We start from the raw sequence: 440,774 nt of genomic DNA, 5'->3' as shown, positions 1-440,774 counted from the left end.
CAGGCGAACTGCATTTCAGGCACGTGGTCCGGCACGATCAGCTTGCCGGCGGTCTTGCTGACGATTTCCTCGACGCTGACCCCGGGGGCGCGCTCCTTGAGGATGAAGGCGCCGTTCTCGATCTCCAGGTACGCAAGGTCGGTGAGCACGCGCTTGATGCACTGGGCGCCGGTCAGCGGCAGGCTGCAACGGCTGAGCAATTTGGATTCGCCGTCTTTCGAGGCGTGGGTCATGGTGACGATGATGTTCTCGGCACCGGCCACCAGGTCCATGGCGCCGCCCATGCCCTTGACCAGCTTGCCGGGGATCATCCAGGAGGCGATGTTGCCCTGCACGTCCACTTCGAAGGCGCCGAGCACGGTCAGGTCGATATGGCCGCCGCGGATCATCGCGAAGGATTCGGCGGACGAGAAGATCGAGGCGCCGATGCGCGCGGTCACCGTCTGTTTGCCGGCGTTGATCATGTCGGCGTCGACTTCGTCCTCGGTGGGGAAGGCGCCCATGCCCAAGAGGCCGTTTTCCGATTGCAGCATGACTTCCATGCCGTCGGGGATGTAGTTGGCCACCAGGGTCGGGATGCCGATGCCGAGGTTGACGTAGAAGCCGTCCTGCAGTTCGCGGGCGACGCGCTGAGCCATTTGTTCGCGGGTAAGAGCCATGTTTGTTGTCCTTTTAGTCGGGCTGGGGAAGGGCGATCACTTGCGCACGGTGCGCTGTTCGATGCGCTTCTCGAAGGTGCCGCAGATGACCCGGTCGACGTAGATGCCGGGGGTGTGGATCTGCGTCGGGTCCAGCTCGCCCGGTTCGACGATTTCTTCCACTTCGACCACGGTGATCTTGCCGGCGGTGGCCGCCAGGGGGTTGAAGTTCTGTGCGGTGTGGCGGTAGACCACGTTGCCGAAGTGGTCGGCCTTCCAGCCCTTGACGATGGCGAAGTCACCGGTGATGGACTCTTCCATCAGGTAGGTGCGGCCCTTGAATTCGCGGGTCTCCTTGCCGTCGGCCACCGGGGTGCCGACGCCGGTGGCGGTGAAGAAGGCCGGGATCCCGGCGCCGCCGGCGCGCATTTTTTCCGCCAGGGTGCCCTGTGGGGTCAGTACCACTTCGATCTCGCCGCTGAGCAACTGCTTCTCGAACAGGGCGTTTTCACCCACGTAGGAAGCGATCACCTTGCTGATCTGGCGGTCTTCCAGGAGCACGCCCAGGCCGAAACCGTCGACCCCGCAGTTGTTGGACACCACGGTCAGGTCGCGGGTACCGCGGCGCTTGATCTCGGCGATCAGGTTTTCGGGGATACCGCACAGGCCGAAGCCGCCGGCGATCACGGTCATGCCGTCTTGCAGACCTTCCAGGGCTTCCTCGTAGGACGCCACGCGCTTGTCGAAACCTGCCATTTGCACCTTCCTCTTTCTTGTTCGTTGGCGGCTGGCCAGCCGTTTGCGGGCCAGTGTTGCGCCGCGGGATTGATTTGTTAAGTTGATTTTTAAGGTTGATTGATTGGAAAAGCAGCATAATCCAGGGCGGCATACACCCAAGAGAATGGCAGATGACGGTTAAACAGATACGGGCATTTCTGGCCGTGGCCCACAGTTTGAGCTTTGCCCTGGCCTGCGAACGGCTGCACCTGTCGCAGTCGGCCCTGAGCCTGACGATCAAGGCGCTGGAGGAAGGCCTGGGTGGGCGCCTGTTCACGCGCAATACGCGCAATGTGGCCCTGACCCCGGAAGGCGAGGCCCTGCTGCCCCTGGCGCGGCGTCTGATCGCCGACTGGGACAACGCCGAGGACGAACTGCGCCAGCGTTTCACCCTGCAGCGAGGCCGGGTGACCCTGGCGGCGATGCCGTCCTTTGCCGGCAACCTGCTGCCGCCGATCCTCAAGCACTTTCGGGCCCGCTATCCCCAGGTCAACGTCACGGTCAACGACGTGGTCAACGAGCAGGTGCTGGAGATGGTCCGTGATCGCGAGGTGGAGCTGGGGGTGGCGTTCGAGCCCCAGGACAGCACCTCGCTGGTGTTCACCCCGCTGTACATCGACCGCTTTGTCGCCGTGGTGCCCCGGGATTCGCCCCTGGCCCGGCGCAGCGAGATCGACTGGCAGGCGCTGTTGCAGGAGCCCTTCATCACCTTGCAGCGGCCGTCCACGGTGCGGGTGATGCTCGAAGATCACCTGCGGGCACGGGGCGTGCAACTGCCGGTGGAGTTTGAAAGCCACCAGTTGGCGACCGTGGGGCGCATGGTCGCCAGCGGCCTGGGGGTGAGTGCGGTGCCGGCGCTGTGCGCCCAGCAGATGCGCGAGCTGGGCGGGCACTGCCTGACCCTGCACGATCCGGTGGTGGAGCGGGCCATTGGTGTACTGACCAAGCCGGGGGACGAGCTGTCCACCGCGGCCCAGGCGCTGTTCGACATCCTGCGCGAGGAAAACCTCGGCCAGCGCCTGGCGCTACTCTGAGGCTCAACGCAGCAGGCGTTCGGCCAACTGGGGCAGCAACAGGTCACAGGGCTCGCTGAGCTTGAGGTCCAGCAGCTCGTCGGCGCGGGTCCTGCCGAAGTTGATGGCCAGCAGCGGCTTGCCTTGCTCGGCCACGGCGCGGCACAGGCGGAACGCCGAATAGGCCATCAGCGACGAACCCACCACCAGCAGGCCTGCGGCTTCGTGCACGGCGCTCAAGGCCCGGGCCGCGGTGGCCGCGGCCACGTTCTCGCCGAAGAACACCACATCGGGTTTCAATCGCGAGCCATTGCAGTAGGGGCAGTGGGGCACCTGGAAGCGTTCCTCGAAGGCCGGGTCCAGCAGGGTGTCGCCGTCCGGCGCCTGCACCGCGTCAACGCCGGCCAGGTAAGGGTTGTGCGCCTCCAGTTGCTGCTGGATGGCCTCCCGCTGGCTGCGCTGGCCGCAGTCCAGGCACAAGACCCGCTGCAGGCTGCCGTGGAGCTCGATGACCTCCAGGCTGCCGGCCTCGTCGTGCAGGGCATCGACATTCTGAGTGATCACCCCGGCGATCCGGCCTGCGGCCTGCAATTGCGCCAACGCCTGGTGCGCGGCATTCGGTCGGGCCTGGCGAATGCGCGGCCAGCCGAGCATGGCTCGGGCCCAGTAGCGGCGACGGGCGTTGGCCTCGCTGACGAACTCCTGGTACATCATTGGCTGCTTGCCGCGGCGCACGCCTTCGCTGTCGCGATAGTCGGGGATCCCCGACGGGGTGCTGATACCGGCGCCGGTGAGGACCATGAAAGGCTTGTCGTGCATGGCGGTGGCGAGTTGTTCGAACGGAGGGGCAGTAGGGCGGTCGATCATGGGCTGCACTCGTTTCCAGTGGCCAGGGACGCCTACCAGAAATAGACGCAAAGCCCTCGCGGCGCCAGTGTTTTACCCAAGGTTCAGCGCCGGGGGCCGAACACCGACTTGGGTGGCTTGCCATAGAACCGGGTAAAGGCCGCACTGAAATTGCCGGGAAAGCGGTAGCCCACCTGATAGGCCGCCTGGGCCACCTGGCACCCGCCCTCCAGCAGGCGGTGGGCATGACCCATGCGGATTTCCAGGAGCATGCGCTGCGGTGTGGTGTTGTAGTGCTCGCGCAGGCCCTGCTTGAGCTTGAACTCGTTGAGACCCACAGCGGCGCACAGGTAGGCCACGCTCAAGGGCTGGTGCATCTGCTCGAACATCAGGTCGCGCACCCGCTGCAGCCGTTCAAGATCGGCGGCCTTCAGGTGCCGGCCCGGGACGAGAGGGGCGGGTGCCAGGGCCTGCAATTGCAAGGACAGCAGGCTCAGGGCGTGGATATGCAGCTCCAGCGTCGGTGGCTGCTGCAGGCCCAAGGGTTGGGCCAGTGCACTGAGATGGCCGGCACTGGCCCGGGAAGTGGGCCCGCAGGCCAACAGCTGCAAGGCGTCCTGGCCCAGCAACTGGTGAGCCCGGGCGGGGCCCAGGTACTGCTGGAGCAGGGCTTCGCCCACCAGCAGGCGCAGTTGCGCCACCGTTTCATTGGCGCCATAACGGCGTTCGCCTCGGCTGGCCTGGAAGGCGGTGACGGTGGTGTGTCCGGCGCGAAACGCCAGGCTCGAACCCTTGGCATCCAGGTAGCCCGAAGTACCTTGCAGGGCGCAGGTGATCACCAGCAAGCGGCCTGCGTGGCAACTGCTGGCCTCCTCGATCAAGGGGCGATTGGGGTGATAGCGCGAGCGCACCAGGGTCAGGCCCTGAGCCAAGGGCAGGCTCTCGAAATGGCAATCGCCCAGAATCTCGGGCAACTGCTGGCGTGACCCGCCGCCCGGGGCCTGGCTGTGCTCGCGTGGTGCGTGGCACGGCAAGCGATAGGACTGGGAAGAGCCGGGTGCAACGGCCATGTTCGCGCTCCTGCAATGGATGTTCTGCGTTTGCCATGGGAATGGATCCGTTTCCCATATGAACACGCATGATAAGCATTCTCGCTAAAAAGTAAGCTGTTTCCCAAGCAGGGGCGAGCCTCGCAATCTTGCGGTGCCCCACCTGCAAAGGAGTAAGCAATGAACCCGCAGAACTTGAAAACCGCCGGTCCCCGGGGGCTCTGGCTGCGCACGGTGCTGGTGTGTGCCATGGGCCTGCCGATGCTGATCTTCTACGCCATCGGCACCCTCGGGCCCTTGCTGATCGCTGATCTTGGGGTGGCGCCCCACTGGCTGGGCTGGCTGGTGATGAGCGCTTTTGGCCTGGCGGCATTGCTGTCCCTGTGGGCGGGGCCGCTGGTGAACCGGCTCGGCACTCGGCGGGCCCTGGCCTTGCTGTTCTGGGCGACCCTGGCGGGGTATGGCCTGCTGGTCAGCCTGCCGGGATTTGCCGGGGTGCTGCTGGCCCTGGCGATCTGCGGAGTGGCTCAGGCCCTGGCAAACCCGGTGACCAATCTGCTGGTGGCCGAGTGTGTCGAGGCTCGTAGCAAGGCCGCGGTGGTGGGGCTGAAACAGTCTGGGGTGCAGCTGTCCGCGCTGATCGCCGGCCTGTTGCTGCCGCCTCTGGCCGGGTCTCTGGGTTGGCGCGCGGCTCTGGCCTGCCTGCTCCTGCCGACCTTGCTGCTGGCCCTGTGGGGGCCAAAGGTGGCGCCGGGCAGCGCAGCGGGCAAGACCATGAGCTTGAAGATTCCCCGGCCGAATTCACGGCTGACGCTGCTGCTGAGCGTGCAGTTGTGTGTCGGCCTGGTGCTTTCGTCCTTCGTGACCTTTCTTGGGGTATTCGCGGCTCGCCAAGGGATGGCGGTCGGCGAGACCGGAGCCATGGTCGCCGGGTTCGGGGTCATGGGCATCCTGGCCCGGACCTTGTTGACGCCATTGGCGGCACGTATGGCCGAGGAATCCTGGCTGCTGCTGACGTTATTGCTCCTGGCCAGCCTGGCCCTGGCGGTGACCGCCCAGGCCACGGCCCAGGCGCACTGGCCCTTGTGGTTCGGCGCCCTGGGCATGGGCCTCACGGCGGTGGCCACCAATGCCATCGCCATGAGCATGCTGCTGCGCGATCCGGCCTTTGGCGGCCCGGCCGCGGCCTCGGGCCTGCTCTCGGCAGGCTTCTTCGCCGGGTTCGCCCTCGGGCCGGTGCTGTTCGGTGCCGTGCAACAAGGCGCGGCGGGTTTTGCCAACGCCTGGCTGATGCTGATCACGGTCTTGCTGCTGGGGGCGGGGCTGAGCCTGATGCTGGTGCGTGCACGGCGCCTTCAGCCGGGCAGTGCTGACGCCAGCCCTAGAGCCTGAACACGTTCACCTGCTGCTCCAGGTTCTGCGCCAGTTGTTGCAGGGAGCGGGCCGTCTCGGTGGTTTCTTCCACGGCCTGGCTGTTCTGCTGGGACATCTGGGCGATGCGTTCGACGTTGCGCGCCACATCCTGGCTGGCGGCAGTCTGTTCCCGCAGGGCCAGGGAGATCTGGTCCACCACCCGCACCACATTGCCGGACGAGGTGCGGATGTTGACGATGGCCTCGCCGGCCTGCTGGGCCAGTTCGACGCCGCTTTTCACCTGATTGACCCCGACGTCCATGCTGCTCACCGCTTCTCGGGTGCCCAGTTGGATCTTGTCGACCATCTCGGTGATCTCCTGGGTCGAATTGGCCGTGCGCTGGGCCAGCAGGCGCACTTCATCGGCGACCACGGCAAAACCACGGCCCTGCTCGCCGGCCCGGGCAGCTTCGATGGCCGCGTTGAGGGCCAGCAGGTTGGTCTGTTCGGCAATGCCCTTGATCACGCTGACAATGCTGGAGATCTGCTCGGCGTGCTGACCCAGTTCGCCGATCTGAGTGGCCGAAGCCTGCACGGTCTCGGCGATCAGGCGCATGCTGCCCAGGGTGTCCTGGATCACGCTGCCGCCTTCCTCGGACTGGCGCCCGGACTCGCTGGACAGGGCGTGGGCATCCCCGGCGTTGTCTGCCACATGGTTGATGCTCACGGTCAGCTCTTCCACCGTGGCGGCCATGGAGGAGGCCGAGTGGGACTGTTCCTGGGCCGAGGCCGAAAGCTGCAACGAGGCGCTGGAAATGCTCTGGGAGGCGCTGACCAACTGGTCGGCCCCCAGTTTGATCTGACTGATCATGGTCCGCAGGCGCTCCTGCATGGCGGCGAAGGCTTGCAGCAGATTGCTCACCTCATCACGGCCGGTGACGCTGATGCTGCTGTCGAGACGGCCGGCGGCGATGGCCTTGGCCACCTCCACGGCCTGGCGGATACGGCCCACCAGATTGCTGGACAGCGACCAGGCAACGAGCATGGCCAGCACCGCCGCCAGCAAGCCGCCGCCGATCAGGATCGCCAGGGCTGAAGACTTGGCAGCGTCCATGGCCTGGCTGCGGGCGTCCTGCAGGCTTTTTTCCGCTTCGCGCAACTCACTGGTGAGCTGGCGCATGGCGTCCATCTTGGCTTTGTCGCGGCCGGCGCTGATCTGCGCCGCCATGGCTTCGGCAGGCCGGCTTCCGGCATTGATCGCCCGGCGCAGGGCCAGGTTGCCCTGGACGTCGTCTTGCAGCCACTGGTCGTGAAGGGCCTTGAGTCGCTCCAGGCGCGCCTGCTGTTCGGGGTTGTCAGCGGTGCTGCTCTTGATCCGGGCGTAGTAGTCGGTAAAGGCTTTTTCGCCTTGCTCCAGAGGTTCGAGGAAGCTGTCGCGGCCGGTCAGGGCATAACCGCGCATGCCGGTCTCGATATTGATCAGGCTGCGCAAGAGGGCGTCGGACTGGCTGAGTACTTCGTAACTGTGGATGTTGCTTTTGACACTGCTGCTGACCTGATCGAAACCGCGCAGGGCCGCCAGCACCAGCAGCAGGAGGATCAGCAGGACGACGCCGAAACCGGCATAGAGCTTTTGCGAAATGCTCAGATTGGAAAACATAGGAAGGACCGCTCCTAAACCGTTGACTGAATGCTTCACAGGGCTGTGTCTAGATGAGGCAGCGTGATAGCTCAATGATGTTCAAATGACATCAACGGTCCGACTTTTCCTGTACAAAAAAAGTTTCATGTACAGGAAAATATTTTTGCGGGGCATGCAGAAGGGCGCGCCGAGCATCGCCCCAAGGGGGCGGCTCGGCGTGCGGCAGGGGTCAGCTGGAGTGGGCGTTGCTGTCTTCTTCGGGGTCGTCGCTTTCGGTCTGCCCCGGCAACTCGGTGATCACGCTGAAGTCGCTGACTTCCACTGCCCCCAGGCCATAGCCCAGCAGGTGGAAGGAGAAGGCCTTGCGGGTTTCCGGGTTGTCGAAGCTGAAGTCCATCTGCAACGGCTGGTCGGGTGTGACCAGCATTTCTTCCGGCAGGCCCAGGGGCACGTCCTGTTCCAGTTCCTTGCCCTTGAGCAGGATGTAGGCATTTTGCTGCGGGTCGGCGGAGCGCACGGTGAAGCGCACCCGGGTCTGGGAGCCCTTGGGCATTTCTAGGTACTGGGCGCCGATCAGGTTGTCGGCCCAGTCGTCCTTGATCTGTGCCTGCAGCGGGATGATCGCCGGGCTGCCGAACTGGTAGTGCTGGTTCAGCGGCGATTGCAGCAGGCTGCGGTCCAGGTTCGCCGCACGCGCGCTGATCTGCCGGGCCCGCAGGCCGCCGTACTGGCCTTGCAGGCTGGCGCTGTCGGCGATGAAACCGGGGCTGGCGTAGTAGCGGCAGCGCTGTTGGAAGTCGCACTCGGTGAAGGTGCCCTGGCCATCGTGGTAGCGCAGCTTGCCGTTGGTGTAGGACATGATTTCCCGGCCCTGGGCATAGTCGCGCAACAGCGAGCGGCCGCTGAGGCTGGCGGGCACCGGCAGGCCGAAGTAGTCCAGCACCGAGGCGCTGAGGTCGACGTGGCCGTAGGTGCCGGACTTGAGATGGGGCAGCAGGTCCTGGTCCGGGGCGAGCATCAGGTTGAAGCCCCAGGACGAAGCCAGGCGCACGCCGTCGATGCCGTGGGACTCATCGGAGGTAATGATCACCAGGGTGTCCTTGAGCACGCCCTTGCGCTCCAGGCCCGTGAGGAACTGGTCGATGGCGTCGTCCAGGTAGCCCACGGCGGCCTGCTTCGGCGTCTCATAGCGCTCCAGGTAGTCCTCGGGCGCCGAGTAGGGCTGGTGGGTGCCGACGGTCAGCAGGGTGAGCATCCACGGCTTCTTGTTCTTCTTCAGCTGGTCGACGTAGCCCAGGGCGCCTTCGAAGAAGGCCTTGTCGTCCTTGCCCCAGGGGAACTCCAGGTAGTTGTCGTTCTTGAACCACTCCAGGCCATGGGTCGAATCGAAGCCGATGTGCGGCATGATCTTGTCCTTGGCCATGAAGCGCAGGCCGGCGCCCTGCAGGTAGTGGGTGTTGAAGCCGAACTTGTGCATCTGTGCCGGCAGGCAGGCCTGGTTGCGCTGGCTCTGGGTGAGCATCTCGACGCCCTTGGGGGTGCCGTTGTCGAGCTTGTCGTAGTCGCCGCAGAGCATGGCGTACAGGCCGCGGATGGTCTGGTGGCTGTGCAGCACGTAGTCCGGGGTGTTCATGCCGCGCTCGGCCCAGGCGCTGAGCTTGGGCATCAGGTCTTCCTGGTAGCGGCTGTTCAGGGCTTCGCGGTTGGTGCGGATATAGGCACCGGGAATGCCTTCGAGGGTGATCAGCAGCACGTTGCGCGCGCGGCCTGCGCTGGGCAGCAGCGGCTGGCCTTCCAGGTCCAGGCGGGTGAGCCCGGCCATGGGCGGTGGGACATCGGCGACGTCGCCTTGCAGCCAGTCCTCCACCTGCATCTGCGCCTGGCCGGTGGCGGTGGCCAGGGCCTGGTGGGGCAGGTTGAACAGTTGCCACTGGTCGGCTTCGCTGGGCTTGAGGTACTGGATGCCGCCGTGGGCCACCAGCAACAGCACCGGCAGGCTCCAGCTATGGCGCGGCAGTGCCGGGGGGCGCACCCCGCGGTGGGCGCGCTGGACCACCAGCCACAGCACCAGCCCCAGCAACAGCGCCAGGCCCAGGTCCGGGTGGGTCAGGCCGCCGCCGGTGGAGTTGCCGACAAACTGCGGATCCACCAGGTAGTGCAGGTCGGCGAGGTTGGGCATGCGCCCCACGGCGCTTACCAGCTCGGCGCTGACCAGGGTCAGCAGGGCCCAGACCAGCAGAACCGGCAGCGCCAGCCACCAGGGCCGGCGGTACAGGAGTACGGTCAGCAGGCTGGCGCTGGCCAGGTCCGACAGATAGCCCAGCGGGTTGGACCAGCCCAGGGCCAGGCGCGCGCCCATGGGCAGCAGCAACAGCAGGCCGAACAGGGCGCACAGGGGTGCAAGAGGGTGTTGTAGGCAACGACGGATCAACTTCACAAATAACCTGCCTGTCATCAAATCTTCACGCAAATGTGCGCGATCTTAACAAGAGCTGACGGCAAGACGTTTCTTAATCGTCAAGGAAAGACCTGGGGTCAGGCTTTGCGAATCGCCCCCAAGAGGCTGTGGAGTCCGTGCAAAGCCCCAGCCTGGAAGGCTGGCGGCGAGCAGGGGCAGGTTTCACACCGCTTGGATTTACTATTTCAGGTTGTTAAAAAAATGTGCCTTGGGTGCTGATGCCGATCAATCAAGGGCAAGCACTGTAAGGGGGGCAGGGGAGCTTGCTCCGGCACCTATCGCGACCACTTGATGATCAGCCGGGCGAAAAACGCGCCGCTGACAATCACCGCGAACAGGCGCAGGGTCTGCATCGCCAGCACCAGGCCGACATCCGAATGGGTGTCCACCGCGATGATCGCCATGGCGTCCAGGCCGCCGGGGCTGGTGGCCAGGTAGACCGAGAGAAAGTCCTTGCCCATCCACAGGGCCAGCCCCCAGGCAGAGAGGGCACAGAGGGCGATCAGCAGCAGGGCGCCGCCGATCATCGCCGGCAGGTGGCCGAACACATAGCTCAGGGTCGGGCGGTCGAAGCGCAGGCCGATATAGCCGCCGATGGCGCCGTAGGCGCAGGCCAGCAGCCAGGACGGCAGGCTGATCTGCAACAGCCCGCTGACCTGCAGCGCGCCGCCCAGCAGCAGCGGCACCAGCAGGGCCCCGGCAGGCACCCACGAACCCAGGAGCACACCGCAGACGATCGCCACGATGCTCAGGCCAACATTCGGCAGGCTCATGCCGTGCAGGGCCATCTGGCTGGCGTGGGCCTCGCTGCCGCTGGCCGGAGCGCCGATCCAGTGGCTGACCAGGGCCCCGACCATCACCACGCACACCACCCGCACGTACTGCATGGTGGCCACCACCCGTGAGTCGGCGCCGAACTCGTCGGCCATCGACACCATGGCCGAGGCCGCACCGGGCGCCGTGCCCCAGGCCGCGGTGCTGGCGGCAATCGCGCCGAAGCGCACCAGCACCAGGCCCACCAGGGCGCTGAGGCTGACGGTGAGCAGGGTGGCCACCAGCATCACGTGCCAGGACTGGAGCATGGCCGTGAGCACGGCGAGGGTCATGGAGTGGGCGGCGAGCATACCCACCGAGCCCTGGCCCAGGCGAAACGCCAGGCGCGGCACGCGGATGCTGGCACCGCACACGCCAAACAGGATCGCCGTGAGCATCGGCCCGAGAAACTGCCCGGCGGGAATCTCCAGGTACTTGAGCAACTGGCCGCTGATGCCGGCCAGCAACAGCCAGGCCGGCCATTGCAGCGCCTGGGGCCAGGTATTCAGGGATAGACGAAGCGATGGCGACAAGGGACGACTCTCCAAGACGCTGGCCACTCCTGTTGCGGGAGCGGTAAAACCTGCGCCGGAGCAAATTATTGATAGCGCGATTGATCAAGTCCAGTTTCTAATTGTGATCAACTCATAACTATTGTTGATCGATCATGGACCTGCGCGACCTGACCTATTTCGACACCATCGCCGAGCTCGGCCACCTGGGCCGGGCGGCGCAGAAGCTCAACCGCAGCCAGCCGGCGCTGACCAAGAGCATCCAGCGCCTGGAGGAGTCCTTCGGCACCAAGCTGTTCGAGCGTGAAGGCCGCGGCATCAAGCTCACCGCCGTGGGTGAGTTGCTGCAGCGGCGCAGCCGGCAACTGCAGCAGAACATCGCCGAGACCCACCGCGAGGTGCGGGACTTCGCCAGCGGCGTGCTCGGCAACATCCGCCTGGGCTGCGCCGCCAGCATGGCCGAACACCTGCTGCCGCAGATGACCGCCACCTTGCTGGAGCGGGCCCCGGACATCACCTTGAACCTGGTGATCGGCCAGGACGACCTGTTGCGCGAGTCCCTGCGCTCCGGGCGCCTGGACATGGTCATCTGCCCGATGTTCGAAGGCGACCCGCACCTGAGCCACCACACCCTGTTCGAAGACCGGGCGGTGGTGGTGGCCAGCCGCGACCACCCGATATTCGCCACGCCCATGCGCCTGCGCGACTTGTGCGCCTACCGCTGGGTGCTGCCGGGCACCCGGGTGTCGGCGCGACGCTGGATCGACAACGTGTTCCAGAGCCATGAACTGCCGCTGCCCTCGGTGCAGATAGAGACCAACACCATCTCCCTGTTGCCGCGGCTGATCGCCAAGACCGGGCTGCTGAGTTTTCTGGCCCGGGAAACCCTGGACGACTTCAAGGGCATCGCCCACCTGCGGGAAGTGCCCCTGGCGCAAACCTGCATGCGCCGCAGCATCGTGGTGCTGGTACGCGCCGAAGGCTACCTGTCGCCCGCAGCCCAGGCCCTGTTGGATCTGCTCAAGAGCGATGGGCGGCAATTCTTCACGGCGGGTGACGCCCTGTGAGCCAGGGCGGCGCAGGGCATGGGGTCATTCGCCGCGGATGTACTGCTCCAGCTGGCGGATCAGGTCGGCCTGTTCGGCGATTGCTTCCTTGACCAGGTCGCCGATGGACAGCAGGCCCAGCAACTGGCCGTTTTCCACCACCGGCAGGTGGCGCAGGTGGCTGTCGGTCATGATGTTCATGCAGGTGTCCACGCTCTGGTGCGAGTCCACGGTGATTACCGGCGAGCTCATGATCGCGCTGACCGGGGTGCCCACCGAGGAGCGCCCGTGGAGCACCAGCTTGCGCGCGTAGTCGCGCTCGCTGATGACCCCGACCACCACGCCATTCTCCAGCACCGGCAAGGCGCCGACGTTTTTCTCGGCCATCACCATCAGCGCCTCCAGGACCATCTGGTGCGGGGCGATGGTGTGCACTTGCTGGTTGTGCTTGGCCTTGAGTTTCAGCAGTTCTGCGACGCTCTTCATGGGGCGCTCCGGTTGTTCTACGTGGGGCGGCGATGCGCCGCCCTGAGGGGTTTCTAAAGAATCGTAGAGACTCGGCCAACCAGCAAGGCTGAAAACGGCAGATAAACGGCGAAAAACGTCACCCCGAGGATTTTTTTTCACCACGGCCCCGATAAAGGGGCCGTTGCCGTCAGTTGAAGCGGTGCAGGGAGAAACTTTCCAGGTCGATTTCGCTGCAGCCGTCCACGTGCTGCTCGGCCAGGGCTTCGCCAATCGCCGCCGAATGCTTGAAGCCATGGCCGGAACAGGCGCTGACCACGGTGACATTGGCCAGGCGCGGGTGGCGGTCGATGATGAACCCCGAATCCGGGGTCACGGTGTAGGCACAGACACTGGCCTTCACCAACTCGGGGGCCAACCCGGCGATATGGGGTGCGATCAGCTTGTGGAACAGGCGCTGGGCGTCGGCGCTGCTGGGCTGGCGGTCGAGGCTGCCCGGCTGGCTGCTGGCGCTGTACTGCTCGGTGGCGATCTTCACGCTGCCTTCGCCGGGAATCGGCGGGAAGCCGTAGCAGGCGTCCACGTCATCGGCGCTGTGGAGAATGAAGCTCGGGGAGCGGGCCGGGTAGCGCTCGGGCTCATCCAGACGGAACCAGTACAGCTGCTGGCGGCACACCTGCAACAGCGAATCGAAGGGCGCCCCCAGCAACTGCGCCGACCACATGCCGGCGCTGACGATGACCTGTCGGGCAAACAGCCGCGAGCCGTCGCTGATGATGTGCACCCCGTCATCCTGGGCGTCCAGCTCCAGCACTGTCTGGCCGGTGATCAGGGTTGCCCCCAGTTGCCGGGCCCGGGTCAGTTGCGCATCGATGCAGCGTTCCGGGCGGACAAAGCCGCCGCCGGGTTCGAAGTAGCCCCGGGCGCTGTCATCCAGCGGGGCGAACTGCGGGAAGCGCCGGCGGATCTCGGCGGCGTCCAGCTCCTGGTGCTCGATGCCATAGCGCCGGGCCAGCTCGATGCTGTTGTCGGTGAAGTCCCGGGCCTCTGCCGGGCGCTGCGGGTCGGTGCTGGCGGTCATCACCAGCACCCCGCATTGCTCGAACAACTGCACATCCAGCTCCGCCTCCAGTTCGCGCCAGATCTGCTGCGAACGGATCGCCAGGGGCACATAGGCCGCCCCTTCGCCCACCGCCTGGCGGGTGATGCGGGTGTCGCCGTGGCTGGAACCCAGGTCGTGGGGCGGGGCGAAGCGGTCGATGCCCGCCACCCTTACCCCGCGCTTGGCCAGTTGATAGAGGGTGGCGGCGCCCATGGCGCCCAGGCCTACGACTACAACATCGAAATCCGGTGTGTGCACGGCAAGATCCTTGGGATAGAAGGCTCAGCAGTTATTGATAGTGGCCAGGGTCATGGGCGCGATGATCCGGTGGAACGGCGCCACCGGCAGCATGTACAGGCGCCCCAGGCGGTTGTGCGGGTGGACCACGGTGGACAGCACCACCGGGCGCCGGCCCTCGGCGTCCAGCGGCAGGCGGTTGAGCGACAGGTGCACGTCCAGGTGCTTGTCGCGGTCCACCACCAGCACCTCGTCGGGGCTCTGGGAAATCAGGGTGAAGATACCCACCCGGTCGCCGGGCTGGTAATCCTCGTCGGGGCGCGACAGGTCGATGCGGGTCAGGCGCCCCAGGTCCTTGAGGCCGAACAGCTGCACCACGCGGTTGCGCAGGCCCATCAGGCGGTCGATCCAGGCCGGGGTCTGGCTCATCAGGCACAGCAGGTGACGCATGGCGCTGCGTTCGGGGTCCTCGGCCAGGGTGCGGCGGCAGTCGATGAAGGTGGCACCCGGGGCCAGGGCCGCGATGCTGGAGTCATGGGGCAACGGGCAAGGGTGTACGGCAGACTTCATCGGTGCAGCTCCCTGAAAGTTGGCGGCCGTGGCTTCATGCCGATCAGTCACGCCAGAAGTCGCAAAAAATACCACTTCCTGAGGCGAGGAACCTGCTGTTGTGTAGCGGCCAGTTGCCGCTGGGCAATGGCCGCGCCGGGATTCGGCTGCTATCAGCCCGAAGGGGGCCGGTGCGAGCAGGAACCCTCGGGACCCGCCGGGCTGCTCAGTCCTGGTCCGCGCTCCTGTGTTCCAGCCAGCCAATGCTCTGCTTGCCATAGCCGGTGCTGTCCAGCAGGCGCCGGGCATCGAACCATTGCTGGCCCTCGTGGTTCTGCCATTGCTCGCCCCAGCTGTTGAGCACCTTGAGCCCTTCCTGGCACTGGCCCTGGGGCGTACACAGACGGGCATGTGCGTAGGCCACCAGGCTGTGCCGGTACTGCTCGGGGCATTTTTTCTGCTTGGCGCCGCGATACAGGCAGACGTTGGCAATGATCACCGGGTTGTCGGTATTGATTGCCTGTTTCAGCGCCGGGTACAGGCCGGCGAAGTTGTTCTGCGCGGCCGTTTCCGGCAGGGCGCGGATCTGCAGCTTGTCCTGGAGTTCGAAGAGTGCCCGGCGGCTCAGGCGCCGGCATTCGGGGGGGATGATGATGGCCGAGAAAAAACCGCCGAAGTGCGGCTTGCCCAGGGCCTGGGCGATGCCCCGGGGATCGCGGGTGGTGGCGTAGATGGCCTGGAGTTCGGCCACCTGCGTCGCGCTGGCGACACACTCGGCACAGGGGGCCTTGAGCCGGTTCTGCTGATAGAAGTCCTCCAGCGCTTTGAGTACAGCGCGCTGGGCCTTGACGTCCTCGGCGCTGATGGCGCCGCTGGGCACGAACTTGTCCTTGAACAGTTTCTCTTCGGAAAAGCACGCCTGGGACACCACGGAGCCCACCATCAGGGCCGCGGTTTCCAGGGTGTAGAGCGGGTCACCGCCCTCGTCGATGTCCTCGTAGGAGGCGACGCTGTCTACCTCGCCCGTGGGTTTGCGGCCAAAGCGCGCCATGTCCAGGGGCGCCGCCAGCTGGTTCTTGTCGATGCGGGTGCAGTCTTCCTTGGCCGCCTGGCACTGGTAGTAGTTGAATACCGCCGCCGCGCTGTGGCTGAAGCACAGGCCCAGGCCCTGTTGCGAGGTCGCCAGCGGCATGTTGCCGATGGAGTGTTCGCTGCCCGGCGCCGGCTTGGCCGTAGAGGGCAGGGCCACCAGCGCCAGCACCGGTGGTGCGGCGCTGGCGTACAGCGGTAACAAGGCAGAAGCCAGCAAGAGCGCACGTAAGGTTGCATGCATGTCGAAGGACCTATGCCGGTCATTGAACGAAGTGGGAGGGGAGCCGTGTCGGCTGAATCTAGCCAAAGTAATGGCTGTCTGCCAGCTGTAGCCGCTGCCGAGCGTTAGCGAGGCTGCGAAAGGGGCCGCAGGACTCTCTGTTGCCGGGATCGCCTATGTCGCTCCAGCCATTCGCGCCTGCGCCAGCGGCTGCAGGGAACGCAAAAAAGGCGCCCGAAGGCGCCAAGGATTCACCCCAACCGAGGGAGCCGGGTGAAGCCGTTCGCAGGAGTGTCGCGGTGGTAAGGCGCGACGTGAACGGAAAAAGGCGAGCGGTGCCCGCCAGCGGCGGGCAGCTTGAGTCATTTGCCCAGCTTGATCCTGGTCCAGCCGCGGTTCATCACGCGCTGGATGGCGATCGGCTGGTCCGGTACTGCGTAGAGGGTGGCCAGTACGGCCTGGGGCGGGTAGGACGCCGGGTCGTTGCGGATCGCTTCGTCCACCAGCGGCGTGGCCGCCGCGTTGGCGTTGCTGTAGCCCAGGCTGTTGGTGACCTCGGCGATGATGTCCGCGCGCATCAGGAAATTCATGAACAGGTAGGCGTTGTCGACGTTGGTGGCGTCCTTGGGGATGGCCATCATGTCGTAGAAGCTGCCGGCGCCTTCCTTGGGAATGCTGAACGCGACCTTCTCCTTGTTGCCGGCCTCTTCGGCGCGGGAACGGGCCTGCAGCACGTCGCCGGAATAACCCACGGCCACGCAGATGTTGCCGTTGGCCAGGTCCGAGATGTATTTGGAGGAGTGGAAGTAGGTCACCGAAGGACGGATCTTCATGAACAGGGCTTCGGCTTCGAGGATCTGCGCTTTGTCCTTGCTGGTCACCGGGTAGCCCAGGTAGTGCAGGGCGGCGGGGAGCATCTCGGTGGGCGAGTCGAGGAAGCTGATGCCGCAGGCCTTGAGCTTCTCGGCGTTCTCCGGCTTGAACAGCAGGTCCCAGGAGTTGGTCGGGGCATCAGTGCCCAGGGCCGCCTTGACCTTGTCCGGGTTGTAGCCGATGCCGATCGAACCCCACATGTAGGGAAAGGCATGGGCGTTGTCCGGGTCGCTGGCGGAGGCGTTTTTCAGCAGCACCGGGTTGAGGTTCTTCCAGTTGGGCAAGCGGGACTTGTCCAGTTCCTGGTAGACCCCGGCCTTGATCTGCTTGGCCAGGAAGCTGTTGGACGGCACCACGATGTCGTAGCCGGACTTGCCGGTGAGCAGGCGCGCTTCCAGGGTTTCGTTGCTGTCGAAGACGTCGTAGGTGACGTGGATACCCGTCTCGGCCTCGAACTTCTTCAGGGTGTCCGGGGCGATGTAGTCCGACCAGTTGTAGACGCGCAGCACTTTGTCGTTGGCTTGAGCGCCGGTAACCATTGCGCCCATCAAGGACAGTGAGAGCAGAGTCCTGCCAAGCATTTTCATCACTACAACTCCATTTCTTATTGTGCAGATTGCTGCGTGTGCAACTCGGGGGTTCGGGGTGAGCCTTTTTCGCCAGCAAGCTGGCTCCTACAGGTTTGGGTTATCCGTAGGAGCCAGCTTGCTGGCGAAGAGGCGGTTAGGCCGTCGCAGGTGTTCGTACCGCAGGTTTTTTCGCTGCCGGTGGCTGCCAGGATTCGTTGGCGGTGAAGTCCATGGCCTCCTGGATCGCCCGCTTGCGGGCGGCCTCGGCGCGGCGGCCAAAGTACCAGACCAGGAATGTCACCAGGGACACCGCCAGCAGAATCAGGCTGGCCACGGCGTTGATCTCGGGCTTGACCCCCAGGCGCACCGCCGAGAACACTTCCATCGGCAAGGTGGTGGAACCCGGTCCGGAGACGAAGCTCGCCAGCACCAGGTCATCCAGGGACAGGGCAAAGGACATCATGCCGCCGGCCGCCAGTGACGGCGCGATCATCGGGATGGTGATCAGGAAGAACACCTTGAACGGTCGCGCTCCCAGGTCCATGGCCGCTTCTTCGATGGACAGGTCCAGCTCCCGCAGGCGCGCGGAGACTACCACGGCTACATAGGCTGCGCAGAATGTGGTGTGGGCGATCCAGATGGTGACGATGCCGCGCTCCATGGGCCAGCCGATCAATTGCGCCATGGCCACGAACAGCAGCAGCAAGGACAGGCCGGTGATCACTTCCGGCATCACCAGCGGCGCGGTGACCAGGCCGCCGAACAGCGTGCGGCCCTTGAAACGGGTGACCCGGGTCAGCACGAAGGCCGCCAGGGTGCCCAGGGCCACCGCGGCAATGGCGGTGTAGCAGGCGATCTCCAGGGAGCGCATTACCGAGCCCATCAGTTGCTGGTTGTCCAGCAGGCCGACGTACCACTTGATCGACCAGCCGCCCCACACTGTCACCAGCTTGGAGGCGTTGAACGAGTAGATCACCAGGATCAGCATCGGCAGGTAGATGAACAGCAGGCCCAGCACCAGCATCAGTTTGGAAAATTCGAAGCGTTTCATGCCCGTGCCTCCATCTCTTTGGCCTGGCTGCGGTTGAACAGCAAGATCGGGATAATCAGGATCGCCAGCATCACCACCGCCAGGGCGGAGGCCACCGGCCAGTCACGGTTGTTGAAGAATTCCTGCCACAGTACGCGACCGATCATCAGGGTTTCCGGGCCGCCCAAGAGTTCCGGAATCACGAACTCGCCCACCACCGGAATGAACACCAGCATGCAGCCGGCAATGATGCCGTTCTTGGCCAGGGGCACGGTGATCTTCCAGAAGTTGTTGAAGTTGCTCGAACCCAGGTCCGACGCGGCTTCCAGCAGGCTCTGGTCATGCTTGACCAGGTTGGCGTACAGCGGCAGCACCATGAACGGCAGGTAGGCGTAGACCACGCCGATATAGACGGCGGTGTTGGTGTTGAGGATTTCCAGCGGCTGGCTGATCAGCCCGGTCCACATCAGGAAACTGTTGAGCAGGCCGTTGTTGCTGAGGATGCCCATCCAGGCGTAGACGCGGATCAGGATCGCGGTCCAGGTCGGCATCATGATCAGCAGCAGCAAGACGTTCTGCGCCTCCTTGCTGGCCTTGGAGATGGCATAGGCCATGGGGAAACCCACCACCAGGCACATCAGGGTGCTCAGCAGCGCCACCTTCAGCGAACCCAGGTAGGCCGAGAAATACAGCTCGTCGCCGGCCAGCATGGCGTAGTTGCCGAGGTTCAGCAGCAGCTGGAATTTCTGTTCGGCGTAGCTGTAGATCTCCGAGTAGGGCGGAATCGCCAGGGCCGCTTCCGAGAAGCTGATCTTCATCACCAGGAAGAACGGCAGCATGAAGAACAGGAACAGCCAGAGGAAAGGAATGCCGATCACCAGCTTGCGACCGCTGGGCAGCATACGGAACAGCTTCTGATTGAAAGTGCTCATGGTCGATGTACTCATGCTCGCAGTACCACGCCGCTGTCGTCTTCCCACCAGACGTAGACTTCGTCATCCCAGGTTGGCCGCGCGCCACGGCGCTCGGCGTTGGCCATGAACGACTGGACAATCTTGCCGCCAGGCAGCTCGACGTAGAACACCGAGTGGCCGCCCAGGTAGGCGATGTCATGCACCTTGCCCTTGGACCAGTTGTAGCGGGCATCGGGCTTGAGGGTGGTGACCAGCATCTTTTCCGGGCGGATGGCGTAGGTCACCGACTTGTCCTGCACCGAGGTGCTGACCCCGTGGCCGACGTAGATCTGCTGCTCGAGGTCCGCGCAGTCGATGATGGCGTAGCCTTCCAGGTCTTCGGTAACGGTGCCGTCGAAGGCGTTGACGTTGCCGATGAATTCGCACACCAGGCGGCTCACCGGCGCTTCGTAGATGTCCACCGGGCTGCCGGTCTGGGCGATCCAGCCCAGGTGCATGATGGCGATGCGCTGGGCCATGGTCATGGCCTCTTCCTGGTCGTGGGTCACCATCACGCAGGTCACGCCCACGCGCTCGATGATCTCCACCAGTTCCAGTTGCATCTGCGAGCGCAGCTTCTTGTCCAGGGCGCCCATGGGTTCGTCCAGCAAGAGCAGCTTGGGGCGCTTGGCCAGGGAGCGGGCCAGGGCCACGCGCTGGCGCTGGCCACCGGAGAGCTGGTGCGGCTTGCGCTTGGCGTACTGGGTCATGTGCACCAGCTTGAGCATTTCCTCGACCCGGGCGTCGATCTCGCTGGCCGGCAGGCGGTCCTGCTTGAGGCCGAAGGCGATGTTCTGGGCCACGGTCATGTGGGGGAACAGGGCGTAGGACTGGAACATCATGTTGATCGGCCGCTCGTAGGGCGGCATGTCGGTGATGTCCACGCCATCCAGCAGGATGCGGCCTTCGGTGGGGCGTTCGAAGCCGGCGAGCATGCGCAGCAGGGTGGATTTGCCGGAGCCGGAACCGCCCAGCAGGGCAAAGATCTCGCCTTGGTGGATCTCCAGGGACACATCGTCCACGGCCACGGTTTCATCGAACTTCTTGGTCACGCGGTCGATCTTGACCAGGACCTTCTGCGGGCTCGGAGTGCCTTCGAGGGCCTTGCGGTAAGTGCTGGAGGCGTTTGCCATGTGAAACTCCCAACAGGTGTCAGCAGCCCGATCAATTCGGCCGGGCCTAAAGGTTGATTGCCAGCCCGCAGGGGGTGCGGGCTGATTCGGCGCTGCCTCCCTGGCGGCCTGACGCTATTTGTTGTTGTGGTCTTGCCGTGTGTTGCTCACGCTGGACGACGGGCGCGCACAGGCGCGCTCGCCGCGGGGCAGGGCGTGATGAATCGTCTGGGTTGTGGCCGCGGCCGGTGGTTCAGCGCCGTTGTGCGGCCCGTTGCCGGCAGGCGTCGCCAAAGGCCTGGAAGATCCGCAGGTAGGCCGGGTTCGACAGCACCTGCCATTCCGGGTGCCACTGCACGCCGAAGGCGAAGGCCTTGCTGTGTTCCACCGACACCGCCTCGATCAGGCCGTCCGGGGCCACGGCCTCGACCCGCAGGCCGGGGGCCAGGCGGTCGACGCCCTGGCTGTGGATCGAGTTGACCTGGATCTCGCCGCCCAGGCCCATGGCCTCGAACACACCGCCGGGCTGGATCGCCACCGGGTGCGCCGGGGCGTACTGCACTTCGATGCGCGGATCGTCGGCTTCGCGGTGGTCCATGTAGCCCGGCAGTTCATGCACCTTCTGGTGCAGGCTGCCGCCGAAGGCCACGTTCATTTCCTGGAAGCCGCGGCAGATGCCGAGCACCGGCACGCCGGCGGCAATCGCCGCGCGCAGCAGGGGCAGGGTGGTGGCATCGCGCTGCGGGTCGTGGGCGGTGCCCGGCTCGCTGGGAGTGCCCTGGTAATGGAAGGGTTCGACATTGGATGGCGAGCCGGTAAACAGCAGCCCATCCACTTGCCGCAGCAGATCGTCGATGTCGATCAGATCCGCCAGGGAAGGAATGATCAGGGGCAGGCCCTCGGCCGCGACGCTGACAGCACGCAAGTACTTGTCGCCGCTGACGTGGTAGGGGTGCAGGCCGATCTCTTTGACGCACGCAGTAACGCCGATCAATGGCTTGAATGCCATTTTTATCACCTCGAAATTCACGCTGGAACGAGTTTTTCCAGAGCTTATCCTCGTTGATTTTAATTAACAACTTCCATGTAAAAAATTCTAAACATTATCTGCTTGAAACCCGCAGGCGGCGCGGATTGCGCGGCGTATCGACCTTTGGTGAGGCAAAATAATTGACGAATGGTGGCTGCTGTTGGCTATTGACTCCGGTTTTTCTTTCGGGTTGACTGCTGGCGTGTCACAGCAGTGAACATAATAATTAACACAATAGGTGCATCATGTCGGTCCCCCCGCGTGCCATTCAACTCAATGAAGCCAATGCCTTCCTGAAAAAACACCCCGAGGTTCTCTACGTCGATCTGCTGATTGCAGACATGAACGGTGTGGTGCGCGGCAAGCGCATCGAGCGCACCGCGCTGCACAAGGTCTATGAGAAGGGCATCAACCTGCCCGCCTCGCTGTTTGCCCTGGATATCAACGGTTCCACGGTGGAAAGCACCGGCCTGGGCCTGGACATCGGTGATGCCGACCGCATCTGCTACCCGATCCCCGGCACCCTGAGCGTCGAGCCCTGGCAGAAGCGCCCCACCGCGCAACTGCTGATGACCATGCACGAGATCGAAGGCCAGCCGTTCTTCGCCGACCCTCGCGAAGTGCTGCGCCAGGTGGTGAGCAAGTTCGATGAGATGGGCCTGACCATCTGCGCCGCCTTCGAGCTGGAGTTCTACCTGATCGACCAGGACAACGTGAACGGCCGTCCGCAGTCGCCCCGTTCGCCGATCTCCGGCAAGCGTCCGCATTCCACCCAGGTCTACCTGATCGACGACCTCGACGAGTACGTCGACTGCCTGCAAGACATCCTCGAAGGCGCGAAAGAGCAGGGCATTCCGGCCGACGCCATCGTCAAGGAAAGCGCCCCGGCGCAGTTCGAAGTCAACCTGCACCACGTCAGCGACCCGATCAAGGCCTGTGACTACGCAGTACTGCTCAAGCGCCTGGTGAAGAACATCGCCTACGACCATGAAATGGACACCACCTTCATGGCCAAGCCTTATCCGGGCCAGGCGGGCAATGGCCTGCATGTGCACATCTCGATCCTCGACAAACAGGGCAACAACATCTTCGCCAGCGAAGACCCAGAGACCAACGAAGCCCTGCGTCACGCCATCGGCGGCGTGCTCGACACCCTGCCGCAGCAGATGGCCTTCCTGTGCCCCAACGTCAACTCGTACCGCCGCTTCGGTGCGCAGTTCTACGTGCCGAACTCGCCGACCTGGGGCATCGACAACCGCACCGTGGCCGTGCGCGTACCCACCGGTTCTGCCGATGCGGTGCGGATCGAGCACCGGGTGGCCGGCGCCGACGCCAACCCTTACCTGCTGATGGCTTCGGTGCTGGCGGGCATTCACCACGGCCTGACCAACAAGATCGACCCGGGCGCGCCGGTTGAAGGCAACTCCTACGAGCAGAACGAACAAAGCCTGCCCACCAACCTGCGGGACGCCCTGCGTGTACTGGACGACAGCGAAGTGATGGCCAAGTACATCGACCCGATGTACATCGACGTGTTCGTGGCCTGTAAGGAAAGCGAGTTGGCGGAGTTCGAAAACTCCATCTCCGACCTGGAATACAACTGGTACCTGCACACGGTCTGATGACCGTGTCACTTCCTGCGTTGAGTATTTGCCATGACTAAATCCCGCAGCGACTGGGAGCAGCACTTCCAGTCCCTCAGCCTCGAAGGCCGTGCCTTTATCGACGGCCAGTACTGCGCCGCCGCCAGCGGTGCCACCTTTGAATGCCTGAGCCCGGTGGACGGGCGCTTCCTGGCCAACGTTGCCAGCACCGATCAGGCCGATGCCGATCGTGCGGTGGCGGTGGCGCGCCAGGCGTTCAACAGTGGCGTCTGGTCGGGCAAGGCACCGGCCGAGCGCAAGCGCATCCTCACGCGCTTTGCCGAACTGATCCTTGAGCACCAGGAAGAACTGGCGCTCCTGGAAACCCTGGACATGGGCAAGCCGATTGGCGACTCCATGGCCATCGACATTCCGGCCACGGCCAACGCCATCCGCTGGATCGCCGAAGCCATCGACAAGCTCTACGACGAAGTGGCGGCCACGCCCCACGACCAGCTGGGCCTGGTGACCCGGGAACCGGCAGGCGTGGTAGCGGCCATCGTGCCGTGGAATTTCCCGCTGATCATGGCCAGCTGGAAATTCGCCCCGGCCCTGGCGGCGGGCAACTCGTTCATTCTCAAGCCGTCGGAAAAGTCGCCGTTGACCGCGATCCGCATCGCCCAGCTGGCCCTGGACGCCGGCATCCCCAAGGGCGTGTTCAACGTCCTGCCGGGTTACGGCCACACCGTCGGCAAGGCCCTGGCCCTGCACATGGATGTGGACGTGCTGGCCTTCACCGGCTCCACCGCCGTGGGCAAGCAACTGCTGGTGTACTCCGGCGAAAGCAACATGAAGCGGGTGTGGCTGGAAGCCGGTGGCAAGAGCCCCAACGTGGTGTTTGCCGATGCCCCGGACCTGCGCGAAGCCGCCGAGGCGGCGGCCGCAGCCATCGCCTTCAACCAGGGCGAAGTCTGCACCGCCGGCTCGCGCCTGCTGGTGCAGCGCTCGATCCGCGAGCAGTTCATCCCGCTGCTGGTGGAGGCCCTCAAGGGCTGGAAACCGGGCCACGCCCTCGCCCCCGAGACCCGGGTCGGCGCGGTAGTGGACCAGCGCCAGCTGGAGAACGTGCTGCGCTACATCGACATCGGCAAGGAGCAGGGCGGCCAACTGTTGGCCGGCGGTGTCCGCACCCTGGAAAGCACTGGCGGCCTGTATGTCGAGCCGACGATCTTCGACGGCGTGACCAACGCCATGACCATCGCCCGGGAAGAGATCTTCGGCCCGGTGCTGTCGGTCATCAGTTTCGATACCGAAGAAGAAGCGCTGCAGATCGCCAACGACAGCATCTTCGGCCTGGCGGCCGGGGTCTGGACCGCCAACCTCAGCCGCGCCCACCGTTTTGCCCGTGGCCTGCGGGCCGGCAGTGTGTGGGTCAACCAGTACGACGGCGGCGACATGACCGCGCCGTTCGGCGGCTTCAAGCAGTCTGGCAATGGCCGCGACAAGTCGTTGCACGCCTTCGACAAATACACCGAGCTCAAAGCGACCTGGATCAAGCTCTAACTCTTATAACAACAGCGGCGGCGGGCCTGGGCCCGTACCCGCTGGGGAATTTCTCATGCAAACCTACGTGAACAGCTACTACGCGGCGACCCGCAACCAGACCACCGACTACCCGCAACTCGAAGAGTTGGTGGAGTGCGACGTCTGCGTGATCGGCGCCGGCTACACCGGCCTGTCCTCGGCCTTGTTCCTGGCGGAAGCCGGCTACAGCGTCACCGTGCTGGAAGCGGCCAAGGTCGGCTTCGGCGCCAGCGGGCGCAACGGCGGGCAACTGGTCAACTCCTACAGCCGCGACGTGGACGTGATCGAAGAACGCTACGGCGAAAAAAGCGCCGAAGTGCTCGGCAGCATGATCTTCGAAGGCGCCGACATCATCCGCCAGCGCATCCAGCACTACGACATCCAGTGCGACTACCGCCCCGGTGGCATCTTCGCCGCCCTGAACAACAAGCAGCTCAATGGCCTGGCGGAACAGAAGCGCAACTGGGAGCGCCTGGGCAATAACAACCTGAAGATGCTCGACAAGGCGCAGATCGACCGCGAAGTCGGCACCAAGAACTACATCGGCGGCCTGCTGGACATGCAGGGCGGCCACATCCACCCGCTGAACCTGGCCCTGGGCGAAGCCAGCGCCATCATCGGCCTGGGCGGCAAGATCTTCGAACAGTCGGCGGCGGTGGAAATCACCTACGGCGAACCCAACGTGGTGCGCACCGCCAAGGGCGTGGTCCGCGCCAAATACCTGCTGATCGCCGGCAACGCCTACCTGCAGCAAGACCTCGACCCCCGCGTCACCCGCAAGAGCATGCCCTGCGGTTCGCAGATCGTGGTTACCGAGCAGTTGCCGGAACAACTGGCCCGCAGCCTGATCGCCAACAACTACTGCGTGGAAGACTGCAACTACCTGCTGGACTACTTCCGCCTGACCGGCGACAACCGCCTGCTGTACGGCGGTGGCGTGGTCTACGGCGCCCGGGAACCGGACGACATCGAGCAACTGATCCGGCCGAAGATCCTCAAGACCTTCCCCCAGCTCAAGGACGTGAAGATCGACTACCGCTGGACCGGCAATTTCCTGCTGACCATGTCGCGCATGCCGCAGTTTGGCCGTATCGAAAAGAACGCCTACTACATGCAGGGCTACAGCGGCCACGGTGTTACCTGTTCACACCTGGCGGGCAAGCTGATTGCCGAAATGATCCGCGGCGACGCCGAGCGCTTCAACGCCTTCGCCTCCCTGCCGCACATGCCGATGATCGGCGGGCGCACCTTCCAGGCCCCGTTGACCGCCATGGGCGCCGCGTACTACGCCCTGCGCGACCGCTTCGGCATCTGACGCCACCTCGCTCCTACAGCCCCCACTCCTGTAGGAGCGAGCTTGCTCGCGAAGCTCCGGCCCTTGACCCACTCCAGGAAAAGCCCCGCAAAGCCCCAGAAAACCGGCACTCCATCACCCGGCCTTCACGCCCATCGCCAGTCTTTACAGCTTGCCTGTCAAACATGTTTAAATAGCCGCCTTTTCAGGCTCCAGGGCAGCCAAATCGCGACGTTCGCGACCCAACCGCCGCAAAAATACCCTTAAGTACTTCTCACATAAGGCTGTTATGGACACGGGCACCCGACTCAAACTCGTTCGCGAAAGCTACAAACTCTCCCAGCGTGAGCTGGCCCGTCGTAGCGGCGTCACCAATGCCACCATCTCCCTGATCGAACAGAACCGCGTCAGCCCCTCCGTCAGCTCCCTGAAAAAGCTGCTGGAAGGCATCCCCATGTCCCTGGCCGACTTCTTCACCTTCGACCAGCCGCCCCGTGAGCACCAGTACGTGTTCCGCGCCAACGAACAGCCCGACCTGGGCCGCGACGGCCTGCGCCTGTTGATGATCGGCGCCCCGGTGGCCAACCGGCAGATGCGCTTTCTGCGCGAGCAATACGCCCCCGGCGCCAGCTCCGGCGAAGAAGCCATCGTGCATGCCGAAGGCGAGGAGTGCGGCCTGGTGACCCGCGGCACCGTGGAGTTGACCGTGGACGGGCAAGTCAGCGTGCTCAACCCGGGGGATGGCTATTACTTCCCCACCACCTTGCCCCACAGCTTCCGCAACATTGGCCAGGATGAGGCGGAAATCATCAGCGCCAACACCCCGGCGAACTTCTAAGGGGCCGGGTAACTGATCCGGCTCGACCTGTTGCAACCCTATCCAGCCTGCGCCTTGTGTCGCGGGCTTTGTTTTTTGGACCGGTGACTGCGCGTTGCCGCGCTTGCCGGCAACGCCTGGAGCGGGCGCCGTTCAGACAAGGAAGACCCATGATCAAGGACAGACGACAAGCATTCCTCAGCGCAGCGCGCCTTGCGAACTTCTTCAGCAACTACCAGCACAGCGTGGAGTTCTTTGCCGAAAACACCTTTGAGTCCGACTCCGAAGCCCAGGAAAAGTCCCTCAGGGCCCGGCATTTCCAGAAGTGGATCTTCAAGGAAATCCTCATCCGCTACACCGCCGGCCACAGCATCGACCTGCTGATTCCCCTGCTGGAAACCCTGGTGGACAGTTACGAACACCTGCAAAGACAACTGGCCCAGTACAACCAGATTTCGAACATCACCCCCTTGGCGATCGACGACTGGCTCGACCAGTACCAAGAGTGCGTCCAGGTGTTCAGCCTGTGCATCCTGCTGCACCGCACCGACCTGCTCCAACGCTTCGTGGCCCTGATCGACCCCGCAGGCTACGCCGGGGACGACACCCTCTACGAAGACCTGCTGAGCAAACTGCTGCCCGACCGATATGACGTCGATGACTGGTACCACGACGTCTACACACCGCTGATACAAGCCATCTACGCCGACGATCCGACCGAGGCCAGCGACCTTCTGCAGCAGTACTGTGACGACTGGTACCCCGCGTTCGAACAGGCACCCTGGCACGACAGCCACCTGCAAGGGGACGAGGGCAGCTACTGCGGGTATTGGGCGTTCGAGGCGGCAGCCATCGCCTTTCTGTATGGCATCGATGACAGCGGGGTCGAGCATAGGGTCTATCCCAAGGATCTGGTGGCCTATGCGAGGAACCTTCGGCCGAGCCACCCGAAACGTGTAGCGCCGGTGGTGGCGGGGGAGACCTGTAGTAAGGCCGGTTATTGGTTTACCCCGGCGGCGCCGGAGTCGCGGCGCTACTTTGCGCAGGGGGAAGTGATGCCGGCGTTTGAGGGGGGAGCGGTTTGGTATTGGGGCGCGCAGGGGTAGAGGGGAGGCGGGGCAGTCATCCGTTGTAGCGTTTTCCAACGCTAGTTTCTGATCGAGTGCAGAAGGGGCTGCTATCGACTCAACGGCATCCTGAGAGAAATCTCGGCCATCCGAGTAAGGCTTCAAATCGCAGGACAAAGAGCCTGCGGGCGGTTCAACTGCTGCTCGGCCATTCGACGCTGGAGAGCACCGTTCGATATCTGGGTATTGAGACCGAAGACGCCCTGGAGAGGGCGAAGCAGACTGAGGTTTGACCATGCATAGCGACGGCCGAAGACGGGCCGTCGCTAACCGGTACCGATCAGTTATTTAATGAAACTTTGAAGAGACTCGGACTGTGAAACTCAAGAAAACGACAGCTGGTGACATCGTATTGATCCCTGTAGAAGGAGGATTTAAGCCAGCCAAGGTTTTGTATGTATCAGAGCGACACAAAGACACCATTTTGCTTGGAATATATAAATTTTTTTCTACTGAACAAAGACTTCCGGACGAGTTACCTGACAGATTTGATCTCCTGCTTTACACATCAAAAGCACCTATTCAAAAAAAACGCTGGCACTACGTTGGGCACGAGGATTTAAGAAGCACTCAGACAGACCTAGATCTTAGAGTTGTAGCTGGGGAGCTGTGGAAAGGTGATGTTCATATCGGCGCTGCATCAGACGAAGATAGAAAAAGCTTGCCTGAAATGCTGGTAGTGGGAGCTGGGCTAGTTGAAAAAAAGGCCACTGCATTGAACTGAAGAACGCAAAAGGATCTACAGGCCGCGGTTCTACTGAACCGCCTCTTGATACTCAATGACTGCATTTGGCCGATTTCTACCGTTCGTGACAGGCCGCAATCGGCCAGGATCGGACATTTGGAGCGGGGAGATAATATCGTCGCATTTCTTCCCGACTTGGCAATTCGTCGACGCGCTTTTACACACTCAGATCTGGGAAACTAGGGTTTAAAAATCAACTAGCCTCTTTTTTCTAAGTAGGTGCCAATGGTTACTCCCCACGATCTTCAGAGCTTTGATGTTGGATGGATCGCCACTGATGCCATCGGGCAGGTTGCGCTTTTCACTACGGCTGGTCCGGGGCCGATTCCTGACTCCGCAATTCCCTCCGTCGAGCACTCCGAAGAATGGGTCTGTTCATTGCCGGAGGTGTCCGATGTAAGTCTGGTCACCTCCATGTCTAGCGCAAACGCTTTCGTTGCCTTTGCCAAACGTGGATTGTTTGCATACGACTGGTCGGACGTTCATCGCGATGCACACCAAGCCTTGAACGGATATGAGCTGCAATACCGTCCACTGAATCCATTAAGACTTTACGACTTGCCTGCCCCTTTGCGGGCATTGGCTGAGCTTACCCGGCTATCTAGCGTAACGTTCGGAGTATCTATCGTAGTGATAGGTGATCAGATTTCTTAGCCATTGTTCGACGGTTAACGCTGTTTTGTGCCGATTGCTATCGGCTAGAGCAGAGAAAGTCAATCTGCCCCTCTGTTCCAGTGCCTTTTTCTAAAAGTTGAAACGTTGGTCAAACACGGTCTGCTCGCCCACTGTCACGCTGCATTGGCGGGCCACTTCAACCGGCATCACCTTGCCCAGCATCGGCGCCAGCGACTTGTAGAACGCCTTGTCGCAGGCGTCGTCTTTGCTGAAGGCTTGGGAGTTGCCGGCCGCGTCTGCCGTAATCCGGCAGCCTGCCACCAATTCGGTGGGCAACTCGCTCAATGGCACTGTCTTCGAGCCGGAGCCCTGCAACTCGATCAGCTCCTTGCATGTGCCCTTGGCCGGACCTTCCTTGATGGTTTTGGCGAAGGCGACGCGTTGGTAGTCAGTACCGGTGAACAGCACCTGGTCGTTAACAGTGACTCGGTATTGTGAGGGTTTGAAGGCGATGGTCTTGATGCAGAACTGCGTAGTGACCGGTTTCCCATTGACCTCAGAGGTGGCCGCTTTGCAACCTGGGGTGGCCTGGGTGAAGGAGGTATCGGGCGAGCTGGCACAACCGGCCAGTGAAAGCAGACACACACCCAACAGCATTCTTTTCATGGGACTTCCTGTGCTCAAACACACCGCCTCCAGCAGGCGGCTCCGGACGCGGATCATACCAGCGACCTGTTGGCCAAAGGCGCAGAAAGGCAAGGAGGCCCTTTAACTCGGCTACCGAATCCCATCTCGACAGTTGTCTGCTTCCGGCCCAGGCGGTGTGAAGAGCCCAAGTAAAAATCGAAACCCGCGTTTCTACATGAAAGCTGAACTGGAGTGGTCGCCCCAAGAAACACGGACAGATTTGTTTCTCTACCCTAAACGTCCGCTATTGGCTGTTTTTAATTATGAGCGTGTCTCTTTATGTGGGTAAGCGCTGCAATCAGTCGTTCTTGAACCCCGGCAGCCCCTGGGCTTTCCGCCATTCCTTCACTGTCTTAGTAACACCCTCGGCGGAGTTATCCGCACCGGGTTCAGGGTGGAAAATCAGGTCATAGCCATCTGGATGGCCTGAGAGTTTGCTGAACTTTTCAAGCAACTCACCCAGCTCATCGTCCGTCCCGCCCTTGTTGACCACCCGTATGTTTCTGACGAAGGAAATGAATTCGGTTTCGGTAAAATCAGAAGTATCTTCCACGTTGTGCCTATTTTTTCTTGTGAAGATTAATGTGATTTTGTGGGTTTTTAACCCTCAAGCTTTCTGCGTCTTATACCGCCTCAACGTCCACAATGCGCTCGAGATGGTGTCTGAATGGCTCTCACTTTGTAGATTCTTTGATTGACCGCTTCTGGCTGCGGATGCAACCGGTCGATGCAACTTGCCTAGCGATGGCTGCAATCTGCTGCACGCCTTGGGTGAGAGAACCATGGGGCATGGCTGATCCTGCGTACACCCCGGTTGAGTTCTGAAAATACGAAAAAGGCGACGCAATGCGTCGCCTTTTTACTGGAGGGGGCAGGCCTTTGCCGAGGTCTCAACGACTTACCACCAGTCCGTAACCAAATCCCAGATGCTACTGACCACATAGGCCGCGCCTACTGCGACGGCTGCTGTTGCCACCGCCGGGGCAAGGGCTGTGCCTCCGACGATACCGACTGTGCTCAATCCCACAGCCGTCATGCTGGAAACTCCACCCGTAGCCGCGAAACCGGCAACGGTGCTGACTGCACCCTTGGCCAGGGCCTGTCCAGCCAATGATCGTGCTACGTGATTGGCTGCGGTCTTGGTTACCTGGCCGGCCAGTATTTTGCCTGCGGCCGAGGTCCCCGCTTTAGTGAGTAGAACCTTGGTCGTTTGTTCGGCCGTTTGCTTTGCTACTTGGCGCATCAGCAGATGGGTTACGAGGTTGCTACTCAGGCGTTCGGTCGCGGCGTTGATCTGTTCGCTGGAGTGCCGGTCGGTGGCGCACCAGGTGGCGAAGTGTTCGCAATTGTTGAACAGAAGATTGTATTCATCCTCGCCCAGCCTGGAGCGCGCCCGACGACAGATTTCGGGCCCGCGGAAGTAGACCTTTTTGTAGGTCTTGATTCGCGCTTTCTTGTTTTGCAGGAAGGCTTCAAGAGAGGTCGACTCGATACATCCCTTATGAAGACCCGAGCCCATACCGGAATAGTGGATCACGCGATTTCTGCCGACAAAAATCCCGTGGTGGGTATAGAGACCTCGACCAACAATCAGATGAGTTCCAGTGGGGTACATGTCCAATCAGGCTCCAGTGATGTGCTTTTGAAGGCGGCACTCGCAAGCGTTCCGGTGATATCGAGGGGCTTGATCCGTGTCGCAATCTTCATGCAGGCATTTCCAGCTGTTCATGGGCGTATCGCCAAGATTGTCGCCCCGAGCATAGGTTGCATCATAAACATCGGGCCCCAGTGGTTGCCATCAAAATGCCGCTATTTACGTTGCGTCTTTTCGCGGGCTGGGCGCTTCGGGTATCACTGCGGTATGTGCGCTCGAAAGCACGGGTATTGGGTAGCGCAGGAGTAGGGCGTCCTAACCCTTGTCGCCATGCACCAATATCCGGCCGTCATACCCACAGCTGATCCAGCCACCGGAGCGGGTGGGGAGCACATCGGTTGCAAAGTTGTCGTGTGAGCCGATGCTCACCCCTTGCCGTGAGGGCAGGTTCCAGCGCTTGACGAATCCGTCCTCGCCGCAGGTCAGCAGCATGTGTCGCGCCTCGAAGCGCACGCGCCGCACAGGCCCGTCATGAGCGGCAAGGCAATCCAGGAGCGCGAGCATCGGTTCGGTCGCTAGCAGGTGCACCGCGCCGTCGAGATCACCAACGGCCAAGGTGACGCTGCCATTGGCGTCGATCCAGCTCGCCAGCGTTCTCAGGGGGCGGCCCAGATCGAGCACTTGTACGCAGTCCCGCTCCTCGGGTTGCCACAGCCTGACGGTTCCGTCCTCCGATGCGGTGGCGAAACCACCGTTGGCCATAGGCGCGATCGCCCAGACCCAGCAGGCGTGGGCCTGACGCTTGTCCGTGGCACCTGTCGCCAGGTTCCAGACTGTCACGCGACCGTCAGCAGCCCCGGTTACGAAGAGGCCAGCGCCTAACTTTGCCGAGGACAGGACGGCCGAGTCCGATGTGCCGATCAACCTTGACTTGCCGGTCGCCAAGGACCAATGCCGGACTGTTCGATCCCGCGAGTGAGAAACAAGCTCGCCAGGCGCCACGCCCACCAGACCCAGAATGGATTGTGTATGTCCGTCAAGCTGGCCCAGGCACCGGCCCTCGCGATCCCACAGCCGGATGGTTGCGTCACGCCCGGCGCTTGCAAAGCCCCTGTCGCCAAGGTCGGCAAGCGCCCATACGTAACCGCGGTGGCCCGGCTGGAAGGGGCCGTCGACGTGCAAGGATTGCTGTGGCTCGTACATCAGGTCACTGCGCATGACGTATTTTTGGCCAGCGTCCACTAAGGCGCCGGCGTGCCAGAGAGAGTGATCGAATACGATCAGGCTGCCCTTTCGGGGGCGCAGCCTGAGCGTGGAATCCCGGTTCGACATGGCTGCGGACCGTCCCTCGAAAAACACGGTCTCTCCGCCGCTGAATGCATCGTCGTTAAGATAAATCATGAAGGTCAGGCGTGACTGTTGGTGCTGGCGGTGGTGTACACCATCCTGATGGGCGCGGAACTGGGTTCCGGGCCGGTAGCGGCAGAAGCGCAGCCGCTCATTGATGCCGACCAGACGCCAGCCGTCCTCATCGATCACCGTCCCGAGCCTCGGCATCCGCGAGGCGCAGTGCTTCAAACGTTCAAATAGTCGTCCGGCCAGAGCTGGGTCGTCTGCCACGATCCGGTCATTATCGCGGTAGGAGGACGGGTAGTCCGACCCTGCGCTGGCGAACCCGCGCTGCTCCGTGGCTTCTATCAATGCCTCGCACTCGCTGGCCGAAAGAAACTCGTGGACCAGGACACACCGCACCTTGTCACCCAGCGGTAGCTCGACCGAGGCCGACGGAGCAGTGGCCCCGGCCACCAGTTTTTCAGCGAAGGAATTCATCATGATCTCCAAAGTTGGTCTGATAACCAATATTTGGAAAGCTAGGGTGTGGCGAGGTCGATGTCAATGCTAAGCTGGTCGCGCAACCAACATTGGAAAGGTGACATGGCACGGCGCTCGAACACTGATGAAAGACGCGGTCAGATCGTGGCGGCACTCCAGGCCGTCATGGCCAAGGCCGGCTACGCTGGCGCAACCGTAGCGGCCATCGCCCGGCATGCGGAGCTAGCGCCTGGCCTCGTGCACTACCACTTCAAGGACAAGCGCGAGATCTTGGTGGCACTGGTCGACTCACTGGCCGGCTACGCCCATCAGCGCTACGAGTCCCGGGCCGCTGAGGCCCAGACCGCCGAGCAAAGGCTTCAGGCCTACATTGCAGCACACCTTGCCTACGGTTCGGACGCGCAGCCCGATGCGGTGGCGGCATGGGTGATGATCGGCGAGCAGTCGGCCCACGACCCAGACGTGCGTGAGGTCTATCAGGCCGTGCTAGCGGCGCAGATGAAGCTCCTCAAGGGCCTGCTCCGGCAGCGGTTCGCCGAACGCGGACGCCGCGTCCGAGGGCTCGACGCGCTGGTGGCGGGCATTACATGCTTTATCCAGGGGGCGTTCACGCTGTCCACCACGGCGCGGCCGCTGCTGCCGACGGCCTTCGCCGCACCGACGTTGATCGCCTGGGTCGAGCGTTACATTGATGGGGAGGAGGAGCGATGAGGGGAACGCCAGAAGGGCGCAACCTCTTTCCGGCCGGCGCGCACGGCGCCCCCGAGGTGCCTGATGGTGTGGATTTCGCCGCCTGGGCTCGCCTCTGGGCGGAGCTTGGCGTCGGATGCCCGCCGCGAGAAACCTACGAAGAGCTCCTTCGACGCTACCGCGAGCCCCATCGTGCGTATCACAACTGCCAGCATTTGCAGGAATGCCTCCAGGTGCGCCGGCTCATCAACGCTGCCTGCCATGCCCCCGCTGAAGTCGACCTCGCACTCTGGTTTCATGACGCCATATACGACCCCCTTCGCAGCGACAACGAGCTGCGCAGTGCGCAATGGCTGGACGACGTGGCACGCGATAGCGGCCTGGGGGATGAAATCCGACGCAGGCTTTACGGCCTGATCATGGTGACGCGACACGACGGCGCTCCAGCGTCGGCAGACGAGGCCGTGTTGGTGGACACGGATCTGGCGATCCTTGGGGCATCGGCTGCGCGGTTTGAGGAGTACGACCGCCAAGTCCGTCGCGAGTACCGATATGTGCCGCTGTTTGTCTACCGCCGAAAGCGGCGCCAGGTCCTGGAGGGCTTCCTGGCACGCGGACGCATCTATACGACCGGCCCATTCTTCGATGCATTCGAACAGCAAGCGCGCGCTAATCTTGCACGCGCCATCAACCGCCTCGACTGAGGAGCGCTCCCAGGTTGCCTTGGTGAGCGGCGGCAATCGGCCACCAGCGGTCAATCCAAGAGTCTACGAAATTGGGGGCTATCCGGACGCACTGTCGAGGCGGCGGCGTCCGACGCATAAACATTCAGGGTTAACACCCCGCGAAATCACAATGACCTTCACAAGGAAAAATAAGCACAGCATGGAAGATATCTCTGATTTTACCGAGGCCGAATTCATTTCCTTCGTCAAAGACATCCGGGTCGTCAACAAGGGCGGGACGGCAGATGAGCTAGGTGAGTTGCTTGAAAGGTTCAGTAATCTCGCAGGCCATCCAGATGGCTACGACCTGATTTTCCACCCTGAGCCCGGTGCGGATCATTCCGCCGAGGGTGTTACTGAGACAGTGAAGCAGTGGCGCAAAGCCCAGGGACTGCCGGGATTCAAGAACGACTGATTGAGGCGCCAGTGATATCAATCTAAGGCTTGGCTCGATCCCACCGACAGGCTGCCAACCGGCTGATATTCGTTGCACTTGTCTGACCTTGGTCGATGTCGCCGTCGGCGTTCAGGTAGATATCGGTAGTGGGCCATTGCGGGCTGATGCTGATGCAATGATTACGCCTGGTGATTTTGCTCCACCACGAAAACTCCATAAAGAACTCCTCGTCCGGGAACAGTGCGCCATGATCGGTTGCGCCGCCTCCGGGAAGCATTCCTCCTTTATCAATCCGATCCTGGACATTCCAGATGTACCTGAGCGCGTCCTGGCCTGAGGGCGAGTAGTGGACATTCACCCTTGGCAACGCGAAGTCCCAATGAGTAGCCAGCCACAACAGTAGCGCTATCCAGAGCAACGTTACGTACCAGGGCCGGCGCGTGCCTGCGTGGCGGGGCAAGAATTTCATCTCCATCCCTTGGGCGTTTTTTTGGGGAGGGGGGGCGGGTTGAGAGTGGAGACGGTAGTGTCGCAGCCGGTCGTTGTCCACTTCCGGCTGCTGTGTGGCGTCTTGTGCTGACTGTCAGCACAAGACGCTTTGAGCCCGGTGCCGATGGTGACCGCGCTGACCTGCACTTTTTCAAAGGCCTTGTGACGCGGCCAGTGGCTTGAAACACTTAACAAAACACCGATCGCCAGAGTAATCAGAGACCCAGAGCAGCTCATTCGGCCGACGCGACTGATGCTTTGCTGCCCAAGCGAATCAGTTCATTGGAGAAACACAGGCCGAGGATGATCAGTGCCGCTCCTGCATACAGGCTTTCACGGGGAACTTCATTGAGCGCCACAAACGCCAGCAGCGCGGCGAACAGCGGCTCGGTCAGCTCCAGGGCTTGCACTTGGGATGGCTTGAGATATTCGATGGCCTTGGTAGTGCAGAAGAAGCCCAGGATTGTCGGCAGCGTGGCCAGCGCCAGCAGGGCGGCGATCGCCAGCGGCGACAGCTCGCCCATTGTGAATCCATCGGCTGCCGCTGGCAGCAGCAGGTACAGGCCGCCGAAGAACAACAATTGGCGAGTGAAATGCAGTCCTCCCGACACCCCCATGCGCTTCATGGCAACCGAAAAGGCCCCATAGCCGCAGCCGGCCATGGCGGCAAGCGCCGCACCTTGCAGGGTAAAACCCTGCTGCAGGTCGCCGCCGAAGATCACTGAGATCCCGGCGATGGCCAGTGCGGCGCCAACGGTGGCGTTCGCGGTGATGGGATCCTTGAGGAAAATGCGCCCCAGAATGATCGAGGAAATGGAAGCGCTGGCCATCAGGACCACCACCACACCTGCTGCCGCGTAGTGTCGATAGGCGGAGGTTTCGAAGTGGAACAGCACAAAGATGCCAAGAAATGCGCAGATAGCTGCCTGGATCCATTGGCTCGATTTCTCCGGGCGCTTGAGGAAAAACAGCAAGATTGATAGCAGCACGCAACCCAGTAGGGTCTTGATGACAGCGACACTGCTCGCGGTGAAATCATTATTCATGAGGACTTTGCTGAGTACACCGATCGTTGCGTTCAGTGCCGCAGCGCACAGTGCAAATATGACGCCTTTGCTGAAAGTGGATGGCATCGATGACGATCCCTGTCGCTGAATGGTTGTTCGATAGAATGCCGCTCTACATCGGCGGCGCACAGTTTGAGTGGACGAAACTCCCGGCACTCCCGGTGGTGATGGGGGGGTAAGTGAGTTCGTCCGGCAGGACACTGCCGACCTTGAAGGGAGAGGTCAGCCGGCCTGACCCTTGGCCATGCAATGAGCGTTGACGAAGGTTGCAGTGTGCTGCAACGACTGACGTATATCCGGTTTGGCTATGCCATGCCTGCTAGCAAATTGCTCGACGGCCGCGGTATCAAAACGAGTGGTCTGGATGAAGTCCAAGGCTTCGGGTTGGGTATTCATGAATCGCGCGACGGGAGGAATGCTCAGTAGCCACTTCAGCAGTCGGAGCGAAACGTGATGCTTGGGAGACTTCAAGCCCAAAGGTTGTGCCACCTGCACCAACATTTCTCGCAAGTTGGGCGTTTGCGCATCCAGCGCCAGCAGTTCCTGGCCCGCCATGGCCGGATCAAAAGCACTCGCCGTCATCAGCTCCACCAGGTAGTCCACGGTGACCAGTGGCAGCCAGTGCCTGGCGGTACCGGGCACGGCCGTGAGCTTTCCCTGCACCAGGTTGCGTATCAGCGCCACCAGCGGCTGGCCGTCGAGGATATGCCCCGTGCGGCTGTGGCCACACACTGTCGCGGGGTGGACAACGGTCAGCTCTCCGCCCTTGGCGGACATGGTCTCCAGGGTCACAAAATGCGCTTCCAGCTTGCTCGCCTCGTAACCACCGACATGCCGGTAAAGCGCAGGCCAATCGGTCCGCTGCGGATGGTGAGGATCGATGCCGATGCGTCGCAGGTGTTCATGATTTTGCAGCATGTAGCCGCCGATCATCACCAACCGGCTGTTTTGCTCAGCCGCCAGCAGCGCCACGCGCTTGGCTCCTTCCACGTTCACCGCACGAGACTGTTCCAAGGTAAGCCCCCAGGCGAAGTGGGCACCCAGGTGGAAGACGACTCTGGCGTGCCTCAACGCTTCTCGGTCGGCAGGACTCAGCCCGAGCTGATCCCGTTCCAGATCGCCGGCCACGGCCAATACCCGGGAGGCGCAGCCGCCCAAATGGTCGACTTGCTCCCGCAGTGCCGCGAGTCGCTCCGGGCGACGCATCAGCACCCGAACGGTGTGACCTTTTGCACTCAGGTGTGCCAGCAAATGTTGACCGATGAAGCCGGTACCCCCGGTGACAAAGCACTCCACGCTCATTTCCCTGTTCCTTGTTGAAGGTGAGAAACCAAGCGTAAACTATCGACCCAACTCTATGGTCAAGTGGTGTTTTCATGAAAATTGGTGAAATCGAGGCCCGCAGCGGCGCCAGCCGTCATACGCTGCGTTACTACGAGCAAATCGGCCTGATCTCATCGCAGCGGCGAACGAACAACTATCGTGTTTACAACGCACAAACTCTGCAGGATCTTGACTTCATCCAGCGCGCGCAAAGCATGGGGTTTTCCCTGGGGGAAATAGGCGAGATTCTCGATGCGCAGCGCAACAAGCTGATCGACTGCGCCGAGGGCGCCAAGCTCATTGAAAAAAAGATGGCAGAAATCAAACAGAAAATCGCCAACTTCCAAAGCATTTATCGGTATCTGGATGAAGAGCGTGCAAAGCTCGAAGCCAGTGCTGCCGAGCAACTTGAGCTGCAGCGGCTGAACAACGCTTCCATCTGAACGCTCAGCGACTGAAGAAGGGAAACCATCGAGTCCGCGGCCCGCTGTTTGAGGCTGAAGTTCAAAGAACCAGTGGCGAGCATGAACTCAGAATCAGGCTCGGCAGGGCTTGTTGGCGTTCAGCGCGCATTCAATCAGGTGAGTTGATTGCCCCGCGCAGGCAGTTGCCAGGAGTCGACTGCTATCACTACAGGAAAGCACTTTTACATGTCATACCGACTTGTCATTTTCGACTTTGACGGCACGCTCGCTGATTCCTTTCCGTTCTTTGTTTCAGTGTTTAACCAGGTTGCTGACAGGCACGCATTCAGTCGGATTCACCCACAAGAGTTGGACTGTCTGCGCAAGCTAGGGGCGCGCGAGATCATGGCCCATCCGGGAATGCCCCGCTGGAAGTTGCCCATGGTGGCGCGAACCTTCATGGGCCTGATGAAGAAGCATCAAAGCGCGATCCCACTGTTTGACAACATTGCCCAGACCCTGAGTCATCTTGATGAGAAGGGACTGATTCTGGCGGTGGTGTCTTCCAACTCGCGAGAGAACATCACGCACATCTTGGGCGCCAGTTGTCGACATATCCGGGCCCTCGAGTGCGGCGTCTCCATTTTCGGCAAGGCGTCTCGCTTGCGCCGTGTCATGCGCCGGTTCGATGTCGAGCGAGAACAGGTTATCTACATCGGCGACCAGCCTATGGATGGTGAAGCCGCGGCGACTGCCGGTATCGCCTTTGGCGCGGTGGCCTGGGGATATGGAGCATACGATGCATTCCACCGTCTTCAGCCCCAAGAGTGGTTCGCCGATGTGAGCGAGTTCGGCGGCTATGCGCGAAATAGGCTGGGAGGCGGCTGTGCGGCGCGTGGTCTATGTCAGCTCCGTCGCCTCGGTTGGGTGCAAGGGTCAGCGCCTGGATGAAAGCAGTTGGAGCCGCGATCAGCAAACCCCGTACTGCCGCTCGAAAATCCTCTCTGAGCGCGCCGCCTGGCGCAACAGCACCTTCGACTAGCGCGCACAACTCATCTAGGCGTGCAAATGCTTTTTCAAGAACGACCGGGTTCGTTCGTGAGTCGGGTTCTGCAGGATCTCTTGTGGCGCGCCTTCCTCGACCACCACGCCACCGTCCATGAAGATGATCCGGTCCGCCACTTCGCCGGCAAAGCGCATTTCATGGGTGACGATCAACATGGTCATGTGTTCGGCGGCGAGTTGCTTCATGACCTGGTTGACCTCTTCCACCAGCTCGGGGTCCAGCGCCGAGGTGGCTTCATCGAACAGCATGACCTTGGGGCGCATCGCCAGGGCCCTGGCAATGGCCACGCGCTGTTTCTGCCCGCCGGACAGGCGAGAAGGGTACTCGTCGAACTTGTTGGCCAGGCCGACCTTCGACAGGTACTCCATGGCCAGCTCGTGAGCGGCTGGCCTGGTCAGCCCTTTGAGCTTGACCGGGCCGAGGGCGATGTTTTCATGCACGGTCAGGTGCGGGAACAGGTTGAAGTGCTGGAACACCATGCCCATCTGCTGGCGCACGCTATTGATGTGCTGTTCAAAGGCTCGACCTTTCAAGGGTCGGTTGACGTGTTCGCCTTCCAGCCAGATCTCCCCCTCGTTCAGCACTTCCAGGTGGTTGATCGAGCGCAGCAGGGTGCTTTTGCCCGAACCACTGGGGCCGATGATGGCGATGATCTGCCCGCGCGAGACAGACAGATCGATGCCTTTGAGCACTTCAAGTGCGCCATACGCCTTGCGCGCGCCCTTGACTTCAACCATGAGCTTTTCGGTGGTCATCGTGACATCTCTACCTTATTTTCAAGAAGGTGCAGGCCAGCTTCCAGGACAAGATTGACCGCGTAATAAATCACCGCGACGGCCAGATAGAACTCGAACGGGCTGTAGGTTTCGCTCACGGCGCGCTGGGCGCTGTAGACCAGTTCGGCGATGCCGATGATCGACACCAGGGAGGTGTCCTTGAGCAGGACGATCAGGTTGTTGCCCAGGGGCGCCAGGGTACTGCGCAGGGCTTGCGGCACAATCACGTAGCGCTGAGCCTGGCTGCGGCTCAGGCCAATGGAGCGCGCGCCTTCAATCTGCCCCGGATCGACCGACAGGACCCCGGCACGAATGACGTCGGCGTTGTAGACGGCGAAGTGCAGGCTCAGGCCGATGATGCCAGCCATCAATGCCGGGATATCGATCCCCACTTGCACCAGGCCGTAATAGATCAGGTACAGCTGAAGCAGCAGGGGCGTGCCCATCAGCAGCCAGGTCATGAAGCGTATGGGAAGGGATACCAGTTTGGGGGTGTAGAGCACGATAAGGGCGAAGGCTATGCCCGCCATCAGGCTCAATACGCTGGAGCAGAGAAACAAGACGATGGTCCACCAGAGTCCGGTTGCCAGCAGCTCGGAATAGGGGGTGAGGATACTGAGATCGAGGCTTTGCATTGACGCGTCTCACTTTGCCGCGAAGCGTTTGTCGAGGTGGTCAACCAGCAATCTGACCGTGTAGACCATGGCGATATACAAAATGGCCGACACCATGAAGATCTCGAATGGCTTGTAGGTGGAGCTGATAAAGCGCTGCGCTGTATAGGAGAGTTCCACCACCGAGATGGTCGACACCAGGGCCGAGCCCTTGATCAGCGCGACCGCATTGACCCCCAGTGGCCTGATCATCAGCTTGGCGGTTTGCGGCAGGGTGATCAGCCACAGGGTCTGGCCCTTGCCGAAACCGATTGAGCGGGCCGCTTCGACCTGGCCGGGATCGACGTTGCTGATGGCGCCGCGAATGGATTCAGCCATGTAGGCCGCGATGTTCAGGCCCAGGCCGATGACGCCAGCGGAAAACGGCTCCAGCTCAAGGCCGATCTGCGGGCCGCCAAAGTAGAGGAGGAAGAGTTGGACCAGGCAGGGCGTGCCGCGAAAAACGCTGATGTAGACCCTGGCCAGGCAGCGAAGCAGGAAAAAGCCGGACAGCCGGGCCGCCACCAGCACGATGGCAACCAGCAGGCCCAGCAGCAGTGCCAGTAGCGAAACGTGCACCGTGACCCAGGCCGCCTCCAGAAAAAACGGCAGGGTGCGCTGTATGAGTGTCAGATCCATGGGCAGGCTCGAAAAGGTCAGGTTGACTGGCCCGACCCCAGGTCGAGCCAGGCTGAAGAGGAGTCAGCGAATGTCCTTGCCGATCCACTTCATCGAGATCTTTTCGTAGCTGCCATCGGCGAGCATCTCGTTCAGTGCCTGCTGCATCGCCGCCTTGAGCTCGGGGTTGTTCTTGCGCAGCGCAATGCCCATGCCTTCAACCCCACCGTCACTGTCGGGTGGCGTGATGATGCGCACTTTCTGCCCGGTTTCCTTGACGGCCACCAGTACCGGAACACTGTCCATCACCAGCGCGTCGAGGCGCCCGGCTTCCAGGTCGACCAGCATCTCGGGAAGCCCTTTGTAGGTCTTGACCTTCAGGTTGCCGCGCGCCCTGGCCCATTTGTCGTGGGCATCGCCGAGGGTGACGCCCACCGTCACATCCTTCAGGTCAGCCAGGCTGTTGATCGGCGAGTCTTCCTTCACCACGATGGTGCGGCCGGCGTGGTAGTAGGGGCCGACGAAATCCACGGCCCTCAGGCGTTCAGGGGTAATGGTCATGGAGGCGATGATGGCGTCGTATTTCTTGGCCAGGAGCCCGGCAATGATCCCGTCGAAGGGCGTGGTGACAATGCTGACCTTCACCCCAAGCCGCTGGGCCAGGGCTTCGCTGATGGAGGCGTCGAAGCCGACGATCTGGTTCTGCTCGTTGGCAAAGCTGAAGGGCGAGTATTGCCCGCTCATGGCGATGCGGATTTCTCTGGATTCCCGGATCGATTGCAAGTCATCAGCCTGAGCGGCTGCGGGGCAGAGGAGCGCCGCGGCGGCGACGGTGGATGCGGCAAGCAGACCCTTGAGCGTTCTGGTTAGCATGGGATGGCACCTTTGAAGAATTATTATTTTTTGTTGTGGGCTCTTCACCCTGGCCTCGGGAAAAGCTTTGCACAGGTCATTGCGCAAAGCACCCGGCAAGGTGTCCGCGTGCCGGACACATTGCCGGAGTTGGCCGACACTATGTCGGCCAGCCCGGTTTGGGGCGCTGCGGCCTCGATCCTTATGCTCTAGCGCAGTGCCGCCTTGAAGCTTTCGTCCAGGACCTCAAGCAGGAAGTCGGCGTTCTTCTGGCTGAAAATCATCGAGGGGCGCATTTTCAGTACGTTGTCGTAGGGGCCTTCGGTGCCGATCAGAATCCCGCGCTCCCGGGCACCATCGGCGACCTTTCTGGCCAGTTGCGTAGCGGGAGCCTTGCTCTTGCGATCGGTGACCAGTTCAATCCCGAGGAACAGCCCCAGGCCGCGTACGTCGCCAATGGCATCGTAGCGCTGCTGCAGCGTGCGAAAGCCATCGAGCAAATAGTTGCCCACCGTCAGTGCGTTGAGTTTCAGGTTGTCGCGTTCAATCACATCGAGAACGCTGAGCCCCACGGCACAGGAAACCGGGTTGCCGGCGAAGGTGTTGAAGTACTCCATGCCATTGTTGAAGCTGTCGGCGATTTCGCGGGTGGTCACCACTGCCGACATCGGGTGCCCGTTGCCAATGGGTTTGCCCATGGACACCGCATCGGGCACCACGCCCTGGGTTTCAAAGGCCCACCAGTGGCTGCCCACTCGACCAAAGCCGACCTGGACTTCATCGGCCAGGCACAGGCCGCCCTCGGCACGCACCATTGCATAGACTTCCTGCAAGTAGTTTTCCGGGAAAAACAGTTGCCCGGCGACGCTGGGAATGGACTCCGCGAGAAAGAACGCCGGGGCCCGGCCCTGCTTGCGCATGCTATCGATCTGCTCGGCGACACTTTGCGCGAAACGCTTGCCCAGCTCCTCGACCGGCCAGTGATCCGCAGCGCGGTAGGCATCCGGCACCGCCGCCTCGAATACGTGTTCTGCACGGCCTTTGCCGGCCTTGCGCTTGTACTTGTAGGGGCTGAGGTCGATCAGCTCCTGGGTGGTGCCGTGGTAGGCCCAGTCCAGCACGATGGCATCGTTGCGCCCGGTGTGATTGCGCGCCATGCGCAGCATCAGGCTATTGGCTTCGCTGCCTGAACAGCCGAAGGAGGCCACCGCCAGGCCTTCGGGCAAAGTCGCGGTGAGCCGCTCGGCGTACTCCACGATGCTGTCGTGAAGGTAGCGGGTGTTGGTGTTCAGGCGTGAAGCCTGGCGCGCCAGGGCCTGCACCACGTCGGGATGGGAGTGGCCCAGGTGGCAGACGTTGTTGAAGCAGTCCAGGTAGGCCCGGCCAAAGTTGTCTATCAACCAGACCCCATCACCGCGTACGAACTTGATCGGGTCCGAGTAGGAAATCGACAAGTTGGGCAGCAGCAGTTGTTTACGCTTGGCCACGATCTCTGCTTTGCTTCTGCCTTCCTGGCTGTAGGTTTCCGCAGGGATTCCGGCCAGGGTCGATGCATCCGGGAACAGGTCGGCCCACACCTCAAGGTAGGCGCGCTCACCGACGCCGATGAACTCGCTCGCTTGCAACTGGGTGTCGGTGGACATCTGGAAATGCACATGGGGCAGCCAGCCGCCGTTTTCCGTGTCTGCGCCCATGTGGCCCACCAGGGCGCCCGCCTCAAGACGGTCCCCGGGCTTGAGGCGGGTCAGCGCTTCGTGGGCCATGTGCCCCCACAGGGTCAGGAACGGCGGGCAGCCCTCAGGCGAATGCTCAAGCATGATCAAGCCGCCATAGCCCAGCGGTTCACGCTCGACCTCGACGCTGCGCACTACGCCGGCAAGCGGTGTGTACAGCGGCGTTCCGGCCGGCATGATCAAGTCGACGCCCAGGTGAATGATCCGACGTTGCCCTGCAATGAAGCGCGATTCAAATGCCGCATCGGTGTAGATGGTCCGTTCTTCGCCCCAGGGGCCGATGCCCAGTGGCACTTGATGTTCAGCCGCAAAATCGTTCCACCATTTCGCCGCCTCTGCCGGACGCTGCTCGGCGGAGGCGACCGTCAGCACATGGGCGGCATCGGCGAACGGCACAATGGCCTTGTTCAGGGTCGCCGCCGCCGGATGCACGATGTCCGCGAAGGCGTGGCGGTTTTCATCCACCCAGCGGCGAACCGCCCCGGCACCTTCTATCGCGTCATAGCCGCAGGCCTTGCGCAGGATCGCCGTCGCCAGGCGCGGGTTCATGCGGTCCATTTTTTCCAGCAGGCGCCAGGCCGGGGCTTCGCTGATGGCCAGGTAAGGATTGTCCTGGGTCTGCTCGTGGCGCGAGGCCGACAAGGTGACGCTGATGACCAGGCGCATGGCGATCAGGTTGAACAGCACGTCCAGTTCTTGCGGCTGAAGCGGGTAGCGCTCGTGGAAGCCGGCGGTGAGGGCGGCGGCCGCGCCGATGGGGTCCTCCATGTCGAGAATGGAGTAGGCGCAGGTGATGGCGACTTCGGCAATCAGCACCGTATGCACGGCATCGCCAAAGTCGATGATGCCCGAGACCTGCTGATGAGTCTGCGGGTCGACGAGGATGTTCCAGTCATTGCCGTCATTGTGAATGACCTGCGTGCGCAACCGCGCAAGCCTGGGTTGCACGGTGTTTTCGAACGCGGAAATGAAGCGCTCCAGAATGGCTCGTCGGCCAGGGTCCTTGACGAAATGCAGGCGCGATCTGGAGCGCGCGGCGTGCCGCAGGTCCCAGTCCAGGTCGCGCACCGCACCGGGATGCATGAAGCCCTGCAACGCACGATCCATGTCGGCGAACGATTGGCCCAGGCTGCGCATGAGGGCGAAGGTGCGCTTGACCTCGGCCAGGGGAGTGCCGTGCAGCCAGCTCACCAGGCGCACCGCATGGGTTTCACCGGAGGGCGCCACGGCCGAGGCGAGGAAGCCACCGGCAAGGCTCTTCTTCAGCTGCGGCACGGCAAGCTCGGGGTTGTAGCTGGCGAGGTGGCTGAGGATGGCCGTCTGCAGCTCGCTTTCAGTTCGCGGTTCACTCGAATTGACCACCTTCAGAATCCACCCCGCATCGCTTGCAGTGTTCAACCGGTAGTTGCAGTCGCGCTCGCCATCCAGGGGCGAGGCCGTGGCGACGACATTGAAAAGCTGCTCGGCCAGTTGTTCGGCATCGCGGGGCGAGAACTGCGGGGCGGGATGGGAAAGGTTGGTCATGGTAATGGTTTTCCAAGTTATTGTTTTCAGTTAGCTTGGCATGCGAAATCCTTGACGGCAGTAGGTATGCGGTCGGCGTTGGCCTGCATATTGTCGGAATCGACCGGCACAAATTCGGTAGTCAAAGTGAGGAGTCTTGATGCGCGACCTGGACGTGAAAGATCGCGAAATACTGGACATTCTGTCTAAAGAAGCGCGGATTGCCCTGAAGGCCCTGGCCGCGAGAATCGGACTGTCCAGAAGCGCCACCAGCGAGCGTGTCCTCAACCTTGAGCGCAATGGCGTGATCAGGGGCTACCGGGCGGATATTGGCGAAATCGACGCCAACGTGATTCGCGCCATGTTTCTGGTGTGCCTGAAACGCACGCCGGCCATCAGCCTGCTGGACATGCTGGCCCAGCACTCCCAGGTGCGACGCATCTCTTCGGTCAGTGGCCAGCTCGACCTGGTGATCGAGATCGAATCCCGCACCATTGATGATCTGAACCGAGTCCGGGATGCCGTAGCCAGTCACGAGTCCGTTGAGGACATCACCACGGCTGTGGTTCTTCGCCGCGATATCGATCGACAGACATCCTGATTCGCCGCTGTACAACTCCCGCACTGAAACAATAAAATGAGAAGCATTATCATTAATGCGAATCTCCCATGCACAACCACAGCCTCTCTTCGCCCGTCGCCCAGTTGTATGCGAACCATCACGGCTGGCTGCGGGGCTGGCTGCACCGGCGCCTGGGGCACAGTGCCGATGCCGAGGACCTGGCCCATGACACCTTTATCCGGGTGCTGCGCTCCCAGGAGGATGTGCGTGAGTTGCGCCAGCCCATGGCCTTTCTGGCCACCATTGCCAACGGCCTGCTGATCAATCGCTGGCGCCGCCAGGCGATCGAGCGGGCTTATCTGGAAGCCCTGGCGGCGCGGCCGGTGGGGGAGGAGCCTTCGCCGGAGGAGCGGCATCTGATGATCGAGACCCTGTTGCAGCTGGATTCGCTGCTGGTGGGGTTGTCGTCGCGGGTGCGGCAGATTTTCTTTCTGTCCCAGCTCGATGGCCTGACCTATCCGCAGATCGCTGCGCAGTTGGGCTTGACCGTGGCCCAGGTGCAGCGGGCCATGGGCAAGGCCTTCAGTGTCTGTTACGCGAGCCGTTTTGAATGAGTGGCGCTGCGGTCGATCCCCGAGTGCGGGACAACGCCATCGACTGGCTGGTGCGGATGCAGTCCGGGCTGATGAGCGCCGCGGACCATCAGGCCCTGCAGCAGTGGCGGCAAGCCAGCGTCGAGCATGAATACGCGTGGCAGCGGGTCAGCAGCCTGCCGCTGATGTTGCAGCCAGGGGCCAATCTGTTGGCCGATGCCACGGCGCGCCGGGCATTGCAAGCGGCGGGCGCCGATCCGCAGCGACGGCGACAGGTGCTCAAGTGCCTGCTGGCCCTGGGGCTGTTGGGGGGCATTTCCTGGCAGGGGGCGGATTCCACCCTGGTGCGCTCAGCCCTGGCCAGTTATCGCACCGGCGTCGGCGAGCGACGCCATTGGGCCCTGGCCGACGGTGGCTCGCTATGGCTGAACACCGCCAGTGCGGTGAACCTGGACCTGAGCGCCCGGCAGCGCAGCCTGCAATTGATCGAGGGCGAACTGGCCCTGGACACCCCGGCGGGCTCTGCATCCCTGCAACTGTCGACCCCGGATGCGGTGCTCTATAGCCGTGGTGCCAACCTGCTGGTGCGTCACGATCGCCTGGGCACCCAGGTGACGGTGTTGCGCGGGCTGGTGCAGGTGAGCGCACGGCAGCACCCAGCACCGCTGGCGTTGCAGGCCGGCTGGCAAACCCGAGTCGATGGCCGGGGAGCAGGGCGGCCAAGCCCCATCGATACGTTTCTGGCCCAGGCCTGGATGCGCGGCATCCTGCCCGCCGAGCGCATGCGCCTGGATCAGTTGCTGGCAGAGCTGTCGCGCTATCGCCCGGGCTTCTTGCGTTGCAGCGAAGCCGTGGCGGGCCTGCGCGTAACCGGCAGTTTCCAGTTGGACGACACCGATGCCGCCCTGGCCCTGGTAGCCAATACCTTGCCGGTGCGCATCGAGCGAAGAACCCGTTACTGGGTGACCGTGGTGCCGGCCTGAAACTTTTTTTTCACCGGCGCGATAGTTTTTTCGATCTGGCTTGGCCTTCAGGTATTACCCACCGGCACAGGTGGGTTTCGATCCCTAGGAGCCCTGCATGATTTTCCCTGCTCGTGTCTTGCGTACCCATACCTTCGGCCTGCTGTTGCTCGGTTTGCAGCCGCTCTGTAGTGAAGTGGTGTTGGCTGCCGGCGAGCACCACTACAGCATCGGCGCCGGTCCCCTGGACCAGGTGCTGTCGCGCTTTGGCGCCGAGGCGGGCATCAGCATGGCCGGCAGTGCGCTGCTCACCGCAGGCAAGACCAGCCAGGGCCTGCAAGGGGATTTCAATACCGAGGCGGGCTTGAACCAGCTGCTGGCGGGCACCGGCCTGGGCTACGTGCGCCAGGCCGACGGCGGCTATGCCTTGCGCCTGCGCCTTGATGCGGTGTCGCTGCCGACCCAGAAGGTCAAGGGCGAAAATCCTGACGAGGAAGAGGTGTACCGGGCACCGCGTTCATCGGTGTACATCTCTGCCGACGACATGCAGCGCTTTGGCGTGGTGTCGGTGGGCGACATGCTCAAGGGCCAGCCCGGGGTCCAGGTCGGTGACAGCCGCAATGGCGGCGGCCTGGATGTGAACATCCGCGGCATCCAGGGCCAGAGCCGGGTGGCGGTGACGGTGGACGGTTCGCAGCAGGCGCTGGATGTCTATCGCGGTTATGCCGGGACCCAGCAACGCAGCTACATCGACCCGGACATGATCAGCGACATCGCCATCGACAAGGGCCCGAGCCTGACCTCCAGTGCCATAGGCGGCACGGTGAAGATGCGCACCCTCGGGGTCGGCGACATCCTCAAGGACGGTCAGAATATCGGCCTGCGCCTCAAGGGTGATGTCTGGAACAACGGTGTGGCCCCGGCCTCCCGCGATCCGCACTCCAAGACCCAGGACCTGTACTCCGAGCCGCATCAGAGCCGCGGCGGGCTGTTCGGCTCGGAGGCCGAGGCCGGCAGTGCCGCGTTCGCCTATTCCCATGAATTCTTCGATGTGGTGGCGGCCTACGCCCATCGCAATCAGGGCAACTATTTCGCCGGCAAGAAGGGCCAGGATCGCTACCGCACCTATGACCGTTACGGCGATGAAGAGACCAGCGTCGCCACCACCTACAACGCCGGGGAAGAGGTGCTGAACTCCTCGTCGAAGACCGAATCCTGGCTGCTCAAGACCACCCTGCGCCCGGCGGACGGCCACACCTTCGACCTGGGCTACCGGCGCTACGACGGACGCATCGGCGAGATCATGCCCTCGGACATCTTCCGTTTCGGTACTGGCGGCATCTACCAGTACCCCCTGGGCCACACCCAGATCGACACCTACACCGCGCGCTACAACTACCTGCCTGCAGGCAACCCGCTGGTGGACCTGAGCGCCGACCTGTGGATGACCGATGCGCAGACCAGCCAGTTGACCGCCGTCTCGGCGCCGGCATCCCAGGCCTACCGTTCGGACCGCAACTGGAGCCGCCAGGCCGATCGCCGGGTGGGCGGTGGCCTGGCCAATACCTCGCGTTTCGAGACCGGCTACGGCGACTTGAAGCTGGACCTGGGCAGCTCGTTCCAGCTGGAGGAACTGCGCCCGCAGAAAAGCGTGGCCACCACCCAGGACGATATCAACGCCAACCGCATGCTGCGCGAAGGTTCGCGGCAGGAGTTCAGTTTCAACGGCAAGCTGGAGTACAAGCCGGTGGACAGCCTCACCCTGTGGGGCGGCGGGCGCTACACCCACTATCGCAGCAAGGATCACGTGCCCACGGCCACGGCGCGTCGCGAGGAACGTGACCTGCGCTACCTGCGGGTTTCCAACGGCGACAATTCCGGCAACATGATGTGGTTCCCCGACCAGAACGGCCAGTACACCGACGCCACCGACCCGCGCCTGAACAACGGCATCGTCTTCCAGAACACCAACTTCCCCTTCGAGGGCGTGCGCTACAACGACTTTGGCGCCACCGACTCCACGGTCTATCCGTCCCAGGTCGGCGAGGTGGTCACCGGCTACAACTACTCCGGCAAGAACAGCAACAGCGGTGGCGCCTTTGCCCCGGCCTTCGGTATCAATATCGAAGTGCTGCCGGACACCTTCGTGTACGCCTCGTACACCCAGGGCTTTCGCATGCCGTCGCTGTTCGAAACCAGCCAGGGCGTACAGCAGACGATGCCCGGCAAGGGCCTCAAGCCCGAGCGTTCGAGCAACTGGGAGATCGGCGCCAGCACCCTGCAAAAGGGCCTGTTGGTGGATGACGACTCGGCGGCGTTCAAGCTGGCCTACTTCAACAACACCATCAAGAACTACATCACCCGCTACTACGACCCGAGCCCGGGCCTGTGGGGCCTGATGCGCTTCAGCAACACCGACAGCTACAAAACCAGCGGCCTGGAACTGCAGACCCGCTACGATGCCGGGCGGGTGTTTGCCGACCTGTCGTCCACCTACTACCTGAAGACCGAAACCTGCGACGCGGCTTTCGCGGCCACCCTGCGCGCCACCAGCAACCCCTACCAGAAAACCGCCGACACTCCGGACTGCACCCCGGGCAGCTTCATGGGCTCCTACACCAACACCCAGAACCCGCCACGCTTTGCCGGCAACCTGACCACTGGCCTGCGCTTCTTCGACCAGAGCCTGACCCTCGGTACGCGCATCACCTACACCTCCGGCCCCACGGTTACCGCCGACAAGCCCTGGCAGACCGGCGCCACCACGCCGCAACTTAACTACCGCGAAGTGGCGCTGTTCGATCTGTTCCTCAACTACAAACTGAAGGAAGACGCCAGCCTCAACGTGTCGCTGCAGAACCTCACCGACCGCTACTACCTGGACCCGCTGGCGCAGAGCTTCATGCCGGCACCGGGGCGCACGCTGCGGGTGGGGATGCAGGCGAAGTTCTAGGATGCGGGCGGCCTTCTCCGGACCAGGCAGCAAGGTGCGGCCTTGCCGCACCGGCCTTTTACTGCGGCGGGTCGACGCAGTAAAGTAGGCCGCTTTCGCCCCCATTGGCCGGCACTCGCCCCTGACCTGAGCGGTATTGCCAAAGGGATCTGGCCCTCGCTGCGTTACAGATAAGGATATCCAATGAAGACCCTGGTAAAGCGTCTCCGCCCCCTGGCTGTTCTGGTTTCAGTCACGCTCTTGAGTGCCTGTGCCCCGCTGGGCAGTTCCGACCTCAATGGCAGCGCCACGCAGAACCCGACCAACCAGCTCCTGGAAACCATCGATGGCGCGACCCGGGACGGTATGTCCGTGGTGCTGGTGCCGGCGCTCATGCCCAACAAGAGCGTGACCGACCTCTCCAGCTATTCCCATCGCGTGATCTTCAGCAACAAGGACCAGCCGGGCCAGGGCTACATGCAGTCCTTCGCCAATAACGACCTGGAGAAAATCAAGGAAACCGTATTTCTCTGGGACTTCCTTGAAGTGCACATCGTCCCGCCGGGAACCTACCTGATGTCCGGCGGCATTGATTACAGGATCGACAGCAGCCTGGCCCAGGTAGGCGCCGCAAAGGGCCAGCCGGCCAGCAGTGCCCGTGGTTCGGTGGACATGTCTGCGGTGCTGTATCGCCAGTTCGTCAAGGAACAATACTGGCGCGACGCTTCCTACGCGGATACCACCCACACCCAGAATGTCTGCAGTACCGTGCATGTCGCCTCCGGTCAGTGCGTGGCCTGGCAAGAGCAGCAATACAACACGCGCCGGCAGGTGTCGGAAGGCGGCTGGACCGAAGGCACCAAGATCCGTGATGTCCAGTCCGTCAAGTTGAAGGCACAGATCCCCGACGCCTACGCGCCCCTGGCCTTCAGTATCCAGCCCGGCCAGATACTGCTCAGCGACCGCTTCCACCTGAAAACCCCGGCCGTGAGCTACGACAAGAAGACTTGCAAGGCTATCGACCCGCAGAACATCAAATGCGCACTGCGGGATATCCAGGTCTACGTGAGGCCGGCCCCCGTGGAACTGGTCAAGAAGTTCAGCGACAAGGAGCTGGCGAATGTCAACGACACAGGACGCCGGGTGCTGGCGCGTATCGAACCGATGAAAACCCGCCTGCAAGGGGACACCGGCATGGAAGACCTGGTGTGGGGCATCCCGGTTTCCCTGAAGAAAACCGCCAGGTAAGGGGGCTTGCCTTGGGGCGCGGAGAACAGCGCGCAGCGCCACGGGCCATTGCTAGTTGAAGGAGCTGCGCAAGGCTTTGATGACCTGTTCGATGGAGGGCCCTTGAATGGCCGGCGGTTGCGGGTTTTCGCCGAATTCGCGCCAGATGAACAGGGTCAGTTCCGCCCCGTCAGTCAGTGACAGGGCGTTTTCCTCATGGGCGAAAGTTTCAAGCAGCCGGTAGCGCTGATCACTCCAGAACAGCTCCTCGACCCAGGGGTACACCGGAATAAAGTGGAAATGGATGGGGTAGCCGGGGGCATGGCCGAACCGGCTGACGTACAGCCACTTGGGTTTGAGCTGCAGCTCCAGGTTTTTCTGCACCCTGGCGAGCAGGCCGCCCAACTCCGTCAGGGCACTCTCGGGCAGCTCGGCCAGTGAATTGACCCGGGATCGCGAGCCCAGCATCAGGTAGCCGGGCAGGGCGGACGACAGGTGATGATTGAGCACCCAATGGTCGGTTTGCAGAATGATGAACTCGGGGGCTATGCCCACCTGCTGGGCGGTGTTCAAGGCATGGACTCCTGTTCGGGAAGGTCGCTCTTGTATTCGCCCCACTGCATGTACGCGTAGTACCGGGTCATTGCTTCGAAGTGGCTGGGGGCTTCCACTTCCCACACAAGCCGGGCGTCGGGGTGAAGCAGTTTGCGTGCGGTGTTTCCCTGTGGGCCGCTCAGACAGAAGGTCTGGCAGTCATCCGGTTCCATCCAGAGTTGGTAGTTCATCTCTTGCGCTTCTGAGTGTGGGGGAGGCTATCGTCGTTGTGGCTCGAGCAACCTAGATCGAGCCGACCGAACGCAGGTATTTCCGTGCCTGAGGGCTGGAGATCTTTTCGGGTTCAAGCACATACAGCGAGCTCCAGAGCGGCGGTAAACCCAGTTCCTCCATGTAGGACGTGAAGCTGTTGAAAGGCTCGGTGCCAATGACCTCGGCGCTGAGCCAGAGCAACTCGCACTCCTGGCAAAGGTGCAGGATTTCCTGCGTTGCCCGCACTTGAACCTGGGTTACTTCGCCTTGTTCACATTCCGGACACAGCATTTTTTCACCTCCCAAATGGGCGCGCAGTCTATCACTGACCAGGTTGCACGCGGCCAGCAACGAAGGTCTGCCTGCGCTCAGAAACCCGCCATGGAGGACGCTGCTTTCGACCCTGTCCGGAGCGGGCCTTTGCGGCACCCGCATCCCCGGCCCCGGTCGCATAAATTTGAAATGCCTGGCATTGCTCGCCAGAATCGCCCCCCGATCCGGCACAAGGTGCCGGACCTTGGTGGTGAAAAGGGGCAGCAGTTGAATCAGCAGACATTGTCCATGCGCCTGGCGCGCGTGGCGGCGCATGTACCAACCGGCGCACGCCTGGCCGATATCGGTTCGGATCACGGCTATCTGCCGGTGGCCTTGCTGCTGCGCGGCAGCATCAGCGCGGCGGTGGCCGGAGAGGTGGCGTTGACGCCGTTCCACGCGGCCCGGCGCACGGTGCGCGACAACGGCCTGGAGCAGCAGGTCAGCGTGCGCCTGGCCGATGGCCTGGCGGCGATCGAACCGGGCGACGCCATCAGCGCCATCAGCCTGTGCGGCATGGGTGGCGAGACCATCCGCGACCTGCTGCAAGCCGGCAAGGCGCGCCTCAATGGCCAGGAGCGGTTGATCCTGCAGCCCAACGGGGGCGAGCAGCCCCTGCGCCAGTGGCTGATGGACAACGGCTACCGCATCCTGTGCGAAGAGGTGCTGCGGGAAAACCGTTTCGACTACGAAATCATCGTCGCCGAGCGCACAGGGCCGGTGAGCTACAGCCCCCGGGAGCTGTACTTCGGCCCTCTGCAACTGCAGGCCCGCAGCCCGGCGTTCCTGGCCAAATGGCAGCGCCTGCTGCGCCTGAAACAGCGCACCCTGGAAAACTTCAGCCGGGCACAGGCGGTGCCCGAAGAGAAGGTGCAGGACATGGCCCGGCAGGTGCGCTGGATCAGCGAGTTGCTGGGCTGAGTGCGCCAGGCGGCCGTTTGCCTGGGCCCGGTGCCAATCACCGCCGGCCCGTACGACACGCTACCGAGCCGCGCAATGTCCCACGCTCAGCGCGTTGCCGGCTCCAGGCCTTATGCCTGGGGCTGGATGGCCGGCGGCGTCGAGACCTGGTGCAGGAACCGTTCGATCAGCCATCGCGCCGCCGGGCCCGGCGCCGGTCAGGTTGGCATCGCTGGCAGCCAGGGGATGATCCGGCGCGGCCACCGGAATCAGCTTGACACTGCCCACACCGATTCTTTCGATCCCGTCGATGCTTTCGTTCATCGGCCCACTGATGCCGACGACTGCGCCGCGCTCGATCACTTGCCAGCGGGGGCCGGTTCCCTCGCGGCAGCCGCGGGTGGCCAGTTGGCGAGGGCTTACCGGCGTGCCTGATGCCGAAGGGGCCGTTGCAGTCAGCCCTGCACTGTCCAGAGCATGGTCTGCACCTGGATGTGGGGGTGGCTTTGCAGAGGCTCCCACTCATCAATGAACGCGAACCCCTGGCGCAGATAGAAACTCGCGGCCCTGGCATTGGCGGGGGAGACGTCGAGGAACACCCGCTCATGGCCTTGTTCCCGTGCGCGCGACTTCACCGCTTCCACCAGCCGGGCCGCCACGCCGGAGCCACGGGCCGCGGGTGCGACCCACATGCCGATCAGGTTGTAGCGGTTTGCCTCACTGACTGCGGCGCCGATCATTCCCAGGGGCTGGCCATCCTCGATGGCCAGCCAGAATGCGCTGGCCGCGCCCGAGGCACGTTCCTGCCACTGCTGGTCACTGTACCGGGCGGCACTCTGGTAGCTGACCCCGAACGCGGTCGGGGCGTCCTGCAGCGCGGCGAGACGAACTTGCTTCAACAGCCTCCAGTCCTTGGTTTGCGTCGGTCGAATATCCATGGTGGTCTTCAGGTCGAGTGAGGCAGCAACCTCTCACAAGGCTGGCGCAGGAACAAGCGCGCCTTGCCCGGTGCTGCGCTTGCCGGCGGCCTGCGCTTGCCATTTGCCAGCATCTTGTCGCTGATGAAACGCTGGCTATATGATCGCGCGTCATGCCATTGGCCACTTGCGTGGCCGGCGTTTCCTCATCGGTTCTACAGGGATGTTCCAGGGATGAAAATCAAGAGCAATACAGGTCTGCACAAGGAAGGCCGGCTGGCTGCACGACTGGCCGGCTGGTTGCTGGCGCCGTGCATGCTGGCGGCTTCGATGCTGGCCCAGGCCGGTGCGCCGATCCCTCCCGGCGCAGTGCTGGCGGTGATGCAGAACGTCGAGGTGCCGGACCAGGATGAAGAGGTGGAGCTGGAAGACGGCGTTACCGCCACCTTCTGGTACGGCCAGGAGCTGGACTTCGACGGCAAGCACTACTACGCCACCTTTGTCTGGCACACCCGGGACCGCGCCGCCCGCGAGGGCGAGGATTTTGCCGCGCCGGAGGTTCAGGTACGGCTGGCCGATGCCACCTTCGAACTCACCAACCCGGGCCAGAAGCAGGCCTATTCCATTCGCAGCATCGAACGCAAGATCGGCTTCTTCGGCGGCGGCGAGAAGCCCGAGGAAGTGGACACCAAGCGCAAGGCCGTTGAGCACCGTACCGCTGACGGCCGCCTACTGCTGGCGGTGCCCACGGCCACTTTCGACAATGGGGTGATCACCAGGGGCTACACCATGCTGGTGTTCAATCCGAACAAGAAACCCGAAGACGATGGCTGGGTCTGGTCCTACGTTGGCCAGGTGCGCACCGGCGAGGACAACTCCGCGGCCTGCGACGACGGCGCGGTCATGCCCTGCATCGGCAGCGACGGTGAGCTGAGCTTCGTCGCCGGCCAGGAGCCGCTGCCGCAGGTGCAGGTCAAGGTCAGCGGCACTACCTTCGAGGGCCCGGGAAAGGTCCGTTCGCTGGCGGCCGCAGACAACCTCACCTATGTCTACGACAGCAAGACCGAGCAGTACGTCAGCCGCTAGTTGCGGCAGCGACGGCCAGGTAGCGCAGCCTTGCCAAACCCACGATCCTCCAGGGAGGATCGTGGGGCGCTTTCACCCCGGTCCGGCACAGCCATCATCCAAGGAAACGGTGAATGAGTACGCGTATCGACATGCTGATGAACCCGGGGCCGGAGGTGCGCGCTGCGATCCTCGAGCCCTTGCGGGCCCACAACCGGGCCCAGGCGGGCGATCCCAAGCCCGAGGCCATCGCCCTGGTGGTTCGCGACGAGCACAGCGGTGAGATTCTCGGTGGCCTGCAGGCGGAGATTTTCTATCGCTGGATGTTCATCGAGCTGCTGGCGGTCCCCGAGCAGACACGGGGCCAGGGCACGGGCTCGCAATTGCTGAACATGGCCGAGGAGCTGGCCCGGGAAAAGGGCTGTATCGGCATCTGGCTCGATACCTTCGACTTTCAGGCGCCGCAGTTCTATCAGCGGCATGGCTTCAGCGAATTCGGCCGGTTGGAGGATTTCCCGCCGCAGCACCGGCGTTTCTTCCTGCACAAACGCCTGGTCTGAACCCTCGAGCCCTGGCTGGCGAACCCGCATGCAGCGCGTTCCCGCAGCCTGGGCCGCGGCTACTCAGGCGTGGGCATCGACGCCGATCCGCGCCAGTAGCCAGTCCTGATAGAGCGCGGGGCTGTCGGTGGTCTGGCCGCCGTTTTTGGCAACGACCGTCTTGCCGTCCAGGCGCCCGATTTCCATCAGGTATTGCAGGCCCTTGAGCACATGGGTGGCGTCGTCCTTGCCCAGGGACTGCACATCGGGCAGTTGGACGGAGTTGCTCTTGTCGTCGAATGTCGCCCAGGTGGGGTTGGCTCTGTATTGGGCTATCAGTTTGGCGTCCGAGATTTGCGATTCATGAAAACTGGCGTCGATCTTCGCCTGCATTTGCGGCGTTGCATTCTCTACCTGGATTTTCATGGACTTCAGCGTGCCATTCTCCAGCGCCCTGGTGATTCCCTTGAGGCCCATGGCTACGAGGGATGTCGAGTTTGAGATGCTTCCTGTCATGAGACTGCTCCTGGGTGGGTTCTGGCCAAGCAGAGCAAAACCCGGGCCATGAGCCATGAACATGATGCGGCTCGGCGTTGGCAGCGGCGCCAGCAGCGATGGCGGGCAGAAGTTGGCCGTAGTGGGCAAGGGATTGCCATTGGATCGCCTGCTTTTGCCAGCCACTACTGCCCCGAGGCGGATATCGACCCGTGTCCGCCGCCCTGGTGGCCGTGAAGAAAAACTCGATCTGCATGGCCAATCGGCGCACAGTGGCCGCCTGTACTGTTGCCACTTCCGATTGCCCGCACATGACCCAGCCCCGAACCCCCACCGCACTCGCGGCCCTGATTGCCCGGCACACCCCGCACTCCGGCGACTTTCCCAGCGCCGTGCCCAACCTGACCTTGCACCGCCGTTCCACGCCGACCTCGGCCATTCCCTGCATCTACAGCCTGGGCCTGGGGGTGATTGCCCAGGGCGGCAAGCAGGTGCTGCTGCAGGAGGCGGTGATCAATTACCGGGCCGGGCAGGGCATGCTGACCAGCATCGACCAGCCGGTGGTGGCCCGGGTGACCCAGGGCTCGGCGGCCGAACCTTTCCTGGGCATGATGCTGACCCTGGACATGCACCAGATCCTGCAAACCGCCGCGCAGATGCAGCCGCCACCGCCTTCGCGGGCCAGCGATTATCGGACGGTGGTGGTGGATGAACTGGAGCCGGGGCTGGCCAGCGCTCTGGAGCGGCTGGTGGGCTTGCTCGACGAGCCGGCGCTGATTCCCCAGCTGGCGCCATTGATCCAGCAGGAAATCATCGTCCGGCTGTTGGCCGGGCCTTACAGCCTGGCGTTGCAGCAGCTGCTGGCGGTGGGTTCGCCGACCCAGCAGATCTTCAAGACCGTGGCCTGGCTCAAACAGAACTTCACCCAGCCGTTGCGCGTCGATGATCTGGCGCAGCGCGCCCATATGAGCCCGTCCACCTTCCGCCAGCATTTTCGCGCCATCATCGGTGTCAGCCCGCTGCAGTTCCACAAGCAGTTGCGCCTGCAGGAAGCCCGGCAGTTGATGCTCAGCCAGAACATCGATGCCGGGCGCGCCGCGGGGCTGGTGGGCTATGAAAGTGCTTCGCAGTTCAGCCGGGAATACAGCCGGGTGTTCGGCGCGCCGCCGCAGCGGGATATCCGCAGGATGCGCGAGGCCGGGTAAGGGCCAGGTTGCAGTGCAGGGTTCAGCGAAATAGGCAAACAGACTGTGGCGCGGCTCTGGGCGCCTAACCATTCGATCCGCCACGGATAGGCGTGTTTCTAGCTGTTTGTGTTGCAGCGAAACGCCCTTCGGGGTGAGCCGGCAGAATCCGCAAAACAAGCAAACTTGCCGTCAGAATAGGCAAGGTTTCGCCGCGAGCCATTTCTATACTGGTGCCCGACGACGCAGCAGCCCCAAGGCCTGCCGTGTCCCGGGCGCTTTCGGTAACGCCCGACTCCGCACTCCCGCACACGGGAGCGAGCGGTCCGCCTATCGATCCAGACGAGCCTGCCCAGGGCGGCTCAAGGAGTACGGTCATGAGCAACAGCATCGAACACGTCAGCTTCCCCAACTTCGGCTGGAATAACGCCGCGGACATCTATCTGCCGGCGGATTTCGACCCGGGCAAGCGCTACCCGGCGATCGTCAGCACCCATCCCATCGGCAGTTGCAAGGAGCAGACCTCCGGCAACATCTACGCCGCCGGGCTGGCCCGGGCCGGGTTTGTGGTCATCGCCTTCGACGCCAGTTTCCAGGGCGCCAGCGGCGGCCAGCCACGCTTTATCGAAGACCCGGCCATTCGCGTGTCGGACATCCGTTTCGCCATCGACTACCTGGTGACCCTGCCTTATGTCGACCCCGAGCGCATCGGTGCCATCGGTGTCTGTGGTGGCGGTGGCTACACCATCCAGGCGGCAATGACCGACTACCGGATCAAGGCCCTGGCCTCCATTACCGGGGTCAACTTCGGCCGCCTGATCCGCGAAGGTTTCAGCAACTTCGATCCGGTCAGCGCCTTGCACGCCATGGCGAAGCAGCGCACCGCCGAGGCCCGGGGCGAGGCGCGTCATGTGATCGACTACCTGCCAGCATCGGTAGCCGAGGCGCAGCAGAACGGCATCAGCGACATCGACGTACTGGAAGCCACCGAGTACTACAAGACCGCCCGGGGCCAGCAGCCAAACGGCGCCACCAGCGGTCTGTTTTCCTTCAATAGCGCGGCCTTTGGCTGGGATGCCTTCCTGCAGGCCGAGGTGCTGCTGACCCAGCCACTGATGGTGGTGGTCGGCGACAAGCCCGGCGGCTTCGGTGCCTACCGCGACGGCCTGGAAATCCATGGCCGCGCGGCCTCCCGGGACAAGCATCTGGTGGTCGCTGAGGGCGGGTCCCACTACGACCTGTACGACCGCGCCGAAACGGTGGCGCTGGCCATGGCGCAATTGGTGCCGTTCTTCCAGCAGCACCTGTAAGGGGTGAGGCAGCCGCCGCTGTCGCCTGGCCGGCGACGGCGGCTTTGTCGCGCCCGGGCGCCAAACCGCTCCCCCGGCAGGCCGCCGGTGAGCAGCAGGCTGGCGAAGCTCAGGGGGTAGGCATTGATGACTCATTGCAGGGCCGTGATGCCGGCATCCCGGTCCCGGGCGATGGATTCCAGGGCGACATTGACGATCGAGGTGTCGAGGATCACCACCCCATAGCTCCGGCAGGGGGCGATCAGTACCTGGCGTCGCAGGCGGTGCTTGAGGTCCATGGGGGCGTATTTCCTTTGCCGCAGTGCGGTGCGACTATACGAACCTTTTTGCACACACTGCTTCGGGCTGGATCGAAGTGTGCGGCGAAACCTTTGCCGAGCCGGTGCGGGGGGCATGCTCATCATCCTGTCCGATGGCAGCTCGCTGTCCGCCAGCGCCCTGGCCGAAGCGGCGGGGATGTCACCGCAGACCGCCAGTTCGCATCTGGCCAAGCTGCTGGAGAGCTTTTGCAAGCTGGGCTGGGAGCAGTTGCAGCGCCAGCCGGGTGTCCAGCCGCTGGCCTGAAGCCCTTGTGGCCAGCCAGCGAAAGCCCCTTCAAGCCATCACCCCAAGGAATGACGAATGAGCCGCCTGCCCCTGCAACACATCGACCTGAGCCAGGTGACTAGCACCGCTGAACTGCACCTGGTGCTGCGCGATGCCCTGGGTTTTCCCCATTGGTACGGCTGTAACTGGGACGCCTTCTGGGACGCCATTACCGGGCTGGTGGAAATGCCCGAACAGTTGCATATCAGCGGCTTGCCAGCATTGTCCCGGCGCCTGCCCCGGGACGCGCAACTGCTGCTGCAATGCCTGGAGCGGATGAAGGTCCAATACCCGACGCTGGCTGCGGACCTGCTGTTGGAGCCAGCCAAGCCTTAGTCCTGCCTATCGCCGGACGCGCAATTGAGCCACGACGCCGCCTGGCAACGGTTTATTCTTTCCCGAGGCAGTGAACAGCCACCCATGGAGACGCCTGTGAGCATCAAAGACCATCCCGAGGATTACCAGGACCTCAAGCGCGCCGTCGGCTTGCTGGAGTCGCCTTCACTGACGGCGCGCCTGTCCGGGCTGCTGGGTTCACCCATCGAAAGTGCGGTCAAGGCGCTGCCGGCGGTGGTGGCGAAAAAGATCAACGGCGCGGTGGTGGCGGCCCTGCACAGCTCCGCCGATGCGGCGCTGTGGAGCCTGGACAACGCGCCCAAAAAACCGGCATCGACCTTGCTGCACAAGATGTACGCGGCCACTTCCGGCGCTGTGGGCGGGGCCTTCGGTTTTGCCGCGCTGTTTGTCGAGTTGCCCATTTCCACCACCATCATGATGCGCTCGGTGGCCGATGTGGCCCGCAGCGAAGGCTTCGATCTGGCGGATTTTGCCACCAAGCAGGCCTGCATCGAAGTGTTCGCCATGGGCGGCAACAGCCAGGCCGACGACGCCACGGAAACCGGCTACTACATCACCCGCAGCTTCACCACCCAGGCCATGCAGCAACTGTCCAAGGAGCTGGCGGCCATTGCCGCCAAGCGCGGTGCCGGGGCGGTGGGCAGCTTGTCGCCGGGGCAGGTGGGCAAGTGGCTGGCACTGCTGATCGAGAAAGTCGCCAGCCGTTACGGCGTGACCATCTCCAGCAAGTTCGCGGCCCAGGCGGTGCCGGTGATCGGCGCTTTTACCGGCGCCACCATCAATGCGCTGTTCACCGACTTCTACCAGGACATGGCCCGTGGGCACTTCACCGTCAAGCGCCTGGAGCACAAGTACGGCTTTGAGCAGGTCAAGGACGAGTATGCGCAGATCCTGCGCAAGCAGCTGGCAGGCTAGGGCGGTATCCCCATGAGCGACTTTCCCGTTATCCGCACCCCGCGCCTGATCCTCAGGGAACTGTGCCCGGCCGATGTCCCGGCACTGTTCGCGATCCACAGCGACGCCGATGCCATGCAGTGGTTCGGCACCGACCCCATCACCGACTACCCGCAGGCCGAGCAACTGCTGGCGCTGTTTGCCAGCTGGCGCAGCCTGCCCAACCCGGGGACGCGCTGGGCCATCGAACGCCACAACCAACCGGGCCTGCTGGGCACCTGCGGCCTGTTCAAATGGAACCGGCAGTGGCGCAGCTGCGCCGTCGGCTTCGAACTGGCGAAGTCGGCGCAAGGGCAGGGGCTGATGGGGGAGGCATTGCAAGCCATTGTTGGCTGGGGGTTTGAATACATGGCATTGAACCGCATCGAGGCCCAGGTACACCCGCAGAACCTGGCGTCGCTCCGGTTACTGGAGCGGGCAGGGTTTGTCCGCGAAGGGGTTTCACGGCAAGCGGGTTACTGGCTGGGCGCCCATCATGATCTGGTTCAGTACGCGCTGCTGCGGGCAGAGTTTACAGCGCGATGAGCCTCCCCAATCGCCCGTGTACTTGATCCAGACCGTGCACCCTTCATAAAACTCAGGCGTTGCGCAGGATCGCGGCGGCCTGCTTGACCTTGTTGTCTTGAACCAGTTGAAACAGACCACGTTCCACATCGGCGACGCGAGCCTCTGGCAGGTAGCTCCGAGCTATGTCAGCCAGGCGTTCGCACCAGCCCTCGTAAGCGTTCGAATTGGCTTTACTGATACGGATCCGGGTCGGGTCCTGTTTGATTGCCGCCAGGACGGTGTCGCTGTGGACCTGCTGGATTTTCATGATCTGCAGGTCCAGGGTGGCCGACTGGAGCGGGTCGAGAAACATGCGGATCTTGCTGACAAACGACACACTGGAAAACTGCGGCATCTTCAGGCTGGCGATCTCGTAAAGTGCCGGGCGCGGTTGCTCCTTGAACAGCGCCGAGGCCTGTGCGATCTGCAAGTCTTTGACCCCGGAGCGGAAGCGGCCAACACGGACATTGGCCAAGCCACCCATTTGAGTGAACCCCCAATAGAGAACATTCGATAGCCCGTCCTTGACGGTGTTCAGCGAGTCGCTAAGGAGTTGTTGGCGAATCCGGGTTTCCAGTTCGGACATGGACAGCCGCACAACGGGCGTCTGGCGGGCAAAGTCAAAATGCGCAGTGGGGAAGGCATAGCCTGCTACCGCATCGGCCAATGTTTTCGCTTGCTCAGGACTCAGTGGCATTACGTGTTCCTTGTGTCGTTATAGGGGGGATGGCGGGCGACCTTTCAGCTGTTGCCCGGCTCCGGCACATCGCTGTCCGCGACGGGCTCCAAGTCGTGATAGGAAGGAAAAACCTTCCTGTTAGTGATCTTCAAGGCGGTTGGTTGCTCGAGCCCGTGGGTTTTACTGGAGTTCCAGGTGCGCCGTTCGCCGCAGTAGGTATGCACCACCTCCGAGTTGTCCCAGAACAGGCGCTCCAGCAGGGCTTCGTACTCGGCCAGCCACGAATCATCGAAGATGTAACTGCCTTTGGGGTAGGTGGCGAAGTGCACCATATGCCCGAAGTAGCAGTGCCCCCGGCTGTTTGGCAGCACGCTGAAAAGCGCCCTGGTGATCTGCGCCCCCGTCACTGGCAGGCTTTGCAGCACCGCACGATTGTGCGCTTCGGCAGCCGGCGAAGGGTCAAAGCAATGGATGTATCCATACAGGTTGCCGCTCATGGGGTCAGTTGCCTCTGTTATGGGTTGATTGGCGGCATCCGTTGTTGCGGGCCAGTCGATCGATCGCTTGCACGCCGGCGCGCATTTTTTCCACGGCGCTGGCATTGGCCGAGTGGATGTGAATACGCGGCGGATGAAAACCATTGAGGGCCACGGCCTCTTCGATCCACAGGATCACGTCGTAACCGGTGCCGCGCTGATCATCTCCGAGGTCGTGGTCGAGGCTGATGTTCTCGACGCCACCGGCTTTTAGCAGCGCGATCACTTCGTCCGGCCAGTAGGCGCGAACCCAGCCTTGCGGGGTTTGGCGTTCGTCGTCGAGGTAGATTTTCATGGGCCTGTTTACTCTTTCAGATGCAGTTCAAGCATCGGCGTCGTTCGCGATGACATGCAGCACAAGGCTTAGCGAGTCGTCGGTGAGCAGCGGTGGGTGATCCTGTTGCAGCTTGTCGATGAAAAAAAGCGCACCCGGCGCTGTTTCAGCGGGCATGGAGAGGCAAGGGTAGAGTCGGTTTTTACTGGCCTCGGCATACTGGATATGAACCTCGCTGTGCTCAATCCAGATCCTGCTCGATTGACCGGAGCAACTCAGGAACACGGTGCTTAAACTTGATTGCTCCTGCTCCAGCGGCATTGATTGAGAGTCGCCGTGCCGGCCTTTGCGAATGGCTCGTGCCATGGCATTGAATGCTTTGGGTGTGCCAAAGAAATGCAGTTCCTGCCCGTTCAGTCTTGCCAGCACGTCAAGTTTCCTTTCGTATCGCGTCGGTCAACGCTGGGTCATTGCAACCTGCGCCGGAGCGCTGACAGGACCGAGTCAGCGTGGCAGAGTGGCCTGTCCAGAGGAATGGCGCCGGCTGTTTCAGGTGCCAAGGTGATCGTGCTGGGCACGCCCTGGTCGCAGAGCTGCTGTTGAGCTTGCAACAGGACTCGGCGGCTGCCTGTAAGCCAATGCTTGTTCTGCTCTGACAGCAGTGCAGCGACTTGCGGTGGGTGGTCTTTTACGGTGGATGTTTGGATGAATTTTCGCCCAGCTGTATACCCCGATATTGAGCAATAAGCCATTGCCGGGCTCAAGGTTGCATTGTTTCTCCGGCACTGGATTAGTCCGCCGCACTTGTGTAGAAACGCTCCTTCCTTCAACCCGGCACCCGTTGCCACCCCAGGTAGAACCCCATGCGGCCCAACGCCGAACTGCGATTGTTTGCACTGCCCCTGTGCGCTGGCCTGGTCTACGCCGTGATCAAGGGCCTGATCAAGGGCTGGAATGGCACGGAGCTGTTTTCCGGGTTTCTGTTTGGCAGTGTGATCGCCATGGTCCTGGGCATTCCCCTGTTGCTGTGGACTGAGCGGCGCTGCCCGCAGGCCAGGGCGCGCTACCTGTGGATCAGCCTGATCCTGAGCCTGGTGGCCACGGTGCTGGTGCGTACTTCATGGATGCAGCTGTTGCTGCTGCTGCCGCTGGCGGGCGGGCTGGCCCTGGCTGGCCTGTACAGCCTGCTGAGCCGTGGGATTGATCAGCTGTCGGTGCCGCCCCATGGGCGAGGGCAGGGCTTGCGGCGGCTGCTGGCGGTGCCGCTGTCGGGGGCGCTGACCCTGGGGGGCGTCGCGGTAACGCTCTATCCCAAGGGCGCGGAAAGCCTGCCGGTATTCTTGCTGGGGGCCATGATCGGTGCCTGGATCAGCATGCTGGTCAGTTGGCCGGTGCTGTGGCTGGTGGAGCGCTTTCTCGCCACTGGCTGGCGCTATGTGATCGGCGGTGGCCTCAGTGGCGTGCTGATCTGGCTGCTGTCCGGCGCCCCGGGGTTGTTCGCCGGGTCCCTGAAGGGGGCTTCGGGGCTGGACTACTGGATCCCCTTGCTCAACCGTGGGATCTTTCCGTTCCTGCTGCTGGGGCTGCTGGGCGGTGGGCTGTTCACGGTGCTCCACGGCATCGGCCCGCGCCGCCGTCCGGCCGCTTACGACTGAATTAGATTGCCCAAAGGTCCTGCCTGATGAACCTCAGCCCCATCACCCACGTCGCCTTCGAGGATGAAATGCTCTGCCTGAGTTGGGCCGACGGCTTGCGGCTGCGCCAGCCCCTGAGCCGTTACAGCCGGCTGCGGGAGGCCACGCCCGAGCAGCGGGCGGATTTTGCCATCGCACCTCGGGGTTGGTCCGTGTCCTGGCCGCACCTGGGCGAGCCGGTGCTCAGTCTCAACGCCATCGACTGGATCTGGGAATGCCTGTGCGATGAGTCCATGGCTCGCCTGAAGGCCCTGGACTGGCAACTGCAGCAACTGCCGGCGGACGACCAGGCCATCGTCGCGCTGTGGCGGCTGGAGGCGGACGGCTACAACGGCGGCTTCCTGCAGTTCTTCTGCAACTGGGGGCAGCAGACCTGCGAGCTGGCGCTCAGCACCCTGGCCGCGATCGGCGCGCGCAACACTCGGGCCCTGGTCAGCCGCCAGCGCCAGCTGATCGCGCACCTGGAAGGCCACCCGCAACTGGAGCAACTGTGGGACATTCCCGGGCTGCTGAGCGACGAGGAACATGAGCTGATCAGTGGCGAACTGGACGAGCAACTGTGGTCGGCGATGGAGGAGGTCCCGGCCTTGGCGGTGAAGTATTTTTACGTTGGCTGAGGGGCTTGGCGCCGTGGTCTAATGCCGCGCCTCGTCTCGGCAAATGGACTTCATCCCATGTCTGAACCCCGCATCCGCGCGCTCGCGCTGTGCATCTTCCATCACCAGGGCAAGATCCTGGTCAATCAGTTCTTTGATGCCGACAAGCAACAGATGCTGTTCCGCCCCCTGGGTGGCGGCATCGACTTTGGCGAGCACAGTGCCCAGGCAATCGTTCGGGAAATACAGGAAGAGCTGGGGCTGTCGATCAACAGCCTGCGCCTGATCGGCACCCTGGAAAGCCTGTTCACCTATGCCGGCAAGCCCGGCCATGAGTTCGTCCAGGTCTACGACGCCCGCTTCGACGACCCGAGTGTCTACCAGCGTGCCCAGCTCGATGCCCGGGAAAGCGATGGCGCGCCCTTCGTGGCCCGCTGGCAGGGCAGCGCCAGCTTCACCGAGCAGACGCCGCTGGTTCCCGCGGGCTTGACGGACCTGCTCAAGCAGGCGGGCCTGCTTGGCTGACGGGCACTGATGCTGCTTGGTGCCCTGCCGGGTGGGGTGGCCCGGTAGGGCCGCCGGCTCAGAAGTCCCAGCGGGTGCTGAGCATAAAGTTGCGGGGTTCGCCGTAGGCCGCCGAGTTATAGAAACCGACGTTGGTGTAGTAGGACTTGTCGAAGATGTTGTTGACGTTGAGGGTCGCCGACAGGTTCTTGGTGATCTGGTAGCGGGTCATCAGGTCCACCAGCCAGTAGGCCTCCTGGGAAATGTCTTCGTTGATCTTGCGCGGTGCGTTGTAGACCGAATACCAGCCCTCGCTCTGCCAGCGCAGGCCGCCACCGACGGTCAGCTTGTCCAGGTCGCCCTTGAGCTTGTAGCTGGTGTAGAGGTTGACCTGGTCCTGCGGCTCGAAGGTGGAGATCTTGTCGCCCTCGTCATCACGCACGATCTTGTGGGTGTAGCCGGCCTGCACTTGCCAGCCCGGGCTCAGTTCGCCGGAAATCTCCAGTTCGTACCCCTTGGTCACGGCCTTGGCGCCCTTGAAGGCGTAGTTGTCGGGGGTGGGCGACTGGTTGTTGTAGGCATCGTCCGGCACCGAGCGGTTGGTCTCGTGCACTTCGAAGTAGGCCAGGCTGCTGTTGAGGCGGCCTTCGAAGAACTCGCCCTTGAGCCCCAGCTCGTAGTTCTGGCCTTCGTCCGGGTTGAGCAGCTTGCTGTCCTTGTCCTTGTTCCAGCTTTCCTGGGGCATGAAGATATCGGTGTAGCTGGCGTAGACCGAGAAGTGGTCGTCGAGGTCGTAGACCGCGCCGACGTAGGGCACGAAGCGTCCGCTTTCCTTGTAGGACGGGGTCAGGCCAGTGAGGTGATAGTTGACCACGCGCCCGCCCAGAAACAGGTTCAGGTCGTCCATCAGGTTGAGGCGGGTGGTCATGTAGGTGCCGGTCTGGCGCACGGTGTCGTCGGTACGCTGGGCCGGCAGCCCCCAGATGGGCCGTTCGATCTTGCCGTGCCAGTTGTAGAAGTCCACCACGTTACCCTTGCCCCCGGGGAAGTCCGGGGACCAGTAGCCCTTGCCGGTCCAGCGCGAGTTGGCAATGGAGCCGCCCAGCACCAGTTCATGCTCGCGGCCGAACAGATTGAAGGGGCCGCTCAGGTACAGGTCGGCGGAATCGCTGGTGGTGTCGCCGGTGTACTTCTGTGCGTTGACCTTGGCCGTGCCATCGGTCTGCGGCTCGTCGAACTGGATCGAGCCGAGTTCGGCGTGGTAGCTGTTGATCTTGTGGTCCAGTTGCAGCTTGGCGACCCAGCCATCCCCCAGGTCGTGTTCGAGCATGGCAAAAGCGGTGCGGGTGTATTGCTCCCAGCCGCTCCAGGTCGCGCCGTTGTTGTAGGAGCGCGACATGCTGTTGTGCCCGCCGGTGGCGTTGATCAGCGGGAAGGTGCCGGACCAGCTGGAGCCCTTGGGGATGTTGTCCTGGTAGTCGCCGCCCACGGTCAGCAGGGTGTCGGGGGACAGGTCGAATTCGAGGATGCCGTAGTAGGTCGAGGTCTTGCGCGAATAGTGGTCGAGGAACGACTGCTTGTCCTGGTAGGCCGCCACTGCGCGGCCGCGAACATTGCCGGTTTCGGTCAGCGGCCCGCTGACGTCCAGTTCGCTGCGGTAGTTGTCCCAGGAGCCCATGCCCAGGGAGGCGTGGCCCTGGAACTGGGCGGTGGGCTTCTTGCGCACCAGGTTGATGGTGGCGCCCAGGGAGCCGGCGCCGGTCAGCAGGCCGGTGGCACCCTTGAGCACTTCCACCCGGTCGTAGATGGCCATGTCGCTGAGGGTGTTGCCAGCCGAATAGGCGACGTTGCGCACGGTGGAGGGAATGCCGTCGTACTGGAAGTTGTTGATCGAGAAACCGCGGGCGTAGTAGTTGGTGCGGTCGGTGTCGTAGGCCGAGACGGTGATGCCCGGGGTGTGGCGCATCACGTCGTCGACGTTGTTGAGGCCGAAATCTTCCATGTGCTGCCGGGTGACCACGGTGATCGACTGCGGTGTCTGCCGCGGGGTCAGCACCATGCGAGTCGCCGTGGCGATGGTGCCTGGGGTGTAGGAGCCGCTGCCTTCGGTGACGGTGCCCAACTGGTTGCTGACGATCTGGGTGGCCTCCAGCTCCACGGCCTGGCTGCTCTGGGGCAGGCGCGTCAGCAGCACCGCGTTGGCGCCGTTGCGTTCAAAACCCAGGCCGGTGCCTGCCAGCAGCTTGCCCAGTGCCTGTTCCGCGCTCATGCGCCCGCTGACCCCCGCCGACTCGATCCCCTGGGCCAGTGCCGCGGAGTAGGCGATCTGCAAACCGCTCTGGGTACTCAGTTGGTCCAGGGCATTGGCCAGGGACTGGCGGGCGATGGCAAAACTGTAGGTGGCGGTTGCCTGGTTGCCGGTAGCGGTGGTGGGCTCGACCGCCATCACGGGGTTGCAGGCCAGGCAGATGGCCAGCGCGAGGATGCTGCGGGCCGGGGTGAGTGTTGGAAGGTGCATGGAAGTCCCGTACGAAATAGGAATGATTTGCATAAGCAAACACCCTGACGGGTTGGCCTCGGCAAAGCCGTAAAACTTTTTTCAGTCCCCCCGGGCAGTGTTTCAGCGCAGTACCAGGATGCCGCCCGGCAGGCGGGTGAGCTCGGTGGCGGTGACTTTGCTCAGGGCCCGGACAATGGCCTGCGGGTCATCGAGCTGGTAGTTGCCGCTGACTTTCTGCTGCGCCGCGTCGGCGTTGAACAGCAGGATCGGTGCGCGATGGTAACGCCGCAGCTCTTGCAGAACCTGGGCCAGGGGCGCGTCCTGGAAGGACAGGCGGCCGTTGATCCAGGCCAGTTGCCGTTCACTGCCCTCGGGGTTCAGGGGCAGCAACTGGTGGCCCTGCAACTGTTGCCAGTTGCCGGCTTGCAGCAGGCTCTGCTGGCCGTTTTCGTCGGCCAGGCGTACCCGGCCTTCACGTACGGCCACGGTCACCCCGTCGGCCTGGCGGCTGACGCTGAAGCGGGTGCCGACCACGGTCACCGTGGCGCTGCCGGCCTCGATGGTCAGCGGCCGGGACGGGTCGTGGAAGGCCTCGACATAGAGCTCGCCGCGCAGCAGCTGGATGCGCCGCCGGGCGTTGCTGAAGTCGCTGCTGATGGCGCTGTCGCTGCCCAGCACGATGTGCGAACCATCGGCCAGGTCGAAGCGCTGGAGCTCGCCGACCGCGCTCAGGTGATCGGCCTGCAGACGCAGCGGCAGGTCGCCGAACCAGCCGGCACCGAGCATCACCAGCACCGTGGCCGCAGCGGCCAGCCAGCGAGTGCGGTGGCGTTTTCTGCGCGGCGTGGCGGGGGCCGGGGCGGCCGGCAGGTCCAGGCCCAGCGCCAGCTGTTCCAGGGCCTGTTCGAAGGCGCTGGCCTGCCACAGGTCTTCCAGGGCGCGGTAGGCCTCGGCGTGCTGCGCATGGCTGTTGCGCCACTGTTCAAAGCGCTGGCGCAGCGGCAGGTTGTGGGTCATGGCCTCACGCTGGGTGAACCAGTAGCTCGCCTGCTCGCGAATGGCGTCGCCGGGGAGGGCGCTGAGGTGTTCAGTCATCGGGGTTCTGCCGGTCGGTGGCTTTGATGCAGGCATTGAGTGCATGGCGCAGGTCCTTTTCCACCGTGCTCAGGGAAACCTGCAAGCGCTGGGCAATCTGGCTTTGCGAAAGATCGTGCAGTTTATGCAAAACCAGGATTTGTTGCTGGCGTTTGGGCAGGGTGGCCAGTACCTGTTGCAGCAAGCGCAACTGCTGCTGGCCCTGGACATGGCTTTCCGGCCCGGGGGCAGCGGTGGGCACCTCGCTGAGCTGGCTGGCGTCGGTGGGCTGGTACTCGAAGCGGCGTTTGCTGCGCTGGCTGCGCAGGTGATCGAAGGCCAGGTACTGGGCGGTCTGATAGAGGAACGGCTGCAAGTGCTCGATGGGGCGGGCGTTGAGCGCCTTGGCCACCCGCAGGTAGGTCTCCTGGGCCAGGTCCTCGGCCAGGTTGGCGCACCCCACCACCCGCGCAAGCATGCGGATCAGCCCCCCGCGCTGTGCAATGAACAGTGCGCTGAGTTGTTGCTGGTCGTCTCCGGTTTCCATCGCCCACTGCCCCCACTACCTGATACGGCTCAGCGTGAATGGCTGGGCATTCTAATGAGAATTCTTATCATTACCAGCGAATTTCCACGGAAGCCTTGTCCTGGGCTTTGTGCAGGGCTTGCGGCACCAGGGAATGATTCGCGCGGCCCATGGTCGATTCAACATGGCCCCCGGTGACCCGTTCGCTCCCCCTCGACGCGCCATCGTGCCGGCCACGCTGCAACCGGTTGCGCCGCTCTGCCGCCAGGTACGTTCAGGGGCGGCGCTGGCAGGGGGTAAAGGTTTTTCGGGAAGGATCGATCATGCGCTGGATTGTCAGGACCCTGTGTTTTGCCTTGTTGTTGCCCGCAGCCCAGCTCTGGGCCGCTGACCCGCAGCCGGCGGTCCAGGCCGCTGCCCAGGACAAGGCCCAGGCGCTGGAGCAGAAAGCCGCGGACAAGGAAAGCCCGAAGGTCGAGCCCCAGGCCGCACCCATCACCAAGAACGAAGTGCAGGCCGTGGACCCGGCCGGCCAGGCCCCGGTGGACGACGCCATCACGTGCCTGTCGCGGACCATCTACTGGGAAGCCAAGGGCGGTGAAAGCGCCGATATGGAGGCCGTGGCCAATGTGGTTCTGAACCGCCTGGGCCATGAGGGTTTTCCCGGGACGGTGTGCGAAGTGGTCAAGCAGGGTTCGGAAAAAAGCCCCTGCCAGTTCTCCTGGTGGTGCGATGGTCGGCCCGACCAGGTGGAAGAAGAGGGCCGCTATACCATCGCCAAGGAAATTGCCCGCAAGGCGCTGAACCAGCAGCTCAAGGACCGTACCGGCGGCGCTCTGTTCTTTCACGACCGCAGTGTTTCGCCGGACTGGTCCCGGGCCTATATCAAGACCACCGAGATCGGCAGCTTCAGCTTCTACAAACCCAAGGACGTCGCGGCGCGCTAGTGGCGTGGGTTTGAGTCGTGGGTACGGGCCTGGTCGTCCTGGCGCAGCCAGCGTTTGCCGAGGCTGGTCAGCCGATGGCGGATGGGCTGGCTGAACATTTTTTGCGAGACCTGGTGCAGCAGGCTTTCGCACGGCTCGCGATCCAGCGGGAAGCCGGCTTCCAGCCATGCCACAGCACAGTGCTCCCAGTGTTCGGAGCCGGACCCCAGGGCGCTCAGCAGCAACTGGCGCAGGCACAGCAGTTCACCCGGCGGGGGCTCTATCCTGAGCCCGGCGAGGGCGCCAGGCAGGTCGGCCGCGACCGATTCGTAGGGGCGTTCAAGCAACGGCAGGAGCCAGACGTAGCTGAAGTGCCGGGTCATGACAGGGGCATTCCTCTGGGTGCGGCGTGGCTTATTGCACTTGGTCGAACTGATCGGTGATTGCATACCAGTCGGCCTTCATGGCTACGCAGTAATGCTGTTGCCTGGGGGCTGCGAAGGGCGTGTCCAGGGTGGCAATGGCGATGGAAATCCACTGGCGATATTCGCCCTGGGTGTCCTGCCAGAACAACGAAGAGCCGCAGTGGCAGCAGAACTGGCGCAGCACGCCAGGGGAGGATTCGTACACCTTGAGCGCCGATCTCTGGTCGCGGATTTCCAGATTCGCACGCGGCGTACTGGCGTAGGAAGCAAAGGCCGCGCCGTGGCCCTTCTGGCACTTGTGGCAATGGCAGTGGGTGACGGCTTTCAGCGCGCCGCACACTTGGTAAGTCACCGCGCCGCACAGGCAACTGCCTTGATGCTGGTTTTGCATGGTCAGGGTTTCCGAAGTTTCAGGGCCAGCATTGCCGCGAGTGGGTGAACCCTTTATAAAACGCCGGCTGCTGATCGCAGCAGCTGCCCAGGAACCCGACCCGCAAGGAGCGACATAGTGAGTCAATCGCCTCACCCCCTCAACACCTGCATAGGGCGCGTGCGCCTGCCGGGTCTCGCCGGCCTGTTGCTGGCGCTGGCCGGCTGCGGCGCCCTGACCGATGTGCGGTCCTTTTCCACGCCCTATTCCACGCCGCCGGGTGGCGAAACCGTGCGCCTGCGGGTGATCAGCGACGGCATGGTGCGCGGTGTGCCCAGGTCCGACTGCGTGGATTTCCGCCTGCCCGGTGCCGGGGTCGTGGTGGCTGCCCGGGACGGCTACGCCAACCGTAACGGTGAAAGCCTGGGCATGGCGGCGCCGCAGACTCCCGCAGTGCCCGGTACCCGGACCGAAGTGCTGGTGCCGGCCGGGCAGCCCATGGCGTTCCACTACCTGGGCAACCAGTGCTACAACCTGTTCAGCTTCGTGCCCAAGGCAGGCATGGACTACCAGCTGGAAGCCTCGGGGATGTACAAGTGCGCGGTGATGCTCAAGCAGGCGCCGCTTGGCTCGAAGGAATATGCCGCGGCCCCGTTGAAAGACAGCAAGCTGTGCCGGGTGACGGACAACCTGTAACGCCCCGGGCCTGAACCCGGGCAGAGGAGAGAGGCACCATGCAGGCCTTGGAAAACCGCATTCCACCCCCCCTTGTCGCGGCCCTGTTCGCCGTGTTGATGGGGCTGCTTGCGCGCAGCTTGCCGGGCCTGGATCCGGGCTTGGGCACACGCCTGTTGCTGGCGCTGCCGCTGGTGATGGCCGGGCTGCTGTTTGTCCTGGCCGGAGGGCTTGCCTTTCGCCGGGCCAAGACCACGGTCAACCCGCTGAAACCTGCCAGCGCCTCGGCCCTGGTCACCTCGGGGATCTACCAGTACACACGCAACCCGATGTATGTCGGCTTTGCCCTGTGGCTGCTGGCCTGGGGGCTGTACCTGGCCTCGCCCCTGGTGCTGCTCGGCGTGCTGGGGTTCGTCCTGTACATGAACCGCTTTCAGATCTACCCCGAAGAACGGGCGCTCGGGCAGTTGTTCGGGGCTGATTTTGCGGCGTATCGCCAGCGTGTGCGGCGCTGGCTTTAGGCGGTACGGCTGTTCAAGCCGCCACTTGCGCCTGCAGTTGCAACTGGCCATCCACTTCGCGGGTCAGGCCGCTGGCAACGAACAGCGGTACCAGCAATTTGTGCAGTTGGGGGTCGACGAATTCCTTGACCGTTGCCAGGTCCAGATCGCCGCTCGCCGGCAGCTCGGCCTTGGTGAAGGACAGCCAGGCTTTCTTCAGGGCCTGCAGCACATCGCTGCCGGCGGTGGAGGCGAAGCGCCGGTTGGCCACCCGGCCGGCGAAGTTGAAGGTGTGCTGGTAGTCGTAGCCGCTCTCGTCACCCTGGCTGGCGACGCAGCGACCACAGGAGCAGGGGCCATCGGCGAAGGCCGCGCGCAGGTAACTGTTGAAATCGACGATGGGCTTGAGGGCCAGGCGCTTGTCGACTTCGAACAGGTCCCCGGTCATTTTTGCTTCACTGCTCAAGGTCATTTTCCTCACTGTCAGGCGGTGTATTTCTCAAGGGGCGCACCATACCAGCCGCATCGGCCCAGGGGTACTTTTCTGGCATTGTTCGCGGCTTGAGAGAGGGGGGACATCTGCTAGGATCCATCGGCTTTTATGGCGGGGCGACGGGCAGCACCCGGCCCCTGTGTCTTGATCTCATCGAGGAACACCCATGTCGATCTACGCAATCACCGTTCCCTGTTTTGCCCAGATGCTGCGCGCCCTGGAGGGCTTTCTCGCCAAGGGCGAAGAGCAGGCCCGGGAGCGGGGGTTCGAACCCCAGGTGCTGCTGCAGTCGCGGCTGGCACCGGACATGTATGACCTGGCGGCCCAGGTGCGTTTTGCCTGCACCCAGGCCCGGGAAGCGGTACAGCGCCTGAGCGGGCTGCCTGTGACTGCATTGCAGGCGCCGGCCGGTATGGCCGAGGCCAGGGCACTGATCGAAGACACCCTGGCGTTCCTGGCGGCGGCGGACCGCGAGCTGATCGACAGCAGTGGCCAGAGGGCCATCGCCATCGAGCTGCACAACGGTATTGCCTTCGACATGAACGGCGAGGAGTTCGCGCGCAACTGGGCGACGCCGCAGTTCTATTTCCATCTGGTCACGGCCTACAACATCCTGCGGCACAACGGTGTGCCCCTGGGCAAGGCCGATTATGCCCAGCACATGTTCGCCTACCTGCGCCAACCGCAAGAAGCCTAGCCGCGCTGGCCGCAGACTCCCCGGCCAGCGTCAGGTCAACGCCGATGGCCGCATCACCCGGCGTTCCAGGTCCTACAGCGCCGGCCGCGGCAACTGCACCCATTCCTGCACTGCCGGCCGTTGCCACTGGCGCCGGGCATAGTCCACCAGGTTCGCCGGCACCGGGTCACCGTTGAGGATCAGCCGGTTGAGCATCAGCGCCAGGTCGACATCGGCGATCGACCACTGGCCGCACAGGTAGTCGCGGCCATCCGCCAATAGCTCCTGCGCGGCCTCCACCAGGGTGTTAGCCGCCGCTTGGGCCTGGGGCGACAGCGGTTCGCCCTTGCAGCCGTAGAACACCACCAGGGTCGTGCGCTCCTGGCGGATCGGCAGCAGGTCGCTGCGCAGCCAGGCCTGGACCTGGCGGGCCTTGGCACGCTGGCGCAGGTCCTGGGGATAGACCGGGTTGTGCGGGAATAGCTGTTCCAGGTATTCAGCGATGGCCGAGGATTCGGACAGGGCAAAATCGTCCAGCACCAGGGTCGGCACGCGCTGGGTCAGGGACAGGCGGGTGTAGGCCGGCTCGCGGTTCTGCGCGGCGTCCAGGTCCAGGGGCAGCAGGTCGAAGTCGATACCCTTTTCCCGCAGCACCACGAACACGGACAGGGCATAGGGGCTGGTGAACTGGGCATCGACGTACAGGCGCGGGCGGGAAGCGGTCACGGCGGTCTCTCCAAGGGGGGAGCGCCCACGCTAGGAGATCCTGGTCGATAAATAAAATGCAGGTTTTTTATCCGTGCATTCCTCGTAGGAATACTGGCGTTTCGGCCTCCGTGCGCGATGCAGCCGTGGCGATGCGGTTCTGGAGTCGCGGGCGGGCGTCGGAGGTGGACCGGGGCGTGCAGCAGTGGCTAGCGTCGGTTATCGAGTCGGCCCACGGTGGGCCCTCCCGGGGTGCGGAAAAAACCGGCTTCAGCGTGTTGCAGTTGATCGACTGGCGTCAGCGGCGGGTGCGCCTGTGCCGCGCGAGTGGCCAGCATTGGCAGGCACATTGCCTTGATCGAGAAGGCAAAGTACTGGCCCCGGGCAGTCTGAAGTGTCGCCAAAATCACTTTATTTTCAGGTGGTTAGGTGACCGCAAAATGCGCCATGTGTTGATTACGCTGACTTCGTTTGCCCTGTTGGGCGGGGCTTCTGCGGCCCAGGCCCGGGAGCTGGCGGCCAATGACCGGTATGTCTGCAGCTGGGGGGCGGGCACTGCCGCCAGGGCCCAGGAATTGAAGTTGTCCGGGGTGTCGCTGTATGCGGCGCGGCAGAAGATCCAGACCTACAAGTTCAGCAAGGGCTGGATGCGCATGATGGCCCTGGGCATCACCGAGCAGACCTACGACAGCCCCTCGCGGATCAAGCCCGAGGCACTGCGCAAAAGCTTTAACGAGGATTGCCTGAGGTATAAGTTGGCTCGCCGCTGAGGGGGCGCAGATCTGCACCGGGTCGCAGGCCTGTAGCTGGCCCGGGCCGCCCCGGGCAGGAGCCTGAAGGGCGCGCGGCCTCCTGCGGCAGTGTCTGATCTGCCTGTTTGATCATGAATGGAACTTGTGATCATCGCGATTAAAATGAGTTTGTCTCACTAAGTGCCGAGTGCCGACAATGGCTCCCATCAAACACAGGGGAGTTGCATGTCATGGCTTTGGCCCATTCTCTAGGATTTCCGCGCATTGGCCGCGACCGTGAACTGAAGAAAGCGCAAGAGGCGTTCTGGAAGGGCGAACTCGACGAAGCCGGCCTGCGCGCCGTGGGCCGTGATCTGCGCAAGACTCACTGGGAGCTGCAGAAAAACGCCGGTATCGACCTGCTGCCCGTGGGCGATTTCGCCTGGTACGACCAGGTTCTGACCCATTCCCTGATGTTCGGCGTGATCCCCCAGCGTTTCCGTCCGCAGAATGGCCCAGCCACCCTGCAGACCCTGTTCGGCATGGCGCGTGGCGTCAGCGACGGCTGCTGCGGCGGTGCCCACGCCCAGGAAATGACCAAGTGGTTCGACACCAACTACCACTACCTGGTGCCTGAATTCGGCGCCGACCAGCAATTCCAGCTGGGCTGGGAGCAGCTCTTCGAAGAGGTCGAGGAGGCCCGGGCCCTGGGGCACGCCGTCAAGCCGCTGCTGATCGGCCCGCTGACCTACCTGTGGCTGGGCAAGGCCAAGGGCGCCGAGTTCGACAAGCTGGAGCTGTTGGACCGCCTGCTGCCGCTGTACGGTCAGATCTTCCAGCGCCTGGCGGCCCAGGGTGTGGAGTGGGTGCAGATCGACGAGCCGATCCTGGTGCTGGACTTGCCCCAGGATTGGAAAAACGCGTTCGAACGTGCCTACAACCAGATCCAGCGCGAGCCGCTGAAAAAACTCCTGGCGACCTATTTCGGTGGCCTGGAAGAGAATCTCGGCCTGGCCGCGAACCTGCCGGTGGATGGCCTGCACATCGACCTGGTGCGTGCTCCCGAGCAGTACCCGACCATCCTCGATCGCCTGCCGGCCTACAAGGTGCTGTCACTGGGCCTGGTCAATGGGCGTAACGTCTGGCGCTGCGACCTGGAAAAAGCCCTGGCCACCCTGCAGCACGCCCATGAGCGCCTGGGTGAGCGCCTGTGGGTGGCGCCTTCCTGCTCGCTGTTGCACAGCCCAGTGGACCTGGGCCGTGAAGACCAGCTGGACGCCGAGCTCAAGAGCTGGCTGGCCTTCGCCGTGCAGAAATGCCAGGAAGTGGCGGTACTGGCCCAGGCGGTGAACCAGCCGCAGGCCCAGGCGGTGCTCAAGGCACTGGCGCAGAGCCGCGCCGTACAGGCCAGCCGCGCGGCCTCGCCGCGCATCCACAAACCGGCGGTACAGGCTCGGGTGGAGGCCATCACCACCAAGGACAGCCAGCGGCGCTCAGCCTTCACCCAGCGCATCGCCAAGCAGCGCGCCGGCCTCGACCTGCCGCTGTTCCCCACCACCACCATCGGTTCGTTTCCGCAGACCGCCTCGATCCGCCTGGCGCGCCAGTCGTTCAAGCAGGGCAAGCTGAGCGTGGCCGAATACACCGAAGCCATGCACAGCGAAATCCGCCACGCGGTGCTGGTGCAGGAACGCCTGGGCCTGGACGTGCTGGTGCACGGCGAGGCCGAGCGCAACGACATGGTCGAGTATTTCGCCGAGCAGTTGGACGGCTATGTGTTCACTCGTTTCGGCTGGGTGCAGAGTTACGGTTCCCGGTGCGTCAAGCCGGCGGTGATCTTCGGTGACCTGAGCCGCCCCAAATCCATGACCGTGGAATGGATCCGCTACGCCCAGGGCCTGACCGACAAGGTGATGAAGGGCATGCTCACCGGCCCGGTGACCATGCTGATGTGGTCTTTTCCGCGCGAAGATGTGAGCCGCGAAGTACAGGCCCGGCAACTGGCCCTGGCGATCCGCGACGAAGTGCTGGACCTGGAAGCCGCCGGCATCAGGATCGTGCAGATCGACGAAGCCGCGTTCCGTGAAGGCTTGCCGCTGCGCCGGGCGCAGTGGCAGCACTACCTGGACTGGGCCACCGAAGTGTTCCGCCTGTGCGCCTCTGGCGTGCGTGATGAAACCCAGATCCACACCCACATGTGCTACAGCGAATTCAACGATGTGATCGAGTCCATCGCCGCCATGGATGCGGACGTCATCACCATCGAGACCTCGCGTTCGGACATGGAACTGCTGGACGCCTTCAAAGCCTTCGCCTACCCGAACGAGATCGGCCCGGGCGTCTATGACATCCACTCGCCACGGGTGCCGGATGCCTCGGAAATGGCCAACCTGCTGCGCAAGGCCGCCCAGCGCATTCCTGCCGAGCGCCTGTGGGTCAACCCGGACTGCGGCCTGAAGACCCGCGGCTGGCCGGAAACCGAAGCAGCCCTGGTGCACATGGTCACCGCGGCCCGTCAGTTGCGTAAAGAACTGGCCTGATCGGTCAACCCCGCCACCGGAGCACGTCGGCGTGCTCCGGTTTTCTGCTTCCAGCATGGCATCGGGGGCAAGTGGTGCGAGGGCGAGCAAGCAGGTAGCGGAGGCCGGCGCGGCGCATCTGATCCGTATTTTTCTTGCGCATCTGCGTCTGTTATCAGAACAGCCATGGTTTGAAAATGGCGCGCCCGGCCGGCTTTACGGCTGGAGACCGGGCCCGCTGCACCGCATACCTACTGTTCAGGAGGCCTGATGACTAAGATGGCGTTTTTCTTGTTTGGATTTTTAGCCTTGACCATCGCGCTCGGTGCGCTCGCGACTATCTCTCCGACCTGACCCCCGAGCCCTTTGCGGCTCTTGCTTCATATCCCCGCGCAATCAGTGGCAGCCCGGCAAGCGCTGCCACTGCCTTGTACTTATTTGGAACACTTTCGTGCCCCGACCACGCAGAGGATCACCGCCACGGTGACCCCGAGCATGCGCAGGCTGACGTGCTCGTGGAGCAGGCCGGCGGCCAGGGCCAGGCCGAAAAAGGGTTGCAGCAACTGCAACTGGCCGACGGCGGCGATCCCGCCCTGGGCCAGCCCGCGGTACCAGAAGACAAAACCGATCAGCATGCTGAACAGCGATACGTAGCCCAGGCTGACCCAGGCCGGCAGGCTGATGCCACTAAAGGAGGCGGGCATGCTGAACAGGGTCAGTGCGGCCATCAGTGGCAGCGACAGCACCAGGGCCCAGGAGATCACCTGCCAGCCGCCCAGGGTGCGCGACAGCTTGGCGCCTTCGGCATAACCCAGGCCGCATACCAGCACGGCCAGGAGCATGAGCAGGTCACCCTCGGGCGAAGCCGTGAGGCCCTGGGACAGGGCATAGCCCACCACCAACAGGCTGCCGAGCACCGAGAACAGCCAGAACACAGGGCGCGGCCGCTCGCCGCCGCGCAGCACGCCGAACACCGCGGTGGCCAGGGGCAACAGGCCAAGGAACACAATGGAATGGGCCGAGGTCACGTACTGCAGGGCCAGGGCCGTGAGCAGCGGAAAGCCCAGCACCACGCCCAGGGCAACGATGGTCAGGGGCAGGAGCTGAGCGCGGCTCGGACGGCGCTGCTTGAACAGCAGCAGGATGCACAACGCCAGGAGCCCGGCGATGGTGGCCCGGGCCACGGTGAGGAATAGCGGGTCGAACTCCAGCACCGCGACCCGGGTGGCCGGCAGTGAGCCGCTGAAGATCAGCACGCCGATAAAGCCGTTGAGCCAGCCACTGGCGGTTTTTTCCAGGGCTGGGGATTGCAGGGTCGATGTCCGTTCCATTCGGGGAGTGCTCAAGAAGTGGGGGCCGCAGCGGCGGGGCTTGTGTCGAGCCCATCCTAGGATTGAAAATCAGCACAATCAAAAAATTGTCATGGATACAGCGCCTATGGCCCGTGCCCGCTACAAACAACTGGTGGACACCTTTGCCGCCGATATCCGTACCGGCATCCTTGCCCCCGGCACCCGCCTGCCCACCCATCGCGAGCTGGCGGCGCGGGAAGGGCTGGCCCTGGTCACTGCATCGCGGGTCTATGCCGAGCTGGAAGCCATGGGCCTGGTCAGCGGTGAAACCGGGCGTGGGACCTATGTCCGGGAAACCGCCTTGCCGCCAGGGCAGGGCGTGGACCAGCCCACCACGGCACCGGGCACCCTGGACCTGAACTTCAACTACCCGGCGTTGCCCGGCCAGGCCGAACTGCTGCGTAGCGCCTTGCGCCAGTTGGCGGCGACCGGCGACCTGGAAGCCTTGCTGCGCTACCAGCCCCACGCCGGGCGCAGTCATGAGCGGGCCACGGTGGCGCGCTACCTGGCAGGCCATGGGCTGGTGGTGGAGGGCGAGCAGGTGCTGCTGGTCAGCGGCGCCCAGCACGGCCTGTCGACCACCCTGATGGCGTTGCTCAGGCCCGGTGATGTGGTGGCGGTGGATGCCTTGACCTACCCCGGGTTCAAGGTGGTGGCCGAGGCCCACGGGCTGGAACTGCTGGCCATTCCCCTGAGCGAGCAGGGGCCGGACCTGGAGGCCTTCGAGCGCTTGTGCCAACGGCGGCAGGTGCGCGCGGTATACGCCATGCCGACCCTGCACAACCCCATGGGCTGGGTGCTGGATCTGGCCTGGCGCCAGCGCCTGGTGGCGATTGCCCGGGCCCACGGGCTGCTGATCATCGAAGACGCCGCCTACGCCTTCCTGGCCCTGGATCCTCCCGCGCCGCTGGCTGCCCTGGCACCAGAGATCACGGTCTACATCTCGGGGTTCTCGAAGAATGTGGCCACCGGCCTGCGGGTCGGTTATGTGGTGGCGCCACCGGCCTGGGTGGCGCTGATCGAGCGTGCGATCCGCACCAGCACCTGGAACACTCCGGGGGTGATGACCGCCATGGCCTGTGCCTGGATCGAGGACGGCACGGTGGCGCGCCTGGAGCACCAGAAGCGCGAGGATGCCCAGGCCCGCCAGGCCCTGGCCCGGGAAGCCCTGGCCGGGCTGGCCTATGTCAGCCATCCGAACTCCTACTTCCTCTGGCTGCCCTTGCCCGAGGAAGTCCGGGCCGATCAGGTGGCCATGGCGCTGCTGCGGGAGAAGGTCTCGGTGTCCACCGCCGAGCCCTTTGTCGGCGCCGGCCCGGTGCCCCACGCCATTCGCCTGGCGTTGGGCTCGGTGGCCATGGCCGATCTGGGCGTGGCGCTAGCCAGGGTCCGGCAGGTGATCGGCCGCTACGCCTTCTGAAGCGGCAAGCGTCAAAGCTTGAACTGGGTCACCAGGGCATTGAGGTCCACCGCCAGGCGTGACAGCTCCTGGCTGGCGGCATTGCTCTGGTTGGCCCCGGCCGAGGTCTGGGTCGACAGGTCGCGGATATTGATCAGGTTGCGGTCTACCTCGCGGGCGACCTGGGCCTGTTCCTCGCTGGCGCTGGCGATCACCAGGTTGCGCTCGTTGATGGTGGTGATGGCCTGGGTGATCTGGTCCAGGGCCAGCCCCGAAGCGCGGGCGGCTTCCAGGGTCAGGTGGGCGCGCTCGTTGCTGTTGCGCATGGCACTGACCGCACCTTCGGTGCCTTCCTCGATGGTGTTGATCATGCTTTCGATTTCCTGGGTCGACTGCTGGGTGCGATGGGCCAGGGCCCGCACTTCGTCGGCGACCACGGCGAAGCCGCGTCCGGCGTCCCCGGCCCGCGCGGCCTCGATGGCGGCATTGAGCGCCAGCAGGTTGGTCTGTTCGGCAATCGAGCGGATCACTTCCAGCACCTGGCCGATATTGCGCACGTCCACCGCCAGGTTTTCCACCCGCTGGCAGGTCTGGGTCACGTCTTCGGCCAGTTGGCCGATGGAGTCGACGGTGTGCTGTACCTGCTCGCGGCCGTGATGGGCCGTGCGGTCGGTTTCCTGGGAGGCTTCGGAGGTGCTCACCGCATTGCGCGCCACTTCCTCCACGGCGACGGTCATTTCATTGACCGCGGTGGCCGCCTGCTCCACTTCATTGCTTTGCTGGTGCAGGGTCTGGCTGGAATGCTCGGTGACCGCGTGCAGTTCCTCGGCGGCGGAGGCCAGCTGGTTGGACGAATCGGCGATCCGCTGCAGGGTGCCGCGCAGGCTGGCCTGCATGGTCTGCAGGGCGTGCAGCAGGCGCGCCGGTTCGTCCTTGCCGCTGACTGCGATGCTCTGGCCGAGATCACCGCGGGCGATGGTTTCCGCTACCTCCACGGCCTGGCCCAGGGGGCGCACGATGCTGCGGGTCAGGAACAGGGCCAGGACCACGGTCAGGGCCACCACGACCAGCATGATCAGCAGGACCATGCCCACCGCACCTTTGAACACCTGGTTGCTTTGCGCCGCCGCGGCGATACCGCCCCGGGTGTTGACGTCGATGATGGTCAGCAATTCCTTGAGCATGGCGTCGGCATTGGCCAGGAACGGGCCGCCGTCGACGATGTCGATCGCCGCTTCCTTTTGGCCCTGGCGCATCAGGTCGGTGATCCGGTGCTGGTCCTTGAGGTACAGCGCCTCGGCTTCGACAAAACGCTCGTAGGCGGCGCGTTCGTCGTCGACGTTGATCAGTTTTTCATAGGCCTGCTGTTGCCGATCCTGCTGTTGCTCCAGTTCGTTGAGGCGCGACAGCAAGGCCTGCACGTCACCGCTGTCGCGCACCACCAGCATGCGCAGGGTCAGGGTTCGGATCTGGGTGCTGGTCAGGGCCAGGGCATTGGCGGCAACGATGGATGGCTGCCAGTTCTGGTCGACCTCAAGGGATTGCTGGTTCATGCGTTGCATTTCCAGCAGGGAGAAACCTCCCAGGGCCAGGGCCAGCAGGGCGATCAGGGCGAAGCTGAACCCTGCGCGGCGGGAAATGTTCATCGTTCTCAAGAGCATGACTGTGTTCCTTGTGGCGGCAAAAAGTACAACCGGCGAGGCGAGTCGCGGTTTGCATCGGTGCGGTGCGCGGTGGGGCCAGGCCCCACGGCACCGTCGGCTTTTTGCACACAAGGCAGGCGGCAGGCGCATCTGATCGGCGCCTTTGTCCAGTGCTTTCCAGGATCGACAGGTTGCACGGCCTGCCTGGAAAACCCGCCAATGATAGCACGGTGACATCTGTCGCGGGCGCCTGGCCCGCGGCTTTCACCGGCCTTCGGTCTGGAGAAAGCCCTGGATGGAGCGGGCGCTGGTGGCCGGGTCGACCTGCATGAAGCAGTGCTGGCCATCGATCACCTGAGTGCTCAGGTGCCGGTTGATGGCCGCCCAGCGCTTGATCGAGCGAGCCACGTAGGGGTAGCTGTCGCGGCCATGGATCACCAGGCTTGGGGTCTTCACCTGGCGCAGCGAGCGCCACAGGCGGCGGGGAAAGGAGCTGTAGATATCCACTTCGCGCTCGGGGGCGCATTTGAGGGCCACGCCTTGTTCGTCGTCCTTCAGGCCGTGTTCGACATAGGCGGCCAGGGCCGCGTCGCTCCAGCCCTTGAAGATGCCCCGGTTGGCCAGCGCGGCCTTGGCGGCGGCGCGGTCCGGCCAGCGCCGGCGGCGGGCGGCGGCCTTGCGCGCGAGGCTGTGGCGGCGGTTCAGGCCCAGGGCCGACAGCACGCCCAGGGAACCGATCATGGAGGGGGTGAAGATCACCGGGTCCAGCATCACCGCCTTGCGAAACAGTTGCGGGCGTTCGGCGACGATCAGGCAGGTGAGCACCCCGCCAAAACTGTGGCCCAACGCATAGCGCGGTACCTCGCCATAGACATCGAGCCCGGCTTCGAAGGCCTCGGCTGCCAGTTCGGCGGTGCGGTTCCAGCCCAGGAACGGGCCGCCATGGTCGGTATCGCCGTGGCCCTGGACGTCACTGAGCCACAGGTCGAAGGACTCGGCCAGCAGCGCCAGCATCGGCTGATAGGCCATGGAGCAGAAACCGTTGCCGTGCAGGAAGTGCAGCAGCGGCTTGCCCGAAGGCGCGGAGCGCAGGCCGCGCAGGGTGAAGCCTTCGGGACAGGGGTACGACCAGGGAAGCAACTGCATGGGGCCTCGGGGCAAACGCTGAATACAGCCGGGCATTGTCGATGGCCCGGCCCTTGAGTCAAGGGCCGATCCTGACCGAGTCCAGCACTACCCGGTCTTGAGCTGGCGAAACGACAGGCTGATGCGCTCGCCGGCGTCCGGCGCCTTGGGGATCGCGTGCAGCCAGTGTTTCTGCAGTTCGTCCGACATGTGCAGCAGCGAGCCGCTGGCCAGGCTGTAGTCGAAGGTGGCGCCGCTTTCCTTGTGGCGAAAGACCATGGCCCGGGCGTGGCCCAGGGAGACGATCACCACCCCGGTGCCTGTCACCAACTGTTCATTGGCGTCGGAATGAAAGCCCATGGAGGATTGGCCGTCGGGGTAGCAGTTGAGCAGGCAGTTGTTGGGGCGAAAGCCCAGCAGTTGCTCGATGGGCCCGCACAACTGCTCCAGCGCTTCGGGCATCGGCACGGCGGGGTAGGTGATCTGCGAGTAGTCGTAGGGCGCGCCGAAACTGGCGGTCTTGCGCGCACGCATGCGCTCGTCCCACAGCACGGAGTCCTTGAGGTGGTTGAACAGCCGATGCGGGTCGGCGATGAAGTCGGGGAAAAAGTCGATTTCGGGTGGAGTCATGGGAGTACTGCCTGTCGTGAAGGACAGCGCCTGCGGGGGGCAGGGCGTGATCCTTATCGGTCCTTGATGGGGGCCTGGAGTGTGCCGCCTGCCACCGACTGGATAAACTGTGCGGCCTTTTGCCCCAGGTCCGCCTGGGAAGCGCGGATCAGCAGGACCAGGGGCGCCAGGGACAGTGGCTCGATGTCCAGCCGTTGCTGGCTGGAATTGCGCAGTATCAGGGTCAGCTCGGTCCACTGGTCATCGTCGGTGGTCCGGCTGTCGCCATCGGAATCCACATTGCAGCCAGCGCCCCACAGGTGTTCGGCCATCCGGTAGAACGCCGGGCGTGGTCCGGGCTGTTGCAGAAGCAGGGCATGTGGCGAAGGCATGGCGTGGAGCTCGGGCGAGGTGGCGTTCCAGGTCGGTAACGGTATCTCGCCGCCGGCGTGCGGCGCAACTGCGAAGAGGGCAGGCGCCGAGCATCCGGCCGGCTTGCTCAGCCGCCGTTGGCGCTGAGGATGCTCGCCACCTGGCGTGGCTGGCAGTTGAGGTAGGGCGAGGTTTTCAACCAGCGCTGGTCCGGGTACCAGGAGAACATGAACTGGCCATCCTTGAGCTTGTCTATCACCTGGCGCGCTACTTGCGGGCGCACCGCGGGGCAGCCCTGGCTACGGCCGATGCGGCCCTGGCGCTGGCTCCACAAGGGGTTCACGTAGTCGGCGGCATGGATCACGATGTCGCGGTCCCGGGCCCGGTCGTTGAAGCCCGGTTCCAGGCCGTCCATGCGCAGCGAGTAGCCATGGCTGCCTTCGTAGCTTTCCTGGGTGCGGAACAGGCCCAGGCTGGATTGGTAGCTGCCCAGGCGATTGGAGAACTGGGTAGCGAAGTTTTCCCCGGATTTCTGCCCGTGGGCCACCAGGTCGCGCAGCACCAGTTTTTTGGTCCGCAGGTCGAAGATCCACAGGCGCCGTTCGGTGGAGGGCTGCGAGTAGTCGATCACCGCCAGGTGGCGGGCTTGTCGGGCGCCGCTGTCTACCGCGCATTGCATGGCGTTCAGGGCACTTTTCAGGGCCTGGGGATTGAGTTGCGGGGCGGCGTGGGCGAGGCTGGCGTACAGCGTGGGGCTGGCGACGGGCTGGACTTTGCTGGCGGCGAAGGACGAAATGGAAAAGGCGCCCAGGGCAATGGCCACCAGGCAGAACCGGCACGAGAAATTCAACATGTATAGAGCGTCCCCATGGTCACTTTGGCTCCTGACGTCCTGTCGTTCCCCCGGCAGTCTGGTCTATATGTTTAATGCCCAGGCCCGATTGTTTTCCGCATCTGCCGTAATGGTTGGCCGCCCGTTGGGCGCCCACGGATTGGAGTAAAGCAGTTGTTCAAAAAACCCGCATGTTACTTGACCCTGTGCCTGCTCGCTGCGCCATTGGTCGCGCTGGCCGATGAGCTGCCACAGCTGTCGGCGAGCCCGATGCAAACGGCGCTGACGCAACTGGCCGTGGCCTGCCCGGCCCTGGCGCCGCGGCTCAATACCCCGGCCCAGCAGCTGTTGCAGGGCTTCTACCAGCAACAGGGCGAACAGCAGGTGTGGTCCGTGGCGGGCCGCCTGGCCAGCTTGCAGGCGCAGTTGGCGCAACTGGTGGACGACGGGCTGGACCCGGGCCACTACCGCCTGCCGCAGGCGAGCCCGGCGGGAGATGGCCTGTGCAGCGATATCGATATCACCCATCAGTACCTGCAAGCCCTGCAGGACCTGCATTACGGTCGCCTGGCGCAAAGCCGCTTCGAGCCTATGTGGCGGGCCCAGCCGCTGCCGGACGATCGCCAGAGCGCGCTGCTGGCGATTGCCGTGCCGGGCATCGCCCACATCGCCACGGCCTTCGAGCAGGCGCGCCCCAGCCTCGCGCAATACCGCAACCTGCGCCAGGCCTATGCCCATGAGCGCCAGCAACCCTTGCCCCAGTGGCAGGCCGTGGCCGGCGGCCCGTTGCTGCGCCCGGACATGCAGGACAAGCGGGTGCCGGACCTGGCCCTGCGCCTGTACCACGGCGGCTACCTGCAAAGCCCGGAGGTCAACCCGGACAACGCCTACAGCGGCGAGCTGGTCAGCGCGGTGAAGAACTTCCAGCTTGGCCATTCGCTGCAGGCCGACGGAGTGGTCGGCGCGGGTACCCTGAAAGAGATGAACATCAGCCCGGCCGAGCGCCGCGAACAGCTGCGCATCAACCTCGAACGCCTGCGCTGGCTGGCCCAGGATTACGAGCCGAACCTGGTGCTGGTGAACGTCGCCGCCGCCCAGCTGACCTTCTATCAGCACGACGCGGTGGTCTGGCAGACCCGCACCCAGGTCGGCCGCGCGGAGCGCCAGACGCCCTTGCTCAAATCCCAGGTCACCCGGCTGACCCTGAACCCCACCTGGACCGTGCCGCCGACCATCCTCAAGGAAGACAAGCTGCCGGAAATCCGCCGCGACCAGGGTTTCCTCAACCGCCAGAACCTGCAGGTGCTGGATGCCAACGGCCAGCCCCTGGCGGCCGAGGACATCGACTGGGACCGCCCCGGCAACATCCTCCTGCGCCAGGGCGCCGGCCCGCGCAACCCCTTGGGGCGCATCGCCATCCGCTTCCCCAACCCGTTCTCGGTGTACCTGCACGACACCCCGAGCCAGGCGCTGTTCAGCAAGGGGCCGCGGGCCTTCAGCTCCGGCTGCGTGCGGGTCGAGCAGGCCCTGCAACTGCGCGACTGGCTGCTCAGCCCGGCGGAGCGGTTGCGCACCAACGAGCTGTTGGCCACCGGCCTGACCCACGAGTTCCGCCTGGCCAAGCCGGTGCCGATCCTGCTCAGCTACTGGACGGTGCAGGCCGACAGCCACGGGCAACTGCTGTATGCCCCGGACATCTACGGGCATGATCAGGTGCTGTCGACTGCGCTGGGCAGCAAGATCTGATGTGGCTGTGTGGGTGAAGGCAAACCCTGGCCAGGGAGCTTGCTCCCTGGGGGGCGTAGCCGCCCCGAGGCCTTCATGGCGCTCTAGCGGACGCAGGCTCTCTCGCCACCGTCGCCTTAGCGCGAGCAGAAAAAACGCCGCGGTGCCTGGATGGGCGTCGCGGCGTTTTCCATAGCAGGTTTCAAGGCTGCACAGGCGCCAGCCGGTCGTAGATCACATCCAGGGCCGGGCCCAGGTCGCCGTCGCCCTGGGCCACGGCCCTGATGCCCTGGGGTACCGGCAATGACGGATCGCCATGCATCCCGAACGGCGGCGGCAAGCTTGCCACCTTTGCCGGACGCTCATAGATCACCCGGCCTTCCTTGACGGTCTTGAGCACTTGGATCTCGCTCAGGGTCTCGGGTTTGACGGTCAGCGGGTTGGCCGAGAGCACCGCGAAATCCGCCAGCTTGCCCGGGGTGATGGAGCCTTTGCGGTCTTCTTCGAAATGCTGGTAGGCCGACCACAGGGTCATGGCCTTCAGCGCCTGCAAGGGCGTCACCCGCTGGTCCGGGCCGAGTACGTAGGCGCTGCGGGTGGTGCGGTTGACCGTGGCTGCCAGCACTCGCATGGAGTCCGGCAGGGCCACCGGTGCATCGTGGTGGGTGGTGAATTTCATCCCGGCCTGGAGCACCCACTGGGTCGGCGAGATGTTTTCCGCGCGTTCGGGCCCCAGCACCGACTGGCGATGCCAGTCGCCCCAGTAGTAGGTGTGCATGGGGAACAGGGAAGGGAAGATCTTCAGTTGCTTGAGTTCGGCCACCTGGTCCTTGCGCAGGGTCTGGCCGTGGATCATTACCGGCCGCACATCGACCCCGGGGTAGGCCTGTTCCGCGGCACGCATGGAACCGAGCAACTGGTCGATGGCGCGGTCGCCGTTGGTGTGGGAAAGGATCTGCCAGCGGTTGGCCAGGGCCTCTTTATAGATGGCCAGGGCGTCGGCGTCCTTGACCACGCCGTAGCCGGCATAGCTGGCGTCCTGGCCCTGGGGCGGCTTGAAGTAGGGCTGGCTCAGCCAGGCCGTCTTGCCCTGGGGCGAGCCGTCCAGGGTCAGCTTGACCCCACCGATGCGAAAGTGCTGGTTGTACACCACCGGCTGGTTGCTCGGGTGATACCAGGGGGCGACCATCAGTTGCTTGACGCCGGGGGTGAGGATATCCGGGTAGGAGACGATGTCCGCCAGCAACTTTCCATCGCCCGCGGCCTTGATCGCGGTCTTGACCTGGTCCGGGGAAGAGCGGCCGTCCTGGATCGTGGTGTAGCCATAGCTGACATACAGCTTCTGCCCGGCGCTGAGCATGTCCACCGCCTGGTCGGCGGTGAGCTTGGGGAAGATCTTGATCAGGGCGTTGAAGAAGGCGTTTTCCTCCAGCACTCCGTTGGGTTCCTGGCTGCCGTCGACGCGGCGGATCACCCCGCCTTCCGGGTTGGGGGTCGACGCGTCGATCCCCGCCAGTTCCAGCGCCTTGCTGTTGAGCACCCCCAGGTGCGAGGACTGGTGGACGATGGCGATGGGCAGGTCGCGGGTCACGGTGTCCAGATCGGCCTTGGTGGGGTGGCGCTGTTCCTGCAACTGGGAATCGTCATAGCCAAAGCCGAACAGCACGCCGAACTGCTTGGGGATCGGCGACTGCTGTTCAAAGCGGCGCAGGGTTTCCTGGAGCCCGGGGATGCTGTTGTTGGTTCCATCCGGTGGCGGCAGCAGGTTGGCGCTGGCAGCCTGGAAACCCACCATCGACACATGGCCGTGGGGGTCGACGAAGCCCGGTAGCAGGGTCGCGCCCTTGAGGTCGAGCATCTGTGTGGCCGGGCCCTTGTTCTTGAGTACCTGTTGCCGGTCACCCACGGCGAGGATCTTGCCGTCCTTCACCGCCACTGCCTGGGCCTTGGGGTGCTGGTCATCGATGGTGATGATCGGGCCGTTGAACCAGATGGCGTCGGCCACCGGCGGCGTGGCCGCCAGGGCGCTGGCACTGGCGAGCTGGAGCGCTGCCACGAGCAGCGCGAAGGAGGTCTTTTGCATGTGCGTTCTTCCTTGAAGCGGGCAGGAGCGCACTAGCCTAGCCGCAAAGCGCCGCCGCGGGCGAGTGGCTTGAGGTATGGTGTGCGGCCTTTTAGCTGCGACTCAAGGCTTGTCATGCCATTCAACAAACGCCAGCAGGCGGCCGCGGAGCGCCTGCTGGCCGCCACCCTGACCGAAGCCTGCGAAGCCGCCAAGGCCGAAATCGTCGGTTTTTCCTGGCTGACCCACGAAGTGGACTACGCCGCCTTCGCGGCGAGCCTGGTGGTGGTCTGGGTCTTCGACACCCAGGCCCACAAGGAGCAGGCCCTGACGGCCGGGCAGGGCGCGCGGATGCTCGAACTGACGGCCCGGGCCCTGGAAGAGGCCGATGTTCACCTCGACGCCCTGGAAGCCCGTGTGTTCTTCGACAGCGAAGAGCAATGCCGGCGGATCAATGGTGGCGATTGGGCGCAACGCCTGAAGCGCCTGCGCCCGGGCCGGGGTTGAGCCATGGCCAAGGAAATCGACAACCCCTGCATCGCCCTGTGCCAGCTCAGTGGCGACCTGTGCCTGAGTTGCGGGCGCAGCAAGGACGACATCCGCAAATGGAAGCGCATGAAGCGCCCGGAAAAAATGGCCGCCGTGCAGCGGGCCGGCATCCGGCTCAAGGCCTTGCAGAAAAAGAAGGGCTGATCAGGTATCGCTCTGGAATTGGCCGGCGCCCAGGCGCCGCACGCTCAGCCAGAAGTCTTCCCCAGGTTCGTACTCGGCCAGAGACAGGCGGTGCACCTGTCCCTGCTCGTCCTCCACCGTCAGGCTGGTCTCCCAGTCGAAACCCGGGTTCTGGGAAATGGTGTAGGACGGGTAAGGGCTGTTGATCTCGAAATGAATCGAGTAGACCTCCAGTGGCGGGCACGACAGCAGGCCTTGTGCGTACAGCTGCCAGACCTTGCGCATGCCGGGCACGCACAGGCGCTCGGCAAAGGCCAGGGCCTGGGGGATGTCGTCCCAGGCGGCCTGCACCCCTTGCTGCGCGGTCGCGAGCCGGCGCTGGGGCGGTTCGTTGCTGGGGTGCTGGACGTAGACCAGGCGGCTGCCGAACTGCAATTCGCATTGCAGCACGCCGGCAGTGGTTTCCCAGTGGCCCAGCAGCGATTCCTTGAGCAGGTCTATTTGCATCGCGCCTGAGGGCTCAGGCCGTTTGCCGGCGCATGGCCAGGATGGTGGTGCCGAAGAAGATAAAGGTGGAACCCACCACCCGGTTGACCCACTTGGACAGGGCCGGCCGGGTCAGCACGCCCTTGGCCCGGGAGGCCAGCACCGCGTAGACGCTGAGGGAGGTCAGGGACAGCGCCATGAAGATCAGGGTCAGGATGAAGAACTGCGGCAGCAGCGCGGCGTGCTGGTCGATGAACTGGGGGAACAGGGCGGTGAAGAAGATGGTCGCCTTGGGGTTGGTGGCGGCGGTCAGGAAGGCCGACTTGAACAGCTTCAGGCGCGGCGGCTTGCCGACCTTGGTGCTGTCTGCGCTGGCTTCGCTCAGCAGTTGGCTCTTGCTGAACAGCTGCTTGGCACCCAGGTAGAACAGGTAGCCGGCACCGACGATCTTCACCGCGTTGAAAATCCATTCGGAACTGGCGATCAGTGCCCCGAGGCCGAGCATGGCCGCGGCAGACATGCAGAACAGCCCGCTGACATTGCCCAACGATGACCAGATAGTGGACTTGGCGCCGTAGGCCACGCTGTTGTGCAGCGCCACCAGGGTAGCGGGGCCGGGGCTGGCGATGGCGATGGCTGCCACCAGGGTGTAGGTCAGTATCGAGTGAGCATCCATGGTCCGGACTCGTCTTGCAGAAAAAGGGGGCTTGATTCTATCGGGGCCAGGGCGAGCTGTATGCCAGAAATTGACGGCTTTATCGAAGGGCGCGAGCGGCGCAGGCCACCGCCTTCGAGGCGCATCGGTGCCCATTGTCAACCATTGCTGCAATCGATAGTTATCATCAAAAAGTGCAGGTTCCGTTTTTCCGGCAAAGGAGGAAGATAGCGCTTACACCGTGCTTGCTGCAGAAGGAAACACCCGATGAGAATCTCGACTCTAGTGACCCTCGTGGTGCTTTTGATCGCGGGAACCGGGGCTTCTGCGGCCACCCTCGCCACTGACGACGCCTCCTGCCACTTCCTGCCCATGGCCGACAGCAGCACCGACCTGCAGCACGCGCAGTCGGTAGGCGTGCTGTACAGCGAAAACACCATCAGCACCCTGCAATACCTGGAGCACTACCATGCGGTAGCGCTCAACGGGGCGAAGAATGCCGGCCTCGATCCGCGCATCAGCCAAGCCTTCGTCAACAGCTCGGACCCGAAACGGGCAATCGACTGGCTGATGGCTTCGCTGCAGAAGCATTTCGGTTCGGTGACCGTCTATGACAGCCTTGACGCGGTGGTCCAGGCCCACCCCGATGTGGTGGTGATGCTCGATACCTACAACCAGCTGGTGACCAAGCGCAACAGCAAGGTCGAGGCGCGCTTCATCGCCAAGTTCTATGACGCCAACCTGCAGTACATCGGCCAGGCAGCCGGGATCCAGGCCAAGGAACTGCCGTCGGTCTGGGTACGGGGCAAGGCGGCGCCGGAGATCGCTGCGCAGATCAACCAGCAGACCGAGTTGCAGGTCGATGCCCTGAAGCAGTTCGACGCATCGCTCAAGGCCCTGGTGAGCCAGGGCGAAGCGGGGCAGATGGCGGCCAACAAATGAATTGCAGGCAGGCCTGATGAAAAAAAGCCCCGAATGTTCGGGGCTTTTGCTTTGTGCCTGGCCGGGGGCAGCCTGTGGCGCGGTGCCTAGGCCGAGGCCAGAACCCCCGCGACCAGCAGCGCTATGCCCAGGTACCAGCCCCAGAGAAAGGGCCGGGCTTGCGGGTCTTTCCTGGCGTAGACGTACACATAGAAGGGAATGAACAGGCTGAGGATGGCATTGCCCAAAGAATTCTTCAGGGCCACGCAGAAAATCGCGAACTGCATCGCCACCGTAAGTGCCAGCCCTGACAGGATCAGGAACATAACCATTGAATCGTCTCGCTATCGAATGAAAGTCGGTCACCCCCTCTGGTGCGTCGCGGCCCGGATGCGGGCAGCGGCGCGCCAGAGGGAGCGGTGTGACGGGTTATCGACACGGCGGTGCAAAGCAATAGGCAAGGGTGCCGTCATCGACCCTTCATTCACTTGCGAGCGTTCACTGCTGGTGCCAGGCCGGGTTTCAGGCGCCGCTGCCCAGGGACGCCATGTCGATCACGAAGCGGTAGCGCACATCGGCCCGTTCCATGCGTTCGAAGGCCTGGTTGATGTCCTGCATGGCGATCATTTCGCAGTCCGGGAGGATGTTCTTGCGCGCGCAGAAGTCGAGCATTTCCTGGGTCTGGGCGATGCCGCCGATGGGTGAACCGGCCAGCCGGCGCCGGCCCAGGAGCATGGGCAGGGTCAGTTGTTCGTCGATCGGCCCGACCTGGCCGACGATCACCAGGGTGCAGTCGATGTCCAGCAGGGGCATGTAGGGCGAGACGTCGTGGCGCACCGGAATGGTGTCGATGATCAGGTCGAAGCTCGACTGGGCGCGGGCCATGGCCTGCGGGTCGCTGGACACCAGCAGTGCATCGGCGCCCAGGGCCAGGGCGTCGGCGCGCTTGTCGGCGCTGCGGCTCAGGACCGTGACCTTGGCTCCCATGCCCACCGCCAGCTTGACCGCCATGTGCCCCAGGCCACCGAGGCCGATGACCCCGACCCGGCTGCCGGGCCCGACATTCCAGGTGCGCAGCGGCGAATAGGTGGTGATGCCGGCGCATAGCAGCGGCGCGGCCTTGGCCAGGTCCAGGCCTTCGGGCACCCGCAGGACGAATTCTTCGCGCACCACCAGGTGCTTGGAGTAGCCGCCGTAGGTCACCTCGCGGGTGATGCGGTCCAGGCCGTTGTAGGTCTGGGTATTGTGCTCGCGGCACATCTGTTCTTCGCCCTTGCGGCACTGGTCGCACACCTGGCAGGAGTCCACCATGCAGCCGACGGCGACGCTGTCGCCGACCTTGTACTGCTTGACCTCGGGGCCGACGGCGGTGACCCGGCCGACGATCTCGTGGCCCGGGACCATGGGGTAGCGGCTGGCGCCCCAGTCGTTGCGCGCCTGGTGCAGGTCGGAGTGGCAGACCCCGCAATAGAGGATTTCCATCGCCACATCGTTGGCGCGCAGGGCGCGACGCTGGAAGGTGAAAGGCGCCAGGGGAACCCCGGCGGACTGCGCTGCGTAACCGAAGGTTTGCATGATCAGCGTTCCTGTGTGAGGGAGAGCGAATGATCCGAAGGCAGGGCTACAAGCATAGAAGCCCCGGGCGCACCGTGAGGACGGCCGACCGATGGTTGTGCGGGCCAACCGGCCGCGCACCGCGCAGGCCGGGGTGAGTGAGTGTCGCTCCTTCGTTGTCCTGGGGGCCTGGTTGCTGCTTCAGGGTGTAGCAGCCACGCCCAGGCACTGGGCTCAGGGCGCGCCGAACATCGCGGTCCAGTAAATGCCGGCATCGCTTTTCGGGTCCACCGCGTAGGCCGCGCCCAGCTCGCTGTAGGCCGGGTTCATCAGGTTGGCGCAATGCCCGGGGCTGGCCAGCCAGCCGTCCACCACCTTGCGCACCGTGTCCTGGCCGGCGGCGATATTCTCGCCCACCTGCTGGCCGGCATAGCCTGCCAGTTCCGCGCGGTCACCCGGGGTGCGGCCGTCATGGTCCTTGTGGTCGAAGTAGTTCTGGTTGGCCATGGCCCGGCTGTGTTCCTCGGCGGTGGTGCCCAGGGTGGCGTTCCAGGCCAGGGGCGCGGTGGCGGCAAAACCCTGGCCACCGCATTGCCGGGGCTGGCCGCGGGCACTGTTGATCTGCGCGAGCAGTTGCTGGCCCTCGGCCTGCCAGTCCCCCAGGCGCGCGGACAGCAGCGGTCGCGCGAGCACGATGCGCCACTGGTTGGCCTGGCGATTGACACCGATATCGACGAACTGCGGGTCCAGCACCACCTGGCAGAAGCTCTCGCGTACCGCCTGCATCGCCGCCTGGGCATCCCGGGGGCCGGACAGGCTGATGGCCTGCACGTTGACCATGGGGTAGGCCGCCCGGGCCAGGGCCTGCTGCAGGTCACCGACGTTGTCCACCGGCAGGGTCAGCCGTGGGTCGCCGGTCAGCGGCGGCAGCTCCGAGGAGGCCTGGTTGGCGCAGCGTTGCGGCTGGCTGCGGTAGGCGTTGATCGATTCGATCAGTTGCGACTGGTCGTCGGCGGCGGCGCCGGTGGCCGCCAGCAAGCCCAGGGCAAGGGCTGCGGCGGGCAAGAACAGTGAGCGCATGGGCATGCAAGTCTCCTGGGAAATGGACAGCGCCCATGATGCACCCGGCGCCGGGGCATTTCATCCGCCGGTGGATGAAATCGGTGTTAGCCGCTGCGCCTCAATAGAAGTCGTAGTACAGCGCCCATTCGCCGCTGCCGGGATGCTTCCAGAACATCAGGCTGCCGCCGTGCACCACGTTGAGGTTGATCTTGGCGTCGGAGGAAATCTGCATCACGAATTCGAAGCCGTCCCCGACATCGATTCCCGACTGGCAGAACGAGGGGTAGCCCCCGAGCTTGTGCTGGTAGCAATGGTTCACCAGGTCGTAGTAGCACTCGATCTGCCCGGAGTTTTCCAGTTCGAGGATTTCCCGCTCCAGGTCCTCTGGCACGCCACCGCCGTCCCACAGCGGAAAGTCTGCGGGCACTGCCTCGGGCTTGAGCGGGAAGGGCTTGAGAAAGGCCCCGGGGGCAGTCAGGTCCTTGCGCACCAGCACATCCTCGGCACGGTATTCACGGATCAGCCAGCGCTCGCCCATGGGTTCCAGGGGCTCGGGAAAGGGGTTGGCGACGAACACCGTGAGCACCCGCACGCCTTCCAGCAGCGGGCTATGGAAGGGCAGCGCCGGCAGATAGAACTGGGCGAACGGCAGCAGGGTTTCCCCGGCGCTGTTGCGCGGCAGCTCTTCATCCTCGCGAAATAGAAAAACCTGGCCCAGCCAGCTTTCCTCGTCGCTGCCGGAGGGGCGAAAACCGCCGGGAATCAATTGCAGCGCCGGCTTGGCCAGGCGGCGCTGGATTTCCTGAATGTCCATGGTCAGGGCAGGTGTCCTGTTCGAAAGAAAGGGAGCGGCAATGTATCAAAAGTCCTCTTGCCTGGGGACCGTGGTGGGCTCAGCGCAATTGCCTCGGAGTGGCGTTGAGCAACTTGCGCATCAGCCGGCGCAGGGCCGTGGCGTCCTGGTATCCCACCTGTTCGGCCACGCGCTCCACCGAATATTTGCTGCTTTGCAACAGAGCCCTCGCCCGGTTCAGTTGCACATTCTGGATCAGGCGCAAGCTGCTGTGGCCGGTGACCTTGCGTATCTGGCGACCCAGGGTCCGTTCGGACATGCTGAACTGTGCAGCCAGTTCGCCGACGCTGGGCAGGTTTGGCAAGCCGGCTTCGATATGGGCGGTAAGCCGGCTGATCAGGGTGTTGCCCTGGGCCATCATTGCCGGTACCCGAAACGGTGCCTGCAATTGCCGCCGATCAATCAGCAGCGTCTGCCCCACCGCGTCTGCCAAGCTCGTGCCGAAACGGCTGCGCAGCAGATGCAGCATCAAATCCGATTGGCCAAATGCTGCTCCGGCGGTGGTTAGCGGAGGGTCGACCACAACCATCTGGTCCGGATCCACCTTGGTGTCGACGGCCCACTCTTGCAGCAGCGGCGCCAACCACCAGGAGGTCGTAACCCGGCGCCCGGGCAGGAGCCCGGCGGCCTGCAACAGGAAAACGGCGGAACAGGATGCCGCCACTTCGCCTCCGAGTTCCAGATGATCGCGCAGTGCATCCAGCAACGGGGCAATGTCTGCTTGCAGCAGGCGCTGGGCGATGGCCTCGGGGGTGTCAATGCCCAGCCCCGGCACTATCCAGCAGGACCGATCATCGTCCCTGGCATCCAGGGCCTCGACCTCGAGCAGCAGGCCCTGGCCCAGGGCTACCTGGCCAGCCTGCAAGGCACAAACCCGCCAGCGCGGAGCCCCGAGCCCCAGGCGTGGGGCCAGCAGCGCGGCGCTGGAAAGCATGTCCAGGGTCAGGGCGACGCTGGAGGCAAAGGAACCGGGTAGGAGCAAGACGGTGAAATCGTTCATTGGCGGATTATGCATGAAAGATGTCGAATCGGTCGCTGTTGGCCAGGGATGAGCACAGGCTCAATAGCCGCTCCTTTTCTGTGTAAGTGGTGATGCCGATGCCTAATATTCTGATCAAGATCCCCCAGGGCGCTTTCGATGCCCGGCAGCGTGCCAAGGTCTTGCAAGAGGTTACCCAAGTGGCCCTGACGGTGGAGCAAATAGGTGATGACCCCCGTCAGCGGGCGTTGTGCTGGGTACTGCTGGAAGAGCTGGCGCCGGGCTTCTGGAGTTGTGGAGGTGCCGACTCCAGTGCCCAGGCGGTTCCTTGCATGGTCCGGGTCAAGGTCCCGGCGGGCGTGCTCGATGCTGCCCAGCGCCAGGCCTATGTCGAGGGCTTGCATCAGGCGCTGGCCGCCTGTCTGGCAGAGGACGATCCGCGAATGCTGATGACCTCGATCCTGCTGGATGACGTGGCTGATGGCACCTGGGGGGCCAACGGTTCGTTGTGGCGGCTGGCGGATTTTGCCCGAGCGGCGGGCTATGGGCACCTGTCCCACCTGCATGGGCGATAGTTCCGGCCGCCTTCCCAGGCCCTCGGCTCAGGCGTCTCTACCGTGAGCCGCTGCCGCGAGCTGGCTGGTATCGACCCGCACGAAGACCGAATCGCCAATGGCGGTCAGCACATCGCCGGCATACACCTCGCAGATCACCTGGCTCTTGCGGCCTACTTCACCCTCGACCCTGGCGCGCAGGGTCAGGGGCACGCCCATGGGGGTGGGCTTGATGAACTTGATGCCCAGGTTGCCGGTGACGCAGTCGATGCGTGGCAGGCTGCCGGGCTCGCGCTGTTCGTTGCGGTAGTGGTAGGCCATGGCGGTCCAGTTGGAGTGGCAGTCCACCAGCATGGCGATCAGGCCGCCGTAGACCAGGTCCGGCCAGCCGCAGTACTTGGCGTCGGGCAGGTGCTCGGCCACCACGTGCACACCGTCCTCGTGCCAGTGGCTCTTGATGTGCAGGCCGTGATGGTTGCTGCTGCCGCAGCCGAAGCACACGCCTTCGGGGGCGGTGGTGTCTTGCAGTGAGGTCGGGTGCATGGTTGTTCCTTGTTGTTCTTGGGGGCGCGGCGCCGGGTGCTTTCCCGGCGTTGCAGCGCAGCATCCTATCCAATTTGCCTGAACGATCGAAGGCCGGATTGCAGCTAGCTGGGGTAGTGCATGGTCAGCACGGCCCAGCGCAGGTTCTCGACCCCGGGTACTTCGCCAATATCGCGGGAGGCGTGTTCGACCCAGCCGGTGTATTCCTCGACCGCCTCCAGATGCTTTGTCCATTTATCCTCTGTGAAGCCGACGCCGAAGATGATCACGCTGCCGCTGGCGACCTTTTCTTCCTTGGCCTTCAGGCGTGTCATGTACCAGTAGTCGTCCGATGCCGAGATGAACAACTTGCCTTGGTTGGCGTTGGCAAAGGGCGCCTTGAGTTCGATGAAGTGGAAGCGCTGCTTGTCTGCGTCGCGGATCCACAGGTCACATTGCTTATGGTGAATGTCCATGTCGGACCAGCGCTGGTCCAGGGCGACCTTGTATTCCACGCCCACGTCGCCGAGCCAGCCGTCGCGTGGCCCGGCCAACCCCCGGTGCTGGATCAGCCAGAAATAGAATTCGAACTTCAGCCAGCCCTCGAAACCATTGCCGAGCACGCTGAGGGCCGAGGGAAGGTGCGGGCGCTCCTGTTCCCAGGACTTCAGGAACGCGCGGAACTCTGTTGCAACACTGTCGATACCTGGCATGGCCGTCCTTTGCAGTAAATGGGTGAAGGTGGTGTTGTGGCGCGGTGCCATCATGCATCAAGGTCGCCTCTTGGCGAAGGCGCATTTGCCGCTTTGAATGAGGGGCGGCCAGCGTCGTTGTGACGCATTGATTGCGGCAGGTGTCGTACAGCGTCGAGGTTTTCCCGGGCGGGCGGCTCGTGGCTCCGGCCAAGACAGGCTGATGCCGTAATGATATTCTTGCGCTGAATCGGTTCATCGTTTGTGCAGAAATACCTTACCCGTGCTTAGCTTCAAGTGGCCTGTTCGGGTCCCTTGCAAGGCTGTGGGAGTGTCTGCACGACCCCGCCGAATGTAATGCCAGGCAGTGTTCGTTTACCTCTTTGGTTGAACCCGACCCCTAATTTCCTGTTGGCCCCCGCAGTTGCGGGCGTCATTCTTGTTCGTCCGGCAGTTTGCGGCGCGCAAGGTCGGGCAGGGGGAAACTGCCTGTTGGTTGCGTCCCGTGACGTGCCCTGAGAAACACTGTCACTCAAGTAGCTGAAGCCAAGAACGACAAGAAGTCAGCGCCGGAGCGATATAAAACTGAGGTCGAGCCTGTCTCGTCGGCCTTGTGTGCCCACCCTCCAGTTCTTTTGAATGTGTTGGTCCAGGACCTGCGAAATGACTGTTTCGCAATCACCGGAGTACGCAGGATCGAGGATGGGGCGGCGGATGGCGTTCTATCGTAGGTACTCAGAATGTTTAAGAAAGTGAACACGGCCCTGATCGGGCTGGCGATGTCGATAGGCCTCACGACCGCGCACGCGGCTGAGCCGAAGAAAGTGGATGTGCTGCTGATCGGTGGCGGCATCATGAGTTCGACCCTGGGGGTCTGGCTCAATGAGCTGCAGCCGGATTGGTCGATGGAGATGGTCGAGCGCCTGGACGGCGTCGCAGAAGAAAGCTCCAACGGCTGGAACAACGCCGGTACCGGCCACTCCGCTTTGGCCGAGCTGAACTACACGCCGGAAGGCAAGGACGGCAAGATCGAGATCGCCAAGGCCATCGAGATCAACGAAGCGTTCCAGATTTCCCGGCAGTTCTGGTCCTGGCAGGTCAAGAACGGCGTCCTGAAGAACCCGCGTTCGTTCATCAACTCCACCCCGCACATGAGCTTCGTCTGGGGCGATGACAACATCAAGTTCCTCAAGGCCCGCTACGAGGCCCTGCAGGCCAGCCCGCTGTTCAGCGGCATGCAGTACTCCGAAGACGCCGAGCAGATCAAGAAGTGGGTTCCACTGATGATGGAAGGTCGTGACCCGGCGCAGAAGATCGCTGCGACCTGGACCCCGATCGGCACCGACGTCAACTTCGGCGAGATCACTCGCCAGTTCGTTGCCCACCTGCAAGCCCAGCCCAACTTCGCGCTGAAACTGTCCAGCGAAGTGCAGGAAATCGAGCGCAATAAAGACGGCTCGTGGCGCGTGACCTACAAGAACCTCAAGGACGGTTCGAAAACCGAGACTGACGCCAAGTTCGTGTTCATCGGCGCCGGCGGCGGTGCCCTGCACCTGCTGCAGAAGTCGGGCATTCCTGAAGCCAACGAATACGCCGGCTTCCCGGTGGGTGGCTCGTTCCTGGTGACCGACAACGCCAGCGTGGCCGAGCAGCACCTGGCCAAGGCCTACGGCAAGGCTTCGGTCGGCGCGCCACCGATGTCGGTTCCGCACCTGGACACTCGTGTGCTGGACGGCAAGCGGGTGATCCTGTTTGGCCCATTCGCTACCTTCTCCACCAAGTTCCTCAAGGAAGGTTCGTACTTCGACCTGCTGACCAGCACCACCACCCACAACTTCTGGCCGATGACCAAGGTGGGCATCGAGCAGTACCCGCTGGTGGAATACCTGGCCGGCCAGCTGATGCTGTCGGATGACGACCGCTTCGCCGCGCTGAAGGAATACTTCCCCAACGCCAAGCAGGAAGACTGGCGCCTGTGGCAGGCCGGCCAGCGCGTGCAGATCATCAAGCGTGACGAAGAGAAGGGCGGCGTGCTGAAACTGGGCACCGAGATCGTGGCCTCCGAAGACGGCAGCATCGCCGGCCTGCTGGGCGCATCCCCAGGTGCTTCGACCGCCGCGCCGATCATGCTCAGCGTGCTGCAGAAAGTCTTCAAGGACCAGGTCGCGACCCCGGCCTGGCAGGAGAAGCTCAAGCAGATCGTGCCGAGCTACGGTACTGCGCTGAACGACAGCCCTGAGCGTGTGGCCAAAGAATGGGCCTACACCGCTGAAGTGCTGCAACTGACCCCGCCACCGCCGGTCAAGGGCGCGGCGCCTCAGGCTCCGGCCAGCCTGGCCAAGCCAGAGAGCAACCCAGCGGCCGACATGGCGCTGTAAGCCCTCGGCCCCGCCCGCGTTCGTCGGGCGGGGCACCGCGGATGCCCCGGTGCATCCGTATCCTGTGCCGGTTGCGGCCATGGCCCCGCCATAGCCGCAGCCAGCCAGTCTCTTGCTCCCGATCCCATTCGCGCTTTTTCGCCGATGCACGCACCCGATGCGCTGCCCGGTTGTGCGCCTGTGTCACCCGCGCCGGGTTATCATGGCGCGCCCGCCGTAGCCGGGCATGCCCCAACCCTCGGAGTCACCGCCTCGATGTCCAGCATCACCCTGTTCCAAGCCCCGCCGCCCGAAGCCATCCAGAGCCAGATCCAGCAGATGGTGGTGGACTACATCACCGACGTCAGCGCGGTGGCCATCGCCCCGAGCAACCCGCTGTACAACCTGTACCAGTACGGCGTCGGCTATGAGGTGCACCTGTACCTGCAGGCCATGGACGGTTCCCGGGGGATCGCGGTGGAGCTGGTGGTGGCCACCGACCCACAGGCCCCGGACCAGGTGCTGGGTTTCACCCTGTACCTGCCGGTCAAGGACGATCCCCAGGCCTGCGCCGTGGCGTATATGGCGGTGCGGCAAGGCCACCGGCGCCAGGGCATTGCCCGGCAGATGCTGCAAGCCATGCTGGCGCGTTACCCCCATGCGGAACTTACCTGCAACGTGGCCAAGGTGGGGTGTTTCGAGGCCCTGGGCTTCCAGCTGCTGGGCGCCCGCGGCCCGCAGGTGCTGATGAACACCCGGGACCATGGCAGCAACGGCCTGCTGGCGGTGCTGGATGTGGCACCGATCTACCAGTCGGTGGAAGTGCGGCAGATCCACACCTACCTGCTGGCCCAGCACGGGCGCAAGGCCATGCTGGAAGCGGAGAAAAAGCGCGACCGGCAGTTGGACCAGATGACCCGCCAGGCCCAGGCGCTGGTGCGCGAGCGCCTCGGGGAAGCGGCCTTGTACCGCTCACGGGCGCCGCAGCTGATCAACTGATCGGGTTGCTTGTTTTTGCCCGAGTGTCTGTGTAGCTTGGCGAAAACACGCAATAACGGGCATAAACATGCAAGGTCAACACGCGCCAGCCGAGCTGCCATCCTTGCGTCGGCAAAAAATCCTTCTGCTGCTGGAGCGCGACGGCAAGGTCATGGCCGCCGAACTGAGCCGGCATTTCGCGGTGTCCGAAGACACCATCCGCCGCGACCTGGCGGAGCTGGATGCCGGCGGCCTGGTGCAGCGGGTCCATGGTGGCGCGCTGCCGCGGCCCAAGGACAGCGGCAAGGACTATTTCACCCGGGTCGGCGAAACCAATGAGGCGAAACTGCGCCTGGCGCAATATGCCGTGCAATGGGTGCAGGACGGCCAGACGGTGCTGTTCGATTCCGGCTCCACCACCCTGCACATCGCCCAGTCGCTGCCGGCGGGCATCAGCCTGACCGCGGTCACCGCCTCGCCGATGATTGCCGTGGCCCTGGCCGAGTACCCCAAGGTCAGGGTGATTCTCGCCGGTGGCCAGCTCAACCCGGCAACCCTGTCCGCCAGCGGCCATGAAGCACTGCGCATGATCCAAGGGATCAAGGCCGACCTGATGTTCACCGGCGTCTGCGCGATCCACCCGGAGATCGGCATCAGCTCCCTGCATTTCGACGAGGTGCCGATCAAGCAGGCAATGTTCGACAGTGCCAGCGAGGTCATCGCCGTGACCACCGCCGACAAGCTCGGCGCCATGGAACCCTTCGTGGTGGTGCCATGCAACCGCTTGCACCGGCTGATTACCGAGCAGGAGGTGATCACCGGGGATATCGAGGATTACCGTCGGCAGGGAGTCGAGGTGCTGCAGATCTGAATGTCAGGCACCAGTCTCGGAGAGTGCAGGAGGTCTGTGGGGCCCGCAGGCTCTCCTTGAACGCGGCATTTCAGTTCAAGACGAAGCCGTTGCAATCCAATTCATCGTTCCACTGATGGATGCCTGTAAGGCGCAGAATTTCTTCGAGCAGTTGCGGGTTTTCATCATTCAACTTCTCGTAGCTGCGTAGCAGCGCCCAGACACAAGCAGGCTCTTGCAACGGGTGGATCATGAAGAGAATGCCTTTGATATTTTCGAACTCGCGCAAGATTCCTTCTTTGTCCAGTTTGCCGAGTACAAAGGGCTTGCCTTCGAATTCAGAATGGCCTTGTACAAGCATTTCGGGGTGTCCGAAAGCGAGCGCCCAGAGTTGACCGGTGACTGAAGTGGGGTATTGGCCATCGAGATCAGGATAGGAGGGGCGCAGTATCCGGGGGTGGCTTTCGATCGGGTGCAGCATGCAAAGATTCAGTACGAGGAATGTATTTGGATTGGCGAACTGATCTGTCTTGAAGTTTTGTCGAGCCTTTTCAATCAGCACCCGTGTGGCGTGCAATAAGTCTGGGCAGCCATGATCCTGTTCCCCATAGGATGCGATCTCGGTTGTTGCGCAAGCGACTCTCTTGCCTGCATGCAACTGCCTTTCCAGATCGAGTTGAGTCAGCAGAGAGTCGGCAATGGTTTTGGCCACTCCTAGGTCGCCTGTCGCGACAGAAAGCGTCTTGACTTCAAAAAAAGCTTCGCCGGGATGTGAGCACAATTCGAAGTCTGGGGTTCTTTTGCCGTTCTGTTCGCAGACGCGCTTGAGGTTCAGCTCTGCCTGAGTGCAGAGCAACCAGAAATGTGCCTCACCCAATAGTTGTGCAAATTTGTTGGTGAGGTGCGGTTCCAGCTCGAAATGAGGCTTGGACAGGAGTTCGTCCAGTTGCATGACATATTCAGTGAGTGCTGGATTGCCTTGGTAGGCCTGATCAAGTTCTGCCAAGGCTGGTTGTAGTTGTTCTAGATAGTGATTGTCTGCAATACCCTTCGAGCTCTTTAGTGCATTGATCAATTTTTGGGATAGCACTTTTGATTCTCCTTGTGATTGCCAATAAGGGGCTTGCCATGCCTTCAGCTGGAGTTTTGCAAGACAGGTGCCGAAGCCTTCAGGGCCGCATTATCCCTCTGTCAGGCCAGTGTCTTGGTGAGCTGAAGCAGTAGTTAACTAAATTGCAGAGTCTGGGAAGGCTTGTAGAGCCATCCACTGTGCGATGTTCCGTAAGCGCGTGGTGAAACCGTCACAGGCTAATGTCTTTGCTTCGGCTATTTGCCGAAACTCGCCGATGGGCCCTCGCATCTCGGGATGGCGCTGCACAAACAGCCACACATGCTCATCCAGGCTCTGGGGCCAGCTCGGCTCCTGCTCCTGGCGCAGCAGGTTGGTGGCGCGAACGAGTTTGCGCGAGGCCTGCCGTTGCAGCCGGAGGACTTCGGCGGGCATCTGTTCGCGGTCGATGCGCTCGGCGTAGTCGTCCAGCACTGCGAGAAAGTCACCGTTCACCGCCAGGGCAATCTCCCGGCTGGGCCTGAAAGGTGCAAAGCGCGAGCGCAGGTCTTCGCCCCACAGGCAGCGGCAATGGTGCTTGAGCCAATAGCCCCAGCTGTCGAGGTTCCGCGTTTCCAGCACCTGGTTGAGGTCGCCGATATCGAAATCGATCTTCGACACCAGCGGGTGGCGCGCTTGCAGGGCCTGGCGCAGGTTTTCCAGATGCTGGCACGCGACCGGGTCGGCGGGATCTTGCAGGATCAGGCACAGGTCCAGGTCGGAAGCTCCAGGCCAGGCTGTGCCACGGGCGACGCTGCCGTACAGGTACAGGCTATGCAGCGGCGGGCTGGCGGGAGCGGTGAGGGCGGCGCACAGCTCGTCGAGCAGGGCTCGGTACTCGGGCTGCAGGGGTGGTTCGGCAGGAAGGGCGATCAAGCCGTCGGCATCGACGCCGAATGCGCTATCGGGTGACATGGGGTGGCCTGTAATGCGGGTTCAGCGGCCACCTTAGCAAAGTCTGCCCGGGCCGTTGGAGCGGCCCGGGCAGGGTTGGGTCCAGCCTCAGTTCTTGAAGGCCGAGTGCTTGCGGCCCTGGTCGAGGAAGGCGAACACCACCACCAGCACCGCGGCGACGGCGAGAATGATCACCACGCCGTCGGTGGAGTGGGTGGCCGAGGCCGTCACCAGGGACAGAGCGCCCAGCGGCGCCAGGCCACCGGCGATGGCGGTGCCGATCTCGCGCCCGGTGCCGAAGCCCGAAGAGCGGGTCGCGGTGGGGAACTGGCGGCTGAGGAAGGAGCCCTGTGGGGCGAACATCATCGGCGCCAGAATGCCGGTGCCGACGCCGATGGCGATGTAGATCATCAGGCTCTCACCGGTGTTGAGCAGGGCCAGGAAGGGGTAGGCGAACAGCACCGAGAACAGCCCGCCGAGGATCAGCACGGTCTTGCTGCTCCACTTGTCGCAGAGCCAGCCGAAGAACGGCACGGCGACGATGGCGATCAGGCTGGCGATGGTCACCGACAGCGAAGTGACGTGCACATCGACGTTCTTGTACTGGGTCAGGTAGGCCAGGGAGAAGGTCTTGAAGATGTAGCTCAGGGCGTTGTAGCCCACCGCCACGAAGAACACCACGGCCAGGCCCTTGAGGTCGTTCTTGAACAGCGCCTTGAGCGGCGAGGCCTTGGCTTTCTGGCTTTCCTTGCTCAGTTCCTTGAACTCCGGGGTTTCCGGAATGCTGTTGCGCACCCACAGGCCGACGGCCACCAGGACGATGCTGCAGACGAACGGAATGCGCCAGCCGCCGGCCAGCAGGAAGTCGTTGCCGTTGATGGTCAGCAGGTAGATGGTCAGCGACGACAGCAGCAGGCCCAGGTTCAGCCCCAGCGCCGGCCAGGCGCCCTGGCTGCCGCGCTTGCCCTCGCTGGCGTGTTCATAGGAGGTGACCGCCGCGCCGGACAGTTCGGCGCCGGCGCCCAGGCCCTGGATGATGCGGATTGCCACCAGCAGGATCGGCGCCCAGATGCCGATCGATGCGTAGCTGGGGATCAGGCCGATCAGCGCGGTGCACACGCCCATCAGGCAGAAGGTCAGCACCAGTACCTGCTTGCGGCCGAACTTGTCCCCCAGGTAGCCGAACAGGATGCCGCCGAAGGGGCGGGCGATAAAGCCGATGGCAAAGGTCGAGAAGGCCATCAGGGTGGCGCTTTTCGGGTTGCTGTTATCGAAGAAGATTTTCGAGAAGACGATGGCCGCCATGGTGGCGTAGAGGTAGAAGTCATACCACTCCAGCATCGAGCCGAAGATGGTGGCCGCTGCGACCTTGCGCAGGCGTTTCTTGGTTTGCTGTGGGGTTTCCGCTGCAGTACTGCTGGTTTCAACTGCGGTCATATCCGTACATCCTCATGAATCATTGTAGTTATTGTCGAGTTGACGCGAGCCTTGCGCGACGCGCCCTAAAGGGCGGCCAAGGGGTATTGCGGCGACACGCGGCCCGCTTGGCAGTGCCGGGGCACTGCGCTGCAAGGTGATGGCGCGGGGTGTTTCAGGCGGCCTGGAAAATCCGGTCGGCAATCATCGAGCCAATGGGAATCGCCGAGGTGGCGGCGGGCGAGGGCGCGTTGCACACGTGCAACATGCGCGGGGTTTCGGCGAACAGGAAATCGTGCACCAGGCTGCCGTCGCGCATCACCGCCTGGGCGCGGATCCCCGCCTCATAAGGCAGCAGGTCTTCCACTTGCAGGGAAGGGCAGTACTTGCGGCACTGCTCCAGGTAGCCGGACTTGAACAGCGAGTTCTTCATCTCGGTGGTGCCGGAGCCGAGGTTCTGCCAGATGGTTTTCCAGAAACCGGGGAAGCTGGCGTACTGCGCCACGTCGCGCCAGTTGATGGAGAACTTCCTGTAGTTCTCCCGGCCCAGGCCCAGTACCGCGTTGGGGCCGACGGTAACGCTGCCGTCGATCATGCGGGTCAGGTGCACCCCGAGGAACGGCAGCTCCGGATCGGGGATCGGGTAGATCAAGTGATTGACGATGTTGTTCTTCGACGCCGGCAGGCGGAAGTATTCGCCGCGGAAGGGGATGATCTGGTGGTCGATCTTCACCCCGGCCATCACCGCCAGGCGATCCGATTGCAGGCCGGCGCAGGCCACCAGCTTCTTCGCCCGCCAGCTGCCGCCATGGCTGCTGACGGTGACGCTGTCGGCGCTTTCCTGGATCGCGGTGACGGTCTGGCTCAGGCAGATCTCGCCGCCCTCGCGGCGGATCACCCGGGCCATGGTGTCGCAGACTTCGCGGTAGTCGACGATGCCGGTGGCGTCGAGGAACAGCCCGCCAAGGCCGACGATATTCGGTTCGCGCAGGCGCAGTTGCTCGGCGTCCAGGCGCTCCACCTTCAGGCCGTTCTGTTGCGAGCGCTGGTACAGGGCCTCCATGCGCTGCACTTCCAGGGCGTTGGACGCCACCAGCACCTTGCCGCAGACCTCGAACTTGATCCCGTGCTCGCTGCAGAACTGCTTGGTGGCCTCGGCGCCACGCTTGCACAGGTCGGCCTTGAGGCTGCCCGGAGCGTAGTAGATGCCGGCGTGGATCACCCCGCTGTTGTGCCCGGTCTGGTGCTTGGCCAGGACGTTTTCCTTTTCCAGGATGACCAGCGAAGCGTCGGGCTGGCGCTTGAGGATCTCCATCGCCGTAGCCAGGCCGACGATGCCGCCGCCGATGATGCAAAAGTCATAAATCATTGTTCTTAGGTACCTTGGATCCAATGCGTTTCGGTCTGGTTATCAGGTTGTCAGACTAACTAATCCGACAAAAAACCGCAGGCCGTGGCATGCGGCTCGAAGCGTGAAGCTGGGGTCAATCGATAGTCGGCAGCTCCAGGCCCAGGCGCTTGGCCGAAGCCCGCAAGTGGGCGTCGGCGCAACCGGCGGCGGCCTGGCGGTCGCCAGCGGCAATCGCCTGGTACAGCGCCTGGTGTTCCTGGGTGGCATCGGCGGAACCGCCCACCATGCGCAGCGCCGAGTTCTCCCAGGCGGCCTTGCGGGCGCTGGTCAGCTGGCTGCGCAGAAAATCATGGAAGGCCACGAAATAGTCGTTCTTGCTGGCCTCGGCGATGGCCCGGTGGAACTCCACGTCGGCCAGCCCCGCGGCTTCGAAATCACTGCGCTTGTCGTGCATTTCCTGCAACGCGCCCTGCATCCGTTGCAGGTCGGCGGCGTCGCGGCGCTGGGCGGCGATCGACGCGGCCTGGGTTTCGATCCACAAACGCATCTCGAACATCTGCGCCAGGTCCGGCAGGCGGCCATCGCCCTGGGGGAAACGGAACACGGTGCCGGCGGGGGTCTTGGAAATGTACGAACCCAGGCCACGCCGGGCGATCAATACGCCGTCGGCCTTGAGCTGGGCGATGGCCTCGCGAATCACCGAGCGGCTGACGTTCAACTGCTCGGCCAGTTGCTGCTCGGTCGGCAGGCGCGATTCGGGGGCCAGGCGGCCGGAGTCGATCTCGGTGCGGATCGCATTGACCACGCGCACAACGAGAGAGTCGGGTCGCTGGAGTTCAAGCATGGGTGGGTAAAACCTTGGTAGTCAGGTTGTCAGACAATAGCCGTTGGGAATTTTCGCTGTCAAGAAAAACCCACGCCAGGCAGGCGTAGGCGGGGTCGCGCAAACCCGCACTCAGGCCGTCAGGGGGCAGCTGAAAATCAGGTCGTCGAAGTCTTCGCCACCCCTGCGGAAGGCCCCTTCGTCACGTTGCTGGAAGACGAAACCGCATCGCTCCAGAACCTGGCAGGACGCTGCATTGCCGTCGGTGACCGTGGCCACCAGGCGCTTGATGCCCAGGCTGTGGCGGGCGTACTGCATCAGCGTGCGCAGGGATTCCGTGGCCAGGCCCTTGCCTTGATGACCGGGGGCCAGCAGGTAGCCGACCTCGGCTTCGGCGCTGGAGCGGTCGCTGACTCGCAGGCCGGTGAAGCCCAGCTCCTCGCCGCTGTGGCGATCGCGGATCACCAGGCACAGCCAGTGGTCGCAATCCATGTCCCAATGGGGCAGGCGCGAGGTGAAACGCTCCTCGATCTGCATCCGGGAGAGCGGATCGCAGACATAGCGCAGGTTTTCCGGGTCGCTGTGCAGGGCCAGGAACAGCTCCCAGTCATGGGCGTTCAGGGGGCGCAGGTTAAGGCGGGGGGTGTGCAGTTCCAGCATGGGGGCTCCCGATCCGTGGGCAGGAAAGATTTTGGGCACTTTACAGGAGAAAAGTCTGACCGCTGCGCTGCTTATTTCGCATAAGATCCCGGGCCTGGGTTTTCAGGGATAGGGCAGGTAAGCGTGAACTGGGACGATCTGCGGTTTTTCATTGCCGTCGCCAATGCCAGCAACATCACCGACGCCGGGCAGGCGCTGAAGGTGTCGGCCTCGACGGTCTCGCGCAAGATCCTGGTGCTGGAGCAGGCCTTGAGCAGCGTGCTGTTCCTCAAGACCACCCAGGGCTATTTCCTCACCGAAGCCGGCCAGGCCCTGCTGCCCATGGCCCTGGAGATCGAGGAGCGCTTGCGCCTGATGGAACGCCAGTTGTCCCGCCCGGGCGCGCGTATGGCCGGGGTGGTGCGCATCGAATGCCCGGAGTTGATGGGCAGCCACCTGATCATTCCCGCACTGGCGCAGTTTCGCTTGCAGCATCCGCAGATCAGCTTCGATTTCGTCAATGCGGCGCGCTCGGTCAAGCTCACCCAGAGCCACAGCGACCTGCTGCTGCGCCTGCAACGGCCGGAAGCCGGCAACTTCACCCTGCGCCGGGTCGGCGAGTTGACCCAGGCGCTGTTCTGTTCCCCAGGTTATGCCGCAGCCCATGGCTGCCCCGAGAAGCCTTCGGAGCTGCGCCAGCATTCGCTGATCGGCTGGAACCAGACCCTGGCCCATATGCCCCTGGCCCGCTGGCTGGACCAGCTCAGCGGTAATCAGCCGTTGTGGATGCGCACCGGCAACCTGGAGGCGCAGCTCAAGGCGGTGCAGGCGGGCCTGGGGATTGCCGCCTTGCCGGCCTATATCGCAGAACCCCTGGGCCTGCACCGGGTGTTGCCCCAGGCTCCGGCTCACCGCGCGGATATCTGGCTGCTGCGCAACCTGGCGACCCAGGGCCTGGAGCGGGTCGAGCGGGTGGCGGAATTTCTCTGCGATCTGCTGGCGCGCCAGGGCTTGCAGGGTGAGGGCAAGGCCGGCTGACGCGCTAGGCGCCACGCAGCAATAGCCACCCGGCCACCGCCATCAGCAGCAAGCCGAACAGCGCATTCTGCGCCAGCAGCAGGCGCGGGCGGTCGCGCATCAGCCGCTGCAGGCTTGAGCCCAGGCTGGCCCACAGCAGGTGGCCGAACAGGTTCACCGCGATCAGCGCGGCGCTGAGCGCCAGCACCACGGCAGTGCCCGCATCGGCGCCCGGGCTGAAGGTGGAGAACATGACCAGCAGCATCACCAGACCCTGCACATTGCCCAGTTGCAGCATCACGCCATCACGAAACTGCAGGGCTTCACTCTGCTCGCCAGGCTTGCGCAACGGCCGCAGCAGCAGGCGCAGGCCCAGCCAGAAAATGTACAGGCTGCCCGCTATCCGTAGCCCCCAGAGCAACCCTGGGTACGCCGCCAGGCTGTGATACAGCCCCAGCCCCACCAGTAGCGCCAGGAGCAGGTAGGTCAGGTCCAGCCCGCAGATGAAGCGCAGGGAACGCCGCACGCCGCTGCGGGCGCCGGAGCTGGCCACCATCAGATTGCCGGGGCCGGCGCTCAGGGCCATGGGCAGCATGGTGGACAGCCACAGCGGCCAGTTGATGTCGTGGATCGGGGGCACGGGCGGCTCCTGGAAGGCAGTGCGGATTGCACTGGCGCCAGCTTAAGTCGCCGCCACGCGTGGGGTTAGGGGCAGGAATGGAAAGCGGTTTTGCATCGCTCCAGTCCTTGCCGGGCGGGCGCCTCAAGCTTCGGCCGAACCCTGCAGCGCAGCCTGTAGCCACTGCGAGAAACTGCGGGTCAGCGGGCTGCTTTCACTGTCGCGGTGAATCAGCCAGGCCCAGGTCGGGCCGCGCACGCTCTGTTCGCACAAAGGGCTCAGCAAGCCCTGGCTCCGGGCCTGCTGGCTCAGAAGCTGGCTGACCAGGGCAATGCCGTGGCCGGCGCAGGCGGCGTCCAGCAGCAGGCCCGGGTCGGAAAAGTTCAGGCCGTTGCTGCGTTGACCAATGTCGCTGCCGCCTTCCACCAGCCAGTGGCTCCAGTCCATTTCCCGCTCGCCATGCAAGGTGGTGCGCAGTGCTTCGGGTTGCGCCAGCACGCTGGGGTGGCAGGCAGGGTAGAGGCGGTCGCTGTACAGCTCCAGGTAGCTGCATTCGGCCTGGGCGCTGAGGTCGTCGCGCAAGGTCAGGTCGATGGTCTGGGTGCTCATGTCCGGTGGCTCGAAGCTGGTGAACAGCCACAGGTCCACCTCCGGGTGCAGGCGATGGAATTCCCCCAGCCGCGGCAGCAGCCAGTGGCGGGCAAAGGCCGGGCTGGTATTGACCACCAGCTGGTTGGGCTTGCGGTACTGCTCCAGGCGGCGGATGCCCACCGCCAGTTGTTGCAATAGCGACTGGGTGGTACTGCGCAGGTCGTGCCCTGCGTCGGTGAGGGTCACGCTGCGGCCGCTGCGATGGAACAGCGGCTGTTCGAGGAAGGTTTCCAGGCTGCGGATCTGCTGGCTGATGGCCGATTGGGTGAGGTGCAGTTCCTGCGCCGCCTGGTGAAAACTGCCCAGGCGCGCGGCGGCTTCGAAGCCTCGCAGGGCATTCAGGGGTGGCCAGTGTTTGAGCATGATTGATAAGCCTGGCTGATCAGATGTGCGCTAAATCTATCGTTTGTTGGCGGTTTTTCAAAGCCATAGCATGGGCGCTGTGTTTCAACCTTGTTGGTTGATTGATAACAAAACCTTACTTGAGAGGTGCAGGGCCCATGCAAGGCAATGACAGGCAGGACAGTGGCTGGCGGATGCCCGCCGAGTGGGCGCCCCACGCGGCGACCTGGATGGTCTGGCCCCACAACCGGGGGTTGTGGGAATCGGTATGGGGCGTGACCCTGGCCGAGGTGCAGGCAGACTTCGCCCGGGTGGCCAATGCCATCGCCGGTTTCGAACCGGTGAAACTGGTGGTCGACCCCTCTGCCCTGGACAGTGCCCGACGCCTGTGTGGCGCCAATGTCGAGCTGGTCCCCCAGGCGGTGGACGACAGCTGGTGCCGGGATTCCGGCCCGAGTTTCATCTGCCATCCGCAGCTGGGGCTGGCCGGGGTCAGTTGGCGCTTCAACGCCTGGGGCGGCAAGTCCGAGCACAGCCTGGACCGCAGCCTGGCCCGGCGCCTGCTGGACCAGTTGGGGCTGCCTTGCTTCGGCACGCCCCTGGCCAACGAAGGCGGGGCCATCCATGTGGACGGCGAGGGCACCCTGATCACCACCGAATCGGTGCTGCTCAACCCCAACCGCAATCCGGGCCTGGGCAAGGCCGAGGTCGAGGCGATCTTCCAGCGCCTGCTGGGTGTGCAGAAGATCATCTGGCTGCCGGGGGACCCGGACCACGTGACCGGGGACATGACCGACGGCCATGTCGACGGGGTCTGCGCCTTTGCCCGCCCCGGGGTGCTGCTGGTGGATGCCACCCATGACCGGTGCTCGGTGTACGCCGAAGTGGTGCGCGAGAACCGTCGTGCCCTGGAGCTGGCGCGGGATGCCCGCGGGCGCGCCTTCGAGCTGATCGAGCTGTTCGAGGCCAGCGCCGCGGTGGACCACCGGGCCGAGGTGTTCTGCGCCTCCTACACCAACTTCTACCTGGCCAATGGCGCGGTGATCATGCCGGCCTACGGCATCGCCGCCGACCAGCAAGCGGCCCAGGTGCTGGCCCGGGCCTTCCCTGACCGGCAGGTGGTGCCGGTGCGGATCAACCATCTGGCCCACGGCGGCGGTGGCGTGCATTGCATCACCCAGCAGCAACCCCAATGGCCAACGAGGGCCCAGGCATGAACCCATTGACCGTCGCGACCACCCAGATGCCCTGCACCTGGGACCTGCCGGGCAACCTCGAGCGCGCCGAACAGCTGGTGCGCGAAGCGGCAGCCCGGGGCGCCCAGGTGATCCTCCTGCAAGAGCTGTTCGCCACCCCGTACTTCTGCATCGAACAGCAGCACCGGCACCTGGCCCTGGCCGAGGAGTACCCCGCGAGCCGGGTGCTCCAGCGTTTCGCCGCCCTGGCCCGGGAGCTGGGTGTGGTGCTGCCCCTGAGCTGGTTCGAAAGGGCCGGTACGGCCTATTTCAATTCCCTGAGCGTCGCCGATGCCGACGGCCGCTTGCTGGGGGTGTACCGCAAGACCCACATTCCCAACGCCGTGGGTTATCAGGAGAAGGAGTACTTCAGCCCCGGCGATACCGGTTTCAAGGTCTGGGACAGCGCTTTCGGCCGCCTGGGCATCGGCATCTGCTGGGACCAGTGGTTCCCCGAGACCGCCCGCTGCCTGGCGCTGCAAGGCGCCGAGGTCTTGCTGTTTCCCACCGCCATCGGCAGCGAACCGGGCAGCGCCGGGCTGGATTCCCGGGATCACTGGCAGATGACCATGCGCGGGCACGCGGCGGCCAACCTGCTGCCGGTAGTGGCGGCCAACAGGGTCGGCCGTGAAGTGGCTACCGGTGACCCGGCGTTGCACATGGATTTCTACGGCTCATCGTTCATCTGCGACCACAAGGGCCGGCTGCTGGCCGAGGCCGATCGTGACAGCACAGGGGTCTTGCTGCAGCGCCTGGACCTGGCCGCCATGGCCGAGGAGCGTCGCACCTGGGGCATCTTCCGCGACCGTCGCCCGGAGATGTACGGGCCGCTGCTGAGCCTGGACGGCCACCACCTTCACCCACGCTGGAACCCCCGGGAGGCATGACATGCAGACCACAGGCAAACGCTGGAAACGCCGCTGCGCGGGCATGCTGGCCCTGACCCTGGTAGCGCTCCAGGCCCAGGCCGAACCCGAGGACAAGACCCTGCGCCTGTACAACTGGGCCGACTACTTCGCCGCCGATACCCTGGCGCGCTTCACCGCCGAAACCGGGATCAGGGTGATCTACGACGTGATGGAGGGCAGCGAAGTGCTGGAAGCCAAGCTGATGACCGGCGGCAGCGGCTACGACCTGATCTTTCCCGGTGACACCGTGGCCGAGCGCCTGATGCGCGCCGGCAGCCTGCAGACCCTGGATCCGGCCCGGCTGACCGGCCAGGACGACATCGAGCCCGGCCTGCAGAAGCTGCGCGCCCAGTACCCCGGGGCCCGCCAGGCCACGGTGCCCTACACCTGGGGCACCATCGGCCTGACCTACAACGCCCGGCAGATTGCCGAGCGCCTGCCCGACGCCCCGGTCAACAGCCTGGACCTGCTGTTCAAGCCGGAGCTGGCGGCGCGCTTCGCCGATTGCGGAATTTCCCTGATCGACTCGCCGGATGAGGTGCTGGCGGTGGCGCTCCACTACCTGGGGCGCGACCCGCGCAGCGCCCGGCCCGAGGATCTGCGGGCCGCCGGCGAGCTGCTGGGCAAGCTGCGGCCCTATATCCGCAAGTTCCAGTCGCAGCCGGTGACCGACCTGGTCAATGGCAACCTGTGCCTGTCCCTGGGCTACAGCGGTGACATGACCCAGGCCCAGCGCGCCGCCGACGCCGCAGGCAAAGCGGTCGAGTTCCAGTACCGCATTCCACGGGAAGGCACCACGGTGTGGATGGACACCATGGCGATCCCCAAGGATGCGCGGCACCCGGAATACGCCTATGCCTTCATCAACTTCGTGACCCGACCAGAGAACATGGCGGCCATCAGTAACTTCACCGGCTACCCCACGGCCAATGCCCGGGCGCGGCCAAGTGTCGACCCGCAGATGGGCAACAACCCGGATATCTACCCGGATGCCGCCACCTTCGAACGCTTGATTCCCGGCCGCGACATTCCCCAGGCCGATATGCGGGCTCGAATGCGCACCTGGACCCAGTTCAAGACGGCCACCGCTGCCCGCCACTGACCGGGCGCCATGCGGTTCGCCGGCAAACCGGCTCCTACACTCCCGGGTAGGAGCCGGCGTGTCGGCGAGGGCCCGCGCCGCACCCCCGAACCTTTTCATGCAATACCTTCGACAAGAGAACCGTCCAATGCCCACCCGACGTCAACTGATCAAACAGGCCTCGTTGCTGGCCGCTGTCGCCGCCATGCCGGCCCTCGGCCTGGGATCGCGCAGTGCCCGGGCCGGGGAGCAGGGCCACTGGTACCTGCCCGATGAAGGCGACCACCAGCAGCGGGCCTTCATGGCCTTTGGTGCCCAGGAGGCCATCTGGGAAGACTTTACCGGCGACGTGCAACAGGCCCAGGGGCGGATCGCCCGGGCAATTGCCGCCTATCAACCCCTGACCCTGTTCTGCCGGGCAGAGGAGCGCGGCCTGGCCGAGCAGCTGTGCGGCTCGCACAACATCACTTTTGTCAGCACCGAACTGGACGACATCTGGATGCGCGACATCGGTGCCAACTTTGTCGTCGATGGGGAAGGCGGATTGGGCGCGGTGGACTTCAACTTCAATGGCTGGGGCAACAAACAGCGCCACGCCAGGGACGCCCGGCTGGCGCGGCAGATGGCCGACGCTGCAGGCGCCCGTTATCTGCGCAGCGAACTGGTGGGCGAGGGCGGCGGCATCGAGGTGGACGGCCACGGCACCGGGATCATGACCCAAAGCAGCTGGATCAACGGCAACCGCAACCCGGGCTGGAGCCAGGCCGAGGTCGAAGAGGAACTCAAGGCTTGCCTCGGCCTGCGCAAGATTATCTGGCTACCGGGGATCAAGGGCCGGGACATCACCGATGCCCATGTCGACTTCTATGCGCGTTTCGTCAGGCCGGGGGTGGTGGTGGCCAACCTCGACAACGATCCCGACTCCTATGACCACTCGGTAACCCTCGAGCACCTGGAGATCCTGCGAGCCGCCAGTGACGCCGATGGTCGCAAGCTGCAGGTGCATACCCTGTCGCCGCCGATGAATCCCCGGCAGAACCGCTTCAGCCGGGGCAACCCGGACTTCGCCGCCGGCTACATCAACTATTTCGTGATCAATGGGGCGGTGATCTCACCGCAGTTCGGTGACCGGCAGGCCGACGCCAAGGCCCATAGCCTGCTGGCCAGCCTGTATCCCGGGCGGCAGGTGATCCAGCTGGATATCGACGCTATCGCCGCAGGGGGCGGCGGCATTCACTGCGTGACCCATCAGCAGCCCGGGCTGTGAGGGGTTGGGAAAAGTGGTCTGTTACAGATGGCAGAATTGGCCTGATAAAATCCGCCACTCACGCACTAACCTGCGCACTCTTCAATAACCGGGGCTGATCCCGGTGTGGATGATCAAGAGGAGCGCGCAATGAGCGATCAACAACCTGCGGTGACGGTACGGGCGATTCAGCCTGGGGATTACCAGCAATGGCTGCCGCTGTGGCTGGCCTATCAGGATTTCTATCAGGTGACGCTGAGCGAAGAGGTCAGTCGCCGCACGTTCGAGCGTTTCCTCGATTCGCGGGAACCGATGTATTCGGCGGTGGCGGTGCAGGACGATGAAGTCATCGGCTTCGTCAACCTGGTGTTGCACCGTTCGACCTGGGCCGTCGGCGACTTCTGCTATCTGGAAGACCTGTACGTGGCCCCGTCGATTCGCGGCAGCGGGGCGGGGAAACTGTTGATCGAGTGGGTGCAGGCCTTTGCCCGGCAACACCAGTGCGCTCGTTTGTACTGGCATACCCAGGAGAGCAACAAGCGGGCGCAACGGTTGTATGACTGGCTGGCGCACAAGCCGGGGGTGATCGAGTATCGGATGGAGTTGTAAGGGCCTGGCTGGATGCCCGTTGCTGCAGCAACGGCTATCCAGCCAGGATCAAGGCCTATGCCCCATGCCGAAATACCAGTGCCTTGAGCCCGCACTGCGGATCCGCATCCGGAAACTCCGGCGGGTTCTCCAGCCGCTGTTCAAAGCGCAACCCCGGCGCCGCTTCGGCCATCCCCTCCAGAAGAAAATCCACGCTAAACGCCGGATCATTCATGCACGCCAGGACGCAACCATCGGCCGTGAGCAACTCCGGCAGACGCCGCAGCACCCGCGCATAGTCCTTGCCGAGGACAAAGCTGCCTTTCTGGAACGACGGCGGGTCGATGATCACCAGGTCATAGGGCCCGCCCTGCTTGACCTTGCTCCAGGACTTGAACAGGTCATGGCCGAGGAAGCTCACCCGGCTGGTGTCGTGGCCGTTGAGCCGGTGGTTGTCGCGGCCGCGGCTCAAGGCCGCCCGGGACATGTCGAGGTTGACCACCCGCTCGGCGCCGCCGGCAATCGCCGCCACCGAGAAGCCGCAGGTATAGGCAAACAGGTTCAGGACATTCTTGCCCCGGGCATTGGCCCGCACCCAGTTGCGCCCGTAGCGCATGTCGAGGAACAGCCCGTTGTTCTGCTTGCTGCCCAGGTCCACCTGGTAGCGCAGGCCTTCCTCGGTGATGGTGCAACTGTCGATGGCCTCGCCCAGCAGCCACTCGCCACGGCTGTCGGGCAGGTAGCGGTGTTGCAGCATCAGGCTGCGGGCGCCGCTGGCCACCCATTGCGGGGTCGAGCCCAGGTCCGCCAGCAACTGCTGCAGGGCTTCGAGTTGCCCGCCTTCGGGTTCCTTGAACAAGGACACCAGCACTACCCCCTGCAGCCAGTCCACGGTCAGCTGTTCCAGCCCAGGCCAGCAGCGGCCGCGGCCATGGAACAGGCGCCGGGTTTCGCCGGGCGCGGCGGCCAGGGCGGTCAACAGGTGCTGGTTGAGGGTGGCGAGGGCGAGAGGGGTCATCAGCGGGGCCGGTCATTTTTTCGGGGCGGCATTTAACCACGGGCAGCAGCCCGCCCGCCAACCAGCAATTGCTGCTGGCTGGCGGCCGCCTGCTGTCGGGCCAGGGGCTTGTCGGCACGTGTTTCAACGCGGATCTGGACAGCGGTGGTGATGGCGGGCGACTGCACGCCAAGGGCGACGGGCTCGAACCGTGCCGCACGTCGAGCAGGCTGCGCCCGTTCGCTCTTGCCCCTTGCCCCCGCTAGAGAATGGCGTTTGCCCATTTCTGGGTGCCGGCCAGGCGGCGCTTGACGCTGTCGATGCGCCATTGGCCGGCAACCCGCTTGACCACAAAGCGATGCTCGTAGCAAAGGGCCCGGGACGCCGGGTCGCGCACCAGCACTTCGGCCTGGGCGGGCTTGAGCAACTGGCAGCCCAGTAGTTCGTCGGCCTCGGCGTGGGTCGTGGGGTAACCATAGGAGGCTCGCGGATAGGCCCGCGGTCGCAGGGTACAAAAACGTTCGAGCAACTGTTGCGGTTCGGCCCAGAAGGCGGCGTCGAGCGCGTCGTGGCCCAGGGCATTGCCGCGCTGTTCCCAGGCGTACAAAGCCAGGGTATAGGCCCGCACCTGGGTGACCGGATCTGCGCTGCTGTCAGTGCCAGGCACCAGCGGCGGCCAGGGCAGGGAAGGGGCCGGTGCAGGTGCTGGCGGTGCCCCGGCACCGGCCTGCTCCAGCTGTTGCATGACCTGGGCATGGCCATTTTCTTCGGCCAGGGACCAGGCGTTGCGTTGTTGGAAATCCACGGGCGAGGGGTTGGCGCCGGCCTCGAGCAGCAAGGCCACCATTGCCTCGTGGCCAGCCTGGGCGGCGTTCATCAGGGCGGTGCGTTGCAGTTCGGGGCTGGCCTGTTCGAGCGCTGCGCCATGGGCGATCAGCAACTCGGCCAGGGCGGTGTCGCCGTGGCTGGCGGCCCAGGCCAGGGGGCTGTAGCCCAGGGCCTTGCACGGCTGCAGGACATTCGCGCCGCGCGCCAGCAGCAGCGCCACGGCCGGCCGGTGCCCGGCGATAGTGGCGGCCAGCAAGGCCGTGCGGCCGGTGCCCTTGTGCTGCCATTCAAGGTCCGCACCCGCATCCAGCAGGCGCTCGAGAGCAGCAAGGTCGCCGCGCGCGGCGGCTTTTTCCAGGAGATGGGACAAGGTCGGAAATCCGTTCGGTCAGGGGGCAGATGCCGCCGCATGGTAGCGCTCTGGGGCCAGGTTCTGCCACGCCCGGGCTACTCCACGCCCCGGTTCCGGCAGGCCGGGCGCGCCGGGCTGTACTGCGATACGCGACGCCGGCGTGGGCAGTGGGCTGTTTCGAGCGTCGCGGGTGGGGAGGGGGGAGGCTCATGGACGCCTTGCAGAGGCTTGCGTAGGATGGCGCGTTCGCGCTCTACGCCGTTGCAGCCAGCGCTGCAGCCTCCCTTGCCAACAGGAGTCCATGATGTTCAAGGCCATTGTGATCGACAAAGACACTGCAGGTTATCGCGCCCATCTGCGCGAGCTGGAGGAGGCGCAACTGCCTGAGGGCGATGTCACGGTGCGGGTGGCCTACAGCACCCTGAACTACAAGGACGGCCTGGCAATCACCGGCAAGAGCCCGGTGGTGCGGCAGTTTCCCATGGTCCCTGGTATCGACTTGGCAGGCACCGTCGAAGCCAGCAGCCATCCGCGCTTTCGCCCGGGTGAACAGGTGCTGCTCAATGGCTGGGGCGTGGGCGAGAGCCACTGGGGCGGGCTGGCGCAGAAGGCCCGGTTGCAGGGCGACTGGCTGATCCACCTGCCTGAAGCCTTCAGCGCGCGCCAGGCCATGGCCATCGGCACCGCCGGCTACACCGCCATGCTCTGCCTGATCGCCCTGGAGCGCAGCGGCCTGACCCCCGAACACGGCGAGGTGCTGGTCACCGGTGCCAGCGGCGGGGTCGGCAGTTTTGCCATCAGCCTGCTGTCGCGCCTGGGCTACTCGGTGATCGCCGCCACCGGGCGTCCGGAGGAGGCCGACTACCTCAAGGCGCTGGGCGCCAGCCGCATCATCGAGCGCGCCGAGCTGTCCCAGCCGGGGCGTCCGCTGGCCAAGGAACGCTGGGCGGCGGCCATCGACTCGGTGGGCAGCCACACGCTGGCCAACGTCTGTGCCGGCACCGCCGCCGATGGCCTGGTGGCCGCCTGCGGGTTGGCCCAGGGCATGGATTTCCCGGCCTCGGTGGCGCCCTTCATCCTGCGTGGGGTGAGCCTCTTGGGGATCAACAGCGTGACCCGTCCCTATCACGAGCGGGTGCATGCCTGGGAACGCCTGGCCGCCGAGGTGGACCAGCAGCACCTGCAGCGGATCACCCGCGAAGTGGGCCTGGAAGAGGCCCTGACCGTCGCCCACGAGTTGTTTGAAGGCAAGGTTCGCGGGCGGGTGGTGGTCGACGTCAACCACTGATATAAACCCCGGGCCGCGCTGTCGGAACGCCGTGCGCGGCCTGGGTTGTTACATGTTTCAGGTCCGACGCGAGCCCCGTGCCATGGGGCTTCTTCGCGGCCCTTCGTCCTCTTGATCCGAGGTTGCCTGTTTTCATGTCCATTTCCCCTCAGCGCCCCCTCTGGCAGGTGTACCTGGTCTTCCTGCTGCCCATGGTGCTGTCGAATTTCCTGCAGTCGTTTTCCGGCACCCTCAACGGTATCTACATTGGCCAGTTGCTGGGCACCCAGGCGTTGGCGGCGGTGTCGGGGATGTTCCCCATCGTGTTCTTCTTCATTGCCCTGGTGATCGGCCTGGGGGCCGGTGCCTCGGTGCTGATCGGCCAGGCCTGGGGTGCCCGGGAGCTGGATGCGGTGAAGTCGGTGGCCGGCAGTACCCTGATGCTGGGGGCCTTGATCGGCCTGCTGGGGGCGGTGCTGGGCATGCTGTTCGCCCGCCCGGCCCTGCAGGGCCTGGGCACACCGGCGGATGTACTGGACGACGCAGTGGGCTATGCCCGGGTGATGATGCTGATCATGCCGCTGCTGCTGGTGTTCGTGCTCTACACCCAGTTGCTGCGGGGTGTCAGCGATACCCTGTCGCCCCTGCTGGCCTTGATGGTCTCGACCCTGGCGGGGCTGCTGCTGACCCCGGCGTTGATCCGTGGCTGGCTGGGCCTGCCGCCCATGGGTATCCAGAGTGCGGCCTTCGCCGGGCTGGCGGGAAATATCCTGGCCATGGGGTTTCTGGTCTGGCGCCTGAGTGGCCGCGACCACCCCCTGGCCCCGGACCGGGCGCTGTTAGCGGCGCTGCGGCTGAACCGGGCGATTCTCGGCAAGGTGCTGCGCATCGGCCTGCCCACCGGGGTGCAGATGGTGGTCATCTCGCTTTCCGAACTGGTGATCCTGGCCCTGGTCAACCGCCACGGTTCCCAGGCCACGGCGGCCTATGGCGCGGTGACCCAGATCGTCAACTACGTGCAGTTCCCGGCGCTGTCGATCGCTATCACCGCCTCGATCCTCGGCGCCCAGGCCATCGGCGCCGGGCGCCTGGAGCGCATCACCCCGATCCTGCGTACCGGGCTTGCGATCAACCTGTGCCTCACCGGCGCCCTGGTGCTGCTCGGCTACCTGATTTCCCACCGGCTGCTGGGCCTGTTCATCATCGACCCGGCAGCCCTGGTGCAGGCCCAGCACCTGCTGCACATCATGCTCTGGAGCATCCTGGTGTTCGGTTTCCAGGCGGTGGTCGGCGGCATCATGCGCGCCAGCGGCACGGTGCTGGTGCCGGTGGCGATCTCGATCTTCTGCATCCTCGGGGTGCAGGTGCCGGCGGCCTATGTGCTGGACGCGCATTTCGGCCTGCAAGGGGTGTGGATGGCGTTCCCGGTGGCCTACCTGACCATGCTGGTGCTGCAGGTCTGCTACTTCAAGCTGGTGTGGCGCCACAAGGAGATCCAGCGCCTGATCTGAAGCCCGCGCTCAAGCGCCGCCGGCCAGTGGCTGCCGGGGCGGGCGCAGGTCGCGAACCACCAGGTACAGCAAGGGCCCGATGGAGACGAAGACCGCCGTCAGCAGCAGATAGGGCAGCACCGAACGCCAGGAGCGCCCACGGGCGCGGGCGTCTCCCAGCATCCACGCAGCCGCCAGCAGCGCCATCAGGTACAGGTCGATCACCACTTGTGCGGTGTCCGGGCGCGACAGCAGTTGCAGGCCGAATTGCAGCAGCGACTGTTCGGCCTGGAACAGGCAGTACAGGGTGTAGGCACTGAAGCCCAGTAGAGCCAGCAGGGCGGGGTAAGGGTGGCGCATGGCGCAGTCCTCGATCAGGGATGGGCAGGGTGTACGGCGCGGCGGTTGCGGGTGGCCAGGCCCAGCAGCAGATACAGCAGGCCGGCTGCGCCACAGCCAAAGATCAGGCTTTGCGACAGCAGGGAGTCGAACAGGTACAGCGGGTCGTCGCGCAGGCGTTGATGTAATCCGGCATGCAGCAGGGCGAGCGCCGCCAGCCACTGGCGGGCAAGCTCGCGCACGCGACGGCGCCGATGGCCGCACAGCTGGACCAGCCCGGCACACAGGGGGACGTGCAGGGCAATGAACAGGTGCTGCCCGAGCATGGGGTCGAGGTTGCGCAGGCCATACAGCAGGCGCCATTCACGCTGCGCCACGGCATCCAGCTCATGGCCGACGAACAGCCCGATGCAGAGTCGCCAGAGTGTGTTTTTCACGGTGAAAATCCTTGAACAAGCGGGAGCGAACAGGCTAAGTGGCAAGCCTGTTGTCACTCAATGACCCCCCAGGTCATAGACAGCGGGGCGCTTCAGGCTGTCAGCTGGGGCGGTGCGACTTTCACTTTCAAGGATTGAACAGCGATGACTTCCAACCAGCAGGCTCCCGGCGCAGGCCGGGTGATCCGCGTGGCCGGGCCCGATGATGTGCCGGCCATGCTCGAGTGCGACACCTATGCCCAGGCCCACGCCAGCCGGGGCGATGCCGTACGCGTGGCGGTGGGCCGTGGCCAGGGTTGGGTGGAGGTGGCGGCCGGCCGGGTCGTCGGCTACCTGCTGCTGAACCATGACTTCTTCGACCATGGCTTCGTGTCCCTGGTGGTGGTGGCTCCGGGGCAGCAACGCCAGGGCGTGGCCCGGCGCTTGCTCGACGCCGCCGAGCAGGCCTGTCGCACGCCCCGGCTGTTCATCTCCACCAACCAGTCGAACCTGGCGGCCCGGGGCCTGATTGCCAAGGCCGGTTTCCAGCCCAGTGGGGTGATCGAGAACCTCGACGGGCAGGACCCCGAACTGATCTTCTGCAAGCGTGTGGGCTGAGCCGGGATGCCTGTGCCCGACAGCGGTCGCGCCGCCATGCCCTGCACCCTTGAAGCTCCCCGCGCCGGGCCCTTGCCGGTGGGCGCACAGTTGCGCCAGTTACGGCGCCAGGCGCGCTTGAGCCAGTTAGACCTGGCGTTGCAGGCGGGGATTTCCCAGCGCCACCTGAGCTGCGTCGAGACCGGCCGCGCCCAGCCCAGCCCGGCCTTGCTGGATGCGCTGCTGACCACCCTGGACACCCCCTTGCCCCAGCGCAACCGGGTGTTCCTCGCCGCGGGCTATGCGCCGCGCTACGCCGCCTTGCCCCTGGCCGACCCCGGCCTGGCGCCGGTGCGCGCAGCGCTGATGCACCTGCTCAAGGCCAACAACCCGGCGCCAGCCATCGTCATCGACAGTGGCTGGCAAGTGCTGGCGGCCAATCAGGCTACCGCGGCGCTGTTCCAACTGCTGGGGTTGTCGCAACACGCCATGGAACAGGGCTTCAACCTGTTGACGGCCCTGCTGGAGCCCGGTGGTTTCGGTGACTGCCTGATCAATGCCGAGGAGGTGCGCCAGGTGGCCTGGCAGCGGGCCTCCCGAGAGGCCATGGGCGACCCCGGCTTGGCGGCGCTGCTGGCCGGCCTGCCGTTCCCCGGAGAGTCGCCGGCTACCCCGAGCCCGGCCGAGCCGTTGCTGCTGACCCGGGTGCGCGGGCCCGGGGGCGAGCTGCGTTTTCTGTCCACCTTCACCACCTTCGGCATGCCCCAGGACATTACCGTGGCGTCGCTGCGCATCGAACACCTGATTCCCGCTGACGAGCCGACCTGGCAGGCCCTGACCCTGGCTTGCGAACGCCTGGGCGAACTCGAACCGGGTTAGATCGCCAGGGCCCGGGCCGGTAGCCCCTGGGCGCTCGCCAGCGCCGGCAGTGCCCCGGCCAGCACCATGCGGGTCAGGGTGGCCGCGACGCTCTGGAAGTCCCTGCTGGAGGGCTGGGCTACGCCGCTCATCAGGGCGATCTGCCAGCCCAGGGTGGGGTAGGTCTGGGTCGCCGCTCCTATGAACAGCAGCAGGTGCTCCGGGGCAATGGCGCGGATCAGGCCGCGTTCGGCCCAATTGCGCAGGCAAGCGATTTCACTGCGGTTCTGCGCCTCCAGGCTTTCACGCCAGGCCTCTGGCAACTGCTGCGCGCCGTGCAGCAACTCGCTGCAGAGAATCTTCGAACGCAGGGGGAAATCCTCGACGATCTGCATCCGCGCCTCGATGTAGGCCTGCAACGCCTGCGCCGGATCGGCCTCCGGGTGCAGCAGCCGCGACGCCTGGTGCAAGGGTTCCAGCAGGGGCTGCAGGACTTCGGCGTAGAGGTTTTCCTTGGTGTGGAAGTAGTAGTACAGGTTGGCCTTGGGCACCCCGGCGCACAGCGCGATATCCAGGGTCTGGCAGGCACTGAAGCCCTTGGCGGCGAACTCGTTGCGGGCGGCATCGAGGATCAGTTGCCGATGCCGCAGGCGCGAGCGGCGTTCCTGGCGGGCTGGCGCTGGCACCCGGGGCGCTGCCGAGTCGGCCTCAAGCGCCTGCGAGGGCAGGCAAAACGGGGTGGATGAGGGGCAGTGCATGGGCAAATCTCGGGGGTGTGAAATCGCAATATACAAAAGTATATAGCGAAACACCTGCCTCAGGCGTCGGCGCTGCTGTCTCGGCTGTTTCATAGAGGGGCGAACAGAGGAGGCAAGGCCGGAACGGTGCGCCGTTCCGGCTGGCGGCAGGCTCAGGCGCGGCGCTTGCGCAGCCAGCGTCGGGCCAGGTAGCCGTAGACCCAGAGGTTGATCAGCAGCACCAGGCTGCCCAGCCACAGCTGAATGCCCGGGGTCAGCCCGGCGGGGTAGATCAGCGGGATCAGGTAATGCTCGATGAAGCCGGCGCCGTAGCCGTCCTGGCCGGCGGCGTGGCGCAGCAGGTTTTCCCAGCGGGTCAGCGGGCACTCCAGGTGCAGCACTTCCACTGCCACGCCCCAGGCCGCGGCGGGCAGGTGCAGCAGCATCAGCCGCGGGTGGCGCAGCACCAGCAGGCCGCCCAGCAGCACGAAGACGATAAAGGACAGGTGAAACAGCACCAGGCTGTCGGCGGCAATACGGTAGAGCATGGGGGTTCCTTGTAGGGGGCAGATCCGTGGCGCAGGCGCCGGGGCGCAATATACCGAGGGCCGGTAGGCGGTGGCAGTGTTTCTTCGTGGTGCAGGAAAAAAGCCCGGCTCGCAATCGATCGGGCCCGCCTTTGCGCTACCTATACTGCTGGAACGCCAGGGCGACCTGTCGAGCCTGGCGCGGCCTTTGCGGGAGGTACATGCCTTGCGGCCAACGATGCTCTGCTGCCGCCACGGGGTCCTGGTGCTGATGCTGGTGCTCGCCGGCTGCGCCCATCGGGTCCCCGAGCCGGTGGCCGCGATGCCGGTCAGCCCGGCCACCTGGCGCCAGGTCAACCATGAACTGCTGGAAGCCTCCCGCAGCGCCACTGAACAGGCCGAGGTCTATGCCCAGGGCTCCATGGAGCACTGGCGGACCCGGGTCTACCAGCAGACCGAGGAAAACTTCATTCCCTGGTTCAGCGGCTACTGGACCCAGGAATGGCTGTCGCTCAAGGTCGGCTGGTATTCCCTGAACGATAAAGGCGACGCCGGGCAAGCTTCCCGGCGCCTGGCGGCCTACTTGCAGGAGCAGTACCAGGAACGGGTGCTGGCACCGGTGGCGCTGGAAGTCGATGCCGATGCGATCACCGGCGAGGCCATGGAGTTCTATGTGCAGTTGCTGCGCCAGCAACTGGCGCAGATCCGCAGCCGTTACCCACTGCCGGCACCGCAACTGGAACTCCATCTGGACCAGGTGCTGGCCATCGACCTGGGGCCGGCCCCCGAGCAGCGCGCCTCCTTGAACCAATTGATACGGGCCGAGCCCATTGCCCGCTTGCCCGCCTATGGGCCCTTGCTGCAGCAGATCCATGGCACCCCGACCGGCGAACAGGGAGCGCCGGCCCCGGGGGTGTCCCAGGTGGCGCAGGTGACCAGTGACAAGCTCCAGGCCCAGTTCGCCAGCCGCAGTGTGGCCGGTGCGGTGGCTGCGGCGGTGGGGCGGGTGGCCGGCGCGCTGATTTCCGTGGGAGTGGCCGGGGTCCGGGCGCTGGTCCAGGACCATGACCGGGAAGACCTGCAGGCCCAGACCCGACGGGACCTGGGCGCGGCCTTCGATCAGGCCTGGGCCAGGCAGTTGCATGACCCCGAGCATGGGGTCATGGCCGGGGTGTATTACCTCGGCCAGCAGCTCGAACGCCAGTTGCAGGCGCCGCTGGTCAATGAGGACGCCGGCGATGGCCGGGGCCCCTGAGCCCGTCCTGGCGGCTCAGCCCCGGGTGGCCTCGGCACCAGGATCCAGCGGCACTTCGTAGTCACTGACCCCAGCCGCATGGCGCCCGGCGATGTAGCCGAAGGTCATGGCCGGCCCCAGGTTGATACCGCCGGAGGGATAAAAGCCGCCCATCACGCTGGCCATGTCGGTGCCTGCGGCATACAGCCCGGGGATCGCCGTGCCGTGCGAATCCAGCACCTGGGCCTGGGCGTTGGTCTTGAGCCCGGCAAAGGTGCCGAAGCTGCCGGGCAGCACTTTCACCGCGTAGAAAGGCCCCTGTTCGATGGGCGCCACGCAGGGGTTGGGCCCGGGATACAGGGCGTCGCCCTGCTTGCGATTGTAGGGCGTCGAGCCGCGGCCGAACTCGGGGTCCTGGCCGTTGCGGGCATGCTGGTTGAATGCCTGCACCGTGGCCGCAAGGTCCTGGGGGTCGATGCCGCACTGGCTGGCCAGGGCCTGGATGGAGTCGGCCCGTACCAGGTAGCCGCTGCGCACCAGCGGCCCCACCGGCAGGGGGAAGGGCCGGGCATAACCCAGGCCGTAACGGCGCTGGAAGCGGTGGTCGCAGATCAGCCAGGACGCCACTTCCTCGCCCGCGGGAACCGCCTCCAGCATGGCCGCGGTGTAGTCGTAGTAGCCGTCCGCCTCGTTGACGAAACGCTTGCCGTTGGCCAGCACGCCGATCAGCCCGGGTTTGGCCCGGTCGATGATGTGGGGAAAGAGGCCGATGCTGCCGTCGGCATGCCGCACCCGAGAGACGGGGGCCCAGGCCACCGGGCTGGCAAGGTCCGTGGCCAGCACGGCACCGGCCTGTTCGCCGAGGCGGATGCCGTCGCCGCAGCAACTGCGCGGCGGCAGGGCCAGGTGCTCGTCCGGCCCCTGGGCACGGGGAAACAACGCCTGGCGGCGGGGCAGGTCATTGGCGAAGCCGCCGGCGGCCAGCAGCACTCCACGCCGGGCGCGGATTTCCCGCGGCCCCTCAGGCGTGTCCACCAGGGCGCCCTGCACGCCCTGGCTATTGCGCAGCAGCGAGCGGGCCGGGGTGGACTCCAGCAGGTTGACCCCCAGGTCCTCGGCGGACTTGCCCAGCCGGCCGATCAGCGCCACGCCGTTGACCAGGTGCATGGCCCGTCCGTGTAGCGCCAGGTCCCGCAGGTGGCGGGCAAAGCGCCCGGCCACATGCAGCAGCGACCTGAAGGAACGGGTCATGCTGAGAAAGGCCCCCAGGTCGGCCCCGGCCATGATCGGCATGCCCAGGAACGAGGTTTCCCGCAGGGTCTTGCGCAGCCGTTTGAGCAGTGGGCCGATGGCCCGGGCGTCATACGGCGCGGCGATCACCTGATGGCCCTCGATCCCGGCCCCGGGCACCTGGCCGTGGATATCCGGGATGCCATTGCCGTCGACGAATTGCAGGGCCGTGTGTTGTTCGAAGAAGGCCACCATCTGCGGCCCGTTATCCAGAAAGGCGTCGATGCGTGCGGCATCGTAGCGCTCCCCCAGCTCATGCTTGAGGTAGGTGCGCGGTTGCTGCGGGTTTTCATGGATGCCGGCGCGGCGTGCCAGGGGATTGCCCGGCACCCACATCCAGCCGCCGGACCAAGCGCTGGCACCGCCAAAAGTGGAATCCTTTTCCACAACTATCACCTTCAAGCCATGCCACGCGGCGGTCACCGCACAGGCCAGGCCGGCGGCGCCGGAGCCGATCACCAGCAAATCACAATCCAGGGGCGGGAGGGTTGCAGCGGGAGCGTCGCTCACAATGACAGGGCCTTTTTCGATCAGTGAGATAAAATGGAACTCTGTTCCATTATTATGGAAAACTATTCCACACTGCTCAGGACGCTGTCAAACCGCCCCAGAGTTTCAGGCTACGGTTCTCAGGACGGCATCGAGCGCAGCCACGCCAGAACCCGATGGGCGCCATGGGCCAGGGCGATTTGCCAGCAATCGGCGCCTTCGCGATCCTGGCGCTGTGGCTCGCCGCCGGCCGCGAGCATGGCCTTGAACAGCTCCAACTGGTCGTCTTCGGCCGCCAGCATCAGTGGGGTCCGGCCGGCGCAGGGGTAGTCGTGGACAGCGTTGGGGTCGGCACCGTGATGCAGCAGCAGGTGCGCGATATGCATCAGTTGCCCGGGGTCGCAGCGTTCACTCTGCAGTTCCAGGAGCATTTCTAGCACCTGTTGATACAGCGGGTGCCCGGGTGGTATGGGCATCCGTTGCCCGAAGGTTCCGGCGCTGCTGCCCAGGGTCCGGCGCAGGACTTCGCGGCTGACCGGGTCCTGTTGCCCGATCCTTTCGAGTACCAACTCCAGTGTCTTGTCCGGGCGTTGCACCTGGCACAGCTTTCCGAGGCAGTGATACAGCGGGGTCAGCAGCGGATACAGCCCTCGCGCGTCGGCCGAGGCGCCCATCTGCAGAAGTCGGGCCACCAGTTCGGCATCCCCCATGTCGATGGCCTGTATCAGGGGCGTCAGTTGTTTTCTGTGGGTGCGGCGGTCGAGGGTAGCGACGGCATGAGGCCGGGCCAGGAGCAGGTCGAGGGCGCCGCGCTGGTTTCTATCGTGGGCGTATTGCAGGGCGCATAGCAGCGCCGAGCCAGCGGCCTCGTCGCCCGGGTTGACGTCGGCGCCGGCCTGCAACAGCGCACTCACCGCATCGGCCTGACCTTCGGAGGCGAACCACAGCAATTGCGGATAGCGACGCTTCTGGCCGTCCAGGGCATGCACGGTGATCACCCGGTCGGGGCGCTTCAGGTCCACCTTGATCCGGGCGATCTCGGCAGGGTCGAAAGCCAGGAAGGGCCGCTCCACCTGCAGTTCCTGGCGCTCGGCCTGGGGGAACAAACCCTGCGGCGGGAACAGCCGTGCGAAGACCTGTTTCAACTGAATGATTTCCCAGTCACTGATCACCGGGCCCTGCTCCATGCCCAGGGTGCTGAACAGTCCCAGCACCACGGCCTGATGTTTCATGCGCTTGAGCAGGATCTTGTCCTCCAGCGCCGCCGCCAGGCTCAGGGCTTCCTCCAGCAGGCCGAGCTGCAAGGGCCCGGCGCGATACAGGGCCGCGTCCAGGGCCTTGGCGTAATGCCGCAGGGCGGCAGGGGAGTGGCCCGAGAGCAACTGCCAGCGGCCCTCGTACCAGGCACTGAGATAGCCGGTGCGGTGATCTTCGTCATAACGGGTTTGCAGGGTGATGAAGTCGTCCAGCATCTGCCGGGTTCGGGCCTGGCAGGTACTGTCCTTGTCTCGGCTCGGGTCAAGGTGTTCGCTCAGCCATCGGGCCCCGGGTTTGAGGATATTCAGGCGCTGGCCGGCCGCCAGATTCAGGCGCCGCAGCGCCTGCCGGCCGCTGTCCGGGGTGGGCATCAGCAACAGGGCCTGCAATACCGGCTGGCGAAAAGCTCCGCGCCCGGCGCCGAGCAGCTGTTGATCGAGGTAGCCAAGGGCCCGGCCGATCACCAGCCAGCGCCCCAGGTTGCGCACCAGAAGGGGCGGGCTGGCGGCCTGTTCCAGGGTCTTGAGCAGGACCTTGAGGCTCGACAGGTCGGCCAGCCGTGTGCCGTTGTGCCAGCGGGCCAGTTGGTCACGGGCATCCTTGCTCTCGGGATACAGGCGCTGGGCCAGTTGCTGGAGCGAGTCGCCACTGTGCTGCTGATACCACTGCAAGACCTGCCCGAAGGCCGTCTGGTCCGGGTCCAGCAGTTGCCCCAGGTTCGGGCCGCCGAAGCGTTGCTGCAGTTGCTGGAGGAAGCCGCCGACCAGGCCGGCATAGTGTTCGACCAGTACCGGTAATGCCTGCTCGCGGCTCAGGCTATCGAGTTCCACGTTCTTGATCAGATCCAGGTAGTGCGCCTGCAGATAATCGATGAAGGCTTCCACGTACTGGGCGAACTCGCAGTCCAGCTGGGCCAGGGGTTCGATCAGCAGGTCACGCTTGATCGCGGGAAACAGGCTCCAGTCGTGATCGCTGTCTGCCAGCCTGGCCAGTTGCTTGCGCCGCGTTGGGTCGCTGGCCTTGGTATCGAACGCGGCGGTCAGCAGTTGGTAGCACTCACCCAGGCTGGGAAAGGGGGAGCGGGCTATCGGCATTCGAGCCTCCGCAGCATCAGTTTGAAGTTTTGCAGTGCCCGGCAGTCGCTGGGTGTGCAGGGCACAGGGATCGAGCCCTTGCCTGGGGCAGTGAGCTTCCCATGGCATTTGCCATGATGGAACAGCCAGCCCAGACGTAATTGCTGGCGGACCAGCCGGGCGATGTCCTTGTCATTGCTGTAATGGGTCGTGTCGGCCTCCTGGCCTGACCCCACCGGCGAAGGCCGGTGGGGCGCGAGAGGATCAAGGATTGGCGTTTTTTGCCGCGGCGCGTGCGGCCCGGGCAGCGAAGCTGTCCGCCGCCACCTGGCCGTTGCCGGCCTTGGCGGTGGTGCTGGCGATGCGCGAAGCTGCCGGCTGGTTCATCGGCGAGGGCTTGGCAGAAGGGGCTTTTTTAGCCATGTGAGTCATCTCCTTTAGGTACCGCCGGAAGTGGCAGTGAGGCGATAGTACTCAGGCAGTGGATGATGGGCGGCGGCGCCGGTGGCGCAAAAAAAACGAAAAATACTTACCCCCAGGCACGGCCCGCCAGAGGGGCGTTGCAGTGGCATGGAGCAGGACCGGACGCGTGGCGAACGGTACCGGCCGGGCAAAAAAACGCCGCGTTCCCAGGCAGCGAACGCGGCGTTGTTCAAGGCAGCAGGGCAGGGCTCAGTTGACCACGCGGTAGCACGGTACGTAGGCGGCGCCGCCGGGCAGCTTCATGCGGTGCTGCTCGACGAAGGCTTTGAGCAGTTGGTCCAGGGGCTGCATGATCGCCGGGTCGCCGTGGATGCTGTACGGGCCTTTCTGCTCGATCAGGCGGATGCCCTGGTCCTTGACGTTGCCGGCGACGATGCCGGAGAACGCACGACGCAGGTTGGCCGCCAGTTCGTGGGGCGCCAGGGCATGGCTCAGTTGCAGGTTGGCCATGTTCTCGTGGGTCGGATCGAAGGGACGTTGCAGGCTCTCGTCGATCTTCAGCAGCCAGTTGAAGTGGAAGGCGTCGTTGCGTTCGCGGCGGAACTGCTTGACGGTCTTGAGCCCCTCGGTCATCTGCCGCGCCACTTCCGGCGGGTTGTCGATGATGATCTGGTAGTGCTGGCGCGCCGCTTCGCCCAGGGTTGCCAGGACGAAGGCGTTGAGCTGCTCCAGGTAGGGCGCCGCGCTCTTGGGGCCGGTGAGGATCACCGGGAAGGGCAGGTCGCGGTTGTCCGGGTGCATCAGGATGCCCAGCAGGTAGAGGAACTCCTCCGCGGTGCCGGCGCCGCCGGGGAAGATGATGATGCCGTGGCCGACGCGGACGAAGGCTTCCAGGCGCTTCTCGATGTCCGGCAGGATCACCAGCTCGTTGACGATGGGGTTCGGTGCTTCGGCGGCGATGATCCCCGGCTCGGTCAGGCCCAGGTAGCGGCCGCCGCTCATGCGCTGTTTGGCGTGGGCGATGGTCGCGCCTTTCATCGGGCCCTTCATCACGCCCGGGCCGCAGCCGGTGCAGATGTCCAGCTTGCGCAGGCCCAGTTCGTGGCCGACCTTCTTGGTGTATTTGTATTCTTCGGTATTGATCGAGTGGCCGCCCCAGCACACCACCATCTTGGGCTCCACGCCGGGGCGCAGGGTGCGGGCGTTGCGCAGCAGGTGGAAGACGTAGTCGGTGATGCCCTGGGAGCTGTCCAGGTCAATGCGCTGGCTGTCCAGTTCGTTCTCGGTGTAGACGATGTCGCGCAGGGCGCTGAAGAGCATTTCCCGGGTGCTGGCGATCATCTCGCCATCAACGAAGGCGTCGGCCGGTGCGTTCAACAACTCCAGGCGCACGCCACGGTCCTGCTGGTGAATGCGCACTTCGAAATCGTGGTAGGCGTCGAGGATGGTCTTGGCGTTGTCGACGTGGGCGCCAGTATTGAGGATGGCCAGGGCGCACTGGCGGAACAGGGTATAGATGCTGCCGGAACCGGCGGCGCTGAGCTGTTGCACTTCACGTTGCGAGAGGGTCTCCAGGCTGCCTTTCGGGCTCACCGAAGCATTGATCACTTGTCTTTGCGGCATTCATCCATTTCCTGAAAGCGTCGCCACCGCACCATGCGCGGCCAGTGGCGAAAAAATAGCGGGGCAGTGAACAGAGCCACCGGTACGGGGCTTGGTTTCCAGCGGCAGGGCAAGAAAGCAAACGTCGTCGCGAGATTGTTCGCTGCTTGAATCTACCTCATGCGGGCCTGGCGTGGCGGGAAAAATGACGATCCGCCCTGGTCGTGGCGGATTTTTCACCGGCCTTCAGCACAGGCTGGCTCGGGTCGGGTCCAGCACCGGCGCTGCCCCGGCCAGGGCCAGGCGCTCCATCAGGGCCGGGTAGCCCTCGGACTGGCCCCAGGCGTGTTCGGCCAGGGTCAGGCCGATGATCTGCAGAAATCCGAAGCGCCCGCTCAGCAGTTGCCGGGGGCCGGCAAAACCCGGCGCGGGGATGAACAGCAGTGCCTGCAACAGGCTGTCGCCGCCATTGATCGGCTCGCCGGTACGCATGCGGTCCCATTCGCCCAACGGCGGCTGCTCGCCAAAACGGCCGGCGGCCAGCAGCAATTGGTAGGCGCAGAAATTGCGTAACAGGCGCAGGGCCCAGGGTGACTGTTCGCGGGTTTCCAGCAGCAGTTCGTGGCCCATGCCGGATTCGCCATCGGCATCGGGCCGGGCATCTTCCCAGGCATTGGACAGGCCCGAAGTGACGTATAGCCAACTGCTGCGACCGGCATTGGGCGGTGACTCGAAGACCCCGTGGGTGAGCCAGCGCGGATCGACGTCGTGCTGGCCAAAGACCTGGCTGAACAGCGCCATGTCCAGGGGATAGATGCCCGGGCCCAGTGCGCCGAACAGCGCCGGGTAGATCTGTTCTTCACGTTGCGCCCAGGCGGCTTCGAGCCATGAAGAGTCGGGGGATTGCGGCATGTGAAAGCGTCCTTGAACAGAAGCGGCGGCCCGGCTTGAGCCACCAGGGAATCAGGCAAAGGCCTGGCGCAATAGTTCCGGCAGCAACTGCCCGGCCTTGCCCTTCAGGCTGTATTCCTCGGCGCCGGTGCAAGCCTGGGGCTGGGGGTTGATATGCACCACGCAGGCACCGTGCTGCAGCGCCAGTTGGGGAATTCGCGCCGCCGGCTGGACCAGCCCGGAGGTGCCCACCGACAGCAGCAGGTCGCATTCTTCGGCGGCGTTGAAGGCGGCCTTGAGGGTCGCCTGGGGCAGGGGTTCGCCGAACCACACCACCCCGGGGCGGATCTTGCCGTTGCAACCGGTGCAGCGCGGCGGCTCCAGGCTGGCGCCCTGTTCCGGCAAGTCCGGCAAGGGCAGTTGGCCCTTGAACGGGCGGTTGCAGGCAAAGCACTTGGGGGTGTGCAGGCTGCCGTGCAAGTGCAGCACCGAGGGGCTGCCGGCGCGTTCGTGCAGGTCGTCGACGTTCTGGGTGATCAGGGTCAGGCGCGGCACCCGCCGGGCCAGTTCGGCCAGGGCCAGATGGGCTGGATTGGGCTGGGCCTGGAGCACTTTCTGGCGTCGCCATTCATACCAGCCCCAGACCAGCGCCGGGTCTTCGCGAAAGGCTTGCACGGTGGCCAGGCGCGCCGGGTCGAAGTGTTCCCACAGGCCGGTCAGGGCGTCACGAAAGGTCGGGATGCCGCTTTGCGCCGAGACCCCGGCACCGCTGAATACCACCACATGCCGGGCCTGGGCCAGGCGCTTGGGATCGAACTGCATGGTTGAAGATGTTCCTGCCGTGGGTGAAAGAACGGGGCGCCCGCTTCCGCGTGCGGATCGGACCGGTACTAAAAACGCGCCGGCCTTGCAGCGTAAATGAATTTATCGTCAAGGCGCCGCTCATAACTCTTGTCAGCGGTCCTGTGTGTAGCCGCCTCAATCCGTCAGGGAGTGTCACCCTCATGAACCCAGCCACGCCAGTCAATCCCGGCGCCCAATCCCGTTTGATCCTGGTGGTGGAGGATGAGCCGACGGTGCTGGAGTTTCTCTGCGAGATCCTGCAGGACGAAGGGTTTGCCACCCAGGCGATGGACAGCGCGGATCGGGCCTGGGAATTCCTGCAGGAACAGGCCGCGGACGTGGCCCTGCTGCTGACCGATATCACCATGCCCGGCACCCTCAATGGCGCGAGCCTGAGCAATTTGTGCGGCGAGCGCTGGCCGCAGTTGCCGATCGTGGTCATGTCGGGTTTCGAGACCCCCGAGAGTTCCGGGGTGCGTTATCCGGTGTCCTTCATCCGCAAGCCCTGGACCATCGGGCAGATCCTCGACTGCGTGGAAGGCGCGCTGAAATCGGCCCAGGGTTGAGGCGTGGCGCCTCACCCCGGCCAATCGCCGGTGTTACTCCTTGACGCTCATGAACTCCTTGGCCCAGACGATGTATTCCTCGGGCTGGGTGTAGGTGTGGGCCAGTTCGGTGGCGCTCAGGTCCGACGCCTGGGTGAAGATCTGCCGCTGCTCGCGCAGGCAGTCGTAGGTGGCCTTGATCGCGGCGAAGTAGGCGGCATGACCGTCCACGGCGATCTTCACGCCCAGCTCGGCCAGGCGCGCATCGTCCCGTAGCGCCGGGTTGCCGTAGGTCACCAGCATCAGCGGCACGCTCAGGTGCTCGGAGATCTGTTCCAGCTGTTCGAAATCACGGATGCCCACCATGCAGATGGCGTCGGCGCCGGCACGCTCGTACTGCTGGGTACGGCTGATGATTTCCTGCACCGGAAGGATGCCGGCGTTGGTCCGGGCGATGATCGCCAGTTCCGGATCAACCCGGGCTTCCAGGGCGGCGCGGATCTTGCCGACGCCTTCGGCCACCGAGATGAGGTCGGTGGATTTGCGCCCGAACTGGGCCGGCAGCAGGGTGTCTTCGATGGTCAGCGCGGCAATGCCGGCGCGTTCCAGTTCGACCACGGTGCGCATCACGTTCAGCGCGTTGCCATAGCCGTGGTCGGCGTCGGCGATGACCGGCAACTGCGCCACGCGGCCGATGCGGGTGGCCTGTTCGGCGAATTCACTGAGGGTGATCAGGGCGAAGTCGGGGGCCGCCAGTACTTGCAGCGAGGCCACCGAGCCGCCGAGGATGCCCACTTCGAAACCCAGGTCGGCGGCGATACGGGCAGACATCGGGTCGAATACGGAAGCGGTGTGGTAGCAGGAGTTGGAAGCGATCAGTTCACGGAAACCGCGGCGCAAATCTTGATGGGAAAGCCTGGACATAACAGCTCCGAGATAGGATCGAGAGATCGACCTTGAGGTCGAGTCAAATTTTGCAATCAGTTCCCTTGGCGAGCCGGGGAAAGAGCGGCTCACAGCGAAACGTTAGTTGGGCAGATGAAGATGAAACAAGGTGGGTAGCAAGGCGTCTTTATCCCGTTCGGTTGCGCGAACCGACGGGTTTATTATGCGAGGCCGACATAGCAGGACGAGGCTATCACGCTCCAGGGCCGTAGATGATGATGATTTTGCATAGCATTATGCCGGACCGGCATTGGCATTTTTTTTCTAACTGAATATTACAGGCACTTGCCAGGGGCGTTTCGGGGGCATGTCGAAGGTTGGCGGGGGGCTTGTCGAGCGCTGGCAAATCCACCAAGCTGCCGCGCCTCGAATGGCAGCGTTCACGCTGCGCAACGGCTTAGTTCAAGGATGCAGGCAATGGCGCTCAGGGTGTTGGTGGTGGGTGGTTATGGCAATTTCGGCAGCATCGTCTGCCGCTATCTGATCCATACCCCTGGGGTGCATCTGCTGATTTCGGGGCGCGACCCGCACAAGCTCGCGGCCAAGGTTCAGGCCTTGCAGGCTGAAGGCGGGCAGCCCTGCGAAGGCTGGTGCGGCGATGCCATGGGGCCGCAATGGGTGCCGGCGCTCAAGGCCCTTAAGGTGCACTGGGTGATCCATACCGGCGGGCCGTTCCAGGGCCAGTCCTACGCGGTGGCCCGGGGCTGCATCGAGGCCGGGGTCAACTACTGCGACCTGGCCGACTGTCGTCAGTTCGTGCGCGGCATTGGCACTCTGGATGAGGCCGCCCGGGCCGCCGGGGTGACGCTGCTCAGCGGCTGCAGCTCGGTGCCGACCCTGTCGGCGGCGATGATCGATGAGCACCGTGAGCGTTTTTCCCGCATCGAGCGCATCGAGCACGGCATTTCCTCCTCGGCGAAGATGCCCGGCCTGTCCACCATCCAGGGCGTGCTGGCCTATGCCGGCAAACCCATCCTGCAACTCAAGGACGGCCGGCCGCACCCGGTGATCGGCTGGCAGGGCCTGACCCTGCGCAAGCTGCCCAGGCTGGGCACGCGGCTGGTGGCCAATGTCGATGTGCCGGACCTGGATCTGTTCGCCGAGCGCTACGGTGCCCACACCCTGAGCTTCCAGGCCGGCGCCGGGCTGAAGATCGCCGGGCTGGCCAATGCGCTGCTGGCCCAGGCGGTGAAGCTCGGCCTGGTGGGCGACCCGGCGCCCTGGGCGGCGCGCCTGCATCGCTGCGGCACCTGGTTCGAAGGTTTCGGAGATGGGCTCAGTGCCCTGTACATCGACGTGCACGGCCTGGGCCAGGACGGCCAGCCACTGTCGATGAGCGTGCAGCTCACCGCAACCCATGACCACGGGCCGGAGATTCCCAGCTGCGCGGCGGTGGCGGTGGTGCACAAGCTGCTCGCCGGCCATGTGCCGGCCCCGGGGGCCCGGTCCAGTGCCGGCGAGGTCAGCGTGGAGGAGTACCTGCGGGCGATCGACGATCCGGATCACCTGCAACTGCAAGTGAGTTTCTCGCGCCCGCCGGTTTAACCCCCGGTCACCACAGCAGCGGCTTGGCGAAGTCTTTCCAGAACAGCCAGCGCTGCACTTCAAGGTGCTCGCCGGTGCCGATCTGCCAGTCCGGGCGCCCGGCGTCCAGGTCAAGCTTGACGATGATCCCGGCATAGGTGGCGGCCACCAGGGTCTTGCCATCGGGGCTGATGTCCATGGCGGTGAGGGTCGAGCCGATATAGTGCTGCCAGCGTTCCTCGCCGTTTTCGCTGAAGGCCCGCAGGTAGCCGTAGGCGTCGCCGATGATGAACTCGTCGCCCCGTGACGCCGCGGCATACACCCGGGCGCCTTCCTGCAGCACCGGGGTGCGCGCATCGTCACTGTAGAAATCGGTGGACAGCCCTGGCAGGTCGGCCACCGCCACTCCCACGCTGGCACCGCCATAGAAGTGGCAGGCATTGAGCAGCAGGCGATCGCCGCGCTGGTTGAAATGGGCGAAATGCGGGTACTCGCTGGCGGGGCCGATCTGCGCTACCCGTTGCAACCTTGCATCGAACACCAGGTGCGAGCTGCTTTGCTCGCCCACGGCGATCCACTGGCCATCGGGCGACACCGCGCCATGCTCCATGCTCAGGCCGATGCCCAGGTCCTCGGGGGCGACGCCATCGGCCAGCTCTTGCTGCAGGTCTTCCAGGCTCGGCAGCAGGCGCGTGGCGCCCTCGGCCTGCAGGACGAAGATGCCGTCGGAGCTCACCAGCAGTACCCGGCGCCCGTCGGGGAAGGGAATCAGGCTGCTGGGGCTAGGGCGCCCGGTGTCTTCAAGCGCCACCCCCGCCGGCAGGTTCGCGTGGGGATCGGGCCAGGCAAAACTTGCCACCTCTGGCCCGTTCCAGCCGTCGGTGAGCTGGATGCCGTCAGCCCGGGCCCAAGCGAAATAGCGCCGCTGGGGGCACATGCCGAAGCCTTCCACCTGCTCCAGGGTCTGGATCCTTGCGTCGTCGATATGCACCACCTCGCCAGCCTCGTAAGGTGCGCCGATGCGCGCCAGCAGGCTGCCGTCCGGCAACAGGGCCAGGGTCGGAATCATCCGTCCCTGGCTTTCCAGGCGTGGCGACAATGGGAAGTGCGCCGGCGGCCACTCCTGGCGGAATGCCTGGCGCCGGGCTGCGTCGTAGGGCTCCTGGTTGCTCGCTTCCAGGGCCGCCTGCCAGTCTGGCAGCAGGTGCTCGGTATCGGGCAAGTGCGGTTCCTTCAAGCCCTTCCAGCCGTCGCGGTTGCCGGTCTCGACATAGCGATTGATGTCGCGGGCATAGGTCAGCACGGCTTGCTGCCATTGCTCTTGCGGGGAGTGGTTCGAATTCGACTGGGACATGCGCGCAGGACTCCTTGTGGCGCTGGGAAAGGCGTAGCAGACCGGGGGATGGACCGGAAAAGCGCGCAGTTTATCCCTCGGGAGCGAGTTTTTTTCAGGTTTTTCCAGTGCTGCCGTTCAAGGCGCGTAGGTACTGACCCGGTTGCGCCCGGCGCGCTTGGAGGCGTACAGCGCCTGGTCGGCCCACTCGATCAGGCAGCGATGATCCCGGGCCGGACGGTCGAGGCAGGCGATGCCCAGGCTGATGGTGAAGGCGATGGCCTGGCCGTTGTGGATCACCTCCTGCTCTTCCACCGACTGGCGCAAGCGCTCGGCCAGGGTGCGGGCCCCGGCAAGGTCGGTGTGGGGCAGGAGAATGGCGAACTCCTCGCCGCCATAGCGCCCGGCCACGTCGCTGTCGCGCACATGCTGGTGGATCAGCTCGGAGACGCGCTTGATCACTGCATCGCCGGCCTGGTGCCCATGGCGGTCGTTGATCGACTTGAAGTGATCGATGTCCAGCATCAGCAGGGCGATGCTGCTGCCGTGGCGGCTGTATTCGAACTGCAGGCGCTGTTCCCAGTGGCCGCGGTTGTAGAGCTGGGTCAGGTGGTCGGTGCGCGACAGGTGCTGCAACTGCTGGTTGGCCTTCTGCAAGGCCAGGCTGTTGATTGCCACGTCGGTCAGGTCGTAGATCACCAGGCAGACGTGGTGGATCTCGCTGTTGGAGGAACGCAGCGGCAGCAGGGTGGTGTTCTGGTACATGAACTCGCCCTGGCCGGTGATCGGCTGGTAGTTGTTGAAATGCACCAGGTACGGCCGCTGCTTCCAGATGGTGAAGGCCGGCGTGCCGAGGGCCACCACGCGCCCCACCTTGCGGGTGAACCAGGGTCGCTCGACCTCGGGGAACAGCTCGAAGAACGACTGGTCGATGGCCTGCTTGGAGGGCACTCCGGAGCGGTTCTCCATGAAGCTGTTCCACACCTGGACCCGGCACTCCAGGTCGAGCACGACGATACCCACGTCGATGCTCTGGACCACCGCCAGCAACCAGTGCAATTCACTGAAATCCATTCTCTTGGGCATGGCTCAACTCATCAGGTAGGCGAGCTTCTGTTCCAGCAAGGCCATGGAGCCTTCGGTGAACAACAGCAACAGGTCGAAGTGGATGTTCTGTTCTTCCAGGCTGTAGCTGATCTCCACCGCCTGGGTCTTTTTCCAGCGCTGCTGGTTGAGCACGATCAGCTCGTCGATGGTGGTGTGTTCCCCCAGTACCTGGGGATGGCCCACGGAAAAGAACACGTCCAGCTGGTCGGCGATGCTGCTCAGGCAGGCGCCGATCAGCACGCTGGAGAGGTCGATCAGCACTTCCATTTCCTGGTAGGGGTCGGTGCCTTGCTCTATCAACTGGGCGATGTCGGCCACTTCGGAGTCGTAGAACATCAGCAAGGCTTCGCCGGCGATGCCGCTGCCGATGTAGCTCTGGCAGATGGCGGTCAGTTGCCGGGCGCGGTTGGCATCGGCCAGCAGCATCTGCAACTCGCCGGCTTCCAGCACATTGACGTGGGGAATCGGCAGGTGCACGAAGACATCCAGGACCTTGGCGATCAGCGCCGCGGCGTAGCCCATGGAAACGTTGACGGTTTCCCGGAAGGCGTCGCGAAAGGTCACCACCGGTGCTGGCGAAGGGGCTGCCAGTGGCTTGGCGTCAGTGCTGTCCAGCAGTTGCAGTTCGTTGAGCAGGGCGCGCAGTTGCTGCGGGTCGAAGGGCTTCTTGAGGAAGGCCCGGGCGCCCAGCTCGCGGGTGCGGCGCACGGCTTCCTCTTGAATATCGCCGGAGATGACAATGATCTGCGCCTCGATGCCTTCTTCCTGCACCGCACTCAAGACCTGGTAGCCGTCCATCACGGGCATGGTCAGGTCCAGCAGCGCCACCTTGCCCAGCCCGCGGCGCAGGGCTTCCAGGCCTTCGCGCCCGTTGCAGGCCTGGGTCACGGACACCCGCCACTCGCTGGGCAAGGTCCGCAGCACCTGCTTGCGGGCCATGCTCGAGTCATCGCAGATGAGGAGGGGGATCATCGGTATCGGACGCTCATTCGAAAAACCCCGTAAGGGATAGTGTTCGGTAATAGGGCGAGTTGCCGCTTTATAGTTGTGCCGTATCGGGCTGTCCGTGCCGCGCCGCACTATAGTTCCCTCGGCAATAAAAGAACAAGTAGTGATGGCTTCGGTTATTTGCTCCAGATCATTGTCTGCTGCAATTCAAGCAGGCCTGGGCATGTAACTTAGAGTTGTTGCAGGGCAGCAGTTAAAAGGCCGCGGCGGCCCGTGGCGTGGGCTGTGGAAAAAATCTGAGAGGCCTCTGTAAGCCTTGATATAGACCGATTTTCTATCGAGGTAGAGGGTGTGCGCCTGTTTTCTGACGTTTGAAAAATGACACTTTAGGTATAAGTTTCAAACTTTCGGAATCTTCTTGTTGATTGTTGCCGAAGGTTCTGCGAGTGGTTCGTTTCAATGGTTGTTAAGAGCGCTGGAATTGTGTGGGTTGAATGTGTCGTGCAGCGGTTCTTATAAACAACCCAGGGCCGCCGTTGTATTGATTCGAATATTAAAGAACGGGCGCAAGGCTGTTGGCGCGAGTGCTGCAGGGGCGTAATTGTCGGGCTGCATATGCAACAAAACCTTACCGCGAACCTGGTTGTGCCGACCGCTGGAAGGGCGCGAGCCCCGGTCGTGCGCGGCCTGTGGCAAGCCGAAGACCAGCGCTGCGCCGTGGGCAAAAAAATGTCAGATTTTGAGTCCCGGCCTGGACCTTTTCCCGCAATGCGCAATCATTACTGCGTGGAAAACATAAGGAGAGACGCATGTTCATTCGGTCATTGACCTTCGCTACTCTGCTCGCTGTTGCCGGCCCTGTCCTGGCGGCCGACAACGACGGCCCATTGACCCAGGACCTGGGCAAGTCACGGCCACTGATCGTGATTGCCCCCAGCACCGTGGACCCGACCCTGGTGAGCCTGAAGAAGTCCCTGGAAGAGCCGGCCACCCGTCAAGCCTTCAACGAACGCAACATGGTCCTGTACACGGTGATCAACACCATCGGCCAGCGCGATGGCAAGGACATCGACCCGCAATCCACCATGGCCCTGATCCGCAGCCTCAAGCTGGGCGCCGGGGCGCAGACCAAGGTGATCCTGGTGGGCAAGGACGGCGAGAAGAAGCTGGAGCACTCCGGGGCCATCGAGCTCAAGGAAGTCTTCAGTGCCGTCGACCAGTTGCCGGCGGCGGAGAAACAGGCCGCAGCGCCGGCTCCGGCCCCCGAGCCGGAGGCCAAGCCGGCCAATGCCAAGGCCGGCAAGGCGGCCAAGCCCGCCGCAGCGCCCAAGGCGCTGGACGACTGAAGCCCATGGGCGGAGGCCGGGGCAGGCGCTGACCGCCCCGGTGCCTGCCGACTGCATTGCCCCGCCTCGCCCAGGCTAGAGCGCCTCCAGGGTCTGACGCAGCCCATCGACGATCATCTCCACTTCCTGCCCATCGATCACCAAGGGTGGCAGCAGGCGGATGGTGGTGCCCCGGGTGACATTGATCAGCAGCCCGTGGTCACGGGCGGCGACCTGCACCAGCTCTCGGGCCGGCTGCCGCAGTTCGATACCCACCATCAGCCCCAGTCCGCGAATCTCCCGCACCGCCGGATGCACCGCCAGTTCCTCGCGCAGCCGCCGCAGCAGTTGGGCACCGCGCTGTTCGGCGTTGGCCAGCAACTGCTGGTCCTCGATGACGTCCAGTACGGTGCAGGCCGCGCGGCAGGCCAGGGGGTTGCCGCCGAAAGTGCTGCCGTGGCTGCCCGGGGTAAACAGCTGGGCAGCCTTGCCCCGGGCCAGGCAGGCGCCGATGGGAATGCCGTTGCCCAGGCCCTTGGCCAGGGTCATCACATCCGGCACCACGTCTTCGTGCTGGCAGGCAAACCAGCGCCCGGTGCGGCCGATACCGCTCTGGATCTCGTCGAGCATCAACAGCCAGTTGCGCCGGGTGCACAGCTCGCGCACGGCCTTGAGGTAGCCGGGTGGGGCCAGCTGGATGCCGCTTTCCCCCTGGATCGGCTCCATCAATACGGCACAGATGCGTGGAGCATGCTCGACGACGGCCGATTCCAGGGCGGCCAGATCGCCGAAGCGCACCTTGAGAAAACCGCCTGGCAACTGGCCGTAGCCCAGGCGCACTGCCGGGCCGTCGCTGGCGGCCAGGGTGGCCAGGGTCCGGCCATGAAAGGCGTTTTCCATGACCACCACCAGGGGCTGCTCGATGCCTTTGTGCCAGGCGTGCAGGCGTGCCAGCTTGAGGGCGGTCTCGTTGGCCTCGGCCCCGGAATTGTTGAAGAACGCCCGGTCCATGCCGCTCAATCGGGTCAGCTTGGCGGCCAGTTGCTGCTGCCAGTGGATGTCGTAGAGGTTGGAGCTGTGCAGCAGCAGGCCGGCCTGTTCGCTGATGGCGCCGACCAGCCGTGGGTGGCTGTGGCCGATGCCGGTCACCGCGACCCCGGCGATGGCGTCCAGGTATTCTCGCCCGGCCTGGTCCCAGAGACGGCTGCCCAGGCCTTTGCAGAAGCTCAGCGCGAGGGGTTGGTAGGTGCTCATCAGGCAGGCGGCGGTCATGGCGGGTAGCTCCATCTTGGGGGTGTGCTATCAGTATCGTTAGCCACCCAGGCTAGATAAACTCGCTATTTCTTTAATCATCTTGAAGTCAGGGTTGATAATGGATCTGTTCCAGGCAATGTCGGTGTACGTCAAGGTGGTGGAGGCGGGGAACATGACCGCCGCGGCCCGGGAGTGCGGCATGTCCACCACCATGGTGGGCAATCACCTGCGGGCCCTGGAGCAGCGCCTCGGGGTGCGTCTGCTCAACCGCACGACACGGCGCCAGCGGCTGACCGATTTTGGCCGTGATTACTACCAGCGCTGCCTGGCGGTGCTGGGGCTGGTGGCGGATTCCGAGCGCCTGGCGGAGCAGGCCCAGGGCGAACCCACCGGCACCTTGCGCATCACCGCACCCCTGACCTTCGGCACCGAACGCCTGGCGCCAGCGCTGGACGAGTTCCGCCAGCGCTGCCCCCAGGTCAAGGTCGAGCTGACCCTGGCCAACCAGCGCTTCGACCTGACCGATGGCACCTTCGATGTGGCGGTGCGCCTGGGCAACCTGGACAACGCCTCGCTGATTGCCCGGCGCCTGCAGGACTACACCCTGACGATCTGCGCTGCGCCGGAGTATCTGGAACGCTGCGGCACGCCCCAGGTCCCCGAGGACCTGCAGCGGCACAACTGTCTGGCATTCGCCTATCCGGCCGGTGATGAGTGGAGCGCCACCGCCACCCTGTGGCCGTTGCGCGGGCCTGAAGGCGATGTGCAGGTTCCGGTGTCGGGGTCATTGCTGGCCAACACCTCGTCGGGCCTGCATCGTGCGGCGCGGGGTGGCCTGGGGCTGGTGATGATGCCCGATGCGCTGGTGGAGGAAGACCTGCAGCAGGGCCGGCTGGTGCCGGTGCTGCAGGACTATCAGTTGCCCTTTCGGACGATGCACCTGCTCTATGCCCAGGACCGCTATCGCCTGCCCAAGCTGCGCAGCTTTGTCGACTTTGCCCTGGAGAAGTGGGGGCGTCAGGCCGACTCGCTGGCCAGCAGCATCATCGCCGCCGACAGCGTGTGACCATCGGTGATCTGGCCGGCGGCGATCATTGCCAGCAACTCCTGGCGGCTGGCCCACAGCACATGGTCCACTTCGCCATCGGTGGCGGCGGCCTGCTGCTCGGCGATCTGCACCTGGCACACCGCCACGGCGCTGGCGATCAGCGAGGTGTTGCTGTGCAGCAGCCCCAGCTGGCGTACCTCTGAGGCTTGCCAGCCGGTTTCCTCCAGCAGTTCCCGGGCCGCCGCGTCGCAGGCGCTTTCCCCGGCATCGATGGCGCCCCGGGGAAACTCGATGGACTGGCCGCCGATGGCCCGGCGCCGCAGGTTGACCAGCATCAGTCGGCCATCGGCCAGGGTCGGCACGGCCACGACGCCGTTCACCGCCTGGGCTTCCTTGATGATGAAGTAGCCGTTTTCACGAACCACCTTGAAGTACGGGGTTTCCAGCAGGCACTGGGTGTCGGGGGTGGAACTCATGGGGGCTATCACTCCAGGAAACAACGATCGAACAAATACAGCTCGGCGGGCTTGAGCTGCTCCACGGTGGCCTGGGGCCGGCCGCCGTCGCCGCTCTTCTTGCGCCCGGTGTCGCGCAGGTAGCCGGCCTCGCTCATCTTCAGCAGGCGCTGGCGGATGCTGGTCTTGAGCACCGGACGCTGCAGCACCAGGGAGAAGATGCTCACCGCCTCGGGGGCGCTGAACTCGTTGCCGAGAAACATCAGCGGCAGGCTGCTGTACAGGGATTTGGAAAACAGCCGCTCGTGCACCTGGGCTACCAAGGCGTTGTGGTCGAAGGGCAGCTTGAAGGCACCGCTGGCCACCTCGCCGAGGGCGAAGAAGCCCTGTTGCGCGGCGGGCTCCACCGGCTCGCTGAGGATCCCCAGGTAGAAGGTCGAGGACGACCAGCAGCGCGGGTCGCGAAAGGCGTCGCCCACCGTGCCCACCTGTTCCAGCCAGGCCAGGGGCATGTCCACCTTGCTCGAACGGCGCAGGCGTTCCACCGCGTCATTCAGGCTGCGGTCTTCGACGTCGCCGTTGACCACGATGCCCGGCAGCGCCCAGTGCCCGGCGAAGGGCTCGGCATCCCGTTGATGGAGGAGGATCTGCAGCTCGCCGCGTTCGCGGTGATAGCGCAGCAGGCACAGGTCGATGGTGTGCAGGTAGGCGCTGGGGAGGGTGGTGCGGTCGTGCATATCAACTTCCGTGGACGGCGTAGAGGCCGTAGTTTAGCGGATTCATTCCCGGGGCCAGCCATTGCCTGGGCGGCGTTTCGCCACGGGCCAGGCATTGGCGCAACACGCTGCTGCGCACCCCGGGCTGCTCTTCGATGCAGAGGATGGAAAAGCGCCGCAGCAGTTCCTCGCCGCGATGGAACCTGGGCAACTGGCGCGCCACGTCTTCGCCCACCACCAGGGCGATGCGTTTGCCGTCCAGGGCCAGGTCGTCGGCCAGGCGTTGCAACAGGGTGAAGCTGTAGACCGGGCCCGGGTCTGCCAGGGCCAGTTGCCGTTCCAGGCGGCTGACCGCCAGCTCGGCGTCGCACTCTGGCTGCAGGTGCGCGGTGATTGCCTGCAACCAGCCGGCGCGCTGCTCGAAGTCGGCCATGCGCTTGCCGTCCGGGTGGCGGAAGCTGGGCACTACCAGTACCCGGCGGGCATGGCGGGCGGCTTCGAGCATCACCTGGGCGTGCCCGGCGTGGGGCGGGTTGAAGGCGCCGCCATAGAGGGCCAGTTCAAACATCTGCTTTTCCTCGTTTGGTACATGACGTGTACCTTAGCATCGCTTTTGTCAGTGGGAAATAATCTTCTGCACCTTATTTGTGCGTGGTTATTGAATTTGGTTCGAGAAAAATAAAACCTGCAGGGTCTTGCTATGAAAGTACATGACATGTACTTTGTGCTCCATGCAGAGGAGAGACCCAGCATGAACAGCCAAACGATGAAGACCGCTTCCTTCGATGTCGATGCACAAAAGAGCTTTACCCCGCTGTGCCCGGACGAGTTGCCCGTGACCGAAGGCGATCGCATCGGCGGCGAGCTGAATTTCATGGCGACCCTGGCCAGCCTGCGCATCGGCAGCAAGGACGCCCACAGTCCCCGGGCTCCCTGGGTGGTGGCCGGGCACGACCAGATGCTCCAGCCCACGGGCCTTGAACATGCCGATCTGACCTGGGTCAGCCACTGCGTTCCGGGCACTAAAGGCTTCACCCTTTTGGACGAACTGCCTGCGCCCTATGACTACGACTACTTCGTGTGGAAGGGCGTGGAGCCTGACCTGCACCCCTATGGCGCCTGCTACCACGACCTGCACGGCAAGCTGTCGACCGGGGTCATCGAGTACCTCAAGGGCCAGGGCGTACAGCAAGTCATAGTCGGCGGCCTGGCGTTGGATTTCTGCGTCAAGACCACTGCCCTGCAACTGGCCGCTGCCGGTTTCAAGGTGCTCATTCACCTGCCGGCGTGCCGGGCCATCAGCGTCGAGGGCGCTACCCAGGCCATCGCCGACATGCAACAAGCGGGCATCACGGTTGCCGCGACCCGCGAAGAAACCGCCAGATTGGCCAAGGTTTGAGGAGTCACCATGGAAAGTGCATTTGACCGCAACAACGGCGTGATCCAGAGCCTGCTGGATACCGACTACTACACCTTCACCATGATGCAGGCGGTGTTGCACCAGCACCCCAATGTGGACGTGGAATACCAGTTCATCGTTCGCTCCAAAGAGTCCCTGGTGCACCTGATCCCCGAGATCCGCCAGGAACTGGAAAAGCTCGCCGGCCTGCAGATGCGCGAAGGCGAACAGCGCTTTTTGTTCAACAAGCGCTTTCGTGAATACCTGACCCCTGACTTCGAACAGTTCCTCGGTCTGTTCCGCTTCAACCTGCGTTACATCCACGTGGCGGCGGTCGACGGCCAACTGAGCATCCGCGTCCGCGGCCCGATGCTGCACTGCATCATGTTCGAGCAGCCGGTGCTGGCCATGGTCAGCGAGTTGCGCAACCGCGATAAGTACCCCGAGGTGGAGCTTGAGGATGTCACTCGCCGGCTCTATCAGAAGTTCGAATGGCTGGAGAAAAACGCCAGCCGCGACGAGCTTGCCGAGTTCCGCGTTTCGGATTTTTCCACCCGCCGGCGCCTGTCGTTCAAGGCCCAGCGCGAAGTGGTGAAGATCATGCGCAGCGATTTCCCCGGGGTCTTCGTCGGCACCAGCAATGCGCACCTGGCCTATGAGTTCGACCTGCCACTGATCGGCACCATGGCCCACCAATGGCTGATGGTGCACCAGCAACTGGGGCGGCTGCGCGAGAGCCAGAATGCGGCCCTGGAGAACTGGGTGCACGAGTACCGCGGGCGCCTGGGCATTGCCCTGACCGACTGCATCAGCACCGATTTCTTCCTCAAGGACTTCGACCTGTATTTCGCCAAGCTCTACGACGGCCTGCGCCAGGATTCCGGGGACCCGATCCTCTGGGCCGACAAGGTCCTGGCCCGCTACCGGGAACTGGGCATCGACCCGCGGACCAAGGACTTGATGTTTTCCGATGGCCTGAACTTCGAGAAATGCCTGCCGATCCTGCGCCACGTGCGTGGCCAGGCCCGCTTCGGTTTCGGCATGGGCACCAGCCTGGCCTGCGATGTGGAGGGCGTGGAGCCGCTGAGCATCGTGATGAAGCTGGTGCGGGTGCATGGCGAACCGGTGGTGAAGTTCTCCGACGACCCGATCAAGAACGTCTGCGAAGATCCGTCGTTCCTCCGGTACGCGGCCCAGGTGTTCAACGTCGATCTTGCCCACTCGCCCCTGGAGGCCTGACATGAGCAATTCAACCCAAGCACGCATTGCCCGGGGACTGGGCATCGACCGGCAACTGGTTCGCGGTGGCGAGGCCGCCGAGATCGCCCGGCGTGTGGCCTTTATCCAGCAGGTACTGCGCGAGTCCGGCTGCAGCACCCTGGTACTGGGCATCAGTGGTGGGGTGGATTCCCTGACCGCCGGCCGCCTGTGCCAGTTGGCGGTGGAGCAGATGCGCGCCGCGGGGCAGGAGGCCCGTTTCATCGCCATGCGCCTGCCTTATCGGCAACAGGCGGATGAAAGTGATGCCCAGGCTTGCCTGGACCTCATTGGCCCGGACGCGGTGAGCACTTGCAACATTGCCGACAGCGTCGAGGGCCTGATGAACCAGGTGCGGATCGACGGCCTGCAGCCTTCGCCGGCCCTCACGGACTTCGTCAAGGGCAACGTCAAGGCCCGGGCGCGGATGCTGGCCCAGTACGCGGTGGCCAACTTCAGCAACGGCCTGGTGGTGGGCACCGACCACGGCGCCGAGGCCCTGATGGGTTTCTTCACCAAGTACGGCGACGGCGCCTGCGACCTGGCCCCGCTGTCGGGGCTGACCAAGACCCAGGTGCGGCTGCTGGCCGAGGCCCTCGGCGCGCCAAGGCATCTGGTGTACAAGGCGCCCACCGCGGACCTGGAGGAACTGGCGCCGGGCAAGCTGGATGAAACAGCTTACGGTTGCAGCTACGCAGAAATTGACGCCTACCTGATGGGCGAGCCCGTTACCGACGCGGTGCGCCAGTTGATCGAGCGTGCCTACCTGCGCACTGCCCACAAACGCGCCTTGCCCCACACCCCGGCGATAGCTGGCCTGTAGCAACGGACTTGTGTGGTCCGCCGAATCGCCTTCGCCGGCAAGCCGGCTCCTACAGGCAGCGCTGCACCCAATACCGTAGGAGCCAGCTTGCTGGCGAAGGGGCCCGGAGCAGCACCGTCACCCTTTGAGCGTTCAATCCGGCCATCTGCGCAACGCCTCACGGCAATCCTCGGTCAGCTCCGGCATATGCTCCCGTACCTGCGACCAACCCAATATCTCCAGCGCCTCGCGGGCGCCTTCTCGCAGCGGTCGCCATTGCGGGTGTTCGAAGCCGTTGTCTTCCAGGGTCAGGCCGTAAGCCTCCCGGCACAGTACTTCACAGCCGCTTAACAGTGCTTGCAAGCGCGGCAGCAAGTGCGGCGCCAGATGCAGCGGAAACTGCTTCACAAAACCAGCGAGATAGTCCAGATAGCCAGACCACAGATTGCACTCGGCACAGCAACCGACCTCCACCCGTTGTCGCTTGGCGTCCAGGGCGAGAAATTCCAGGGCCAGGCCCAGTTCTCCCAACAGGATGATCCTTCGGTATTCGTCCTGGCCGTACCAGGTCCAGACGTTCGAGGCGAGGGGGGAGGTGCAGCGCGACGGTGCTTCACTCATGCTGTCCGCCTTTATCCTGCGTTGTCGGTGCGGGCTGCCAGCCCTCGGGCCAGCGGTCGCTGAACGAATGGCTGTGCGGCATCAGGGCCGGGTCGCGGTTGTCATCGAAGCAGCCCAGGAGCAAGGCAATGGTCGGCTGATCATCGATGGCCCCCAAGGAGCTGCCGCAAGCCCGGCAAAAGGCCCGGCTCGAATAGTCCGACGACCTGAAGGTCGCCGGTGCGCCGCCAGGGCCGGTCCAGGTCACCCGCTCTCGGGGGAATTCGACCCACGCCAGCGTCAGCGCGCCGCTGTGGCGCTGGCACAGTTTGCACGAGCAGGTATGGGGATTGGCGGCAGGCCCCCGGGCCTCGAAGCGAATCTGCCCGCACAGGCAGCCGCCCTGGTACAGGCTGGCAGTCATCAGCGTGGGTTCTCCTGAGGAATCAAACGGTCCTTTTCCAAATCGCGCAGCAGTTCATCGAGCATCTCTCTGCGGCTTTCGATCTGCACCGGCGGTACATACCAGGCCGCCACACTATAGCCTTCACGACGGTAGTCGTAGGTCTTGAGCAGTTGGCCGTCCTTGAGCAGGCTGCCGCGCAAGTTGCTCTGGTAGGAGTAGGGCATGGGGAAGGTCAGCAGGGTGATGGCATTCAACGCGCCAAGCAGTCCCGCACTCTTGCCTCCAGGCTCGCTGATCAGGAGGCTGTAGCCGCTGCGACTGTAGCCACCATCGAGAAAGGAGAAGGCTCCGGTTTGACGCAGGGCGGCGATGGTTTCCCGTTGCTCCTGTTCGTCGAAGCGACTTTTCACCGGGCCCAGGTCCAGGGTCAGCGGTACATAGGGATGTTGACTGCGGTAGTCCAGCGGCGCCATTCGGGTGCCACAACCGGTGATGATCAGTGCGCTGCACAGCAGGGCGGTCAAACCTATGGGGTTCATTGGGCCTGACTCGCGGTTGGCAACAGTTGATCCTGACGCAGATCGCCAGCAAAGGCGCGGGCGATGCGCTGGATATTCTGCTCTTGCATTTCACCGCCTTGATCCAGCAGCCAGGTGTATTTATGCGTCAGGTTGCGATAGCTGTAGCGCTTGAGGAGCTTGCCCTCGTGCAGCAGGCTGATGTCGGTGTGGGTGTCGATGCCATTGGAGAGCGGCATCAGGAACAGAGTGGCGGCACTGAGGAAGATCAACGGCATTGGCGGCATGTCCCGCTCGGACTTGAATTGAATGCGGGCGCTGTAGTCGCCAGCTTGTCCGGCGCCGGTCTGGACATCTTCGAACACCCCGGTGGCACGCAAGGCGTTACGTAACTCAGCGGCGCGCAATGGGTCATCGACCATCACATGCAGGGGCATCAAATAGGCTTGGCCATCCGTCAGCGGACGGTCCGGCAAGGTGTCGGTTGCCGTGCAGCCCGCGAGCAGCACAAGGGCGCAAAGGGTCAAGCAGGATTTCATGGATGATTCTCCGCAGTGGCGTTGGCTGGGCTGGTTTGCTTGTCGACGGGAAGGATGAAGGGCTTGGCCTTGTCCAGATCCAGCGGCATCCATTGCAGGTCCGGCAGCCCCGGCACCTGGCGCTGGGCAATCACGGCGTCACGGGGCATTTGATTGCTCCAGGCAAAGAAGCACTGGGTCACTTGGCTGCAGACCGAGCGAAACTCGCCGATGTAATACGCCTTGCCGGCCTCCAGGCGCAGCGGCAGTACGAACTCTTCGCGCGCTTCCTGGGATTGCAGGCGTGAGCCGAGCCCCGGGGTGTAGACCATGGACCAGAACTGGAAGTTGTAGAACTCGTAATCACCCGGTTTGAGCGGCATGACAAATACACTGCCGGCGGCGCGGGGTTCATGGATGTCCTCAGGCGTTGGTCGTGGGTCGCCCTCCCAGAGTGCCGCGGCGCCATTGATTGAGCCGCGCTTGCGAATCAGCAGGCGCAGGTTGGTGGCGGCACCGCCGCCGCCCAGGTACTGCGGGCCAATAGCGCCCACCAGATAGGTCGTGGGTTCGTTGGCTGCGGGTTGCAGAGGGGCGCTGACGATGGCGGCGGGTTGGCTGATGCAGCCAGAAACTATGCTGGTGGCCAGCAGCAAGGACGAAGCCTTGATTACGCGGAACATGGGGAACCCTGAAAGTGACTTTGGACAAGGCGCAGGCAGGGAGGCAGGAGTGTCTGTACATGGCCTTCCCTGGCGCCGCTCGTGAGCGGCGCGATGGTACGAGAACCTTAGGGCTTTGTGTAGCGCGTTACCCGGAATGACCTGCCCGGCGGCGCTATTGACCGAACCCCGGCGCTGCCTCTTCGACCTTTCTTTTGTACTGCACCTTGGCCTGGTCGGGGTTGCAGGACAGCAGGGCATCGACCTGGACAAAACCCTTGGACAGCACCTGCCTTTCTCGCCACAGGTTGCCGCACGCGCCGAATACCCCGGCGCTGAGCAGCCAGCCCAGGGCGAACCCGTGGTGGCCGGCGCCTGTATCAGGGATCAGCAGGATCAGGCCCAGGGCAGCCAGGGTGAGGCCGGTCACCCAGTACAGGCTGACGCAGTACGACCAGAGTACGGTGAGAAAGCAGGCGGCAAAATTGAAGCCGATGGCCACGGCTTCCAGTTCGCCCTGGGGGTTGCGATAGAGGCGGTAGAGGCGTTTGTGTTGTTCCTCTAGGTCCTGGTTGATCCGCTTCTCACGCTCGGCGATCTGGATTTTCTCCGCAGCGCTGAGGTCGCTGTCATCGAAGATTTCCTTGAAGGTTTCTTCCAGAAGGTAATAGCCGGTGTAGGCGCTGGAATGGCCTGTGAGGTACAGGGCGTCGACGCGATAGCGGCGGTTGAGCTTCAACTGGGTGTCGCCACTGAAGAAGCTGCAGGCCGAGGTCTGGATGTGCAACCAATGCTTGCCAAAGCTGTATTCGATATAGGGCTTGCCGCCGCTCCGAACCCAGCGGCGGTCGAAGTAGCCTTCCAGTTGCTCCACCTTTACGCCCGTGATGTCGGTCCTGGGTTGCGCCTGGGCGTTGAGCCACTTGGCGGTGCACCAGCCACCGATCATCAGGCAGAGGAAGGTGCACAGGATGACTTTGGCGAACAGCGGGCCATCCAGCAGGCAGATGAGGATGAGGCAGGGGAGCAGCAGGATGCCCGAGAGGACGCAGGTGGTTTCAACATCAGCCTTCCAGGCGCGGGTCAGGTCTTGATTGATGCGGTCGATTCTTTCCTGGTCGAGGACTCGGATAACGGCGGTCTCGCTGGGCCCAAGCCTCAGGCTTGGGCGGGTCTTTACAAGACGAAGCACAGGGACCGCCCGCGGGTTCGGGGCGGTCCATGCCTTCGAGGGGCGGGCAGCCTACTGAACAGGGGGCGGTTCAGCAAGCCGGTTCAGCGGCCCGCGGATGCTTGCCCGGCCCTCAGCGCAGTTTCTCCAGCATCTGGTAGTACCACATGCCCGCCGCCAGCATCGGGTTGCCCAACTGGTCGCCGAAGGGTACGCGGATGTGCTGGCAGGCGGCGAAGGTGTCGTAGTGGCCGAGGTGGCCGGTCAGGGCCTGGGCCATGATCTCGCCCATGATGTGGGTGGTGGCCACGCCGTGCCCGGAGTAGCCCTGGCAGTACCAGACGTTGTCCGAGAGCTTGCCCAGTTGCGGGATGCGGTTGATCACGATGCCCATGGCGCAGCTCCACTGGAAATCGATGCCTACGCCCTTGAGCGCGGGGAAGGTGCGTTCGATGCACGGGCGCAGTTCGCCGGCGATGTCCCGCGAGTCCTTGCCGCTGTAGTTGGCACCGCCGCCGAACAGCAGGCGGCCGTCGGCGGTCATGCGGTAGTAGTCGAGCACGAAGCGGCAGTCGTAGACCGCCAGGTCCTCGGGGTTGAGGCGCTTGGCCAGGTCGCCCAGGGGCTCGGTGGTGACGATGCCGCCCATGGCGGGGAAGATCTTGCCCTTGAGTTGCTTCGGTTCCAGCTTGTGGTACACATCGCCCGCCAGCAGCACTTGCCGGGCGTCGATGCGGCCCTGGGCGGTGACCACCGCCGGGCGCTCGCCGTGGATGATCTCCAGCACTTCGCTGTGTTCGAAAATCAGCGCCCCCAGGCTTTCGGCGGCCCGGGCTTCGCCGATGCACAGGTTCAACGGATGCAGGTGCAGGTTGCGGGTGTTCTTGATGGCGCCGTGGTAGAGCTCGCTTTCCAGCAGTTCGCGGACCTGGGCCCGGTCCAGCAGGCTGACCTCGTCGCCCATGCCGCGGCGCACCGCTTCTTCGTAGTCGGCGCGCAGGCCCGGCAGGTGGCTGGGCTTGTAGGCCGCGTGCAGGTGGCCGTGCTTGAGGTCGCAGGCAATGGCGTATTTTTCCACTCGCTGCTGGATGATCTGGTGCCCGCGCCAGCGCAGGTGCCAGATGAAATCGTCCACTTCTTCGCCCAGTTTGCGGCGCATCTGCTTGCGCATGGCTTCATCGCCGGAGAGGCTGCCGGTGACCTGGCCGCCATTGCGCCCGGTGGCGCCCCAGCCGATCTTGTGGCTTTCGACGATGGCGACTTTCAGGCCGCGCTCGGCCAGTTCCACCGCGCTGGCGACGCCGGTGAAGCCGCCGCCGATGATCACCACATCCACTTGATGAGTGCCTTGCAGGGTCGGGTAGTGGGTTTCCTGGTTCAGGGTGGCGCTGTAGTAGCTGGGGCAGCGCTCGGCTGCCGGGGTCCGCGGATCGAAGGCGGCTGTCATGGATAGAACCTCGCAAAAAAGTGAGCCGGGCCGCTGCGGGCAGGCAGCGGCCAGGGCTTTGAAATCGGTCGATGGGCCGGCGGGTCCGGCATGCAATGGATGCGCCTGAGCCCTGCGCGGCAGATCGGCAACGGACCTCAGGCCTGGGTCAGGTACCAGCGCCAGTCCTGCTCGCCGACTTCGGCCATGAACTGGCGGTACTCGGCACGCTTGACCGCCAGGTACACACCGAGGAATTCGGAGCCCAGGGCATCCCGTGCCCAGGCCGATTGCTCCAGGGCCACCAGCGAGGTCAGCCAGTCGGTGGGCAGCAGTTCGGTGGCCTGGGCGTAGCCATTGCCCTGTACCGGCTCGCCGGGGTCGAGGTTTTCCCGCAGGCCGCGATGGATGCCGGCGAGAATCGCCGCCGCTGCCAGGTAGGGGTTGGCATCGGCACCGCAGATGCGGTGCTCAATGTGCCGGCTATTGGCCGGGCCGCCGGGCACCCGCAGGCTCACGGTGCGGTTGTCGACGCCCCAGGTGGGGGCCAGGGGCGCGTAGCTGTTGCTCTGGAAACGCCGGTAGGAGTTGGCGTTGGGGCAGAACAGCAGCAGCGACTCCAGCAGGGACGCGAGCATGCCGCCCACCGCCTGGCGCAACAGCGGGGTGCCGGCCGGGTCTTGGCTGGCGAACAGGTTGCGGCCCGCGGCGTCGGCGATGCTCACGTGCATGTGCATGCCGGTGCCGGCCAGGTGATCGAAAGGCTTGGCCATGAAGGTGGCCTGCATCCCGTGCTTGTGGGCCACGGCCTTGACCAGGCGCTTGTAGCGCACGGCCTGGTCCATGGCTTCCAGGGCGTCGCCGTGTTCCAGGGTGATCTCCACTTGCCCGGGGGCGTATTCGGAGATCGCCGTGCGCGCCGGAATGCCTTGCAGCTTGCAGGCGGCGTAGAGGTCGGCGAGGAACGGTTCGATCTGCTCCAGCTCGCGCAGGCCGTAGACCTGGGTGCTGCGCGGGCGACCGCCATCGGCGTCCAGCGCCGGTTGCGGCCGGCCATTGCCGTCGCGCTTGGCGTCCAGCAGGTAGAACTCCAGCTCGCAGGCCATCACCGGGTGGTAACCCTCGGCCTTGAGGCCGTCGATCACCTTGATCAGCAGGTGGCGCGGGTCGGCGATGCTGGCGGGCAGGCCCTCCTGCGGGTGCATGCTGACCTGCACCGCGGCGGTGGGAATCTGCCGCCAGGGCAGGCGCACCAGACTGCCGGCCAGGGGGTAGGCACGGCAGTCGATATCGCCCACATCCCAGACCAGGCCGGAGTTTTCCACGTCGTCGCCGTTGAGGGTCAGGCCGAGGATGGTGCTGGGCAGGGGGCGGCCGCTTTCATACACCGCCAGCAGTTCTTCGCGGTGCAACAGCTTGCCCCGGGGCACGCCGTTGGCGTCGAGAATGAACAGCTCGATCATGTCGATATCGGGGTTGGCGGCCAGGAAGGCACGGGCTTCATCGAGGGCGGCAAATTTCATCGGGATTCTCGCTTGCGCCATTGGGGGCGCGCAGGTTTTCAGGTCCTGCAACGACGCCGCGCACGGGCCGGTTGCAAGGGCAGAAATCAGGTCTGGAAGGGACCACGCAGAAGCGCGATCAGGCCAGCGGCGAGTGATCCGGAGGGCGTGAGGAATGGCGCAGGCGGGAACGGCACAGGGCCATGGGCAGGTTGACCAGAAGCTTCATGGGCAGGGCCTGTCCAGGAAGAGAAAACCGATGACGCCAGCGCGCACCTCATGCACCTCACGAGGGCGTTGGGCAGGGTGCAGCGGGGAGTGGCAGGGCAGTGCGATACGAGCGTCGACAAGCGTACCACCGCCAAGGCGCGGGGCCGTGGAGCGGGTGCAGGCCAATCCGTGGAACGGGCTCTGGGGATGCATCTGCCGGGTGATCTCGCTGTCGAGTTCGGGGTGATTATTCTTGGTTTACACCGGGCGCTGGAGGATGCGAACTGCTGCGGCGAGCCTCCAGGGCGGATCAATACTGCAAGAAAGCGCAGGCCAATGTAAGGGGGGTAAAGGGCGCAAGCCCCTTGGCATGGGGCTTTCGCTCATAGTGAAAACCGCGTGCTAGAGCGGCGCGTCCCGGCTGCCAGGCGTGTCTGATTTTTTTTACAGAGCCTTAGTAGAGGCCCGGCAGCAGGCGCCAGCTGCGGGCGCGATAGGCCTCGTATTCCTCGCCGAAATGCTTGAGCAACAAGGCCTCCTCGGCATGAATCCGCGCAATCAGCGGGACCAGGGTCAGTGCTGCCAGCAACAACCCCAGCCCCGAGCGAAACGCCAGGGCCCAACCCAGGGCATTCACCAGCAGGCCCAGGTAGCTGGGGTTGCGCAGGTGGCGGTAGAGGCCGTCCACCACCAGGCGGTGGTTGGGCTGGATCGCCACCAGCCCGCTGAAGCGCCGGCCGAGGATGAATACCGGCCACAGCCGCAGCCCGCCGCCGAGGATGAACAGCAAGGCCCCGAGCCAGCGCAGGCCTTCGCCGCCGAAGGTGCAGAAATCGATGCGGTCGCTGTAGGCCGGGACGAAGCCGCTCAACAGGCCGATCACCCCGAACACCGGCAGCACCCAGCGGTTGCCCTGGTCTTCCTGCTCGCCGCTGCTCAGGTTGACTTCGCTGTACAGCGCGACGACCACCATCAGCAGGGTGGCGATGGCGATCAGGGTCAACTGTGGATGGCCGAAGAAGGCGGAGAAACCGCCCATGCCCCAGATCGCCAGGCCCAGGTAGGCGATGGCACCGAGGATGCTGGAAACGGCCAGCCTGAGGGAGATTTTCATGATGCGCTGCGCCAGTAGCGGGAACCTGTGTGGAGTGTAGGAGCCCGCCTGCGGGTGAAGGCGTACGTTCGTCCGCTGCAAGGTTCAGCCCGCGGTTTTCTGGGTCAGGTGCCCCGCCAGAAAGTCGATGAAGGCCCGGGTCTTCTGCGGCACCCGCCGCGCCGAGGGGTAGACCACGTTGATGCTGATGGGCGGCGCCTGCCATTTGCGGAGCACCGGCACCAGGCGCCCGGCCGCCAGGGCGTCCTCGACGATGAAATCCGGCAGCAGGGCGATGCCCATGCCGGCCTCGGCGGCCTGAGCCAGCAGGTCGCCGTTGTTGGCGTGCAGCGGTCCGGTGACATGCACCCGCTGCACGTCACTGCCGTTGCTCAATTGCAGGCTGACGCCGCTTTGCAGGTAGCCGTAGTTCAGGCACTGGTGGCTGCTCAGGTCCTTGGGCTGGCGCGGGATGCCGGCCCGGGCCAGGTAGGTGGGGGAGGCCACCATGATCCGCGGTGCCGGTGCCAGCTGGCGGGCCACCATGGACGAGTCCGGCAGGCTGGCAATGCGCAGGGTGACATCGAAGCCGCCGCGCAGCGGGTCCACCTGCTGGTCGCTGAGCACCAGTTGCAACTCGATCAGCGGATGCTGTTCGTGGAACAGCGGCACCAGCGGCCCCAGCCGACGCAGACCGAAGGACATCGGTGCATTGACTCGCAGCACTCCGCGCAACTCGGCGATGCCATCGCGCGCGCGCTGTTCGGCCTCGTCCACCGCGGCCAGCACTTCCCGAACGCTTTCGTAGTACTCGGCACCGGCTTCGGTCAGGCGCAGGCTGCGGGTGGTGCGTTGCAGCAGTTGCACGCCGATGGCCTCTTCCAGCGCCTGGATCTGTTTGCTGACCTTGGAACGGGGCACGTCCATGGCGCGGGCGGCTGCGGCAAAGCCGTTTTCGTCGACGGTGACGACGAAGGCGCGCATGCATTCGATACGGTCCATGATTGTCCCTGTTTTAGAATCAATGATTCTCGATTTTAGGTAATTGTTCCTTTTTCGGCCAGGCCCTAGATTAGCCACCAAGCCGGACGCCACGGGGCGCAAGCAGCGCCATCAGCCGGTCATGTTCGACCCTCACTCTCTGACTGCAAAAGGAACGCGCCATGTCCATTCGTGAATTGCTCAACCCGACCAACTCCGCCCTGATCCTCATCGACCACCAGCCGCAGATGGCCTTCGGCGTGCAATCGATCGATCGCCAGACCCTGAAGAACAACACCGTGGCCCTGGCCAAGGCGGCCAGGATCTTCAACGTGCCGAGCATCCTCACCTCGGTGGAGACCGAAAGCTTCAGCGGCTACATCTGGCCGGAACTGCTGGCGGTGTTTCCCGGCCAGCAGCCCATCGAGCGCACGTCGATGAACTCCTGGGAAGACCGCAAGCTGGTGGACGCGGTGAAGGCCACCGGGCGCAAGAAACTGGTGATGGCGGCGCTGTGGACCGAGGTTTGCCTGACCTTCCCGGCGCTGGAGGCCATGGCCGAAGGTTACGAGGTGTACATAGTCACCGACGCTTCTGGCGGCACCAGCCAGGAGGCCCACGACATGGCCGTGCAGCGGATGATCCAGGCCGGCGCGGTGCCGGTGACCTGGCAGCAGGTGCTGCTGGAGTACCAGCGCGACTGGGCGCACAAGGACAGCTACGACGCGGTCATGGGCCTGGTACTGGAACACAGCGGTGCCTATGGCATGGGCGTGGACTACGCCTACAGCATGGTGCACAAGGCCCCGCAACGTCAGCTGTAGGCGCCGCCTGGCCGGCGAATGCGATCGCACCGACCGCTTCGCTGGCAAGCCACCGCTTACGGGCCTTAACTGTGATGCGCAAATGCATCTCCTAGCAGACACTGGAGCCTTCTGATGAACATCGAACTCACCGACGGTGTCGTGACCCTGCTGGTCCGTCACCGGATCAAGCAGGGCCAGGATCAGGCCTATGAAACCTGGCTGCGGCAGATCATCGCCAAGGCTCGCAGCTATCCGGGGCACCTGGGCATCGACGTGGTGCGTGGCCACAGCGGCGGCCTCGGGTTGTTCACCAGCGTGCTGCGCTTTGCCAGCACCGAACAGTTGCAGCACTGGCTGGATTCCGCCGACCGCCGCGAGCTGGTGCAACAGGCCCAGCACCTGCTGGCCGACGGTGACCAGACCGAAATCAACGCCGATCGCGAATTCTGGTTCACCCCCCAGGACGGCGGTGCACCGACCCCGCCACCGCGCTGGAAACAGGCGTGTGTGACCTTCCTGGTGATCCTGCCGCTGAGCTTCCTGGTGCCGCAATTGTGGAAGCCGCTGTTCGCCCAACTGCCCTGGCTTGGCGGCTACGTGCCGGCCACGGTGCTGATCACCCTGAGCATCGTGCTGCTGGTGGTCTACGTCTTCATGCCCCGGGTCACGCGCCTGTTCAGCCGCTGGCTGCAGCCGCGCAATGCGGCCTGATTCCTTCCCGACCTTCGTTTGGAGCAATGCCATGAAACCCGATGCAATTGCCGATCTGATTCTGTTCAACGGCCGCCTGCACACCGTGGACCGGGCCAAACCCCGGGCCAGCGCGGTGGCGATCAAGGACGGGCGCTTCATCGCCGTGGGCAATGATGCCCAGGCCATGGCCCTGCGCGGCGCCGGCACCCAGGTCATCGACCTCATGGGGCGCACGGTGATCCCCGGGCTCAATGACTCGCACCTGCACCTGATCCGCGGCGGCCTGAACTACAACCTGGAGCTGCGCTGGGAGGGCGTGCCGTCCCTGGCCGATGCCCTGCGCCTGCTCAAGGAACAGGCCCTGCGCACCCCGGCGCCGCAGTGGGTACGGGTGGTGGGCGGCTGGAACGAATTCCAGTTTGCCGAGAAACGCATGCCGACCCTGGAAGAACTGAACCAGGCGGCGCCGGATACCCCGGTGTTCGTCCTGCACCTGTATGACCGCGCCTTGCTCAACCGCGCCGCGCTGCGGGTGGTGGGCTACGACCGCAACACGCCGAACCCGCCGGGGGGCGAGATCGTCCGCGATGGCAACGGCAACCCCACCGGCATGCTGATCGCCCGGCCCAACGCGATGATTCTGTATGCGACCCTGGCCAAGGGCCCCAAGCTGCCGTTGGAGTACCAGGTCAACTCCACCCGCCAGTTCATGCGCGAGCTCAACCGCCTGGGGGTCACCAGCGCCATCGATGCCGGTGGCGGCTTCCAGAACTACCCCGACGACTATCAGGTGATCAACCAGCTGGCGGCCCAGCAGCAACTGACCGTGCGCATCGCCTACAACCTGTTTACCCAGAAGCCCAAGGAAGAACTGGCGGACTTCAAGCACTGGACCTCCAGCGTCACCTACGGCCAGGGCGACGACTTCCTGCGGCACAACGGGGCAGGGGAGATGCTGGTGTTTTCCGCTGCGGATTTCGAGGACTTCCTCGAACCGCGTCCCGACCTGCCGCAGAGCATGGAGCAGGAGCTGGAACCGGTGGTGCGCCACCTGGTGGAGCAGCGCTGGCCGTTCCGCCTGCACGCCACCTACGATGAATCCATCTCGCGGATGCTCGATGTGTTCGAAAAGGTCGACCGCGACATTCCCTTCAACGGCCTGCCGTGGTTCTTCGATCATGCGGAAACCATCAGCCCGAAGAACATCGAACGGGTGAGGGCCCTGGGCGGCGGCATCGCGATCCAGGACCGCATGGCCTTCCAGGGCGAGTACTTCGTCGAGCGCTACGGCGCCAAGGCCGCCGAAATGACCCCGCCGATCCAGCGCATGCTCGCCGAAGGCATTCCGGTGGGCGCCGGCACCGACGCCACCCGAGTCTCCAGCTACAACCCCTGGACCTCGCTGTACTGGATGGTCAGCGGCCGGACTGTCGGCGGGCTGGAGCTGTACCCCCAGGGCCTGAGCCGCGATACCGCGCTGGAGCTCTACACCCACGGCAGCGCCTGGTTCTCCTCGGAACAGGGCAAGAAGGGCCAGATCAAGGTCGGGCAACTGGCGGACCTGGTGGCCCTGTCGGCGGACTACTTCAGCGTCGAGGAAGAGGCGATCAAGTGGATCGAATCCTTGCTCACCGTGGTGGATGGCAAGGTGGTGCATGCCGCCGGTGACTTCGAAAAACTGGCCCCACCGAGCCTGCCGGTGACCCCGGACTGGTCGCCGGTGGCCAAGGTGCCTGGGCATTGGAAGCCCAATGCACCGTTGCAGAACCAGGTGCACCAGTGCAGCGGCCCGTGCGCGGTGCATGCCCACGGGCACCAGAAAGCGCGCATGTCCAATGTGCCGGTGAGTGACTTCCAGGGGTTCTGGGGGGCGTTTGGGTGTTCGTGTTTTGCGTTCTGAGCTGTAGGAGCTGGCTTGCCAGCGAAGGCGGTTTCAAGGCTAACACCGCTTTCGCCGGCAAGCCGGATCCTACGGGTTTGAAATTGGCTTCAATAAAAATGGGCGCTCATGAAGAGCGCCCATTCAATTGTTTAAACAACTAGTTGGTGATTAACGAATTGATCGTGTTACTTAGCAGAACCGATCAATAACCCGAACTTCCGATTTATCCCGCAGCGATTGCCATTCGGCTTTCAGGGTCTCAAGGACCCGGCCGATGAAGTCCTTGTCGGCGGCGGCTTTCTTGCCGACGTAGCCCTGGCCGCGGCGGTACATCTTCAGGCGGGCCGCGAGGTCCCGGTTGTTCTGGTCGAACTCTGCTTCATGGCTATGGGGCGACAGGCAGTCGATATGCACTTGGCCCGACTTGGCGATCCACAGGATGTGGCTGTCGTGGCTGTCTTTCTGTGCGGCGAACATACGTGCCAATTCATCAATAGTGGGTTGATTATTAAGATTCATTTGTAGCCCCCTTGACCATTTATCGATCTATCTAAGTTGATTCGCTAATTCATCTTGCTACGTCGGTAAGTTGAACCCTGATACCGGAAACAGGGCGACAGAGGGTGTCTGTCGGATACAGATAAGGCCCAGAGCCTGATGCGTGTAGTTGCCTTGATTAACTGCTACGCAATAGCGTCACAACGAAGAGAAGCAGCGTAAACCTGGATGAAGCTGCCGACATTCCCACCATCGGCCACAAGCATCTTGAAGAGTTTTCGCCGGCTTCCCGTCGTGGTACTGGACGGTCAATGCCAGGTCAGTTTCATCAATCTGCCTTGTGGGCAGTACACATCCGGGTCACAGCTCGGCGGTCAGACGAGCTTGCTCATAACACCTTTGCCTCGTCCCCCGATCGGGGAGACGTCTGCATCATGCAAGGCCGAAATCCTCTCGTCAACGGTTTTGTAGTGAAAATTTTCAGGCACTACATATTGTCTGACAAAAGCCGAAAAGCCATCATCCGGCCCCCCCAACGCAGGGCTGGGCAGGTAGAATCGGCGCCTTGAAATGTTCTGAGGTTGCAGCGGTGGATGTACAACAAGGCTTCGTCCTGACTCGGCACTGGCGCGATACGCCGGCGGGCACGCAAGTCGATTTCTGGCTGGCCACCGACCGGGGGCCGCGCCAGATCCGCTTGCCGTTGCAGACCTCCGTGGCCTTCGTCCCGGCGGCGCAGCGGGCCCAGGCCGAGCGCTTGCTGACCGACGACCCGGATGTGCAACTGCGCCCATTGCAGTTGCGTGACTTCCACCAGCGCCCGGTGCTGGGCCTGTACTGCCCGCAGCACAATCAGCTGATGCGCCTGGAGAAGACCCTGCGGCGCTCTGGGGTCGAGGTATTCGAAGCCGATGTGCGGCCGCCCGAGCGCTACCTGATGGAGCGCTTCATCACCGCGCCGGTGTCCTTCGGCGGCCAGCCCGGCCCCGATGGCTTGTTGCTGGAGGCGCAGATGAAGCCGGCGCCAAACTACCGGCCGAGCCTCAAGCTGGTGTCCCTGGACATCGAGACCAGCGAGCGCGGCGAGTTGTATTCCATTGCCCTGGAAGGTTGCGGCCAGCGCCAGGTGTACATGCTCGGCAAGGCCCGGGACGACGACAGTGCGGTGGATTTTGACCTGGAGTTCTGCGCCAGCCGCGAGCAGTTGCTGGAGAGGCTCAACCAGTGGCTGGCCGAGCATGACCCCGACGCGATCATCGGCTGGAACCTGGTGCAGTTCGACCTGCGCGTACTCCACGAACATGCCCGGCGCCTGGCGGTGCCGCTGCGCCTGGGGCGTGGTGGCGAGGAAATGCAGTGGCGCGAGCACGGCAGCCGTACCCACTATTTCGCCTCGGCTGCCGGCCGCCTGATCATCGATGGCATCGAGGCATTGCGTTCGGCGACCTGGAGCTTCCCTTCCTTCAGCCTGGAAAACGTCGCCCAGACCCTGCTGGGGGAGGGCAAGTCGATCGACAACCCCTACCAGCGCATGGACGAGATCAACCGCATGTTCGCCGAGGACAAGCCGGCCCTGGCCCGCTACAACCTCAAGGACTGCGAGCTGGTGACGCGGATCTTCGCTAAGACCGAGCTGCTGACCTTTCTTCTGGAACGGGCCACGGTCACCGGCCTGCCCGCCGACCGCAGCGGCGGTTCGGTGGCGGCCTTTACCCACCTGTACATGCCGCTGATGCATCGCCAGGGCTTTGTCGCCCCCAACCTGGGCGAGCTGCCGCCCCAGGCCAGCCCCGGCGGTTTCGTCATGGATTCGCGGCCCGGGCTCTACGAGTCGGTGCTGGTGCTGGACTACAAGAGCCTGTACCCGTCGATCATCCGCAGCTTCCTGATCGACCCGGTGGGGCTGGTGGAAGGCCTGCGCCAACCGGACGAGCAGCATTCGGTAGCGGGCTTTCGCGGCGCGCGCTTCTCCCGCACCCGGCATTGCCTGCCATCGATCGTGACCCGGGTCGCCGAGGGCCGGGAAGTGGCCAAGCGCGAGCACAATGCGCCGCTGTCCCAGGCGTTGAAGATCATCATGAACGCCTTCTACGGCGTGCTGGGTTCCAGCGGTTGTCGCTTCTTCGACCCGCGCCTGGCGTCCTCCATCACCCTGCGTGGCCACGAGATCATGGCCCGCACCCGGCAACTGATCGAGGCCCAGGGGCATCAGGTGATCTACGGCGACACCGATTCCACCTTCGTCTGGCTCGGCGGCCTGCATGGCGAGGAGCAGGCAGCCCTGATCGGCCGTGCCCTGGTGGCCCACGTCAACCAGTGGTGGCGTGATCACCTGCAGCAGCAATACGGCCTGGAAAGCGCCCTGGAGTTGCAGTTCGAAACCCACTACAAACGCTTTCTGATGCCCACCATCCGTGGCGCCGAGGAGGGCAGCAAGAAGCGCTACGCCGGCCTGGTGCAGCGCGCCGATGGCAGCCAGGAGATGGTCTACAAGGGCCTGGAGACGGTGCGCACCGACTGGTCGCCCCTGGCCCGGGAATTCCAGCAGGAGCTGTACCAGCGCATCTTCCACCGCCAGCCCTACCAGGACTATGTGCGCGACTACGTGCAACGCACCCTGGCCGGGCAACTGGATGACCTGTTGATCTACCGCAAGCGCCTGCGCCGGCCCCTGGACGACTACGAGCGCAACGTGCCGCCCCATGTCCGCGCGGCGCGCCTGGCGGACGAATACAACCGCGAGCAGGGCCGCCCGCTGCAGTACCAGAACGGCGGCTGGATCAGCTACGTCATCACCCTGGCCGGCCCCGAGCCCCTGGAAAACCGCCGCGCGGCCATCGACTACGAGCACTACCTGACCCGCCAGTTGCAACCGGTGGCCGACGCCATCCTGCCGTTCGTGCAGGACGATTTCAGCACCCTGGTGGGTGGGCAGATGGGCCTGTTCTGAAGCGCTTCAATCCACCACGAACAGCTTGGCCCCCACGGCGGTGAAGGAGCGGTGCGGCTCGGCGTTGTCCGCCACCTGGTAGCTCATGCCCGGGGTCAGGACGAACCGCCGGCCGTCCTCCAGCTCGGTGTGCAGCTCGCCTTCCAGGCACAACAGGATGTGGCCCTTGGAGCACCAGTGGTCGGCCAGGTAGCCGGGGCTGTACTCCACCATGCGCACGCGAATTTCACCGAACTGCCGGGTGCGCCAGAAGGCGCTGCCGGTTTCGCCGCGATGCTCGGTGGGTTCGATGTTCGACCAGTCGGTGGTGGCGAAGGGAATTGCGCTGATGTGCATGCACGGCTCTTGAGGTTGTGAGGCAAAAGGGGAGAGGGCTCAGTCGTCCACGGCTTCGCAGAGACCACTGGCGCCATGCTTGTCGGTGTACTTGACGGTCACCGATTCGTCGTCCTCGACGCTGATGGACAGGCTGATTTCTGCCGTCTTGACCTGGAAATGCCGGTCATCCACGGCGCTGTTCTTGACTGCTTTGCCGTTGATGTAAACCGGGCCGCCCTGGTCGGCGCTGACTGCCAGATTGCCCGGGCAGGAGACGTTGAACAGTGGAATGCCTTCGGCGTGGGCCGAGCCGGCAAGGATCAGCAAGGTGCCCAGAAACAGGATTTTGCGCATCACAGACTCCTATCCAAAGAGGGCCGCGGGGCCCCGGTGCGGTGTCTAGCCTATCCCTTGGCGCCCCCTCGTGCGAGTGGAAAATTTACCCCGTGCCAGAGCGTTCCGGGAGCTTTGTAGGACAAAAAAAACCGTGGACTCACGGCTGACGGATATGTCAGGTTTCCAGCGCCTCAATGGGCGAGTGATAGGACGATCTCGCAGGCGGGGTCGCAGCTGTCCTATCGGATTTTTTGTCTGGAACAAGGACGTAGCAATGTCAAAAGCACTCTCGGAAGCAGTCGGCAACGGCATCGATTCGGCCGCTCAGGCCAGCCATGCCTACCAGCAAGTTCTGGCCTTCAGCCACCTGTATGACCGTGGCGGCAGCGAGCTGGTGAACGGCAAGCCATCCTTCACCGCCGACCAGGCGGCGGATTCGATCCTGCGCAAAGGCCTGTCCTGGCACGACCAGAACGGCGACGGCAAGATCGACCTGAGCTACAGCTTCCTCACCGAAAAACCGGCCAACTACAACCCCGCCCTGGGCAGCTTCAGCGAGTTCAGCGCACTGCAAAAAGCCCAGGCGCTGCTGGCTCTGCAATCCTGGGCGGACGTGGCCAACGTGACCTTCACTGAAGCGGCCAAGGGTGGCGACGGCCACATGAGCTTCGGCAACTACAACGTCAGCACCGGCGGCGCGGCCTTTGCCTACCTGCCGTCCGGCAGCAGCTACGACGGCCAGTCCTGGTACCTGATCAACGACCAGTACCGGGTCAACGAAACCCCGGGCAACGGCAACTACGGCCGCCAGACCCTGACCCACGAAATTGGCCACAGCCTGGGCCTGTCCCACCCGGGCGTGTACAACGCCGGCAGCGGCAGCCCTACCTACAACGACGTGACCTACGCCCAGGACACCCGCGGCTACAGCCTGATGAGCTACTGGAGTGAGAGCAACACCGGGCAGGACTTCAGCAAGGACGGCGGCGGTGCCTACGCCTCGGCGCCGTTGCTGGACGATATCGTTGCGGTGCAGAAGCTCTATGGCGCCAACCTGGAAACCCGTGCCGACGACACTGTCTACGGCTTCAACTCCAACACCGGTCGGGACTTCTACAGCGCCCACAGCGCTTCGGACAAGCTGGTGTTCGCGGTCTGGGACGGCGGCGGCAACGATACCCTGGATTTCTCGGGTTTCACCCAGAACCAGAAGATCAATCTCAATGAAGGGGGCTTCTCCGATGTCGGCGGCCTGGTGGGCAACGTGTCCATCGCCCATGGCGTGACGGTGGAAAACGCCATCGGCGGCTCGGGCAATGACCTGCTGATCGGCAACGCCGCGGCGAACATCCTCGAAGGCGGTGCCGGCAACGACATCATCTATGGCGGTGGCGGTGGCGACACCCTGTGGGGTGGGGCAGGGGCTGATACCTTCGTCTACGGCGCGGCCGCGGATTCGACCTTCGACGCCCCGGACTGGATCATGGATTTCGTCAGTGGCGAGGACAAGATCGACCTCACCGGGATCCCGCAATTCGCCTCCGGTGGTGCCACCCTGAACTTCGTCAGCGGCTTCACCGGGCATGCCGGCGACGCGATCCTCACCTACTACGCCGAAACCAACCAGACCAGCCTGATGATCGACCTGACCGGTCATGGCGCGGTGGACTTCGCCGTGGGTACCGTGGGCCAGGCGGCGGTCACCGACATCATCGCCTGATCGACCCTGGGTAACGGGAGCGGCGCCTCAAGGTGCCGCTCTTTGGCGAATTTCAGTCACCGCCCCCGCCGCCACAACCTCCGCCCCCGCAGCCACTGCTGTCGCCCCCACCCCCATCGCTGCCGCCACTGTCGCCATCACCGCCGAAACGCGAGCTGTCGCTGTCGCTGCTGCTGCCGGAAGAGTCGCTGTCCAGGGAGCTGCTGTGCAGCTCGCTGCCGCAGTGCACCAAGGTGGCGCTGCCGCCGTTGTCGGTCAGGCGGCGCAGGGACTGGCAGTCGGCGACGTAGTGAAAGCCCCCGGCGATCTTCAGCTTGGTGTCCAGGGCGAACAGCAGTGGCAGGCGGCTGGGCTGGGCCGGGTTGATGTTTTCTTCCAGGCAGGCCTGGCGCCAGACCCGGCGCAGGCCGTTGTCGCTTTGTTGCGCGGCGTTCTGGCCGAGCACCGCCGCCGGGGTGTGGTGGAGGAACTGGCCGAAGGCCTGGTTGCAGAACTGCTGGTAGTCCCGGGTATGCAAGATGAATTCGTGCCACAGGTCGTCCACCACCTGGGACGGCATCGACACGTAGCGCTGGCCGCTCTTGAGGTAGGCGAGAAAGAACTGGCGCAAGCCCTGGGCCACCAGCTGGCAGTCCTTGAGGTTCAGGTGCGGGTGCTGGGTGCGCAGGGGCTCGAACAAGCGCGGCGGCAGGGTGAAGTTGCGGATGTGGGCTTCCCGACGCAAGGCCGTGAGGGCTTTCTGACGGCGCCAGAACACCAGGATCAGGGCCAGGGCCACCACTGCGGGCAAGATCAACAGCATGTTCGGTCTCCGCCGGAAAAAGTGCCGAGACAGTGGCGCAATGCGGCGTTTTATTCAAGCCATCGCCGTGCGCCTGCTGCCGGTGGTGGGGATCGGGGACACAGGCCGGGAAAAGTCCATCAGGGCCAACCAGCACTTCTATCTTCTGCTTATTGCCGGACCACGACTTGGCTGGCCAGGGTTTACACACCACACGGAAGTCACCCCATGAAAGCACGCAGAACCCCCATTGCCGTTGCCATCGGCCTCGCCGGCCTGTGCCTGTTGCCCACGGTGCAGGCCGACCAGGGCAGCGACACGGTGGCCCGCCTCAACCAGTTGTACAACGACACCCGCCAGGATTGCGGCGGCCCGTCGAAACCGGCATTCCTGTGTTCCGGGGTGCTGTTTCGCGCCACCTGGCCGTCCACCGACTACCAGTTCTACAGCATCAGCCCGAAAAGCCAGGCCAGCGGCGGCGTATCGGCGTCCTACCTGCGCAAGGATTCGAAGTTCCGCAAGCTGGCCTACGGACTGCAGAGCGGCTTCATCTTCGACACCATCTTCGGCAACCCCAAGGATCACCAGGACTATGCGGTGCTCTGTTCCTTCCCCATCGACGCTGCCACCGACGACCGCGGGCAGCAGGGCTGCACCGACTCGCGGCGCACCCCGGGCAATGTCGAGAAGTACTGCCACGAGATCGGTGTGACCACCGCCGAGCAATGGGGCGCCAACTACCGACAGAACCGTGGCGACCACTCGCGCCAGTGTTCCTTCGATGTACGTGACGAACGCAACAGCGCCGCCGGCCCGGCGTTCTACCAGAGCATCCGCTCCATGGCGCAGATCGCCGCAGAATCCTTCGGCACTCAGAATGAGCTGCGCCTGGCCAAGTGGGAGGAAAAACCGCCGCAATCGCCCTCGATCCTGGCCCTGTTCTACACCGAGGATGGCGGCCTGGAAGGTGCGCGGCTGAACCAGATCCAGTGGTACAAGGCCGTGCAGCAGTACCTGCCGGTGATCAACATGAAGCTGCCGCAGACGCCGGCGCAGGACGCGAGTTTCGTCTACGACAACAAGAAGCAGGTGATCTACCCGATCACCGAGAAGAACAGCTGCGATCGCTATGTGCAGAGTGCGGTGTGGATCGAACGTGATGACCCGGGCTTCGGCAAGAAAGTCATGACCCTGGAAGTCACGCCCACCGATTGCGGGCGCAACGTCAAGGACAACCAGACCAACAACTTCTTCAACGAACTGGCCAGCGACCACTACCTGGATGCCCAGTGGAAGAACAACCCGGACAACCGCGACAGCAGCGTGGGCAGCATGCGCCGGCAACTGGTCTGCCACTTCAATATTGCGCGCAACAAGCCGGAGTGGAACCTGGAGCCTTCACGGCCCTACACCTCCAACGAAGACTCCATCGCCAAGGGCTGCAACAACACCTGAGGCCCGCCAGACCGCCTTCGCCGGCAAGCCGGCTCCTACGGCCCCCGCACTATCACCGGCCACCGTAGGAGCTGGCTTGCCAGCGAAGAGGCCCGCAAGACCGCCCCCGCCGGCAAGCCCGAGCACGCTGCTCAGTTGTGGTTGATGTCGACGTCCCGGGTTTCCCGCAGGCACAACAACCCCACCACCAGGCTGACCCCGGTAATCAGCACCGGGTACCACAGGCCATAGAAGATATCGCCGGTGTAGACCACCAGGGCAAAGGACACGGTCGGCAGGAAACCGCCGAACCAGCCGTTGCCGATGTGGTAGGGCAGGGACATGGAGGTGTAGCGGATACGGGTCGGGAACAGCTCCACCATCAGCGCCGCCAGCGGGCCGTAGCACATGGCGGCAATCAGGATCAGCGCGACGATCAGCACCACCACCATGGTCTTGTTGACGTTCTGGCTGTCGGCCTGCTGCGGATAACCGGCCAGGGTCACTGCGCCGCGCAGGGCGGCCTCGTCGAAGCCGTTGATCTTCACATCACCGACGCTGACCTGCACCGGGCTGCCGGCGGGGGCGGCGATGCTGCTGTAGGGCAGGCCCTGCTTCACCAGGAAGGTCTTGACCTTGTCGCAGGGGCTGTCGAAGCGCGCCTTGCCCACCGGGTCGAACTGGAAGGTGCAGGTGGCCGGGTCGGCGGTGACGCTGATGGGCGCCTGGCGGCTGGCCTGGTCGATGGCCGGGTTGGCGTAGTGGGCCAGGGCCTTGAAGATCGGGAAGTACAGCAGCGTGGCCAGCAGCAGGCCGAGCATCAGCACCGGCTTGCGGCCGATCTTGTCCGAGAGCCAGCCAAAGAAGATGAACATCGGCGCGCCGATCACCACGCTGATGATCAGCAGGCTGTTGGCCAGGGCCGGGTCCATCTTGAGGAACTGGGTGAGAAAGAACAAAACGTAGAACTGCGCGGCATAGAAGGTCACCGCCTGCCCGGCATTGATGCTGAACAGGGCGATCAGCACCACCTTGAGGTTTTCCCACTTGCCGAAGGATTCGCGGATCGGCGCCTTGCTGGCGCGGCCTTCCTCTTTCATTTTCAGGAAGGCCGGCGACTCGTGCAGGCTCATGCGGATCCAGGTGGAGATGCCCAGCAGCACGATGGACAGCAGGAACGGCAGGCGCCAGCCCCAGACCTCGAACTGGTCGCCGGTGAAGTAACGGCAGGCCAGCACCACCAGCAGCGACAGCAGCAGGCCCAGGGTCGCGGTGGACTGGATCCAGCTGGTGTGCAAGCCGCGCTTGCCCTGGGGCGCGTGCTCGGCCACGTAGGTGGCGGCGCCGCCGTACTCGCCGCCCAGGGCCAGGCCCTGGAGCATGCGCAGGGCCACCAGGATGATCGGCGCGGCGATGCCGATGCTGGCGTAGTTGGGCAACAGGCCCACGGCGAAGGTCGCAACGCCCATGAGGATGATGGTGGCAAGGAAGGTGTACTTGCGCCCGATCATGTCCCCCAGGCGGCCGAACACCAGGGCGCCGAAGGGGCGCACCACGAAGCCGGCGGCAAAGGCCATCAGGGCGAAGATGAAGGCCGTGGTGTCGTTGACCCCGGCGAAGAACTGCTTGCTGATCACCGCCGCCAGGGCGCCGTAGAGGAAAAAGTCGTACCACTCGAACACCGTGCCGAGGGACGACGCGAAGATGACCTTCTGGCTGCCCTTGGCAGTGGAGTCCTGCAGGGGCGCGTTCAGGGGCTGTGCGTGTTCTGACATAGGGGGCTTCCTTACAGTGATTATTGTTGTTGTTCCACTGCCGACGCCGTTTCCGGCGCCGCTGTTGCAGATTCACCGCGACCGCACGATGAACCCTCGTTTCCCTCATCCGTAGGAGCTGGCTTGCCAGCGAGGAGGCCCGTGAGCCAGGTGCCGGCCTTGGAGGCGCCTTCGCCGGCAAGCCGGCTCCTACATCAGGTGCATCTGTTCCTGCTGTCCCGTAGGAGCTGGCTTGCCAGCGAAGAGGCCCGTAAGCCGGGCGCCGGCCTTGGGGGTTACTTCGCCGGCAAGCCGGCTCCTGCGCTCATGCCGGGGTGGCGGGCTCCTTGTGCTGGACGGTGCTCCTGGGGACGCTGGCAAGGATCAGTTCAGCGGCCTTTTCAGCGATCATCAAGGTCGGTGAGCAGGTATTGCCCGAGGTGATGCGCGGCATGATCGAGGCATCGGCGATGCGCAGCCCCGCAATGCCGTGCACCCGCAGTTGTGCGTCCACCACCGCCTGGGCATCGCTGCCCATGCGGCAGGTGCCCACCGGATGGAAGATGGTGGTGCCGATGCGGGCCGCGGCCTCGTGCAGTTGCTCGGTGCTTTGCAGCTCGGGGCCGGGCAGGTATTCGCTGGGCTTGAAGGGTTGCAGGGCCGGGGCGCCGACGATGCGTCGGGTCAGGCGGATGGCGTCGGCGGCGACCCGCAGGTCCTCGGGGTGGCTCAGGTAGTTGGGCTGGATCAGCGGCGCATCGCCGGCCTCCACGGAACGGATCTCGACCCGGCCACGGCTCTGCGGGCGCAGGTCGCAGACCGAGGCGGTAAAGGCCGGGAAGGCGTGCAGCGGTTCGCCGAAACGCTCCAGGGACAGCGGCTGCACGTGGTACTCCAGGTTGGCCCGGGTCTGTTCCGGGCCCGAGCGGGCAAAGGCGCCAAGCTGGCTGGGGGCCATGGACAGCGGGCCGCTGCGGTCATACAGGTAGCGCAGGCCCATGCCCATCTTGCCCCACAGGCTGCCCGCGATCTGGTTCAGGGTGCGGGCGTTCTCCAGTTTGTAGATCAGGCGCAGTTGCAGGTGGTCCTGCAGGTTGCCGCCCACCCCGGGCAGGGCATGGCTGACGCCGATCCCCAAGCGTTGCAGGAGCGGCGCCGGGCCGATCCCCGAGCGCTGCAGGATGCTCGGCGAGCCGACGGAGCCGGCGCAGAGGATGATCTCGCGGCGCGCCTTGAAGTTCTCCAGGCGCCCCTGGCAACTGGCCCGCACCGCTGTGGCGCGGCCGTCCTCGAGGATCAGCCGCTGCACCTCGATGCCGGTCAGCACCACCAGGTTCGGGCGCTGGGCGATGGGTTTGAGAAAGGCCTTGGCGGCGTTCCAGCGCACCCCGGCCTTCTGGTTGACCTGGAAGTAGCCGCACCCTTCGTTGTCGCCGCCGTTGAAGTCGTCGATGTTGCGAATGCCGCTCTGCTCGGCAGCGCTGCGAAAGGCATCGAGGATCGGCCACGACAGGCGCTGGCGCTCGACCCGCCATTCACCGGCGGCGCCGTGCAGTTCGCTGCCGCCGGCAAAGTGGTTCTCGCTTTTCTTGAACAGCGGCAGCACCTGGTCCCAGCCCCAGCCCGGGTTGCCTTCAGCGGCCCAGCTGTCGTAGTCGGCAGCCTGCCCACGCATGTAGATCATGCCGTTGATCGACGAGCAGCCTCCCAGCACCTTGCCCCGCGGGTAGCTCAGGCTGCGGCCCTGCAGGCCGGGCTCGGCCTCGGTCTTGAAGCACCAGTCGGTGCGCGGGTTGCCGATGCAGAACAGGTAGCCCACGGGGATGTGGATCCAGGGATAGTTGTCGCGGCCACCGGCTTCCAGCAGCAGCACACGGTGCTGGGGATTGGCCGACAGGCGATTGGCCAGAAGACAGCCGGCGGGGCCGGCGCCGACCACGATGTAGTCGTAGGCGTCAAAGGCAGGGAGCATCCTTAACCTCGTTTTTCGTTCTTATTGGGAGCCATCCTAGTTGTTAGCTTTCGTTAAAAGAATGTTAGTTTTTACCCACCCGCTGTGAGTTTTCTAACAGCGTTGGCCTTCGACTCCGGCAAGGAAACCCCATGTTCGACTGGAATGACCTGCGCTTCTTTCTTGAGCTGCAACGCAGCGGCCGCCTGCTGACCGCCGCGCGACGGCTGAACACCACCCACGCCACGGTGGCCCGGCACATCGAGGCGGTGGAGAAGGCCCTGGGCACCGCACTGTTCGTCCAGCACGCCCAGGGCTACGAACTGACCCCGGCCGGCGAAGCGCTGCTCAAGCACGCCGAGGCCATGGAAAACGTCGCCTTGCTGGTGCAGGAAGAGATCACCCAGTCCAGCGCGCCTTTGGGCAAGATCCGTGTCGGGGTCACCGAGGGCCTGGGGGTGAAGTTTCTCGCCAGCCGCATGGTTGGGCTGTTCGAGCGGTATCCAGGGCTGGAAGTGGAACTGGTGGCGGTGCCGCGCTTTGTCAGCATTCTCAACCGCGAGGCGGAGATCAGCATCCACCTGGAGCGCCCCAGCGCCGACATGCTGGTGACCCGCAAGCTCACCGACTACCGCCTGGCGCTGTACGCCAGCCAGGCCTACCTGGACCGCGCGCCGCCCTTGCGCAGCCGCGAGGACCTGGGCCGGCATGCCTGGATCGGCTACGTCGATGATCTCTTGTTCAGCCAGGAGCTGATGTTCCTCAACAGCTTCTGCCGCAACCCCCAGGTGGTGTTCCACAGCACCAGTGTCATTGCCCAGCAGGAAGCGGCCCGTTCCGGCCTGGGGATCGCCGTGCTGCCGTGCTACATGGCCGCCGCCGATCCGCAACTGGTGCCGCTGCTGCCGGCGGAAAGCATCCAGCGCGCCTACTGGATCAGCACCCGCCGCGAACTGCACAAATCGGTGCGGCTGCGGGTGGTCTGGGATTACCTGGTGGAGCAGTGTGCGGCGCAGCAGCAGGTGTTGCTAGGGCCTGAGATCTAGCCTGGTTCAGAGGATCGGCCCGCAATGGACCGAGCTGCGGATCGGTGCCCCGGGCGTGATATCGACGAAGCGCGAGCCGTAGGACACTGGGTTCAGCGGGCCACCGTCCAGGCCCATGCCCAGGCCTCCGGCGCTGCGGGTTTCGCCTTCCTGCATCAGTGGATCAAGGCATGCGCGCCAGTCCAGCAGGCGCAGGGTCACAGCCTGGCGGCGTTCCAGGTCGCCGGCCAGCAAGGGGCTGGAGCGGTGCCACAGGTACTTGCTGAACAGCAGGGCGTCGCCGGGTTCGAACGAGTCTTCGATGCGCTGTGCTTCGAAGCTGTCGGTGAGCATCCCGGGCGTGCAGTAGGTCTGGTGCAGGTGCGCGGAAAATTCGGCCACCGACTCGCCCCGTGCCAGTTTGCCTGCCAGCAGGCGCGAGAACTGAAAATTCTCCTGGGCCGAGAATTGCGACAGGGGCACCCAGGCCATGCCGCCACCTTGCACTTCGGGGCGGATCGGCTGCAACGGCATCCACAGGCTGAAGGCCGGGTCCTGGGGGCGGATGTAGCGAAAGTTCAGCGAGTCGTAGTGCCAGGCAAAGCCCGAGCGCCCCACCCCCAGCTCGAAACTCTGGGCCTCGCTCATGATCAGGCGGCAGCCGCTGAGGCGGGTCAGCACCTGGGCGAAGGCCGGTTGCCGGTAGAGGCGTTCGAGGATGCCGACTTGGGTCACCCGGTGGGTCAGGCGACTGAAACCGTCGCCATGGGCCGAGGTACCCGAGGGGGCAGGACGCAGTTGGCTGTTGGCCAGCTCCCGCAGTTGCAGGATGGCCGCAGGCGTCAACAACCCCCGCAGCTTGATGAAGCCACGCTCCTTGAAATGCCGTAGATCGTCCTGGTCCAGGCGTAGCGGGTTGACCAGGGCAGGGGCGGTGTCAGGCAGGACCGGTGGCAGGTTCACGGGGGTATTCCATTACCAGGGGACAAGGCCCTTGAGTATGGACAGTGCGCGCTGGGGCGGCAGGCTGGATTCGACCTTGAGCAACGCCTTTGCGACATCGGGCAGGGAGGACGGCGCCTTAGTCGTCAGGCCGGATGTAGCGGTCCCGGGCCTGGAGGGTCGGTGCCACCACGGCGCTTGTCAACGAGCCGGCCTGGTGCCGGGGCTGCCGGCAGGCTCGCGGACCGCTTGCTGGCGAGTTCCCAGCAACAGCCCCATGGCCAGCAGGCTGGCGCAACCGGCCAGGGCCATGGCCAGGCGAAAACCGCTGGTCATGGCGGCGCCATAGAGGTCGGCGAACAGCGGGTCGTGCAGCGGCAGGCGGTGTTCGGTCACCGCTTGCCGGGCCAGTTCGGCGGCGCCGTCGAACCCGGCCGCGGCGCCGGATTCGCTGAGCACTTGCACTGCCCGGGTGCTCATCAGGCTGCCGAGCAGGGCGATGCCGACGCTCATGCCGGTCTGGCGCAGGGCGTTCATGCTGGCCGAGGCGATGCCGGCGCGCTCTGCCGGTGCGCAGGCCATCACCACCAGCCCGGTGGCCGGCACCGCCAGGCCCATGCCCAGCCCCAGCAGACCGAACAGCGAACCCACCCGCCAGTAGGGCGTGTGGGCATCGAAGCCGGCCATGGCGCTCATGGCCAGGCCTACCAGGCCATAGCCGCCAACCATCAGCCAGGGCAGGGGGATGCGCCGGTGCAAGCGGCCAAAGAGCATCGATACAACACCTGTGACCACGAACTGCGGAAGCATGCGCAGGCCGGTGTCGGCGGCGGACCAGCCCTGGATCTGCTGCAGGAAGATCGAGAAGAAGAACAGGCTGCTGTAGCAGGAAAACCCGAGGATGAACGAGGCCAGGTTGGCCACCGCAAAGGGCCGCTGGCGAAACAGGGTGACGGGCACCAGGGGCCGCTGCACTCGACGCTCGACCTGGATCAGGGCCAGCAGCGCCAGCGTCGCCAGCAGCAATGAGGTGAGCGCCTCGCGGCTGCCGAAACCGTCCTCGCCAGCGACGATCAGGCCGTAGGTCAGGGCCCCCAGGCAGAGCACGCTGAGGATCTGGCCCAGGGGGTCGAGCGCGGCGTGCTGGGGGTACTTGCGCTCGCTGATGCCCCAGCCGCCCAGGGCCAGGGCCAGCAGGCCGATGGGCAGGTTGATCAGGAAAATGCTCTGCCAGCCCAGGTGCTCCAGCAACAGGCCACCCAGCAGCGGGCCGAGGATCAGGGCCAGGGCGCTGAAGGCCGACCAGCCGCCGATCACGTGGGCCCGTTGCCGAGGCTCGGGAAAGGCGTGGCTGAGGATCGGCATCGCTCCGGGAATCAGCAGGGCCCCGGCCAGCCCCTGCACTGCGCGCCCGGCCAGCAGCAGCGAAAGCTCCTGGGCCAGCGCGCACAGCGCCGAGCCGAGGCAGAACAGCAGCACACCGATCAGCCAGCAGCGTTTGTGACCAAAGCGATCCCCCAGGGGGCCTGCCGAGAGCATGAACGCCGAGAGGCAGATGGCGTAGGCATTGACCACCCATTGCAGACCGCCCAGGTCGGTGGCCAGGGCCTGCTGCAAGGTTGGCAGGGCGACGTTGACGATGCTGATGTCGAGGGACGCCAGGAAGGTCCCGAGGTAGGCGGCGGCGACCAGGGCCGGGCGACGATAGCGCTGCATGGTGTATCTCCCGCAAGGTCTGGAATGGGCTTGCAGGGCGAGCATAGTATTTCGACTGACCGTCGGTCAATGGAGAATGAAAAAGATTCTCAACTCTCTTTTCCCCCACAAATCCCCTAGAATGGCGACCTTTGTCGAACAGCCCGGATTCGTTCATGAGTGTCAAAACCTCCCCGGTTGCCAAGCGCGCTGCCCAGCCGCGGCCGCGCACCAAACCGGCCGAAGTACGCCTGGAAGAGCTGATGGCCGCCGCCCAAGACCTGTTCCTCAGCCAGGGCGTGGAAGCCACCACCATCAGCGAGATCGTCGAGCGCGCCGAGGTGGCCAAGGGCACCTTCTATCACTACTTCCAATCCAAGAACGACATGCTGGTGGCCCTGGGGCAACGCTATACCCAGCACTACCTGCAGCGCCTGGAGCAGGCGGTGGCGGCCTGCCCCGAGGACGACTGGGTGGCGCAGCTCAGCAGCTGGATCCGCACCAGCGTGCAGGCCTACCTCGACACCTACCGCCTGCACGACATCGTCTACCCCAACCACCATCATCACGACCGCGGCAACCCGGAAAAGAACGCGATCCTCGAGCAGTTGCTGGGCCTTCTCGAAGGCGGCCAGCGCGCCGGCTGCTGGTCCCTGGCCCAGCCAGGGGTGATTGCTTCGCTGATCTACGCCGGGGTGCATGGCGCCACCGACGATGTGATCGCCGCCGGCGAGGACGATGGCCGGGCCCTGGCCGAGGCCATTGTCCAGGCGTGCCTGCGCATGCTGGGCCTGCCTCCTTCTTGATGTTTCCACGGGTAAAAGGAACGACCCTGCAATGAAAAAGATCAACCTCATTCTCGGCGCCGCGCTGGCGCTGTACCTGGCGTACCAGGCCTATGGCTCGTTCTACTACGGCACGCCGTATCAGGGCCGCGACTACAGCGCCGACCAGGCCTTCTACTACCAGAAGTACCGCTTGTTCAGCTGGCGCACCTGGATTCCCACCATGACCATGCCCGGCGATGGCGACAGCTCGCGCTACAGCGTTGGCGGCTACCTGCGGGTGTTCAAGGCCGACGGCACGCTGGTAGGGCAGTCCTATGACGGCTGCATCGCGGTGGTGGAAGTGTTCTGGTACGACGACGCAGTGGGTGGCTTCGGCTGCAGCGAGCACTTGATCGCGCTGCCCACGAAGGCCACGACGGGCTGAGCGCCCAGTCGCGGTTTGCGGGCCCTGTCGATCGCTTCAGGCCCCGGCCTTCCACAAGCCGAACTTGCCCGCCAGATCCAGCTTGGGATCACGCACCCGGGTCAGGTTGATCGCGGCGCCGGACCAGCCGCCCTCCATCTCTTCAGTCAGGTGGTACTTCAACAGGTTGTACTGGATCGCCGTCCCCCCCAGTTGCTGGTAGCCGATGCGTGAGGTCACCGCCTCCAGCAAGCTGGAAATCAGGTATTGCAGCGGCGTTTCGTAGGCCTTGATGGCGATGCCGTAGTCGAAGCTCTCAGCGTTGCTTTCGCGAAAGCAACCGAAGAATTCCTGCTTGCTCATGCTGCTGGACATGGCCGTGTTGTAGCTCTGGCGACAGGCCTCCAGGTCGGCGGCGCCGGGCCGGGGCAGGGCCAGGTGGTTGTTGAGGTTCTTCAGGGTCACACAGCCCTGGGTGGCAATGACCTCGGGCATCAGGGTCACGTCCAGTTCACCGGCACGGTCGGGGATGTTGTGCCAGGCGTTCAGGCTGTTGCGCAAAAGCTCCAGGCTGCTGCCGGGGTAGCCTCGATACCCGTACACATAGGCTGGCGGCAACACCAGGCCCATGACCGAATTCATCTGCGACACCGTCAGGTTCTGATAGTCGCGTCCATAGATGCGGGCGCTGTACTCGTCCAGGGAGTGGCGCAGCACCGAGGGCTTGAGGTTGCGCACCGACTTGCCGTTCTCCAGCGCCTCGAACAGGCTCTTCTCGTTGAGTTGGGACTTGACCTCCACGGTGGCGATCACCCCTTCGATCAGGTACACGTCCGCCGAGCCGAAGGTACGCAGCGTGGGGAAGTCGTTGCGGTAGATGATCAGGTCGATCTGCTTGGAGATGCTCCCTTCGGAGTCGATGATCTGCCCGGCACCGATGCTGATGTTGCTCGGCAGAAAGCGCTTGAGGACGTCACGGATGAAACTCTCCCGGGCGTCACCGAGGACGCCGGAGTGGCTGGCGATGGTGCTGCTGACGCTGAAGCTGCTTTCCAGGACCCGGGCGATGGATTTCGCCCATTTGCTGATGATTGCCATGGGGCTTCCTTGGGGATCAGGGGACGAGCAAGTCGAAATGGCCTGTGGCCAGGGGGTCGCCGTTGACCAGCAATCGCACGCCGTGGCGCCCCGGATAGTGGCGGCGGGTGGTCAGTTCGCGGATCTGCTGGCTGCGGCCAAGCTCCACCTGGGCCAGGCCTTGCAGGGTGAAGGTCTTGAGCTTGAACACCTTGCTCGCGGTGGCGCCGGAGGCCTTGACGTAGTCGATGGCGTAATCCACCACCAGGCGCTGTTCGTGCGAGCAGGTGGAGACCAGGGTCAGGGACAGGTTGAGGCTGTCCCCCAGGCGCAATTGCCCGGGGGCCACCTGGAAGCGGCAAACCTGGACCTCGGCCCGGGCCCCGGCGCCGATCAGCGCCAGGGCCCGGCGGTCGCCCTGCTTGATCAGGCTGCGCAAGGCATGACGGGCAATCCAGGCACTGTGCGGCTGCTCCAGGGGCCAGCCTTCAAGACGTTCCAGGACCCACTGCGGGTGCTCTTTGGTGATGTCGTTGAGGTGGTTGGCCACCGACTTGCGCACGTACAGGCTGGGGTCATTGCGCAGGTGTTCGAGGATCGGCGCCGCCAGTTGCGGGTCGGCCTGCAACTGCTCCAGGCGGAACGACCAGGGCAGGCGCGGGCGGCTGCCTTCGCTGGCCAGGCGGCGTACGTGTTCATCGCTGTCCGTGGCCCACTCGTGCATCACGGCCAGCGTGCGCTGGCAGTCCTGGCGCAAGAAGTGGCGCACGGCGAATTCCGATGAGCCGAAGCCGGTGAAATACTTCAGCGCCGCCATGGACAGCTCGAAGTCATGCAGGCCGTAGCTGGCCACGTAGTGGGGCAGGAAGATGCACACGAAGCGGCTGTTCAGGCGCGGCGCCAGGGCTTGCAGCAGCTCCAGGCTGCTGGGGTAGTCCAGGCCCAGTACCTGGTGCAGGCTCTCGCTGACCCGGGCCAGGCGCTGCATCAGCGACAGCTCGGCGAGGCCGTGGCCGGCCCGTTGCAGGAACCCCTGGCGGTCGAAGGCCGGGTGCACCGCGTGCATGGCGTCGGCGATATGCATCAGGCGCTGCTGGTTGAAGATTTCCTTGAGGGCCGGGGCGTTCTCTGGGGTCGAGCTCATCGGGCGTATCCATTCAAAGGCGAGGCGGCGCTCACTTTACACAAGCGCTCCTGACAGAACCTGACGGTAGTCGCTCAAGTGCACCGCGAGATTCAAAGCACTTTCCGGCGCCCTCACGACCGCCTTCGCCGGCAAGCCGGCTCCTACGGTGAAATGTGGTGTTTGGGCCACCGTAGGAGCTGGCTTGCCAGCGAAGGCGTCGGCCGGGGCGATGCATGACTTACGGGCCCCTTCGCCGGCAAGCCGGCTCCTACAGCGAAATGCGGTGTTTGGGCCTCCGTAGGAGCTGGCTCGCCAGCGAAGGGTACACCACGGCCCTCAGATCATTCCCCGGCGTCCTTGAGACCGCCTTCACCGGCAAGCCGACTCCTGCGAGGTGGCGCAGGGCCTGGCGCCTCAGCGCATCGGCGGCAGCGGGCTTTCGATCTGTTCGTCCTGTTCGTCGGCTTCGAACAGCCGGGCCAGTTCGGCGCGGGCTTCCTGGGCGCTTTGCAGGACCTTGGCGGCGTCGTCGTAGACGGCATGCTGGGCCGCCAGCAGTTGTTCGTCGTGCTGGGTGAAACGCTGGATCCGCGAATCGGCCTGGGCCTGGCTCAAGCCCAGCCCCACCAAGGTGCGGCGGCTCATTTCCAGGCTGGAATAGTAGGTCTCCCGCACCGCCTGGGCCCCCAGGTCCACCAGCCGGTGCACGTGCTGGCGGTTGCGCGCCCGGGCGATGATCTTCAGGTGCGGGTAGAGCCGGCTGACCTGCTCGGCGGTCTTGATATTGGTTTCCGGGTCGTCGGTGGCAATGACGAAGTACTCCGCTTCGCCGACCTTGGCCGCGCTGAGGATCTCCGGGCGCAACGGGTCGCCGTAAAACACCGGCATGCCGCCGAAACTGCGGATCAGTTCGATGGTTTCCACCGAAGTGTCCAGGGCCACGAAGGGCACTTTCTGTGCCCGCAGGATCCGCGCCACGATCTGCCCCATGCGGCCCATGCCGGCAATCACCACCCGCGGCCCGTCGGAATCGATCCGGCGATACTCGGCGGGCATTTCCACCGGCTTGGCCTTGGGTTTCAGCCAGCGGGTGCAGGCCAGCAACAGCAGTGGGGTGAGGGCCATGGACAGGGTGATGGTCAGCACCAGCAGGTCATACAGGCGGGGCTCGAACAGGCCCTGGTCGCGGCCGATCTTGAACACCACGAAAGCGAACTCGCCGCCCGCCGCCAGCACCACCCCGAGGCGCACCGCACTCTCGCGTCCCAGGCCACCGGCCAGGCGCCCGACCACGAACAGCAGCGGCAGCTTGAGGGCGATCAGCAGCAGGGTCAGGCCCAGCACCGCGATGGGCGCGCTGAGCAGCAGGCTGATATTGGCGCCCATGCCGACGCTGATGAAGAACAGCCCCAGCAGCAGGCCCTTGAAGGGTTCGATCTGCGCTTCCAGCTCGTGGCGGTATTCCGAGTCCGCCAGCAGCAGGCCGGCGAGGAAGGCGCCCAGGGCCATGGACACGCCCACCAGGTCCATCAGCCAGGCGGTGCCGATCACCACCAGCAAGGCAGTGGCGGTGGAGACTTCCGGCAAGCGAGTCTTGGCCACGATGCGAAACACCGGGCGCAGCAGGTAACGCCCGCCCACCACCACCACGGCGATGCTGCCCAGCACTTGCAGGCCGTGGCGCAGGTCCTCGGCGCTGCTGGTGTGGTGATCGCCACCGGCCAGCACCGGGACCATGGCGATCAGTGGAATGGCGGCGATGTCCTGGAACAGCAGGATGGCGAAGGCCATGCGCCCATGAGGGCTGTTCAGCTCCTTGCGTTCGGCCAGGCTTTGCAGGCCCAGGGCGGTGGACGACAGGGCCAGGCCCAGGCCCAGGACAATGGCACTGTTGAGCGACTGGCCGAACAGAAACAGCGCCACCACGCCGATCAGCATCCCGGTCAGCAGCACCTGTGCCAGGCCGACGCCGAACACCGCCTTGCGCATCACCCACAGGCGCTTGGGCGACAGCTCCAGGCCGATGATGAACAACAGCAGCACCACCCCCAGTTCGGAGATATGGCTGACGCTCTGGGGGTTGCCCACCAGGCCCAGCACCGAGGGGCCGATCAGCACCCCGGCCAGCAGGTAGCCGAGCACGGCCCCCAGTTGCAGGCGCTTGGCCAGGGGCACGATGAGCACGGCGGCGCAGAGGAACACGACGGCGGCTTGTAGCAGGTTGCCTTCATGGGGCATCGGGGGGACTCCAGGGAGAACGGGGCGCAGGTGATGATAAAGGCTCGTCGGTGACGATGAGCGGATGGGTATTGCCAGTCTGCGCCCGGATAAAAACGGCGTGGATGTTCTGAGACTGGCGGTGCGCCCTGCAAGGCACGTCGGAGTATGGGAGAGCAGGAGGGGCGGGCGGGTCAGTGCGGCCACTGCTCCAGCAGAATCGAGACAAATTTTTCCGCGGCCGGCGATAGCGACGCGCCGCGCCGGGACACCAGCCCCAGGGTGCGATTGACCACGGGCTCGGTCAGCGGAACGCTGACCAGGGTCGGGTGATCGGCGGCCGGCATGGCCAGGCTCGGCATCGCCGAAACCCCGAGCCCGGCCTCCACCATGCCCAGTGACGTGGACAGGTGCTGCACCTCGTAGAACCACTGGGGACGCCAGCTCAAGCCGGACAGGGCATGGTCCAGCAACATGCGGTTGCCGCTCAGGCGACCGACGCCGATCAAGCGATAATCGCTGAGTTCCGACCAGGTCACCGAGCTGCGCTCGGCCAGTTCATGGTCGCGCCGGCAGGCCAGGACAAAGGGTTCGTTGACCAGGGGCACGAACTCGATGTCCGGGTGTTGGCCGCTCATCATGTTGATGCCGAAGTCCGCTTCGCCGCGCAGCACCGCTTCAAGGCCCTCGTTGGCGCTGAGGTCGAGCAGGCGGATGCGGATTTTCGGATAGCGCAGGTTATACAGGCGGATCACTGACGGCAGGAAGTAGAAGGCCGCCGTGGGGATGCAGGCCAGGGTCACCTGACCGATCTGCCGTTCTGCCAGCTCACGGATGTTGAGGATCGAGTCGTCGAAGTCGTCCAGCAGTCGTCGGGCCTTGGGCAGGAAGTCGCGACCGACGCTGGTCAGGCTGACCTTGCGCGTGGTGCGGTCGAGGAGCGCGGTGCCCAGGCCCTCTTCGAGCTTTTTCATACGTCGGCTCAGGGCGGGCTGGGACAGGTGCAAAGCGTCGGCGGCTTCGTGGAAACTCCCCAGTTCGGCGATTTTCACGAAAGATCTGATGTCCTGGAGCTCATATTCCATGCTGGTTTCTCAAGGCGGGCGTCGGGTGTGGCGGTGCCGGACACGATATTTAATTCATGCTCGTAACGCAATAATCTCTCTGATCTTTGCATTGGAAACACTTTTTAATCCCTGCCACTCTTGTGTCCAGAACATCAATTACCTCGATTGATCAACAAGAGTCAGTGTTCATGCAACGAATTCCTTGTGTGTTGATGCGCGGCGGCACCTCCAAAGGGCCGTTTTTTCTGGCCTGGGATCTGCCGGTGGCGGTGTCCGAACGTGATGAGCTGTTGCTCAACCTGATGGGCTCCGGCCATGAGCTGGAAATCGACGGCATCGGCGGTGGCAGCCCGCAAACCAGCAAGGTGGCGATCGTCAGTCCGTCGCTGCACCCGGACGCGGATGTCGATTACCTGTTCGTCCAGGTCATGGTGTCGCAGCGGCGGGTCGATACCGCGCCCAACTGCGGCAACATGCTATGCGCCGTCGGGCCTTTCGCGATCGAGCAGGGGCTGGTCAAGGCCACGGGGGCACAGACCCAGGTGCGGATTCGCAACCTCAACACCGGCACCCTGGTCAATGCCCAGGTCCAGACCCCCGATGGCAAGGTCAGCTACGAAGGCGACACCACCATTGACGGCGTGCCGGGCAGCGCGGCGCCGGTGGCCCTGACCTTTCTCGATGCCGCCGGCAGCAAGACCGGCCAGTTGTTTCCCACCGGCCGGCCTCGGGACCTGATCGACGGCATTGTCGTGACCTGCATCGACATGGCCATGCCCATGGTGCTGGTACAGGCGGCCTGCCTGGGCAAGCGCGGCGATGAAACCCCTGCCGAACTGGATGCCGATGCGGACTTTCTCCAGCGCCTGGAGAGCCTGCGGCTCAAGGCCGGCCTGGCCATGGGCCTGGGGGATGTCAGTGACAAAGTGATTCCCAAGCCGGTGCTGGTGTCCCGAGCCCGGGCCGGGGGCACCCTGGCGGTGCGCTATTTCATGCCCCACAACTGCCATCGGGCCCTGGCCATCACCGGCTCCATCGGCCTGGCTACCGCCAGTGTCACCGCCGGCAGCGTGGTGGCCGAGATGCTGGGCGGGGTCAGTGAACCGCGTCTGCACCAGGTTCGTATCGAACACCCCAGCGGGGCGATAGATGTCGTATTGTCCTACAGCGGAACCAGCCCCGAGACCATCCGCGCCTCGGTGGTCCGCACCGCTCGCCGATTGTTTTCCGGGTATGTCTACGCGCCGGCTTCACAGCGCCTGGCCGGTTAGTCGTTGCTGTCGACCCGCGTTGCATCAACACAATTCTAAAAATGGGTGATGCCATGAAAGTTGTTAAATCGCTCTATTTCCAGATCCTCTGCGCCGTGTTCCTCGGGGTCCTGGTGGGGCACTTCTGGGCCGCGCAAGCCATTGCCCTGAAGCCTCTGGGAGATGCCTTCATCAAGCTGATCAAGATGATGATCGCCCCCGTGGTGTTCTGCACCATCGTCACCGGCATCGCCGGCATGAGCGACAAGCGTTCCCTGGGGCGCCTGCTGAGCAAGACCATGCTGCTGTTCCTGGGCCTGACCCTGATCAGCCTGTTCATCGGCCTGGCGGCGGTCTACCTGTTCCAGCCCGGCGCGGGAATGAACATCGACCCCACCCGGTTGAACACCCAGGGGCTGTCCCAGTACACCGATTCGGCAGCCAAGCTGGGGGTGGTGGAGTTCTTCATGCACATCATTCCCGAGACCTTTGTCGGTGCCTTCAACAAGGGCGAGGTGCTGCCGGTGCTGTTTATCGCGGTGCTGTGCGGGTTTGCCCTGTCGTCCCTGGGCGAGCGCGGCAAGCCGGTGCTGGTGGTGCTGGAGTCGGCCTCGCAGATGGTGTTCAAGATCTTCTCCTACCTGATGCGTTTTGCCCCCGTCGGCGCCTTCGGGGCCCTGGCCTTTACGGTGGGCCAGTACGGCATCACCTCCCTGGGCGCCCTGGCCAAACTGATCATGACCCTCTATGTCGCCTGCGGCTTCTTTGTCTGCGTCGTGCTGGGCGGCATTTGCCGGGCCAACGGCTTCAGCCTCTGGAAGCTGCTGCGCTACCTGCGTGAAGAGTTCCTGGTGGTGCTCGGCACTTCGTCCACAGAACCGGTGATGCCGCGCATGCTGGAAAAACTCCAGGCCCTGGGCTGCAAGAAGAGCGTGGTAGGGCTGGTGCTGCCCACCGGCTATTCGTTCAACCTCGACGGCACGGCGATCTACCTGTCACTGGCGGCGATCTTCATTGCCCAGGCGTGCAATATCGAGCTGAGTGCCGGGCAGGTGGTCACCATGCTGGCGATCATGCTGCTGTCGTCCAAGGGCGCCGCCGGGGTGACCGGCAGCGGTTTCGTGGCCCTGGCCTCGACCCTGACGGTGATTCATGACATTCCCCTGGCAGGCCTGGCATTGCTGATCGGTATCGATCGCTTCATGTCCGAGGCCCGGGCCTTGACCAGCCTGGCCAGCAACGCAGTGGCAACCGTGGTGATCGCCCTTTCGGAGCAGGCCTGCGACCGCCAGGTGCTGTTGCGCACGCTCGATGGCCAGCCGCTTGCGGCCCAGGCTGCTGCCGCCGATGACAGCCCAGCCGCCGCTCTGGCGAGCAAGCTCGGCTAGACCCGCCAAGCACCAGCGCTTTACCCCAAGTACCGACTCAACACCTGTGCCGGGCGCCCCTGAGGGGCGCCCGGTGCCCGGGTGGCCGCGCCTGCGTGCCGGTCACGCTCACCATAAAAACAAGAGAATCGACTTATGCTCGCCTTACTCGGCCTCGCCATGGTGGTGGTCTTCACCTTCCTGATCATGACCAAGCGCCTGTCGCCCATTGTGGCGTTGACCCTGGTGCCGATCGTTTTCGCGGTGCTCGGCGGGTTTGCCGGCAGCACCGGCAAGATGATGCTCGACGGCCTGAAAATGGTCGCGCCGTCGGCGGCGCTGTTGCTGTTCGCCATTCTGTTCTTCGGCTTGATGATCGATTCGGGGCTGTTCGATCCGCTGATCCGCAAGATTCTCAAACGGGTCAATGGCGATCCGACCAAGATCGCCATCGGCACCGCGTTGCTGTCGCTGGTGGTCGCCCTGGACGGCGACGGCACCACCACCTACATGATTACCTGCGCGGCCATGCTGCCGCTGTACAAGCGCATCGGCATGAACCCCATGATCCTCGCCACCATTTCCATGCTGTCCTTAAGCATCATGAGCGGCATGACCCCCTGGGGCGGGCCGGCCACGCGCGCCATCGCCGCCCTGGGCCTGGATGCCGGCGAGTACTTCGTGCCGCTGCTGCCGACCATGATCGGCGGCGCCGCCTGGGTGGTGTTTACCGCCTACCTGCTGGGCCGGGCCGAACGCAAGCGCATCGGCAATACCCAACTGCAAAGCGGCGGTGGCGACTGCTACATCAAGGCGATTCTCGAAGACACCCCTCACAAACGGCCCAAGCTGGCCTACGTCAATCTGCTGCTGGTGATGGCGGTGATGACCGCGCTGGTGCTGGGGCTGATGCACTCGGCGGTGCTGTTCCTGATCGGTTTTGTCCTGGCCTTGATGATCAACTACCCACAGCTGGATATTCAGAAGGAGCGCATTCTCGCCCACTCGGGTAACGCCATGACCGTGGTGCTGCTGGTGTTCGCCGCGGGGATCTTCGCCGGGATTTTCTCCGGCACCAAGATGGTCGACGCCCTGGCGCAGACCCTGGTGGACTGGATTCCGCCGTCCTGGGGTCACCTGTTCCCGCTGGTGGTGGCGCTGACCAGCATGCCGCTGACCTTCGTCCTGTCCAACGATGCCTACTACTTCGGCGTGGTGCCGATCCTGGCCAACGCGGCGGCGGCCTATGGCATTTCCCCCCTGGAAATCGCCCGGGCCTCGATCCTCGGCCAGCCGGTGCACCTGATGAGCCCGCTGGTGGCCTCGACCCTGCTGCTGGTGGGCATGGTGGACCGTGACATTGGCGACTTCCAGAAAGCCACGGTGAAGTGGGCCGTGCTGACCTCTCTGGTGATTACCGCCCTGGCCTTGCTGACCGGCGCCCTGACCCTGTTCGTCTGATTCGTTCGAAACCCTCTTTGGTGGCCCGGCGCGCTTGTTTCAGGGGCGCCAGGGACAACTGCGCCTTGAATAACAATAACGAGAACTACCTCATGAGCTATTGGCACACTCGCACCTTGATTCTGTCCAGCCTGAGCCTGCTGCCCCTGGCGGCGGCCCAGGGCGCTGGCTTCATCGATGACAGCAGCCTCAAGCTGCAACTGCGCAACGTCTATTTCAACGAGAACTTCCGCGACGAACACGGGCTCAGCGCCAAGGCCGCGCGCACGGCCAAGAGCGAGCGCACTGAATGGGCCCAGGGTTTCCTGCTCGATTATCAGTCCGGATTCACCCCGGGCACCCTGGGGTTCGGGGTCGATGCCCTGGGACTGCTGGGGGTTCGGCTCGATTCCGGCAAGGGCCGCAGTGGAACGGGGCTGCTGCCGGTGCACGACGACGGTCGCGCCGCGAGCGAATTTGCCAGTGCCGGCGCCACGGCCAAGTTGCGGCTGGCCAAGACCACCCTCAAGTACGGCACCCTGCTGCCCAAGACCCCGGTGCTGGTCTACAACGATGCCCGTCTGTTGCCGCAGACCTATCAGGGCACCCAGCTCACCAGCACGGATATCGACGGCCTGAGCTTGACCGGCGGCTATCTGCAGCGCTTCAAACTGCGCGATTCCACCGACAGCGTGGGGCTGGCCCCCGACGGCTACAGCGGCGGCCAGTCCGGGGACTTCCGCTACGGCGGGGCCGAATACAAATGGAGCAAGACCCTGCGCCTGAGCTATTTCCATGGCGAGCTTGAGAACTTCTATCGGCAGGACTTCGTCGGCCTCCAGCATGACCTGGCGCTGGGGCAGGGCACGTTGACCAGCGACCTGCGCTACTTTCGCAGCGCCGATTCAGGCGCGGCGTTTGACGGCAAGATCGACAACCGCATGCTCAGCGGCCAACTGACCTACGCGATCGCCGGGCATTCCCTTGGCGGCGGCTATCAGCGCCTCAGTGGCGATGCCGGCTTGCCCTATATCAGCGGCGCCACGGTCTACTCCTTCAGCAACGCCGGCATCGGCAAGTTCATCGAGGAGGGCGAGAAGACCTGGATGCTCGGCTACGGCTACAACTTCGCCGGCCTCGGTGTCCCCGGCCTGACCTTCAGTTCCCGCTACCTGAGTGGCAATGACGGCAAGTCCAATACCCGGGTCGATGAGTGGGAGCGCGACAGCGAACTGGCCTACGTCCTCCAGCAGGGCTCGTTCAAGGGGCTGGGGGTGAAGCTGCGCAATTATGTGTATCGCTCCGACTACGCCCGTGGACGCGACAGCAACCGCCTCTACATCACTTACGACATTGCCCTCTGGTAGCGCAGTTACAGTGGCTTGAAGCGTCCATCCCACTGCGGGTCCAGGCGCTGGATGCGCGCAGCCAGCGGTGGGTGGGTGGCCATCAGGCGGCCCAGGCGCAGTTTCACCCCCTGGTGAAAATACAGGTGGCTGTACTGCGCGGCGGCGAAGGCGCGCAGGCGTGAGCCGGCGCTGCTGCCGCCGATCTTTTTCAGGGCCCCGGCAATGCCCTGAGGGTTGCGGGTGAACTGCACCGCCGAGGCATCGGCGAGAAACTCGCGCTGGCGGCAGATGGCGGCCTTGATCAGGTTGCCCAGCAGGCTGCCCAGGGAACCGAAGATCAGCAGGGCCAGGCCCAGCACGGCGAACACGATCTGCCAGAAGAAGCGGTGGCGGTCACTGCCCAGGTGCTGCTTTTCAGCCTGGCGCAGCACCGCGATGCCGGCGAGGCTGAACACCAGCAGGCCGTGGATCACCGCCAGCAAGCGGGTGTTGAGGCGCATGTCGCCGTTGTGAATGTGGCTGAACTCATGGGCGACCAAGCCCTGCAATTCGTCGCGGTCCAGATGGACGAGAGCTCCGCGGGTGATGCCGAGCACGGCCTGCTGCGGGGTCAGCCCGGCGGCGAAGGCATTGATCGCGTCTTCCGGCAGCACATACACCGCAGGCATGGTGGCGCCCGAGGCCAGGGCCATTTCCTCGACGATATTGAGCAGTCGCTGTTCCTCGCTGCCCCGCGGCGAATCGTTGATCAGGCGTCCGCCCAAGTGCTCGGCGATCACCTTGCCGCCGGCCCGCAGGCGCCAGGTCTTGTACCAACTGCCCAGCAGCACCACCAGCAGCATGAGCAGTGCCACGACTGCGACGACGATCCAGTTCAGCACCTTGGGCTGGCCGTACTCCTGGCTCAGCTCGCGCCATAACAGGCCCAGCCCCAGGCTGCTGAGGCTGACCAGGGTGGTCACCGCCAGGGTCATCAACAACAGCAGTTTGAGGGTGTGGCGCCGGGCACGGGCCTGGTGTTGAAAGAACTTCATGCAGGTTTCCGGGGGCAGGTGCAGTTACTGGAAGGAGACTTTGCTGGCGTCTTGAATGCGCGCGCTGTCGGCAAATTGCAGCAGGGCGGCATCGGCCCGGTGGCCGAACAGCCCGGCGAAAAACAGCGCCGGCACCCGCTGCTTGCACAGGTTGTAGTCGGTCACTGCATCGTTGAAGGCCTGGCGCGCATAGGCGACCTTGTTCTCGGTGCTGATCAGTTCTTCGCTGAGTTGCGCCATGTTCTGCGAGGCCTTGAGTTCCGGGTAGGCCTCCAGGCTCAGGTGCAGGCGGTCGAGGACCTGGTCCAGGGCACCCTGGTCCTGGCCCAGGCGGGCGATGCGTGCGCTGTCGCCGGGTTGCGCGGCGGCGGCTTGCAGGCTATCCCGGGCACTGTTGCGGGCCTCGGCCAGGGCGGTCAGGGTCTGGCGCTCGTGCTGCAGGTAGCCCTTGACGGTTTCCAGCAGGTTGGGGATCAGGTCGTAGCGGCGCTTGAGTTGCACCTCGATCTGGGCGAAGGCATTGCGCAGACGGGTACGCCGGGTGGTCAGGCGGTTGTAGAGGCTGACCAGGTACAGCGCCAGAGCGGCGAGCAGCACCAGGGCGACGATATCGGCGGTGGCCATGGGATGTCCTTATCGAGTGAGGCGTGGGGGCGGCAATGGTAACGGAATCTTCCTGTTCGGTGACACACCTTCGCCGGCGACCCGTCAATGATTGCCAAGGGCCGGCAATTCTGCGAAAAAGCGCTCGGCTTGCGCGGGGGCCGAAAGGCACCGCTGCCTATTATTCAATGAACCAGGGACAGGTGATGGACAAGATCATGCTCAGGTTGACGGTGGTGGACGACTATCCGCCGGTGGCCAGCGAAGGGGTCTGGGCCGAACGCCAGCCCGATGGCCTGTACCGTATCGCCAACCTTCCGTTCTACTCCCAGGATGCCTGTTACGAGGACGACGTCGAAGTCCAGGTGGAGGCCGATGGCCTGAAGTGGTTCAGGCGGGTCGGGCGCAGCAGTGGCAACAGCACGTTGCGCCTGGTGTTCTTTGACGCCGGCAGGGCCCGGACCCCCGAGGTGCTGGCGCGGATCAACGCCCTGGGCTGCAGCTGGGAGGGCATGAGCAAGGCGTTCCTTGCTGTCAATGTGCCTGCCTCGGTGTCGCTGGACAGCGTGCTGGAGTACCTGCAGGAGTGCTTTGAGCAGGATTGGCTGGATTATGAAAGCGGGCTGTTGCGCCAGTGACCGCGAATAAGGAGCAAGGAGCGATGAGTTTGAAATTTCATGCCACTGGCTACAGTGCCTGCACTGAAGACGAGGTGCAGATCCTGGGCTTTGCCGACGACGGGCAGCCGCCCGGGCACTACCTGCTGTTGCAGCGCGCCGAATGCTTTGACGAGCAGGACCGGCAGTTGGGCATGGACACTTACCATGTCGAACTGGGCGGCCAGGCAGTGTCCGGCTATGGCGGCATCCGCCAGGTGCTGCTGGCCCCGGGCCGCCTGACCCTGCATTTTGGCGATTCCCAGGCCTGGTGCCGGGGCTTGCCCAGCCTTGAGATCAGCTGGAAGCCGGGGCTCGCCAGCGTCGAGGAGGTCGCGATGGCGCTGGGGGCGATCTTTCTCGATACCGATACCCTGATCGAGGTGGCGCCACAGTGATTGCCAAGCCGGGGCAATTCTGCGAAAAAGCGCGCCGCAGTCCCGTGACGGGGCAATGCTTGAACGGGAGTGAACCATGAGCGACGAATTGCAGGTCATCGATATCCAGCCGGGCGACGGCAAGGCTGTGGTCAAGGGCGCCTTGATCACCACCCAGTACCGGGGCTTTCTGGAGGACGGCAGCAGCTTCGACTCCTCCTATGATCGTGGCAAGCCGTTCCAGTGCGTGATCGGCACCGGCCGGGTGATCAAGGGCTGGGACCAGGGCCTGATGGGCATGCAGGTGGGCGGCAAGCGCAAGCTGCTGGTGCCGGCGCACCTGGGTTATGGCGAGCGTTCCATGGGCGCCATCCCGCCCAATTCCAACCTGATCTTCGAGATCGAGTTGCTGGAAGTGCTGACCCGGGACGATTGAAGGCTTGAGGAGCGAGGGGCCGATGCGTGCCAATAAAGCCTGCCCGGTGGTGCTGCGCCATTCCACCGAGCTGGAGATCCTGGCTTTCCGCCATCCGCTGGCCGGCCTGCAACTGGTCAAGGGCACGGTGGAGGCGGGGGAGTCCACGGCTACTGCAGCCGTTCGCGAGCTGGCGGAAGAGGCCGGTGTCCAGGCCGGGGAAAGCGGTTTCCTGGGGCTCTGGCATTCGGGTTTCTGCGGCCAGGTGTGGGCCTTCCATGAATGCCGGGTGCCAGCGCCGTTGCCGGAAAGCTGGAGCCATTTCACCGCGGATGACGGCGGCCATCGGTTCGAGTTTTTCTGGCAGCCCCTGGCCAGCTTGCCGTCGGAGCAATGGCACCCGCTGTTCCAGGGCGCCCTGGGATTCCTGCGCCAACGCCTGCTGGGCGAAGGCGCCGAGGCCTAGGCAGCGGCTTATTGCCCGAGACGGTAGTGGTTGTTGCCGCTGCGCCGGGCCTCGTACATCGCCTGGAAGCCGAACATGCCGTAGATCGCCTCCGACCAGTACAGGCGCTGGGTATCGACCTCCCAGTCCCAGGTGTCGATCCGCGCAAAATATTGGCTGCGCTTGAACCGTTCGGCATCGTCGGGCCGGCTTGCGTTGTCGAGGGCAGGGGAGCAAGATGCGCTCTATATAGGTATAGGGGGTATAGGTATGTCACACACTCATGCGCAGAAAGATGAGCTGCTCAAGCGGGTCCGGCGCATTCTCGGCCAGGTCCAGGCTGTGGAGCGAGCCCTGGAAAGCGGGGCCGACTGCGGCAAGACCCTGCACCTGGTGGCCGCCACTCGGGGCGCCATCAGCGGCCTGATGGGCGAGATCATCGAAGCCCATGCTCTGGAGCACGTGGCCAACCCCGAGCTCAGCGATGCCGAGCGGGCCCGGGGCGTGGATGAACTGCTTGAAGCCATCCGCCGTTATTCCAAGTAGGAGCCGCTCATGAACCTGTCTCAGCAGGCTGCACACCTGGCCCACGATCATCAGTTTCTCGGTGCTGATCACGACGACAACGCCCGCCGCACGCTGTGGGTGGTGCTGTTGACGGTGGTGATGATGGCGGGAGAGATCGTCGCCGGTTACCTCACCGGTTCCATGGCCCTGCTGGCCGATGGGCTGCACATGGCCACCCACGCCGGGGCCCTGGGCATCGCGGCGGCGGCCTATGGTTTTGCCCGGCGCAATGCCGGCAACCGGCGTTTCAGTTTCGGCACCGGCAAGGTCGGCGACCTGGCGGGCTTTGCCTCGGCCATCATTCTCGGCCTGGTGGCGCTGGGCATTGCCGGCGAATCCCTGGTGCGGCTGTTCCAGCCCACTCGCGTGGCCTTTGGCGAAGCCACGCTGATCGCCGTGGCGGGGTTGCTGGTGAACATTCTCAGCGCCTGGCTGCTGGGCGGGGGGCACGACCATCATGGCCATTCCCACGGCCACTCTCATGATCACGAGCATCACGAGCATCACGAGCATCACGAGCATCACGAGCATCACCAGTCGAACCGGGCCGGGGGCGACAACAACCTGCGTTCGGTCTATGTGCATGTTTTGGCCGATGCCCTGACGTCGGTGCTGGCCATTGCCGCGCTGCTGGCCGGGCGCTACCTGGGTTGGGTCTGGCTCGACCCTGCGATGGGCATTGTCGGCGCGCTGGTGATTGCCCGCTGGTCCTATGCCCTGATCAAGTCCAGCGCCGCGGTGCTGCTCGATGCCAGCGATGAGCAGGTGGCCGGGCAGATCCGCGCATCGGTGGAAGGGCCGGGGGATGCCAGTATCGTCGACCTGCACGTGTGGCAGGTGGGCCCCGGGGCCCGGGCGGCGATTGTCAGTGTGGTGGCCCGGGCCTCGCTCAGTGCCGAGACCGTGCGTGCGCGCCTGGCCGCGCTGCCCGGGCTGTCGCACCTGACCCTGGAATTGCGCAGCGTCTGAAGCCGGGCGCCTCAGGTGGCGCCCGGGCGGTAAAGTTCCAGCAGCGAATAGGCCAGCCCCACCACGGCCACTGCCAGCAGCACCAGGCTCGACACCCCCGTCACCAGGCGCTTGTACTTCAGCGAGAAGCCCTGGCGTGCCACCAGGATATAGGCCCCCAGCACCGCCAGGTCGATCAGTACCCAGACCAGGGTCAGCAGCAGGGCGCTGTGTTCGAAGGTACGGCCGACCTGGATGAACTGGGGGAAGAACGAGATAAAGAAGATGATGTCCTTGGGGTTGCCGATGCCCACCACAAAGCCGGTGGCCAGGCCCCTGCCGCGTCCGGCCAGGTTTTTTTCCGGTGCTTGCGCAGCGGGTTGGGCGGCCGCCTCGCGCAACCCCTGCACGGCCAGCCAGGCAATGAAGCAGCAGCCCAGCACGCTGATCCAGTGGATCAGCCGTGGATCCAGGGCCAGCCCGCCGGAGAGCATCAGCACCGCCAGCAGGGCCAGCAGCAACGACGCCGCGTTGGTGCCCAGGGCGGTCAGCAGCGCCTGGCGCGGGCCGGCGTTCATGCTGGTGCTGACGATCAGCGCCACCACCGGCCCCGGGGTCGCTACCAGCATCAGCACGCTCAGGGTATAGGCCAGCAATAACGACATGTTCACATCCACCCGGCAACTCCTCGATCATTGGCAAAGGCCCTAGCCTGAAGGCTTGAGCCTGCGTTGAAAAACGCAAAAAGCTGTGACCTACTATGATTTTTAATCATGCTGAGTGCTTGCCGATGGTCGAGTCCCTGCCGCCGCTCTATGCCTTGCGCGCCTTTGAAGTGGCGGCCCGTTCCAGCTCCTTCACCCGGGCCGAAGAGGAGCTGTCCCTGACCCAAAGCGCCATCAGCCGGCATATCCGCACCCTGGAAAGCCAGTTCGGCTGCCGCCTGTTCGAGCGCCACGGCCCCAGGTTGGTACTCACTGACGTCGGGCAGCGCCTGGCCCGGGAGCTCAAGGCGGGGTTCCGGATCATCGAGGACGCCTGTCTGCCGCTGCGCAGCGGCAGTGGCCAATTACGCCTCAAGGCCCCTTCGACACTGACCATGCGTTGGCTGCTGCGGGCCCTGGACCAGCTCAAGCACCAGCAGCCGTCGCTGGCGGTGCAACTGGCCAGCGTGTGGATGGATTTCGATCATGTGGATTTTCATGCCGAGCCCTATGACTGCGCGATTCTGCTGGGCAACGGGCAGTTCGGCGCCGGGGTCGAGGCCTGCAAGTTGTTCGATGAGTGGCTGATTCCCATCGGCCCTGCGGAGGCTGTGGATGCGCCGCCCTGGACCCTGGAACGGCTCAGGGAGGCGCCACTGATCCACCCTTCGGCGGACCGCCGCGACTGGCGGCGCTGGCTACAGGCCCAGGGCCTGCTGGGGCAGGTACGGCTGGACCGGGGCAACGTCTTCGACACACTGGACCAGGCGATCTGCGCGGCCATGCGTGGCCACGGGCTGTCCATCGCCGACCTGTACCTGGTGGCCGAGGACATCCGCCAGGGCCTGGTCAGCCTGCCGTTTCCCCGTGCGCTGGCCTCGGGGGACGGCTATTACCTGGTGTGGCTGCGGGACAGCCCGCGCCGGGAACAGATCGACGGCCTGCGCGCCTTTCTGCTGGAGCAAGTGGTATCCATCGATGACCTTGAACTGGCTGACCTGACGCCTGGCGCGGGCTGATGGCGGGGCCGCTTCAACGGCGCAGCATGACCCAGTCGCGGTGCAGGTCGGCGCCGCAGGGGAACAGGGTTTCGCCGACCCTCACAAAGCCGTTGCGCTGGTAGAAACGGATCGCCCGGGCATTGTGTTCGTTGACGGTCAGGCGCAGGGGGCCGGGCTGTTGTGCCAGGGTCTGTGCCAGCAGGAACTGGGCGGCGCCACTGCCATGGTGGGCGGCATCCAGGTAGCAACGGGTCAGCTCGGCGATGCCGTCGGCACTGGCCACCCCGAGGTCCTGCGGGTGCAGGTTGACCAGGCTGTAGCCGATGATCCGGTTGTCATCGAGCAGCCCCCGCAACTGTTTGCCGGGGGCTTCCAGCAGTGCGCTGAAATGTTCGGGCAGCAGGTTTTCCTGGATAAAGGCCTCGATCTCCGTTGCCGGGGTGTCCGGCGGGCAGGCGAGGGCAAAGGTCTGGCGGGCGATCTGGCTCAGGCGCTGGGTGTCGTCTTGCTGTGCGTTGCGCAAACATAGCGGCATGGCTCTGCTCCCTGAAGAAAAACGCCAGCATAGCCGGCCTGCGCGCGCTTCACTGGCCTGTCAGCCGGTTGCTACAGGATCACACCGCCCCTGTAGGAGCTGGCTTGCCAGCGAAAGGGCCTGCAAGACCGCCTTCGCCGGCCAGCCGGCGGCTACAGGATGATGTAGTCGTTGTGCTGCACGATGCCCTGGTGAGGGCCCTTCACCAGGTGCACGTAGCGGCCGTCCGCCAGGTCGATGGGCAGGCAGTCGTCGACGTCCAGCAGGGCATCGGTGTGGGATTTGTGCCAGTGGGCAAGCATCTGCTGCTTGCCTTTGGCCTTGGCCTGCGCCTTGTCCCGGGCCACCACCAGCAGGTAACGGTGGGCTTCGCCGAAGGTCGCTGCTTCATAGCCGCCCAGGTTGATGAAGTACAGGCGCGGCGCATCCGCCGCCGGGGCCAGGGCGCTGAGTTCGAGCCTGTAGTCTTCGATACCGTCCACCCGCATCCATGAGTCGATGTGCAACCCCGCCGGGCTTCCGAACCAGTCTTCGCGCAGTTGCGGGTAGGCCGCTTCGAGGCTGTCGGCGACCACGAATTGCACATCATGGACTTCGATTTTCGCTCTGGGGTGCTTGCCCCCCAGCATCACCACAAACAGCATGCAGGCTCCTTGTTCCGGGCTAGGTGGTGGCGCGTGCCGCCACCGCGGGCGCACGTTTTACCTCAAGCCGGGCGCCGGGCCAAGGCCGACGGTTTCAGCGGCCATGCAACCGGCGGCTGTCCGCAGGGGCCTGGCAACGCTCTTGCAGTCCATAGTCGCGCAGCACCGTCGCCACCCGCAGCCGGTAGTCGGCAAATACCTCACCGCGGCCCCGGGCCTGCGCCTGGCGGTGGCATTCCAGGTTGCGCCACTGGGCCACGGCCTGCTCGTCACGCCAGAACGACAGGGACAGCAGTTTTTCCGGCTGGGCCAGGCTCTGGAAGCGTTCGATGGAGATGAAACCGTCAATCTCCTCCAGCTGGTTTTTCAGCCCGGCCGCCAGCTCCAGGTAGGCGTCGCGTTGGCCCGAAGCTGGCAGCACTTCGAAGATCACCGCGATCATTGTTCGGCCTCCCCGCGGTCGCTGAACAGCGGAATACGGCCGTTGACCGAGGCCTGGTACTGCCAGTCCAGGGCCAGTGCATCCAGGCCGGGGCCCTGCAGCAGGGCGTGCAACAGGCATTGGACTATGCCCAAGGCCAGCTCCCGGCCCGGGCAGCGGTGGGTTCCGGCGCCGAAGCTGAAGCCCTGATGCGCCGGGTTGCTGCCGGTAATGGCGGCTAGCGCCGGGTCCTGGTTGGCCGCGGCCAGCAGCACCAGAATGGTTTCGCCGGCTTGCAGTTCCACGCCGTGCACGGTGCAGGGCGCGGTGACGAAGCGCCGGGTGTTCTGCACCGGCGGGTCCAGGCGCTGGCGCTCCAGCAGCCAGTCGCCCAGCAGGCTCGGTTCCTGGCGCAGGCGCTGCCGCATGGCCGGTGCAGCCAGCAGGGCGACCAGGCTGTTGCCGACCAGGCCGGCGCAGGCGTCATGGGTCTGCGCCAGCAAGCCCGCCAGATTGGCCCGCAGGTCCGCTGGAGCAAGCTCACCACTGCGGTCGAGAATCTGCCGCAGCAGCGGGCTGTGTTGCGGGGCCTGCACCAGGGCCTGCATTTGCGCGTCCAGCTCCAGTGCTGCCCGGTCGGCGGCCTGCAATCGGGGTTGATCGCTCAGGGGCGAGAAGCAGGCGACGAATTCCCCGGTGCGCCGGGCGAGTGTTTCGCACTGTCCGGCGGGGACGCCAAGCAGGCTGGCCAGCAGCGCCACCGGCAGTACGAACTGCCAGCGTTGCAGGTCGCCAGCGCAGGCCGGAGCCACAAGGGCCGGTTGCCACCGGGCCAGATGGGTCTCCAGCCCGGCGGTACAGAGGCCCTGCAAGGCCGGTTCGATGGCCGCACGCGGGCAACGCTGGCGCGGGCCATCGTTCATCCGCATCAGGCGGCCGAACAACTGCCCGGCCGGCCTTCCGGCAATGGCCTGGGGTACCGGCTCGGTACTGGGACGCACCTGGCAGGCAGGGTGGTCGAGCACCGCTGCCACCGCCGCGGCGCTGCTGGCGACCCATAGCCTGAGGGCGCAATCGTAGGTCAGGCCGCCCCGGGCGCGGAGGCGGGTGTAGTAGAAGTACGGGTCTGAGTGAGTAGCAGCGCTGATCGCGTCCATGATTTATCTCTTTGTTCGGCAGATATCCAGGCTGCTACTATCCTGACCCTTTCGAAGACACGATTCGTCAGGGAGCGAAATATGAATGTAGTGCAGAACGACGTCGGGGTATCCCAAGTGGCGGCGGCCATCGCCGAGCCGGCGCGCACCCGCATGCTCTGTGCGCTGATGGACGGCCACGCACGCACCAGTACCGAGCTGGCGGCGATTGCCGAGGTCAGCACCTCCACCGCCAGTGCCCATCTGGCCAAGCTCAAGGAGGCGGGGCTATTGCGGGTGCAGGTCCAGGGCCGGCACCGTTACTACTGCCTCGGCGACCCGCTGGTGGCCCAGGCCCTTGAGGCGCTGATGGTGATTGGCCAGGGCCGCGCACCCAGCTTCACCCCGCGCACCCCGGACCGCCTGCAGTTCGCCCGTACCTGCTACGACCACCTGGCGGGCACCCTGGGGGTGCAGTTGCACGACCGGATGTTCGAGGCCGGCTGGCTGGTGGCGGCCGAGGAGGGCGGGGAGGGCGAGGCCTACCGGGTCAGCGACAGCGGCGAAGAATTTTTCCGCAGCCTGGGGATCGAGGTGGCCGGGCTCAAGGCCTTGCGTCGACGCTTTGCCTGCCCGTGCCTGGACTGGAGCATGCGCCGTCCGCACCTGGGGGGCGCCCTGGGGGCGGCGCTGTTGCAGGCCTTGCTGGAGCGCAAATGGCTGATCCAGGACCTGGACAGTCGCGCCCTGAGCCTGACCGGCACCGGCGGTCGCTACATCAGCAAGCGCTTTGGCATGGCCCTGATCCAGCCGGCCCGGCCGCTGTCGTCCTCGGCCGTCATTGAATTGCAACGCCTCGGCGGCTGACGTCTGCAAGCTTCTGTTCCAGGGCCTGGGCCACTTGTTGGCGAACGGGGCATGTCGGGCAGTGGTTGGGCGTCCCTGACTCTGGCCCAGATGAAGCTGGTGCTGGATAGGTGGTGGCACCGCTAGAGCGTCAGAGGCTGATCGAAGTGCGGGGGCCGGCTCAGGGCTAATGGCAGGCCCGTCCTCAAGCCCGGGGCTGGACGCCTGTGGCAATAGTGGTAAAGCTGTGCGTCCTTCAACGTAGGCAGGGCCTTGCATGCTCATCGTTTTCAGCGGCTTGCCGGGCACCGGCAAGACCACCATCGCCCGTACCCTGGCGCCACACCTGGCGGCCACCTACCTGCGCATCGACAGCATCGAACAGGGCCTGCGTGACGCTGGCCTGGCGCAGGTGGGCAAGGGCGGCTACCAGATTGCCCTGCAACTGGCGGAGGCCAACCTGGCCCTGGGCAATCGGGTACTGGCCGACTGCGTCAATCCGGTGCAGGAAAGCCGCCAGGCCTGGCAGGCCCTGGCCAGCAGACAGGGGGTGAGGCTGCTGGAGATCGAGGTGGTGTGCTCCGATCTTGCGGAGCATCGGCGCCGGGTCGAGACCCGCCAGTTGGACGTGCCGGGCCTGCGCCCGCCCAGCTGGAAATCGGTGCTCGAGCATGACTATCAGCCCTGGGCGAGCTCGCCGCTGCGCCTGGACACCGCGCAGCTCTCACCGCAGCAGGCGCTGGCCGTGATTCTGGCGTGCCTGCCGGGCGCCTGAGGTTGCCGGGGGCAGCGGCGCCAAGTCTTTGAACCTTGATGGTGCGCTGATGGTCAGTGCTCAGGGCCCCGCGATGGCGCCTCAAGGCCGCGCTGTGGGGCGGCATTGGCCGGAAAACTCCCGATAACGGGGCAAAACATTCAGCGCGGGGGCTTTGTGCACCGATTCTGTTCGCGCAGGGCCGCGAGCGGCGCCGGCTACGCTGCTGGGGCTTTGCTGCTGGGTGTTCTCCAGCTTTCTTTGTGTCTCTTTTTTGAATCTATTTGTCGCTAATCGGTCATTTTTGCCACGGGCCACCTCCGGGGCGGCGCACCGTGCATTTGCGGCATAGCGATTGCTATCACTCTTTCAGGGGGGCTGGGCCCCTCACGCTCGAAGCCGGGTCACGCACACACAGGGTTCAAATAAAAAGCCGTTCACGTCACGGCAAGGAGTTGGCTATGTCCCGCGCTTTCTTTGATGAAATGTATGCTGCCGATGGCGTCTGCCGGCCTCACTACCAGGGGTTTGCCCGCTGGCTGGCGGACACTCCTCTGGAACTTTTGGACCAGCGCCGGCGCGAAGCCGACCTGCTGTTCCACCGCGCCGGTATCACCTTCACCCTGTACGGCGACGAGCAGGGCACCGAGCGCCTGATTCCCTTCGACATCATTCCCCGCAGCATCAAGGCCAGCGAATGGCGCACCGTGGAGCGCGGCTGCATCCAGCGGGTGCAGGCGCTGAACCTGTTCCTCGCCGACCTCTATCACGGCCAGCGGATTCTCAAGGAAGGCATCATCCCCGCCGAACAGGTGCTGGCCAACGAGGGCTACCAGGTGGCGATGCAGGGCCTGGACCTGCACCGCGGCATCTATGCCCATATCGCCGGGGTCGACCTGGTGCGCGATGGCGACGGCAGCTACTACGTGCTCGAAGACAACCTGCGCACCCCCAGCGGTGTCAGCTACATGCTCGAAGACCGCAAGATGATGATGCGCCTGTTCCCCGAACTGTTCGCCGCCCAGCGCATCGCGCCCATCGACCATTACCCGAACCTGCTGCTGGACACCCTGAAAAGCTCCAGCCCCCTGGATAACCCGACCGTGGTGGTGCTGACCCCGGGGCGCTTCAACAGTGCCTATTTCGAACATGCGTTTCTGGCCCGGGAGATGGGCGTGGAACTGGTGGAAGGCGCCGACCTGTTCGTGCGTGACGACCGGGTGTACATGCGCACCACCGCCGGTGCCCAGGCGGTGGACGTGATCTACCGACGCCTGGATGACGCCTACCTGGACCCGCTGTCGTTCAACCCCGATTCCATGCTCGGGGTGCCCGGGCTGATCGCCGCCTACCGCTGCGGCAACGTGGTGCTGGCCAATGCCGTGGGCACCGGGGTGGCCGACGACAAGTCGATCTACCCCTATGTGGACGAGATGATCCGCTTTTACCTCAGCGAGGAACCGATCCTCAAGAACGTGCCCACCTGGCAGTGCCGCAAGCCCGCCGAACTGTCCCACGTGCTGGCCAACCTGGCGCAGTTGGTGGTCAAGGAAACCCAGGGTTCCGGCGGCTACGGCATGCTGGTGGGGCCGGCGGCCACGGCGGCGCAGATCGAGGAATTCCGCGTGCGGATCAAGGCCCGGCCCGAGGCCTATATCGCCCAGCCGACCCTGTCGCTGTCCACCTGCCCGACCTTTGTCGAAAGCGGCATCGCGCCGCGGCATATCGACCTGCGGCCGTTCGTGCTTTCGGGCCGGGAAACCCGCCTGGTGCCCGGCGGCCTGACCCGAGTCGCGTTGCGCGAGGGCTCGCTGGTGGTCAACTCGTCCCAGGGCGGCGGCACCAAAGACACCTGGGTGGTGGAGGACTGAACCATGCTTTCAAGAACCGCAGCCGATCTGTACTGGATGTCCCGCTACCTGGAGCGTGCCGAGAACCTGGCACGCATGCTCGAAGTCAGTTATTCGCTGTCGCTGATGCCCCAGGCCGGGCGCGGCGACGGCCAGGCCGAACTGGCCATGTCGCTGCTGGCCGCCGGCACCCTGGACGATTACCACCAGCGCCACGGCGAACTCAACAGCGAGCGCATGCTGCATTTCTTCGCCCTCGACGAGAGCAACCCGGGCAGCATCTACTGCTGCCTGCGCGCGGCACGCAGCAACGCCCACGCGGTGCGCGGGCGGATCACCGCCGACATGTGGGAAAACATCAACGCCACCTGGCTGGAGATGCGCAACATCGCCCGCAACGGCCTGGGGCGCTATGGCATCAGCCAGTTCTGCGAGTGGGTCAAGGAGCGTTCGCACCTGTTCCGCGGCGCTACCGCCGGCACCATCATGCGCAACGATGCCTATCGCTTCATCCGCCTGGGGACCTTTATCGAGCGCGCCGACAACACCCTGCGCCTGCTGGATGCGCGCTATGAAATGTTCGGCGAGGAGTCCGAGGAGGTCAGCGACGATTCGGCCCGCGGCTACTACCAGTGGAGCGCCTTGCTTCGCGCCTTGTCCTCCTTCGAGGCGTTCAACGAGATCTACCGCAACGCCCCGGGGGCCGAGCAGGTGTCCGAAATGCTGCTGCTGCGCGCCGATGTGCCGCGCTCGCTGCACGCCTGCGTCGAGGAGCTGGACCAGATCCTCGCCGCCCTGCCGGGGGACAACGGCCGCCCGGCACAGCGCCTGGCCGCCGAGCTGAATGCGCGGCTGCGCTACACCGGGATCAACGAGATTCTCGACTCCGGGCTGCACCAGTGGCTGACCGACTGCATCGCTCAGATCCGCCACCTGGGGCAAACCGTGCACGAGTCCTATCTGGAGGTGGTATGAAACTGTCCATTCGTCACGACACGACCTACAGCTACACCGATGAAGTCTGCACCAGCATCCAGTTCCTGCGCCTGACGCCCCAGAACAGCCTGCGCCAGCAGATCCTCCAATGGCACCTGGAGCTGCCGCGGCGGGTGCGTGCCCAGCGCGATCCCTACGGCAACATCCTCCACGTCATGACCCTGGACGAGCCCCACGGCGCGATCGTCCTCAGCGCTTTCGGCGAAGTGCAGATCGACCCGCTGCGCGAAGTGGAGGGCGACAGCCAGTCGCCGCTGCCGTTCCTGCGCAGCAGCCACCTGAGCAAGGCCGACCCGGCCCTGAGCGACTTTGCCCGACAGCATTGTGGCGAGCGCCGCGATCGCGCCGCGCTGATCGAGCTGATGCAGGCCCTGGCCGAGCACATGCCCTACAGCCCTGGCGCCACCGGGGTCGGCAGCACCGGCGCGCAAGCCTTTGCCGGCGGTGCCGGCGTCTGCCAGGACCACACCCATGCGTTCCTGGCCTGCGCCCGCAGCCTGGGCATACCGGCGCGCTACGTGTCCGGCTACCTGTGCACCGAGGACCAGAGCCACCTGGCCAGCCATGCCTGGGCCGAAGCCTGGCTGGATGACGGCTGGTACAGCTTCGACGTGACCAACCGCCTGGACCGCCCCGAGCGCCACCTGAAACTGGCGGTGGGCCTGGATTATCTGGACGCCTGCCCGGTACGCGGCATGCGTCGCGGTGGCGGGGCGGAGCAGATGCACGCGCAGGTGCAGGTCAGTTCCATGATGCAGGTCCAGCATCAATAGGCGCGCCGGGCTCAGTCGCGGCCCATGGCTTGGCGGCGGTATTCATCCGGGGTGGTGCCCATCATCCGCCGGAACATGCTGATAAAGGCCGAGGCGCTGCTGTAGCCCAGGTCCAGGCCGATGCTTTCCACGGTCCGTCCCTGTTCCAGCAGGGCCAGGGCCTGCACCACCTTCAGGCGCTGGCGCCATTCCACCAGTGACATGCCCAGCTCGCGCTGGCTGCGCCGCATCAGCGTGCGTTCGCTGGTGTTGGCGGCATGGGCCAGTTGCGGCAGCGAGCGCGGGTCGCCTGGGTTGGCCTTGAGGGTGCGCAGCACCGGGCCCAGCAGCGGGTCGTCGGAAGAGGGCAGGTAGCTGCCGGCGCAGGAGGCATGCCCCAGCTTGTCCACCAGCACCTGCAGCAGGCGCTGTTGCTCGTCGCTCTGGGGCAGGCCCGGTGGCGCCTGGCGCAAGTCGTCCAGGAGCGCCAGGACCAGCGGGCTGAGGCTCAGGGCGCAGTGCCGGGCGGGCAGGGCGGTGCACAGCTCGGGCGCCAGGTACAGCGAGCAGTGGCAGGCTTCGTGGCGGTTGAAGCCCATGTGCTCCACATTCGGCGGCAGCCAGATGCCGTACTGCGGCGGCGCCAGGTAATGGTGGTCGCCCAGCTCGATTTCCATCACCCCGCTGTAGGCATAGACGAACTCGCCCCACGGATGGCGGTGGCGCGGGTAGGTGGCGTGGGCCGGCAGGTTGGCCGCGCGAAAGAAGATCGGCGCCGGCAGGGCTTCGCTGAAAGGTGGCAGGTGCAACTGTTGCGCGGCTTTGTTCACGGCGGGCACCGGTTGGCGGATAAGTGCTATGGGCTGGCGGATTAAAACTATATCTAGGAAAACTGTCAGGCGGACAATCCTTCATCACTTTTTCTCGATGAAGGATCTGCCATGGCCACTCGCCAACCCCTGGATGCCACCGCCTGCAGCCTGATGGTCGGCCTGTGCGCGATCTGGGGCCTGCAGCAGGTGGCGCTCAAGGCCACCGCATCGGACATCGCCCCTGTGCTGCAGATTGCCCTGCGCTCCGGCGGCGCGGCGCTGCTGGTGGGGCTGCTGATGTGCTGGCGCGGCGAGCGCCTGGGGCTGAGCGACGGCCATTGGCGCCCGGGCCTGCTGGTGGGCGGGCTGTTCGCCCTGGAGTTTTTGCTGGTGGGTGAAGGGCTGCGCTACACCACGGCCTCGCACATGGCGATCTTTCTCTATACCGCGCCGATCTTCGCCGCCCTGGGGCTGCACTGGCTGATGCCGGCCGAGCGGTTGAAACCCGCGCAGTGGCTGGGTATCGGTGTGGCCTTTGGCGGCATAGTCGTGGCCTTTAGCGGCCCCGCCGCGGCCGGGCACGGCGGTGGCAGCCATGTGCTGCAGGGGGATTTTCTCGGGGTGCTGGGCGGGGTCGCCTGGGGCGCGACCACCGTGGTGGTGCGCTGTTCGCGGCTAGCCTCCAGCCCCACCACCCGGACCCTGCAGTATCAACTGCTGGGGGCCTTTGTCTGGCTCGGGCTGGCGGCGCTGCTGACCGATCAGACCAGCATCCATTTCACTCCGTTGGTGGTCGCCAGCCTGGGCTTCCAGGTGTTGGTGGTGTCGTTCGCCAGCTTCCTGATCTGGTTCACCCTGCTGCGCCGCTACCCGGCCTCGCGGTTGGGCGTGCTGTCGTTCATGACCCCGCTGTTCGGCATCGGTTTCGGGGTCTGGCTGCTGCATGAGCCGCTGGAGCCGAACTTCATTTTCGGCGCGTTGCTGGTGCTGGCGGGGATTGTCATGGTCAGCGGCTACGAGTGGCTGCGCCAGCGTTTCAAGCGCAATCGCGAAAGCCCGGTGGCGCCGCGCAGTTCTTGAAAGCCCGGGCGCTGGCAAGTCGGCTCCTGCCAGCGAAACCGTTCCCGGGACGATTCAGCGTTTCGCCGCCTCAAGGGCGTTGCGAATGTCTTCCTGCAACTGGCGGGCACCGCTGCAGGCAGGGTCGGCGGGGCCGTGCTTGCAGGATTTATCCAGCACCTTCAGCGCCAGATCGGCGTCGGGCGCTACGCCTATGCCCCGGCTCAGGTGGAAGCCGTACATGGTGCAGGCCCAGGGGTCATCCAGCTCACAGGCCTTGTTGAAGGTCTGCACTGCACAGTGCCGGGTGCCCTGGCTGTCGGCGTCGGCCGTGAGCATGCCGGCGGCGCGGTTGGTGCAGCCGGAGACCAGGCCCAGGCTGCAAGCGCGCTGGTACAGCGGTTCATAGCCTTCGGCCGGCCCTTTGGCCTGTTGCAGGGTGGTTGCCAGCCAGTAGCAATCGTTGCCGTCGCCGGTCTCGCAGCGCTGCAGGCAGGCCCCCAGCTGCTCCGGGATTTCGCAGCGGTTGGCCTGCGTGGCCCGTATCGCGGCCCTGGCCGGCATGTTGTCGCCGGGGCATTGCCTGGCCTGGGCCTGCCAGTCCTGCCGGGCCTGGACTTTGGCGTACAGGGCAGCGATCAGTTCCTGGTCGGTGGGCGCGGCGCTGGCGGCAATGCTCGACAGCAAGGCCATGCCGAACAGGCAGAAACGGTAGAGGCGATGCATGGGGCAGAGTCCTTTCCAGGGGGCGTGGGCGCGGGGGGGTATCTTAAGGATTTTCGCCAATAGCTCCAGGCCGCCGACGGGGTGGCGAGACGTTTTTTTTCAATTTGCCCCGGCAGCTCTCTTGTGGTCCCGGGGTTTTACTCTGTACTGTATATAAAAACAGTATCCGGGCCCGACCATGCAACTGATCGACAAGCTGAGCATCCTCGCCGACGCCGCCAAGTACGACGCTTCCTGCGCCAGCAGCGGCGCGCCCAAGCGCAGTTCCGAAGGCAAGAGCGGGCTGGGTTCGAGCAATGGCATGGGCATCTGCCACAGCTATACGCCGGACGGGCGCTGCGTCTCGCTGCTCAAGGTGCTGCTGACCAATTTCTGCCTCTACGACTGCCAGTACTGCGTCAATCGCCGTTCCAGCGACGTACCCCGGGCACGCTTCAGCCCCGAGGAAGTCGTGCGCCTGACCCTGGATTTCTACCGGCGCAATTGCGTCAGCGGGCTGTTCCTCAGCTCGGGGATCATCCGCTCGGCGGACTACACCATGGAGCAACTGGTGCAGGTGGCCAGGCTGCTGCGCGAAGAGCACGAGTTCCGTGGCTACATCCACCTCAAGACCATCCCCGACGCCGACCCGTTGCTGATCGAGCAGGCCGGGCGCTACGCCGACCGCCTCAGCGTCAACGTCGAGCTGCCCACCGACCAGGGCCTCAAGGCCCTGGCCCCGGAAAAGCACCTGGGTTCGATCAAGCAGGCCATGGGCACCATCTATACCGGCGAGCAGACGGTGCTCAACGAGCCCCGGGCGCCGCGCTTCGCCCCGGCCGGGCAGAGCACCCAGATGATCGTCGGCGCCGATGACACCGACGACAGCACCATCCTCCACAGCGCCGAGGCGCTGTACGGCAACTTCCGCCTGCGCCGGGTCTATTACTCGGCCTTCAGCCCGATTCCCAACAGCCCGAAAAGCGTACCCCTGGCCGCGCCACCGCTGATGCGCGAGCACCGCCTGTACCAGGCCGACTTCCTGCTGCGCGGCTATGGCTTCAGCGCCAACGAACTGTTCCAGGGGCCGGGGCACCTGGCCCTGGACATGGACCCCAAGCTGGCCTGGGCCCTGGACAACCGCAGCGTGTTTCCCCTGGACCTGAACCGTGCCGAACCGGCGCTGATCTCGCGCATTCCGGGGATCGGCCTGCGCACTACCCAGCGCCTGGTGGAACTGCGCCGCGAGCGGCGTATCCGCTACGAGGACCTGGCGCGCATGCGCTGTGTGCTGAGCAAGGCCAGGCCGTTCTTTATCACCAGCGACTATCACCCGCAGCAGGCGGAGACCAGCAGCGCGCTGCTCTACCAGCAACTGCGGGAACGCCCGCAACCGCAGCAGATGGGGCTTTGGGGATGATCAGCCTGGACTGTGACGACCTGTTCGACACCTGGCGCCAGCAGGCGCGCTGGCTGCTCAGCCATTCCATCGACCCGAGCCGGGTCAGTTGGTCCGGGACGCAGGAGGCCGATCTGTTCGCCAGCGATGAGGCTTGCCCTGAGCAGCCCGGTCCGTTTCGTGCGCGGATTCCCCTGGCCCTGCTGGAGCTGCTGGAACGGGCCGCCTGCTATCGCGGCGAGCAGCGCTGGAGCCTGTTGTACGAGGTGCTGTGGCGGGTCAGCCATGGCGACCGCACGGCCATGCTCAGCGGCGATCAACTGGGCAGCGAGTTGCAGCGGCGAATCAAGCAAGTCGACCGCGAGGCCCATCACCTGCATGCCTTCGTGCGCTTCGTCAGCTTGCCCGCGGGCCGCTCACAGCTGGCCGAGCAGCCTGAATACGTGGTCTGGCACGAGCCGGCCCACGACATCCTGGCCCAGGCCAGCCGGCATTTCATCGGGCGCATGGGGCGCCACCGCTGGATGATCGCCACGCCCCGGGACGGGGTGTATTTCGACGGTACGCAACTGCACCACCACAGGCGCTGCCCCAGCGCCTGGCGGCAACTGGCCCAGGCCGGTGAAGACCCTGGGGGCGAGCTGTGGCTGGCCTACTACAGCCATATCTTCAATCCGGCGCGGCTCAACCCCCGGGTGATGCAGGGGCATTTGCCGGCGCGCTTCTGGAAGCACCTGCCGGAGGGGCCGCTGATTCCGGCACTGATCAACCAGGCTCGCCACGGCAAGCAGCGCGACGGCCAGGCCAGCCAGGTGGCAGCACGGCCAGGCAAGCGGATCGGCCAGCCGCGCGGCGATAGCGCTGGGCAGGCCCCAGGGCCTTCCCTGACAATGGGCGGCTTTGAACAATGAGGCAGGCAGCCAATGGATGACGGCGTGGATGACGGCAAGGGCATTACCGAGGAATTCTGGTCGAAGGGAGTGACTGACGACGCGAAGATGATGTGGCGGGTGGGCAGCCGCGGCGTGACCTTCCTGGCGGCGCTGCTGCTGCCCAAGACCGGGTTCAAGGTCGTGGACATCGCGGTTGGAGTGCTGACCATGCTGATCCCCTTGCTGGTGATCGAGACCCAGAGGGCCTATTCGAAGTTTTCCCCCGGGTTTCTCGCCTGGGTGATCCGCATCAGTGTCTTTGCCAGCGGTGTGGCCATGGCCAGCCTGGGGCTGGTGGTCTACTTCGGGGTCGTGATGCCTTTGGTTTCAGCGGTGGGCATGCATTTTTTTCAACAGAGCGCCAGCCTCCAGTCCCAGGGGCAGAGCGGGGTGGAACTGGTCGGTTTCTGGTGGATGGCGGCTGTCACCGGCTTTGCCGTGATGTATGCAGTGTTCAAGAATTTTCGCGAGACCAAGGTGTTCGAGATCGTCTATCACCTGCCACGCAACGGCGTGAGGCAACTCATGCAGGAGCGGCCGCTGCGCGCCAGCAACTGGCCGATGTTCGTCTGGTTCGAGCTCTGCGTGTTGATCGCGAGCTTTTTCTACACCTTGATGGCATCCCAGGCCGCGCTGCTGGTGGTGGATGGAACGCAACAGGTGCTGATGTTGTTCGGTATCAGCCTCTGAGGGGAGCCCCGCCTTCGGCTGGCATTCTGCAGGCTCCAGGCATGAAAAAGCCCGCCCCTGGCAAGCAGGGGCGGGCTCGGCTGAAGCAGGGGGGATCAGACCTTGACGATCCAGCCCGCTGGCGCTTCAACATCGCCGGTCTGCACGCCGGTCAGCTCTTTGTAGAGCTTCTGGGTGATCGGGCCGACGTCTTTTTCGCTGTAGAACACGTGCAGCTTGTCCTGGTACTGGATGCCGCCGATCGGCGTGATCACCGCGGCGGTGCCGCAGGCGCCGGCTTCCTTGAAGTCCGAGAGCTTGTCGATGAACACGTCGCCTTCGACCACTTCCAGGCCCAGGCGGGTCTTGGCCAGCTCGATCAGCGACAGGCGGGTGATACCCGGCAGCACCGACGGCGAGTTGGGGGTGACGAATTTGTCATCGTGGGTGATGCCGAAGAAGTTGGCCGAACCGACTTCCTCGATCTTGCTGTGGGTCAGCGGGTCGAGGTAGATGCAGTCGGCGAAGCTGGCTTTCTTGGCCTGGGAGCCGGGCATCAGGCTGGCGGCGTAGTTGCCACCGACCTTGGCCGCGCCGGTGCCTTGCGGGGCCGCGCGGTCGTAGCTGGAGATCAGGAAGTTGTGCGGGGTCAGGCCGCCCTTGAAGTAGGCGCCGACCGGGATGGCGAAGATCGAGAAGATGAACTCCGGCGCGGTGCGCACGCCGATGTTGTCGCCGACGCCGATCACGAACGGGCGCAGGTACAGCGCGCCGCCGGTGCCGTAGGGCGGGATGAAGCGTTCGTTGGCCTTGACCACGGCCTTGCAGGCTTCGATGAACTGTTCGGTGGAGACCTGCGGCATCAGCAGGCGGGCGCAGCTGCGCTGCATGCGTGCGGCGTTCTGGTCCGGACGGAACAGGTTGATCGAACCGTCCTTGCAGCGGTAGGCCTTGAGGCCTTCGAAACATTGCTGGCCATAGTGCAGGGCGGTGGAGCCCTCGCTGATGTGCAGCACATTGTCTTCAGTCAGGGTGCCTGCGTCCCACTCGCCGTTACGCCAGTGCGACAGATAGCGCTTGTCTGTCTTGATGTAGTCAAAACCCAGCTTGTCCCAATTGATGCTTTCGTTACCCATGACACCCTCTATCGCTTAACAACCGTCGGAACGGCTCAAGGCTTCTGACGTTTTTTTGGATGGGCACAACAATACTGCATTCCGGGGGCGTGCCGCATCCCGGACGATGGGAGGGGGCGCAAAAAAACTTAGCCTGCTTATGAAGCTTCCCCCCTAACAGCCCCATACCCCTGTAGGAGCGAGCTTGCTCGCGAAGGCCCCGGCGCGAACGCTTGGCTATCCCCGTCAGCCCTTTCGCGAGCAAGCTCGCTCCTACCTGGGCACTGTCCTGTGTGCCCCTTGAATGGTTACAGATGCAGGGCGTGGCCCAGTGCCCGCAGCGCTGCTTCCTGGACCGCTTCACCCAGGGTCGGGTGGGCGTGGATGGTGCCGCCGATGTCTTCCAGGCGCGCGCCCATTTCCAGGGATTGGCCGAACGCCGTGGACAACTCGGAGACTCCGACTCCCACTGCCTGCCAGCCGACAATCAGGTGATTGTCACTTCGGGCCACCACCCGCACGAAACCGCTTTTCGATTCCAGGGTCATGGCCCGGCCATTGGCCGCGAACGGGAAGCTGCTGACGATGCAATCCAGGCCGGCAGCGCGGGCCTCGTCCGGGGTCTTGCCCACCACCACCAGTTCCGGGTCGGTGAAGCACACCGCGGGGATCGCTGCCGGGTTGAATTCCCGGTGCTTGCCGGCGATCAGCTCGGCGACCATCTCGCCCTGGGCCATGGCCCGGTGCGCGAGCATCGGCTCACCGCTCAGGTCGCCGATGGCCCAGACGTTGCGCATGCTGGTCTGGCACCGGTGGTCGATCTTGATGGCCGCGCCGTTCATGTCCAGGTTCAGGCTTTCCAGGTTCCAGCCCTGGGTGTTGGGCTTGCGGCCCACCGCCACCAGTACCTGGTCGGTGGCCAGGTTCAGGGTGTCGCCATTGGGTTCGCGTACCTGCAGGCTGCTGCTGGCGGCATCGAAGCCCAGCACGCTGTGCTTGAGGTAGAGCTTGATCCCCAACTGCTTCACCGAGTCCAGCACCGGCTGGGTCAGTTCGCCGTCGTAGGCGGGCAGGATGCGTTCCTGGGCCTCCACCACGCTGACCTCGACCCCGAGCTTGCGGTAGGCGATGCCCAGTTCCAGGCCGATGTAGCCGCCGCCGACCACGGTCAGGCGCTTGGGCAGGGTCTTGGGCGCCAGGGCCTCGGTGGAGGAAATGATCGGCCCGCCGATGGGCAGCATCGGCAGGTTGACGCTTTTCGAACCGGTGGCCAGCAGCAGGTGCTCGCACTGGATGCGGGTATCGGCGCCTTCGATCTCCACGGTCTTGCCGTCGATGACCCTGGCCCAGCCCTGGATCACCTGGACCTTGTTTTTCTTCAGCAGCGCGGCGACCCCGGTGGTCAGGCGGTCGACGATGCCGTCCTTCCATTCCACGCTCTTGCCGATGTTCAGGGTTGGCGCCGCCACTTCGATGCCCAGGGCCGAGCCCTGGCTGTGGTGGCGGGTCTGGTGAAACTGCTCGGCGACATGGATCAGCGCCTTGGACGGGATGCAACCGATGTTCAGGCAGGTGCCGCCCAGGGACTGGCCCTCCACCAGAATGGTGGAGATGCCCAGCTGGCCGGCGCGGATGGCCGCCACATAACCGCCAGGGCCGCCGCCGATGATCAACAGTTGGGTATTGAGAGTCTGTTGCATGTCTTACTCCACAAACAGCGTGGCGGGTTGTTCGAGCAGGCCGCGAATGGCCTGGATGAATTGCGCAGCGTCCATGCCGTCGACCACCCGATGATCGAAGGAGCTGGAGAGGTTCATCATCTTGCGGATCACGATCTGGCCCTTGATCACCATGGGCCGCTCGACGATGCGGTTGACCCCGACAATCGCCACTTCCGGCAGGTTCAGCACCGGCGTGCTGACGATCCCGCCCAGCGCGCCGAGGCTGGTGAGGGTGATGGTGGAACCGGAGAGTTCATCCCGGGCGGCCTTGCCGCTGCGAGCGGCCTGGGCCAGGCGCGCGATTTCCTCGGCGTTGCCCCACAGGCTGCGGGCTTCGGCGTGGCGCACCACCGGTACCATCAGGCCGACGTCGCTCTGGGTGGCGACCCCGACATGCACCGCGCCGTGGCGGGTGATGACCTGGGCTTCGTCGTCATAGCGGGCGTTGATCTGCGGGAAGTCGCGCAGGGCCACTACCATGGCCCGCACCAGGAACGGCAGCAGGGTCAGCTTGCCGCGGGTGGCGCCGTGCTTTTCATTGAGGTGGATGCGCAGCTCTTCCAGGGCGGTGACGTCCACTTCCTCGACATAGCTGAAGTGCGCGGCGCGATGCTTGGACTCCTGCATGCGCTGGGCGATCTTGCGGCGCATGCCAATGACCTGGATCTGCTCTTCATCATGGCGCTCGGCATAGCCGGCCCCTGGCGCCGAGTAACCCTTGAGCGGCTGGCTGTCCTGGGCCAGGTAGGCGTCCAGGTCTTCGTGCAGGATGCGCCCGGCCGGGCCGCTGCCTTGCACCAGGCGCAGCTGGATGCCCAGGTCCAGGGCATGCTTGCGCACCGCCGGCGAGGCCAGCGGACGCTCGTCGGCTTCCCGGGCCACCGGTGCCTGGGGCGCTGGGCGGCAGGCTGCTGCTGGACTGGCGACGGGTTTTTCCGCTTTGGGGGCTTGGGCCACTGGCGCGGCGGCCACGGGCTTATTAATAGCTGCCGGCTCTTTTGCCGCCGGTGCGGCTGCCTGGGCGGATTCCTTGAGGTTGCCCGCGCCTTCGACCTCGATGCTGATGAGGATGCTGCCCACCGCCATCACTTCACCGGGCTCGCCGCCCAGGGAGATGACCTTGCCGTGCACCGGGGAGGGGATGTCGACCATCGCCTTGTCGGTCATCACGTCTGCCAGAACCTGATCTTCCACTACCTGATCGCCGACCTTGACGTGCCACTGCGCCAGTTCAACTTCCGCGATGCCTTCGCCGATGTCCGGCATCTTGATAACGTGCGTGCCCATTCAGACCTCCATGACCCGTTGCAGCGCCGCGCCCACTCGGGACGGCCCTGGGAAATATGCCCACTCCTGCGCGTGGGGATACGGCGTATCCCAACCGGTGACGCGCTCGATCGGGGCTTCCAGGTGGTGGAAGCAGTGTTCCTGCACCAGCGACACCAGTTCGGCGCCGAAACCGCAGGTACGGGTAGCTTCATGCACCACCACGCAACGGCCGGTCTTTTTCACCGACTTGACGATGGTGTCCAGGTCCAGGGGCCACAGGCTGCGCAGGTCGATGACCTCGGCGTCGATGCCGCTTTCCTCGGCCGCCACTTGCGACACGTAGACGGTGGTGCCGTAGGTGAGGATGGTCACGTCCTTGCCCGGGCGGGCGATGGCCGCCACGTCCAGGGGGACCTTGTAGTAGCCGTCCGGCACCTGGGCCGCCGGGTGTTTCGACCAGGGGGTTACCGGGCGATCGTGGTGGCCGTCGAAGGGGCCGTTATACAGGCGCTTGGGTTCGAGGAAGATCACCGGGTCATCGTTCTCGATGGAGGCGATCAACAGGCCCTTGGCGTCGTAGGGGTTGGACGGCATCACGGTGCGCAGGCCGCAGACCTGGGTAAACATCGCCTCGATGCTCTGGCTATGGGTCTGCCCGCCGTAGATGCCGCCGCCGCAAGGCATGCGCAGGGTCATGGGCGCGGTGAACTGGCCGGCGGAGCGATAGCGCAGGCGCGCGGCTTCGGAAATGATCTGGTCCGAGGCCGGGTAGACGTAGTCGGCGAACTGGATTTCCGCCACCGGGCGCAGGCCGTAGGCGCCCATGCCGATGGCCGCGCCGACGATGCCGCTTTCCGAGATCGGCGCGTCGAACACCCGCGAGGTGCCGTATTTGGCCTGCAGGCCTTCGGTGCAGCGGAACACGCCGCCGAAGTAGCCCACGTCCTGGCCGAACACCACGACGTTGTCGTCACGCTCGAGCATCACATCCATGGCCGAGCGCAGGGCCTGGATCATGGTCATGGTGGTGGTGGTCATGGCGGTGTCCAGCTGGATATTGTTGTTGTGATCGTTCATTTCAGATCCCCAGTTCCTGGCGTTGGCGTTTCAGGTGCTCGGGCATGTCCTTGTAGACATCCTCGAACATGGTCGCGGCGCTGGGGATCTGGCCGCCGGCGAGGGTGCCGTACTGCTCGGCTTCCTTCTGGGCGGCGATGACCTGGGCTTCCAGCTCGGCACTGACCGCGGCGTGTTCCTCTTCGGACCACTGGCCGATCTTGATCAGGTGCTGCTTGAGGCGGGCAATCGGATCGCCCAGGGGGAAGTGGCTCCAGTCGTCGGCCGGGCGGTACTTGGACGGGTCGTCGGAGGTGGAGTGCGGGCCGGCGCGGTAGGTGACCCACTCGATCAGGGTCGGGCCAAGGTTGCGGCGGGCACGTTCGGCGGCCCAGCGCGAGGCGGTGTAGACGGCGATGAAATCGTTGCCGTCGACCCGCAGGGAAGCGATGCCGCAGCCCACGCCGCGTCCGGCGAAGGTGGTGGCTTCACCGCCGGCGATGGCCTGGAAGGTGGAGATCGCCCACTGGTTGTTGACCACGTTGAGGATCACCGGTGCGCGGTAGACGTGGGCGAAGGTCAGGGCGGTGTGGAAGTCCGACTCGGCGGTGGCGCCGTCGCCGATCCAGGCCGAGGCGATCTTGGTATCGCCCTTGATCGCCGAGGCCATGCCCCAGCCCACGCCCTGCACGAACTGGGTCGCCAGGTTGCCGGAGATAGTAAAGAACCCGGATTCCTTCACCGAGTACATGATCGGCAGCTGGCGCCCCTTGAGCGGATCGCGCTCGTTGGACAGCAGTTGGCAGATCATTTCCACCAGCGGCACTTCCCGGGCCATCAGGATGCTTTGCTGGCGGTAGGTGGGGAAGCACATGTCGTCGATGTTCAACGCCAGGGCCTGGGCACTGCCGATGGCTTCCTCGCCCAGGCTCTGCATATAGAAGGACATCTTCTTCTGTCGTTGGGCGACCACCATGCGGTTGTCGAAGATCCGCGTCTTGAGCATGGCGCGCATGCCCTGGCGGAGGATCTCCACAGGCACGTCCGCGGCCCAGTCGCCCAGGGCGTTGCCCTGATCGTCGAGCACGCGGATCAGGCCACGGGCCAGGTCGGCGCAGTCGGCAGGTTCGATATCGATAGGAGGTTTGCGGGCCAGGCCGGCATCGTTCAGACGCAGGTAGGTGAAGTCGGTCTTGCAGCCGGGACGCCCCGAGGGCTCGGGAACGTGCAGGCGTAGCGGTGCATACGCTGGGGTCATGGCTTTCTACGCTCGATCTTGTGGATTTCTTGTAATTGGGCGCGCTAGCTGACAGTCATTCCCTGGGTAAGAGAAATCTTGTCCTACAAACATCATAGGCCGGGCGTAGAAGAATATTTATCTCTGTTTCATTGCGCTGGACGGTATTTGCAGATAAAAAATCTGCATAAACATAAAAAACAGGTTGTTTTGTCTCATGCGCAAACTGGACCGTACCGATATCGGCATTCTCAACAGTCTTCAGGAGAATGCCCGCATCACCAACGCTGACCTCGCCCGCTCGGTGAATCTTTCTCCCACCCCGTGCTTCAACCGGGTCAAGGCCATGGAGGAGCTGGGGCTGATCCGCGAGCAGGTGACCCTGCTGGATGCCGACCTGTTGGGGTTGCACGTCAATGTGTTCATCCACGTCAGCCTGGAGAAGCAGGTGGAAGAGGCCTTGCAGCACTTCGAGGAGGCCATCGCCGACCGCCCGGAGGTGATGGAGTGCTACCTGATGGCCGGTGATCCGGACTATCTGATCCGGGTGCTGGTGCCCAGCATCCAGTCCCTGGAACGCTTCATGATGGACTTCCTGACCAAGGTCCCCGGGGTGGCCAATATCCGTTCCAGCTTCGCCCTCAAGCAGGTGCGCTACAAGACCGCGCTGCCCTTGCCGGCCAACGGCCTGACCCTGGGCACCTGAGGTTCAGGCCGGGACTTCGCTCCACAGCTGTTGCAGTTGCTTGAAGTCCCAGGCCTCTTGCGCTTCCCGGGCGACGATGTGTTCCTCGCCCTGCAGCCGTGAAAGGTCCAGCACCCGTTGCGGCAGGGGCATCTTCGAGCGTGTGGAAAAGAACACCTTGACCTTGGGCAGCAGCAGCGACTCGCTGTTCTGCTCCAGGACCACAGCCAGCTTGCCGCTGTTCAGGCGCACCAGGGAACCCACCGGGTAGATGCCCACGCACTTGACCAGGGCCTGCAACACCCGCGGGCCGAAATGCCCGGTCCAGCCGGACATGCGCTGCAAGGCTTCGGCCGGGTCCCAGCCCCGGTTGTAGGGGCGGGTCGAGGTCACGGCGTCATACACGTCGCAGACCGCGCCCATCTGTGCGAACAGACTGATCTGCTCCCCCGCCAGGTGGTGCGGGTAGCCGCTGCCGTCGATCTTTTCGTGATGGTGCAGGCACACATCCAGCACCAGCGCGTCCAGCTGCGGGTTCTGGCGCAGGATGGCACCACCGGCGGCAGGGTGCAGCTTGATCCGCTCGAACTCGTCGGCGGAGAGTTTTTCCGGTTTGTTGAGGATGCTGTCGGGGATGGTCAGCTTGCCGATGTCATGCAGCAGCCCGGCGACTCCGGCCTGGTGCACCTGCTCCACCGGCAGCTCCAGTTGCCGGGCCACCGCCACCATCAGCGCGCAGACCGCCACCGAGTGCATGTAGGTGTAGTCGTCGGCGGTCTTGAGCCGGGCCAGGCTGATCAGCACGTCGGGGTGGCGCAGCAGCGAGCTGGAGATGTTGTGCACCAGCTCGTCCACCTGGACCAGCTCGATGGCCTGGCCCATGCGCACCTCCTGGAACATCTGCATCACCGCCTTCTTGGAGTGGGCGCAGATCTTCAGCGCACGCTGGATTTCCTCGGCCCGCTCGACCCGCAGCGGGGCCTCGCCCTTGAGCGGCGGCTGGGCGGGCGGCGCGCTGGGATGCGGGTTCGCCGGCAGGTCCAGGCCCTTGTCCGAGTCGATCCACAGGCTGCTGACATTGGACTGGCGCAGGCGCTGCAGGTCGGCGTGGCTATTGAGCACGAAGCCGGCTTTCCAGAACGAATGGTCCAGCCACGAACCGCAGAACTGGTGGATATACATGCCCATCTGCAACTGCTGCACGGAAATGAGTTTGAGCACGGTCGAGCCCCCCACCTGATTCAGACCGGCCCGGGCGCCAAGAGGCGGCCCGGGCTGGCTGATCGATAACGCTCCTTGCCGTTACTTATCCTGAACCGCTTGACCGGTCGCGCCCGGTCAGAGGGAGAAGCGTGCCACCAGTTTGTTCAGACTGACCGCCAGTGACGACAGTTCACTGCTGGCGATGGAAGTCTGGCTGGCGGCGGACGAGCTTTGCAGCGACAGGTCGCGGATGCTCATCAGGTTCTGGTCCACCGAGCGTGCCACCTGGGCCTGTTCCTCCGAGGCGGTGGCGATCATCAGGTTGCGTTCGTTGATTTCGCTGATGGCCTGGGTGATATGACCGATGGCGGCGCCGGCCTCGTGGGCGATGGCCAGGGTCTGGCTGGCGTCCTCGCTGCTTTGCTGCATAGACAGCATAGCCTTGCTCGAACCGCTCTGGATGCCCTGGATCATCTGCTCGATCTCCTGGGTCGAGAGCTGGGTGCGGTGGGCGAGGGCGCGCACTTCATCGGCCACCACGGCGAAGCCGCGGCCCTGTTCCCCGGCCCGGGCGGCCTCGATCGCGGCGTTCAGGGCCAGCAGGTTGGTCTGCTCGGCAATGGCGCGGATTACATCCAGGACCTTGGTGATGTCCTGGGCCTGCTGGGCCAGGCCGGCCATTTCCAGCCGGGTGTGTTCCACGGTGCCGGTGAGTTTCTCGATGGAGTGGATGGTCTGCTCGACCCGCTCCTTGCCCAGCCCGGCCGAGCGCTCGGAGGCCTGGGTGGATTGCGAGGCGGACACCGCGTTGCGTGCCACTTCCTCCACCGCAGCGGTCATTTCATTGACCGCGGTGGCGGCCTGGTCGGTCTCCATGCTCTGTTGCTGGATGCCGGCGTTGGACTCGCGGGTGATGGCGCTCATTTCCTCGGCCGCGGAAGCCAGTTGGGTGGACGAATCGGCGATGTGGCGGATGGTGGATTTCAGGCTGTCGAGCATGGCCTGGGTGGATTTCTGCAGGTCGGTCAGCTCGTCCTGGCCGCTGACGTCCACCTGGGCCCGCAAGTCGCCCTCGGCGATCTTCTGGGTGGTGGCCAGCAGCGACAGCACCGGGCGGATGATGCTGCGGGTGAACAGGGTGGCGATGAGGATCGTCAGGACAATCGCCAGGACGATGATCACCGAGGTCAGGGTCAGGCCGGTGTCGAACTGTTGGCCTGCCTGGTTGGCGGAGTGCTCGGCGCCGTTTTCGTTGATGGCGATCAGTGCCTCGATGGCGGACTGCAGTGTATTGGCCAGGGGCACGGTGACCTGGTTGATGTAGTCGCTGGTCTGTTGCGCAGTGTTGGTCTTGCTGCTCTCGATCAGCACCGCCAGCTTGTCCAGGTAGTCCTGGGCGCCGCGCTTGACCTGATCAAAGGCGGTTTTTTCCTCGGCGCTGGAAACCAGCGGTTCGTAATCCTTGATGGCCTGGGCCAGGCTGGCCTTCAGGGTGCCCAGCTTGTCCAGGGAAGCGGCTTTCTGGGCATCGTTCTCAGTGGCGTAGTGCAGTGCTTCCAGGCGCACGCGCAAGGTGCCGGATTCGATTTTCGTGGCTTGCCTGACGCTGGGCAGCCAGTTGGTTTGCAGATCCAGTGCCGCGTCGTGAATCTGTCCCATTTTCCACAGTGCCAGCCCTCCCAGACCAATCAGCAGTACACAGATAGCGCCGAAACTCAGTAGCGCCCTGGAAGTCAGTTTCATGTTTCTTGTCACCATAAAGGCACCTTGCAGGTTGGAGTGATACCGCCAATTTTTTTCGACTCCTTGTCGCCTTGATAGCACTGTGACTCCAAAGAGATGAAAAATCTGTAGAGATGTAAAAAAATATTTCTCTGCGTGCATGGGGCTTCCATCCAGCGGCAGAGCCAAGGCAGGCAGCCGGGTAGCTTGACCTTCATCAACGCGCTTTTGGCGGTTTTGTAGCAAGCTGGGCGCCTCTCCAATTGCAAAGGAAAAGGCCCATGACTACGCCTCTGACAACGGCGCCCACGGCCAAGGCTGTATTACCGATTGGATTGCTGATCGCCGTGCTGGCAATGGTTGCCGTGCTGCTGTTGCCACTGCCCGCCGACCTGCCGGTGGCGGGGCACCGGATGCTGGCGATCCTGGCCTTTGCCGTGGTGGTGTGGATCAGCGAGGCGGTGTCCTACGAGGCCAGCGCGATCATGATCACCGCCTTGATGGCCTTCCTCATCGGCACCGCGCCGACCCTGCAGGACCCGAGCCAGCTCTATGGCAGCTCGGCGGCCATCGGCCTGGCCCTCACCGGGTTTTCCAATTCGGCCCTGGCCCTGGTGGCCGGTGCCTTGTTCATCGCCGCGGCCATGACCCACACCGGCCTCGACCGGCGCATCGCCCTGGTGACCCTGACCCGGGTCGGCACCAGCACCCGGCGCATCCTCATCGGCGCTATTGCCGTGACCATCCTCCTCAGCCTGCTGGTGCCCAGCGCCACGGCCCGCAGTGCCTGTGTGGTGCCGATCATGATGGGGGTGATTGCCGCCTTCGGCGTCGACAAGCGCTCGAACATCGCCGCCGGGTTGATGATAGTCGTGGCCCAGGGCACCAGCATCTGGAACGTCGGCATCCAGACCGCCGCGGCGCAGAACCTGCTGACCGTGGGCTTCATGGACAAGATGCTCGGCCAGCGCGTGGCCTGGCTCGACTGGCTGATCGCCGGCGCGCCCTGGGCGGTGATCATGTCCCTGGTGCTGCTGTGGCTGGTGCTGAAACTGCTGCCGCCGGAAACCGACAGCATTCCCGGTGGCAAGGAAGCGGTGGCCCAGTCCCTGGCGGACATCGGCCCCATGACCGGGCCGCAGAAGCGCCTGCTGGCGGTGTCGGTGCTGCTGCTTCTGGCCTGGTCCACCGAAGGCAAGCTGCACCCCTTCGACACCACGACCACCACCTACGCCGGGCTGGTGATCCTGCTGCTGCCACGGATCGGCATCATGACCTGGAAGGATGTGCAGTCGCGCATTCCCTGGGGCACGGTGATCGTCTTCGGGGTCGGCATCAGCCTGGGGTCGGCGCTGCTCAGTACCCAGGCCGGGCAGTGGCTGGGGAGCCAGGTGGTGGCCCATACCGGCCTGGACCAAGTCGGACCTTTGGCGGTGTTCGCGATTCTCGCGGCGTTCCTGATCCTCATCCACCTGGGGTTCGCCAGCGCCACGGCGCTGACCTCGGCCTTGCTGCCGATCCTGATCGCCGTGCTGCAGACCCTGCCGGGTGAGTTCAGCCGCCTGGGCATGACCATGCTCCTGGGCTTTGTGGTCAGCTACGGCTTCATCCTGCCGATCAACGCGCCGCAGAACATGGTCTGCCTGGGTACCGAGACCTTCAATGCCCGGCAGTTCGCCAAGGTCGGGCTGCTGGTGACGCTGATCGGCTACCTGCTGATGCTGGTGTTCGCCATGACCTGGTGGAAATGGCTGGGCTGGATGTAGGAAAAGTAAATCCCTTCACAGTGACCCGCTGAACACCCGGGTCACGCTGCCGGCCAGGCGCACCTTGCCCTGGCCGTCCCAGCTCACCGTCACCGGCCCGCCATCGCACAGCACCCGCACCGGGCTGTCCAGCAGGCCGCGGCGGATGCCGTTGACTGCCGCTGCGCAGGAGCAGGAGCCGGAACCCAGGGGGATGGCGCCATTGCGCTCCCAGATGCGCAGACGGATGGTCTGGCGGTCGATCACCTGAATGAAATGCACATTGGTCTTGTGCGGAAACAGCGGGTCGCTCTCGATCTGTGGGCCCAGCGTGGCAATGTCCAGCTGTTCCAGATCGTCGACGAAAAAACTGCAATGGGGGTTGCCCATGCTGCACGCCGCCGGTGTTCCCGGCAGTGGCAGGTGCAGGCTGTCCAGCTCTCGGGCCAGGGGGATGGCCTGCCAGTCGAACGAAGGCAGGCCCATTTCCACGGACACCGACCGATCCTCAAGGCGCAGGCATTGCTGCAGGCCGCGGGCGGTTTTCACCTGCACCGAGGTGACGCCGCTTTCCTGCATCAGCAGGTCGGCGGCGCCCCGGGTGGCACTGCCGCAGGTGTCCAGGCTGGAACCATCGGCGTTGAAGAAGGTCAGTTGCGCCGCGCTGTCGCTGCAATCGCCGAGCACCACCAACTGATTGAAACCGATGCCACGCCGGCGGTCCCCCAGGGCCCTGGCCAGCTCGCGGGTGATCGGGTTGGTGCGGCCACGGGCATCGATCAGCACGAAGTCGTCACCATTGGCGTGCATCTTCACAAAGTTCAGGGGCATTCGGGCTCCAACAGGCGAGGGCAGGGAAGGGCGGGGGGCAGCGCATGCAGGATTCCGAAAAAAAGCCACCGACGCCAGCGCCTTAAAATAAAATTCATCCTGCAAGCCCGGGCATTGCCTGGGCGGCGGGATTTTCCGGCACACTGCCGGACCACCGGGAATATCGCCGACCGCCGCAACAGCGGCCGGCACAGCACAAGGTCATGGCATGGATCACTACGCCCCGCGCAACTGGCAGCCCCACGAAAAGCCCAGCTTGCCCGGCTCCCCCTCGACCCCGTTGCACCCTACCCACAAGCGCCTGGCCTACGCGCTGGTGGGCTTGCTGGTGGCCATCACCGGTGGCCTGGGCAACTCGTTGGTGATCGCCAACCTGCCGTACCTGCAGGGGGCGCTGGGGGCGACCACCGCGGAAATGGCCTGGCTGCCGGCCGCCTACGTGATGACCAACGTGTCGATGAACCTGTTGCTGGTGAAGTTTCGCCAGCAGTTCGGCCTGCGCGCCTTCACCGAAGTGTTCCTGGTGCTCTACGCCCTGGTGACCTTCGGCCACCTGTTCGTCAACGACCTGAGCTCGGCCATCGCCGTGCGCGCGGCCCACGGCATGGTCGGCGCGGCGCTGAGCTCCCTGGGCCTGTACTACATGGTCCAGGCCTTCCCGGCGAAGTGGCGGCTCAAGGCCCTGGTGCTGGGGCTGGGCGCCTCGCAACTGGCCTTGCCCCTGGCCCGGCTGTTTTCCGAGGACCTGCTGCAGATCGCCGAATGGCGCGGCCTGTACCTGTTCGAACTGGGCCTGGCGCTGACCTCCCTGGGCTGCGTGTTCATGCTCAAGCTGCCGCCGGGGGACCGCTTCCGTACCTTCGAGAAGCTCGATTTCCTGACCTTTGCCCTATTGGCCACTGGCGTGGCCCTGCTGTGCGCGGTGCTGTCCCTGGGGCGCATCGACTGGTGGCTGGAGGCGCCGTGGATCGGCTACGCCAGCGCCGCCTCGATCCTGCTGATCATGGCCGGGCTGTGCATCGAACATAACCGCAGCAACCCGATGCTGATGACCCGCTGGCTGGGCAGCGGGGCGATAATCCGCCTGGCCCTGGCAGTGATACTGATTCGCATGGTGCTGTCGGAACAGTCCACCGGCGCCGTAGGCTTTCTCCAGGCGCTGAACATGAGCAGCCAGCAGATGCGCATGCTCTACGGGGTGATGCTGCTGGGCAGCATTGCCGGGCTGGCCACCAGCGCCCTGACCATCAACCCGGCGCACCTGCTGATGCCACTGGTCATTTCCCTGGCGCTGATGGCCCTTGGGTCGGTAATGGACAGCTTTTCGAGCAACCTCACGCGCCCGGCCAACATGTACTTCAGCCAGTTCCTGCTGGCCTTCGGCGGTACGTTCTTTCTTGGCCCGACCATGGTCCTGGGCACCCGCAACGTGCTGACCAACCCGCGCAACCTGGTGAGCTTCTCGGTGCTGTTCGGCATCTGCCAGAACCTTGGCGGGCTGATCGGCTCGGCCCTGCTCGGGACCTTCCAGATCGTGCGCGAGAAGTACCATTCCAGCCATATCGTCGAGCAGTTGACCCTGCTCGATCCCCAGGTCCTGGCCCGGGTACAGAGCGGCGGGGCGGCCTACGGCAAGGTCATCGCCGACCCGGACCTGCGCACCCTGCAAGGCATACGCAGCCTGGCCACCGCGGCCACGCGCGAAGCCAACGTACTGGCCTATAACGATGTATTCATGCTGATCGCGGTGATTGCGGTACTGACCATGATCTGGATATTCATTCGCAGCCTGTGGCTGATGAGCACGACCCAAGCGATCGCGCCCGCCGCCCCGGCTCCCGTTCAACAAAGTGGTGCCTCTTCTTCATGAGCGAAACCGTCAACCCCACCACCAACGCCATTGCCTCGACTCCCGAGCCCAGCGGCCCGCCGACCATGCCGGCCACCGAGCCACGGCCGCTGGCGGTGCGCATCATCTCGTCCCTGGGCTTTGCCGCCATCGCCATCGTTGGTGTGCTGATCGTGCTCTACGCCTGGCAACTGCCACCGTTCTCCAGCGCCATCGAAAGCACCGAGAACGCCCTGGTGCGGGGGCAGGTGACCATCATCGGCCCGCAGCTCAGTGGCTACGTGTTCGAGGTGCCGGTGCAGGACTTCCAGCAGGTCAAGGCCGGCGACCTGCTGGTGCGCCTTGACGACCGCATCTACCAGCAGCGCCTGGACCAGTCCCTGGCGCAACTGGCGGTGCAGAAGGCGGCCCTGGCCAATGCCCTGCAACAGCGCAACAGCGCCGAAGCCACCATCAAGCTGCGCCAGGCGGCCCTGGCCGACAGCCAGGCCCAGGCGCGCAAGAGCGCAGCCGACCTGCAACGCAACGAAGCACTGATTGCCGACGGCTCGGTGTCCCGGCGTGAACTGGACGTGACCCGCGCGGCCAATGCCCAGACCGTGGCCGCCGTGGCCCAGGCCCAGGCGCAACTGGAAATAGCCCGCCAGGACCTGCAGACCGTGATCGTCAACCGCGGCTCCCTGGAAGCGGCGGTGGCCAGCGCCGAAGCCGCGGTGGAACTGGCGCGGATCGACCTGTCCAACACCCGCATCCTCGCCCCGCGGGACGGCCAGCTGGGGCAGATCGGCGTGCGCCTGGGGGCCTACGTCAACTCCGGCGCCCAGCTCATGGCCCTGGTGCCAAACCAGCTGTGGGTGATTGCCAACATGAAGGAAACCCAAATGGACAACGTCCGGGTCGGGCAGCCGGTGAGCTTTACCGTGGACGCCCTGAACCACCGCAAATTCACCGGCAAGGTGCAGCGGATCTCCCCGGCCACCGGTTCCGAGTTCGCCTTGCTGCAGGCCGACAATGCCACCGGTAACTTCGTCAAGATTGCCCAGCGGGTGCCGGTGCGGATCACCGTCGACCCGGACCAGCCGGAGCTTGAACGCCTGCGCCCGGGGTTGTCGGTGGTGGTCAGCATTGATACCAGCCAATAGCCGACACAGCACCTCACGTAGGAGCCGGCTTGCCGGCGAAGAGGCCGGCAAGATTTGCACCGATGCTGCAAACGCTTTCGCTGGCAAGCCAGCGCCTACAAGGGCTGGGTTTTCCCAAGGCTCGATGCTTTGCGTAGGAGCCGGCTTGCCGGCGAAGCGGTCCGCAAGACTTGCGCCGATGTTGCGGGCGCTTTCGTTGGCAAGCCAGCGCCTACAAGGGCTGGGTTTTCCCAAGGCTCGATGCTTTGCGTAGGAGCCGGCTTGCCGGCGAAGCGGTCCGTAAGATTTGCAGCGATGCTGCCGACGCTTTCGCTGGCAAGCCAGCTCCTACAGGCTGAGGTTTAGACCGCCTGCATCGGCGGCAAGGTGCCCAGCAACGAGACCGCCGCCACTGCGGCCACTCCCAGCAGCCATTCCACCTGCACGCTGTTGCGCAGGCTGGCAAGGCGCTGGTCGCAACCGCGGATTCGCAGGCGGTTGAACAGCGCCAGCCCCAGCATCCCCGCCACCAGCAGCACCTTGATCAGCAGGATCAGGGCAAAACCATTGAACAATGGAGTCGGCCACCATTGCCCGGTGAGCACCCGCACGTTGATCAGGCCGGTTAGCAGCAAGCCGGTTACCAGCCCATAACCCACGCCGCTGAAGCGCTTTAACAAGGGCTCGACAGACAGCCCAGCGGGTTGCCGCAACACCAGCAACAACACCAGCAAGCCCCCCAACCAGATGGCGACGCAGCTTAAATGCACGATCTGATTGAGGATCAGCAACTGCCCCGCCAACCCATCGAGCATGGCACCGTGGCCCACCGGAGCCAGGGTTGCCAGGAGCAGGGCACCCAGCCCCAGTTGCAGTGGCAGGCGCGGGCCCAGCGGGGTCAGCAGCAGGCCCAGCAACAGCAGGTTGAGCGACAGGTGCCAGCTCCACACCTGGCCGAAGAAGGTCTTGCCCAGCACCAATTGCACGGTTGTCGGGTCCAGCGCCGCCGACCAGGAGCCGGCCATGCTGGCGGTGATCAGCAGCAGCCAGCACAGGCCGCTGCCCAGGCCGATCAGCGTCAACCAGCGGCTGAGCCGATCGAGCTGTCGATGCACGGCGCCATGGCCGCTCTGCGCGGAATCTCGGCCCAGCAACAGCGGGCGAAACACCCAGGCGCCCACCAGGGTGAGCACCACCGCAAAGTGCACGAAGCGGCACAGCACCAGCCATGACGCCATGGATTACTGGCTCACCTTGAAGCTGTAGCTGCCTTCGCTCTTGTGGGTATCCACCGACACGGCGTGCCATTGCACCTTGTACTCGCCGGCGCGCAGCGGCGTGGCGGCCGGGGTGACCACCAGGGTCTTCTTGTCCGCGCCTTCGGTGGCGACGCTTTTGACCTCCACCGGGGCGCCGTCCTTGCTCAGCTTGACCTGGGTGAAGGCCGCTTCCACGCCTTCGGTGAATACAAGACGCAGCTCGCTGGGCGCGCTGACACTGCCTTGGGCCGCCGGGGTCGAGCTTTTCAGGTGGGCGTGGGCGAACACTGAACTGGCGGCCAGCAGGGAGGACAGCAGGGCGGTGGTGGTGAAGAGGTTTTTCAGGGACATGGCAGGTTTACCTTTAAAGAGAATGGGGCTCATTGGTCTTGCAACTGCATGTGAATGATCGGAAACGGCCGGCCTTCACCGTCGGTTTCCGAACGACCGCAGTCGACGAAGCCGTAGCGACGGTAGAAACCATGGGCCTGGGGGTTCTGTTCATTGACGTCGACCTTGAGGCCGGGACGGCGTACGTGATCCAGGAGCTTTCGACCGATGCCCTGGCCCCGTTGGGCCGGTTCGATGAACAGCATTTGTACCGTGTCGTCGCTGGTGGCGATAAAACCACCGGGGCTGGCGTCGGGGTTCTCCCAGACCCAGGCCTCAAGGGCCGGCAGGTAGCTGTCGCGTACCAGCGGGTACAGGCGCTGGATATCGTCTTCAGCGATAAAGTCATGGGTGGCGCGGACCGAACGCTCCCAGAGCGCGGTCAGCAGGGCGTCGTCCGCAGCGACGCGAGGGCGAATCTTCATGAGCATGTTCCATCGGTAACAGGACAGATGGCCGGCGATGGTGCAGGGCCGGCATTCGGGCAGAGACCTGTATGCCCGTGTCGCGAATTAACGCCTGGACGGAGCACCGCAGTGGCTGCTGCAAATGAGCGGGAGGCCGATCCTACCCAATATGGCCGGGTGGTGAAAGACCGACGCAGGCCGGCGATGTCGCAGGCTTGACACCTCCCCGCAGCGGGCGGGCGGATGCTAGTCTTGCCCCAGACTGTTTTCGTAGGAGCCCACATGGGCAATCACAAGATCGAGATTCGTCGCAGCAACGTGGAAAAGATCCTCCTGGGTGCCGAGAAAATCTTCGCTGAAAAAGGCTATGCCGGCACCGCCATGGCCGACATCGCCGAAGAAGTGCAACTGCCGCGCTCCAACCTGCATTACTACTTCAGCACCAAGAACGAGCTGTACAGCGCCGTGCTCATGGACCTGCTGGACGTGTGGAAGCAGGACGCCCTGTGCTTCGAGATGTTCGACGACCCGCGCGTGGTGCTCAGCAGCTACATCCGCGCCAAGATGCAGCATTCGCGCAGCCGGCCTTATGGCTCCAAGGTCTGGGCCAACGAAATCATCCATGGCGCGCCGACCCTGGGCGAGGCATTGGATGCCAGCCTGTACGACTGGGCGAAGATGAAGGAAGCGAAGATCCGCCAATGGGTCGAGGACGGGCGGATCCTGCCGGTGGAGCCGTCGAGCCTGCTGTACATGATCTGGGCCTCGACCCAGCATTACGCTGACTTCGATCATCAAGTGATGATCCTCAACGACCATCAACCTTTATCGGATTTGCAATTTGAACGGGCGGTGCAGACCGTCACCAGCGTCATCCTGCGCGGCATCGGCCTGGAACCCTGAACCTGCATCGCCGCTTCCCGTAGGAGCTGGCTTGCCAGCGAAGGGGCCCGCAAGACCGCCTTCGCCGGCAAGCCGGCTCCTACAGAACCTCCCGCGATATTCCTGCCAGCCGTAGGAGCTGGCTGCCAGCGAAGAGGCCCGCAAGACCACCTTCGCCGGCAAGCCGGCTCCTACAGAACCTCCCGCGATATTTCTGCCAGCCGTAGGAGCTGGCTTGCCAGCGAAGAGGCCCGCAAGACCACCTTCGCCGGCAAGAGCAGGCCTCTCTCTCAAACAGCTTCGCGGTAGGGGTTGCGCGGGTCGTGCAGCCAGTCGAGGAACGGTTTGCCCGTGTCCTGGGGCACCATCTCGATGCAGTCCTGCACCGGGCAGGTGATCTGGCACAGGTTGCAGCCCACGCATTCGTCGTCGATCACTTCATATACATGGCTGCCGTCGGCTTGCCGGAGGCTGGCAATCGCCTGGTGCGAGGTGTCTTCGCAGGCGATATGGCAGCGGCCGCAGCCAATGCAGGCCTGCTGGTCGATCCTGGCGATCACCTGGTAGTTGATGTCCAGGTACTTCCAGTCGGTGGTGTTGCCCACCGCGCGCCCGGAGAAGTCCTGCAGGCTGCGATAGCCCTGGCTGTCCATCCACCGCGACAGCCCATCCTTCATTTCCTCGACGATGCGAAAGCCATGCAGCATCGCCGCCGTGCACACCTGCACGGCGCCGCAGCCCAGGGCCACGAACTCGGCGGCGTCGCGCCAGTTGCCAATGCCGCCGATGCCGCAGATCGGCAGGCCGCGGGTCTGCGGATCGCGGGCAATTTCCGCGACCATGTTCAGGGCGATCGGCTTGACCGCCGAGCCGCAATAACCGCCGTGGGTGCTCTGGCTGCCCACCATCGGGTGGGCCACCATGCGCTCCAGGTCGACGCTGGTGATGGAGTTGATGGTGTTGATCAGCGACACCGCGTCCGCCCCGCCACGATGGGCGGCGCGGGCGGCCATGCGAATGTCGGTGATGTTCGGCGTCAGCTTGACGATCACCGGCAGCGAGCAGTAGGTCTTGCACCAGCGGGTCACCTGCTCGACATACTCCGGCACCTGGCCCACCGCCGCGCCCATGCCCCGTTCCGGCATGCCATGGGGGCAACCGAAGTTCAGTTCGATGCCGTCGCAACCGGTGGCTTCCACCAGGGGCAGGATGGCTTTCCACGACTCTTCGACACAGGGCACCATCAGCGACACGATCAAGGCGCGGTCCGGCCAGTCCTTCTTCACCTGGGTGATTTCCTTGAGGTTGATCTCCAGGGAGCGGTCGGTGATCAGCTCGATGTTGTTGATCCCCATGACCTCGCGGTTGGGCCCGAAGTGCGCGGAGTAGCGCGACGACACGTTGACCGCCGCCGGGTCTTCACCCAGGGTTTTCCAGACCACGCCGCCCCAGCCGGCCTCGAACGCGCGGACCACGTTGTAGGCCTTGTCGGTGGGCGGCGCGGAGGCCAGCCAGAACGGGTTGGGGGCTTTGATACCGGCGAAGACAATCGACAGATCGGCCATTTACGCAGCCTCCACATTGAGCATGAGTTGGGCATGCATGGCCTCTGCGGCCAGCTTGCCGTGTTGCACCGCCTGCACGGTGAGGTCCTGGCCGAGGCTGACGCAGTCGCCGCCGGCATAGACTCCGGGAATGCTGGTGCGCAGGTGTTCGTCCACCTGGATACGTTCGCCGCTGCGTTGCAGCTCCCGGGCCAGCGGGTCGCTCAGGGCTGTAGCGTCGAAGCTCTGGCCGATGGCCTTGAAGATCGCATCGGCGGCCAGCTCGAAGGTTTCGCCGGTGTTCTGCAAACGTCCCTCCAGCATTCGGGTGCGAGCGAAGCGCATGCCGCGTACCCGGCCCCGGTCATCCAGCAGCACTTCTTGCGGTGCGGCCCAGGTCAGCAGGCGCACCTGATTGGCCTTGGCGATGTCCTGCTCGTGCCCGGTGGCACCCATGTCCTCGACGCCCCGGCGGTACACCAGATTGACGTCGCGGGCGCCGAGGCGGGCCATTTGCACCGCCATGTCGATGGCGGTATTGCCAGCGCCGAGAACGATGCAGCGCTCGGCCAGGGGCAGTTGGCTGAGGTCGTCGGCCTGGCGCAATTCGCGAATGTAGTCGGTGGCGGCCAGCAGTCCGGGGGCGTCTTCATGCTCCAGCCCCAGTTGCTTGCTGGCGGCCAGCCCGAGGCCGAGGAACACCGCGTCGAACTGCTGGTGCAGCTCGGTCAGGCTCAGGTTGGCGCCCAGCTTGTGCCCGTGGCGAATCTCGATGCCGCCAACGCCCAGTAGAAACTCCAGCTCCTGCTGGGCGAAGTCATCCACCAGCTTGTACTTGGCGATCCCGTATTCGTTGAGGCCGCCAGCCTTGTCCCGGGCTTCGAAAATCACCACCTCATGGCCGTGCAGGGCGCAGCGGTGGGCGCAGGACAAGCCCGCCGGGCCGGCGCCGACCACGGCAATGCGCTTGCCGGTGGGCGCGGCGCGCTGGAACGGGTGCTGGGTGAAGTGCGCGTTGTCCAGGGCGTAGCGCTGCAACAGGCCGATCAGCACCGGCGCGCATTCCTGGGCGTTGTTGCGCACGCAGGCCTGCTGGCAGAGGATTTCCGTGGGGCAGACCCGGGCGCAACTGCCGCCGAGGATATTGGCCGAGAGAATCTTCTGCGCCGCGCCCTGGACGTTGTCAGTGTGGATATTGCGGATGAACGAAGGAATGTCGATCTCGCTGGGGCAGGCGTTGACGCAGGGCGCGTCGTAGCAGTACAGGCAGCGCGAAGCTTCAAGATGGGCCTGGCGGGCGTTGAGCGGTGGCGCCAGGTCGCTGAAGTGGCCGGCCAGGGTGGCGCCGTCCTGGGTCGGGTGGGGCAAGTGGTTCAAGGTCTTGATCACGGTATTGGCCTCACGGTTTTTTTTAGCGGCTGCCTCTGATGGGCATGTTTTCCAACTCCACGTAGGAGCCGGCTTGCCGGCAAACGGGGCCTTGGGCCTGGTGGTGCCCTTGAGGACGCCTTCGCTGGCAAGCCAGCTCCTACACAAGCCAGCTCCTGCGATGGGGGAGGAGTGGGGTCAGCGTTTCACCGCGGTCGGCTTGTGCCGCTCGGCGCGCTTGCTCAAGAGGTCGAACACCGCCGGGTAGGCCGGGCGTTCGATGTAGCGCCCGGCGCCGCGCTCGGCCCGCAGGTCGCCGTCGGCCCACACCAGCTTGCCCTGGCTGATGGTGTGGCTGGGCACGCCGCGCACGGTCTTGCCTTCGAAGATGTTGAAGTCCACTTGCTGGTGGTGGGTCTTGGCAGAGATGGTGCGGCTGCCTTGTGGGTCCCAGAGCACCAGGTCGGCGTCGGCGCCGACGCGGATCGCGCCCTTGCGCGGGTAGAGGTTGAAGATCTTCGCGGTGTTGGTGGAGGTCAGGGCGACGAATTCCTGCATCGACAGGCGCCCGCTGTTCACCCCTTCATCCCACAGCACCGCCATGCGGTCCTCGATGCCGGCGGTGCCGTTGGGGATCTTGCTGAAGTCGTCGCGGCCGGCGGCTTTCTGTTCGGCGCAGAAGCAGCAGTGGTCGGTGGCGGTGGTGTGCAGGTTGCCCGATTGCAGGCCGCGCCACAGGGCCTCCTGATGGCCACGGGGGCGGAAGGGCGGGCTCATCACGTAGCCGGCGGCGGTTTGCCAATCCGGATCGCGGTACACGCTGTCGTCCAGCAGCAGGTGCCCGGCCAGCACTTCACCGTAGACCGGCTGGCCCTTGCCCCGGGCGTAGCTGATTTCGTCCAGGGCTTCCTGGGTCGAGACGTGCACCAGGTACAGCGGTGTGCCCAGGGTTTCGGCGATGCGGATCGCCCGGCTGGCGGCTTCGCCTTCCACTTGCGAAGGCCGCGACAGCGGATGGGCTTCCGGGCCGGTGATGCCTTGGGCGAGCAGCTTGCGTTGCAGGTGATACACCAGCTCGCCGTTTTCCGCATGCACCGTGGGCACCGCGCCCAGTTCCAGGCAGCGCTCGAAGCTGGCCACCAGGGTGTCGTCGGCGGCCATGATGGCGTTCTTGTAGGCCATGAAGTGCTTGAAACTGTTGATGCCGTGGTGCTGCACCAGCTCGGCCATTTCCTCGCGCACCTGCTCGCTCCACCAGGTGATGGCCACGTGGAAGCCGTAGTCGCTGGCGGATTTTTCCGCCCAGCCGCGCCACTGCTGGAAGGCTTCCAGCAACGACTGCTGGGGGTTGGGAATCACGAAGTCGATGATCGAGGTGGTGCCCCCCGCCAGGCCCGCCGCCGTGCCGCTGAAAAAGTCTTCGCTGGCCACGGTGCCCATGAAGGGCAGTTGCATGTGGGTATGGGGGTCGATGCCGCCGGGCATCAAGTATTGGCCGCTGCCATCGAGCACTTCGCAACCGACGGGAATATCCAGATTGTTGCCGATGGCGCGAATTAGACCGTCTGCGCAGAGCACATCGGCTTTATAACTTTCATCATGGGTAATAACGGTGGCGCCACGGATCAACAGAGACATTCCGAGTTCCTCGCAGGCATGACCGACTGCTGTCGGTTCTAACTTTTTTATTGAACGCACTGATAACTTAAACAATCCTGTCATCGGTGACAGGATTAGAAGCTAGTCGCACTTCAAAGAAACATCAAGAATATTTTTTATAAGCTTATATTCAATATAACTTGTTGAAATATAACGATTAAAAGTTCAAATCTGCAAAATGGTGCAGCCTCTCACCATTTTGACGCACTTGACAGGATCAAAAAATAGTCGAGATTTCCTATGTCAAATCAGCTGCTTGAGGAGGCGCTGGGAAGGCCGGGAAATAACTAGGAAAATAACCGTGCACTGCTTTGGGTCCTGATCGAATGGACAACTTGCCAAACACCCGGCCTGAGTGGATTGGCAACTAACCAGGGGCTTGAAAGTTGCTTGCATAAAACCCAATGACATCAGTTGTTTACATGGATTCCGCCAGCCGTGCAGCAACGACCGCGCAAGTACTTGGCATCTTTATTGAGTGCCGCCGCAGGTCGATGTGCCGGAGGGTGGAAGTCGTAAGTTCTCCGGCCATCGTCCGGCGCGCTGTCCCTTGGTGCGCCGGCCTGATGAGCAAAATAATCAGAACAACAGTGGAGCGGCCATGCAACAGATCAGATCCCAGGTGACCGAGCGCGCCGGCTTGTACGAGCTGGACGCCGGCAGCGACGTACTCGACAGCCCCCGTTACAACCACGACATCGCACCGACCAAGGTCCAGGAACGCACCTGGAACAAATGGCACATCACCGCACTGTGGATCGGCATGTCGATCTGCGTGCCCACCTACACCCTGGGCGGGGTGCTCACCGCCTACTTCGGCCTCAGTGTCGGCGAGGCGCTGCTGGCGATCCTGCTGGCCAATATCGTGGTGCTGGTGCCCCTGACCCTCAACGCCTTTGCCGGCACCAAGTACGGCATTCCGTTCCCAGTGCTGCTGCGCTCCTCGTTCGGCATCATCGGCTCCAACGTGCCGTGCCTGATCCGCGCCCTGGTGGCCTGCGGCTGGTTCGGCATCCAGACCATGTTCGGCGGGCTGGCGATCCACCTGTTCCTGGGCTCGATCTTCGAGGGCTGGAAGGCCCTGGGCGGCACCGGCGAGGTGATCGGCTTCATGATTTTCTGGACCCTCAACCTGTGGGTGGTGCTGCGCGGCGCCGAGTCGATCAAGTGGCTGGAAACCCTGTCCGCGCCGCTGCTGGTGGCGGTGGGCATCGGCCTGCTGGTATGGGCCTTGCCCAGCGTGTCGCTGACTGAGCTGTTGGCGATCCCGCCCAAGCGTCCCGAGGGCGCCAGTGTCACCGGTTACTTCATGGCCGGGCTCACGGCGATGGTGGGTTTCTGGGCCACCTTGTCGCTGAACATTCCCGACTTCAGCCGCTACGCGAAAAGCCAGAAGGACCAGATCCTCGGACAGATCTTCGGCCTGCCGCTGACCATGTTCCTGTTCGCCGCCCTGGGGGTGGTGATGACCGCCGCCTCGGTGAAACTGGTGGGGGTCACGGTGTCCGACCCGGTGAGCCTGATCGGCCACATCCAGAGCCCGGGCTGGGTGGCCCTGGCCATGGCGCTGATCATCATCGCCACCTTGTCCACCAACACTGCGGCCAACATCGTCTCGCCCACCAACGACTTCCAGAACCTGGCGCCCAAGCTGATCGGCCGCACCACCGCGGTGATCCTCACCGGCCTGGTGGGGCTGGCGCTGATGGGCCACGAGTTGCTGAAAAAACTCGGCCTGCTGATTTCCGATGTCAGCCTGGAGACCGTGTATTCCAACTGGCTACTGGGTTACTCCAGCCTGCTGGGGCCGATTGCCGGGATCATGGTGGTGGACTACTTCATCATCAAGAAACAGCGCCTGGACCTGGCCGGCCTGTACCGCGACGATGTCTACCCGGCGTGGAACTGGCACGGTTTCATCGCCTTCGGCGTACCGGTGGCCCTGACCCTGATGTCCCTGGGCAGCAGCGCCTTCAACTGGTTCTACAGCTACGGCTGGTTCACCGGCTCGGCCCTGGGCGGGATGATCTACTACGGCCTGTGCAGCCTGCGCAGCCCCCAGGTGGCCACCGCCAAGACCCCAACATGAACACCCAACCAGCGTGCTCGCGGGCACCACCCCCGTCCCGTAGGAGCTGGCTTGCCAGCGAAGGCGTCGGCACGGGCGATGCACCTCTTGCGGGCTCCTTCGCCGGCAAGCGGTACGCCGCCCGGCCGGCTCCTACCGATTGTTGCTAGGCCGTTATCCCGGGCGATTGCGCCACGCATCCCCCGACAAAATTAGAAGAAACGCCTGAGGAGATCACCATGAACGCTGCCGTCGAGGTTCTGCAATCCAGCCATCAGCACATCAACCGCGACCGCCTGTGGCAGTCGCTCATGGCGCTGGCCAAGCTCGGCGCCACGGTCAAGGGCGGGGTCTGTCGCCTGGCCCTGACCGACCTCGACCGCCAGGCCCGCGACCTGTTCGTGAAGTGGTGCGAGGAGGCCGGTTGCACCGTCACAGTGGACGGCATCGGCAACATCTTCGCCCGCCGCCCCGGGCGCAATCCGCACCTGCCGCCGGTGATGACCGGCAGCCATATCGACACCCAGCCTACCGGCGGCAAGTTCGACGGCTGTTTCGGCGTATTGGCCGGGCTGGAAGTGCTGCGCACCCTCAACGACCTCAAGCTGGAAACCGAAGCGCCCCTGGAAGTGGTGGTGTGGACCAACGAAGAGGGCTCGCGTTTTCCGCCGTGCATGATGGGCTCCGGGGTGTTCGCCGAAAAATTCACCCTGCAAGACACCCTGGCCAAGACCGACGTCGATGGCATCAGCGTCGGCGAGGCCCTGAACGCCATCGGCTACGCCGGCACGCGCCCGGTCAGCGGGCATCCGGTGGGCGCCTATTTCGAGGCGCACATCGAGCAAGGCCCGATCCTGGAAGATGAGCGCAAGACCATAGGCGTGGTGCTCGGTGCCCTGGGGCAGAAGTGGTTCGACCTCAAGCTGCGGGGTGTCGAAGCCCACGCCGGCCCGACCCCGATGCACCTGCGCAAGGATGCCCTGGTGGGCGCCGCCGCCGTGGTCGCGGCGGTCAACCGCGCGGCCCTCGGTCACCAGCCTCACGCCTGCGGCACCGTCGGCTGCCTGCAGGCCTACCCGGGCTCGCGCAACGTGATTCCGGGCGAGGTGCGCATGACCCTGGACTTCCGCCACCTGGAGCCGGCGCGCCTGGATTCGATGATTGCCGAAGTGCGCCAGGTGATCGACAACACTTGCGAAGAACACGGCCTGAGCTACGAACTGACCCCCACCGCGGACTTCCCGCCGCTGTACTTCGACCCGGTGTGCGTCGATGCGGTGCGCGGCGCCGCGCAGGGTTTGGGGTTGTCCCACATGGACATCGTCAGCGGTGCCGGGCATGACGCGATCTTCGTCGCCGAGCTGGGCCCGGCGGGGATGATCTTCGTGCCTTGCGAAGATGGCATCAGCCACAACGAAATCGAGAATGCCGACCCCGACGACCTCGCCGCCGGCTGCGCGGTGCTGCTGCGCGCCATGCTCGCCGCCTCCCAGGCCATCGCCCAGCGCCAAGCGTAGGAGCCGGCTTGCCGGCGAAGAGGCCCGCCAGATGTGCACCGCCCATGCCGACGCCTTCGCTGGCAAGCCAGCTCCTACAGGGGGCTTGTGGTGTTTCCACGAATCTGCCCACACCACCATTCCCGTAGGAGCCGGCTTGCCGGCGAAGAGGCCCGCCAGATGTGCATCGCCGGTGCCGACGCCTTCGCTGGCAAGCCAGCTCCTACAGGGGGCTTGTGGTGTTTCCACGAATCCGCCCACACCGTCATTCTCGTAGGAGCCGGCTTGCCGGCGAAGAGGCCCGCAAGACATGTATCGCCCGTGCCGGCGCCTTCGCTGGCAAGCCAGCTCCTGCAAGGGGCCTCATGGTGGGCTTTGCCTGGCGTACACTGGCGAACTTTTCCCATGGGATGCCGAATATGCACAGGATGGTGCTCTGTCTGGCCTTGGCTCTGAGCCTGGGCGGTTGTATCGATTACAAATGGGGCCACGACTGGAAGGCCGACAGTCCGGGCGGCTGGCAAGACGCAAGCGTTGTCGGTTTCGACAAAGGCACGGCGTTCCAACTGGCCTGCGGGGGCAGCCCACTCTATGTGAACGTGGAGACCCACGCCTCCCATCAACTTTTATCGCTGTTCTTCATCCCGTTGTTTTCCGCGTCGGACGATGACGGCCATGTATGGATCAGGGCCAGTCACCCCAGCCTGATGGCATGTGCTTCGCCTGCGCAAAACCCTCTGCTGCTGAAGCTGGACAACCGGCCCATTCAGGCAGTTGGCTTCTCGCGGCGTAGCGGCGAAGGCCTGTGCATCATCGACCTGGGCCCGCGCGAGTTGCAGGGCGAACAGCTGTCGATCGAGGTCAACCAGGCCTTGCTGCCCTGCGCAGTGGCGCCGATGACCCTGAAAAAGGACAGTTTCTTCTGCCTGCGGGCTACAAAGTTCGGCGGTTCGACACCGTGCGGTCGGTAGCCAAGAAGCAAGGCCCTGCGTACCGAACGCGGCCCGACCTTTCGCAGCCTCGCGGGCTCGGCAGCGGCTACAGGGTCTGTGGTGAGCTGGGTTTTTGTAGCCGCTGCCGCAGGCTGCGCACGCCCGGCACGGGCGTAGGGGGCAGGGCCGAGATAGAGCTGCCAGCCGAACCTAAGCTAATTCCTAAAAAGTATTTATTTTAGATTTGTTAGATCGATTAGCTTTTAGCGACTTTCCTGTCTCCCAGAAGGTTCGCCCCCATGCGCCTGCCCTTTGCTTTGCGTCGTAGCTTGTCGATCACCGCCCTGGCCGGCCTGGCGCTGGGCATGGCCCTCAATGCCCAGGCCGATACCGACCTGCGCATCGGCTACCAGAAATCCTCGACCCTGCTGGCCTTGCTCAAGGCCCAGGGCACCCTGGAAAAACAGCTGGCGGGGCAGGGCGTCAACATCACCTGGCACGAGTTCACCAGTGGCCTGCCGTTGGCGGAATCGCTGAACGTGGGCAATGTCGACATCAGCGCCGATGTCGCCGACACGGTGCCGGTCTTCGCCCAGGCCGCTGGGGCCAAGCTGACCTATTTCGCCACTGAAACCCCGTCGCCCGCCGCTCAGTCCATCGTCATTCCCAAGGATTCGCCGCTCAAGTCCCTGGCTGACCTCAAGGGCAAGCGCATCGCCGTAACCAAGGCTGCTGGTAGCCATTACCTGCTGATCGCCGCCTTGCGCGAAGCGGGCTTGAGCTTTGCCGATATCCAACCGGTGTACCTGACCCCGGCCGATGGCCGCGCGGCGCTGGAAACCGCCAAGGTCGATGCCTGGGTCACCTGGGAACCCTTTGTCGCCAGCGCCCAGCGCCAGCAGGGCGCGCGGGTGCTGCACGACGGCCAGGGGCTGGCCAGTTATCGCCGTTACTACCTGGCTTCCAACGACTACGCCAAGGCCCATCCCGAGGTGCTGAAGCAAGTGTTCGCCGAGCTGCAGAAGACCGGCACCTGGGTCAAGGCGCACCCGGCCGAGGCGGCAAAACTGCTGGGCCCGCTGTGGGGCAACCTGGATGTGCCGACGGTGGAACTGGCCAACAGCCGCCGCACCTACAAGGTAGAAGCGGTCAAGCCCGACGCCCTGGGCGAGCAGCAGAAAATCGCCGATGCCTTCTACCAGGAAAAGCTGTTGCCCAAGCCAGTGGATGCCCGGGCCGTGCAGTTGTGGAGCCCCAAATCCTTGTAGTGGGTCGTTAGGTCGCTTTCGCTTGTAGGAGCCGGCTTGCCGGCGAACAGGCCCCCCTTTTTCTTGTTCACCGCCGGTTACGCCATCCCGCGCCCGGCGTCAGGAGTTCCCGTGTCTGCCGTTCACCCCCAAGAGGCCTTTGCCGTCCCTGCCTCGTCCAGCCCGCCTGCGGTTAACGCCGACGTGGTGCTGGAATTGCGCCACCTGACCAAGCACTACGCCCGCCGCCGTGGCCAGTCCGCTCCGCCTGCGGTTGAGCAGGTCAGCCTCAAGGTGCGCCGTGGCGAAGTGCTGTGCCTGATGGGCACCTCCGGCAGCGGCAAGTCCACCTTGCTGCGCCATATCAACCGGTTGATCGAGCCCAGCAGCGGCGAGGTGCTGATCGACGGTTCGGCCATCAGCCAGCTTTCGGCCAGGGAACTGCGCACCCTGCGTTCGCGGCGCATCGGCATGGTGTTCCAGCACTTCGGCCTGCTGCCCCATCGCAGCGTGCGCGACAACGTCGCCTTGCCCCTGGAACTGCGCGGCGAGCCTGAGGCCCTGCGCCATGCCGCAGCCGACGTGCAACTGCAGGCCATGGGCCTGGAAGGCTGGGGCGAGCACTATCCCCATGAGCTGTCCGGCGGCATGCAGCAGCGGGTCGGCCTGGCCCGGGCCCTGGTCAGCGAGCCGGACATCCTGCTGATGGACGAACCCTTCAGCGCCCTGGACCCGACCATCCGCCGCGACCTGCAAAGCCACTTTCTGCAGGTGGTGCGCGAGCGCGGTATCACCACCTTGCTGGTGACCCACGACCCGGCGGAAGCCCTGCGCCTGGCGGACCGCATCGCCGTGCTGCGCCACGGCCAGCTGATTCAGGTCGGCACGCCCGAGGAATTGCTGAAGCAGCCGGCGGATGCCGAAGTGGCGGACTTCTTCCAGGAACACGGCGCCCGCAGCGCCACGCCGGTGGCGACGATTGCCCCGCGCAAGAGCGCGACGACCCCGGCGCCGGTCAGCCCCGGACTGTCCTTTGCCCAGGCCCTGCTGCTGGGGCCCGCCGCCCTGGCCGCCAGCGGTCGCGGTGGCCTGTACTGGCTGGGCTTCGCCCTGGAACTGGGGGCGGCCGCAGCCTTGGGGCAAGGGCTGGCCACGGCCAGTTTCGCCTGGGCCGCCCTGGCGCTCATCGGCTTGCTGCTCAGCCGCCTGTTGAGCCTGGCCCTGGCCCGCCGCCCCAGCCGCCTGGGGCGTTCGGACTGGCGTCTGCCGTGGCTGGTGTTGCTGCTGTCCCAGGCCCTGGTGCTGTGGCGGGTGTTGGCCACCGATGCCTCTGGCCCCTGGCTGCAATTTCCCGCCGACCGGCAAGTGCTGCTGGGCACCGCCGCGGCCATCGATCAACTGATTGCCTGGTCCCAGGTGACGTTCGAAAGCACCTTCGTCGGCGTGATAGTCGCCGTGCGCACGGTGATCGAAAGCATCGAAAGCCTGCTGGGCTGGTTGCCCTGGCCGGTGCCGGCCCTGGCCCTGGTGCTGCTGGCCTGGCGCAGCGCCGGCGCCGCCCTGGCCCTGACCAGTGCCGCGGCCTTGCTCTACATCGGCCTGTTCGGTTTCTGGGAACGGACCATCGCCACCCTGGCCCTGGTGGGCTCCTCGGTGCTGATCTCGCTGTTGATCGGCGTACCCGCCGGCATCCTCCTGGCCAAGCGCGCCCTGGCCCGGCGCCTGATCACTCCGCTCCTGGACGTGATGCAGACCTTGCCCACCTTCGTGTACCTGATCCCGGCGGTGGCGTTCTTCTCGGTGGGCAAGACCCCGGCGGTGATCGCCACGGTGATCTTCGCCCTGGCGCCGATGATCCGCCTCACCGCCCTGGGGATTCAGGAAGTGCCCAAGACCGCCGTCGAAGCGGCCCTGGCCCACGGCGCCACGCCGTGGCAGATCCTGACCAAGGTCGAACTGCCCCTGGCTGCGGGCTCCTTGCTGCTGGGGATCAACCAGACCCTGGTGATGAGCCTGTCGATGGTGGTAGTGGCGGCGCTGATCGGCGCCGGTGGCCTGGGCTACGACGTGATGACCGCGCTGCGCAACATCAAGGGCGGTGAGGGTATGTTGGCCGGCGCCGCGATCGTGTTCTGCGCGCTGATTCCCGACCGCATCATTCAAGCGACCCTGCGCCAGCGGGATCGCACATTGCATCAATCATGAGGTGTCCCTTGAACAAGTCGTTTACCCGTACCCTTGGCGCTGCCGCGCTGCTGTTGGGGTTGTCCCTGCCGGTGCTGGCCAAGGACAAGATCGTCATTGGCGAGCAGAACTGGACCGGCGCCATCGCCATCCAGAACATCCTTGGCGAAGTGATCAAGAGCCGCCTCGACGGCGAGGTTTCCTACCTCGCCGGTGACGTGCCGGTGCTGTTCGCTGCCGCCGCCAAGGGCGATGGCTCGGTGGACGTGCTGACCGATATCTGGCTGCCCAACCAGTCCGCCGCCTGGGCCAAATACGTCACCGGCGGCACCCGCTCCCTGGTGCCCAACAAGCAGCCGTACCTGGGGGTGCAGGGCTTCTACATCCCCGGCTACCTGCAAGACAAATACGGCGTGAAGTCGGTCTACGACCTGCAAAAGCCCGAGGTGGCGAAACTCTTCGAACCCCTGGGCGGCGGCAAGGCGCAACTGCTGGTGGGCCCGGCGGGTTGGGAATCGACCTACATCGGCGAGATCAAGGCCAAGGATTTCGGCTTTGCCGAAAAATTCGAATCGGTGTCCACCGAAGCCTCGGTGACCTACGCCAAGCTCGCCGCGGCCTACAAGGCCCAACGCGGCGTGGTGTTCTACGCCTACACCCCGGACTGGATCTTCTCCGCCTTCGACCTGCGCCGCCTGGATGAACCGGCGTTCGACGGCTACGCCCAGGACAACAAGAAGGGCGACCCGCTGTACAAGGCCGACGGCTGCTGGAAATTCATCAGCCCCACGGTGGATGCCGACTGGCTGAGCAAGAGCAAGATCACTTGCGCCTACCCGGATGCCCGGGTGTATGTCCTGGCGTCCACCGCCCTGCAAAAACGCACACCGCGAATTGCCGCGTTCCTGGAGAACTTCAGCATCGAACCTCAGGCCCTGAACGACCTGATTCTCAAGATCGAAAAGGAACAGCAACCGGCGGCGCAGGCGGCCAAGGAATGGGTCGCGGCCCATCCGCAGATCGTTGATGGCTGGCTGGGTGCCAGCGGCGAGAAAGTGGGAGTGGCGCAATGAGTGGGGCGCCGGTGAACAGCCTCGAACAGGCGACCTTCGGCGCCGGGTGTTTCTGGGGGGCGGAAGCCGCGTTCCGGGCGCTGCCGGGGGTCGTGGACAGCCGCGTCGGCTACGCCGTGGAAGCGGCGGACGAAGCCTTGCAGATTGAAGTGGTGCAGGTGGATTTCGACCCGCAGGTGCTGGCGTATACCCGCCTGATTGAACACTTCTGGGATCTGCATGATCCGACCTCGGTGGATCGCCAGGGCGAGCATGGCGGTGTGAAATATCGCTCGGCGATCTTCCACACCAACGCCGCGCAAGCCGAACAGGCGAGGGCGGCCAAGACCGCCCTGCAAGACTCCGGACGCCTCAACAAACCCGTGGCCACGGTGATCGTGCCCCTGGGTCGCTTCGACCTGGCGGATGAAGCGCACCAGCGTTACCTGGAGAAGAACGGCCTGAGCAGTTGCCATATCTGATCGTTTGCAGGTACGCAGGCTTTTGTAGGGGCTGGCCAGGTCGCTCAAGGGGGCTTCGGTGTCGAGGTAGAACACCGGGTGTTCGGTGTGGTGGGTGTGGTTGGGTTTTGATAGGGGACATATCCGTTGCTGCGGGTGTGGCCACTTATGGTTTCGCCCTTACGGCGAGTCCCTTTTTACAAACGCCTAAAAAGGAACCAAAAACGCTTGCCCCTCCATGGGCCCCTCGCTAAGGCTCGGGGTTCCCTCACTTCGGCATTGCTCCGGGGGCCGCCGCCAACCGGCCATCCCTGGCCGGGTGGCGGCTAGCTCGGCATCCCTGCCGAGCTGCCCCCTACGCAACGCCTACGCTCGGCCGGCTGGGAAGGGGCCTGAAGATCAAGATCAAGATCAAAAGCAAAAGCCAAGCGCGTTTTACGCGCTTTTCGTAGGAGCCGGCTTGCCGGCGAAGAGGCCCGTGAGTCATGCAGCGTCTGGGCGGACGCCTTCGCTGGCAAGCCAGCTCCTACACGGGGGGCGCTACACGCCGCTCCAGCTCCAGCTCCAGCTCCAGGCCGGCCGGCAGGCCGCCGTCGCGCTCTTGATTTTGATCTTGATCTGAACGCCCCGTTAACCACGATGGCCGAACGCAGGCATTGAGCCGTGGGTAACCCGGCAGGGATGCCGGGTTAGCCGCCCCAGGCCATGGATGGCCTGTGGCGGCGGCCCACGGATCAATGCCGGAGTGAGGGCATGCCGAGCCTAGGCGAGGCACCGAGTGGAGGGGCAGAGCGTTTTGCTTACTTTTGCGCTTTTCAAAAGTGAGCCGCTGTAAGAGCGGAACCAATATCCGCCACACCCGCAGCAACGGATATGTACACCCTCCTCAAAAACTCACCCGTTCCACCCCCCACCCAACGCCACCACCAACCCTACACTGGCCTGCAGCTCCCTTGTCTGCACCGCCTGCAACCCCCGTTGCGCCTGCAAGGCTGCGGTCTGCGCCGTCACCACATCCAGGTAGCTCACTGCTCCGGCCTGATAGCTGTTCATCGCCAAGGTCTGGGTGTGCTGGGCAGCATTCACCGCCGCCTGTTGGTCCAGCGCTTCCTGGCGCAAATCCCGCAGTTGCCCCAGGTTATCCTCCACCTCGCGCACCGCCCGCAGCACTTGCCCACGGTAATGGGCGGCAGCCTCTTCGAACTCGGCGTGGGCCTGGCGCTCATTGGCGCTCAGCCGCCCGCCGTCAAAAATCGGCAGGTTCACCAACGGCCCCAGGGCCCAATAACGATTGCCCGCGGCCAACAGATTGCCCACGCCCTGGGTCTGGCCACCGAGCATGCCGGTCAGGCTGAAATCCGGGTACCAGGCGGCGCGGGCGATGCCGATGCCGGCATTGGCGGCGTACACACGGCGTTCGGCGGCGGCAATGTCCGGCCTTCGTTGCAGCAGGGTGCTGGGCAGTTGCCGGGGAATGCTCGGCAGGCTCAAGAGTTGCGCAGAGGGCGTCAGGTGGAATTGGCTGGCCGGCTCGCCCACCAGTTCGCCGATGGCGTGTTCGGTGAGGTTGCGTTGGGCGCGCACTTCGTCCAGTTCGGCTTCGGCGCTGGCCAGTTGGCTCTGGGCCCGGGTCAGGTCCAGTTCCGAGGCGATCTGCCCCTGGTAGCGGTCGCGGGTCAGTTGCAGGGCCTGGGCGTAATCCTCCAGGGAGTGGCTGAGGATGCGGCTCTGGGCGTCCAGGCCATTGAGTTGCACATACAGGCTCGCCAGCTGTTTTTGCAGGCTCAGGCGCGCGGCTGCCAAGTCGTCGCCGGAGGCTTGGGCCTGGGCATCTCCGGCAGCCGCTTGATTGCGAATCCGCCCCCAGAGGTCGAGGTCCAAGCCCAGGGCAAAACCGGCGGTGTTGCTGTTGTATACCGAAGGCTGGGTGCTGCCGCGCAGCGGGCGGCTGTCCGACTGACGCTGGCGCAGCGGTTGGGCGCTGGCGCTGATCTGCGGGAACAGCCCGGCATGCAGTTGGCTGGCGTAGGCCTGGGCAGCGTCGTAGTGGGCCAGGGCCGCCGCCAGATCCGGGTTGGCTCGGAGCAGGCGTTGTTGCAGGTCATCCAACTGTGGGTCCTGGTACAGCCGCCACCATTGTTCGGCGAGCACCTGGGGCGCGGCGGCCGGGTGCCAGGGGCCGTCGGCGCTCTGTTCGCGATAGTGCGCGGGCAGGTCGATAGGCGGCACCTGGTAGTGGGGCGCCAGGGAGCAGCCGTGCAGGGCCAGCAACAGCAGGGCGGCGAGGGGCTTAAGCCTTGGGCGCATGTTCGCCTCCCGCGTCCGCCAGTTGCACCAGGTCACCTTCGCGCAGGGCGTCCGGCGGGTTGTCGATGACCTGGTCGGTCGCTTGCAGGCCCTGGTCGATCACCAGCCGCTCGCCCAGGTCCAGGCCGATATGAATGCTGCGCAGGTGCACGTGGCGGGAACCGTCGATCACCGCCACCTGGGTGCCCTGGGCGCGGAAGATCAGGGCGCTGGCGGGGATGCTCACACCGTGGGTGTCGGCAGGGATGGCCAGTGTGGCTTCGGCATAGTCGCCGGGCATCAGCGCGCCGTCCGGGTTGGCGGCGACGAACTGTGCCAGCAGGGTGCCGGAGCGTGGGTCGATGGCGGTGGAGTCGCCCAGCAGTTGCGCGCTGAAGTGCTGGCCAGGGTGCTCGGGCACGGTCAGCTGCGCTTGCAGACCAGGGTGGATCACGCTGGCGTAGTTCTGCGGAATCGGCACGTAGAGCCGCAGTTTGTGGGTGTCCGCCAGGTCGAACAGCTCCGGGTCGCTGTCGTTGTCGGCCTTGATCAACTGGCCGATATCGGTGTGGCGGGTGGTGATGGTGCCGGCGAACGGCGCACGAATGGTCTTGTAGTCCTCCAGCGCCGAGAGCCGCGCATAGTCGGCGGCGGCCGCCTCGGCATTGGCTTTGGCGGCGGCTGCGTTGGAGGTCTTTTCATCGGCTTCCTGGCGCGATACCGAGTGGCTGGCCAAGAGGTTCTGCCAGCGCTCGGCGGTGGTCTGGGCCAGCCGGGCATTGGCTTGCTGCTGGGTCATCCGCGCCCGGGCCTGGGCCACTTGCTGGTCCAGGTCGGGGCTGTCGATATGGGCCAGTACCTGCCCGGCGGCCACGTGGGTGCCTATGTCCTGGGTCCAGTCCTTGAGGTAGCCGCTGACCCGGGCATGGATCGGCGCCTTGCTCCAGGCTTCCAGGTGCGCCGGCAGGCGCAGGGTGTCGCCCAGCACGTTGTGCTGCGGCTGGAACACCAGCACTTGCGGCACGGCGGCGGATTCGGTCCAGGCAACGACGGCCCGTTCATGCCGGGTGCGCGCGGCCAGGCCGCTGGCCACCAGCAGGGCAGCCAGGCTCAGGCCGCCGATGCCCAGCAGCATCAGGCGTTTGCGCGAAGGGGTGTGATCAGGCGACATGGGTGTTTTCTCCAGCAACAGCGGATTGGGGACGGCGGCCGTGGACCAGGCTGAAGACCACGGGGACAAAGATCAGGGTGGCCACGGTGGCGAGGATCAGCCCGCCGATTACCGCGCGGCCCAGTGGGGCGTTCTGTTCCTCGGACAGGGCCAGGGGCAGCATGCCGATGATCATCGCCAGGGCGGTCATGCACACCGGGCGAAAGCGCGTGTAGCCGGCTTCCAGCGCGGCCTTGAGGGCATCGCCGTGTTCCGCCAGGCGCTCGCGGCAAAAACTCACCACCAGGATCGAGTTGGCGGTGGCCACCCCCATGCACAGGATGGCCCCGGTCAGCGCCGGCACCGACAGCGAGGTGCCACTCAAGAACAGCATCCACACGATCCCGGCCAGGGCTGCCGGCAGCGCGGTGATGATCACGAACGGATCGACCCAGGACTGGAAGTTGACCACGATCAGCAGGTAGATCAGCACCACCGCTCCCAGCAGGCCCAGGCTCAGGCCGCTGAAGGCTTCGTGCAGGGCGTCGATCTGCCCGTGCAGGCTGACCGTGGCGCCCTTGGGTCGCAGGGCCGCAGCGTCGTCCAGAACCTTTTGCATGTCGTGGGCCACGGCGCCCAGGTCGCGGCCCTGCACGTTGGCGTACAGGTCCAGTGTGGGCTGGATGTTGTAGTGGCTGACCACCGCCGGGCTCTCGACCCGGGAGATGTCCGCCAGGCCGCCGAGGATCTGCGACTGGCCGTTGCTGCCGGTGACCGGCAGCGCCTCCAGGGCCGGCAGGCTGTCCAGGCGGTATTGCGGGGTGGCGGCGACGATGGAATAGGACACGCCGTTCTTCGGGTTGAGCCAGAAGGTCGGCGCCACCTGGGAGCTGCCGGCCAGCGACGCCACCATGCTGTTGGTCACGTCGCGCTCGGTGATGCCCAGGCCATTGGCCCGCAGGCGATCGACCTTGACCTGCAAGGACGGGTAGCCGGTGGACTGCTGGATCCGCAGGTCGGCAATGCCCGGCACATGTTGCAGGCGCCGTTGCAGTTCCAGGGCGTAGGCGCGGTTGGCCGCGGCGTCGGGCCCTGAGATTTTCACGTCCAGGGGGGCCGGGGCGCCGAAGTTGAGGATCTGGCTGCTGATGTCTGCCGGCAGGAAGGCGAACTGGCTGCCGGGGAAGCTTTCCGGCAAGGTTTCACGCAGCTGTTTTACATAGTCGGCGCTGGGGGCGTGGCCGGGTTTGAGGGTGACCTGGATATCACCGTCCTGGGGGCCGATGGTGCCGCTGTTGCTGTAGGCCATGTCGATGCCGCTCAAGGGGATGCCGATGTTGTCGATGATGCTGTCCAGTTGCTCGGCCGGAATCACTTCGCGAATCCGCGCTTCGATGCGGTCGAAGGCCGCCGCGCTTTCCTCGATCCGCGTGCCCAGGGGCAGCCGCACGTGCAGGGCCAGGGCCCCGGCGTCGGTGGCGGGGAAGAAGTCCTGGCCCAGGCTCGGCAGCAGGGCGAAGGAGGCCAGCACGCAGGCAAGAAAGCCGAGGATGAAGGTCTTGCGCCGGCCCAGGGCCAGGTGCAGCAGGCCGTGGTAGGTGTCGCGCACGCTGGAGAAACGCGCCTCGAAACCCTGTTGAAAGGCCAATAGCCCGCGCACCAGGGCATTGCGCGGCTTGGCATGCTGTTCGCCTTCGTGATGGTTGATGAAGGCATCTTCCGGGTGATGCCCCGGACCTGCTTCCGGCGTATGGGGCTTGAGCAGGTACATGGCCAGTGTGGGCACCAGGGTCCGCGAGAGGATGAACGAGCTGGCCATGGCGAAGATCACCGCCAGGGCCATGGGCCGGAACAGGTAGCCGGCGATGCCCTGCAACAGGAACATCGGCACGAAGACGATGCAGATGCACAGCAGCGAGACGAAGGCCGGGCCGACGATCTGCTTGGCGCCGTCAAGGATCGCCACCTTCACCGCCTTGCCCTGTTCCAGGTGCCAGTTGATGTTCTCGATGGTCACGGTGGCGTCGTCCACCAGGATCCCCACCGCCAGGGCCAGGCCGCCCAGGGTCATGACGTTGAGGGTCTGGCCGCTGAGCGCCAGCAGGGCAATGGCCGAGAGCACCGCCAGGGGAATCGAGGCGGCGATGATCAGTGTGGAGCGCCAGCTGCCGAGGAACAGCAGGATCATCGCGCTGGTCAGCAGGGCGGCGATGATGCCTTCCTGGGCCACGCTGCCCACCGACTGCTTGACGAACACCGAGGCGTCCCCCAGCAGTGAGGTCTTCAGCGCTGGCGGCAGGGTCTCATTGATGCGCGGCAGCATCTGGCGGATGCCGTCGACGATCGACAGGGTGGAGATATTGCCGTTCTTCAGGGCCGGCATCAGCACCGCGCGGCGTCCGTCGACCCGCACGATGTTGGTCTGCGGCGGCGAGCCGTCGCGCACGTGGGCCACCTGGCCGATGGTGATCAGCGCGCCGTCCACGGTCTTGATCGGCAGGTCGTTGAGCTCCTCGATGGCGGTCGGGCTGTTGTTCAGCAGCACCGTGTATTCATCGCTGCCCAGCTTGGCGGTGCCCACCGGGATGATCTGGTTCTGCGCCGCCAGGGCATTGCCCACGTCCTGGGCCGACAGGCCCTTGGCGGCCAGGGCTTGCGGGTCCAGGTCGAGGGTGATCTGGCGCTGCTTGCCGCCCATGGGGGTGGGCATGGCCAGGCCGGGCAGGGAGCTCAGGGGCAGGCGGATGTTGTTCTGCACCAGGTCGCGGATCTTCGCCTCCGACAGGGTCGGGCTGGAAAACGCCATCTGCAGGATCGGCACCGTCGAGGCGCTGTAGTTGAGGATCAGCGGCGGGGTGATGCCCGGCGGCATCTGCTTGAGCACGGTTTGTGACACCGCGGTCACCTGGGCGTTGGCCGTGCGGATATCGACCCCGGGCTGGAAGAAGATCTTGACGATGCCCATGCCCGGCAGCGACTGCGACTCGATGTGCTCGATGTCGTTGACCGTGGTGCTCAGGGAGCGCTCGTAGGTGTAGATCACCCGCCCGGCCATGGCGTCCGGCGACAGGCCGTTGTACTGCCAGACCACCGCCACCACCGGGATGCCGATATCCGGGAACACGTCGGTGGGGGTACGCAGGGCCGCCAGGGGCCCGATGATGCAGATGAATATCGCCAGCACGATGAACGTGTAGGGCTTGAGCAGTGCGGTCTTGACCAGCCCGAGCATGCCGAAAACCTCCGAGGGAGTGGGGTTGCAAACCTCGGCAGCCTGCAGCGACCCACCTAACACGCGGCTTTCAGCCAGGTGAAGGAAGTTTTAGGTAAGGCCTGTATTTCCTTTCATGTGGATTCATTTGTTCTCGCACCGGGGCCTCGACAAGCTTGGTGGCCATCGGCGCAGGGGATTTTTCCGGGCTTGCGCCGCACTCATTACTGTCATTTGCGAGGTTTCGTCCATGTCCCTCAAACCCTTGTTGCTGCTGCCGGGCCTGGGCCTGGTGTGCCTGCTTTCGGCCTGTGCCGGGCCGCTGCCCAAGGCCGATCCGCAGCAGGCCTGGATCGATCTTGCTCCGGAGTCGCCGAACGACTTGCTGGCCGACAGCGTCGATGGCAAGCGCCTGAACGATGGCCGCTACTTCCAGGTCAGCCCCGGCCAGCACCGCTTGCAGATGGCTTTGCTGCAAGGGGCCAACGGCAACTCGGCGCAACCCGACTGCCTGGGGCGCCTGGACTATGCCGGGTTCCAGGCGGGGGGCCATTACCGACTGGTGGAGTCCAGCCAGGGCCAGGACGTCAGCGCCGAGCTGCTGGACGCCCAGGGCCGGCAGGTGGCCCAGAGCCGGCCGTTCAGTTGCCTGTAGGGCTTCTTTTTTCCATTGCCAAGGTAGATTTTCATGACACTCAAACCGCTGCTGCTGATACCCGTCCTGGGCCTCGCGTGCCTGCTCGGCGCTTGCGCCGGGCCCGTGCCCCGGCCTGATCCCAGCGAGGCCTGGATCGGCCTGCAGGAAGAGGCGCCCAACGACCTGATGGCCGAACGGGTGGACGGGCAGAAGACCGACGATGGTCGCTATTTCCAGGTCAAGCCCGGTGCTCACCGCCTGGACGTGACCCTGTTTGAAGAGAACGTCGGCGACTCCAACCAGCAAGACTGCGACGGCCACATCAGCTACGGCGGCTTCAAGGCCGGGGAGCATTACACACTGGTGGAGTCGAGCCTGGGGAACGAGGTGTCGGCGCGCCTGTATGACGCCAAGGGCAAGCAGGTAGCCAGTACCCACGACTTCAATTGCATGCCCGGCTGACGGGGTTGTTTACCGCGCTCAAACAAGGACATTTCGCTCACCACAAAGAGACGGGCCTGACTTCAGGCTCATGGCGAGCCACGGGATGATAGGGGCCTGTCTCCCAGCAAGCGGGCGTGCGTCATGAAGCAAGAGGCTGAAGCGGCGATCTCTTCCACCGAAGTGGCATTTGGCGAAGTGGCGCAAATGATCACCGCCGCGCGGCAGCGGGCAGTGCGCGCGGTGAATACTGAACTGGTGGAGCTGTATTGGCAGGTCGGTGCCTATATCAGCCGCAAGATCGAGGCGGCGGAGTGGGGTGATGGCGTGGTCCGGCAATTGGCTGATTACCTGGCGCGGCAGCAGCCGGGCCTGCGGGGTTTTACCCGACGTAACCTGTTCCGCATGCGGCAATTCTATGAGGTCTATCGAGGGGAAGAGAAAGTGTCAGCAGTGCTGACACAATTACCCTGGACCCAGAACCTGATCATTCTTGCGCAAGGCAAGTGCGCGCAAGAGCGCGAGTTTTATCTGCGCATGGCCATTCAGGAGCAGTGGTCAACCCGAGAGTTGGAACGGCAGATCAAATCCGCGCTGTTCGAACGCACGCTGACCCGCCCGGCCAATGCCTCGGCAACCTTGAAGCAGGCCCGTCCCGAGGCCCTGAAGGTCTTCAAGGATGCCTACATGGTGGAGTTTCTCGGCCTGGCCCAGGGGCATGATGAAGCCGACCTGCACCAGGGGCTGGTGCGCCAACTCAAGGATTTCCTGATCGAGATGGGGCGCGACTTCTGCTTTGTCGCTTCAGGCTATCCGCTGCAGGTCGGCGGGCGCGATTTCGCCCTGGACCTGCTGCTGTTCCATCGCGGGTTGAATTGCCTGGTGGCCGTTGAACTCAAGGTCGGGCGCTTCGAGCCGGAGTACCTGGGCAAGCTGGACTTCTACCTGGAGGCCCTGGATCGCCAGGTGCGCAAGCCCCACGAGAACCCTGCCCTGGGCGTGTTGCTCTGTGCCAGCAAGGAGGACGAGGTGGTGGAATATGCCCTCAACCGTTCCCTGTCACCGGCGCTGATCGCCGAGTACCGGACCCAACTGCCGGACAAGCAACTGCTGCAGGCCAAGTTGCAGGAGTTCTATGCCCTGGACACCCAGGCGCGGTGAGTCGGGTGGCCATGGTGTCGGGGGCGCTGCACTGCCTTGGTGAGTCGAATGCCCAGCCTGGCGCCGACCTCTGGCTCATTCCGACTCGCTGCCGAACCAGTCGGCCAGGCGTGCGCTGGCTTGCTCCTTGACCTCGGCGTTGATATGCGCAGCCACGGCCAGCACTGAACTGGTCAGCAGTCCAAGGTCATCCACGTACCCGGCCCCGGGGATCAGGTCCGGGATGATGTCCACTGGCAGTATGAAGTAACCCAGGGCGGCGTAAATGGTGGTCTTGGCCCAGATCGGGGTTTGCGGCCGTTGCGCGGCGTAGTAGAGCCATAGGGCTTTCTGGATCAAGGCCCGGCCGATGCGCGAGGCGTAGCGGCCGATCTTGCGCCAGAAACAGAGTTCAAGGGACTGGGCGGTGGACATGGCGCACTCCTGGGGGACATGGGTCCAGGTCATGGTCGCCACCCGAGCGCTGGACCGGCAGAGGCCAATATTTCCCCGGTCGTTCTCAGCGTAGGAGCCGGCTTGCCGGCGAAAGGGCCGGACCAGGCGCCGTGAATCTTGCGTCAGGACAGGGGCGCCTGTGAGTACGCCTTCGCTGGCAAGCCAGCTCCTACGGGGGGGCGTACACGGTGCTGCAGGAGCCGGCTGGCGAAGGGGTCAAGGGGCAATCAGCCCCAGGGCGCCGCCGGCCAGCAGCAGGGCAGCGAGGATCCCGGTGATGGCGAACAGCTGTTGCAACCGCGGGCCGGCCAGGTGGCTGGCTACCTGGCGTCCCAGCACCAGCCCCAGGACCGCCCCCAGGGCAAAGGGCGCGCCCACCGCCCAGTGCATGATCCCGCTGAGGCTGGCGGTGACCACGCTGCCCAGGGAGACCAGGGCGATCACCGCCAGTGAGGTGGCGACGATGCTCTTGCTGTCCAGGTTGGTGTAGCGGCTCAGGGCCGGGATGATGACGAAGCCGCCACCCACCCCCAGCAGCCCGGAAAGCAGCCCCGAGAGCATCCCGGTGAAGGTCAGCGCCCGGGCGCAGGGCAGGGTCCAGCGCAGGCGGCCCTGGGCCGGGTTGAGCACGCAGGGCATGAAGGCCGGGCGCGGCGCCGGCTTGCCCTGTTTCAGTTCCAGGCTGGCCTTGCGCAGGATGCGCCCGCAGGCGTACAGCAGCACCAGGGAGAACAGCAGCGCCAGCGGCAGGTTGGGCAGGCGGTGGGCCAGCCACAGGCCCAGCGGCGCCATGAGGATGCCGATGCCGGCCACGAACCCCGCCGCGCGGTAGCGCACGATGCCCTGGCGCAAGCCCAGCACCGCGCCGACGCTGGCTGCCAGGCCCACCGCCAGCAGGCCGATGGGCGCGGCCTCGACCATGCTCAGGCCCAGGCCGAAGACCAGGAGCGGCACGGCGAGGATGCCGCCACCGGCCCCGGTCAGGGCCAGGATCGCACCAATGATCGCCCCCAGCCCGGCGCCCAGAAGACTGTGTTCGCTCATGCTTTCGGGGCGTCCGTGGCCAGGGTCGGATGGGCCAGCCATTCGTGGCCCTTGAGCATGCCGCGCCAGTACAGCGGTGGCAGGATCCGTTCCTTCAGCCACCAGGCGCGACGGGTTGGCTGGCGCCCGTCCAGCAGCCAGCGCGGGAAACTCGGTGCCAGCTTGCCGCCATAGGTGAATTCGGCGAGGACGATCTTGCCCCGTTCCACGGTCAGCGGGCAGGAACCGTAGCCGTCGTATTCGGCCAGGCGGGTCAGGCGCTTGAGGGCCACCAGCACATTGTTGGCCACCACCGGTGCCTGTTTGCGCGCCGCGGCGGCGGTCTTGGCATTGCTGGTATTGGTGGCGTCCCCCAGGCCGTGGATGTTCACGTAGCGCTTGTGGCGCAGGCTGCCCGGGTCGACGTCGATCCAGCCGGCGGCGTCCGCCAGGGGGCTCTGGCGGATGAAGTCCGGGGCGCACTGGGGAGGCACCACGTGCAGCATATCGAAGGCCCGTTCCAATGTTTCCTGGCGGCCATCGGCCAGGGTGCGGACAAAGGTCGCGCGTTTGGCCGGGCCGTTCACCGCCACCAGGTTATGGCCGAAATCCAGTTCGATGGCGTATTTCTTCACGTATTCCATCAGCGCCGGCACGTAGTCGGCGACGCCGAACAGCACACCGCCGGCATTCAGGAAGCGCGGCTTGATCTGCCCCAGGCGGCCGTGGCGCAGCCAGTGGTCGCAGGACAGGTACATGGCCTTTTGTGGCGCTCCGGCGCACTTGATCGGCATCGGCGGCTGGCTGAACAGCGCCTCGCCCTGCTGCAGTTGCTGCACCAGTTGCCAGGTGTAGGGCGCCAGGTCGTAGCGGTAGTTGGAGGTCACGCCGTGGTTGCCCAGGGCCTGGGGCAGGCCGTCGATGGCGGCCCAGTCGAGCTTGAGCCCGGGGCAGACGATCAGTTGGTCATAGGCCAGCACCCGGCCGTCCTCCAGTACGAGGGCGTTGTGTTCCGGGTCGAAGCGGCTGACCGCGTCCTGGATCCACTTGACCCCCTGGGGCATCAGCTCGGCCATGGCGCGCTCGGTGGACTGGGCGCTGAATACTCCGGCGCCCACCAGGGTCCAGCCGGGTTGGTAATAGTGGTGCCGGGCAGGGTCGATGAGTGCCACGTCCAGGTGTGGATCGCGGGTCAAGAGGCTGGCAGCAACGGCGATGCCGGCGGCACCGCCACCGACGATCAGCACCTGGTGGCTGCCGTCGACAGTGGGCAGGGCCGGGTTGAAGGGGCGCATGGCAAGGTCTCCGTGTGGAGTAGGTAATAGTTATAGGGTGTTCAGGGGAATCTTCAGGTAGCTCACGCCGTTGTCCTCGGGCTCGGGGAAGTGCCCGCTGCGCATGTTGACCTGCACCGAAGGCAGGATCAGCACCGGCATGTCCAGGGTCGCGTCGCGGGCTTCGCGCATGGCCACGAAGCTGTCTTCGTCGACCCCCTGGTGAATGTGGATGTTGTTGGCGCGCTGCTCGGCGACGGTGGTCATGTACTGCAGCTCGCGGCCGTTGGGCAGGTAGTCGTGGCACATGAACAGCCGGGTGCTGGGGGGCAGGGCGAGGATCTTGCCGATCGAGCGGTACAGGGTCCGCGCGTCGGCCCCGGGGAAGTCGCAGCGGGCGGTGCCGTAGTCGGGCATGAACAGGGTGTCGCCGACAAAGGCCAGGGTTTCGTCGCCGACCTGTACCAGGTAGGTCATGCAGGCCGGGGTATGCCCCGGGGTGTGCATGGCCCGCGCGGTGAGGCCGCCGATGGCGAATTCGGCGCCGTCTTCGAGCAGCACGTCGAACTGGCTGCCGTCCCGGGCAAAGGCCGGGGCTTCGTTGAACAGCGCGCCGAAGGTCTTCTGCACCCGGGTGATCTGGTTGCCGATGGCCACCTGGGCCCCGAGCTGCGCCTTGAGGTAGGCGGCGGCCGACAGGTGGTCGGCATGCACATGGGTTTCCAGGATCCAGTCGACCCGGGCGTCCAGCTCTTTCACCCGGGCGATCAGGCGGTCGGCGGACTCGGTGTGGGTGCGGCCGGATTTCGGGTCGTAGTCCAGCACGCTGTCGATCAATGCGCAGTGGCGGCTGGCCAGGTCCATCACCAGGTAGCTGATGGTCCAGGTATGGCTGTCGAAAAAGGCTTCTACACGCAGCGTGTCGCTGATGATCATGGGGCACTCCAGGCAATGAAGGTGAGGGCAGTCTGCGCTGACGCTCGTTTCTTGAAGTGTCAATAAGCGTGCCAACCCGAAACGGCGTCGTTTGGCGCCTGTTCATTGGTTTAGACGCTTTTTCAACCCCTTGGTGATGTGTTGTCGCCAGGACTGTCATCCGGGCTTGGCAGTCATTTGGCAGTTGCTGGCAGAAAATGGCAGTGATGGCGCCCATGCTTTAAGCTGCCGCCTCTGCCCCGGAGTTGCCCATGTCCCTGATTGCCACCGACCTAGTCCCGCCACCGATGTCCGCCCTGGTGTCCTACCTCGAACACGACCCGCAGCCCACCATAGTGCTGGACACCGACTACAACATCATCGCCGCCAACACCGCCTACCAGCGTCAGTTCGGCGTGGCCGGCAAGCCCCACGTGGGCGCCAAGTGCTACCGGGTGTCCCACCAGTTCGCCGTGCCCTGCGACCAGGCCGGCGAGCATTGCCCGATGCGCAAGGCCCATGACAGCCGCGTACCGGAACGCATGCTGCACATCCACCACACGCCCCGGGGGCCGGAGCATGTGGACGTGGAGCTGCGGCCGATCATTGGCCAAGACGGCACGGTGGTGGCCTATGTCGAGCGCCTGAGTTCGGTGGCCGTGGCCTCGGTACAACCCCAGCAGAAGGGCCTGGTGGGGCGCTCGCCGGCCTTCAACGAAGCCTTGGGCGCCTTGCAGCGGGCGGCGCCGGCGCCGATCCCGGTATTGCTCCAGGGTGAATCCGGCACCGGCAAGGAGCTGTTCGCCCGTGCCCTGCACGACGGCAGCCCCCGGGCCAGCGGGCCGCTGGTGGTGGTGGACTGCACCGGGCTTACCGAAAGCCTGCTGGAAAGCGAATTGTTCGGTTATGAAAAGGGCGCCTTCACCGGTGCCCTGCAGCGCAAGATCGGCCTGGCCGAAGCCGCCCATGGCGGCACCCTGTTTCTCGACGAGATCGGCGAAGTGCCCCTGGCCATGCAGGTCAAACTGCTGCGCCTGATCGAGTCCGGCAGCTTTCGCCCGGTGGGCAGCCTGCGCACCGTGCACTCGGATTTCCGCCTGGTGGCGGCGACCCACAAGCCGCTCAAGGAAATGGTCGCCGCCGGCACCTTCCGCCAGGACCTGTACTACCGCATCAGCGCCTTCCCGATCCGCCTGCCTGCTTTGCGCGAACGCAGCGACGACCTGCCACTGCTGATCGACAGCCTGCTGCGCCGGCTTGACCCCGGGGTAGTGCCGCGGGTCGATCCCCAGGCCCTGGCCCAACTGAGCCTGTACACCTACCCGGGCAATATCCGCGAGCTGCGCAACATCCTCGAGCGGGCGCGGCTGTTCAGCGACGACGGGGTGATCCGCCTGGCGGACCTGCCGCCGGAGCTGCGCAGCACGCCGGCAGCAGCGCCGCCGGGCCGCCGCCGCGGCAACAAGGACCTGGAGCAACTGGCCCATGCCCTGGAGGTGTTCGAGGGTTCGCGCAGTGAGCTGGCCAGGGCCCTGGGCCTGAGCGAGCGGACCCTGTACCGGCGGCTCAAGGCCCTGGGTCTCTGAGTGCCGCAACTGATCAGGGGGCGGCGGTTTCGAGGAACTTGCTTTGCAGCCGCGAGCGAAACGCGGCATCGACCCCCAGCCCCTCGCGCAGGTAGTTCTCCACCGAGCCGTAGTCTTCGCGCATGGCCATGAACGCCGCTTGCAGGTAGCGCGCCTCGACGCCTAGCAAGGGCTGTAGCAGGGCAGGATCGGTACGGCCTTTTGACGCGAGCCGGACTTGTTCGGCGATCCGGCGGTTTTTTTCCCCGAGGAAGCGGTTGGACGCCAGATAGTCCTCCATCACCGTAGCTTCCGGCACCCCCAAGGCCAGCAACACCATGGCCGAAGCGAAGCCGGTGCGATCCTTGCCCGCGGTGCAGTGGTAGAGAACCGGGGTGCCCTGGTCATCGAGCAGGCCATGCAGCCAGGCTCGGAAGAGCGGGCTCTGCTCGCGGACGAATTGGATGTTGGCCCGAACCAGCACATCGTCCAGGTGCAGCTCGGCGGTGTCGCCACTGTTGATGCGCCGAGTCAGCTCGCGGATGTCGATGTTGCCGGCACTGATCGGCATCTCGATCCGCCGCTCCATCAGCGCCGGCGGCAGGCGGTCGGGGGCGTCGGCGATTTCCTCGCGGCTGCGCAGGTCCACCACACGCTGCAGTTGCAGACGTTGCAGCCTGCGTTGATCTTCGGCACTGAGTGTGTCCAGGGCTCCACCGCGATACAGCAGGCCCCACTTCACGCTACGTCCGTCGGCCGTGCGGTAGCCACCCAGGTCGCGCAGGTTGGGTGCGCTTGCCAGGTCCAGGGCGCGCAGCGCCTGGCGTTCGCTGGCGGGCAGTTCTTGCGGGGGCGCTGGCTGCTCGGCAGGGGCCGCATTGGCTGTGGCGATGGTGCACAGCAGGGCGGCCCCGAGGGCCAGGTCGAATCGGGTCATGTTGTGCTCTCCGTGAGTCTTCATTTGGCGCGCTTGCGCACGGCGGCGGGGGTGAAATCGCTGGCATCGTGGGCCAGGTCCGTCAGGCGGATCGGGCCGTGCTCATTGGTCAGGCGATCCACCAGATAGGCCCCGGACATCAGGTCGTGATACACCGATGGGCCCGCCTGATAGCTCTGGGTGTCATAGGCGTAGAAGGTGGTCTGCAGGTTGGTGCGCCAGAGGAGGTTGCGGGCGTCATAGCTGTCGGCCATGACCGCGCCCCAGGTGTCTTCGTCGATGTAGAAGCGGCGTTTGGCATACACATGACGGTTGCCGGGCTTGAGGCTGGCCTCCAGTACCCATACCCGGTGCAATTCGTAGCGCAGTGCTTCGGGGTTGGGGTGGCCAATGGTTTCGGTGAGCTTGGCCAGGGTGGTCGCGGGGTCGCTGATTGCATAGTTGTGATAGGGGATGAACAGCTCGCGCTTGCCGATGATCGTCCACTGGTAGCGGTCGGTGCCGCCATTGAACATGCGGCTGTCATCGTTGACCCGCAGGCCGCCGCTGGCGCCACTGGAAGGGTTGTCGTAGCCGACGTTGGGCGCGCGCCGCACCCGTCGGCTGCCCGGGTCGTATTGCCAGCTCTGCTGGGCGTTGGCCACCGGATCGACGAAGCCGTGGCCGAAGGTGATCTTGCCCAGCTCCCGGGCCGGTTCCAGGGTCCGGTACATGAAGTGGCTGTTGATGGCGTCGCGGTCGTCTTGCCGGGGGCTGTCCGGGTTGGTCCAGATATTGAGCGTCTGGTGATGCTGGACCTGACGTGCCTGCTTGCCGTTGGCCAGGGTGACGACCAGGCTGTAGACGCCTTCCTCGCCGGGCCCCCGCCCTTGTAGGGCGTGGTTCCAGATCAGTTCGTTGCCGTTTTTCGGGATCGGGAACGGCGACGCCCCCCAGGCCCCGGTGACGCCGTTGCCATCCTCGGTGAGTCGAGCGGTGCGCCCGTTTTCGCGAATTTGCTCTTCGATTTTCGCACTCGGGCGCATGTCGCGATGACTGGGATAGATGTCCATCCAGTAGCTGCGTGGATAGCGCTTGAACAGGGCGATCTGGCCGTCACTGAGGCGGTTCTGGTACTGCTCCAGGTTCTGCGCGGTAATCCTGAACAACGGGCGCTCTTTGGCGTACGGATCGGGGTACAGCGAGCCGCTGCCGGCGAACTGCACATGGGGCGGAGTGCCGCGCCACTGGCCGGACCAGCCAGGAATGCTGCCGTCGGCGTTACCGGCACGCTCCGCACCGACGGGCGTGAGATCTTGATCGAGGCGAGCCAGCTCGGCCTCGCTGAGCGCGGCCTGGGCCAGGGGGCACAGGCCAAGCAGGCCGGCGAGCACAAAGGCAGGGAATTGCGTTTGGCAGGACATGGAATGTTCTCCGGTTGTCTGGGCGAGGGTCAGAAGCTGTACTTGGCGTTCAGGGCGATGTGGTCGCGATCGCTCTGGTTGTTGTACCGGGGGCTGCCCAGGTAGGCGTTGTAGACGGCCTCCAGGGAGAGGTTCCCGAGGTACTCCAGGGTGCCGCCCAGGGACAGCCGATTCCTGCCCTGGTTGTAGCTGCCCAGAGAGGAGTTGCCGTTCACCCCCTGGTTGAAGGACAGCGGAATGGTCAGGTCCCAGCCGGGCATGATCTCGATGTAGCGCGAACTGGCGCGCATGGTGTAACCCCAGGCAGAACGGTCGTTCCAGAGCTTGTCACTGGGGTTGCGCTGGGGCAGGTAGGCACTGTCGTTGCTCAAGACGCGGTTGTAGCCGACCTCGCCATTGAGGGTGAAATTGTCGGAAAAGGGCGTCTGGCCGAAGCCGTGGGTCATCGACAGCAGTACCTGGCCGGTCCTGCCGCGGGCAGTGTGGCGGGCGCCGCCGAGGTCGATCGCCAGGGGCAGGCGATCCTGGATGCTGATCTCGCCGTTGATGTTGGTGTCGACCACGACCGTGGCGAAGCTTGCGCCATACAGTTCGATGCCTTCGAAGTAGCGCGCCTGGTAGCTGCCGCGGCGGCTTAGGTTGTCCACCACCGGTGTCTTGCTGTGATAGCGCAGGCGGTAGAGGCCGAACTCGGTGTTGTTCAGGCTCTGGGCGACATAGCGCAGGGCCAGGCCGAACTGCCCGCTGTCGCGGGGTTCGTCATCTTTCAAGCGGACCAGTTGACCGGTGGAGTTGCTGTAGCCGCCCCTGTCGAGGAGGTCGGTGGTGGAAAAGTAGCTGCCGACCGCGTTGAGTCGGCTCTTCTTCCACTCGTACTGGTAGTAGAACTGCAGGTCGAGCGCGTCGGTGAGGCTGTAGGAGGCGAACAGCTGGCCGGTCGGCAGGGTACGCTCCTTGATCTCGACCCCGGGCACGTTGGATTTGCTGGCATCAAACGGGCTCATGGTCGAGGCAATGCCGTTGCCGTTGTAGACGCTCTCGCCCCAGTAGACCACCTGGCGCCCGAGGCGCAGGTTGAAGGGCCTGTCAGCGACCTGCCAACTGCCATACAGGTAGTTGTCGAGCATTTCCACGGCACCGCCGTGAGCGTCGCGGGTGGGCCTGGAAAACTGGTCGGGGCGCGAGCATTGCCCGGCGGCATAGCAGTTCGAGGTGCCGGTGTGGTTGTCATTGCGGCGATGGTAGACATTGTCGTAGTAGGCGCTGGCGCGCACGAACAGGCCGAAGTCACGGCGAAAGTTGAAGTCGGCGTCGCTGACCAGGCCCAGGCGATGGGTGATTAGGCTGCCCCGGTCGAAAGCGTTGTTGCCGTCGTTGCCGTTGGCATTGTTGCGCCCGCCAAGGGCATGGGCCGGCTTTGCCGTGCGCCAGGCCAGGCCATAGGAGACGACGTTGCTGTTCTGCACTTTGAGGTCGTCGCCGATTTCGAAGACCAGGGCGGCCAGCGGGGAACTGAACAGGAGCAAGGAACCGGGAACTGCGAGCAAGGTGGAGAAAGCGTAAGGCGTTGTTGTTTTTTTCATTGCTGCCTCTGAATGTCTGTTTTTGCGTCGAGGTACCGTAGGGTTGTGGAGGGGGGGAAGGGACTATCGGAAATGCAGCGGGGGCTGGACATCGTCTATTCGGACTAGTCGCTTTGTTGCGGGCGCCGCACGTTCAGGCCGCCGGAAGGGCTGAACGTGCGGGGTTCTGGAGGGAGGAGGGGACGGAGCAGGCGCTGCCCCCGGACGGGATCTTGAGCCTCAGGCCGTGCGTTCGCCGGTGCGCGGAAGGTCGCAGGCCATCACCCACATGCCGATCTGTTCCAGGTCGGTGCTGAACGGCACCTCGTCGACCTGCCGCAGGCCGGCGCTTTCATAGAAGCGCCGGGCGCCGCTATTGCTCTTGAGCACGTCCAGCCACAGGCAGGGCTCACCGGCAGCGCTGGCCCGTTGCAGCACATGCTCCAGCAACCGGCGGCCATAGCCCTTGCCGGCCTCGGACTTGAGCAGGTAGATCTTCTGCAGTTCGGCCCCGCGCCGGGCTCCATCGGGCAGTGGCCGGTTCCAGTTGAGCTTGGCAAAACCGATGGGCTGCTGCTGCGGATCCAGGGCCAGCAGCCACAGGTGCAGGTGCTTGTCGGCCAGGGACTGTTCCAGGGGGGCGGGGGCGAAGTCCTGGGCCAGGAACTGCTGCATGCCTTCGGTGCTCCAGATCGCGGCGAAGTGCTCGCGGTAGGTGGCGCAGCCAATGGCCTGGAGGGTGTCGATATCGCGGCTGTCGGCTTCACGGATGGTGATCATGCGTCATTCCTCGAGGGGCGGCTGGCCGGTGTCGCCGGGCTGGCGGCTGGCCCGCAATCCGGACGGGGCAGCTTACTCCGTTGCCCAAAGGGGCTCCAGCGCTCGGGCCGGGGCACGATGGCGGCGCGCCGTGGTCGTAGTTGCAGCCCCCTTTTTTCCGGCGTGCGGGATGTTTGGCGCAGCGTCGGGTTCTTCCGGAGATGCCATGAGCCAGGCCGTACTTGCCACCGAAACCAACCGCCGCCAATTGCAGCAGATCATCTCCGGCCTGTCCGACGGGGTGATCCTGATCGAGACCGACAAGCCCCGTACCCTGCTCTGGGCCAATGAAGCGGCCCTGGCCATGCACGGCGTCAGCACGGTCGAGCAGTTGGGCGGCAATCTGCGCGAATACGCCCGGCGCTATGCCTTGCGCTACCGCAACAACCATCCACTGGGCCTGGACAGCTACCCCATCAACCGGGTGGCTGCCGGAGAGACCTTCAGCGACGTGGTGGTGGAGGTCCAGGCCGAGATCGATGGCGAACCCCGGCACTGGGTGCACCGGGTGCGCAGCATGATCCTCGAGGACCGCAATGGCGCGCCGGAGTCCCTGGTGCTGATCCTCAGTGACGCCACCGACTGGGCCAGCGCCGAGCAGCGCTTCGAGAAGACCTTCAACGCCAACCCGGCGCCGGCGGTGATCTGCCGCCTGGGGGATTTGCGCTACATCAAGGTCAACCAGGGCTTCCTGGAGATGACCGGCTATGCCCGGGACCAGGTGATCGGCCGTTCGGTGTACGAGCTGGACGTGCTGGAAGACGCCGAGCACAAGGAACTGGCCGTCGAACGCCTGGGGCAGGGCGCGACCATCCCGCAGATGCAGGCCGAGCTGCGCCTGCCCGAGGGCGGCAGCAAGCTGGTGATCGTCGCCGGCCAGCCGCTGGACATCAACGACGAGGACTGCATGCTGTTTTCCTTCATGGACCTGGAGCCGCGGCGCAAGGCCGAGATCGCCCTGCGCCAGAGCGAGGAGCGTTTCGCCAAGTCGTTCCGCCTGACCCCGGTGCCGACCCTGGTGTGCAGCGCCGAGCAGCAGATCGTCGATGTCAACGAAGCCTTTCTCGACACCTGCGGCTACAGCAGCGAAGAGCTGCTGGGCAAGACCGTGCAGGACATCGGTTTTATCGCCGAGCCCCAGGCCGCCGAGCAGTTGTTCGGCCGCTTGGAGAAAAGCGGCAACGTCATGGGCCTGGACCTCAAGGTGCGCAAGAAGGGCGCCGAGCAGGTGGACTGCGTGGCCTACGCCGATACCGTGCTGATCCAGGACAGCCCCTGCTACCTGCTGGTGCTGATGGACATCAGCGAGCGCAAGCGCTCGGAGCTGGAGCTGGTGGGCGCCATCGAGGAGGTGATGCGTGATGCCTCCTGGTTCAGCCAGACCCTGATCGAAAAACTCGCCAATGTGCGCAACACCCGCAGCGCGCAAGCCCCGGCGGTAACCTCTGCCGAGCTCACCACCCGCGAGCGCGAGGTCCTGGGGCTGATCTACCAGGGGCTGGCGGACAAGGAAATTGCCGCGCAACTGCAGTTGGCCCCCAACACCGTGCGCAATCACGTGGCCACCCTGTACTCCAAGCTCGATGTGCACAGCCGTGGCGAGGCCATTGTCTGGGCCCGGGAGCGCGGGCTGTTTGCCGGCAGTGCCGGCTGACCCGGTGCAAATGCACCAGTGCAACCAGTGCAAATGCGCCTTTTGCCCAGGGGCGGGCCTTTCTATCCTGTGATTCTGCGCAGGGCTCTGTATCGGGCCTCTGCCATTCATGAACCGCAGTAGAAGGAGCGCCAGCATGGCTAGCGAACAGATCAAGGGCACAGTGGGCAAGGTGGCCGGCAAGGCCGAGGCCGTGGTGGGTGAGTGGCTGGATGATGAGCAACTGCAAGCCCGCGGCATGGCCCGGGAAGCCGCCGGGCAATTGCAGGAAAAGTACGGCCAGGCCCTGGACCAGGGCGCTCGCTGGGTACGGGACAAACCGCTGTTGAGCGTGGCCCTGCTGGCCGGCGTCGGCCTGTTGGCGGGCCTGCTGCTGCGGCGCCGCTGAAATGCCGGCGGCCATCACCCTGGCGCAGTTGCGCGCTTGTATCGAGCAGCGCCTGGCGCCCCTGGCCTGCAGCTTCAGCAACGCCGGTGACGGCACCCTGACCCTGCGGGTGTTCGAGCCGGCCAGCGGCCGGGTCGACCTGGTGGTGACCGGGCTCAGCGCCCGGGCGCTGCAGAGCGAGGCCGATGTGCAGAAGATCATCGACGAACTGCTCTATGAGCTGGGCAGCAACTCCCTGGGCCAGCTCGATCTGGCGCCCTGATCCCGGCCTTGCACCGGGGCCGGTCGATGGCGACAGCCCACGGCCTGAACTATAAGCAAAGGGTCGACGGTCGGGTTCCCGGCCGTCATCTCCAGCCTTTTGCAGGTGCCCGGGCATGCCTTCAACCCTGTTGCCGCGCCGTATTTTCCTGATCACCTCGCTTTTCTGGATGGGCCCATGAACGCCCGGGCCCAGGGCTTGCCCCGGCGCCTGGAAAACATCGTGCTGGTGGCGGATCTGGCGGGCACTGCGGTGTTTGCCGTGGAGGGTGCGATCAGCGCCATGCGCGCCCAACTGGACCTGCTGGGGGTGATGGTGATCGCCTTTATCGTCGCCCTTGGCGGAGGGGTGACCCGTGACCTGCTGATTGGCGCCACGCCGCCCAAGGCCGTGGCCGACTGGCGGTACCCGGCGCTGGCGCTGCTGATGGGCGGGCTGGCCTTCGTGGCACGGGACTGGGTGCTGGGGTGGTCCGGGCCGCTGCTGATTCTGCTGGACGCCGCGGGGCTGGGGCTGTTTGCCGTGGCGGGCACGCAGAAGGCGCAGAACTTCGGCATCTCGCCCTTTGTCTCGATGCTCATGGGCACGGTGACCGGGGTGGGGGGCGGGGTGATTCGCGACATTGTCCTGGCCCGCATTCCCCTGGTGCTGCAGGTCGACCTGTATGCCAGCTCGGCCTTTGTCGGCGCGGCCAGCCTGGTCATCGCCCGGCGCCTGGGCGTGCCGCCTTTATGGTCGGCCTGGCTGGCGGGTACCGTCTGTTTCGCCCTGCGCATGCTCTCGGTGCGCTACGGCTGGCAACTGCCCAAGGCCTTGTAGCCGCTGATGCAGGCTGTGAACGGCTTGGGCGGCATTGCGACGCAGAAGACACCGGGAGCGTGAGAGCGCGGAAGGTTTGGCGCAAGATCGTCAAGCAAGGCCCTGCGTACCGAACGCGGCCCGGCCTTTCGCAGCTTCGCAGGCTCAGCAGCGGCTACAGGATCACAGGGTCACAGGCACCGGATCACAGGGGTGTGGAGGCCGGAATCAATTGTCGGCAATCAGGCTCGGCCGGCAGTCCAGGCTCAGGCGCGCGCCGCCGCGTTCGCTGCTGCCCACCTCAAGCTTGAAACCGTGCAGGCTGACAATCGCCGCGACGATCGACAGGCCAAGGCCAAACCCGCCCTGGGCATTGTTTTCATCCACCCGGTAAAAGCGCCGGAACACCGCCGCCCGTTCCGCTGCGGGTATTCCGGGGCCTGAGTCGAGCACTTCCAGGCGCGGGCTGCCGTCGTCGTCGATCCCCCGCAGGATCACTTCGCCCCCCGGTGGGGTGAACTTGATGGAGTTGCTCAGCAGGTTGGCCAGGGCCTCGAACAACAGGGCGCGGTCACCGGTGAGGCTGGGCAGGCTCGCCGGTACATCCAGCACCAGGGTCAACTGGCCTTCCTCGGCCAGGGGCAGGTAGAAGTCATAGAGCTCGTGCAGCAGGGGCAGGGGGTCGAGCACCAGGAAGCCCGAGCGCCGCTGCTGGTCCTCCAGTTCGGAAATCCGCAGCAACCCGCGAAAGCGCGCCATCAGGGTGTCGGCCTCGGCCAGCAACTGGTCCATCTGCAGGGCCTGGGGCGAGCCTTCCTCGGCCTGTTGCTGCAGGCGATAGAGCTGGGCCCGCAGGCGGGTCAGCGGGGTGCGCAGGTCGTGGGCGATGTTGTCGCACACGCCCTTGACCTCATGCATCAGCCGTTCGATGCGTTCGAGCATGGCGTTGACGATGGCCGCCAGCATGTCCAGCTCGTCGCGCCGGTCCGACAGTGGCAGGCGCCGGGTCAGGTCGCCGGCGACTATGGCTTCGGCGCTGGCCTGGATCTGGCGGATGCGCCGCAACGGCCGGCGGCGCAGCAGGTGCCAGCCGGCGGCGCCGGGAATGATGGTCAGGGAAATGCCCCAGAGCAGGGCGTGGAGAATGATCCGGGTCACCGCGAACAGCGAGCCGTTGTCGCGCACCAGCACCAGCCAGCGGCCATCCCGGGTGTGGGTGGCCACGGCGTCGCAGCTGTCGCGGGGCAGGCTCGGGTCGTCGGAGTCGATGCAGTTCTTCAGTTCGTGGATCTTGCCGTCCAGGGGCAGGTCGTCGGGTATCTGCCGGATCGGCCCGCTCAGGGGCCGGCGCTGCTCATCGAACAGGCCGTAGGCGTCGATGGCGCGCATGTCGAAAGTCATGCTGGTGGTCAGGGCTTCCACCAGCTGGTCGCCCTCGAAGCGCGCGAACAGGTGCTGGCGCTGCATCAGCGAGTGCTTGGCCAGGCTGTCCAGGTAGGTGGAGACCTCGTAGTACAGCACCCCCATGAGGATGCAGCTCCAGGCCACGAACAGCGTGCTGTAGAGCGCCAGCAGGCGGCTGCTGGAGGAACGCCAGCCTTTAGAGGGGTTCAGCAATGACATAACCCGAGCCTCGCACGGTGCGGATCAACGGGGTCATGCCGGGCGGGTCGATCTTCTTGCGCAGGCGGCCGATGTGCACGTCGATCAGGTTGGTACCGGGGTCGAAGTGATAGCCCCAGACCTCCTCGAAGATCATCATCCGCGAGAGGATCTGGCCGGTGTTGCGCATGAGGAATTCCAGCAGCTTGTATTCGGTGGGCAACAGGCTCAGCAACTGGTCGGCGCGGGTTGCCTCGCGGCTGATCAGGTTCAGTTCCAGGTCCGCCACCCGCAGGCTGGTGTCGAAATCCTTGACCGTGTTCTTGCGCCGCAGCAGCACTTCGACCCGGGCCGCCATCTCGTCGGAGGCGAAGGGCTTGGTCAGGTAGTCGTCGCCCCCGGCCCGCAGGCCGCGCACCCGTTCATCGACGTCGGAGAGGGCGCTGATCATCAGGATCGGTGTCGACACACCGATGGTGCGCAGGGTGGTGACGATGGCCAGGCCGTCCAGTTCCGGCAACATGCGGTCCAGGGTGATCAGGTCGTAGTCGCCGCTCACGGCGCGCACCAGGCCCTCGCGGCCATTGTCCACCCAATCCACGTCGAGGCCGTGGCTGCTCAGTTCGGCGACGATTTCCCGGGCGGTCACGGCGTCGTCTTCGATGGTCAGAATGCGGGTCATAGGCGTTACCTGTTTGGCGGTTCGTGACACAAGCGGGCATTTTGCCAAGAAACGGCGGCCGCAATTCTAAAAAAACTTTCATCTGCGCCTCCAGGCCTCTGTCCAGACCTTGAACAAGCCCCTGCCAGAGGCCGCGCTGCCTGATATTATCGCGCCACTTTTATGGCCAGGAGGCACATCCATGACGGGCCTGCCCCGGGTTGGCTGGAAGCCAATGTCCTTTCTCTGCCTGATGGTGCTGTGCAGCAGCGCGGTGCTGGCGGCCAACCAGCCCTGTTCCGGGCGCAAGGGCGGCATCGCCCGTTGCGACGGCGAGCTGTTCCTGTGCAACGACGGCTCCATCAGCGCGTCGAAAAAGAACTGCGCCCTGATGTCCGGCCAACGCTCCACTACCCCGCGGGCCGAGCCCCTGCTGCGCGACGCCCAGGGATGCAGCTGTGGCAGCGGCAGTTTCTGCACCGGGCCCCGGGGCGGGGTGTACTGCCTGACCCCCAGTGGCAACAAGAGCTACAAGCGGCATTGAAAACCCGATTGACCTTCTGTGTATCAAGGTGTTGTGCAATGAACTACGCATCACGTTTCAAAGGACTGCTGTGGCTGCTGCTGGCCAGCCTGCTGTTGAGCCTCGCCGTGGATCTGGCGCTGCACCTGCCGGGTTACCTGGAGGCCTATGCTGCCGACCCTCGCTATGCGCGCTGGATGCTGGCGTATCGCGGCCTGGACGTCCTGGTCATCGCCCTGATGGCGGTGGCCGTGCCGGCAATCATGCGGCTGCTGGATTTTCGTCGTTCGGCCTGGCTGGCATTGCCGCTCTTTACCTTGTGGGGGCAGGGTATCGGGCAATTGGCCCTGGTGGGCAACCTGCTGCTGGCCCTGTGGGTCCTGGTACTGGTGGTGCACCTGTGCTGGACCCGCGGCCGGGAGCTCTACCGGAGCCGGCAGGCCTGAGCACCGGGCGGGCCGTGCAGAACGCCCGCCCGAAAACTCCCGGGCCGGTAAATTGCACGATCCGGGATTGTCTGCTTATCGCAAGTCATTGAAATAAAAGAGCTTATAAAGTTCGTGCAACTGGCACGGTGGCTGCACTTGTCCCTTCGAGACGTGTAACACCATTTTTCATGCCTGGAGCTGAACAACAATGAACAGACCCTCTGAACACCTGCTGGCCACCGCAGATGCCTCGAGTCATCACTCGGGCGTGTCCTGGGCGGCGATCTTCGCCGGCGCCGCGGCGGCCGCCGCTCTTTCGCTGATCCTCCTGTTGCTGGGCTTCGGCCTGGGCTTTTCCGCGGTTTCGCCCTGGGCCGGCAGCGGCATCAGCGCCAAGGGGCTGGGCATTTCCAGCATTGTCTGGCTGGCCGTGACGCAGATCATCGCTGCCGGCCTGGGCGGTTACATCGCCGGGCGCCTGCGGGTGAAGTGGGCCAACCTGCATGGCGATGAAGTGTATTTCCGCGACACCGCCCATGGCTTCCTGGCCTGGGCCGTGGCCACCCTGGTCACCGCGACTTTGGTGGTGGGGTCGGTCAGCAGCGTCATCAGCGGCGGCGTGCATGCCGGCGCCCAGGTGGCTTCCGGCGCCGCCGGTGCCATGACCCAGGTGGCCGGCCATGCTGCCGCCCAGGGTTCCCAGGATGACTACGGCTACTTCGTCGACAGCCTGTTCCGCGACGATCGCCCGGCGGCGGTCAGCGATGACGCGGCCCGTGGCACGGTATCGCGGATTTTCGTGCGCACCCTGAGCAACGACGGCCAGTTGGCCCCTGAGGACCGCAGCTACCTGGCGCAACTGGTGGCCCAGCGTACCAACCTCAGCCAGGCCGATGCCGAGCGTCGGGTCGATGAAGTCTTCGCCAAGACCCGTCAGGCCGTGGAAGAAGCCAAGCAGGCCGCCAAGGAAGCTGCCGACACCGCAGCCAAGGTGGCTGCCTGGTCGTCGCTGTGGATGTTTATCGCGCTGTTGTGCGGGGCCTTCTTCGCCAGCCTCGCGGCGACCTTTGGCGGTCGTCGTCGGGACGCCGTGGTCTGGCTTGAAAGCGATGTCCAGCCGCGCACCGTAGCCCCCACCCCCGTTCACTGATCCAGGAGATTTCCCATGCGCTCATTACTCTTGTGGTTCCTCGGTGTGCCGATCCCGGTGATTATCCTGATCGCCCTGTTCATGCACTGATTCAAGCTATAAAGCCCGGCCCGGACGGGCCCGGGCCTTCCCGAACGCCGCTGCCGGCCATTGCCGCCAGCGGCGTTTTTGTGCGCGGTATCGCAGTTTTGCAAGGGCTGGCCACCGCCCCGTGCGAGGCAGCCGTTTGCTTGGCCCAGATCAATATCCGTGTCCGACAAACCGACTAGATTGGCCCGCGCTCGGTTCTGACAAACAGCTTGGGACCGGGACGTTGCCCGGTCCCGACCGCAGCAGCATGGACGGCGGGACGCCGGCAACCCCATTCATTTTTCACGGATGAACCCACAATGCGTCAGATAGACCGCAACTTCGATATTCAGCCGCTGCAGCATGCGGACATGACCATCAGCCTCAATGGCCAGCCAGTCACTGCCGCCCTGGGTGAAACCGTCCTCAGCGTGATCCAGGCCACCGGCCTGCGCCAGGTGGCGCGCAACGATCACGGGCAACTGGTCGGCGCCTACTGCGGCATGGGCGTGTGCCATTGCTGCCTGGTGCAGATCGACGGCCGGCACAAGCGCCGAGCCTGCCAGACCCTGGTCAAGCCGGGGATGCAGGTGCAGACCCTGAGCAACCGCATCACTGAAACGGAGCCCACGTTATGAGCCTGAACCCGGTGATCGTCGGCGGTGGGCCGGCGGGCATGGCGGCCGCCATCGAACTGGCCGAGCACGGCGTGCGCAGCACCCTGATCGAAGAGGCCTCGCGCCTGGGGGGCGTGGTCTACCGCGGGCCGTTGCGCGACGGCGTGCAGCTGGATTACCTGGGGCCGCGCTACTGCGAAATGCTGGCCAAGCTGCACGGCGATTTCGCCGACCACGAACAGATGATCGACGTGCGCCTCAACAGCCGGGTAGTGGGCGCCGAGGGCACCCAGAGCCTGGTGCTGCTCGATGGCGAAGAGCAGGTGCAGCAGGTCAGCTACGAGCAGTTGATACTGGCCGCCGGCTGCCATGAGCGCAGTGTGCCGTTCCCCGGCTGGACCCTGCCCGGGGTCAAGCTGCTGGGTGGCCTGCAATTGCAGATCAAGAGCGGGGTGGTCAAGCCCCAGAGCCCGGTGGTGATCGCCGGTACCGGCCCCTTGCTGCCCCTGGTGGCGTGCCAGCTGCATGCTTCCGGCGTGCGCGTGGCGGGGGTCTACGAGGCTTGTGCCCTGGGCAAGATCGCCAAGCAGAGCCTGGCCATGCTCAACAAGCCGCAACTGTTTCTCGACGGCCTGAGCATGCTCGCCTACCTCAAGCTGCACGGCATTGCCCTGCGCTATGGCTGGGGCGTGGTCGAAGCCCAGGGCCAGGACGCCCTGAGCGTGGTCACCGTGGCGCCGTACTCCAGCGACTGGCAGCCGGACATGGCCAAGGCCCAGCGCATTGCTGCCCAGACCCTGGCGGTGGGCTACGGCTTCATCCCGCGCACCCAGTTGAGCCAGCAGATGGGCCTGGAACACAACTTCAGCGACGACGGCTACCTGCGCGCCAGCGCCAACGCCTGGCAGCAGAGCAGCGAGCCCCACGTGCACCTGGCCGGCGACATGGGCGGCATCCGCGGCGGCGAGGCGGCCATGCTCAGCGGGCGTATCGCCGCGCTGTCGATCCTCATGCAGCGTGGCGTACTGAGCAACGAAGCGGCCCTGCAACGGCGCCAGGGTTACGAGCGCAAGCTGGCCTCGATCCTGCGTTTTCGTGGTGCGGTGGACCGCTATACCGCGCGTGGCGCCGGGCAGGTAGAGCTGCCCAAGGGCGACACCGTGATCTGCCGTTGCGAACACACCACCCGCAACGACATCGAGCGTGCCCTGAGCCAGGGCGTGCAGGACATGGCCAGCCTGAAAATGCGCACCCGGGTGAGCATGGGCGACTGCCAGGGGCGGATGTGCGTGGGCTATTGCAGCGACCGCCTGCGCCAGGCCACCGGGCGCAAGGACGTGGGCTGGATCCGCCCGCGCTTCCCCCTGGACCCGATTCCGTTTTCCGCGTTCCCGCCGTCTGACCAGGAGGTCTCCCAGCATGATTAAGCATTACGACGTGGTCATTGCCGGTGGCGGCGTGATCGGCGCTTCCTGCGCCTACCAGTTGTCCAAGCGCAAGGACCTGAAGGTGGCGCTGATCGACGCCAAGCGCCCGGGCAACGCCAGCCGCGCTTCGGCCGGCGGCCTGTGGGCCATCGGCGAGTCGGTGGGGCTGGGCTGCGGGGTGATCTTCTTTCGCATGATGTCGGCCAACCGCAAGCGCGAGGCCCAGGGTTCGGCGGTGGTGGTGGATTCCAGCACTCCGCACATCCTGCCGCAGTCGTTCTTCGACTTCGCCCTGCAGTCCAACGAGTTGTACCCACGCCTGCACCGCGAGCTGATGGGCCTGCACAACATGGATTTCAAGTTCGAGCAGACCGGGCTCAAGTTCGTCATCTATGACGAGGAAGACCGGCTGTACGCCGAGCACATCGTCGGTTGCATCCCGCACCTGAGCGACCAGGTGCGCTGGCTCGACCAGGCGGCCCTGCGCGCCTCGGAACCCAATGTCAGCCATGAAGCCCAGGGCGCCCTGGAGTTCCTCTGCGACCACCAGGTCAACCCGTTCCGCCTCACCGACGCCTACACCGAAGGCGCACGCCAGAATGGCGTGGATGTGTACTTCAACACCAACGTCACCGGGGTCCTGCACCAGGGCAATCGGGTCAGCGGGGTGAAAACCGACGTTGCCGGATTGTTCCGCTGCACGACCCTGATCAACGCTGCCGGCGCCTGGGCCGCCGAGCTGAGCCTGCAGGCCACCGGCATCGAGATTCCGGTGAAGCCGGTGAAGGGCCAGATCCTTCTCACCGAGCGCATGCCCAAGCTGCTCAACGGCTGCCTCACCACCAGCGACTGCTACATGGCGCAGAAGGACAACGGCGAGATCCTGATCGGCAGTACCACCGAGGACAAGGGCTTCGACGTCACCACCACCTACCCGGAGATCAACGGCCTGGTGCAGGGCGCAGTGCGCTGCGTACCGGAGCTGGCCCATGTCAACCTCAAGCGCTGCTGGGCGGGGTTGCGCCCGGGTTCGCCGGATGAGCTGCCGATCCTCGGGCCGATGGATGGGGTCGAAGGCTACCTCAATGCCTGTGGGCACTTCCGCACCGGCATCCTGACCTCGGCCATCACCGGCGTGTTGCTGGACAAACTGGTGAACGAAGAAGCCCTGCCGCTGGACATCACCCCCTTCCTGGCCCGGCGCTTCGCCACTGCCCCCGTGAAGAAACAGCCCGAACCGGCCTGACCGCTGCTGTAGGAGCTGGCTTGCCAGCGAAGGCGTCTTCGAAGGCGCTGCAAGGCTTGCAGGCCTCTTCGCCGGCAAGCCGGCTCCTACGGGGAGGGTGTGGCTCAGGTGGCGGGGGTGGCGAGGAACACCGGCAATTGTTCGGCGTACTCGGCAAAGCCGCGTACTGCCGGGAATTGTCCGGGGTTGAACTGGTCCGCCACCATCATCTGGCTGAAACTCCAGGCCACCGCCAAGCTGATGCCGGCCTGGCCCAGGGAACCGTCCCGGGGCAGGGGCTGTTTCTGCAACTCCTGCTCCAGCTCGCCATAGGCGGCCTGCAACTGGCCGCCAACCCGCTCCAGCCAGGGGCCGTGCTGTTTCTCCGCAGGGCGCAGGTTGCGCTCGTAAACGATCTGTACCGACTTCTCGCAGGCCGCCAGGGCCAGGCCGACCAGCCGCAGCTCACGCAGGCGCTGGGGCAGGGCGGTGGGCATCAGGCTGCGTTGCGGGCCGGCCAGGGTTTCCAGGTAGTCGATGATCAGGCTCGAATCCATCAGCACTTCACCGCCCTCGCAGACCAGGGTCGGGGCCTTGACCACGGGGTTGATCGCCTTGAACTGCTCGAAGGTGCTGAACACCGAAAGCGAGTGATGCTCGAAGGGCAGGCCCAGGCTCTTGAGGCTGATGGCGACGCGGCGCACGTAGGGTGAATCGAGCATTCCAATAAGCTTCATCACGTATTTCCTTGTCTTGAACGGCACAACGGATGGGAAAGGCGCGGTCAATTTAGCGGTATTGAAGCAACCTTGCACAGTGCAAACCTGTAGCCGCTGCCGCAGGCTGCGAAGAAGACGCGGGAGGCTTGAGGGCGCCCGAGGTTCGGCAGGAGGCCGCCAAGCAAGGCCCCGCGTACCGAACGCGGCCCGGCCTTTCGCAGCTTTGTAGGCTCAGCAGCGGCTACAGGGGTGCAGGAAGGCGTTCTGAGCCGGCGCCTACCGCCGCCGTGGCCGCAGGCACCACCAGGCCAGCCCCAGGGCCAGGCTGAACAGGCCGGTCAGGGCCTGCAGCGAGCCCGCCGGGCTGTCCGCCAGCAGGCTGGCCAACAGCCCGCAGCCGGCGGTCATGGCCATCTGGATAAAGAAGAACAGCCCCGAGGCGGTGCCGGCCACCGCCGCATAGGGCTGCAGAATCGCCAGCTGGCAGGCGGGAATCGCCAGGCCCACCGAGAGCATCAGCGCCAGCATCGGCAGCACGATGGCCCACAGGCTGTCGGGCCACAGGCTGCGGGTGAGCAGCAACAGGCCGGCGCCGGCCAGGTTCAACAGGCAGGCCGCGGTGATCAGGCGGTCGGCACTGTGGCGTACCCCCAGGCGCTGGAACAGACGCGACCCCATCAGGTAGCCGGCCACGGTGGCGGCGAACACCAGGGCGTAGGCCGTGGGCGACAGCCCCAGCTGGCGCTGCAACAGGGCCGGCGATTGCACAATGAACGGGAAGTAGGTGCAGTACAGGCAGCCGATGGCCAGGGAATAGCGCATGAAGTAGGCCTCGCCCAGCAGGCGCAGGTACAGGCGCGGCAGGCTTTTCACGGCCACTGGCGCGAGCTGCGGCGGGCGGGTTTCGGCCAGCCGCTTGAACATCAGCAGCCAGGCCGTCGCGGCCACCAGGCTCAGGCACAGGAACAGGCCACGCCAGCCCAGCAACTGGTCGATCAGGCTGCCCAGGGGCGGTGCCAGCATTGGCGACAGGGCAATGCCCATGGACAACAGCCCCAGCAGCCGCGGCTGCTCCTCGGGCGGGCAGCGGTCGCGGACCATGACCCGGCCCACCAGGGTGCCGCAGCAACCGCCCAGGGCCTGCAGCAGGCGGGCGGCCATCAGTACTTCGACACTGGCGGCCAGCATGCAGGCCAGGCTGGCCGCGAGAAACAGCGCTGTGCCCGTCAGCAGTACCGGGCGCCGGCCATAGCGGTCGCACAGCGGGCCACCCAGCAGCATCGACAGGGCATAGCCGAGCATGTACAGGCTCAGGGTCAGTTGCAGCTGGGCGTCGCTGGCCCCCAGTTGGTCGGCCATGGCCGGCAGCGCCGGCAGGTACAGGTCGATGCTGATCCGCGGCAGGCAGACCACCACCAGCAGCAACAGGGTCCAGAGCCAGGGGGCGAGGGGGCGTTCAACAGTGATGGAGCGGGTGGTGATGGGGCTGGCGGGCGGCATGGCAGGCTCGGGGCAGAGGGCGATGGCGCTGAAATTAAGGGGTTTGTGGTTTAATGCCGAGCACCATTTAGACCGCTTTTGACTGGACCACTATGAGCCGTGGAAAACACCCCGTGCCCCTCGACCTGCCGCTGCCCCAGCACTGCGATGAAGCCCCGGGCAAACAGGACAGCGCCTACAGTGCCCTGCGCCAGGCGATCCTGGAAAAACGCCTGCCGGCCGGCTGCCGCTTGCCCTCGACCCGCACCCTGGCCCAGCGCTGGGGCCTGTCCCGGGGCACCCTGGAAGTGGTCTTCGACCGCTTGCGCAGCGAAGGTTATGTGAGCCGGGCCAGCGGTTCGGGGACCCGGGTCTGCGCGGTGGTGCCGGACCTGTACCTGAGCGCCCCGGCACGGGCGGCGGCACCCATCGTCAGCGAGAGCGAGCCGCCGTACCCGCCGCTCAGCGTGCGGGCCGGCCAGCCCTTTGTCGCCCGGCTGGCCGACCCGGCGCTGTTTCCCCTGCAACGCTGGACCCGCTCCCTGACCCGGGCACTGGGCAATGCCTCGGCGCAGTCGCTGTGGGACGCCGACCCTGGCGGCCTGCCGGCCCTGCGCCAGCAGATCGCCCAGTACCTGGGGCAGCACCGGGGCATCGCCTGCGAGCCGCAGCAGGTGATGATCACCACCGGCATCCGCCATGGCCTCGACCTGCTGGCCCGCAGCCTGCTGCAAGCGGGCGACAAGGTGTGCCTCGAAGACCCCGGCTACCTGTCGGCCCGGAGCCTGTTCGCCCTGGCCGGAGCGCGGCTGGTGCCGATTCCGGTGGAGGAGGACGGGATCGATGTACAGCAGCTGCAACACCATCAGGATGCCCGCATGGTCTATGTCACCCCGGCCCATCAGGCGCCCCTGGGCATGACCATGCCGGTGTCCCGGCGCCTGGCCCTGCTGGAGTGGGCCCGGCACAGCGAGGCCTGGGTGGTGGAGGACGACTACGACAGCGAATTCAACTACCAGAGCGCGCCCCTGGCGGCCCTCAAGTCCCTGGACCGGGACGACCGCGTCATCTACTGCGGCAGCTTCAACAAGACCCTGTTCGCCGGCCTGCGGGTGGGCTTCATGCTGCTGCCCGAGCGCCTGCGCCCGCGGTTGCTGGCCACCTTGCAGGACACCGGGCGCTCGGTGGGGGTGATCGAGCAACTGGCCCTGGCCGACTACATCGCCAGCGGCGCCTTCCTGCGCAATCTGCGGGCGGCGCGCCAGGCCTATCAGGAACGCCGCGACCTGCTGCTGGCGATCCTCGCCAGTGAAGCACCGGGCTGCTACAGCATCAGCGGCCAGCAGGCCGGGCTGCACCTGCTGCTGACGTTGCCGCCGGGCAGCGATGAGGCGCGCTTTCGCCAGCGCGCGGCCCAGCAGGGCCTGCTGTTGCAGGGCCTGGCCGAGCACTGCCAGCAGGTGCGCCGGCCGGCGGCGGTGATCGTCGGCTACGCGGCCCTGAGCCTGGCGCAGATCCGCTTCAGCGGCTCGCGGCTTGCGGCGCTGCTGGTGGCCGAGGCAGGGCCTGTAGAGGGCCGCTGACTGTCATCTGGCTGTCATGTGGCTCAGGCACCCTCGGCGCCCCGGCCTCTGGCCTTTGTGGATTACAGGGACGTCATGATCATTGTCACCGCCGGCGCGGCCTATTTGGATATCGACGCCTACGCCGGCTGCATTGCCTATGCCGAATGGCTCAACCTCAGCGGCCGCCCGGCCCGGGCCCTGAGCAGCGCGCCGCTCAACGAGAGCATCCCGGGCACTTTCCGCCAGCGTCTCAAGGGGCTGGACGCCCATGTTCCGCAAGGGACCGAGCAGTTCGTGCTGGTGGACATTTCCAACCACCTGCACCTGGACCCGCTGGTGGACCTGGACCGGGTGGTGGAGGTCATCGACCATCACCCGGGTTTCGAGGCCTTCTGGAACGAGCGCCTGGGCCAGCACGCGGATATCCGCCAGATCGGTGCCGCCTGTACCCAGGTCTACCAGCGCTGGCGCGACTCCGGGTTGCTGCCCAGGATCAGCCGCGACAGCGCGCAACTGCTGGCGGCGGGCATTCTCGACAACACCCTGAACTTCACCGACCAGGGGTGCACCGCGGCGGACCGCCAGGCCTACGCCGACCTGGCCGCGCTGGCCGGCCTGGGCCCCGACTGGCCCGAAGACTATTTCAAGCAGTGCCAGCAGCAGATCGAAGCGCAACTGCCCGAGGCCCTGCTCAAGGACCTGAAAGTGTTCGAAGCGTCCAGCAACCTGCCGCGGCGTTTCGCCCAACTGACCCTGTGGCATGCCCAGGGCCTGCTGGTGCGCCAGCGCAGCCTGATCGAGCAGGTGCTGGGGCAGTGGGGCGATGACTGGCTGCTGAACCTGATCAGCCTCGGCGAAGGCACGAGCTACCTGCTGACCGGCAGCCCGGGCAGTGCCCGCAAGCTGGAACGGCTGCTAGAGTGCAGCACCCTGGACGGCGTGCATTGCCCGGGCCGGCCGATCCTGCGCAAGGAACTGCTGCGCAAGGGCCTGGCGCTCCAGGCAACGTCCTGACCCCGGAGAGCCCCAATGGACCTTGAACAATGCTTGCAGCAGGTGCATGACGAGCAGAGCTTCCTCGACTTCGTCCAGGCGCTGATTGCCGACCGCCGCCAGGCGCAGCGCATGGCCCAGGCCGGCGAGGCCGACAGTTGGCAGAACCATTGCATCGAGGATTTTCTCGACGGCGCCCACGCCTGGGCCGAGGCCACCGGCATCGGTGCCACCCAGGGGCTGGTGGAGGCTTCGCCCTGGCAGCGCTTCGCGGTGTTCCTGTACTGCGGCAAGATCTACGAATAGCGCCGCGCCAGCCGAAGGGCTAGTCGTCGAAGCCGCCCTGTTCGTGAATCTCGTCCATCTTCAATTCCAGGCGGTAGGCCACGGCAATGAACAGCGCCTGGCACAGGCACAGGGTGGCGCTCAGTGAGCGGAAGGCGAAGGAGCTGCCCTCGTTGACCAGCAGCACGCTGTTGGCGCGCTTGGCCAGGGGCGACAGGGTGCTGTCGGTGATGATCAGGGTCTTGGCCTGGTTGTGCTGAGCAATGCGCAGGCAGTGCTGGGTTTCCTTGGCGTAGGGGGTGAAGCTGATGGCGATCACCAGGTCGTTGGGGCGGATACTGCGCATCTGCTCGCGGTAGCTGCCCCCCAGCCCCGACACCAGGTGGATGCGCTTGTTGGTGTGCTGCAGGTTGTACACCAGGTAGTCGGCCACGGCGAAGGAGCGGCGCACCCCCACCACATAGATATTGTCGGTGTTGACCACCAGGTCCACGGCCTGCTCGAAGGCCGCGTCGTCCAGCTCCAGGCCCAGGCGCTCGATCCCCGACAGGGTGGCGCTGATGCAGTCGCGCGCCAGGTCGCCGTCGCTGGCCTTCTGCGACTTGTTGGCGATCAGGCTGCGGATGCGCTGCTGGTAGTTCTGCACCGGCGTGGCCTTGTGGGTGTAGGCCTGGCGGAACAGCGCCTGCATTTCACTGAAGCCGCTGAAGCCGAAACGCTGGGAAAAACGCACGATGGCCGAAGGGTGCACCTCGCACTCGCGGGCGATGTCGCTGATCCGGTCGACCATGATCCGGTCGCTCTGCTGGCTCATGTAGCTGGCGATGCGCTTGAGCTGGCGCGGCAGGCTCTCGTACTCCTCGGTGATCAACTGCAGCAGCCGCTCGGCATTGGCCGGAGGGCTGGCAAGGTCGCTCTCGGGCGTGCGATCGGACAGGGCCGGCTGATCGGTGCGGGACATAACGGATCCTTCTGAGGGTACTGATGGGAGCGACCGCGGGCGTCGCCCCCTGACAATAAATGGGCTGCGGGCAGTCTACAGGGTCGGCGCCGGGAAAATCTTGAGGGGCCCGGCCCCGGGCGCCTTGCTGAAACGATGCACGGCGCAGCCTTGGGCATTGCAGAAAAGTTTAATGGAAAAAATATTCCACGTAAAAAATTTATAGAATAAATATTGATTGGTGCCGGGAGACGTTCTAGTCTGCATCCACCAAGTAGGCCTGCCGGGGCAGTGCGCGACGGCAGGCAGCGGCTGATAAAAATAACAGGAGCCAGCATGGGCCAGACTCGTTTTGCCAGTGGGCGTCAATTGGATCTGATCTGCCTCGGACGCCTGGGCGTCGACCTCTACGCGCAGCAAGTGGGGGCCCGGCTGGAGGATGTCGCAAGCTTTGCCAAATACCTCGGCGGCTCGTCGGCGAACATTGCCTTTGGCACTGCGCGGCTGGGCCTCAAGTCGGCGATGCTGAGCCGGGTCGGTGACGACCACATGGGGCGCTTCCTGCTGGAGTCGCTGGTGCGCGAAGGCTGCGACGTCAGCGCCGTCAAGGTCGACCCGCAGCGCCTCACCGCCCTGGTCCTGCTGGGCCTCAAGGACCGCGAAACCTTCCCCCTGGTGTTCTACCGCGAGAACTGCGCGGACATGGCGCTGTGCGCCGCCGACATCGACGAAGCCTTCATCGCCTCCAGCAAGGCCCTGCTGATCACCGGCACCCATTTCTCCACCGATGGCGTCTACCGGGCCAGCCTGCAGGCCCTGGACTACGCGCAAAAGCACGGGGTCAAGCGGGTCCTGGACATCGACTACCGGCCGGTGCTCTGGGGCCTGGCGGGCAAGGCCGACGGCCAGACCCGGTTCGTGGCCGACCCGCAGGTCAGCCAGCATGTGCAGGGCATCCTGCCGCGCTTCGACCTGATCGTCGGCACCGAAGAGGAATTCCTGATTGCCGGTGGCAGCGACGACCTGCTGACGGCCTTGCGCACCGTGCGCTCCCTGAGCGCCGCTACCCTGGTGGTCAAGCTTGGCCCGCAAGGGTGCACGGTGATCCACGGCGAGATTCCGGAGCGCCTGGAAGACGGGGCGATCTACCCCGGCGTGCGGGTGGAGGTGCTCAACGTGCTGGGCGCCGGCGATGCCTTCATGTCCGGCTTCCTCAGTGGCTGGCTGGAAGAGGCCAGTGATGAGCGCTGCTGCCAGTTGGCCAACGCCTGCGGCGGCCTGGTGGTGTCGCGCCACGCCTGCGCCCCGGCGATGCCGACCCGGGCCGAACTGGACTATCTGTTCAGCAGCCCGGTGCCCATCACCCGTCCCGACCAGGACCCGGTCCTGCAACGCCTGCATCAGGTCAGCGTGCCGCGCAAGGCCTGGAAGCCCCTGTTCGTCTTTGCCTTCGACCACCGTGGGCAACTGGTGGAGCTGGCCCAACAAGCCGGTCGCGAGCTCAAGGCCATCGGTCAGCTCAAGCAACTCTTCATAGAAGCGGTGCAGCGGGTCGAAGCCGACCTGCGGCGCCGGGGCATCGAGGCCGATGTCGGCCTGCTGGCCGACCAGCGCTTCGGCCAGGAGGCGCTGAACGCCGCCACCGGGCGCGGCTGGTGGGTGGCGCGCCCGGTGGAAGTGCAGGGCTCGCGGCCCCTGGCGTTCGAGCACGGGCGCTCGGTGGGCAGCAACCTGATCGCCTGGCCCCAGGAACAGATCATCAAGTGCCTGGTGCAATTTCACCCGGACGACGACCCCCTGCTGCGCCTGGAACAGGAAGCGCAGATCCGTGGCCTGTACCAGGCGTCCCAGGTCAGCGGGCATGAACTGCTGCTGGAAATCATCCCGCCCAGGGACCTGCCCGGCGCTCATCCCGAGGTGCTCTACCGCAGCCTCAAGCGCCTGTACAACCTGGGCATCTACCCCGCGTGGTGGAAGATCGAGGCGCAGTCGGCCGAGGAATGGAAAAAGCTCGATGAGCTGATCCAGGAGCGCGACCCCTATTGCCGTGGCGTGGTGCTGCTGGGCCTGAATGCCTCGGCCGAAGCCCTAGCCGAGGGCTTCCGGCAAGCGGCTGACAGCCGCACCTGCCGGGGGTTTGCCGTGGGCCGCACGATTTTCCAGGAGCCCAGCCGAGCGTGGCTGGCGGGGGAGATCGACGACGACACCCTGATCCGGCAAGTGCAGGGCACCTTCGAGCAACTGATCAACGCCTGGCGCAGCGCCCGCCCTGTGTAGGAGCCGGCTTGCCGGCGAAGAGGGTCTTGAGCCTGGTGCCAGGCTCGCCGGTGCCTTCGCTGGCAAGCTAGTTCCTGCGAGTGCAAGGCCGTTCTCCACGCTTTCATGAATAACAACAAAAGGTGCAGCCATGCCCGCGATCCGAATTGGCATCAACCCGATCTCCTGGAGCAACGACGACCTGCCGGCCCTGGGCGGTGAAACGCCCTTGAGCACCGCCCTCAGCGAAGGCCGCGAGATCGGTTACCAAGGCTTCGAACTCAACGGCAAGTTCCCCAAGGATGCCAAGGGCGTGGGCGACGTGTTGCGCCCTTATGACCTGGCGCTGGTCTCGGGCTGGTACTCCAGCCGCCTGGCTCGGCGTTCGGTGGCCGAGGAAATCGACGCCATTGCCAGCCACGTCGAACTGCTCAAACGCAACGGCGCCTCGGTGCTGGTCTACGGCGAAGTGGCCGACTCGATCCAGGGCTTGCCGGTGCGGCTGATCGAGCGCCCGCGCTTCCACAGTGCACAGGCCTGGCAGGATTACGCCGACAAACTCACGGAGCTGGCGCGTTTCACCCTGTCCCAGGGCGTGCGCCTGGCCTATCACCACCACATGGGCGCCTACGTCGAGTCCCCGGCGGACATCGACACGCTGATGCGCCTGACCGGCGAGGAAGTCGGCCTGCTGTTCGATTCGGGCCATTGCTACATGGGCGGCGGCGAACCCCTGGAGGTGCTGCGCCGGCATATCGGGCGGGTGTGCCATGTGCATTTCAAGGACGTGCGCAAGCCGGTGGTGCAACTGGCGCGCAACAACCTGTGGAGCTTCCCGGACTGCATCGTCAACGGCACCTTCACCGTGCCCGGCGATGGCGACATTGACTTCGCCGCCTTGCTCGATGTGCTGCTGGACGCTGGCTACCAGGGCTGGCTGGTGGTGGAGGCCGAGCAGGACCCGGCGGTGGCGCCGAGCTACGTCTACGCGAAAAAAGGTTACGACACCCTGCGGGCCCTGCTGGACTCCGCGCTGCAACGCAGGAGGGCTACCCAATGAGCCTGCTGGTTAAAAGCGCTGCAAAGGGCCGGACCATGGTCCAGCTGCAAGAGGGCGCCCTGGAATACGTGGGGTTCAGTGCCTACCGCCTGGGCCTGGGGGAAAGCCTGCCGGTCAGCGCCGGCGACAAGGAGCTGTGCCTGGTGCTGCTCAGCGGCCGTATCGATGTGCAGGGCGAAGCGCCCCAGGGCGCCTTCCAGTGGCCCAACCTGGGTGACCGGCAATCGGTGTTCGAAGACAAATCCCCCTTTGCTGCCTACCTGCCGCCGGGCAGCCGGGCCCGTGTCACCGCCTTGAGCGATGTGCAGATCGCTGTGTGTGCCGCCCCGGGGGCAGTCGATAACGACCTCGGCCCTCGGCTGATCCGCCCGGAACAGTGCAGGCGCAGCGTGCGCGGCAAGGGCGCCAATACTCGCTACGTCTGCGACATCCTGCCCGACAGCGAGCCGGCCCATTCCCTGCTGGTGGTGGAGGTGCGCACGCCGTCCGGGCATTCCTCCAGCTACCCGCCGCACAAGCACGACACCGACGACCTGCCGCACCAGAGCTTTCTGGAAGAGACCTATTACCACCAGCTCAACCCGCCCCAGGGCTTCGTCTTCCAGCGGGTCTACACCGACGACCGCAGCCTGGACGAGGCCATGGCGGTGGAGCACCACGACCTGGTGGTGGTGCCCAGGGGGTACCACCCGGTCAGCGTGCCCTATGGCTACGAGTCCTATTACCTGAACGTGATGGCCGGGCCGAAGCGGGTCTGGCAGTTCCATAACGACCCCCGGCACAGCTGGCTGCTGGATCTGTGAACGACGCACCTTTGCCGATTTTCGGGGAGCTGGAAGATGACTCAGCCTTTGCGTTTTGCCTTGAACCGAATGGTCGCACCGCACCTGCCTCTGGCGGATTTTCTTGACCTGGCACTGGCCTTGAAGATCGATGCAGTGGAGCTGCGCAATGACCTCAAGGGTGTGGAGATCGAGGATGGCACGCCCCCCGAGCAGGTCCGCGAGCTGTGTGAGCAGCGTGGCATCCGGCTGCTGTCGATCAATGCCCTGTACCCCTTCGACCTGTGGGATGAACAGCGCCGCCAGCAGTTGCTGCACCTGGCCGGTTATGCCCGCACCTGCGGTGCCGAGGGCCTGGTGTTGTGCCCGCTGAACGACCCCGGCGACCGGCGCGGCGCGGGCCAGCGGGCCCAGGGGCTGGCGGCCGCCCTGGCCCGGATCGCGGAGGTTCTTCGCCAGCATGGCCTGCGCGGTTTTGTCGAACCCCTGGGGTTTGCCGAGTGTGCCCTGCGTGACAAGCGCAGCGCCGTGGACGCGATCCGCGCCGTTGGCGCGTTGGATGTGCTGAGCCTGGTGCACGACACCTTCCACCACACACTGGCCGGCGAACCCCAGCTGTTCGCCGAGCTCACCGGGCTGGTGCACCTCTCCGGTGTCGAGGGGCCGCCACTGCCTCTGGCAGCGCTGCGGGACGGTCATCGGGTGCTGGTGGGCGCGGCGGACCGGCTGGGCAACACGACGCAGATCGCCGCGTTGCTGGCGGGTGGTTACCGCGGCTACTTGTCCTTCGAGCCCTTTGCCGCGAGCGTTCACGATCGACCGGACCTGCAGCAGGCTCTGGAGCGCAGTATCCAGCACCTGCGCCAGGCCCTGGCCTGACCCCCCTTGTAGGCGCCGGCAAGCCGGCTTCCGCACAAAGAACAGTGAGAGTGCTGTATGGCCATTGAAGGAACACAGATGAGCACGATTCGACTGACCATGGCCCAGGCCCTGGTGAAATTCCTCGATAACCAGTACGTCGAGGTGGACGGGCAGCAGAGCCGGTTCATTGCCGGGGTCTTTACGATCTTCGGCCACGGCAATGTGCTGGGCATCGGCCAGGCGCTGCAGCAGGACCCGGGCCAATTGCGGGTGCACCAGGGCCGCAACGAGCAGGGCATGGCCCATGCCGCCATCGGGTTTGCCAAGCAGCACCTGCGGCGCAAGGTCTATGCCTGCACCGCTTCGGTGGGCCCCGGCGCGGCCAATATGCTGACCGCCGCGGCCACCGCCACGGCCAACCGCATTCCCTTGCTGCTGTTGCCCGGCGACGTGTTCGCCAGCCGCCAGCCGGACCCGGTGCTGCAACAGATCGAGCAGTTCCATGACCTGGGCATCAGCACCAACGATGCCTTCAAGGCGGTGAGCAAATACTGGGACCGGATCAACCGCCCGGAGCAGTTGATGAGCGCGGCGCTGCAGGCGATGCGGGTGCTGGCCGACCCGGCCCAGACCGGCGCGGTGACCCTGGCGCTGCCCCAGGATGTGCAGGCCGAGGCCTACGATTACCCGCTGAGCTTCTTCGCCCGACGGGTGCATCGCATCGACCGGCGGCCACCCACCGAAGCGATGCTGGCGGACGCCGTGGCGCTGCTGCGGGGCAAGCGCAAGCCATTGCTGATCTGCGGTGGCGGGGTCAAGTACGCCGCGGCCAACCAGGCCCTGCAGGCCTTTGCCGAGCGCTTCGCGATCCCGGTGGCCGAGACTCAGGCCGGCAAGAGCGCGCTGCTGTCCAGCCATCCATTGAACGTGGGCGGCATCGGTGAAACCGGCTGCCTGGCGGCCAACCTGCTGGCCCGGGAGGCCGACCTGATCATTGGCGTCGGTACCCGCTACAGCGATTTCACCACCTCGTCCAAGTGGCTGTTCCAGCACCCCCAGGTGCAGTTTCTCAACCTCAATATCAACCCCGGCGATGCCGTGAAGCTCGATGGCGTGCAACTGCTGGCCGATGCCCGCGCCGGCTTGCAAGCACTGGGCGAGGCCCTGGCCGGCAGCGCCTACCGCGCCGGCTGGGGCACTCGGGTGGCCGAGGCCAGGGCGCAGCTGGATGCCGAGCTGGAGCGGGTCCACGGCGTGCATTATCAGGGCGAGGATTTTGTGCCGGAGGTCAAGGACGCGCTGGACCCGGCGGTGCTGCGCGAGTTCATCGAGCTGACCGGCTCCTGCCTGACCCAGAGCCAGGTGCTGGGGGTGCTCAACCAGACCCTGGCCGACGATGCGGTGATTGTCGCCGCTGCCGGCAGTTTGCCCGGGGACCTGCAACGCAGCTGGCGCAGCAAGGGGCTCAACACCTACCACGTGGAATATGGCTATTCGTGCATGGGTTATGAAATTGCCGCGGCCCTGGGGGTCAAGCTCGCCGCCCCCGAGCGCGAGGTCTATGCCCTGGTGGGCGACGGCTCCTACCTGATGCTGCATTCGGAGCTGCTGACCTCGATCCAGGAGCAACGCAAGATCAACGTGGTGCTGCTGGACAACATGGCCTTCGGCTGCATCAACAACCTGCAGCTGGGCCAGGGCCTGGACAGCTTCGCCACCGAGTTCCGCTACCGCAACCCAGACAGCGACCAGCTCGACGGCGGCCTGATCCCGGTGGACTACGCCATGAGCGCCGCGGCCTACGGCTGCAAGACCTACAAGGTGAGGAACCTGGAGCAGCTCCACGCCGCCCTGGCGGACGCCCGGCTGCAGCGGGTCTCGACCCTGATCGATATCAAGGTGCTGCCCAAGACCATGCTCCACGGCTACCTGTCCTGGTGGCATGTGGCGGTGGCCGAGGTCAGCGGCAGTGAGAGGGTGGCCGCCGCGGCCGCCGCCATCGATCAGCAGTTGGCCAAGGCGCGCCAGTACTGAAACTCCCCAACCGAGCAACTACAGGAGTACACCCATGTCTTTGCAGCTAGGCGTTATCGGCACTGGTGCCATAGGTCAGGATCACATTCGGCGTTGCAGCCAGACCCTGCAGGGCTGCCGGGTGGTGGCGGTAACCGACATCGACCCGCAGCAGGCGGCCCGGGTGCTGGCCGGGCTCACGCTTGAGGCCGAGGTCTACCCCGACGGCCATGCCCTGATCCAGGCGCCGGAGGTCCAGGCGCTGCTGGTGACGTCCTGGGGCCCGAGCCACGAAGAGTTCGTGCTGGCGGCCATCGCCGCCGGCAAGCCGGTGTTCTGCGAAAAGCCCCTGGCGGTGACCGCCGCCGGCTGCCGGCGCATCGTCGAGGCCGAGATTGCCCACGGCCGGCGCCTGGTGCAGGTGGGGTTCATGCGCCCCTACGACGCCGGCTACCAGGCGCTCAAGGCGGTGGTGGACAGTGGGCGCATCGGTGAGCCGCTGATGCTGCACTGCGCTCACCGCAACCCGCGGGTGGGGGAGAACTACAAGACCGACATGGCCATCACCGACACCCTGATCCACGAGCTGGATGTGCTGCGCTGGCTGCTGGCGGACGACTATGTGTCGGTGCAGGTGCTGTTCCCGCGCAAGACCGGCAAGGCCCACGCCCAACTGCGCGACCCGCAGATCGTGCTGCTGGAAACCGCCCGGGGCACGCGGATCGACGTGGAGATCTTCGTCAACTGCCAGTACGGCTACGACATCCAGTGCGAAGTGGTGGGCGAGAGCGGCATCGCCCGCCTGCCGGAGCCGCCCCAGGTCCAGCTGCGCAGCGCGGCCAGCCTGTCCAGCGCGATCCTGATGGACTGGAAGGAGCGCTTCATCGCCGCCTATGACGTCGAGCTGCAGGCCTTTGTCGATGGCGTGCGCGCTGGCCGGGTGGGTGGGCCCTCGGCCTGGGACGGCCTGGCCGCGGCGGTGGCGGCCGACGCCTGCATCGAGGCCCAGCAGAGCGGGGCGATCGTCCCCATCAGCCTGCCCCAGCGCCCGGCGCTCTACGCCTGAACCCCGGGATTTCTGTAGGCGCTGGCTTGCCAGCGAAGGTGTTTTCCAGGGCGCTGCAAGGCGTGCGGGCCCCTTCGCCGGCAAGCCGTCTCCTGCGGGAAGCGAGGGATCGGGCTGCTGGAAATGCAATTGCAGTAAAATTCTAAAATGAGTTGATATAGAAATTATTTTCCAATAAAGTCGTTTCCAGGTAGCCGACCCTACAAGGTTCCCATGGCCTTCAAGCCCCGCTTGAGCCCTGGAGAACCCACCAACAAGAACAAACAGGTGCCGTCGATGAAAACCTTCCGCTCTGCTCTGCAATGGCTGTCCCGTACCCGGGGCGCCGCCTCCCGCGATCTGCCCGTCACTCCCTGGTCCTCTCGTTTATTGACCCTGCTCAGCGGCCTGTGTGTCGAACACCAGGGCGCGCTGCTGGGCTGCATGCCCGGGGCCCCGGTTCTGTATTCGCCGGCCTGAGCACGGCCACCCACCAACAAGCATGTGGAGAACGACTCTTAATGAACATTCAGAACCGAGTGGCGTGTCTTGCCCTGTCGCTGATGCTGTTCAGTGGCGCGGCGCTGGCCCAGGTGCGCATCGGCGTGAGCATGTCGCAGTTCGACGACACCTGGCTGACCTACCTGCGCGAGTCCATGGACCAGAAGGCCAGGTCCATGCCCGAAGGCGTGCAGTTGCAGTTCGAGGACGCCCGCAGTGATGTGGTCAAGCAACTGAGCCAGGTGGAAAGCTTCATCAGCCAGAAGGTGGACGCCATCGTGGTCAACCCGGTGGATACCGCCGCCACTCGCAAGATCACCGAGGCGGCGGTCAAGGCCGGGATTCCCCTGGTCTACGTCAACCGTCGCCCGGACGACCTGAACCTGCCCAAGGGCGTGGTCACCGTGGCCTCCGACGACCTGGAGGCAGGCAAGATGCAGATGCAGTACCTGGCCGAGAAAATGGGCGGCAAGGGCAGCATCGTGATCCTTCTCGGCGACCTGGCGAACAACTCCACCACCAATCGCACCAAGGGGGTCAAGGAGGTGCTGGCCCGGTACCCCGGGATCAAGGTCGACCAGGAACAGACAGGCGTCTGGCTGCGGGACAAGGGCATGACCCTGGTCAACGACTGGCTGACCCAGGGCCGCGAGTTCAATGCGGTGGTGGCCAACAACGACGAGATGGCCATCGGTGCGGCCATGGCCCTGAACCAGGCCGGGGTGGCCAAGGGCAGCGTGCTGATCGCCGGGGTCGACGGCACCCCCGACGGGCTGCGCGCGGTGCAGCGCGGCGAGCTGGCGGTGTCGGTGTTCCAGGACGCCAAGGGCCAGGCCGACGGCTCGGTGGAAACCGCGGTGAAGATGGCCAACAAGCAGCCGGTGGACGCCGCGGTGTGGATTCCCTACCGCCTGATCACCCCGGAAACGGTCGCCCAGTTCAAGTAGGCGCCGGCCCTTCAATCACACGCGGGCCGGGCGGCGCTGGCTGCCCGGCCGCTGGAGTAGCTGATCATGAACGCTTGTGCTACTGCTTCGAGCCTGCACTCCCTGAGCCCGGCCGTGGCGCCCCAGGAGCCCTACCTGCTGGAAGTGCTGAATGTCAGCAAGGGCTTTCCCGGGGTGGTGGCCCTGGCCAACGTGCAACTGCGGGTACGCCCCGGCACGGTCCTGGCGCTGATGGGCGAAAACGGTGCCGGCAAGTCGACCCTGATGAAGATCATCGCGGGCATCTATCAGCCCGACTCCGGCGAACTGCGCCTCAAGGGCCGGCCGGTGACCTTCGCCACGCCGCTGGCGGCGCTGCAGGCGGGGATCGCCATGATCCACCAGGAACTCAACCTGATGCCGCACATGAGCATCGCCGAGAACATCTGGATCGGCCGCGAGCAACAGAACCGCCTGGGCCTGATCGACCACCGGGAAATGCACCGCTGCACTGCCGCCTTGCTGGCGCGCCTGCGCATCGAACTGGACCCCGAGGAGCAGGTGGGCAACCTGAGCATCGCCGAGCGCCAGATGGTGGAGATTGCCAAGGCGGTGTCCTATGACTCCGACGTGCTGATCATGGACGAACCGACCTCGGCCATCACCGACAAGGAGGTGGCGCACCTGTTCTCGATCATTGCCGACCTCAAGGCCCAGGGTAAGGGCATCGTCTATATCACCCACAAGATGAACGAAGTGTTCGCCATCGCCGATGAGGTGGCGGTGTTTCGCGATGGCGCCTACATCGGCCTGCAACGGGCCGACAGCCTGGACGGCGACAGCCTGATCTCGATGATGGTGGGGCGCGAGCTGAGCCAGCTGTTTCCCCAGCGCGAGAAGCCTATCGGCGAGCTGCTGCTCAAGGTCCGCGACTTGCGCCTGGACGGGGTGTTCAAGGGCGTGTCCTTCGATCTGCATGCCGGGGAGATCCTCGGCATTGCCGGGCTGATGGGCTCGGGGCGGACCAATGTCGCCGAAACCCTGTTCGGCATCACCCCAAGCGATGGCGGCGAGATTGTCCTCGACGGCCAGCCCCTGCGCATCGGCGACCCGCACCGGGCGATCGAGAAGGGCCTTGCCCTGCTGACCGAGGATCGCAAGCTCAGTGGCCTGTTCCCCTGCCTGTCGGTCCTGGAAAACATGGAAGTGGCGGTACTGCCGCACTACGCCGGCGGCGGTTTTGTCCAGCAGAAGGCCTTGCGCGCCTTGTGCGAGGACATGTGCAGGAAGCTGCGGGTCAAGACCCCGTCCCTGGAGCAATGCATCGACACCCTGTCCGGGGGCAATCAGCAGAAGGCTCTGCTGGCGCGCTGGCTGATGACCCAGCCGCGGATCCTGATTCTCGACGAGCCGACCCGGGGCATTGACGTGGGGGCCAAGGCCGAGATCTACCGCCTGATCGCCAGTCTGGCCGGTGAGGGCATGGCTGTGATCATGATTTCCTCGGAACTGCCCGAGGTGCTGGGCATGAGCGACCGGGTCATGGTCATGCACGAAGGGCAACTGATGGGCACCCTGGACCGCAACGAGGCGACCCAGGAACGGGTCATGCAACTGGCTTCGGGCCTGAACTAGACGACATTCAACCCAAGGGTGGTGGCTGGCAATGAACGCGATAATCGACAACAAACCCGCGGCGGTGGCAGTCAAGCCCCGGCGACGACTGCCCACCGAGCTGAGCATCTTCCTGGTGCTGATCGGTATCGGCCTGGTGTTCGAGCTGTTTGGCTGGATCGTCCGCGACCAGAGTTTCCTGCTCAATTCCCAGCGCCTGGTGCTGATGATTCTCCAGGTCTCGGTGATCGGCCTGCTGGCCATCGGCGTGACCCAGGTGATCATCACCACCGGTATCGACCTGTCTTCCGGTTCGGTGCTGGCCCTGTCGGCGATGATTGCCGCCAGCCTGGCCCAGACCTCGGACTTCACCCGGGCGGTGTTTCCCTCGCTGACCGACCTGCCGGTGTGGATCCCGGTGCTCGCCGGGCTCGGGGTCGGCCTCCTGGCGGGGGCGATCAACGGCAGTGTGATTGCCCTGACCGGCATTCCTCCCTTTATTGCCACCCTGGGGATGATGGTCTCGGCCCGGGGGCTGGCGCGTTACTACACCCAGGGCCAGCCGGTGAGCATGCTCTCCGATTCCTACACCGCCATCGGCCACGGGGCGATGCCGGTGGTGATCTTCCTGGTGGTGGCGCTGATCTTTCATATCGCCCTGCGCTACACCAAGTACGGCAAGTACACCTATGCCATCGGCGGCAACATGCAGGCGGCGCGGACTTCGGGGATCAACGTCAAGCGCCACCTGGTGATTGTCTACAGCATTGCCGGGCTGCTGGCGGGGCTGGCCGGGGTGGTGGCCTCGGCGCGGGCCGCCACCGGGCAGGCGGGGATGGGCATGTCCTACGAGCTGGACGCGATTGCCGCGGCAGTGATCGGCGGCACCAGCCTGGCCGGCGGGGTGGGGCGCATCACCGGCACCGTGATCGGCGCGCTGATCCTCGGGGTCATGGCCAGTGGCTTCACCTTTGTCGGGGTCGATGCCTACATCCAGGACATCATCAAGGGCCTGATCATCGTGGTGGCGGTGGTCATCGACCAGTACCGCAACAAGCGCAAGCTCAAGCGCTGAGCAGGGGAGAGGCGCCGGCTGGTGCAGGAGCCGGCGTGCCAGCGAACACGCCCCCGAGCCCTGGCCCGCTTCAACGGTCTCTTCGCCGGCCGGTGCCCCTGGAAATCGTTGAAAACGGCCAGAATCCGCCGTCCGGCACTGCCGTTTGTCTTCTAACAGACCCATGGCTATGGAATTTTTTGTTATAAACGCACTCCAATAAACGCCACCAAAGCCCGCATTTGCGGGCTTTGTGCGGTTTGTCGGACAGATTCGCTGTCATTTCAGTTGCTGCGCCCTCAAACCGGCCTTAGACTGCCGCCCCTCGTAAATTGAGTGCCGGGTGGCGCTTGGAAGGTATGGCGCCTTTCTGATGACCTGACGGGTCAACCGGAAACAGTTTGAATTCGCCTTAATGCACGTATTTTTTATAGAGAAATCAATGACCAAGGAAAAGTTGCTGGCCATGCCGGCGGATGACTACATGAATGCCGAGCAGCACGCTTTTTTCAGCGACCTGTTGCAAGCCATGAAGGTGGAAACCCACGAGCGCATCGAACAGAACCGGATCGCCATTGAAAGCCTGGACACCCCGGCTGACCCGGCCGACGCCGCTTCCGTCGAAGAAGAGCGCACCTGGTTGGTCAACGCCATTGATCGCGACCAGCGCATGCTGCCGCAACTGGAACAGGCCCTGGGCCGGATCAGCGACGACAGCTTCGGCTGGTGCGACGACAGCGGCGAGCCGATCGGCCTCAAGCGCCTGCTGATCAGCCCCACCACCAAGTACTGCATCGAGGCCCAAGAGCGCCACGAGCAGATCGACAAGCATCAGCGTCAAGCCTGATCGCCAGCCCCCGCCACAGCGGGGGCTCTGTTTTTTTGGGCAGTGCCCGCCCGCACATTCTCTTGATCTGCTGCAAACCCGCGACTAAGGGACCATGGATAATGGCCCTCTAGTGGCGTCTAATGCCGCAAACAATTAGAACGATGTGGGGTGACACAGATGTCAAGAGATGGATCTCTAGCGGCGCCGGTCGCGCAGCCGCTGGCAACACCCGAAACCGCCGCCCGCTGGTGGACGCCGTCCTTGCAGAGCGCGGCGCTGATGGCGCTGTTCGCCGGCCAGGCCCTGGGCGGCTGGTCGCTGTACCTGTGCCTGCCCGTGGCGGTGCTGGTGATCTGGCTGCCGCGGTTGCGCGGGCGCGGGCGGCCCCTGGTGGCGAACGCGACGGCTGACGATCAGTTGTCGGCGCTGACCCGCGACCTGTCCTACGGCACCACCTATAACGCACTGTCCGCGGCGGGCGTGGCCTACTCGGTGACCCAGCTGGCAGGCAAGCTGCAATCCCAGCTCGACGCCGCCGCGCGCATCGTCGGCAACGCCGAAGTGATGATCAAGACCGAGCAGGTCACCTCCCAACTCAGCCAGCAGGCCCTGGGCGCCGCCAGCGAGGCCCACGCCAGCAGCGCCGAAGGGCGCACGGTGCTGGGGGAATCCATCAGCCGCATGCACCTGCTCAGCCAGCGCGCCAATGGCAGCCGTGAGCTGATCGAGGCCCTGAGCCAGCGCAGCGAGGAGATCCAGCGGGTGACCCTGGTGATCCAGTCCATCGCCAGCCAGACCAACCTGCTGGCGCTGAATGCGGCCATCGAGGCGGCCCGGGCCGGGGAACACGGGCGCGGTTTCGCGGTGGTGGCCGATGAGGTGCGCGGGCTGGCCGGGCGCACCGCCGCGGCCACCGACGAGGTCGGGGTGATGGTGGCAGATATCCAGCAGCGCACCAGCGACGTGGTGGAGCAGATCCGCCAGCTGGCCGACGACCTCAACCTGGGGGTCGAGCAGGTGGAGCACACCGGTCGTCACCTGGACAACATCGCGCGCCTGGCGGCCGGGGTGGAAGGGCAGGTCAGCGAGATCGCCCGGGGCGCCGAGACCAACCGCGAGCAACTGGACAGCCTGTTTCATGCCGTGGAGCAGATGCGCAGCGACCTGGCGGTCAGCGACCAGCAGACCCGCAGCCTGGCGCAGGCCGCGGTGCAGATGGAAGGGCAGGCGGAAACCATCAGCGAACGCCTGGCGGCGGTGGGCCTGGATGACTATCACCAGCGCATCTACGACCTGGCCCGCGAAGGCGCGCGGCGCATTGCCGAGCAGTTCGAGGCCGACCTGGAGCAGAACCGCATCAGCCTCGACGATCTGTTCGATCGTCACTACCAGTTGATCGCCAACACCGACCCGGCCAAATACCAGACCCGCTTCGACCGCTACACCGATCAGGTGCTGCCGCCGATCCAGGAATCCCTGCTGCCGCGCCACGATGGCCTGGTGTTCGCCATCGCCTGTACCCAGGAAGGCTACGTGCCGACCCACAACAAGGTTTTTTCCCAGCCGCTGACCGGCGACCCCGAGGTGGACAACCTGCATAACCGCAGCAAGCGCAAGTTCGCCGACCGCACGGGGATCCGCTGTGGCAGCCACCAGCAACCGCTGCTTCTGCAGACCTATACCCGGGATACCGGTGAGCTGATGCACGACCTTTCGGTGCCGATCATGGTCCGCGGCCGGCACTGGGGCGGGCTGCGCCTGGGTTACAAACCCGAGCAGGCGCCAGGCTCGGGCAAGGGCTGAGGCCTCCATTGTTACGCTATCGGTAATGCTGCAATGCAGGAACAGGCTGTTCCAGGGGCCGGCAAGTTAGTTAGTATGCCAACATCGTTAGGCAGCTAACTAATTTTCTGGAGGTAGCGCCATGTACAGCAAAGTCGATGTAGCGGTGATGATTGGCAGCGGCGTGCCAGCCAGCCTGCGGGCCGAGGGCCGTCGTGCGTGCTGGGTGGTTCTGGTCAATGGCGAACAGCGCGGCACGGCCTTTGCCAGCCGCGCCGAGGCCGAGGAGTGCCGGCTGGCCTGGCAGCAGCAGCTGCAGGTGCTGCTGCCCGGCGGCCGGCACCTGCGGCATTCGGCTTAACCGGCCTGGTGCAGGCGCAGGTTGAGCTCGTCCACCACGGGCGCCCAGTCGGCGTCTTCGCGCAGTTGCTGTTTGAGAAAGGCCGCTTGCTGGGGCGTCCAGAAGGGGGCGTCGATCATTTTCAGGTCTTCGTCCAGGGGCGAGTGCCGGGCGATGAAACCATCGATGGCGGCGGGGCTGGAATCCAGGCCCAACTGGTCGAACAGCCCTTCGAGGTTATGGGTGGGCGCTTCCATGGTGATCTCCTTGGGTGACGGGCAGCACCGGCGCTGCCTCAGTGCATCTGAGGCATGGCGGGCGCGCAAGTTCGATCCAAGGGTTCAGGCCAGGGTGCCGCTCTCGGCCTGGAACAACGCCGTCTGGGCCATGGACAGGGCAGTGCTGTAGGCCATGACCTGGGCCCGGGCGGACGACAGGGCCATGGCCCGGCCGGTGTCGGAGCCGGAACTGGCGCCCTTGACCGTGGCCAGGCGGGCCTTGGCCCGTTGCAGTTTCTGTTGCAGCAGCTCGATCTGCTTTTTCAGTTGGCGGATGCGTTTTTTCTTCGCCAGCAACAGCGCCTCTTCCGGGGTTTGCGCGCTGGAGCGGCTCAGGACCAGGGTCTCGCCGTCGTCCGAGGCTTCCAGTACCGCAGTGCTTGGATCCGGCTTGAGGAAGTCGGCCAGGCGAGATGGGGGTTTCAAGTCGATCATCATGATGCTCTTAAACGGATCTCGCCTTTGTATCGGTCGCGCTGTCGGATCCTTGACTGGCGCTGTCTGTCAGGCGTTCAGGGCGCCCTGGTCGATGGCCTGCTTGAGGGCCTTGGCCGACGCTCTGGCTGCCGCGGCAGCGTCTTCCGAGGTCTTGAACCAGCGATCGCGTTCCACCTGGTGGAAGGTGACCTGGGTCAGTGGGGGTTTGGCGCGCATGGCAATCACGGCCTGGAACTCGCCTTCGACTTCTCTGCACTCGCCACGAATGAAAAACTCGCCAATATCTAGTTCGGTCACTTCTAGCCTTCCCTTGGAGATGAGTGAGTGCTTGAACGCCCCCCAAGAGGGGGGCATTCAATCAATGGCGGAGTATGGCAGTTGTTGGGTGATGGCGGGCTGAGTTATATCATTTGGATTCTAGGTGGCGATTATTCTGATGATCTAATCTGAAACTTCCTGCTTCTGTTGCTGGGTAATATTACCGGCTGTGCGTCAACTCCGGCTTTTGCTGAAGTGGGTGCGCGCGAAGCCGGTGTGCGCTTTAAATAGTCGAAATGCACAAAGTTGCTCTAGAATTGCCTCTGCAACCCGAAGTGGCTGCCGACCGGGGGAATCGTGACCCGGGTGCATCCGGCCAGCAGGCCTGTTCCAGCACCCACCCCCGACGACGCGCCGCCACGCTTTGCGGGTCAGAGCTCACTCCTCACGCCTTCGACATGTGCCTGATGCATCGGCGAAATGCCCCTTGCCCAGTGCCGCCGCCAGCGTCGTGGCCAGGAGTGCCAGCTGCACTTGTGTGTATTGGGTAACCGATTGGGGTGACTACGCCGTCATGGCGGTTTTTTCGTGCCGTCCGTTTTTTTCCGGGCGACATCATTTTGAGTATCGGGGAGTGTTCCTTGGCAGTAAGTAATCTTGAAATGCATGCATTGTTCGTGTTGGGTGATTTGCGCGCAAAGCTGGTCAAGCAGTTCCAATCTCGTTTTGTCTACCTCACCGAACAGTCCGCCGAAGGCATCTACGTCGCCGAGATCGACACCGAGACGGCCCTGGTGGTGGACGACAAGCCGCGCCTTGAACTCAAGGTCGGCGATCATTTTCGCGCCGCCGTGCTGCCCAGCCGTGAAGGCGGCAAGATGGAGATCCGCTTTCGCGAGATCAAGCTGACGGTCTACGGCCTGGGCGACTACGCCTTTGTCAGCAGCCCCCTGGGGCAGGGCATCCTGTTCAAGGAAGGCCATTCGGTGGTGACCGTGTTTGCCGCCAACGAGCAGTTGCAGGAAGGCCTGACCAAGACCCTCAAGGCGGTGACCGCCAAGGCCGCCAAATGGCGCAAGGGCGAACTGGTGAGCTTCAAGGCCAGCGAGTGATGAGCCAGGGCCGCGCCGCTTTTCACCATGAGCATCAACAGGCCGCGAGCGCTGAAGCCCAGCGCCTGTTCGCGCAGAAGACCGTGCTCCAGGGCGCCTGGCTGAACTGGGTCGCCGCCCAGCTGTACAACCTGCGCCCCGCGGCCTACGCCAGCATGGTGCGCCGCGAGTTGCAGCGGTTGCAGGAGCCTCCGGCCTCTTGAGCGGCCATCCGGGAATGGCCTGGGGTTGAAACTACTGAACCTCTACTACAGTCAGTTGACTTAATGCTTTGGGGGCCGTGCGCTTAGGCGCTGCCTGCCCCTGTGGCCCAGGTCCTGACCCAAGAGGTGTACCCCGATGAAAGGAATCCGCGCGCTGCTGGCCAGCAGCCTGTTGAGCCTTGCCGCCCTGAGTACGGTGCAGCCGGTTGTGGCGGCGCCGCAACCGATTCATTTCGCCGACCTGAACTGGGAAAGCGGCAGCCTGATCACCGAGATCCTGCGGATCATGGTGGAGCAGGGCTATGGCTTGACCACCGACACCTTGCCCGGCACCACCATCACCCTGGAAACGGCCCTGGCCAACAACGACATCCAGGTGATCGGCGAAGAGTGGGCGGGGCGCAGCCCGGTGTGGGTCAAGGCCGAGGCCGAAGGCAAGGTGCAGGCCCTGGGGGATACGGTCAAGGGCGCCACCGAAGGCTGGTGGGTGCCGGAATACGTGATCAAGGGCGACCCGGCCAAGGGTATAAAGCCGCTGGCGCCGGAGCTGCGCAGCGTGACCGACCTGGCCCGCTACAAGGACGTGTTCAAGGACCCGGAGAGCCCGGACAAGGGGCGTTTCCTCAACAGCCCGATCGGCTGGACCTCGGAGATCGTCAACCAGCAGAAGCTCAAGGCCTATGGCCTGCAGGACAGCTACGTGAATTTTCGCAGCGGTTCCGGAGCGGCCCTGGATGCGGAGATCAGCTCGGCGATCCGTCGCGGCAAGCCGATCCTGTTCTACTACTGGTCGCCCACGCCGCTGCTCGGGCGCTTCAAGCTGGTGCAACTGCAAGAACCGCCCTTTGACGCCGAAGCCTGGAAGACCCTGACCGACGCCGCCAACCCCAACCCCCGGCCAACCCGTTCCCTGGCCTCCAGGTTGTCGATCGGGGTGTCCACGCCATTCCAGAAGCAGTACCCGCAACTGGCGCAGTTCTTCGCCAAGGTCGACCTGCCCATCGAGCCCCTGAACCGCGCCCTGGCGCAGATGAGCGAGAACCACAGTGCCCCGCGGGACGCGGCCCGGGCCTTCCTCAAGCAGCACCCCGACGTCTGGCGCGCCTGGGTGCCCCGGGACGTGGCGGACAGGATCGCCGCCACCTTGTAGGCACCGGCGTGCCGGCGAATGGGCCCTTGAACCTTGCGCCCGGCGGGTGCAGGGCAGGGGTCAGAAGCGGGTCTGCACCGCCACCTCGAAGGTTCGCGGCTGGCCCAGGTAGTACGCCGGGGACACATGGGCGAACTGGCCATAGACCTCGTTGGTCAGGTTGCGCACCCGGCCGGTCACTGTGGTGTGGCTGTCGACCTTGTAGCGCAGGAAGCTGCCGTACAGGGTGTAGGCGGGCATCCGCAGGGTGTTGGCGTTGTCGGCGTATACCGAGGCCACGTAGCGCGCATCGACCCCGGTCTGCCAGTTGGGCGACAGGTCATAGGTCAGCCACAGGTTGGCCAGCCGGTCCGGTACGTTGGTCGGCGTGTTGCCCTTGCGTGAAACCACCGCGCCGCTGGCGATCTTCTCGTTGAACTCGCCGTACTCGGCATCCACCCAGGCGAAGTTGGCTTGCGCCAGTAGCTTGGGGGTGATGTGCAGGGAACTGGCCAGCTCGATGCCCCTGGAGGTCTGCTGGCCCACCGGGATGCTGTTGGCCGGGTCCAGGGGATCGGTGACGGCAAAGTCCTTGCGCTCGATGCGATAGGCGGCAACGGTCGCCGAACCCCGTCCTTGCAGGTAGTCGAACTTGCTGCCCACTTCCCATTGCTTGCCCGTGGACACCTCGAAGTTCTGAGTGCCACTGGGCTGCTCGGCGGCGGTGCTGTACTGCACGTAGACATTGGCGCTGGGCAGGAACTGCCAGGTCAGGCCCAGGCGCCCGGTGACCGGTTCCCAGCTGTGCTTGAGGTGGCGCGGGTTGCTGGCGGTGATCAGCCGGTGGTTGGTCACGTCCAGGTCGATGGCGTCGTAGCGCAGGCCGCTGAGCAGTGACAGCTCGTCGGTCAGGGCCAGGCGGTTCTCGACGAACAGGGCGCGGGTGGTGACCTGGTTGGTCTTGTCCTTGGCCCAGCCCTGGCGGGTGCCCTTCAGGTCATAGAAGTACCCCGGCTGGAAGTTGCCGGGATCGATGCTGTTGCTGGCCGGCACGTTCCAGGGCGAGTTGGTGGTGCTGTTGACCTTGTACTCAAAACCCCCGGACCAGGTGGTGTCGAGGCCGAACAGCTGATCGTCGTGGCGCAGTTCGAACTGGTTGCCGTCCTGCTGGCCCTGGTGCCGTACCAGGTAGGCGGTCGAGCGGTTCACCCGGCTGTTGTCGGCGTTGTACTGGTAGGTCTCCAGGTTGCGATAGTCGCGCTGGCTGTCCAGGTGGTAGAGGGTGTTGCGCAGGCTGGTGCTGGGGTTGATCCGGTAGTCGATGATCGAGCGCAGCCACACCGTGCGTTGCTCATACAGGCCATCGGCGACGTTGTAGTTGTTGAAGCGGTTGTGCTTGTCGATCTTCAGCTCACCGGCCTTGGGGTTGCGCACCGGGGTGCCCCAGTAGGGGCTGTCCTCGTGTTCATCCTGGTATTCCACCGCCAGGGTGTGGGACAGGTCCGGGGTCAGGTCGCTGAGCAGGGAGAAGGCCAGGCTCCAGGCATCCCTTTCCTGGCGGTCGATGTAGCCGTTGCTGGTGTTGTGGCTGACGTCCAAGCGCGCGTAGTGCTGCACCTCGGCACCGGCCGGGCTGAGGGCGTGGTTGACCCCGAAAGCGGTCTGCGTGGTGTCGTAGCTGCCGTAGCCGAGCAGGCCTTCGGCAGCCTGTTCGCGGCGGTCCGCGAGCTTGGTCACGTAGTTCAGCGAACCGCCCACGGAGCCGGCGCCATTGATCAGCGACGAGGGGCCGCCCACCAGTTCCACCCGGTCGTAGATCCAGGCGTCCACGGGCCGGGCCAGGCCGGTGGCGACGTTGATGCCGTTGAACATCTGGGTGATCTGGCTGCTGGTGAAGCCACGGTAGGAGACGAAGCCGCCGAACCCCGGCGGCGCACTGGCGTTGACCCCGGGCAGCGCGTTGGCCGCTTCCTGGAAGGTGCGGGCGCCGCTTCGCTCCAGGTCCTGGCGGCTGGCCACGGCCACCGAGGCCGGGGTTTCGCGCAGGCTCAAGCCCAGGCGCGAGGCCATGCCGCTGGACTGGTCCAGGTTCAGGCCCGGCTCGGCATCGGCCTCATCGGCGCCGATGGTGGTGGGGGCCAGTTCGAGGCTCGGCTGGCCCCAGGCATTGATCGACAGGCAGCCCAGCAGGCTCGCCAGCAAAGGAAGGTGTTTCATCGGTGCATCCTGAATTCTTGGCTAGGAAAAGGCCCACGAACGCGCGCCGCGCGACAGCGCAGTGGGCAGGTTGAGCACGAGCAGGAATCAGGCGAGAGGCGGTGCCCGGGGATGGGCCGCGGGCCAGGTGGAGCGGGCGGGGAGGTCGGTCTTGGCCAGGGTGCGCGCAAGCGGGGCCTGGGGCTGCGGCAGCAGGGCCAGGGTCAGGCTGGAGTTCAGGGCCGGGCCCATGCCGCCGGTGGAGCACAGCGGGCAACCGAAGGTCTTGGAGAGAGTGGGCAGGGAGCCCTGGTCGGCCGGTTTCTGCAGCGGCGCCTGGGTGGCAGGGTCGACGCTGCAGAACTGCCCGCCGATGCCGTTGAGCTGCATGCCGAGCATCTGCCCGTGGCCGATGCTGCAGGCGAACACGTTGAACAGGACGCAGCAATAGAGCATCCAGGCAACGAGCGAGCGATCGGAACGGGCAAATTTCATGGGGCGGCACTTTATCATCGAAGGCGACGAACGTACTTACAAAAACGGTCAATCGAGTCCATTCTTCAGCGACATTTTCTGCACGGACGTCTGAACATGAATCTTCTGCTCGCACAGGGGGTGGCTGGCAGCTTCCTGTTGATCAGTCTGATCCATCTGTACTGGGCTGCGGGTGGCAAGCGTGGCAGTGATGCGGTGATTCCCGAGGTGCCGGGGCCGGGGCCCGGCATGACCCAGCCGGCGTTCCGTCCGCCGGCCCTGGCCACGATGCTGGTGGCAGTGGCTTTGTTGCTGGTGGCGATGCTGGTGTGCCTGAGGGTCGGGCTCTACCTGCCGACGGTGACCCACCCGTCTCTGCAGTGGGTGATCAGCGCCATTGCCTTGCTGATGTTCGCCCGGGCCATCGGCGACTCCGAGCTGGTGGGTTTTTTCAAGGAAGTCCGGGATTCGAAATTCGCCCGCCTCGACACCCTGTTCTATTCCCCCCTGTGCGTGGTGCTGGGGACCGGGTTGCTGGTGCTGGCCTGGGCCTGAGGGCAGTCAGCCGGCGCTGGCCAGTGCAGGAACTGGCTGGTGCAGGAGCTGGCTTGCCAGCGAAGGCGTTTTCGAAGTCGCCGCAAGGCTCACGGGCCTCGTCGCCGGCAGCCGGCTCCTAGGTGCAGCGGATGTGCTCAGTTGCCGGTTTCGCTGCGTTTGCTGCTGATTTCCGCCGGCACATCGTCGCCGGCCATGCGCTTGCGAAACAGCGCGGCCCGCGCCAGCAGCAGGGTGGTCACCGGTACGGTGATGGACATCAGCACCGGGATCAGCCAGGCGTGCAGCACCGGCCCGGACTTGAGCGCGGAAAAGTACAGGATCGACGCCAGGGCCACGGCCCAGGAGCCCATGGTGGAGGCCAGGGCCGGCGGGTGCATGCGCTGGAAGTAGCTCTTCATGCGCAGGATGCCCAGGGCCCCGATCAGGGCAAACACACTGCTGATCACCAGCAACAAGGCCACCAGCACTTCCACCCAGAGTGGCAATTGTTCCAGGCTGTTCATTCGATCACCTCGCCACGCAGAAGGAATTTGGCCAGGGCGAAGGAGCCGACAAAGCCGAACAGGGCGATCAGCAGCGCCGCCTCGAAGTAGGTGTCACTGGCGTAGCGCACGCCCAGCACCAGCATCATCAGCATCGCCAGGATGTACAGGTAGTCCAGGGCCAGAACCCGGTCCTGGGCCGAGGGGCCCTTGAACAGGCGCACCAGGGTCAGGACCATGGCCAGGGAGAAAATGAACAGACTCAGCAAGATCGCGTTGGTCAGCAGGACACTCATTCGAAAATCTCCATCAGCGGGCGCTCGTACGTGGCCTTGAAGTGCTGGATGAATTGCGCCTCGTCCTTCAGGTCGAAGACGTGCAGCAACAGCAGGCTGCGGTCCAGGGACAGCTCGGACCAGACCGTGCCCGGTACCACCGTGGTGATGGTGGACAGCGCCGCCAGGCCATTGGCGTCCCGCAGGTCCAGGGGGATCTTGACGAAGGCCGAGTGCACCGGGCGCCGGCCGTTGTTGAGCACGCCCCAGGCCACCAGCAGGTTGGACACCAGCACGTCGCGGCCCACCACCAGGAACAGGCGCAGGATGGTGCCCGGGCGGCGGATGCGGATCGGCAGGGGCCGCAGGGGCTGCATCAGCAGCGGTGCGAGAAAGCCCAGCAGGGCGCCCAGCAGCAGGTTGCCCGGGCTGAGGGACAGGTTCAGCACCAGCCAGAGCAGCCACAGTGCCAGGGACAGGAATGGCGCGGGGAACAGGCGCTTCATGGGTGCACCTCCACTGCCGCTGCGGTCTTGGATTCAGGGCTGAGCACGGTGCGGGTGCCCAGCACCGCCATCACGTAATGCTCCGGGTGGTTGAGGCTGTCGGCGGTGGCCTGGGTGAAGCGCAGCAACGGCTCGGCCTTGAAGCTGAGCAGCACGCAGAGCCCCAGCAGCGCCACGATCGGCAGGCACTCCAGGCGCCGCAGCACCGGCGAAGGGCGTTCCTCCGGGGTCCAGAAGCGCTGCACACCCAGGCGGGCAAAGGCAATCAGCGAGGCCAGGCCCGAGAGGATCAACAGCGCCAGGAAGCACCAGGCCGCCGGGGTGATCGGCGCGCCCTCGCTGGCCCCCAGGCCCTCGGGGTTGAGCAGGGCGGCAATCAGGTTGAGCTTGCCGATGAAGCCCGATAGCGGCGGCATGCCGATGATCAGCAAGGCGCAGGCGATGAAGCTCAGGCCGAGGAAGGCCATGGTCCAGGGGATCACCTGGCCGACCACCACTTTCTGTTCATCGTCGAGGTTGCTGCCCCGTGGCGGGTGCAGCGACTCCATGGGCCGCGGCAGGATCTCGCCTTCATCCTCCAGGGGGATCTCGTTGGCCGAGCGCGAACGCTCGATCAGTTCTGCCAGCAAAAACAGCGCGCACATCGCCAGGGTCGAGCTGAACAGGTAGAACAGCGCCGCGCCGGTGAGGGCCGGCTGGGCGAAGCCGATCACCGAGATCAGGATGCCGGCCGACACCAGGATGCTCAGGCTGGCCATGCGTTCCAGGCGCTGGGCCGGAAGAATCGCCAGGGCCGCGCAGAAGATCGTCGCCATGCCGCCGTACACCAGCCACTGGCTGCCGAAATAGGCCGAGGCCCCGGCTTGCCCGGAGAACAGCAGGGTCCACAGGCGCAGTACGGTGTACACACCGACTTTGGTCATGATGGCGAACAGTGCCGCCACCGGCGCGCTGGCCGAGGAGTAGGCGGGCACCAGCCAGAAGTTCAGTGGCCACATCCCGGCCTTGGCCAGGAAGGCGATCGCCAGGATCGCCGTACCGGCGTGCAGCAGGCCGCGGTCGGCTTCCGGCACCAGGGGGATCTTCATCGCCAGGTCGGCCATGTTCAGGGTCCCGGTGACCCCGTAGATCATTGCCGTGCCGATCAGGAACAGCGACGAGGCCAGCAGGTTGATGGTGATGTAGTGCAGCCCCGAAGACACCCGCGCGCGCCCCGAGCCGTGCAGCATCAGGCCGTAGGACGCCGCCAGCAGCACCTCGAAGAACACGAACAGGTTGAACAGGTCGGCGGTCAGGAAGGCCCCGTAGAGGCCCATCAGCTGGATCTGGAACAGGGCATGGAAACTGGCCCCGGCGCCGTCCCAGCGGGCCATGGCGAACAGCAGCGCGCTGACCCCGATGATACCGGTGAGCACCAGCATCAGCGCCGACAGGCGATCGACCACCAGCACGATGCCGAACGGCACCTGCCAGTTGCTGGGCAGGTACACGCCGAAGGAACCGGTGGCGCCCTGGACCTGGGTCCAGTACAGCAGGTAGCCCGCCAGGCACAGGCCCAGCAGGGTGGAGAGCAGGTTGATCCGGGCTTTCAGCGGGCGATGCTTTTCCCCCAGCAGCAACATGATGCCCGCGGTCAGCAGAGGCAGGAGGATGGGGGCGACGATCAGGTGCGACAACGGATTCATTCCTTGGGCTCCCGGCCATCGACGTGGTCGGTGCCGGTCAGGCCCCGGGAAGCCAGGAGCACCACCAGAAACAGCGCAGTCATGGCGAAGCTGATGACGATGGCCGTGAGCACCAGCGCCTGGGGCAGCGGGTCGGTGTAGTGCAGCAGGTCCTGGGGCACGCCGTCCTTGACGATCGGCTCCTTGCCGATGAACAGGCTGCCCATGCTGAAGATGAATAGGTTGACCGCATAGGACAGCAGGCACAGGCCCATCACCACCTGGAAGGTCCGCGGGCGCAGCACCAGCCAGACTCCGGAAGCGGCGAGGACCCCAATGGCGATTGCGATGACTTCTTCCATCAGGCGGCTCCGTTCTGAGTCAGGGATTTGGCCTGGCTGGCCGGCTTGTGGGCCCGCACCGACTGGTGCGCCAGGGCCGTGAGGATCAGCAGGGTCGCACCCACCACCACGGCGTACACGCCGATGTCGAAGAACAGCGCGCTGGCGATGTGGATATCACCGAACAGCGGCAGGTCCACATGCAGCGTGTGGGTGGTCAGGAACGGGTAGCCCCAGGCCAGGGCGCCGAGGCCGGTGGCCAGGGCAACCAGCAGCCCGGTGCCCATCCAGCGCAGCGGCCGCAGGCTCATCTGCGCCTCGACCCACTGGGTGCCCGCCACCATGTACTGGAGGATGAAGGCCACCGACATCACCAGCCCGGCGACGAAACCGCCACCCGGCAGGTTGTGCCCGCGCATGAACAGGTAGAAGGACACCACCAGGGCAATCGGCAGCAGCAGGCGCACCAGCACCGCCGGCACCATCATGAAGCCCAGGGCGGTGTCGCTGGCCTGGCGCGGGTTGACCAGGTCGGTGACCACGTCCGGGGCCAGCAGGCGCTGCTGCGCCGGCAACTGCATGCTTTCCTTGGGCGGGCGGAAGCGGCGCAGCAGGGCGAACACGGTCAGGGCCACCGCCGCCAGCACGGTGATCTCGCCCAGGGTGTCGAAGCTGCGGAAGTCCACCAGGGTCACGTTGACCACATTGGTGCCGCCGCCTTCGGGCAGGGCGCGGCTGAGGTAGAACGAGGAAATGTCGTTGGGAGTGGGGCGGGTCAGCATGGCGTAGGACAGCACTGCCATGCCCAGGCCCACGGCCACCGACAGGCTCAGGTCGCGCAGGCGGCGGATGCGCGCCTTGGGCACGCTGCTGGGCAGGGGCGAGACGTCCTCGATCCGCCGTGGCAGCCAGCGCAGGCCGAGGAGGATCAGCACCGTGGTCACCACTTCCACCACCAGCTGGGTCAGGGCCAGGTCCGGCGCCGAGAACCAGACGAAGGTCACGCAGGTCATCAGGCCGCAGACGCTGACCATGGTCAGGGCGGCCAGACGGTGGTACTTGGCTTGCCAGGCGGCGCCCAGGGCGCAGGCGATGGCCAGCAGCCAGAAGGTCACGAAGACGATGGAACCGGGGATCTTCGGCCGGTCGCCCCAGGTCAGCTGGCTGTAGAGCATGGGGATCAGCCCGGCGATCACCGCCGCCAGGATCAGCACGAACAGCTGGGTCTGCAGGCGCTTGGTGCTCAACCGGCGTTCCAGGCGCCGGGCCAGGCGGGTCATGCCCACCAGGCTGCGCTCGAACAACAGCTTGCCGTTGAGACGGCCCACGCCCGGCGGGTAGGCGAAACGGCCCGCCACCAGCGGCTTGTGCAGCAGCAGGTAGAGGACGATGCCGCAGGACATGGCGATCAGGCTCATGATCATCGGGGCATTGAGGCCGTGCCAGATGGCCAGGCTGTACTCGGGCAGGGTCCCGCCCACCACCGGCAGCGCCGCGGCGGCCAGCAGCGGGCCGATGATCTGCGCCGGGAAGATCCCCACCAGCAGGCAGGTGAACACCAGCAGTTCAACCGGGGCACGCATCCAGCGCGGCGGCTCGTGGGGCGTGTGCGGCAGGTCGGTGGCCGGCTCCCCGAAGAACACGTCGACCGTGAAGCGCAGGGCGTAGGCGACGCTGAAGGTCCCGGCGATGGTAGCGATCACCGGCAGGGCGATTTCCACCCAGGCGCTGGAGTTGATGAACACCGTCTCGGCGAAGAACATCTCCTTGGACAGGAAGCCGTTGAGCAGCGGCACCCCGGCCATGGAGGCGCTGGCCACCATGGCCAGGGTCGCGGTGTAGGGCATCAGCTTGATCAGGCCGTTGAGCTTGCGGATGTCACGGCTGCCGCTTTCGTGGTCGATGATCCCGGCCGCCATGAACAGCGAGGCCTTGAACGTGGCGTGGTTGAGAATGTGGAACACCGCCGCCACCGCGGCCAGCGGGCTGTTCAGGCCCAGCAGCAGGGTGATCAGCCCCAGGTGGCTGATGGTGGAATAGGCCAGCAGGCCCTTGAGGTCGTTCTGGAACATCGCGCAGTAGGCGCCCAGCACCAGGGTGCAGGCCCCGGCGCCGCTGACGATGTAGAACCATTCTTCAGTGCCGGACAACGACGGCCACAGGCGGGCCAGGAGAAACACCCCGGCCTTGACCATGGTCGCCGAGTGCAGGTAGGCCGAGACCGGGGTCGGCGCGGCCATGGCGTGGGGTAGCCAGAAGTGGAAGGGGAACTGCGCGCTCTTGCTCAGGGCGCCCAGCAGGATCAAGGGCAACAGGATCGGGTAGAGCGCGTGGGCGCGTATCTTGTCTCCGGCAGCCAGTACCTGATCCAGGTCGTAGCTGCCCACCACATGGCCGAGCAGCATGACCCCGGCCAGCAGGCACAAGCCCCCGGCACCGGTGACCATCAACGCCATGTAGGCGCCGCGGCGGGCATCGGAGCGGTGGTGCCAGTAGCCGATCAGCAGGAAGGAGAAGAGGCTGGTGAGCTCCCAGAAGAACACGATCTGGATCAGGTTGCCGGAAATCACCAGGCCGAGCATGGCCCCCATGAAGGCCAGGAAGAAGGCGAAGAAACGCGGCACCGGATCTTGCGGCGACATGTAATAACGCGCGTAGAGCGCCACCAGGCTGCCGATGCCCAGCACCAGCAGCGAGAACAGCCAGGCGAAGCCGTCCAGGCGCAGCACGAAGTTCAGCCCCAGGCTCGGCAGCCAGGCATACTCCTCGCGAATCACCCCGCCATCGGCGATCTGTGGGTACAGCAGAGCCACCTGGATGGTGCCAATGAGTGCCACCAGGCCGGCCAGCAGAGATTCGGTGTTACGTGCGTTGTGCGGCAACAGGGCCGCCAGACAGCTGCCGATGAATGGCAGAAGCAGTAGAACTATCAGGGACATAGGCTTCTAATCTGCGGAAAAGTATGACGCATAATACGTGCCAGGCCCTGGATCACCAACCGCCATGCGCGGCCCGGGCCCCCTAAGAAATGTTACATACGCTTTCAAAGGTAGGAGACAAATGCCTGATGCGCCCGTTCACCGGGTGCTGTGGGGCAAATGCCCTGCCCAGCTCAAGCCGCCACAAGGATCGACAAGGGTGCACATGATTAAAGGATCGGCCTTGGGCCGGCTGTTTCGACGGGGCGCGTTCGCCGTGCTGTTCACCGCCTTCGGTGCGGCATCGGGCATTGGCCTGGAGCATTATCTGGATCGCCCCGACATGCTCAAGACCCGCCAGGCGCTGGTCATCGAAGGCCCGCAGGGGGATGAGCGCAACTATGTGCTGCCGCCGGGCACGGTGCTCTATTTCGACCGCGCCTTTGCCGAGGGGCACGCGCTCTACCACGCCTACTTCTACTATCACGGCGAGCCTGAGAATGACCGGGTAGAGCTGGAACCCAAGCACAAGGGCTCCCTGACCGTCCCCACCTGGCTCTATGCCCCCGGAGACCCCGCACTGTAGGCGCTGGCCTATCAGCGAGAGCGCCTGCAAGAGCACCTTCGCCGGCAAGCCGGCTCCTACAGTCCCCACCACTACCCCAGCCAGCTGTAGGCGCTGGCTTGCCAGCGAAAGGGCCCTCAAGAGCTCCCTCACCAGCAAGCCACCCCCCGCAGCGGGCCGTTGCTCAGGACTCCACCGCCTCGCCGCTCTGCTGTCCGGCTTCTGCCTTGGGCTTCCATTCGCTGATGATCACCGCCAGCACGATCAAGGCGCCGCCCAGCAACGCCAGCCCCGGCAGGCGCTCCCCGGCGATGCGCCCGACAATCCCGGCCCACACCGGCTCGCCGGCATAGATCAGGGTGGCGCGGGTCGGCGAGACGCTTTTCTGCGCCCAGTTCATTGCCAGCTGGATCACCGCGCTGGCAGCCCCCAGGCCCAGGGCGCTGGCCAGCAGCAGCCAGGAAAACCCCGGCAGCGCTTCCCCGGTCGGCCACACCATGGCGAACGCCAGCAGCGAGGTGACCGCCAGTTGCACCACGGTGACCCGGCGCACATCCACCCGCCCGCCGAAGCTGCTGATGAGGATGATCTCCGCGGCAATGGCCACGGTACTGATCAGGGTGGCGATCTCCCCGGGGCTGAAGTCCAGGGACGCGCCATTGGGCCCGGACAGCAGCATCAGCCCGGTGAACGCCAGCATGATGCCGATACTCGGCAGCAACCCCGGGCGCTTGCCCATGAACAGCCATTGCAGCAACGGCACGAAGGGCACATAAAGGGCGGTGATGAACGCCGACTGGCTGCTGGGAATGCTTTGCAGGCCCACGGTCTGCAAACCGTAGCCGAGCATGATCGCGGTACCGATAAAGGCCCCGGCGCGCAGTTCGAACAGGGTCAGGCCGCGCAAGTGGCGCAGTGAGAATGCACCGACCATGCACGCCGCTGCGGCAAAGCGCAGGCCGACGAAGAACATCGGCCCGCTGACGCTCATGGCGTTCTGCACCAGCAGGAAGGTGCCACCCCAGATCATGGTGATCAGCACCAGCACGGCTTCGGCCTTGCTCAACTTGAACTGGAATCCGCGGGAGGGCGTTGCTGTCATGGTCTTGCGTGCTACCTGAGGGGGACGCACAATGCGCCGGAAGTTGGGCAGTATACTGCGCAGGCCCCAGGAGTGAGCAATATAGTGCACAAAGAAAACGTCCAGCGGGCCTCGGTCCTGCAACATGTCAGCCTCAACGTCCGCCGCCTGCGCAATGCCGCGGGCTTGAGCCAGAGCGCCCTGGCGGAAAAATCCAATGTCAGCCGGCGGATGCTGGTGGCGATAGAGGCGGGGGAGAAGAACGTCAGCCTCGGCACCCTGGACCGGGTGGCCGAAGCCCTGGACGTGGCCTTCAGCGACCTGATCCAGGCCCCGGAATCCCGGGATTCGAGCCGCATCAACGAGCTGGCCTGGGCCGGTGCTATCCCCGGCAGCAAGGCGCTGCTCCTGGCCAAGGCCGAGGCCACCCGTGAAGTGGAGCTTTGGGAATGGCAGCTGGAGCCTGGCGAGGTCTATCACTCGGAGTGCGACGCCGAGGGCTGGAGCGAGCAGATCTACGTCTTCGAAGGCTGCCTGACGGTGTTCTTCGGCGACACTGAGCGGCGCCTGGAATGCGGTGACTTCTTCATGTTCGCCAGCCACGTGCCCCACGGCTACCGCAACGACGGCACCCGGGCCACGCGCTTCGTGCGCAACGTGGTGATCTGACGCCCCGTGGCCCGGCAAGCGCTGTTTGCCCAGCAACAGCAGTTGGACATTTTGCCTGTTTTCAGTTGATGTCTTTTAGCTGAATTATCAAGCAACTTTCTGATATTAAAGGTTTTTATATTTAGGCACGACTCCTGCAATTGTCCTGGAAAGAACCCCGCGACGGGTGTTCACCTTGATGTTCAGGAAGCGGAGTCGGCCCATGACAGCCCCAGCCCAACCCTCTCGCAGTGCCCATCTCATCCAGAACGATGCGCAAGCCATCAGCGTGGCCCGGGCCCTGGCCCAGCGCTTTGCCGTGGAGGCGGCGCTGCGTGATCGCGAGCGGCGCCTGCCCCGGGCAGAGCTCGACGAATTTTCCGCCAGCGGCCTGTGGGGCATCACCATCCCCAAAGAGTACGGCGGTGCCGGGGTGTCCTACGCCACCCTGGTGGAAGTCATCAAGCTCATTTCCGCCGCCGACCCGTCTCTCGGCCAGTTGCCGCAGAACCACCTGGGGGTGGTGGACATCCTGCTGCAGACCGCCAGCGAAGAGCAGAAGCGCCATTACTTCGCCAAGGTGTTGCAGGGCTACCGCTTCGGCAATGCGTTTTCCGAGGCCGGCAGCAAGCACGTCGGCGCCTTTGAAACCCAGATCCGTTTCGACGGCGAACAGGCGCAGATCGACGGCGAGAAGTTCTACTGCACCGGGGCGCTGTTCGCCCACATCGTCCCGGCGGTGGCGGTGGACGAACACAACCAGGCGCACATTGCCTTTATCGAGCGCGACAACCCTGGCCTCACGGTGATCGACAGCTGGGACGGCTTCGGCCAGCGCACCACCGCCAGCGGCGGGGTCAGCCTCAAGGCGGTGCGGGTGCCGCGCAGCGCGGTGATCCCGGCCCATCGGGCCTTCGACCAGCCCACCGCCGATGGCCCGATCTCGCAAATCATCCAGGCCGCGGTGGATACCGGCATCGCCGTCGCCGCCCTGGAAGACGCCAAGCACCATGCCCGGCAATCCCGGCCGTGGATCGACAGCGGCCTGGACCATGGCTGGCAGGACCCGTTCACCATTGCCGCCATCGGCGACCTGGAATGGCGGGTGCACGGCACCGAGGCGATCCTCGCCAAGGCCGCCGAGGCGGTCGATCAGGCCCTGGCCCAGCCCGGTGAAGACAGCGTCGCCCAGGCCTCCCTGGTGGTGGCCCAGGCCAAGGTGCTGTCGGCGGAGAGTGCCTTGCTCGCCGCCAGCAAACTCTTCGAACTGGCCGGCACCCGTTCGGTGTCGGGCAAGTACAACCTCGACCGCCACTGGCGCAACGCCCGCACCCACACCCTGCACGATCCGGCGCGCTGGAAATATCACCTGATCGGCAACTACCTGCTCAACGGCATCAAGCCGGCCCGCCACGCCTGGAACTGAAGGACTGCGCCATGAATGCACTGACCCGCCCCGACACCCCCCAAGCGGCCCTGGAACACAACGCCCAGGTCCTGCAGCGGGCCCGCGTCCTGCTGCAGCAAACCCTGGATTTCATCCGCGAGCAGGCCCGGCCCTGGAGCGGCAGCGGCCTGGCCAGGGCCAGCGACGACCCCTATGTGATCAGCCGCTTTGGCGACCTGAACATCCGCATCGACCTGGCCGCGGCCCTGCAGGAGCGGGCCCAGCGCCAGATAGAACAAGAGCCGGACCCGGCGGAAGTTGCGGTGGCCCTGGCCGAGGCGGCGATTGCCGCGGGCCAGGCGCTGCTGGCGGCCAGCGACGCCGAGTTCGAACTCACCGGTCAGCGCAGCCCGCAGCCCCAGACCCTGGATGACCCGCTGCGCTGGAAATACCAACTGATCGGCAACTACCGCCTCAATGGCGTGCCACCCCAAGGTTTCAGGAGTGTTGTGTGATGTCCCGTGAAATCCGCCTCAATGCCTTCGACATGAACTGTGTCGGCCACCAGTCGCCGGGCCTCTGGGCCCACCCCCGGGACCGCTCCTGGCAGTACAAGGACCTGGAGTACTGGACCGACCTGGCGAAAATCCTTGAAAAGGGCAAGTTCGACGGGTTGTTCATCGCCGATGTGCTGGGTATCTACGACGTCTACAACGGCAACGGCGAGGCAGCGATCCGCCAGGCCGCCCAGGTCCCGGTGAACGACCCGCTGCAGCTGATCCCGCCCATGGCCCTGGTCACCGAGCACCTGGGCTTCGGCCTCACCGCGTCGCTGTCCTTCGAGCACCCGTACCCCTTCGCCCGTCGCCTATCCACCCTCGATCACCTGACGAAGGGCCGCGCCGGCTGGAACATCGTCACCTCCTACCTGGAGAGCGGGGCCAAGAACATCGGGCAGCAGGCCCAGACCGAACACGACGCTCGCTACGACTACGCCGAGGAGTACCTGGAGGTCTGCTACAAGCTCTGGGAAGGCAGTTGGGAAGACGGCGCGATCCTGCGCGACCGCGAGCGACGGATCTTCAGTGACCCGAGCAAGATCCACGAGATCCGCCATGTCGGCAAACACTTCCAGGTGCCGGGCATCCACCTCTGCGAGCCGTCGCCGCAACGTACCCCGGTGCTCTACCAGGCCGGGGCATCCAGCCGGGGCAAGCAGTTCGCCGCCGAGCAGGCCGAATGCGTGTTCGTCGCCGCGCCGTCCAAGGTGCTGCTGAAAAAGACCGTGGCCGACATCCGCCGCCGGGCCGCCGAGGCCGGGCGCGATCCGTCGAAGATCCTGATCTTCAACCTGCAGACGGTGATCCTGGGCGAGACCGACGCCAAGGCCAAGGCCAAGTTCGAGGAATACAAATCCTGGGTCAGCTACGAGGGCGCCATGGCGCTGATTTCCGGCTGGACCGGCATCGACTTCAGCCGCTTCAAGCCCGACGAGCCCCTCAAGCACGTGCACACCAACGCCATCCAGTCGGCGGTGGAGGCCTTCTCCACGGCAGACCCGAACAAGGTCTGGACACCCCATGAACTGGCGGACTGGGTGGGCATCGGCGGCTTTGGCCCGTTGTTCGTCGGTAGCCCGGAAACCGTCGCCGACCTGCTTCAGGAATGGGTGGAAGAGACCGACGTCGACGGCTTCAACCTGGCGTATGCGCTGACCCACGAAAGCTTTATCGACGCCGTGGAACTGCTGGTGCCGGAGTTGCAGAAGCGGGGCGTCTACAAGACCGAATACGCCCCGGGCACCCTGCGGGAAAAACTCTTCGGCGCCGGCCCGCGCCTGCCCGAAAGCCACCCGGGCAGCGCCTGGCGCAACCTGGGCGGGCAACGCCAAACAGCCGCGCAACGTGCCAGCGCCTGAACCCCGCGCCCTGTAGGAGCTGGCTCGCCAGCGAAGGGGCCCACGCCTTCGCCGGCAAGCCGGCTCCTACAAGCGAAAAGGCCCACAAGGCCCCCCGTTCATTTCCAGCCAGCGGACCACCGCACGCGATTGCCAAGAGATCGAGGTCAACTCATGAGCGTGCATGAACTCAAGCGTGCGCCGAGCGCGGATTCGCCAGCGCCCCAGGCCCGGCTGCAGTTGAGCGGGGCCCTGGAGCGGTTGCGCCACTGGGCCCAGGTCAGCCCGTTGCACAACGCCTTGCGCCACAAGCGCCACGGCCACTGGTACGCCTGGCGCTGGATCGACGCCCTGCGGGACGTCGAGCGCCTGGCCGACGGCCTGCGCCAGCAGGGCCTGACCCCGGATTCGCGGTTGGCAGTCAGCGCCCGCTTCGAACCGGACCTGCTCCTGCTGGCCCTGGCGGCCCACAGCCTTGGCGCCGAGGTGCTGAGCCTGGACGACGAGCTGCCGCCCCAAGCCCTGCGCCAGACCCTGTGGCGCCTGCAACCGAGCCACGCCTTCGTGCATTCGCGCCAGCAGGTGCTGGATTGGGTCGCCGCCAGTGAAAACGCTCTGGCCCCGCAGTTGCTGATTGCCGGGCAAGCCTTGCCGCACCTGCCGGAAGGCGCGCATCTGCCCCTGCTGGAATTGCGCGAGCTGCTGGGCCGGGGCGAGCCACCCCGGCGCCAGGCCAATTGGCGTGCCCCGGTCGGCAGCGGCCAATTGTGGAGCGAGGAGGGCACGCAATGGCAGGAGGGCCTGACGGTGCTGCTGGAGCAATGGCTGGGCAGTGGCCAGTGCCTGGCCTTCGCCGAAAGCCGCGGCTCGACCAGCCGCGATCGGCGGGAGGTGGCCCCCAGCGGCCTGCTGCTGTCGCCCCAGCGCCTGCAACGCCTGGCGGACGAGATCGAGAGCCGCCTGGCGCCCCCCGACAGCTGGCGCCGACGCCTGTGCGAGTGGGCCTTGACCCATCCCCAGGGCCTGTTGGCGCGCCTGCTCAAGCATCGGGTGCGCCGCCTGCTGGGCTTTGCTCGCCTGCAATTCATCTGGCAGGCCCCCCAGGCCACGACGCCACCGGCCACCCCGGCCTGGATCGTCGAATTCACACGGAACATTGCATGAGCCACGCCGAATCCATTTTGCAAGTCAGTGACATCTCCCTGTCGTTCAAGGGGGTCAAGGCCATCAATCAACTGTCGTTCGAGGTGCGCCGGGGCGAGATCTGTGCCCTGATCGGCCCCAATGGCGCGGGCAAGAGTTCGCTGCTCAACGTGCTCAACGGGGTCTATCGCTTTGACGCCGGGAGCATCGTGTTCGAGCGCCAGCCGTTGCAGCGCATCGACCCGCTGGACGCCGCGCGCCGGGGCATCGGCCGGACGTTCCAGAACAACGCGCTGTTCAAGAAGATGAGCGTGCTGGACAACCTGCTCACCGGCCTTTCGCGCCACTCCCGCGCGCGCTTCATCGAACAGGCCCTGGGCTTGCCCCGGGCCCGCCGTGAAGCCCGGGCATTCCGCCAGCTGGCCGAAGGCATCCTGCAGTTTCTGGAATTGCAGGCATTGCGCGATGTGCCGGTGGGCAACCTGGCCTATGGCCTGCAAAAGCGCGTCGAGTTGGGCAGGGCGCTGATCGCCGGGCCCAGCCTGTTGCTGCTGGACGAACCCCTGGCCGGAATGAATGCCGAGGAGAAGCAGGAAATGGCCCGCTTCATCGCCGACATCAACCGTGACCTGGGCACCACCGTGGTGCTGATCGAGCACGACATGGCGGTGGTCATGGACCTGTGCGACCACGTGGTGGTACTCGACTACGGACGCAAGGTGGGCGATGGCACACCGGCCGAGGTCCAGGCCAACCCCGAGGTGATCGCCGCTTACCTGGGGGCCGTGCACTGATGGCATTCTTCTTCGAAACCCTGCTCGGCGGTCTGCTGGCCGGCACCCTGTATTCACTGGTGGCCATCGGCTTCGTGCTGATCTACAAGGCCAGTGGCGTGTTCAATTTCGCCCAGGGCTCGATGCTGCTGTTCGCCGCGCTGACCTTCGTCAGCCTGCACGAGCAGGGCGTGCCTTTCGCCCTGGCACTGTTGCTGACGGTGCTGGTGATGATCCTCGGCGCCTGGCTGATCGAACGCCTGGTGCTGCGGCCCTTGGTCAACCGTTCGCCGATCACCCTGTTCATGGCCACCCTGGGCCTGTCGTTCATCATCGAGGGCCTGGCCCAGGGCCTGATGGGCTCCCAGGTGCGGGCCCTGGACCTGGGCATCGACGATGTGCCGCTGTTCCTCGGGCCGCTGATGGTCAGCCAGTTCGACCTGATTGCCGCGGCCACCGCCCTGGTGCTGGTGACGGTGCTGGCGCTGCTGTTCAACAAGACCCGCATCGGCATCTCGCTGCGGGCGGTGGCCGACGACACCACGGCGGCGCTGTCCATCGGCATCAACCTCAACCGCATCTGGCAGATCGTCTGGGCGGTGGCCGGGGTGGTGGGGCTGGTGGCCGGGCTGCTCTGGGGGGCCCGCCAGGGGGTGCAGTTCTCTCTATCGCTGGTGGTGCTCAAGGCGCTGCCGGTGCTGATCATCGGCGGCTTCACCTCGATCGGCGGGGCGATTGCCGGCGGCCTGATCGTCGGCGCCGCCGAAAACCTGGCGGAGGTCTATATCGGCCCGCTGATCGGCGGCGGCATCAGCCCCTGGTTCGCCTATGTCCTGGCCCTGGCCTTCCTCTACATCCGCCCCGCCGGCCTGTTCGGCGAGCGGGCCATCGAGCGAGTGTGAATTGATGTCCCTTCTTCTGACGCGGCAAACCGCCCCCTTGCTGCTGGTCCAGCGCCGCCTGCCCTGGGGCCTGGCCGGCCTGTTGCTGCTGGCCTTCGGCGTGGTGCCGGTGCTGGGCAACGACTATTGGCTCAACGCGATCCTGATTCCGTTCCTGGTGCTGTCCCTGGCCGGGCTCGGGCTCAACCTGCTGACCGGCTACACCGGCCAGACCTCGGTGGGCGCCGCCGGCTTCATGGCCGTGGGGGCCTTTGCCACCTACGGTATTCTGCTGCGCCTGCCGCAGCTGGGGCTGCCCCTGGCCCTGCTCGGCGGCGGCCTGATCAGCGCCCTGGTGGGCTGGCTGTTCGGCCTGCCCAGCTCGCGGATCAAGGGTTTCTACCTGATGGTCAGCACCCTGGCGGCGCAGTTCTTCCTGGAGTGGCTGTTCGTCAAGTTTCCCTGGTTCTACAACTACGGTTCCTCGGGCACCATTTCGGCGCCGCAGTTGAGCCTGCTGGGCCATGACCTGAACCACCCCCAGGGGCGCTACCTGCTGACCCTGGTGACGGTGCTGCTGTTGACCTGGGTCGCGCAGAACCTGGTGCACAGCCAGGTCGGGCGCAACTGGATGGCGATCCGCGACATGGACACCGCCGCCGCGGTGATCGGCATCCCGGTGGCCCGCTACAAACGCCAGGCGTTTGCCGTCAGCTCGTTCTACCTGGGCATCGCCGGTGCGCTGTGGGCCTTCGCCTACCTGGGTACCGCCAGCGCCAGCAGCTTCGATATCAATCGTTCGTTCCAGATCCTCTTCATCATCATTATCGGCGGCATGGGCAGCGTGGCCGGCAACTTCGTCGGCGCGGCCTTCATCAGCCTGTTGCCGATTCTCCTCAGCCATGCCGGGCAGGTACTGCTGGGCGGGGCGGTGGACGCCGGGCAGTTGCAGAACCTGCAGAAAATCATTTTCGGCGTGCTGATCATCCTGTTCCTGATCAAGGAACCCGAGGGCCTGATCCGCTTGCTGGGCAACTTGCGCGAGCGCCTGCGGCACTGGCCGCTGCGCTTCTGAATTCCTCCTCCCAGAACAGAGAGACAACATGCGTGCATCCTTGAAAGCTTCCCTGGCCGGCGCGGCGTTGCTGCTGGCGGCGGCCGTTGCCCCGGCAGCCCAGGCCGGGCCGGACCAGCAGTTCTTCCCCCTGGCCACCTACCGCGTCGGCGCCTATGCCTCCAGCGGGGTGCAGGTGTGGGCCGGGATGATCGACTACCTGAACTACATCAACCAGGTGGAGGGCGGCATCAACGGGGTCAAGCTGGTGTGGCAGGAGTGCGAGACCGAGTGGACCGCCGAGAAGGGCATCGAGTGCTACGAGCGCTTCAAGAACGGCCTGGATGGCGCACCGGTGGCGGTCTACCAGCCCAACGGCGCACCGGCGGCCTATGCCCTGAGTGAGCGTGCCGAGGTGGACAAAATCCCGCTGATCACCCTGGGCTACGGCCGCACCGAAGCCACCGACGGCACGGTGTTCCCCTACAACTTCCCGGTGATGCTGACCTTCTACAGCGAGGCCTCGACCCTGGTGAACTACATCGCCCAGCGCGAGGGCGGGTTCGACCGGCTCAAGGGCAAGAAGATCGCCACGCTTTATCACGACTCCGCCTATGGCCGGGAAACCCTCGGGCCGCTCAAGCTGCTGGCCGAGAAGTACGGTTTCGAGAACATCCAGATTCCGGTGGCCGACCCGGGCAACGAGCAGTCGGCGCAATGGCGGCAGATCCGCCAGCAGAACCCGGACTGGGTGTTCCTGCGCACCTGGGGCGTGTCCACCCCGGTGGCGGTGAAGACCGCCGCGCGCTTCGGCTTCCCGGTGGACCACATCATCGGCGATATCTGGGCCAGCTCCAGCGAAGACGTGCTGCCGGCCGGCGCCGCGGCCAAGGGCTACCTGGCGCTGACGCCCTACCCGGCGGGCAGTGACTTCGAGATCCACAAGCGCCTCAAGCAGTACATCCTCGATACCGGCAAGAGCGACCTCAAGGACCTGAAGAATTTCGGCAGCGTGTACTACAACTCCGGCCTGGTGAACGCGGCGGTGGCGGTGGAGGCGATCCGGACCGCCCAGGGCAAGTTCGGCAAGCGCCCGCTCAATGGCGAGGAAGGGCGCTGGGGCCTGGAACACCTGAACATCGACGACGCCCGGCTCAAGGACATGGGTTACCTGGGGCTGATGCAGAACCTCAAGCTGTCCTGCCGCGATCACGAAGGCGGTGGCGCGGCCCGGGTGCAGCAATGGGACGGCGCCAACTGGACCCTGATCAGCGAGTGGATTGCCGCCGACCGCGCGCTGCTACGGCCGCTGATCGACGAAAAGGCCGCGGCCTTTGCCAAGGAGAAGCGCCTGGTGCCCCGTACATGCAACGAGGGTGACTGAACCATGAGCCACAGCGCCACGGCCGCGACGGCCGAGACCTTGCTGCAGGTACAGGACATCGAGGTGATCTACGACGGCGTGATCCTGGCGCTGGCCGGGGTATCTTTGAGCGTGCCCCGGGGGGCCATCGTCGCCTTGCTGGGGGCCAACGGCGCCGGCAAGAGCACCACCCTCAAGGCCATTTCCGGGCTGGTGCGGGCCGAGCGTGCCGAGCTCAGCCGCGGCGCCATCGCCTTTGCCGGGCAGGACCTGGCCGGGGTCGACCCCAGCCAGCGGGTGCGCCATGGCATGGTGCATGTGCTGGAAGGGCGCCACGTCTTCCCCCAGTTGACGGTGGAAGACAACCTGCGCGCCGGCGGCTTTGTCCGTGGCCTGGGCCGGCGCCAGCTGGAACAGGACCTGGAGCGTATCTACAGCTGGTTTCCGCGGCTGCTGACCAAGCGCCGGGTGCGCGCCGGGCTGACCTCCGGTGGCGAGCAGCAGATGCTGGCCATCGGCCGGGCGTTGATGACTCGTCCTACTTTGGTACTGCTGGATGAACCGTCCATGGGCCTTGCGCCTATTATCGTCCAGGAGATTTTCCAGATCGTCGCCCAGCTCAATCGCGAGGCGGGGGTGAGCTTTCTGATCGCCGAGCAAAGCATTAATCTGGCGCTCAAGTACGCTTCCCATGCCTACCTGCTGGACACCGGCCGCGTGGCCTTGTCCGGCAGCGCCGAGCAACTGCTGGCCCGGGGCGACCTGCAGGATTTCTACCTGGGCAAACACTGACCGTGAGCATTCCATGAGCCAAACCCACACCGGACAGGCAACCCCTGCCACCCGTGATGCGCCAATCCTGATTGTCGGCGGCGGCCTCAGCGGCGCCTTGCTGGCCGCCCAGTTGCTGCGCCTGCCGGGCCAGCGACGGATCCTGGTCATAGAACCGCGCAGCGAGCTGGGGCGCGGCGAGGCCTACAGCGCCGTGGAGCTGGGGCACACCCTCAATGGCAACGCCGCGCGCATGAGCGTCGACCCGGACAACGCCGACGACCTGACCCAATGGCTGGCCCGGCACATTGCCGAGGGCGGCTGGCCCGAGTCGGACCGCCAGCATGTGCCAGTCAGCGAACTGTTTCCGCCCCGCGGGATGTTTGGTGTCTACGTCCAGCAGCGCCTGGCCGAGGCCCAGGTGCAGGGCCGGGCGCAGGGCTCCTCGTTGAACCATGTGCAGGGCGAGGCGGTGGACCTGGAAACCGGCCCTGACGGCGTGCTACTGACCCTGGCCGATGGCCGGCAACTGCCCGGCGCGGTGGCGGTGCTGGCCACCGGCATGTTCCCGGCGGCGCGTACCCCGCAGACCCGCTCCAGCGGCCTGAATGCCGCGGCGCTGGACCCCTGGGATGTGGCGGCCATGGCCCGCCTCGATCCCCGGGCGACGGTGCTGATCATCGGCTCCGGGCTGACCATGGTGGACGCCGTGGTGTCCCTGGAGCAGGCCGGGCATCGTGGGCCGATCGAGGTGTTTTCCCGGCATGGGCTGCTGCCGCACGTGCGCCGCCAGCCCCCGGCCTGGGAAGACTTTCTCGGCGCCGACCCGAGCATCCGCAGCCCTCGGCAACTGCTGCGGGCGCTGCGCCAGCAATGCCGCGCGGCCGAGGCCCAGGGCATCGACTGGCAGGCCCCGCTGGACACGGTGCGGGTGCATATAGGGCGCCTGTGGAGCCAGGCCAGCGAGGTGCACAAACGCCAGTTCGTGCGCCATGTACGGCCCTGGTGGGAAAGCCATCACCATCGCTCGCCGCCCCTGAGCGCCGAGCTGGTGGCGCGCTTGCATGAAGAAGGGCGGTTGCGGATTCATGCCGCTTGCTACCAGGGCCTGGAGCCGGGCGACGAAGGCCGGCTGGCGATCCGCCTGCGCTACCGCGGCAGCCAGGACAGCGTGCGCATGGCGGGCGATGCCCTGATCAACTCCAGCGGCATCGAATACGACTGGCGCCGGGTGGCGCGGCCCTTGCCGCGCCAGCTGCTGGCCCGCGGCCTGGTGACACCCGGGCCTTTGGCCCTGGGCATCAGCGCCGCACCCGATGGTGCCGTGCACAACGCCCAGGGCCAGGCCTGCGAGCGCCTGTTCGCCATGGGGCCGCCCTTGCGTGGCCTGTGGTGGGAAAGCACCGCCGTCACCGACGTCGCCCTGCAGGCCAAGGCCCTGGCCGCGCGCCTGGCCAACCACCAACCGTAGGCGCTGGCTTGCCAGCGAAGGCGCCCGCAAGATCGCCTTCGCCGGCAAGCCGGCTCCTACAGTGCCACCCAGCGCTGTTCGGCGGCGGCAGTGCGGATCGCCGCGGCCAGGCGCTCCACTTCCCAGGCTTCAGCGAAATCCGTGCCGTCCCGGCCCTGGCCGCACAGGGCCATGATCAATTCGTGAACTTCCAGGGTCTTGAGTTCGTTGTAGCCCAGCTGGTGCCCCGGGGCCGGGCTGAAGGCCGCGTAGCCGGGCAGGGCGGGCCCGGCCAGCAGGCGCTGGAAACCCTTCTGGCCGACCCGGTACAGGCGCAGTTCGTTGAGGCGTTCCTGGTCGAACGCCAGGGTGCCGAGGGTGCCGCTGATCTCGAAGCTCAGGTGGTTCTTGTAACCATGCTTGATCCAGCTGCTGCTCAGCGTGCCCCGCGCGCCATTGGCAAAGCGCAGCAGGGCATGGGCCTGGTCATCCACGGCGATGGCGCGGCGTTCCTGGCTGCCGGCTTCGGTGGGGCGTTGCAGGTGCACGGTCTGGGTATCGGCGCACACCGCCTGCACCGGCCCCATGAGAAAGCGTGCCATGGCCAGCAGGTGGCTGCCCAGGTCCGCCAGGGCGCCGCCGGCGTGCTGCGGCTCGCAACGCCAGGACCAGGGGGCATCCGGGTCGGCCATGAAGTCTTCGCTGAACTCGCCCTGGAAACTCACCAGTTGCCCCAGTTCGCCGTTGCCGATCATGTCCCTGGCCTGGGCGATCACCGGGTTGTGCTGGTAGTTGTAGCCCACCCGGGTCACCACCCCGGCGGCCTGGGCCGCGTGGTGCATCTGCCGGGCCTGTTCGACGCTGACCGCCAGGGGCTTTTCGCAGTACACCGCCTTGCCTGCGGCCAGCGCCGCCATGGCCATGGGGAAGTGCAGGTGGTTGGGGGTGGTGATGGCCACCAGGTTGACCCGGGGGTTGGCCACCAGGGCCTGCCAGTCGGCATGGGCCTGGGCAAAGCCCCAGGCGCCGGCGCAGTGTTCGCCGCGCTGGGCGTCGGCGTCGGCCAGGGCCGCCAGGTGCAGGCGCACCGGCAATTCGAAGACCGCGCCGGCACTGCGAAACGCCAGGGCGTGGGCACGCCCCATGAAACCGGTGCCGATCAAACCAATGCCGAGCTCGTCCATAACCGCACCTGCAGAATTATTGTTCTAGGGAAGGCTGGTTATGGAATAAATATTCTTTAATTGCAATTGGTGGAATTAAAATTTTGAAAGACGCCTGTAGGAGCCGGCTCGCCGGCGAAAAGGGCCGCCTGAGTTGCGCCGGGCTCAAGGCCCTCTTCGCTGGCCAGCCAGCTCCTGCGGGAAATGAAAAAGGCAGCCCGGAGGCTGCCTTTGTTGTGGTGCAAGCGGGCCTCAGGAGAGGAAGCCGCCGTCCACATTGAGCGAGACACCCGTGGTGTAGCTGGAGGCGTCGCTGGCCAGGTAGAGCACCGCGCCGGCCATTTCGCTGGGGTCGGCCACGCGCTTGAGGGGGATCTGCGCCAGGGCGGTCTTGAGGATGGCGTCGTTCTTGACCAGGGCCGAGGCGAACTTGGTATCGGTCAGGCCCGGCAGCAGGGCGTTGCAGCGGATGCCGAACTGCGCGCATTCCTTGGCGAAGACCTTGGTCATGTTGATCACCGCGGCCTTGGTCACCGAGTAGATGCCCTGGAAGATCCCCGGCGAGATGCCGTTGATCGAGGCCACGTTGATGATGCTGCCGCCGCCGTTTTCGCGCATCAGCTTGCCGGCTTCCACCGACATGAAGAAGTAGCCGCGGATGTTGACGTCGACGGTCTTCTGGAAGGCCCCCAGGTCAGTGTCCAGGACGTTGCAGAACTGCGGATTGGTCGCGGCGTTGTTGACCAGGATGTCCAGGCGCCCGAACTGTTCGCGAATGCCGGCGAAGACTTGGCTGATCTGCTCCATTTCACCGATGTGGCAGGCAATGGCGGTGGCCTTGCCGCCGGCGGCGATGATCGCGTCGGCTACGTGCTGGCAACCTTCGAGCTTGCGGCTCGACACGATGACATGGGCGCCTTGCTGGGCCAGCAACTTGGCAATGGCCTCACCGATGCCGCGGCTGGCGCCGGAGACGAATGCGATCTTGCCGTCGAGGTCGAACAACTGAGTCTTGGACATGGTTTTTCCTTGTTTGGGCTGTCGAGCGCCGGGGCGCGGTCAGAGGCTGGATTTGTGAATGACCTGCAGGCTCATCTGCTCCAGCAGTTTGTTCATGTGAATGAACTGCGCGAAGCGTTTGTCCTGGGTCTGGCCATGATAGAAGCGGTAGTAGATCTGCTGCACGATGCCGGCCAGGCGGAACAGGCCGTAGGTGTAGTAGAAGTCGAAGTTGCCGATTTCGATTCCCGCGCGCTCGGCGTAGTAGTCGACGAACTGCTGGCGGGTGAGCATGCCCGGGGCGTTGCTCGGCTGGCGGCGCATCAGTTGCACCGGCGCCGGGTCGCCGGCCTCGATCCAGTAGGCCAGGGTGTTGCCCAGGTCCATCAGCGGGTCGCCCAGGGTGGTCAGTTCCCAGTCCAGCACGCCGATGATCTGCATCGGGTTCTGTGGGTCGAGGATCACGTTGTCGAAGCGGTAGTCGTTGTGCACGATGCTAGAGGTCGGGTGGTCGGCGGGCATCTTCTCGTTGAGCCAGGCCTTGACCTTTTCCCAGTGCGGTGCGTCCGGGGTCAGGGCCTTCTCGTAGCGGTCGCTCCAGCCCTTGATCTGGCGCTGCACATAGCCTTCGGGCTTGCCCAGGTCACCCAGGCCGCAGGCGCTGTAGTCGACCCGGTGCAGCTCGACGAAACGATCGATGAAGCTCTTGCACAGGGCCTCGGTCTGGCCGGCATCCAGGCCCAGCTCCGGCGGCAGGTCGGAGCGCAGGATGATGCCCTTGACCCGTTCCATGACATAGAACTCGGCGCCGATCACCGACTCGTCGGTGCAGTGCACGTAGGCTTTGGGGCAGTAGGGGAAACCGTCCTTGAGCTGGTTGAGAATGCGGAACTCGCGGCCCATGTCGTGGGCCGACTTGGCCTTGTGGCCGAAGGGCGGGCGACGCAGGACAAACTCCTGCCCGGGGTATTCCAGCAGGTAGGTGAGGTTCGAGGCACCGCCCGGGAACTGGCTGATCTGCGGCGTACCGCTCAGGCCGGGAATGTGCGCCTTGAGGTACGGGTCGATCAGGTTGGCATCGAGTTCCTCGCCTGAGCGAGTGCGGGTGGACTGGTCTGTAAGCGCCATGCTTATCCCTTCTGCTTATTCTGGAGGCCAGAGATTATTGGCTAATCTAATGCGCCTACCGGCCCCTCACAATCGCGGCGGGCCTTTATAGGTGCGCGTGTTGCCGGACAATCATTGCTTTTGATACAAGCGTTTGAATTTAGCCCCGTGTGTCTACGACCCGATGAGACCAAGCCCCCGCAGGAACCATGCAGGCACAGAGGTTGTCCGCCCCACGAGCATAGGCGTTGACTCGGGGCTGGGTCAGTTCGGTGCCGGCAGGGCCAGCGGGGTCAGCAGTGGCCGGCCTTCGAAGTGGGCCAGCAGGTTCTGGCCGACCATCGCCACGGTATCGCGGCTGGCCTGGGGCGAAAGGCCGGCGACGTGGGGCGTGAGCACCACGTTGTCGAGCACCTTGAGGGCGTCCGGGACTTGCGGCTCGTCATCGAACACGTCCAGGGCCGCGCCGGCAATCCGCCGCTGCTGCAGGGCCTGCAGCAGGGTGTTGGTGTCCACCACGCTGGCCCGGGCGATGTTCACCAGGAAACCTTCGGGGCCAAGGGCTTCCAGCACCGGCTGGTCCACCAGGTGCCGGGTGTCGGCGCCGCCCGGGGTGGCGATCACCAGGACGTCCGAGTCCCGGGCCAGTTCCACCAGGGTCGGGCAGAAGCGGTAGGGCTGGTCGGGGCGTGGCTGGCGGCTGTGGTAGCTCACCGGCATGTCGAAGCCCAGGGCGCAGCGCCGGGCGATGGCCTGGCCCACGGCGCCGAGGCCGAGCACCCCCAGGCGCATGCCGGCCAGGGACGGGCGCAGCACCTTCGGCCAGTCCCCCTGGCGTACCGCGGCGTCGGACTGGGGAATGCCGCGCACCAGGGCCAGCAGCAGGGCCAGGGCATGATCGGCCACGGACGAGGCGTTGACCCCGGCACCATTGGTTACCGCGATCCCGCGATTGCTCGCCGCTTGCAGGTCCACTTGCTCATAGCCGGCGCCGATCACGCAGATGATCTGCAATCGGGGCAGGGCGGCGATTTCCGCCGCGCTCAGCCCCAGGGGGCCACGGGTCAGCACCGCATCGATCTGCCCGGCGTGGTCCCGGATCGCCTGGGCCCGGGTCTGTGGAGTGGGTGCCAGGATCAGCCTGAAACCCAGGTCTTCGAGGTGCGGCAGGTAGGCGTTGACGTTTTCAACCAGGACCAGAACGGTGGCGCGCATGGCGGACTCCTCGTGGGTTAGCGGGGCAGGGGTTGGCGCAATTGAAAGATGTTGCCTTCCGGGTCGATGCCGTCGCAGGCCCGGGCGTCCTTGAATTGCCATTCGCGCTCGGCCTCGTACACCCGGCCACCGGCCTTGGCAGCGCGCTGCCGGGCCCGGGCCAGGTCGTCTACCTGGAACAGCGGCTTGCAGGCGCAATCGCTGCGGGGCAGCGGCGGTTCCTGCACGACGATGCGCGCAGCAATCGCTGGCGGCACCTGGACCAGGGTCAGCTCGAAGCCCTGGTGGGCCAGTTGCTGGTAGTCGGCTTGCTGTTCGGTGATGGGCCAGCCCAGCAGTTCGGCATAGAAGCGGGCGAGGGAAGGTGGATCAAGGCTGTAGAGGAGGCAGCCGGCGATCGTCGTGGCGCTCATGGAGGGTTCCATACGGGCAGGGGCGAAGGCTCAAGGGTGCGGGTTGCGAGGGATTTTGGCAATGCTCGCCGGCACCGTTCCCGGGGGCATCACGCCATGTTCGGCGTGCCCGGGGCGGTGTGGGAACGATGGGGTCAGAAGGTTACGTCGGCGGTCGTGGCCAGGCGCACGAAGGGGCCGTTCAGGGTGGCGTTATGGTGGGCGATGATGGTTCTTGCCCCGATCAGCGGCGTGTCCATGCAGGTGTGGGCGTCCTCTACCAGCACGGCGGCAAAGCCCAGGTCGCCGGCGGCGCGGCAGGTGGTATCGACGCAGTACTGGGTCTTCATGCCGACGATCACCAGTTCATTGACCTGGGCCTCCTGCAGGCGCTCGGCCAGCCCTGTGCCGACAAAGCAACTGGGGCGGGTCTTGTCCAGTACGCAGTCCAGCTCTTCATCCACTTCCAGAGTCGGCAGCAGTTGCCAGAAGGGGCTGCCAGCGGCAATCGGGGATTCGGCGGGGCCGGTATGGCGCACGGCGAAGATCGGCGCTCCGGCCTGGCGGGCACGGCGGATCAGTTGGTTGATGTTTTCCAGGACCTGCTCGCGCTTGTAGGGCTTGTCCGGTCCATTGAACAACCCGACCTGCATGTCGATCACCAGCAGGGCACGCTTGGCGTTGGATAAAGGCATCTTGTCTCTCCTTGTAGTGCCAGCTGGACGGAGAAACAAAAGGCCCCGTCCATTGCTGGCGGGGCCTTGGTTCTACTGTGCTTGTGTCATCCCGCACAGCCACCACACGACCCGCCGGAGGCAGTCGTGGTGGTGGAGGTAGGGTTCAGCGCGTAGATATTCATGGGGTCCGATCATGCCGCCTGCCCGTGAGGCTTGTCAACGCGGCCCGCTAGGGGCCGGCTTGCCGGCGAATGGCGTCTTCAGGCGGGCGCCTTTCGCTGGCAAGCCAGCTCCTGCGGAACCCGGATTGAGCGGGAGAGGGCCGGACCAGACGCTTTCCCATCAAACGAAAAAATACCTGCAGCGCATAAACCGTTCCTCAGCTGAGTCTATGCAGCGCCCTTGGAATCCCGGACAATCGCGCCCCCTCTTTTCGCTCGGGCACTGCCTGTCGGGTACTCCGATACGCCCGGGTGAATGGCAAACGACCGGAATGTGGAGATCCCACCGGATGAATGATCAGGCCAACAGCGTTGATCAACGCTTTGAAACCGCGGCCCCAGCGACCCTGACCCGCTGGAACCGCCAAGACACCACCTGGATGCTCGGCCTGTTTGGCACGGCCATCGGTGCCGGTACCCTGTTTCTGCCCATCAATGCCGGCATCGGCGGTTTCTGGCCGCTGTTGATCCTGGCGCTGCTGGCCTTCCCCATGACCTTCTATGCACACCGCGGCCTGACCCGCTTCGTGCTTTCCGGGCGTGACGGTGCGGACATCACTGACGTGGTGGAAGAGCATTTCGGGCTCACCGCCGGTGCCCTGATCACTTTGCTGTACTTTTTGGCGATCTTCCCGATCCTGCTGATCTACAGCGTGGCCCTGACCAACACCGTCGACAGCTTCATGACCAACCAACTGCACATCGCGCCGCCACCGCGGGCGATCCTGGCCCTGGTGCTGATCTTCGGCCTGCTGGTGGTGGTGCGTTGCGGCGAGCAGGTGATCGTCAAGGCCATGAGCCTGATGGTCTACCCGTTCATCGTGGCCCTGCTGTTCCTCGCGGTGTTCCTGATCCCGCACTGGAATGGCGGCATCCTCGCCACCGTCAGCGATGTCCCGGCGCCTTCGGCCTTCCTGCATACCCTGTGGCTGGCGATTCCGGTGATGGTCTTCTCGTTCAACCATTCGCCGATCATCTCGGCCTTTGCCGTGGACCAGAAGCGCCGCTATGGCGTCCACGCCGAAGAGCGCAGCTCGCAGATTCTCTCCCGCGCCCACCTGCTGATGGTGGGCATGGTGCTGTTCTTCGTCTTCAGCTGCGTACTGACCCTGAACCCGGCGCAGCTGGCGGAAGCCAAGGCGCAGAACCTGTCGATCCTGTCCTACCTGGCCAACCATTTCCAGAATCCGACCATCGCCTTCGCCGCGCCGTTGATTGCCTTCGTGGCCATCGCCAAGTCCTTCCTGGGCCACTACATCGGTGCCAGCGAAGGCCTCAAGGGCCTGATCGGCAAGAGCGGCCGGCGCCCGGGCACGAAAACCCTGGACCGCGTCACCGCCGCCTTCATGCTGGTGATCTGCTGGGCCGTGGCCACCCTCAACCCGAGCATCCTGACGATGATCGAGACCATGGGCGGCCCGGTGATCGCGGCGATCCTGTTCCTGATGCCGATGTACGCCATCCGCAAGGTGCCGGCCATGGCCCGCTACCGCGGCCAGGCTTCCAACGTCTTCGTGACCCTGGTGGGCCTGGTGGCCATTACTGCCCTGGTGTACTCCCTGGCGTCCTGACAGCCTCCCGGCGCTTTCCGGTAGGAGCCGGCTTGCCGGCGAAGAGGCCCGCAAGCCAACTGCAAGGTGCGCGGACGCCTCCCTGGCGAACCCGCTGCTGCACACAACGCCGTCGGTACTTCACTGTACCGGCGGCGTTGTCGTTCAAGGCATTGATCAGGATTGTTTGCTGCCTTGAATAAAGGGCTAAGCTGGTGCTCTTATTGCTGCCAGGAACCCGCCCGTGGCCATTCCCGCTCCTCTGGCTGCAAGCCTGCCCAAACACGTTTATTCCGTTGGGCGACACCCCCTGAATCTGGATTTTGCGTTGTCACGGATGAACCCGATTGGCCACTGAACCCCTGACCCACCCAACCGCTGCACCCAAGCGCACCCGCGACCTGCTGGCCGGCCTATCCATTGCCGGCCTGTTGTTGCCGGAAGCCGTAGCCTATTCCAGCATCGCCGCCTTGCCGCCCCAGGCCGGGGTCATTGCCCTGTTTGCCGGGTTGCTGTGCTACGGCCTGTTGGGCACCAGCCGCTTTGCCATTGTTTCTGCCACTTCATCGTCGGCCGCAGTGCTGGCGGCGGCCACCCTGTCCCTGGCCGGTGGCGACGCCCAGCTGCGCCTGAGCCTGGCCTTTGCCCTGGTGCTGCTCACTGGGGTGTTCTTCCTCCTGGCCGGGCTGTTCCGCCTGGGCGGCGTGACCGCCTTCATTGCCAAGCCGGTGCTGCGCGGTTTTGCCTTCGGCCTGGCGTTGACCATTGTCCTCAAGCAGTTCGCCACCGTGGTCGGGGTGCACCTGAGCACCGGTAACCTGGTGCGCTTCCTGCCGCAGTTGCTGGAGCAGTGGCCGCAATGGAACTGGGCCGGCGCCGCGGTGGCGGCGGTGGCGCTGCTGGTGCTGGGGATCTGCTCGCGAATTCCCTATGTGCCCGGCGGGCTGGTGGCGGTGGTGATCGGCATTGGCGCCGGCCAGTGGTTCAACCTGCCGGCCCATGGCGTCGACCTGATCGGGGTCATCGAACTCAAGCTGGAGGTGCCGAGCCTGCCGCAACTGCCTTTCGCCGACTGGCTGCGCCTGGGGGAGCTGGCGTTCGCCCTGGTGATGATCCTGTATGCCGAATCCTATGGTTCCATCAGCTCCTTTGCCCTGAAGCATGGCGACCGGGTTTCCTCCAACCGCGACCTGCTGGCCCTGGGCGCTTCCAATCTGCTCTCGGGGCTGTTCCATGGCATGCCCGCCGGGGCCGGCTACTCGGCCACCTCCGCCAATGAAGCGGCCGGGGCGCGCTCGCGCCTGGCAGGGCTGACCGCGGCGGCGGTGATGCTGCTCATCGTGCTGACCGTGCTGCCCTATATCGCCCTGACCCCGGAGCCGGTGCTGGCGGCGATTGTCATGTACGCCCTGGGCCATGGCCTGAGCCTGCAACCCCTGGGGCGCTACTTCATCTGGCGGCGTGACCGGGTGCTGGTGATCTGCGCGGTCAGCGCGGTGCTGGTGCTGGGGGTGCTGGACGGGCTGCTGCTGTCAGTGGGCATCAGCATCCTGTTGCTGCTGCGGCAGATGTCGGCGGCGGATATCCAGATCCTCGGGCAACTGGGCAGCGGCCACGACTTTGTCGATCTCAGCCGTCATCCTCAGGCCCGACAGGTGCCCGGCGTGCTGATCCTGCGGCCGGGGGAGGCGCTGTTCTTCGCCAACGCCGAACGCATCCTTGGCGGCGCCCTGCGCCTGATCCGCCACGTGCAGGCGCCGATCCACAGCATCATCCTCAGCCTGGAGGAGTCCCCGGACCTGGACGGCACCAGCATCGAGGCCCTGGACGAGTTCTTCCGCCAGGTCAGCCTGGAGCACAAGCACCTGGCCCTGGCGCGGCTCAAGCACGAGGCCAAGGACGCCCTGGCACTGCTGCCGTCGAGTCGTGAGTACCAGGTGCTGCTCAGCGGCACCAGCGTCGACGACACGCTGCAGGAGAGCCTGCGGGGCTGGAAGGCCGGGGCTATTTCCCAGGCATAAAAAAACGCCGCGTATCGTGGAATACGCGGCGTTCCTTCTTACAACGCTACAGCCTTAGGCTTGCACCACCGGGATGTTGGCGTTGGCAGCCGCTTCACGGAACTCGGCGATCTGGTCGAAGGACAGGTAGCGGTAGATATCGGCCGCCATGCTGTCGATCTTGCCAGCGTATTCCATGTACTCCTCGACGGTCGGCAGGCGACCCAGGATCGAAGCCACCGACGCCAGCTCGGCCGAAGCCAGGTAGACGTTGGCGCCATCGCCCAGACGGTTCGGGAAGTTACGGGTCGAGGTCGACACCACGGTGCTGTTCGGCTCGACGCGTGCCTGGTTACCCATGCACAGCGAGCAGCCTGGCATTTCCATGCGTGCGCCGGCCTTGCCGTAGATGCCGTAGTAGCCTTCTTCGGTCAGTTGGTGAGCGTCCATCTTGGTCGGCGGCGACAGCCACAGACGGGTTGGCAGCTGGCCCTTGACCTGATCCAGCAGTTTACCGGCAGCGCGGAAGTGACCGATGTTGGTCATGCACGAACCGATGAACACTTCGTCGATCTTCTCGCCAGCAACGCTGGACAGCAGACGGGCGTCGTCCGGGTCGTTCGGCGCGCACAGTACCGGCTCGCTGATGTCGGCCAGGTCGATTTCGATGATTTCGGCGTATTCGGCGTCGGCGTCGGCTTCCATCAACTCAGGGTTGGCGATCCAGGCTTCCATCGCTTGAGCGCGACGTTCCAGGGTACGTGCGTCACCGTAGCCTTCGCCGATCATCCAGCGCAGCAGGGTGATGTTGGACTGCAGGTACTCGGTGATCGACTCTTTCGACAGCTTGATGGTGCAACCGGCAGCCGAACGTTCGGCCGAGGCGTCGGACAGTTCGAACGCCTGCTCCAGGGTCAGGCCTTCCAGGCCTTCGATTTCCAGGATGCGGCCGGAGAAGGCGTTTTTCTTGCCTTTCTTCTCGACGGTCAGCAGGCCGTTCTGGATGGCGAAGTAAGGAATGGCATGGACCAGGTCACGCAGGGTGATGCCAGGTTTCATTTTGCCTTTGAAGCGCACCAGGATCGATTCCGGCATGTCCAGCGGCATGACGCCGGTGGCAGCGGCGAACGCCACCAGGCCGGAGCCGGCCGGGAACGAGATGCCCATCGGGAAACGGGTGTGGGAGTCACCACCGGTACCGACGGTGTCTGGCAGCAGCATGCGGTTCAGCCACGAGTGGATGATGCCGTCGCCCGGACGCAGGGAAACGCCGCCGCGGGTCATGATGAAGTCAGGCAGGGTGTGGTGGGTGGTCACGTCGATCGGCTTCGGATACGCCGCGGTGTGGCAGAAGGACTGCATCACCAGGTCAGCGGAGAAGCCCAGGCACGCCAGGTCTTTCAGTTCGTCACGGGTCATGGGACCGGTGGTGTCCTGGGAGCCCACGGTGGTCATCTTCGGTTCGCAGTAGGTGCCAGGACGAACGCCTTTGCCTTCTGCCAGGCCGCAGGCCTTGCCGACCATCTTCTGCGCCAGGGTGAAGCCCTTAGTGCTTTCAACAGGGGCTTCGGGCTTCTTGAACAGGTCGAACGCAGGCAGGCCCAGTTCGGCGCGAGCCTTCTCGGTCAGGCCACGGCCGATGATCAGCGGGATACGGCCGCCGGCACGGACTTCGTCGAGCAGGACCGGGGTCTTCATTTCGAAGGTGGCCAGGACTTCGTCGGTACCGTGCTTGCAGACTTTGCCTGCGTGCGGGTACAGGTCGATCACATCGCCCATGTTCATCTTCGACACGTCGAATTCGATCGGCAGGGCGCCGGCGTCTTCCATGGTGTTGTAGAAGATCGGAGCGATCTTGCTGCCGAAGCAGAAGCCGCCGGCACGCTTGTTCGGAACATAAGGCACGTCGTCGCCGAAGAACCACAGCACCGAGTTGGTGGCCGATTTACGGGACGAACCGGTGCCGACCACGTCGCCGACGTAGGCGATCGGGAAGCCTTGACCGCGCATTTCTTCGATCTGCTTCATCGGGCCGGTCTTGCCTTGCTCGTCCGGAACGATGCCGTCACGGGCCATTTTCAGCATGGCCAGGGCGTGCAGCGGGATGTCTGGGCGGGACCAGGCATCAGGAGCAGGGGAGAGGTCGTCGGTGTTGGTTTCGCCGGTGACCTTGAACACCCGCAGGCTGATCTTGTCGGCCAGTACCGGGCGATTCTTGAACCACTCGCCGTCGGCCCAGGATTGCAGTACGCCTTGGGCGTGAACGTTGCCGTTCTTGGCTTTTTCCGCGACGTCGTGGAAGGCGTCGAACATCAGCAGGGTGTGCTTGAGTTGAGCGGCGGCCACTGGCGCCAGTTCGGCGTCGTCCAGCAGGTTCACCAGGGTCACGATGTTGTAGCCGCCCTGCATGGTGCCCAGCAGTTCAACGGCGCGCTTCTTGTCGATCAGAGGGGAGGAGGCTTCGCCTTTGGCCAGCGCGGAGAGGAAACCGGCCTTGACGTAGGCGGCTTCGTCGACTCCTGGTGGAACGCGGTTGGTGATCAGGTCAACGAGGAAAGCTTCTTCGCCAGCCGGGGGATTCTTCAGCAGCTCGACCAGGCCTGCAGTTTGTTCGGCGTTAAGCGGCTGGGGAACGATACCCAGTGCTGCACGCTCTTCGATATGTTTGCGGTAGGCTTCAAGCACAGTTATTACCCTCATCAGTGGTCCCAAATGGGTGTCCGGGACGCTCATCCCGAAATTGCCGTACTCATGCGCTGCGTGGCGTTGTGGGCCACTTAGCCAGAATTACCGACAATTCCTTACAGAAGCTGCTTTCAAAGTTTTACGCCTGCAGAACGGGGAGCTGATGAGGGTTGGCGTTGGGTTTTTCCCCGCTGGAAAAACCCCTCGCCAACACCGCTCTGAAGGAACGACTGTGCTCGTGACGCTTTGAAAACAGCTTCAAACGGACATTGGCGCCTAAAAAGGCTGGCTGATTCTACGGTAAAAAAAGCCTCAACGTAAGTTGCTGTATTGAAGTTTGAGGGGTGATCAATCTTAGACAAAGGGCTAACATTGCCCACTGTTTTGCTTTTGCGTGCGTTGTCTATCTATGCCCAATCAGACCATCAAGACCCCCTGCGTCGGCCTCTGTTCCACGGTTTACGGCGATCTGGTTTGCCGTGGCTGCAAGCGTTTCCACCATGAAGTGATCAACTGGAATGGTTACAACGAGGAGGAAAAACGCGCGGTCTGGCTGCGTCTTGAGCACCTGCTGGTGCAGGTGATGGCGGCCAAGCTGGAAGTCTTCGATCCGGTGCGCCTGCGCGAGCAACTGGAGCAGCGCAAGATCCGCTTCGTGCCCCATCAGTCCGAGTATTGCTGGGCCTACCAGCTGATTGCCCGTGGCGCGCGAGTGATCAACCAACTCGATGCCTATGGGATGGTGCTGCTGCCTGAGTTTCGCGACTGGGCCCTGCCGGAGTTGCGCGACGCCATTGATCGGGAATTCTTCCTGCTGTCCGAAGCCCACTACCAGCGCTACATCGCCCCCGGCTTTCTCAAGGATGCCCTCGGCTGAGTGCTTCGCCACGCGAATAACTCCCACGCAAATGCCACTGCAGGAGCTGGCTTGCCAGCGAAGACGGCCGCCAGGGCGGTGCAAGGCTTGCAGGCCTCTTCGCCGGCAAGCCGGCTCCTACGGGGTAAGGTTGATGGGGCTCTGTAGGAGCTGGCTTGCCAGCGAAGGCGTCGTCATGGACGACGCAGATCACGCGATGGCGTTGCGGGGAGCGGGCTCAAGCCTTGGCCGCCAGCTCTTCCAGGTGATCCATGATGTCCGCCGGCTTGAGCACCAGCACGTCGCTGTCCAGGGAGTCGAGCACCACTTCGGCGGTGTTGCCGATCAGTGCCCCGGAAATCCCGGTGCGGGCCACGGTGCCGATGATGGTCAGCACGGCGCCAAGCTTGTGGGCCAGGTGGGGAATCAGCACATCGGCCGGGCCTTCCTCGATATGCAGGTGGGCGTCGTCGATGTCGAACTCGGCCTGGAACGCCTTGCACTGCTCGCGATAGCGCGCCTCGATGGTTTCCTTGAGCTGGAACACCGGGTCGGCGGCCGACAGCATCGGCGACGGATGAGCGCTGATCACATGCAACTGGGCCTTGGCCAGGCTGGCGATATCGAAGCCGTGGTCGACGATACTGGCGTGCAAGGCCCGGTGCTCGCCGTCCATGTTGCCGACGTCGATGGCGGCCATCACCACGCCGCCGACCCAGGGCGTGGCGGTCTTGACCAGCAGCACCGGGGTCGGGCAGTAGCGCAGCAGTTTCCAGTCCGCCGGGGTCAGCAGGGCTTTCTTCAGCGGGGCGTCCGGCAGGTGCTGCTTGATTACCAGGCCGCAGCCCTCGGCCTGCTGCACATCAATGATGGTTTCGTGCAGGCTTTCGTTCCAGGCCTGCTCGGTGGTGACGCTGTAGCCTTCGCCGGTGAGGCTGCTCTTGAGTACGCTCAGCAGCGCCGAATGCTCGTGCTTTCTGTCGCAGACCAGCAGGTGCAGGTGGGCCTGGGTGACCCCGGCAATCAGCTTGGCGCGCTTGAGGGCAAGGCTTTCGCCGGGCGTGGGATCGATGACCACCAGGATACTGCGGATGCTTTGCATGATCGGGATCTCCAGGAAGGGATGAACGGTTAGGGTCTGTTCCCGTTTGGCCCCGCAACGCGGCTCGTCACCAAACGGGAACAGACCCTAGCGTGCACAACTATAGTTGCTGGCGCCCGGGCCGGATGTTGATGCATATCAATCGCGGCCGCTGGTGGTCTGCGGCCCGGCCGGTATAATCGCCGGCCTTTCGCTATGAAGCCTTTTGTCCCGTGAGCCTCATGTTAACGATCACTGATAGTGCTGCCTGCCGCTTTGCGGTGGTGGCTGATTGTTCGGAAATGCGCCGATGAACTTTCCTGAAATTCCCGACTTTCTTGGCTGCCGCACGCCCGACGCCTGGGTCCAGGCGGCCCTGGCCGACCAGGAAACCCTGCTGATCGACCACAAGAACTGCGAGTTCAAGGCCGCCAGCACCGCCCTGAGCCTGATCGCCAAGTACCACGCCCATGTCGACCTGATCAACATGATGTCGCGCCTGGCCCGGGAAGAGCTGGTGCACCATGAGCAGGTCCTGCGCCTGATGAAGAAACGCAAGGTCGAGCTGCGCCAGTTGCATGCCGGGCGCTATGCCTCGGGCCTGCGCAAGGTGGTGCGCAGCCACGAGCCGGTGAAGCTGGTGGACACCCTGGTGGTGGGCGCCTTTATCGAGGCCCGCAGCTGCGAGCGTTTCGAAGCCCTGGTGCCGCACCTGGACGAGGAACTGGGCAAGTTCTACTTCGGCCTGCTCAAAAGCGAGGCCCGGCACTACCAGGGCTACCTGAAGCTGGCCTATCAGTATGGCGACGCCAAGGACATCGCCCAGGTCATCGACCGGGTGCGGGCGGCGGAGCAGGAACTGATCGAGTCGCCGGATCCGGAGTTCCGTTTTCACAGTGGCGTGCCGGCCTGGTGAACGACTGCCCTTGTGTAAAAGCAGGGGCAAATTGTTAAAAACTCTTAAAAGAATGAAATATCGCGCAAAACCGCTGCAAGTCCCGGGTTTTGTGGCTTGCGTTATCCTTTCCTTAACCTCTTGCCCCCTATAATGCGCGCGCACAAATTGTGCGTTCACAGATTGGCAAATATGGAAAACCTGGGTCTTGGCAAGGTGTTGCTGGTGGAAGATGACGAGAAGCTCGCCGGGCTGATCGCGCATTTTCTGTCCCAGCACGGCTTTGAAGTGCTGACGGTCCACCGCGGCGATACCGCCCTGGCGGCATTTCTCGAATTCAAACCGAAACTGGTGGTGCTCGACCTGATGCTGCCCGGCCAGAGCGGCCTGCACGTGTGCCGGGAGATCCGCGCCGTGGCGGACACCCCCATCGTCATCCTCACCGCCAAGGAAGACGACCTGGACCACATTCTCGGCCTGGAATCCGGCGCCGATGACTACGTGATCAAGCCTATAAAACCGGCGGTGCTGCTGGCGCGCCTGCGGGCCCTGCAACGGCGCCAGGTGCCGGAAACCACCACCCTGCGCGGGGCCCTGGCATTCGGCGTGCTGAGCATCGACCGCAACAGCCGCGAGGTGCGCCTGGCGGGCGAGCCGGTGGAACTGACCACCATGGAATTCGAGCTGCTCTGGCTGCTGGCCAGCGCGCCGGGCAAGACCCTGTCCCGGGACGACATCCTCAACCGCATGCGCGGCATCGAGTTCGACGGCCTCAACCGCAGTGTCGACGTCTACATCAGCAAGCTGCGGGGCAAGCTCAAGGACAACCCGCGCGAGCCGGTGTGCATCAAGACCGTGTGGGGCAAGGGCTACCTGTTCAATCCGTTCGCCTGGGAGGTTTGAATGCTGCGTCTGTTTCTGGGGCTCTACCTGTTCCTGGCCCTGGGCTTCGCCGGGGCCATGACCGCGGTGCAACACATCTTCATCAACTACCTGGCCGCCGACCTGATCGAGTCCTACAACCGCGATGCGGTGCGCGGGCCGGCTTACAGCCTGAGCGAACAGTTGCGGCCGTTCGACGAGGCCGGGCGTCAACAGCAGCTGGAGCAGCTCAAGCCGCACTACGGGCTGCTGCTCAAACTGGTGCAGGCCGACGACCTGGACATGAGCGTGCGTGAACAGGCCCTGCTGGATTCCAACCAGTTGGTGGTGCGCGAGGAGTTCACCGAATTCATCGGCAGCATCGACGGCGGCAAGCAACTGTTGAGCATCAAGCTGCCGGAAGACCCGCCCCTGACCCTGCTCTACAACATCGCCGCCTATGCCTTGCTCGGCGCGCTGCTGGCCATCGTCCTGTACTTCTGGGTGCGCCCGCACTGGCGCGACCTGGAGCGCCTGCGCCTGGCCGCCGAACGTTTTGGCGACAACGACCTGGGCACCCGGCTGCACCTGTCGCGGCGTTCCAACATCCGCGACCTGGCCCAGCACTTCAACCGCATGGCGGCGCGCATCGAGGGGCTGATCGCCAATCAGCGCGAGTTGACCAACGCGGTGTCCCACGAACTGCGCACGCCCATCGCCCGGCTGTCCTTCGAGCTGGACCAGTTGCAGCAACAGCCAGATCCGGATGAAAACCGCGAGTTGATCGCCGACATGTATGCCGACCTCGGCGAGCTGGAGGAAATGGTCTCCGAACTCCTCAGCTACGCCAGCCTGGAACATGGCGCGGCCACCATCAACCGGGAAAACATCCAGGCCCAGAGCTGGCTCGACAGCGTGGTCGGCAGCGTGGCCCTGGAGGCCGAGGCGGCCGGGGTGCAACTGCTGATCCGTTCCTGCCAGGTGGAGTACGTGCGCATCGAACCGCGCTTCATGGCCCGGGCAGTGATCAACCTGCTGCGCAACGCCATCCGCTACGCCGACCGCCGGGTCGAGGTGTCCCTGGTGCGCCTGGAGCATGGCTACGAAGTGCGGGTCAACGATGATGGTCCCGGGGTGCCGGTGGATGGCCGGGAGAAGATCTTCGAGCCGTTTTCCCGCCTCGACGCCAGCCGCGACCGGCGTACCGGCGGTTTCGGCCTGGGCCTGGCGCTGGTGCGGCGGGTCTCGCAATGGCACGGCGGCAAGGTCGAAGTGGCGGATTCGGAGTGGGGCGGTGCCTCGTTCCGCATGACCTGGGCCCACCTCGACTGAGGTTCGCGCGCAGCCCTGAACCTGCGCAGCAACGCGGCCCGTGATCACGGGCCGCGCGCTCCCTTTCTTAGAAACTGTACTCAAGTTGAGTGGCGATGCTGGTCTGCATGCGCCGGTCGACGATCGGGCTGTCGCCGGCTTCCTTGCTCAGGTACTTCATCGACAGCAGGGTCGAGACCTTGGTCTGCTCATTGAGGGGCAGGGTCCAGGCCAGGTCGGCGCCGCTGCTGACCCGTCCACCCTTGGCCCGGTAGGCGCCGAAGCGGCTGTGGGCCGCCTGGGTGTCGCTCACCCCGTACCAGGTCTGCATGTAGTCGGCGTTGCCGAACAGGCTGTTGAGGCTGGCATCCAGGCTGCCGAAGCGGCCCTGGTAGAGGTTGCTGCCAATGCTCAGTTCCAGTGCGCTGTAGGCCGAGCCGGTGTCGCGGTTATCGTTCTTCTTCACCGCGTGGGTCAGGGTGGCGCCCAGTTCGAACGGCCCCAGGTCATAGCCCAGGTGCGCGCCGAACTGTGCCCGGGTCTTTATTTCGCCCATGCCCTTGAGGCGCTTGGAACCCTGGCCCAGGTGGTTCTTGTCGCGCCGTGATTCGCTCGGGCCGACCCAGGTACTGAACGACAGGTCGCCCCATTCGTTGCCCCAGCCCAGGCCCTGGTCGGTATTGAGGAACACGCCCCAGGGGCTGATGATCTCACCGCCGAGAATCGGCGCCAGGGCGCGTTCGTCACTGCCGCTGTAGCGCGGCACGCTGGCCACCCCGGCGTGCACGCCGTACTTCCAGTCCTCGGCGTGCAGCGTGCCGCAGACCGAGCTCAGGCCCAGGGTGCCGGCCCACAAGGCGGCGGTGGTGGAGTGTTTCAGGGTTTTCATGAAGGGTCAGAACCTCAGGTGGTTGGCGTTATAGGTGCGTTTGAATGAGTAGCCCAGGACGTTCACGCCGTTGACCTGGCGGCGCACGGTGTCGCCCAGGCCCGGGCCGTTGCCGGCGATCACCGCGTGGGCGTTGTCCACCGGGGCGAGGATGTAGTCGGTGAGGGGACGGCCTTGCTGCAGGCTGCGGATCATCAGGAAGCCGTCCTCCAGGGCGATGTCCATGCCGTTGATGGGCGGTTCGCCGGGAGCGTCGCTCAGAGCCTGGTAGGTGCCGACCGTGGCCAGCCAGTTGTCCGTCAGGGGCACCGGTTCGATCCGTTCTCCCACCGCCAGCAACTGGCCGTGGCTCTTGGCGGTGAACACCCGATGGCCCTGGACCTGCATCACGTCCAGTTGCAGTTGCCCCAGCGGGCCCAGGTCCTGGGGCCAGAGCCCGAGGCGCTTCTTGCGCACCCTTAGCCAGCCCTGTTCGTCCCGCAGCAGTTCGTAGCGCTCGCCGGCCAGCTCGGCGTACAGGCGCTGGTGCTGGTCGCGGATCCGCAGCACACCCCAGCGGGTGGCATAGAAGCCCGCCAGGTGCCGGCGATCCGCCGCTTGCGGAACCCGACGTTGCTGGGCCTGGGGGGCCGTGGCCGGTGGCGGTGGCGGTGGCGGGGCGCCGTGGGCCTGCAGCAGCATGCGCAGTATCTGGGGCACCAGGGGCTGGGCCAGGGCCTCGCCGCTGTCGGAATTGCTCATCACGATCACCGCCAGCTGCTGCTCGGCCAGCACGCTGATCCGGGCATGAAAGCCCTCGCCGAAACCGCTTTGCTGCCAGGTGCGCATATCTGGCCGGACCCATTCCTCGCCGCAGGGCGACAGGAACCAGCCAAGGCCTACCTGGCAGTCGAAATCCAGCGGGTTGCCGGCGTTCTGCGTGCGCACCATTTCGTCGATGGATGCCGCCGAGAGCAGTTGGCGGTCCTGGTACCGGCCCTGGGCGAACAGCATGCGCACATAGCGGCTCAGGTCCCGCGGGCTGCTCCACAGGCCCTGGGCGGAAAGGTCGCGGACCAGGGCATCGCTGCTGACACCGTCTTCATAGCCTCTTGCCCGGTAGGGCTGGGCGCGGCTGTCCCCGACAAAGCTCGACTGGCTCATGCCCAGTGGGCGCAGCAGGCTCTTCTGCAACTGCTGTTCGAAATCCACGCCGCTGCTGCGCTCCACCGCTGCCCCGAGCAGGGCATAACCGAGGTTGGAGTAGGCGGTCTGGGTTCCCGGAGCGTTGCTCAGCCACAGCCCGCTGAGCTTTCCCGGCAGTTCGTCGAGGGCGTTGGGGGTGCGTGCGTCGCGCAGGTATTCGCTGGGAATGCCGCCCTGGTGGCTGAGCAGGCGGCGCAGAGTCACGGCCCGGTCGGCGGCGTTCTGGTCCTCGTGGAAGCGCGAGCGGACGTAGAACTCCCTGAGGGTGTCCTGCAGCGGCGCGTCCAGTTGCAGGCGCCCTTGTTCCACCAGTTGCATCACCGCCGTGGCAGTCAGCAATTGCGACAGGGCACCGGCGCGAAACGCGGTATTTTCGGTCACTTGCAGGCCCCGGGCCTGGTCGGCGAAGCCAAAGCCCCGGGCCCAGATCAGTTGCTGGCCGTCCACCAGGGCGATGGATAGCCCGGGCACCTGATGTTCGGCCATCTGTTGCGGGATGTACTGCTTCAGGTAGCCGATGATGCTGGCGTAATCGCCGGGCGCGATGGGCGGCGGCGCCGGAGGCTGGCCGTTGCAGCCGAGGTTGCTCAAGAGCAGGCCCACCAGCGGCAGGCCGAGAAGTTTGCGGGACATGCAGCACCCGAGGGCCAATTGGATCAGCGGATGCTAGGGAAGGGGGGCGTGGCAGTCTTTGACAGCTTTGTCGGGAAACTGTCAAAGACTGTTAAGCCCCGGTTGCGCTCAGGCCTCCAGCCCCAGGCGCTGGTGCCACTGGGCAATCGATTCCTCGGGGTATTCGGCGAACTGCAGGTCGTGCGCCCCGGCATCGACCTCGACCCAGGGCGCCCTGGAGTCGAGCATCAGGTGGGTGTGCTGCGGCGGCACCGGCAACGGGGTGTCGATGGCCGAGGCAAAAGGATGGATCAGCTCCGGCCATTGCGGGCTGAACAGCCACAGCCCGGAGCCGCAGCGCCCGCAGAAGTGCCGTTCGGCGCTGCTGCTGTGGGCCCGGGCGGCACCGGCGGGCTTGAGCCGGGCATGGTAGATGACGATGTGCTTGCGCCCACGTACCTTGAGGCTGGCCGCATCGCCCCCCAGGTTGATGGCGTAGCCGCCACCGCCCTGGGTCTTGCGGCAGATCGAGCAGTAGCAGCGCTGGTAGGGATAGGGATGGCGGCTGGACAGGCTGAAGTGCACGGCGCCGCAATGGCAGGAGCCCTGGAGTTGCATGGGGTACCTCCACGAATCAACGGGTGGATTGCACAGGCTAGCCGCTGTGCGAGCAGCTGTCGTGGCGCGGTGCTGATGAAATTTTCACATGTGGCCGGCTAAGCTGCGCGCCTCTTTGGGGAGTAACCTGCCACCGCGCCCTGCGGTGGCGCCCGTATCAACATTCTCGGCAACCTGCCGTGGTACGGGCACCGTTTCGGTTGGTGAGACCATCGACATACCTGCGCTGAAGTCGGGCGCGTGGGCATGTCGTGGACTCAAGCCCGACCGGAAGACTCAACGTGAACCCAGCCTCGATCATCTTTCTCGCCTTCGCCATGTCCACCGATGCCTTCGCCGCCGCGGTGGGCAAGGGTTCGGCCATGCTCAAGCCGCGCCTGCTGGAAGCTTTGCGCATCGGCCTGATCTTCGGCGTCATTGAAGCCATCACCCCGGTGGTGGGCTGGTTCATCGGCCAGGCCGCGACTCAATGGGTGGCCAACTGGGACCACTGGATCGCCTTCAGCCTGCTGCTGTTGCTGGGCCTGCACATGATCTACAACGGCACCCGCCAGCAGGCTGAGGCCGAGGAAGAAAAACCGCGCCAGCACGGCTTCTGGCTGCTGGCGGTGACCGGCCTGGCCACCAGCATCGATGCCCTGGCGGTGGGGGTGGGGCTGGCGTTCGTCAACGTCAACATCTGGGTCGCGGCCAGCGCCATCGGCCTGGCCACCATGACCATGGTCACCCTGGGAGTGATGCTGGGCCGCGCCATTGGCACGGTGATGGGCCAGCGCGCCGAAGTGCTGGGCGGGGTGGTGCTGATCATCGTCGGCTCGGGAATTCTCTACGAGCACCTGTCGGCTGTGGCTTGACTTCAGTATCGGCGGCGGGGCGGTTCTGCGGGCAATGCGGCCGCGCCTCGGGCCGAGGCGCGGAGCGCTCTGGCGTTACAGCGCCAGGCTGTGGATCACCTGGGTGGCGTCATCGGGGTCGATGGCGCTGCGCATGCCCAGCTGTTTTGCCAGGCGGCGCATGCTGTAGTTGGCGGCGGAATCCACCGAGTACATCTGCTGGAAACCGTTGTTGCGGGCTTCGTCGATCAGGTGTTGCATCAATAGCGCGCCGAGGCCCTTGCCTTGCCACTCATCGGCGATGGTCACGGCGAACTCGCAATGCAAGGGCTGCTCGTCGACCTGGGCGTAGCGGCTGATCCCCACTTCCCGCAGTTCGCCGTTGTCGTGGACCAGGGCCACATAAGCCACCCGCTGCGGCGTGCCGACATCCATCAGTTGATTGAGCAGTTGCTCGCCCACTTCCTTGATCTCACCGAGAAAGCGCTGGTGCCGGGTGGCCGGGGAGAGGTTTTCGATAAAGGCCTTTTCCCGCTCCCGGTCCTGGGGCCGCAGCGGGCGGATCAGCACATGGCTGCCATCGTTCAGGGCGTCGATCCAGTATTGGCCTTGCTGCGCCGGGAACGGCGGGTGGGCGAGGGTATCGAGAGCGGTGCTGGGCATGGTCAAGTCTCCGCGGAGCCAAAGGGCGGGCTGCGCACGCAGCCCTGATTGGCTTCAGGTTTACTCCGCTGGCGAGGCGGGCACTTGATCGGCATCAATGTCTCTGCTTGCGCTGCCGGCCAGGGCGATCACCGGTCACGAGCCGTTCAAGCCGCCACCGCTGCTGGCGTACAGGCATTTGGCTATTAATGCTAGCGCCTAATGTTCTTTTTCCTGGCGCGTTGCCGTGAGAGCGCTGATCTACGCTCTCGAACAGCCAAGGGAGGAGTCAGGATATGGAGCATCAACAAGACAAGAATCGTTTGCAGCGGCAGGTTTCCTACATTGCTATCAGTGTTGGTCTGGCGCTTCTGGGCGGCGTTTCGAACGCCGCCCCGGTGTCGATAACCGTATCGCCCGAGGTACCCGCCGATATACCCGGGGGGGCATCCCAGGCAACGTTGGCACAGGCTGCGGCCTTCGCCTGGCAGGAGTTCATCGCTCTCAACTGGCCGGCCCTGGGCGGGCAGCGCGATGTGCCCGATATTCGCCAGCCTTTCGGCAGCCAGGGCGTGCCTCTGGTGTGGCATACGTACCGAAGCAAGGTTGAGATCTTTCCGGGCAAGGGCAGTGCCAACGTCGGCCCCCCGGGCTACAAGCCTGATGGCGCTCCCAGTTATGGTTATGGCACTGCGCCAACCTATGACTACAGTTTTACCGTGCCTGCCTGCTCTGGCCAGATCGCACCCAAACTGCCGGCCTGGATCAACCTCGACGAAAGCACCCAGATCGGCCTCGACCAGATGTATGCCGGTGTTGTTCCGGCGACTCCCACCGGAGGCAATTCCAACCCCCAGCTGGTGCGCTTCCTGGCCAAGGCCAATCAGGTGCAATACACCTACGTCGCCGCCAACCAGTTCTGGTACGCCAACCCCGCGCTGGCACAAGCCGCGCGGAACTTCTTCAACGCGGTCAAGCAGACACCTCCGACTTTCCCCAGCGCGCCGCGGGTCAACTTTCCCAACGGCACCATTGAGGTCAAGTCCGCCTGGCGCCAGCTGGGCCCCGGCGAGGACCCCTCGCGATTCCACAGGCAGACGGTGCGCTTCTATGAGCAACCACCGGGCAAGGGCACCTGCTATTTCGAGGCGCAATGGGCGATGGTGGCGTTGCACATCATCCAGAAGACCCCCACGGCCCCGAGTTTTATCTACGCGACCTTCGAACAGGCCGACAACATCCTGCTGCCCAGTGGCAAGCCGCTTGAGGATGAGAACGGCCGCATCATCAATCCAGCGCCGGGCCCTATGCCCACCAATCCCGGCCTGAGTTACCAGGACGACCCCAACAACCCTCAAGTCAAGGCCCAGGGGGCCTTCTGCAAGCCCGGCAAGCAACTGTATCTGCGCGAGATTGCCAAAGGCGGTACTCCGGCGGGCGGCCCGATCTGCATCAACCAGCGCTATGAGCCGATTGCGGCTGACGTGATTCAGGTCAATCAGGCGGCGCATCAGGCTATCCAGAGCTATAGCCAGGCCAAGAATGTCAAGAATTCGCCCTGGCAGTACTACAAGCTGGTCTCGGTCCAGGCCCAGCCGTTCGACACCACGCAGCTATCGAAAACCGATCCCAGCCACTCTGCCGCGGTGTACTACCAGGCCAATATCATGGTTGAAACGGACTATACCCTGCAGCAATTCAGGGGCCGGATTGCTGCTAACGGTGCTCCGACTTCCTTCCAGGCCGCAGGTGCGCCACCCCCTCCGAACGTGTTCGCCCAATCCGCCGGTTCCGCCGCTGTGCATGGGGTGAACATGGGAGGCTGCATGGGTTGCCATGGCAATGCCCAGGTGGCCGGCTTCGATTTCAGTTTCATCCTCAAAGGCGGCAACGTTCGGGCTCCCGAGACGGCAGGGGCTGAGTCGGCGGCAGCGGCCAGCCAGCGTTATCTGCAATTGTTCACCCCATCTAGCACAGGGAAATAGTCATGGCACTCAACACCTTCAAGGATGTACAGAACCTGCTCGATGCCTTCGTTGCGCAGAACAACCTGCCGATCTCCGGAGCGCCTCACGGGGCCTTCTGGCAGACCTCCTACCAGTCGTTCGTGACCGGTAATGTGCCGGGTATCCAAAACCCGGAAACAGGGCAGGCGGTACCTATCCTGGTCAAAGGCGATGGCGCGCATTCCAACCTGATTTATGCCCTGAGCGGTACCCCGGGCACCCCCTGGGGGCCGGATGGGGATTTTGGCCAGATGCCCCCCGGCGGCCCCTTTCTGCCTCAGGCCCAGATCGACGAACTGAGTGCCTGGATCAGCCAGGGTTGCCCGCAATAGAAGGTTCCTGGCTGGCCGGCATCAGCGTCGCGATCAGCGCCCGCACGCTGCCGGGCAGGGCCTCCAGTTCGCGGACGATGATGCTGCGTTCGCGCACGGCCCAGCTTTCATCCAGCATCACCGTCACCAGCTGCATGGTGCGGCTGTGCCGCAAGGCCGCGGACTCGGGAATGATGCCGATGCCGACCCCGGCTTCCACCATGCGGCAGATCGCTTCGAAGCTCGACACCTGGATGCGCAGCGAGAGTTGCTTGCCCAGGCGCTCCACATGCTCGCGCAGGAAGGTCAAGAGGGTGCTGCCTTCATGCAGGCCGATGTGCTGGTAGGCCAGGGTCTGTTCCAGGGTCACCGAAGCCTGCCCCGACAGCGGGTGGCCCACGGGCACCATCAGCACCAGGTGGTCGGTGCTGAAGTGCAGCACCTGCAGGCCGCTGGCTTCCACCGGGCCGGCGATGATGCCCATGTCGCTGGTGCCGTCCAGCACACCGCGAACGATGTCCCGGGACAGGCGCTCCTGCAGGTCCACCGTGACTCCCGGGCGTACCGAGAGAAATTTCGCCAGCACTTCCGGCAAGAATTCGGTGACCGCCGTGGTGTTGGCGAAGATGCGGATGTGCCCGGAGGAATCACCGCCGTACTGGGTGAATTCGCTTTTCAGGTAATCCACCTGGCGCATGATCAGCCGCGCGTGCTGCAGCAGCCGCTCGCCGGCGGGGGTGACTTCCACGCCGCGGCTGTCGCGGTACAGCAGGCGGGTTTCGAGCTGGCTTTCCAGGGCCTTGATCCGCGCGCTGGCGGCCGCTGGCGAGAGGAAGGCGCGGCGCGCGCCCTGGGTCAGGCTGGGGGATTCGGCAATATGGATAAACAGGCGCAGGTCCGCCAGATCGAAATGCATGTCCGGGCTCCTGAAGGCAGGGGTAGGGGCGAATGGCGTTCAGCATAAACGAACGCCGGTTTATAGAAATGCAAATTCTCCATACGCGCCAGCCCCTTGCATGATGGCCGCCATCACCTTCGTGCCACAGGACCCTGCCACCATGAGTGCCACCGACCCCAGCGCCTGGATCGGCCGCAGCCAGCGGATCGACGACCACCTCAGCCATAACCTGCTGGCCCGCATCGCCGCCACGTTCGGCCAGCCCGCCCCGGCCCCGGGCGAGGCCCTGCCGCCGTTGTGGCACTGGTGTTTCTTCCAGCAGCCACAGCCGGCCTCGGCCCTGGGCGGCGACGGGCACCCGGCGCGGGGCGGTTTCCTGCCGCCGGCGGCCAACCGCAACCGCATGTGGGCCGGTGGCCGCCTGGCGTTTCACCGGCCGCTGCGGGCCGGCGCAGAGGCCAGTTGCACCAGTACCATCCTCCAGGTCGAGGAAAAGGCCGGGCGCACCGGCAAGCTGCTGTTCGTCACCCTGTGCCACGAATATTTTCAGGACGGCCAACTGGCGCTGCGCGAAGAACAGGACATCGTCTACCGCGAAGCGTCCCCGCCGAAAATGAGCAGTGGCGAGCTGCTGCCCGAAGGCGACTGGCGCGAGCCGGTGGAGCCCACGCCGACCCTGCTGTTTCGCTACAGCGCGGTGACCTTCAACGGCCATCGCATCCACTACGACTATCCCTACGTCACCGCCACCGAGGGCTACCCGGGGCTGGTGGTGCACGGCCCGCTGATCGCCACCCTGAGCCTGGGGGCCTTCTGCCGGGCCCACCCCGAGGCGCGCCTGCGCCATTTCGCCTACCGCGGCCTGCGGCCCTTGATTGCCCCGCAGCCTTTCGAGGTCGGCGGGCGCATCAGCGCCCCTGGCCACGCCGAACTGTGGGCCGGCGACGGCTCCGGGCTGGCCCAGCGCGGCGAAGTGCAGTTCGACTGAATTCCAACAATAAGCAAAGGCGGAGTGCCGATTGATGACCCCCCATGACACTGAAGAACTCAATGCCATCCGTGAAGGCGTGCGTGCCCTGTGCGCCGAATTCGACGCCGCCTACTGGCGCGGCATCGATGAGCGCAAGGGCTTCCCGGAAGCCTTCGTCAAGGCCCTGACCGAGGCCGGCTGGCTGGCGGCGATGATCCCTGCCGAGTACGGCGGCTCCGGCCTGGGGCTGGCCGAAGCCTCGGTGATCCTCGAAGAGGTGAACCGCTGCGGCGGCAACTCCGGCACCGTGCACGGGCAGATGTACAACATGTTCACCCTGCTGCGCCACGGCAGCCAGGCGCAGAAGCACTACTACCTGCCCAAGCTCGCCAGCGGCGAACTGCGCCTGCAATCGATGGGCGTCACCGAGCCCACCACCGGCACCGACACCACCAAGATCAAGACCACTGCCATCCGCCGCGGCGACAAGTACGTGATCAACGGGCAGAAGGTGTGGATCTCGCGCATTCAGCATTCCGACCTGATGATCCTGCTGGCCCGCACCACGCCACTGGCCGAGGTGCGCAAGAAGTCCGAAGGCATGTCGATCTTCCTGGTGGACCTGCGCCAGGCCATCGGCAACGGCCTGACCGTGCAGCCCATTGCCAACATGGTCAACCACGAGACCAACGAGCTGTTCTTCGATAACCTGGAGCTGCCCGCCGACAGCCTGATCGGCGAGGAGGGCAAGGGCTTCAAGTACATCCTCGACGGCCTCAACGCCGAGCGCACGCTGATCGCCGCCGAATGCATCGGCGATGGCCGCTGGTTCATCGACAAGGCCAGCGCCTATGCCCGCGACCGGGTGGTGTTCGGCCGGCCCATCGGCCAGAACCAGGGCGTGCAGTTCCCGATTGCCGAGGCCCATATCGAGATCGAGGCCGCCGATCTGATGCGCTGGCGCGCCTGCGAGGAATACGACAGCGGGGGCAACGCCGGGGCCAGCGCCAACATGGCCAAGTACCTGGCGGCCAAGGCTTCCTGGGAAGCGGCCAACGCCTGCCTGCAGACCCACGGCGGCTTCGGCTTTGCCTGCGAGTACGACGTCGAGCGCAAATTCCGCGAGACCCGGCTGTACCAGGTGGCGCCGATCTCCACCAACCTGATCCTGTCCTACGTCGCCGAGCATTTGCTGGAGCTGCCCCGCAGCTTCTAAGGAGCCCCCATGAGCCATACCCACGATCTGGCCGGGTTCCTCGCCGGCCTGCGCTACGCCGACCTGCCGGAAAGCGTCCTGCTGCGCACCCAAGAGCTGTTCCTCGACTGGCTGGGCTCGGCCCTGGCCGCCCAGGGCGCGCACCCGATTCCCTTGTTCGAGGCTTATGCCCGGCACATGGGGCCGGCCAGTGGCCCGGCGCGCATCCTGGTCAATGGGGCCGGCAGCTCGGCGTATTTCGCCGCCCTGGTCAACGCTGCCTCGTCGCACCTGGTGGAGCAGGATGACCTGCACAACAGCTCCGTGCTGCACGCGGCCACCGTGGTGTTCCCGGCGGCGCTGGCGGCGGCCCAGGACCTGGGCAAGTCCGGCCGCGAGCTGCTGCTGGCGGCGGTGGCCGGTTATGAGGCGGGGATCCGCATCGGCGAATTCATGGGCCGTTCCCACTACCGGATCTTCCACACCACGGCCACCGTCGGCACCCTGGCCGCTGCGGTGGCGGTGGGCAAGCTGATGGAATTCGACAGCGAGCAGTTCATCAACCTGCTGGGCAGCGCCGGGACCCAGGCCGCCGGGCTCTGGGAATTCTTGCGCGACGCCGCCGACTCCAAGCAACTGCACACCGCCAAGGCCGCCGCCGATGGCCTGCTGGCCGCCTACCTGACCCGGGACGGCCTGAGCGGCGCGCGCAATATCCTCGAGGGCGAGCAGGGCATGGCGGCCGGCATGTCCCGGGATGCCGAACCGGCACTGCTCAGTGCCCGCCTGGGCAGCCGCTGGGCGCTGCTGGAAACCTCGTTCAAGTTCCACGCCTCGTGCCGCCACACCCATCCCGCCGCCGATGCCTTGCTTGAGGTGATGCAGCGCGAAGGCCTGGAACACGGGCAGATTGCCCGGGTGCTGACCCGGGTGCACCAGGGCGCCATCGATGTGCTGGGCCGGGTCCAGGTGCCGCAGACCGTGCACCAGGCCAAGTTCTCCATGGGCACCGTGCTCGGCCTGATCGCCGTGCACGGCAAGGCCGGGTTGCCGGAGTTCCAGCGCCATGGGCTGAACGACCCCCGGGTCGCGGCGTTTCGCGACAAGGTCGGCATGCAGCTGGACCCTGAAGTCGATGCGGCCTATCCAGCGCGCTGGCTGGGCCGGGTCGAGGTGCAGTGCGTGGACGGCCGCACCCTGCACGGCGCCATCGATGAGCCCAAGGGTGACCCGGGCAATGGCCTGTCCCGGGCCGAGCTGGAAGACAAGTTCCAGCGCCTGCTGCAGTTCTCCGGCGCCCGCACCCCGGAGCAGGGCAATGCCTTGATCCGTCGGGTCTGGGCCCTGCGGGACGCTGCCGACCTCAACTCACTGCTCTGAATGCCCGACATCGAACAGGGCGAGGACCGAACATGACTGACAACACAGCACAGCCACGGCCCCTGGACGGCATCACCGTGGTCAGCCTGGAACACGCCATTGCCGCGCCGTTCTGCACCCGCCAGCTGGCGGACCTGGGCGCCCGAGTGATCAAGGTCGAGCGCCCCGGCAGCGGCGATTTCGCCCGGGGCTACGACCAGCGGGTCAAGGGCCTGGCCTCGCACTTCGTGTGGACCAACCGCTCCAAGGAAAGCCTGAGCCTGGACCTCAAGCAGCCCGAAGCCGAGGGCCTGCTGGACAGCCTGCTGGCCGGGGCCGACGTGCTGGTGCAGAACCTGGCACCGGGGGCGGCGGCGCGCATGGGGCTGTCGTTCGAGGCGCTGCATGAGCGCTTTCCACGGCTGATCGTCTGCGATATTTCCGGCTACGGCGAAGGCGGCCCCTATGAGCGGAAAAAGGCCTACGACCTGCTGATCCAGAGCGAAGGCGGCTTTGTATCGGTGACCGGCGGCCCCGAACCGGAGCAGATGGCCAAGGCCGGTTGCTCGATCGCCGACATTGCCGCCGGCATGTACGCCTACAGCGGCATTCTTTCGGCCCTGCTGCTGCGTGGGCGCACCGGCCTGGGCAGCCGCATCGACATCAGCATGCTGGAAAGCCTGGTGGAGTGGATGGGCTACCCCCTGTACTACGCCTTCGAAGGCGCCGAACCGCCACCCCGGGCCGGCGCGGCCCATTCCACCATCTACCCCTACGGGCCGTTTCCCGCGGGTGACGGCGGTACGGTGATGCTCGGCCTGCAGAACGAACGGGAATGGGCGGCCTTCTGCGACAAGGTGCTGGAGCTGCCCGAACTGGTCACGGACGAGCGCTTTGGCGCCAACTTCAAGCGTTCAGCCAACCGCGAGGCGCTGCGCCAGATCATCGTCGAGCGCTTTGCCCGGCTCAGCGTCGCCCAGGTGATCGAACGGCTGGAGCAGGCGCAGATCGCCAACGCCCGGGTCAACGACATGCAGGGCGTGTGGCAGCACCCGCAATTGGCGGCCCGGGACGCCTGGCGCCAGGTGGACAGCCCGGCGGGCCGCCTGCCGGCGCTGTTGCCACCGGCGCGCAACAGCGCCTATGCGCCGCGCATGGACGCAGTCCCGGCGCTGGGCCAGCACAGCGCAGCGATACTCGCCGAGCTGGGCCTGAGCCCGCAAGGCATCGAGCAACTGCAGGCCCGTGGAGTCATCTGAACCCCAACCTCGCCGTAGGAGCTGGCTTGCCAGCGAAGGGGCCCCTGAGATCGCCTTCGCCGGCAAGCCGGCTCCTACGGAGGGCAGGGCAACACCAGGCTCTTGCTGTAGGGGCCGGGCATTAAGCCTGGCCGCCATTGGTCTTCCAATAACAAGGATCCGAACATGTCCAACCCCATTGTCCGCTCCGCGCTGTTCGTCCCCGGCAGCCGCCCCGAGCGTTTCGCCAAGGCCCTGGCTTGTGGCGCCGATGCGGTGATCGTCGATTTCGAGGACGCCGTCGAGGAACCCCTCAAGGCGCAGGCGCGAGAGCACCTGGGGCGCTTCCTGCTGGCGCAGCCCCAGGTGCGGGCCTGGGTACGAATCAACGCACCCGAGCACCCCCAGCACCTGGCCGACCTGGCGTTCTGCCAGGCCCATGCCGGTGTGGTGGGCATTCTCCTGCCGAAAGTCGAGAGCGCAGCCCAAGTGGCGCAGGTGGCCGCCAGCGGCCGCCTGGTCTGGCCGATCATCGAAAGTGCCCGGGGCTTGCTGGCCCTGGGCGAGATCGCCAGCGCCCCCGGGGTCCAGCGCCTGTCGTTCGGCGGCCTGGACCTGGCCCTGGACCTCAACCTCAGCAGCGGCTCGGCGGCGGCCCAGTTCGCCCTGGACCAGGCGCGGCTGGCGCTGATCCTGCACTCCCGGGCGGCGGGGCTGCAGGCGCCGCTGGACGGGGTGTTTCCCGGCATCGCCGACAGCCAGGGCCTGGCCGCCTCGGTCCGCCACGCCTACGCCATGGGCTTTGCCGGTGCGCTGTGCATCCACCCGGCCCAGGTGCCGGTGATCCACCAGGCCCTGGCGCCCAGCGCCGAGGAGTTGGCCTGGGCCCAACGGGTGGTGGAAGGCGGGCGCGAGGGTGCCGGGGCCTACCAGGTGGATGGGCAGATGGTCGATGCCCCGGTGCTGCTGCGGGCCCAGCGCTTGCTGGCGATGGCCTGACCCTGCGCCCGGGCCGCGGCGCAGGTAGAATGGCGCGGTCTTTTTATCGAGGTGGCACCATGCACGGCTCAGCCCCATACACCTGCGGTAGCGTCCGATGAGCAGCCTGGAGCGGGCCATCGCGCTGGCCGCCCAGGCCCATGCCGGGCAAGTCGACAAGGGCGGTGCGCCCTACATCCTGCATCCCTTGCGCGTGATGCTGCGCCTGACACACCCCGAGGCGCGGATTGTCGCGGTGCTGCACGATGTCCTGGAAGACTGCCCCATCACCCCGGAGCAGTTGCGGGGCGAGGGCTTCAGCGAAGAGGTGCTGGCGGCGCTGCTGGCGCTGACCAAGGTTGCAGGCGAGGACTACCCGGCGTTCATTCGCCGCGCAGGCGCGAACCCCCTGGCGCGGCAAGTGAAGCTGGCGGATCTGGCGGAAAACAGCGACCTGTCGCGCATCCCCGAACCGGGTGCCGAAGACCTGCGGCGCCTGGAGAAGTACCGCCAGGCCACGGATTACCTGAACTCACTGGCGCGCGACTGAGTTCGTGATACCTGCGCCCAGCAGCGGCTCAGGCCTGGTCGTCGTCGCTGAGCTCGCCGGCAAACCCCCAATCGCTGCCGTCGATTTCCTGGATCACGATGTGGGTATGCTCGGGCTTCTTGCCCAGTACCCGCACCAGGGATTCGGTGAATTCCTTGACCAGTTGGGCCTTCTGCTGGCGCGTGGCGCCCTTGGTGATCTGCAGGTTGATATAGGGCATGGATCGACACTCCAGGTGATGGTGCATGGACGGGCGGCAGGGCAGCCTACGACAGCCGCTGCCCTCCTGCCAGCGGGCCTTGGTGCGTCAGTTGCTGTAGCTGGACAGCGCCACTTCGGCGGTGCGTGCCGGTGGCTTGCGCCCACGGGTGCGCCAGTGCTCGATCAGCGCCCGGCCATGGGCCAGGCCGGCCTGCAGCGCGGCTTCAGTGCTGGCGTAGTCATTGCCGTAGGGCGGGCAGGCGAAGTGTACGGAAAAGCACGGGTGCTGGCCGTGGCCGGTGAGGCGGCCGACGTAGCTGTAGCTGGAACCGGACTGATGGGGATCAAGGCTGGGAGAGCTCGGTTCACGAATGATCATCACGTAGATGTCGTGGTCGAATTGGGTGTCTTGATACCAACTGCTTGAAGAATCCATGGTCCACCTCCTTGTCCGTGAGCCTTCGCCGTGGCCGGCGTCGGCATTGCGTTCTGTGCGGGTCTAGCGGTTTGCGGGTGACGCCTGGGGGGCGTCGTGCAGCCCGGCGGGGTGGCGGAACACCCCCTCGGGCAGCCGTTTTTCCAGGGCCCGTGCGGCCCTCAGTACCAGGGCGTCGCAGCCGAAGCGGGCGACGATCTGCAGGCCGATGGGCAGGCCCGCCTCGCTCAGGGCGCAAGGCAGGCTCAACGCTGGCTGGCGGCTGAAATTGAACGGGAAGGTGGTGGGCTGCCACATGGCGCTGATCTGTTCCGGCCAGTCCGGCGGCAGCAGGCGTTCCACGGCGAAGGGTTCGACCACCGCGGCAGGGGTCAGCAGCAGGTCGTACTCACCCAGGAAAGCGTGAAGCTTCTGCGCCACCCGGTGGCGCTCTTGCACCGCACAGGCGTAGTCCAGGGCATTGAGCTGGCGCGCGCGGACCTGGGCCTGCTGGAGAAAGTCCCCCACCAGATGACGGTCCTCGGCGGGTATTTCCTGGGCCACGGCGCAGGCCACTTCCACCGGCCAGGCCCGCAGGTAGTTCGGCGCCGGGTTGCCGATGTCCGGCGAGGCCAGGACCAGGGTGGCGCCGGCTTCCTGCAACAGCCTGGCAGCGTTCAGGCAGGCTGCGGCGATCTGCGGGTCGACATGGGCGGCGTAGCCCAGGTCGGCGCTGAAGGCGATGCGCAGGCCGGCGACGCCGTCCTCGATGGAACTGAGGAAATCCCTGGGCCCATGGGGCCAGGCAAAGGGCTCGCCGGGTTCGTGCACGGCCATGAGCTCCATCAACAGGGCAATGTCGCGCACGTGGCGGGCAATCGGCCCTTCGGCGGCCATGCCGCCCGGGTCGATGCTCGGGCAGGCGGACACCAGGCCATGGCTGGGCTTGAACCCGACCACGCCGCAAAAGCTCGACGGGGTACGGATCGAACCGGCGGCATCGTTGCCTGTCGCGGCCGGGGCATAACCGGCTGCGACCCCCGCAGTACTGCCGCCACTGCTGCCACCGGCATGCAGGGCCAGGTTCCACGGGTTGCGGGTGATGCCGGTCAACGGGCTGTCGGTCAGGGGCGTGCTGCCCAGTTCCGGCAGGGTGGTCTTGGCGATGAAGATCGCCCCGGCTTCACGCAGGCGTGCCACCAGGCTGGAGTCCCGGGTCATGGCCGGGCGGTTGGCCAGGGCCCGGGAACCACTGCGGGTCTGCCAGCCCTGTACGTCGTTGTTGTCCTTGACCAGGATCGGAATGCCATCCAGCCGGCCCATGGGTTGCCCGGCGGCCCAGCGCGCGGTGGACGCCTGGGCAGCGCGCAGCGAGGCCGGGTCCTGGCGTTCGCAGAGGGCATTGAGCTGTGGCTCGTGGCGCTCGATCTGCGCCAGCACGGCCTGCAGCACGTCCACCGGGGTGAACTGCAAGGTGGCGAAACCCTGCAGCAGCGCCTCGATCGACAGGTGCGGCAGGGCCGCTTGGCTGGAAGTGGGCAACGACATATTCGGCTCTTTGTTCAAGCACGCCGGGCGCGGGCTGCGCCACGGCGTGGAAAGGCGGCATGGACGCCGTTGGCGGCGTCCTGGCGGGCCTTCGCAGTGAGTGACTCAGCGGCCACTGGTGACCTTGACCCAGGTCCGGGTCCGGGTGCGTTCGGCCTTGGCCGGCAGCGGGGCCAGAGGGTAGAGGCGGGTCATGGTCTCGGCGCTGGGGAACAGGTCCGGGTTGTCCAGCAGCGACTGCTGGATGAACGGCTTGGAATCGGTCACGCCGTTGGGGTAGCCGACGTAGTTGCTGATGGAGGCAATGACCTTGGGTTCCATCAGGTAATTGAGGAAGGCGTGGGCGGTGTCCACGTGCTTGGCGCCGGCGGGGATGGCCACGGTGTCGATCCACACCAGGGTGCCTTCCTTGGGAATGCGCATTTCGATGTGCACGCCGTTCTTGGCTTCGTTGGCGCGGTTGGCCGCCTGCAGGAAGCCGCCGGAGTAGCCCACGGCCACACAGATGTTGCCGTTGGCGATATCGCCCATCCACTTGGCGCTATGGAAGTAGCGCACGTAGGGACGCAGCTTGAGCAGCATGGCCTCGGCCTTGCGGTAGTCCTCGGGGTTCTGGCTGTTGGGGTCCAGGCCCAGGTAGTGCAGGGCCAGGGGCAGCATTTCGGTGGGCGAGTCGAGGAAGGTCACGCCGCACTGGCTGAGCTTCTTCAGGTTCTCTTCCTTGAACACCAGGTCCCAGCTGTTGACCGGCGCGTCGGTGCCTAGCAGCTCCTGGACCTTGTCGCGGTTGTAGCCGATCAGGTTGGTGCCCCACATGTAGGGAATCACGTAGCGGTTGCCCGGGTCGCTCTGCTCCAGCAGCTTCATCACGGCCGGGTCGAGGTTCTTCCAGTTCGGCAACTGCCCGCGGTCCAGGGGCTGGAAGGCGCCGGCGCTGATCTGCTTGCTGACGAAACCGCTGGAGGGCACCACCACGTCATAGCCGCTGTTGCCGGTCAGCAGCTTGGCTTCGAGCACTTCGTTGCTTTCGAAGATGTCGTACTTGACCTTGATCCCGCTCTGGGCCTGGAAATCCTTGATGGTGTTGGGAGCGATGTACTCCGACCAGTTGAAGATGTTCACCGTGCGCTCGGGGGCGGCCTGGGCGGTGACAGAGGCGGCCAGGGCCAGGGCACCGAGGGTGCAGGCCGTGGCGAGGCGGGAGAGGGCGGTGTGCAACGATTTCATATGACAACTCCATGTCCGAAATGAGCGGAACCATCCGAGGCGGACATTTTTCGTCGGATAGGTCGCAGAGAGAATGCTTGCAACGGTCAATAGGGGATATTTAGCGTCAATCTTCGGCGCAGTCCGAGAGCGGCCCGAGCTGGCCGGCCAGCTGGCGGAAGCGCCCGGGAGCGACGCCGCTCCAGCGTTGGAAGGCGTGGCGGAAACTTGCGGTTTCCTTGAAGCCCAGGGCTTCGGCGATGCGGTAGATGGGCAGGCTGTGCTGGCCCAGCAACTGCTGGGCGCGGGCGTAGCGCAACTCGTCCAGCAACTGCTGATAGCTGGTGTCCTGGGCCCGCAGGCGCCGGCGCAGGGTGCTGGGGGAGCAGTGCACCTGGCGCGCCAGGCTGTCGAAATCCGGCACCGCGTGCAGCTGTTCATTGAGGATGCGCCGCACCTGGTCGATCCAGGTCGGCCGCGCGCTGAGCTCCTCGTTGAGGCGGATGCAGCGTTGCAGCATGTCGTTCTGGGTCACCAGGTCCGCCAGGGGCAGGCGCCGGTCCAGCCACTCCAGGTCGAAGCCGATGGCATTGCGCCCGGCATTGAACTGCACCGGGCAATTGAAGGCCTGCTCGTAGCTGTCCATATAGGGCTGGGGGCCATGCATCAGTTGCACCTGGCGCAGGGGCAGGGAGCAACCCAGCAGGTCCTGGCAGGTGACCCGGTAGGACGACATGCAGAAATCGGTGTTGAACACCTCAAGTTCGCTTTCGCTGTACTGGTCGGCGGTGAGCCAGGCCAGGCCGTCGCGGACCTCAAGGTCGAGGCGGAAGAAGGTGCCCAGCAGCAAGGGGTAGCGCAGCGCCAGGGACCAGCCTTCGCGCAGGGTGGCGCTGGTCAGCAGGGTCAGGCCGAACATGCCGTAGGCGGAAATGTGCAGGTTGCGCCCCAGCACCAGCCCCAGGTCCTGGCGAAACTGCACGGCGTTGCTGAACACGCGCATTTCCTGGCTGATATTGATCAGGCTGTTGGGCAGCTCCAGGTCCGCCAGCTGGATGCCGCTGCCCTCCAGCAGCACCTGGGCGGGTACGTCGCTGTCACGGAAGGCGTCCAGCACCGCTTGGGTGGTATGCAGGGTGGTCAAGCGAAGGGCGGTCATCGACGATCTCAGAGTGATATCGGGAGGCGTGACTTTAGGGGTTACGCGCCCGCGGTTCAATTGCCCCTTGCAGGCGCTGGCGGGGGCGGCGCAGGGCTAGGGGGCCCTTTCGCCGGCAAGCCGGCTCCTACGGGGAGGTGGGCGGCGCCGATTGCGCAGGCACTGCCCGTTGTAGGAGCTGGCTTGCCAGCGAAGGCGCTGGCAGGAGCGGCGCAGGGCTCGGGGGCCTTTCGCCGGCAAGCCGGCTCCTACATGGGGCGGGGCGTTCGGCGGGGGTGAACGCGGGTATCAAAAATTCGAAATTCTCTATACGCCATGCCTTAGGCACTCTTCCCTCAATCACAACAATAAAAAGGTGAAGTCCATGTTCAAGCTCTCAAGAGCGCTGTTCTGTGCCGCCGCATTGCTCGCTGCCGGGGTGGCCCAGGCCGCCGAATCCACCGGCAACCCGATCATCATCAAGTTCGCCCACGTGGTGGCCGAGAACACCCCCAAGGGCCAGGGCGCGCTGCTGTTCAAGAAGCTCGCCGAGGAGCGCCTGCCGGGGCAGGTCAAGGTCGAGGTCTACCCCAACTCGTCGCTGTTCGGCGATGGCAAGGAAATGGAGGCGCTGCTGCTGGGGGATGTGCAGATGCTGGCGCCGTCCCTGGCCAAATTCGAGCAGTACACGAAAAAGATCCAGATCTACGACCTGCCGTTCCTGTTCGACGACCTGGCGGCGGTGGACCGCTTCCAGGCCGCCGAGGGCAAGCAGTTGCTGACCTCGATGCAGGGCAAGGGCATTCTCGGCCTGGCCTACTGGCACAACGGCCTGAAGCAGTTGTCGGCCAACAAGCCCCTGCACGAACCCAAGGACGCCCGTGGCCTGAAGTTCCGCGTGCAGGCCTCCAGCGTGCTCGAAGAGCAGTTCAAGGCGATGCGCGCCAACCCGCGCAAGATGAGTTTCGCCGAGGTCTACCAGGGCCTGCAGACCGGCACCGTCAACGGCACCGAGAACACCTGGTCGAACTATGAAAGCCAGAAGGTCAACGAGGTGCAGAAGTACTTCACCGAGTCCAACCACGGCCTGATCGACTACATGGTGATCACCAACGCGAGCTTCTGGAACGGCCTGCCGGCGGACGTGCGCGGCGAGCTGGAAACCATCATGGCCGAGGTCTCGGTAGAGGTGAACAAACAGGCCGAGGCCCTGAACCAGAGCGCCAGGCAGAAGATCGTCGAGGCCAGGACCAGCGAAATCATCGAACTGACCCCCGAGCAGCGCCAGGCCTGGCGCGACACCATGCGCCCGGTGTGGAGCAAGTTCGAGGACGAGATCGGCGCCGACCTGATCAAGGCCGCCGACGCCGCCAACCAGCGCCACTGATACGCCCTCCCGGCCGTCCGCGGCGGACGGCCACTGCCCGTTTCGCGAGGTATCTCTATGCAGTCCCTGAGACGTATCTGGGAGCACCTGGAGGAGGGCCTGATTGCCCTGCTGCTGGCGACCATGACCCTGGTGACCTTCGTCTACGTGATGCTCAACAACATCTACACCCTGTTCTTCGCCCTGGCCGACAAATGGGCCGCCAGCAGCGCCTTCTTCAACGCTCTGGGCGACGCCACCATGGGCCTGGCCCAGGACATGACCTGGAGCGTGGCCCTGACCAAGGCGATGTTCGGCTGGCTGATCTTCTTCGGCATCTCCTATGGCGTGCGCACCGCCGGGCACCTGGGGGTGGACGCCCTGGTGCGCCTGACCCCGCGCCCGGTGCAGCGCTACCTGGCGCTGCTCGCCTGCCTGTGCTGCCTGGTGTACGCCGGGCTGTTCATGGTCGCCAGCTTCAAGTGGCTGAGCGCGATCATGGCCGCCCATATCGGTGCCGAAGACCTGGACCGCTTCGGCATCCAGGTCAGCCATATCGTGGTGATCGTGCCCATCGGCTTCGCCCTGGTGCTGATCCGCTACCTGGAAATCTTCTACCGCATCTTCACCCGACGGCAGTTCGGCCTGGGCCTGGCCGACGAGGCGGGCGAGGCCAGCAAGCTGGCGGGCAGCCATGAGGAGCGTCACTGATGGCCGTGCTCTGTCTGTTTCTGCTGCTGTTCGTGTTCATGTTCCTCGGCGTGCCCATCGCCATTGCCCTGGGCCTGTCGGGGGCGGTGTCGATCCTGATGTTCAGCCAGGACTCCCTGAGCTCCCTGGCGATCAAGCTGTTCGAGACCTCCGACGCCTACACCTTCCTGGCGATTCCGTTCTTCCTCTTGTCCGGGGCCTTCATGACCACCGGCGGCGTGGCCCAGCGCCTGATCGACTTCGCCAACGCCTGCGTCGGCCACATCCGTGGCGGTCTGGCAATTGCCGCGGTGCTGGCCTGCATGCTGTTCGCCGCGCTGTCCGGTTCCTCGCCGGCCACCGTGGCGGCGGTAGGCTCGATTGCCGTGGCGGGCATGGTGCGCTCCGGCTATCCCAAGGAGTTCGGCGCCGGGATCATCTGCAACGCCGGGACCCTGGGCATCCTGATTCCGCCGTCGATCGTCATGGTGGTGTACTCGGCGGCCACCGAGACTTCGGTGGGCAAGCTGTTCATGGCCGGCGTGGTGCCCGGCTTGCTGCTGGGCCTGCTGCTGATGGTGGCGATCTACATCGTGGCCCGGGTGAAAAAGCTGCCGGCCCAGCCACGGGCCACCTTTGGCCAGTGGCTGAGTGCTGCGCGCCGGGCGTTCTGGGGCCTGTTGTTGCTGGTGATCATTCTTGGCGGCATCTACAGCGGCATGTTCACGCCCACTGAGGCGGCGGCGGTGGCGGCGGTGTACTCGGCCTTCGTCGCCCTGTTCGTGTACCGCGACATGAAGCTGCGGGACTGCCCCAAGGTGCTGCTGGAGTCGGGCCGGCTGTCGATCATGCTGATGTTCATCATCGCCAACGCCATGCTCTTCGCCCATGTGCTGACCACCGAACAGATCCCCCAGGAAATCACCGCCTGGGTGATTTCCGAAGGCCTGACGCCGATCGGTTTCCTGCTGATGGTCAACGTGGTGCTGCTGGTGGCGGGCAGCTTCATGGAGCCCTCGGCGATCGTGCTGATCCTGGCGCCGATCTTCTTCCCGATTGCCATGAAGCTGGGGATCGACCCGATTCACCTGGGCATCGTCATGGTGGTCAACATGGAGATCGGCCTGGTGCACCCGCCGGTGGGCCTGAACCTGTTCGTGACCTCGGCGGTGACCGGCCTGACCCTGGGCCAGACCATCCGCGCGGCGATGCCGTGGCTGATGATCCTGCTGCTGTTCCTGATCCTGGTGACCTACGTGCCGCTGATCTCCCTGGCCTTGCCCAACTGGCTGGGCATGTAGCGCCCCCATCGCTGGCAAGCCAGCTCCTACAGGCGCGCATAACCCCGTAGGAGCCGGCTTGCCGGCGAACCGCGCAGCGGCCATTGGGCGCGGTTGATGGCGAGGGAATGGGCGATCTTGCGGGCGCTTTCGCTGGCAAGCCAGCTCCTACAGGCGGGCATTACCCCGTAGGAGCCGGCTTGCCGGCGAACCGCGCAGCGGCCATTGGGCGCGGTTGATGGCGAGGGAATGGGGCGATCTTGCGGGCGCTTTCGCTGGCAAGCCAGCTCCTACAGGCGGGCATTACCCCGTAGGAGCCGGCTTGCCGGCGAACCGCGCAGCGGCCAGTCCGCACCGGGTCAAGTGCGTGGTGTTCAGGCCGTCGGCACGCGCCACAGGTACCAGGCAGCAGTGGTGCGCCAGGGGCTCCAGGCCTGGCCGATCTGGCGCAGCTGCCGGGGGCTGGGCTGTTTCTCCAGGTCTTTCAGGCGGCGATAACCTTCGCGTACGCCAAAGTCGTCCACGGGCAGTATGTCCTCGCGCTCAAGGCTGTAGATCAGCAGCATCTCCACGGTCCAGCGGCCAATGCCGGGCAGCTGGATCAGGCGCTCTATCAACTGTTCGTCATCCAGGCCACGGGCGCTGGCGGCATCGGGGACGCGGCCGTCCAGGGTGGCCTGGGCGATGCCCTGCAGGGTCGCTACCTTGCGTGCGGAAAAGCCGCAGCCGCGCAGGCTCTCCAGGCTGGCATCGGCCAGTTGCCCGGGCGTAGGGAAGTCCTGCCCGGGAAACAAAGCGCGCAGGCGGCCGAGTATCGCGTCGCCCGCGCGGGCATGCAGTTGCTGGTAGGCCACCGCGCGCACCAGCGCCTGATAAGGCTCGCGCTCCGGGCGGGGCTGGTGCAGGCAGGGGCCGACGGCGGCGATCAGCGCGGCCCAGTCGGCATCCAGTGCGGCAAGAAAACGAGTGGCGGGGCAGGTGGGCATTGGCGATCCGGAACAAGTGGCGGGGCGAGCGGCAGATTAGCCCGCCGCCCCAAGGCTTGCACCCTGTCTCTTGCGCTGGAACTCGCGGCCCGGGCCTTGCACCCGGGCGCAGGGTTTTCAGTCCTTGGCCGCCGGCAAGTAGAGCCGCTCCAGCACGTAGTGCAACGAGGCCGCCAGGGTTTGGCCATGGCTGAGTGTTTCAAAACTGTGGTAGTCCAGGGCCAACCCCGGCACCTGGGCCAGTTGCGCCTGCAACTGTCGGGCGCGCTGGTCGGCCTCGGGCCCTGCTGGCTGGCGCGGGTTGCCCGGCTCGGCGCCGCCGCGCATCAGCAGCAATTGCGCATGATGGCCCTGCAGGCGCTCGGCCAGGCCCTGGGCCTGGGGCAGGATCAGGCCGTCGCCCCACCACAGCGAAGGGCTCGCGGCGGCGTAGTGTCGAAACGCCTGGGGCTGGCTGAACAGCGCCTGCAGCACCAGCAGGCCGCCGTAGGAGTGGCCCCACAGGGTCTGTTGCGCGGTATCTATCGGTGCCTGGGCCGTCACGGCCGGGCGCATGCGTTCGCGCAGCAGTTGCAGGAAGGCTTGCGCGCCGCCGCTGGGTTGCCCGGTCAGCGGGTCTTGCTGCTGCGCCTGGCCCGGTTGCTGCGGGGTGTAGTCATAGGTGCGGGCGTTGCGCTCGATACGCAGCGGGGTCTGGTAACCCACTGCCACCAGCAGCGGCGCCTGGCCCTGGTCCAGGCGCTTGAGCTGCTCGGGGTCGAGGGCGCCGATGGCGGCGTTGCCATCGAGCATCCACAGCACCGGGTAGCCCTGTGGCGGCGGCGCCTGCAACGGTTTGCCTATCCACAGTTGGTAGTGCCGCTGGCCGTCGGCGGAATCCAGTTGCAGGCTAGTGAAGCGGTAGGGCAGGTCCTGGCGTTGCAGCAGGCTGCGGTCCATGGGCTGGTCCGGGGCGGGGGCGGCCAGGGCCGCTCCCGCAAGGCCCCAGGCCAGGGCCAGGGGCAGGAAAAAAGTTCTCATCAGGCGTTCTCGGCAGGCTCTTGGTGATGGCTCTTGGTAATGGCTCAGAACGAAGCGGTCAGGCTGGTGTACAGGGTGCGCCCGGGTTCGTTGTAGGTGGCGGCGCCGGCCCCGGCAATATTGTTCACGCCCTGGGCATTGCCTTCACGGAACAGGCGTTTGTCGAACAGGTTGTCGACCCCGGCGGTCAGGCTCAGGTTGCGGGTCAGGGCGTAGGTGCCGCTGACCCCGGCAATGGCGTACGGCGCCAGTTGCTGGGTGGCGCTGCCGGTGACGCGGTCGCCGTGGTAGTCGTATTTCTTCGGCGTCTGCTGGCCGTACCAGGCCACGGTCGCCTGCAGCGACAGGTCCTGGGTGGCCTGCCAGTCGAGCATCGAGTTGAGGGTGTAGCGCGGGGTCACCGAGAGGTAGTCGCCGGTTTCCTTGTTCTTCGATTGCAGCATGTAGGTGAAGTTGTTGTTCCAGGTCAGCTGGCTGGCCAACGGAATGGTCAGGGTGCCTTCCAGGCCTTCCACCAGGGCCTTGGGCACGTTTTCCCACTGGTAGATCGCCGAGTTGCGGTAAGCGCCGCTGCCGCCGCTGGCATGGCTCACCGGGGCCAGGCCGGATTCCACCTTGTTCTTGTAGTCGTTGCGGAAGTAGGTCAGGCCGGCCACCCAGCCGTCGGCCTTGTATTCCAGGCCCAGTTCCTTGTTGACGCTGGTTTCCGCCTTGAGCTTGTCGTTGCCCTGCAGGTAGCAGCTGGTGCTCTGGCCGTAGCAACCCTGGCCGCGGCTGTAGAGCAGGTAGTCGGAGTTCAGCTGGTACAGGTTCGGCGCTTTGTAGGCGCGGGCGATGCCGGCCTTGAGGGTCAGGGTGTCGCTCAGGGCGTGGGACAGGTTGAGGGACGGGCTCCAGTTGTCGCCGACGATGCTGTGGTGGTCCAAACGCAGGCCGGGGGTGAGCATGGTGCCCGGCTGCAGTTCGATGTTGTCTTCGGCGAACAGCGAGAAGATCTGCGCGCTGGACTGGGTGCTGCGGTTGCTTGAGCTCAGGCCGCCCACGGCGCCGCCTTCGCTGGTGCTCTGGGTGTTGGCGCTGGGGTCGTCGAGCTTTTGCTGGGACCATTCGCTGCCCAGGGTCAGGGTCTGCTCGAAGCCGGCGCGCAGGGGCAGGTTGACCTCGCCATGGGCGGTCAGGTCGCGCAGCACCGCGGTGTAGAACTCGCTGTTGCTGAAGATGCCTTCGGTGCCGCCGGCCAGGCCTTCGTTGATCCGCGTGTTGCGGGTCTTTTCGTATTGCAGGTAGGCCATGGAACTGCCGAAGTCCCATTCGCCACGATGGGTCACCGAATAGGTCTCGCGGTAGCTGCGGTTGGTCTCGTGGCCCAGCAGGTTTTTCACCGTGCTGTTGCTGTTGGTGTTCTGGGTATCGCCGGTGTAGATGTTGCCCTGGCGGCTGAAGCCGGCTTCGAAGTCCAGGCTCTGGTCCGGGGTCAGGTGCCAGCTCAAGAGGCCGTTGAGGTCCTTGTTGCGTACCCCTTCGCGGCCGGCGGGCAGGGTGCCGACCTGGTTGCCGGTGCGCAGGGATTCATGGCCGGCGTTGATGTCGGCGTCGTCGGAATCGGTCTTGGCCACGTTGCCGTAGACCCGGTAGCTCAAGCTGTCGGTCAGCGGGCCGTTGAGGCCGAAGCTCATGCGTTGGGTGGCGCCTTCGTCCTTGTGGGTCGGGAACGAGCTGTAGATCGTCGCGTTGCCGTGGGTCTGGATGCCGGCCTGCTTGGTGATGATGTTGATCACCCCGCCAGCGGCGCCGTTGCCGTAGCGGGCCGCCGCCGGGCCGCGGATCACTTCGATGCGTTCGACCTGGTCGGCCGGTACCCAGTTGGTGTCGCCGCGGCTGTCACGCTCGCCGCGCCAGCCGTAGCGCACCGAGTTGCGGCTGCCCACCGGCTTGCCGTCCACCAGGATCAGGGTGTTTTCCGGGCCCATGCCGCGGATGTCGATCTGCCGGTTATTGCCGCGCTGGCCGCTGGTGGAGTTACCGGTGAGGTTGACCCCGGGCATGGTGCGGATGATCTGCGACAGGTCGTTGGCCGGCGGGCGCTTCTGGATGTCCTCGGCGGTGATCACAGAGACCCCCGGTGCCTGCTTGGTTTCTTCCTTGGCGGTGGCGATGACGCTCTGGGGTTCCAGCTCCAGGACCGGCTGGGTCGAGCCTTCATTGGCAGCCTGCACGGCCTGGCTGAGCAGGCAGCAGGTGGACAGCAGGAAGGGGGCGAAAGGACGCATCGAGCGCATGGACATCGGTGATCTCCGGGACAGAGGCAGAAACAGAAGATCACGAATGATAATGACTGCTATTTGCGAGTAAAGCGCATTAACTTTCTAAACACTTCCAGGTCGGTACGAGGTTCTGTCAGGGAGCCGGGCGCGCTTGTGCCGGGCCTAGGCGGCGGGCAGCAGCAGGTGCATGCACAGCCCGGGTTGGCCGTTGCTGGCCCAGATCCGCCCCTGGTGCAGCTCCACGGCGCGCCGGGCGATGGCCAGGCCCAGGCCGAAGCCGTCGCCCTGGGCCGAGTCCAGGCGCTGGTAGGGCTGGAAGATGCGTTGCAGGTCCTGTTCGGCAACCCCTGGTCCCTGGTCTTCCAGGCACAGGTGCCAATAGGCGCCTTCGCGCCAGCCGCGCAGGCTCACCCGGCCGCCGGCGGGGGAGTAGCGGATGGCGTTGCGCAGCAGGTTCTCCAGGGCCTGGGCGATGCTGTCCAGGTGCACCTGGACCCGGCACTCGGCGTCCAGCAGGCAGGGCAGGCGCTCGGCGTCCCAGGCGCTTTCGAAGCAGGCGTCCTGGCGCAGGGCTTCCCAGATCGACAGCACCTGCACCGCTTCGGTAGGCAGTTGCGGGCGCTCGGTGTCGAGCCAGGCCAGGTCCAGGGTGTCTTCCAGCAGGCGCTGCATGTCGGCGATTTCCCGGTCCAGGCGCTGGCGCAACTGCTCCGGCGGCAACCGGCTGTCATGGGCGATGCGCAACCGCGCCAGGGGCGTGCGCAGCTCATGGGACAGCGTGCGCAGCAACAGGCGCTGCTGGGCCAGGCTCTGGCGCAGGCGCTCGGCCATGTGCTCGAAGGCCAGGGCCAGTTCCCCCAGTTCGTCGTGGCGGTTCACCAGGGGCGTGCCCAGGCCCTGGCTTTCCAGGTCGTCGGCGCGCAAGGCATCGGCGCGGTCGCGCAGGCGGTTCAACGGCAGCACCAGGTGGCGGTAGAGCAACAGGCCGAGCAGGGCGGCCAGCAGGGTCGGCACCACGCCATGGCTGAGCAGGTGGGTCCAGGGCGTCAGGCCGCTGGGCAGCAGGCGTTCGGGCAGTTGCAGCACCAGCCGGCCTTGCTCCGGGTGCTCGGGGAATTCGATGCTGACGTAGGGCAAGTCGTCCTGCAGGCGCCGGCTCATGGGCCAGTCGAGCTTGCGCATGAAGGTCAGGTGGCTGGCTTCCTCGGCGGTCAGCGGCGTGCTGCCCAGGCTCTGCAGGCGATCGCCGATCACCGCGACCCAGGTGTCTTCCCGGGTTGCCAGTTGTCGCTGGAACTCATCGACCGCAGCCACGCCGCCCTGGCGCCAGGCGTGCTCGGCCTGCTGGGCGTAGCTGGCCAGGTACTGGCGGTCGGCGGGGTCGAGAAAATAGGTGCTGCGCTCGGCCGACAGGCCCCAGGTCCAGATGATCCAGGTCAGCAGCAGGCAGAAGCCGATCTGCAACAGCGCCAGTTTCCACAGTAGGGGGTGACGGCGCATCAGTGGCGTTCCGCTTCCACCAGGATGTAGCCCGCGCCGCGCACCGCCTGGATCTGCAGGTGCTGCACCCCAAGGTCGGCGAGTTTGCGCCGCAGGTTGCATACGTGCACATCCAGGCCACGATCGAGCCTCGTGTAGATGCGGTGCAGTACGTGCTGATAGAGAAACGGCTTGCTCAGGGTTTCCCCGGGGTGCTCGCGCAGGGTCACCAGCAGCCGGTATTCCGAGCCGGTCAGGCCCGCTGCGCGGCCCTGGTGCAGTACGTCCTGGGCCTGTTCGTTGAAGCTGAGGATCGGGTCCTGGCGCGTGGCCTGCAGCTGTTGCACCCGGGCCATGCGCCGCAGCAGGGCGTCGGCGCGGGCGTCCAGTTCGGCCAGGCTGAAGGGCTTGGGCAGGTAGTCGTCGGCGCCTCGGGTAAAGCCGGTGATGCGGTCCTGCTCGGCGCCCAGGGCCGACATCAGCATCACCGGCGTGCCCTGTTCCTGGCGCAGGGTTTCCAGCAGGGCCAGGCCGTCCATGCCCGGCAGCATGATGTCCAGCAGCACCAGGTCGAAGTGGCCGGCGCGCACCGCGGCCAGCCCCTGGCGGCCGTCGGTGCAGGTGGTGACGGTAAAGCCGCGCTGGCGGAAATGCAGGTCCAGGTCGTCGCGCAGTCGGGCGTCGTCTTCCACGAGGAGCAGGTTGGGGGTCATGGGGCAGAGCACTTGAATGGAAATATTTAATGAGAACGTTTTACATTTGCGAATATTGCAGCAATGCCCTTGGCTATGCAATTGCCATGATGGGCGGGCATGACCGGGATCAACTGAACAGTAAGTTGAATATTCAACAAGGTGTTGATATTTTTCCTGGCCGTTCACCTTGGTAGTCACCCATGAACCGATCTTGCGCTTCCCTGCTTGCCGAACGTCAGCTGGTGCTGCAGGTGCTGCACAGCACTTTGCAGATGCTGGGCAGCGTGGTGGGCCGGCATGTGGAGATTGTCCTGCATGACCTTGACCGTCCCGAGTGCTCGATCGTCGCCATCGCCAATGGTCATGTCACCGGGCGCCGGGTAGGCGACCCGGTGCTGGTCGGGCCGCGCCAGGACCTGGGTTTTGCCGCGGTGCGACGCGCCCTGCAAGACCGCTCCGCGGCGACCCCGCTGGTGCTGGAAAACTACCCGACCCTGGCCCCCGACGGCCGCGAGCTGCGCAGTTCCACGGTGATCTTTCGCGACAGCAGCGGGCAGCCCTTCGCCAGCCTGTGCAGCAACAGCGACCTGAGTGGTATCGCCGCCGCTCATGCCTGCCTCGGGCAGTTGCTGGGCCTGGGCAGCGCGCCTGCGCCGCGCCGCGACGAAGCCCCCGACATGGAACAGTTGCTGGCCCAGATCATCCAGGGCGCCTGCCCGGGAAACGGGGCGCGCATGAGCAAGCAACACAAGCTCGACGCCGTGCGCCAGATGCAGGAGCGCGGGGTGTTCATCGTCAAGGGCGGGATCGAAAAGGCCGCCGCGGCCCTGGGGGTGACCCGCTACACCATCTACAACTACCTGGAACAGATCCGCGCCCAAGGCGCCGAGGAATGACCGCGATGCAGCTCGATATCTTTCAAGTGGATGCCTTTACCTCCCACGTCTTCGGTGGCAACCCGGCGGCGGTGTGCCCCCTGGATGCCTGGTTGCCGGACGAGGTCCTGCAGCGCATCGCCCTGGAGAACAACCTGTCGGAAACCGCCTATTTCGTGCCCCGGGGCGAAGTCTTCGAACTGCGCTGGTTCACCCCCGCGGTGGAGGTCGACCTGTGCGGGCACGCCACCCTGGCGGCGGCCTGGGTGCTGTTCGAGCAGTTGGGCGAGCGCCGCGACGTGCTGCGCTTTGCCACCCGCAGCGGCGAGTTGCGTGTGAGCCGCGAGGGCGGCCTGCTGTCCATGGACTTTCCCGCCAAGCAGCCCGAAGCCGTGGCGATTCCCCCGGCCTTGCTGCAAGCCCTGGGGTTGCCGGCGGCCGAGGCCCTGTACCGCACCGACGATTACCTGCTGGTGGTGGACGACGAATCTCTGGTGGAGGCGCTCAAGCCCGATTTCGCCGCACTGGCCGCCTTCGATGTGCGCGGCATCGCCGTGACGGCGCCGTCCCGGGCATTCGATTTCGTCTCGCGCTGGTTCGGCCCGCGGGTCGGGGTCAATGAAGACCCGGTCACCGGTTCTGCCCATACCTCCCTGGCGCCTTACTGGGCCGCGCGCCTGGGCAAGCGCCAGTTGCGGGCGCAACAGGGCGGGGCGCGCAAGGGCCAGTTGCAGTGCCAGGTGCTGGACAACGGGCGGGTGATCATCAGCGGCTACGGCGCCTTGTACCTCAAGGGCAGTATTTTCCTCTGAACCGGCTGTGGCGCCGCTCTGCCATGCAGGCCTGGTGCCTGCAGGCGGATTTGTCTCGGCGGTGCCGGCGGGAGTAGAGTCGCGTTTTTTTCGCCTGCTCAGGATGCTCCAGACCATGCAACGGACGCGCACCTTGCCCCGCCTTTCCACCTCACCGCTGTTGGCCTTGCTCCTGGGCTTGAGTGCCGGCGCTGCCCAGGCAGCGAGCCTCAGCCAGAGCCTGCTGGAGTGCCAGCCGAGCTTTTTCAAGGCCCTGTACCAGCAGCGCGCCGAGCTCGGGCAGGTGGTGAAACTGGCGGAGAATCAGCGCCAGGGCATCGCCTGGATTCCGGTGGCGGAGCGCCGCGACAGCGCCACCGCGCTGATGGCGTTTTCCCGGCCGCTGCTGGATCAGGGCCTGCCCCTGACCGCCTACTACGACCGCCAGTTCGACCTGGGCGAGCAGGGCACCTTTCACTTCTGGGGCTTTGAAATCGATGCCAGCCGCGAGGCCGTCATGGCCGCGCTGCCCCAGGCCGGTTGGCAGGAGACTGGCGAATACTTCGTCTCCCGGCCGCAGATCAAACTCAACGCCGCGGCCCCCTGGCAGGACAACCCGGCCGCCGCTTCGGGCATCGCCCCGGCGCCGGGCTCCGCGGAAAAGATCCTCATGCTCAGCCAGGAAGACGGCAAGACCCGTTTGCTCTGCTCGCTGCAGGGCACTGTCGATCAGCCATTGCTGGAGCAGGAGCGGCCGGACCTGGCCCAGGGAGCGGGCCGATGAACAAGCTGTCGAGCTTGAGCGCGGCGCTTTTGCTCGCCGGTTGCGCGCATTCGGGTACCCCCGGGGAGGCCCCGGCGCCGCAGCGTCCGGACGGCATGTTCAAGGTGCTGGAAAGCCCGGAACTGGCCACCTACTTTGCCGCCAACTCGCTGGCCCTCTACCAGAACAATCCGAACCTGCGGCAGTTCTATCTGGTCAACAACTACGCCAAGCCTGCTGCGCTGGGCGGTGGCAAGCCGCCGATCTACAGCTCCCGCGCGACCCGGGTGATCAACTGCGAGAAGGATGAGTCGGCGCAGTTCGGCCGGGTGTACTTCTCCGAGCCCTTCGCCCAGGGCGTGGAGGTCATGCGCAAGGAAGATCTTGCGCAATGGGCCGCCTTTCCCCGTCAATCGTTGATCGGGGAGCTGCGCAACATGGCCTGCGCGGTCGATCCGACCCGGCTCAAGCTGGCTCCGGCACCGAGTCGGTGAGCGGTGTCAGCCGGGCCTGTTGTTCAGCCCGGCCAGGCCATGATCAGCATGGGCGGTGGCCTGCCTGATTGAAGCGCGCGCCGCACGCCGCCCAGGCGGCGTTCTGTCCAACTGTTGAGTACCAAGGAAGTTTCGATGCTGGAAAGCAACCGCACCATCACCCTCTCTGGCGAGCAGGCGCTGCAGGCCCTGGCGGAGCTGGAGTTCGTCTTGATCTCGTTGCACAAGATGGGCGCCTACTACATGGATAAACCCGTGGCCGACTACCAGCGCGCCACCACCGATTTCATCGATAACCAGCAGGTCACCCAGCGCCTGGCCCAGGTGCGCAGGATTCTCAGCGAACCCTTCGACCGTACCCTGGGGGAGGACGACATGGACGACATCGAGCGCCATGTGGAGGGGCTCGAACTGTGGCGGCCCGAGTAGCAGGGCGAGGGCTGCCCGCCGATTTATCAAGGAACCTGCCATGTCCAGAATAAGCATCGCCGCCGCGACTCCCAGCACTGACCTGGCGCTGGTCAAGTTTCTCCATCAGCGCCTGGGCCTGTCCCTGAGCGTTGCCCAGGGCTATCTGCGCCGTGGCGCCGAGGGTTTCTTCTACAGCGCCAAGCTGTTTCACAACGACCATGTGGAACGTGAGCAGGAACTGCGCGACATCCTCGCCTTCTGCAACAACGCCCAGGTGCCGCTACTGATTGTCGAAAGCGACCCCGATGAGCAATGGAACGGTGTTGCGCCCGAAGCGCTGGAGGACTGCGCGATGCCCCAGGAGCACTTGTTCAATCTGCTCCAGGCCTATGAAGAGGACTATCAATAAGGCCCGGGAGCGGGCCTGTAGCGCCCAACCGAATGCGAGGTTTTCCTAAAGTTCTGGGCGCCGGGGTCGAGACGTTGGTGCTGTCCGTCCCTCAATAAGGATATTTCGTGTTCAGAACCCTCCTCAGGGCCACCGCCCTTGTCGCCACCCTGGCGCTGACCGGCTGTGTGTCCTACAACGTCACCGGCCCCCTGGGCGCACCGCTGCATCCCGCGCCTGCCAGCAGCCCGCGCACCGCGCAAATCGCCGATGTGCAGGTTTCCGCCGCCGGTATCGACGAAGCCACCCGTACCGCCATCAGCCGCTCCCTGACCGCCCAGCTGACGCCCTACGTCAAGAGCGCCGGCTACTTCCAGCAACTCAGCGAATTTCCTACCCGCCTGGGGGAAAACGACGTGGTGCTGAAGTTCAACATGACCTCCCTCAAGGGCCATCGCGGGCCGCACCCGGGCTATGTACCGGGGGCTCTGCTGACCCTGACGCTGTGGATCTGGGTCAATGGCCCGATCTACGTCGACAGCTTCGACCTGGCCGGTGATCTGTCGATCGTCGATCGCGACGGCAAGGAACTGGCCAGCGCCAGGGAGCAGCTCAAGTTCGAGCGCAATGTCGGTCTCTATGGGCGCGAATACTGGGCCCCGACCCAGGGCGCCAAGCAGCTCAACGAGCTGGTTGCCAAATTGCTCGACAACGCCACCGCCCGGTTGGCGCACTAGGATCAAGGAGCGTCACATGTTCGGTTCCATCAAGCACGTACTGGTGCTGGCCGCGGTACTGCTGAGCGGCTGCGTGTCCTATTCGCAACACGAACTGGCACCGGTCACGGCCTGGCCACCCACCGCCCAGGCGGAGCAACACAAACCCACGGCCTTCGTGCGCACCACCGCGATGAACCAGGTCAATGGCGGCCCGGCCAATGCTGCCGCCGGCGCCCCGGCCGCCGCCTGGGAAGCGGCGGTGGCCGATACCTACCGCCAGTCCGGGCGCTTTGCCCGGGTCAGCACCGACAAGGTCGAGTCGGACCTGTACGCCGAAGCCACCCTGTACAACAACGAGCAGTTCAGCATGGCCTCGGCCATCATCACCGGCGCCACCTTCTTCATCATCCCGTCCACGGCGAAGAACACCTTCACCCTGGAGACGGTGTTCAAGGACAAGGACGGCAAGGAACTGGGGCGGATTCGCAAGAGCGAGTCGGTGCGCACCTGGATGCAACTGCTGCTGATCGTGGCGATTCCTTTCCAGGCGGATACCCGCGACGTGGTCCAGCAACTGGCCCGCAGCACCCTGGATGAAGCGGTGCAACGCCAGTTGCTGTAACCCCCGCGCAGCACCTGATGGCAGGCATGAAAACGCCGCTGGCCCGGGTAGGGCCAGCGGCGTTTCTCATGGGCCGGGCCAGCAGCGGAACCAATATTCTCATGCCACTGCACTGGCCAGAGCCCGGCGTAGTTGATCTTGTAGTAATTGATTATTTTTGTGTTTATTAAGTAAAAGTTGATTGTCGCCTAACTATAAGTTCGCTATCGAATAGGTTTTTTCAAGTAGTGGCTGGATTTAAATTTGATTTGTGCTAGCGAGTGAGGGCAGGTCGGAGTGTTGAAGTAAAGTTGATCTCATGTGGAAAAGGCTTTAGAGGTAAGTCTTAATATTTATATATCGAGATGCTGGCTGAATGCCGCTTGCTGACTATAGTGGTGTTGTGACTAGGCAAGATGTCCACGTTGCCTCTAACTAATGTGTCTACGGCGCGAAGGTCAGTATAAGGGTCAGGAGTGATCCAGGGAGTTAGTTATGATGCGTCTCAAATGGTTAAGCCTGATTGCCTTGGGAGTAGGAGTTGCTGGTTGTTCCGGACCCGGGTCGGTCATGGAGCCTTATGAGTCGGCATTGCAACTGGATAGCACCAATGCAAAAAACTTCCATTCCAGCCTGTATTTTCCATCCGGAACCGCCTTGCATTACCCAGGGTATGTCGTGGCCATTGAAAAAAGCCCACAGGCCATCGTCGGCGGCCCCAAGGCTAATCCCCAGGTCAGCTTCGTACGGAGCGGCCAATACATCAGCGCGGAAGAACCAAGCCGCTGGGGAACACCAAGTCAGATCAGGAGATTTCAGGAAAGTGACTCTAAGGCGATGTTCATTTCGCACATCATAAAAAACTCGATAGCCAAGGACACCGCCGGGGCAAGTGATCCTTATCTTTCAAAGAATCATTGCTTTGTATATAACGCTTACGCGGCAAAGCAATTATCACTCGTCAAAAAGAACTATGATCTGGCGAAAATAAGTGACTGGCATGCCTGCTCAATATCCACCAACCTGGACAAGGTGGATGCCCATGCCTATCAGTTTTACGATTATGGAAAGTATGCGCTGCTATCGCTGGAAAATAATTTGACCCAGGACCTTCGGCAAGGTAATTACACCCATGTTCTGGTGATTGTCATGGGCTGGAACACTGCCCAACAAGAAGCAATACGAAATTTCAATGACTTGGCTGGTAACTTGATGGCCGCTTCTTTGGAAGCGGCCAAGGGACAGCAAGAAAGTCCGATCGACAGGACGCTGGCAATCAAACCGCTGGTCGATGATCAGGTGACTGGTCACTTCCGCCCCTTGGTCATTGGCGTGACCTGGCCGTCTTATTGGTCCAACTCCTTCGGCAACGTATTCAGCTATTCAAATAAGGCCAATGATGCGGACGAAGTAGGCTTGTCCTGGCTGAACAAGATGCTCAACGAAACCATTCCGCGCAGCCTGGCGGCCTCTGGCAGCAAGGCCAGGGTTGTTGCGCTAGGCCACAGTTTCGGGGCGCGCGCCATGACTCGCGCGGTGTTCAGTTCACCGGCCCTGGTGCCTCTTGGCAGTCAGTTCCCCGATCAGCCGATGGTCACCAGCCCGGTTGATCTGGCCGTTGGCTTGCAAGGGGCGATGAGCATCAACCGTTTTGCCCCGGACCTCGGACGTGAAGGCGCTCCCTATCGGGACTACGGGCATCTTCAAAAGACCAAGGTGGTGCTGACTGCAGCCACCAACGATTCGGCGACCGGCGCCCCCTTTATCGTCTGGACCGATCCTGCCGGATCGATCGGCTCATACCACAAGGCCTGCGATACGACCGACCCCCAGTACCAGCGCATATTCGAGTGCATGACGGCTTCTGACACATCCGCAGTTCCAGGAGGTCGGTTCGAAGTCTGCAAGCACGGTCAGCAAGGCTGCGCCGAGCCGTTCAAGAGCACCGGCCCGGACAGAAAAGTGGCCTATATCGACGCTTCTAACGGTATTACCGAATTCAACTCGCCGGGATCCGGAGGAGGGGCCCACAGCGATATCTACCGCCTACCGATGGGCCGTTTGCTGTGGAAACTGATTGAGGAATATGCGCCTACCCAATGATCTGAGGGCCTTACTACTACCCTGTTGAAGCGCACCCAGCTTTGCAGGCATGGCGCACACCATGCCTGCTTAAAACGGGAATGGACCTTTGATCAGACTTTCACGGCCTGGAGTAGTGAAGCGGCTCGTGAAGCGCAGAAGGTTGCATCATCGCGCCAAGTCACCATGAGCTGGCCTAGAGTTAAATCGGTGATGGCCGGCAATGAGTACCAATGACCATTCAAGTGAAGTTGGATGTCCTGTCGTGGAATGGTCAGGCAGGGGGGATCGCAAATGATGTATCGACACTCTTGATCGTTTTGGGTCCCATCGGCAAAGCTTGTTCGCCCTGTCAACGCCGCGGTGTCTTTTTTATAGCGAGCCAGAAAGCACAGGAGCATCCAATGTTTGTAAGGCGAGATCAGCCCTGAGGCAGCCTCAATGCACTCCTTATGGTGCGAGGCAATCTTCGTTTGTGCATAGGGGAATGGGCTGTAGTAGTAGAACACGTACACCAGACCATGGACGGCTGCGTAATTTTTCAGCGCTTCGTTCATCGTCAGGTCTTGGGAATGACCTCCTCCCTGGTTGCGGCAGGGTATGGTGAATTCGCTTGAGAAGTATCGCGTCCATTGGTCAGCCGCTTCTGTTCGGTAATAGAAGTCCTCGTCGGGCTCATGATCGCAAGTTGGCAAGCCGGACAGATATTCCTCCAATGTCGGTGGGGCGGCGGGTGCGGGAATGTCCTGCGGCTGCGGCTGCGCTGGCGCATTCCGGCTGAAAAGTCTCTTGATGCATTTGAACATGAGCATTATCCGTCCTTGGCTGGCAGACTTCCCCGAGCGTGAAGTCTGCCTTTTTTTGCCCCTTAGGGCCCCCGTGGTGCTTCTGCTGGCGTCAGCCTCAGCGCTGCGCCGTCCAATAGGCATGCAGCGCCCGCGCCGCCGGTTCGATGGCCGCTACCTGCTGGCGATGCTGGTCCAGGTCGAGGTCGGCCGGCAGTTCGAAGTTGTCCTGTTCGGCACAGTCGATGATCGTCTGCAACAGGCCGGTCTGTGGTGCCGGCATCTGCGGCCAGTTGCCCACGGCCACCCCACGCAGGTAGCCAAAGCACCATTCTTCGGCCAGCAGCAGGTCCTGGCCCTGGTGTTCGGTGGTTTCGAAACGTGCATGGAAACCCTGGGCATCACTGGCCAGTTGTTCGGCCAGGGTGTTGATGTGGCGCACGCACAGGTCGATGAACTGCCGGCACTCTTGCGGGGTTTCCCAATTGGGGTTCTCGCCGCCCCAGATCGCCGGGAACCATTCGGCGATATCCACCTGGGTCGGGCCCGACACCAGCGCGGTGAAATAGCCGTCCAGCTCGCAGGGGTTGAGTACCGAGTGGTCGTCGCCGTACTTGAGCAGGGTGTCTTCGAGGGTTTCGAAATCGGCGGCGTTCAATGGGGTGTTTTGCATGAGAGAAGTCCTGGAAAAAGCAGCGGCAAGTTTCCGGGTTCAGGCCCCGGGCTGCAAGCCTTGAACGGTATGGGCGGCGCTTGAGTGCGCGGCCCTCAGGTGCCGCGCAACAGGTCCTGGGAGTCCAGCAGGCGGTAGGCGATTTCCGGGCGCTGCTCCATGGCCCGGCGGATGGCGGCCGGGATCGATTGCCGGGTCTTGCGGCACAGGCCGGGCAACTCGCCCAGGGAAATGGCGATGCCGCGCATGCTGCGGACCACGTTGTCACTGGGGCTGATCTGGACGCGGATGCCCAGTTGTTCGTACATCCGCCGCTGCATGTGTTCCAGGTCCGCCAGGTCCTTGAGGTTTTCCAGGCGTTCGAGCAGGCGTTTTTCCTCCTGGCGCGTCAGATTGAGGATGCGCAGGTCGGCTCCGGGGGTGTCCAGCAACTGCTCGCGCTCGCAAATGCAGGCGCCGGGCGGACAGGGTTGGCGGATCGCGGGGCTGGGGTTCATGGTGATCCATCATAGCGATCCCGTAGCCGCTGTCAGAGAAAATTCTGTGCCCGGCCAGCCCCAACGAGATGGCGTGGTGGTGGGGCTTTGTGTAGGCGCTGGCTTGCCAGCGAAGGCGTCTTCGGGTTCGCCGCAGGGCTTGAGGGCCTCTTCGCCGGCAAGCCGGCTCCTACGAGGTGGGGTAGTGGTGGGGCTTTGCGTAGGCGCTGGCTTGCCAGCGAAGGGGGCTTCGGGTGCGTCGCAGGGCTTGAGGTCTACCGAGCCAAGGGGTTGCCCGGGTCGCCTTCGGCGAGCATCTGGCTCAGTAACTGCCGTTCCTGTTCGCCGGGAAGCACGCCGCGGGTTTCGCCTTCGAGCACGATCACGCCATCTTCGTTGCTCAGGGTGATGACCGCCGTAGCCCGGCCCCGGGCATCCACCTCGGTGATCAGCCAGCGGCAGGTCACGGTATCCCCCGCATAGACCGGGCGGCGGAACTGGAAGCGCATCGCCGAGGCCAGCCAGCCGATCTGCCCGCCGATCTCGGTCACCAGGCTGGCGGTCAGCAGGCCATGGGCCACCGGTTCGCGAAACCCTCGGGCCTCGGCGAAGGGCGGGTGGTAGTGCACCGGGTTGTAGTCCCGGGAAATCTCGGCAAAGCGCTGGATGTCCTGGGGAGTGAAGCATCGCGACAGGCTGAAGCTGTCACCGCTTTGCAGCCCGCGAGCCGCTCGTTGTCTGAAGCTGTGCATGGGTACTCCTCAAGCCAGGAGTTGTTCCGCCAGCAACACTAGCGCAATCAGGACCATCAACCCGCCCGACAGGCGACTGACCCACAGCGCCGCCACCGGCCGCGCCTGTAGAACAGTGCGCGAGCCGAAGCCCACCAACAGGTAGATCACCGCGCAACTGAAGGCATGCAGCAGCCCCAGGGCGAGGATCTGCAGCGACACCGGCCAGGCGGCCGCGGGGCTGGTGAACTGTGGCAGCAGGGCCAGGAACAGCAGGAATACCTTGGGGTTGAGGCCGCTGACACCCAGGCCCTTGAACGACCAGCGCGCCCAGGAAGCATCGGCCTGGCCTGCGCCGGCCTGGGGCGTGGACGGGTGGCGCAGCAGGCCGACGCCCAGCCACAGCAGGTAGCCGGCACCGGCCACGGTCAGGCCCGCAAGGGCCAGGGGGTAACGCGCCACCAGCCCGCCGACCCCGGCGGCCACCACCAGGGTCGCCAGCAGGTGCCCGCTCAGCAGCCCGGATACCGCGGGAATCACCACCCGGCCGTTGAGCCCGGCAGAGATGGCATAGGCCCAGTCGGCGCCGGGGGTGATCACGAACAGCAGCGACACTGCCCAGAACGCGGCCAACATGCTCGGTTCCATGCTGGCTTACCTCGGCTGGCTGCAGGTAGCGTGGGCGGGGCAGGCAGTCGCGCTAGGCAGCGCAGGGTGCGGCTTGGCAAGGGGGGAGGGCATGGGGCTTTCTCACGGGCATCAGGGGCTCGACCGCCGCACAGCTGCGGTGAGCAGGGGCTTCAAGGTGTGAAGAAAGAATAGTGAAGATCGAGGGGGATTTTTTCTCTAATATTTCAACTGCAAACCTTCGAATGGGGAGAATTATTCAAATGGATCGGATTGATCAGAAGATTCTTGCCGAGCTGCAAGCCGACGGCCGCCTGTCGGTCACCGACCTGGCCGAGCGGGTCGGTCTCAGCCTGTCCCCTTGCCATCGCCGGGTACGGGCGCTGGAGCAGTCCGGGGTGATCCTGGGCTATCGCGCACAATTGGCGCCCAGCGCCCTGGGGCTGAATTTCTCGGCCATGGTGTTCGTCACCCTGCGCGAGGGCGATCACCAGGCCGTGGCGGCCTTCGAAACTGCCTTGCAGGGCATTGTCCAGATCGTCGAGGCGCAGCGGCTGTTTGGCGAACCCGATTACCTGCTGCAGGTGATCACCCGCGACCTGCCGGCGTTCCAGCGGTTGTATGACGAACGCCTGTCGACCTTGCCCAACGTCCAGCGCCTGACCTCGACCCTGGTGATGAAGCAGGTGATCCAGGACCGCACTCTGCCATTGTGATCGGGATCAAGGCTCGAAGGCCCCGCAGGTTCTAAGGTGCAGGCTCCTTCATCCAGGTTCCGGGAGCCGCCATGGCCAAGCCCTTTCCCCTGCGCCCCAAACACCCCGAGCGGATCTGCTGGGGCTGCGACCGCTACTGCGCGGCCAATGCCCTGGCTTGCGGCAATGGTTCCGATCGCACCATGCACCCGGCGGAAATGCTCGGGGAGGACTGGTACCTGGACGGCGACTGGGGCATCGAGATGCCCGCCGACAGCGAGCCGGCCCCACAGCGGCAGTTGCGAGGGCCGACCGCCGTTTAAATATTACCCGGGTATTATTGATTGCCTTATTAATACCCGGGTAATATGCAGCCTCGTTTCCTTGAGGCCATAACCATGTCCGACTCACTTACCCGACCCGTCACTGCGTTTCAGGCCCAGCAGGTGCTGGCGGCCGGCCCGTTGCTGGAGGTCGCGCTGGCGGTCAAGCGTGCCAGCGAAGAGGCGGCGCCGCAGCCGTTGCTGGTGTTCGACGATGCCAGCGGCCGGGTCATCGACCTCGACCTGCGGGGCACCCCGGACGAAGTGTGCCAGCGCCTGGCCGCCACGCCGGCGCCGGGCAACGGGCGCTATCGCCCGCGCCCGCCTGCTGCTGCGCCGGTCGAGGGCGAAGAGGCTGCGCCCCGGGGGCGGGGGCGACCCAAGCTGGGGGTCATCGCCCGGGAAGTGACCCTGTTGCCGCGCCAGTGGGACTGGCTGGCCGAGCAGCCCGGTGGCGCCTCGGCGGTGCTGCGCCGGCTGGTGGACGAAGCCCGGCGCCATGGCGCCGAACCGCAGCGCCAGCGGGCCGCGCAAGAGGCGGCCTACCAGTTCATGCTGGCCATGGGCGGCGATCTTCCCGGTTATGAAGAAGCCACCCGGGCGCTGTTCGCCGCGGACCTGGCGCGCCTGCAACAGTGCATCGAGGACTGGCCGCAGGACATCCGTGCCTATGCCTTGCGCCTAGCCGGGGCGTAATCGCGGGGGCTGGCTTGTGTCCCGGTGCCCAGGCGTTTTATGTTCCTTGTCGGTCAACAACGACGCCTTGCCGATTCTGGAGTGCCTATGAACCTCGCCACCCTGGCGCTATTTATCCCGGCCTGTTTCGCCCTGAACATGGCCCCCGGGCCGAACAACCTGCTGTCGGTGCGCAATGCCAGCACTTACGGTTTTCGCACCTCGTGCCTGGCGGGCATCGGCCGCCTGGCAGCGTTCGCCCTGATGATCGCCCTGGCCGCCGCCGGCCTGGCGGTGGTGCTGCAAGCCTCGGAGCTGTTGTTCTACGGGATCAAGATTCTCGGCGCGGGCTACCTGCTGTACCTGGCCTATCAGCTGTGGACCGCGGCCCCCCAGGTGCAGAGTGCGGAGCGCAGCCGGGTGTCCGGGCTGCTGGCCCTCAGCCGGCAGGAGTTTCTGGTGGCCATCGGCAATCCCAAGGCGATCCTGATCTTCACCGCGTTTCTGCCGCAGTTCGTCGAGCCCGGGGCGCCCGTGGGTTCGCAGTTCCTGGTGCTGGGGCTGTTGTTCCTGCTGCTGGAGTGGATCGCCATCAGCGCCTATGCGCTGATGGGCCTGCACATGCGCCGCTGGTTCAGCGAGCCTGCGGGCAAGCGCCTGTTCAATCGCTGCTGCGCGGCGTTGCTGTCGGCGGCGGCCTCGGTGCTGTTACTGGCCCGGCGCGCCTGAAGCCTGGAGCAAGCCTCTCCCCGCAACGGGGAGAGGCCATGGCCATCAGTGGATGGAGAAGTACGGGTCCCAGGAGCAGTAGGCGATCACCTTGTTGTTGCTGTCCAGGATCATGAAGGCCCAGGTGTAGGTAATGCGCGAGCCGACCCGGGTGGCGTTGGCCTGCCAGTAGTAGTTCTGCACGCTTTGCGCGATGGGCTGCCCGGCCGGGTTGTCCTTGTCGATGATGGGCAGCGGCGTGCTGTCCAGGACCACCGGCGTGACGTCGGTCAGATAGGGCGGATTGCCGGCACTCGGTACCGGGTTGGTCTGGGTGTACTGGTACAGCAGCACCGCGTTGTACATGCCCTTTGACAGGCTGGTGGCGCGCCAGCGGACAATGTCCCCCTGACGCAGGTTGACCGCCAGTTCGGAGCCGCCGTCCGGCCCGTCGGTGTTGTCGCGGCGGGCCACCATGTAGACCACCTGGTCGGACAGGCGCTGGCCGTTGCTGTAGTAGTTGTAGAGCTGGGTGGGGGTGGCGCTGTGCTGGCTCAAGGTCAGCGTGTTGCCGCCGTCGAAGGTCTTGCCGTTGCTTTCCAGAATGGTGTCCACGTCAATGGTGACAAGGATATCCACGATGTTTTCGTTCATGTCCGGCTCCCTGTTGTCGCGCTATGGGCCTGGCGATCCAGGCCCGGGTGTCATCGGCTGTGCAGCGTGCGGCCACCGAGCATCCGGGCGCGGCGCAACAGCTGTCGGGCACCGGGCGAAATGCACTTCCATGAGGTCGCCAGTGGAATCTAGAAGCTCAAGACTGTTAGTCAAATGGGCCGGTCAAAAAAGCGCCGTGAGGGCGTCCTGGCCGCTTCGGGCTACAAGCCTGTAGCACCCGTGCCAAGACCCAGGTGCTGATCGGCCCCGGGCACGATGCGCAATCGGGCGACCCCGGATCGCCAAGCGACAGGCCCCGGGATCGGCCGCGACGGTTTATCATGCTGCGCTGCCGCCCGTTGCCCGTGCGACAAGGGGCTGCTCCATTCGCCCACCCTGGAGGCGCCCGCCATGCCTGATCTGCCCAAGCCTGCTGCCATCCCTGAATTCCCCGTGTGCCACGCCCGTGGCGGCACCTCCACCGGGCTGATCCTGGCCCGCGAAGCGCTGCCCCGGGACGAAGCCCTGGTGGAAGAGTTGCTGCGCCACCTGATGGGCGTGCCGCTGCATGGCGAGTGGCCGGGCAACAGCCAGATCACCGGCCTGGGGCGCGGCGGGCCCACCAGCAACAAGGTGTTCATCGTCGAGCGCCGCCCCGGCGAGACGCGCATGGTCAGCACCCTGGCGCAACTGGCGGCGGGCAAGAGCGCCATCGACTGGAGCGTCAACTGCGGCAACATGTCCGCGGCCCTGCCGTTGTACGCCCTGCAGCGCGGCTGGCTGGAACCCGGGGAGGGCGGTGGGCAGATCGAGATCTACAACAGCAACACCCAGACCACGATGTATGCGCGCCTGGGCTTCGCCAATGGCCGGCTGCTGAGCGACACGCGGATTCCCGGGGTCAACGGGGTGTTTCCCGGGGTCGACCTGTTTCTCGACAAGCCGGTGGGGGCCAAGACCGGCGCGCTGTTTCCCACCGGGCAACGGGTCGACCTGCTGGACGGCATTGCCGCCACCTGCATCGATGTGGCGGTGCCCATGGTCATCCTGCGCGCGTTGGACCTGGGCAAGACCGGCGAGGAAACCCCGGCCCAGCTGGACGCCGACCCGCAATTCAAGGCGCGCCTGCTGGAACTGATGGTGCTGGGCGGGTTGCGCATGGGTCTGCGCAAGCGCGATGGCAGCCTGATGAGCGCCGACGACCTGCGGCGCAGCGAAACCATCCCGAAGATCTGCATCGTCAGCCCGGCGCGAGAGGGCGGGGATATTGCCACCCGCTACTTCACCCCGCAGAACGCCCACCCGTCCCTGGCGGTGTCCGGCGGTTGCTGCCTGGCGGCGGCCTGCCTGGCCGAAGGCACCGTGGCCCACGCCCTGCTGGCGCGGGCGCCGGTGATAGGCGAGGAGCCGGGCGAGTACCCGCTGGCAATTGAAAACCCCGCCGGGGTGCTGGAGACCCTGATCAATGCCCGGCTGGCCGGCGGGGAGCTGCTGATCGATGGCGCTGCCTACCGGCGCAGCGCGCAGATCCTGCTGCAGGGCAGTACACCGCTGTACAACGCCTCCCCAGCGTTGATCGCCGCCCTCGGCTCCGTCTAACCACCACCGAGGCTCCTTCGCGGCCACACAGAGTCCAACCCTGCGCGTGCCCCGCTTCTTGTAGCCGCTGCCGAAGGCTGCGCACGAGCCGCAGGCTCGCAGGCGATCCCCCTGGCGCCGAGGCCCCTTCGGTGCCTATCGCAGCCTGCGGCAGCGGCTACAGACGGGCGGCTGTGGTTCAGCGCTGGGGGAAATCTCGGCGCAGGGCATCCACCCCTGCCAGCAACCGAGACACGGAATTGCAGGCCAGGGGCAGCGTCACTTGGCAGCCGTCCAGCCGTTGCTCCGGGTTCAGCCAGGGCGGTGCGGCTTCAAGGCAAAAGTGGATCTGGATCTGCGGCTCGGGGCCGCCCAGGTAGTGAAACGCCAGGCAGGGCTCGGTGAACCAGCTGGGCCGGGGAGGGCCTTCGGGCTGATCCAGGGCTTGTAGCCACTGGGCCAACTGATCGAGCTCGTGAGTCCTCAGGCAGGCATCCTTGAAACGCCAGTCGCCCTGGGGATGCTCGATGCGGCCCTGCACCATCAGCCAGTTGGCGTCCAGGTGATCGTGGCTGCCGGGGAACTGGTAGCCAAGGATGTCCAGCTCCACCCGCAGCTCAGGTGGGGCCCTGAATATCAGGGGCATATCAGCGAGCCTCGCCGCCATCGGGAAGAAACTGCGGCACCTTCTGCCGCAGCAACTGGATCAGTTCCGGGTCCATGAACTCGTAATCATCGGGAATGTTCAGGCACACAATCTGCTGGTTGTTCAACTGCGCCTTGAAGCGCTTGCGCAGTTTTTCCCGGTGCCGGGTTTCCATCACCACAATCAGCCCGGCCCATTGCACCAGCTCCGGGCCCAGGGGCACCTGGGCGTCGTGGTTGAGGCCCGCCGAAGCGGTTTCGATCCCCGGCCAGTCGGCGAACAGCTGCTCGGCGGTGGGGCTGCGCAGCTTGTTCTGGCTGCAGACAAACAGGACATTGAGCATTGGGCCGAACTCCTTGGCACAGACGCCCGGCCCGTAGAGGGCAGGGCAAAGACGCTGATTTTTCGGGGCTTTTACTGCACTGTCCAGCAACTTGTGGCGGGCCGGACCAATTGCATTGGTCGGCGCAAGTTGCCCGCCAAGCGCCGAGGCTGCGAAACTGCCGGCCCCTTTACTCGCATCGCCCAGGCCATGTCCGTAGCTCTGTTCACCTCCCCCCATCTGGGCCTGGCCCTCAGGCGCTGGCGCCTGTTGCACCGGGTCAAGCAGCAGCACGCCGCCGAACTGTTCGGCGTGGCGCAGTCGAGCATTTCCCGTTGGGAAAACGGCCGGCAGACCATGGAACCGGCCGAGCGTGCGCGCCTGGAACAACTGCTGGCGGCCAACCTCAGCGCCGCCGCCGACCAGGCCCTGGCGCGGCTGGTGAACGACAGCCCGCGCGCCGTGCACCTGGTGTGCGACCTGACCCACCGCCTGCTGGCCTGTTCCGCCACCCGCGCCGGGCAGTTCGGCGTGCCCTTGAGTGAGCTGCTGGGCCAGTCCCTGTGGGGCTTTTGCACCGAGGAAATCGTGCGCAAGGAAGCCGCCCTGGATGACCTGGGCTGGCGCGAAGTACTGGCCCCGCCGTCCCTGGAATTCTTCAGCGGCCACAACGATTCGGCCATCGTGCCCATCGCCCCCAGCCAGTGCCGCTGGACCCGCCTCAACCTGTCCGACGGCAACGCCGTGCGGCTGGTGGAAACCCTCTGAAACGGCGCCACGGATATTTTATCCGTGGCCCCGGCAGCACCCCTTGGCTAGTCTGGTTAGCCATCGCTCGCCGCCTTTCAGTGCCGGCTGTGTTTTGCCCACCCGCGCAGGTCTTTCCATGAACAGTGAACTTCTCAGTGGCCGCCTCGACTTTCTCCGTGAAGCGGAAAAACTCAAGGACGTGCTGCGCAGCGCCCACACCTCCAGCGGCCGCCAGGAAAGCACGGCCGAGCACAGCTGGCGCCTGTGCCTGATGGCGCTGCTGTTCGAAGACCAACTGGGGGACCTGGACCTGCTGCGGGTGCTGAAACTGTGCATCGTCCACGACCTGGGGGAGGCCATTCACGGCGACATCCCGGCGGTGGCCCAGGCTGCCCACCCGGACAAGAGCCAGCAGGAGCGCGCGGACCTGCAACTGCTGGCCCGAGCCCTGGACGCCCCGGCCCGCGAGCACCTGCTGGAGCTGTGGGACGAATACGAAGGCGCCGCCAGCAACGAGGCGCGCGCGGTCAAGGCCCTGGACAAGCTGGAAACCCTGCTGCAACACACCCAGGGCCAGAACCCGGCGGGTTTCGACTACCGCTTCAACCTCGGCTACGGCCGCCGCTACACCGACGCCAGCCCGCTGTTCCAGGCCCTGCGCCAGCAGATCGACGTCGATACCCAGCGCCGCCTGGACGCCCAGGCTCAGGCCGCGGTTCATCATCGGCTGCGCTAAACAAGCCTGGGCGCCGCTCGCCAGATCCAGGGCAGGTTCCCAGGGGGCAGGGCGCCCCGCGCAGAAACCTTGCAGGCGTCATGGTTTTTTTCTGCCAGGGTCATCAAGCGAAGCTATTTTTACCTTCGCTTGTCCTTCACTACGCTTTTCAAACGCCCATCCCTCCTAGGGCCCCAGTCGAGCGGCCGGGCAGGGATGATCGAAGGAGTGATCCATGTCTGATGAATCCAAGTGCCCGTTCAAACACACCGCCGGCGAAGGCACCAGCAACCGTGACTGGTGGCCCGGCCAACTGAACCTGAAGATCCTTCACCAGCACTCGCACCTGTCCGACCCCATGGCGGAAGATTTCAACTACGCCGCCGAATTCAACACCCTGGACCTGGCCGCAGTGAAGCGCGACCTGCTGGCCTTGATGACCGACTCCCAACCCTGGTGGCCGGCGGATTTCGGCCACTACGGCCCGCTGTTCATCCGCATGGCCTGGCACAGCGCCGGCACCTACCGCATTGCCGATGGCCGTGGCGGCGCCGGGGGCGGGCAGCAGCGCTTCGCCCCGCTCAACAGCTGGCCGGACAACGTCAGCCTGGACAAGGCGCGGCGGCTGATCTGGCCGATCAAGCAGAAGTACGGACGCAAGATCTCCTGGGCCGACCTGATCATCCTCACCGGCAACGTCGCCCTGGAATCCATGGGCTTCAAGACCTTCGGCTTTGCCGGTGGCCGCCAGGACGTCTGGGAGCCGGAAGACAACGTCTACTGGGGCAGCGAAACTACCTGGCTCGACGACCAGCGCTACAGCGGCGACCGCGAGCTGGAGAACCCCCTGGGGGCGGTGCAGATGGGCCTGATCTACGTCAACCCGGAAGGCCCCAACGGCAACCCCGACCCGCTGGCGGCGGCCCGGGACATCCGCGAAACCTTCGCCCGCATGGCCATGGACGACGAAGAAACCGTGGCCCTGATCGCCGGCGGCCACACCTTCGGCAAGACCCACGGCGCCGGCCCGGCGAGCCACGTCGGCCCGGAACCGGAGGCCGCCGGTTTGGAAGAGCAGGGCCTGGGCTGGAACAGCAGCTTCGGCACAGGCGTCGGTGGCGACGCCATCACCAGCGGCCTGGAAGTGATCTGGACCACCACCCCGACCCGCTGGAGCAATGACTTCTTCGACCACCTGTTCGGCTTCGAATGGGAGTTGACCACCAGCCCCGCCGGCGCCCACCAATGGCGGCCCAAAGCCGGTGCCGGGGCCGACAGCGTGCCCGACCCCCACGACCCGAATAAACGCCGCACGCCGTCGATGCTCACCACCGACCTGTCGCTGCGCTTCGACCCGGCCTACGAGGCGATTTCCCGGCGCTTCCATGAGCACCCCGAGCAACTGGCCGAAGCCTTCTCCCGGGCCTGGTTCAAACTCACCCACCGCGACATGGGCCCGCGCGCCCGCTACCTGGGCCCGGAAGTGCCGGCCGAAGAACTGATCTGGCAAGACCCGATTCCCGCCGTGAACCACCCGCTGATCGACGCCCAGGACATCCAGCAGCTCAAGGGCCAGATCCTCAATTCCGGCCTGTCGGTTGCGCAACTGGTGTCCACCGCCTGGGCCTCGGCCTCGACCTTCCGCGGCTCGGACAAGCGCGGCGGCGCCAACGGCGCACGGATTCGCCTGGCCCCGCAAAAAGACTGGGAGGTCAACCAACCGGCACAACTGGCCCAGGTGCTGCGCGCCCTGGAAGCGGTGCAGAGCGCCTTCAACAGCGCGCAAAGCACTGGCAAGCGCGTGTCCCTGGCGGACCTGATCGTCCTCGGCGGTTGCGCGGCGGTGGAACTGGCGGCGAAAAATGCCGGCTACAGCATCAGCGTGCCCTTCGCCCCGGGGCGCATGGACGCCAGCCAGGAACAGACCGACGTCGAATCCTTCGCCGTGCTGGAACCGATGGCCGACGGCTTCCGTAACTACCTCAAACCGGTCAGCGGCGTCACCGCCGAAGCCCTGCTGGTGGACAGAGCGCAACTGCTGACCCTGACCGCCCCGCAACTGACCGTACTGCTGGGCGGCCTGCGAGTGCTGGGGGCCAACGTCGGGCAATCGCCCCACGGCGTCTTCACCTCACGCCCGGGCACCTTGAGCAATGACTTCTTCGTCAACCTGATGGACATGGGCACCCAATGGAAACCCCAGTCCGAGGCCCGCGACCAGTACGAAGGCAGCGACCGCGCCACGGGGCAATACAAATGGAGCGGTACTCGGGTCGACCTGCTGCTGGGCTCCAACTCGCAACTGCGGGCCCTGGCCGAGGTGTATGCAGCGGCGGATGCGGGTGAGCAGTTCGTGAAGGACTTTGTCGCCGCCTGGGACAAGGTGATGAACCTGGATCGGTTCGATTTGCGTTGAGGGCAAGGGATTAACGTCCAGCAACTTGTGGCCCTCGACTTGAGTATTCAGGTCGAGGGCTACGGCTGTCTGTGGCAAGTGCTGGCGAATTCCTCGACCCCTCTTGTTCCCCCCAGCAGCAGAATCAGTGTCAGGCAAAAGGCTCTGCGAACTCGCGCGGTGCTGGGTCCACTATGGCAAAATGCCCTGCATCAATTCAGGGAGTCAGGGATGAAAGCTATTGTCATCGCAGCGCTACTGTTACTTACAGGTTGCGTAGCAAAGGTTGTTGAATACAAGGCATTGCCTATCACACAGAGTCAGGCGGAATCGATCATTGAACAGGTACTGATGGAACAACCGCTGAAAACCAGGCCCGAACAAGTGTTCTTCACGGATGAATACATTGGCTACGGAAGTGGGACTATTTCTGCTACCAGTGGCTTTGCAAGTGCAACGCCTATCGGTGTAGGAGCCATAGCAGCCGGCAGCTCCAAGACTTCCTCCAAAGCGGTGCAAACCCGTATCTACTTCAACTCGATTGGTAGCGTCACGCTCTACTCAAAGCGTGGTCGTTGGGTCGTACAGACCAGGAACCAGGCAGGTGGCGTGCTGAACAGCTCGCAGGTCGACACGCAGCAGAAGGCTCAGCGGTTCGTTGACGCAATGTTGTTTTTCAAACGCACCTGATGCAGCGCAGGGTCGCTGACTGATAGGCAGCGGCAGGTGATGGCCCCGAGTCGCTTGATCTGCTTCAAGGCCACTTCAGACCGGGTAAAACGATAACGCCTCCCTAGGGAGGCGTTTTTGCCGGCGCGATCGAGGCGTTTCGAGCACGACTGGCGGCAATCAAGGCGGGCCATATAGCGCCCGCCAAGCGCTTACTTCGCCTTGAGGTACTCATTAAGAAACGCCTGGGCATCGCCATAGCTGGACAGGTTGCTGTCATAGCCCACCTTCAGCGGCTTGGCCTCACCCGGCAGATGCAGCTCGCCATAGCCTTCCTGAAGCAGCAGCACCACGAACTTCTGCCCGTCCACCTGAGTGAAGTAACGGGTGTCGCGGTCGGTTTGCTCCACGTTCATTTTCTGAATGCGCATGTTCCAGTCGTGGTCGGCGTCTTCCACCTGCACCAACGCCTGGTTGGCGCTGCGCTCACCAATGCGCAAGGTCCAGACCTTCACCCCGTGCGGCCCGGTGTAGGCCAGGATCTTGTCCGCCACCTGTGGCCGTTCCTCGGCCTGGGCCAGCCCGGTTCCCAGTACCCACGCCATGACCCACGCGGCCGCCCAACGGTAATAAAGCTGCATCCTTCTAGCTCCTGAACATGAAAAGGGGCGGTTATTGAAGCCGACCCGTGCGGCGCTGCCAAGCACCCAAGGCAACAGGCGGGATAAAAAAAGCGGCGCACACGCTGGACTCACCCGCCACTGACCTGTCGCGAACAGCACACTCTTTGCGCCCTCGGCTAAATACAGGTCGCAAGCGTGGCGAGGCAAAACGTCGCCACCGGTAGTCTAAGAGCACCACCCGGGAGACTTTCAATGATTCGACGCGCTTGCTTGGCCGCTCTATTGACCATGACTGCCGCAACCGCCTTTGGCGGCCCTGGCTACGATCATCTCTATGCGTTCGGTGACAGCTACTCTGACAATGGCGCGGGTGAAACCTTCACCCGAACCATGGCCGCGCAGAAGGTCAAAGATGCACAGGAGCTGCCCGGTTCGTTGTATTGGCAGGGACGCTGGAGCAATGGCCCCACCGCGGTCGAGCACTTGGCGCAGGCCTTGAAAGTCCCCTTGACCGACTACGCCATTGGCGGCGCCAAAAGCGGCAACGGCAACTACTACGCCTGGATGCAGCCCTCTCGCGACACCGGGGTTTTCGGGCAAATCGCCGATCACCTGAAAGCCGCTAAAACACACAAGGCGGATCCGGATGCGCTGTATTTCATTTTCATCTCAGCCAACGACTTTTTTGAATGGGCCGACTTCGCGCACCCAGAAACGATCGACGTGCTTGGCCAGAACAGCGTGGCGAACATACAGAAGAGCACCGAGACGCTGATCGCCGCAGGGGCGAAGCACCTGATGGTGGTGGGGACCACGGATTTGAGCCATGTGCCGGCTGTGGTGCAGGGCAATCAAGTCAAGAACGCAACGCAATACCAGCAGATACTCGAACAAAAACTGCCCGCCGTGCTGACAACACTGGCTAACGCCCATCACGTGAGCATTGGCTACTTCGACCACCTGGCCTTCAGCAACACGCTTCGCGCGGCACCCGAGGTGGCGGGCCTGAAGGATCTGGATACCCCGTGCCAAGCCACCTACCCGGACGTCAAACCCGTGTGTGCGGATCCGGATAGCCATTACTACTGGGATGAATGGCACCCGACCCGCAAAGTCCACAGCCTGGCCGCCGAGGCGATGCTTGAAACGCTAAAAGCGAGCCGTTGAGGTTCTCTATCCGCCCATAGCCGGTCAGCATTGCCCGGCTATCGAGCCCATGGACATGCGCGCCGGAACTGAAACTGCGCTGGCCCGGGTGGTTGCCGTGTTCGGTGCGGCGCAACCGCACTGTGCTTATCTGTTTGCTAACCGCCGCGCCAATCGCATGAAAGTGCTGGTGCATGATGGGTTTGGCATCTGGCTGGCTGCTCGCCGATTGAACCAAGGCAAGTTCCACTGGCCAGGCATTCGCCAAGGCCCTGAACTCGAGTTGAATACCGAGCAACTTCAGGCCTTGGTGTTGGGTTTACCCTGGCAACGCATGGGCAGTGGCGGTGCGCGTTCATCGACTTCTTACGGATCAACTCCGGGAAGCCAGGCAAGGGGCCAGTGTGTCGTTATTTGCAGCGGCAATGAAAGAGCGATGAATTGTGTCTCAATCCGCACGCGCCCCTGTGAGTCGGTGCGTTCCTCTAGAATCACCGGCAGCCTCCTGCAACGCGCGAGAGCATCAGCCACACTTATGTGCAGCAATTTAGCGATGACGCGCGCAGCATCTCGGATGCGATCAGCCGGACACGTATCCAGCTGAAGATCGTATTCGGGAAAAAAGTCGCGTGAAATGCTTGGCAACGGCTGTTGATCCACGCACCGACCACTGTAGAACTCACCCCGATCTAGAAAGGCGTCTCGCTCGGCGTAGTGTTCAAGCGCAGCGGCATAGTCCTCAAGTTGTGAGAGCGGCTGCTGACGCTTCTGTACGCTCAGTACATCTACAAAGTCGGCAGCTTCAAGGCAATACGAAAGGCCGTGTGCTACGGCAAAGGCCGGCATTTGCTCACCGTTCTCGCCGGGTACGCTATTCGATTCTTCCTCGGGCGAAGAAAGGTAAAAGCGAGCTTCGATCAGCGGTACCCCGTCCTTGACATAGACCCATGAGTAGCGGGTCCAGACATCGTTATTGCTATCACAGGTCGCCAGGGCTTCGATAACGTCACGAAGACTTAAAAGTAAAAGCATGTTAAAAATTCCCTCCACCCAATGCACCATATTCTACAGAGCCAATTAAGGTGTCCCACAGCTCTCTGAAGGTTGTTCATGCCTTGACAATGCCATCAGGATGGGACGGCCAGACGCATACTGTGCTTCTGCGCGACGCTGGCAATCGAAGCGCCGGGTTGGGCGCATTCTTGGCCAACCTGGGCCTTGAAGGATTTGGAATAGGAACGGCGTTGTGACTGCATGGAAAGACCCGCTTAAAAGGCTAGAGAGGGTGTCCACTTAAATTGAGGTGTACACCATCGCCTTTGGCGTCGGGGTCAGGAAGGTGTATTGCCCAGACGCTTACCGATAAAGTGACCCGCCTCAAAGCGCCTGACGCACACGCTGCGCCTCTGCACATTCCAGCCCGCGATCGCGCCCCGATTCAAAGGCTGCATTTTCAGGATGAATACCCCATGAGCCAACTCACCGCACTGATCGCCCAAGCCAAAGCCGGGCTTTCGGTCCAGCAAAACATCCCCCAGGAACGCTGGGAGGCCATCGCCACCCAGTGCGGCGCGGCGGAAATCGCCGAGATCAAAACCCGCATCGCCTCACTCAAGGCAGACAGGGAAGCCGTCGAAGACTGGGACGGCGACACCCGCGATGACCTGTATTTCGCCATCGCCCACTTCACCCGCCTGCTGGAACTGGCCAGCGCCCACGCACAAGGTCAATGAACATGTCGGTTGACAACACAACGGATTATTTCGAGAGCAGCGAGAGCGCCGTGCGCCTATGGATAGAGCAGGGCAGTTCAATTCATCTCAAGGCCATCAGCCCGCACAACGACCCGGTGGAACTGACGGCGGAGCAGGCCCTGGAACTGGCCCAGGCACTGCAACGTCTGGCCAGCCGCCTGGCCGACTGAATGAGCGCCACGCTGCGGCTGACGCACCCCTGGCGCCCGAGCCCACTCAGACAAAATCCGCGGGTTCGAAACGCTCGCTGGTGTCCATGCGGATAGCACGCAGGCCCAGCGTCTGCAGATGGGACTCATACAGCCCCAGGGCGCAATAGCTGACCAGCAAGCTGCGACGGCGCGCACCACTGGGGTTCAGGCTGGCCCCATGCACCAGATCGGCATCGAACAGCAGCACGTCCCCCGCATTGCCCGCCAACTGCACCACCCGGGATTCATCACTGAAATCAAAGGGCGCCAACCGCTCCCCGGGGCGATGACTGCCGGGCACGATGCGCGTCGCGCCATTGGCCGGCCCATAGTCATCGAGATAGACCAGCGCCGTGACCCGGTCACCGAGGCGCTGCTCCGACAGATCCCGGTGCAACACCTGATGACCGCCCCCCGCCAACGGCTCGCGGCCCTCCACCTGAGCCAGAAAAAAGCCTTCCCCGATCAACTCCCCGGCCACCGCCAACAGCGCCGGCAAGCGACACACCGCCTGCACCCGTGCATCCAGATCCACCAGCGCATGCCGCCAATCGTGGCCCCGAGGCACCGGCCATTGCTCAGGCGCAATCACCCCCGCCTCGAACGTGGCCCGCAGCTCATCCAGCCAGTCGGCGGGCACCGCCTGACGCAGCAACAGATAGCCGTTTTGATGGAGGTGTTCGCGGTCGATCATGAGGGGGCAGATGTCCTTATCCGGGGTGGGGGAAAGCATAACGGCTCGCTAATCCGAGCGACATAACCGGCTACGGTTTAGCGGTTGCCGGACCCTGAGCAGACCGCCTAGTCTGCTGCGGTCGCTGCAAAATCAGCGACCGGGCCTGAGAACCCGGTAAGATGCAGGCGCACAAGCGCCCGCCCATGAATGCAGGCGCATTTTTGTGCCCGTCTGTTCGTGTTATGGCGGCTGTGCGTGGGAGACCTTCGGGTCTGCCGGGTTCCTGTATCTCCGGTTTCTCAGCCCGCGCACAGCTGCCACCCACTCGCCTGAGAACGAAGGTTGCAGCTCTCATTACCGATATGGGAGTTTCAATCATGTACGCCCGTAATCTGTGTGGATCTTCCCTTCGTAATACCCGTCTCCTGGCTGTTGTAGGAGGTGTCCGATGAGCACTTCAGCTTCAGTCAAGACACTGGGTTTCGTCACCTTTGGCAGTTGTGCCGATCCTGAACTAACAATGTTTCGCGTGAACGCAGATGTGCCTTTGGAGCAGGCGTTGGAACATGCCTCTACTTTGTTGTACTACGCTAAGAAACTTGCGCTGGATGCCGCTATGGAAGAGCAGGGTGAGCTCTATGCTTGGGCTTCGCACTTCTTGGCGGAAATGGGTAAGGCAGTGATTGATGATGTGTGTTTGGGGTTGGGGGGAAGAGGGCATGAGGCAGGGACTCTGAGTTAGGGCAGCATCGCATGAGGTAGATAGAAACGCCGCTTATCGATGCTTGATAAGCGGTGTCTCTATTGCTTGCGGCTTTGTCAGTACGCACCGTTTGGCGCTCCATCATCCAGTCCAATGCGGCCTTGCCGTTGACCAAGTGATCCCAAGCCGCCTCAGGAATGCGAAGCGATGGTACTTTGACTTGTCTCAAGGGAACCGTTGGAGTTCATGTGCGAAATTGCACTCGACCTGTGCACCCGCTTGCATAGCTGCGGATCAGTCACTTGCATTCGACCCAGTGATTCCAAGGACTGCGATCCAAGCAGCCAGCCCTCTGATGTATGTATAGGTAAGGTCGTCGTTATTTCGGCGTGAATGTGCTGACTGGAGGTTTAGCGTGGCGAGTCAGCATGGCGTGCTCTACATAAGTTCCATCTCGGCATCCGCACATAGATGTTGTTAGATTCAGCAAGTTGGAAAAAGCGCGAGCGTTCAAAGGAAAGCAGCCGGCCTGCGTGCTCAGCACCAAGCTGTTCCGGCAACACTTAGGAAGAGGTGATCATGAAGCTACAGGCATATCGGCTGCAGAACTATCGCAGACTGCGCGACGTCGTCATTGAGCTTGACGACGAGATTTCTATCTTCGTTGGCGCCAACAACAGCGGCAAGACATCTGCCGTACAAGGCCTGTACTCAATGCTCCGTGGCGAAGCGAAGAAGTTTGAACTCTTCGACTTCAGCGCGGCGCTGTGGGCCGAGATCGACGCCATCGGCAGGACGCCTCCAGGCGATGAGGACGCGCCCAAGCAGTTGCCGTCCATTCTTTTGGATCTCTGGTTCCGCGTCGGTGAAGACGACCTCGCCACTGCAATGTCGCTTCTTCCGAGCACGGAGTGGGATGGCAAGTGCGTCGGGATCCGGGTGGCGTTCGAGCCTCGAGACGCCCATGCGCTCGTCCGGAAGTTCCATGAACTGCATGAAAAGGCCAACAACGCCGCGACCGCATTGATGACCAGGAACACTGCAGCCACGGAGGCAGGCACGGAAAATGTGGCTGCGGTGATAGCGGATCCCGGCGAGTACAAGCCCTGGCCGGAAAGTCTTACGAAGTACCTCACCAAGGAGCTGAACAAGGAATATACGTTCCGCTATTACGTGCTCGATGAGCGCGCATTTGTCGGTTATCAGGCAAAGGAGGCTGATTATGAGCCGCTGCCCCTAGGCAATGAGCCGGGTGGCGGGGCCATTCTCAAGTCTCTGGTGAGGGTGGACTTCCTGCGCGCGCAGCGGCACCTCGATGACCCGGATGCTGGCAGCTCCGACCGCGCCGAGAGCTTGTCGCGGCGTCTGAGCCGTTTCTATCACCGCAATCTGGAGAAGCGTAGCGACGACCATGCAGCGCTCAAAGCGCTTGATACCTCGGAGAAAGAACTGAACTTCCACCTGGAGGAAGTTTTCAGCGACACCCTCAAGCGCCTCGCCAAACTCGGTTATCCGGGCGTCAACAACCCCGAGATCGTGATTCGGGCGGCCTTGGATCCGACTACCGTCCTGGGGCAGGATGCCAAGATTCACTACGTTGTTCCTGGTGCGGTCACTGCACAACTGCCCGACAGCTACAACGGTCTAGGGTTCAAGAACTTAGTATATATGGTGGTTGAACTCCTCGACCTGCACGAGCAGTGGAAAGCCGAGGAAGACAAACGGGCGCCACTGCATCTGGTCTTCATTGAAGAGCCTGAGGCGCATCTGCACGCGCAGGTCCAGCAGGTCTTCATCAGGAACGTTTTGCGCCTCCTTGAGGACGCCAACGATCACGCGACATTTTTCCACACGCAGCTCGTTGTCACCACGCACTCCCCACACATCCTCTATGAGCGCGGGTTTTCTCCCATCAGGTACTTCCGCCGTGTCAGCGACCAGTTGGACCATAACACCGAGGTAAGGAATCTTTCGCTGTTCAAGACGGGCGCGGCCGACGCTCCAGCGCGCGAGTTCTTGCAGCGGTATCTGAAACTGACACACTGCGATCTCTTCTTTTCCGATGCGATCATCTTGGTGGAGGGCAATGTCGAGCGCCTGCTCTTGCCAGCCATGATCGAGTTGGCGGCCAAGCGCCTGCGTTCCTCAGCCCTGACCATCCTTGAAGTCGGTGGCGCGTTCGCGCATAGGTTCCAGGAATTGATCGCTTTCGTTGGACTCACTACGCTGGTCATCACGGATCTGGACAGCGTAACGGTCAAGACGGATGCCGAGGATGCCGCCGAGCAAGATGCGGGAACTGGCGGCAACGTCGACGGAGATAACGAGGACGACGACCTGAAGACCTTCGAGCTCGAAGACGACGAAGCAGCACCGGGCGGCAAGAAGAAGTCCAAGAAGCGTGGCAGCACCTGCCATGCTCACGTGGAGGGTGCTGTCACGTCCAACCAAACCCTTATCAGCTGGATCCCTAAGAAGCGGTCGGTGGCCGAACTCTGGGAAGTCACGGCGGAGCAAAAGACGCTGTCGCTTGCCGAGGGGGCCAGCGCTGAGGTTCGGGTGGCCTACCAAACCAAGGTTTTGGTGACAGTGGGTGCCACGACTTCGCAGCTCTGCGGCCGTACGCTTGAGGAGGCCTTCGGTCTTGAGAACTCCGACTGGTGTCAGGCTGAGGCTAACCGGGCCGTCGGACTCAAGCTTAAGCGCGCACCAAACAGCCCTGAGGAACTGGCTGAGAAGTTGCACGAAAGGGTGATCGGCAAGAACTTCGACAAGACTCGCTTTGCGCTGGAGGTCCTCGCAAGTGGGCCGCTCAACTGCTGGAAGGTCCCCACGTACATCGCCGAGGGCTTAGCCTGGCTCGAAGCCAAAGTGGCACACGAGATTGAGGCGGACACGGCTATTGCCACCGAGGTCGCGACAATTGAGCCGACTGCAGCCGGTGTTATCGCCGTCATTGCAGACGCGGGGCAGACGATATGAGCAGACGAATTGATAGCCCAGACACCGACGCCGACCGCGAGATCTACGCGTGTATTACCGAGACCCCCCCGCAGCCGTTCGTGGTCCGCGCCGGCGCAGGTTCCGGCAAGACCACCTCCCTTATCAAGGCGCTGGACTGGGTGATCTCAGAGCACGGCGCCAGCATGCGAGCGAAAAAGCAGAAGGTCGCCTGCATCACATATACCGACCTCGCCGCCAAAGAAATCTTAGCGGATGTTAATGACGACCCGCTGGTTCATGTCTCGACCATCCACAGCTTCTACTGGTCTATTACCAAGACGTTTCAGGCGGACATTAAGGTTTGGCTACAGAACGACATCCGTAGGCGGATCTCCGAGCTGGAAGAAGAGTTCAAGAACTACAGCTCGCGTGTTCGGCAGACTACACGCGACAGGAATAAGGCTGACCAAGAGCGTTATGTCCGAAACCTGGATGCTATTGCCGGCGTCAAGACTTTCAACTACGGCGTGGGCAGTGACTACGCGAAGGGCGTCCTCGGCCACGAGGACATCCTTCAGCTCGCCGACTTCCTGCTGCAAAATCGCCCGCTGTTCCGACGGGTCGTAGCGCTGAACTTCCCGTTTGTGTTCATCGACGAGAGTCAGGACACGTTCCCGAGCGTGGTGAAGTCTTTCAAAGAAGTGGAAGCCCAGATGCGGCGCAAGTTCTGTCTCGGTTTTTTTGGCGACCCTATGCAGGCGATCTTCATGAGAGGGGCGGGGGACATCCCGCTTGAGGACCATTGGCGAGCCATCACGAAACCAGAGAATTTTCGCTGTGCCAAGCAGATCCTTGATGTCGCCAACGCCGTGCGCGCGCAGGGCGACGGCATGGAGCAAGTCCGCGGGCTGCACGAAAGGGTTGATGGAGATCTCAAACCTGTGGAGGGCTCTGCCCGCATGTTCGTTCTGCCGAACACGCTGAATCGAATTGAGGCCCTGGCAAGAGTCCGGGCGTGGAGTGCGGCGACGAACAACGACGAGGGTTGGATGACTCCAGACATCGCGCTCAAGATTCTTGTCATCGTGCACCGCATGGCCGCAAACCGGCTCGGCTTCGGTGGCATCTACTCGGCACTGAACGATAAGACATCGGAGGGCATGAAGCAGGGGATGCAGGATGGCACCGGCTGGCCCGTTCGACCCTTCCTAAGTTTTGCGCTACCGATCGTTGCCGCCGTGAAGGCCGGCAACGAGTTCGCGGCGATGAGCCTGCTCCGGAAGTTCAGCCCGCGTCTGGCGCCAGGGGCTCTTACCGGCCGACGTGCCGCGGCTGTATTGCGAGAGCTGCACGCTGCTATGTCGAGACTTGTCGCTATGCTGGACGAGGCAGGGACCACCATTGGTGACATAGCACTCCATCTCTGTGATACGGGTCTTTTCGAGTTCGACGATCGCTATGCGCGTGTTCTTGGATTTGTCAGGGATGTTGCTGACGCTACTCAGGAGCCCGAGGCTGCTGATGCAGTTCCGGCCGAAGGAGTATCCTCGGACGCGGCAATGGCCAAGTTCTTCAAGTGCTCTGCACAAGAGCTTTGGCCCTATGAGCGCTATGTCTCAGAAGGCTCCCCCTATGCTACACAGCACGGTGTGAAAGGAGCGCAGTTCGAACGCGTCATGGTGGTGATGGATGAGGAAGAAAGCGACTACCGAACGTACAACTACGAGCGTGTCTTCGCGAGTGCTGAGGCTCGTGCTGCAGATCGTGCACGAGCACTGGGCGGTGATGAAAACACTTGGAGCCGAACGCTGCGACTGCTTTACGTCTGCTGCACTCGCGCCCAGCGGGGGCTGGTACTAACGTTCTTTGTCTCCGATCCGGCGACCACCCTGGAAAACGTCGTGGCGAGTGGGATCTTGCCACGAAGCGCAGTCTTTTCGCAGGAAGCGTTAGTTGGATGACAAGACACGAACGATTGCTTTGCGTAAAAAACAGCCGAGCTTCTTCGTAGTGGAAAAAAAGGCATATAAAAAGCCGGAAAATTAGTATTTAGCATATTTTCCTCGTTTTATCACAGGCCAATAATTAGGCGAGAGGGTATTTTAATAGACGAGCTCAATTCCTTAAAAAGAGCCAAAGCAATACCGGCTCGAAGGCGATACTGGCTGGTGAATACGAAAAATTAGCTGTCGGCTAAATATCATTTCAGGGAGTATTAGGTTTTATGGAAATATCGTTTTCTGACCTTTTGAGTTCTTCGACACAAGGGGCTTATAGAGTTAACACTTTGCTAACCCGTATTGGTACCGACGGTGATCTTGAACCTGAGCATGGTGAACCCTTCACTACCGCGATAGCTCTTCACGTCCATGAGTATATTCATTCGTTACACAACTTAAGCACTGATGTAGGTTTTGAATTGCTCTATTCAAGTCTTGTTCTCTTACCTTCGTTTGTGACCAAAACCGATGAGCATGGGCATTTTCACGCGGAAGCGGACGCCCCAGGTATGAATGAGCAGTTCGACTACTGGGCCACAATCATCAAGGCACTTCGCGGCACAAGCGTCAAGGATGCGTCTTTACCGAAGACCGCTGGCTCTTGGTGCTTTTCGCCTACCCATTCTAAAGTTTGGAATGTTGGATTGGATACCAAAAAAGAATTTGTGACCAAAGGTTTAAGTATAACTGTGATAAGCGCTGGCTGCGAGCACGAGGTAGATGTAAGTAATATCGGCTTTGACTTTCTAACCGAAGGAGTTGCGTACGAGGTAGATCGTGAGGTGAGGCGAAACAGTGGGACTTCTGAATTGCAGTTGGACTTGGATATGCCTCTGCATCCTTATCTTTCGTACAGGAAAGTTGTTGATCATCTTATCGGCAGAGAAAGTTCTGCAGTGGAGCGCATCAAGATTGGTGTTTGCGCACTCCTGACACCTGTGCCATCAAACGGTTTTTGCGAAGCTTGCGAGGCAGTCAAATCAGATGCATTCGATGTTTTCGAGAGGCTGACTTTTAAGAAGTTTAGGGAGTCCGTCGAAGGCAAGATCGAGAGGGTCGAACGACTTATGCAGTTCTTTCCCGGCGACGATGTGATTGCGAAAGGCTTTTCAGTAGTACTGCGTTTAATCTGGTCGGGGCTTAATGTGCGCAGGGTAAGACCTTACTTGGAACTAGAATTTCTGAAAGAACCTCTCAGTGTAGATGCCTTTAAATCAATTGTGGCGCGAATGCAGGATCATTGTGTGCTTCAGCAGAAACCGGAGGGTAAGATTGATTTGTATTGGGGCGGGAGGGACGTCGTCAAAGTTGATGATAGTATTCTGCAATGTTTGGGAGCATTTCAAGCCTCGCTTTATTTTACTCAGCTACATCTCGACACGGAAGCACGGCATCACTCGACTAGCTGTTTGCCCGAGTCGAAATGCCCGTTCAAAGGGGCTTGCGCTGCTGAGAAAATTCAGGTCAACCCAGAGCTTTGCAATGTCGCTCCGTGGAAACAGTACATGATTGGTTTCAATGCACAGCCCGGTGAGCAGGGTTGCTGGTATGGCGTTGGGGTGAGAGCGTTGGCTGGGAACCATATGCGAGGCCAAGCTTGATGCGAAGGATCATGTGAATCGATTAAGGGAAGAGAGCCAAGAGCGGTTGAGCGCGCTGCGGTGCGTTGGCAAAACCATATCCGCCTTATGAAGCACCTCAATTACTGGTGGGCTGTGCTTGCGGGATGGGTTTATGCCTGCTTAGGTGGGGCATCCCCAACGATTAGTTCTTATGGACGATTTACATTCCCGGGTTTTTTCGTGTTCTTTGGATTCTCTGGGATTAGCTAAACACTAAATACAGCGGTTAGTCGCAAACAGCCAATATAGGTCAATACAGCTCTTGACCGAACGTCTGATTTTGGTCGCAAACCGTTGCTCATAGATGGCGAATTTCGGCCGATTCTGTTGAAAAAGTCGGCCATGGTTTCCACTGAAGAAAAGTACGCGTTTGAGATTGAAATCTTTAGTGCGAATTATCTGGCACGGCGTATTCGACAAGTCATGAAAGGCAGCATGGCCGTTGGAAGCACTCATTCTGTTCTCTACCAACGTATGCACGATTCAGCCGCAATCGCAATCACAACGAAGATACAAAGGACGTTCCCAGTGGTAAAAGCTTCCCTTAAGATTTTTTTGGCTGTTGTTTCTGTTTTTTTAGCCATATTCGCAAGCGCGAATGAAAACAATCTAAAAGTATCCGCAGAAAGCGAAGAGCTGTACTTCAAAGCGCTGCCTTACCTAGAAAAAATCGATGAAGTACAAAACGATATGTTCACTTTTCGAAAGCAGTTAGCAGTCAACGAAAAAGTGCCCGACCAAAAAAAGGAACAATATAGAGACGAAATGCTTCTACTTGTAAAAGAAGGAATGCCTTTGCTTAAGCGTTCAGCTGAGGAAGGCAACCCAGCAGCGCAGTACCGTCTAGCGTTAATGTTGTCGACTTTTGAATCTCGCGATCAAGTCGCCGAAAAAGTATGCACTCTCCTAAAGTCCAGTTTCAGTAACGGATTTACTCCAGCGGGTTTGCAGATGCTTTTCTATTGCTTCGATGAGGTTAAAACACCTGGGTATCGGTCACTTGTCGACGCGTTGCCTAATGATGAAACCCTGTATAGCAGGTACTACCCCCAGCCAACGATGATGCCGAGTTGCGATAGAAATAGTCGCTCTGACAGCAATCCAATCGTGTTGCTCGACGAAAAAAGTTTTCGCGCCAACCTCTATATGAATATGGCGACTCAAATGTCGACTCAGAACCATAAGCAAGAGCAGCTGCGGTTTCTCAATAAAGCCGCCGAGCATGGATGCGTCAGGGCAATAGAAAGGCTGAAGCTCAGCAGCGCCACCAATGGAGCTCACCCGTAACTGGGAGCACATGATTAATCGCGCGTGGGATGAAATGGGCAAGCAACACGCTTCGCTGACCTAGGTTCAGCGAAGCGAATGGTTGTGGCAGCAGTTCTACTTCCCAGTCCGTGACAGCTGATTATCAGCAAGCAAAAGAGCGGTACACGACGCTGCCGATCAGCATCGCTCACCTCAAAACGTCGGCGGCGTTATCACCCACAACACCACCGCATCCTCCTCCCCAGGATTCCCATACTTATGCGGTTCCTGACTGGAGAAACTAAAGCTATCCCCCTCACTCAACTGAAAATACCGTTCCCCTACCCACAGCTCAAAGCTCCCCGACAGCACATACCCAGCTTCCTCGCCCTCATGGCTGTAACTCTCCTTGCTATACGTCCCCGGCGGAAACCGTGAGTGCAAAAACTCCAACTGCCGGGTCGGTTGTGGGGTCAACAGCTGATCAATAATCCCGTTCTCATAATTCACCTGCAGTCGCTGTTTCTTGCGCACCACGTACCCCTGATCCTCGGGCGCAGTCTGGGTTTCGCTGGCGAAGAACCATTGGATGGTCACGCCCAGGCTGCGGGCGATGTTGAACAGGGCGGGGATGGAGGGGTAGGCGAGGTTGCGTTCCAGTTGGCTGATGTAGCCGGCGGTAAGTTCGCTCTGTTGCGCCAGTTCGCTTAGGGTCAGGCCGCGGCGTTTGCGCAGGCCGCGGATGCGGGTGCCAAGAAACTGTGGGCCGCCAGGGGCCTGGTTGTCGGTACCGGGCTCCGGTGCGGGAGGGCGGCTCGCGGGCGGCGTCTTGCTGCTTGGGTTCATGGCGGGCTCCGGACCAGGTGAACGGGCGCGTCCGGGCACCCGTCCTGCAAAAGGCCTGGAGTATAAAGCAGCCTCAAAGCGCCCAGGCGACTTTCAAGCCTTCGTGGATGGCTTCTTCCACGGTGCGCGGTGCCAGGCAGTCGCCGATGCGTTGGAAGGGCACCAGGCCTTTGAGTTGCTGGCCGAGGTTGTCCACGGATTGGTGGCCTTGGCACAGGACGAGGCTGTCGACGTTTTCCAGCAGCATGGGTTCGCCGCTGGCGGTGTGTTGCAGGTACACGGTGCTGTCGTCGCAGCCGTAGAGGCGGGCGTAGGGAATGATCGGGACCGCCAGTTTGTGCAGTTCGCCGGCCAGTTGGTCGCGCACGTAGAGCGGCAGGTTTTCGCCGCAGTGGGTGCCGTTGACCGCCAGTTGCACCTGGTGCCCGGCGCGCACCAGGCGCTCGGCGATGCCGGGGCCGATCCAGTCGCAGCGCCAGTCGGCCACCACTACGCTGCGGCCCAGTTGCACTTCGTCCCGCAGTACTTGCCAGGCGTCCACCACTTGCAGGTCGCCGCCGCGTTCGAAGTTCGGCCAGTAGGGCTGGGCGCCGGTGGCGATGATTACGTGGTCGGGTTTTTCCCGCTCGATCAGGGCGCGGTCGACCCGGGTGTTGCGCACCACTTCCACCCCGGCCAGTTGCATTTCCCGTTGCAGGTTGGTGCTGGCGCCGCCGAATTCGCTGCGCCGGGGCAGCAGTTGCGCCAGTTGGATCTGGCCGCCCAGTTGCGCGCTGGCTTCGTAGAGGGTGACGCGGTGGCCGCGTTGCGCGGCGACGGCGGCGGCTTTCATCCCGGCCGGGCCGCCGCCCACCACCAGAATGCGTTTGCCGCGGGCGCTGGGCTTGGGCTGGCCGTAGAGCAGCTCGCGGCCGGTTTCCGGGTGCTGGATGCAGGAGATCGGCAGGCCCTTGTGGAAGTGGCCGATGCACGCCTGGTTGCAGGCGATGCAGGCGCGCACGTCTTCGGCTCGGCCGCTGTCGCTCTTGTTGGGCATCTGCGGGTCGCAGATCAGCGCGCGGGTCATGCCGCACACGTCGGCCTGGCCCTTGGCGATGATCGCCTCGGCTTCCTGGGGCTGGTTGATGCGCCCGGTGACGAACAGCGGGATCGACAGCCCGGCCTTGAAGGTGCCGGCTTCCCGGGCGAGATAAGCCGCTTCCACCGCCATGGGGGGGACTATGTGCACGGCGCCGCCGAGGGAGGCGGAGGTGCCGGCGACGATGTGCACGTAGTCCAGTTGCCCTTGCAGCAATTGCACGGCGGCCAGGGATTCGTCTTCGGTGAGGCCTTCGGGGTCGCGTTCATCGGCGGAAATCCGCAGGCCGATGATGAACTCGGCATCGGTGCTGGCGCGCATGGCGTCGAGGATTTCCCGGATAAAGCGCAGGCGCTGTTCCAGCTCGCCGTTGTAGCCGTCGGTGCGGCGGTTGACCCGCGGGTTGATGAACTGCGCCGGCAGGTAGCCGTGGCTGGCCACCAGTTCTACGCCGTCCAGCCCGGCCTGATGCAGGCGCCGGGCGGCGTCGGCGTAGCCCTGGATGATCTCGTCGATCATGTCCTGGTCCAGGGCCCGTGGCATGACCCGGAAGCGTTCGTTGGGCACCGCCGAAGGGGCGTAGGCCACGGCCAGCAGGCCGTCGGCGGACTCCATGATTTCCCGCCCCGGGTGGAAGATCTGCGACAGCACCACAGTGCCGTGGGCGTGGCAGGTTTCGGCCAGGCGCCGGTAGCCGTCGATGCAGGCGTCGTCGGTGGCCATCAGCACGTGGCTGGTGTAGCGCGCACTGTCGTGGACCCCGGCCACCTGCAGCACGATCAGGCCGACGCCGCCTTCGGCCCGGGCGCGGTGGTAGGCAATCAGCTGTTCGTTGACCAGGTTGTCGGTGGGCATCGAGGTATCGTGGCCGCTGGACATGATGCGGTTCTTCAGGCGTTTGCCACGGATCTGCAAGGGTGCGAACAGGTGCGGGAAGGCGCTGGTCATTGCGGTGGCTCCAGGCGGGCCAAGGGCAGGGGAGCACAGCCTTGGCGTTGTTATTGTTGGCCTATCAAAATTTACCGCCAGTAAAAAATCAACTTGTTTTTTTACTAATGCTTGCAGTAGCTTCGACCTGCGCCCGCTTTTGGCGCGAACCTCACAACAATAAAAAAGGGCCGTGCCGGCGCCTGCCGGTGTGGCACCGCGAAGAGGATTCACAGAATGAAAGCGCTCACCCGCAAGCACGGTTGTTCTTTCCTGGCCCTGAGCCTCGCCCTGGGTCTGACCCTGGGCCAGGGCACTGCCCAGGCAGCCCCCGACATGGTGGTCGTGGCGTACGGCGGAGCCGGACAAAAAGCCCAGGATGTGGCGTTGTTCCAACCCTTCAGCAAGGCCGATGGCAGCAAGCTGATCCAGAGCGAATACAACGGCGAAATGGCCCGGATCAAGGTCATGGTCGACACCGGCAACGTCGACTGGGACGTGGTGCAGATCGAAGGCCCGGACCTGATGCGCGGCTGCGACGAAGGCATGTACGAGCCCCTGGACTGGAAGGCCCTGGGCCGTGCCGAGCAGCTGATTCCCGATGCCGCCCAGCCCTGCGGTTCGGCGGTGCTGGTGTGGAGCGTGGCCATTGCCTACGACCGCAACAAGCTGGCCAAGGCCCCGACATCCTGGGCGGATTTCTGGGACGTCAAACAGTTCCCCGGCAAGCGCGGCCTGCGCAAACGCGCGGTGTACAACCTGGAATTCGCCCTGATGGCCGACGGGGTCAAGGTCGAGGACGTGTACAAGGTCCTGGCCACGCCCGAGGGGGTGGACCGGGCCTTTGCCAAGCTCAGCGAACTCAAGCCCTACATCCAGTGGTGGGAGGCCGGGGCCCAGCCGGGGCAGTGGCTGGCCGCCGGTGATGTGGTGATGACCTCGACCTACAGCGGCCGCATCGCCGTGGCCGCCCAGGCCGGCGCGCCGCTGGCGGTGGTGTGGCCCGGCAGCCTGTACGGCATGGACTACTGGGCGATCATCAAGGGCTCGAAACACGTGGATCAGGCCAAGCGCTTCATCGCCTTCGCCAACCGCCCCGAGGTCCAGGTCGACTACGTCAAGCAGATCCCCTATGGCCCCACCAACACCCTGGCCGCAGCCAAGCTCGACCCGGCGCTGGCGCAGTGGGTGCCGACCTCGGAACAGAACCTCAAGGGGGCACTGGCGATGGACGTCGGGTTCTGGGTTGATCATGGCGAGGAACTGGAAGAGCGCTTCAACGCCTGGGCCAGCAAGTAAGCGCAACGGGCTGGACGCCTGCGGGCGTCCGGTCCTATTGTTTGCGGGCTCTTTTTACCGGCCCCGTTTGCCCGCCCACCTGCCTGGAGGACTCCAACAATGAACAATATCGCTCCCAGCCCCCACGCCCTGACCGAGCGCAGCGCCACCGAACAGCGCCTGCGCGAAGAGCTGGCGGCCTGTTACCGGTTGATCGCGCACTTTCGCATGACCGACCTGATCTTTACCCATATCTCGGTGCGCCTGCCCGGGCCCGAGCATCACTTCCTGATCAACCCCTACGGCTTGATGTTCGATGAAATCACCGCCTCCAACCTGGTGAAGATCGACCTCAATGGCGAAGCCGTGGAGCCGTCGCCGTACCCGGTCAACCCGGCGGGGTTCGTGATTCACAGCGCGATTCATGGCGCCCGGGAAGACGCCCAGTGCGTGCTGCACACCCACACCAAGGCCGGTTGCGCGGTGGCGGCGCTCAAATGTGGCTTGCTGCCGGTGAACCAGATTTCCATGGAGTTCTATGGCCGCGTGGCCTACCACGACTACGAAGGCGTGGCCCTGGACCTGAGCGAGCAGCAACGGCTGGTGGCCGACCTGGGCGACAAGAGCGTGCTGATGCTGCGCAACCATGGCCTGCTCACCGTGGGCGAAACCGTGAGCCAGGCGTTTTTGCGCATGTACTACCTGGAGAAGGCCTGCGAGATCCAGCTGGCGGCCCAGGCGGCGGGGGAGATCGTGCTACCGCCGGACGCGGTCTGCGCCCACACCGAACGCCAGTTCAACGACCCGGGCCGGCCGCTGCAGGAAGGCGAGCTCAACGACCCGGACGCCATGCAACTGGCGTGGGCAGCGTTGTTGCGCCTGCTGGAGCGCATCGCCCCCGACTACCGCGCCTGACCACACGTGGGTTTGTATCAACCTGTAGCCGCTGCCGAGCCATGGCGAGGCTGCGAAAAGGCCCGCAGGGCCTTGCCTGGCGATCTGCAGCCGAACCTGTGTCGCCTTGAAGATCGTTGCGTCCCTGCGACGGAATGCCGCCCAGCCCGTTCGCAGCCTGCGGCAGCGGCTACAGGACTCGGTGCGGCTAGGGCGGCCACACAAACGCTGGATAGCCACGGAAGGCCTGTTGTACAGTCGTTCAGTTTCAACTTCCCGCCACCGTCCAAGGAACCCGCCCCATGAGCCAGGAAGCGCGCTTTTCCCGCCTGGAACCCGACCTGCGCAAGGCCGAGCTGATCGAGGCGACGCTGACCTGCCTCAAGCTCCACGGTTTCCAGGGCGCGTCGATCCGCAAGATCTCCGCCGAGGCCGGGGTTTCGGTGGGGCTGATCAGCCATCACTACTCCGGCAAGGACGAGCTGGTGGCCGAGGCCTATCGCGCCATCACCGGGCGGGTCATGAGCCTGCTGCGCGAGGCCATGGAGCAGGCCGAGCCCGATCCCCGGCAGCGGCTGTCGGCGTTCTTTCGCGCCTCGTTCTGCGCCGAACTGCTGGACCCGCGGCTGCTGGATGCCTGGCTGGCCTTCTGGGGCGCGGTGAAGACCGCCGAGGCGATCAACCTGGCCCACGAACATTCCTATGGTGAATACCGCAACGAGCTGGCCGGCCTGCTGGGCCAGTTGGCCGGCATTCAGGGCTGGAAAGGCTTCGACGCCGATCTGGCGGCCATCAGCCTCAGCGCCTTGCTCGACGGCCTGTGGCTGGAATCCGGGCTCAACCCGGGGACCTTCAGCCCACAGCAGGGCGTGCAGATCTGCGAGGCCTGGGTCGAGGGGCTGCTGGCCAGCGGCGGGCGCGGTTTCGCTGTGCCGACATAGGGCTGTTGATCGGTTGTTCAGTAATGGCTAGGCTGCTGCGCTGTAGGTGGTTTCTCTAATAAAAATAATCAGGAACACAGGCGATGACTCCTCGGGTATTGATCGTCGACGACGATCCGCTGATTCGCGAGCTGCTTCAGGCTTATCTCTCTCAGGAAGGCTACGACGTGCACTGCGCCGCCACCGCGGAGCAGGCGGAGAGCTTTCTCGGCCAGCACACGGTGGACCTGTTGATGCTGGACATCCGCCTGCCGGGCAAGGACGGCCTGACCCTGACCCGGGAACTGCGTGTGCGTTCGGAAGTGGGGATCATCCTGATCACCGGGCGCAACGACGACATCGACCGCATCGTCGGCCTGGAATGCGGCGCCGACGACTACGTGATCAAACCCCTCAACCCCCGCGAGCTGGTGTCCCGGGCCAAGAACCTGATCCGTCGGGTGCGCCAGGCCAGCCCGCCCCAGGCCCCGGTCAACAGCCCGAGCCCGGTCAAGCAGTTCGCCGACTGGGCCCTGGACACCGACCGCCGCCGGCTGATCGACCCGCGGGGCGCTGAAACCCTGCTGACCCACGGCGAATACCAACTGCTCAGCGTGTTCCTGCGCAACAGCGGCCACACCCTGAGCCGCGACCAGTTGATGGACCAGATCCGTAACCGTGAATGGGTACCCAGCGACCGTTCCATCGACGTGCTGGTGGGCCGCTTGCGGCGCAAGCTGCACGACGATCCGGCCGAGCCGGAGCTGATCATCACCATCCACGGTGCCGGTTACCTGTTCACCGCCAGCGTGGCGGCCTGAATTGCTGCGTCGCGCGCTGGTGCTGTGCCTGGGCCTGTGCCTGATCCCGCTGGCCGGCGCGACCTGGGCCGAGCCCGCGCCGCAGCCCCAGCCCGTGCTGCGTTATTGCGACTACCCGGTGTACCCGCCGATTTCCTGGAGCGACGGCCAGCAAGTGCGCGGGCTGGCGCCGACCCTGGTGCGTCAGGTGCTGGGGGACCTGGGTTATCAGGTGCAGGTGGTGGTGCTGGGCAACTGGAAGCGCTGCCTGCTGGACGCCGCCGCGGGCCGGGTGGATGTGGTGCTGGCCTACAGCACCGGCCAGCGCCAGCAGGACCTGCTGTTTTCCCGGGTACCGGTGCTGCGTGAGGAGGTGGCGCTGTTCGTCAACCGCCGCAACCTGCCGAGTTTTACCCACTTGCAGGACCTGACCGCCTACCGCGGCGGCCTGCTGTTCGGCGAGAGCTACGGCCAGGATTTCGATCGCGAAGTGGTGCAGCACGGCAACATCGAATGGGTCTCCAGCAGCCAGCAGAACTTCGGCAAGCTGATCCGCCGGCGCATCGATTTCATCCCCCATGAACGCCGCACCGGGCAGCTGTTTATCGAGCAGCTACCGGGGGCCGAGGACATAGTCGCATTGCCCCAGGCGGTGAGCGTCGACTACCTGCGCCTGGCGGTGTCGCGCCACTCGCCCCTGGCGCCGCGCATGGCCGAGATCGACGCGCAGTTGCAGCACCAGGTGGACAGCGGCGCGGTGCAGCGCTGGCTGGCGCAAAGCCAGGACGACTACCGCGCCATGCTCAAGGCGCAACGGGAGACAGCGCCATGATCCCCCTGCGTTCCGGCGGCCTGTTGCGCCGCCTGCTGCTGTTTATTTTGCTGTTCAGCCTGTGCTTCACCGTGCTCGCCAGCAGCGTGCAGCTGTACTTCGAATACCGCCGGGAAATGCGCGACATCGACAGCCGCATGGAGCTGATCCGCGCCGGTTACCTGGGCAGCCTGGAACGCAACCTGTGGGACCTCAACCAGGAGCAGCTGACCGTGCAGTTGCAGGGGCTGGTGGACTTTTCCGATGTGGCCCGGGTGCACCTGATCAGCAACGACTTCGACTTGCAGCAGGGCAGCGCCGAGCTGATCGGGCCGTTGCGGGTGGAGCGTTTTCCCCTGAGCTACCAGCCGCCGTCCGGGCCGCTGCGCCAGCTCGGCGAGTTGCAGGTCAGCACCGACCTGGGGGCAGTGTATCGGCGCCTGTACGCCACCGGGCTGGCCAGCCTGTTGTGGATGAGCGTGTTTCTCTGCGGGCTGGCGGTGGCCTTGTCCGGGCTGTTCTACCGTCTGGTGACCCGGCACCTGCAAGTGATGGCCGATTTCGCCCGGCGCGTGGCGGCCGGCGAGCTGCACGAGCCCCTGCATCTGGATAAGCGCCAGCGCCCGGACGGCGACGAGATCGACACCGTGGCCCGGGCCCTGGACGACATGCGTCGGGCTGTGCTCGATGATGTGCAGCGCCGCGAAGCCGACCGATTGGCCTTGCAGGACAAGCGCGACGAATTGCAGAAAATGGTCCAGCGCCGCACCGCCAGCCTGATGCACGCCAAGGACGAGGCCGAAGCCGCCAACCTCGCCAAGTCGCGCTTTCTGGCGACCATGAGCCATGAACTGCGCACCCCGTTGAACGGCATCCTCGGCATGGCCGAACTGCTGCGTCAGGCGCCCCTGGACCAGCAGGATCGTCAGCGTTTGCAGGCCTTGCATCAAGCCGGGGAGGGCTTGCTGAGCATCCTCAACGAAGTGCTGTCCTTTGCCCGGTTGGAGGAGGGCGAAAGCCGCCCGGAAGTGCGGGACTTCTCCCTGCGTCAGTTGCTGGAAGAAGTCACCACCCTGTTGCAGCCCCGGGCCGAGGCCAACCACACCCGCCTGGAATTGCACATCGACGAACAACTGGCGCCGCGTCAGCAGGGCGCCGAGCAGTACCTGCGCCAGGTGCTGAGCAACCTGCTGGCCAATGCCATTCGTTTTACCGAAGACGGCTGGGTGCGGGTCGAAGTGCAAGTGCTGCACAGCACCGCCGGTGGCCAGCGCCTGCGCTGCTGCGTGCGCGACAACGGCATCGGCATTGCTGCGTCGATGCGCGAGAAGATCTTCGAGCGTTTCGTCCAGGCCAGTGACGAGGTGACCCGGCGCTATGGCGGCACCGGCCTGGGATTGGCCATCTGCAAGCACCTGCTGCAGCAACTGGACGGACACATTGGCGTCGACAGCGAGCTGGGGCAGGGCAGTTGTTTCTGGTTCGAGCTGGTGCTGGGGGTGGGTCAAGAGCCTTTGCCGTCGCCACAGCTTCAGGTGCCGGCGCAGGGTTTGAAGATCCTGGTGGTCGAAGACGTGGCCCTCAACCGCGAAGTGGCCAGCGGCCTGCTGCAGCGTGACGGCCATCAGGTGTGGCTGGCTGAAGACGGCGAGTCGGCTCTGGCCTTGTGTCAGCAGCAAGCCTTCGACCTGTTGCTGCTGGATGTGCACTTGCCGGGCATCAGCGGAGTCGAACTGTGCCGGGACATCCGCCGCCGTCCCGGGCCCAATCGGCAGGTGCGGATCTTCGCCCTGACCGCCAGCGTCCAGCCGTCTGTGGTGCGCAGTTATCTGCAGGCCGGGATGCAAGGCATTCTCGGCAAGCCGTTGCAGTTGGCCAGCCTGCGTCAGGCGCTGGCCGGGCAGTTGCAGTCACCGCCGTTGCAGGCCCCGCAAGGCTTGCTCGACCAGGGCTTGCTGGACACTCATCGCAGTCTGTTGGGCGAGCAGAAGTTGCAGGACCTGCTCCAGATCCTGGCCGATGCCCTGGATCAGCAACAACCACTGTTGGCCGACGCCCTGGCCGCCGAAGACTGCACCGAGGTCCTGCACCTGGCCCATCGGCTGGCGGGCAGTGCCGACTCCCTGGGGTTTTGCGCGCTGGCCCGGGTGCTGCGGGAGTTGGAGGAGGCGGCGCAGCAGGCGGATCGCCCGGCTCTGGCGTCCCTGGCGGCGAGGCTGCAGCGGCCCTGGCAAGAGTCTCGGGCCTTGCTGCAGCGCTTGCTGGCGGCCTGACGTACAAAATCCTTACGACTTTTTACATCTTCGATCTTTTGCTTCAACCCGAACTTACATGGCTTTCCAATAATCGCTTGAGCCGCGCCCGCCGCGGCCTTCGAAGCTTATTGGAGATAATAATAATGAACTGCCTGCAAGCTGCTTCCGCCTTCCGCCACACCCCTTCGCCCCGCGCCCTGCGCCTCACCGACTGCTGAGGTGCGCCATGACAACCACCACTGAACGTAAAGGCATCCACCTGACCCGCTCCTTGAAGAGCCGGCACATTTTCATGCTGTCCCTGGGCGGCGTGATCGGCACCGGGCTGTTCATGGGCTCCGGGGTCACCATCAACCAGGGCGGCCCCTGGGGGGCGATCCTCTCTTACCTGGTGGCCGGCTTCTTGATGTACCTGGTGATGGTCTGCCTCGGCGAACTGTCGGTGCAGATGCCGGTGTCCGGCTCGTTCCAGGCCCACGCCACCCAATACATTGGCCCGGCCACCGGCTTCATGATCGGCTGGGTCTACTGGATGAGCTGGGCCACCACCGTGGGCCTGGAGTTCACCGCCGCCGGCATGCTGATGCAGCGCTGGTTCCCCGGGGTGCCGATCTGGTACTGGTCGGCGCTGTTCGTGGCCTTGCTGTTCGGCATCAACGCCCTGGCCACCCGCGCCTTTGGCGAGGCCGAATACTGGTTCGCCGGGATCAAGGTGCTGGCGATCCTGAGCTTTATCGTGGTGGGCGCGCTGGTGATCTTCGGCGTCATCGACCTGCCCAGCGGCGCCCCGGCGCCGATGTTCGACAACCTCAAGGGCGACTCCTTGTTCCCCAACGGCCTGCCGGCGGTGTTCGCGGTGATGATGACTGTGGTCTACGCCTTCCAGGGCTGCGAGATCATGGGCGTGGCCGCCGGTGAAACCGACCAGCCGGAAAAAAGCATTCCGCGTGCCGTGCGCAACGTGGTGTTTCGGGTACTGATCTTCTATGTCCTGGCGGTGATGGTGCTGGCGGCGATCATTCCCTGGCAGCAAGCCGGACTGGTGGAGAGCCCCTTCGTTCAGGTGTTCGACATGGTGGGCATTCCCTACGCCGCCGACCTGATGAACTTCGTGATCCTCACGGCGATTCTTTCGGTGGGCAACTCCGGTTTGTATGCCTCCACGCGCATCCTCTGGGCCATGTCCAAATCCGGCATGGCGCCCAAGGCCCTGTCGCCCCTGAGCAAACAGGGCGTGCCCCTGCGCGCTTTGGCCATCACCCTGTGCTTTGCCCTGATCTCGCTGATGACCAGCTTCATCGCCGCCGACACCCTGTTCATGGTGCTGATGGCGGTGAGCGGCATGGCCGGCACCGTGACCTGGATCGTCATCGCCCTGGCCCAGTACCGCTTCCGTCGCCAGTTCCTGCGCGAAGGCGGGCAACTGGAGCAGCTCAAGTACCGCGCGCCCTGGTTCCCTCTGGTGCCGCTGCTGTGCATCGTCCTGTGCAGTTCGCTGTTCGTGTTCCTGGCCCTGGATGAAACCCAGCGTCCGTCGCTGTACTGGGGCTCGGGCTTTATCGCCCTGTGCTACGGCGCCTACTACCTGATGCAGCGCAAACGCCAACTGCAACCTGCAGCCGCCGTGTAGGAGCCGGCTTGCCGGCGAAGCGGCCCTTGAAGCCTTGTATCGCCTGGGCGGACGCCTTCGCTGGCAAGCCAGCTCCTACAGCAAGCAGGCACATCCCACAGCCCCACCCCGTAGGAGCCGGCTTGCCGGCGAAGGGGCCCGCAAGCATTGCATCGCCTGGTCGGACGCCTTCGCTGGCAAGCCAGCTCCTACAGCAAGCAGGCACATCCTACAGACCCACCCCGTAGGAGCCGGCTTGGCGGCGAAGGGGCCCGCAAGCCTTGCATCGCCAGGGCCTGCGCCCACGGGGGCCCAACCACCTCAACTTCCTGCGGTCCTTTGCGCAGCCTCGCAGGCTCGGCAGCGGCTACAGAGCCCACGCGGGAGGTTGTAGGCGGTTGTTCGAAGTTGTAACAGAGGCGCCCGAAGCAACGATTGAATCTGATTAATGTTTATTTAAAACAATGAGTTATGTGTGTTTTCCGGAATGAGGACAGGCCTCGATCAACCAATTGCCGCCTTGTTGAACACTCGTTTAGTATGGCCCTCACGTCACCTCCCTCACGCCAACCACAATAATTCGAGGACGCACATGACCCCTTCATCGTCGCTGCTCAGCCGGGTCGAAGCCGGCGTAGCCTGGATCACCCTCAATCGCCCGGAGCAACGCAACGCCCTGGACATCCCCACCCTCAAGCAACTGCATGCCTTGCTGGAGCACTGCAACAGCGACCCGGCGGTACGGGTGCTGGTGCTGACCGGCAGCGGCCGCAGTTTCTGCGCCGGGGCCGATCTGGCGGAATGGGCCGAAGCCGAGGCCCGCGGCGCCCTGGAAAGCTACGGCTGGACCGAAACCGCCCACGCCTTGATGACCTGCCTGCACAGCCTGGACAAACCCACCATCGCCGCCATCAACGGCACCGCCGTGGGCGCGGGCATGGACCTGACTCTGTGCTGCGACCTGCGGGTGGCGGCGCAGTCGGCGCGCTTCAAGGCCGGCTACACCAGCATGGCCTACTCGCCGGACGCCGGGGCCAGCTGGCACCTGCCGCGCTTGATCGGCAGCGAACAGGCCAAGCGCCTGCTGTTCCTCGATGAGTTGTGGAGCGCCGAACGCGCCCTGGCCGCCGGTTTGGTCGGCGAGGTGTGCGCCGACGAACAACTGATCGGCAGCGTCAGCGAGCTGGCGGCGCGCCTGGCCACGGGCCCGACCTTCGCCTTTGCCCAGACCAAGAAGCTGATCCGCCAGGGCGCCGATCGCAGCCTGGCGCAGCAACTGGCCGCCGAACTGGCCGCCGGCCTGCTCTGCGGGCGCAGCGCCGACGGCGCCGAAGCCCTGCGTGCCGTCAGCGAAAAACGCCCGCCACGTTTCCAAGGGTTGTAGGGGCGGTCGGGCGGCGTTCCGCTTGCCGGCGAAAGGGCCCCTGGGCCATGTGCCCATTTTGTAGGAGCCGGCTTGCCGGCGAAGGCGCCCGCAAGAACAGCGCCTGATTCAAGGGCCCGTTCGCCAGCAAGCTGGCTCCTGCGGGAAGGTGTTTTTCGCCAGATCGTCCTGCCAGATCACTCGTTTTTTTTTGCACCGTCAATCACTCACAGGTAGCGCCATGAATTTCCAACTCAGCCAAGAACAAGAAATGTTGGTGGACGCGGTTCGCAGTTTTGTCAGCAAGGAGTTGCTGCCCCACGAAGAGGCGGTGGACCGCGCCGATGAGGTCAGCGCCGACCTCGCCGGGGAGATCCGCAGCAAGGCCATCGCCGCTGGCTTCTATGCCTTCAACATGCCGGAAGAAGTGGGTGGCGGCGGCCTGGACTACCTGTCCCAGGCGCTGATCGAGCGTGAGCTGGCCAAGTGTTCCTGGGCCCTGCATGTGTTCGTTGCCCGGCCTTCGAAAATCCTCATGGCCTGTACCGGCTCGCAGATCGGCGACTACCTGCTGCCCTGTGTGCAAGGGCGCAAGGTCGACTGCTTCGCCCTGACCGAACCCGGCGCCGGTTCCGATGCCAATGCGATCAAGACCCGCGCCGTGCGCGACGGCGGCGACTTTGTGCTTAACGGCAGCAAGCACTTCATCAGCCACGCCGGGCATGCGGATTTCGCCATTGTCTTTGCGGTCACCGGCACCTATGAGCACAACGGCCGCCAGCGCAACGCGGTGACTTCGTTCCTGGTGGATCGCGACACCCCGGGCCTGACCATCCGCCGTGGCCCCAAGTGCGTGAGCAACCGTGGCTACCACACCTTCGAGATGTTCTTCGACGACTGCCGGGTACCGGCCAGCAAGGTGCTGGGAGAGGTGGGCAAGGGTTGGGAAGTGGCCAACGCCTGGCTCACCGCCGGGCGAGTGATGGTCGCCGCCAACTGCGTCGGGCAGGCCCAGCGCGCCCTGGATGCCTCCTTGCAATGGGCGGCGGATCGCAAGCAGTTCGGCCAGGCCATCGGCAGTTACCAGGGGGTGTCGTTCAAGCTGGCGGACATGGCCACGCAGATCCGCGCCGCCGAGCTGCTGACCCTGCACACCGCGTGGAAGATGGACCAGGGCAGCATGACCGACGGCGAGGCCGGGATGGCCAAGCTGTTTGCCAGTGAAGTGCTGGGCCGGGTCGCCGACGAGGCGGTGCAGATCTACGGCGGCATGGGCCTGATGGACGAAGGCCCGGTGGAACGCATCTGGCGCAATGCGCGGATCGAGCGCATCTGGGAAGGCACGTCGGAGATCCAGCGCCACATCATTTCCCGTGAACTGCTGCGGCCGCTGATGCGCTGAGCGCCCTGGAGAATTGCCGTCATGTCCCAGACTTTGCGTGACAATCTCAAGCGCCTGCTGGCGCCCCGGCATCTGGCCTTTGTCGGCGGGCGCAGCATGGCCCGGGCCCTCAAGCGCTGCGCCGAAGGCGGTTTTGCCGGGCCCATGTGGCTGGTCAACCCGCAGCATGCCGAGCTCGATGGCGTGCCGTGCGTGGCCAGCATCGAACAGCTGCCCTGCGGCCCGGATGCGGTGTTCGTCGCCACCAACCGCGAGCTGACCCTGACCTGCGTCGCGGCGCTGGCGGCCAAGGGCGCCGGCGGGGCGATCTGCTACGCCTCGGGCTTTGCCGAAACCGGCGCCCAGGGCCAGGCCCTGCAACAGCAACTGCTCCAGGCCGCGGGCGACATGGCGCTGCTGGGCCCCAACTGCTATGGCCTGCTGGACTACCTGCACAGCGCCGCGCTGTGGCCGGTGGCCCATGGCGGTCAACCCGTGGAACGCGGGGTGGCAGTGCTGACCCAGAGCGGCAACTTTGCCTACAACCTGTCCATGAGCGACCGCTCGCTGCCGGTGGCCTACATGGCGTCGGTGGGCAATCAGGCGCAGCTGGGCATTGCCGAACTGATGGACGTGCTGCTGGACGAGCCGCGGGTGACCGCCATCGGTCTGCACCTGGAAGGCCTGAAGAACGTGCCGGGTTTTGCCCGGGCGGCGCATAAAGCCCTGGAGAAGGGCATACCCATCATTGCCCTGAAGACCGGGGTGTCGCAGATCGGCGCCGAGCTGGCCTTGAGTCACACCAGTTCGCTGTCGGGATCGGACGCGCTGTACGACGCGCTGTTCCAGCGCCTGGGGGTGATCCGGGTCAGCGGCCCGGTGAGTTTTGTCGAAACCTTGAAGGCCGCCTCCTGCGGGCAGTTGCCGGCTGGCCCGCAGCTGATGGCCCTGGCCTGTTCCGGGGGCGATGCCGGGCTGATCGCCGACTACGCCGAGCGCAACGGCCTGCAGTTGCCCAAGCTGGATGCCGGGCAATGCGCCGAGCTGGCCCAGGTGCTGCCGGGCTACGCCAACCTGGTGAACCCGCTGGATTTCACCACCGCCATCTGGGGCGACGCCCAGGCCCTGCAAGTCATGCTCGACACGGCCCTGCGTACCGAGGCCGACAGCGCCATGCTGGTGCTGGATTACCCGGCCGAGTTTACCGGCGAGCGCAAGGAATGCGACCTGCTGCTGGAGCTGTTCTGCGCCGCGTTGCAGCGCCACGGCAAGCGCGGTTTTGTCACTTCGGCCTTTCCCGAGCTGCTGCCGGCCAGTGCCCGCGAGCGTTTGCACGGCCATGGCATTCCCGCCTTGCAAGGCGTGGAGGACGGCCTGGCGGCCTGGGGCCGGATCGTCGCCTATCAACAGCGCCGTCCGGCACTGCTGGCCCTGGGGGAGTCGGCCCTGGTGCCGCTGTGCCCGCAGGCCCTCCACGGCGCCAGCGTGCTGCTGGACGAGTGGCAGTCCAAACAGGCCTTGCGCGGCTTCGGCCTGAGTATCCCGGACGGTGTGCTGAGCACCCCCGAGCAGGCCCTGAGCGCGGCGGCTGCTGTCGGTTATCCGCTGGTGCTCAAGGCGGTCAGCGCGCAGTTGCCGCACAAGACCGAGGCCGGGGCGGTGGCCCTGAATCTTAAGGACCCTGAAGCCCTGAGCGCGGCCCTGCGCCTGATGCGCACGCGGATCGCCGAGCATGCGCCCAGCGTGGCTTTTGAGCGGGTGTTGCTGGAGCCCATGGCCGCGCCGCCCCTGGCGGAGCTGATTGTCGGCATCAAGCGTGAGAACGACTTCGCTCTGGCCTTGGTGATCGGTGCTGGCGGGGTGCTGGTGGAACTGCTCAAGGACAGTCGCAGCCTGCTGCTGCCCACCACCGAAGGGGCGATCCGCCAGGCCCTGCTCAGCCTGCGCAGCGCCGCCTTGCTGCAAGGCTTTCGCGGGCGCCCGACGGCTGATCTTGAAGCCCTGGTGGCGGCCATTGGCGCGGTGGCGGACTACGCTTGCGAACACGCCGGGCAACTGCTGGAACTGGATGTGAACCCATTGTTGGTCGGTGCCCAGGGCACCGTCGCGGTCGATGCGTTGATTCGCCTTGGCCAGGCTTGAGGAGAGAGACATGCACGATCAGACCTTGACCGGTGGCCAGGCCCTGGTGCGGCTGCTGGCCGGCTACGGCGTCGACACGGTGTTCGGCATTCCCGGGGTACACACCCTGGAGTTGTATCGCGGGCTGCCCGGCAGCGGCATCCGCCATGTGCTGACCCGCCACGAGCAGGGCGCGGGCTTCATGGCCGACGGTTACGCCCGGGTCAGCGGCAAGCCCGGGGTGTGTTTCGTCATCAGCGGCCCGGGGGTGACCAACGTCGCCACGCCGATTGGCCAGGCCTATGCCGACTCGATCCCGCTGCTGGTGATTTCCAGCGTCAACCACAGCGCCAGCCTGGGCAAGGGCTGCGGCTCGCTGCACGAAACCCAGGACCAGCGGGCGATTACCGCGCCTATCACCGCCTTTTCGGCGCTGGCCCTGAGCCCGGAAGATTTGCCGGAGCTGATCGCCCGGGCCTTTGCCGTGTTCGACAGCGAGCGCCCGCGCCCGGTGCACATCAGCGTGCCCCTGGATGTGCTGGCAGCCAAGGTGGCCCGGGACTGGACCGGTGAAGTGCGGCGACGCCCCGCTCGCGGCCCGGCTGCGGCGGCAGATATCCAGCAAGCGGCGGACAAACTGCGCAAGGCCAAGCGGCCGATGATCATTGCCGGTGGCGGCGCGCTGCACGCCGCCGAGCAACTGCGGGTCCTGAGCACCCGGTTGGGCGCGGTGTGTTTCAGCAGCGTTGCCGGCAAGGGCCTACTGCCGGAGGAGGCGCCACTGAACGCCGGGGCGACCTTGTGTGTCGAGCCTGGCTGGCAGTTGATCAGTCAGGCCGACGTGGTGCTGGCGGTAGGCACCGAGATGGCCGACACCGACTATTGGCGCGAGCGCCTGCCGCTGAACGGCGAGCTGCTGCGCCTGGATATCGACCCGCGCAAGTTCAATGACTTCTACCCGTGCTCGGTGGCCTTGCACGGCGATGCCCGGGCCACCCTGGACGCCTTGCTCCAGGCCTTGCCACCCACACCGGCCGAAGCGGGGGCGGCGATTCACGCGGTGGCCGATCTGCGCCAGGCGCTGCAGAACGGGCAGGGGCCCTTGCAGCAGATTCACCGCTCTATCCTGCAGCGCATTGCCGCGGAGTTGCCGGAGCACGGCTTTATCGCCAGCGACATGACCCAGCTGGCCTACAGCGGCAACTACCTGTACCCGACCCGGGCGACCCGCAGCTGGCTGCATCCCACCGGCTACGGCACCCTGGGCTACGGCTTGCCGGCGGGCATCGGCGCCAAGCTCGGCGCCCCCGAACGTCCCGGGCTGGTGCTGGTGGGCGACGGCGGTTTTCTCTACACGGTGCAGGAACTGGCCACGGCGGTGGAGGAGCTGGACGGCCCGCTGGTGGTCTTGCTGTGGAACAACGACGCCCTGGGGCAGATCCGCGATGACATGCTGGACCTGAACATCGAGCCCATTGGCGTGCTGCCGCGCAATCCGGATTTTGCCGCCCTGGCCCGGGCCTTTGGTTGCAGCGTCAGCCAGCCCGCCAGCCTCGATGAGTTGCAACAGGAACTGCGCGAGGGCTTTGCCCGCAATGGCGTGACCCTGATCGAACTCAAGCACGCCTGCGCGCGCTGACCATCCCTTTTTCCTGGAGCTTGTGCATGCGCTTTTCTCGACTGACCCAACGTATTGCCGGAGACGGCGCCGCCGCCTGGGACATTCATTACCGGGCCCTGGCCAAGCGCGAACGTGGCGAGGAAGTCTGGTTGCTGTCGGTGGGCGACCCGGATTTCGACACCCCGCAACCCATCGTCCAGGCGGCCATCGACAGCCTGCAGGCCGGCCACACCCATTACGCCGATGTGCGCGGCAAGCGCGCCTTGCGCGAGGCCATCGCCCGCCGCCATCAGCAGCGCAGCGGGCAAGTGGTGGATGCCGAGCAGGTGGTGGTGCTGGCCGGTGCCCAGTGCGCCCTGTACAGCGTGGCCCAGTGCCTGCTGGACCCGGGGGACGAAGTGATAGTGGCCGAGCCGATGTACGTCACCTATGAAGCAGTGTTCGGCGCCTGCAATGCCCGGGTGGTGCCGCTGCCGGTGCGGGCCGAGGACGGCTTTCGGGTGCAGCCCGAGGCGGTGGCCGCGCGCATCACCGGCAAGACCCGGGCCCTGGTGCTCAACAGCCCGCACAACCCCACTGGCGCGAGCATTCCCCGAGCCACCTGGGAGGCCCTGGCGGCGCTGTGCATCGAACATGACCTGTGGCTGATCTGCGACGAGGTCTACAGCGAACTGCTGTACGAGGGCGAGCATGTCAGCCCGGCCAGCCTGCCGGGCATGGCCGAGCGCACCGCGACCCTCAACAGCCTGTCCAAGTCCCATGCCATGACCGGCTGGCGCCTGGGCTGGGTGGTGGCACCGACGGCCCTGGCCGCGCACCTGGAAAATCTCGCCCTGTGCATGCTCTACGGCTCACCGGAGTTCATTCAGGACGCCGCCGTGGTGGCCCTGGAACAGCCCTTGCCGCAACTGCAAGAGATGGCCCAGGCCTATCGCCAGCGCCGGGACCTGGTGTGCGACTGCCTGGCCGATTGCCCCGGTGCCCGGCCGTTGAAACCCGATGGCGGCATGTTCGTCATGGTCGATATCCGCGCCACCGGGCTCAGCGCCCAGGCCTTCAGCGAGCGCCTGCTGGATGAGCAGGGCGTCTCGGTGCTGGCTGGCGAAGCCTTCGGCCCCAGCGCCGCCGGGCATATTCGCCTGGGGCTGGTGCTGCAAGCGGATGACCTGCGCGAAGCCTGCCGGCGCATCGCCTTGTGCGCCCGGCAGTGCCTGGCCGAACGCGATGCCCCTGTTACTGTGCAACCTGTCTGAGGAAGCTTCATGAATGTGTTGATCGTCCACGCCCACCCCGAACCGCAATCCTTCACCGCCGCCTTGCGTGACCAGGCCCGCAGCACCCTGGACGCCCAGGGGCACCAGGTGCAGGTCAGCGACCTGTACGCGATGAACTGGAACCCGGTGGCCAGCGCCGCGGATTTTGCCTCCCGGGACAACCCGGATTACCTGGTGTATGCCCTGGAACAGCGCCTGGGGGTGAAGAACCAGAGCATTGCCGCGGATATCCAGGCCGAGCTGGACAAGCTGCTGTGGGCCGACCTGTTGATCCTCAACTTCCCGGTGTTCTGGTTCTCGGTGCCGGCCATGCTCAAGGGCTGGATCGACCGGGTGCTGGTGTCGGGGGTGTGTTATGGCGGCAAGCGTTTCTATGACCAGGGCGGGCTGGCGGGCAAGAAAGCCCTGGTGACCCTGACCCTGGGCGGGCGCGAGCACATGTTCGGCGAAGGCGCGATTCACGGCCCGCTGCAGGACATGCTGCGCCCGCTGCTGCGCGGCACTTTGGCCTATGTCGGCTATGACGTGCTGGAACCCTTCGTGGCCTGGCACGTGCCCTACATCAGCCAGGAGGCTCGCGAAGCCTTCCTGCACAGCTACCGCCAGCGCCTGCAGCACCTGGCGGACGACCAGCCCCTGGTCTTCCCGCGCCTGGACCAGTTCGACGAAGCCCTGTACCCCTTGCCGGCCTGAAATCCCCACCGCCGATACGCCTTCCTCCGTAGGAGCCGGCTTGCCGGCGAACAGGCCCTTGAGCCTTGTGCTGCTCTTGCGGCCGCCTTCGCTGGCAAGCCAGCTCCTACATGGGCATTCCCGGCGATAGGGCGTTCTTCGGGGGCGCTGCGCAGGCTGGCCGTTAGGGGCGCGGGCTGGTCCACGCCGCGGGGTTGACCAGGTTCGGTGGGCGCTGGCCGGCCAGGGCCGCCAGGAGGTTGTCCACTGCGCAGCGGGCCATGGCTTCGCGGGTTTCGTGGGTGGCCGAGCCGATGTGCGGGGTGGCCACGACGTTGGGCAGTTGCAGCAGCGGGGAGTCGTGGTCCAGCGGCTCGCGTTCGAAGACGTCCAGCCCGGCGCCGCGAATCCGCCGTTGTTGCAGGGCTTCTATCAGCGCCGCTTCATCCACCACCTTGCCCCGGGAAATATTGATGAAGATGCTTTCGGGGCGCATCAGGGCGAACTCCCGGGCGCCGATCAGGCCCTGGGTGCGTTCGGTCAGGGGCAGGGTCAGGCAGATGAAGTCGGCTTCCTCAAGCAGTTGCTCCAGGCTCCGGTACTGGGCATTGAAGCGTTGCTCCACCGCGGGCTTGGGCCGGGTGCTGTGGTAGATCAGCGGCATGCCGAAGCCGAAATGCCCGCGCTGGGCCAGGGCTTCGCCGATGCGCCCCATGCCGATGATGCCCAGGGTCTTGCCGTGGACATCCGTGCCAAAGTGCGCCGGCCCGATGTTGCGCTGCCATTGCCCGGCGCGCACCAGGTTGGCCAGTTCCACCACCCGCCGGGCGGTCGCCAGGATCAGCGCGAAGCCGGTGTCGGCGGTGGTCTCGGTGAGCACGTCGGGGGTGTTGCTGAGCAGGATGCGGCGCTGGGTCAGGTAGTCGATGTCATAGTTGTCGACCCCCACCGAAACGCTGGCCACCGCCCGCAACCGGGGCGCCAGGTCCAGCAGTTCGGCGTCCAGGCGCAGGCTGGCACCCAGCAGCCCGTCGGCGCTCGGCAGCGCCTGGCGCAGGGCATTCAGCCCCGCCGCGTCGAGGGTTTCGATCAGGGTCACCTGCGCCTGCTCCTGCAGGCGCGCCATCAGCGTTGGGGAGAGTTTCTTGTACAGCACCAGGTGTTTTTTCATGGGGTTCTCTAGACCGTTTCAAGGGTGGGCCAGGCGCCGGCGCAGGGGCAGGGCCTTGGCCTGCGGCTGGTCGGCACCGGGTTTGAGCAACAGGGTCAGCAGTACCGAGAGCAGCAGCGCGCCGCTCATCAGCAGGTAGGAGGCGCCGGGGGAGCCGGTGGCGCTGTTCAGGTAGCCCACCAGGTAGGAGCCGCCGAAGGAACCCAGGGCGCCCATGCTGTTGATCAGGGCCATGGCGCCACCGGCGACGTTGGCCGGAAGGATCTCCGGGACGATGGCGAAGAATGGCCCGTAGGGCGCGTACATGCAGGCCCCGGCGATCACCAGCAGGCTGTAGGACCACCAGAAGTGCTCGGCCCCCAGCAGGTAGGAACCGTAGAAAGCGATGGCCGCCACCAGCAGCGGCGGCCAGACGAAGCGCTTGCGCTTCTGGGTGCGGTCCGAGCCCCAGGACACCACCAGCATGGCGATCACCGCCGCCAGGTAAGGCAGGGCCGAGAGCCAGCCGGCTTCCACCATGTCCATCTGCGCGCCGTGCTTGAGGATCGACGGCAGCCACAGGACAAAGCCGTAGACCCCGATGCTCCAGCAGAAGAATTGCAGGGCGAGGATGATCACCTTGGGCGAGCGGAACGCCTCGGCGTAGTTCTTCACCGCCTTGATCCCTTGCTGTTCGGCGGCCAGGGCACTTTCCAGGTCACGTTTTTCGTCCTGGCTCAGCCACTGCGCCTGGCTGGGCCGGTCATCGGCCAGGCGCCACCAGATAAAGGCCCAGATCACCGCCGGCAGGCCTTCGATGATGAACATCCAGCGCCAGCTGAAGTGCTGCACCAGGTAGCCGGAGACCACCGACATCCAGAGCATGGTCACCGGGTTGCCGAGGATCAGGAAGGTGTTGGCCCGGGAGCGTTCGGCGCGGGTGAACCAGTGGCACAGGTACACCAGCATCGCCGGCATCACCGCGGCCTCTACCACCCCCAGCAGGAAGCGGATGCCGATCAGCATGTAGGCGTTGGCGACTATCCCGGTGAGGGTGGCCAGGCCGCCCCAGAGGATCAGGCTAACGAAGATCAGCTTCTTCACGCTGCGCTTTTGCGCGTAGATCGCCCCGGGCACCTGGAAGAAGAAATAGCCGAGGAAGAACAGCGCCCCCAGCAGCGAGGACAGGCCGGGGGTGATCTGCAGGTCGTCGGCCATGCCCGAGGCCGCGGCGAAACCGTAGTTGGCGCGGTCCAGGTAGGCCAGGCTGTAGGTGATGAAGACGATGGGCATGATGTACCACCAGCGGCGGGTGGCGAGTTTGAGCGTGTCCATGAAAGTTCTCCTGAGCTTGTTGTTTTTGTCGCAGCAGGTGGTTCGTGGTGTTCGGTCACTGCAGGAGCCGGCTGGCCGGCGAAGGGGCCCTCGGGGCATGTGTCGCCGGGCGGGCGTCTTCGCTGGCAAGCCAGCGCCTACAGGGCGCTGGCGGTTTTCAGGCTGGGTGTGTGCTCCGGTAGTTCGTGGCGCAGGGGCAGGCCTTCCATGTCGCCACGGCTCTGCACCGCGCGGCTGCCGATCCAGTTGGCCCGCTGCACCGCTTCGAGGATGCCGCGGCTTTCCAGCAGGGCGCTGATCAGGCCCACGGCAAAGCCGTCGCCGGCGCCTACGGTGTCCACCACCTGGGCCACCGGCACGCCCTCGACGAAGCCGGCATCCAGCTGGGTGCGGTAGTAGGCGCCGTGGGCGCCGAGCTTGATCACCACGGCTTCGGCGCCCTGGTCCAGGTAGAAGGCGGCGATGTCCGCCGGGTCGTCACGGCCGGTGAGCAGGCGGCCTTCGGCGAGCCCCGGCAGTACCCAATGGGCCAGCGCCGCCAGGCGGTTGATCTCGCGGATCATCAGCGCTTCGCTGGGCCACAGGGCGGGGCGCAGGTTGGGGTCGAACGACACGCTGTGCCCGGCGCTGCGCTGGGTGTGCATCAGGTGGCCGGACAGCTCTCGGGCCGAGTCCGAGAGCGCCGGGGGAATGCCGGTGGCGTGCAAGTGGCGGGCCCGCAGCAGGGCCGGGTCGAGGTCGCCTATGGCCAGGTGGCTGGCCGCCGAACCGCGGCGGAAATACTCGACCCGCGGGTCGTCGCCGCCGTCTTCCCGGGACTTGAGCTGAAAGCCGGTGGGATGGATCGGGTCGCAGCGCACGAAACGGCAGTCCAGGCCTTCGGCGCGCAGGGTGTCGAGCACGAAGCGCCCCAGGGAGTCGTTGCCTACCCGGCTCAGCCAGGCCACCTTGAAGCCCAGGCGTGCCAGGCCGATGGCCACGTTGCTGTCGGCCCCGGCGATGCGCTTGTGGAAGTGCTGGACCTGGGCCAGGTCGCCGCCGTGTTCGGCAACGAACATCGCCATGGTTTCGCCGAACGAGAGGATATCGATATCAGGCATCTGCATGCTCCAGGCGCGATTGGCCAAGGTGGGCCAGCAGGCTGACCTGCTCGGTGGTCACTTGCAGCAGGTCGGTGCCTTGCAAGGGGTATTCCACGGCCCGGGTAATACCTTGAGTCATGTGCCGCAGCAGTTGTTCCCATTGATGCAGCTCCGGGGCGCCGGGCGGTATGGCCACCAGCTTGCCGTCGACCCGCAGGCGCACCGCCTTGCAGTGCACGTAGGCCACGTGCCGGCCCAGCAGGCGCGCGGCGTTGAGCGCCGATTGCTCCTGCCATTGCCAGTTGCCGATGTCGAAGGTCATGCGCAGCGGCAGGTTCAGCGCCTCTACCGCGCTGAAAAAGCGCTGGAACGGCTCGATGCGCCCGCCGTGGGCGGTCTGGTCGTTCTCCACCAGCAGGGCCAGGGGCTGGCGAAACAGCAGGGTGGCCAGGCTGCGCAGGTCGTGGTGTTCGCGAAAGTGCCCGAGGGACACCTTGAGCCGCTTGGCGCCGAACTCCCGGGCCCGTTGCAGGGTGGCGCTCAGTTGCGGGTTGGGCTCGCTGCGCTCGGCCTGCCACAGCTCCAGGGGCGAGGAAAACACGCTTTCCAGGCCGTGCTCCGCAGCGCTGCGGGCCAGCTCGGCGGGCTGCTCATGGGTCAGCAGTTCTTCGCGCCATTCGATGCAGGACGCGCCGGCGGCGGCGACCAGGGGAATGAAATGCGCCTGACCCTGTGCGCGCACAAGGTCTGCGCCGTAGCTGGACAAACTGATGGAGACGGGGGATTGCTGCATGTTCCTGACCTCTGAAACCGGTTTCATTTTTGTTCGAGAAAAAAGTGGTGGGTCTTGCCCTCACCGTTACAACCGGGTGGAGCCGCGCACGATCAACTGCGCCGGAAAATCCACCACTCGCGCCGGGGCATCGTCGCCCCGCAGGCGCTTGAGCAGGCATTCGAAGGCACTGGTGCCTATGGCTTCGGTGGGCTGGGCCAGGGCCGTGATGCCATTGCCCACCAGGGGGTACCAGTCCAGGTCGTCGAGGGCGATCAGGCCCACGCCTTCGAACAGCGGGCACTCCAGCTCACGCAGGGCGCGGGTGGCGGCCAGGGTCGCCACGCCGTTGGCGCAGAACAGCGCCTTGGGCCCGGGGCCGGGGGCGGCGAGAAAGGCTTGCAACTGGCTGGTCAGGTGGCTGCCGGTTTCCAGCAGTTGGCCGCGCAAGGCCGGACGGCGCTCGATCTCGGCCTGGAAACTGGTGCTGCGCTCCAGCCGCGAGCTGGTGCCGTCATGGGGTTCGCTGACCAGCAGCAGGTCGCGATAACCCTGCTGTTGCAGGTGGTCGAGGGCGCTGCGCACCGCCGCCGGGTTGTCCAGGCCCACCAGGTCGGCCTGCAACTGCGAGAGCTTGCGGTCCACCAGGACCATGGGCATCTCTTCCTGCAATTGCTGCAACTGTTCCAGGTGGTGGCCCAGGGTGTTCACGATCAGGCCTTCGATGTTGTAGGCCCGCAGGTTGGCCAGGTGCCGGGCTTCCTGTTCGTCGTCGCGGTCGGTGTTGCACACCACCAGGCTGTAGCCGTGCTGGCGGCAGGCGGTTTCCACGCCATGCATCACGGCAATCGAATAGGGGTTGCGGATATCGGCCACCAGCATGCCGATCAGGCGGGTGCGCCCGCGCTTGAGGCCGCGGGCCATCTGGTTCGGGCGGTAGCCCAGTTCGCTGATGGCCTGATCGATGCGCAGGGCAATGGCATCGGAGAGCAGGGCCCGGTCCTCGCCGATAAAGCGCGACACGCTGGCCTTGGAGACCCCGGCGCGGCGGGCGACATCGAGCATGGTGACGCGGCTGCGCTGGGCGGCGGAAAACTGATTCACGGGCGACGACCTTGTTTTTGGAATTATGGGTTCCAGTTGCGATGAAACCGGTTTCAGGAAACCGCAAAAGCGCTTCGGCCGTCAATAGTGCAGAGGCAGGAAATAGCATCCACGCAGGTCGGTGGCTGACCAACGGTCGCGTTCAGGGGCGGCCCAGGTGCTGTTCCAGGTAGGCCAGCAGGGCGCTGTACAGGGCGTCCACTTCAGGGGCCAGGCCCCTGGCACGCAGGCAACCGTGCACCAGCCCCAGGCCCGGGTAGAGCTGGCTTTGCCCACCGGCTGCGAGCAAGTGCTGGTGATAACGCTCGCCGTCATCGCGCAGCGGGTCGAACTGTGCCAGGGCGATAAAGGCCGCGGGCAGGCCGGCGAACTGTTGCGCCAGTAGCGGCCGGGCATAGGCCGAGCGCTGCTGCGGGCCGGGCAGGTACAGGGCCTGGAAACAGTCCAGGTCGCTGCTGCTGAGCAAGGGCGCGTCGGCGCACTGGCTGCGCGAGGGCAGGTTGGCGGCGCCACCCAGGCCGGGGTAGACCAGCACCTGGGCCGCCGGCCCGGGTTCGCCGGCATCGCGCAGGGCCAGGCACAGCGCCGCCGCCAGGTTGCCGCCGGCGCTGTCGCCCATCAGCACCCGGCGCTGCGGGTCCAGTGGCAGGGGCAGCAGCCCTTGTTCCAGGGCCCGCCAGACCCCCAGGCAATCGTCGAAGGCGGCGGGGAACGGGTGCTCCGGGGCCAGCCGGTAGTCCACGGCGATCACCAGTATTCCCAGCTCGCTGGCCAAGCGGGCGGTGATGAACTCGTGGGAGTCCAGGCCCCCCAGCACCCAGCCGCCGCCGTGCAGGTACAACAGCCAGGGCCAGCCCGAAGGCGCAGCCGGGCGCTCGGGGTGATACAGGCGCAGTGGCACCCCGGAAAGTTGCAGCTCCTGTACCGCCAGCCCGGCAGGGCGAGGCGGGGTGAAGGCCCGGCACATGCGCTCGTAGCTGTCGCGCAGGCCCTGGAAGCTGCTGTCGACGCTGGTGTAGCTCAGGGTTCGCTGGACAAAGGCCGCCAGCTCGGCAGAAAGCGGGTAATGGTTCATGGACAGTCCTGGAGTGTGGGAGCCGGCTTGCCGGCGAAGGGCCCGTGAGACCGCCTGCGCCGGCAAGCCGGTTCCTGCAGAGGGGGCTACAGGCTCGCTTTGACCGCTGCCACGCCATCGCGGCCGTCGAAGGTGGTCACCCCCGCCAGCCAGCGCTGCAGGTCCTCGGGATGCTCGCGCAACCATTGCCGGGCCACCTCCTGGGGCGATTGGCGCTGCATGATGGGCACCATCAGCTGGCTTTCCTGGGCTGCGGTGAAGCTCAGGTTCTTCAGCAGCCGGTCGACGTTGGGGCAGCGCTCGGCATAGTCCGGGGCGGTCACCGTGGACACCGTGGCCGCGCCTTCGTTGGGCCCGTACACGTCCTCGCTGCCGGTGAGGTAGGTGATGGGAAGGTTGATGTTCATCGGGTGCGGGGTCCAGCCGACGAACACCACGAACTCCTTGCGGTTGATCGCCCGCTGCACTGCCGCCAGCATCCCGGCCTCGCCGGACTCGATCAGCTTGAAGCCCTTGAGGCCGAAATGGTCGGTGTCGATCATGGTCTTGATCGTGGTATTGGCGCCGCTGCCGGGTTCGATGCCGTAGATCTTGCCCCCCAGCTGCTCCTTGAAGCGGGCGATGTCGGCGAAGGTCTTCAGGCCCGCTTGCGCCACGTAGTCCGGCACTGCCAGGGTCGCCTGGGCATCGGCCAGGCTGGGCTGGGCCATGACCCTGACCTGCCCGGCGGCCAGGAAGGGAGCGATGTTCTGGTCCATGGCCGGTTTCCAGTAGCCGAGGAAGATGTCCAGGCGCCGGTCGCGAATGCCGGCGAAGATGATCTGCTGCACCGCGCTAGTCTGCTTGCTGTCGTAGCCCAGGCCGCCGAGCAGCACGTCGGCCATGGCGCTGGTGGCGATCACGTCGGTCCAGTTGACCACGCCCATGCGCACGGTCTTGCAGGCGGCGGGCTCGGCGGCCCAGGTCGGGGCACTCAGCAGGGCGCTGGCGCAACAGGCCAGGAAACAACGCTTGAACGGTGTTTTCATCGGAGGCTCTCGTGGGGCAGTGGTTTTTGTTCGGGGCGGCGTCTTGTTGCGCCGTGTGCGCCACCCTACAGCGCCCCGGTGCCGAGCCAAAGGCACTGGAGCGACCGCCCGTTGCACTGTGGCGACCTCAGGCCCACAGGCTCATCCAGGTGGATGCCAGCAACAGCAGGGCCATGCCCCGATTGAATGCCTTCAGCGCCTGGGGCGAGCGTAGCCAGCGCGCCGAACCGGCCCCCAGCAGTGCCCAGGCGCCCAGGCACGGCAGGGCGATGAGGAAAAACACCAGGGACAGCCACAGCGCCCGCCACTGTCGGTCGGCCTCGGTACCGGCGAACACGCTGACCACCGCCAGGGCCATCATCCAGGTCTTGGGGTTCACCAGTTGCAACGCGGCGGCGCCGGCCAGCCCCAGGCGGCGCGGCTGCCCGGCACTGGCATCCAGGGCGCTGGCCGGGGCCTGCCAGATCTGCCAGGCCAGGTAGCTGAGCCACAGCAGCCCGAGCCACTGCATGGCCTGCTGCACCTTGGGCCTGCCGGCGAGCCAGTCGCCCAGGCCGGCGCCCACCAGCAGCACGATCCCGGCCGCGGCCAGCGCTGCGCCGAGGATGATCGGCGGCGCCGCCCGCAGGCCATGGCGGGCGCTGTTGTTCAGCACCAGGATATTGGTCGGCCCCGGGGTGATGGAGGCGACAAAGGCAAACAGCACAAAGGGCAGCAGGGTCGAGAGAGACAGGGGCATGGCGGGCAACTTTGGGAAGTGATCGGCAGTTGATCCTGGCCCAGTTGCTTTCAGGCGTCTGGAAGCTTTGTGCAGCGCTTGCGATACAACGCCGGGCTCAGCCCGTAGGCACGCATGAACCAGCGCCCCAGGTGGCTCTGGTCGGCAAAGCCCAGGGCCGTGGCGACCTCGGCCGGCGCTGCGCCTCCGGCCAGCAGGCGGCGTGCCCGGCTCAGGCGCAGTTGCACCAGGTAGGCATGGGGTGGCAGGCCGAAGGCGGCCTTGAAGGCGCGGCTGAGGCGAAAGCGGTCGACCCCGCAGGCCTGGCTCAGGGCTTCCAGGCTCAGGTCCTGGGCCAGGTGCGCATGCAGGTAGTCCCGGGCCCGTTGCGCCACCAGCGGCAGGCGCGGGTCCTGGGCGTAGCGCCGGCGCCAGTGCAAGTGCCCGGTCAGTTGTTCCAGCAACTGGTCCAGGGCGCTCTGGCGGACGATGCGCAACTCGCCATGGTGCAGGCTGTGAAAGGCCGCGCTGGTGGCCCGGGCCAGGCGCGGATCGCTGGCCAGGGTACTGCCGAATGCCAGTTGGGCATTGGCCGGCGCCTCGGCGAACAGCGCCCCCAGTTCGCGCTCCAGCCACTGCGGGTCGAGGTACAGCATGCGGTAGGTAAAGCCGCCCTCGGTGGGGGCCTCGCCGTCGTGGATCTCCCCCGGTTCCAGCAGGAACACCTTGCCCGGTGTGCTCTGGTGCCGGGCCCGGCGGCAGTTGAACTGCTGCACCCCTTGCTCGGTGACGCCCACCAGGTAGCTGTCGTGCCAGTGCGGGTCATAGGCGTGGCCGGTGAAGTGGGCCCGCAGGGTCTCAATGCCGGTGTCGGCATCCTGGGCCAGGTCGATCCAGTTGGGCGTGGTCATGGGGCGGTCCGTGGGGCGTGGCGGCAACCCTGGCAGTTAACGCCGGTGCCAGGGCTGGGGTCTAGAAGTTTTGTGCAGCCTCAACTGAACAGCCCGGCGGCGATATTGATCGAGAAACCGAGGATTGCGGTGTTGAACAGAAAGCCGATCAGCGACTGGGCGAGGACGATCTTGCGCAGCTCGCGGGTGGCCACGCCGACGTCCGAGGTTTGCACCGCCACGCCGATGGTGAAGGAGAAATACAGGAAGTCCCAGTAGTCCGGGTTGGTCGGGCCTTCGGCAAAGCGCAGCGCCGGTTCCTTGCCGTCCCAGGTGTAGTACAGGCGCGCGTAGTGCAGGCTGAAGATCACCCCCACCAGCAGCCACGAGCCAATCACCGTCAGCCCGGTGAAGCCGTAGTGGACCAGGCGCTGGGTGCTGTCCAGGTCCTTGCTGCCCACCAGCTCCAGGGTGATCGCCACCAGGCTGGCAATGGCCGCCACACAGACGATCAACAGCACCAGGCCGGCGTTTTCATCCTCGGCTTCGGCGATGCGCCTGACCTCATCGGCGCGAGCCCGAACGGTGAGCCAGAACATCAGTGCCAGGTAGCTCCAGACAGCGGCGTTCCAGCCAATGAGGATCTTGCCGGTCAGGGTCTGGGCAGGAGCGAGCAGACCGATGGCGCAGCCGATCAGGACGCCGATGGTCAAGCGGGGGTGGGTGCGGATGACGACGGACATGGGCATTTTCGCGAGAGTGGAAGTGGCCAAACCTTAGCATGGCGCCTGGCTCCCGGGCCTGCCCGAATCACGGAATGGCGAACGTGCATCCGCGTCCCCGGCCGGCTTCGAATTCAGGCCGGTGGGGCAGGCTGCTATCAGAACTGATAAGTGAAGGCTGTCTGAATGCCGGTCACATCATTGCCACCTGGTTGCTGCGCCCAGAACACGCCCGTATGCACGGCGCTGTGTTCGTTCAGGGCATAGCTCACTCCCGTGCCGGCCCCCAGGCGAGCGTCGTGCTGTTTTCCGGCCTGGTAGGTGTAGCGCCCCAGGTACTCCATTTGGGCTTGAAAGGCATCGCGCTTGTTGCGCAGGTCCTGGGTCAGTTCCAGGTTGGCACTGAGTTCCAGCTGCCGGGTGAGCTTTTTGGCGCCCCGCACACCGAGGTTCAGGCTGGTGGTCGTGCGGCCCATTTTCGCGTAGCTGGCTGCAAACACCGCGCCACTGTTTTCACGATAGCCCTGGCGGCTGACCTGAGTCTGGCTGAGGCCCAGATACGGCGTCAGGGTCATTGCATTGAGCATCACGCCGTAGGCGCCTTCGATGCTCAAGGACTTGCCGCGCAGGCTCGAACGTCCTTGGCCGGCCTCGGTGTAAGCCAGTTGTTCGCGTGTGATATCGACCTTGGAAGACACATAGGCTGCGGCCACACGGCCCTGCCAACCCAGCCCGTGGCCTGTTTCATCAACGGCGGCGAAGAGGGCGACCGCCGGTGCTGCCGACCCTGCCTTGGTGTAGTTGTCCGGCAGTTGCCGATCGAGGTCCTGATCCAGGGTCACGCCAAGGCGCAGATGCTCGGTGGGACGAACCCCCAGGGTCAGGCTCATGCTGGTCTGCCTGGCCACGCCGTTGCGGCTGTAGCTTGGGCCCACACCGATACAGAACGAGCCACTGTCGATCTGGCATTCCTGGCTCATCAATCGAGCCAGTTGTTCGCTGCGCAAATCGAGCATCCCCCAGGCCCGATTGGCGTTCTTGGCCATGGCGGTGCGGGTGTTGTCCAGGTCGACAAGGTGGGAACCTGTTTCGGTGATTTTCCATAGCGCGGCGTGCATGGCTCCTTCACCCGTAAGGCTGAGGCCCACGACAACATTGCCGTCAGCGGAGACGCCGGTCGCCGCTGACGTTTCACCGCCCAGGGTGCCCAGGTCGACCATGCCGCTGGCATCGGTGTGCCGGAATGCATGGACATAGCCAGTGGCCGTCGCGGCTACACCTACGATGACGCTACCGTCGGAGGAAGTGCCATAAGCGAAGGAATCGCCACCCCAGGAGTCCAGGCCGACCATGCCGGCAGTGTCAGTGTGCTTGAACGCTTGAGTGCCGCCTGTAGCTGTCTGGGCCATTCCCACGACAACATGGCCGTCAGCGGAGATGCCGAATGCCTGTGAGGTCTGCCCTCCCAGGGTGCCCAGATCGATCATGCCGTTCGCGTCGGTGTGCTTGAAGGCGTGTTGCGTGTCTGTGCTGGCATCGATATCAGCGTATCCCACGACGATGCTGCCGTCCGCGGACACGGCGGTGGCAAAGGAGTAGCCGCTGTTGCCCGCATCCAGGGTGCCCAGATCGATCATGCCCATCGCATCGGTGTGCTTGAACGCACGATAGTCGCCATTGGTGGTAGTCGAATCGCCTACGACAACGGAGCCGTCAGCGGACACGCCCGTAGCCTGTGAGGTAAGTCCTCCCAAGGTGCCCAGGTCGATCATGCCGGTGGCGTCGGTGTGCTTGAAGGCGTGAGCGTTGTTACTGGAGACGCCGGCGAACCCCACGACCACCTTGCCATCAGCGGATGCGGCCTTGGCGTAGGATTGAACGCCACCCAGTGTGCCCAGATTGACCATGCCGGTCGCATCGCTGTACTTGAACGCATATTGATTGCCGTTCGCGAACGCAGTGCCGACGATGAAATGGCCGTCAGCCGATACGCCATAGGCTACCGAACCATCAGCGCCCAAAGAACTCAGGTCGATAGTAAGGTCGGCACAAGACTGTGCTGAATAAATCATTCCATAGATCAGTGTTAATGCGGCTGTTGCAAAAGGCGATTTCAATGTAATGAACCTGGCGATAAAGGAAATGATTACAGCGGCCTGAGTAATGGAAGTTTTTTATGGGCGAGCAGGCTACTGCCGAGGTAAAGGCTTGGTTTACGCAGTGATGAGGGCGTGATGCCCGGATGGCTTGGGGTTTGGGGCCGGGCGGGGCGCGATGGCGTGAGTCGAAGTTGTCTTGCTTACATGCGGGTAGTAACTGGGTGTTTAACTAATCGCTGTGTTGGATATGAACTTTGTGTGTCGAATTAGTTTAGTTATTAGTTGCGGATGAAGTCTTTAGGAAAATTCTGAAAGCCGGTTATTTCGGCAGCTCAATCTATTTGAGGCTGCCGATGCGCGCATCTTGTGAAAGTTATTGTTTGGCCATGACTGCCAGGAACAACTCTGATGCGAGTTGCTCCTGCAACCACTCCTGCAAGGAGCGATAAGGCGTCTGGGCAAACCACTCCCGGTCCACATGGGCAAACTGGCGAACAAACGGCAGCAGCGCCATGTCCGCCAGGCTCGGATGCGCCGCCAGCAGATAGCGGCGCTGCTGCAACAGGCTATCGAGGCGCGCCAGAAACGCCTCGCCCTGGGCCCGGTAGTGCTCCATGGGCGCCTCGGGGTAGCGCTCGGCGTACTTGTAGCGATTGAGGTGCACCTTGAACACCTGGTCATTCTCGGCAATCAGCGCCGCCATCTGCGCCTGGGCCGTCGGGTCCGCCGTGAGCCGCCAATCCTCGGGGTCATGCTGGGCCAGGGCCCAGTGCATGATCTCCAGGCTTTCATCGATCACCCGATCCTCCAGTGCCAGCACCGGCACCGTACCCTTGGCCGACAGCGCGAGCATCTCGGCCGGCTTGGCCTTGAGGCTGACTTCGACAATCCGCATTGGCACCCCGGCATAGCGCAGGGCCAGCCGCGCACGCATGGCGTAGGGGCAGCGGCGGAAGGAGTAGAGGGTCGCCCCCGGCGTTTGCAGCGTGCTCATTTCACCTCCAGGGTGCTCAGGCCATTGCCCTGGCGGCTGACCTTGATCTGTACCGGAATCCGTTCGTGCATTTCCTGTACGTGGGAGATCACCGCCACCTTGCGGCCCTGGGCCTGCAGGCCGTCGAGGGCATCCATGGCCAGTTGCAGGGACTCGGGGTCGAGGCTGCCGAAGCCTTCGTCGATGAACAGCGATTCGATCTTCAGGGTGCTGGAAGCCATGGAGGCCAGCCCCAGGGCCAGGGCCAGGGACACCAGGAAGGTTTCGCCGCCGGACAGCGAGTGCACCGAGCGCAGTTCGTCGCCCATTTCGGTGTCCAGCACCAGCAGGCCGAGCATGCTGCCACCACGCTTGAGGCGGTAGCGGCGCACCAGTTGGCGCAGTTGGGCATTGGCGTGGTGCACCAGCAGGTCGAGGTTGTAGGCCTGGGCGATCTTGCGGAACTTGTCGCCTTCGGCCGAGCCGATCAGGGCGCTGAGCCGGGCCCAGCGCTGCCACTGGGCGTAGGCCTGTTCAAGGCGTTGGTTGAGGGCCTGGTTGGCGGCCTGGCGGCGCTGGTCCTCGCTTTGCCGTGCACGCAGGTCCGCCACCTGTTGTTCGCTGGCCTGGGCCTGTTGCTGCAGCTGTTCCAGGGCCTGGGCCAGTTGTTCGGTCTCCAGGTTGCCGTTGTGCTGGGCCTGATGCTGTTCCAGGCGCTGCTGGCGTTCCTGCAGCAGGACCTTGGCCTGCTCGATGGCCTTGTCGTTGTCTTGCAGGCGCTGGCGCAGTTGCTGCACCTGTTCTTCGTCCAGCTCCAGCAACTGTTGCAGGCCGGCGTCATCCAGTTCCGGGTGCCCGGCGCGCCACTGCTCGATGCTGGCGGCCAGCTGCTGTTGTTCGCTTTCCAGGGCTTGCAGGCGTTCTTCCCGGGCCTTGAGCTCGGCGCCCAACTCGATCGCTTGCTGGTGCAGTGCCTGCTGCTGTTGCTGGGCCAGGGCCTGGGCGCTGCGGGCCTGGTCCACGGCTTGCTCCAGGTGCTGCTGCCAGTGCTCGGCGCTGGGCTGCTGGCCCAGCAGTTCGGCGAGCCTGTGCTGGCAGGCCTGTTGCTGCTGGTGCAGGGTGTCGAACTGCTGTTGGGCCTCGGCCAGTTGCTGCTGGCGGGTCAGTTGGCGGTCCTGTTCCTTTTCCAGGGTCAGCTGGCGCTGTTGCTGTTCTTCGGCCTCTTCCTGCTGCTCGCGCAGTTGCTCGATGCGTTGCAGCACCTGCTGGTCGAGCTGCATGAAGGTGCTGGCCGGGTCGCGGCGCAGGCCGTCGAGGACCTCTGCCGGCAGCAGGTGGCTGAAGCTGGCCAGTTCCTCGTCCAGGCGCTGGCGGTCGGCGCTCAGTTGCTGCTGTTGCTTGTCCAGGTGCTGGGCGGCCTGCTGGCTGGCGTCGATTGCCGCCTGCAGCTGGTTTTGCAGGCGCGCGGCATCTTTTTGCAGGGTCAGCAGGGCGCCCTGGCGGTTTTCGTCCTGGGTGATGCTCTGCTGCAGCTGGTCGAGTTGCTGTTGCAGCCAGGCGTCGCGCTTGGGCGGGTCCTGGTCCAGGAGGCTGGCGCTCAAGGGGTGGGCTTGCAGGCTTGGGGCCAGGGCTTGCTGCTGGCTCGCCAGTTGTTCCTGCTGCTGGAGGAATTCCTTCTGCTGGGCGATCAGCCCCTGGACCTGGGCCCGCAGTTCGTTGAGCTGTTCCTTGAGGCTGTCCACCGTCTTGCGGGCGCTGGCTTCCTCGTTCTCGTCGTGGCGCCCGAGGCTCTGCAGCAAGGCTTCAGGCTGGTGGTAGGGGTGCTCAACGCTGCCGCACACCGGGCACGGCTGGTCGCTCTGCAATTGGGCGCGCAGTTCCTCGACACTGGCGCTGCGGGCCAGCCGCTGGCGCTCCAGCAGGGCCTGGGTGACGCTCAGGGTCTGCTCGGCCACCACCAGCTCGGCCTTCGCCTGCAGGCCGACCTTGTTCAGCTCCTCGCGCTGGGCGGCCACCGCCTGCTGCCTGTCCTGCAGGGCCTGGCCGCGCTGGTCCAGTTCGCGTTGCTGGGCCCAGAGCCGGGCCAGCTCTTCGACGGCGCGCTGCTGCTTGCGGTTGTCCTGGAGCAGGGTGCCGAGCAACTGGATCTGCTCGGCCACCGCCTGGGGCTCGGCCCCGGCTTCGCTGTAGAGCAGTTCGAGCTGCGTGCGTTGCTCGCTCAGTTGCTGGGCGGCGCTGCTGGCGCGCTGTTCCAGGGCCGGCAGTTCGGCCTGGCCCTGGTGCAGGCGATTGCCGATCAGCATCAGCTGTTGCAGGCGTTCGCGGTAGGCGTTCCAGGCGTCGCTCAAGGGGGCGAGGGCGACGCTGTGCGCCAGTTGCCCGGCGATCCGCTCCAGGCGTTCGCCCACCAGGCGCTGTTTTTCCAGCAGTTGCTGGATGCCTTGCTGGCCCTCGGTGCTGGCCTGCTCGGCGCGGCTGCGTTGGGCCTCGGCCTGGGCCAGGCTCTGCCCCAGGCGCTCCAGGTTGGCCTGTTCGGCAAAGGCTTCGCGCAGCAACGGGGCGCTGGTGCTGTGCTGTTCCTGGGCCTGGGACAGGGCCGTGCCGGCGTCCTGCAGTTGCTGTTGCAGGCGTTCCTGCTGTTGTTGCAGGGCGCCTTGCTGTTCGACCTGCTGCTGGATCTGCTGGCGCAACGGCAGCAGGCTGGCGCCCAGCTCTGCCTGGCGCAGGAACTGGTGCCGCTGCGGCGCCAGTTGCTCCAGGCGTTGCAGGCGCAGGCGCTCCGGGGCCAGGGCCTGGGCGTCCTGTTCGGCCGCTTGCAGTTGTTCGGCGGCGCTCTGCCGGGCTTCCTGCCATTGGCGCAGTTCCTTGAGCCAGACGTGCTGGGCTTCCAACTGCCTGAGCTGGGCCTGTTGCTCCTTGAGCTGTTGCTGGGCCTGGCTCAACTGCTGTTCAAGCTCGGCCCGGGCCTCGGGCTCCAGCGGGCTGATGCCGCTGGCCTGGGCCTTGAGCTCCTTGTGGGCGTCTTCGGCCTCCTTGCTCTTGCTGTAGGCGCGGCGCCCCAACTGGCTGTAGACCGCAGTGTTGGTGAGCTTTTCCAGCAGCTCGCTGCGTTCCTTGTCGTCGGCCTTGAGAAAGGCGCTGAACTCGCTCTGGGCCAGCATCACCGCCCGGGTGAACTGTTCGAAGTTGAGCCCCAGGCGGGCCTCGATCAGTTGCTTGTATTCGCTCTTGCTCTGGTTGCTCAGCAGCTGTTCGCTGTCCAGGTCAGTGAGGTTCTGCCGGCTGCCTTGCAGCTTGCCGGTGGCTTTGTCGCGGGCGCGGTTGGTTTCCCAGCGGGCGCGGTAGCGACGGCCGTCGATGCCGACAAAATCCACCTCGGCATAGCCGCTGCCGGTGCCGCGGCGCAGCAGGGTGCGCGGGTCGCTGGTGAGGATCTCGCTGTCGACCTCGGGGACCTTGGTCTCGCGGCCGATATTGTTCAGCCGCGGCACCGCGCCGAACAGCGCCAGGCACAGGGCATCCAGCAGGGTGCTCTTGCCGGCGCCGGTGGGCCCGGTAATGGCGAACAGCCCGGCGCTGGCCAGGGGCTCGGCGGTGAAGTCGATCTCGAAGGGGCCGGCCAGGGAGGCCAGGTTCTTCAGGCGGATGGCCAGGATCTTCATGGCTGTTCACCTTCTTGCTGGACGTCCTGCAACAGCAGGGCGAAATCCTTGAGGGTGGCTTCGTCCACCTCGTTGGCGTATGCGTCGCGCCAGGCGCGGCGGAACAGTTCTTCGGGGGTCAGCTGGTCCAGCTCGATCAGCTCGGCACTGGCCTCTTCACCGTCACCTGCGCCCTTGCCGGCGTATTCGGCGGCGATCCGCACCAGGCGCACGGCCTTGCCTTGCAGGGCGCTTTCCACTTGCTGGCGCAGGTCCGGCTGGGGCTCGTCCAGGCGCACCCGCACTTCCAGCCAGGGCTGGCGCTGCTCCTCGGCCAACAGGTCGATGTCCGGCAGCTCGCCGAGCTGGGTCAGGAGTTCCCCCAGGGGCGCCGGGCCCAGGCGTTGCAGGTTCACCGCGCGGGGAATCAGCCGCGGTTCGACGTTGACCAGGGTCTCGCCGTCCAGGCGCACGTCGAGGATCTGGTGCTGATAGCCGATCTCTGAGAACGACAGCGGGATCGGCGAGCCGCTGTAGCGGATGCGCTCCTCGCCGTTGACCTTCTGCGGCTTGTGCAGGTGGCCCAGGGCCACGTAGCTGATGTCCGGGCCGAACAGGCTGGCGGGCAGGGCCTCGGCGTTGCCGATGATCAGGCTGCGTTCGGAATCTTCCGAGACCGAGCCGCCGGCCATGTGCGCATGGCTGACGGCGACCAGGGCCTGGCCCGGCTGGCGCTTGGCGTTGGCCGCGGCGATCAGCCATTCGTGGACCTGGGCAATGCCCTTGAGGTAGTCGTCGCCCAGCTGGCGGCCGGTGACTTCCGCCGGCCGCAGGAACGGCAGGGCCAGGCACCAGGCGGCGACCTGGCCGCTGGCGTCGGGCAGCGGCAGCAGCAGGCGCTCGGCGTCCAGCTGGCCGTCGTCCAGCCACAGCACCCGGCCCAGGGCGTGGGTGCGCAGGCGGCGCATCAAGGGCGCCGGCAGCTCGATGCGCGAGCCGGAGTCGTGGTTGCCGGCGATCATCACGACGGTCAGGGCCGGCTGCTGCTCGTGGGCGCTGACGATGAAGTCGTAGAGCCGCTCCTGGGCGCTGACCGGCGGGTTGACGGTGTCGAAGATATCGCCGGCGATCAGCAGCACATCGGGCTGTTCGTGCTTGAGCTGGCGCAGCAGCCACTCCAGGAAACAGGCGTGTTCGAAGTCGCGTTCCTGGCCGTGGAGGTTCTGGCCCAGGTGCCAGTCGGAGGTGTGAAACAGACGCAAGGCAGGCTCCGCATGCAAAAGGCTTGGCCGCACAGAGGGTGACCGCGGCGAAAGGGCAGAGAGTTTACTGGCAAATGCGTGTTCATGCCCGAGCCGTGGCAAATGCCCCGGCGCCGCCAAGTGGGGCCGGCGTTCAGTGACGCGGTACGGCAGTGCCCTGGCCGGCGCGCACTTCGCTGGCGGTGCAGCCGAACCGCTGGCGAAAGTGCCGGGCGAACTGGGCCTGGTCGGCAAACCCCCAGCGCGCGGCCAGCTCGCCGATCGACAGGCGGCAGTGGGCGTCGCGCAGTTGGCGGTGCACGGCGCAAAGGCGCTGCTGACGAATCCATTCGCCCAGGCTGAAGGGGCTGTCGGCAAAGAGCTTGTGCAGGTAGCGCAGGGAAATGCCACAGGCGCTGGCGATCTGCCTGGGGTTGAGCTCCGCCGAGCCCAGGTGCTGCTCCACGTAGCTTTCGATGCGTTGCAGGTGCAGGGCGGCGAGGCTGGAGCTTTCACTGCTGAGCACCCGTTCGTCCTGGCGCAGGGTCAGCAGCAGGGTCGCCAGGGCCTGTTCCAGCAGCATATGCCGCGCCGCCGGGGCGCATTCGTCGAAGCGCGCGGCGCACATGGCCAACTGGTCGGCGAAGATCCGCCCCAGGCCGCGCCGGGCATCGAAACAGAAACGGGTGTAGCGCTCGGCGCCGCGCAACTGGCCGTGCAGGGCCTGCTCCGGCAGCTTGAACACCCAAAGGTCGTTGTCGCTGGCGTAGCGGAAGCGGTAGGGCGCATCGCCCCGTTCGAAGATGAAGCTGCCGGGGCGGCAATGCAGCTCGCGGCCGTCCTGTTCGAACAGCACCTCGTGGCGCCGGGGGATGGTCACCAGGTAGCAGGCCTGGGTGTCGTTGCTGACCTGGGCCTTGCTCCGGGAATAGCCCAGGCGGCTGGAACGCAGGCGCGACAGGGCCAGGGCACTGCTGGGGGTTTCCCAGATCCGCAGGTTGCCCTGGAAGGGGCGGTCGCTGCTGAATTCAAGGGACAGGGGAAAGTAGGCGTTGCCAATGGCTTCGGCCCAGCGGGGCTGGCATTGGTGCTCGGGCCAGTAACGGGTGGAAAGCTGCTGAACCATCATCACTCCTGCTTTCTTGTGTTTTTTAGTCAGGACAGCACCGGGTGGTCAGCCACGGTGCCGGTGATCTTTGGGCAAAAGCGCGGGTCGGTCAATCGGCAGGCGTCAGCCGGTAGCAGGCCGAGGGCGCGAGCGTCGCCTGCCAGCCCGGCGGCACCACGATGTTGGTGGTGGCTTCCTCGATCACGCAGGGGCCGGTGAGGGTCTGCCCGGCCTGCAGCTGTTCGCCCTGGTAGACCGGCGTCGGTTGCCAGCCGCCGGCTTCGTCGAACAGCATCGAGCGCTGTTCCCGAGGCGTTGCCGGCACCTGCTGCTCGGGGATCGGCAACTCCGGCATCGGTGGGTGCTGCAGCCTGGCGATCACCGAGCATTCAAGGTTCACCAGCTCGATCGGGCTCTGCGGCTCGCTGTAGGAGAACAGCGCCTTGTGCCGGCTGTGGAAGGCCTCGCGCAGGGCGCTGAGACCGGCCGGGTCCAGCTCGTTGCTGGCCAGCTCGACGCTGCATTCGTGGATCTGCCCCAGGTAGCGGATTTCCAGGTGGTACTGGGTATCGACCCGGTTGCCGTTGCTGAAGCCGTCCTGGCGCAGGTTCTCCAGGCCCTGTTCGCGCAGCCGGGCCAGGGTCCGGTTGAGCAGCGCCAGGTCCACGTGCTGGTCGTCCAGGCGCATGGGCAGGGTGGTCAGCTGGTCGTAGCGGATGTCCGAGAGGATCTGCCCGAAGGCGCACAGCCCCGAGGCCACCTTGGGAATCAGCACCACCTGGCTGCCGATTTCCTCGGCCAGGCGGATCACGTGCATGCCCGCCGCGCCGCCGGCGCCGATCAGGGCGAACTGGCGGGGATCGTAGCCGCGCTCCACCGATACCCGGCGGATGCCGCTGACCATGTTCAGGTTGACCAGGGTGATGATTCCCAGCGCCGCGCGCTCGATGCTGATCCCCAGGGGCTCGGCGATCCGGCTGGCGATGGCCTGCAGCGCCGCCTGGCGTGACAGGCGGATGCTGCCGCCGAGCAAGGCGCCGTCCGCCAGGTAGCCCAGCGCCAGGTTGGCGTCGGTCACCGTTGGCTCGCTGCCGCCCTTGCCGTAGCACACCGGCCCGGGGTTGGCTCCGGCGCTGCGCGGGCCGACCTGGAGCATGCCGAAGGGGTCCAGGTGGGCGATGGAGCCGCCACCGGCGCCGAGGGTTTCCACCTGGATCATCGGCACGCCGATGCGGTAGCGCAGAAAGTCGCTGTCCTTGCTGAAGTTGGTGCGCCCGCCCTGGCTCAGGGTGATGTCGAAGGAGGTGCCGCCCATGTCCACGGTGATCACGTTGTCGATACCGAATGGCCGGGCCACGCACAGCCCGGCCTGGGGCGCCGAGGCCGGGCCGGAATTGATGGCATTGACCGCCCGGGTGCTCATGATCGCGCCGGGGGCCAGGCCGCCGTTGGACTGGAAGTAGCGGGTCGGCTGCTGTGCCCCCAGTTCTTCGAACAGGCTGTCGATGCGCTCCACGTAGCGTTGCATCACCGGGCTCAGGTAGGCGTTGACCACGGTGCTGGAGGTACGGGTGTATTCACGGATCTGCGGGAACACTTCATTGCCGGTGCAGACGAAGACCCCGGGCAGGGCCGCGCGCACCAGCTGTGCGGCGCGCTGCTCGTGGGCCGGGTTGCGCACCGACCAGACAAAGGAGATGGCCACCGCCTGCACCTCCTGCTCGCGAAAGTACTCGATGGCCCGCAGGATCGCCGTTTCGTCCAGGGGCGCGTGCTCCTGGCCGTCGCTGCGCATGCGCCCGCCGATGGGCCGGCGCAGGTGGCGCGGCACCAGCATGTGGGCCTGGGGGTAGCTGGCGTCGTATCGGTGGCCGTCTTCCTTGTGCCCCAGACGGATTTCCAGGCTGTCTTCGTGGCCGTCGGTACACAGCAGGCCGACCTTGGCCCCGGTCTTCTCGATCAGGGCGTTGAGGGCCACGGTGGTGCCGTTGATGCACAGGTCGCAGTCGCCGATGATCTGCGCCGGGCTGCGCCCCAGGGCGTCGGCCATCTGCGCCAGGCCGTTGCGGATGGCCAGGGTGCCGTCCTGCGGGGTCGAGGGGGCCTTGAACAGCTGCACGTTGCCGAGCTGGTCGGCGAGGATGAAATCGGTGAAGGTGCCGCCGGCGTCGATGCCCAGGCGATAGTGTTTGCTCATGGGGGGATGCTCCGTGGGTTCAGGGGCGGGCGCGCAGGGCGCGGGTGGCGTCGTGGTCCAGGCGCTGCTCGGCGTCGAACACCACGCCGTAGTCCAGGCGCGCGCCTTCGAGGGAGACCAGGCCATTGCGCAGGTCTTCGGCCACTCGCTCCAGGGGCCGCAGGAAGGGGTCGCCATAGCCGCCACCGCCGGGGTTGAGGTTGATCACCCGCTCTCCGGGTTGTGCGGTCAACTGGGCGTTGTGCTGGTAGGTGTGTTCCTGGCCGTCGGCACGGCGATGGGTCAGGCGCCCGAGCTTGGGCGCCAGCAGGCCGTTGCGCGCCCCCGCGGCGCCGGCGGTGGGCAGTTGCCGGCCCTCGCCGAAACCCACCACGGTCATCGGGTGCTGCAAGGGTTCGATCTCGATGCAGGTGCCCGAGCCGCCGCGAAACTGCCCGGCGCCGCCGCTGTCGGTGATCAGGCTGTAGCGGTGGATGAGGATCGGGTAGGCGTATTCCAGCAGTTCGATGTCGCCGGACATCAGCGCGCCGAAGCAGCACAACGGGCCGCAGGCCGGCCAGCCGTCCATGGCCTGGTTGGCCCCGGCCCCGGAGATGATCGAGGCCAGGACCATGGTCACGTATTCGGCGTTGTCGTTGCGCGGGTCGTGGCCGGCGATGTTGATCCCGCTGGCATGGCCCCAGGACGCGGTGACCCGTTCCGGCGCGGCCTGCTCCAGGGCCTGGCGCACCGCGTCGGCGAGGGTTTCCATGGGGGTGGTGGTGCTGTTGACGTGGGGCGCGGGTTCGCTGGCGTTGCACAGGGTTCCGGGCTCCCCCAGGTCGACGCTGATGCAGCGGTACAGGCCCTCGTTATAGGGCGGCGGCACCTGGGCGAACATCATCAGCCCCAGGTACACCCCGGACACCGAGTTGCCGGCGTAGGAATTGATGAAGTAGGGCACCTGGGGCGGGCTGTCGATGCGCACCCGGGCCTGATCGCCGCTGATCTGCACCTGGGCGGTGATGGTCAGCTGGCCCAGGCCGTGGCCCGAATCCTCCAGCACCGCGCTGCCGTGGTAGAGGCCATCCGGCACCTCGCGCAGCAGGGCGCGCATGTGCCGGTCAGCCATGTCCTTGAGCTCGCCGATGCAGGCGCGCACCTGTTCCACGCCGTAGCGCTCCAGGAGTTGCAGCAGGTGCCGCTCGCCGACGCTGCAGGCGCCGTACTGGGCATTCAGGTCGCCTTCCTGGTAGACCCGGGCGCGCATGTTGGTCAGCAGCAGGTTGATCACATCCTCGCGGCGCTGGCCCCGGGACCAGAGCTTGACCGGCGGAATCCGCAGGCCCTCGGCATAGATCTCCCTGGCGTCCGGGTTGTAGCCGGCGGGCACCGGGCCGCCGATGTCGGTGAGGTGGCCCTTGCACACCGCCCAGAACACCAGCTCGCCCCGGTAGAACACCGGTTTGTACATGCAGCAGTCGAGGATATGGCTGCCCTGGTAGGCCGGGTCGTTGTGGTAGATCACGTCCCCTTCATGGATGTCGTCGCCGAAGAATCCGGCCACGCATTTCATCGCCGGGATCAGCGAGCCGAGGTGGATCGGGATGTCCTGGCCCTGGAGGACCATTTCCGGGAGGTGGTCGAACAAGGCATTGGAGTAGTCGTGGGCCAGGTTGAAGACGCTGGAGCGGCCGGTTTTCTCCAGGGTCAGGGTCATTTCACGCTGGGCGGTTTCCAGCGCCCCTCGCACCACGGCGAGGGTGATCGGATCTACTGTGCTCATGGCTCACCTGAGTTCTTGTTGTTCTCGGGGTGGGGCGCGACGGCTGTTGCGCCCACGGCCTTAAGCTACGCGCAGCTAGGCGCACCTGGCTTGTCGCCGGGTGCAGGGCTTTTTGCGTTCTGGTGCACTGTCGTCACTGCTGAATGTGGGGGCACGCGCTGCAGGAGCTGGCTCCCCAGCGAACAGGCCCGCCCAGGCGCGGCATGGCTTACGGGGCTTTTCGCCGGCAAGCCGGCTCCTACGGGGGGCTGCGCTAAGCGCCGGTCACTTGGGGTACAGCGGCGGCAGGCTGGTGGTGTCCGCCACCGGGTCCTGGACCCGTTCGTCGATCGGGATGGCGCGTATCGCTCGCCATAGTTCCTCGCCCTGCCAGTACTGGCCGGTCTCGCTGTAGAGCGCGCCGTTGAGGCCGTCCAGGGCGTCGGACAGCGGCACGAAGCGCGCGGCCATTTCGGCCAGGGTTTCGGGCTGCTGTCGGGCCCAGGCGTCCAGGGCCTGGCGGGTGGCCTGGGGGTCGTTGGCCTGGCAGGCACGCTTGAGGTCGTCCAGCAGCGAGCGCGGGCTGGGGCCGGTCTGGGTGGCGCGCAGCACCGCCGGCTGCCAGCGGGCGCGCCACCACAGGCCGAAGCCCAGCAGGGTGGTGCAAGCCAGCAGCAGGGTGCTCAGTTGCCACAGCCACAGGTTGCCGCTGTCGGGCGCGGCCGAGGCGTTGCCTGCCGGGGTGTCCACCACCAGGCTCGGGTTGTTCGCCACCTGCAGGGCCCGCGCCGGCAGGCTGGTGCTTTCCAGGCGGTCTTCGACGGTGTTCCACCAGGTCACTTCAATGGCGGGCAGTTCGACGTTGCCGGGGCGGGTGGGCACCAGCGCCTGGCGGTCTTCGCGAATGCCCAGAAGGCCCTGTTCAACGTGCTGGTTGCTCAACTGCGGCTGGTCCGGGTAGCTGCGCAGGCCATTGACGTCGGCCAGGGGCAGCGGCGGCAACTGGGCGCTGGACAGGCCTTCGGCGCGCAGGGTCAGGCTGCGGGTCAGGGAGTCTCCGACCTGAGGGTGCTCGGGCTCCGGGTTCCAGCTTTCGCTCAGGCTCAGGCTGCGGGCCGGCAGCCAGGGCGCGTCGGCCGGGTAGGTGGCGGGCTTGGCCTTGACCTGCAGGCTGATGTCACTGGAGCTGACGTGGATCAGCTTGCCGGCCCGGGGCGTCTGCGAGCTGGTTTC

425 protein-coding genes, 6 pseudogenes and 1 riboswitch (2 of these 432 only partly in view) are annotated in these 440,774 nt (G+C 64.8%); of the genes and pseudogenes, 210 read left to right on the top strand and 221 right to left on the bottom strand.

What is annotated here, in order from left to right:
- Nucleotides 1-659, bottom strand: partial view of a CoA transferase subunit B gene (locus M2395_RS09380; protein WP_011060620.1) — the 5' portion only. The gene continues 1 nt to the left of window position 1, outside the view; 659 of the gene's 660 nt are visible here — the first part of the coding sequence; its start codon is at nt 657-659; its stop codon straddles the left edge of the window (only 2 of its three bases are visible, at nt 1-2).
- Nucleotides 660-695: 36 nt separating this feature from the next.
- Nucleotides 696-1,394, bottom strand: coding sequence for a CoA transferase subunit A (locus tag M2395_RS09375; protein ID WP_011060621.1), 699 nt, complete (start codon nt 1,392-1,394; stop codon nt 696-698).
- Nucleotides 1,395-1,546: 152 nt separating this feature from the next.
- Between M2395_RS09375 and M2395_RS09370 the strand changes: the two genes are divergently transcribed.
- Nucleotides 1,547-2,449 (top strand): LysR family transcriptional regulator, encoded by a 903-nt coding sequence (locus M2395_RS09370; protein WP_015635104.1) that lies wholly within the window; start codon nt 1,547-1,549, stop codon nt 2,447-2,449.
- A gap of 3 nt (nt 2,450-2,452) precedes the next feature.
- On the opposite strand, the gene M2395_RS09365 is transcribed toward M2395_RS09370, so the two are convergent.
- Nucleotides 2,453-3,295: an NAD-dependent protein deacetylase gene (locus tag M2395_RS09365; RefSeq protein WP_123431036.1), complete on the bottom strand. Its 843-nt coding sequence runs from the start codon at nt 3,293-3,295 to the stop codon at nt 2,453-2,455.
- Between the two features lie 83 nt (nt 3,296-3,378).
- Nucleotides 3,379-4,344 (bottom strand): AraC family transcriptional regulator, encoded by a 966-nt coding sequence (locus M2395_RS09360; RefSeq protein WP_123431035.1) that lies wholly within the window; start codon nt 4,342-4,344, stop codon nt 3,379-3,381.
- Between the two features lie 159 nt (nt 4,345-4,503).
- Between M2395_RS09360 and M2395_RS09355 the strand changes: the two genes are divergently transcribed.
- Entirely contained in the window at nt 4,504-5,715 is a 1,212-nt protein-coding gene (locus tag M2395_RS09355) for a CynX/NimT family MFS transporter (protein ID WP_123431034.1), read from the top strand.
- Here M2395_RS09355 and M2395_RS09350 read toward each other — a convergent pair.
- From M2395_RS09350 to M2395_RS09340, 3 genes are all read right to left on the bottom strand, one after another.
- On the bottom strand, nt 5,705-7,336 hold the full coding sequence (locus M2395_RS09350; RefSeq protein WP_015635108.1) for a methyl-accepting chemotaxis protein: 1,632 nt from the start codon (nt 7,334-7,336) through the stop codon (nt 5,705-5,707). The two genes, M2395_RS09355 and M2395_RS09350, sit on opposite strands and share 11 nt — an antisense overlap.
- 211 nt (nt 7,337-7,547) lie before the next feature.
- Entirely contained in the window at nt 7,548-9,773 is a 2,226-nt protein-coding gene (locus M2395_RS09345; RefSeq protein ID WP_123431033.1) for an LTA synthase family protein, read from the bottom strand.
- A gap of 278 nt (nt 9,774-10,051) precedes the next feature.
- The gene (locus M2395_RS09340) at nt 10,052-11,122 is read right to left on the bottom strand and encodes an AbrB family transcriptional regulator (protein ID WP_053157686.1); all 1,071 of its coding nucleotides are present in this window, start codon (nt 11,120-11,122) and stop codon (nt 10,052-10,054) included.
- Nucleotides 11,123-11,256: 134 nt separating this feature from the next.
- Here M2395_RS09340 and M2395_RS09335 point away from each other — a divergent pair, with 134 nt between their 5' ends.
- Nucleotides 11,257-12,168, top strand: coding sequence for a LysR family transcriptional regulator (locus M2395_RS09335; RefSeq protein ID WP_011060629.1), 912 nt, complete (start codon nt 11,257-11,259; stop codon nt 12,166-12,168).
- A gap of 24 nt (nt 12,169-12,192) precedes the next feature.
- Here M2395_RS09335 and M2395_RS09330 read toward each other — a convergent pair whose 3' ends face one another.
- The 9 genes from M2395_RS09330 to M2395_RS09290 all read right to left on the bottom strand — a co-directional run bounded on the left by M2395_RS09330 (nt 12,193) and on the right by M2395_RS09290 (nt 21,358).
- Nucleotides 12,193-12,633, bottom strand: a complete 441-nt coding sequence (locus M2395_RS09330) for a CBS domain-containing protein (RefSeq protein ID WP_011060630.1) — start codon at nt 12,631-12,633, stop codon at nt 12,193-12,195.
- Between the two features lie 169 nt (nt 12,634-12,802).
- Nucleotides 12,803-13,972 (bottom strand): N-methyl-L-tryptophan oxidase, encoded by a 1,170-nt coding sequence (solA, locus tag M2395_RS09325; protein WP_123431032.1) that lies wholly within the window; start codon nt 13,970-13,972, stop codon nt 12,803-12,805.
- Nucleotides 13,973-13,996: 24 nt separating this feature from the next.
- The gene (locus tag M2395_RS09320) at nt 13,997-14,521 is read right to left on the bottom strand and encodes a DUF2867 domain-containing protein (protein WP_011060632.1); all 525 of its coding nucleotides are present in this window, start codon (nt 14,519-14,521) and stop codon (nt 13,997-13,999) included.
- 205 nt (nt 14,522-14,726) lie between these two features.
- The gene (locus M2395_RS09315) at nt 14,727-15,833 is read right to left on the bottom strand and encodes a hypothetical protein (RefSeq protein ID WP_233447082.1); all 1,107 of its coding nucleotides are present in this window, start codon (nt 15,831-15,833) and stop codon (nt 14,727-14,729) included.
- 341 nt (nt 15,834-16,174) lie between these two features.
- Nucleotides 16,175-17,272: a polyamine ABC transporter substrate-binding protein gene (locus M2395_RS09310; protein ID WP_123431030.1), complete on the bottom strand. Its 1,098-nt coding sequence runs from the start codon at nt 17,270-17,272 to the stop codon at nt 16,175-16,177.
- Between the two features lie 136 nt (nt 17,273-17,408).
- A complete protein-coding gene (locus tag M2395_RS09305; protein ID WP_011060635.1) occupies nt 17,409-18,305 on the bottom strand; it encodes an ABC transporter permease subunit in 897 nt (298 codons plus the stop codon).
- On the bottom strand, nt 18,302-19,183 hold the full coding sequence (locus M2395_RS09300) for an ABC transporter permease subunit (protein ID WP_162865010.1): 882 nt from the start codon (nt 19,181-19,183) through the stop codon (nt 18,302-18,304). The genes M2395_RS09305 and M2395_RS09300 overlap by 4 nt, the downstream gene beginning before the upstream one ends.
- 44 nt (nt 19,184-19,227) lie before the next feature.
- Nucleotides 19,228-20,370, bottom strand: a complete 1,143-nt coding sequence (locus M2395_RS09295; protein ID WP_123431029.1) for an ABC transporter ATP-binding protein — start codon at nt 20,368-20,370, stop codon at nt 19,228-19,230.
- Between the two features lie 232 nt (nt 20,371-20,602).
- Complete coding sequence (locus tag M2395_RS09290) at nt 20,603-21,358, bottom strand: gamma-glutamyl-gamma-aminobutyrate hydrolase family protein (RefSeq protein WP_123431028.1); 756 nt, start codon at nt 21,356-21,358, stop codon at nt 20,603-20,605.
- A gap of 266 nt (nt 21,359-21,624) precedes the next feature.
- On the opposite strand from M2395_RS09290, the gene M2395_RS09285 reads away from it, so the two are divergent.
- The 7 genes and pseudogenes from M2395_RS09285 to M2395_RS09260 all read left to right on the top strand — a co-directional run bounded on the left by M2395_RS09285 (nt 21,625) and on the right by M2395_RS09260 (nt 28,508).
- A complete protein-coding gene (locus tag M2395_RS09285; protein WP_011060639.1) occupies nt 21,625-23,001 on the top strand; it encodes a glutamine synthetase family protein in 1,377 nt (458 codons plus the stop codon).
- A gap of 33 nt (nt 23,002-23,034) precedes the next feature.
- Nucleotides 23,035-24,525, top strand: a complete 1,491-nt coding sequence (locus tag M2395_RS09280; RefSeq protein ID WP_123431027.1) for an aldehyde dehydrogenase — start codon at nt 23,035-23,037, stop codon at nt 24,523-24,525.
- Between the two features lie 55 nt (nt 24,526-24,580).
- Entirely contained in the window at nt 24,581-25,861 is a 1,281-nt protein-coding gene (locus M2395_RS09275; protein WP_123431026.1) for an FAD-binding oxidoreductase, read from the top strand.
- Nucleotides 25,862-26,129: 268 nt separating this feature from the next.
- Nucleotides 26,130-26,678, top strand: a complete 549-nt coding sequence (locus tag M2395_RS09270) for a cupin domain-containing protein (RefSeq protein WP_011060642.1) — start codon at nt 26,130-26,132, stop codon at nt 26,676-26,678.
- A gap of 149 nt (nt 26,679-26,827) precedes the next feature.
- Nucleotides 26,828-27,763 (top strand): PoNe immunity protein domain-containing protein, encoded by a 936-nt coding sequence (locus M2395_RS09265; protein WP_123431025.1) that lies wholly within the window; start codon nt 26,828-26,830, stop codon nt 27,761-27,763.
- Nucleotides 27,764-27,891: 128 nt separating this feature from the next.
- Nucleotides 27,892-28,017 (top strand): annotated as a pseudogene (locus tag M2395_RS31775) (integrase); the annotation flags it as partial.
- Nucleotides 28,018-28,100: 83 nt separating this feature from the next.
- Nucleotides 28,101-28,508, top strand: a complete 408-nt coding sequence (locus tag M2395_RS09260; RefSeq protein ID WP_141679901.1) for a hypothetical protein — start codon at nt 28,101-28,103, stop codon at nt 28,506-28,508.
- 765 nt (nt 28,509-29,273) lie between these two features.
- On the opposite strand, the gene M2395_RS09255 is transcribed toward M2395_RS09260, so the two are convergent.
- The 4 genes from M2395_RS09255 to M2395_RS09240 form a co-directional block, all read right to left on the bottom strand.
- Nucleotides 29,274-29,810 carry a hypothetical protein gene (locus tag M2395_RS09255; RefSeq protein WP_148071263.1) on the bottom strand — a complete coding sequence of 179 codons (537 nt, stop codon included), beginning with the start codon at nt 29,808-29,810 and terminating at the stop codon, nt 29,274-29,276.
- A gap of 319 nt (nt 29,811-30,129) precedes the next feature.
- Nucleotides 30,130-30,384 carry a bacteriocin immunity protein gene (locus tag M2395_RS09250; RefSeq protein ID WP_053157707.1) on the bottom strand — a complete coding sequence of 85 codons (255 nt, stop codon included), beginning with the start codon at nt 30,382-30,384 and terminating at the stop codon, nt 30,130-30,132.
- A 345-nt stretch (nt 30,385-30,729) separates the two neighbouring features.
- Nucleotides 30,730-31,446, bottom strand: a complete 717-nt coding sequence (locus M2395_RS09245; RefSeq protein WP_077935004.1) for a lecithin retinol acyltransferase family protein — start codon at nt 31,444-31,446, stop codon at nt 30,730-30,732.
- Nucleotides 31,447-31,740: 294 nt separating this feature from the next.
- The gene (locus M2395_RS09240) at nt 31,741-33,255 is read right to left on the bottom strand and encodes a 2OG-Fe(II) oxygenase (protein ID WP_123431022.1); all 1,515 of its coding nucleotides are present in this window, start codon (nt 33,253-33,255) and stop codon (nt 31,741-31,743) included.
- A 105-nt stretch (nt 33,256-33,360) separates the two neighbouring features.
- On the opposite strand from M2395_RS09240, the gene M2395_RS09235 reads away from it, so the two are divergent.
- From M2395_RS09235 to M2395_RS09225, 3 genes are all read left to right on the top strand, one after another.
- On the top strand, nt 33,361-33,969 hold the full coding sequence (locus tag M2395_RS09235; protein ID WP_072442399.1) for a TetR family transcriptional regulator: 609 nt from the start codon (nt 33,361-33,363) through the stop codon (nt 33,967-33,969).
- Nucleotides 33,966-34,652 carry a hypothetical protein gene (locus M2395_RS09230; RefSeq protein ID WP_123431021.1) on the top strand — a complete coding sequence of 229 codons (687 nt, stop codon included), beginning with the start codon at nt 33,966-33,968 and terminating at the stop codon, nt 34,650-34,652. Before M2395_RS09235 ends, M2395_RS09230 begins: the two co-directional genes overlap by 4 nt.
- Before the next feature lie 181 nt (nt 34,653-34,833).
- A complete protein-coding gene (locus M2395_RS09225; protein WP_041117385.1) occupies nt 34,834-35,088 on the top strand; it encodes a bacteriocin immunity protein in 255 nt (84 codons plus the stop codon).
- Nucleotides 35,089-35,110: 22 nt separating this feature from the next.
- On the opposite strand, the gene M2395_RS09220 is transcribed toward M2395_RS09225, so the two are convergent.
- The 3 genes from M2395_RS09220 to M2395_RS09210 all read right to left on the bottom strand — a co-directional run bounded on the left by M2395_RS09220 (nt 35,111) and on the right by M2395_RS09210 (nt 37,928).
- Nucleotides 35,111-35,539 carry a hypothetical protein gene (locus M2395_RS09220; RefSeq protein WP_080644476.1) on the bottom strand — a complete coding sequence of 143 codons (429 nt, stop codon included), beginning with the start codon at nt 35,537-35,539 and terminating at the stop codon, nt 35,111-35,113.
- Between the two features lie 253 nt (nt 35,540-35,792).
- Complete coding sequence (locus M2395_RS09215) at nt 35,793-36,692, bottom strand: DMT family transporter (protein WP_015635129.1); 900 nt, start codon at nt 36,690-36,692, stop codon at nt 35,793-35,795.
- 156 nt (nt 36,693-36,848) lie between these two features.
- Nucleotides 36,849-37,928, bottom strand: a complete 1,080-nt coding sequence (locus tag M2395_RS09210; protein WP_015635130.1) for an SDR family oxidoreductase — start codon at nt 37,926-37,928, stop codon at nt 36,849-36,851.
- Nucleotides 37,929-38,002: 74 nt separating this feature from the next.
- Here M2395_RS09210 and M2395_RS09205 point away from each other — a divergent pair, with 74 nt between their 5' ends.
- Nucleotides 38,003-38,392, top strand: coding sequence for a MerR family transcriptional regulator (locus M2395_RS09205; protein WP_123431019.1), 390 nt, complete (start codon nt 38,003-38,005; stop codon nt 38,390-38,392).
- A gap of 207 nt (nt 38,393-38,599) precedes the next feature.
- Nucleotides 38,600-39,304: an HAD hydrolase-like protein gene (locus tag M2395_RS09200; protein ID WP_123431018.1), complete on the top strand. Its 705-nt coding sequence runs from the start codon at nt 38,600-38,602 to the stop codon at nt 39,302-39,304.
- A gap of 105 nt (nt 39,305-39,409) precedes the next feature.
- On the opposite strand, the gene M2395_RS09195 is transcribed toward M2395_RS09200, so the two are convergent.
- From M2395_RS09195 to M2395_RS09175, 5 genes are all read right to left on the bottom strand, one after another.
- Nucleotides 39,410-40,174, bottom strand: a complete 765-nt coding sequence (locus M2395_RS09195) for an amino acid ABC transporter ATP-binding protein (RefSeq protein ID WP_123431017.1) — start codon at nt 40,172-40,174, stop codon at nt 39,410-39,412.
- Nucleotides 40,171-40,830, bottom strand: a complete 660-nt coding sequence (locus M2395_RS09190; RefSeq protein ID WP_123431016.1) for an amino acid ABC transporter permease — start codon at nt 40,828-40,830, stop codon at nt 40,171-40,173. The genes M2395_RS09195 and M2395_RS09190 overlap by 4 nt, the downstream gene beginning before the upstream one ends.
- A 9-nt stretch (nt 40,831-40,839) precedes the next feature.
- Entirely contained in the window at nt 40,840-41,487 is a 648-nt protein-coding gene (locus tag M2395_RS09185) for an amino acid ABC transporter permease (protein WP_011060659.1), read from the bottom strand.
- 63 nt (nt 41,488-41,550) lie between these two features.
- The gene (locus M2395_RS09180; protein ID WP_065363698.1) at nt 41,551-42,339 is read right to left on the bottom strand and encodes an ABC transporter substrate-binding protein; all 789 of its coding nucleotides are present in this window, start codon (nt 42,337-42,339) and stop codon (nt 41,551-41,553) included.
- Between the two features lie 188 nt (nt 42,340-42,527).
- The gene (locus M2395_RS09175) at nt 42,528-45,575 is read right to left on the bottom strand and encodes an aminotransferase class III-fold pyridoxal phosphate-dependent enzyme (RefSeq protein ID WP_123431015.1); all 3,048 of its coding nucleotides are present in this window, start codon (nt 45,573-45,575) and stop codon (nt 42,528-42,530) included.
- A 139-nt stretch (nt 45,576-45,714) separates the two neighbouring features.
- Here M2395_RS09175 and M2395_RS09170 point away from each other — a divergent pair, with 139 nt between their 5' ends.
- The 5 genes from M2395_RS09170 (at nt 45,715) to M2395_RS09150 (ending at nt 51,851) form a co-directional block, all read left to right on the top strand.
- On the top strand, nt 45,715-46,155 hold the full coding sequence (locus M2395_RS09170) for an Lrp/AsnC family transcriptional regulator (protein ID WP_011060662.1): 441 nt from the start codon (nt 45,715-45,717) through the stop codon (nt 46,153-46,155).
- A 68-nt stretch (nt 46,156-46,223) separates the two neighbouring features.
- The gene (locus M2395_RS09165; RefSeq protein WP_011060663.1) at nt 46,224-46,730 is read left to right on the top strand and encodes a sigma-70 family RNA polymerase sigma factor; all 507 of its coding nucleotides are present in this window, start codon (nt 46,224-46,226) and stop codon (nt 46,728-46,730) included.
- Entirely contained in the window at nt 46,727-47,692 is a 966-nt protein-coding gene (locus M2395_RS09160; RefSeq protein ID WP_053157719.1) for a FecR domain-containing protein, read from the top strand. The genes M2395_RS09165 and M2395_RS09160 overlap by 4 nt, the downstream gene beginning before the upstream one ends.
- A gap of 97 nt (nt 47,693-47,789) precedes the next feature.
- Nucleotides 47,790-50,624 (top strand): TonB-dependent receptor, encoded by a 2,835-nt coding sequence (locus M2395_RS09155; protein ID WP_123431014.1) that lies wholly within the window; start codon nt 47,790-47,792, stop codon nt 50,622-50,624.
- Nucleotides 50,625-50,807: 183 nt separating this feature from the next.
- Complete coding sequence (locus M2395_RS09150; protein WP_103291264.1) at nt 50,808-51,851, top strand: hypothetical protein; 1,044 nt, start codon at nt 50,808-50,810, stop codon at nt 51,849-51,851.
- 51 nt (nt 51,852-51,902) lie between these two features.
- Here M2395_RS09150 and M2395_RS09145 read toward each other — a convergent pair whose 3' ends face one another.
- From M2395_RS09145 to M2395_RS09135, 3 genes are read right to left on the bottom strand one after another with little or no spacing between them, the layout of a single operon-like run.
- A complete protein-coding gene (locus M2395_RS09145; protein ID WP_123431043.1) occupies nt 51,903-52,385 on the bottom strand; it encodes an HIT family protein in 483 nt (160 codons plus the stop codon).
- 14 nt (nt 52,386-52,399) lie between these two features.
- On the bottom strand, nt 52,400-52,615 hold the full coding sequence (locus tag M2395_RS09140; RefSeq protein WP_123431013.1) for a hypothetical protein: 216 nt from the start codon (nt 52,613-52,615) through the stop codon (nt 52,400-52,402).
- Between the two features lie 52 nt (nt 52,616-52,667).
- Nucleotides 52,668-53,225, bottom strand: coding sequence for a hypothetical protein (locus tag M2395_RS09135; protein ID WP_233447081.1), 558 nt, complete (start codon nt 53,223-53,225; stop codon nt 52,668-52,670).
- Here M2395_RS09135 and M2395_RS09130 point away from each other — a divergent pair.
- Nucleotides 53,178-53,870, top strand: coding sequence for a tRNA (adenine(22)-N(1))-methyltransferase TrmK (locus M2395_RS09130; RefSeq protein ID WP_026022876.1), 693 nt, complete (start codon nt 53,178-53,180; stop codon nt 53,868-53,870). The two genes, M2395_RS09135 and M2395_RS09130, sit on opposite strands and share 48 nt — an antisense overlap.
- 186 nt (nt 53,871-54,056) lie before the next feature.
- Here M2395_RS09130 and M2395_RS09125 read toward each other — a convergent pair.
- Nucleotides 54,057-54,212: pseudogene (locus M2395_RS09125) on the bottom strand (LysR family transcriptional regulator); the annotation flags it as partial.
- Between the two features lie 92 nt (nt 54,213-54,304).
- A complete protein-coding gene (locus tag M2395_RS09120; protein ID WP_073698931.1) occupies nt 54,305-54,787 on the bottom strand; it encodes a GNAT family N-acetyltransferase in 483 nt (160 codons plus the stop codon).
- Between the two features lie 213 nt (nt 54,788-55,000).
- On the opposite strand from M2395_RS09120, the gene M2395_RS09115 reads away from it, so the two are divergent.
- Both M2395_RS09115 and M2395_RS09110 read left to right on the top strand, forming a co-directional pair.
- On the top strand, nt 55,001-55,852 hold the full coding sequence (locus tag M2395_RS09115; RefSeq protein ID WP_041774174.1) for a hypothetical protein: 852 nt from the start codon (nt 55,001-55,003) through the stop codon (nt 55,850-55,852).
- Between the two features lie 113 nt (nt 55,853-55,965).
- On the top strand, nt 55,966-56,391 hold the full coding sequence (locus M2395_RS09110) for a GNAT family N-acetyltransferase (protein ID WP_011060675.1): 426 nt from the start codon (nt 55,966-55,968) through the stop codon (nt 56,389-56,391).
- A 63-nt stretch (nt 56,392-56,454) separates the two neighbouring features.
- On the opposite strand, the gene M2395_RS09105 is transcribed toward M2395_RS09110, so the two are convergent.
- Complete coding sequence (locus tag M2395_RS09105) at nt 56,455-56,886, bottom strand: hypothetical protein (protein WP_015635144.1); 432 nt, start codon at nt 56,884-56,886, stop codon at nt 56,455-56,457.
- Between the two features lie 233 nt (nt 56,887-57,119).
- On the opposite strand from M2395_RS09105, the gene M2395_RS09100 reads away from it, so the two are divergent.
- Together M2395_RS09100 and M2395_RS09095 are read left to right on the top strand one after the other, a co-directional pair.
- Complete coding sequence (locus M2395_RS09100; protein WP_077935006.1) at nt 57,120-58,070, top strand: AraC family transcriptional regulator; 951 nt, start codon at nt 57,120-57,122, stop codon at nt 58,068-58,070.
- 356 nt (nt 58,071-58,426) lie between these two features.
- Nucleotides 58,427-59,359, top strand: coding sequence for an alpha/beta hydrolase (locus M2395_RS09095; RefSeq protein ID WP_123431011.1), 933 nt, complete (start codon nt 58,427-58,429; stop codon nt 59,357-59,359).
- A gap of 131 nt (nt 59,360-59,490) precedes the next feature.
- Here the strand turns inward: M2395_RS09095 and M2395_RS09090 are convergent, their stop codons facing one another.
- Nucleotides 59,491-59,637, bottom strand: a complete 147-nt coding sequence (locus M2395_RS09090; protein WP_145992905.1) for an MFS transporter — start codon at nt 59,635-59,637, stop codon at nt 59,491-59,493.
- A gap of 115 nt (nt 59,638-59,752) precedes the next feature.
- Here M2395_RS09090 and M2395_RS09085 point away from each other — a divergent pair, with 115 nt between their 5' ends.
- The 4 genes from M2395_RS09085 to M2395_RS09070 all read left to right on the top strand — a co-directional run bounded on the left by M2395_RS09085 (nt 59,753) and on the right by M2395_RS09070 (nt 61,780).
- On the top strand, nt 59,753-59,923 hold the full coding sequence (locus M2395_RS09085; RefSeq protein ID WP_019095004.1) for a winged helix-turn-helix transcriptional regulator: 171 nt from the start codon (nt 59,753-59,755) through the stop codon (nt 59,921-59,923).
- Between the two features lie 57 nt (nt 59,924-59,980).
- Nucleotides 59,981-60,280 (top strand): barstar family protein, encoded by a 300-nt coding sequence (locus tag M2395_RS09080; RefSeq protein ID WP_015635147.1) that lies wholly within the window; start codon nt 59,981-59,983, stop codon nt 60,278-60,280.
- Nucleotides 60,281-60,364: 84 nt separating this feature from the next.
- A complete protein-coding gene (locus M2395_RS09075; RefSeq protein ID WP_123431009.1) occupies nt 60,365-61,216 on the top strand; it encodes an EcsC family protein in 852 nt (283 codons plus the stop codon).
- 12 nt (nt 61,217-61,228) lie between these two features.
- Nucleotides 61,229-61,780, top strand: a complete 552-nt coding sequence (locus tag M2395_RS09070) for a GNAT family N-acetyltransferase (protein WP_123431008.1) — start codon at nt 61,229-61,231, stop codon at nt 61,778-61,780.
- Nucleotides 61,781-61,832: 52 nt separating this feature from the next.
- On the opposite strand, the gene M2395_RS09065 is transcribed toward M2395_RS09070, so the two are convergent.
- Genes M2395_RS09065 through M2395_RS09050 form a run of 4 tightly spaced genes read right to left on the bottom strand, consistent with a single transcriptional unit; the run spans nt 61,833 to nt 63,719 of the window.
- Nucleotides 61,833-62,498, bottom strand: a complete 666-nt coding sequence (locus M2395_RS09065) for a hypothetical protein (protein WP_123431007.1) — start codon at nt 62,496-62,498, stop codon at nt 61,833-61,835.
- 44 nt (nt 62,499-62,542) lie between these two features.
- Complete coding sequence (locus M2395_RS09060) at nt 62,543-62,977, bottom strand: hypothetical protein (protein ID WP_123431006.1); 435 nt, start codon at nt 62,975-62,977, stop codon at nt 62,543-62,545.
- A 4-nt stretch (nt 62,978-62,981) separates the two neighbouring features.
- Nucleotides 62,982-63,311, bottom strand: coding sequence for a cyclic-phosphate processing receiver domain-containing protein (locus M2395_RS09055; protein WP_123431005.1), 330 nt, complete (start codon nt 63,309-63,311; stop codon nt 62,982-62,984).
- 27 nt (nt 63,312-63,338) lie between these two features.
- Entirely contained in the window at nt 63,339-63,719 is a 381-nt protein-coding gene (locus M2395_RS09050; RefSeq protein ID WP_123431004.1) for a hypothetical protein, read from the bottom strand.
- A gap of 434 nt (nt 63,720-64,153) precedes the next feature.
- On the opposite strand from M2395_RS09050, the gene M2395_RS09045 reads away from it, so the two are divergent.
- From M2395_RS09045 to M2395_RS09035, 3 genes are read left to right on the top strand one after another with little or no spacing between them, the layout of a single operon-like run.
- Complete coding sequence (locus M2395_RS09045) at nt 64,154-64,945, top strand: hypothetical protein (protein ID WP_123431003.1); 792 nt, start codon at nt 64,154-64,156, stop codon at nt 64,943-64,945.
- 26 nt (nt 64,946-64,971) lie between these two features.
- Nucleotides 64,972-65,601: a DUF4375 domain-containing protein gene (locus M2395_RS09040; protein WP_011060688.1), complete on the top strand. Its 630-nt coding sequence runs from the start codon at nt 64,972-64,974 to the stop codon at nt 65,599-65,601.
- A 57-nt stretch (nt 65,602-65,658) separates the two neighbouring features.
- Nucleotides 65,659-66,105 (top strand): NUDIX hydrolase, encoded by a 447-nt coding sequence (locus M2395_RS09035; RefSeq protein ID WP_171820702.1) that lies wholly within the window; start codon nt 65,659-65,661, stop codon nt 66,103-66,105.
- A gap of 58 nt (nt 66,106-66,163) precedes the next feature.
- On the opposite strand, the gene M2395_RS09030 is transcribed toward M2395_RS09035, so the two are convergent.
- The 3 genes from M2395_RS09030 to M2395_RS09020 all read right to left on the bottom strand — a co-directional run bounded on the left by M2395_RS09030 (nt 66,164) and on the right by M2395_RS09020 (nt 70,205).
- On the bottom strand, nt 66,164-68,635 hold the full coding sequence (locus M2395_RS09030; protein ID WP_015635155.1) for a TonB-dependent siderophore receptor: 2,472 nt from the start codon (nt 68,633-68,635) through the stop codon (nt 66,164-66,166).
- A gap of 69 nt (nt 68,636-68,704) precedes the next feature.
- Complete coding sequence (locus tag M2395_RS09025; protein WP_123431002.1) at nt 68,705-69,679, bottom strand: FecR domain-containing protein; 975 nt, start codon at nt 69,677-69,679, stop codon at nt 68,705-68,707.
- Nucleotides 69,672-70,205, bottom strand: a complete 534-nt coding sequence (locus tag M2395_RS09020) for an RNA polymerase sigma factor (protein ID WP_123431001.1) — start codon at nt 70,203-70,205, stop codon at nt 69,672-69,674. The genes M2395_RS09025 and M2395_RS09020 overlap by 8 nt, the downstream gene beginning before the upstream one ends.
- A 302-nt stretch (nt 70,206-70,507) precedes the next feature.
- On the opposite strand from M2395_RS09020, the gene M2395_RS09015 reads away from it, so the two are divergent.
- Nucleotides 70,508-71,131: a cell wall hydrolase gene (locus M2395_RS09015; protein ID WP_011060694.1), complete on the top strand. Its 624-nt coding sequence runs from the start codon at nt 70,508-70,510 to the stop codon at nt 71,129-71,131.
- On the opposite strand, the gene M2395_RS09010 is transcribed toward M2395_RS09015, so the two are convergent.
- Nucleotides 71,128-71,493 (bottom strand): hypothetical protein, encoded by a 366-nt coding sequence (locus M2395_RS09010; RefSeq protein WP_123431000.1) that lies wholly within the window; start codon nt 71,491-71,493, stop codon nt 71,128-71,130. The two genes, M2395_RS09015 and M2395_RS09010, sit on opposite strands and share 4 nt — an antisense overlap.
- Nucleotides 71,494-71,524: 31 nt before the next feature.
- Nucleotides 71,525-71,926 (bottom strand): GFA family protein, encoded by a 402-nt coding sequence (locus M2395_RS09005; protein WP_011060695.1) that lies wholly within the window; start codon nt 71,924-71,926, stop codon nt 71,525-71,527.
- 117 nt (nt 71,927-72,043) lie between these two features.
- Here M2395_RS09005 and M2395_RS09000 point away from each other — a divergent pair, with 117 nt between their 5' ends.
- Together M2395_RS09000 and M2395_RS08995 are read left to right on the top strand one after the other, a co-directional pair.
- Nucleotides 72,044-72,601 (top strand): hypothetical protein, encoded by a 558-nt coding sequence (locus tag M2395_RS09000; protein WP_019094995.1) that lies wholly within the window; start codon nt 72,044-72,046, stop codon nt 72,599-72,601.
- Between the two features lie 38 nt (nt 72,602-72,639).
- Nucleotides 72,640-73,101 (top strand): isoprenylcysteine carboxylmethyltransferase family protein, encoded by a 462-nt coding sequence (locus M2395_RS08995; RefSeq protein WP_123430999.1) that lies wholly within the window; start codon nt 72,640-72,642, stop codon nt 73,099-73,101.
- Between the two features lie 13 nt (nt 73,102-73,114).
- On the opposite strand, the gene M2395_RS08990 is transcribed toward M2395_RS08995, so the two are convergent.
- Entirely contained in the window at nt 73,115-73,552 is a 438-nt protein-coding gene (locus M2395_RS08990) for a hypothetical protein (RefSeq protein WP_019094994.1), read from the bottom strand.
- A gap of 187 nt (nt 73,553-73,739) precedes the next feature.
- Between M2395_RS08990 and M2395_RS08985 the strand changes: the two genes are divergently transcribed.
- The gene (locus tag M2395_RS08985; protein ID WP_123430998.1) at nt 73,740-74,270 is read left to right on the top strand and encodes a DUF1993 family protein; all 531 of its coding nucleotides are present in this window, start codon (nt 73,740-73,742) and stop codon (nt 74,268-74,270) included.
- A gap of 72 nt (nt 74,271-74,342) precedes the next feature.
- On the opposite strand, the gene yfcF is transcribed toward M2395_RS08985, so the two are convergent.
- Nucleotides 74,343-74,975: a glutathione transferase gene (gene yfcF, locus M2395_RS08980; RefSeq protein ID WP_041117443.1), complete on the bottom strand. Its 633-nt coding sequence runs from the start codon at nt 74,973-74,975 to the stop codon at nt 74,343-74,345.
- A 419-nt stretch (nt 74,976-75,394) separates the two neighbouring features.
- Here yfcF and M2395_RS08975 point away from each other — a divergent pair, with 419 nt between their 5' ends.
- Entirely contained in the window at nt 75,395-75,724 is a 330-nt protein-coding gene (locus M2395_RS08975) for a hypothetical protein (protein ID WP_015635164.1), read from the top strand.
- 212 nt (nt 75,725-75,936) lie between these two features.
- Nucleotides 75,937-78,225 (top strand): 5-methyltetrahydropteroyltriglutamate--homocysteine S-methyltransferase, encoded by a 2,289-nt coding sequence (gene metE / locus M2395_RS08970; protein WP_123430997.1) that lies wholly within the window; start codon nt 75,937-75,939, stop codon nt 78,223-78,225.
- A 413-nt stretch (nt 78,226-78,638) separates the two neighbouring features.
- On the opposite strand, the gene M2395_RS08965 is transcribed toward metE, so the two are convergent.
- The gene (locus M2395_RS08965; protein ID WP_123430996.1) at nt 78,639-79,535 is read right to left on the bottom strand and encodes a DMT family transporter; all 897 of its coding nucleotides are present in this window, start codon (nt 79,533-79,535) and stop codon (nt 78,639-78,641) included.
- A 106-nt stretch (nt 79,536-79,641) separates the two neighbouring features.
- Here M2395_RS08965 and M2395_RS08960 point away from each other — a divergent pair, with 106 nt between their 5' ends.
- The gene (locus M2395_RS08960) at nt 79,642-80,976 is read left to right on the top strand and encodes a PLP-dependent aminotransferase family protein (protein ID WP_123430995.1); all 1,335 of its coding nucleotides are present in this window, start codon (nt 79,642-79,644) and stop codon (nt 80,974-80,976) included.
- Nucleotides 80,977-80,987: 11 nt separating this feature from the next.
- Here M2395_RS08960 and M2395_RS31770 read toward each other — a convergent pair whose 3' ends face one another.
- From M2395_RS31770 to M2395_RS08935, 6 genes and pseudogenes are all read right to left on the bottom strand, one after another.
- Nucleotides 80,988-81,851 (bottom strand): methyl-accepting chemotaxis protein, encoded by an 864-nt coding sequence (locus M2395_RS31770; RefSeq protein WP_370059491.1) that lies wholly within the window; start codon nt 81,849-81,851, stop codon nt 80,988-80,990.
- Nucleotides 81,846-82,601 (bottom strand): annotated as a pseudogene (locus M2395_RS31765) (MCP four helix bundle domain-containing protein); the annotation flags it as partial. The pseudogene M2395_RS31765 and the gene M2395_RS31770, both read right to left, overlap by 6 nt.
- 261 nt (nt 82,602-82,862) lie before the next feature.
- Entirely contained in the window at nt 82,863-83,744 is an 882-nt protein-coding gene (locus M2395_RS08950; protein ID WP_015635170.1) for an alpha/beta fold hydrolase, read from the bottom strand.
- An 87-nt stretch (nt 83,745-83,831) separates the two neighbouring features.
- Entirely contained in the window at nt 83,832-84,353 is a 522-nt protein-coding gene (locus M2395_RS08945) for an alpha-ketoglutarate-dependent dioxygenase AlkB (protein WP_015635171.1), read from the bottom strand.
- A gap of 53 nt (nt 84,354-84,406) precedes the next feature.
- A complete protein-coding gene (locus M2395_RS08940) occupies nt 84,407-84,724 on the bottom strand; it encodes a hypothetical protein (protein WP_123430993.1) in 318 nt (105 codons plus the stop codon).
- Nucleotides 84,725-84,831: 107 nt separating this feature from the next.
- The gene (locus tag M2395_RS08935; protein WP_123430992.1) at nt 84,832-85,557 is read right to left on the bottom strand and encodes a murein L,D-transpeptidase catalytic domain family protein; all 726 of its coding nucleotides are present in this window, start codon (nt 85,555-85,557) and stop codon (nt 84,832-84,834) included.
- 153 nt (nt 85,558-85,710) lie between these two features.
- Here M2395_RS08935 and M2395_RS08930 point away from each other — a divergent pair, with 153 nt between their 5' ends.
- The gene (locus tag M2395_RS08930) at nt 85,711-87,282 is read left to right on the top strand and encodes a murein L,D-transpeptidase (protein WP_123430991.1); all 1,572 of its coding nucleotides are present in this window, start codon (nt 85,711-85,713) and stop codon (nt 87,280-87,282) included.
- 181 nt (nt 87,283-87,463) lie between these two features.
- On the opposite strand, the gene M2395_RS08925 is transcribed toward M2395_RS08930, so the two are convergent.
- Nucleotides 87,464-89,344 (bottom strand): amidohydrolase, encoded by a 1,881-nt coding sequence (locus M2395_RS08925; protein ID WP_123430990.1) that lies wholly within the window; start codon nt 89,342-89,344, stop codon nt 87,464-87,466.
- Between the two features lie 114 nt (nt 89,345-89,458).
- Here M2395_RS08925 and M2395_RS08920 point away from each other — a divergent pair, with 114 nt between their 5' ends.
- Nucleotides 89,459-89,830, top strand: a complete 372-nt coding sequence (locus tag M2395_RS08920; protein ID WP_169893671.1) for a hypothetical protein — start codon at nt 89,459-89,461, stop codon at nt 89,828-89,830.
- Between the two features lie 3 nt (nt 89,831-89,833).
- Nucleotides 89,834-90,016 carry a DUF1289 domain-containing protein gene (locus M2395_RS08915; protein ID WP_011060713.1) on the top strand — a complete coding sequence of 61 codons (183 nt, stop codon included), beginning with the start codon at nt 89,834-89,836 and terminating at the stop codon, nt 90,014-90,016.
- Here M2395_RS08915 and M2395_RS08910 read toward each other — a convergent pair whose 3' ends face one another.
- Nucleotides 90,017-90,502 (bottom strand): hypothetical protein, encoded by a 486-nt coding sequence (locus M2395_RS08910; RefSeq protein ID WP_019094446.1) that lies wholly within the window; start codon nt 90,500-90,502, stop codon nt 90,017-90,019. It abuts the gene before it with no gap.
- A gap of 13 nt (nt 90,503-90,515) precedes the next feature.
- Nucleotides 90,516-91,157, bottom strand: a complete 642-nt coding sequence (locus M2395_RS08905; RefSeq protein ID WP_041752171.1) for a LysE family translocator — start codon at nt 91,155-91,157, stop codon at nt 90,516-90,518.
- A 246-nt stretch (nt 91,158-91,403) separates the two neighbouring features.
- On the opposite strand from M2395_RS08905, the gene M2395_RS08900 reads away from it, so the two are divergent.
- On the top strand, nt 91,404-92,078 hold the full coding sequence (locus M2395_RS08900; protein ID WP_015635178.1) for a hypothetical protein: 675 nt from the start codon (nt 91,404-91,406) through the stop codon (nt 92,076-92,078).
- 86 nt (nt 92,079-92,164) lie between these two features.
- Here M2395_RS08900 and M2395_RS08895 read toward each other — a convergent pair whose 3' ends face one another.
- The 5 genes from M2395_RS08895 to M2395_RS08875 form a co-directional block, all read right to left on the bottom strand.
- Entirely contained in the window at nt 92,165-92,389 is a 225-nt protein-coding gene (locus tag M2395_RS08895) for a hypothetical protein (RefSeq protein WP_011060717.1), read from the bottom strand.
- A gap of 190 nt (nt 92,390-92,579) precedes the next feature.
- A complete protein-coding gene (locus tag M2395_RS08890) occupies nt 92,580-93,632 on the bottom strand; it encodes an NAD(P)-dependent alcohol dehydrogenase (RefSeq protein ID WP_042941187.1) in 1,053 nt (350 codons plus the stop codon).
- A 213-nt stretch (nt 93,633-93,845) separates the two neighbouring features.
- On the bottom strand, nt 93,846-94,691 hold the full coding sequence (locus M2395_RS08885) for a CAP domain-containing protein (protein WP_185057797.1): 846 nt from the start codon (nt 94,689-94,691) through the stop codon (nt 93,846-93,848).
- Between the two features lie 100 nt (nt 94,692-94,791).
- Nucleotides 94,792-95,487, bottom strand: a complete 696-nt coding sequence (locus tag M2395_RS08880; protein WP_123430989.1) for a hypothetical protein — start codon at nt 95,485-95,487, stop codon at nt 94,792-94,794.
- A 79-nt stretch (nt 95,488-95,566) separates the two neighbouring features.
- The gene (locus M2395_RS08875; protein ID WP_123430988.1) at nt 95,567-96,526 is read right to left on the bottom strand and encodes a GlxA family transcriptional regulator; all 960 of its coding nucleotides are present in this window, start codon (nt 96,524-96,526) and stop codon (nt 95,567-95,569) included.
- 98 nt (nt 96,527-96,624) lie between these two features.
- Between M2395_RS08875 and M2395_RS08870 the strand changes: the two genes are divergently transcribed.
- Complete coding sequence (locus M2395_RS08870; RefSeq protein WP_174394996.1) at nt 96,625-97,080, top strand: tautomerase family protein; 456 nt, start codon at nt 96,625-96,627, stop codon at nt 97,078-97,080.
- 27 nt (nt 97,081-97,107) lie between these two features.
- On the opposite strand, the gene M2395_RS08865 is transcribed toward M2395_RS08870, so the two are convergent.
- Together M2395_RS08865 and M2395_RS08860 are read right to left on the bottom strand one after the other, a co-directional pair.
- Entirely contained in the window at nt 97,108-97,602 is a 495-nt protein-coding gene (locus tag M2395_RS08865; RefSeq protein ID WP_011060723.1) for a PaaI family thioesterase, read from the bottom strand.
- A gap of 104 nt (nt 97,603-97,706) precedes the next feature.
- On the bottom strand, nt 97,707-98,348 hold the full coding sequence (locus M2395_RS08860; RefSeq protein ID WP_011060724.1) for a hypothetical protein: 642 nt from the start codon (nt 98,346-98,348) through the stop codon (nt 97,707-97,709).
- Nucleotides 98,349-99,013: 665 nt separating this feature from the next.
- Between M2395_RS08860 and mqo the strand changes: the two genes are divergently transcribed.
- From mqo to M2395_RS08845, 3 genes are all read left to right on the top strand, one after another.
- Nucleotides 99,014-100,651 carry a malate dehydrogenase (quinone) gene (gene mqo, locus M2395_RS08855; RefSeq protein ID WP_011060725.1) on the top strand — a complete coding sequence of 546 codons (1,638 nt, stop codon included), beginning with the start codon at nt 99,014-99,016 and terminating at the stop codon, nt 100,649-100,651.
- Between the two features lie 255 nt (nt 100,652-100,906).
- Nucleotides 100,907-101,629, top strand: coding sequence for a GNAT family N-acetyltransferase (locus M2395_RS08850; protein ID WP_123430986.1), 723 nt, complete (start codon nt 100,907-100,909; stop codon nt 101,627-101,629).
- A 67-nt stretch (nt 101,630-101,696) separates the two neighbouring features.
- Nucleotides 101,697-102,479 carry a DeoR/GlpR family DNA-binding transcription regulator gene (locus M2395_RS08845; RefSeq protein ID WP_123430985.1) on the top strand — a complete coding sequence of 261 codons (783 nt, stop codon included), beginning with the start codon at nt 101,697-101,699 and terminating at the stop codon, nt 102,477-102,479.
- Between the two features lie 70 nt (nt 102,480-102,549).
- Here the strand turns inward: M2395_RS08845 and M2395_RS08840 are convergent, their stop codons facing one another.
- The 6 genes from M2395_RS08840 to M2395_RS08815 form a co-directional block, all read right to left on the bottom strand.
- On the bottom strand, nt 102,550-103,548 hold the full coding sequence (locus M2395_RS08840) for a hypothetical protein (RefSeq protein ID WP_081007125.1): 999 nt from the start codon (nt 103,546-103,548) through the stop codon (nt 102,550-102,552).
- A 138-nt stretch (nt 103,549-103,686) separates the two neighbouring features.
- The gene (locus M2395_RS08835; RefSeq protein ID WP_123430984.1) at nt 103,687-104,481 is read right to left on the bottom strand and encodes a nucleotidyltransferase domain-containing protein; all 795 of its coding nucleotides are present in this window, start codon (nt 104,479-104,481) and stop codon (nt 103,687-103,689) included.
- An 87-nt stretch (nt 104,482-104,568) separates the two neighbouring features.
- Nucleotides 104,569-105,897 (bottom strand): MFS transporter, encoded by a 1,329-nt coding sequence (locus M2395_RS08830; protein WP_015635186.1) that lies wholly within the window; start codon nt 105,895-105,897, stop codon nt 104,569-104,571.
- 154 nt (nt 105,898-106,051) lie between these two features.
- Nucleotides 106,052-107,245 carry an L-2-hydroxyglutarate oxidase gene (gene lhgO, locus M2395_RS08825; RefSeq protein ID WP_123430983.1) on the bottom strand — a complete coding sequence of 398 codons (1,194 nt, stop codon included), beginning with the start codon at nt 107,243-107,245 and terminating at the stop codon, nt 106,052-106,054.
- A 115-nt stretch (nt 107,246-107,360) separates the two neighbouring features.
- Complete coding sequence (locus tag M2395_RS08820) at nt 107,361-108,071, bottom strand: FadR/GntR family transcriptional regulator (protein WP_011060731.1); 711 nt, start codon at nt 108,069-108,071, stop codon at nt 107,361-107,363.
- A gap of 111 nt (nt 108,072-108,182) precedes the next feature.
- On the bottom strand, nt 108,183-108,710 hold the full coding sequence (locus M2395_RS08815; RefSeq protein WP_123430982.1) for a GNAT family N-acetyltransferase: 528 nt from the start codon (nt 108,708-108,710) through the stop codon (nt 108,183-108,185).
- A gap of 123 nt (nt 108,711-108,833) precedes the next feature.
- Here M2395_RS08815 and M2395_RS08810 point away from each other — a divergent pair, with 123 nt between their 5' ends.
- Nucleotides 108,834-109,727, top strand: coding sequence for a LysR family transcriptional regulator (locus tag M2395_RS08810; RefSeq protein WP_123430981.1), 894 nt, complete (start codon nt 108,834-108,836; stop codon nt 109,725-109,727).
- A gap of 4 nt (nt 109,728-109,731) precedes the next feature.
- Here the strand turns inward: M2395_RS08810 and M2395_RS08805 are convergent, their stop codons facing one another.
- Together M2395_RS08805 and M2395_RS08800 are read right to left on the bottom strand one after the other, a co-directional pair.
- A complete protein-coding gene (locus tag M2395_RS08805) occupies nt 109,732-110,346 on the bottom strand; it encodes a LysE family translocator (protein ID WP_053150793.1) in 615 nt (204 codons plus the stop codon).
- A 123-nt stretch (nt 110,347-110,469) separates the two neighbouring features.
- On the bottom strand, nt 110,470-111,339 hold the full coding sequence (locus M2395_RS08800) for a LysR family transcriptional regulator (RefSeq protein ID WP_077933882.1): 870 nt from the start codon (nt 111,337-111,339) through the stop codon (nt 110,470-110,472).
- A 137-nt stretch (nt 111,340-111,476) separates the two neighbouring features.
- Between M2395_RS08800 and M2395_RS08795 the strand changes: the two genes are divergently transcribed.
- The 5 genes from M2395_RS08795 to M2395_RS08775 all read left to right on the top strand — a co-directional run bounded on the left by M2395_RS08795 (nt 111,477) and on the right by M2395_RS08775 (nt 116,397).
- On the top strand, nt 111,477-112,535 hold the full coding sequence (locus M2395_RS08795; RefSeq protein WP_077933883.1) for an agmatine/peptidylarginine deiminase: 1,059 nt from the start codon (nt 111,477-111,479) through the stop codon (nt 112,533-112,535).
- Complete coding sequence (aguB, locus tag M2395_RS08790; RefSeq protein WP_077935007.1) at nt 112,532-113,440, top strand: N-carbamoylputrescine amidase; 909 nt, start codon at nt 112,532-112,534, stop codon at nt 113,438-113,440. Before M2395_RS08795 ends, aguB begins: the two co-directional genes overlap by 4 nt.
- Nucleotides 113,441-113,483: 43 nt before the next feature.
- Nucleotides 113,484-114,563, top strand: coding sequence for an extracellular solute-binding protein (locus tag M2395_RS08785; RefSeq protein ID WP_053151495.1), 1,080 nt, complete (start codon nt 113,484-113,486; stop codon nt 114,561-114,563).
- A gap of 127 nt (nt 114,564-114,690) precedes the next feature.
- Entirely contained in the window at nt 114,691-115,809 is a 1,119-nt protein-coding gene (locus tag M2395_RS08780) for an agmatine/peptidylarginine deiminase (protein WP_041117493.1), read from the top strand.
- 129 nt (nt 115,810-115,938) lie between these two features.
- Complete coding sequence (locus tag M2395_RS08775) at nt 115,939-116,397, top strand: GNAT family N-acetyltransferase (protein ID WP_077933884.1); 459 nt, start codon at nt 115,939-115,941, stop codon at nt 116,395-116,397.
- Between the two features lie 55 nt (nt 116,398-116,452).
- On the opposite strand, the gene M2395_RS08770 is transcribed toward M2395_RS08775, so the two are convergent.
- Complete coding sequence (locus M2395_RS08770) at nt 116,453-117,394, bottom strand: class I SAM-dependent methyltransferase (protein WP_123430980.1); 942 nt, start codon at nt 117,392-117,394, stop codon at nt 116,453-116,455.
- Between the two features lie 241 nt (nt 117,395-117,635).
- Nucleotides 117,636-118,571: an ankyrin repeat domain-containing protein gene (locus M2395_RS08765; RefSeq protein WP_123430979.1), complete on the bottom strand. Its 936-nt coding sequence runs from the start codon at nt 118,569-118,571 to the stop codon at nt 117,636-117,638.
- 286 nt (nt 118,572-118,857) lie between these two features.
- Between M2395_RS08765 and M2395_RS08760 the strand changes: the two genes are divergently transcribed.
- The gene (locus M2395_RS08760) at nt 118,858-119,841 is read left to right on the top strand and encodes an MDR family oxidoreductase (protein ID WP_123430978.1); all 984 of its coding nucleotides are present in this window, start codon (nt 118,858-118,860) and stop codon (nt 119,839-119,841) included.
- A 134-nt stretch (nt 119,842-119,975) separates the two neighbouring features.
- On the top strand, nt 119,976-121,331 hold the full coding sequence (locus tag M2395_RS08755) for an MATE family efflux transporter (RefSeq protein ID WP_123430977.1): 1,356 nt from the start codon (nt 119,976-119,978) through the stop codon (nt 121,329-121,331).
- Nucleotides 121,332-121,340: 9 nt separating this feature from the next.
- Here the strand turns inward: M2395_RS08755 and M2395_RS08750 are convergent, their stop codons facing one another.
- Together M2395_RS08750 and M2395_RS08745 are read right to left on the bottom strand one after the other, a co-directional pair.
- Nucleotides 121,341-121,670, bottom strand: a complete 330-nt coding sequence (locus M2395_RS08750) for a DUF2834 domain-containing protein (RefSeq protein ID WP_011060740.1) — start codon at nt 121,668-121,670, stop codon at nt 121,341-121,343.
- A gap of 14 nt (nt 121,671-121,684) precedes the next feature.
- Nucleotides 121,685-122,086, bottom strand: a complete 402-nt coding sequence (locus M2395_RS08745; protein WP_185057793.1) for a DUF6713 family protein — start codon at nt 122,084-122,086, stop codon at nt 121,685-121,687.
- Between the two features lie 144 nt (nt 122,087-122,230).
- On the opposite strand from M2395_RS08745, the gene M2395_RS08740 reads away from it, so the two are divergent.
- Both M2395_RS08740 and M2395_RS08735 read left to right on the top strand, forming a co-directional pair.
- Nucleotides 122,231-122,683, top strand: coding sequence for a GNAT family N-acetyltransferase (locus M2395_RS08740; protein ID WP_053150808.1), 453 nt, complete (start codon nt 122,231-122,233; stop codon nt 122,681-122,683).
- 6 nt (nt 122,684-122,689) lie between these two features.
- Nucleotides 122,690-123,541 (top strand): helix-turn-helix domain-containing protein, encoded by an 852-nt coding sequence (locus M2395_RS08735; protein ID WP_123430975.1) that lies wholly within the window; start codon nt 122,690-122,692, stop codon nt 123,539-123,541.
- On the opposite strand, the gene M2395_RS08730 is transcribed toward M2395_RS08735, so the two are convergent.
- Both M2395_RS08730 and M2395_RS08725 read right to left on the bottom strand, forming a co-directional pair.
- Nucleotides 123,538-124,278, bottom strand: a complete 741-nt coding sequence (locus M2395_RS08730) for a TetR family transcriptional regulator C-terminal domain-containing protein (RefSeq protein ID WP_185057792.1) — start codon at nt 124,276-124,278, stop codon at nt 123,538-123,540. The genes M2395_RS08735 and M2395_RS08730 overlap by 4 nt on opposite strands.
- Nucleotides 124,279-124,430: 152 nt before the next feature.
- Nucleotides 124,431-124,805, bottom strand: coding sequence for a DUF2784 domain-containing protein (locus M2395_RS08725; protein ID WP_011060745.1), 375 nt, complete (start codon nt 124,803-124,805; stop codon nt 124,431-124,433).
- A gap of 205 nt (nt 124,806-125,010) precedes the next feature.
- On the opposite strand from M2395_RS08725, the gene M2395_RS08720 reads away from it, so the two are divergent.
- Nucleotides 125,011-126,039, top strand: a complete 1,029-nt coding sequence (locus tag M2395_RS08720; protein WP_227454085.1) for a hypothetical protein — start codon at nt 125,011-125,013, stop codon at nt 126,037-126,039.
- A 15-nt stretch (nt 126,040-126,054) separates the two neighbouring features.
- Here the strand turns inward: M2395_RS08720 and M2395_RS08715 are convergent, their stop codons facing one another.
- The 6 genes from M2395_RS08715 to M2395_RS08690 all read right to left on the bottom strand — a co-directional run bounded on the left by M2395_RS08715 (nt 126,055) and on the right by M2395_RS08690 (nt 133,865).
- Nucleotides 126,055-127,818, bottom strand: a complete 1,764-nt coding sequence (locus M2395_RS08715; protein WP_123430973.1) for an FAD-dependent oxidoreductase — start codon at nt 127,816-127,818, stop codon at nt 126,055-126,057.
- A gap of 119 nt (nt 127,819-127,937) precedes the next feature.
- A complete protein-coding gene (locus M2395_RS08710; RefSeq protein WP_077933890.1) occupies nt 127,938-130,148 on the bottom strand; it encodes an ankyrin repeat domain-containing protein in 2,211 nt (736 codons plus the stop codon).
- Nucleotides 130,149-130,391: 243 nt separating this feature from the next.
- Nucleotides 130,392-130,550 carry a hypothetical protein gene (locus M2395_RS08705; RefSeq protein WP_177191005.1) on the bottom strand — a complete coding sequence of 53 codons (159 nt, stop codon included), beginning with the start codon at nt 130,548-130,550 and terminating at the stop codon, nt 130,392-130,394.
- 249 nt (nt 130,551-130,799) lie between these two features.
- Nucleotides 130,800-132,173, bottom strand: a complete 1,374-nt coding sequence (ppnN, locus tag M2395_RS08700; protein WP_011060748.1) for a nucleotide 5'-monophosphate nucleosidase PpnN — start codon at nt 132,171-132,173, stop codon at nt 130,800-130,802.
- Nucleotides 132,174-132,398: 225 nt separating this feature from the next.
- A complete protein-coding gene (locus M2395_RS08695) occupies nt 132,399-133,064 on the bottom strand; it encodes a suppressor of fused domain protein (RefSeq protein ID WP_077933892.1) in 666 nt (221 codons plus the stop codon).
- Nucleotides 133,065-133,115: 51 nt separating this feature from the next.
- Complete coding sequence (locus M2395_RS08690; RefSeq protein WP_077933893.1) at nt 133,116-133,865, bottom strand: NAD-dependent deacylase; 750 nt, start codon at nt 133,863-133,865, stop codon at nt 133,116-133,118.
- 182 nt (nt 133,866-134,047) lie between these two features.
- Here M2395_RS08690 and M2395_RS08685 point away from each other — a divergent pair, with 182 nt between their 5' ends.
- Entirely contained in the window at nt 134,048-134,452 is a 405-nt protein-coding gene (locus M2395_RS08685) for a response regulator (RefSeq protein WP_011060751.1), read from the top strand.
- A 33-nt stretch (nt 134,453-134,485) separates the two neighbouring features.
- Here M2395_RS08685 and M2395_RS08680 read toward each other — a convergent pair whose 3' ends face one another.
- Nucleotides 134,486-135,355, bottom strand: a complete 870-nt coding sequence (locus tag M2395_RS08680; protein ID WP_011060752.1) for an oxaloacetate decarboxylase — start codon at nt 135,353-135,355, stop codon at nt 134,486-134,488.
- A gap of 438 nt (nt 135,356-135,793) precedes the next feature.
- Here M2395_RS08680 and M2395_RS08675 point away from each other — a divergent pair, with 438 nt between their 5' ends.
- Nucleotides 135,794-136,921 (top strand): saccharopine dehydrogenase family protein, encoded by a 1,128-nt coding sequence (locus M2395_RS08675; protein ID WP_123430972.1) that lies wholly within the window; start codon nt 135,794-135,796, stop codon nt 136,919-136,921.
- Nucleotides 136,922-136,928: 7 nt separating this feature from the next.
- On the opposite strand, the gene M2395_RS08670 is transcribed toward M2395_RS08675, so the two are convergent.
- From M2395_RS08670 to M2395_RS08660, 3 genes are all read right to left on the bottom strand, one after another.
- Entirely contained in the window at nt 136,929-138,254 is a 1,326-nt protein-coding gene (locus tag M2395_RS08670; protein ID WP_077933895.1) for a hypothetical protein, read from the bottom strand.
- Nucleotides 138,255-138,371: 117 nt separating this feature from the next.
- Nucleotides 138,372-139,319 (bottom strand): sensor domain-containing diguanylate cyclase, encoded by a 948-nt coding sequence (locus tag M2395_RS08665; protein WP_011060755.1) that lies wholly within the window; start codon nt 139,317-139,319, stop codon nt 138,372-138,374.
- A gap of 3 nt (nt 139,320-139,322) precedes the next feature.
- Entirely contained in the window at nt 139,323-140,312 is a 990-nt protein-coding gene (locus M2395_RS08660) for a response regulator (RefSeq protein WP_011060756.1), read from the bottom strand.
- A 785-nt stretch (nt 140,313-141,097) separates the two neighbouring features.
- Between M2395_RS08660 and M2395_RS08655 the strand changes: the two genes are divergently transcribed.
- Nucleotides 141,098-141,634, top strand: coding sequence for a DUF4174 domain-containing protein (locus tag M2395_RS08655; protein ID WP_011060757.1), 537 nt, complete (start codon nt 141,098-141,100; stop codon nt 141,632-141,634).
- A gap of 75 nt (nt 141,635-141,709) precedes the next feature.
- Here the strand turns inward: M2395_RS08655 and M2395_RS08650 are convergent, their stop codons facing one another.
- Nucleotides 141,710-142,885, bottom strand: coding sequence for an aspartate aminotransferase family protein (locus M2395_RS08650; protein WP_077933896.1), 1,176 nt, complete (start codon nt 142,883-142,885; stop codon nt 141,710-141,712).
- A 100-nt stretch (nt 142,886-142,985) separates the two neighbouring features.
- On the opposite strand from M2395_RS08650, the gene M2395_RS08645 reads away from it, so the two are divergent.
- Complete coding sequence (locus tag M2395_RS08645; RefSeq protein ID WP_077933897.1) at nt 142,986-143,933, top strand: LysR family transcriptional regulator; 948 nt, start codon at nt 142,986-142,988, stop codon at nt 143,931-143,933.
- On the opposite strand, the gene M2395_RS08640 is transcribed toward M2395_RS08645, so the two are convergent.
- The 3 genes from M2395_RS08640 to M2395_RS08630 are packed head-to-tail and all read right to left on the bottom strand — an operon-like array spanning nt 143,885 to nt 145,654.
- Nucleotides 143,885-144,391, bottom strand: a complete 507-nt coding sequence (locus M2395_RS08640; RefSeq protein ID WP_011060760.1) for an NUDIX hydrolase — start codon at nt 144,389-144,391, stop codon at nt 143,885-143,887. The two genes, M2395_RS08645 and M2395_RS08640, sit on opposite strands and share 49 nt — an antisense overlap.
- An 8-nt stretch (nt 144,392-144,399) precedes the next feature.
- Nucleotides 144,400-145,107, bottom strand: a complete 708-nt coding sequence (locus M2395_RS08635) for an NUDIX hydrolase (protein WP_011060761.1) — start codon at nt 145,105-145,107, stop codon at nt 144,400-144,402.
- 1 nt (nt 145,108) lies between these two features.
- Nucleotides 145,109-145,654, bottom strand: coding sequence for an adenylyltransferase/cytidyltransferase family protein (locus tag M2395_RS08630; RefSeq protein ID WP_053150835.1), 546 nt, complete (start codon nt 145,652-145,654; stop codon nt 145,109-145,111).
- Nucleotides 145,655-145,837: 183 nt separating this feature from the next.
- Here M2395_RS08630 and M2395_RS08625 point away from each other — a divergent pair, with 183 nt between their 5' ends.
- Genes M2395_RS08625 through nadE form a run of 3 tightly spaced genes read left to right on the top strand, consistent with a single transcriptional unit; the run spans nt 145,838 to nt 148,565 of the window.
- Nucleotides 145,838-146,485: a nicotinamidase gene (locus M2395_RS08625; protein WP_077933898.1), complete on the top strand. Its 648-nt coding sequence runs from the start codon at nt 145,838-145,840 to the stop codon at nt 146,483-146,485.
- 9 nt (nt 146,486-146,494) lie between these two features.
- On the top strand, nt 146,495-147,724 hold the full coding sequence (gene pncB / locus M2395_RS08620; RefSeq protein WP_077933899.1) for a nicotinate phosphoribosyltransferase: 1,230 nt from the start codon (nt 146,495-146,497) through the stop codon (nt 147,722-147,724).
- Between the two features lies 1 nt (nt 147,725).
- Nucleotides 147,726-148,565, top strand: coding sequence for an ammonia-dependent NAD(+) synthetase (nadE, locus tag M2395_RS08615; RefSeq protein WP_077933900.1), 840 nt, complete (start codon nt 147,726-147,728; stop codon nt 148,563-148,565).
- A gap of 132 nt (nt 148,566-148,697) precedes the next feature.
- Here the strand turns inward: nadE and M2395_RS08610 are convergent, their stop codons facing one another.
- From M2395_RS08610 to M2395_RS08565, 10 genes are all read right to left on the bottom strand, one after another.
- Nucleotides 148,698-149,165 (bottom strand): hypothetical protein, encoded by a 468-nt coding sequence (locus tag M2395_RS08610; RefSeq protein ID WP_077933901.1) that lies wholly within the window; start codon nt 149,163-149,165, stop codon nt 148,698-148,700.
- Nucleotides 149,158-149,568 (bottom strand): GFA family protein, encoded by a 411-nt coding sequence (locus tag M2395_RS08605; protein WP_123430971.1) that lies wholly within the window; start codon nt 149,566-149,568, stop codon nt 149,158-149,160. Before M2395_RS08605 ends, M2395_RS08610 begins: the two co-directional genes overlap by 8 nt.
- Nucleotides 149,568-150,089: a hypothetical protein gene (locus M2395_RS08600; RefSeq protein WP_015635213.1), complete on the bottom strand. Its 522-nt coding sequence runs from the start codon at nt 150,087-150,089 to the stop codon at nt 149,568-149,570. The genes M2395_RS08605 and M2395_RS08600 overlap by 1 nt, the downstream gene beginning before the upstream one ends.
- Nucleotides 150,086-150,607 carry a hypothetical protein gene (locus M2395_RS08595; protein ID WP_077933904.1) on the bottom strand — a complete coding sequence of 174 codons (522 nt, stop codon included), beginning with the start codon at nt 150,605-150,607 and terminating at the stop codon, nt 150,086-150,088. Before M2395_RS08595 ends, M2395_RS08600 begins: the two co-directional genes overlap by 4 nt.
- The gene (locus M2395_RS08590; RefSeq protein WP_019094411.1) at nt 150,604-151,269 is read right to left on the bottom strand and encodes a hypothetical protein; all 666 of its coding nucleotides are present in this window, start codon (nt 151,267-151,269) and stop codon (nt 150,604-150,606) included. The genes M2395_RS08595 and M2395_RS08590 overlap by 4 nt, the downstream gene beginning before the upstream one ends.
- A gap of 154 nt (nt 151,270-151,423) precedes the next feature.
- Nucleotides 151,424-152,440 carry a DUF2628 domain-containing protein gene (locus tag M2395_RS08585; RefSeq protein ID WP_123430970.1) on the bottom strand — a complete coding sequence of 339 codons (1,017 nt, stop codon included), beginning with the start codon at nt 152,438-152,440 and terminating at the stop codon, nt 151,424-151,426.
- Between the two features lie 112 nt (nt 152,441-152,552).
- Nucleotides 152,553-153,866: an FAD-binding oxidoreductase gene (locus M2395_RS08580; protein WP_047336456.1), complete on the bottom strand. Its 1,314-nt coding sequence runs from the start codon at nt 153,864-153,866 to the stop codon at nt 152,553-152,555.
- 137 nt (nt 153,867-154,003) lie between these two features.
- Complete coding sequence (locus M2395_RS08575) at nt 154,004-155,368, bottom strand: glutamine synthetase family protein (RefSeq protein ID WP_077933906.1); 1,365 nt, start codon at nt 155,366-155,368, stop codon at nt 154,004-154,006.
- A 643-nt stretch (nt 155,369-156,011) separates the two neighbouring features.
- Nucleotides 156,012-156,671: an isoprenylcysteine carboxylmethyltransferase family protein gene (locus M2395_RS08570; RefSeq protein WP_077933907.1), complete on the bottom strand. Its 660-nt coding sequence runs from the start codon at nt 156,669-156,671 to the stop codon at nt 156,012-156,014.
- Nucleotides 156,672-156,755: 84 nt separating this feature from the next.
- A complete protein-coding gene (locus M2395_RS08565; protein ID WP_077933908.1) occupies nt 156,756-157,652 on the bottom strand; it encodes a LysR family transcriptional regulator in 897 nt (298 codons plus the stop codon).
- A 161-nt stretch (nt 157,653-157,813) separates the two neighbouring features.
- Between M2395_RS08565 and M2395_RS08560 the strand changes: the two genes are divergently transcribed.
- From M2395_RS08560 to M2395_RS08550, 3 genes are all read left to right on the top strand, one after another.
- On the top strand, nt 157,814-158,455 hold the full coding sequence (locus M2395_RS08560) for a hydrolase (RefSeq protein ID WP_015635223.1): 642 nt from the start codon (nt 157,814-157,816) through the stop codon (nt 158,453-158,455).
- A 114-nt stretch (nt 158,456-158,569) separates the two neighbouring features.
- Nucleotides 158,570-159,148, top strand: a complete 579-nt coding sequence (locus M2395_RS08555) for an antibiotic biosynthesis monooxygenase (protein WP_053157816.1) — start codon at nt 158,570-158,572, stop codon at nt 159,146-159,148.
- Between the two features lie 31 nt (nt 159,149-159,179).
- Entirely contained in the window at nt 159,180-161,030 is a 1,851-nt protein-coding gene (locus M2395_RS08550; protein WP_053150865.1) for an amidohydrolase, read from the top strand.
- Between the two features lie 171 nt (nt 161,031-161,201).
- Here the strand turns inward: M2395_RS08550 and M2395_RS08545 are convergent, their stop codons facing one another.
- Nucleotides 161,202-161,531 carry a hypothetical protein gene (locus M2395_RS08545; RefSeq protein WP_011060776.1) on the bottom strand — a complete coding sequence of 110 codons (330 nt, stop codon included), beginning with the start codon at nt 161,529-161,531 and terminating at the stop codon, nt 161,202-161,204.
- Nucleotides 161,532-162,099: 568 nt separating this feature from the next.
- On the opposite strand from M2395_RS08545, the gene M2395_RS08540 reads away from it, so the two are divergent.
- The gene (locus M2395_RS08540; protein ID WP_123430969.1) at nt 162,100-164,460 is read left to right on the top strand and encodes a DNA polymerase II; all 2,361 of its coding nucleotides are present in this window, start codon (nt 162,100-162,102) and stop codon (nt 164,458-164,460) included.
- Between the two features lie 6 nt (nt 164,461-164,466).
- Here M2395_RS08540 and M2395_RS08535 read toward each other — a convergent pair whose 3' ends face one another.
- Both M2395_RS08535 and M2395_RS08530 read right to left on the bottom strand, forming a co-directional pair.
- Nucleotides 164,467-164,796 (bottom strand): DHCW motif cupin fold protein, encoded by a 330-nt coding sequence (locus M2395_RS08535; RefSeq protein ID WP_011060778.1) that lies wholly within the window; start codon nt 164,794-164,796, stop codon nt 164,467-164,469.
- A 39-nt stretch (nt 164,797-164,835) separates the two neighbouring features.
- A complete protein-coding gene (locus M2395_RS08530) occupies nt 164,836-165,132 on the bottom strand; it encodes a hypothetical protein (protein ID WP_053150873.1) in 297 nt (98 codons plus the stop codon).
- Nucleotides 165,133-165,388: 256 nt separating this feature from the next.
- On the opposite strand from M2395_RS08530, the gene M2395_RS08525 reads away from it, so the two are divergent.
- Nucleotides 165,389-166,834 carry a serralysin family metalloprotease gene (locus tag M2395_RS08525; RefSeq protein ID WP_015635227.1) on the top strand — a complete coding sequence of 482 codons (1,446 nt, stop codon included), beginning with the start codon at nt 165,389-165,391 and terminating at the stop codon, nt 166,832-166,834.
- Nucleotides 166,835-166,886: 52 nt separating this feature from the next.
- On the opposite strand, the gene M2395_RS08520 is transcribed toward M2395_RS08525, so the two are convergent.
- Nucleotides 166,887-167,636 (bottom strand): hypothetical protein, encoded by a 750-nt coding sequence (locus M2395_RS08520; protein ID WP_123430968.1) that lies wholly within the window; start codon nt 167,634-167,636, stop codon nt 166,887-166,889.
- Nucleotides 167,637-167,843: 207 nt separating this feature from the next.
- Between M2395_RS08520 and M2395_RS08515 the strand changes: the two genes are divergently transcribed.
- Complete coding sequence (locus M2395_RS08515; protein WP_011060782.1) at nt 167,844-169,070, top strand: DUF2599 domain-containing protein; 1,227 nt, start codon at nt 167,844-167,846, stop codon at nt 169,068-169,070.
- 131 nt (nt 169,071-169,201) lie between these two features.
- Here M2395_RS08515 and M2395_RS08510 read toward each other — a convergent pair whose 3' ends face one another.
- Together M2395_RS08510 and M2395_RS08505 are read right to left on the bottom strand one after the other, a co-directional pair.
- A complete protein-coding gene (locus M2395_RS08510) occupies nt 169,202-170,824 on the bottom strand; it encodes an MFS transporter (protein ID WP_011060783.1) in 1,623 nt (540 codons plus the stop codon).
- Between the two features lie 304 nt (nt 170,825-171,128).
- Complete coding sequence (locus M2395_RS08505; RefSeq protein ID WP_015635229.1) at nt 171,129-172,775, bottom strand: GMC family oxidoreductase; 1,647 nt, start codon at nt 172,773-172,775, stop codon at nt 171,129-171,131.
- Between the two features lie 131 nt (nt 172,776-172,906).
- On the opposite strand from M2395_RS08505, the gene M2395_RS08500 reads away from it, so the two are divergent.
- Nucleotides 172,907-173,800: a LysR family transcriptional regulator gene (locus tag M2395_RS08500; protein WP_011060785.1), complete on the top strand. Its 894-nt coding sequence runs from the start codon at nt 172,907-172,909 to the stop codon at nt 173,798-173,800.
- 6 nt (nt 173,801-173,806) lie between these two features.
- Here M2395_RS08500 and M2395_RS08495 read toward each other — a convergent pair whose 3' ends face one another.
- Nucleotides 173,807-174,742 carry a phytanoyl-CoA dioxygenase family protein gene (locus tag M2395_RS08495; protein ID WP_053157839.1) on the bottom strand — a complete coding sequence of 312 codons (936 nt, stop codon included), beginning with the start codon at nt 174,740-174,742 and terminating at the stop codon, nt 173,807-173,809.
- A gap of 180 nt (nt 174,743-174,922) precedes the next feature.
- Entirely contained in the window at nt 174,923-176,437 is a 1,515-nt protein-coding gene (locus M2395_RS08490; RefSeq protein WP_185057791.1) for an MFS transporter, read from the bottom strand.
- A 155-nt stretch (nt 176,438-176,592) separates the two neighbouring features.
- Between M2395_RS08490 and M2395_RS08485 the strand changes: the two genes are divergently transcribed.
- Both M2395_RS08485 and M2395_RS08480 read left to right on the top strand, forming a co-directional pair.
- Entirely contained in the window at nt 176,593-177,222 is a 630-nt protein-coding gene (locus tag M2395_RS08485) for a TetR/AcrR family transcriptional regulator (RefSeq protein ID WP_015635232.1), read from the top strand.
- 31 nt (nt 177,223-177,253) lie between these two features.
- Nucleotides 177,254-177,628 (top strand): hypothetical protein, encoded by a 375-nt coding sequence (locus M2395_RS08480; RefSeq protein WP_019094398.1) that lies wholly within the window; start codon nt 177,254-177,256, stop codon nt 177,626-177,628.
- 36 nt (nt 177,629-177,664) lie between these two features.
- On the opposite strand, the gene M2395_RS08475 is transcribed toward M2395_RS08480, so the two are convergent.
- From M2395_RS08475 to M2395_RS08460, 4 genes are all read right to left on the bottom strand, one after another.
- Nucleotides 177,665-178,705: a DUF6602 domain-containing protein gene (locus M2395_RS08475; RefSeq protein ID WP_011060790.1), complete on the bottom strand. Its 1,041-nt coding sequence runs from the start codon at nt 178,703-178,705 to the stop codon at nt 177,665-177,667.
- 16 nt (nt 178,706-178,721) lie between these two features.
- Nucleotides 178,722-179,828, bottom strand: coding sequence for a DNA alkylation repair protein (locus tag M2395_RS08470; protein ID WP_123430966.1), 1,107 nt, complete (start codon nt 179,826-179,828; stop codon nt 178,722-178,724).
- 396 nt (nt 179,829-180,224) lie between these two features.
- On the bottom strand, nt 180,225-182,048 hold the full coding sequence (locus M2395_RS08465; RefSeq protein ID WP_011060792.1) for a monovalent cation:proton antiporter-2 (CPA2) family protein: 1,824 nt from the start codon (nt 182,046-182,048) through the stop codon (nt 180,225-180,227).
- A gap of 173 nt (nt 182,049-182,221) precedes the next feature.
- The gene (locus M2395_RS08460) at nt 182,222-183,112 is read right to left on the bottom strand and encodes a LysR family transcriptional regulator (RefSeq protein WP_011060793.1); all 891 of its coding nucleotides are present in this window, start codon (nt 183,110-183,112) and stop codon (nt 182,222-182,224) included.
- Between the two features lie 170 nt (nt 183,113-183,282).
- Here M2395_RS08460 and M2395_RS08455 point away from each other — a divergent pair, with 170 nt between their 5' ends.
- The 4 genes from M2395_RS08455 (at nt 183,283) to M2395_RS08440 (ending at nt 188,518) form a co-directional block, all read left to right on the top strand.
- Nucleotides 183,283-184,365, top strand: a complete 1,083-nt coding sequence (locus M2395_RS08455; protein WP_123430965.1) for a 4-oxalomesaconate tautomerase — start codon at nt 183,283-183,285, stop codon at nt 184,363-184,365.
- Between the two features lie 41 nt (nt 184,366-184,406).
- Nucleotides 184,407-185,732, top strand: a complete 1,326-nt coding sequence (gene dctA, locus M2395_RS08450) for a C4-dicarboxylate transporter DctA (protein ID WP_123430964.1) — start codon at nt 184,407-184,409, stop codon at nt 185,730-185,732.
- Nucleotides 185,733-185,867: 135 nt separating this feature from the next.
- Nucleotides 185,868-187,172 (top strand): CitMHS family transporter, encoded by a 1,305-nt coding sequence (locus M2395_RS08445; protein WP_123430963.1) that lies wholly within the window; start codon nt 185,868-185,870, stop codon nt 187,170-187,172.
- Nucleotides 187,173-187,264: 92 nt separating this feature from the next.
- Nucleotides 187,265-188,518, top strand: a complete 1,254-nt coding sequence (locus M2395_RS08440) for an OprD family porin (protein WP_123430962.1) — start codon at nt 187,265-187,267, stop codon at nt 188,516-188,518.
- A gap of 5 nt (nt 188,519-188,523) precedes the next feature.
- On the opposite strand, the gene M2395_RS08435 is transcribed toward M2395_RS08440, so the two are convergent.
- Together M2395_RS08435 and M2395_RS08430 are read right to left on the bottom strand one after the other, a co-directional pair.
- The gene (locus M2395_RS08435; protein WP_123430961.1) at nt 188,524-189,534 is read right to left on the bottom strand and encodes a M48 family metallopeptidase; all 1,011 of its coding nucleotides are present in this window, start codon (nt 189,532-189,534) and stop codon (nt 188,524-188,526) included.
- A gap of 24 nt (nt 189,535-189,558) precedes the next feature.
- The gene (locus tag M2395_RS08430; RefSeq protein ID WP_123430960.1) at nt 189,559-190,158 is read right to left on the bottom strand and encodes a LemA family protein; all 600 of its coding nucleotides are present in this window, start codon (nt 190,156-190,158) and stop codon (nt 189,559-189,561) included.
- Nucleotides 190,159-190,343: 185 nt separating this feature from the next.
- Between M2395_RS08430 and M2395_RS08425 the strand changes: the two genes are divergently transcribed.
- From M2395_RS08425 to M2395_RS08410, 4 genes are all read left to right on the top strand, one after another.
- Nucleotides 190,344-190,775 carry a DUF4265 domain-containing protein gene (locus M2395_RS08425; RefSeq protein ID WP_019094391.1) on the top strand — a complete coding sequence of 144 codons (432 nt, stop codon included), beginning with the start codon at nt 190,344-190,346 and terminating at the stop codon, nt 190,773-190,775.
- A gap of 23 nt (nt 190,776-190,798) precedes the next feature.
- Nucleotides 190,799-191,191: an Imm10 family immunity protein gene (locus M2395_RS08420; RefSeq protein ID WP_019094390.1), complete on the top strand. Its 393-nt coding sequence runs from the start codon at nt 190,799-190,801 to the stop codon at nt 191,189-191,191.
- A 76-nt stretch (nt 191,192-191,267) separates the two neighbouring features.
- Entirely contained in the window at nt 191,268-191,606 is a 339-nt protein-coding gene (locus M2395_RS08415; protein ID WP_011060802.1) for an FKBP-type peptidyl-prolyl cis-trans isomerase, read from the top strand.
- A 22-nt stretch (nt 191,607-191,628) separates the two neighbouring features.
- A complete protein-coding gene (locus tag M2395_RS08410; RefSeq protein WP_019094389.1) occupies nt 191,629-192,051 on the top strand; it encodes an NUDIX domain-containing protein in 423 nt (140 codons plus the stop codon).
- 62 nt (nt 192,052-192,113) lie between these two features.
- Here the strand turns inward: M2395_RS08410 and M2395_RS08405 are convergent.
- Nucleotides 192,114-192,233: pseudogene (locus M2395_RS08405) on the bottom strand (diguanylate cyclase); the annotation flags it as partial.
- A 67-nt stretch (nt 192,234-192,300) separates the two neighbouring features.
- On the opposite strand from M2395_RS08405, the gene M2395_RS08400 reads away from it, so the two are divergent.
- On the top strand, nt 192,301-192,576 hold the full coding sequence (locus M2395_RS08400; protein ID WP_011060804.1) for a metal/formaldehyde-sensitive transcriptional repressor: 276 nt from the start codon (nt 192,301-192,303) through the stop codon (nt 192,574-192,576).
- A 9-nt stretch (nt 192,577-192,585) separates the two neighbouring features.
- A complete protein-coding gene (gene dmeF / locus M2395_RS08395; RefSeq protein WP_123430959.1) occupies nt 192,586-193,566 on the top strand; it encodes a CDF family Co(II)/Ni(II) efflux transporter DmeF in 981 nt (326 codons plus the stop codon).
- An 11-nt stretch (nt 193,567-193,577) separates the two neighbouring features.
- On the opposite strand, the gene M2395_RS08390 is transcribed toward dmeF, so the two are convergent.
- Nucleotides 193,578-194,216 (bottom strand): LysE family translocator, encoded by a 639-nt coding sequence (locus M2395_RS08390; RefSeq protein WP_185057796.1) that lies wholly within the window; start codon nt 194,214-194,216, stop codon nt 193,578-193,580.
- 119 nt (nt 194,217-194,335) lie between these two features.
- On the opposite strand from M2395_RS08390, the gene M2395_RS08385 reads away from it, so the two are divergent.
- Complete coding sequence (locus M2395_RS08385) at nt 194,336-195,268, top strand: LysR substrate-binding domain-containing protein (RefSeq protein WP_123430957.1); 933 nt, start codon at nt 194,336-194,338, stop codon at nt 195,266-195,268.
- Nucleotides 195,269-195,281: 13 nt separating this feature from the next.
- Here the strand turns inward: M2395_RS08385 and M2395_RS08380 are convergent, their stop codons facing one another.
- The 4 genes from M2395_RS08380 to M2395_RS08365 all read right to left on the bottom strand — a co-directional run bounded on the left by M2395_RS08380 (nt 195,282) and on the right by M2395_RS08365 (nt 198,007).
- Nucleotides 195,282-195,785, bottom strand: coding sequence for a GNAT family N-acetyltransferase (locus tag M2395_RS08380; protein WP_123430956.1), 504 nt, complete (start codon nt 195,783-195,785; stop codon nt 195,282-195,284).
- A 152-nt stretch (nt 195,786-195,937) separates the two neighbouring features.
- A complete protein-coding gene (locus M2395_RS08375; RefSeq protein ID WP_041117614.1) occupies nt 195,938-196,429 on the bottom strand; it encodes a DUF1543 domain-containing protein in 492 nt (163 codons plus the stop codon).
- 94 nt (nt 196,430-196,523) lie between these two features.
- Nucleotides 196,524-196,871, bottom strand: a complete 348-nt coding sequence (locus tag M2395_RS08370; protein ID WP_015635252.1) for an antibiotic biosynthesis monooxygenase — start codon at nt 196,869-196,871, stop codon at nt 196,524-196,526.
- Nucleotides 196,868-198,007 (bottom strand): cytochrome P450, encoded by a 1,140-nt coding sequence (locus M2395_RS08365; protein ID WP_077933919.1) that lies wholly within the window; start codon nt 198,005-198,007, stop codon nt 196,868-196,870. The genes M2395_RS08370 and M2395_RS08365 overlap by 4 nt, the downstream gene beginning before the upstream one ends.
- Before the next feature lie 81 nt (nt 198,008-198,088).
- Between M2395_RS08365 and M2395_RS08360 the strand changes: the two genes are divergently transcribed.
- From M2395_RS08360 to M2395_RS08340, 5 genes are all read left to right on the top strand, one after another.
- Entirely contained in the window at nt 198,089-198,853 is a 765-nt protein-coding gene (locus tag M2395_RS08360) for a helix-turn-helix transcriptional regulator (protein ID WP_123430955.1), read from the top strand.
- A 256-nt stretch (nt 198,854-199,109) separates the two neighbouring features.
- Nucleotides 199,110-199,607 (top strand): AAA family ATPase, encoded by a 498-nt coding sequence (locus M2395_RS08355; RefSeq protein ID WP_123430954.1) that lies wholly within the window; start codon nt 199,110-199,112, stop codon nt 199,605-199,607.
- A 440-nt stretch (nt 199,608-200,047) separates the two neighbouring features.
- Nucleotides 200,048-201,457 (top strand): circularly permuted type 2 ATP-grasp protein, encoded by a 1,410-nt coding sequence (locus tag M2395_RS08350; protein ID WP_011060815.1) that lies wholly within the window; start codon nt 200,048-200,050, stop codon nt 201,455-201,457.
- Between the two features lie 3 nt (nt 201,458-201,460).
- Entirely contained in the window at nt 201,461-202,411 is a 951-nt protein-coding gene (locus M2395_RS08345) for an alpha-E domain-containing protein (RefSeq protein WP_011060816.1), read from the top strand.
- Entirely contained in the window at nt 202,408-203,205 is a 798-nt protein-coding gene (locus M2395_RS08340) for a transglutaminase family protein (protein ID WP_011060817.1), read from the top strand. The genes M2395_RS08345 and M2395_RS08340 overlap by 4 nt, the downstream gene beginning before the upstream one ends.
- Nucleotides 203,206-203,216: 11 nt before the next feature.
- Here M2395_RS08340 and M2395_RS08335 read toward each other — a convergent pair whose 3' ends face one another.
- A complete protein-coding gene (locus M2395_RS08335; protein WP_019094321.1) occupies nt 203,217-204,014 on the bottom strand; it encodes a helix-turn-helix domain-containing protein in 798 nt (265 codons plus the stop codon).
- A gap of 111 nt (nt 204,015-204,125) precedes the next feature.
- Here M2395_RS08335 and M2395_RS08330 point away from each other — a divergent pair, with 111 nt between their 5' ends.
- The gene (locus tag M2395_RS08330) at nt 204,126-205,076 is read left to right on the top strand and encodes a DMT family transporter (RefSeq protein WP_053150921.1); all 951 of its coding nucleotides are present in this window, start codon (nt 204,126-204,128) and stop codon (nt 205,074-205,076) included.
- A 54-nt stretch (nt 205,077-205,130) separates the two neighbouring features.
- On the opposite strand, the gene M2395_RS08325 is transcribed toward M2395_RS08330, so the two are convergent.
- Complete coding sequence (locus M2395_RS08325) at nt 205,131-205,781, bottom strand: sel1 repeat family protein (protein ID WP_123430953.1); 651 nt, start codon at nt 205,779-205,781, stop codon at nt 205,131-205,133.
- Nucleotides 205,782-205,959: 178 nt separating this feature from the next.
- Here M2395_RS08325 and M2395_RS08320 point away from each other — a divergent pair, with 178 nt between their 5' ends.
- From M2395_RS08320 to M2395_RS08310, 3 genes are read left to right on the top strand one after another with little or no spacing between them, the layout of a single operon-like run.
- A complete protein-coding gene (locus tag M2395_RS08320) occupies nt 205,960-207,180 on the top strand; it encodes a putative DNA modification/repair radical SAM protein (RefSeq protein WP_015635263.1) in 1,221 nt (406 codons plus the stop codon).
- Complete coding sequence (locus M2395_RS08315) at nt 207,177-208,070, top strand: TIGR03915 family putative DNA repair protein (protein WP_123430952.1); 894 nt, start codon at nt 207,177-207,179, stop codon at nt 208,068-208,070. The genes M2395_RS08320 and M2395_RS08315 overlap by 4 nt, the downstream gene beginning before the upstream one ends.
- Nucleotides 208,071-208,082: 12 nt before the next feature.
- The gene (locus M2395_RS08310; protein ID WP_065363798.1) at nt 208,083-208,781 is read left to right on the top strand and encodes a hypothetical protein; all 699 of its coding nucleotides are present in this window, start codon (nt 208,083-208,085) and stop codon (nt 208,779-208,781) included.
- Between the two features lie 95 nt (nt 208,782-208,876).
- Here the strand turns inward: M2395_RS08310 and M2395_RS08305 are convergent, their stop codons facing one another.
- The 5 genes from M2395_RS08305 to M2395_RS08285 form a co-directional block, all read right to left on the bottom strand.
- Nucleotides 208,877-209,896: a branched-chain amino acid aminotransferase gene (locus M2395_RS08305; protein WP_015635266.1), complete on the bottom strand. Its 1,020-nt coding sequence runs from the start codon at nt 209,894-209,896 to the stop codon at nt 208,877-208,879.
- Nucleotides 209,897-210,183: 287 nt separating this feature from the next.
- On the bottom strand, nt 210,184-211,575 hold the full coding sequence (lpdA, locus tag M2395_RS08300) for a dihydrolipoyl dehydrogenase (protein ID WP_041117646.1): 1,392 nt from the start codon (nt 211,573-211,575) through the stop codon (nt 210,184-210,186).
- 3 nt (nt 211,576-211,578) lie between these two features.
- Nucleotides 211,579-212,883 (bottom strand): dihydrolipoamide acetyltransferase family protein, encoded by a 1,305-nt coding sequence (locus tag M2395_RS08295; RefSeq protein ID WP_053150929.1) that lies wholly within the window; start codon nt 212,881-212,883, stop codon nt 211,579-211,581.
- Nucleotides 212,884-213,942, bottom strand: coding sequence for an alpha-ketoacid dehydrogenase subunit beta (locus tag M2395_RS08290; protein ID WP_123430951.1), 1,059 nt, complete (start codon nt 213,940-213,942; stop codon nt 212,884-212,886). It lies immediately after the preceding gene.
- A gap of 1 nt (nt 213,943) precedes the next feature.
- Nucleotides 213,944-215,179 (bottom strand): 3-methyl-2-oxobutanoate dehydrogenase (2-methylpropanoyl-transferring) subunit alpha, encoded by a 1,236-nt coding sequence (locus M2395_RS08285; protein WP_065363800.1) that lies wholly within the window; start codon nt 215,177-215,179, stop codon nt 213,944-213,946.
- Nucleotides 215,180-215,375: 196 nt separating this feature from the next.
- Here M2395_RS08285 and bkdR point away from each other — a divergent pair, with 196 nt between their 5' ends.
- Nucleotides 215,376-215,864 (top strand): Bkd operon transcriptional regulator BkdR, encoded by a 489-nt coding sequence (gene bkdR, locus M2395_RS08280; protein ID WP_011060831.1) that lies wholly within the window; start codon nt 215,376-215,378, stop codon nt 215,862-215,864.
- Between the two features lie 3 nt (nt 215,865-215,867).
- Here bkdR and M2395_RS08275 read toward each other — a convergent pair whose 3' ends face one another.
- Together M2395_RS08275 and M2395_RS08270 are read right to left on the bottom strand one after the other, a co-directional pair.
- Nucleotides 215,868-217,064: an HD-GYP domain-containing protein gene (locus M2395_RS08275; protein WP_123430950.1), complete on the bottom strand. Its 1,197-nt coding sequence runs from the start codon at nt 217,062-217,064 to the stop codon at nt 215,868-215,870.
- Between the two features lie 117 nt (nt 217,065-217,181).
- Nucleotides 217,182-218,789 (bottom strand): methyl-accepting chemotaxis protein, encoded by a 1,608-nt coding sequence (locus M2395_RS08270; RefSeq protein ID WP_405046080.1) that lies wholly within the window; start codon nt 218,787-218,789, stop codon nt 217,182-217,184.
- 260 nt (nt 218,790-219,049) lie between these two features.
- Here M2395_RS08270 and M2395_RS08265 point away from each other — a divergent pair, with 260 nt between their 5' ends.
- The gene (locus M2395_RS08265) at nt 219,050-220,534 is read left to right on the top strand and encodes a DASS family sodium-coupled anion symporter (protein WP_053150938.1); all 1,485 of its coding nucleotides are present in this window, start codon (nt 219,050-219,052) and stop codon (nt 220,532-220,534) included.
- A gap of 15 nt (nt 220,535-220,549) precedes the next feature.
- Here M2395_RS08265 and dapF read toward each other — a convergent pair whose 3' ends face one another.
- Nucleotides 220,550-221,344, bottom strand: a complete 795-nt coding sequence (gene dapF, locus M2395_RS08260) for a diaminopimelate epimerase (RefSeq protein WP_053150941.1) — start codon at nt 221,342-221,344, stop codon at nt 220,550-220,552.
- A 208-nt stretch (nt 221,345-221,552) separates the two neighbouring features.
- Here dapF and M2395_RS08255 point away from each other — a divergent pair, with 208 nt between their 5' ends.
- Together M2395_RS08255 and M2395_RS08250 are read left to right on the top strand one after the other, a co-directional pair.
- The gene (locus M2395_RS08255; protein WP_123430949.1) at nt 221,553-223,214 is read left to right on the top strand and encodes an MFS transporter; all 1,662 of its coding nucleotides are present in this window, start codon (nt 221,553-221,555) and stop codon (nt 223,212-223,214) included.
- Entirely contained in the window at nt 223,211-224,335 is a 1,125-nt protein-coding gene (locus tag M2395_RS08250) for an HlyD family secretion protein (protein ID WP_019094312.1), read from the top strand. Before M2395_RS08255 ends, M2395_RS08250 begins: the two co-directional genes overlap by 4 nt.
- Nucleotides 224,336-224,676: 341 nt before the next feature.
- Here M2395_RS08250 and copD read toward each other — a convergent pair whose 3' ends face one another.
- Genes copD through M2395_RS08235 form a run of 3 tightly spaced genes read right to left on the bottom strand, consistent with a single transcriptional unit; the run spans nt 224,677 to nt 226,388 of the window.
- Complete coding sequence (gene copD / locus M2395_RS08245; RefSeq protein ID WP_077933931.1) at nt 224,677-225,552, bottom strand: copper homeostasis membrane protein CopD; 876 nt, start codon at nt 225,550-225,552, stop codon at nt 224,677-224,679.
- 3 nt (nt 225,553-225,555) lie between these two features.
- The gene (gene copC, locus M2395_RS08240; protein ID WP_077933932.1) at nt 225,556-225,924 is read right to left on the bottom strand and encodes a copper homeostasis periplasmic binding protein CopC; all 369 of its coding nucleotides are present in this window, start codon (nt 225,922-225,924) and stop codon (nt 225,556-225,558) included.
- A 29-nt stretch (nt 225,925-225,953) separates the two neighbouring features.
- The gene (locus M2395_RS08235; RefSeq protein ID WP_011060840.1) at nt 225,954-226,388 is read right to left on the bottom strand and encodes a GNAT family N-acetyltransferase; all 435 of its coding nucleotides are present in this window, start codon (nt 226,386-226,388) and stop codon (nt 225,954-225,956) included.
- A 264-nt stretch (nt 226,389-226,652) separates the two neighbouring features.
- Between M2395_RS08235 and M2395_RS08230 the strand changes: the two genes are divergently transcribed.
- A complete protein-coding gene (locus M2395_RS08230; protein ID WP_077933933.1) occupies nt 226,653-227,273 on the top strand; it encodes a TetR/AcrR family transcriptional regulator in 621 nt (206 codons plus the stop codon).
- A 269-nt stretch (nt 227,274-227,542) separates the two neighbouring features.
- On the opposite strand, the gene preA is transcribed toward M2395_RS08230, so the two are convergent.
- From preA to hydA, 3 genes are all read right to left on the bottom strand, one after another.
- Nucleotides 227,543-228,817, bottom strand: coding sequence for an NAD-dependent dihydropyrimidine dehydrogenase subunit PreA (gene preA / locus M2395_RS08225; RefSeq protein ID WP_123430948.1), 1,275 nt, complete (start codon nt 228,815-228,817; stop codon nt 227,543-227,545).
- Nucleotides 228,818-230,185, bottom strand: a complete 1,368-nt coding sequence (locus tag M2395_RS08220) for an NAD(P)-dependent oxidoreductase (RefSeq protein WP_123430947.1) — start codon at nt 230,183-230,185, stop codon at nt 228,818-228,820.
- Between the two features lie 177 nt (nt 230,186-230,362).
- Nucleotides 230,363-231,802 carry a dihydropyrimidinase gene (hydA, locus tag M2395_RS08215; protein ID WP_053150960.1) on the bottom strand — a complete coding sequence of 480 codons (1,440 nt, stop codon included), beginning with the start codon at nt 231,800-231,802 and terminating at the stop codon, nt 230,363-230,365.
- A 622-nt stretch (nt 231,803-232,424) separates the two neighbouring features.
- On the opposite strand from hydA, the gene M2395_RS08210 reads away from it, so the two are divergent.
- The 7 genes from M2395_RS08210 to msrA all read left to right on the top strand — a co-directional run bounded on the left by M2395_RS08210 (nt 232,425) and on the right by msrA (nt 241,284).
- Nucleotides 232,425-233,912, top strand: coding sequence for an NCS1 family nucleobase:cation symporter-1 (locus M2395_RS08210; protein WP_123430946.1), 1,488 nt, complete (start codon nt 232,425-232,427; stop codon nt 233,910-233,912).
- Nucleotides 233,913-234,130: 218 nt separating this feature from the next.
- Nucleotides 234,131-235,408, top strand: a complete 1,278-nt coding sequence (locus M2395_RS08205) for a Zn-dependent hydrolase (RefSeq protein WP_123430945.1) — start codon at nt 234,131-234,133, stop codon at nt 235,406-235,408.
- A gap of 344 nt (nt 235,409-235,752) precedes the next feature.
- A complete protein-coding gene (locus tag M2395_RS08200; protein WP_227454082.1) occupies nt 235,753-236,358 on the top strand; it encodes a hypothetical protein in 606 nt (201 codons plus the stop codon).
- 260 nt (nt 236,359-236,618) lie between these two features.
- Nucleotides 236,619-237,587 (top strand): aliphatic sulfonate ABC transporter substrate-binding protein, encoded by a 969-nt coding sequence (locus M2395_RS08195; protein ID WP_123430944.1) that lies wholly within the window; start codon nt 236,619-236,621, stop codon nt 237,585-237,587.
- A gap of 111 nt (nt 237,588-237,698) precedes the next feature.
- Nucleotides 237,699-239,771 carry an ATP-binding cassette domain-containing protein gene (locus tag M2395_RS08190; RefSeq protein WP_123430943.1) on the top strand — a complete coding sequence of 691 codons (2,073 nt, stop codon included), beginning with the start codon at nt 237,699-237,701 and terminating at the stop codon, nt 239,769-239,771.
- Nucleotides 239,768-240,823, top strand: a complete 1,056-nt coding sequence (locus M2395_RS08185) for a glycine betaine ABC transporter substrate-binding protein (RefSeq protein WP_123430942.1) — start codon at nt 239,768-239,770, stop codon at nt 240,821-240,823. Before M2395_RS08190 ends, M2395_RS08185 begins: the two co-directional genes overlap by 4 nt.
- Nucleotides 240,820-241,284: a peptide-methionine (S)-S-oxide reductase MsrA gene (gene msrA, locus M2395_RS08180; RefSeq protein ID WP_217438425.1), complete on the top strand. Its 465-nt coding sequence runs from the start codon at nt 240,820-240,822 to the stop codon at nt 241,282-241,284. Before M2395_RS08185 ends, msrA begins: the two co-directional genes overlap by 4 nt.
- Before the next feature lie 873 nt (nt 241,285-242,157).
- Here msrA and M2395_RS08175 read toward each other — a convergent pair.
- Genes M2395_RS08175 through M2395_RS08165 form a run of 3 tightly spaced genes read right to left on the bottom strand, consistent with a single transcriptional unit; the run spans nt 242,158 to nt 247,931 of the window.
- A complete protein-coding gene (locus M2395_RS08175; RefSeq protein ID WP_123430941.1) occupies nt 242,158-243,570 on the bottom strand; it encodes an efflux transporter outer membrane subunit in 1,413 nt (470 codons plus the stop codon).
- Nucleotides 243,554-244,720 (bottom strand): efflux RND transporter periplasmic adaptor subunit, encoded by a 1,167-nt coding sequence (locus tag M2395_RS08170; RefSeq protein WP_123430940.1) that lies wholly within the window; start codon nt 244,718-244,720, stop codon nt 243,554-243,556. The genes M2395_RS08175 and M2395_RS08170 overlap by 17 nt, the downstream gene beginning before the upstream one ends.
- Nucleotides 244,710-247,931, bottom strand: coding sequence for an efflux RND transporter permease subunit (locus M2395_RS08165; RefSeq protein ID WP_123430939.1), 3,222 nt, complete (start codon nt 247,929-247,931; stop codon nt 244,710-244,712). Before M2395_RS08165 ends, M2395_RS08170 begins: the two co-directional genes overlap by 11 nt.
- A gap of 229 nt (nt 247,932-248,160) precedes the next feature.
- On the opposite strand from M2395_RS08165, the gene M2395_RS08160 reads away from it, so the two are divergent.
- The 3 genes from M2395_RS08160 to M2395_RS08150 all read left to right on the top strand — a co-directional run bounded on the left by M2395_RS08160 (nt 248,161) and on the right by M2395_RS08150 (nt 250,149).
- Nucleotides 248,161-248,565: a hypothetical protein gene (locus M2395_RS08160; RefSeq protein ID WP_053157911.1), complete on the top strand. Its 405-nt coding sequence runs from the start codon at nt 248,161-248,163 to the stop codon at nt 248,563-248,565.
- Between the two features lie 33 nt (nt 248,566-248,598).
- Nucleotides 248,599-249,009, top strand: a complete 411-nt coding sequence (locus M2395_RS08155) for a hypothetical protein (RefSeq protein ID WP_123430938.1) — start codon at nt 248,599-248,601, stop codon at nt 249,007-249,009.
- Between the two features lie 123 nt (nt 249,010-249,132).
- Nucleotides 249,133-250,149, top strand: coding sequence for a YhcG family protein (locus tag M2395_RS08150; RefSeq protein ID WP_123430937.1), 1,017 nt, complete (start codon nt 249,133-249,135; stop codon nt 250,147-250,149).
- Between the two features lie 75 nt (nt 250,150-250,224).
- Here M2395_RS08150 and M2395_RS08145 read toward each other — a convergent pair whose 3' ends face one another.
- From M2395_RS08145 to M2395_RS08130, 4 genes are all read right to left on the bottom strand, one after another.
- Nucleotides 250,225-250,596, bottom strand: coding sequence for a YkvA family protein (locus tag M2395_RS08145; RefSeq protein ID WP_233447080.1), 372 nt, complete (start codon nt 250,594-250,596; stop codon nt 250,225-250,227).
- A gap of 204 nt (nt 250,597-250,800) precedes the next feature.
- Entirely contained in the window at nt 250,801-251,628 is an 828-nt protein-coding gene (locus M2395_RS08140; RefSeq protein WP_053150999.1) for a sulfite exporter TauE/SafE family protein, read from the bottom strand.
- Nucleotides 251,625-252,902, bottom strand: coding sequence for an FAD/NAD(P)-binding oxidoreductase (locus tag M2395_RS08135; RefSeq protein WP_053151011.1), 1,278 nt, complete (start codon nt 252,900-252,902; stop codon nt 251,625-251,627). The genes M2395_RS08140 and M2395_RS08135 overlap by 4 nt, the downstream gene beginning before the upstream one ends.
- A gap of 30 nt (nt 252,903-252,932) precedes the next feature.
- A complete protein-coding gene (locus tag M2395_RS08130) occupies nt 252,933-253,817 on the bottom strand; it encodes an MBL fold metallo-hydrolase (protein ID WP_011060861.1) in 885 nt (294 codons plus the stop codon).
- A 251-nt stretch (nt 253,818-254,068) separates the two neighbouring features.
- Between M2395_RS08130 and M2395_RS08125 the strand changes: the two genes are divergently transcribed.
- Complete coding sequence (locus tag M2395_RS08125; protein WP_077933948.1) at nt 254,069-255,382, top strand: sigma-54-dependent Fis family transcriptional regulator; 1,314 nt, start codon at nt 254,069-254,071, stop codon at nt 255,380-255,382.
- A gap of 13 nt (nt 255,383-255,395) precedes the next feature.
- Here M2395_RS08125 and M2395_RS08120 read toward each other — a convergent pair whose 3' ends face one another.
- From M2395_RS08120 to M2395_RS08105, 4 genes are all read right to left on the bottom strand, one after another.
- A complete protein-coding gene (locus tag M2395_RS08120) occupies nt 255,396-256,298 on the bottom strand; it encodes a tyrosine-protein phosphatase (protein ID WP_053157922.1) in 903 nt (300 codons plus the stop codon).
- 20 nt (nt 256,299-256,318) lie between these two features.
- The gene (locus M2395_RS08115) at nt 256,319-257,701 is read right to left on the bottom strand and encodes a DUF1329 domain-containing protein (protein ID WP_077933950.1); all 1,383 of its coding nucleotides are present in this window, start codon (nt 257,699-257,701) and stop codon (nt 256,319-256,321) included.
- 29 nt (nt 257,702-257,730) lie between these two features.
- Nucleotides 257,731-259,284 (bottom strand): DUF1302 domain-containing protein, encoded by a 1,554-nt coding sequence (locus tag M2395_RS08110; RefSeq protein ID WP_077933951.1) that lies wholly within the window; start codon nt 259,282-259,284, stop codon nt 257,731-257,733.
- A 219-nt stretch (nt 259,285-259,503) separates the two neighbouring features.
- A complete protein-coding gene (locus M2395_RS08105; RefSeq protein ID WP_077933952.1) occupies nt 259,504-260,043 on the bottom strand; it encodes a GNAT family N-acetyltransferase in 540 nt (179 codons plus the stop codon).
- Between the two features lie 205 nt (nt 260,044-260,248).
- Between M2395_RS08105 and M2395_RS08100 the strand changes: the two genes are divergently transcribed.
- The 4 genes from M2395_RS08100 to M2395_RS08085 all read left to right on the top strand — a co-directional run bounded on the left by M2395_RS08100 (nt 260,249) and on the right by M2395_RS08085 (nt 263,205).
- Nucleotides 260,249-261,736 carry a PAS domain S-box protein gene (locus tag M2395_RS08100; RefSeq protein ID WP_041117729.1) on the top strand — a complete coding sequence of 496 codons (1,488 nt, stop codon included), beginning with the start codon at nt 260,249-260,251 and terminating at the stop codon, nt 261,734-261,736.
- A gap of 136 nt (nt 261,737-261,872) precedes the next feature.
- Nucleotides 261,873-262,124, top strand: a complete 252-nt coding sequence (locus M2395_RS08095) for a CsbD family protein (protein WP_011060865.1) — start codon at nt 261,873-261,875, stop codon at nt 262,122-262,124.
- Between the two features lies 1 nt (nt 262,125).
- Nucleotides 262,126-262,386, top strand: a complete 261-nt coding sequence (locus M2395_RS08090) for a DUF1652 domain-containing protein (RefSeq protein ID WP_015635301.1) — start codon at nt 262,126-262,128, stop codon at nt 262,384-262,386.
- A gap of 177 nt (nt 262,387-262,563) precedes the next feature.
- On the top strand, nt 262,564-263,205 hold the full coding sequence (locus tag M2395_RS08085) for a trimeric intracellular cation channel family protein (RefSeq protein WP_015635302.1): 642 nt from the start codon (nt 262,564-262,566) through the stop codon (nt 263,203-263,205).
- 207 nt (nt 263,206-263,412) lie between these two features.
- Here M2395_RS08085 and M2395_RS08080 read toward each other — a convergent pair whose 3' ends face one another.
- Together M2395_RS08080 and M2395_RS08075 are read right to left on the bottom strand one after the other, a co-directional pair.
- On the bottom strand, nt 263,413-264,807 hold the full coding sequence (locus tag M2395_RS08080) for a HAMP domain-containing sensor histidine kinase (RefSeq protein WP_011060868.1): 1,395 nt from the start codon (nt 264,805-264,807) through the stop codon (nt 263,413-263,415).
- The gene (locus tag M2395_RS08075) at nt 264,785-265,468 is read right to left on the bottom strand and encodes a response regulator transcription factor (RefSeq protein WP_011060869.1); all 684 of its coding nucleotides are present in this window, start codon (nt 265,466-265,468) and stop codon (nt 264,785-264,787) included. The genes M2395_RS08080 and M2395_RS08075 overlap by 23 nt, the downstream gene beginning before the upstream one ends.
- Before the next feature lie 181 nt (nt 265,469-265,649).
- Here M2395_RS08075 and M2395_RS08070 point away from each other — a divergent pair, with 181 nt between their 5' ends.
- The 6 genes from M2395_RS08070 to hcnC all read left to right on the top strand — a co-directional run bounded on the left by M2395_RS08070 (nt 265,650) and on the right by hcnC (nt 270,907).
- Entirely contained in the window at nt 265,650-265,991 is a 342-nt protein-coding gene (locus tag M2395_RS08070; RefSeq protein WP_041117735.1) for a hypothetical protein, read from the top strand.
- 38 nt (nt 265,992-266,029) lie between these two features.
- A complete protein-coding gene (locus tag M2395_RS08065) occupies nt 266,030-266,416 on the top strand; it encodes a hypothetical protein (protein WP_123430934.1) in 387 nt (128 codons plus the stop codon).
- Nucleotides 266,417-266,606: 190 nt separating this feature from the next.
- Nucleotides 266,607-267,548: a membrane protein gene (locus M2395_RS08060; protein ID WP_011060872.1), complete on the top strand. Its 942-nt coding sequence runs from the start codon at nt 266,607-266,609 to the stop codon at nt 267,546-267,548.
- Nucleotides 267,549-267,937: 389 nt separating this feature from the next.
- Complete coding sequence (hcnA, locus tag M2395_RS08055) at nt 267,938-268,255, top strand: cyanide-forming glycine dehydrogenase subunit HcnA (protein WP_011060873.1); 318 nt, start codon at nt 267,938-267,940, stop codon at nt 268,253-268,255.
- Nucleotides 268,252-269,661 carry a cyanide-forming glycine dehydrogenase subunit HcnB gene (gene hcnB / locus M2395_RS08050; RefSeq protein WP_011060874.1) on the top strand — a complete coding sequence of 470 codons (1,410 nt, stop codon included), beginning with the start codon at nt 268,252-268,254 and terminating at the stop codon, nt 269,659-269,661. Before hcnA ends, hcnB begins: the two co-directional genes overlap by 4 nt.
- Nucleotides 269,654-270,907 (top strand): cyanide-forming glycine dehydrogenase subunit HcnC, encoded by a 1,254-nt coding sequence (gene hcnC, locus M2395_RS08045; RefSeq protein ID WP_015635308.1) that lies wholly within the window; start codon nt 269,654-269,656, stop codon nt 270,905-270,907. The genes hcnB and hcnC overlap by 8 nt, the downstream gene beginning before the upstream one ends.
- Nucleotides 270,908-271,011: 104 nt before the next feature.
- On the opposite strand, the gene M2395_RS08040 is transcribed toward hcnC, so the two are convergent.
- Together M2395_RS08040 and M2395_RS08035 are read right to left on the bottom strand one after the other, a co-directional pair.
- The gene (locus tag M2395_RS08040; protein WP_011060876.1) at nt 271,012-271,623 is read right to left on the bottom strand and encodes a glutathione S-transferase; all 612 of its coding nucleotides are present in this window, start codon (nt 271,621-271,623) and stop codon (nt 271,012-271,014) included.
- A 258-nt stretch (nt 271,624-271,881) separates the two neighbouring features.
- Nucleotides 271,882-273,105 (bottom strand): multidrug effflux MFS transporter, encoded by a 1,224-nt coding sequence (locus M2395_RS08035; protein WP_123430933.1) that lies wholly within the window; start codon nt 273,103-273,105, stop codon nt 271,882-271,884.
- Between the two features lie 92 nt (nt 273,106-273,197).
- On the opposite strand from M2395_RS08035, the gene M2395_RS08030 reads away from it, so the two are divergent.
- The 3 genes from M2395_RS08030 (at nt 273,198) to M2395_RS08020 (ending at nt 275,948) form a co-directional block, all read left to right on the top strand.
- A complete protein-coding gene (locus M2395_RS08030; protein WP_011060878.1) occupies nt 273,198-274,667 on the top strand; it encodes a PLP-dependent aminotransferase family protein in 1,470 nt (489 codons plus the stop codon).
- Between the two features lie 75 nt (nt 274,668-274,742).
- A complete protein-coding gene (locus M2395_RS08025) occupies nt 274,743-275,663 on the top strand; it encodes a DHH family phosphoesterase (RefSeq protein WP_053157951.1) in 921 nt (306 codons plus the stop codon).
- Between the two features lie 15 nt (nt 275,664-275,678).
- The gene (locus M2395_RS08020) at nt 275,679-275,948 is read left to right on the top strand and encodes a hypothetical protein (protein ID WP_053157953.1); all 270 of its coding nucleotides are present in this window, start codon (nt 275,679-275,681) and stop codon (nt 275,946-275,948) included.
- A gap of 19 nt (nt 275,949-275,967) precedes the next feature.
- Here M2395_RS08020 and M2395_RS08015 read toward each other — a convergent pair whose 3' ends face one another.
- Entirely contained in the window at nt 275,968-276,888 is a 921-nt protein-coding gene (locus tag M2395_RS08015) for a MurR/RpiR family transcriptional regulator (RefSeq protein ID WP_011060881.1), read from the bottom strand.
- A gap of 315 nt (nt 276,889-277,203) precedes the next feature.
- Between M2395_RS08015 and iolC the strand changes: the two genes are divergently transcribed.
- The 13 genes from iolC (at nt 277,204) to M2395_RS07950 (ending at nt 291,951) form a co-directional block, all read left to right on the top strand.
- On the top strand, nt 277,204-279,144 hold the full coding sequence (iolC, locus tag M2395_RS08010; RefSeq protein ID WP_123430931.1) for a 5-dehydro-2-deoxygluconokinase: 1,941 nt from the start codon (nt 277,204-277,206) through the stop codon (nt 279,142-279,144).
- A gap of 130 nt (nt 279,145-279,274) precedes the next feature.
- The gene (iolE, locus tag M2395_RS08005) at nt 279,275-280,183 is read left to right on the top strand and encodes a myo-inosose-2 dehydratase (protein WP_123430930.1); all 909 of its coding nucleotides are present in this window, start codon (nt 279,275-279,277) and stop codon (nt 280,181-280,183) included.
- On the top strand, nt 280,180-280,986 hold the full coding sequence (gene iolB, locus M2395_RS08000; protein WP_053151047.1) for a 5-deoxy-glucuronate isomerase: 807 nt from the start codon (nt 280,180-280,182) through the stop codon (nt 280,984-280,986). Before iolE ends, iolB begins: the two co-directional genes overlap by 4 nt.
- A 36-nt stretch (nt 280,987-281,022) precedes the next feature.
- Entirely contained in the window at nt 281,023-281,844 is an 822-nt protein-coding gene (locus M2395_RS07995) for a TIM barrel protein (RefSeq protein ID WP_123430929.1), read from the top strand.
- A gap of 78 nt (nt 281,845-281,922) precedes the next feature.
- A complete protein-coding gene (gene iolD / locus M2395_RS07990; protein ID WP_065363831.1) occupies nt 281,923-283,860 on the top strand; it encodes a 3D-(3,5/4)-trihydroxycyclohexane-1,2-dione acylhydrolase (decyclizing) in 1,938 nt (645 codons plus the stop codon).
- Between the two features lie 34 nt (nt 283,861-283,894).
- Nucleotides 283,895-284,905 (top strand): Gfo/Idh/MocA family protein, encoded by a 1,011-nt coding sequence (locus tag M2395_RS07985; RefSeq protein WP_072442195.1) that lies wholly within the window; start codon nt 283,895-283,897, stop codon nt 284,903-284,905.
- Nucleotides 284,906-285,118: 213 nt separating this feature from the next.
- On the top strand, nt 285,119-285,364 hold the full coding sequence (locus M2395_RS07980; RefSeq protein WP_011060888.1) for a hypothetical protein: 246 nt from the start codon (nt 285,119-285,121) through the stop codon (nt 285,362-285,364).
- A 41-nt stretch (nt 285,365-285,405) separates the two neighbouring features.
- Nucleotides 285,406-286,332 (top strand): sugar ABC transporter substrate-binding protein, encoded by a 927-nt coding sequence (locus M2395_RS07975; protein WP_011060889.1) that lies wholly within the window; start codon nt 285,406-285,408, stop codon nt 286,330-286,332.
- Between the two features lie 66 nt (nt 286,333-286,398).
- On the top strand, nt 286,399-287,946 hold the full coding sequence (locus M2395_RS07970; RefSeq protein ID WP_072452259.1) for a sugar ABC transporter ATP-binding protein: 1,548 nt from the start codon (nt 286,399-286,401) through the stop codon (nt 287,944-287,946).
- A gap of 31 nt (nt 287,947-287,977) precedes the next feature.
- The gene (locus M2395_RS07965; protein WP_011060891.1) at nt 287,978-289,000 is read left to right on the top strand and encodes an ABC transporter permease; all 1,023 of its coding nucleotides are present in this window, start codon (nt 287,978-287,980) and stop codon (nt 288,998-289,000) included.
- Between the two features lie 421 nt (nt 289,001-289,421).
- The gene (locus tag M2395_RS07960; protein WP_011060892.1) at nt 289,422-289,826 is read left to right on the top strand and encodes a TraR/DksA family transcriptional regulator; all 405 of its coding nucleotides are present in this window, start codon (nt 289,422-289,424) and stop codon (nt 289,824-289,826) included.
- A 159-nt stretch (nt 289,827-289,985) separates the two neighbouring features.
- On the top strand, nt 289,986-291,611 hold the full coding sequence (locus M2395_RS07955; protein WP_123430928.1) for a methyl-accepting chemotaxis protein: 1,626 nt from the start codon (nt 289,986-289,988) through the stop codon (nt 291,609-291,611).
- A gap of 121 nt (nt 291,612-291,732) precedes the next feature.
- Nucleotides 291,733-291,951: a hypothetical protein gene (locus M2395_RS07950; protein ID WP_041117759.1), complete on the top strand. Its 219-nt coding sequence runs from the start codon at nt 291,733-291,735 to the stop codon at nt 291,949-291,951.
- On the opposite strand, the gene M2395_RS07945 is transcribed toward M2395_RS07950, so the two are convergent.
- The 3 genes from M2395_RS07945 to M2395_RS07935 all read right to left on the bottom strand — a co-directional run bounded on the left by M2395_RS07945 (nt 291,948) and on the right by M2395_RS07935 (nt 292,943).
- Complete coding sequence (locus M2395_RS07945; RefSeq protein WP_011060895.1) at nt 291,948-292,187, bottom strand: DUF2789 domain-containing protein; 240 nt, start codon at nt 292,185-292,187, stop codon at nt 291,948-291,950. The genes M2395_RS07950 and M2395_RS07945 overlap by 4 nt on opposite strands.
- 84 nt (nt 292,188-292,271) lie before the next feature.
- Nucleotides 292,272-292,634 carry a hypothetical protein gene (locus tag M2395_RS07940; protein WP_169891827.1) on the bottom strand — a complete coding sequence of 121 codons (363 nt, stop codon included), beginning with the start codon at nt 292,632-292,634 and terminating at the stop codon, nt 292,272-292,274.
- 78 nt (nt 292,635-292,712) lie between these two features.
- Complete coding sequence (locus M2395_RS07935; RefSeq protein ID WP_026020108.1) at nt 292,713-292,943, bottom strand: hypothetical protein; 231 nt, start codon at nt 292,941-292,943, stop codon at nt 292,713-292,715.
- Between the two features lie 602 nt (nt 292,944-293,545).
- On the opposite strand from M2395_RS07935, the gene M2395_RS07930 reads away from it, so the two are divergent.
- The 3 genes from M2395_RS07930 to M2395_RS07920 all read left to right on the top strand — a co-directional run bounded on the left by M2395_RS07930 (nt 293,546) and on the right by M2395_RS07920 (nt 295,369).
- Nucleotides 293,546-294,016 carry a hypothetical protein gene (locus tag M2395_RS07930; RefSeq protein ID WP_026020109.1) on the top strand — a complete coding sequence of 157 codons (471 nt, stop codon included), beginning with the start codon at nt 293,546-293,548 and terminating at the stop codon, nt 294,014-294,016.
- Entirely contained in the window at nt 294,016-294,219 is a 204-nt protein-coding gene (locus tag M2395_RS07925) for a hypothetical protein (RefSeq protein ID WP_015635322.1), read from the top strand. The genes M2395_RS07930 and M2395_RS07925 overlap by 1 nt, the downstream gene beginning before the upstream one ends.
- Nucleotides 294,220-294,355: 136 nt before the next feature.
- The gene (locus M2395_RS07920) at nt 294,356-295,369 is read left to right on the top strand and encodes an ABC transporter substrate-binding protein (RefSeq protein WP_123430927.1); all 1,014 of its coding nucleotides are present in this window, start codon (nt 294,356-294,358) and stop codon (nt 295,367-295,369) included.
- 60 nt (nt 295,370-295,429) lie between these two features.
- On the opposite strand, the gene M2395_RS07915 is transcribed toward M2395_RS07920, so the two are convergent.
- The gene (locus M2395_RS07915) at nt 295,430-297,565 is read right to left on the bottom strand and encodes a TonB-dependent siderophore receptor (RefSeq protein WP_123430926.1); all 2,136 of its coding nucleotides are present in this window, start codon (nt 297,563-297,565) and stop codon (nt 295,430-295,432) included.
- 87 nt (nt 297,566-297,652) lie between these two features.
- Nucleotides 297,653-298,039: a DUF2946 domain-containing protein gene (locus tag M2395_RS07910; RefSeq protein ID WP_174824041.1), complete on the bottom strand. Its 387-nt coding sequence runs from the start codon at nt 298,037-298,039 to the stop codon at nt 297,653-297,655.
- 96 nt (nt 298,040-298,135) lie between these two features.
- Between M2395_RS07910 and M2395_RS07905 the strand changes: the two genes are divergently transcribed.
- Nucleotides 298,136-298,573: a DUF3995 domain-containing protein gene (locus tag M2395_RS07905; RefSeq protein WP_123430924.1), complete on the top strand. Its 438-nt coding sequence runs from the start codon at nt 298,136-298,138 to the stop codon at nt 298,571-298,573.
- Between the two features lie 137 nt (nt 298,574-298,710).
- Here M2395_RS07905 and M2395_RS07900 read toward each other — a convergent pair whose 3' ends face one another.
- From M2395_RS07900 to M2395_RS07875, 6 genes are read right to left on the bottom strand one after another with little or no spacing between them, the layout of a single operon-like run.
- Nucleotides 298,711-299,079: a Na+/H+ antiporter subunit G gene (locus tag M2395_RS07900; RefSeq protein WP_011060902.1), complete on the bottom strand. Its 369-nt coding sequence runs from the start codon at nt 299,077-299,079 to the stop codon at nt 298,711-298,713.
- Complete coding sequence (locus M2395_RS07895) at nt 299,076-299,354, bottom strand: K+/H+ antiporter subunit F (protein WP_011060903.1); 279 nt, start codon at nt 299,352-299,354, stop codon at nt 299,076-299,078. The genes M2395_RS07900 and M2395_RS07895 overlap by 4 nt, the downstream gene beginning before the upstream one ends.
- Nucleotides 299,351-299,839, bottom strand: coding sequence for a Na+/H+ antiporter subunit E (locus M2395_RS07890; RefSeq protein WP_011060904.1), 489 nt, complete (start codon nt 299,837-299,839; stop codon nt 299,351-299,353). The genes M2395_RS07895 and M2395_RS07890 overlap by 4 nt, the downstream gene beginning before the upstream one ends.
- Entirely contained in the window at nt 299,836-301,524 is a 1,689-nt protein-coding gene (locus M2395_RS07885) for a monovalent cation/H+ antiporter subunit D (protein WP_015635327.1), read from the bottom strand. The genes M2395_RS07890 and M2395_RS07885 overlap by 4 nt, the downstream gene beginning before the upstream one ends.
- Entirely contained in the window at nt 301,521-301,865 is a 345-nt protein-coding gene (locus M2395_RS07880; protein ID WP_011060906.1) for a Na+/H+ antiporter subunit C, read from the bottom strand. Before M2395_RS07880 ends, M2395_RS07885 begins: the two co-directional genes overlap by 4 nt.
- Nucleotides 301,865-304,783 carry a monovalent cation/H+ antiporter subunit A gene (locus tag M2395_RS07875; protein ID WP_011060907.1) on the bottom strand — a complete coding sequence of 973 codons (2,919 nt, stop codon included), beginning with the start codon at nt 304,781-304,783 and terminating at the stop codon, nt 301,865-301,867. The genes M2395_RS07880 and M2395_RS07875 overlap by 1 nt, the downstream gene beginning before the upstream one ends.
- 205 nt (nt 304,784-304,988) lie before the next feature.
- Between M2395_RS07875 and M2395_RS07870 the strand changes: the two genes are divergently transcribed.
- The gene (locus M2395_RS07870) at nt 304,989-305,348 is read left to right on the top strand and encodes a hypothetical protein (RefSeq protein ID WP_173476948.1); all 360 of its coding nucleotides are present in this window, start codon (nt 304,989-304,991) and stop codon (nt 305,346-305,348) included.
- A 163-nt stretch (nt 305,349-305,511) separates the two neighbouring features.
- Here M2395_RS07870 and M2395_RS07865 read toward each other — a convergent pair whose 3' ends face one another.
- A complete protein-coding gene (locus M2395_RS07865) occupies nt 305,512-306,519 on the bottom strand; it encodes a DMT family transporter (protein WP_123431042.1) in 1,008 nt (335 codons plus the stop codon).
- Between M2395_RS07865 and M2395_RS07860 the strand changes: the two genes are divergently transcribed.
- From M2395_RS07860 to M2395_RS07810, 11 genes are all read left to right on the top strand, one after another.
- A complete protein-coding gene (locus M2395_RS07860) occupies nt 306,514-307,077 on the top strand; it encodes a helix-turn-helix domain-containing protein (protein ID WP_011060910.1) in 564 nt (187 codons plus the stop codon). The two genes, M2395_RS07865 and M2395_RS07860, sit on opposite strands and share 6 nt — an antisense overlap.
- Before the next feature lie 202 nt (nt 307,078-307,279).
- Nucleotides 307,280-308,482: an SfnB family sulfur acquisition oxidoreductase gene (locus tag M2395_RS07855; RefSeq protein ID WP_011060911.1), complete on the top strand. Its 1,203-nt coding sequence runs from the start codon at nt 307,280-307,282 to the stop codon at nt 308,480-308,482.
- 11 nt (nt 308,483-308,493) lie between these two features.
- The gene (locus M2395_RS07850; protein WP_011060912.1) at nt 308,494-308,958 is read left to right on the top strand and encodes an acyl-CoA dehydrogenase; all 465 of its coding nucleotides are present in this window, start codon (nt 308,494-308,496) and stop codon (nt 308,956-308,958) included.
- Complete coding sequence (locus M2395_RS07845) at nt 308,958-310,361, top strand: LLM class flavin-dependent oxidoreductase (protein WP_011060913.1); 1,404 nt, start codon at nt 308,958-308,960, stop codon at nt 310,359-310,361. Before M2395_RS07850 ends, M2395_RS07845 begins: the two co-directional genes overlap by 1 nt.
- A gap of 153 nt (nt 310,362-310,514) precedes the next feature.
- The gene (locus M2395_RS07840; protein WP_123430923.1) at nt 310,515-311,504 is read left to right on the top strand and encodes an AMP-binding protein; all 990 of its coding nucleotides are present in this window, start codon (nt 310,515-310,517) and stop codon (nt 311,502-311,504) included.
- Nucleotides 311,501-312,277, top strand: a complete 777-nt coding sequence (locus M2395_RS07835; protein WP_123430922.1) for an ABC transporter ATP-binding protein — start codon at nt 311,501-311,503, stop codon at nt 312,275-312,277. Before M2395_RS07840 ends, M2395_RS07835 begins: the two co-directional genes overlap by 4 nt.
- A complete protein-coding gene (locus M2395_RS07830; protein WP_011060916.1) occupies nt 312,277-313,158 on the top strand; it encodes a branched-chain amino acid ABC transporter permease in 882 nt (293 codons plus the stop codon). Before M2395_RS07835 ends, M2395_RS07830 begins: the two co-directional genes overlap by 1 nt.
- A 4-nt stretch (nt 313,159-313,162) precedes the next feature.
- The gene (locus tag M2395_RS07825) at nt 313,163-314,212 is read left to right on the top strand and encodes a branched-chain amino acid ABC transporter permease (RefSeq protein WP_123431041.1); all 1,050 of its coding nucleotides are present in this window, start codon (nt 313,163-313,165) and stop codon (nt 314,210-314,212) included.
- A gap of 28 nt (nt 314,213-314,240) precedes the next feature.
- The gene (locus tag M2395_RS07820; protein ID WP_011060918.1) at nt 314,241-315,575 is read left to right on the top strand and encodes an ABC transporter substrate-binding protein; all 1,335 of its coding nucleotides are present in this window, start codon (nt 314,241-314,243) and stop codon (nt 315,573-315,575) included.
- A 3-nt stretch (nt 315,576-315,578) separates the two neighbouring features.
- Nucleotides 315,579-316,346 carry an ABC transporter ATP-binding protein gene (locus tag M2395_RS07815; RefSeq protein ID WP_123430921.1) on the top strand — a complete coding sequence of 256 codons (768 nt, stop codon included), beginning with the start codon at nt 315,579-315,581 and terminating at the stop codon, nt 316,344-316,346.
- Between the two features lie 13 nt (nt 316,347-316,359).
- On the top strand, nt 316,360-317,796 hold the full coding sequence (locus M2395_RS07810; protein WP_123430920.1) for an FAD/NAD(P)-binding protein: 1,437 nt from the start codon (nt 316,360-316,362) through the stop codon (nt 317,794-317,796).
- Nucleotides 317,797-317,852: 56 nt separating this feature from the next.
- Here the strand turns inward: M2395_RS07810 and M2395_RS07805 are convergent, their stop codons facing one another.
- The 6 genes from M2395_RS07805 to M2395_RS07780 form a co-directional block, all read right to left on the bottom strand.
- Nucleotides 317,853-318,959 (bottom strand): Gfo/Idh/MocA family protein, encoded by a 1,107-nt coding sequence (locus M2395_RS07805; protein ID WP_011060921.1) that lies wholly within the window; start codon nt 318,957-318,959, stop codon nt 317,853-317,855.
- Nucleotides 318,960-319,190: 231 nt separating this feature from the next.
- Complete coding sequence (locus M2395_RS07800) at nt 319,191-319,958, bottom strand: SDR family oxidoreductase (RefSeq protein ID WP_011060922.1); 768 nt, start codon at nt 319,956-319,958, stop codon at nt 319,191-319,193.
- Between the two features lie 39 nt (nt 319,959-319,997).
- Nucleotides 319,998-321,065 (bottom strand): phosphotransferase family protein, encoded by a 1,068-nt coding sequence (locus M2395_RS07795; RefSeq protein ID WP_011060923.1) that lies wholly within the window; start codon nt 321,063-321,065, stop codon nt 319,998-320,000.
- A gap of 243 nt (nt 321,066-321,308) precedes the next feature.
- On the bottom strand, nt 321,309-322,259 hold the full coding sequence (locus tag M2395_RS07790; RefSeq protein ID WP_123430919.1) for a 2-hydroxyacid dehydrogenase: 951 nt from the start codon (nt 322,257-322,259) through the stop codon (nt 321,309-321,311).
- Nucleotides 322,260-322,276: 17 nt separating this feature from the next.
- Nucleotides 322,277-322,672 carry a VOC family protein gene (locus M2395_RS07785; RefSeq protein WP_041752190.1) on the bottom strand — a complete coding sequence of 132 codons (396 nt, stop codon included), beginning with the start codon at nt 322,670-322,672 and terminating at the stop codon, nt 322,277-322,279.
- Nucleotides 322,673-322,806: 134 nt separating this feature from the next.
- Nucleotides 322,807-323,346 carry a cysteine hydrolase family protein gene (locus M2395_RS07780; RefSeq protein WP_123430918.1) on the bottom strand — a complete coding sequence of 180 codons (540 nt, stop codon included), beginning with the start codon at nt 323,344-323,346 and terminating at the stop codon, nt 322,807-322,809.
- A 493-nt stretch (nt 323,347-323,839) separates the two neighbouring features.
- Here M2395_RS07780 and M2395_RS07775 point away from each other — a divergent pair, with 493 nt between their 5' ends.
- Both M2395_RS07775 and M2395_RS07770 read left to right on the top strand, forming a co-directional pair.
- Nucleotides 323,840-325,120 carry a serine/threonine transporter gene (locus tag M2395_RS07775; protein WP_011060927.1) on the top strand — a complete coding sequence of 427 codons (1,281 nt, stop codon included), beginning with the start codon at nt 323,840-323,842 and terminating at the stop codon, nt 325,118-325,120.
- 326 nt (nt 325,121-325,446) lie between these two features.
- Nucleotides 325,447-327,120 (top strand): SulP family inorganic anion transporter, encoded by a 1,674-nt coding sequence (locus M2395_RS07770; protein WP_019094304.1) that lies wholly within the window; start codon nt 325,447-325,449, stop codon nt 327,118-327,120.
- Nucleotides 327,121-327,174: 54 nt separating this feature from the next.
- Here M2395_RS07770 and acnB read toward each other — a convergent pair whose 3' ends face one another.
- Nucleotides 327,175-329,784 (bottom strand): bifunctional aconitate hydratase 2/2-methylisocitrate dehydratase, encoded by a 2,610-nt coding sequence (gene acnB, locus M2395_RS07765; RefSeq protein ID WP_019094305.1) that lies wholly within the window; start codon nt 329,782-329,784, stop codon nt 327,175-327,177.
- 409 nt (nt 329,785-330,193) lie between these two features.
- On the opposite strand from acnB, the gene M2395_RS07760 reads away from it, so the two are divergent.
- Nucleotides 330,194-330,661 carry a DUF1289 domain-containing protein gene (locus M2395_RS07760; protein ID WP_011060930.1) on the top strand — a complete coding sequence of 156 codons (468 nt, stop codon included), beginning with the start codon at nt 330,194-330,196 and terminating at the stop codon, nt 330,659-330,661.
- 217 nt (nt 330,662-330,878) lie between these two features.
- Here M2395_RS07760 and M2395_RS07755 read toward each other — a convergent pair whose 3' ends face one another.
- Entirely contained in the window at nt 330,879-331,742 is an 864-nt protein-coding gene (locus M2395_RS07755; RefSeq protein WP_011060931.1) for a universal stress protein, read from the bottom strand.
- A 289-nt stretch (nt 331,743-332,031) separates the two neighbouring features.
- Between M2395_RS07755 and M2395_RS07750 the strand changes: the two genes are divergently transcribed.
- The 3 genes from M2395_RS07750 to M2395_RS07740 all read left to right on the top strand — a co-directional run bounded on the left by M2395_RS07750 (nt 332,032) and on the right by M2395_RS07740 (nt 334,809).
- Entirely contained in the window at nt 332,032-332,637 is a 606-nt protein-coding gene (locus M2395_RS07750) for a tRNA-(ms[2]io[6]A)-hydroxylase (RefSeq protein ID WP_011060932.1), read from the top strand.
- Between the two features lie 171 nt (nt 332,638-332,808).
- Complete coding sequence (locus M2395_RS07745; protein ID WP_011060933.1) at nt 332,809-333,519, top strand: winged helix-turn-helix domain-containing protein; 711 nt, start codon at nt 332,809-332,811, stop codon at nt 333,517-333,519.
- Nucleotides 333,520-334,809, top strand: coding sequence for an ATP-binding protein (locus tag M2395_RS07740; RefSeq protein ID WP_015635345.1), 1,290 nt, complete (start codon nt 333,520-333,522; stop codon nt 334,807-334,809). It abuts the gene before it with no gap.
- A 67-nt stretch (nt 334,810-334,876) separates the two neighbouring features.
- Here the strand turns inward: M2395_RS07740 and M2395_RS07735 are convergent, their stop codons facing one another.
- From M2395_RS07735 to M2395_RS07725, 3 genes are all read right to left on the bottom strand, one after another.
- On the bottom strand, nt 334,877-335,677 hold the full coding sequence (locus M2395_RS07735; protein ID WP_011060935.1) for a MipA/OmpV family protein: 801 nt from the start codon (nt 335,675-335,677) through the stop codon (nt 334,877-334,879).
- 6 nt (nt 335,678-335,683) lie between these two features.
- Nucleotides 335,684-337,495 carry a serine hydrolase gene (locus M2395_RS07730; RefSeq protein WP_123430917.1) on the bottom strand — a complete coding sequence of 604 codons (1,812 nt, stop codon included), beginning with the start codon at nt 337,493-337,495 and terminating at the stop codon, nt 335,684-335,686.
- A 108-nt stretch (nt 337,496-337,603) separates the two neighbouring features.
- Nucleotides 337,604-338,092, bottom strand: a complete 489-nt coding sequence (locus M2395_RS07725) for a GFA family protein (RefSeq protein WP_011060937.1) — start codon at nt 338,090-338,092, stop codon at nt 337,604-337,606.
- A gap of 110 nt (nt 338,093-338,202) precedes the next feature.
- Nucleotides 338,203-338,368, top strand: a riboswitch (yybP-ykoY riboswitch).
- Between the two features lie 5 nt (nt 338,369-338,373).
- Between M2395_RS07725 and mntP the strand changes: the two genes are divergently transcribed.
- Nucleotides 338,374-338,946, top strand: a complete 573-nt coding sequence (mntP, locus tag M2395_RS07720; protein ID WP_019093782.1) for a manganese efflux pump MntP — start codon at nt 338,374-338,376, stop codon at nt 338,944-338,946.
- 75 nt (nt 338,947-339,021) lie between these two features.
- Here the strand turns inward: mntP and M2395_RS07715 are convergent, their stop codons facing one another.
- A complete protein-coding gene (locus tag M2395_RS07715) occupies nt 339,022-339,588 on the bottom strand; it encodes a GNAT family N-acetyltransferase (protein WP_015635348.1) in 567 nt (188 codons plus the stop codon).
- A gap of 275 nt (nt 339,589-339,863) precedes the next feature.
- Here M2395_RS07715 and M2395_RS07710 point away from each other — a divergent pair, with 275 nt between their 5' ends.
- Both M2395_RS07710 and M2395_RS07705 read left to right on the top strand, forming a co-directional pair.
- Nucleotides 339,864-341,552 carry a hypothetical protein gene (locus M2395_RS07710; protein WP_015635349.1) on the top strand — a complete coding sequence of 563 codons (1,689 nt, stop codon included), beginning with the start codon at nt 339,864-339,866 and terminating at the stop codon, nt 341,550-341,552.
- A gap of 2 nt (nt 341,553-341,554) precedes the next feature.
- A complete protein-coding gene (locus tag M2395_RS07705) occupies nt 341,555-341,905 on the top strand; it encodes a hypothetical protein (protein WP_011060941.1) in 351 nt (116 codons plus the stop codon).
- Here M2395_RS07705 and M2395_RS07700 read toward each other — a convergent pair.
- Nucleotides 341,883-342,800 carry a LysR family transcriptional regulator gene (locus M2395_RS07700; protein ID WP_015635350.1) on the bottom strand — a complete coding sequence of 306 codons (918 nt, stop codon included), beginning with the start codon at nt 342,798-342,800 and terminating at the stop codon, nt 341,883-341,885. The genes M2395_RS07705 and M2395_RS07700 overlap by 23 nt on opposite strands.
- A gap of 142 nt (nt 342,801-342,942) precedes the next feature.
- Here M2395_RS07700 and M2395_RS07695 point away from each other — a divergent pair, with 142 nt between their 5' ends.
- The 6 genes from M2395_RS07695 to M2395_RS07670 all read left to right on the top strand — a co-directional run bounded on the left by M2395_RS07695 (nt 342,943) and on the right by M2395_RS07670 (nt 349,072).
- Nucleotides 342,943-343,770, top strand: coding sequence for a MaoC family dehydratase N-terminal domain-containing protein (locus M2395_RS07695; protein ID WP_041752747.1), 828 nt, complete (start codon nt 342,943-342,945; stop codon nt 343,768-343,770).
- 34 nt (nt 343,771-343,804) lie between these two features.
- A complete protein-coding gene (locus M2395_RS07690) occupies nt 343,805-344,968 on the top strand; it encodes an acyl-CoA dehydrogenase family protein (protein WP_015635352.1) in 1,164 nt (387 codons plus the stop codon).
- Between the two features lie 9 nt (nt 344,969-344,977).
- Nucleotides 344,978-346,327, top strand: coding sequence for an MmgE/PrpD family protein (locus M2395_RS07685; RefSeq protein WP_123430916.1), 1,350 nt, complete (start codon nt 344,978-344,980; stop codon nt 346,325-346,327).
- A 32-nt stretch (nt 346,328-346,359) separates the two neighbouring features.
- Nucleotides 346,360-347,565, top strand: a complete 1,206-nt coding sequence (locus M2395_RS07680; protein WP_123430915.1) for a CaiB/BaiF CoA-transferase family protein — start codon at nt 346,360-346,362, stop codon at nt 347,563-347,565.
- A gap of 165 nt (nt 347,566-347,730) precedes the next feature.
- Nucleotides 347,731-348,543, top strand: coding sequence for a CoA ester lyase (locus M2395_RS07675; RefSeq protein WP_123430914.1), 813 nt, complete (start codon nt 347,731-347,733; stop codon nt 348,541-348,543).
- 97 nt (nt 348,544-348,640) lie between these two features.
- Entirely contained in the window at nt 348,641-349,072 is a 432-nt protein-coding gene (locus M2395_RS07670) for an HD domain-containing protein (RefSeq protein ID WP_047336567.1), read from the top strand.
- Between the two features lie 28 nt (nt 349,073-349,100).
- Here the strand turns inward: M2395_RS07670 and M2395_RS07665 are convergent, their stop codons facing one another.
- The 5 genes from M2395_RS07665 to M2395_RS07645 form a co-directional block, all read right to left on the bottom strand.
- Entirely contained in the window at nt 349,101-349,292 is a 192-nt protein-coding gene (locus tag M2395_RS07665; RefSeq protein ID WP_011060949.1) for a 4-oxalocrotonate tautomerase family protein, read from the bottom strand.
- Nucleotides 349,293-349,379: 87 nt separating this feature from the next.
- Nucleotides 349,380-349,709 carry a hypothetical protein gene (locus M2395_RS07660; RefSeq protein ID WP_011060950.1) on the bottom strand — a complete coding sequence of 110 codons (330 nt, stop codon included), beginning with the start codon at nt 349,707-349,709 and terminating at the stop codon, nt 349,380-349,382.
- Between the two features lie 63 nt (nt 349,710-349,772).
- Entirely contained in the window at nt 349,773-351,236 is a 1,464-nt protein-coding gene (locus M2395_RS07655; protein WP_077933977.1) for an amidase, read from the bottom strand.
- Between the two features lie 105 nt (nt 351,237-351,341).
- A complete protein-coding gene (locus M2395_RS07650) occupies nt 351,342-352,463 on the bottom strand; it encodes a polyamine ABC transporter substrate-binding protein (protein ID WP_123430913.1) in 1,122 nt (373 codons plus the stop codon).
- Nucleotides 352,464-352,569: 106 nt separating this feature from the next.
- Entirely contained in the window at nt 352,570-353,601 is a 1,032-nt protein-coding gene (locus M2395_RS07645; protein ID WP_036996300.1) for an AraC family transcriptional regulator, read from the bottom strand.
- A 364-nt stretch (nt 353,602-353,965) separates the two neighbouring features.
- Between M2395_RS07645 and M2395_RS07640 the strand changes: the two genes are divergently transcribed.
- From M2395_RS07640 to dctM, 3 genes are read left to right on the top strand one after another with little or no spacing between them, the layout of a single operon-like run.
- Nucleotides 353,966-354,967, top strand: coding sequence for a TRAP transporter substrate-binding protein (locus tag M2395_RS07640; protein ID WP_011060954.1), 1,002 nt, complete (start codon nt 353,966-353,968; stop codon nt 354,965-354,967).
- A 57-nt stretch (nt 354,968-355,024) separates the two neighbouring features.
- Nucleotides 355,025-355,657, top strand: a complete 633-nt coding sequence (locus M2395_RS07635) for a TRAP transporter small permease (protein ID WP_011060955.1) — start codon at nt 355,025-355,027, stop codon at nt 355,655-355,657.
- Entirely contained in the window at nt 355,657-356,937 is a 1,281-nt protein-coding gene (gene dctM, locus M2395_RS07630; RefSeq protein ID WP_011060956.1) for a C4-dicarboxylate TRAP transporter large permease protein DctM, read from the top strand. Before M2395_RS07635 ends, dctM begins: the two co-directional genes overlap by 1 nt.
- 353 nt (nt 356,938-357,290) lie before the next feature.
- Here dctM and M2395_RS07625 read toward each other — a convergent pair whose 3' ends face one another.
- From M2395_RS07625 to M2395_RS07605, 5 genes are all read right to left on the bottom strand, one after another.
- Nucleotides 357,291-357,902 (bottom strand): DNA-3-methyladenine glycosylase, encoded by a 612-nt coding sequence (locus tag M2395_RS07625; protein ID WP_015635362.1) that lies wholly within the window; start codon nt 357,900-357,902, stop codon nt 357,291-357,293.
- Nucleotides 357,903-358,019: 117 nt separating this feature from the next.
- Entirely contained in the window at nt 358,020-358,922 is a 903-nt protein-coding gene (locus M2395_RS07620) for an alpha/beta hydrolase (RefSeq protein ID WP_123430911.1), read from the bottom strand.
- 44 nt (nt 358,923-358,966) lie between these two features.
- A complete protein-coding gene (locus M2395_RS07615) occupies nt 358,967-361,201 on the bottom strand; it encodes a TonB-dependent siderophore receptor (protein WP_374046143.1) in 2,235 nt (744 codons plus the stop codon).
- A 147-nt stretch (nt 361,202-361,348) separates the two neighbouring features.
- A complete protein-coding gene (locus M2395_RS07610; RefSeq protein ID WP_123430910.1) occupies nt 361,349-362,686 on the bottom strand; it encodes a sensor histidine kinase in 1,338 nt (445 codons plus the stop codon).
- Nucleotides 362,686-363,378, bottom strand: coding sequence for a response regulator transcription factor (locus tag M2395_RS07605; protein WP_123430909.1), 693 nt, complete (start codon nt 363,376-363,378; stop codon nt 362,686-362,688). The genes M2395_RS07610 and M2395_RS07605 overlap by 1 nt, the downstream gene beginning before the upstream one ends.
- 182 nt (nt 363,379-363,560) lie before the next feature.
- On the opposite strand from M2395_RS07605, the gene M2395_RS07600 reads away from it, so the two are divergent.
- The 9 genes from M2395_RS07600 to M2395_RS07560 all read left to right on the top strand — a co-directional run bounded on the left by M2395_RS07600 (nt 363,561) and on the right by M2395_RS07560 (nt 370,505).
- Nucleotides 363,561-364,256, top strand: coding sequence for a transcriptional regulator (locus M2395_RS07600; protein ID WP_011060962.1), 696 nt, complete (start codon nt 363,561-363,563; stop codon nt 364,254-364,256).
- A 5-nt stretch (nt 364,257-364,261) separates the two neighbouring features.
- On the top strand, nt 364,262-365,047 hold the full coding sequence (locus M2395_RS07595) for a PhzF family phenazine biosynthesis protein (protein WP_123431040.1): 786 nt from the start codon (nt 364,262-364,264) through the stop codon (nt 365,045-365,047).
- Between the two features lie 115 nt (nt 365,048-365,162).
- Nucleotides 365,163-365,810: a hypothetical protein gene (locus M2395_RS07590; RefSeq protein WP_053158042.1), complete on the top strand. Its 648-nt coding sequence runs from the start codon at nt 365,163-365,165 to the stop codon at nt 365,808-365,810.
- The gene (locus M2395_RS07585; RefSeq protein ID WP_015635370.1) at nt 365,807-366,283 is read left to right on the top strand and encodes a surface-adhesin E family protein; all 477 of its coding nucleotides are present in this window, start codon (nt 365,807-365,809) and stop codon (nt 366,281-366,283) included. Before M2395_RS07590 ends, M2395_RS07585 begins: the two co-directional genes overlap by 4 nt.
- 135 nt (nt 366,284-366,418) lie before the next feature.
- A complete protein-coding gene (locus M2395_RS07580; protein WP_011060967.1) occupies nt 366,419-366,712 on the top strand; it encodes a hypothetical protein in 294 nt (97 codons plus the stop codon).
- A gap of 40 nt (nt 366,713-366,752) precedes the next feature.
- Nucleotides 366,753-367,103, top strand: a complete 351-nt coding sequence (locus tag M2395_RS07575; RefSeq protein WP_053158044.1) for a hypothetical protein — start codon at nt 366,753-366,755, stop codon at nt 367,101-367,103.
- Between the two features lie 107 nt (nt 367,104-367,210).
- Complete coding sequence (locus tag M2395_RS07570; protein ID WP_041752195.1) at nt 367,211-367,819, top strand: hypothetical protein; 609 nt, start codon at nt 367,211-367,213, stop codon at nt 367,817-367,819.
- A 16-nt stretch (nt 367,820-367,835) separates the two neighbouring features.
- Nucleotides 367,836-368,423 (top strand): hypothetical protein, encoded by a 588-nt coding sequence (locus tag M2395_RS07565; RefSeq protein WP_053158049.1) that lies wholly within the window; start codon nt 367,836-367,838, stop codon nt 368,421-368,423.
- Nucleotides 368,424-368,897: 474 nt separating this feature from the next.
- Entirely contained in the window at nt 368,898-370,505 is a 1,608-nt protein-coding gene (locus M2395_RS07560; protein ID WP_123430908.1) for an alpha/beta hydrolase, read from the top strand.
- A gap of 92 nt (nt 370,506-370,597) precedes the next feature.
- On the opposite strand, the gene M2395_RS07555 is transcribed toward M2395_RS07560, so the two are convergent.
- The 5 genes from M2395_RS07555 to M2395_RS07535 all read right to left on the bottom strand — a co-directional run bounded on the left by M2395_RS07555 (nt 370,598) and on the right by M2395_RS07535 (nt 373,797).
- Nucleotides 370,598-371,296, bottom strand: coding sequence for a hypothetical protein (locus M2395_RS07555; RefSeq protein ID WP_053158053.1), 699 nt, complete (start codon nt 371,294-371,296; stop codon nt 370,598-370,600).
- A gap of 91 nt (nt 371,297-371,387) precedes the next feature.
- Nucleotides 371,388-371,942, bottom strand: coding sequence for a UPF0149 family protein (locus M2395_RS07550; protein WP_072442139.1), 555 nt, complete (start codon nt 371,940-371,942; stop codon nt 371,388-371,390).
- Nucleotides 371,943-372,037: 95 nt separating this feature from the next.
- Nucleotides 372,038-372,439 (bottom strand): hypothetical protein, encoded by a 402-nt coding sequence (locus tag M2395_RS07545; protein ID WP_015635375.1) that lies wholly within the window; start codon nt 372,437-372,439, stop codon nt 372,038-372,040.
- Between the two features lie 254 nt (nt 372,440-372,693).
- Complete coding sequence (locus M2395_RS07540; RefSeq protein ID WP_123430907.1) at nt 372,694-373,170, bottom strand: MaoC family dehydratase; 477 nt, start codon at nt 373,168-373,170, stop codon at nt 372,694-372,696.
- 9 nt (nt 373,171-373,179) lie between these two features.
- The gene (locus M2395_RS07535; RefSeq protein WP_123430906.1) at nt 373,180-373,797 is read right to left on the bottom strand and encodes a LysE family translocator; all 618 of its coding nucleotides are present in this window, start codon (nt 373,795-373,797) and stop codon (nt 373,180-373,182) included.
- 242 nt (nt 373,798-374,039) lie between these two features.
- On the opposite strand from M2395_RS07535, the gene M2395_RS07530 reads away from it, so the two are divergent.
- The 4 genes from M2395_RS07530 (at nt 374,040) to M2395_RS07515 (ending at nt 376,198) form a co-directional block, all read left to right on the top strand.
- On the top strand, nt 374,040-374,492 hold the full coding sequence (locus M2395_RS07530) for an Lrp/AsnC family transcriptional regulator (protein ID WP_011060976.1): 453 nt from the start codon (nt 374,040-374,042) through the stop codon (nt 374,490-374,492).
- Nucleotides 374,493-374,563: 71 nt separating this feature from the next.
- Nucleotides 374,564-374,794, top strand: coding sequence for a DUF3079 domain-containing protein (locus M2395_RS07525; protein WP_123430905.1), 231 nt, complete (start codon nt 374,564-374,566; stop codon nt 374,792-374,794).
- A gap of 45 nt (nt 374,795-374,839) precedes the next feature.
- On the top strand, nt 374,840-375,490 hold the full coding sequence (locus M2395_RS07520) for a DUF2239 family protein (RefSeq protein ID WP_041117830.1): 651 nt from the start codon (nt 374,840-374,842) through the stop codon (nt 375,488-375,490).
- Between the two features lie 87 nt (nt 375,491-375,577).
- Nucleotides 375,578-376,198: a LysE family translocator gene (locus tag M2395_RS07515; RefSeq protein WP_123430904.1), complete on the top strand. Its 621-nt coding sequence runs from the start codon at nt 375,578-375,580 to the stop codon at nt 376,196-376,198.
- A gap of 45 nt (nt 376,199-376,243) precedes the next feature.
- Here the strand turns inward: M2395_RS07515 and M2395_RS07510 are convergent, their stop codons facing one another.
- A complete protein-coding gene (locus M2395_RS07510) occupies nt 376,244-376,831 on the bottom strand; it encodes an AidA/PixA family protein (protein WP_065363866.1) in 588 nt (195 codons plus the stop codon).
- A 411-nt stretch (nt 376,832-377,242) separates the two neighbouring features.
- On the opposite strand from M2395_RS07510, the gene M2395_RS07505 reads away from it, so the two are divergent.
- Nucleotides 377,243-378,430 (top strand): PrpF domain-containing protein, encoded by a 1,188-nt coding sequence (locus M2395_RS07505; protein ID WP_123430903.1) that lies wholly within the window; start codon nt 377,243-377,245, stop codon nt 378,428-378,430.
- Between the two features lie 178 nt (nt 378,431-378,608).
- On the opposite strand, the gene M2395_RS07500 is transcribed toward M2395_RS07505, so the two are convergent.
- Nucleotides 378,609-379,055: a hypothetical protein gene (locus M2395_RS07500; protein ID WP_233447078.1), complete on the bottom strand. Its 447-nt coding sequence runs from the start codon at nt 379,053-379,055 to the stop codon at nt 378,609-378,611.
- A 1-nt stretch (nt 379,056) separates the two neighbouring features.
- Nucleotides 379,057-379,398 carry a low molecular weight protein tyrosine phosphatase family protein gene (locus M2395_RS07495; protein ID WP_041752202.1) on the bottom strand — a complete coding sequence of 114 codons (342 nt, stop codon included), beginning with the start codon at nt 379,396-379,398 and terminating at the stop codon, nt 379,057-379,059.
- A 189-nt stretch (nt 379,399-379,587) separates the two neighbouring features.
- Between M2395_RS07495 and M2395_RS07490 the strand changes: the two genes are divergently transcribed.
- The 4 genes from M2395_RS07490 (at nt 379,588) to M2395_RS07475 (ending at nt 383,927) form a co-directional block, all read left to right on the top strand.
- Nucleotides 379,588-380,145 (top strand): helix-turn-helix transcriptional regulator, encoded by a 558-nt coding sequence (locus M2395_RS07490; RefSeq protein ID WP_185057790.1) that lies wholly within the window; start codon nt 379,588-379,590, stop codon nt 380,143-380,145.
- 118 nt (nt 380,146-380,263) lie between these two features.
- A complete protein-coding gene (locus tag M2395_RS07485; protein ID WP_077933991.1) occupies nt 380,264-380,863 on the top strand; it encodes an HD domain-containing protein in 600 nt (199 codons plus the stop codon).
- Between the two features lie 214 nt (nt 380,864-381,077).
- Entirely contained in the window at nt 381,078-383,258 is a 2,181-nt protein-coding gene (gene katG, locus M2395_RS07480; protein ID WP_123430901.1) for a catalase/peroxidase HPI, read from the top strand.
- A gap of 210 nt (nt 383,259-383,468) precedes the next feature.
- Complete coding sequence (locus M2395_RS07475) at nt 383,469-383,927, top strand: hypothetical protein (protein WP_015635386.1); 459 nt, start codon at nt 383,469-383,471, stop codon at nt 383,925-383,927.
- Nucleotides 383,928-384,118: 191 nt separating this feature from the next.
- Here M2395_RS07475 and M2395_RS07470 read toward each other — a convergent pair whose 3' ends face one another.
- Nucleotides 384,119-384,547 (bottom strand): hypothetical protein, encoded by a 429-nt coding sequence (locus M2395_RS07470; RefSeq protein WP_011060992.1) that lies wholly within the window; start codon nt 384,545-384,547, stop codon nt 384,119-384,121.
- A 234-nt stretch (nt 384,548-384,781) separates the two neighbouring features.
- On the opposite strand from M2395_RS07470, the gene M2395_RS07465 reads away from it, so the two are divergent.
- Nucleotides 384,782-385,696, top strand: coding sequence for an SGNH/GDSL hydrolase family protein (locus M2395_RS07465; RefSeq protein WP_123430900.1), 915 nt, complete (start codon nt 384,782-384,784; stop codon nt 385,694-385,696).
- Between the two features lie 49 nt (nt 385,697-385,745).
- Nucleotides 385,746-386,000 (top strand): annotated as a pseudogene (gene tnpB / locus M2395_RS07460) (IS66 family insertion sequence element accessory protein TnpB); the annotation flags it as partial.
- 41 nt (nt 386,001-386,041) lie between these two features.
- Here tnpB and M2395_RS07455 read toward each other — a convergent pair.
- The gene (locus M2395_RS07455) at nt 386,042-386,707 is read right to left on the bottom strand and encodes a hypothetical protein (protein ID WP_221181928.1); all 666 of its coding nucleotides are present in this window, start codon (nt 386,705-386,707) and stop codon (nt 386,042-386,044) included.
- Between the two features lie 95 nt (nt 386,708-386,802).
- Nucleotides 386,803-386,931, bottom strand: coding sequence for a transposase (locus tag M2395_RS31760; protein WP_221181926.1), 129 nt, complete (start codon nt 386,929-386,931; stop codon nt 386,803-386,805).
- 213 nt (nt 386,932-387,144) lie between these two features.
- On the opposite strand from M2395_RS31760, the gene M2395_RS07450 reads away from it, so the two are divergent.
- Nucleotides 387,145-387,408 (top strand): hypothetical protein, encoded by a 264-nt coding sequence (locus tag M2395_RS07450; RefSeq protein WP_123430899.1) that lies wholly within the window; start codon nt 387,145-387,147, stop codon nt 387,406-387,408.
- 2 nt (nt 387,409-387,410) lie between these two features.
- On the top strand, nt 387,411-387,599 hold the full coding sequence (locus M2395_RS07445) for a DUF6360 family protein (protein ID WP_233447077.1): 189 nt from the start codon (nt 387,411-387,413) through the stop codon (nt 387,597-387,599).
- Between the two features lie 46 nt (nt 387,600-387,645).
- On the opposite strand, the gene M2395_RS07440 is transcribed toward M2395_RS07445, so the two are convergent.
- Nucleotides 387,646-388,314, bottom strand: coding sequence for a phytanoyl-CoA dioxygenase family protein (locus M2395_RS07440; RefSeq protein ID WP_123430897.1), 669 nt, complete (start codon nt 388,312-388,314; stop codon nt 387,646-387,648).
- A gap of 430 nt (nt 388,315-388,744) precedes the next feature.
- On the opposite strand from M2395_RS07440, the gene M2395_RS07435 reads away from it, so the two are divergent.
- The gene (locus M2395_RS07435) at nt 388,745-389,038 is read left to right on the top strand and encodes a DUF3077 domain-containing protein (RefSeq protein ID WP_123430896.1); all 294 of its coding nucleotides are present in this window, start codon (nt 388,745-388,747) and stop codon (nt 389,036-389,038) included.
- A gap of 52 nt (nt 389,039-389,090) precedes the next feature.
- Here M2395_RS07435 and M2395_RS31755 read toward each other — a convergent pair.
- Nucleotides 389,091-389,228 (bottom strand): annotated as a pseudogene (locus M2395_RS31755) (type ISP restriction/modification enzyme); the annotation flags it as partial.
- A 350-nt stretch (nt 389,229-389,578) separates the two neighbouring features.
- Between M2395_RS31755 and M2395_RS07430 the strand changes: the two are divergent.
- From M2395_RS07430 to M2395_RS07415, 4 genes are all read left to right on the top strand, one after another.
- Nucleotides 389,579-391,981 (top strand): ATP-dependent endonuclease, encoded by a 2,403-nt coding sequence (locus M2395_RS07430; protein WP_123430894.1) that lies wholly within the window; start codon nt 389,579-389,581, stop codon nt 391,979-391,981.
- A complete protein-coding gene (locus M2395_RS07425) occupies nt 391,978-393,903 on the top strand; it encodes a UvrD-helicase domain-containing protein (protein WP_123430893.1) in 1,926 nt (641 codons plus the stop codon). Before M2395_RS07430 ends, M2395_RS07425 begins: the two co-directional genes overlap by 4 nt.
- Before the next feature lie 263 nt (nt 393,904-394,166).
- Complete coding sequence (locus M2395_RS07420; protein WP_148071260.1) at nt 394,167-395,543, top strand: hypothetical protein; 1,377 nt, start codon at nt 394,167-394,169, stop codon at nt 395,541-395,543.
- 363 nt (nt 395,544-395,906) lie between these two features.
- A complete protein-coding gene (locus tag M2395_RS07415; RefSeq protein WP_233447076.1) occupies nt 395,907-396,851 on the top strand; it encodes a hypothetical protein in 945 nt (314 codons plus the stop codon).
- Between the two features lie 174 nt (nt 396,852-397,025).
- On the opposite strand, the gene M2395_RS07410 is transcribed toward M2395_RS07415, so the two are convergent.
- Nucleotides 397,026-397,658 (bottom strand): cupin domain-containing protein, encoded by a 633-nt coding sequence (locus M2395_RS07410; protein ID WP_123393902.1) that lies wholly within the window; start codon nt 397,656-397,658, stop codon nt 397,026-397,028.
- Between the two features lie 73 nt (nt 397,659-397,731).
- Nucleotides 397,732-399,684, bottom strand: coding sequence for an FAD-dependent oxidoreductase (locus M2395_RS07405; RefSeq protein ID WP_123430891.1), 1,953 nt, complete (start codon nt 399,682-399,684; stop codon nt 397,732-397,734).
- Nucleotides 399,685-399,900: 216 nt separating this feature from the next.
- On the opposite strand from M2395_RS07405, the gene M2395_RS07400 reads away from it, so the two are divergent.
- From M2395_RS07400 to M2395_RS07340, 13 genes are all read left to right on the top strand, one after another.
- On the top strand, nt 399,901-400,962 hold the full coding sequence (locus M2395_RS07400) for an ABC transporter substrate-binding protein (RefSeq protein WP_123430890.1): 1,062 nt from the start codon (nt 399,901-399,903) through the stop codon (nt 400,960-400,962).
- A 99-nt stretch (nt 400,963-401,061) separates the two neighbouring features.
- On the top strand, nt 401,062-401,856 hold the full coding sequence (locus tag M2395_RS07395; protein ID WP_065363890.1) for a class II aldolase/adducin family protein: 795 nt from the start codon (nt 401,062-401,064) through the stop codon (nt 401,854-401,856).
- Between the two features lie 281 nt (nt 401,857-402,137).
- On the top strand, nt 402,138-402,776 hold the full coding sequence (locus M2395_RS07390; protein WP_123430889.1) for a TetR family transcriptional regulator C-terminal domain-containing protein: 639 nt from the start codon (nt 402,138-402,140) through the stop codon (nt 402,774-402,776).
- Between the two features lie 83 nt (nt 402,777-402,859).
- Nucleotides 402,860-403,576, top strand: a complete 717-nt coding sequence (locus M2395_RS07385; RefSeq protein ID WP_123430888.1) for a response regulator — start codon at nt 402,860-402,862, stop codon at nt 403,574-403,576.
- 1 nt (nt 403,577) lies between these two features.
- Nucleotides 403,578-404,387 carry an ABC transporter substrate-binding protein gene (locus M2395_RS07380; RefSeq protein ID WP_123430887.1) on the top strand — a complete coding sequence of 270 codons (810 nt, stop codon included), beginning with the start codon at nt 403,578-403,580 and terminating at the stop codon, nt 404,385-404,387.
- Nucleotides 404,384-406,639, top strand: coding sequence for an ATP-binding protein (locus M2395_RS07375; RefSeq protein WP_123430886.1), 2,256 nt, complete (start codon nt 404,384-404,386; stop codon nt 406,637-406,639). Before M2395_RS07380 ends, M2395_RS07375 begins: the two co-directional genes overlap by 4 nt.
- Nucleotides 406,640-406,847: 208 nt before the next feature.
- Nucleotides 406,848-408,251, top strand: coding sequence for an amino acid permease (locus M2395_RS07370; protein ID WP_123430885.1), 1,404 nt, complete (start codon nt 406,848-406,850; stop codon nt 408,249-408,251).
- A 571-nt stretch (nt 408,252-408,822) separates the two neighbouring features.
- Nucleotides 408,823-409,614 carry an enoyl-CoA hydratase/isomerase family protein gene (locus M2395_RS07365; protein ID WP_077934005.1) on the top strand — a complete coding sequence of 264 codons (792 nt, stop codon included), beginning with the start codon at nt 408,823-408,825 and terminating at the stop codon, nt 409,612-409,614.
- 220 nt (nt 409,615-409,834) lie between these two features.
- Nucleotides 409,835-410,995, top strand: coding sequence for an acyl-CoA dehydrogenase family protein (locus M2395_RS07360; RefSeq protein ID WP_011061007.1), 1,161 nt, complete (start codon nt 409,835-409,837; stop codon nt 410,993-410,995).
- 21 nt (nt 410,996-411,016) lie between these two features.
- Nucleotides 411,017-413,116 carry an acetate--CoA ligase family protein gene (locus M2395_RS07355; RefSeq protein ID WP_123430884.1) on the top strand — a complete coding sequence of 700 codons (2,100 nt, stop codon included), beginning with the start codon at nt 411,017-411,019 and terminating at the stop codon, nt 413,114-413,116.
- A gap of 10 nt (nt 413,117-413,126) precedes the next feature.
- Nucleotides 413,127-414,734 carry a 5-guanidino-2-oxopentanoate decarboxylase gene (locus M2395_RS07350; RefSeq protein ID WP_123430883.1) on the top strand — a complete coding sequence of 536 codons (1,608 nt, stop codon included), beginning with the start codon at nt 413,127-413,129 and terminating at the stop codon, nt 414,732-414,734.
- A gap of 26 nt (nt 414,735-414,760) precedes the next feature.
- Complete coding sequence (locus M2395_RS07345; RefSeq protein WP_019093507.1) at nt 414,761-415,969, top strand: pyridoxal phosphate-dependent aminotransferase; 1,209 nt, start codon at nt 414,761-414,763, stop codon at nt 415,967-415,969.
- A gap of 9 nt (nt 415,970-415,978) precedes the next feature.
- Entirely contained in the window at nt 415,979-416,683 is a 705-nt protein-coding gene (locus M2395_RS07340) for an NAD(P)H-dependent oxidoreductase (RefSeq protein ID WP_123430882.1), read from the top strand.
- Between the two features lie 163 nt (nt 416,684-416,846).
- Here M2395_RS07340 and M2395_RS07335 read toward each other — a convergent pair whose 3' ends face one another.
- From M2395_RS07335 to M2395_RS07250, 18 genes are all read right to left on the bottom strand, one after another.
- Complete coding sequence (locus tag M2395_RS07335; protein WP_011061011.1) at nt 416,847-417,833, bottom strand: D-glycerate dehydrogenase; 987 nt, start codon at nt 417,831-417,833, stop codon at nt 416,847-416,849.
- 18 nt (nt 417,834-417,851) lie between these two features.
- Entirely contained in the window at nt 417,852-419,147 is a 1,296-nt protein-coding gene (locus M2395_RS07330) for an MFS transporter (RefSeq protein ID WP_123430881.1), read from the bottom strand.
- Between the two features lie 137 nt (nt 419,148-419,284).
- The gene (locus M2395_RS07325; protein ID WP_072442076.1) at nt 419,285-420,247 is read right to left on the bottom strand and encodes a sugar kinase; all 963 of its coding nucleotides are present in this window, start codon (nt 420,245-420,247) and stop codon (nt 419,285-419,287) included.
- Nucleotides 420,240-421,022, bottom strand: coding sequence for a sugar phosphate isomerase/epimerase (locus M2395_RS07320; RefSeq protein ID WP_011061014.1), 783 nt, complete (start codon nt 421,020-421,022; stop codon nt 420,240-420,242). Before M2395_RS07320 ends, M2395_RS07325 begins: the two co-directional genes overlap by 8 nt.
- 66 nt (nt 421,023-421,088) lie before the next feature.
- Nucleotides 421,089-422,105 (bottom strand): LacI family DNA-binding transcriptional regulator, encoded by a 1,017-nt coding sequence (locus M2395_RS07315; RefSeq protein ID WP_123430880.1) that lies wholly within the window; start codon nt 422,103-422,105, stop codon nt 421,089-421,091.
- A gap of 142 nt (nt 422,106-422,247) precedes the next feature.
- Nucleotides 422,248-423,180: an alpha/beta hydrolase gene (locus tag M2395_RS07310; RefSeq protein ID WP_072442069.1), complete on the bottom strand. Its 933-nt coding sequence runs from the start codon at nt 423,178-423,180 to the stop codon at nt 422,248-422,250.
- An 86-nt stretch (nt 423,181-423,266) separates the two neighbouring features.
- Complete coding sequence (locus tag M2395_RS07305) at nt 423,267-424,208, bottom strand: choline ABC transporter substrate-binding protein (protein ID WP_015635412.1); 942 nt, start codon at nt 424,206-424,208, stop codon at nt 423,267-423,269.
- Between the two features lie 127 nt (nt 424,209-424,335).
- The gene (locus M2395_RS07300) at nt 424,336-424,947 is read right to left on the bottom strand and encodes a LysE family translocator (RefSeq protein WP_015635413.1); all 612 of its coding nucleotides are present in this window, start codon (nt 424,945-424,947) and stop codon (nt 424,336-424,338) included.
- A gap of 50 nt (nt 424,948-424,997) precedes the next feature.
- The gene (locus tag M2395_RS07295) at nt 424,998-425,837 is read right to left on the bottom strand and encodes an AraC family transcriptional regulator (protein WP_015635414.1); all 840 of its coding nucleotides are present in this window, start codon (nt 425,835-425,837) and stop codon (nt 424,998-425,000) included.
- 80 nt (nt 425,838-425,917) lie between these two features.
- Nucleotides 425,918-426,559, bottom strand: coding sequence for a DUF1345 domain-containing protein (locus tag M2395_RS07290; RefSeq protein WP_041752210.1), 642 nt, complete (start codon nt 426,557-426,559; stop codon nt 425,918-425,920).
- A gap of 137 nt (nt 426,560-426,696) precedes the next feature.
- Entirely contained in the window at nt 426,697-428,610 is a 1,914-nt protein-coding gene (locus M2395_RS07285; RefSeq protein ID WP_123430879.1) for an HAF repeat-containing protein, read from the bottom strand.
- Nucleotides 428,611-429,010: 400 nt separating this feature from the next.
- Nucleotides 429,011-429,631, bottom strand: a complete 621-nt coding sequence (locus M2395_RS07280) for a glutathione S-transferase (protein ID WP_015635417.1) — start codon at nt 429,629-429,631, stop codon at nt 429,011-429,013.
- Nucleotides 429,628-433,272: an AAA family ATPase gene (locus M2395_RS07275; protein WP_123430878.1), complete on the bottom strand. Its 3,645-nt coding sequence runs from the start codon at nt 433,270-433,272 to the stop codon at nt 429,628-429,630. Before M2395_RS07275 ends, M2395_RS07280 begins: the two co-directional genes overlap by 4 nt.
- Nucleotides 433,269-434,513, bottom strand: coding sequence for an exonuclease SbcCD subunit D C-terminal domain-containing protein (locus M2395_RS07270; protein WP_053151221.1), 1,245 nt, complete (start codon nt 434,511-434,513; stop codon nt 433,269-433,271). The genes M2395_RS07275 and M2395_RS07270 overlap by 4 nt, the downstream gene beginning before the upstream one ends.
- 133 nt (nt 434,514-434,646) lie before the next feature.
- The gene (locus M2395_RS07265; RefSeq protein WP_019095707.1) at nt 434,647-435,618 is read right to left on the bottom strand and encodes a helix-turn-helix domain-containing protein; all 972 of its coding nucleotides are present in this window, start codon (nt 435,616-435,618) and stop codon (nt 434,647-434,649) included.
- 91 nt (nt 435,619-435,709) lie between these two features.
- Entirely contained in the window at nt 435,710-437,797 is a 2,088-nt protein-coding gene (locus tag M2395_RS07260) for a hydantoinase/oxoprolinase family protein (RefSeq protein WP_123430877.1), read from the bottom strand.
- A 19-nt stretch (nt 437,798-437,816) separates the two neighbouring features.
- Nucleotides 437,817-439,562 (bottom strand): hydantoinase B/oxoprolinase family protein, encoded by a 1,746-nt coding sequence (locus M2395_RS07255; protein WP_011061027.1) that lies wholly within the window; start codon nt 439,560-439,562, stop codon nt 437,817-437,819.
- A 264-nt stretch (nt 439,563-439,826) separates the two neighbouring features.
- A protein-coding gene (locus tag M2395_RS07250) for a BatD family protein (RefSeq protein ID WP_093402919.1) crosses the window boundary here: on the bottom strand, nt 439,827-440,774 show its 3' portion. 687 nt of this gene lie beyond the right edge of the window; the window shows 948 of its 1,635 coding nt (coding positions 688-1,635); the start codon falls outside the window, past its right edge; it ends in the stop codon at nt 439,827-439,829.

This window comes from Pseudomonas sp. BIGb0176 (assembly GCF_024810175.1).
GTDB lineage: Bacteria > Pseudomonadota > Gammaproteobacteria > Pseudomonadales > Pseudomonadaceae > Aquipseudomonas > Aquipseudomonas protegens.
Note: the sequence above shows the minus strand (reverse complement) of the source record. Positions and strands in the feature narration are given on the sequence as shown.

What these genes read in the sequence shown, in the direction of transcription:
- M2395_RS08665 (WP_011060755.1), bottom strand. Translation starts at nt 139,319, where the DNA reads ATGCCCAAGAGAATGGATTTCAGTGAATTGCACTGGTTGCTGGCGGTG.
- M2395_RS09060 (WP_123431006.1), bottom strand. Translation starts at nt 62,977, where the DNA reads ATGAGCGGCAACCTGTATGGATACATCCATTGCTTTGACCCTTCGCCG.
- M2395_RS09320 (WP_011060632.1), bottom strand. Translation starts at nt 14,521, where the DNA reads ATGAAGTCTGCCGTACACCCTTGCCCGTTGCCCCATGACTCCAGCATC.
- M2395_RS08510 (WP_011060783.1), bottom strand. Translation starts at nt 170,824, where the DNA reads ATGTCAGAACACGCACAGCCCCTGAACGCGCCCCTGCAGGACTCCACT.
- M2395_RS08685 (WP_011060751.1), top strand. Translation starts at nt 134,048, where the DNA reads ATGAACCCAGCCACGCCAGTCAATCCCGGCGCCCAATCCCGTTTGATC.
- M2395_RS08885 (WP_185057797.1), bottom strand. Translation starts at nt 94,691, where the DNA reads ATGCGCTCACTGTTCTTGCCCGCCGCAGCCCTTGCCCTGGGCTTGCTG.
- M2395_RS07855 (WP_011060911.1), top strand. Translation starts at nt 307,280, where the DNA reads ATGACAGCCCCAGCCCAACCCTCTCGCAGTGCCCATCTCATCCAGAAC.
- M2395_RS07775 (WP_011060927.1), top strand. Translation starts at nt 323,840, where the DNA reads ATGAATGATCAGGCCAACAGCGTTGATCAACGCTTTGAAACCGCGGCC.
- M2395_RS07910 (WP_174824041.1), bottom strand. Translation starts at nt 298,039, where the DNA reads ATGAAATTTGCCCGTTCCGATCGCTCGCTCGTTGCCTGGATGCTCTAT.
- M2395_RS09085 (WP_019095004.1), top strand. Translation starts at nt 59,753, where the DNA reads ATGCTCATCATCCTGTCCGATGGCAGCTCGCTGTCCGCCAGCGCCCTG.
- iolE (WP_123430930.1), top strand. Translation starts at nt 279,275, where the DNA reads ATGCCCGCGATCCGAATTGGCATCAACCCGATCTCCTGGAGCAACGAC.
- M2395_RS08310 (WP_065363798.1), top strand. Translation starts at nt 208,083, where the DNA reads ATGGATGACGGCGTGGATGACGGCAAGGGCATTACCGAGGAATTCTGG.
- M2395_RS07915 (WP_123430926.1), bottom strand. Translation starts at nt 297,565, where the DNA reads ATGAAACACCTTCCTTTGCTGGCGAGCCTGCTGGGCTGCCTGTCGATC.
- M2395_RS07980 (WP_011060888.1), top strand. Translation starts at nt 285,119, where the DNA reads ATGGCCTTCAAGCCCCGCTTGAGCCCTGGAGAACCCACCAACAAGAAC.
- M2395_RS07615 (WP_374046143.1), bottom strand. Translation starts at nt 361,201, where the DNA reads ATGCGCTCGATGCGTCCTTTCGCCCCCTTCCTGCTGTCCACCTGCTGC.
- M2395_RS08910 (WP_019094446.1), bottom strand. Translation starts at nt 90,502, where the DNA reads ATGCAAATAGACCTGCTCAAGGAATCGCTGCTGGGCCACTGGGAAACC.
- M2395_RS09055 (WP_123431005.1), bottom strand. Translation starts at nt 63,311, where the DNA reads ATGAAAATCTACCTCGACGACGAACGCCAAACCCCGCAAGGCTGGGTT.
- M2395_RS08645 (WP_077933897.1), top strand. Translation starts at nt 142,986, where the DNA reads ATGGATCTGTTCCAGGCAATGTCGGTGTACGTCAAGGTGGTGGAGGCG.
- M2395_RS07560 (WP_123430908.1), top strand. Translation starts at nt 368,898, where the DNA reads ATGATGCGTCTCAAATGGTTAAGCCTGATTGCCTTGGGAGTAGGAGTT.
- M2395_RS08325 (WP_123430953.1), bottom strand. Translation starts at nt 205,781, where the DNA reads ATGCATCGCCTCTACCGTTTCTGCCTGTTCGGCATGGCCTTGCTGTCG.
- M2395_RS08870 (WP_174394996.1), top strand. Translation starts at nt 96,625, where the DNA reads ATGCCTAATATTCTGATCAAGATCCCCCAGGGCGCTTTCGATGCCCGG.
- M2395_RS07290 (WP_041752210.1), bottom strand. Translation starts at nt 426,559, where the DNA reads ATGTCCGTCGTCATCCGCACCCACCCCCGCTTGACCATCGGCGTCCTG.
- M2395_RS08305 (WP_015635266.1), bottom strand. Translation starts at nt 209,896, where the DNA reads ATGGGTAACGAAAGCATCAATTGGGACAAGCTGGGTTTTGACTACATC.
- M2395_RS08915 (WP_011060713.1), top strand. Translation starts at nt 89,834, where the DNA reads ATGGCCAAGGAAATCGACAACCCCTGCATCGCCCTGTGCCAGCTCAGT.
- M2395_RS07920 (WP_123430927.1), top strand. Translation starts at nt 294,356, where the DNA reads ATGAAAGGAATCCGCGCGCTGCTGGCCAGCAGCCTGTTGAGCCTTGCC.
- M2395_RS08505 (WP_015635229.1), bottom strand. Translation starts at nt 172,775, where the DNA reads ATGCTCCCTGCCTTTGACGCCTACGACTACATCGTGGTCGGCGCCGGC.
- M2395_RS09200 (WP_123431018.1), top strand. Translation starts at nt 38,600, where the DNA reads ATGTCATACCGACTTGTCATTTTCGACTTTGACGGCACGCTCGCTGAT.
- M2395_RS07745 (WP_011060933.1), top strand. Translation starts at nt 332,809, where the DNA reads ATGGAAAACCTGGGTCTTGGCAAGGTGTTGCTGGTGGAAGATGACGAG.
- M2395_RS08285 (WP_065363800.1), bottom strand. Translation starts at nt 215,179, where the DNA reads ATGACCCCAGCGTATGCACCGCTACGCCTGCACGTTCCCGAGCCCTCG.
- M2395_RS08735 (WP_123430975.1), top strand. Translation starts at nt 122,690, where the DNA reads ATGCCTGTGCCCGACAGCGGTCGCGCCGCCATGCCCTGCACCCTTGAA.
- M2395_RS08120 (WP_053157922.1), bottom strand. Translation starts at nt 256,298, where the DNA reads ATGACCCGATTCGACCTGGCCCTCGGGGCCGCCCTGCTGTGCACCATC.
- M2395_RS09040 (WP_011060688.1), top strand. Translation starts at nt 64,972, where the DNA reads ATGAACCTCAGCCCCATCACCCACGTCGCCTTCGAGGATGAAATGCTC.
- M2395_RS09045 (WP_123431003.1), top strand. Translation starts at nt 64,154, where the DNA reads ATGCGGCCCAACGCCGAACTGCGATTGTTTGCACTGCCCCTGTGCGCT.
- M2395_RS09220 (WP_080644476.1), bottom strand. Translation starts at nt 35,539, where the DNA reads ATGAAATTCTTGCCCCGCCACGCAGGCACGCGCCGGCCCTGGTACGTA.
- M2395_RS08110 (WP_077933951.1), bottom strand. Translation starts at nt 259,284, where the DNA reads ATGAAAAAAACAACAACGCCTTACGCTTTCTCCACCTTGCTCGCAGTT.
- iolD (WP_065363831.1), top strand. Translation starts at nt 281,923, where the DNA reads ATGAGCACGATTCGACTGACCATGGCCCAGGCCCTGGTGAAATTCCTC.
- M2395_RS08535 (WP_011060778.1), bottom strand. Translation starts at nt 164,796, where the DNA reads ATGCACATCAGCGCAATTCCCTTCGCCACCACCGACTGGTCGAACATC.
- M2395_RS08485 (WP_015635232.1), top strand. Translation starts at nt 176,593, where the DNA reads ATGAGTGTCAAAACCTCCCCGGTTGCCAAGCGCGCTGCCCAGCCGCGG.
- M2395_RS08595 (WP_077933904.1), bottom strand. Translation starts at nt 150,607, where the DNA reads ATGAAATCCTGCTTGACCCTTTGCGCCCTTGTGCTGCTCGCGGGCTGC.
- M2395_RS07495 (WP_041752202.1), bottom strand. Translation starts at nt 379,398, where the DNA reads ATGCTCAATGTCCTGTTTGTCTGCAGCCAGAACAAGCTGCGCAGCCCC.
- M2395_RS08650 (WP_077933896.1), bottom strand. Translation starts at nt 142,885, where the DNA reads ATGACCGCCGCCTGCCTGATGAGCACCTACCAACCCCTCGCGCTGAGC.
- M2395_RS07755 (WP_011060931.1), bottom strand. Translation starts at nt 331,742, where the DNA reads ATGCAAAGCATCCGCAGTATCCTGGTGGTCATCGATCCCACGCCCGGC.
- M2395_RS09005 (WP_011060695.1), bottom strand. Translation starts at nt 71,926, where the DNA reads ATGCAAAACCAGCATCAAGGCAGTTGCCTGTGCGGCGCGGTGACTTAC.
- M2395_RS07885 (WP_015635327.1), bottom strand. Translation starts at nt 301,524, where the DNA reads ATGAATCCGTTGTCGCACCTGATCGTCGCCCCCATCCTCCTGCCTCTG.
- M2395_RS07375 (WP_123430886.1), top strand. Translation starts at nt 404,384, where the DNA reads ATGATCCCCCTGCGTTCCGGCGGCCTGTTGCGCCGCCTGCTGCTGTTT.
- metE (WP_123430997.1), top strand. Translation starts at nt 75,937, where the DNA reads ATGGCTTTGGCCCATTCTCTAGGATTTCCGCGCATTGGCCGCGACCGT.
- M2395_RS08740 (WP_053150808.1), top strand. Translation starts at nt 122,231, where the DNA reads ATGACTTCCAACCAGCAGGCTCCCGGCGCAGGCCGGGTGATCCGCGTG.
- M2395_RS09190 (WP_123431016.1), bottom strand. Translation starts at nt 40,830, where the DNA reads ATGCAAAGCCTCGATCTCAGTATCCTCACCCCCTATTCCGAGCTGCTG.
- M2395_RS08370 (WP_015635252.1), bottom strand. Translation starts at nt 196,871, where the DNA reads ATGATCGCGGTGATCTTCGAAGTGCTGCCAGCTTCGGGCCAACGCGAC.
- M2395_RS08445 (WP_123430963.1), top strand. Translation starts at nt 185,868, where the DNA reads ATGCTCGCCTTACTCGGCCTCGCCATGGTGGTGGTCTTCACCTTCCTG.
- hydA (WP_053150960.1), bottom strand. Translation starts at nt 231,802, where the DNA reads ATGTCTCTGTTGATCCGTGGCGCCACCGTTATTACCCATGATGAAAGT.
- M2395_RS07890 (WP_011060904.1), bottom strand. Translation starts at nt 299,839, where the DNA reads ATGAAGCGCCTGTTCCCCGCGCCATTCCTGTCCCTGGCACTGTGGCTG.
- M2395_RS07960 (WP_011060892.1), top strand. Translation starts at nt 289,422, where the DNA reads ATGACCAAGGAAAAGTTGCTGGCCATGCCGGCGGATGACTACATGAAT.
- M2395_RS08250 (WP_019094312.1), top strand. Translation starts at nt 223,211, where the DNA reads ATGAGCGAAACCGTCAACCCCACCACCAACGCCATTGCCTCGACTCCC.
- M2395_RS07800 (WP_011060922.1), bottom strand. Translation starts at nt 319,958, where the DNA reads ATGTCCAAGACTCAGTTGTTCGACCTCGACGGCAAGATCGCATTCGTC.
- M2395_RS08135 (WP_053151011.1), bottom strand. Translation starts at nt 252,902, where the DNA reads ATGCGCCCCTTCAACCCGGCCCTGCCCACTGTCGACGGCAGCCACCAG.
- M2395_RS09185 (WP_011060659.1), bottom strand. Translation starts at nt 41,487, where the DNA reads ATGGATCTGACACTCATACAGCGCACCCTGCCGTTTTTTCTGGAGGCG.
- M2395_RS07400 (WP_123430890.1), top strand. Translation starts at nt 399,901, where the DNA reads ATGAAAGCGCTCACCCGCAAGCACGGTTGTTCTTTCCTGGCCCTGAGC.
- M2395_RS07965 (WP_011060891.1), top strand. Translation starts at nt 287,978, where the DNA reads ATGAACGCGATAATCGACAACAAACCCGCGGCGGTGGCAGTCAAGCCC.
- M2395_RS07970 (WP_072452259.1), top strand. Translation starts at nt 286,399, where the DNA reads ATGAACGCTTGTGCTACTGCTTCGAGCCTGCACTCCCTGAGCCCGGCC.
- nadE (WP_077933900.1), top strand. Translation starts at nt 147,726, where the DNA reads ATGAGCAATTCAACCCAAGCACGCATTGCCCGGGGACTGGGCATCGAC.
- M2395_RS08125 (WP_077933948.1), top strand. Translation starts at nt 254,069, where the DNA reads ATGTCCCTGATTGCCACCGACCTAGTCCCGCCACCGATGTCCGCCCTG.
- M2395_RS09165 (WP_011060663.1), top strand. Translation starts at nt 46,224, where the DNA reads ATGCACAACCACAGCCTCTCTTCGCCCGTCGCCCAGTTGTATGCGAAC.
- M2395_RS08560 (WP_015635223.1), top strand. Translation starts at nt 157,814, where the DNA reads ATGTCCATTCGTGAATTGCTCAACCCGACCAACTCCGCCCTGATCCTC.
- M2395_RS07715 (WP_015635348.1), bottom strand. Translation starts at nt 339,588, where the DNA reads ATGCCCAGCACCGCTCTCGATACCCTCGCCCACCCGCCGTTCCCGGCG.
- M2395_RS07870 (WP_173476948.1), top strand. Translation starts at nt 304,989, where the DNA reads ATGATTAAAGGATCGGCCTTGGGCCGGCTGTTTCGACGGGGCGCGTTC.
- M2395_RS07430 (WP_123430894.1), top strand. Translation starts at nt 389,579, where the DNA reads ATGAAGCTACAGGCATATCGGCTGCAGAACTATCGCAGACTGCGCGAC.
- M2395_RS07325 (WP_072442076.1), bottom strand. Translation starts at nt 420,247, where the DNA reads ATGCCTGATATCGATATCCTCTCGTTCGGCGAAACCATGGCGATGTTC.
- M2395_RS07725 (WP_011060937.1), bottom strand. Translation starts at nt 338,092, where the DNA reads ATGCAACTCCAGGGCTCCTGCCATTGCGGCGCCGTGCACTTCAGCCTG.
- M2395_RS09225 (WP_041117385.1), top strand. Translation starts at nt 34,834, where the DNA reads ATGGAAGATATCTCTGATTTTACCGAGGCCGAATTCATTTCCTTCGTC.
- M2395_RS09345 (WP_123431033.1), bottom strand. Translation starts at nt 9,773, where the DNA reads ATGACAGGCAGGTTATTTGTGAAGTTGATCCGTCGTTGCCTACAACAC.
- M2395_RS09210 (WP_015635130.1), bottom strand. Translation starts at nt 37,928, where the DNA reads ATGAGCGTGGAGTGCTTTGTCACCGGGGGTACCGGCTTCATCGGTCAA.
- M2395_RS08375 (WP_041117614.1), bottom strand. Translation starts at nt 196,429, where the DNA reads ATGCTGTTTGTGGTGATGCTGGGGGGCAAGCACCCCAGAGCGAAAATC.
- hcnB (WP_011060874.1), top strand. Translation starts at nt 268,252, where the DNA reads ATGAGCCTGAACCCGGTGATCGTCGGCGGTGGGCCGGCGGGCATGGCG.
- M2395_RS09280 (WP_123431027.1), top strand. Translation starts at nt 23,035, where the DNA reads ATGACTAAATCCCGCAGCGACTGGGAGCAGCACTTCCAGTCCCTCAGC.
- M2395_RS09240 (WP_123431022.1), bottom strand. Translation starts at nt 33,255, where the DNA reads ATGAATTCCTTCGCTGAAAAACTGGTGGCCGGGGCCACTGCTCCGTCG.
- M2395_RS08550 (WP_053150865.1), top strand. Translation starts at nt 159,180, where the DNA reads ATGAAACCCGATGCAATTGCCGATCTGATTCTGTTCAACGGCCGCCTG.
- aguB (WP_077935007.1), top strand. Translation starts at nt 112,532, where the DNA reads ATGAACCCATTGACCGTCGCGACCACCCAGATGCCCTGCACCTGGGAC.
- iolB (WP_053151047.1), top strand. Translation starts at nt 280,180, where the DNA reads ATGAGCCTGCTGGTTAAAAGCGCTGCAAAGGGCCGGACCATGGTCCAG.
- M2395_RS08090 (WP_015635301.1), top strand. Translation starts at nt 262,126, where the DNA reads ATGCCGGCGGCCATCACCCTGGCGCAGTTGCGCGCTTGTATCGAGCAG.
- M2395_RS08875 (WP_123430988.1), bottom strand. Translation starts at nt 96,526, where the DNA reads ATGAACGATTTCACCGTCTTGCTCCTACCCGGTTCCTTTGCCTCCAGC.
- M2395_RS08630 (WP_053150835.1), bottom strand. Translation starts at nt 145,654, where the DNA reads ATGTTTGAACTGGCCCTCTATGGCGGCGCCTTCAACCCGCCCCACGCC.
- M2395_RS09010 (WP_123431000.1), bottom strand. Translation starts at nt 71,493, where the DNA reads ATGACCCGGCACTTCAGCTACGTCTGGCTCCTGCCGTTGCTTGAACGC.
- M2395_RS08400 (WP_011060804.1), top strand. Translation starts at nt 192,301, where the DNA reads ATGTCACACACTCATGCGCAGAAAGATGAGCTGCTCAAGCGGGTCCGG.
- M2395_RS09310 (WP_123431030.1), bottom strand. Translation starts at nt 17,272, where the DNA reads ATGAAAATGCTTGGCAGGACTCTGCTCTCACTGTCCTTGATGGGCGCA.
- dctM (WP_011060956.1), top strand. Translation starts at nt 355,657, where the DNA reads ATGGCCGTGCTCTGTCTGTTTCTGCTGCTGTTCGTGTTCATGTTCCTC.
- M2395_RS07425 (WP_123430893.1), top strand. Translation starts at nt 391,978, where the DNA reads ATGAGCAGACGAATTGATAGCCCAGACACCGACGCCGACCGCGAGATC.
- M2395_RS07975 (WP_011060889.1), top strand. Translation starts at nt 285,406, where the DNA reads ATGAACATTCAGAACCGAGTGGCGTGTCTTGCCCTGTCGCTGATGCTG.
- M2395_RS07335 (WP_011061011.1), bottom strand. Translation starts at nt 417,833, where the DNA reads ATGAAAAAACACCTGGTGCTGTACAAGAAACTCTCCCCAACGCTGATG.
- M2395_RS07645 (WP_036996300.1), bottom strand. Translation starts at nt 353,601, where the DNA reads ATGACCGCCCTTCGCTTGACCACCCTGCATACCACCCAAGCGGTGCTG.
- dmeF (WP_123430959.1), top strand. Translation starts at nt 192,586, where the DNA reads ATGAACCTGTCTCAGCAGGCTGCACACCTGGCCCACGATCATCAGTTT.
- M2395_RS07260 (WP_123430877.1), bottom strand. Translation starts at nt 437,797, where the DNA reads ATGAGCAAACACTATCGCCTGGGCATCGACGCCGGCGGCACCTTCACC.
- M2395_RS08350 (WP_011060815.1), top strand. Translation starts at nt 200,048, where the DNA reads ATGTCCCGCGCTTTCTTTGATGAAATGTATGCTGCCGATGGCGTCTGC.
- M2395_RS07265 (WP_019095707.1), bottom strand. Translation starts at nt 435,618, where the DNA reads ATGGTTCAGCAGCTTTCCACCCGTTACTGGCCCGAGCACCAATGCCAG.
- M2395_RS07905 (WP_123430924.1), top strand. Translation starts at nt 298,136, where the DNA reads ATGAATCTTCTGCTCGCACAGGGGGTGGCTGGCAGCTTCCTGTTGATC.
- M2395_RS08195 (WP_123430944.1), top strand. Translation starts at nt 236,619, where the DNA reads ATGCGCCTGCCCTTTGCTTTGCGTCGTAGCTTGTCGATCACCGCCCTG.
- M2395_RS07950 (WP_041117759.1), top strand. Translation starts at nt 291,733, where the DNA reads ATGTACAGCAAAGTCGATGTAGCGGTGATGATTGGCAGCGGCGTGCCA.
- M2395_RS09170 (WP_011060662.1), top strand. Translation starts at nt 45,715, where the DNA reads ATGCGCGACCTGGACGTGAAAGATCGCGAAATACTGGACATTCTGTCT.
- M2395_RS09030 (WP_015635155.1), bottom strand. Translation starts at nt 68,635, where the DNA reads ATGCAAATCATTCCTATTTCGTACGGGACTTCCATGCACCTTCCAACA.
- M2395_RS08330 (WP_053150921.1), top strand. Translation starts at nt 204,126, where the DNA reads ATGGCCACTCGCCAACCCCTGGATGCCACCGCCTGCAGCCTGATGGTC.
- M2395_RS08360 (WP_123430955.1), top strand. Translation starts at nt 198,089, where the DNA reads ATGAATGTAGTGCAGAACGACGTCGGGGTATCCCAAGTGGCGGCGGCC.
- M2395_RS07875 (WP_011060907.1), bottom strand. Translation starts at nt 304,783, where the DNA reads ATGTCCCTGATAGTTCTACTGCTTCTGCCATTCATCGGCAGCTGTCTG.
- M2395_RS08270 (WP_405046080.1), bottom strand. Translation starts at nt 218,789, where the DNA reads ATGAAACTGACTTCCAGGGCGCTACTGAGTTTCGGCGCTATCTGTGTA.
- M2395_RS07730 (WP_123430917.1), bottom strand. Translation starts at nt 337,495, where the DNA reads ATGTCCCGCAAACTTCTCGGCCTGCCGCTGGTGGGCCTGCTCTTGAGC.
- M2395_RS08815 (WP_123430982.1), bottom strand. Translation starts at nt 108,710, where the DNA reads ATGCTGGAACTGCACACCCCCCGCCTTAACCTGCGCCCCCTGAACGCC.
- M2395_RS07530 (WP_011060976.1), top strand. Translation starts at nt 374,040, where the DNA reads ATGGATCGGATTGATCAGAAGATTCTTGCCGAGCTGCAAGCCGACGGC.
- M2395_RS07795 (WP_011060923.1), bottom strand. Translation starts at nt 321,065, where the DNA reads ATGGCGCTTACAGACCAGTCCACCCGCACTCGCTCAGGCGAGGAACTC.
- M2395_RS07420 (WP_148071260.1), top strand. Translation starts at nt 394,167, where the DNA reads ATGGAAATATCGTTTTCTGACCTTTTGAGTTCTTCGACACAAGGGGCT.
- M2395_RS09350 (WP_015635108.1), bottom strand. Translation starts at nt 7,336, where the DNA reads ATGTTTTCCAATCTGAGCATTTCGCAAAAGCTCTATGCCGGTTTCGGC.
- M2395_RS08295 (WP_053150929.1), bottom strand. Translation starts at nt 212,883, where the DNA reads ATGGGCACGCACGTTATCAAGATGCCGGACATCGGCGAAGGCATCGCG.
- M2395_RS07705 (WP_011060941.1), top strand. Translation starts at nt 341,555, where the DNA reads ATGGCACTCAACACCTTCAAGGATGTACAGAACCTGCTCGATGCCTTC.
- M2395_RS08675 (WP_123430972.1), top strand. Translation starts at nt 135,794, where the DNA reads ATGGCGCTCAGGGTGTTGGTGGTGGGTGGTTATGGCAATTTCGGCAGC.
- M2395_RS08935 (WP_123430992.1), bottom strand. Translation starts at nt 85,557, where the DNA reads ATGTTGAATTTCTCGTGCCGGTTCTGCCTGGTGGCCATTGCCCTGGGC.
- M2395_RS07515 (WP_123430904.1), top strand. Translation starts at nt 375,578, where the DNA reads ATGAACCTCGCCACCCTGGCGCTATTTATCCCGGCCTGTTTCGCCCTG.
- M2395_RS07825 (WP_123431041.1), top strand. Translation starts at nt 313,163, where the DNA reads ATGTCCCTTCTTCTGACGCGGCAAACCGCCCCCTTGCTGCTGGTCCAG.
- M2395_RS08170 (WP_123430940.1), bottom strand. Translation starts at nt 244,720, where the DNA reads ATGTCGCCTGATCACACCCCTTCGCGCAAACGCCTGATGCTGCTGGGC.
- M2395_RS08965 (WP_123430996.1), bottom strand. Translation starts at nt 79,535, where the DNA reads ATGGAACGGACATCGACCCTGCAATCCCCAGCCCTGGAAAAAACCGCC.
- M2395_RS08710 (WP_077933890.1), bottom strand. Translation starts at nt 130,148, where the DNA reads ATGCCGATAGCCCGCTCCCCCTTTCCCAGCCTGGGTGAGTGCTACCAA.
- M2395_RS08105 (WP_077933952.1), bottom strand. Translation starts at nt 260,043, where the DNA reads ATGATCACCATCCGTGAAGCCGACAGCCGCGATATCGACACCCTCCAG.
- M2395_RS08200 (WP_227454082.1), top strand. Translation starts at nt 235,753, where the DNA reads ATGGTGGGCTTTGCCTGGCGTACACTGGCGAACTTTTCCCATGGGATG.
- M2395_RS08705 (WP_177191005.1), bottom strand. Translation starts at nt 130,550, where the DNA reads ATGGCTAAAAAAGCCCCTTCTGCCAAGCCCTCGCCGATGAACCAGCCG.
- M2395_RS07740 (WP_015635345.1), top strand. Translation starts at nt 333,520, where the DNA reads ATGCTGCGTCTGTTTCTGGGGCTCTACCTGTTCCTGGCCCTGGGCTTC.
- M2395_RS07820 (WP_011060918.1), top strand. Translation starts at nt 314,241, where the DNA reads ATGCGTGCATCCTTGAAAGCTTCCCTGGCCGGCGCGGCGTTGCTGCTG.
- M2395_RS07445 (WP_233447077.1), top strand. Translation starts at nt 387,411, where the DNA reads ATGTCGGTTGACAACACAACGGATTATTTCGAGAGCAGCGAGAGCGCC.
- copD (WP_077933931.1), bottom strand. Translation starts at nt 225,552, where the DNA reads ATGGCGTCATGGCTGGTGCTGTGCCGCTTCGTGCACTTTGCGGTGGTG.
- M2395_RS08635 (WP_011060761.1), bottom strand. Translation starts at nt 145,107, where the DNA reads ATGCACGACCGCACCACCCTCCCCAGCGCCTACCTGCACACCATCGAC.
- M2395_RS08520 (WP_123430968.1), bottom strand. Translation starts at nt 167,636, where the DNA reads ATGCTGTTGATCTTGCCCGCAGTGGTGGCCCTGGCCCTGATCCTGGTG.
- M2395_RS07505 (WP_123430903.1), top strand. Translation starts at nt 377,243, where the DNA reads ATGCCTGATCTGCCCAAGCCTGCTGCCATCCCTGAATTCCCCGTGTGC.
- M2395_RS08025 (WP_053157951.1), top strand. Translation starts at nt 274,743, where the DNA reads ATGATCATTGTCACCGCCGGCGCGGCCTATTTGGATATCGACGCCTAC.
- M2395_RS08975 (WP_015635164.1), top strand. Translation starts at nt 75,395, where the DNA reads ATGCGCCATGTGTTGATTACGCTGACTTCGTTTGCCCTGTTGGGCGGG.
- M2395_RS08290 (WP_123430951.1), bottom strand. Translation starts at nt 213,942, where the DNA reads ATGAACGATCACAACAACAATATCCAGCTGGACACCGCCATGACCACC.
- M2395_RS07310 (WP_072442069.1), bottom strand. Translation starts at nt 423,180, where the DNA reads ATGAACCATTACCCGCTTTCTGCCGAGCTGGCGGCCTTTGTCCAGCGA.
- M2395_RS07595 (WP_123431040.1), top strand. Translation starts at nt 364,262, where the DNA reads ATGCAGCTCGATATCTTTCAAGTGGATGCCTTTACCTCCCACGTCTTC.
- M2395_RS09150 (WP_103291264.1), top strand. Translation starts at nt 50,808, where the DNA reads ATGAAGACCCTGGTAAAGCGTCTCCGCCCCCTGGCTGTTCTGGTTTCA.
- M2395_RS08235 (WP_011060840.1), bottom strand. Translation starts at nt 226,388, where the DNA reads ATGAAGATTCGCCCTCGCGTCGCTGCGGACGACGCCCTGCTGACCGCG.
- M2395_RS09115 (WP_041774174.1), top strand. Translation starts at nt 55,001, where the DNA reads ATGAAAATCAAGAGCAATACAGGTCTGCACAAGGAAGGCCGGCTGGCT.
- M2395_RS07350 (WP_123430883.1), top strand. Translation starts at nt 413,127, where the DNA reads ATGCACGATCAGACCTTGACCGGTGGCCAGGCCCTGGTGCGGCTGCTG.
- M2395_RS08895 (WP_011060717.1), bottom strand. Translation starts at nt 92,389, where the DNA reads ATGGTTATGTTCCTGATCCTGTCAGGGCTGGCACTTACGGTGGCGATG.
- M2395_RS08845 (WP_123430985.1), top strand. Translation starts at nt 101,697, where the DNA reads ATGCAAGGTCAACACGCGCCAGCCGAGCTGCCATCCTTGCGTCGGCAA.
- M2395_RS07895 (WP_011060903.1), bottom strand. Translation starts at nt 299,354, where the DNA reads ATGAGTGTCCTGCTGACCAACGCGATCTTGCTGAGTCTGTTCATTTTC.
- M2395_RS08455 (WP_123430965.1), top strand. Translation starts at nt 183,283, where the DNA reads ATGCAACGAATTCCTTGTGTGTTGATGCGCGGCGGCACCTCCAAAGGG.
- M2395_RS07670 (WP_047336567.1), top strand. Translation starts at nt 348,641, where the DNA reads ATGAGCAGCCTGGAGCGGGCCATCGCGCTGGCCGCCCAGGCCCATGCC.
- M2395_RS09295 (WP_123431029.1), bottom strand. Translation starts at nt 20,370, where the DNA reads ATGGCAAACGCCTCCAGCACTTACCGCAAGGCCCTCGAAGGCACTCCG.
- M2395_RS07525 (WP_123430905.1), top strand. Translation starts at nt 374,564, where the DNA reads ATGGCCAAGCCCTTTCCCCTGCGCCCCAAACACCCCGAGCGGATCTGC.
- M2395_RS07470 (WP_011060992.1), bottom strand. Translation starts at nt 384,547, where the DNA reads ATGCAGCTTTATTACCGTTGGGCGGCCGCGTGGGTCATGGCGTGGGTA.
- M2395_RS07395 (WP_065363890.1), top strand. Translation starts at nt 401,062, where the DNA reads ATGAACAATATCGCTCCCAGCCCCCACGCCCTGACCGAGCGCAGCGCC.
- M2395_RS09365 (WP_123431036.1), bottom strand. Translation starts at nt 3,295, where the DNA reads ATGATCGACCGCCCTACTGCCCCTCCGTTCGAACAACTCGCCACCGCC.
- M2395_RS08175 (WP_123430941.1), bottom strand. Translation starts at nt 243,570, where the DNA reads ATGCGCCCAAGGCTTAAGCCCCTCGCCGCCCTGCTGTTGCTGGCCCTG.
- M2395_RS07360 (WP_011061007.1), top strand. Translation starts at nt 409,835, where the DNA reads ATGAATTTCCAACTCAGCCAAGAACAAGAAATGTTGGTGGACGCGGTT.
- M2395_RS07750 (WP_011060932.1), top strand. Translation starts at nt 332,032, where the DNA reads ATGAACTTTCCTGAAATTCCCGACTTTCTTGGCTGCCGCACGCCCGAC.
- hcnA (WP_011060873.1), top strand. Translation starts at nt 267,938, where the DNA reads ATGCGTCAGATAGACCGCAACTTCGATATTCAGCCGCTGCAGCATGCG.
- M2395_RS07900 (WP_011060902.1), bottom strand. Translation starts at nt 299,079, where the DNA reads ATGAACAGCCTGGAACAATTGCCACTCTGGGTGGAAGTGCTGGTGGCC.
- M2395_RS08380 (WP_123430956.1), bottom strand. Translation starts at nt 195,785, where the DNA reads ATGCCGCTATGTTTGCGCAACGCACAGCAAGACGACACCCAGCGCCTG.
- M2395_RS07955 (WP_123430928.1), top strand. Translation starts at nt 289,986, where the DNA reads ATGTCAAGAGATGGATCTCTAGCGGCGCCGGTCGCGCAGCCGCTGGCA.
- M2395_RS08230 (WP_077933933.1), top strand. Translation starts at nt 226,653, where the DNA reads ATGGGCAATCACAAGATCGAGATTCGTCGCAGCAACGTGGAAAAGATC.
- M2395_RS09370 (WP_015635104.1), top strand. Translation starts at nt 1,547, where the DNA reads ATGACGGTTAAACAGATACGGGCATTTCTGGCCGTGGCCCACAGTTTG.
- M2395_RS07275 (WP_123430878.1), bottom strand. Translation starts at nt 433,272, where the DNA reads ATGAAGATCCTGGCCATCCGCCTGAAGAACCTGGCCTCCCTGGCCGGC.
- M2395_RS07280 (WP_015635417.1), bottom strand. Translation starts at nt 429,631, where the DNA reads ATGAGCACGCTGCAAACGCCGGGGGCGACCCTCTACTCCTTCCGCCGC.
- M2395_RS09140 (WP_123431013.1), bottom strand. Translation starts at nt 52,615, where the DNA reads ATGAACTACCAACTCTGGATGGAACCGGATGACTGCCAGACCTTCTGT.
- M2395_RS07815 (WP_123430921.1), top strand. Translation starts at nt 315,579, where the DNA reads ATGAGCCACAGCGCCACGGCCGCGACGGCCGAGACCTTGCTGCAGGTA.
- M2395_RS07840 (WP_123430923.1), top strand. Translation starts at nt 310,515, where the DNA reads ATGAGCGTGCATGAACTCAAGCGTGCGCCGAGCGCGGATTCGCCAGCG.
- M2395_RS08465 (WP_011060792.1), bottom strand. Translation starts at nt 182,048, where the DNA reads ATGCCCCATGAAGGCAACCTGCTACAAGCCGCCGTCGTGTTCCTCTGC.
- M2395_RS07305 (WP_015635412.1), bottom strand. Translation starts at nt 424,208, where the DNA reads ATGAAAACACCGTTCAAGCGTTGTTTCCTGGCCTGTTGCGCCAGCGCC.
- M2395_RS07575 (WP_053158044.1), top strand. Translation starts at nt 366,753, where the DNA reads ATGTCCAGAATAAGCATCGCCGCCGCGACTCCCAGCACTGACCTGGCG.
- M2395_RS07640 (WP_011060954.1), top strand. Translation starts at nt 353,966, where the DNA reads ATGTTCAAGCTCTCAAGAGCGCTGTTCTGTGCCGCCGCATTGCTCGCT.
- M2395_RS09335 (WP_011060629.1), top strand. Translation starts at nt 11,257, where the DNA reads ATGGACCTGCGCGACCTGACCTATTTCGACACCATCGCCGAGCTCGGC.
- M2395_RS08210 (WP_123430946.1), top strand. Translation starts at nt 232,425, where the DNA reads ATGCAACAGATCAGATCCCAGGTGACCGAGCGCGCCGGCTTGTACGAG.
- M2395_RS08990 (WP_019094994.1), bottom strand. Translation starts at nt 73,552, where the DNA reads ATGACCTTGAGCAGTGAAGCAAAAATGACCGGGGACCTGTTCGAAGTC.
- M2395_RS08950 (WP_015635170.1), bottom strand. Translation starts at nt 83,744, where the DNA reads ATGCAGTTGCTTCCCTGGTCGTACCCCTGTCCCGAAGGCTTCACCCTG.
- M2395_RS07785 (WP_041752190.1), bottom strand. Translation starts at nt 322,672, where the DNA reads ATGAGCGCCACGACGATCGCCGGCTGCCTCCTCTACAGCCTTGATCCA.
- M2395_RS07845 (WP_011060913.1), top strand. Translation starts at nt 308,958, where the DNA reads ATGTCCCGTGAAATCCGCCTCAATGCCTTCGACATGAACTGTGTCGGC.
- M2395_RS07390 (WP_123430889.1), top strand. Translation starts at nt 402,138, where the DNA reads ATGAGCCAGGAAGCGCGCTTTTCCCGCCTGGAACCCGACCTGCGCAAG.
- M2395_RS08580 (WP_047336456.1), bottom strand. Translation starts at nt 153,866, where the DNA reads ATGACAGCCGCCTTCGATCCGCGGACCCCGGCAGCCGAGCGCTGCCCC.
- M2395_RS08770 (WP_123430980.1), bottom strand. Translation starts at nt 117,394, where the DNA reads ATGACCCCTCTCGCCCTCGCCACCCTCAACCAGCACCTGTTGACCGCC.
- M2395_RS08530 (WP_053150873.1), bottom strand. Translation starts at nt 165,132, where the DNA reads ATGCGCAAAATCCTGTTTCTGGGCACCTTGCTGATCCTTGCCGGCTCG.
- M2395_RS08425 (WP_019094391.1), top strand. Translation starts at nt 190,344, where the DNA reads ATGGACAAGATCATGCTCAGGTTGACGGTGGTGGACGACTATCCGCCG.
- M2395_RS07610 (WP_123430910.1), bottom strand. Translation starts at nt 362,686, where the DNA reads ATGCGCCGTCACCCCCTACTGTGGAAACTGGCGCTGTTGCAGATCGGC.
- M2395_RS09290 (WP_123431028.1), bottom strand. Translation starts at nt 21,358, where the DNA reads ATGGCATTCAAGCCATTGATCGGCGTTACTGCGTGCGTCAAAGAGATC.
- M2395_RS08655 (WP_011060757.1), top strand. Translation starts at nt 141,098, where the DNA reads ATGTTCATTCGGTCATTGACCTTCGCTACTCTGCTCGCTGTTGCCGGC.
- M2395_RS07680 (WP_123430915.1), top strand. Translation starts at nt 346,360, where the DNA reads ATGACTGACAACACAGCACAGCCACGGCCCCTGGACGGCATCACCGTG.
- M2395_RS07945 (WP_011060895.1), bottom strand. Translation starts at nt 292,187, where the DNA reads ATGGAAGCGCCCACCCATAACCTCGAAGGGCTGTTCGACCAGTTGGGC.
- M2395_RS09070 (WP_123431008.1), top strand. Translation starts at nt 61,229, where the DNA reads ATGAGCGACTTTCCCGTTATCCGCACCCCGCGCCTGATCCTCAGGGAA.
- M2395_RS09090 (WP_145992905.1), bottom strand. Translation starts at nt 59,637, where the DNA reads ATGGACCTCAAGCACCGCCTGCGACGCCAGGTACTGATCGCCCCCTGC.
- M2395_RS07550 (WP_072442139.1), bottom strand. Translation starts at nt 371,942, where the DNA reads ATGCAAAACACCCCATTGAACGCCGCCGATTTCGAAACCCTCGAAGAC.
- M2395_RS08410 (WP_019094389.1), top strand. Translation starts at nt 191,629, where the DNA reads ATGCGTGCCAATAAAGCCTGCCCGGTGGTGCTGCGCCATTCCACCGAG.
- M2395_RS07605 (WP_123430909.1), bottom strand. Translation starts at nt 363,378, where the DNA reads ATGACCCCCAACCTGCTCCTCGTGGAAGACGACGCCCGACTGCGCGAC.
- M2395_RS07510 (WP_065363866.1), bottom strand. Translation starts at nt 376,831, where the DNA reads ATGAACGAAAACATCGTGGATATCCTTGTCACCATTGACGTGGACACC.
- M2395_RS09100 (WP_077935006.1), top strand. Translation starts at nt 57,120, where the DNA reads ATGGCCAATCGGCGCACAGTGGCCGCCTGTACTGTTGCCACTTCCGAT.
- M2395_RS08995 (WP_123430999.1), top strand. Translation starts at nt 72,640, where the DNA reads ATGCAGGCCTTGGAAAACCGCATTCCACCCCCCCTTGTCGCGGCCCTG.
- M2395_RS07535 (WP_123430906.1), bottom strand. Translation starts at nt 373,797, where the DNA reads ATGGAACCGAGCATGTTGGCCGCGTTCTGGGCAGTGTCGCTGCTGTTC.
- M2395_RS07340 (WP_123430882.1), top strand. Translation starts at nt 415,979, where the DNA reads ATGAATGTGTTGATCGTCCACGCCCACCCCGAACCGCAATCCTTCACC.
- M2395_RS07760 (WP_011060930.1), top strand. Translation starts at nt 330,194, where the DNA reads ATGCCCAATCAGACCATCAAGACCCCCTGCGTCGGCCTCTGTTCCACG.
- M2395_RS08625 (WP_077933898.1), top strand. Translation starts at nt 145,838, where the DNA reads ATGAACAGCCAAACGATGAAGACCGCTTCCTTCGATGTCGATGCACAA.
- M2395_RS08775 (WP_077933884.1), top strand. Translation starts at nt 115,939, where the DNA reads ATGAGCGATCAACAACCTGCGGTGACGGTACGGGCGATTCAGCCTGGG.
- M2395_RS07675 (WP_123430914.1), top strand. Translation starts at nt 347,731, where the DNA reads ATGTCCAACCCCATTGTCCGCTCCGCGCTGTTCGTCCCCGGCAGCCGC.
- M2395_RS08920 (WP_169893671.1), top strand. Translation starts at nt 89,459, where the DNA reads ATGCCATTCAACAAACGCCAGCAGGCGGCCGCGGAGCGCCTGCTGGCC.
- M2395_RS08385 (WP_123430957.1), top strand. Translation starts at nt 194,336, where the DNA reads ATGGTCGAGTCCCTGCCGCCGCTCTATGCCTTGCGCGCCTTTGAAGTG.
- M2395_RS08795 (WP_077933883.1), top strand. Translation starts at nt 111,477, where the DNA reads ATGCAAGGCAATGACAGGCAGGACAGTGGCTGGCGGATGCCCGCCGAG.
- msrA (WP_217438425.1), top strand. Translation starts at nt 240,820, where the DNA reads ATGAGTGGGGCGCCGGTGAACAGCCTCGAACAGGCGACCTTCGGCGCC.
- preA (WP_123430948.1), bottom strand. Translation starts at nt 228,817, where the DNA reads ATGGCCGATCTGTCGATTGTCTTCGCCGGTATCAAAGCCCCCAACCCG.
- dapF (WP_053150941.1), bottom strand. Translation starts at nt 221,344, where the DNA reads ATGCCCCTGAACTTTGTGAAGATGCACGCCAATGGTGACGACTTCGTG.
- M2395_RS08780 (WP_041117493.1), top strand. Translation starts at nt 114,691, where the DNA reads ATGCCCACCCGACGTCAACTGATCAAACAGGCCTCGTTGCTGGCCGCT.
- M2395_RS08205 (WP_123430945.1), top strand. Translation starts at nt 234,131, where the DNA reads ATGAACGCTGCCGTCGAGGTTCTGCAATCCAGCCATCAGCACATCAAC.
- M2395_RS09360 (WP_123431035.1), bottom strand. Translation starts at nt 4,344, where the DNA reads ATGGCCGTTGCACCCGGCTCTTCCCAGTCCTATCGCTTGCCGTGCCAC.
- M2395_RS08115 (WP_077933950.1), bottom strand. Translation starts at nt 257,701, where the DNA reads ATGTCCTGCCAAACGCAATTCCCTGCCTTTGTGCTCGCCGGCCTGCTT.
- M2395_RS08820 (WP_011060731.1), bottom strand. Translation starts at nt 108,071, where the DNA reads ATGCTTGAACTCCAGCGACCCGACTCTCTCGTTGTGCGCGTGGTCAAT.
- M2395_RS07255 (WP_011061027.1), bottom strand. Translation starts at nt 439,562, where the DNA reads ATGAGCACAGTAGATCCGATCACCCTCGCCGTGGTGCGAGGGGCGCTG.
- M2395_RS09230 (WP_123431021.1), top strand. Translation starts at nt 33,966, where the DNA reads ATGAGGGGAACGCCAGAAGGGCGCAACCTCTTTCCGGCCGGCGCGCAC.
- M2395_RS07580 (WP_011060967.1), top strand. Translation starts at nt 366,419, where the DNA reads ATGCTGGAAAGCAACCGCACCATCACCCTCTCTGGCGAGCAGGCGCTG.
- M2395_RS07300 (WP_015635413.1), bottom strand. Translation starts at nt 424,947, where the DNA reads ATGCCCCTGTCTCTCTCGACCCTGCTGCCCTTTGTGCTGTTTGCCTTT.
- M2395_RS08265 (WP_053150938.1), top strand. Translation starts at nt 219,050, where the DNA reads ATGACTACGCCTCTGACAACGGCGCCCACGGCCAAGGCTGTATTACCG.
- M2395_RS09355 (WP_123431034.1), top strand. Translation starts at nt 4,504, where the DNA reads ATGAACCCGCAGAACTTGAAAACCGCCGGTCCCCGGGGGCTCTGGCTG.
- M2395_RS09315 (WP_233447082.1), bottom strand. Translation starts at nt 15,833, where the DNA reads ATGCATGCAACCTTACGTGCGCTCTTGCTGGCTTCTGCCTTGTTACCG.
- M2395_RS07635 (WP_011060955.1), top strand. Translation starts at nt 355,025, where the DNA reads ATGCAGTCCCTGAGACGTATCTGGGAGCACCTGGAGGAGGGCCTGATT.
- M2395_RS08515 (WP_011060782.1), top strand. Translation starts at nt 167,844, where the DNA reads ATGAAAGCACGCAGAACCCCCATTGCCGTTGCCATCGGCCTCGCCGGC.
- M2395_RS08525 (WP_015635227.1), top strand. Translation starts at nt 165,389, where the DNA reads ATGTCAAAAGCACTCTCGGAAGCAGTCGGCAACGGCATCGATTCGGCC.
- M2395_RS07565 (WP_053158049.1), top strand. Translation starts at nt 367,836, where the DNA reads ATGTTCGGTTCCATCAAGCACGTACTGGTGCTGGCCGCGGTACTGCTG.
- M2395_RS08835 (WP_123430984.1), bottom strand. Translation starts at nt 104,481, where the DNA reads ATGTCACCCGATAGCGCATTCGGCGTCGATGCCGACGGCTTGATCGCC.
- M2395_RS08320 (WP_015635263.1), top strand. Translation starts at nt 205,960, where the DNA reads ATGCAACTGATCGACAAGCTGAGCATCCTCGCCGACGCCGCCAAGTAC.
- M2395_RS08660 (WP_011060756.1), bottom strand. Translation starts at nt 140,312, where the DNA reads ATGATCCCCCTCCTCATCTGCGATGACTCGAGCATGGCCCGCAAGCAG.
- M2395_RS08145 (WP_233447080.1), bottom strand. Translation starts at nt 250,596, where the DNA reads ATGACCTGGACCCATGTCCCCCAGGAGTGCGCCATGTCCACCGCCCAG.
- M2395_RS07475 (WP_015635386.1), top strand. Translation starts at nt 383,469, where the DNA reads ATGAAAGCTATTGTCATCGCAGCGCTACTGTTACTTACAGGTTGCGTA.
- M2395_RS08340 (WP_011060817.1), top strand. Translation starts at nt 202,408, where the DNA reads ATGAAACTGTCCATTCGTCACGACACGACCTACAGCTACACCGATGAA.
- M2395_RS08355 (WP_123430954.1), top strand. Translation starts at nt 199,110, where the DNA reads ATGCTCATCGTTTTCAGCGGCTTGCCGGGCACCGGCAAGACCACCATC.
- M2395_RS08755 (WP_123430977.1), top strand. Translation starts at nt 119,976, where the DNA reads ATGTCCATTTCCCCTCAGCGCCCCCTCTGGCAGGTGTACCTGGTCTTC.
- M2395_RS08160 (WP_053157911.1), top strand. Translation starts at nt 248,161, where the DNA reads ATGTCCCTCAAACCCTTGTTGCTGCTGCCGGGCCTGGGCCTGGTGTGC.
- M2395_RS07925 (WP_015635322.1), top strand. Translation starts at nt 294,016, where the DNA reads ATGAGCCAGGGCCGCGCCGCTTTTCACCATGAGCATCAACAGGCCGCG.
- M2395_RS09175 (WP_123431015.1), bottom strand. Translation starts at nt 45,575, where the DNA reads ATGACCAACCTTTCCCATCCCGCCCCGCAGTTCTCGCCCCGCGATGCC.
- M2395_RS07415 (WP_233447076.1), top strand. Translation starts at nt 395,907, where the DNA reads ATGGTTTCCACTGAAGAAAAGTACGCGTTTGAGATTGAAATCTTTAGT.
- M2395_RS09120 (WP_073698931.1), bottom strand. Translation starts at nt 54,787, where the DNA reads ATGGATATTCGACCGACGCAAACCAAGGACTGGAGGCTGTTGAAGCAA.
- M2395_RS08695 (WP_077933892.1), bottom strand. Translation starts at nt 133,064, where the DNA reads ATGCCGCAATCCCCCGACTCTTCATGGCTCGAAGCCGCCTGGGCGCAA.
- M2395_RS09015 (WP_011060694.1), top strand. Translation starts at nt 70,508, where the DNA reads ATGCGCTGGATTGTCAGGACCCTGTGTTTTGCCTTGTTGTTGCCCGCA.
- M2395_RS07690 (WP_015635352.1), top strand. Translation starts at nt 343,805, where the DNA reads ATGACCCCCCATGACACTGAAGAACTCAATGCCATCCGTGAAGGCGTG.
- M2395_RS08900 (WP_015635178.1), top strand. Translation starts at nt 91,404, where the DNA reads ATGAGAATCTCGACTCTAGTGACCCTCGTGGTGCTTTTGATCGCGGGA.
- katG (WP_123430901.1), top strand. Translation starts at nt 381,078, where the DNA reads ATGTCTGATGAATCCAAGTGCCCGTTCAAACACACCGCCGGCGAAGGC.
- M2395_RS07590 (WP_053158042.1), top strand. Translation starts at nt 365,163, where the DNA reads ATGCAACGGACGCGCACCTTGCCCCGCCTTTCCACCTCACCGCTGTTG.
- M2395_RS09160 (WP_053157719.1), top strand. Translation starts at nt 46,727, where the DNA reads ATGAGTGGCGCTGCGGTCGATCCCCGAGTGCGGGACAACGCCATCGAC.
- M2395_RS07655 (WP_077933977.1), bottom strand. Translation starts at nt 351,236, where the DNA reads ATGTCGTTGCCCACTTCCAGCCAAGCGGCCCTGCCGCACCTGTCGATC.
- M2395_RS07585 (WP_015635370.1), top strand. Translation starts at nt 365,807, where the DNA reads ATGAACAAGCTGTCGAGCTTGAGCGCGGCGCTTTTGCTCGCCGGTTGC.
- M2395_RS09195 (WP_123431017.1), bottom strand. Translation starts at nt 40,174, where the DNA reads ATGACCACCGAAAAGCTCATGGTTGAAGTCAAGGGCGCGCGCAAGGCG.
- M2395_RS08020 (WP_053157953.1), top strand. Translation starts at nt 275,679, where the DNA reads ATGGACCTTGAACAATGCTTGCAGCAGGTGCATGACGAGCAGAGCTTC.
- M2395_RS07345 (WP_019093507.1), top strand. Translation starts at nt 414,761, where the DNA reads ATGCGCTTTTCTCGACTGACCCAACGTATTGCCGGAGACGGCGCCGCC.
- M2395_RS08850 (WP_123430986.1), top strand. Translation starts at nt 100,907, where the DNA reads ATGTCCAGCATCACCCTGTTCCAAGCCCCGCCGCCCGAAGCCATCCAG.
- M2395_RS08475 (WP_011060790.1), bottom strand. Translation starts at nt 178,705, where the DNA reads ATGGCAATCATCAGCAAATGGGCGAAATCCATCGCCCGGGTCCTGGAA.
- M2395_RS08460 (WP_011060793.1), bottom strand. Translation starts at nt 183,112, where the DNA reads ATGGAATATGAGCTCCAGGACATCAGATCTTTCGTGAAAATCGCCGAA.
- M2395_RS08890 (WP_042941187.1), bottom strand. Translation starts at nt 93,632, where the DNA reads ATGCAAACCTTCGGTTACGCAGCGCAGTCCGCCGGGGTTCCCCTGGCG.
- M2395_RS08670 (WP_077933895.1), bottom strand. Translation starts at nt 138,254, where the DNA reads ATGTCCCAGTCGAATTCGAACCACTCCCCGCAAGAGCAATGGCAGCAA.
- M2395_RS08570 (WP_077933907.1), bottom strand. Translation starts at nt 156,671, where the DNA reads ATGAAAATCTCCCTCAGGCTGGCCGTTTCCAGCATCCTCGGTGCCATC.
- M2395_RS07435 (WP_123430896.1), top strand. Translation starts at nt 388,745, where the DNA reads ATGAGCACTTCAGCTTCAGTCAAGACACTGGGTTTCGTCACCTTTGGC.
- M2395_RS08800 (WP_077933882.1), bottom strand. Translation starts at nt 111,339, where the DNA reads ATGCTCAAACACTGGCCACCCCTGAATGCCCTGCGAGGCTTCGAAGCC.
- M2395_RS08730 (WP_185057792.1), bottom strand. Translation starts at nt 124,278, where the DNA reads ATGCACTGCCCCTCATCCACCCCGTTTTGCCTGCCCTCGCAGGCGCTT.
- M2395_RS08480 (WP_019094398.1), top strand. Translation starts at nt 177,254, where the DNA reads ATGAAAAAGATCAACCTCATTCTCGGCGCCGCGCTGGCGCTGTACCTG.
- M2395_RS08185 (WP_123430942.1), top strand. Translation starts at nt 239,768, where the DNA reads ATGAGGTGTCCCTTGAACAAGTCGTTTACCCGTACCCTTGGCGCTGCC.
- M2395_RS08415 (WP_011060802.1), top strand. Translation starts at nt 191,268, where the DNA reads ATGAGCGACGAATTGCAGGTCATCGATATCCAGCCGGGCGACGGCAAG.
- M2395_RS07410 (WP_123393902.1), bottom strand. Translation starts at nt 397,658, where the DNA reads ATGAACCCAAGCAGCAAGACGCCGCCCGCGAGCCGCCCTCCCGCACCG.
- M2395_RS09275 (WP_123431026.1), top strand. Translation starts at nt 24,581, where the DNA reads ATGCAAACCTACGTGAACAGCTACTACGCGGCGACCCGCAACCAGACC.
- M2395_RS08075 (WP_011060869.1), bottom strand. Translation starts at nt 265,468, where the DNA reads ATGACCCGCATTCTGACCATCGAAGACGACGCCGTGACCGCCCGGGAA.
- copC (WP_077933932.1), bottom strand. Translation starts at nt 225,924, where the DNA reads ATGTCCCTGAAAAACCTCTTCACCACCACCGCCCTGCTGTCCTCCCTG.
- M2395_RS08015 (WP_011060881.1), bottom strand. Translation starts at nt 276,888, where the DNA reads ATGTCCCGCACCGATCAGCCGGCCCTGTCCGATCGCACGCCCGAGAGC.
- M2395_RS08575 (WP_077933906.1), bottom strand. Translation starts at nt 155,368, where the DNA reads ATGAAATTTGCCGCCCTCGATGAAGCCCGTGCCTTCCTGGCCGCCAAC.
- M2395_RS07355 (WP_123430884.1), top strand. Translation starts at nt 411,017, where the DNA reads ATGTCCCAGACTTTGCGTGACAATCTCAAGCGCCTGCTGGCGCCCCGG.
- M2395_RS07520 (WP_041117830.1), top strand. Translation starts at nt 374,840, where the DNA reads ATGCAGCCTCGTTTCCTTGAGGCCATAACCATGTCCGACTCACTTACC.
- M2395_RS09285 (WP_011060639.1), top strand. Translation starts at nt 21,625, where the DNA reads ATGTCGGTCCCCCCGCGTGCCATTCAACTCAATGAAGCCAATGCCTTC.
- M2395_RS08785 (WP_053151495.1), top strand. Translation starts at nt 113,484, where the DNA reads ATGCTGGCCCTGACCCTGGTAGCGCTCCAGGCCCAGGCCGAACCCGAG.
- M2395_RS07625 (WP_015635362.1), bottom strand. Translation starts at nt 357,902, where the DNA reads ATGCCCACCTGCCCCGCCACTCGTTTTCTTGCCGCACTGGATGCCGAC.
- M2395_RS08865 (WP_011060723.1), bottom strand. Translation starts at nt 97,602, where the DNA reads ATGCACCCGACCTCACTGCAAGACACCACCGCCCCCGAAGGCGTGTGC.
- dctA (WP_123430964.1), top strand. Translation starts at nt 184,407, where the DNA reads ATGGGTGATGCCATGAAAGTTGTTAAATCGCTCTATTTCCAGATCCTC.
- M2395_RS07835 (WP_123430922.1), top strand. Translation starts at nt 311,501, where the DNA reads ATGAGCCACGCCGAATCCATTTTGCAAGTCAGTGACATCTCCCTGTCG.
- M2395_RS08035 (WP_123430933.1), bottom strand. Translation starts at nt 273,105, where the DNA reads ATGCCGCCCGCCAGCCCCATCACCACCCGCTCCATCACTGTTGAACGC.
- M2395_RS07710 (WP_015635349.1), top strand. Translation starts at nt 339,864, where the DNA reads ATGGAGCATCAACAAGACAAGAATCGTTTGCAGCGGCAGGTTTCCTAC.
- pncB (WP_077933899.1), top strand. Translation starts at nt 146,495, where the DNA reads ATGGAAAGTGCATTTGACCGCAACAACGGCGTGATCCAGAGCCTGCTG.
- M2395_RS07490 (WP_185057790.1), top strand. Translation starts at nt 379,588, where the DNA reads ATGTCCGTAGCTCTGTTCACCTCCCCCCATCTGGGCCTGGCCCTCAGG.
- M2395_RS08155 (WP_123430938.1), top strand. Translation starts at nt 248,599, where the DNA reads ATGACACTCAAACCGCTGCTGCTGATACCCGTCCTGGGCCTCGCGTGC.
- M2395_RS07600 (WP_011060962.1), top strand. Translation starts at nt 363,561, where the DNA reads ATGAACCGATCTTGCGCTTCCCTGCTTGCCGAACGTCAGCTGGTGCTG.
- M2395_RS07695 (WP_041752747.1), top strand. Translation starts at nt 342,943, where the DNA reads ATGAGTGCCACCGACCCCAGCGCCTGGATCGGCCGCAGCCAGCGGATC.
- M2395_RS09095 (WP_123431011.1), top strand. Translation starts at nt 58,427, where the DNA reads ATGAGCAACAGCATCGAACACGTCAGCTTCCCCAACTTCGGCTGGAAT.
- M2395_RS07405 (WP_123430891.1), bottom strand. Translation starts at nt 399,684, where the DNA reads ATGACCAGCGCCTTCCCGCACCTGTTCGCACCCTTGCAGATCCGTGGC.
- M2395_RS09035 (WP_171820702.1), top strand. Translation starts at nt 65,659, where the DNA reads ATGTCTGAACCCCGCATCCGCGCGCTCGCGCTGTGCATCTTCCATCAC.
- M2395_RS08070 (WP_041117735.1), top strand. Translation starts at nt 265,650, where the DNA reads ATGACGGGCCTGCCCCGGGTTGGCTGGAAGCCAATGTCCTTTCTCTGC.
- M2395_RS08420 (WP_019094390.1), top strand. Translation starts at nt 190,799, where the DNA reads ATGAGTTTGAAATTTCATGCCACTGGCTACAGTGCCTGCACTGAAGAC.
- M2395_RS08140 (WP_053150999.1), bottom strand. Translation starts at nt 251,628, where the DNA reads ATGAGCGAACACAGTCTTCTGGGCGCCGGGCTGGGGGCGATCATTGGT.
- M2395_RS08435 (WP_123430961.1), bottom strand. Translation starts at nt 189,534, where the DNA reads ATGAAGTTCTTTCAACACCAGGCCCGTGCCCGGCGCCACACCCTCAAA.
- lpdA (WP_041117646.1), bottom strand. Translation starts at nt 211,575, where the DNA reads ATGCAACAGACTCTCAATACCCAACTGTTGATCATCGGCGGCGGCCCT.
- M2395_RS09075 (WP_123431009.1), top strand. Translation starts at nt 60,365, where the DNA reads ATGGAGACGCCTGTGAGCATCAAAGACCATCCCGAGGATTACCAGGAC.
- M2395_RS31760 (WP_221181926.1), bottom strand. Translation starts at nt 386,931, where the DNA reads ATGCAGTCACAACGCCGTTCCTATTCCAAATCCTTCAAGGCCCAGGTT.
- M2395_RS08640 (WP_011060760.1), bottom strand. Translation starts at nt 144,391, where the DNA reads ATGAGTTCCACCCCCGACACCCAGTGCCTGCTGGAAACCCCGTACTTC.
- M2395_RS09255 (WP_148071263.1), bottom strand. Translation starts at nt 29,810, where the DNA reads ATGAAAAGAATGCTGTTGGGTGTGTGTCTGCTTTCACTGGCCGGTTGT.
- M2395_RS07365 (WP_077934005.1), top strand. Translation starts at nt 408,823, where the DNA reads ATGACCCCTTCATCGTCGCTGCTCAGCCGGGTCGAAGCCGGCGTAGCC.
- M2395_RS08030 (WP_011060878.1), top strand. Translation starts at nt 273,198, where the DNA reads ATGAGCCGTGGAAAACACCCCGTGCCCCTCGACCTGCCGCTGCCCCAG.
- M2395_RS09155 (WP_123431014.1), top strand. Translation starts at nt 47,790, where the DNA reads ATGATTTTCCCTGCTCGTGTCTTGCGTACCCATACCTTCGGCCTGCTG.
- M2395_RS08690 (WP_077933893.1), bottom strand. Translation starts at nt 133,865, where the DNA reads ATGCAGTTCGATCCCAAGCGCCTGGCCCAGGCCCGGCATGTGGTGGTA.
- M2395_RS09105 (WP_015635144.1), bottom strand. Translation starts at nt 56,886, where the DNA reads ATGACAGGAAGCATCTCAAACTCGACATCCCTCGTAGCCATGGGCCTC.
- M2395_RS08605 (WP_123430971.1), bottom strand. Translation starts at nt 149,568, where the DNA reads ATGACTGCCAGCCTGTACCAGGGCGGCTGCCTGTGCGGGCAGATTCGC.
- M2395_RS08680 (WP_011060752.1), bottom strand. Translation starts at nt 135,355, where the DNA reads ATGTCCAGGCTTTCCCATCAAGATTTGCGCCGCGGTTTCCGTGAACTG.
- M2395_RS09305 (WP_011060635.1), bottom strand. Translation starts at nt 18,305, where the DNA reads ATGAAACGCTTCGAATTTTCCAAACTGATGCTGGTGCTGGGCCTGCTG.
- M2395_RS07485 (WP_077933991.1), top strand. Translation starts at nt 380,264, where the DNA reads ATGAACAGTGAACTTCTCAGTGGCCGCCTCGACTTTCTCCGTGAAGCG.
- M2395_RS08985 (WP_123430998.1), top strand. Translation starts at nt 73,740, where the DNA reads ATGTCGATCTACGCAATCACCGTTCCCTGTTTTGCCCAGATGCTGCGC.
- M2395_RS07620 (WP_123430911.1), bottom strand. Translation starts at nt 358,922, where the DNA reads ATGAGAACTTTTTTCCTGCCCCTGGCCCTGGCCTGGGGCCTTGCGGGA.
- M2395_RS08440 (WP_123430962.1), top strand. Translation starts at nt 187,265, where the DNA reads ATGAGCTATTGGCACACTCGCACCTTGATTCTGTCCAGCCTGAGCCTG.
- M2395_RS08760 (WP_123430978.1), top strand. Translation starts at nt 118,858, where the DNA reads ATGTTCAAGGCCATTGTGATCGACAAAGACACTGCAGGTTATCGCGCC.
- M2395_RS08065 (WP_123430934.1), top strand. Translation starts at nt 266,030, where the DNA reads ATGAACTACGCATCACGTTTCAAAGGACTGCTGTGGCTGCTGCTGGCC.
- M2395_RS07850 (WP_011060912.1), top strand. Translation starts at nt 308,494, where the DNA reads ATGAATGCACTGACCCGCCCCGACACCCCCCAAGCGGCCCTGGAACAC.
- M2395_RS09270 (WP_011060642.1), top strand. Translation starts at nt 26,130, where the DNA reads ATGGACACGGGCACCCGACTCAAACTCGTTCGCGAAAGCTACAAACTC.
- hcnC (WP_015635308.1), top strand. Translation starts at nt 269,654, where the DNA reads ATGATTAAGCATTACGACGTGGTCATTGCCGGTGGCGGCGTGATCGGC.
- M2395_RS08925 (WP_123430990.1), bottom strand. Translation starts at nt 89,344, where the DNA reads ATGCAAAAGACCTCCTTCGCGCTGCTCGTGGCAGCGCTCCAGCTCGCC.
- M2395_RS07500 (WP_233447078.1), bottom strand. Translation starts at nt 379,055, where the DNA reads ATGCCCCTGATATTCAGGGCCCCACCTGAGCTGCGGGTGGAGCTGGAC.
- M2395_RS07285 (WP_123430879.1), bottom strand. Translation starts at nt 428,610, where the DNA reads ATGATTTATTCAGCACAGTCTTGTGCCGACCTTACTATCGACCTGAGT.
- M2395_RS09080 (WP_015635147.1), top strand. Translation starts at nt 59,981, where the DNA reads ATGAGCCGCCTGCCCCTGCAACACATCGACCTGAGCCAGGTGACTAGC.
- M2395_RS09245 (WP_077935004.1), bottom strand. Translation starts at nt 31,446, where the DNA reads ATGTACCCCACTGGAACTCATCTGATTGTTGGTCGAGGTCTCTATACC.
- M2395_RS08610 (WP_077933901.1), bottom strand. Translation starts at nt 149,165, where the DNA reads ATGAGTGAAGCACCGTCGCGCTGCACCTCCCCCCTCGCCTCGAACGTC.
- M2395_RS07700 (WP_015635350.1), bottom strand. Translation starts at nt 342,800, where the DNA reads ATGCATTTCGATCTGGCGGACCTGCGCCTGTTTATCCATATTGCCGAA.
- M2395_RS07320 (WP_011061014.1), bottom strand. Translation starts at nt 421,022, where the DNA reads ATGCAGCAATCCCCCGTCTCCATCAGTTTGTCCAGCTACGGCGCAGAC.
- M2395_RS07385 (WP_123430888.1), top strand. Translation starts at nt 402,860, where the DNA reads ATGACTCCTCGGGTATTGATCGTCGACGACGATCCGCTGATTCGCGAG.
- M2395_RS09265 (WP_123431025.1), top strand. Translation starts at nt 26,828, where the DNA reads ATGATCAAGGACAGACGACAAGCATTCCTCAGCGCAGCGCGCCTTGCG.
- M2395_RS08905 (WP_041752171.1), bottom strand. Translation starts at nt 91,157, where the DNA reads ATGGATGCTCACTCGATACTGACCTACACCCTGGTGGCAGCCATCGCC.
- M2395_RS08590 (WP_019094411.1), bottom strand. Translation starts at nt 151,269, where the DNA reads ATGTTCCGCGTAATCAAGGCTTCGTCCTTGCTGCTGGCCACCAGCATA.
- M2395_RS07370 (WP_123430885.1), top strand. Translation starts at nt 406,848, where the DNA reads ATGACAACCACCACTGAACGTAAAGGCATCCACCTGACCCGCTCCTTG.
- M2395_RS08345 (WP_011060816.1), top strand. Translation starts at nt 201,461, where the DNA reads ATGCTTTCAAGAACCGCAGCCGATCTGTACTGGATGTCCCGCTACCTG.
- M2395_RS07790 (WP_123430919.1), bottom strand. Translation starts at nt 322,259, where the DNA reads ATGCGCGCCACCGTTCTGGTCCTGGTTGAAAACGTCAACGCCTACCTG.
- M2395_RS07555 (WP_053158053.1), bottom strand. Translation starts at nt 371,296, where the DNA reads ATGCTCATGTTCAAATGCATCAAGAGACTTTTCAGCCGGAATGCGCCA.
- M2395_RS08060 (WP_011060872.1), top strand. Translation starts at nt 266,607, where the DNA reads ATGAACAGACCCTCTGAACACCTGCTGGCCACCGCAGATGCCTCGAGT.
- M2395_RS07450 (WP_123430899.1), top strand. Translation starts at nt 387,145, where the DNA reads ATGAGCCAACTCACCGCACTGATCGCCCAAGCCAAAGCCGGGCTTTCG.
- M2395_RS08100 (WP_041117729.1), top strand. Translation starts at nt 260,249, where the DNA reads ATGAGCCAGGCCGTACTTGCCACCGAAACCAACCGCCGCCAATTGCAG.
- M2395_RS07685 (WP_123430916.1), top strand. Translation starts at nt 344,978, where the DNA reads ATGAGCCATACCCACGATCTGGCCGGGTTCCTCGCCGGCCTGCGCTAC.
- M2395_RS08315 (WP_123430952.1), top strand. Translation starts at nt 207,177, where the DNA reads ATGATCAGCCTGGACTGTGACGACCTGTTCGACACCTGGCGCCAGCAG.
- M2395_RS08095 (WP_011060865.1), top strand. Translation starts at nt 261,873, where the DNA reads ATGGCTAGCGAACAGATCAAGGGCACAGTGGGCAAGGTGGCCGGCAAG.
- M2395_RS08040 (WP_011060876.1), bottom strand. Translation starts at nt 271,623, where the DNA reads ATGAAGCTTATTGGAATGCTCGATTCACCCTACGTGCGCCGCGTCGCC.
- M2395_RS09330 (WP_011060630.1), bottom strand. Translation starts at nt 12,633, where the DNA reads ATGAAGAGCGTCGCAGAACTGCTGAAACTCAAGGCCAAGCACAACCAG.
- M2395_RS08725 (WP_011060745.1), bottom strand. Translation starts at nt 124,805, where the DNA reads ATGCTCTACCGTATTGCCGCCGACAGCCTGGTGCTGTTTCACCTGTCC.
- M2395_RS08880 (WP_123430989.1), bottom strand. Translation starts at nt 95,487, where the DNA reads ATGGACATTCAGGAAATCCAGCGCCGCCTGGCCAAGCCGGCGCTGCAA.
- M2395_RS07330 (WP_123430881.1), bottom strand. Translation starts at nt 419,147, where the DNA reads ATGGACACGCTCAAACTCGCCACCCGCCGCTGGTGGTACATCATGCCC.
- M2395_RS09215 (WP_015635129.1), bottom strand. Translation starts at nt 36,692, where the DNA reads ATGCCATCCACTTTCAGCAAAGGCGTCATATTTGCACTGTGCGCTGCG.
- M2395_RS07455 (WP_221181928.1), bottom strand. Translation starts at nt 386,707, where the DNA reads ATGCTTTTACTTTTAAGTCTTCGTGACGTTATCGAAGCCCTGGCGACC.
- lhgO (WP_123430983.1), bottom strand. Translation starts at nt 107,245, where the DNA reads ATGATTTATGACTTTTGCATCATCGGCGGCGGCATCGTCGGCCTGGCT.
- M2395_RS08490 (WP_185057791.1), bottom strand. Translation starts at nt 176,437, where the DNA reads ATGCAGCGCTATCGTCGCCCGGCCCTGGTCGCCGCCGCCTACCTCGGG.
- M2395_RS08085 (WP_015635302.1), top strand. Translation starts at nt 262,564, where the DNA reads ATGAACGCCCGGGCCCAGGGCTTGCCCCGGCGCCTGGAAAACATCGTG.
- iolC (WP_123430931.1), top strand. Translation starts at nt 277,204, where the DNA reads ATGGGCCAGACTCGTTTTGCCAGTGGGCGTCAATTGGATCTGATCTGC.
- M2395_RS08565 (WP_077933908.1), bottom strand. Translation starts at nt 157,652, where the DNA reads ATGGACCGTATCGAATGCATGCGCGCCTTCGTCGTCACCGTCGACGAA.
- M2395_RS07465 (WP_123430900.1), top strand. Translation starts at nt 384,782, where the DNA reads ATGATTCGACGCGCTTGCTTGGCCGCTCTATTGACCATGACTGCCGCA.
- M2395_RS08365 (WP_077933919.1), bottom strand. Translation starts at nt 198,007, where the DNA reads ATGGACGCGATCAGCGCTGCTACTCACTCAGACCCGTACTTCTACTAC.
- M2395_RS08130 (WP_011060861.1), bottom strand. Translation starts at nt 253,817, where the DNA reads ATGATCATCAGCGACACGCTGCGTGTAGAAGCCTTTTTCGACAGCCAT.
- M2395_RS07985 (WP_072442195.1), top strand. Translation starts at nt 283,895, where the DNA reads ATGTCTTTGCAGCTAGGCGTTATCGGCACTGGTGCCATAGGTCAGGAT.
- M2395_RS07650 (WP_123430913.1), bottom strand. Translation starts at nt 352,463, where the DNA reads ATGAAATCGTTGCACACCGCCCTCTCCCGCCTCGCCACGGCCTGCACC.
- M2395_RS07880 (WP_011060906.1), bottom strand. Translation starts at nt 301,865, where the DNA reads ATGGAAGAAGTCATCGCAATCGCCATTGGGGTCCTCGCCGCTTCCGGA.
- M2395_RS07735 (WP_011060935.1), bottom strand. Translation starts at nt 335,677, where the DNA reads ATGAAAACCCTGAAACACTCCACCACCGCCGCCTTGTGGGCCGGCACC.
- M2395_RS07805 (WP_011060921.1), bottom strand. Translation starts at nt 318,959, where the DNA reads ATGGACGAGCTCGGCATTGGTTTGATCGGCACCGGTTTCATGGGGCGT.
- M2395_RS07830 (WP_011060916.1), top strand. Translation starts at nt 312,277, where the DNA reads ATGGCATTCTTCTTCGAAACCCTGCTCGGCGGTCTGCTGGCCGGCACC.
- M2395_RS07780 (WP_123430918.1), bottom strand. Translation starts at nt 323,346, where the DNA reads ATGCCTTTATCCAACGCCAAGCGTGCCCTGCTGGTGATCGACATGCAG.
- M2395_RS08470 (WP_123430966.1), bottom strand. Translation starts at nt 179,828, where the DNA reads ATGAGCTCGACCCCAGAGAACGCCCCGGCCCTCAAGGAAATCTTCAAC.
- M2395_RS09110 (WP_011060675.1), top strand. Translation starts at nt 55,966, where the DNA reads ATGAGTACGCGTATCGACATGCTGATGAACCCGGGGCCGGAGGTGCGC.
- M2395_RS09020 (WP_123431001.1), bottom strand. Translation starts at nt 70,205, where the DNA reads ATGGAAACCGGAGACGACCAGCAACAACTCAGCGCACTGTTCATTGCA.
- M2395_RS08960 (WP_123430995.1), top strand. Translation starts at nt 79,642, where the DNA reads ATGGCCCGTGCCCGCTACAAACAACTGGTGGACACCTTTGCCGCCGAT.
- M2395_RS09065 (WP_123431007.1), bottom strand. Translation starts at nt 62,498, where the DNA reads ATGCCACTGAGTCCTGAGCAAGCGAAAACATTGGCCGATGCGGTAGCA.
- M2395_RS07440 (WP_123430897.1), bottom strand. Translation starts at nt 388,314, where the DNA reads ATGATCGACCGCGAACACCTCCATCAAAACGGCTATCTGTTGCTGCGT.
- M2395_RS08940 (WP_123430993.1), bottom strand. Translation starts at nt 84,724, where the DNA reads ATGCCTTCGCCACATGCCCTGCTTCTGCAACAGCCCGGACCACGCCCG.
- ppnN (WP_011060748.1), bottom strand. Translation starts at nt 132,173, where the DNA reads ATGCCGCAAAGACAAGTGATCAATGCTTCGGTGAGCCCGAAAGGCAGC.
- M2395_RS09235 (WP_072442399.1), top strand. Translation starts at nt 33,361, where the DNA reads ATGGCACGGCGCTCGAACACTGATGAAAGACGCGGTCAGATCGTGGCG.
- M2395_RS08150 (WP_123430937.1), top strand. Translation starts at nt 249,133, where the DNA reads ATGAAGCAAGAGGCTGAAGCGGCGATCTCTTCCACCGAAGTGGCATTT.
- M2395_RS07540 (WP_123430907.1), bottom strand. Translation starts at nt 373,170, where the DNA reads ATGCACAGCTTCAGACAACGAGCGGCTCGCGGGCTGCAAAGCGGTGAC.
- mqo (WP_011060725.1), top strand. Translation starts at nt 99,014, where the DNA reads ATGTTTAAGAAAGTGAACACGGCCCTGATCGGGCTGGCGATGTCGATA.
- M2395_RS08430 (WP_123430960.1), bottom strand. Translation starts at nt 190,158, where the DNA reads ATGGCCACCGCCGATATCGTCGCCCTGGTGCTGCTCGCCGCTCTGGCG.
- M2395_RS07665 (WP_011060949.1), bottom strand. Translation starts at nt 349,292, where the DNA reads ATGCCCTATATCAACCTGCAGATCACCAAGGGCGCCACGCGCCAGCAG.
- M2395_RS08860 (WP_011060724.1), bottom strand. Translation starts at nt 98,348, where the DNA reads ATGATGGCACCGCGCCACAACACCACCTTCACCCATTTACTGCAAAGG.
- M2395_RS07995 (WP_123430929.1), top strand. Translation starts at nt 281,023, where the DNA reads ATGACTCAGCCTTTGCGTTTTGCCTTGAACCGAATGGTCGCACCGCAC.
- M2395_RS08830 (WP_015635186.1), bottom strand. Translation starts at nt 105,897, where the DNA reads ATGACCGCAGTTGAAACCAGCAGTACTGCAGCGGAAACCCCACAGCAA.
- M2395_RS08165 (WP_123430939.1), bottom strand. Translation starts at nt 247,931, where the DNA reads ATGCTCGGGCTGGTCAAGACCGCACTGCTCAAGCCCTACACGTTCATC.
- M2395_RS09180 (WP_065363698.1), bottom strand. Translation starts at nt 42,339, where the DNA reads ATGCTAACCAGAACGCTCAAGGGTCTGCTTGCCGCATCCACCGTCGCC.
- M2395_RS08555 (WP_053157816.1), top strand. Translation starts at nt 158,570, where the DNA reads ATGAACATCGAACTCACCGACGGTGTCGTGACCCTGCTGGTCCGTCAC.
- M2395_RS09375 (WP_011060621.1), bottom strand. Translation starts at nt 1,394, where the DNA reads ATGGCAGGTTTCGACAAGCGCGTGGCGTCCTACGAGGAAGCCCTGGAA.
- M2395_RS08080 (WP_011060868.1), bottom strand. Translation starts at nt 264,807, where the DNA reads ATGTCATTGCTGAACCCCTCTAAAGGCTGGCGTTCCTCCAGCAGCCGC.
- M2395_RS08750 (WP_011060740.1), bottom strand. Translation starts at nt 121,670, where the DNA reads ATGCGCCACCCTTACCCCGCCCTGCTGGCTCTACTGGGCTTCAGTGCC.
- M2395_RS08255 (WP_123430949.1), top strand. Translation starts at nt 221,553, where the DNA reads ATGGATCACTACGCCCCGCGCAACTGGCAGCCCCACGAAAAGCCCAGC.
- M2395_RS07545 (WP_015635375.1), bottom strand. Translation starts at nt 372,439, where the DNA reads ATGAACCCCAGCCCCGCGATCCGCCAACCCTGTCCGCCCGGCGCCTGC.
- M2395_RS09025 (WP_123431002.1), bottom strand. Translation starts at nt 69,679, where the DNA reads ATGACTGAACACCTCAGCGCCCTCCCCGGCGACGCCATTCGCGAGCAG.
- M2395_RS09205 (WP_123431019.1), top strand. Translation starts at nt 38,003, where the DNA reads ATGAAAATTGGTGAAATCGAGGCCCGCAGCGGCGCCAGCCGTCATACG.
- M2395_RS08600 (WP_015635213.1), bottom strand. Translation starts at nt 150,089, where the DNA reads ATGAACCCCATAGGTTTGACCGCCCTGCTGTGCAGCGCACTGATCATC.
- M2395_RS31770 (WP_370059491.1), bottom strand. Translation starts at nt 81,851, where the DNA reads ATGCAGGCCAGCCTGCGCGGCACCCTGCAGCGGATCGCCGATTCGTCC.
- M2395_RS08945 (WP_015635171.1), bottom strand. Translation starts at nt 84,353, where the DNA reads ATGACTCCACCCGAAATCGACTTTTTCCCCGACTTCATCGCCGACCCG.
- M2395_RS07295 (WP_015635414.1), bottom strand. Translation starts at nt 425,837, where the DNA reads ATGACCACGCCCAACTGGATCGACCTGGCCCAGGATGCCGACACCGGC.
- bkdR (WP_011060831.1), top strand. Translation starts at nt 215,376, where the DNA reads ATGCGCAAACTGGACCGTACCGATATCGGCATTCTCAACAGTCTTCAG.
- M2395_RS07660 (WP_011060950.1), bottom strand. Translation starts at nt 349,709, where the DNA reads ATGGATTCTTCAAGCAGTTGGTATCAAGACACCCAATTCGACCACGAC.
- M2395_RS09135 (WP_233447081.1), bottom strand. Translation starts at nt 53,225, where the DNA reads ATGCGCCGCCACGCGCGCCAGGCGCATGGACAATGTCTGCTGATTCAA.
- M2395_RS08545 (WP_011060776.1), bottom strand. Translation starts at nt 161,531, where the DNA reads ATGAATCTTAATAATCAACCCACTATTGATGAATTGGCACGTATGTTC.
- M2395_RS08500 (WP_011060785.1), top strand. Translation starts at nt 172,907, where the DNA reads ATGTTCGACTGGAATGACCTGCGCTTCTTTCTTGAGCTGCAACGCAGC.
- M2395_RS07810 (WP_123430920.1), top strand. Translation starts at nt 316,360, where the DNA reads ATGAGCCAAACCCACACCGGACAGGCAACCCCTGCCACCCGTGATGCG.